This is a genomic window from Mycobacteroides franklinii (assembly GCF_001853795.1).
Classification (GTDB): Bacteria; Actinomycetota; Actinomycetes; order Mycobacteriales; family Mycobacteriaceae; genus Mycobacterium; species Mycobacterium franklinii.
Genome location: NZ_MLIK01000004.1, coordinates 226383 through 685026 on the forward strand (window position 1 = coordinate 226383; position 458644 = coordinate 685026).

Here is a 458644-nt window from a genome sequence, read left to right on the forward strand (position 1 = left end):
ACACGGAACCGCCCTTGGCGGCCTTACCGGCCTCCTCACGCACCCGCGCGAGCACCTGCGCCACGTCATCCCACCCGACCCATCCGGCGAGCTGTCGGGCGTACTCGTCGCGCAGCGTCGGGTCCTTGATCTTGGCGACCATCGGCACGCACCGTCGCAGCGCATCCACGCGCCCCTCGGCGATCTCCAGATCCGACTCCGCCAGCGCCGACCGAATCGCGAAGGCGAAAAGCGGGATTCGCCGCGCGACCAGATCACGCAGCGCCCCCTCCCCTGACTTCAGTCGCAGATCGCACGGATCCATGCCGTCCGGGGCCACCGCCACGAACGACTGACCCGCAAGGTTCTGTTCTCCCTCAAAGGCTTTCAGCGCCGCTGCCTGACCGGCGGCATCCCCGTCGAACACGTAGATGAGCTCGCCGCGAAAGTACGAGTCGTCCATCATCAGGCGCCGCAGCATCGAGAGGTGCTCGTCGCCGAAGGCGGTGCCGCAGGACGCCACGGCGGTCGTCACGCCGGCCAGGTGCATGGCCATCACGTCGGTGTAGCCCTCGACGACCACGGCCTGATGACCCTTGGCGATATCGCGTTTGGCCAGATCCAGACCGAACAACACCGAAGACTTCTTGTACAGCATGGTTTCCGGGGTGTTGACGTACTTGCCGGGCATGGTGTCGTCGTCGAAGATCTTGCGCGCCCCGAAGCCGATCGTTTCACCACTGCTGGCACGGATCGGCCACAGCAGCCGCCGGTGGAACCGGTCCATCGGACCGCGGCGCCCCTCCCGTGACAGGCCCGCGGCCTCGAGCTCCTTGAACTCGAAGCCCTTGCGCATCAAATGCTTTGTCAGCGTGTCCCATCCGGCCGGCGCGAATCCACAACCGTACTGCCTGGCCGCGGCGCCATCAAAGTTGCGCTCGGTCAGGTACTGGCGTGCCGGGGCCGCCTCGGGTGAATCCAATGCGGCGGCGTAGAACTCCTGCGCGGCGGCATTGGCGGCGACGAGCCGGGCCCGGGTGCCGCGGTCACGTTGCGTGGCCGTGCCGCCACCCTCGTAGTTGATGGTGTAGTTGAGCCGGTCAGCCAGCCGCTCGACAGCCTCGACGAAGCTGATGTGCTCGACCTTCTGAATGAAGGTGTAAGCGTCGCCGCCCTCACCGCAACCGAAGCAGTGGAAATGCCCGTGATTGGGCCGCACATGAAACGACGGGGACTTCTCGTCATGGAACGGACACAGACCCTTGAGCGAGTCCGCCCCTGCACGTTTGAGCTGGACGTAGTCGCCGACGATGTCCTCGATCCGGGTGCGCTCACGGATCGCCGCGATATCGCGATCAGGGATACGTCCGGCCATTTGGGTCAGTCTAGGCCGCTCTACCCCCAGCTGGCCTGAACACCCAGGCTATCCCTGTCCACCCGCTCCAATCGGCTCTCGGTATAAGACGCGATCTGGTCGACAACCACCCGGGTGCGGGCCGCGTCATCCGCCGCCTCCGTGTACGCGGGCAGAAACACCGGATCCAACGTGGCCGGCGCCCCCTCGGCCAGCCAGCGCGCCACCCGGTGAATGCGTTCCCGCTGACGTCCCTGCACCGCGATGTGCTTGGGATCGGACATGATGAATTGCAGGGCAAGCATTTTCAGCACCGCCACCTCGGCGGCCACCACCTCGGGCACGGTCAGCTCGGCCTCGAAGCGGACCAGCGAGCCCGTCCCCGCCACGTCCCGAGTGGCCCCGATCGCCGCCGAGGCGAACCGCCCCACCAATTCACTGGTCAACCGCTTGAGGCTGGTCGACGCACTCAACGTGCCGTCATACGGGCCGATCGCCGCGACCACCGGCAGTGTCGCCAGCCGCGCGGCGGCCTCCTCCAGCGCACCCTGCTCCAGCCCGCCGAAAGACTTCACCCCCAGCTCCGCGAGCACCTGAGCCTCCCCCGGCGATGCCAGCACCCGCAGGTCGATACGTCCGGAGATGACGCCGTCCTCGACGTCGTGCACCGAATAGGCGACATCGTCGGACCAGTCCATGATCTGCGCTTCCAGACAGCGGCGCCGCGACGGCGCCTCGGCGCGCACCCAGGTCAACGCGTCCACTTCATCGTCATAGGCGCCGAACTTGCCACCGCCCGGCGGACGTAGCCACGGGTACTTCGTCGCCGCATCCAAGGCCGCCCGTGTCAGGTTCAGCCCGGCGCTGTTGCCGTCGGCATCAACAACTTTGGGCTCCAGGCGGGTCAGGATGCGCAAGTTCTGGGCGTTGCCCTCGAACCCGCCGCAATCGACGGCCACCTCATCGAGCGCGCGTTCACCGTTGTGTCCGTACGGCGGATGGCCGATGTCATGGGCCAGCCCGGCCAGATCGACAAGATCGGGATCGGCACCCAAACCGGTGGCGATACCGCGCCCGATCTGTGCGACCTCCACCGAATGCGTCAGCCGGGTACGTGGCGTGTCACCTTCTCGCGGACCCACCACCTGCGTCTTGTCGGCAAGCCGCCGGAACGCCGCGCTGTGCAGAACGCGCGCTCGGTCCCGCGCGAAGTCGGTCCGGTACTCCGAGAACGGCACAGTGGGGATGTCGATCATCGCCGTCTTGGGCGTCTCGGTGACGACGCGTTCACGGTCGGAATCGGTGTAGGCATCCTTTTTGCGCATCGTAGGCACAGTCTGCCAGGACCGTTCGAAGCGTCTTGCGAGGCATTAGATTGGCGACCATGCGTCTGCTGCGTGCCCTCGGGGGCCTGCTGGGAGTCTTGATCGCGGTGTTTGCCCCGGCACTGCTGCTGGCACCCGGCGCGAGCGCCGATCCGCCCTTCCGGATACCGGGTTATGTCACCGATCGGGCCGGGGCGCTGAAGAATCCGTCGAAGGTACGCGCCGCCATCGACCAGCTCTACGACCAGCAGCACGTGCGGCTCTGGGTGGTGTACGTCAAGGACTTCGACGGCGCCGACCCGGCGGCATGGGCGAGCAAGACCATCACGGCGAGCAGCCTGGGCGACCGTGACGCCTTGCTGGCCGTGGCGACCGAGGAGCGCAGTTATGCGTTCCAGGTCGCTTCGGGCATCAAGAACGTCAGCGACTCCGAGATCGACAATCTGCGGACCAACACCATCGAACCCGCGCTACGTAAATCGGACTGGGATGGCGCCGCCATCAACACCGCCACCGGCCTGGAGTCGGCCGCATCATCGTCGACCTCCATTCCCTGGAAACCGGTCCTGGGCGCGCTGGCCTTCGGCGCCGTCGTGGTCGGAGCATTCATGCTGTACTCCTGGTTCCGGACGCGGTCGCGTCGTCGCGCGGAGATCGAAGCCGCCAAGGGCATTGACCCCTCCGACGCGGAAGCTCTTGCGAATCAGCCGGTCTATGCGCTCGATGGTTTGTCGAAATCCATTGTGGTGAACGTCGACAATGCGGTACGCACCAGCGAGGCCGAGCTCGCGCTGGCCGTCGAGGAGTTCGGCACCGAATCCACCGCCCCCTTCCAGCAGGCCGTGGATTCGGCGAAGAAGGCACTGGCTCAGGCGTTCTCGGTGCGCAAGCAGCTCGACGATGCGATCCCGGAGACGCCCCTGGAACAGCGTCGTCTGCTGATCGACGTCATCACCACGGCCGCCCGCGCCGACCGCACCCTCGACGACCAGTCCAGTGCGTTCGACGCGTTGCGGAACCTGGTGATCAACGCACCCACCAAGCTGGACGCCCTCACCCAGCAGGTGGTGTCCGTGACCGCCCGGGTACCGGAGTCAGAGCGGATCCTCGCGCAGCTGCGCACCGAGTTCGACCCCGCCGCACTGGCATCCATCGGCGACAACATCAAGGAAGCCACCGAGCGCGTCAGCTTTGCCGATACGCGCATAACGCATGGGCGAGAGCTGGCCGCCCGCGCGGTGGAAGGTCAGCAGATGAGCCTCGTGGACGCCATCCGCGGCGCCGAATCGGCGCTCACACAGGCCAACGCACTGCTCGACGCGATCGACAACGCCTCCAACAACATCCACCACGCCACCGACACACTGGCCGCGTCCATCGCCGACACCAAATCCGATATCGCCCAGGCAGAAGCACTCCAGAGTCAGGGCACGCTCCCGTCCTCCGAGGAATTGACCAAGGCCCACGATGCTGCCGTCGCGGCTGTCGCCGACGCCGAGCGCATCGGCGCGACGGATCCGTTGACCGCCTTCACTCACCTCGCCGCCGCCGATGCGCAGCTGGACAAGCTGCTGGCCACCGTGCAGGAGGAACAGGCTGCCGCCGAACGACGGGCCCGCGTACTCGACCAGGCGCTGGTGACCGCACGCCAACGGGTGAATTCCGTCAACCAGTACATCGCTGTGCACCGCGGCGCCGTGGGCGCCCGCACCCGCCAGAACCTGGACGAGGCACAGCGCAAGCTGGCCTCGGCCGAGCAGAGCCGCACATCGAATCCGTCCGATGCCATCCTGCTGGCCAACGGCGCCGCCGAGCTGGCCTCACAGGCCGAATCCGCAGCGCAACAAGAGGTGCAAGGCGCCCAGCGCTACTACAGCAATGGGTACGGCGGATACAGCGTCGCGGGCGACGTGGCCGGCAATGTCGCCGGCGCGGTGATCGGCGGAATCCTGCGCGGGATGATCAGCGGTGGCTCAGGCCACCACAGCTCCTGGTCAGGATCCGGATCGTCGTCCTACGGCGGCTCGTCCCGGTCCTCCGGGTCGAGTTTCCGAGGCGGCGGGGGCCGCTTCTAATCCGTGTACCCGTCGGCGACGTTCAACGCCTCGTCGATGATCGACAGCCCGCGCCGCAGATCCTCCTCGCTGATGATCAGCGGAGGTGCCACATGCGTGCGGTTGAAGTGCGTGAACGGCCACAGGCCTTCCTTCTTGCACGCCGCCGCGAAGGCGTTCATCGGGCCCGCCGCCTCACCACTGGCGTTGAACGGAACCAGCGGTTCGCGAGTTTCCTTGTTGCGCACCAGTTCCACGGCCCAGAACAGGCCACGGCCACGGATCTCGCCGACACTCGGGTGCGCCTGCACCCAGCGCTCGAGCTCCGGACGCACCACGCGCTCACCGAGGTCGAGCACCCGCTCGAGGATCTTGTCGTCCTCGAAGACCTTGATGGTCTCGACGCCGACCGCACAGGCCAACGGATGCCCGGAGTACGTCAGTCCGCCCGGGTACGGACGGTGGTCGAAGCTGGTGGCGATGGCATCGGAGATCACCACACCGCCCAGCGGGACGTAACCGGAGTTGATGCCCTTGGCGAAGGTGATGAGGTCCGGGGTGACGTCAAAGGCGTTGATGGCGAACCATTCGCCGAATCGGCCGAACCCGACCATCACCTCGTCGGCGATGAACACCAGGCCGTACCGGTCGCAGATCTCCCGCACGCCGGCCAGGTATCCGGGCGGCGGAACCAGCACACCGTTGGTGCCGACCACCGATTCCAGGATGATCGCGGCGATGGTGGGAGGCCCCTCCAGGTTGATGACCTGCTCCAGATGCTCCAGCGCCCTTTGGGTTTCCTCCTCGGCCGAGGTGGCGTGGAACGCCGAACGGTAGGCGTACGGACCAAAGAAATGCACCACCGAGTTGTCGCCCGGATCGTTGGCCCAGCGGCGCGGCTCACCCGTCAACGACATCGACGTGGTGGTGCCGCCGTGGTAGCTGCGGTACGCGGCAAGCACCTTGCGACGGCCGGTGTGGTGACGCGCCATCCGCACCGCGTGCTCCACGGCCTCGGTGCCGCCGTTGGTGAAGAAGACCTTGTTCAGCGTTCCCGGCGCGCGCTCGGCGACCAGGCGCGCAAGCTCGCCGCGCACGTCGTTGGCGAAGGCGGGCGCGATGGTGGCCAGCCGGCCCGCCTGACGCTGGATGGATTCGACCAGACGCGGATGCTGGTGTCCCAGATTGAGATTCACCAGCTGCGAGGCGAAGTCCAGGTACTCCTTGCCGGCGTAATCCCAGAATGTCGCACCCGAGCCGCCAGCGATAGGCAGCGGGTCGATCATCGCCTGCGCGGACCATGAGTGGAACACGTGCCCACGGTCGTCGGCGCGCACCTGCGCCTCGGCCGCCGGTGCCTCGATCGGCGCGCTGGCGGGATCGATTCCGATGTGATTCTGGACGTCAGTCATTTCTGCTCCTTGGCTAGCAGCCCTTGAGTGTCTTGGCGAGATGATCGGCCACGCCGCCGATCGGAATGCGCTGTTGGGTCATCTCGTCGCGGTCGCGGACGGTAACCGAGTCGTCTTCCAGCGAGTCGAAATCGACTGTGACGCAGAACGGGGTGCCGATCTCGTCCTGTCGACGATACCGCCGGCCGATGGCACCGGCGTCATCGAAGTCCACGTTCCAGTACTGGCGCAGCTCGGCGGCCAGCGCCTTGGCCCGCGGGCTCAGGTCGGCATTACGCGACAGCGGCAGCACCGCGACCTTGACCGGGGCCAGACGCGGGTCAAGCCGCAGCACGGTGCGCGTATCCACGCCGCCCTTGGCATTCGGGGCCTCGTCCTCGTGATAGGCGTCGACGAGGAACGCCATGAAGGACCGGGTGAGACCGGCCGCGGGCTCGATCACGTACGGGGTGTAGCGACGGTCCTCGGCCTGGTCGTAGTACGACAGGTCTTCGCCGGAATGCTTTGCGTGCGTGGACAAGTCGAAGTCGGTGCGGTTGGCGATGCCCTCCAGCTCGCCCCACGGGTTGCCGCTGAAACCGAATTTGTACTCGATGTCGACGGTGCCGTCGGAGTAGTGCGACAGCTTCTCCTTGGGGTGGTCGTACAGCCGCAGGTTCTCCGGGTCGATGCCCAGGTCGACGTACCACTGCAGACGGGTGTCGATCCAGTACTTGTGCCATTCGGGCGCCGTCGAAGGCTCGACGAAGAACTCCATCTCCATCTGCTCGAACTCACGCGTGCGGAAGATGAAGTTGCCGGGGGTGATCTCGTTGCGGAAGCTCTTGCCGATCTGGCCGATGCCGAACGGCGGCTTCTGCCGCGACGTCGTCACGACGTTCTTGAAGTTGATGAAGATGCCCTGCGCCGTCTCGGGGCGCAGGTAGTGCAGGCCCTCCTCGGTCTCGATGGGGCCCAGGTAGGTCTTGAGCATCATGTTGAAGTCACGCGGCTCGGTCCACTGACCCTTGTTGCCGCAGTCCGGGCACACGATCTCGGTCATGGCAACCGACTCGGGATCGTCGATGCCCTTCTTCTCCGCGTACGCCTCCTGCAGGTGGTCCTGACGGTGGCGCTTGTGACAGTTCAGGCACTCGACCAGCGGATCGTTGAACACCTCGACGTGTCCGGAGGCGACCCAGACCTGACGCGGCAGGATTACCGACGAGTCCAGGCCGACGACATCGTCGCGGCTGGTGACGACGGAGCGCCACCACTGCTTCTTGATGTTCTCCTTGAGTTCCACGCCGAGCGGCCCGTAATCCCACGCCGACTTGGTACCGCCGTAGATCTCACCGCACGGGTACACAAGTCCCCGGCGTTTGGCGAGGTTGACGACGGCCTCGATCTTCTTACCGGCGGCGTTCGGCTTGGCGGCCACGATCTGCTCAGGCTCCTCTTGAGGTCCACAAGACTGCAGTAATTGACCTGAACAGCCTAAGGGCCGGACAAAGCGCGTTTTACCTCGGTGGCCGCAAGCAGCTACTTCAGGTGGTCCAGCAGGATGCCCTCGGGGCCGAAGTACTCGTCACGCCACTTCTCGAGCAAAGGGCCGTGGTCGATGTCATCGGGATGAAATCCGGGCCGCAGATAGCAGCGGATCTTGGCCCAGAGCCCCGCGAAAAGCGGGGTGCGCGGCAGGGCCACGACGCTGCGCAGGGTCCGCACCGGGTGGCGCCACGCCCACGGGTCGGTGACGATCGAGGCCAGCAGGATCGCCGACCTGCTGAGGAAGAGCCCCAGCGTCAGCGCCATCGCCGTGATGCGCATCCGCTCGCCGCCGCCGACGTACCGGTAGACGTCGAAGGCGACTGACTTGTGCTCCATCTCCTCGATGGCATGCCAGTTGAGCATCGCGCGTACCTCGGGATCGGTCAGCTGGTGCTGTATCCAGGGCACGCTGAGCACCTGTTCCCCGAGGATGGCGGTGAGGTGCTCGACGGCGGCGGTGACGGCAAGCGCTGACCGGGCGACGGTATCCGGCAGCCGGTCCCTGTGCTGTTTCATGCGTTTGACGAGCCGGGTGCCGACGCGATCCATCAGCCCTGTTGCCCAGTAGCCACGATGAACCAGCTGGGTGTTCAGTTCACGATGCTGGATTCCGTGCGTCATCTCCTGCCCGATGAACCCGGCGACCTGCTTCTTGAGGACGGGATCGGCGATCTGCCGGTCGTAGCGCCGCACCGACTGGATGAAGAACTCCTCTCCGGACGGGAAGAAGCCGGACAGCAGCGCCACCAGATGGCTCATGGCGATATCACCGGCGACGAAATGCCGCCGCGAGGGCGCGGACCGGTCAAACGTGAACGCGATTCGGCGGGTGTGCACCGCGCGGCCCACGGCCGACGACGGACCCGATTGCCCATTGTTCACCGGCATCATTACCTCGGGGGTTCGATGGGCAGCGCCGGTCCACCGTAGGGCGTCGGGATGGTGTACCGGCCGGGCGGCGTCGGGTCGGATTTGGCACCCATGTCGGCACCGGGCGGCGGCCCGGCCGTGTCGTCCCCCGCCGGGCGCGGAGCGTTCTTGGCACCCCGCACCAGGACGGCGGGATCATCGTCGCGGCAGTACGTGTAGAGGAACGGCTCCGGGTAGTCGGCCGAGGAGGGCGGATGCCGCGGAGTGCCGTAATCGCAGGCGTACCGCGGATACAGATCGGCCGTCACCCACAGCCCATGCTCGTGCATGGTGCTGATGAACGCCTCCAGCGCCGAGCCCCGGTAGTTGGGGAACAGCGCGTTCAGCGCGGGCACTCGTACATAGGACAGCCGTGCGTTGACGGCCAGGTTGGACAGCAGCTGCACCATGGTGTCGGAGTTGTCGGTGAACAGCTTGTCCGTGGCCGCCAGCACCCGCGGCGACTGCTCGATGAGTTTCCGATAACCCCCGTCCATCGCGTTGATACCTGCCAGGGTGCTGCGCAGGTTGCGCGAGGTGGCTGCGATACCGCCGTTGACGTCGACCGCCGCCGAGAGCACCGTCCGGCTGTCCTTGATGGCGCTGACCGTCTCGGGCAACACCGAATCGAGAGTGGCCAACAAGAAGACCCCGCCGTCGACGATGTCGGTGAGCTTGCGCGGACCCGCGGAGCTCAGGCTCAGTTCCTTCTTGATGCGCTCGATCTTGGCCGGATTCACTTGAGCCAGCACGCCATCGGCGTGGGACAGCAGCTGCGCCGGGGTGACCGGGATGGCGGTGCGGTTCCGGGTGATCACATCACCCGGGTTCAGGAATGGGCCGGTATCCGATCCCGCCGAGAAGTCGAGATATTGCTCACCCGCCGGGGACAGCCCGGACACCCGCACCGCGGCGGTAGCGGGCACGCGCACGCCGCCATCGACATTCACTGTCGCGTTCACGCCGTCGCCGGTGAAAGTCAGTGAATCGACCGAGCCGATCCGCACCCCATGCAATGTCACATCCTGGTTGGGCAGCAGCCCTCCGGATTCGGCGAGTTGGACGGTCACCGGGTAACTCGATGCCAGCGGCCGCACATGCAGCACCCCGACCAGCAGGTAGGTGACCGAAACCGTCAGCAGGAGAACGAGAGACAGGCCACTGGCCCAGGCGCGGCTCATCGTCCCGGGCCCTGCACACCAAAGCCTTGTGCCTCAGGCCCCTGCCCGACGACGCGTTCTTGCAGCCGCCACAACGAGTACTTGATGGTCCCGACGAACTTGGCCCAGTCGTACCGCTTGGGGCCGTGAAAGCCCGGGTCTCCCCCGAAACCGGCGTCCGGGATCGCGCCCAGCACCAGCCGGTCGATACCGGCGCGGCCGGAAATGGCCGACCCCGCAGTGATCTTGATGAACGGCGCGTACAGCCGATTGAGCGAGAGCAGGCTGGTCTCCGGGTCCAGCACCACATCGTTCCAGGACCGGGATATCGCGTTGGCGTCGGCGAGCACGCTGCGCCCGCTGGTGTCGGTGCCCGCGATGGACGGGAACTTGCCCAACTCGTGCGCCGTATCACCCAGCAGCAGAACCAGATCGGAGATCTGACCGGCATTCTCCTGCAAGGTCGCCGTCGCCGGGGCAGCCGCGTGCAGTACCTGCCCCAGCTGCTCGCTCTTGGCATCGAGCGCCTCGGCCAGCTGAGCCGTCGCGGTCATCGCGGTATCCAGCTGCCCCGAGCGCGCGTTGAGCTTGCCCAGCAGTTCGTTCGACTTTCCGATCATGTGGCCGAAGGCCTGACCGTCCTGACCGGCCGCCCGCCCTGTGCCGTTGACGACGTTGGTGAGGTTGTGCACCGCACCCCCGTTCACCAGGATTGCCGCCGAGCTGAGCACCGACTCCACGGTCGCCGCCGCACCGGTCCGGTCGATGCCGATGGTGTCCCCGTCGACAAGAGTGCCGCCACCGGGCTGTTCGGGCGGGGTGATAGACACGAACACATCGCCAAGCGGTGTGGCCGTGCGCAATTGCGCGGTGCTTCCTACCGGAAGCGTGACATCATGCCGGATGCGCAGGGTGGTCACCGCACGGAATTCCTTGGCCGCCATCGATTCCACCTCGCCGATATCGGCACCGGCCAGCTTGACCTTGGCCCGCTCGGGCAGGTTGAGCGCGTTGGCGAATACCGCCGTCAGCCGGTATCCCCCGCCGCCCAGCCCCGGGGCGGGTAACGGCAGGTCGGCCAGTCCGCCGGTGGAACACCCCGCGCAGAGAAACACGACCGCGATGAACGCCGATAGCCTGCGCCCCATCATTTCTGTCCCATCGTCGCCAGACCGTCGAGCATGTAGGTGAGCCCGAAGTCGGGTCCGTAGTCCTGCAGTGTGCCTGTGCTGCAGCCCAGTTGGCGCAGGCCCATCAGATTGCAGATTTCCTTGGCCATCTGGCCGTCGAACACCATGCGGTCGGCCAGGAAGTGCGCGCGTATCGCGCCGTTGCGCTGATCGATGGCGTTGTACAGGTTGTCGGCCATCAGCGGCAGCACATCGAAGAACTCGGCGACCTCGCGCTGACGGTCGTAGACCGTCTGGATGCTTTTGTTGCCGTTGGCAATACCGCGGCGGATGGCATCCCTGTTGGCCTGCAGAATGTTCCCGGTCTGCTCGATCACCTCGTTGAACTGCCGCCCGGTGCTGCCGGAACCGAAGCTCTCGCGGTCCAGGATGTCGCTGAGCTGACGCACGGTGGACCCGAACTGCCGCAGGCTCGCGTCATTGCGAGCCGCCGCGTCCAGCAGGCCGCTGACGTTCCTGACGATGGCGGTCATCTGTTCGCGCGTGTGCGCCCCGCCGTCGGCGCCGAGCCGCAGCGCCCGGGACAGCTCGTCCAGCGCCGTCTTGATGCGATCGCCGTTACCGGCGGCCACACCGTCACCGGCGTTCAGCACCGCGGCGATGGGGCCGGCCCCAGCGCCGTCGCCGTGCAGGGAACCGGAGAGCTTGTCGAGCATGCCGAGGACCCGGTCGAATTCGACGGGGGTGCGGGTCCGGTTCAGGCCGATGGTGTCACCGTCATGCAGCACCGGCCCACCGCGGTAGGGCGGTGACAGTTCGACCTGGCGGTCGGTCAGGATCGAGGTCGAGAGCGTGACCGCTTGCGCATCGGCGGGAACCTTCACCTGGCTGTCGACGGTGAACTCCACCTCGGCGTAGCCGCCCCGGGCCGTGATCTTGGAGACCTGTCCCACCGGCATGCCCAGCACGGCCACCACGTTTCCGGGATACAAGCCTGCGGCACTGTCGAATTGGGCCATGACGGTGATAGTCCCGCTGGCCCGGGTGACGGACCACGCCGCACCTGCCGTCGTCGCGGCGACGGCCAGCCCCAGACCGATCAGGAGTATCTTGCGCATCGTGGTCACTGGCAGTCCTTGAAGTACTCGATCATCCCGAATTGCTTGGCACGGCCACTGATCGCACACATCCACGAGTCGATGAGCGCGCCGCCGCCGGGGTTGCCTTCGATCGAGTTGCCGAACCCGGTGGCGTTGGCGATCTCGCGAATGGGCACCGGCGCGATCTGAAGCAGGTTGCGTAACAAGGCATCCTGCTGCGCGAGCTTGCCGCTGAGTTCGTCCAAGGTGCCGATGACGCCGTCGAGCGCGCGGTGATCACCGACCACGATGGTGCGCAGGGACGCCACGATGCTCTGCAGCGAGCGCATCATCGCGTGGAAGGCGGCCGAGCGGGCCACGAACTCCCCCACCAGCTCCTGCCCCTGATGGATGAACGTGCCGATATCGGACTGCTGGCGGCGCAGCATGCTGGTGACGCTTTCCGTGCTCGTCAGCAGTGTGCCCAACTGGTCGCGCCGTTGCGCGATGACCGAGGACAGGGCGCGCACGTTCTCCATGGCCTGTGGTACGACGTTGGGTAGCCCGTCAAGCTGGGTGCCCAGCACGTTGAGCGACGAGGCAATCCGATCGGCGTCCACCTGTTCGAAGGTGCGGGTGGAGTCGGCCAGCGCGGCCTGCAAGTCGTACGGAACCTCCGTGCGTTGCAGGTCGATCCGGCGATCTGCCGGCATGCCACTGCCCGCCGGTCGCAGGTCGACATACCGGGACCCGAAGAGGGTGGTGATCTTGATGGCGGCGCGCGACTCGGCACCGACCGGCATGTTGTCGCGCACCCGGAAGGTGGCCTCCACGCGGTCACCTGCCAACCGCACACCGGTGACCGAACCGACCTGCACGCCGGCGACGGTGACGATATTGCCCGGTCGCAGCGCGGCCGCCTGCAGGAATTCGGCGGTGAATTGCCGGTATCCGATTCCCAATTCCTTCACCAGCAACAGACCACCGATGAGTGCGGCGATCACGGCCACGGCGATCACACCGAGCCAGGTCTTGCTGTAAGAGTCCAGCGGTCTGATCATCAGCCACCATCTCCTGCGTTCCGGCACCGTGCGGTGTGCTTGGCCTTGTTTCCCGGTGTGGCCGCGTCAACGATGATCGGGACGACCTCGTTGAGCCCCGGGAAGAATCCGTAGGGGTTCACATCGCAGGCGTACGCGTTCATGTAGGCGCCCTCACCGAACATGCGCGCCAGTCCCTTGAGGAATAGCGGTGTGTTGAGTCCCGTGTAGGCGATCTGCGGTTCGATGTTCAGCATGTGCCGGGTGTAACCGGGTTCGCGCGTGAGCAATTCGTGCACCGACGGGTCCACATCCTGGGCGATCCGGGACAGGCTCCTCACTACCTCGGTCATCTTCCCCACCGAGGACACCAGCTCGGGACGGCGGCTGTCGAATTGGCCCACCACCTGACGGGTCGCGCCGATGGCATCCTCGAAGTCCCGGTTCTGCGCCGCCAGGCTGCCCACCACGCTGTCCAGGCTCGCTATCACATGATCCAGCGCATCGTCGCGGCCCGTGAATGTCTTTGTCAATGTCGATGTCTGGTCCACCAGGGTGGCGAAGGATGCGGTATCCCCCTGCAGCGATCCGATGACGGCCTGGGTGAGGTTGTTCACCTGCGCGGGGTCCAGCACCGCGAAGAGCGGCTCGTATCCGTTGAGCAGGGTACCGATATCGAAGGAGGGCTCGGTGCGCTCGACGGGAATGACGGCTCCCGGGGCCAGCAGTCCGGCCGGACCCGAATTTGTCTGTGCCAAAGCGAGATAACGCTGACCCACGATGTTCTGGTAGGTCACCGACGCGGTGGTGCTGACCGGCAGACGCTGGTTGTCCTGGATGGCGAAGCTCACCTTGGCGGTGGTGCCGATGAGCTCGATGTGCTGGATCCGTCCGACACGCACGCCGGCGATCCGCACGTCATCGCCCTCCCGCAGCCCGAAGACATCGGTGAACATGGCCGCGTAGGACACTGTGGAGCCCTTGACATCCCGGCGCAGCGTGACGTACACGAGCCAGGTCAGTGCCGTGGCGATCACCAGGAAGACGGCCAACCCGATCACCGGGCCGCGCGTAGCCGTGCCTCTCATCGAGCGCCTCCTTCACCCTGCGGGTCCTCGGTGCGAGTCACGATGGCGCCCCGGGCGATAGGCCCGAGCACCAGCTGTTGCGCCGAGGTGACCGGTTGCCCCAGGATGCGGCCCAGCTGGCCGCGTTCCTGCGCGCTGCCGACGGGACCCACGGTGCCGCCGAAAGATGCCGGCGCGATCGCGGTTTCCCCGGGGTCGGCGCTGCCGGGCACCGGCGGTGCGGGACTCAGCCAGGACGGCACCGGCGGGTTGGGGTCACGCAGGTCCGGATTGGGGTTGATCAGTGGCGGCCCGACGGCGACGGGGTTGCCATTGGGGCCCAACACCGTTCCCGGTGGCGGCGCCAACCCGGCCGGCGGGCGGTAGTTCTGCGGCAGCAGTACCTCCGGAAGGTCGGGCCGCACCGCGATCTGCGGCGCGGTAAAGCAACTGGGCCCCTTGAGTTCCCCGTAACGCGGGCAGTCCGCGCGGGTGTACGAATACGACGGGGTGAAGGACAAGTTGACCCGCCCCTTGGCGGTGGCCAGTTCCGGGTCCCACACCTCCTGGAAGAAGGTGTCCGAGAACCGGCTGATGCGCCGGGTGATCGGCACGAAGTGCTGGGCGTTATCGGCCAGCACACCCAACACGGGCGTCAGATCGGTGGTGATCTGGATGAGCTGGTCGGTGTGGTTGTGCAGCGACTCCACCACGGTGCCGGTGGTGTGCACCCCGGCACCGATGAATGCCCGCAGCTGGTCTCGTTTCTCGGCGAGAGTCTGCATGGGTCTCACCGCCTGATGCAGGGCGTCGACCAGATCCGGTGCGGTCTGCGACAACCCATGTGCAGCCTGCACCAGCGCCGATACCGTGGACGGTCCCTGATCGGTCGCGACGATGGCGTTGAGCTGATCCAGTATGCGATCGAGTTGCGTTGCGCTGGTGAGCAGTTCGACGCGGCGATGATCGGTGGCGGCTCCGACGGCCGCCAGAATCCCCAGGCTGTTGTCCTCGCGGCCGCGGCCCGCCGCGGTGAGGATTTCGCGCAGTTTGTTGACGGTGCTCTGGAACAGCACGGTGGGCAGCCGGGTGTCCTCGGCGATATGCCCACCCTCGCGAATCGGGGCACCGGGCCCGTGGTCCACGAGTTGCAGCGCCGAGACGGCGAACACATTGCTCGGCACCACGCGAGCGGTCACCGTGGCCGGAATCGACTTGGCATACGCCGGTTTCAGCCGCACGTGCACCTGGTTGGGCTGCGCCTGTACCGACGGAGTGACGCCGTCCACGGTACCGACGAGCACACCCCGGTATTTCACATCCGAGCGCGGCGGTAGGCCGTCGCCGACGTTGCGCAGTTCGGCGACAACGTTCACGTATCGGTCCAGCACGCCGGTCGACTTGACCAGCAGCGCCGAGGTGATGGCGGCGACGAGAGCCAGCGCGGCGCCCCCGCGCACCAGCAGCTGGCGACGCGAGAAGACGGCACCATCCAGATCGTGATGACCATCGGGGCGATTCAACATGTCATCCACCGAACCTGGCGCCGGAGTCGACACTCCACAGCGCCATCGTCAGCAGCATGTTGACGATGATCACCGCGGTGATGCTGGCGCGCATGGCGTGCCCGGCGGCGATGCCGACACCCTCCGGACCCCCGTCGGCGCAGAAGCCGTAGTAGCACTGCACCGCCGAGGCAATCCAGACGAAGACGATGGCCTTACCCACGGAGTAGGCGATATCGGTGCCGCTGGCCAGCAGCGTGAAGTAGTGCAGGTAGGGCCCCATCGAGCCGCCGCTGACAATGCCGACCATGATCTGACAGGACAGATAGCTGACGGTCAGGCAGGCCACGTACAGCGGGATGATGGCGACCACGGAGGCCAACAGGCGCGTCGTCACCAGATACGGAATGGGCCGGATGGCAAGGGAATCCATCGCATCGACTTCCTCTGCCATGCGCATCGACCCGAGCTGTGTGGTGAAGCGGCACCCCGCCTGCACGGCGAAGGCCAGCGCGGCCATGATCGGGGCCAGCTCACGCGTGGTCACCAGCGAGGAGATGACTCCGGTGGCCGGCCCCAGACCCATCAGCTCCAGGAAGTTGTAACCCTCGATGGCCACCAGGGCACCGGTGGTGATGCCGAGCACCAGCACCACACCGGCCGTACCGCCACCGACGACAATCGAGCCGTTACCCCAGGTGATATCGGACAGCAGCCGCAAGAACTCGCGACGGTAGCGGCGCAGCGCAATCGGGATCGCGAGGAACGCATGCACGAAGAAGGTGATCATATGGCCGAAGCGCGCCAGCGGCCTGGCTGCCGTTTCCGCGGAAAACGCCATGGGGCGCAGGCTCTCCCGACGGGTTGGCAAGGTGAGGGTCATAGCACCGCCCTGGGAAACAGCATGGTGTAGACCTGGCTGATCACGACGTTCACGATCATGAGCAGCAACACCGACTCGACGACCGCCGCGTTCACCGAGTTCGCCACACCCGTCGGCCCACCATGGGAGGCCAGCCCCTTCTGGCAGGCGATCACCGCCACGATGGCCCCGTACACCGCGGCCTTGAGCAAGGCCAGCAGTAGGTCCGCAGGGGTCGCGAACGATGCGAATGTAGCGACGAAACTTCCTGGGGCACCGCCCTGTACGAACACGTTGAACAGGTAACTGGCCAGGAATCCCACAAAGCAGACCACCCCGGTCAGGGCAATACCGACCACGATCGCCGCGGCGAAGCGCGGCACCACCAGGCGCCGCACCACCGATATCCCCATCACCTCCATGGCCGCCGTCTCCTCCCGCATGGTCCGGCAACCGAGGTCCGCGGTCATCGCCGAGCCCACCGCCGAAGCCAGCAGCATCGCCGCCACCAGCGAGGCGGCCTGCCGCACCACCGCCAGGCCACTGGCGGCGCCCGCCAGCGACGTGGCGCCGACTTGCCCTGCCAGCAGCGCGAATTGAATGGACAGTGTCACCCCGATGGGCAGCGCCACCAGCACCGTCGGCATCACCGCCGTGCCCGCCATGAATGCGGCCTGCCGCACGAACTCGGCCCATGGGAAGCGGCCCGTCATCAGGTCGGTCGCGAAGTACCGCAGGGTGTGCACACCGAGGACGAACTGTTCGCCGACGGTGGTGAGCGCGGCGATCGGATGGTGCCGCAGATATCTCGCGCCGCTATCACCAAGTGTGCGAATCCCTTTGGGCATTTTGCTGCCGACACGGACTAGTTGATCCCGTGTCGTCATCGGGCGGGTTCACACCTCTTCAACCGTTCGGAGGTGGCCCGCCGACGCAGCTTCCCGGAGGATGTCTTGGGAATCCATCCGGCCGGCACCACATGGACGTCACGCGGACTCACCCCAAGGGTGCGATACACACAATCGGCCACCTCGGCACGAATGCGCTCACTCTCGGTGGTGTTCGCGTGCAGCGCCGATTCGGCGACCATCGCGAATCCCTCGCCGGCTGCCGCCGTGTGCAGGCGTACCGCCGCGATGCCACCGGAACGAACTCCGGATACCCCGGCAACCGAACGCTCGATGTCCTCGGGATGCACATTGCGGCCCGAGATAATCAAGATGTCCTTCTTGCGGCCACAGATCACTGGCTGACCGTCGTGGGTGAGATAGCCGATATCGCCGGTGGACAACCAGCCCTGCGCATCAAGCATCGGCTCGAATCCGGACACCGTGCGATACCCGGCGGTGACGTTGTCACCGCGGATCTCCAGCTCCCCGATTGATTCCGCGGGCAGCACCGCACGGTCCTCGGTGACCACCCGAACCTCACATCCCGGCAGCGGAAGACCCAGTGGGACACGGGCGCTGGCCTGCGCACCCTCCGCAGCGACGAGATCCGGATGGGGCGGGCACACCCGATATCCCTCACCACGGCGCACGAACGAGACCGCTAGCGTGGCCTCCGCCATACCGTAGGCAGGCACGATGGCATCCGGACGCATGCCGAAGCGGGCGCCCTCGGCGACGAACCGGTCGAGGGTCGCGACATCGATGGCCTCGGCACCACTGAGCGCGAATTGCAACGAGGACAAGTCGTACGCACCGTCGGGTGCCTTGCGCAGCCGACGGGCCAGCAGCGAGTACGCGAAGTTGGGGCCCGCCGTCATGCTGCCGCGGTAGGTACTGATCAGCTTCGCCCACAGCAGCGGATCACCGAGGAAGTCCATCGGTGTCACGCTGACCGTGTTCATCCCCTGGCACATGGGAACGATGAGATAGCCCATCATCCCCATGTCGTGGAACAGCGGCAGCCAGCTCACCACCACATCCGTTTCGGGATCCGCGCCGGATGCGCTCACCATGGCCCGCAGATTCGCCTCGATATTGCGGTAGCTGATGCTGACAGCCTTCGGGGTGCCGGTGGACCCGGAGGTCAACTGCAAGAACGCGATAGCGTCCTGATCGGTCTCCACAACATCGCCGGGTGCACCGTCCAACAGCGCGGGCAGCTCCAGGACGCGCGCGGCGACGGCCCCGAACTGACCGGCCGCGGCCATGAACGGGTCGCCCACCACGACCGTCGAGGAGCCGACGGCTGCCAGCGCCCGGCCGGTGTCTTCGACCCAGAGCTGCATATCGGAGCGATGGGTGGGCTGGTGCAACATTGTCACCGAGGCGCCAGAGAGCCAGATGCCCTGCACCAGTGGCGCGATTTCCCCAGGCGCACCGGCCAATACCGCGATCGCGTCACCGGGTCGCACACCCGCGGCCTGCAGCGCACCCGCAATACGTAGCCCGGCCTGGTGCACCTGCGCCCACGGCACGGTACGCAGCTCTTCCAGCAGTGACGTCCCGTCGGGAGCGATCGGTGCCGAGGTGAGGCCACGGTCTGTGAGGCCGGCCCCGGCTCGCAACCTGTCGATCACCGGGTTCGACCCAGAACGTTCTTCGCGCACGCGGCTCATCACAACCGACTCTCCACCAGCTCGATCAGCGCACCGAGTGTCTTGCATTCGAAGACATCGTCCTTGGTCAGCTGAATGCCGAAGCGGCCCTTGATCTCCGAGACGCCCAGGGCAAATGACAGTGAGTCGAAACCGAGATCACCGACCAACTCGGAGAAGTCGTTGACATCCGCGGTGGGCAGCTCGAGCTCCTCGGCGATGAACTCGATGAGGAATTCACGGACCTGTGATGAGCCGCTCGCGCGAAGCACATCGGGTTGTGACGGGGTTTCCATATTTTTCTCTAAACCTTCTACTTGCCGATTTTCCGGCGGATCACCAGATGGATGGGGATTTGCAGCAGCGCGAACATCCCGACGGCCACCAACACACCCTTCACAACCGACATCGCGTCGAATTCGCCGTACATGATGGTGGAGGCGGCGGACACGATGTGGGAGAAGGGGTTCGCGTTGATGCTGATCCGGAGCCAGTCGGACAGGAGCACCGACGGCATGAGTGCCTGGCTGACGAACAGCACCGGCAGTGCCAGCGGCAGCATCGCCACCGGCGCCTGCGGATTGAGGGTGCGCAGCGCCACCAGGTAGAACAGCGAGCTGTAGGCGGCGGACCACAGGAACATCACCAGGACCAGGAAAACCCCGGTCATCAGTCCCGCCCGCAGCGGCGCGTCGAGGAAGGCCAGTAGCCCGATGACGATGACCGCCGCCGGCAGGATGCGGAACATCTCAAAGCCGATCTTGGCCGCCATGATCTGACCGGTGGATACGCCGTAAAGTCGCAGCCGATCGGTGAACCCCGACCTGATCTCGTCGATCAACGTCCCGGCACCGTACCCGGCTCCGAGCATCGGGATCAGCATGATGAGCCCGGGCGCGATGTATGCGGTGTAGGAGGACAAGGGGAATCCGGGGAGGTCCGCGACCCGCTGGAACATCGATCGCACGAAGATCACCAGAACCACCGGGAACACGATCGGGAAGATGAACCCGAACACCGGTTGCCGCAGTCCCACGACGACATACCGGCGGAACAGCCGCGCGGTGTTGGACAGGGCGTTCACTGGGTCACCTCCAGGAATGCGTCGCGCAGCGAGGTAGACCGCACTTCGATACTGGCCGCACCCAATCCGACGCGATCGAGTTCCGCGCCCAATGCCGCCAGGTCCGACGCCGACGCGGAATCCAATGTCCCGGACAAGGTTCCGGAGTCGGTGCACTGCACGGCATACCCCGCGTCTGCCAGGCGCCCCGCAGCCTCCTCGGGTATCACACCGTCCGAAGAGATCTCGATGGCGTAGCCGTGGCTACGGGTGAACTCCTGCGTGGAGCCCGAGGCCACCAACTGACCGCTCTTGACGATGCCGACCTCATCGGCCAGGGACACCGCCTCATCCATATCGTGAGTGGTCAGCACCACGGTGCGCCCTTCGGAGCGCAGCAACCGGATGGCATTCCAAACCTCCTGTTTGCCTTCGATATCCAGCCCGCTGGAGGGCTCGTCCAGGAACAACATCTGCGGGTTGTGGGCGACTGCAAGCGCGACATCGACGCGGCGCCGCATGCCGCCCGACAGCGCACCCACCTTGCGATTCACGTAGCTGCTCAGACCGAACTGCTCGATGAGCTCTTCCTCACGCGCCTTCCGGCGTGCCTTGGGCCACCCCGCGATGGCCAGGCTCATCCGGATCTGCTCGACCGGTGACATCCACAGGTCCAGTGCCACCTCTTGCAGTGCCACTCCGATCAGGGGGCGTAGCTCCTTGGTCTTGTCGACGGGAACACCGAGCACCTCGAGTTCCCCACTGGTGGGGGCCAGCAGCGTGGTCGCCATGCGGATGGTGGTGGTCTTGCCGGCACCGTTCCTGCCCAGCAGGCAGTAGACAATCCCCTGCGGAATGGTCAAATTCAGCCCGTCCACCGCCCGCGCTTCCGACCCCGGGTAGGCCTTGACCAGATCGGTCGCACGCAGCGCCGGAGTCTTTGTGTCCGTTGTCATGGATCAGTCCTTCACTTTCGGGAGGACCTGACGCTGCAGCTTCTGGGTCAGGCTGATGCCCTGCGCGGTCATGTTCACGTCAATCGACGTGGTCAAGGGGAAGCTGCCGACCGTGCCGTCCCGGGGAACCTCGTTGACCTGATGAATCTGTCCGCTGCTCGCACCGGTGACGGTGAGATCCACGACGGTGCGGATCAATTCGACGGGCCTGTCGCGCCAGGTCACCTTGCGGCTGCCGTCGGCCCTCACGTGCCCGTGCGCCTTCGATCCCCCACCGCATGTCCCGGTGAGCTCACGCTCACCGTCGATGTCCGCCAAGGCGATTCCGCCGTCAACAGCGCATTGCAATGTCACCCGCGAATCCAGCGGGTTGACAATGGTGATGGCATCCAGGGTGCTGGGCTTGCCCTCACCACCCGACACGATTCCGGTCTCATACGGGAACCGGTCTCCTTGGTAGTACTGCTCGATCTTCAGCTCGCCACGCCGTGGGCCCGGCCCGATGGTCATGACACCCGCACCGGGCAGCGCGGTGGTCTCGCCGAGGTACGTCACCGAACCGGAGACTTCCAGTGCGTAATCACCGAACGGCGACTTACCCTGCGGTTGTGCTGCCGGATCCGACTGCGCGACGGGGTACTTCAACAACTGAAAGGCGTGGCCGACGGGCTTGCCGGCCTCCTCGTTCACCGGCGCGCACCCGGCGGCCGCCGTCACCGCGAGCAGCGCGGCCGCGCTTGTGGTGAGGCGCCTCATCGCGGAACTCCGGCGGCGGACAGGGTGCGGCTCAGTCGCCGATGCCGATGCGTGAAGAAAGCGGCGAGGATCCTGCTCAGCAGCCGGCCCCATCCGGGGATGAGACCCATCGGCGCCTGCGGAGCCAGGGTGACTTCGTCGGTGACCCTGGTCTTCTCGCCCGTCTCAGACGCCAACGGTTCCAAAGTACGGTGATGCACCCACACCCGCATTCCGGTCATCAGCGACTCCTCCCGGAACATCCGGCCGGGCTCGACCCGCGCCACGGTGATGTCGTCGAACCCGAACGGAAGCACGCCGAACAGCAGCAGGAAGCTCTTGCCAATGCGGGTACCCGGCGTGACATCGGCGATGGACTTGCCCCGGAACTGCTTGGGCATGGTCATCTTCATGTACGGGCCCATCTCATCGTTGATGCCCTCTTGACTGGTCACCCGTTCCCACACTTTGTCTACGGGACAGTCGATCTCGCTGACCTTCCGGAAAACATGCTCTTCGGTGTGAATCGATCTCATCGGACTCTTTCTTTCTCGGGGGACGAGGAGTTGGCGCTGGCGGCCAGCAGCGAGCCGTTGTGCACGGCGTCCGCGGCGTCGGGAACGAAGGACCCGCTGATGTCGACGACGGCCGGCACGCTGTCGGCACCGACGTAGTTGGGCAGGATGTCGCCGATCTGGTGGAGCCGGTCCGGTAGCAGATGCTGGTACCAATCGAACAGCGGCACCACCAGCGCCACCGTCACGAACTGGACACCCTCGGCGGCCAACCCGCCGAAGAACTCTCGCCAGATCTGCTCGACCATCCCGGCGCGACGGTGCTTCTTGCGCACGCCCTGGGTGGCCAGCTCCGCGATGCGTTCCGGGGCAACTCCGTCGAAGAACGAATCCCAGTGGGGGTACAGGTAATTGCGGGCATCCTTGGTGCCGTCCCGGTAGCTTCGGGCGTCACGCAGGGTGCTGAAGCTGCCGAGCCCCAGCTCGGGGTCGTGACGCAGTGATCGCAGTACCCCGACGGGATGCTCCGGTGACTCCGCGGAGAAGCCGACGTAAATCTCCGAGGACCGCTCCCAGGGCCGGTAGTGCACCATCTCCCCAGCCGCGATGTCGACAGGGTCGGCAAAGTCGTTCTCCAGGCCGAAGATCGAGAACTCGACATTCTTGGCCCAGCCGAAGCGGGCATCGGAGGCCGCGACGCGCTCGACACGTACCAACTGATTGCTCATACGGCGCTGACCTCCGGGGTGCGCGCACGCCAGATTCGGTTGCCGTGCGCCGCGATCTCGGAGACCATGGCGCCCGCCACGGAAGCCGTGACCAAGGGATTGACGAAGGTGAGTTTGATCGCTTGTCCGCCGGCCGCGCTGGATCTGCCGACGATCGCCCTGCCGGTGTGGGCTAGTTCCGCCCGGATCGCTTCGTTGACATCATCGCGAGCCTCCGATGTCAGTTCCGGCTGTCGCCAGCGCAACACCACGGTGTTGGTGCACACCGGCACCGCCAACTCCACGTCCGGATGCTCGGCCGCCACCTGCGCCGCAGCCCACGCCGCCGCACAGGTGGCATCGATCATCGCGGCGATATGCCGCCGGCCCACGGCCCGCAGGGTGACCAGCACCTTGAGTGCGTCGAAACGGCGGGTGGTCTGCAGCGACTTGCCTACCAGGTTGAGCACATCGTGCTCGGCATCGCTGGCCGGGTTGAGGTAGTCCGCATGCGCGGCAAGCACGTCGAAGCTCGCCCGGTTGCCCACCAGCAGAGCACTGCAACTGATGGCCTGGAACAACAGCTTGTGGAAATCGATGGCGACCGAATCGGCCTGCTCGATACCGCGCAGCAGGTGCCGATACCGTTCACTGAAGATCAGGCATCCGCCCGCACAGGCATCCACATGGACCCAGATCCCGTGTGCCCGGGCGATCTCCGTGGCAGCCTGCAGTGGGTCGATCGCCCCGAAATCCGTTGTCCCGGCGGTGAGCACGAGGGCAAACACCGGCGTTCCGGCACGCTCGGCGTCCTGAAGGATCTCCGGCAGCGTCTCGGCACGCAGTCGCCCGGCGTCATCGGTGGGTACCTCGATGATGGCGGCCGTACCGAGCCCGAGCAGGCGCAGTGCCTGCTGCACCGAGAAATGCGTCTGCCGCGTGCACAGCACCCGCCATGAAGCGGCCTCCGGCGGCAGTCCGCGTGCCGCGATATCCCAACCGGATGCGTGTGCGAACAGATCGCGGGCCAGCAGCAGAGCCTGCAGGTTGGACTGGGTGCCTCCGCTGGTGAACGTGCCGTCCGATTCTGGGCCGTACCCCATTCTGGCGCACAAGTATTCGATGACCTGCTGCTCGATGGCGGTGGCGGCCGGCGCCTGGTCGAAAGAGTCCATCGATTGGTTGAACGCGCTGATGAGCACTTCGGCAGCCAACGACGGCAAGGCGGGTGGGCAATGCAGATGCGCCAGGTACGCCGGATGGGTGACCACCACCGACTTTTCAGCGAGCAGTCCCGCCGCTTCGTCCAGCGCCCGGCTCAGCCCCACACCGTCGGGGTCGTCGAGATCTAGCAGTCCGACATCATTTTTCAGCGCGACGTACCCATCCACCAGTCCCGGCGCGACGGCACCACCCAGTGCGGCGCTCGCCCGGTCGGCTGCCAGCGCGATGGCTTCGCGATACGTCTTTTCACTATCCCCCGTGAGAAATTCGCTCACGAAGGGACTCTGGTCGGCCATCACCGCGCACGCTCCACCGCGGCCAATGCGGCGTCGAACGCGTTCAGCGCCGCGGCGATATCGGGCTCTTCGATGGTCAGCGGCGGCAGGAAACGCACCACGTTGCCGTACTGCCCGCCGGTCTCGACGATCAGACCGTGTTGCAGGCAGGCCTGTTGAATACGCGCGGCGAGTTCGGGTGCCGGCGCGCCGGCGTCATCTGGCCACGGTAGGTCGGGGTCCACAATCTCCACACCCAGCATGAGCCCGACTCCGCGCACATCACCCACCAGTGTTGAACCGGAGGCGATCGCGTTCAGGCCATCCAGGAAAACCTTGCCGCGGGCGGTCACGTGCCCGCGCAGGCCGTTCTCCCGCGCGAAGCGCATCACCGCACTGGCCGCGGCGAAGGCCATGGCGTTCCCGCGGAAGGTGCCCGTGAACGCACCGGGTTCCCACACGTCGAATTCCTTGCGCACGACCAGGACCGCGATGGGGATACCTGAGCCGAGGCCCTTGGAGATGATCACCATGTCCGGTTCGATACCGCTGTGCTGAAACGCCCAGGCCGGGCCGGTGCGGAACACACCCGCCTGCACCTCGTCGGCAATCAGCGGTACGCCCAACGTCGATGCGGTGCGGCGCAGCGCCTGTCCCCACCGCGCCGGAGCCGCAATCACGCCACCCTCACCCAGAACGAATTCGGCGATCAGCGACGCCGGTGCCGTCACACCGCTGTGCGGGCGCGCGACGGCGTCGGCCGCCGCAATCGCCAGCTCGACGCCCTGCTCGCCACCCACTCCGAAGGGGCTGCGGTAGTCCTGCGGGTACGGCAGAAAACTCGCCTGCGGAGATAGCACCACCGGCTGCTTGCGCAGGCCACCGCCTGAGCTCGCGGCACGTGCTGCCCGGGTGCATCCGTGGAAGCCGCCTTGCACACCAATGTGTTCGCGCCCGCCGGTGGCGATCTCGGCGAGCATCAACGCGGCCTCCACCGCGCTTGCCCCACTGGGCGAGCACAGATGAATGCTGGCATCCGCGGCAAGCCGGACCGGCAGGATGGAGAGCAATTCCTCGACAAAGCGGTCCCGGGCCGGGGTGTGGAAGTCCAGTGATAGCAGCGGCTCCCCGGAGGAAACCGTCTTCATCACCGCCTCGTTGACAACCGGGTGGTTCCAGCCCAACGACATGGCCCCTGCCGCGGCCAGGCAGTCAACATACCAGCGGCCATCATCGGCACGTACCCGCGCACCGCGCGCCTCGACGGGCCGTATCGGCAACCGCCGGGAGTAGGTCGTGGCCCCGGATTCTCGTGCAGTGGACATGAATTGACTTGTGGTCATACCGCCTCCTTACGCGGGTGGGCGAGCAGCCGCCGCAGCGATGAGGCGAGTGAACGGTCTTCGGTGGACCAGTACCCGGCATCGGGCGGGATCGCCGCCATCAGCCGGCGGCGTGCCTCACCGAGCTGGTGGTAAGGCAGCTGCGGGAAGAAGTGGTGCACCGCGTGGAAACGCAAACCGACCGGCGCCCACAACGGGCCCAGCACGGGCACCGACGGGTGGTCGATGGAATCGAGAACCTGCTCCGGGAAGGTCATGCGCTCGCTGCGGCCCTCGTACCGGTGTGCCACCAGCACGCGCAGCCAGTTCACGAACAGCGCCAGCGCCATCACCAGGTAGGCCTCCACGAGCCTGTTCGGTGAGTAGACGCCCAGGAGCAGCAGCACCAGGAGCGCCGATGTGTATGCGAAACAAGCGATTTCCTGCACCAACCAGGAGCGGGGCGTCCCGGCCGGCGGCAACGGACGCTCGAAATCGGCGTCGATCATGAGTGAGGACGCCCGGGTGAGCACGAGGGGCCGGATGGCGGGAACCAGCCAGCTCAGTGGCGCCAGGACCAGGAACCGGAAGACGAAGGCCAACGGCCCACCCAGTGCCGTGAACGGTAACAGGACGATCCGCCAGCGCGGCTCGCTGGCATAGGTCACGTACTCCCCGTCTTCGGCCGTCCCGTAGGTGCGCGACGCGTGGTGTTCGTGATGGAACTCGAAGGTGAATTTCGGTGTCAGCAAAGGAATTCCACATACCGCGTGCCACACCACCGAGAACCAGTGCAGATCGTGTTCGGCGTGCACGAGTTCGTGGACAAACAAGACGGCGCGATAGAACGCGAACGCGGCCACCACAATGCACGCCACCGCCGGCAGCGAAAGCAGGTTCTCGGCAGGGCACAGCAGGAACGCGGTGTATCCGATTGCCACACAAGCGGTCAAATCCAGCCAGTAGATCCACTGGCGACGCGCGGTGAGGTCGGCCACCAGCGCACGCGCATCAGCCATCGAGATGCCCAGGGCTTCCTTGGAGCCGCCCTGCACCTGCCGTGGCTCGACCGTCAACCTTTCCTGATGCTCTTCGCGCATGCTGGGGGTACCTCCCGCTTGTGGGGGACTCATCGCACAAACTCCGCTATCAATTCGTCGTTGGAGACCTTGGGAATTCCCAGTTCTCGCACCGCCCTGTCGGGCGCGTAGTACAACTCACGGGCCATCAGTTCGACGTTCTCGGTAACCAGCACGTCGTCGGGGTCGAAGCGCCCGGACACGTCGCGCAGCAACCTGTTTCCCCGTCCCGCCGCCCGGAACAGCCCCATGGGCGCGGACCGCACCGGGTGCTCGCGTCCCACCGCGGCCACCAGCAGCTCCCCGATCTGCCGGTAGGACAGGTTGGCGGTACTCAGGATGTACCGGCGTCCTTTGTCTCCCTTGGCCATTGCAGCAGTGATGCCCACAACGAAATCCCGTGCCGAACATACCGCGGTTCCGCCGGGAGGCACCACCCGCAGCAGGCCCCTGCGCGCGGCGACCAGCAGCCCCTGCCAGGACCGAGCGGGCCCCGCCCCCGGCGCGAACACCGCGGCAGGATTCACGACAACAACGTCCAGACCGCGTTCGGCGAAGTCCAGCACCAGCCGCTCCCCCGCACGCTTGGTCGCCGAATACACGTTGTCGAGCACAGAGTTCCGCGGGTCGAAGTCTTCGTCCGCCACCACACCGTTGGGTGGGTATCCGATGGCCGCAGTGGATGACACGTGCACCACTCGCTGCACACCATGCTGCAGCGCCGAGCGCGCCACGTGATATGTGCCCAGCACATTGGTCTGCCAAATCCTGTGCCCAAGGCGCGAATTCGGCGACGCGATACCGGCTAGGTGATACACGTGGGAAACACCCCGCATCGCGTCGTCGACGCTGGGCGCGTCGGTGATATCCGCGCGGGCCGTCTCTACATGTGGACCCAGCTCCTCGGGAAGCGCGACCGCGTCGTATGGGTTCATCAGGACGGTGACCCGCTCGCCTGCGTGCACCAGGGACGTGACGAGGGTGGATCCCAGGTACCCGGTGGCCCCGGTGACCAGTGTCCGGCCGCCCATCACAGTGCCTTCTGATAGACCCGGTGGATCTTCTCGGGCTCCGTCTTCATCTGCGAGGTCAGCGAATTCGACCACACGTTGTCCTCGTGCACCCAAGTGGTCGCGACCGAGGAGTACCCGCTGCCGGTGATCGTCCGCACGATCTCCCCCGCCAGCACCCTGCCGATCCCGGCGCCGAACTGGGTCTGCACCGCACCGATGAGCACCACGACGGCGGTGTCGATTCCGCGGATGCGGCCGTCGCACCGGGCCGCCAGCCGGGCCAGCAGTGTCGGGGTAAGCCGACCGGAGCGCCCCACGATCTCGTTCACATCGGGCAGCATCAGCAAGAATCCGACTGGTACGCCTTCGGATTCGACGATCCGAACGATGTTCGGATCGATCAGCGGACGCATCTCCGCGGCCATCCCCGAGAACACCTCGCGGCTCAGCGGAACATTCTCGGGGTGATGGGCGAAGGAGTCGTTATAGAGACCGCGCAGCATTTCCAGCTCGTCGGTGTAGTGCCGCATCCGCACTGAGCGCACCGTCACGCCCTGATCGCGCATCACCGCATCGGCCCGTCTCAGCAGGCGCTGCCGGACATCCTGGCTGCCGTCGACATGCCAACGGTACGAAGCGGTATCGAATTTCTTGCGGTATCCGGATGCCTCCACCAATCCCGGGTAGTAGCGGGGGTTGTACGGCTGCATGAGCGCAGGCGGCCGGTCGTATCCAGAAACAAGCAGACCGACTTCCTCGCGGGAGGTGTAGCTGAACGGGCCGACCATCTTGGTGACCCCTCGACGCGCTGCCCATTGCTCGGCCTCCCCGAGCAGAGCGCGGGCAATCGCGTCGTCGTCCTCGCTTTCAAAGAACCCGAAGAATGCGCAGTCGCCGTAACGCTGCACGTATGCCGAGTCGATCGCGGCGGAGATACGTCCCACCGGGCGGCCGCCGCGATAGGCGACGAAGTTCTCGACCTGGACCTCTCCATGTAGGGGGTTGTGCTTGGAATTCATCTTGGCGTGCATGACGCGGCGCAGCGTGGGGCGCCAGCGGGGATCGTCGCCGTAGATACGCCATGGCATCGCGACGAATTGCTTGGCGTCGCTGTGGGACTGGACCCGCCGCACCGATACCGGCGGGCGCCCCTGCCGCTGCCCGGCCGGCTGCTCGATCAGTCCCCTATCCAGCACGGACAATTCCCAGGTCATGGGCGAGTTCCGGGTTGCCCTTGCTCTTCCACAGTGCGCCGTCCATGTAGAAGTGGTGCAGCACGAAGGTCAGCGGGATCGCGAAGATGACGGTGTCGAGCTGACCGGCGAGGACGCCCAGGCCGCCCAAGAAGGCGACGTACAACGGCAATGCCTTGCGCGTCGAGAGCCGTGCCAGCAGCAGCTTCTTCTCGCCCGGATCCTCGGTGCGTGCGAAGCGCGTGTTGTTCCGCGTCCAGTTGATCAAGTGGTACTGCAGGCTGTGCGTCGTCGTCGCGATCAGGATCAGTGCGAAGAGATCCGAAACCAGCAGGTAGGACAGGTTGTAGGACAGCGCCGCGATCACAAAGGTGGCCACCGACATCGCCGGCAGGGTCCGCTGCCCGGCCCGCTTGACCTGGAACTGCTCCCACACCGCAGCGCCCAAAAAGACTGCTGCACAGACGAATCCGATGATCACCAAGAAACCGGGAATCGGCGGCACCGGCACGCTCAGATTCGAGAACGGCAAGCGGTGACCGAACACCTCGTACTCGGAGAAGTTCAGGCCGTGGCTCGCCCGGTACAGCACCGGGGCCAGGCAGACGGCGTACAACGCGTATTTGATCCGGTTTCGCGGACCCTTGTAACCGTTCTTCGCTGCGTAGATGTTGATGATGCCGAAGTGCTGTTTGAGAACGTGGAAGACCTGCCAGTAGGCCCAGATGGCGAGCAGTGGCACCATCCAGCCGCCGAACCACAGTGTGCCGACGATGGCGCCGACCACGATGAAGCTGATCACGTAGTGCGCCCAGTACCGAGATCGTTCGCGCGGATCCATCCATACCCGGGCGGTCGTCGTCAACACATGCGGGAGGTCGGACAACAGCGAGAACACGACCGCACCCACGAGGAACACGCCCTTATGCCCGTCGGCCGCGAAGAGCACCGCGGACAACAGTGCGCCCAGCCCGAAGACAAACAGGATGTCGACGCGTCTGCTGACGAACCATCCCGGCCGACCTTGACCGTCGATGTTCTTCAGCTCATTGGTGTCGGTAGCAAAGGTGGCCATCACGATCATCCTCGGGTAGGCGTCAAAGTCTTAATTGGTAATGATTATCGTTTTCATAACGTAGAGATCGCGAGGTCTCGTGTCAACGCCGCGGCCTGTGAGCACGCTGTGACACTGCTCACCCGAAATACAGCAGTTAGGACGCATATTTTGATGGGAATCGACCCCGGACGACCGCGGCACACGGCCGGAGTGAACCGAATGCCCCGACGGCATGAAATACCGGTTTGCGCGGCACTTGCAGGCCCTTTCGTACCCGTATCCGCGCCTCGCGACGACGAATCTCGAGACGTCAGCAAATATCAAAGGCGTGCAGGGATCGGCCCGGCCCCCCTGGGTGTCAGTGCAGTGCCGGGACCGCCACGGCCGCACCCTTACCCCCAGATCGGCAATCGGCCACTACCCTCAATAGATGGGCCCGGTTTGCCGCCGGACTCGTACATTGGGTCTCCGGATAAGCCGGGGCGTGATTCAGGTTGAGGTAGACCGCCGTGGTGAACACCGTGCTCAGTTCCGCACATGACGAGCCACCGCATGCTCCGCTGACGCCACCGGGACCGCTGCCCCCGCGCGAGATCCTCGAACAGTCCGGTGAACTGCTCCGCGCGCTTGCCGCGCCGGTGCGCATTGCCATCGTGTTGCAGCTGCGCGAATCGCAACGCTGCGTCCATGAGCTGGTCGACGCGGTGGGTGTGGCCCAGCCGCTCATCAGCCAGCACCTGCGGGTGCTCAAGGCCGCCGGAGTGGTCTCCGGGGAACGTCAGGGACGCGAGGTGATGTACCGCCTCGTCGATGATCACCTGTCCCATATCGTCGTCGACGCGGTTGCCCACACCGAGGAACAGAGATGACTCCCACGCAGGCAGGGGGTCCCCCCAGCGTCCGCGAGGACAGGCCGGCACTGCGCGGGACGGTACGTTCCACCCGTCAGCGCGCGGCCATCACCGCCCTGCTGAAGCGCACCGATGAGTTCAAGTCCGCGCAGGAGCTGCACGACGAGCTGAAGCGCACCGGCGAGGGCATCGGCCTGACCACCGTCTACCGGACCCTGCAGTCGATGTCGACATCAGGCGAGGTTGACGTGCTGCGCAACGACACCGGGGAGTCGGTGTACCGCCGCTGTTCGGACGGCCATCACCACCACTTGGTCTGCCAAAGCTGCGGTTTCGCGGTCGAGGTGCAGGCCGGCGCGGTCGAGAAGTGGGCCACCGATATCGCCGAGGAGCACGGTTTCACCGAAGTGCACCACACGGTCGAGGTCTTCGGTTTCTGCAGCCGCTGCACTGCCGAGCGCCGCAACTCTTAGTTGCCCAGCGCCTTTCGCGCGTCGGATCCGGTGGCGAACACCATCATCAGCAACGTCATCAACGCGTCATCGTCGTCGATACCGGTGGCCGGAAAGTTGTAGCGCAGCAACACATCTGCCTTGCGTCCCTTGGCGATCAGCAGGATGTTCCCGAACAGGGACTTCTGGGCGAGCCCATCGACCAGATGCCGCGACTTGGCGTTGACGGCCACATCCCACGCCAGTACCTGCGACAGCGACACCACGTCCAGCCCGGTCACGATGGTGACCACGCGGATCGAGGTCAGCGTGCCCTCGTAGTCGGCCGTCAGCGCTCCGTCGGACTCCCTGGTGACCGGGAGCACCGGATGCAGCACGCGGTACACGCGATCGAGGATCTCGTCGGCACCGCTTTCGGGATCTGTCATCACGCCGACCCGAATCGCCGGTCACGCTGCGCGTACTCCAGGCAGGCCGCCCACAGGTCGCGGCGATCGAAGTCCGGGTACATCTTTTCCTGGAACACGAACTCGGCGTACGCCGACTGCCACATCATGAAGTTGCTCGACCGGAACTCACCCGAGGGCCGCAGGAACAGATCGACATCGGGCATATCGGGCTCATCGAGATACTTGGCGATGGTCTCCTCGGTGATGCGGTCCGGTTTGAGCTGACCGGATTCCACCAGACGGGCGATTCTCCTTGTCGCCTCGGCAATTTCGGCCCGACCGCCGTAGTTGATGCACGTCGTCAACGTCAGGGTGCTGTTGTTCTTGGTGAGCTCCTCGGTGATCTCGAGCTCCTTGTAGACGCTGCTCCACAACCGCGTCTTCTGCCCGGCCCAGCGGAACCGCACACCCATGTTGTTCAGATCGTGGCGGCGGCGCTTGACCACGTCGCGGTTGAAGCCCATCAGAAAGCGCACCTCATCCGCGGGGCGGCGCCAATTCTCCGTCGAGAACGCATAGGTGGTGAGCCACGGGATGCCCATCTCGATGGCACCACAGACCATGTCCATCATGGTGGCCTCGCCCATCTTGTGGCCCTCGGTGCGCGGCAACCCACGGGCCCGCGCCCAGCGCCCGTTCCCGTCCATCACCACCGCGACGTGCCGGGGAACCAGTTCCTTGGGAATGACCGGGGGTACCGCACCCGACGGATGCTTGGGCGCGGGATGCGGCCGGGTGCCACCGGGGCCAGAACCAGGCAACAGCTTGGGGAAAACCGCAGGAAAAACCGTCTTGTCCGGGAACGTCGGGTTATAGCCCTGAGGGACATCGGCCCAATCCGTGAAGTACTTATCCTGCTGCGGATCGGGCTGACTGCTCTTCACCATGGCTCATATTTAACCTGCTGCCACGTTCGACGAGCGGGAGTGTCCGCAGCTTGCGTTCCAGATGCCACTGCAAATGCGCAGCGATCAATCCACTGGCCTGCGTGCGCTGGGTCTGCGGCACGTCATCGGTGGCCGCCCAGTCGCCGTCATGAAGTGCCGCCATCAGCTCCAGCACACCCTGCGGCGGGGTCACCGCACCCGCCGGACGGCAGTGCACACACACGCTGCCGCCCGCCGCCACATGGAAGGCGCGGTGCGGGCCAGGAGTGGCACAACGCGCGCATTCGCTGATGGCGGGCGCCCACCCGGCAATGCTCATGGCGCGCAACAGATATGCATCGAGGACCAGCTCGCGGGAACGCTGTTGATCGGCGATGGCCCGCAGCGCGCCGACGGTCAGGCGATGCAGGGCGAGGGCCGGGGCGCGCTCCTCACCGGCAATCCGCTCCGCGGTCTCCAGAACGGCGCAGGCGGTGGTGTACCGGCCGTAGTCACTGACGATGTCCGCGGCGAAAGCGTCGATGGCCTGCACCTGGGTGACGATGTCCAGATTGCGCCCCGGATGCAGCTGCACGTCGATATGCGCGAATGGTTCCAGCCGTGAGCCGAACTTACTGCGGGTGCGGCGCACCCCCTTGGCGACCGCCCGCACCAGGCCATGTTGGCGGGTCAGCAGGGTCACGATGCGATCGGCCTCGCCGAGCTTGTGCTGTCGCAGCACGACAGCACGATCCCGATAAAGCCGCATTCGAGTAGTTTCCCATCTGGTACCGACGAATCCCCGCATTGACGCACGATTTCGACCGCTTACCCTTCTGGTCATGTCGGGCTTTCCCACGCTGACTTCCCAGGCCGCAGCGCTGGCAGAGGGTTCGGTCAGCTCCATTTCGTTGACCCTCACGGCGCTCAACGCGATCAAGTCAAGCCAACCGACCCTCAACGCGTTCCGGGTGGTGTGCACCAAGAGCGCTCTCGCCGACGCCACCGAGGCCGACAAGCGGTTAGCCAGGGGCGAACGGCTGCCGTTGCTCGGGGTGCCCATAGCCATCAAGGACGACACCGACTTGGCGGGCACCCCAACCGCATTCGGTACCGCCGGAGCCGTCGGCTCGGAGTCCGAGGATGCCGAGCTGGTGCGCCGATTACGGGCCGCGGGTGCGGTGATCGTTGGCAAGACCAACACCTGTGAGCTGGGCCAGTGGGGCTTCACCAGCGGTCCCGGCTTCGGACACACCCGCAATCCATGGAGCCGCGGCCACACTCCCGGCGGATCCTCGGGCGGCAGCGCCGCCGCCGTCGCGGCCGGGCTCGTCGCCGGTGCCATCGGCTCAGATGGCGCCGGAAGCGTCCGCATTCCGGCCGCCTGGACGCATCTGATCGGTATCAAGCCCCAACGCGGCCGGATCTCCACCTGGCCATTGGCCGAGGCGTTCAACGGGATAACCGTCCACGGACCCTTGGCCCGCACGGTTGCCGATGCCGCACTACTGCTGGATGCGGCATCGGGAAACGTCTCCGGCGACTTGCACAAGCCACCGCATGTGCGGATTCTCGATGCCGTCCACGAGGACCCGGGACAGCTCCGCGTCGCGCTATCGCTCAAGATTCCGTTCTCCGGCTTTTCGGCGCACATCCATCCCACGATCGAGGCGGCCACCCGCTACGTCGCCCATCAGCTGCGCTCCCTCGGGCACATGGTGTCCGAGGGCGACCCGGACTACGGCGTCGGACTCGGCCTGAACTTCCTGCCACGCGCGACCGCCGGGCTGCTGCCGTGGGGGGATCGGCTCGATGCCGGGGCGCATTGGGACCAGAGGACATTGACGAACATGCGCACCGGCCGCCGATTGGCAGGCTGGGCGCTGCGGCGGGCGCGGGCGGCCGAGCCGCGGCTGCAGGCACGGGTCGGCAAGATCTTCGGCAGCTTCAACGTGGTGTTGGCACCGACCACCGCCCAGCCGCCGACGGGTATCTACGATTTCGACGATATCGGCAGTCTCGCAACGGATCGCGGGCAAGTCGGTGCGTGTCCCATGACGTGGCCGTGGAATGTCCTTGGCTGGCCGTCGATCAACGTGCCCGCCGGGTTCACCCAAGACGGGCTGCCGATCGGCGTGCAGCTGATGGGCCCGGCGAACAGCGAACCGCTGCTGATTTCCCTTGCCGCACAGCTGGAGTCGGTCAACAACTGGGCAGCGGAGACCCCCGACCCCTGGTGGTGAGGGACGCCTCCCCTTTTGCGCCGACACGCCGTGTTGTGGCGGTTTCGTATCGCACAAGTTCGCCACAAGCGGGCGTGTCGAGATCAGGCGGCCTGTGCTCTGGCCCGGTAAGCGGATCTGACCCTCGCGACGACGGCACCTGGGTCGTTGGCCAGCTGATCGCGGCTCACCCTGATGAGCTTCCATCCCATGGCCGCAATGAACTCCTGCCGTTCGATATCGCGACGGTGTTGCGCGGAATCTCCCCAGTGTTGCGCTCCGTCGAACTCGGCTGCCAAACGTTCGGCTCGCCAACCCATATCGAGGCGAACCAGCCGTCCGCCGGTACCCCGGAGCTCTATCTGAGTCTCCGGGCGCGGTAGCCCAGCGCCCACAAGGCACAGACGTAACCGGGTCTCCTGCACCGATTCGGCCCCCGGGTCTGCCAGGAACAACACGTTCTGAAGACGTCGGAGTCCGCGTGCGCCGCCATGACGGGCGATCAGGGCATCCACCTCGGTGGCGTCGCAATCGCGAAGGAGTACATCCGTCAGTTCAACGGCCCGGTTCGTCTGCACTCGTCGACCTATGTCGAAGATGGTCCGGGCCGGCGTCGTCACTGCGACGTCACCGACGATCGTGCACTCGTCGGGAAAGAGACGATCCCCCCGGATCACGATCCCCTTCGGCGCGTTGCGCCGCTGCCGGTTCAGCTCCACCACGCGTTCGGCGGAGATGTAGGGGTTGCCGAGCAAGGCCGCCGCTGAAACTCCGCAGACCACTGCTTCTCTGCCCGCCCACAGATATGCCGCCTTGGCCCTCAGAGCCGCGGTGAGGTCGGCCCCGACCGGGAGATAGACGTCACGGAACACCGCGTCGTAATGCTGACGAAGCTCATGCCGTGTGAGCACCCCCGCAGCGATGGCCTCGCTGCCCACAATGAGTTTGTCCATGGGCGGACCCTGCCACGGGCCACCGACAGAAAAACGCAGTCGCCGACACGCCTGTTAGTGGCGAACTTGTGCGATACGAAACCGCCACCAGACGGCGTGTCGGCGCGAGGGATGGCCGCGCGAGGCGGGGCCCCGCCGCTTAGAAGCCCAGCTTGCCGAGTTGCTTGGGGTCACGCTGCCAGTTCTTGGCGACCTTGACGCGCAGATCCAGGAACACCTTTGTGCCGAGCAGCTTTTCGATCTGCACTCGGGCGTTGGTCCCGACCTCGCGCAGCCGCGATCCGCCCTTGCCGATGACGATGCCCTTTTGGCTGTCCCGCTCGACGTAGAGGATCGCGTGCACGTCGATGAGCTCGGAACCCTCGGGACGGCCCTCGCGCTCGTTCACCTCGTCGATCACCACGGCCAGCGAGTGCGGCAGCTCATCTCGCACACCCTCGAGTGCGGCCTCGCGAATCAGCTCGGCCATGAGCACCTCTTCGGGCTCGTCGGTCAGCTCACCGTCGGGATAGAACGCCGGCCCCGGCTGCAGCTTGGACGCCAAAACCTCTGTCAGCACCTCGACTTGGGCGCCCGAGATGGCAGACACCGGAACGATGTCGACATCCGGCCCGACGAGTTCGGACACCGACAGCAGCTGCTCGGCCACCCGCTCCTTGCTCACCTTGTCGATCTTGGTGACAATCGCGATCAGCGTGGTGCGCGGCGCGATGAGCTTGATCTGCTCATAGATCCACTTGTCGCCCGGCCCAATCCCCTCATCGGCCGGAATGCACAGCCCGATCACGTCCACCTCGGAATACGTATCGCGCACAAGGTCGTTGAGCCGCTGACCGAGCAGCGTGCGCGGCCGGTGCAGCCCCGGGGTGTCGACGAGCACGATCTGGAAATTCTCGCGGTGCACGATTCCGCGGATCGTGTGCCGGGTGGTCTGCGGCCGGTTCGAGGTGATCGCCACCTTCTGGCCGACCAGCGCATTGGTCAGCGTCGACTTGCCGGTGTTCGGCCGCCCGACGAAACAGACGAATCCCGAACGAAATTCGGGCGAGCTCACAATTGCCCCGCAGGTACGCCGGTGCGATCGGTCACGATGACGGTCGCCGACGGCGACAGTTCCCGCACAGCGGCGATACCCGGGTCTTCATGTGAACCGCCGACCAGTACGGCTGCCTCGATGGCCGACGCGCCACTGGACACCGCCGCCGCGACGGCCGCCTGCAGAGCGGTCAGTGACAGCACCGAAAGCGCTACCGGCGCACCGGCATAGGTGCGGCCATCGCCATCGCGCACCGCAGCACCCGACTTCGCCTCGGCACGCCCCATCGCTCCACGGGCCAGCACGACGAGCTTGTTATCTTCCGCGTCCAACTCAGTCATCTCTTTCCTCCGCTTTCTCGTCGTCTGTCGCGTCCGGGTCAGGCTGCACCAGAATCGTGCCGATGCGCACCCGGCCACGCGTGTTCGGACCACCCTCAGCCTGCAACAAAAGTCCATGCGAGGCGACCTTGACGCCCGGCAGCGGCACGCGGCCGAGGTCGAGCGCCAGCAGTCCGCCCACCGTCTCGACGTCGAGATCCTCGTCGAATTCGATGCCGTACAGCTCCCCCAGGGCCTCGATCGGCAACCTGGCAGAGACGCGGAACGTCTTGTCGCCCAATTCCTCCACCGGAGCGACCTCGTCCTGGTCGTATTCGTCGGCGATCTCTCCGACGATCTCCTCCAGCACATCCTCGATGGTCACCAAGCCGGCGATCGCGCCGTACTCGTCCACCAGCAGCGCCATATGCTTGCGATCCTGCTGCATCTCACGCAGCAACTCGTCCAGCGGCTTGGAGTCCGGGACGAACACCGCCGGCCTCATCACCTGCGCCACGGTGACATCACGTCCACCATTCACCGAGTAGTACGTCTGCTGCACAAGGTCTTTGAGGAAGACCACACCGACGACATCATCGACGTTCTCCCCCACCACCGGAATACGCGAGTGCCCGCTGCGCACCGCGAGCGAGGTGGCTTGACCGGCTGTTTTGTCGGATTCGATCCACACCATCTCGGTGCGCGGCACCATCACCTCACGGGCGGGGGTGTCACCCAGCTCGAATACCGACTGAATCATCCGGCGTTCGTTATCGGCCACCACACCACGCTGCTGCGCCATGTCGACGACCTCGCGCAGCTCGATTTCGGAGGCGAACGGACCGTTGCGGAAACCACGTCCGGGTGTGACCGCGTTTCCCAGCAGGATGAGCAGCCGCGAAATGGGGCCCAGTAGTACCGAAATCACCTGGAGCGGCACCGCGGCGCCCAGCGCGATGGAGTACGCGTGCTGGCGTCCCAAGGTCCGCGGGCCCACGCCAATCGCCACGAAGCTTGTCACCACCATGACGATCGCCGAGATCATCAGTGCGGCGCCCAGACTCATCCGCGCGGTCAGGTACCCGACCAGAAACACCGTCGACAAGATCTCGCAGGTGGTGCGCAGCAGGACGACCAGGTTCACATAGCGCGGGCGCTCCCGGATCACCACGGAAAGGCGTACCGCCCCTGGCCTTTCCTCGCGAACCAGTTCGTCGACACGCGCCGAGGACACCGTGTTGATGGCGGCATCGATCGCCGCGAAGGCACCGCCCAGACCGACCAGCGCAATCGCCGCCAGCAGCAGCCCTATGCCCGACATCACTCGTCGAAGTTGCGCGACTTGTCGAGCAGACGGCTATCGCGGTACAGCTGAGCCTGCTGCTCGTACCAGTCCTGCAGCAGCTGGTTCTGCAGAGCGAACATCTCGCGCTCTTCCTCGGGTTCGGCGTGGTCGTAGCCGAGTAGGTGCAGCACACCGTGCACGGTCAGCAGCGCCAACTCATGTGCCAGCGAATGACCCGCCGCCTCAGCCTGTTCGGCCGCGAACTGCGGGCACAGCACGATGTCCCCCAGCATCGACGGCCCCGGCTCGGGAGCGTCGGGACGCCCGCCGGGCTCCAGCTCGTCCATCGGGAACGACATGACATCGGTGGGGCCGGGCAGGTCCATCCACCGCATGTGCAGGTCGGCCATCGCCGCGAGGTCGACGAGCATCATCGAAAGTTCCGCCGCGGGATGGACATCCATTGCCGCGATGGCGAATCGCGCGACGCTGACCAACTCGCCCTCGGCGACGTCGACACCCGACTCGTTGACGACCTCAATGCTCATCTGTGCCGGCTCCGGTTCCCCGATGCGCGCCGCTGCGCGCGGTTACCTGTCAAGTCTGAATCCTCGAAACGCGCATAGGCATCCACGATCTCCGACACCAGCCGGTGGCGCACCACATCGGCACTCGTCAACTCCGAGAAGTGAATTCCCTCGATGTTATCGAGAATGTCGACCGCGGCCCGCAGCCCGGAACGGGCACCACCGGGCAGGTCGACCTGCGTGACGTCACCGGTCACCACGATCTTGGAACCGAATCCCAGCCGGGTGAGGAACATCTTCATCTGCTCGGCCGTGGTGTTCTGCGCCTCGTCGAGAATGATGAAGGCGTCGTTGAGGGTCCGGTCGCGCATATAGGCCAGTGGCGCAACCTCTATCACCCCGGCGGACATCAGCTTGGGAATCAGCTCGGGATCCATCATGTCGTGCAGCGCGTCGTACAGCGGCCGCAGGTACGGGTCGATCTTCTCGCTCAGCGTGCCGGGCAGGAAGCCCAGCCGCTCCCCGGCCTCGACCGCCGGGCGGGTCAGGATGATGCGGGTGACCTGCTTGCTCTGTAAGGCGTTCACCGCCTTGGCCATCGCCAGATACGTCTTGCCGGTGCCGGCCGGGCCGATACCGAAAACCACCGTGTTGGCGTCGATGGCATCCACATAGCGCTTCTGGTTCAGCGTCTTGGGGCGGATGGTCTTGCCGCGCCGCGACAGGATGTCCAGGCTCAGCACCTCTGCGGGTGACTCGTCGTCGTCACCGGTGAGCATTGTCGCCGTGTGCCGCACCGTCGAGGGCGTGAGCTGCTGGCCCCGACGCGCGATCACGATCAGCTCGGAGACCACTCGCTCGGCCAGCGCCACATCGGCGGGCTCCCCGGTGAAGGTGATGGTGTTGCCGCGGGCGTGGACATCCGCGGTCAGCAGGTCCTCGAGCTCGCGCAGGTTTTCATCAGCAGAACCCAGCAGGCCCATGATGAGATCGTTCGGAATCTCGACGCTGCTGCGTACATCCGAAGACGGCACAGCGGCACCTTGTTCTCGGCTCGTCACGTGGTTAAGGTCGCCTGCTTTCTTGGGTTGTGAAGTTGCTTCGAGTTTACCGCTGGCAACCGTCGGCCTCCACGCGATTAGCGCTCACTGGTGCGCCAGCGGGCCACTGGCCCACCGATCCGTCAATACCCCGAGTGCCCCCAACGCCACGGCAGCGGCACTGGACGTGCGCAGCACCGTCGGCCCCAGACGCACCGCAGCGGCACCCGCCTCGACCAAAACTCCCAGCTCCTCGTCCGCTACGCCGCCCTCGGGACCCACGATCAGCACCACCGATGGCGCCGACGAGAGCCGCTCACCCAGGGCGCTCAGCCCGGAATCCGCCGATTCATGCAGCACCAGTACGACGGCCCCGTTCGCGGTCCGCGCACGCACCACATCGGCCAGCTGCGCCGTCGAGTGCAGATCGGGCACCGTTGGCACAAAGGCCCGACGGGATTGTCGCGACGCCGCGCGCGCCACCGCCTCCCAGCGTCGCCGGCCCTTGGCCGCCTTGTCCCGGTCGTTCTGCGCGTCCCAGCGCGATACACACCGCTGCGCCTGCCACGGGATGATCTCGTCGGCTCCCGCCTCTACCGCCAGGTCGACCGCCAGCTCGGAGCGATCCGATTTGGGGAGTGCCTGCACCACAGTCACTTTGGGGCTCGGCGCATCGATGCTCCAGCGTCCGGTCACCTCGATCGTCAGGCCTGCGCGATCGGCGGAAGCAACGACACCGTCACCGACCTCGCCGGCACCGTCGCACACCATGACGGACTCACCGGCCCGCATGCGCAGCACCCGCGTGGCGTGATGGCCCTCATCCCCGTCGAGCACCACCGATTCACCGGCTGCGGGAACGCGATCGACGTAGAAGATCGTGGCGGCCGCCATCGATTAGCGACCCGTGAAGGCCTCGCGCAGCCGCGAGAACACGCCGCCGGACGCGGACTCGGCCCATACGACCTCGGAGCCCTCCTTGTTGCGGGCCCTGAAGTCCTTCAACAGCTCGCGTTCCTTGGAGTCCAGCCGCGTGGGAACCACCACGTCGAGGTGGGCGTGCAGGTTGCCCCGCACACCGGTACGCAGGTGCGGCATGCCCTTGCCGCGCATTGTCACCACCGAACCCGGCTGTGAGCCCGGCTCGATCTTGACGACGGTTTCTCCGTCGATGATGGCCTCGACCGAGACGCTGGTGCCCAGCGCCGCCTCGACCATCGGTACGCGCACCGTGAAGTGCAGGTCATCCCCGTCACGGATGAACACGTCATGCGGCTTCTCGTGCACCTCGACGTACAGGTCACCGGCCGGTCCACCACCGGGACCGACCTCACCCTGAGCCGCCAGCCGCACCCGCATCCCGTCGCCGACACCGGCCGGGATCTTGACGGTGATGTCACGACGCGCACGCACCCGGCCGTCGCCACCGCACTTGTGACAGGGGTCGGTGATGACCTCTCCGGCGCCTTGGCACGTCGGGCAGGGGCGTGATGTCAACACCTGGCCGAGCAGCGAACGCTGCACTGTCTGCACCTCGCCACGACCACCACAGGTCTCACAGGCGCTGGGCGCCGAGTTGCCGTGGGTGCCCTTGCCGGCGCATCCATCACACAGAATCGCGGTATCAACAGTCACCTGCTTGCTGACGCCGGTCGCGCATTCCAGCAGGTCCAGACGCATCCGCAGCAGTGAGTCGGACCCGGGTTGCACGCGGCCACGCGGACCCCGCGATCCGCCCGCCGATCCGCCGAAGAATGCTTCGAAGACATCACCCAGGCCGCCGAAGCCCGAACCGAAGCCGCCGAACCCGTTGCCTCCGCCGCCGTTCTCCAGCGGGTCGCCGCCGAGGTCGACAATGCGCCGCTTCTCCGGGTCGGTCAGCACCTCGTAGGCGACGCTGACCTCTTTGAAGCGCGCCTGCGCCTGCTCGTCGGGGTTGATGTCGGGGTGCAGCTCGCGGGCGAGCTTGCGGTACGCCCGCTTGAGCTCGCTGTCGCTGGCACCCTTGCTGACCCCGAGGATGCCGTAGTAATCACGCGCCACTGTGTTGATCTCGTTCCGTTGCTATCTGTCTAGTTCACATGCTGCTAGCGGTTGGCTAGCACTTCGCCGATATACATGGCAACCGCCGCGACGTTCGCGATGGTTCCCGGGTAGTCCATCCGTGTGGGCCCCAGCACACCCATACCGCCGAATACCGCTCCGCCCGCACCATACGGGGTGGAGACGACGGAGGTGCCAATCATCTGCTCAGCGGCGGTTTCGTGACCGATGTGCACGGTGACGCGACCGGCCTCCTGCTGCGCGGCGAGCAAGCGCAGCACCACAACCTGCTCCTCCAGCGCCTCCAGAACGGTACGCAGCTGGCCGCCGAAGTCCGCCGCGTTGCGCGTCAGGTTGGCGGTGCCGCCCAGCAGCAGACGTTCCTCATGATGCTCGACGAGCGTCTCGACCAGGACAGTCGCCGCACGCGTGAGCGGATCACGCAGGTCGTCATCGGACTGATCCGCGAGCTCCGCGACGGCCACCGAGGCCGCCGACAGCTTCTTGCCGTCCAACGCCGCGCCCAGCAGCACTCGGAGCCTGCTCAGCTGGTCATCGCGGATGACATCGCCCAGCTCGACGATGCGTTGATCGACCCGCCCGGAGTCGGTGATGACCACCAAGAGCAGCCGGGCCGGGCTCAGCGACACCACTTCCAGGTGGCGCACGCTGGACGAGGACAGTGTGGGGTACTGCACGACGGCGACCTGACGGGTCATCTGCGCCAGCAGCCGCACGGCCCGGCGCAGCACGTCATCGAGGTCGACGCCGCCCTCCAGGAAGTTCAGGATGGCCTTGCGCTCGGCGCCCGAAAGCGGTTTGACGTCCTCGAGCCGGTTGACGAATTCGCGGTAACCCTTTTCCGTCGGGACACGCCCCGAGCTGGTGTGGGGCTGGGCGATGTAGCCCTCGGCCTCCAGGACGGCCATATCGTTGCGGACGGTGGCGCTGGACACCCCGAGGCTGTGCCTGTCGACCAGGGCCTTGGAGCCAATCGGCTCCTTGGTGGTGACGTAGTCGGCGACGATGGCGCGCAGCACCTCAAAGCGTCGGTCATCGGCAGTGGCCATGGTCACCTCCCTCGCACGTGATTTTGCCCTTATTTTACGGGGCCAGGCCGCCCCGGCCCGCTGCCATGGCTGTTCACGCTAACCTCAGGTGTTATGACGGCCGAGACGGTGGATCTGATTCGGACAGATTTGCAGTGATATTCAAAGGCGTCCGGGAGGGAAAGCCCTACCCGGAACATGGGCTATCGACCAGGGACTGGTCACGCATCCCACCCCGGCAGATTCGTCTCGATGAACTCGTCACCACCACCACGGTGCTCGCATTGGACCGTCTACTCAGCGAGGATTCCACTTTCTACGGGGACCTGTTCCCGCATGCCGTGAAATGGCAGGGCGTCATCTATCTGGAAGACGGCCTGCACCGCGCCGTCCGGGCCGCGCTACGCAATCGGGTCGTGCTGCACGCCAGGGTTTTCGACATGGATCAGCTGCGGCCGGTCTAGGCGGCGCTCAATCCAGGATGGTGCGGACCACACCGTCGGCAAGTAGCCGCCCCTGATCGGTGAGCACCAGCCGATCGTCCACCAGCCCGGCCAGCCCGCGGTCAACCACCGCGGGGACGCGCCCGCGTTCTTCGAGAGTCAAGTCCGCCAACGCAATTCCGGTATTGAGCCGCACCGCCAACAGCACGTCCTCGGTATGCCGTTCGACGGGGCTGAGGATTTCGTGCCCGCCGACGGGCAGCCGCCCCTCCCCCAGCTGTTTCGCATAAGCGTTGGGGTGCTTGACATTCCACCACCGCACACCGTTGACGTGTCCGTGTGCACCCGGCCCGGCACCCCACCAGTCACCGCCCGCCCAGTACCCGAGATTGTGCCGGCACTGCCCGCCGGGTCGCGCCCAGTTGGATACCTCGTACCAACCCAGTCCCGCCTCCGACAACGCGGCGTCCAGCAGCTGATACCGGTCGGCCAGTGCGTCCTCGTCGGGATTGGGCAGTTCACCGCGGCGTACCCGCCGCGCGAGGGCGGTGCCCTCCTCGACGACCAGTGCGTACGCCGACACGTGATCGACCCCGGCCTCGAGCACGGCCGCGATGGACCTACGCAGGTCGTCGTCGGTCTCGCCGGGGGTGCCGTAGATGAGGTCGAGGTTGACGTGCCCGAGACCTGCCTCACGCGCTTCCTGCGCGGCCGCCACTGCCCGTCCGGGCGCATGCACCCGATCCAGCGTCGCCAGCACATGCGGGGCCGCCGACTGCATGCCCAATGAGACGCGGGTGTACCCGGCGGCGCGGATCGTCTCGAAGAAGGCGGGTGAGGTGGATTCGGGATTGGCCTCCGTGGTGACCTCCGCCCCGGGCGCCAGCGTGAAGTGGGCGCCAATCGCAGCAAGCACCTCGGCCAGCCCGGCACCACCCAGCAAGGACGGCGTGCCGCCACCGACGAACACCGTCTGCACCGGCGGGTTGCCGGCCAGGGTTTGCGCGGCCAATCCGAGCTCGGCGCGCAATGCCTCCAGCCAGCCCGCGGGCGAGGTCCCGTCGCCCAGCTCGTCGGCGGTGTAGGTGTTGAAATCGCAGTATCCGCAGCGTGTGGCACAGAACGGCACATGCACGTAGATCCCGAACGGACGCCCTGCCGCCGGCACCAGGGGCGGCAGGGTGGCAATCGCTTCGGGCCTCACCCGTCAAGTGTGTGCCAGGCGCGACGGGAGAAAAAATCAATGTGCGCGGTGGCGGGAATCCCCCACACCGATTGGAGGTTTTGCTCACAATGAGCGGAATTACTGCCCGGTGGCGTGGGGTCCGGGCTGTGCATGGCACAATTGGCATCGTGAGCACACATCAGGTCCCACTTGTCGCGCGGCGGCATATCGACCTGAAGCGTGTCTGTAGCGCGTGTTGTCTCCCTTACTGACGTAGTCCTGCCCCGTCTGCCACCCGAACGGTCGTGAGGATCTGCGCCTCCGGTCAGCCCCCGGTGTGTCGCCCACGACTGTGCCTGCCTTCGTTAGGAGCACCATGACAACCAGCGAGACCCGCCCGGCTCGCCCCAAGCAACAGCGCAGTGAAGGGCAATGGGCCCTTGGTGAGCTCGAGCCGCTGAACCCCAATGAGCAGGCCAAGAAGGACGACCACCCACTCAACGTGCGCGAGCGCATCGAAACCATCTACGCCAAGCAGGGTTTCGAGAGTATCGACAAGACCGACCTGCGCGGCCGGTTCCGCTGGTGGGGCCTCTACACGCAGCGCAAGCCCGGATACGACGGCAGCTGGACCGGTGACGAGAACACCGACATGCTCGAGGACGAGCACTTCATGCTGCGGGTCCGTTCCGACGGCGGTGCGTTGACCGTCAACGCTCTGCGCACCCTGGGTGACCTGTCGACCAAGTACGCCCGGGATACCGCCGATCTCTCCGATCGGGAAAACGTCCAGTACCACTGGATCAGGGTTGAGGACATGCCGGAAATCTGGCGCCGCCTGGACGAGGTGGGTCTGCACACCACCCAGGCATGCGGCGACTGCCCGCGTGTGATCCTCGGGTCCCCGTTGGCCGGCGAATCCCTCGACGAGGTGCTGGACCCGACGCCTGCCATCGACGAGATCGTGCGGCGCTACATCGGGAAGAAGGATTACGCGAACCTTCCCCGGAAGTTCAAGACCGCCATTTCCGGGTTGCAGGACGTCGTGCACGAGATCAACGACGTCGCGTTCATCGGCGTCGTCCACCCCGAGCACGGCCCCGGCCTGGACGTGTGGGTGGGTGGCGGTCTGTCGACCAACCCCATGCTGGCCCAACGCCTGGGCGTGTGGGTGCCCCTGGACGAAGTTCCCGACGTCTGGGAAGGCGTCGTCAGCATCTTCCGTGACTACGGCTACCGGCGGTTGCGCGCCAAGGCCCGGTTGAAGTTCTTGGTCAAGGACTGGGGCGTCGAGAAATTCCGCGAAGTTCTCGAGACCGAGTACCTCAAGCGCAAGCTGATCGACGGGCCCGCACTGGTGCCGCCGCCGCATCCCATCGACCACGTGGGAGTGCAGCGTCTCAAGAACGGGCTCAACGCCGTCGGCGTCTCCCCCATTGCGGGCCGGGTATCGGGAACGATCCTGTCGGCTGTCGCCGACCTCGCCGAGAAGGCCGGATCGGACCGCGTTCGGTTCACGCCGTACCAGAAGCTGATCATCCTCGACGTACCTGACGACAAGATCGGCGAGCTCACCGAGGGACTCGACGCGCTCGGGCTGCCCTCACGCCCGTCGCACTGGCGCAAGAACCTGATGGCCTGCACCGGTATCGAGTTCTGCAAGCTCTCGTTCACCGAAACCCGCAAGCGCGCACAGGATCTGGTACCGGAACTGGACAAGCGGCTGGACGATTTGAACGCGCAGATCGACACCCCGGTGACCATCAACATCAACGGCTGCCCGAACTCCTGCGCCCGATCGCAGGTCGCCGACATCGGCTTCAAGGGTCAGATGGTTGACGACGGAGACGGGAACAGCGTCGAAGGCTTCCAGGTACACCTCGGCGGAAGCCTGGGCCTCGACAGTGGATTTGGCCGGAAGCTGCGTCAGCACAAGGTCACCAGCACCGAGCTTGGCGACTACATCGACCGGGTGGTGCGCAACTTCGTCAGCCAACGCACGGACGGAGAGCGCTTCGCGCAGTGGGCCGTTCGCGCTGAGGAGGCGGACTTGCGATGAGCACGGAGACAACCAGCAAGGATCTCGACGCACTTCGCGCGCTCGCCGAGCGGGGTGCCGCCGAATTGCAGGATGCCTCCGCCGAGGAACTGCTGCGGTGGACCGACGAGAACTTCGGGAGCGACCCGCACACCTACGTTGTCGCCTCCAACATGCAGGACGCGGTGCTGGTTGACCTTGCCGCACAGGTGCGTCCGGGCGTCGACGTGCTGTTCTTGGACACCGGGTATCACTTCGCCGAGACGATCGGCACCCGCGATGCGGTGGAGTCGGTGTACGACATCCACGTGGTCAACGTGGCCCCCGAGCAGACAGTGGCGCAGCAGGACGAGCTGGTGGGCAAGGACCTGTTCGCCAGCGATCCCGCCGAATGCTGCCGGCTGCGCAAGGTGGTACCGCTACGCAAGTCGCTCGCCGGATACTCGGCCTGGGTGACGGGGCTGCGCCGCGTCGATGCGCCGACCCGCGCCAACGCACCGTTGATCAGCTTCGACGAGGCATTCGGGCTGGTCAAGATCAACGCGATCGCGGCATGGACCGACGAAGACATGCAGAAGTACATCGACGAACACGGAACCCTGGTGAATCCGCTTGTGGACGAGGGATATCCGTCGATCGGCTGTGCGCCGTGCACGGCCAAACCGGTTCTCGGCGGCGACGCACGCAGCGGACGCTGGCAGGGCCTCTCCAAGACAGAATGCGGGTTGCACGCCTCATGACGACTCAAATCGGAACGGAAGCTGCGTTGAATCAGACAGAGACACTTACCGATCTGGAATCCGAGTCGATTCACATCATCCGCGAAGTGGCCGGCGAGTTCGAGCGCCCGGTGCTGCTGTTCTCCGGCGGCAAGGACTCGACGGTGCTGCTGCACACCGCGCTCAAGGCCTTTTGGCCCGCACCGCTGCCCTTCGCGCTGCTGCATGTCGACACCGGGCACAACCTCCCCGAGGTGCTGGCCTTCCGCGACGAGATCGTGGAACGCCACAACCTGCGCCTGGTGGTCGCGAACGTCGAGGACTACCTGGCCGACGGCCGTCTGACCGAGCGGCCCGACGGAATCCGCAATCCGCTGCAGACCATTCCGCTGCTGGAAGCCATCACCGACAACAAGTTCGACGCGGTGTTGGGCGGCGGGCGCCGCGATGAGGAGCGCTCGCGCGCCAAAGAGCGAATCTTCAGCCTGCGCAATGCGTTCGGCCAGTGGGATCCCAAGAAACAGCGCCCCGAGTTGTGGAGCCTGTACAACGGTCGGCATGCCCCGGGCGAGCATGTCCGGGTGTTCCCTATCAGCAACTGGACCGAGCTGGATGTCTGGCGCTACATCGCGCGGGAGAACGTTCAGCTGGCCAGCCTGTACTACGCGCATGAGCGCGAGGTGTTCAACCGCGACGGAATGCTGCTGACGCCCGGTCCGTGGGGCGGCCCGCGCGACGGCGAAGAGCTGCAAACACTTTCGGTGCGCTACCGCACCGTGGGCGACGGCTCGACCACCGGCGCCGTGCTCTCGGACGCCATCGATGTGCAGGCGGTGCTTGCCGAGGTGGCTTCCTCACGGATCACCGAACGCGGCGCGACCCGCGGCGACGACCGAGTATCCGAGGCGGCCATGGAAGACCGCAAGCGAGAGGGCTATTTCTGATCATGAGCGATCTTCTGCGCATTGCCACCGCAGGCAGTGTCGATGACGGTAAGTCCACCCTGGTGGGCCGGCTGCTGTACGACACCAAGTCGGTGCTCATCGACCAATTCGATGCCGTCACAAAGGCTTCCGAGTCACGTGGACTCGACGCTCCCGACCTGTCGCTGTTGGTTGACGGGCTGCGGGCCGAACGCGAGCAGGGCATCACCATCGACGTGGCGTACCGCTACTTCGCCACCCCCAAGCGGTCGTTCATCCTCGCTGACACTCCCGGGCACGTGCAGTACACCCGAAACACGGTGTCCGGCGCCTCTACCGCGCAGCTGGTGATCCTGCTGGTTGATGCGCGCAAGGGTGTCATCGAGCAGACCCGTCGCCACGCGGCGGTGCTGGCGCTGCTGGGTGTGCCGCGGTTGGTGCTGGCGGTCAACAAGATCGACCTGGTGCCTGACAGCGCCCGGATCTTCGAGGCCATCAGCGCGGAATTCAACGAGCTGACCAGCTCGCTGGGCTGGAAGCCCGAGAACGTCGTCGAGATCCCGGTCTCCGCGCTGCACGGCGACAACATCGCCACCCGCAGCGAGCGGACCGGTTTCTACAGCGGACCCACCCTCATCGAGCACCTGGAATCGATTCCGGCGCATGAGGAGTCCAGCACGGTCGGGCTGCGTTTCCCGGTTCAGTACGTGATCCGCCCACGCACCGCCGAGTATCCCGATTACCGCGGGTACGCCGGCCAGGTGGCCGCGGGCACGGTGCGGGTGGGTGACGAGGTGGTGATCTCCCCCGCCGGGCAGCGCACCACGGTCGCGGGCATCGACACCGCGGACGGTCCCCTTGAGGTGGCCGAGGCGGGCCGCAGCGTCACCTTGATCCTCGCCGACGACGTGGATGCCTCGCGTGGCGATCTGATCGCATCAACCGATGTGCCAGATCCGGTTTCGGAGATTGATGGCACGGTGTGCTGGCTGGCCGACAAGCCGTTGAAGGCCGGCGCGCGCCTGCTACTCAAGCACGGCACTCGCACGGTTCCCGCGATCATCGGCGAGCTGGTGGAGCGCTTCGACGAGCAGAATCTGTCTGCCGATGCCCAGCCGGAGTCGTTGGAGCTCAACGATATCGGTCAGATCAGCATTCGCCTGGCCGAGGCGATCAGCGTCGATGAATACGCTGACGACCGGACAGCGGGAAGCTTCCTGCTGATCGACCCGTCGAGCGGTAACACGTTGGCGGCAGGGCTGGTCGGCGACGCCCTGCGCGCCGTCGAACTGAATCGTGCGTAATCCGACGCTTATCGCCGTCGCGCACGGGAGCCGCGACCCGCGGTTCGCGGAGAATGCGCGCCGATTGGTTGGCCGGGTCCGGTCGCTGCGGCCGGATCTGGACGTGCGGCTGGCGTTCCTCGAGCTGTCCGACCCGAATCTCGGCGACGTGCTGGGCCAGCTGAGCGGCGATGCGGTTGTGGTGCCGCTGCTGCTGTCGGACGCGTATCACGCGCGGATCGACCTGCCGACGGTGCTGTCCTCGGCGCCCCCGGGACTGCGGGTGACACAGGCTGCCGTGCTCGGTGCGGACCGCCGGCTGCTGCAGCTGGCTCGGCGCCGGGTGATCGAGCTCGGTATCGACAACCCCGGCGTGATTCTCACCGCTGTCGGCTCCTCGGATTCCACGGCCAATGCGCGCACACGCGCCCTGGCCGCGCAATGGACGCTCTCGACAACGGTGTTTGCCACCGGCGCCTCGACGAGCCTTGCCGACGCAGCCGACGCACTACGAGCCCGCGGCGCGACGGAAATCGTTGTGGCACCGTGGTTTCTCTCCCCTGGCCTGCTCCTGGACCGGGTGCGGGCGGAAGCCGCGCAACTGAATACCTCGGTGGCGGCTCCGCTTGGCCCCGATCGGCTGGTCGCCGAGGTGGTGGTCGAGCGCTACTCCGCGGCGGTCTTGGCACCGGTCCCGGTAACGCACTAGTGAACTCTCCGCAAGATCCCGGCGCCCCCTCTTCAATGCATTGTTATATGCGCATGTTCGCTATAGCGTTAGGCACATGACCAGCACCGAACACGAAACCCACAGCCACCCCGATCATGTTCACGGCCCCGACTGCGGTCACGAGGCAGTCGCTCACGAGGATCACGTGGATTACGTCCATGACGGGCACCGCCACGCTCCGCACGGCGATCACTACGACGAGCACTAGAGTCCGATAACACATGGCCCCCGGAGAACCGGGGGCCATTTTCTTTGCCACGTGCGTTTCAGGAGCATTCTTCGTCGTGCCCGGCTACGAGCGACAACAATGCCTCTTCGCGCTGCAACATTCGATGCTCGGTGCCACGCGGAATGCCACCGGGGCCATAACTCCCCTGGCCGTAATGGATCACCCGGCCTCGGCGCACCTCCCAGCGCAGGGCATCAGATATCGCCTTCGATGTCCGTCCGCTGGTGTCGAACCCTCTGTGGTCCAGCATCTGCGCCAGTTCTGACACGGTCCGCGCACCAAACCTGTGCAGGTACAACGTCAGCAGATACCGCAGCTCGATACCGTGCACCCGTTTCTTTCCCGCCATCACCGCACGATGACACGTGCCACCGACAGAGTCACCTGTGTCGCTCGTAGCCGGGCACTTGCAGGTGTACTTCGAAAGCGCGGAGAACGTCCTAGGACGCGACCTCAGCCAACTCACCCAAGTCGGGAACCCGTGTCACCCGGACATACACGTGATCACCCTCGTGCAGTCCGAGCGCCTCGGCATCACCACGGGTGATCTGGGCGGTGAACTGCTCGCCGGTCGCGGCGCTGGTCAATTCCACCCGCACCTCGAAGCCGAGATGCACGACGCGGTCCACCGTCGCCTTGGTGACACCGGTGGTCTCCCCGGTGCCCTCCGCGGCAGCCCGAGACAGATCGGCATTGCGTCCCACACGAATATCGTGTGGGCGCACCAGGATTCCGTTCAGTTTGGCCACCGGGCCCAGGAACGACATCACGAAGCTGTTCGCCGGACGGTCGTACAAGTCGTCGGGAGAACCGACCTGCTCGATGCGGCCCTTGTTGAGCACCGCGATCCGGTCGGCGACATCCAGTGCCTCGGCCTGGTCATGCGTCACCAGTACCGTCGTGACGTGCACCTCCTCGTGGAGCCTGCGCAGCCAGGCCCGCAGGTCCTCACGCACCTTGGCATCGAGCGCGCCGAACGGCTCGTCCAGGAGCAGCACCTCGGGGTCGACGGCCAGCGCGCGGGCCAGCGCCATGCGCTGACGTTGGCCGCCGGAGAGCTGATTGGGGTAGCGGGTCTGAAAACCGCTCAGTCCCACCACTTCCAGCAGATTGTCGACCTTCTCCTTGATCTCCGCCTTGGGCTTCTTGCGAATCTTGAGGCCGAATCCGACATTCTCGCGCACAGTCAGGTGCTTGAAGGCCGCGTAATGCTGGAACACGAATCCGATTCCGCGCCGCTGTGGCGGGACGCCGGTGACATCGCGGCCGTTGATGGTGATCGTGCCGGTGTCGGGCTGATCCAGGCCGGCGATCGCACGCAACAACGTCGACTTGCCCGAGCCGCTGGGCCCCAGCAGCGCGGTCAGCGAGCCCGACGGCACCTCGAAGTCGATGTTGTCCAGCGCGGCGAAGTCGCCGTAATGCTTGTTCGCGCCGCGAACGGTGATCGCGTCAGTCATTTTGTGGCTCCTTGCTATTCACTATTGGCTTTTGCTCGTCGCGCATCGATGACCACCTGGACCACCAGGACGATCACCGCAACAGCCATCAGCAGCGCCGAGACGGCATAGGCGCCGTATTCGGCGCCACGGTCATGACGGTCGGATACGAGCAGGGTCAGGGTCTGCGAGGTGCCCGGCAGGTTCGACGACACCATGATCACCGCGCCGTACTCACCCAACGTACGGGCGATCGTCAGCACGATGCCGTAGGTCAAACCCCACCGGATGGACGGCAAGGTGATGCGCCAGAACGTCTGCCATGCCGTGGCTCCCAGCGTCGCGGCGGCCTCTTCCTGCTCTGTCCCCAGTTCGTGCAGCACGGGTTCGACTTCCCGGATGACGAACGGGATCGTGACGAAAATACTGGCGAGCACGATGCCCGGGAACCCGAAGATGATCTTGAGGCCGAAATCGTGCTCGACGAACCCGAACACGCCCGCCGACCCCCACAGCAGGATCAGCGCGACACCCACCACCACGGGCGAGACCGCGAACGGGAGGTCGATGATCGACTGCAGCACGGCTTTGCCGCGGAACCTGTTCCGCGCCAGCACCAATGCGGTGGGGATGCCGAAGATCACGTTCAGCGGCACCACAATGGCCACCACCAACAGCGATAGCTGCAAGGCCGAGATGGCGGCCGGTGTGGAGATCGATTCGAAGAACGCTCCGATGCCCGGCTCGAAGGTGCGCCACAGAATGAGACCCACGGGGACGATCACCAGGATGCCGACATACAGCAGTGCCACGTATCGGACCAGGTAACGAACGACCGGCGACGGGGTCACGGTGCCAGCTCCTCTCGCTTGGCCGCACGCGATCCGATGGTGCGCAGGATGAACAACACGACGAACGAAATGATCAGCAGAACGATCGAGATGGCCGCGGCACCGGTCCGGTCGTCATTCTCGATGAGCGTCCTGATCCATTGCGAGGACACCTCCGTCTCGCCGGGCACCGCCCCGCCGATCAACACCACGGAGCCGTATTCACCGATGGCGCGCGAAAAGGCCAGTCCCGCACCCGATAACAGTGACGGGAGCAGCGCGGGCAGGACCACCGCCCGGAAGATCGTCCAGTTGTCGGCCCCCAGCGACGCGGCGGCCTCCTCGACGGATTGATCGAGTTCGAGCAGGACCGGCTGCACGGAGCGCACCACGAAGGGCAAGGTGACGAACAGCAGCGCGATGCCGATACCCCACCTCGTGTGCTGAATGTGGATGCCTACCGGGCTGCCCGGGCCGTAGAGCGCGAGCATCACCAGGCTCGCCACGATCGTCGGCAAGGCGAAGGGCAGGTCGATGACGGCATCCACCAGCCGCTTGCCGGGAAAATCGTCGCGAGTCAGCACCCAGGCCACCAACAGCCCGAAGAACAGGTTGACCACCGCCACCCCGAACGACACTCCCAGCGTGACCTGGAATGAGCTGATCGCGGCATTGGAGGTGACCGCATCCCAGAACGCGGTCCACCCACCGCCGGCCGACTGCCAGATAATCGCGGCCAGCGGCAGCAGCACGATGATGCTGAGCCAGATGGACGCCGCACCGATACGCAGCGAGGTGCTGCCGTATCGGCGCGTCAACAGGCCGCCCGATCGCCCGGCGCCGACCTCGCGGTCGGGCCGGGCGGCCGATTTCGGCTCGGAGGCCGGTTCCGTCGACTGTTCCGTTGACGTTGTCATCCAGTGGCCTTCTTGTAGATCTTGGTGATGCTGCCGTTGTCCTTATCGAACAATGCCGGATCGACGGTCTTCCAGCCACCCAGTTCGGCGATGGTCCATAGCTTCTCCGGTGTGGGGAAATCCTTGGCGAAGTCTGCCGTAACGGCCGGATCGACGGGGCGGAAACCTGCCTCGGCCCATAGCTTCTGCGCCGCCGGCGTGTACAGGAAGTTCTTCAGGGCGGTCACCTTGTCCAGGTGGGCACTGTTCTTCACGACGGCAACGGGATTCTCGATCTTGAACGTCTGCGGCGGGTTGACGTGCTCGACGGGCTTGCCCTGACGTTCGACGTTGATGGCCTCGTTCTCGTAGCTGATCAGCACGTCACCGCTGCCCTGCAGGAACACATCGGTGGCCTCACGCCCGGAACCGGGGCGCTGCTTGATGTGCTCGCCGACGAGCTTGCTGATGTAGTCGATACCCGCCTGCTCGTCACGGCCGCCGTCGCTCTTGGCCGCATACGGCGCCAGCAGGTTCCACTTGGCCGAGCCCGAGCTCAACGGGCTGGGGGTGATCACCGAGATGCCGGGCTGCAGCAGATCGTCCCAGTCCTTGATGTTCTTGGGATTGCCCTTGCGCACCACGAGCGAGACCACCGATCCGAACGGAACCCCCTTGGTGGCATCGGCATTCCAGTCCTCGGAAACCTTGCCCGCCTTGACCAGACGGCTCACGTCGGGTTCCACCGAGAAGTTCACGATGTCGGCGGGCTTGCCATCCACCACGGCGCGGGACTGGTCCCCGGACGCCCCATAGGAAGTCGTCACCGCGACGCCCTTGCCCTCGGGAGTACTCGCGAAGGCGGGAATGATCTTCTGCCAACCCGGCTCCGGCACGGCGTAGGCAACCAGCGTCAGCGTGGTGTCCGCGTTCGAGTGTGAGTCGCCTCCGGCGACATCGCTGGCTCCCCCACCGCAGGCGGCGAGAACTGTTGCCGCTGTGGCAAGAACTCCGATGTGGCGCCACCGGCGGGCGCCGACCGTCTTCGCGACGTTGATCAAGGGGGAGAACATGGGATGCCTTTCGTGGGATAGCGATTACCTGGACGGATATCTCATGAAATCCCGTAACGACAGAAAGGTAGCGAAACAGCCAGTGGGCTTCGAACTAGCCGCTACCGACACCAAACCGCGAACGGGATGGGTTTAGCGACAACAGTGAACGTCTGCGACCGCGCATGTACCGACCGCAATGAGCGCCAGAATGTGGCGCACACGGTTACCCGGGGCTGCGGAATGCATGAGCGGAAGCGTAGCAGAGGCCCTTGATGCGGTCTTTACGGTCGAACCGGCAGGTAGAAGCACTATTACATCAACAGACAGTGACTACCGGCTCAACAGCCAGGCGACGATCACCAGAAGCGCCAGCGCAACCAGCGCCAACGTCACCCGGGACTGCGGCATGCCATTCATGAAAGCTCCCCCGGGCTGACCACGGCTATCGAATTTTCGATGCGATGCCGGCGCGTCGCCTGGTAGAACCGGCCGACCCGATTCACCAGGCTGAGCAGCATAAATAGGATCCTGTCACCGGCCACGGCCATGACATAGGCCAGTGACAGCACTACCGGCATCACGATGATCGTTTGAAGAATGAAGCCGCGCCCACTCAGCCACAGCTCGACACCATCCCACCAACTCAGGAGGCCGATCACGCTGTCGCTGTTCACGCGGGCCAGTTTAGGCGGACCACACCGCCGTCCTGTCGGCGCAGGGCAGACTGGACCCCGATGACCCGCCTGCGCACGACATGCCTATTGCTGGCGCTCGCACTGTTCACACTGTTCAGCGGTACCAGCGTCGCGGCGGCCGACTCCGCGACCGCAGGTGCCGACGTGCAGGTCGCCCAGAGCCTCGGTCAACGTGAACTGACCGTCGTGGCCCGTCGCGTCACCGGCATTCCCGGCCCGCTGCACGTCGACATCATCACTCACCAAGGCAGCGCCGGGGGGCCGCTCCGGCTGCAGCTCGTGCCCACCGGCGCCGGCACCGAAGCATTTGACCCCGCACCGGGTGTCCCCACGTCGACGGCGATCGTGGCCCTCGGCGAGAAACCCGGCCCGTACAGCGCGACCCTCGATGTTGACCACACCGGTCCGGCCGACCTCACCATCAGCGACGGCGTGCACACTGCCCGCATTCCGCTGGTCCTGATGGGTCAGGCGATGTCACCACCCGAACGCGTGGCCTATCTCGGCCTGGCCGCCACCGGGCTGCTGCTGGTGGTCTCGCTGGTGGTGGCCACCCGGGTACGTCGCGGAGTGTGGATCGCAGTGCCCGTCACCGCCACGGTGACGGCCCTCGCGGTTGCCATCACCGGCGCGGTGCTGTCTGCGTCGGCACCGCCCCCGCCCGAGCCGGGCCTGCAACGGGACCCGACCGTCGACAACACCGCCAACCCCTACCGACTCGACCGCCCCGCGGTCACCGACTATTCGCGGCCGTCGGCAATGCTCATGGCCGAACAGTCCGAGTTGGATTCGGGACGCGCCACGGACATCAATTTCTCACTGATCGACACCGCCACCGGGCTCGTCGCCGACGATCTGGTGATCCACGACAGCGCATTGATTCACCTCCTGGTCGTGGCCCCGGACGGACGGCTATCCCATCTGCATCCGATAAGGGTTGCGCCCGGCCGCTATTCGGTGCCCAAGTCCGCGGCGGTGGCAGGGCGATACGCGGTCTCGGCCGAGTTCGTGCGGCGCGGCGGCGGAGTCCAGACGGTGCGCCTGCCCGGCGGACTCACCGCCGGTACCGGGAAACCCGCCGCACCCGTACCGTTCGACGGGCCGGGCATGCGCATGATCGACGGGCTGCACGTGCACGTGAACGCGACTGGACTGCGCGCGGGCCGGCCGACGACACTGTCCGCGACCATCGGATCCGACCCGGTGCTGCAGCCGTGGCTGGGCATGCTCGGCCACCTGGTGATCGCCGGCCCGATTCCGCACGACACCCCCGCGGGCGGCCTCGGCATGGCGGTGCAGGACTCAGCGGTGTGGGCACACGCTCATTCCATGGGCGGGCACGGTGACACCGATATGCTAGGCATGCCGGGCATGAATCATGGTTCCAACAGCACTGTCACGCAAGATGATTCGATGCTGCCCATGGTAGGCGTGCCACCACTCAACGGTGATAGTCCGCCCGACGAGACCGTCGCCGCCTTCGGACCCGATGTGCCGTTCACCTTCACGTTCCCCAAGCCCGGCCGGTACCTCGCCTGGATTCAGGCACAGCGCGACTATCGGGTGCTGACGATCCCGGTACGACTGGACATCTCATGACCCGTCGCGTGTGGGCGGGACTGGCCCTGATCGTTGCCGCGGTGCTGACGTTGACCTGGATCGCCTGGCCCAGCCCACCCAAGGCCGTCACCCTGTACTCGGGTACCGAGCACTACTCGGTCACGATGACGGTGGACAGCCCGCGCGTTGGCATGACCGCGCTGGAAATCGCCGTCGAAGAGAGGGAGGATCACGACCTCCCCGAATCCGAATCGGTGACAGTCGAATTGGTCATGCCACTGATGGGCCACGCCATGCCCGCGCTGCGGGAGGTCGTATCGGGCCGTACCAAGTTCGATCAGGTGATGTTGTCGATGGCGGGCCCGTGGGAGGTAGTCGTGACCATCACGCCGCCGTCGGGTGATCCCGATGAGCGCGCGACGATGCCACTATGGGTGAGTGGAGGGTAGGTGGAGGTTGAGATGAGCCCCGAGACAGACGTGGCGCGTTCCGGCGCGGAACAACGGCCGCGGATCGCGAGCGCCGTCATCGAGAAGTACGCGCCGCTGGGGGCGTATGGGGTGCTGCTGGGCAGTCTGGTGGGGGCGACCGGCACCACTTGGGACGTCCAGTGGCACAACGATGTGGGCCCCGATACGTTCTTTACCCTGCCGCACCTGTTCTTGTATTCGGGCAGTGCCATCAGTGGAATCGCCAGCCTGGCCATGATTTTGATGGTCACCGGCGCCCAACGCGCGGGCGAAGCGGTACCGCGCTGGGTGGGAGGTGTCCCCATCCGCGTGTTCGGCGGCAGGTTCACCGCTCCCCTGGGCTTCCTCCTGTCCGGCTGTGGGGCCGCGTCGTTCCTGCTGTACGGACTGCTGGATCTGTGGTGGCACACGGTGTATGGGTTCGACGCGATCTTGGCCTCACCGCCGCACTTCGCGCTGTTTGTCTCCGGGACCGTCACCGATTTGGGCAGCGTCGTCACATTCGCCGCGGCACGCCGATTCCGCTGGGGAACAGTCGGTTTGATGGCGCAATCCTCACTGGTCGCGGCGATGACGGCGGTGCCGTTCAGCGCGCTGTTCCTCTTCAAATTCGACTTCAACCCGATCTCACTGGGATCGGCATTCATCGTTCCGTTGGTCCTGCTGATCGTCGCGGGTGTCGTGCGTTCTCCGGTGGCGCCGTTCGGCGTGGCGCTCATCATGGGCGCTATCCAGGCTGTCTTCTGGTGGTTCTCGCCCTGGGCCGCACGCGAATACGCCGCCGCGGTAGGGCTGCCGCTGCGCGACGACCTGTGGGGTGGAGCCCCCGCGATACCGGCGATGATGCCGACCTTTCTCGTGGTTTTCGCCGCCCTGGCCGCGGGGCTGCTGCACCTCGCCAAGGATCGCGCATGGCAGCGGCGACCGATGACCCTCATCGGCGCAATCCTCGGCTCGGTTGCGGGCATGGGATATGTGCTGCAGGGGGCGCTGCTGTACCGACAAGGGACCGAAACGATCAGCAGTTACATCACCGTCGGTCTGATCGGCCTGGTGTTGGGTGCGCTCGCGGGGTTCCTGGCGCAGCGCATCGCACTCATGCTGCGGGTGCCCGGAAACGACGCCGAACCGGCGGAGGCCACAGCGTGAGACGTCTGCGAATCCTGTTGGCCTTCCTGGCTGTCGTCGGCCTGTCCCTCACCATCAGCGCTCCCGCCAACGCCTACGCGCCTGTCAACGTGGTACACACCGAACAGGTCGCCGCCGGCCCCTACGCACTGACGATCGGCTTCTCGACCTGGCCGTTGCGCGCCATGCAATCGCTCGACTTCACCTTCATTCCCTCCGACGGGATCGCCGGGAAGTCCGGCACGCTCACCGTAGTCCCGCCCGACGGGCGCACGTGGCCCACCGAGCCCCTGGCCCGCCATCCGCGCAAACGCGAGGTCTGGGGACTGGATATCAAGGCGCTGCAAGAGGAAGGTCATTTCCAGTTCGTCTTCGATATAGACGGACCGCGAGGACCGGGGAAGGGCACACTCAACCTCGACGTGCTGCCCCAGCCGGGGCCGCCGTTGGCACTAAGTTGGACGATCTCGTTGATCCCGCTGTTCGCGTTGGTCGGGGTTCTGATCGTGGCGTGGAGGAGGACCCGTGACCAAACCTGAGCAGCCACAGAGCACCACCTGCGCCATCGCAGGCGGTGGACCCGCCGGAATGATGCTGGCGCTGCTGCTGGCGCGAGCCGGCGTCGACGTCACCGTTCTGGAGAAACACCCCGATTTCCTGCGGGACTTCCGCGGCGACACCGTGCACGCGAGCACCCTGAATCTGATCGACGAGTTGGGGCTAGGTCCCAACTTCGCGGCCATGCCGCACAACCTGGTGGAGCAGGTCACGGTAGATCTGGGCGAACAGACATTCCGGTTGGGTGACCTGAATCGGCTTCCCGGACCGCACAAGCACATCGCCATGGCACCTCAGTGGGACTTCCTGGAAATGCTGGCCAGCGCCGCGGAGACCGAGCCCACCTTCCATCTGTGGCGTAGCACAGAGGTCACCGGCCTGCTCCGCTCCGGCGACCGCATAGCCGGAGTCGAATATCGCACCGCCACAAGCGAAACCGGCCAGCTCAGGGCCGATCTCACGGTTGCCTGCGATGGGCGCGGCTCGGTGTTGCGCGCGGCGGCGGGAATGCGCCCACGGCAGTTCGGGGTTCCGATCGACGTCTGGTGGTTCCGCCTGCCCAAGCATCCCGACGATCCGCAGGGACCGCGCGCACGGGTGGGCACCAACCGATTCATGGTGATGCTCGATCGGGGCGACTACTTCCAGTGCGGATATCTCATCGGCAAGGGCACCGACTCGCAGATGCGCAGCGGCGACGTGCAGGTGTTGCGCGACCGGATCGCCGAAATGGTGCCGCGGCTGGCCGACCGGACCAACGCCATCGCCAGCTGGGATGACGTGAAACTGCTTGACGTGCAGCTCAATAGGCTCCGCAAGTGGTACCGCGACGGCCTGCTGTTCATCGGTGACGCCGCACACGCCATGTCTCCGGTCGGCGGGGTCGGCATCAATCTCGCGATCGCTGACGCGGTCGCCACCGCACGCATCTTGGCCGAGCCGCTGCGCACGGGCACGCTCACGACCGCCGATCTTCGTAAGGTTCAGATCCGCCGGTGGGGACCGACCGCACTGATCCAGCGAATCCAGCGAGCCGTGCACCGACGGGTGTTCTCGGCGGTGGACTCGACCACCACCGTCACCCCGAGCACCAAGATCGCGTCGGTGCTGTCCATCGCCACCAAGTACCCATGGCTGCAAGCAATTCCGGCCTATGGGGTGGCGATCGGGCCACTGCCCGAGCACGCACCCGATTTCGCCCGCCGCTCCCCTACTGGCTGAGGATCGGCACCATCGCGGGTGCCACCTGGTCGCGAATCTTCTCCCACGGCACGGTGACCGGCACATAGTCTCCGGCGACGTGCGGAACGGAGATGTAGAACGTCAATCCCTTGGGTGCCGGAACCCACTGCAGGAACTGCTCGGACTTCATGTCTCCTGCCGCCTTGATGCGATCAGGGGGACCAAGTTCCTGGGCCAGCTTCCGCAGCTTTTCCCGGCCAGCCTCCTGGTCGGAAAAGACGTCACCGAACATGATCGGTTGCGCCGTATCGGTATTGATGGTGATGGTCGCCACCATATGGCTGGGATATGGACCACCACTAGACCCCAGGAACACCGCCACCCCCGACAACACATGGGGACCGATGAATGAGACCCGGCTCGATTCCTGTGCCTGTAGCTGTCCGTCACCGATGGTCGCCGGCTTGGTGAGTTTGGGATCGTCCCGCACCCGCACCGCATCGTTCAGTGCCGTACGCATGCCTTCGTTGAAGCGGTCCCGAGCGGCCGCCTTATCTCCGGAGACTTGAGGCAGTTTGACCTTGCACTCGACATTCCCCTTTTTACCGCTCACCTCATCCAGCATCGGGGTGAAGCCGAATGCCGGCTTCGCGGTAGGCGGTGCCGCCGCCGGGGTAAGCGCCACAACCGGTTTCGATGGCGGTGGGCTGGTGGATGGCGGCGTTTCCGAGGTCTGTGCGGGTTGCGGCGGAGGCTGGAGGCAACCGGCGACGACGCCGCACGTCAACACCAACATCGACACAAGACCACGCTTCACGAACAGGACCCCCAACTATTGACTCAACACCGGCACGATCTTGGGATCCACCAGATCACGAATCCTGTCCCAGGGCACCGTAATCGGCACAAAATCACCGGCAGCATGCGAGACGGGCACATAGAACCGCACGCCGGTCGGTGCCGGTAGCCACTGCTCGAGTCGTACGTTGACGTTGTCCGGCCGCACCCGTCCCGTCGGGTCCAGACCGGGTAACACCTGCCTCAGCCGCTCCATCGCGGCATATTGATTGGGAAACAGGTCGTCATAGGTAATGGGTTGCGCGGTATCGCCGTTGATCACCGTCGTCGAGACCGACTGGTTGGGGTGGGCGGCGCCGCCCGCGTACCAGAGATACACCTGGATACCCGCCACCACATGCGGCCCGATCACGGCGACGCGGGTGGTCTCGGGGCCGGGCCCAAGATCACCGTCATCGATCGACACCGCCAGATCCTTGCTGGGGCCGGGCAGGTTCTCGACCAGATCCTGCAGCGCAGAGCGGATTCCGTCGTTGAATCGGTCGCGCACGGCGTCCACCCCGCCGGACAGCTGCGGTAGATGCACGTCGTAGGTGACCGTCCCCTGCGCACCCTTTTCTGCTGTCAATTCGGGGGTGTACCCAAAAGCGGGTGATGCGGTAGGCGGGGCGGGCTCCGTGGGGGCGGGGTTCACCGCTGAACTCGACGACGTTGTCCCCGAAGGAGACTCGGACGCGCCGGTCGTCTGTTCAGTCTGGTCGGCGGCGCGGCCGCAACCAGCGGCGAGCACGCACATCACCACCGCGACCGCGGCGGTGCCGCCCCGCACCGTCATGTGGGTGCGTTCGCGGGCTGGAAGGTGCCACTCACGTCTGCCTCCTCTTCGGCGCGAATGACGTGCACGACAGCATTGATCAATGCCAGGTGGGTGAATGCCTGCGGGAAGTTGCCCAGGTGTCGCCCGGTGCGCGGGTCGATCTCCTCGGCGTAGAGCTGCAGTGGGCTGGCGAAGGACAGCAATCGCTCGCACAAATGCCGAGCCCGGCGCACCTCGCCGATCTCCACCAGAGCCGACACCAACCAGAACGAACAGATGGTGAAGGTGCCCTCCTCACCGGAAAGCCCGTCATCGGTCTCCTCCACCCGATAGCGCAGCACCAGGCCGTCATGGGTCAGCTCATCGGCGATCGCCAACACCGTCGCCCGGATCCGCGGATCGTCGGACGGCAGGAAGCGGTTCAGCACCGCCAGCAGCAGCGAGGCATCCAAAGCCGTTGAACCGTAGCGCTGTACCAGCACCCCACGTTCATCGACGCCGTGCTCGAGGATGTCTTCCTTGATCTCGTCGGCGACACCACGCCACTGTTGGGCATAGCTCTTCTCGCCATGCATCTCGGCGAGTTTGGCGCCACGGTCCATCGCCACCCAACACATGATCTTGGATGAGGTGAAATGCTGCGGCTCCCCGCGCACTTCCCAGATGCCACGGTCCGGTTCACGCCAGTGCCGCGCCGCCTCTTCGGCCTGGTTCTTCAGGATGGGCCACAGCGTCGCGGGAATCTGTTCCCGCGACCTGGCGTGCACATACACCGAATCCAGCATGGTGCCCCAGATGTCGTGCTGGATCTGGTCGAAGGCGCCGTTGCCGATTCGGACCGGTCGCGCTCCGTCGTACCCGGACAGGTGAGGCAGCTCGCCCTCGGTCAGCGTGCGCTCGCCGCCCACGCCGTACATGACCTGCAACGGATGCTTCTCCCCGTTGTTGGCGCCCGACGCGTCGGCGATAAACGAGAAGAAGTCGTCGGCCTCGCGATCCAGACCAAGGGTGTACAGTCCCCACAGCGCGAAGGTGGAGTCACGGACCCACGAGTAGCGATAGTCCCAGTTACGCACTCCACCAGGGGTTTCCGGTAGCGACGTGGTGGACGCCGCCAACAGCGCTCCGGTCGGCGAATAGGCCAGACCCTTGAGAACCAGCGCACTGCTCTGCAGATACGAGCGCCACGGATGATCCGGAAATTCGCCGATGTTGATCCATTGCCGCCAGGCCTCGGCGGTCTTCCACATCTTGTCGGCTGCCTCCGCATACGTCTGTGGGACAGGGTGTTTCGACCAGCTCAGCGCGACGAACGCGTTATCACCTTCGGTGAGCCGGGTGCGGGCGCGCGCTTCTCGGCCTTCCAGTCCCAACCGGAGATTCGTGGTGAGCTTCAGCGTCGGATTGGCGTCGGGGTTCTTGGTGGCCCGACATATCGCCTCGCCGTATCCATCGCCGGAGTACTCCCAGGTGGCCCCCTCGCGGTGATAGTCGAAAGCGGGCTCGCAGTTCATGAGCACCTCGACCGTCCCGCTGACGCAGCGCACGGTACGCAACAGGATGTGTTCGGCATCCCAATCGGTCGGGGTGCGCTTATGGGTCTTGGAACGGGAATCGACGTCATGCCAGGGCCCCAGTACCAGCGCGTCACGCACGGTGAGCCATCCGGTCTTGGTCTGCCAGGTGGTCTCCACCATCAAGCTGCCCGGCAGGTAGCGGCGCGAGGCCGGCACGTTGTGCCCGTACGGCCCGATCCGGAAATGGCCCGCCCCGCGATCCAGGATTGCCCCGAAGATGCTCGGTGAGTCAGGCCGCGGAACGCACATCCACTCCACCGACCCATTGGAGGCGATCAGGCAGGTGTTCTCCCAATCCGAGAGGAAGGCGTAGTCGGCAATCGGCGGAAACGGACCGCGCCGCTGAACGGGAGACTGACTGGAAAGCAGTCCTTCTAGCGACAGCTCGGGATCAAGAGACGACACCATCTGACCATCGTAGGTGGGATCTGGTTACGCGCCCGGCTCATTTAGCGCCTGCGGAGTAGGTAGATGCCGAGGCCACCGAAGAGCAGCACGTTGAACACCAAGAGCGACGCAAGGACACCGGTGGACCCTCCGCTACGGGGACCCGCCAGGTAGATGATCAGGTCGATGCCGACCAATAGGCAGGCGGCAACGAGCACGGTCCAGATCAGGGTGGCTGGTTTCATATGCGTACCTATCCTCGAGCCGCGGCCAGTTCGGCGCCCAATGTGGCCATCAATTCAGCCACCGGCAGCGCGCGGGCTCGGTGGTGTTCGGTGCCCGCCCACAGTGACATCACATCCGGGTCGCCACTTGCCCGCAGCTCCTTGGTCGCCGAGTTCAGCGCCGGGAAACTCACCGGGGCAACCGATTCCATATCGCGCTGGAATGCGTTGGAGATACTGCGGGCAGGCCGGCCGGAGAAGACCCGGGTCACCACCGTGTCGGCCGGTTTCAGCAGGGCGTCCTTGTAAATCTGTTTAGCGCCCGACTCGTGGGTCACCACCAGCGCGGTCCCCAACTGCGCGGCCGTGGCTCCCGCCGTGAGCACCCGAGCGATATCGGCGCCATCCATGATCCCGCCGGCGGCGACGATTGGTAACGCGGTCACCGCCCGAACACTCGCGATCAGTCCCAGTAGCGGCTCCTCGGGTGCGCCCGCGTCGAAACTGCTGCGATGTCCACCGGCCTCCGGGCCCTGGACAACAAGCGCGTCGGCGCCGATCCCCTCGGCGATGGTGGCCTCGGTGGCACTGGTCACGGTGATCCACACCTCGGATCCGGCGTCGCGCAGCCGGTGCGCGTCCGCCGCGGTGGGCACGCCAAAGGTGAAGGACACCACCGGTACCGGATTGGCGACCAGGTACTCGATCTTCTCGGCATAGGCGTCGTCGTGCCAGACCGGGTCACCGGGAGCGACCTCGAGTTTGTCGGCCCAGATCTTCAGCTTGTCCAGGTACTCGCCGAGGTCGGCCCCCTGGTCCGGAGTGGGCACGAACACGTTGAAACCGAAGGGCAGCTCGCCCATGGCCTCGCGGTCCTGCCGCAGTTGGGCGACGGTGCGGTACCCGGCGGGCATGAGGCCGAATCCTCCCGCCGCACTCACGCCGCGTGCCACCGCCGGGACGGTGATGCCACCGGCCATCGGGGCACCAACCACTGGAAGACGAAGCCCGGCAAGCACGGTACTCATACATCTGAGCGTATCGGCGCGATGAGTTTCGGCACTCGGGCGGGTCGGTATCGGTATGAGCACACCGACCGCTTACCCCGATGTCGCAGGCCGCGAAGAATGGCTGGCGGCGCGCAAGAAACTACTGGCCCGTGAACGGGAGGTCACGCATCTACGTGATGCCGTCAACGCCGAAAGACGACGGCTGCCGATGGTGAAGATCGAGAAGGACTACCGGTTCGAGGGGCCCGGCGGCCAGGTTCGGCTCCTTGACCTGTTCGAGGGGCGGCACACCCTGTACATCCACCACTTCATGTGGCTGGACGACGTCAACCGCGGCTGCCCCAGCTGCACCGGCGCCGCCGATATGACGTTCACCGAGCAGGACATCGCGCTGTTGCACGACAAGGGCGTGACCTTCGCCTGCGTCTCCCGTGCGCCGTATGCGAGCATCGCGCGCTACCGCGACGAGCATGGCTGGACGTTCCCCTGGTACTCCACCGACGACGGCGATTTCAGCTACGACTTCCATGTCACGCTCGACCCCGCGCGGGTTCCGATCGAATACAACTACAAGTCCCTCGCCGAGTTGCACGCCGACGGGTTCACCGACGAAGACCTGCGCGGGGACTGGCCCGGTGCCAGCGTCTTCTTGCGACGGAAAGACGAGGTTTTTCATACCTATTCGGCCTTCGCGCGCGGCCTGGACCACTCAGCGGTCGGGTACCCGTTCCTGGATCTCACGCCGTACGGACGTCAAGAGCCATGGGAAGACTCACCTGCCGGATGGCCACAGGGCGGCGCCGTCGTCGGCATGCCGAGTCAGGAGTGCAAGCACTGAGCCCGAGTGTGCCGATACGGTCGAAATTCACCAAAATATCGACACTATTCGCACGCTCGACGAGGTTGGGTCAGCCGCCGCCCGAACCTCCGCCAGCACTACTTCTTCGGTTTGTCGGCCGCCGACTCGGTGGACAACGCCGCCACGAAGGCCTCCTGCGGTACCTCGACCCGCCCGATGGTCTTCATGCGCTTCTTGCCCTCCTTCTGCTTTTCCAGCAGCTTGCGCTTACGGGTGATGTCACCGCCGTAGCACTTGGAGAGCACGTCCTTGCGGATGGCCCGAATATTCTCGCGCGCAATGATTCTCGACCCGACGGCAGCCTGCACCGGCACCTCGAACTGTTGGCGCGGGATCAGCTCCTTGAGCTTCACGGTCATCTTGTTGCCGTAGGCGCTGGCTCCGTCTTTGTGGACGATGGCACTGAACGCGTCGACCGCCTCACCCTGCAGCAGGATGTCGACCTTGACCAGGTCGGCCTCCTGCTCGCCGGCCTCCTCGTAGTCCAGGCTGGCGTAGCCGCGCGTACGCGACTTCAGCGAGTCGAAGAAGTCGAAGATGATCTCGCCCAACGGCATTGTGTAGCGCAGCTCGACGCGCTCCGGTGACAGATAGTCCATGCCGCCGAGCTCGCCGCGGCGCGATTGGCACAGCTCCATGATGGAACCGATGAACTCGCTCGGCGCGATGACGGTCGTCTTGACCACCGGCTCGTATACCGAGCGGATCTTGCCCTCGGGCCAGATCGACGGGTTGGTCACCATCATTTCGGTGCCGTCTTCCTTGATCACCCGATACACCACGTTGGGTGCGGTCGAGATCAGGTCAAGGTTGAACTCGCGTTCCAGGCGTTCCCGGGTGATCTCCATGTGCAGCAATCCCAGGAAGCCGCAACGGAATCCGAAGCCCAGAGCCACCGAGGTCTCCGGCTCATAGGTGAGCGCGGCATCGTTGAGCTGCAGCTTGTCCAGTGCCTCACGCAGGTTCGGGTAGTCGGAGCCGTCCACCGGGTACAGCCCGGAGTAGACCATCGGCCTGGGTTCGCGATAGCCGGTGAGGGGCTCGGTCGCACCCTTGCGCGCGGAGGTGACGGTGTCACCGACCTTCGACTGGCGCACATCCTTCACACCGGTGATCAGATAGCCCACCTCGCCGACCCCAAGACCCACAGAGGGTTTGGGATCCGGCGAGACGATGCCCACCTCAAGCAGTTCATGGGTGGCGCCCGTCGACATCATCGCGATCTTCTCGCGCGGCGTGATCTTGCCGTCAACCACACGGACGTAGGTGACAACGCCGCGGTAGATGTCGTACACCGAGTCGAAGATCATCGCCCGCGCCGGGGCATCCGGATCACCTTGCGGCGCGGGAATCAACCGCACCACCTCGTCGAGCAAGGCTTCGACGCCCTCACCGGTCTTGCCGGACACCCGCAGCACGTCGGACGGCTCGCAGCCGATGATGTGCGCGATCTCTTGCGCGTAACGGTCGGGATCGGCCGCAGGCAAATCGATCTTGTTGAGGACCGGGATGATCGTCAGGTCCTTGTCGAGCGCCAGATAAAGGTTGGCGAGCGTCTGCGCCTCGATGCCCTGCGCGGCGTCGACCAGCAGCACCGCACCCTCGCATGCCTCCAGGGCACGCGACACCTCGTAGGTGAAGTCGACGTGCCCAGGAGTGTCGATCAGATGCAGGACGTATTCGGCGGAATCGGCATCCGTGCTGACCTTCCAGGGCAGCCGCACGTTCTGCGCCTTGATGGTGATGCCGCGTTCGCGTTCGATATCCATCCGGTCCAGGTACTGGGCGCGCATCGACCGCGCGTCGACCACACCGGTCAGTTGCAGCATCCGGTCGGCCAGCGTCGACTTCCCGTGGTCGATATGGGCGATGATGCAGAAGTTACGGATACGCGCCGGGTCCGTGAACGTCGTGTCGGCAAAACTTGGCACCGCACCATGCTCCCATGCCGACGGACGTGCTCCTGACACACACGTCGTCGGGGACTACCGGTCAGTATGCTCGCACCATGGCGTCACAGTGGCAGACGCTCGGGCGGAGGCTCGGGAAGCTCGCGGTGGACACTCTCGAACAAGTCGTCTTCCGCGAAGGCCCGAAGGTGCTGCGGCAACTACAGGGGTCGGAATTGGTCCAGCGCGGACTCCAGCGCGGGCTAGAGGCGATCGGTGTCGTCGAGCCGGAGCAACAGACCGCCATTCCGGGCCGCCCGGTGACCAACCGTAGCGTGCCCACGGCCCATCGGGCCCGTCGCATCGAATACACGCCTGACCTGGATGGCCGCGCCGATCCCGGAGAGATCGTGTGGACCTGGGTGGTCTATGAAGACGACCCCTCCCAGGGCAAGGATCGTCCCGTACTGGTGGTGGGACGCGACGGCACGTTACTGCTGGGCTTGATGCTCTCGAGCCAGGAACGCCATGACACCGACCCGGACTGGGTGGCGCTGGGCAGCGGAAGCTGGGATTACGACGGGCGCCCCAGCTGGGTACGCCTCGATCGGGTACTGGACGTCCCCGAAGCGGGGATCCGGCGCGAGGGCGCGATTCTCGACGTGGAACGTTTCAACGTCGTCGCCGCACGTCTGCGCGCCCACTTCTCCTGGAGCTGACCACTGACCCGACTGGGTCAGCGCACTTCAGTGTTCTACGGAGTTGCGCACCGGCAGCGGCGTGAACATGGCCTGATCAACGAACTGAGCGGTGTATTCGGCCAGTTCCTCGCGCTCCAGACGCAGCCGTCCGTCGAGCCATGCCAACACGGTGCCGGCGACCCCGGCGGCCAGCGCTTCGGCCTGCACCGCGGTGTAGTTCGGATCAGCATCCGGATCGAACTCGGCGCGCGCCGCACCCAGCATCAATGCCATGTAGTGCGTCAACCGCATACGACGGCGAGTAAGTCGCTGACTGCCCATCGCCTCGGTGGCGATCACACGGGCGCGACGGGGATCGGCGGTCAGTGCGGTCACCGCACCCACGACGCCGGCGTGCACCTGTGAGCGTGAGTCCTTCTCGGCAGCGGCCATCGCCGAGCCTGCCGTGGCGATGCTGTCCTCGATGATCCAGTCGAAAACCGCGACCAGCAGCTCGTCGAGGCCGTCGAAGCATTCGTAGAAGTAACGAGTGTTCAGTCCGGCGGTCTTGCAGATCTCCCGAACCGTTGTCGCTGCCCAGCCCGAGCTGGCCATCACCTCGAGCCCCGCCTCAAGGAGGCGTCGCCGCCGCTCCGCGCGGCGCTCGTCTGCCGTTCGTCCGCCGTATAGCCCGGTAGCTTGTTTGGTCACCATGGTCTACGCATTATTACTCTTCTTGCCAGACACCTGTGCAATAACTGGCTTTTCTGCGGTGTTTAGGCGAGTCGTGTTACTTCGACCACAACGTCCAAATCGGTCGAGCCACCCCCTGAATAGATGCCCTTGAGAGGACTAACGTCCGAATAGTCTCGCCCAATGCCCACGGTGACGTACTGCTCGTTGATTTCGCTGTCATTGGTGGGGTCGTAGTCCCACCAACCTCCGGCCCAGCCCTGGATCCAGGCATGGCTTTGCCCATCCACGGTTTCACCCACGGCCGCGTCTGGCTTCGGGTGCAGGTAGCCCGATACGTAGCGGGCCGGGATGCCCATGCTGCGCAGCAGCACCAGGGTCAGATGCGCGTAGTCCTGGCACACGCCCTTCCTCTCCCGCAGCGCATCCAGCGCCGAGGAGTGCACGCCCGTGGTTCCGGGCACGTAGTCAAGCTCGGAGTGAACCCATTTGGATGCCGCGATGATGGCCTCGGCGGGGGTGGCGTCCTTGGCGATCCTCTTGCCGACCGCTTGCACCTTCTTGCTGTGCGGAACGTACGCGGAGGGCGACAGATATTCATCGAATCGGTCGATCACCGCCGTGGTGTGCACCTCGCCCCAGTCCACCTCTTCCTCGGGTTTCTCGGCGGTATCGGTCTCCACCACCGACAGGCCCGTCACCTCCAACTCGGTATGCGGGGCGTGCAGATCGAACGTCGTGACGGCGGTACCCCAATAGTCGACATACCGATACGAGCGGGTGGCCGGGACGGTCTCCACGCGATTGAGAATGACGTTCTGCCGACCGTCACTGCGCGGTGTCAACCGAGCCTCGTTGTAGGAGGCGGTCACCGGTGTCTTGTACGCATACCCGGTCGCATGCACTATTCGCAGGCGCCACATGTCAGATCTCGCCTTCCTCGATGGGCTCCAGATCGTGCGCACCACCGGCATCGGACCACGCCACCCATGGCGCGGCGTGGAAGTACTGCAGTGCCACCGCCTCACCCAACTCGCGGCACGTCTGCTGCAGCCCGGCCAGCCGGGTGGGCAGATCCTCCAGCAGCACACCGGGTCTCATGAACTCCAACTCGCTGCGGGCGCGCCCCAGGAGCCGCTGCGCCTCCGCGCGCGCACCGACTCGGCTGTGCGGCCGGTGATCCAGCTCGTCAAGACTCAACTCGGCCTGGCGCAGCGAATGGAACACCGATCGGGGAAACAGCCGGTCCAACAACATGAACTCGACCACCCGATTCGCGTCCAACACCCCGCGGTAGGTACGCAGATAGGTGTCGTGGGCCCCCGCGCTACGCAGCAGGGTCACCCACGCGGGAGAGGACACGCGGTCGCCGACGCGCGACAGCAGGAGCCGCACCGTCATATCCACCCGTTCGATGGACCGGCCCAGCACCAGGAAGCGGTAGCCGTCATCGCGGCTCAGGGTGGAGTCGGCGAGCCCCGCGAACTGGGCGGCACGCCCCTCCACATAGGTGAAGAACTCGTGCGGGCCGAGCCGGCGAGCGGCGCGTTCGCGGTCCGGCAGGGCGTTGTACGTCGTGTTGAGACATTCCCACATCTCGGTAGAGGTGACTTCGCGTGCGCCACGGGCATTTTCCCGGGCAGCCGAGATGGAGTCGACGATCGATCCACCCTGTACTCCCCTGCTGAACGCGACGAGTTCGGTCACCGACCACACGTCGAGCACAATGTCCGGCGCATCAATGCCCAGCACCCGCAGCAGCACTCGAGAGGCATGGTCGGGGTCCACGCTGGCATCCTCGAGCAACTGATGCACCGTCACATCGAGGATGCGCGCGGTGTCATCGGCCCGCTCCACATAACGGCCAATCCAGTACAGCGACTCAGCATTTCGAGCCAACATCAGCGCATCCTCCCTTGCTGCTGTTGCTGTTGCTGCAGGTGGTGCTGCTGCAGGCCCGCAGTGGCCGCCTCGGGCCCCTGCTCAACCTCTGTGGCCTCCGGGAGTTCGGGTACCGGCTCGGCGCCCGCGAGCTCTCGCTCGGCCACCGATGCCCGCGAGGCCAGCACCCAGGTGTCCTTGGATCCGCCACCCTGGCTCGAATTCACCACCAGCGAGCCCTCGGGCAGCGCCACCCGGGTGAGCCCACCGGGCAGCACCCACACGTCGTCGCCGTCATTGACCGCGAAGGGGCGTAGATCCACGTGCCGGGGCACCAACTGGTCGCCGATCTTCGTGGGCACTGTGGACAACTGCACCACCGGCTGGGCCACCCAGCCGCGCGGATCGGCCCTGATCTTCTTGGCGATCACGGCGCGTTCCTTCTCGGAAGCGTCGGGCCCGAAGACGATCCCGTAGCCGCCGGATCCTTCGACGGGCTTGATGACGAGATGCTCGAGGCGGTCCAGCACCTCCTCGCGTTCCTCGTCGAGCCAACATCGGAACGTATCCACGTTCGCCACAATGGGTTTCTCGCCCAGGTAGTACTCGATGATGGTCGGCACGTAGGTGTAGACGAGCTTGTCGTCGCCCACGCCGTTGCCGACAGCGCTGGAGATCACCACGTTGCCCGCGCGTGCTGCATTGAGCAGCCCCGCGACTCCGAGCACCGAATCGGGGCGGAACTGCATGGGATCCAGGTAGGTGTCGTCGATGCGGCGGTAGATCACGTCGACTTGACGCTCGCCCTCGGTGGTGCGCATGTAGACCTGGTTGTCACGGCAGAACAGGTCGCGCCCCTCGACAAGCTCAACACCCATCTGGCGTGCCAGCAGCGAGTGTTCGAAGTACGCCGAATTCGCGACACCCGGCGTGAGAACCACCACGGTGGGGTCGGCCTCGTTGGTGGCGGCCGACATGCGCAACGCCCGCAGCAGATGCGAGGAGTAGTCATCCACCGCCCGCACCCGATGGGTGGCGAACAGGTCCGGGAAGACGCGCGCCATGGTGCGACGGTTCTCCATCACGTAGGACACCCCGGACGGCGACCGCAAATTGTCCTCCAGCACCCGGAAGGTGCCTTGGGCGTCGCGAACCAGGTCGATGCCCGCGACGTGAATCCGTACACCGTTCGGTGGGTTGATCCCGGCGGCCTCACGATGGAAGTGCTCACAGGAGGTGACCAGCCGGCGCGGGATCACGCCATCGCGCAGGATCTCCTGATCGCCGTAGATATCGGCCAGGTACATCTCCAGTGCCCGCACTCGCTGGGCGATGCCTCGCTCCAGCCGCGACCATTCCGCGGCGGCGATGACGCGCGGCACCAGATCCAAGGGAAATGGGCGTTCCTGACCCGACAGCGAGAACGTGATGCCCTGATCGACGAAGGCCCTCCCCAGCGCGTCTGCCCGCGCGGCCAGGTCGGCGGCATCGGTGGGGGCGAGCTCGGCGTAGATGCCCTTATAGGGCCCGCGCACGTTCCCCTCGGCGTCGAACATTTCATCGAAGGCCTTGGAGTAGGCCCCCTTCTCGGACACAAGTTCGCGGTATCCGCCGAATATCTGGTCGTCACGCCGGGTTAGCCGTGGCGTCGACGCCGCGCGTGCCGGCCGCCCCGAATTCGGCATCACTGTTCGCAGGCTCACCTTGCCTATGCTGCACTAACTCAGCGGATTCGGCAGTGCGTGCGCGGTATCTTCGATACTTGCTGGCCACCTGGACGCCACCTCGCGTTGTGCGCTCAGCCGCCGGTTTCAGGTTTTGAGCGCTCCCCTGGTAGTCTCTTCCCTTGCGGCGCTGCTCAGTCGCCCCGGATCCAATGATCTGGAGGCCTGCCGCCCCACCAGACGATTTACCGAAGGATTTAAACGCGTGGCCAATATCAAGTCGCAGGAAAAGCGCATCCGCACCAACGAGCGTGCCCGGTTGCGCAACCAGGCGACCAAGTCGTCCCTGCGCACGGCCATCCGCGGCCTGCGCGAGGCGATCGCAGAGGGCGACAAGACGAAGGCGGGCGAGCTGCTCGCTTCGGCCAGCCGCAAGCTGGACAAGGCCGTCACCAAGGGCGTCATCCACAAGAACCAGGCCGCCAACAAGAAGTCGGCGCTTGCCCTGGCTCTGAACAAGCTCTGACCCAAGTTTTCGATCGACGCCGAGTGCCCGCGTACGGGCGCTCGGCGTTTTTCGCGTCTTGAGGCTCCGTCGATACGTCAGGTAGTGACGAGTTCCGCTACCTTGCGCACCGCCGACTCCAACGCGTAATCGGCATCGGCCGCCGCTCCCTTCACATCGGCGTTGAGCGCGGCCACCACCCGCATCGCCTCCGCCACCGCGTCACGCGTCCACCGGCGCGCCTGCTTCTGCGCCTTCTCGATGCGCCATGGCGGCATACCGAGCTCGGAGGCCGCGGAGTAAGCGTTCTGCTTGATGGGGCCTACCCGCGCGATGGTGTGGACTGCTTCGGCGAGCGCGTCGGCCAACAACACATGCGGGACACCCCGTTGCATCGCCCAGCGCAGCGCCTCCGTCGAGCCGGCAATGTCGCCCACCACGGCCTTGTCGGCGATGTCGAATCCGGATACCTCGGCACGGCCGGAGTGATAGCGGCGTACCGCGGCCTCGTCGACGTTGCCGTCGGTATCCGATACCAACTGCGAACAAGCAGCCGCCAATTCGCGGATATCGGAACCGACGGCGTCGATCACGATGGCCACCACGTCGGCATCGACCTTCTGCCCCAGACGGCGAAATTCCTTGTGCACAAAGTCGGCCCGCTCGGCGGCCTTGGTGATTCGTGCGCAGTTGTGCACCGTGGCACCAAGGTTCTGCAGTGTGGTCGCCAGCGCCTTGGCGCGGCCGCCGCCCGAATGTTGAACGAGCAGAAAGGTCCCCGGCGGCAGATCGGCGGCAGCCTGCTCGATGAGGGCTACGGAATCTTTGCCTGCCTCGGCGGCCGCCTCGACGACGATGACTCTTTCGTCGGAGAACAACGAGGGACTCAGTAGCTCGGCCAGCTCCGCCACGTCGACCTGTCCGGCGCGCAGACGATTGACGGGGATGTCCGCATTCGCCTTGCCGCGGACCGCATGGAGCACCGAGGTCACCGCACGCTCGACCAGTAGTTCTTCGTCTCCCAGGATGAGGTGCAGCGCATCGGTCACCCGTTGATCGTCCCACGGCATGACGACAGCTCCCCCGACTGGCCGCTCGACCTTACCGAGACATAAATCTAAGGCTTTTCTAAGAAAATAAGAGAACGGTAAGGGTAGGGTCCATCGGGACGAAAGGATCATCGATGACACCTGAAAAGCGGGAACGCAGAGATCACGCGGTTGTCCTCGGCGCCGGCATGGCGGGACTGCTCGCCGCGCGAGTGCTCTCCGAGACGTACGAATCGGTCACGGTGGTCGAACGCGACGAGTTGAGAGCCGCCGCCGACCCGCGCAGTGGCGTGCCCCAGGGGCAGCACATCCACATGTTCATGAGCTCCGGCACGCAGGCGTTGGACCAGTTGTTCCCCGGAATCCGCGACGAACTCCGGTCCAACGGTGCCACGGTGTGCGACGAGGGCGACCTGTCACGCATCAGGATGCTGATCGGATCGCGTGAGATGTTCAATCGGTCCGGGACGTTCAGCGATCCGGAAACATTCAAGCTCTATCTTGCGACCCGGCCTTTCTTGGAACTGCATGTACGCCAACGTGTTCAGCGCCTGGGCAACGTGAAGTTCCTGGACGGACATGACGTCATCGAGCCCATGACCGCGGACCAGCGTGTCACCGGCGTGCGGGTGGCACGGCGCTCCACCGGCCTGGTGACAACGCTGATCTCGGACGTGGTGATCGATGCGACCGGACGTACCCCACGGACCCAGACCTTCCTGGACCGACTTGGCTACGCCCGTCCGGCCGAAGTCCGCATGGCATCACCGGTGACCTATGCGAGCCAACTGCTGCACATTGCCGACGACGCCGACCTGGACAAGCTCACTTTCTTCAACCCGGCGCCCGGGCGCCCGTACGGCGGAGCCATCGCCCGCTGCGAAAACGGCACCGTCATGATGACGCTGGGCACGTTCAACCTGGACGATCCTCCCGCCACCTTCGACGAAATGATCTCTTTCGCAGAACAATTCGTACCCGACGAGCTCCTGGACACCATCCGTGCGGCGGTGCCGATAGGCGATGTGCGCATCTTCCGGTATCGCGAGGCGGTATGGCGCCGCTATGACCAGATGGAGCAGTTCCCGGAAGGTCTACTGGTGATAGGTGACGCGATCTGCAGCCTGGACCCCATCAAGGGTCAGGGGATGACGATGGCGGTCTTCGAAGCGGTCGCCCTGAGGGACTGCCTCTTCGAGGGCGACACCGGGCTGGCCCACCGGTACTTCCACGCCGTCGGGCGTCGCATCAACGCGGTGTGGCAGCAGAACAAGCTGTCGGCCCCACTGTTCACCGAGATGCCTGCCAACGCACCCTTCTCGCATCGGATGCTGTGGAAGCTGATCGCATGGTGGTCGGCCAAGATGATGATCGCGGCGCGCAACGACATTCGGATTACCGAGACAATCCTGCGCGTCAACAATCTGCACGACTCCCCTTCGTTGATGCGTCGGCCCGCGTTCTCGTTGCGGGTACTGCGGCACTGCTGGCGGCGAGACGAGGCGCCCGCCGTGCAGGCACCTCGGCGCCACCTTGCCCTCTCCGGGGCGTAGTCCGGTCGTTCCGCTAGCTCACCAGTCGCGCCGAAATCACCAGCGCGAGCACGCACAGTGCCCCGGACCAGGCCAGCCCCCGGAACCACCGTCGGCGCCACAACCACACCGAAACACCAAGCACCGCAGCCACAACGACGAAACCAACCGCACCCGACGGCACCGGAATCGCGGTAGATCCGCCTCCGGACGCGTAATCGGCGACTCTGAGCAACCACCACAGTTCCGGGCCGCAGAACCTCACCAGCAGACCCGCGGCCGGCGGGGAGATGACGGTGAGTGCCGCGGCCGCAGTTCCGAGAATGGTGATGGGGGCGATGACCAGCCCTGCGATCAGATTGGCGGCGACGGAGGAGACACTGAAACTGCCCGAGATGGCGGCAATCAGCGGCGCCGTCACCACCTGCGCGGCGACAGCGATGCACAATGCGTCGGCCAGCGGTTTGGGCCAGCCCCGCGCCGTCAGGCGCATCGACCAGCGTGGTGCCAACACCACCAGCGCCGCCGTCGCGACCACCGACAACGCGAAACCGATGTCGACGGCAAGACCAGGCGACACCGCAAGAAGCACCAAAACCGTTGCCGCCAAGGCAGGTATGGCTTGGCGGCGCCGCGCCGTCAATAGGCCAAGCAGCCCGATCGCACCCATCACCGCGGCGCGCAGCACACTCGGCGACGGCCGTACCAGGACAACGAAGCCCACCAGCACCAGTCCTGCCAACACCACCGAGGCCCGCAGCCCGATCAGCCGTCCCAACAGCAACACCGCCCCACACACGATGGACACGTTGGCTCCGGAGACGGCCATCAGATGAGTGAGCCCCGACGTCCGAAATGCCGCGACGGTTCCCGCATCCAGTGCGCTGGTGTCCCCGAGAACCAGCGCCGGCAACAGCGCGGCTTCATCGGGCGGCAGCGCGGCGCGCGCAGCGTCGACAAATCGATCGCGAATGCCATTGGCCACACTATGAATCGGTGAGTGATCCTCTACCGTGGGTTCCCCCACCGCGGTAAGGGTCGCCACTGTCAGGTCATGCCGGGTGGGGCGCGCAACCGTCGCTCGCACCCGCACCGTGTCACCCACAGCGACCGCGCCCAGCAGCGAGGACGACCCGAAGACCACCACCGAGCCGGTCAGCGCCTGCACCGGATCACCCACTCCGACAAGGTCGGCGCGCATCATCGCCCGGCCACCCGCAATACTCTTGGGATCATCGGTCACCCGCAGCTGTGCCGCGACGACCTGCCCCACCCTGGAACGCAGGGGATGGCTCTGCACCCCGTGATATCGCATCGCGGCCGCCACGGAGAAGCCGATGCCTGCGACGAGAACGGCGAGCATCACGGCAACGACGGCCTTGTCCAACCGGTGACGACACAGCCGTAAGCCAACCGCTCCGACGGCCAGCGTCGCGGCCATGAAATAGCCTATGGGCCAAAGAATTCCGATCGTCGTCGCGGCCCAGCCGACGATCGCGGGTGGCACCAGTCGTAGATCCAGCAGCGGCTCACCGGCCTCTTCCGACTTCACAGCACGACGAGAGCACGGAGCTTGTCCAGCCGCGACGGACCGATCCCATCCACCTCTGCCAGCTGGTCGATGCTGGTGAACTTGCCATGTTCGGATCGCCACCGCACGATCGAGGCCGCCATGACCGGCCCCACGCCGGGGAGCGCATCGAGCTCGGATGCTGTTGCCGTGTTCAGGTTTACCCGTCCCGGTGCAGGCCCTGTGGGGTTCGCGCCCCCGGTCGGCGCCTGTCCGGCGGCGACAATCGAACTCGCCATCCCCACGGGTTGCCCGGGCATCGGTGACAGACCGACCACGATCTGGTCGCCGTCGACAACCGGCCTGGCCATGTTCAAGGTGATCACATCGGCGCCGTCCACCGCTCCCCCAGCCGCCGTCACCGCGTCAGCGACCCGCGCACCGGCGGTCAGGGTGACCAAGCCGGGGCGTTTGACCAAGCCGACCACACTGACCACCAATGAACTCGATGCCGACACCGAGCTCGACGACACCGGTTGCACCGGAGGGAGATTCGCGCTGACAGGAGCAGGCGGCTGACGCATCACGGTGAAGACGGTGACCAGCACCGCCAACACACCAATCGCACCCAACGCGAGAACACCGGCACGGCCGGGGTCGGTCCGGACGGACTCCAGCCAGCCCCGGGTGCCACTCGGTGTCAGCGAATCCGGAAGCCAACGCAGTGCCGACTCGGACTCGAGTCCGGGCGCCGTCCCTACGACGTCGTCGTCATCGCCATCAAGCTCACGTTCGGCCGGTGCCAGACGCCGGTGCAACAGCTCCGATTCCATGTCTCGACGCTAGAAAGCGGCACAACGACGGGCCAGCGGTAGATCGGCAATTGTGGATCAATACGGAATTGTGGACAAAACCTCGATCAGTCCACCGGTTCAGCGCATACCCCGACGGCACCGGGACCCACATGCACCGCAAGCACCGGCCCCATCTCCGAAATCACCGGATCATGGGCGGTCACCAGCCGCGAGCACACCAGCTCGTTCACCTTCTCGGCGGTTTCGGTGTTGTCGACGTGGTGGATTGTCACGGAGACCCGACGCTCACCCACGAACTCGACGATGTTGTCGACCATCGCGCCGATCGCCTTGGTGGCGGTACGCACCCGCTGAGCCAAGACGAGCTTGCCGTCCTCGTCGATCTGCAGTACCGGCTTGAGCGCCAGCGCGGTGCCGAGCCAGGATGAGGTGGCACTGATACGTCCGCTGCGTCTCAGGTGATCCAGCTTGTGCACCACCATCACACACCGGCTGCGCCCCACCGCATCCCGTGCGGCCTGGTACGCCGCACTCAGATCAGCACCGGCGGCCGCGGCCCGCGCCGCGGCCAGGGCGACGAAACCGCTACCCATCGCGGCCGATCGCGAATCAACGACGTGCACCTGCTCGCCGTATTCACGGGCCGCCTGCTCGGCGGCCTCAAATGTGCTCGACAGCCTTCCCGACAGATGGACCGCGACGACTCCGTCGCCGCCGCTGTCGATGAGAGCCTGCCGGTACACCGCAGCCAGCTCGGCCGGCGACGCACCGGCGGTGGTGGCACGGCCCTTCTCGTACACCGAGGCGGGGATGGGATCCACCCCGTCACGCAAGTCCTGATCACCGGTCAGTACATGCAAGGGCACCAGCCGGATACCCAGCATCTGGGCGTCTTGCGGCTGCAGCCGCGCCCCCGAATCCGTCACCACGACAACCGGCATGGGTCACCGAACCCCGAGCTCGGGCAGCGCAGTCTGCAGTGCGTTGATCATCAACTCGGCAACGCGTTCGTGTGCGACAAAGTTCCAGTGGATCCCGTCCGGATTTCCCCGGCCCGAGAAGATCTCCTCGCCGACAGCTTCCTTCAGGTCCACCACGGGCATCTTGTGCTCGGATGCCCAGCTTTGGATGGCCGACGCGGTGGCTTCTCGGCCGGAGTGCACCCGGCCGTACGACTCCGCGATGTGCACCGATGGCAATGAAGCGATCATCGGTAGCCCTGGACGGTTGAAATCGAGTGCACCACGGGTCTTTTCGAGGTATTCCACGGTGAGTTTGGGCGGCAGCGCAACCCGCGCAATGGGCGACAGTCTCGGCTGCAACCAGCCATATCCGTCACGGACCCAGCTCCGCAATTTTGGGGGGCGAATCAACCGAATGGACTCGCGCAGCGCGGTCGGCAGCGGCGACGGCAGTGAATCCATCCCACTGGTCGCGAAGATCACCGCTCCCGCGCGGGGTACCGCTGCCCAGGCGCGTGGATCCTGGATGGCCGCCCACCACACGTCGCGGCACGTCCAACCGATCCGTGCGATCAGTTCCACATCCCAACCGAGATGCTGCCCAACGATATTGGGCCAAATCCTGGGATCATCGGCGGGCAGGCCGCCGGTGGGACCGTAGTAGGACAGCGAATCCGCGAAGATCAGGAGCTTCTTGCGCCCTGCGTCTTCGTCAGAGGACGTCATTGGTCACCTGCGCCGAGGCGTTCCACACGTCCAGGCGCCAGCGGATGTCGTCGAAGCCGGCGCCGTCGGCCGAATGTCCGCCCAGCTGAACCCAGCTCGCGTTACCCATCCCGCCGAGCACCGGCCAATTGCTCACATCCAACCGCAGCAAGGCGGCGGTGAGCGCGGCAATCAAGCCGCCATGCGCCACCAGAACCACCGGGTGATCGCGCTCGTCGGTTCCCCACTCCGGTACCGCAGCAACGAGTTCGGCGACGACAGGCACGCTGCGATTGGCCACGTCGATGCGGCTTTCTCCCCCGTGCGGTGCCAGCGTCGCGTCGTCACGCCATGCGGCGCGGGCGCCCGGGGCGATGGCGTCGACCTCATGGTGAGTCAGGCCCTGCCAGTCGCCCAGATGTGTTTCCCGCAGCCGCTCATCGACCGATACTTCGACGTGACAGCGGTCTGCCAGCGCCGTCGCGGTGTCATACGCGCGCTGCAGATCCGAGGACACAATGGCCAGCGGCAGTCGCTTGGCCAACACCTCGGCAGCCGCCACGGCCTGGGCGCGGCCCAGATCAGACAGTCCGGTGTCGAGCTGTCCCTGCATCCGGCTGTCGGCATTAAAGGTCGTCTGCCCATGCCGCAGCAGCACCAACCGCCGGATCATGCGCCTTCCTCCGTGTCGGCGGCCGTCTCGGTGGAGTACTCGGCCGGCAGCGCGTCCAGGTCAACCGGGATGACCGGGCAGTCACGCCAAAGCCGTTCCAGGGCATAGTAATTACGTTCGTCCTCGTGCTGTACGTGTACCACGACGTCCACGTAATCGAGCAGTGTCCAGCGTCCCTCGCGCCCGCCTTCACGTCGCACCGGCTTCTGGCCGGCCCGACGCAGAACCTCCTCGACCTGATCGACGATCGCATTGACCTGGCGCTCATTGGCCGCCGAGGCGATGACGAAGCAGTCGGTGATGACCAACTGCTCAGAGACGTCGATGACGACGACATCGGTGGCAAGCTTGGACGCGGCGGCCTGGGCGGCCAACGTGGCCAGCTCAACGGCGTCTGGGGCGGCGGTCATGCGGCGTCTCCTCGATTTTGGCTGTAGAGCTGGTGCTTGGCGACGTACTGCACCACCCCGTCGGGTACCAGGTACCAGATGGGCCGCGATTGGCCCGCCCGTATCCGGCAGTCGGTCGACGAGATGGCGAGCGCCGGCACCTCGACAAGTGTGAGCCCGTCCGGCGGCAGCTCGGCATGGGCGATGTGATCGGAACTCAGTTCGTATCCGGGCCGGCTGACGCCGATGAACTTGGCCAAGGTGAACAGCTGCTCCCAGTTCTCCCACGACAGGATCGATGCGAGCGCGTCCGCGCCGGTGATGAAGTACAGGTCCGCGTCGGGATGCGCATCCCGCAGGTCGACGAGGGTGTCGACGGTGTAGGTCGCGCCGCCGCGGTCGATATCCGCCCGGCTGACGGTGAACCGCGGATTCGACGCGGTGGCGATGACCGTCATCAGATACCGATGTTCGGCGGGACTGACCTTGCGCCCCTGCTTCTGCCACGGCTGACCCGTCGGCACGAAGATGACCTCATCGAGCTCAAATCGATCGGCGACCTCGCTAGCGGCAACCAAGTGGCCGTTGTGGATGGGATCGAACGTCCCACCCATCACCCCAAGTCGTCGTCGCTCAGATTGCACGAATTGCCAGCTTACTGGAGTGATAGGCCACGCTAAACCGGTAGCAGGTTGTCGATCACCGCGGCCAGCTGCTTGGCCGAACGGCATTCATGCATGGTGATGGCGTCCTGGTACCGCGTGGCCGCCGAATCTCCGGTTCCCCAGTGGTTCTTGGGCTCGGGGTTGAGCCAGTGGGCGTGGCGGCTGGACGACACCATCGAGGACAGCACCTCGACGGCGGGATTGCGGTAGTTGGTGCGTCCGTCACCCAGGATGAGCAGCGCGCTACGAGGAGACAGCACCGTCGGGAACTTCTCGACAAACGTCTTGAACGCGTGCCCGTAGTCGCTGTGCCCGTCGCCGGTGAACACCTCCGCCTCCCGGGTGATCCGCACGATCGCCTCGGCCAGGTCGGTATCGGGGGTGAACAGGTGGGTCACCTCGTCGGTGGTGTCGATGAAGGCGAACACGCGCACCCGGGAGAACTGCTGGCGCAGCGCGTTGACCAACAACAGCGTGAAATGCGAGAAGCCGGCCACCGATCCCGAGACATCACAGAGCACCACCAGTTCGGGACGTGCGGGCCGGGGCTTCTTCTGCACGACGTCGATCGGCACGCCGCCCGTGGACATGGACTTGCGCAGCGTGCGACGCAGATCGATCTGGCCGGTGTGGGCACGGCGGCGCCGGGCCGCAAGGCGGCTGGCCAGCATCCGCGCCAGCGGGTGCACCACCCGCCGCATGTTGCGCAGCTGCTCCCCCGAGGCGCGCAGGAATTCCACGTTCTCGGCCAACTGCGGCACCCCGTACGCGGTGACGCGTTCTCGCCCCAGCTGTTCCGCGGTGCGGCGTTTGGTCTCCGCCTCAACGAGCTGACGCACCTTCGAGATACGTTCTTTGGCAATCGCTTTCGCCACCGCCCGATCGGTCGGAGATGCTGGGGCATCTGAGTCCCCGTCGCCGAGCAGACCCGCCAGCAGTTTGGCCTCGATCTGATCCAGGGACAGCGACTTCATGGCCTGATACGCCGAATAGGAGGTTCCCCGGGTGGAGTTGTACTTGCCGTAGGCCTCCACGATCTGCGCGATCAACGAATTCAGCGGCCTGTCTCCGGCATCGGAGGACAGCAGGTCCACCAACTCATCGCGTACCTGCTCGATGTCCTGAATGTCCAGAGGTGTCGATTCCTCCGGATCCACCTCGACGAAGCGCGCCCCGAGCCCGGGCGGGAACCACAGGTCAAACAGCACATCGAAGGTGGGGCGATGATCGGAGCGGCGCAATACCGCGCAGGCCAAGCCCTCCCGAAGTTCGGTGCGGCTCTGCAATCCGAGCACGGTCATCACCCGGCCGGCGTCCACGGTCTCCGACGGACCCACCGAAATACCTTGTTCGCGTAGCGCTTCCACGAAGCCCACCAGATGACCCGGCAGCCCGTGCGGCGCCAGGGGCAGCACCGCCCTCGGAGGCTTACGCGGGGGCATTAGCGCCGTCTCTTCTTCGCGCGAGCGCTCATCAGTTCAGCCTCAGCTCTCCGGCGGCACGCTGTTGATCGGAGTGATGTTTGAGGATCACGCCAAGGGTCGACGCGATGACCGCGTCGTCGAGGGTGTCCAGCCCGAGCGCCAAGATGGTGCGCCCCCAATCGATGGTCTCGGCCACCGAGGGCACCTTCTTGAGCTGCATGTTGCGCAGCACACCGATGATCCGCACCAGTTCCTCGGCCAAGGCCGCGGGAAGCTCGGGAACCCGCTTGAGCAGGATGCGCCGCTCCAGCTCGGCGTCGGGAAAGTCGATGTGCAGGAACAGGCAGCGCCGCTTGAGCGCCTCGGACAACTCGCGGGTGGCATTGGAGGTCAACAGCACGAAGGGCTTTCGGCTGGCCGCGATCGTCCCCAACTCGGGGATGGTGACCGCGAAATCGCTGAGCACCTCCAGCAGCAGGCCCTCGATCTCGATATCGGCCTTGTCGGTCTCGTCGATGAGGAGCACGGTGGGGTCCTCGCGGCGGATCGCCGTCAGCAGCGGCCGCGACAGCAGGAACTCCTCGGCGAAGACATCCGTCTTCGTCTCATCCCAGTCACCCGATCCGGCCTGGATACGCAGGATCTGCTTGGCGTGGTTCCACTCGTAGAGAGCGCGCGCCTCGTCGACACCCTCATAGCACTGCAGACGCACCAGACCCGCACCCGTGGTTTGCGCTACCGCCCTGGCCAATTCGGTCTTGCCGACACCCGCCGGGCCCTCCACAAGAAGTGGCTTGCCCAGTCGGTCAGCCAGGAATACCGCCGTCGCCGTGGCGGTGTCCGCCAGATATCCGGTCTCAGCCAGGCGTGTGGTGACGTCATCGATGCTCGTGAACATCGGCGCGGTCTGGGTTCGAGACTGCGATGAGCCGCTCGGGCGAAGAGGATCAGACACGGTGCTCCAGGTGTTAGGCGGGACGGATCTGACCGTCGCCGAGGACGATCCACTTGGTGGTGGTCAGTTCGGGCAGGCCCATCGGGCCACGCGCGTGCAGCTTCTGGGTGGAGATGCCGATCTCGGCGCCAAATCCGAATTGCTCGCCATCGGTGAACGCCGTAGAGGCGTTGACCATCACGGCGGCACTATCCACCCGATCGGTGAATTCCTGGGCCGCACCGAGATTCGCGGTGACGATGGCGTCGGTGTGTCCGCTGGAGTACCGCTCGATGTGGCGGATGGCGGCATCGAGGTCGTCGACGACAGCTGCCGCGATGTCCAGGGAGAGGTATTCGGTGCCGAAATCCTCATCGGTCACCGGCACCACACCCGGCACGGCAAGATCGGCGTGCACGGTGACACCGGCGGCCTGCAGTGCGCCGACGAGTCGTGGCACCGCAACGTCCGCAATGGCCCGGTCGATCAACAGAGTCTCGGCGGCGTTGCACACGCTGGGTCGACGAGTCTTGGAGTTCAACACAATCCGCTCCGCCAGAGCCAGATCGGCGTCGGCGTGCACGTACACGTGGCAGTTGCCCACGCCGGTTTCGATGGTGGGCACCTGCGCATCGCGGACCACCGCGTCGATGAGGCCGGCCCCACCGCGCGGGATCACGACGTCAACCAGTCCACGTGCCTGAATGAGATGGGTGACGGTCAACCGGTCCCGGCTGTCGAGCAGCTGGACCGTATCGGCGGGCAGCGCGCTGGCGACCAGCGACTCGCGCAGCACCCGCACGAGTTCGGTGTTGGAGGTTGCGGCCGAGGAGCTGCCGCGCAGCAGCACCGCGTTGCCCGACTTGAGGGTCAACCCGAATGCGTCGACCGTGACGTTCGGTCGTCCTTCGTACACCATGCCGACCACCCCGAGTGGCACCCTGATCTGGCGCAACCGCAGTCCGTTGGGGCGGGTAGAGCCGCGCAGGATCTCGCCGACAGGGTCCGGTAGACCCGCGACCTGGCGCAGGCCGTCGGCGATACCGGCCACTCGGCGTGCATCGAGGGCCAGGCGGTCGAGCATGGCTTCGTCAATATCAGCATCCCGTGCGCGCTGCAGGTCATCGGCATTGGCCGCGATGATCGAATCGGTGGCTGCGACGACGGCATCAGCCGCCGCGAGGAGCGCGGAGTTCTTCGCATCGGCCGTCAGCCGGGCCAGGTCACGGGCCGCCACACGCGCCCGCCGGGCGGCATCATGAACGCTTGCGCGCAGGTCCTCGGCGTCGCCCGAGAGGCCACCCGCGGACCGCCCAGATCCGTAGGCCAACTCGTTGGTTGAAACGCTCATCGTGTCAGGGTATCCGGGTGGCCGAAATGTAGCTGCGCCAGGACTAACCTAGGCGGGTGACTGAGTTAGCCACGGTATGCGTCCTCGGTAGCGTCAACATGGATCTGACGTTGCGGGTGGAGGAGCTGCCTGCCCCTGGAGCGACAGTGCTGGCGACATCGGCCCTGCCCGCTCCGGGAGGCAAGGGCGCCAATCAGGCCGTGGCGGCGGCGCGGGCGGGCGCTTCGGTGCAGTTCATCGGCGCGGTGGGCTCCGACGGCGCCGCACCGATGCTGCGATCTCACCTGGCGGACAACAATATTGGTCTGGATGGGCTCGTCGAGGTCGACGGACCCAGCGGAATGGCCACCATCACGGTGGAGGATTCCGGCGAGAACTGCATCGTGGTGGCCCCGGGCGCCAATAGTGACTTCACACTGGACGAGAAGCTACACAAGGACATCATCTGCTCGCACGATGTGCTGCTGTGCCAGTTGGAAATCCCCGTAGAAGTGGCGCTGACGGCGGCCCGCTGGGCCGCCGAAGCCGGAAAGCAGTTCGTGCTCAACGCATCCCCGGTACCCGAACGTTCGCCCGACCTGGCAGAGCTGGCCTTTCGCGCCAGCGTGGTCGTCGTCAACCAGACCGAGGCCGCATCCTGGTTGTACCCGTCACGGCATCTGGTCACCACCCTGGGCGACGAGGGGTCGCGCTATCGCAGCCCGCAGGGTGAGCTCACGGTGCCGTCGTATCCGGTGCGTCCGCTCGACACCACCGGCGCCGGTGATGTTTTCGCGGGTGTGCTGGCGGCCTGGTGGCCGCTCGGAGCGGAGACGGCCCTGCGGCACGCGAATGTGGCAGGCGCGCTGGCCACCCTGCGCTCAGGGGCCGGAAACTGCGCCCCGTCCGCTGCCCGGATCGAGCTGTCGCTCAAGGGGTCCTGAGTCAGCGGACGGTGATCACCGGATTGCAGTAACGCCAGGCGTCGCGCTCGTAGGTCAGATACCAATCAGAGGTTGTGGTCTTGGGTGAGTCGTTGCCCCACACCGACGATGTGGTCACCGTGACCGTCGCGTTCTTGGCCTCGATGACATTGACCTTGTCGATATTGGTGACCGTCAGATGCGCGTTCTCCCGCACCACCGCAACCGACGCTTGCCGAAAGGCAGCGGCGTCCTTGCGTTTGGCGGCATCGAGCAGCTGGTCCAGTGTTTCCTGGGTGAGTTTGGGGAACTTGGCGTACAGATCCGAGGGCTTGACGAAGTCGTCCCAGGTGGGAATCCGCGACTCGTTGTTCGCCATTTCCCGGTCGCGGTACTTATCGCACGTCAAGTCGCCGATCTTGTTGGTGTCGACATCGTTGTACGCCTTTTCCCAGGCCCGCACGTGTTCTGTCACCGCGTCCCGATTGGGTGCCGCGTGCACCACGGGTGCACCGAGCGCAGCCAGCGCGGCCACAGCCACGCCGACGGCCAGCATTCGCTTCACGGTTCCCTCCCCTGATTGGCGGTACTTCACACCACGTTATCGCCGCGGAACGCGGCATCCGTTACGGTCGGTCAGCTACCCGAACCCGGCGGATTGCAATCGAGCCACTTGCCGTTTTCCTTGATGAATTTGACGGTCTGCTGCTCACGTTTGGCCGGTTTGTCCCCGGTGGTGGTGGTCACCGTCAATTCCGCGGTGGCCTGATCGCCCTTGATCTCGATGTCCTGGACTTCGGCCTTGACGACGATCAGCGACTTCAGCAGATTGCGCATGGCCGTCTGATACGCCTGGTCATCCTGATTGACGAGGCTGTCCACGACGGCGCTGACGACGTCGGGCGGCACCGTGGGGAACTTCTGCGACAACAATCCCCGCAGCGCGTCGCCCGCGCCCGGCGCGGTGGCGATCTCGGGCGGGACGATCTCGTTCATCGCGGGAATGGGCGGTCCGCTCTGGGCGGTGGCGTCCCGGTACTTGGCACACTTGGTCTCGGCCAGCTTGGCGAAGTCGAAATTCGCGGCATAGGTGTTTTGCTGCTGGACCAAATCGTTGATCTGTTTCTCGTCGTGCACAGTGGCCAGCGCCTCGGCGTTGGGCTGACCGTCACCGTCGACAGTTCGCGTGCAACCCACACCGCCCAGCAACAGGGCCCCCACCAGCGCCGCTCCGGCCCATCTCCGGCAAACCATGACTACCCTCGCTCGTATCGATCACTTGCCCCTGAGCTAATTTCTATCAGTCCAGATCAGCTCGTGCACTCCCACCGAGCAAACCTACCAGTCAGCGCGGCATGAAAATCGCGTTCACCGGCCGGTCGGAGACGTTTTCGCGAGGGGATTACTCCCCTGTCAGCGGGGTATCCAGCAGACCCTGTCGGCCCTGGCCGCCGACAATGCCCTGCGCGTTGTCCTGCTCCGGCGGCGCCGTGCAGTCCTTCCAGTCCTGGCCCTCTCGGATGAGATCCCAGCGCTGATTGGTGCTTGTGCTGCCGACGCGAACCGCGACAATGGCCTCGGCATTGTCGCCGGTGACATCGACACTCTTCACCCGGTACGACAGCTTCGCGAACGAGCTGGCCCACAGCTGGTGCCACGCGGTATCAACCTCGCTCTGGTCCTCGTCGCCGACCGCCTGCACAAAAGCCTCGACCGCATCGCTGGATGCCATCGGGAAAATCTCTTTGGTCTTGGCGCGTAGCTTCTTGACGTTGGCGCCCGCAAGCCGCGTCACGTCCGGCGGCGTGAACATCTGGCTGTGGTCGGCCTCCACCTTGTCGCGATAGTCAGCGCAGTAGGTTGCGCCGTAGGCGGCGGCATCGACGGCCTGCAGCGCGGACAGCTGGCCCGCGATCAGACTCCTGATGTGAGTCTCAGCGGTGTCAGGTGCGGCGCCTGCCACCGCCACCGAGCTGAACAATCCCACTACCAACGCCACCGCGCTCACGAAAGCGCTGATGATCCCCATGCTCCGGCCTGTCATCTGATCCCTCCCCACACGAAGCCCAGGCGATATCCCCCCAAGCTGAGAACTAGCTGAACGTTTCTATCAGGCGCGCAGACGCCGCGCCACTCTTTTCGAGCAAATACGCGAAGGGCTCAGGTGACGAGGTCGTCGGCATGCACGGCGGGGCGCCGCAGATCCTCGGGAAGTTCATTGGTGGAGCGGCCCAGCATGGTCGCCAATTCTGCCACGTCGTAAGCCACCACGCCCCGGCCAACCATCGAACCCTCGACATCGCGAAGCTCGACGACATCACCCCCGTGGAAGCGCCCGGATACCCCGGTAATCCCGGCGGGCAGCAACGACCGTCGCGAAGTCACCACCGCACGCACGGCGCCGGCGTCCAGCGTCAGCGAACCGGTCGCCTCGGCCGCGTAGCGCACCCAGAACTTGCGAGCGGACATGCGTTGCGGCCGCGCCGCGAAAACCGTTCCGCAGGAGCCGTCACCCAGCGCCGCAGCCGCTTCTGTCGCCGAGGCCAACAGCACCGGGACACCGGCGTCGGAAGCCAACAGCGCCGAGGAGAGCTTCGAGGCCATTCCCCCGGTGCCGCGCGAGCCACCGGGGCCGGCGATCACATCGGACAGGTCCTCGGGCCCGCTCACCTCAGATATAAAGCGCGCGTTCCCCTTTCGGGGATCGGAATCGTAGAGCCCATCGATATCGGAGAGCAGCACCAGCGCATCGGCGCCCACGAGATGAGCGACGAGCGCCGACAGGCGATCGTTGTCTCCGAAACGGATCTCGTTGGTGGCCACGGTGTCGTTCTCGTTCACGATGGCGACCGCGTGCAGGGTGCGCAGCCTGTCGAGCGTGCGCTGCGCATTGGTGTGGTGCACCCGCATCGAAATGTCATGAGCGGTCAGCAGCACCTGCCCCACGGTGCGCTCATAGCGCGCGAAGGCGGCGCTCCAGGCGCCGATGAGCGCCACCTGACCCGCACTGGCAGCAGCCTGCTTGGTCGCCAAATCTGTTGGACGCTTGGTCAATCCGAGCGGAACCATGCCGGCCGCGATCGCTCCGGAGGACACGATCACCACATCGGATCCGGCCTTCATCCGGCCCTCGATGACCTCGACGAGGTACTCCATCCGGTCAGCGCTGAAGGTCCCCGTCGCATCGGTGAGCGCAGCGGTACCGACCTTCACCACCACGGTGCGTGCAGACTGAACGGCCTGGCGCGCCTGCGCGCCCGCACTCAGTGCACTGACCGCAGGCCGCTCATCGCCACTCACTCCGGCTCCACTTGACCGCGGCGCACCCGCCTGGCCTGGCGACGCTCTGCGGCACCCACTCGATCAGTCTTGTCGATACGGGCATCGGTGCCGCGCCCGCTCATGGTCACGTCGACGCCTGCCGGTGTCTGCGGCTCCCAATCGAAGGTCATGTCACCGATGGTGACCGCGCAACCGGGCTGTGCCCCAAGTTTGAGCAGCTGGTCTTCGACGCCCAGACGCGCCAACCGGTCGCCCAGATAGCCCACGGCCTCGTCGTTTTCGAAGTTGGTCTGACGAATCCAGCGCTCGGGGCGCACACCGCGGACCACAAAACCACCGGGGTTCTCCAGGTCCGCAGACACGGTGAATCCGCTCTCATCGACAGGGATGGGGCGAATCACCGCGCGGGTCTTCACCGGTTCGGGCCGGGCCGCACGGGCCGCCACGATCATCTCCCACAGCGCGAAAGTCAACGGCCGCAGTCCGTCCCGAGTCAGGGTGGACACCTTGAAAACTGGCCAGCCGCGCTTCGACACCTCTTCGGTGACAAAATCGGCGAGCTCGTCGGCCTCGGCTACGTCAATCTTGTTGAGCACCACCGCGCGGGGCCGGTCGGCCAGGTCACCCAGCACTGAATCATCTTGCAGCGTCGGCTGATACCGCGCCAACTCATTTTCCAGCGCGTCGATATCGGACACGGGATCGCGGCCGGGTTCCAACGTCGCGCAGTCGACAACGTGAACGAGTACCGCGCAGCGTTCGATATGCCGCAGGAACTCCAGACCCAGCCCACGCCCATCGGCCGCGCCGGGAATCAGACCGGGAACATCGGCCATCACAAAGGAGTGATCGCCGGTGGTCACCACACCGAGATTCGGGACCAGCGTCGTGAACGGATAGTCGGCAATCTTCGGCTTGGCCGCCGAAAGCACGGAGACCAGAGAGGATTTGCCAGCCGACGGGAATCCCACCAGCCCCACATCGGCGACTGTTTTCAGTTCCAGAGTCAGGTCGACTTCAGCCCCGGTCTCGCCCAGTAGGGCGAATCCGGGCGCCTTGCGGGCGCGTGATGCCAACGCCGCGTTGCCCAGTCCGCCTCGACCTCCGGCGGCGGCGTCGAAACGCGCACCCGCACCAACCAAATCCGCAAGGATCCGTCCGTCGTTGTCGAGCACCACGGTGCCGTCGGGCACCCTGAGAATCAGGTCGTCGCCGTTGGCGCCGTTGCGGTGACCGCCCATGCCCTGAGTACCGTTGGGTGCCTGCAGATGGGGGTGGAAGTGGAAGTCCAGCAGGGTATGCACCTGCGGGTCCACTTCGAGGATCACGCTGCCGCCGCGACCACCGTTACCACCGTCAGGCCCACCGAGCGGCTTGAACTTTTCACGATGTACCGAAGCACAGCCGTGACCGCCGGTACCTGCCTTGGCATGGATGACAACGCGATCAACAAAACGAGGCATCTAAGCCTCCTTCACACAGTTCTGCGCCCGGTCAGACGCCGAACACAGAACGAAATTAAGCGTCGACCGGGAGGATGTTGATGACCCGGCGGCCGCGCTTGGCGCCGAACTCAACGGTGCCCGCGGAGGTCGCGAACAGGGTGTCGTCACCGCCACGCCCGACGTTGACGCCGGGGTGGAAGTGGGTGCCGCGCTGACGGATCAGGATCTCGCCGGCCTTGACGAGCTGGCCACCGAACCTCTTGACGCCAAGCCGCTGCGCGTTGGAATCACGACCGTTGCGCGAGCTGGACGCGCCCTTCTTGTGTGCCATGTGTCAGACGCTCCTACTTGATTCCGGTGACCTTGAGCACGGTCAACCGCTGACGGTGACCCTGCCGCTTGTGGTAGCCGGTCTTGTTCTTGAACTTGTGGATGCGGATCTTCGGGCCCTTGGTGTGCTCGACGATCTCGCCGGTCACTGCAACCTTGGCGAGCTTGTCGGCATCGGTGGTGACGGTGGCGCCGTCCACGACCAGGGCAACGGGCAGCTGCACCGAGGAGCCGGGCTCCGAGTCGATCTTCTCGACCTTCACCAGGTCGCCGACGGCAACCTTGTACTGCTTGCCACCGGTCTTGACGATTGCGTAGGTCGCCATCGTTGCGTCTACCTCTGCTCTGCTGTTCGGACGCGCGCAACCAGGTCGGTTGACGCATCTGGATCGTGGGGTGGGCCCGCTCAGTAATTCCACTGGGCCACATGCCGCGGGCCGGAAGCCTCGCGACAACTGCTCAAGGCTACTTGACCAGCGGCCTAAGGGTCAAACCGGCTCGCGGAGCTGCAAAGCCAGCGGGACCCGGCCGCGGCCTAGTGCTCTACCGGCGGTCCCGCGGCCCGCGCAGCTGAACGCCTGCGCCTGGGCCGTGTAGGCGCCTTAGCAGCTGGTTCGGGTGCGGCCTCCGGCTCGTCGGGCTCCTCGACAGCTGCCTCGGACGCGCTGTCGGCCTCGGCCTCCTGCACAACGTCGGCGATAGCCGGCGCGGGCTCGTGCTCAACCTCGGGAGTATCGGTCTCGACACTCTCGAAGGTCTCCACGGTGTCCACAGTCTCTTCGACCTCGTCGAAGACGTCGTCACCCAGCGCATCCTCGGCCACATCGCCGTCTTCACCGTCCTCGCCGTGGCCATTTGCCGCCGCCATCGCCCTGAACATCGGGTGCTCACCCTGCGGGTGCGACGGCGTGCGGGCGACCACGACTTCCGGCTCATCCGCCTTGCCCTTGCGGGAACGCTTGGCACGGCGGCCGGTTTCGGGCTTCTTGGCTCCCCCGGCCGCGGCACCGGCATTGTCGACGGGGTCGACATGCAGCACGATTCCCCGGCCCGCGCAGTGCGTGCAGGTCGACGAGAACGCCTCGATCAAGCCAGTGCCCAGCTTCTTACGGGTCAGCTGCACCAGCCCGAGCGAAGTCACCTCGGACACCTGATGACGAGTGCGATCGCGCCCCAACGCCTCGGTGAGACGCCGCAGCACCAGGTCACGGTTGGATTCGAGCACCATGTCGATGAAGTCGATGACCACGATCCCGCCGACATCGCGCAGGCGCAGCTGCCGGACGGTTTCCTCGGCGGCTTCCAGGTTGTTGCGGGTGACCGTCTCTTCCAGGTTGCCGCCGGCGCCGGTGAACTTTCCGGTGTTGACGTCGACGACCGTCATGGCCTCGGTGCGATCGATGACGAGAGTGCCGCCGGAGGGCAGCCAGACCTTGCGGTCCAGCGCCTTGGCCAACTGCTCGTCGATGCGATGCACCGCGAAGACGTCGGGACCATCCGTGGGCTCGTACCGATTGATACGCGAAAGAAGATCGGGGGCAACGCTTTTCACGTAGTCATCGATGGTGCCCCAGGCGACGTCACCCTCGATGATGAGCTTGGAGAAGTCCTCGTTGAACAGGTCGCGAACCACCTTGACCAGCACGTCGGGCTCTTCGTAAAGAGCCATGGCGGCGCCGGAGGCCTTGGCCGCGAGGTCGGTGGAACGCTGCTCGATGTCCTGCCACTGCTCCTGCAGCCGTTGGACATCGGCGCGAATGTCCTCTTCCCGCACGCCTTCTGAGGCGGTGCGAATGATGACACCGGCATCCGACGGGACGATATCGCGCAGGATCTCCTTGAGACGCTGCCGCTCGGTGTCGGGCAGCTTGCGGCTGATACCGGTCGAGGACGCGCCCGGTACGTAGACCAGGTAGCGACCCGCCAGCGAGATCTGCGTGGTCAGCCGGGCGCCCTTGTGTCCCACCGGGTCCTTGCTGACCTGGACCAGGACGTAGTCACCGGACTTGAGTGCCTGCTCGATCTTGCGGTTGGAGCCGCCGAGACCGGCGGCGTCCCAGTTGACCTCACCGGCGTACAGCACACCGTTGCGGCCGCGACCGATATCGACGAAGGCTGCCTCCATGGAGGGCAGCACGTTCTGCACGACGCCGAGGTAGATGTTGCCCACCAGCGAGGCAGACGCGGCCGACGTCACGAAGTGCTCGACGAGCACGCCATCCTCGAGAACGGCAATCTGTGTGTAGCGGGCGCCCTCATGTGGCGACTCGGTACGGGTCTTGTCCCGCACCACCATCACCCGTTCGACAGCCTCACGTCGAGCCAGGAACTCTGCCTCGGTCAGGATCGGGGGACGGCGCCGTCCGGCATCGCGGCCGTCGCGGCGGCGCTGGCGCTTGGCCTCCAGGCGGGTAGATCCAGATATGCCCTGAATCTCGTCGCCTCGCTCGGCACGCGGCTTGCGCTCGTGCACCACAGTGTTCGGTGGATCGTCTTCCGACGGACTGTCACCGTCGTCACCACTTCCGGTCTTGCGACGACGACGCCGGCGCCTGCGGCGGCTGGCACCCTCGGGGGTGTCGCCGTCCTCGGCATTCGACTCGTCACCCTCGGTCGTCGAGGAGTCGCCCTCGGTGCCCTCGGTGGCCTCGGCAGCGTCATCACCATCGGCAGCGTCGCCGCCCTCGGCATCGGCATCCTCGGATCCCTCGCCGCCGGCCTGCTCACCACGGCCACGACCACGGCCGCGCCGGCCGCGCCGCCTACGGCGTGCCGGGCGATCGCCATCGCCATCACCATCGCCGTCACCGTCGGGATCGTCTCCCTCGGCGACATCCTCATCGACGTCCTCAGCCTTCTCGGCACGGACGGGCGTGGGGCGTTCCTGCGGCTCGGGAGCCTGCGGCGCCACGAAGAGCGGGCCGTAGTCGTACGCGGTGGGGCCCGGTGCCGCCTGCGGTGGTACCGCGGCGGCCTCGATGATCGTCGGTTCCGCGACCAGGATCGGCGCGGTCGGCGGGTTATCGGGGTCCTCTACCGAATTCTCGGCGACAACGGCAGATGTCTCCTCGACTACAGCCGAGGCCGGCGTCTCGGCGACAACCGGAGCCAGCGCCTCTACCGGGGTGGCTTCCGCCTCGCTGGCAAGCACCTCGCGAACCTTCGCCGCGTCCTGCTTGTCGACATTCGAGTGCGGGCTGCGGGCGCGCCCGTCCAGTTTGGACAGCGCGTCGAGCACGCGGCGGGTGGAGGTTCCGAGAACGCGCGCGAGGGAGTGCACCCTCAGCTTCTCGGGCAGTTCCCCTTGCTCAGCAGGGGGTTGCGGGGTGTCCGGCGCTAGCGCGGCTTGTTCCCCTTCTGGAGTGCTGGTGTGTAGGTCTTCTGGTAGCTCATAGTCGGCCACTTATTCTCCTCAAGCCCCCGGGCGCGTCTTCAGACGCGGCCACGCGAGGGCTTTCTCTCTATGTACCCGGGCTAGGTCCGGGTTTGTGGTGGTCTTGCTCCGAGCGATCCGTAGCTGCGATACCGCAGTTCCGAACCCACCCAGTGCCTGGCTGGAATGATGGCTTGACGTGCTGCAATGGTGATCGCGCTCGCCGTGTCGTCATTCGGGTCGGTGGCTGGCCGGTTGTGGCCGCATGTGCCGTGACCCACATTCAGTATCCCATACGAATCAGGTAGCGGGGACCAAGACACAAACTGTCCGCGTCTCCCGGCCCCCATACGTAATCGAGTGTGCGGTTTACGTCGAAAATCCAGAAGGAATCGACGCAAACCGCACACTCGTGGGGTTCAGATCAGATGGATTGAGATCAGAGGGCGGGGAACCAAAGCGCGATCTCGCGGGCGGCGGACTCGGGAGAGTCGGAGCCATGCACCAGGTTTTCCTGGGTCTCCAACGCGAAGTCGCCGCGGATGCTGCCGGTTGCGGCCTTCTCCACGGGATCGGTGCCACCGGCGATCTGGCGGAACGCGGCGATGGCGCGCGGTCCCTCCAGCACTACGGCCACCAGCGGACCCGAGGTGATGAACTCGAGCAGCGAGCCGAAGAACGGCTTCTCCGCGTGCTCGGCATAGTGGGCCCGGGCCGTTGCGTCGTCGACGTTCTTCAGTTCGAGAGCGGCCAACTTCAGGCCCTTGCGCTCGATCCGATTCAACACCTCACCAACAAGTCCCCGCTGCACACCATCGGGCTTGATCAAAACCAGCGTCCGCTCAGTCACGGGCGACAGCCTACTGGTCGGTAGCGCTGCCCCGCTGACCCGGCAGCTCCCCGCGGCTCTGACGGTCACGGACCTGGTTGCGCATGTACCAGATCAGCAACCAGACGCCGAGAAACAGCAGCCCGACGAAACCGATCGCGGCGTTCACGAAGTATCCCGCGACCAGGACCAGCTGGAGTGCCAGATTGGCCTGTAGCGCCCACGGCCGGCCCTGCATGCCGGACAGCAGGATCATGGCCACGACAACCCCGATGAGGTACGTCAGCGACAACGGCGAGAGCCCGCCGCCCACCATCTTCACCACCGGGATCGCCAGCAGCACCACGATCGTCTCGAGAATGAGCGTGCCCGCCATCACCCCGCGGAAGCTCCGCCATGGATCTGGCGGAGCCGCACCGCCGGGGACGTTCTGGTCCGCTCCGGGGTCGATTCCATCCTCGGGATTGCTCACTGCGGATCCTTGCCGAACAGTGTCCGGGCCGCTCCCGCGGTGACAACCGAGCCGGTGATGACGATGCCGGTGCCGGAAAAGCCTTCCGCTCCCCCGTCTTCGGCGGCCTCCTCCACCATCGCGGTGGCGGTCTCGATGGCATCGAGCAGGGTGGGCGCCACTACGACGCGGTCTTCCCCGAAAAGTTCGATGGCCATGCCCGCCAGTGCATCTGTCTCCAGCGCGCGGGGAGAACCGTTGTGCGTCACCACGATCTCGTCGAACGCCGGCTCCAAGGCGGCGAGAATTCCCGCGACGTCCTTGTCTGCCATCACACTGACAACACCGACCAGACGCCGGAAGTCGAACTCTGATTGCAGGGTGTCGGCCAGCGCGGCCGCGCCATGCGGGTTGTGGGCGGCGTCCAGGAAGACCGCGGGCGCGCTGCGCACCCGCTCCAGGCGTCCGGGAACGATCACCGACGCGAATCCCGCTCGTATCGCATCGATATCAAGCTGACGCTCGGAGCCCGCCCCGAAGAACGCCTCGACCGCGGCAAGCGCGAGGGCCGCGTTATGCGCCTGATGCTCACCGTGCAGAGGCAGGAAGATCTCCGAGTACACCCCGCCCAGACCCTGCAGTTCCACGAGCTGGCCACCGATGGCGACCTGCCGCGACAGCACCGAGAACTCCGAGCCTTCGCGAGCCACGGCCGCGTCGGCTTCCACGGTTTGGCGCAGCAGCACTTCCATCGCTTCGGGGGCCTGCTGGGCAATCACGGCGACGGTATCGGCGCCGGCCTCGCCGGTCATCGCATCGAGCTTGTGCCGCTTGATGATTCCGGCCTTCTCGTTGGCAATCGAGGCAAGGTCTGGACCCAGGAACTCGACATGGTCAATGCCGATGGGGGTGATGACGGCAACCGGTGCGTCGACGATGTTGGTGGCATCCCAACTACCGCCAAGCCCGACCTCCACGACCGCAACATCGACGGGCGCATCCGCGAAAGCGACAAAGGCCATGGCGACCAGCACCTCGAACTTGCTCATCGCGGGCCCGCCCTGTTCCTGCGATTGCTTGTCGACCAGCTCCACGAACGGCTCGATCTCGGCGTAGATCTCCACATACTTCGCCGGTGAGATCGGTTTCCCGTCAATGGCAATGCGTTCTACCGCGGACTGCAGATGCGGGCTGGTGGTCCGACCGGTGCGCCGGTGCAGTGCCATCAGCAGCGCGTCGATCATCCGAGTCACCGAGGTTTTGCCGTTGGTGCCGGCCACGTGGATACATGGATACGCACGCTGGGGTGAGCCCAGCAGCTCCATGAGCGCGACGATGCGGTCGGTCGACGGCTCGATCTTGGTTTCGGGCCAGCGCTGATCGAGCAGATACTCAATCTGCAGCAGGGCCGCGATCTCGTCGGGTGTCGGCTCCAGACTCAGTGACTCGCTCACGCCAGACCCGCCAAACGAGCGGTGATCCGCTCGACCTCCTCGGTGGCCACCTGCTGGCGGGCACGAATCTTCTCGACGACCGCGTCCGGGGCCTTGGCCAAGAACGCGTCGTTGCCCAGCTTGCTTGTGGTGCCGTCGAGTTCCTTGCGTGCGGCGGCAAGGTCTTTTTCCAGCCGCCGGCGCTCTGCTTCGACGTCCACGGTGCCGGAGGTATCGACCTCCACGGTGACGGTGCCGCCGGAAAGGCGCACCTCCACCGACGCTGTCGGGGTGAAACCCTCCTCGGCGGGGGTCAGCCAGGCAAGCGCCGTCACGGCGGCGAGCTGGCTGTCCAGCCCCGCCTCGGCGACACCGGCCAATCGGGCCGCGACCTTCTGCCGGTCGCCCAATCCCTGATCGCTGCGGAACCGCCGAACCTCGGTGACCAGCTTCTGCATATCGGCAACGCTCTGCGCGGCCGCGCTGTAGGAGCCGTGCGGGACAGCATCGGATTCGGTTGGCCAGGCGGCGATGACCACCGACTCCTGGCCGGTAACCGCCTTCCACAGCACCTCGGTGACAAATGGGATCACCGGATGCAGCAACCGCAGCAGGGTGTCCAGCACCGTCGCCAGCACAACGCGGGTGCCGTCGGCGCGGTCGACCATCTGAACCTTCGCCAATTCCAGGTACCAATCACAGAATTCGTCCCACGCGAAGTGATACAGCGCCTCGCAGGCGACGCTGAATTCGTAGCGATCCAGCGCGGCATCCACGTCGGCCCGCACCTGTTCCAGGCGACCCAAGATCCACCGGTCGGCATCGGTGAGCTCGTCGGCGGGGGGTAGCTCGCCCAATGCCGCACCGTTCATCAGCGCGAATCGGGTGGCGTTGAACAATTTCGTGGTGAAGTTACGTGAGGCGCGTGCGGCGTCCTCGCCGACCGACAGGTCACCACCGGGACTGGCACCGCGCGCCAGGGTGAAGCGCAGCGCGTCGGCACCGAACCCTTCCACCCAATCCAACGGGTCGATGCCGTTGCCCTTCGACTTGCTCATCTTCTGACCGAACTGGTCGCGGATCAGGCCGTGCAGGAAGACGTTTCGGAACGGCACCTTGCCGCCATGCAGCTCGGGATCCCCGGCAACGAATGTGCCGAACATCATCATCCGCGCCACCCAAAAGAAGATGATGTCGTAGCCAGTGACCAAAACGCTTGTCGGATAGAACTTCTCCAGTTCTGGTGTAGCGTCCGGCCAGCCCATGGTGGAGAACGGCCACAGCGCCGAGGAGAACCAGGTGTCGAGCACATCCGGGTCCTGCTCGTAGCCCTCTGGGGCGGTTTCGTCGGGGCCCAAACACACGATCTCGCCGTTGGGCCCGTGCCAGATCGGGATGCGGTGACCCCACCACAGCTGGCGGGAGATGCACCAGTCGTGCATGTCATCCACCCAGGCGAACCAACGCGGCTCCAGGCTGGCCGGGTGAATCACGGTGTCGCCGCTGCGAACCGCATTACCGGCGGCCTTGGCAAGTGGTTCGACCTTCACCCACCATTGCATGGAAAGACGGGGCTCGATGGGCTCACCCGAGCGCTCGGAATGCCCGACGCTATGCAGGTAGGGGCGCTTCTCGGCGACGATCCGGCCCTGCTCGGCCAATGCCTCACGCACCTTGACGCGCGCCTCGAAGCGGTCCATACCGTCGAATTGCGTTCCGCTGTCGCAGATCCGGCCATGGGTGTCCATGATCGTCGGCATCGGCAGGCTGTGCCGCAGCCCGATCTCGAAGTCATTGGGGTCGTGGGCGGGGGTCACTTTGACTGCGCCAGTGCCGAATTCGGGATCGACGTGCGTGTCCGCGATGACGGGTACCGACCGACCCTGGAACGGGTGCGCCAGCTCGGTGCCAACGAGGTGCCGGTAGCGCTCGTCATCGGGATGCACGGCGATGGCGGTATCACCCAACATCGTCTCGATACGTGTGGTCGCGACCACCAGATGCGGTTCGTTGTCATCGAGCGAGCCGTACCGGAAGGAGACCAGCTCCCCCTCGATCTCCTTGTGGTTGACCTCGATATCGGATAGCGCCGTTTGCAGTTCTGGTGACCAGTTGACGAGCCGTTCGGCGCGGTAGATCAGCCCCGCGTCGAACAGTTTCTTGAAAATGGTGCGCACCGCGCGCGAAAGACCCTCGTCCATCGTGAACCGGTCTCGGCTCCAGTCCACACCGTCGCCCAGCCGTCGCATCTGCGCGCCGATAGTCCCCCCGGACTCGCGCTTCCAGTCCCACACCTTCTCGATGAACAGTTCACGACCAAAGTCCTCTTTGGTCTTGCCGTCAACGGCGAGCCGCTTCTCCACCACGCTCTGGGTGGCGATACCGGCGTGGTCCATGCCGGGCAGCCACAGCACCTCGTAGCCCTGCATGCGTTTGCGCCGGGTCAACGCGTCCATGAGCGTGTGATCGAGCGCATGGCCCATATGCAGGCTGCCGGTGACGTTGGGGGGCGGCAGCACGATCGAGTAGCCGGGCTTGTCGCTGGACGGGTCGGCGGTGAAGTATCCGGCATCGACCCAGCCCTGGTAGAGCTCCGCCTCTACCGCTCCCGGATCCCATGACGTGGGCAGGGAGCTGGCGGCGTTCGTGTCAGGGCTTTGGGTCACCCATCAGATTCTAGGGTTGCCGGTCCACCACAATTTTCACGGGCATTTTCACGCGCCGAGCCCCAGCACGACGAAACCACCCGGGCCGTGGGGCGCCGGGTGGTTTTCGTCGGATGCCGAGTGGCTACTTCTTGCCGCCGAGCAGCCCACCGAGAATGCTGCCCAGAGCGTCACTGCCGCCCTTGCTGCCCAGCACACTGCCCAGAATGCTGCCCAGCGGGTTGTTGCCGCCCGCGGCGGCCCCGCCGCCGACAGCGCTGCCGAGGATGTTGCCCAGAATGTCTCCGATGCCGCCGCTGGCCGCCGGCGCCTCTGCGGGCGCGGCCGCCGCGCCGCCGCCGGTGAGCTTCTTGGCGACGAAGGCCAGGACGATCGGGGTCAGGATCGGCAACAGCTGCTTGATCAAGTCACTGTTACCGGCTCCCGCACCCGCCAGCTTCGCGGCAACATCGTCCGCGTTGTTGTCGCCGAACAGCGAGGCGACCACCGCGTTACCCGCGTGCTGATCGACGTCCTCGACATTGACGCCGCCATCGAGGAGGGTGCTCGGAGCGTTGTTGACATTGGCCTGCAGATCGGCCGCCTTGTCCGGGTCGTCGGCGTTGGCCTGCAGTCCGCCCACCAGCAGCGGGACCACGGACTTGATCGCCTTGTCGGCCGTCTCGTTGTCGACCCCGAGCTTCGCTGCGATCTGTTCGGTGGGGATTTCGTTGAGTAGCTCATCGAGTGTGGCCATGCGTCTCCTCCTAGATATCTGGGGTTTGGTGAACCTTAGCCAAGCAGATCAGCCCCGAGTGAACGAATGCCGAACATCACAACCCCGGACCCTTTACCACTGTGGGGTCCACCCATAACGTCAAGCTATGAGCGACCACATCGTCGTGGTTGGCGCCGGCATTGCCGGGCTAGCCACCGCAGTCGCGTTACAAGAGTCCGGGCGTGACGTCGTGGTTCTTGACGACCGGGACGGAACCTCCGCCGGATATGCGATTACCTTGTGGCCCAATGCATTAGCTGCGTGCGACGCCCTCGGCATCGGAGCCGAGGTGCGTGATGCGGGCGCACGCGTAGAAGCCGGCAAGGTGCGCTGGCATGACGGGCGAATTCTGCGAGAACCCGCAAGTGGGCAGTTCACCGCGGCCGTGGGTGAGCCTGTCGTGGTCACCGATCGCAATCAACTCCTGGCGATTCTGGCCGACCGGCTGGCGCCGGGAACCGTACGCTACGGCGCCCGGGTGAGCCATGTTCGCGACGGGCTACACGGGACCTCGGTCGAACTGGCCGACGGCCACTCACTGACGGCGGCCGCGGTCATCGGCGCCGACGGAATCGGATCGCTCGCCGCGCAATATCTCAACGGACCGCTCGCATTCCGATACTCCGGCTACACCGCCTGGCGGGGTATCGCCGATATCACGATTCCCGACGAGCTGGCCGGGATCACCGTGGGACCGGGAATCGAATTCGGGCACCTGCCGCTGTCCCACGGCCGCACCTACTGGTTCGCCGCTGAGCGGTCCCAGGAAGCACGACGCGCCCCCGACGGCGAAATCGCATACTTGGCACAGAAATTCGGCACGTGGGCCGAGCCCATCCCCGATGTGTTGAGCCGGAGCAAGGAGTCCTCGGTACTGCGCGGTGATGTCTACGACCGCGGGCGTCTGCGGCGGATCGCCGGCGGACGGGTCGTGCTGGTGGGCGACGCGGCCCATCCCATGCGCCCACACCTGGGCCAGGGCGGATGCCAGTCACTCGAAGATGCCGCGGTACTGAGCATCGTGGCATCCGAACGTTCCTCTCTACCAAGCGCTTTCCGCGAGTACGCGCGCCGAAGGAGATCCCGCACGCGCGCTGTCGTCAACCGGAGCCGTCAAATCGGTCACGCGACCTTCGCCCGGCCCGCCGTACTGAGCGGACTGCTGACGCGGGCCTCGGCACGGATCCCGGCCGCTGTGTTCTGGCGACAGTTGGGCAACATCGCCGGATACACCGCCGGTGATCTTGCAATTCGCACATAGGATTCCCCTGTGCCTCATCCCGAGCTCGAGCCCACAGTCAGTGCCAGTCTCAAGGATTTCTGTTTCGACGCCACGATGCCCGGACCCGTCGCCAAGTTCTGGGCCGCGGCCATCGGCGGCGAGGTCGATGTCGACGAGGCCGGAGAGGCGCTCATCCGGCGCGGCAAGTCTGTCGACATCTGGGTCAATCGCGTTCCGGAGGCCAAGACCGTCAAGAACCGTGTCCATTTCGATGTCTACGTGCGCGCTGCGGAGGATCTCGTCGCGCTGGGCGCAAAGGTACTTACCGAGTACGGCCAGGACCGGGTGGTCCTGGCCGACGTCGAAGGCAACGAATTCTGCGCATTCCTTGATCCTGATCTCGAAAGTGATACGCCTGCAAGACTCTTCGCGGTATGCACCGATAGCGACAGACCAGTCGAGCTCGCCCTGTGGTGGCACGGGCTGATCGGCGGCACGATTACCCCCGGCCCGGACGGGACACTGCGCTGGTTGCGCGACGGCGCCGGGTGGGGCGACCTGATCTGGAAGTTCGTGCGGGTTGCCGACGAGCGCGTGGTGAAGAACCGCTGGCACTGGGACGTGCGTGCCGATGCCGCTGAATTGGTACACGAGGGCGCCCGCGCGCTGCGCGGCCCCGACACCGACATCCGCTGGACCGTGCTCACCGATCCGGACGGAAACGAGTTCTGCGCCTTCGGTTAGGCCGCCGTGCCCGCCTTCGGTGAGGCCGCCTTGCCCGCCTTCGGTGAGGCCGCCTTGCCCGCCTTCGGTGAGGCCGCCTTGCCCGGTGAGGCCAAGGCCGCCGCAATGGCGGTCGTCAGCGGAACCGACAGCACCAGCGCGATGCCGCCCACCGCGGATCGGGCGATCTCAATCGCCACACCCTCGCTTGTCAACACATCCCCTAGGGATCGGTTGGCGACGCTGAACAGCAGCAGGAGGGGTAGCGAGTTGCCCGCGTACGCCAGCACGAGTGTGTACACGGTGCTAGCGATGTGATCGCGCCCCACCCGCATGGCACCCAGGAACACGTCTTTGCGGCTAGAGCCATCGCCCAGTTCCGCCAGTTCGTAGACGGTGGACGCCTGGGTGACCGTCACATCGTTGAGCACACCGAGTGATCCGATGATGAATCCGGCAAGCAACAGCCCGGATATCGACACTCCGCCCATGTATGCGGCGACTTCATTGTTCTGCTCATCAGAAAGGCCGGTCAGGTGGGTCAATTCGATGACAGCCCACGACAGCCCGGCCGCGAACAACATCGCCGTGAGGGTGCCCAGTAGGGCCGCGCTGGTGCGCATGCTCACGCCGTGGGCTAGATAGATGACGACAAAGAGGATCGTCGCCGACGCGACCAGCGCCAGCGGTAGCGCCGGACCGCCATCGCGCAACGCGGGAAGCAGGAAAACGGCCAGCACCAGGAAGGCCACCACGATGCCCACCAAGGCGCGCAACCCACGCCAGCGCGCCACCAGGCAGATGACGATCGCAAAGGCCGCGGCGACGGCGATCAACGGCCAGGTGCGCTCGTAATCGTAGAAGCTGTAGCTGGTAGCACCCTGCGCATCGACCTGCCTGGTGATCCGGATATGTTCTCCCGCAGCGAGATTCGGCTGCCCACCGCCCGTGGTGAACTCCAGCTGGGTCTTGGCACCCGAGTTCGGGCCGGAGGTGATCGCGATGAGGTCCAGTGCACACGTCGATTCCGGCGTCTGTCCCGCCGTGGGATCGGCGGTGAGCACCTGTCCGGTGGAGGGGCTGCCGCACTCGCCCAGGCGCGTCGACAGCACCGTGCCCGATTCGGTGGTCACCGCACCGCCGTGAGCATTTTGATACGGCAGCGGGATGTCCACGGTGCGATGCTCAGGCCACAGGGTCACCAACCCGATGAGTACCGCGATCCCCATCACGGAGAGCAAGCCCACCACGATGCGGGCGGCAGTGGAACCGAAGGGCGCGGTTCCATTCGGCCCGAGGCCATGATGAGCGTGGGAGTGCGTATGTGAATGCGACACGACTGTCAGGGTAAGGGTGGCAACGCGGCCAGGTCTGCCGCTGTGTTCACGTTCACGATCCATTGAGGGTCTGATATCGAAATTCGTTGGGCACCAACGCGCTCAATGAGCGCGCCCAGTCGGCGTTCCCCGGCGGAGGCCAACTCATCAATGGTGCCGCATAGGCCTACGTCATAGACGGCGGCCAGGTAGTGATCCCGGCCGCCCGCGGTGGCCAGAGCGATGCGATCGCTACCAACCGCGAGTTCGTCGATGAGCGCCGGGGCAATCAGGGGCATATCGACGGCGCAGACAAATGCCCTGGCGGCTCCCCCTTCGGCGGCTGCCCGCAGCCCCTGCCCCAACGCCACCAACGGCCCCTGGCCGGGGTCACGATCCTCGATCACGGTCGCCTGCACGTCCGTGATCTCCTGATTGGGGGCCCGCACCACGATCACCGGAGCGCATCGTGAGCTCACCGACTGCACGACGCGCTGCACCAGCGTCTCCCCACCCAGGCGGATGGCCGCCTTGTCGCGCCCCATGCGGCGCGATGCGCCGCCGGTGAGCACGACCGCCGCGAGATGGTTCATGACTGAAAGGTACGCACAAATGCCAACACGCCCCCAAGAAGCGGCTATCCGCTCTTAGGGGCGTGTTGGGGTGGTTCTGCGTTCTTCGGGCTTAGCCGCGCCTTCCACAGACGGGCCAGGCACCGATTCCCTGACGGGACAGCACGTTTTCGGCAACCCGGATCTGCTCCTCGCGCGAGGCAAGGTGCGGGGAGCCGGAGCCGCCGTTGGCACGCCAGGTGCCCATGTTGAACTGCAGGCCACCGTAGTAGCCGTTTCCGGAGTTGATCCCCCAGTTGCCACCGGACTCGCACGCGGCGATGGCATCCCAGTTGACCGGATCCGCACTCGCTGTTCCAGCCAGTGCCATCGGAGCCGCGACAAGCGCGCCAGTGATGGCCGCTGTGGTGAGCGTTTTGCGGATGTACTTCATGTGTTTCCTCTCGCCGGGCACGCACCGACCAACACCCGCTCGCGGAACCGCAGCGGGCTCTGGCACGCCTCCAGGTGAGGCGGACTTCTTCGTCGGATCGCGCCGTCTCGGTCAGGCGCGACAAGGGAGGCGGTCGCTGCCTCACCGGCTCGTAGCGGCCGGCGGCCAGATACCGCCTAGCGGCGTTCCTGGCCCCATTTACACACAGGGTTCACGGTTCGGAGTTTTGCTCCGATTTGTTGACGTTCGGACCGTACGGAACCATTCAGCGAAAGTCATCTCACGACACGCGCATTCCAAACCAATAACGAAACAATTACAGAACCCTTTTCCAGCGACTAACCCCAGGTCGCTTAGGAAATTCTCAGGTTCCCTTAGGGTCGCCCCTACCTGGTATTAGTGAGTCAGATCACGCCAATTTTGTGAGCCGTGCCACGATTGCGGCAAATCACTCAAGTCACATTAGGAACTTCAACAACATACGGCGTGGCGAATTGACAAATTCACTGTATTCACTCCTTTATCAGGAGTAACACTATTTGCCATTTGCCATTTGCGGCACAATTTTTACATAAGACAACGCAGCTATGTCCGGCAATTCTCAATAACCATGCGAAAGGTGTTGGCATACAAGCTGATTCACCACAGATGAGCCCACGCATGCCAGCGTCCCTGCAGAGCGGTCTGCTCAGCAGCGCAGGGCGACCACGGCGATCTTGCGCTGAGTCACCGGCACGGTCGTCGGATAGTTCTGGGCATCACGTCCGGCGCCCACATCCGTCACCGGAGACTGCTTTTCCACCGAGGTGACCGTGCACTTGCTCATGTCACCGGCGCCGCTCTTGGTGATGATCACCCGATAGCCGTTGGCTTTGAGCTCGTTGATGACATCGTTGGCGTTGCCACCTCCGGGGGCGGCCGCCGCGGTGGCTGCGGCACCCAGGGAGGCACCGATGGCCGCCACTGCTGCCACTGCCGCAATGAGCGACTGTCTCACGGCCTTCTCACCTCATATCTCGGGCATGAAGGTTGGGTTCCCACGCCGGCGTCGCCGGTCAGGAACATCAACGTCATTGCATCTTACGAGAGCAACCGCATATCGCGCGCGAAGAGAAGCCCAGGCACGCCGGATATCAGACGGTGAGGACGCCAAAGTGTGTGCTGCCGACGCCGTTTCCCGGCAGCACGGGTGAACCCGTCTAGCCGACAGTCCAGGTGTCGCGGCCGGTCAACAATGCCTGCAATGCGGCGGTGTCGCTCGGCTTGGCGGCCGCGGCGACCTTGAGCTGCTCACGCGCCAGATCGTCGTAGGTCGGTCGCTGCACGCTGCGGAAAACACCCATGACGGTGTGCTCAAGATCCTGCTCGGACAGCCGCGACAACGCGAAGGCGTAGGCCGGATCATCCGAATACGCATCGTGCACCACGATGTCCTCCGCCTTCACGTCTGCGGTCTTGGCCACTTCGAGGCCGAAACCCGAACGGATGACGCACAGTTCACCTTCGGCACCGAAGGTGATCGGCTCGCCGTGGTGCACGTTGATGACGCGCTGCTCGGCACCTTCCTTGCGCAGAAGGTCGAAGGACCCGTCGTTGAAGATCGGGCAGTCCTGCAGGATCTCGACCAGCGCGGCCCCGCGGTGTGCGGCCGCGGCACGCAGCACCTCGGACAGACCCTTCTTGTCCGAGTCCAGCGCCCGTCCGACGAACGTGGCCTCGGCGCCCAGCGCCAACGACACCGGGTTGAACGGGTAATCCAGCGAGCCCATCGGCGTCGACTTGGTGACCTTTCCGGTCTCCGACGTCGGTGAGTACTGCCCCTTGGTAAGGCCGTAAATCCGGTTGTTGAACAACAGGATTGTCAGGTTCACGTTGCGGCGCAGCGTGTGGATCAAGTGGTTACCACCGATGGACAGCGCGTCGCCGTCACCGGTCACCACCCACACGGACAGGTCCTCGCGAGCCAGCGCCAGACCGGTCGCAATGGCGGGAGCCCGTCCATGGATCGAGTGCATGCCGTAGGTGTCCAAGTAATACGGGAAACGGCTGGAGCAGCCGATACCGCTGATGAACACGATGTTCTCGCGCTTGAGGCCCAGCTCCGGCAGGAACCCACGGATGGTGTTGAGGATGACGTAGTCACCACAACCGGGGCACCAGCGCACCTCCTGATCGGAGGTGAAGTCCTTCGACTTCTGCTCCACGTCAGTGGTCGGCACCAGAGCATTGGCGCTGAGGCCAAGGTCAAGTCCGTTCAGGCTGCCGGTTCCGTTCAAAACGTCGGTCATGCTCGATCCCCTACGGCCACCGCGGATTCACGCGCGAGAACAGCCTTCTGACTTTCCTTTTCGGCGAGCGACCCGTCCAGGGCCGCATCGATGATTTCTTCGACCTCGTCGGCGAGGAAGGCCATACCCTGCACCTTTGTCACCGATTGCACATCCACCAGGTACTTGCCGCGCAGCAGCAGCGAGAGCTGCCCGAGGTTCATCTCCGGCGCCACAACCTTCGGGTACTTGCGCAGCACCTCCCCCAGGTTCTTCGGGAACGGATTGAGATGACGCAGGTGCGCGTGGGCCACCTTGAGGCCCTTGCGACGAGCACGGCGGCACGCCTCGCCAATGGGGCCATACGAGCTGCCCCAGCCGATCATGAGCAGCTGCGCGTCCCCAGTCGGATCGTCAACCTCCAAGTCCGGCACGGTAATTCCGTCGATCTTGAGCTGACGCAACCGCACCATGAGGTCGTGGTTGGCCGGGTCGTACGAGATGTTGCCGGAGCCGTTGGCCTTCTCCAGACCACCGATACGGTGCTCCAGACCCGGTGTGCCCGGAACAGCGAACTGACGGGCCAGCGTCTCCGGATCGCGGTTGTAGGGCGCGAAGTCCTGGTCGGGCGAAGCGAACGTGTGCTCGATCGCCGGATAGCTCGCGATGTCCGGGATGGCCCACGGCTCAGAGCCGTTGGCGATCGCGCCATCGGACAGGATCATCACCGGGGTCCGGTAGGTGAGCGCGATACGCACCGCCTCGACTGCGATATCGAAGCAGTCCGAGGGCGAACGCGGGGCCAGCACCGCGATGGGTGATTCGCCGTTGCGGCCGTACAAGGCCTGCAGCAGGTCCGCCTGCTCGGTCTTGGTGGGCAGACCGGTCGACGGTCCGCCGCGCTGCACGTCGATCACCAGCAGCGGCAGTTCCGTCATCACCGCAAGACCTACTGCCTCGCTCTTGAGCGCCACACCGGGGCCGGAGGTGCTGGTGACACCGAGCGCGCCGCCGAACGAAGCGCCCAGCGCCGCACCGATTCCGGCAATTTCGTCCTCGGCCTGGAAGGTCAGCACGCCGAAGTTCTTGAGCTTGCTCAGCTCATGCAGGATGTCGGATGCCGGGGTGATCGGGTAGGTGCCGAGCACCACCTGAGTCTTTGCAAGCTGACCCGCGGCGACAACGCCGTAGGCCAACGCCGTGTTACCCGAGACCTGGCGGTACTCGCCGGCAGGAAGAGACGCCTTGGCGACCTCGTAGGTGGTTCCGAAGGCCTCGGTGGTCTCGCCGTAGTTCCAGCCCGCCCGGAAGGCCAGGATGTTGGCCTCGGCCACATCGGGCTTCTTCGCGAACTTCTCCCGCAGGAACTGCTCGGTGCCCTCCAGCGGACGGTGGTACATCCACGACAGCAGCCCCAGCGCGAACATGTTCTTGGTGCGCGCGCCGTCCTTCTTCGAGACCCCGGCGGGCTCGACGGCGCCGAGCGCCAGCGTGGTCATCGGAACCTGATAGACCACGTAATCCGACATGTCGTCGTGCTCCAGCGGATCGGACTGGTAGCCGACCTTGGCAAGGTTGCGCTTGGTGAACTCATCGGAGTTGGCGATCACCATGCCGCCGCGCGGCAGGTCCCCGATGTTGGCCTTGAGCGCCGCCGGGTTCATCGCTACCAGCACGTCGGGCCGGTCGCCCGCGGTGAGGATGTCGTAGTCGGCAATCTGAATCTGGAACGAAGAAACGCCGGGAAGCGTGCCCTGAGGGGCCCGGATCTCGGCGGGATAGTTCGGCTGGGTTGCGAGGTCGTTGCCGAAGATCGCGGCTTCGGAGGTGAATCGGTCTCCGGTGAGCTGCATACCGTCGCCAGAGTCTCCAGCAAACCGGATGACGACTTTTTCCAGCTTCTCCGATACGGCTCCGTCGCCCACCGGTGACCTACCTTTCACGACGAACTCTGGCGGTGACGGTACGTACGCCACCATTCAGCAGAGTTTTCTGTCACTCTCGGTACCGATTATTGCACTTTCACACCGCTGACCTTGCCGAGGGCATACCCGCAGGTGCAGAACTTGACACCTGTCGAGCCATTCTCGCTGCCTGGCCAGTGTCGTTGCCGCGCTACCCGCGAGTAGACGTGAGGCAAATCACAAGGATCAGCCAAGCATCTGCTTGGTTACTCCCGAACACCGTCTGGACGAGAAATGCCATCTCGGGGTTGTGGCGCCCAGGGTGAACGACGGGTCCAGAATGAGAACCATGACCGGGCACCGGATACCGACGGTTCGGCGAGACATGCAGACTGAACCGGGCGCGAATGCCGAACCCGATATCGCCGTCACCGGGGCGAAAGACGTCGCAGCGGGGATGACCGCGGTCGCGGTTTCCCTGCAACGCGGTCTCGAACAAATGGGCCCGCTGCGCACCGCCGCGACACTGACCAAGCTGAATCAACGTCACGGCTTTGATTGCCCCGGCTGCGCATGGCCCGAAACTCCTGGCCACCGCAAACTCGCCGAGTTCTGCGAGAACGGCGCCAAAGCCGTCGCCGAAGAGGCCACAACGCGCACCGTCACCCCTGCGTTTTTCGCCCAACATTCGGTCGAAGAGCTAGCGGAACTCCCCGAGTACTGGCTCAGCCAGCAAGGTCGCCTAACCCACCCGATGGTGCTGCGCGCCGGCGATTCGCACTACCGCCCCATCGATTGGGACGACGCATATGCGCTGATCGCCGACGAGGTGAGGGCGGCCGCGGACCCGGACCGACTGGTGTTCTACACGTCCGGGCGCACCAGTAACGAGGCCGCGTTCTGCTACCAACTGTTGGTGCGCAGCCTGGGCACCAACAATCTGCCCGACTGCTCCAACATGTGTCACGAATCGTCGGGCACCGCACTGACGGACTCAATCGGAATCGGCAAGGGCTCGGTGTCGGTGCCCGACATCGAGCACGCCGACGTCATCCTCATCGCCGGCCAGAATCCCGGCACCAACCATCCTCGGATGCTGTCGGTGCTGGAGAAGGCGAAAGCCAACGGCGCCAAGATCATTGCGGTCAACCCGCTCCCCGAGGCGGGACTGCTCCGGTTCAAGGATCCGCAGAAGGTCCATGGTGTCGTCGGACATGGCGTGGCGATCGCCGACGAGTTCGTGCAGATCCGCCTCGGCGGGGATATGGCGCTGTTCGCCGGACTGGGCAGGCTGCTGCTGGAGGCCGAAGATGCCAACCCGGGGAGCGTCGTCGACCGCCAATTCATTGACGAGCACTGCGCGGGTTATCAGGAATGGGCCGCGCGCACGCGCACGGTTGACTGGGAAACAGTCAGGCGGGCAACGGGCGTCGAGATGTCCCAGCTCAAGACCGTTGCCGGGCTCTTGGCCGAATCGAAGCGCACCATCTTCTGTTGGGCGATGGGCCTCACCCAGCATCGGCACGCGGTCGCCACCATCGGCGAGGCGACAAACCTGCTGCTGATGCGCGGCATGATCGGCAAGCCAGGTGCCGGAGTGTGCCCCGTTCGCGGCCACTCGAACGTCCAGGGCGACCGCACCATGGGCATTTGGGAGAAGATGCCCGAAACATTCTTGGCCGCATTGGATTCCGAGTTCGGTATCGCCAGCCCCCGCACGCACGGTTTCGATACCGTCGACGCCATCCGCGCCATGCGGGACGGCAAGGTTTCTGTTTTCATCGGGATGGGCGGCAACTTCGCTTCCGCCACACCCGACACCGCCGTCACCGAGGCCGCACTGCGCAACTGCGCCCTCACCGTGCAGATCTCCACCAAACTCAATCGCAGTCACGTGGTAAACGGGCGTACCTCGCTCATTCTGCCGACCCTCGGCCGCACCGACAAAGATATCCAGAAATCGGGCAAACAGCTTGTTTCCGTGGAGGATTCAATGTCCATGGTGCACCTGTCACGCGGAGGTCTACACCCCCCGAGCACCCAGCTGCGCAGCGAGGTCGCCATCGTCTGCCAACTGGCGAGCACCATCCTGGGGCCCACGCATCCCGTGCCGTGGGAGCGGTTCGCCGACGACTACGACACCGTCCGCGACGCGATCTCACGGGTAGTGCCCGGATGCGCCGACTACAACACCAAGGTGCGCCAACCGGATGGGTTCGCGCTGCCGCACCCGCCGCGCGACGATCGCCAATTCCCAACCCACACCGGCAAGGCCAATTTCTCGGCCGCACCGCTGGAGTGGGTGGCGGTCCCCGAAGGCCGGTTGGTGCTGCAGACCCTGCGCAGCCACGATCAGTACAACACCACCATCTATGGCCTGGACGACCGCTACCGCGGCGTCAAGGGCGGTCGGCGCGTGATCTTTGTCAACCCGGAAGACCTTGCGGCATTTGGGTTGTCCGAGGGTGCGCGGGTCGATCTGGTGTCCGAGTACCCGGGTGCCGACGGAGTGATCGAGGAACGTCGAGCCGAGGATTTTCTGGTGGTGCCGTACTCCACTCCGCGCGGCAACGCCGCCGCGTACTATCCAGAAACCAATCCGCTTGTGCCCCTTGATCATGTCGCGGATAGATCCAATACTCCGGTGTCGAAGGCTGTCGTGATCCGATTGGTGCGGCGTGGGTAGGGTCACCGACAGGCGCAAGATCCGTCGCATCGAGGGTGACGGACGCAATGACCGCAGCGAGACGCTCGTCGTCGAAGAACCGCTGGAAATTCGGGTGAACGGGCGCGCGGTGGCGGTCACCATGCGTACCCCGGGATCGGATGTCGAACTCACCCAGGGCTTTCTGCTCACCGAGGGAGTGATCTCCAGCCGCGACGATCTGTTGACCGTGCGCTACTGCCAAGGCGACGGGCCCGACGGCCTGAACACCTACAACGTTCTGGACGTAACCCTGGCCCCGGGAGTTGCCGCCCCCGACCCCACGGTGACCAGAAACTTCTACACCACCTCCTCGTGCGGTGTCTGCGGTAAGGCCTCACTGGACGCGGTGCGCACCATCAGCCGCTTCTCCCCCGGCGATGACCCGTCCACCATCACATCGAGCACACTGGTCGGCCTGCCCGACAAACTTCGTTCGGCGCAAAAGGTTTTCGCGACCACCGGTGGGCTACATGGCGCCGCGCTGTTCACCGTCGACGGGAGCATGTTGACGGTGCGTGAGGACATCGGCCGGCACAACGCGGTGGACAAGGTCATCGGGTGGGCACTCGAAAACGACAGGGTGCCTCTCACCGGGACCGCGCTGCTGGTCAGTGGGCGCGCCTCTTTCGAACTCGCTCAGAAAGCCACCATGGCGGGCATTCCGATCCTGGCCGCGGTGTCGGCACCGTCTTCTCTGGCAGTGGATCTCGCGGCGCAGTCGGGGATGACGCTGGTGGCGTTCCTGCGCGAAGACAGCATGAACGTGTACACCCGCGCCGACAGGGTCGGCTAGCACTCCGGCACCTCGACGGCGATCTCCCTGCCCAACGAATAACCAGGCGCCAGCGGCAGATTGTCGCCGCTCCAGAACGATCCCGGATCGAAGTAGTTCGACCGCTTCTCGGTGATGAGCAGTCCCATCTCCTCCATCGTGATCGCCACCGTCTCGGCACAAAACGCGGTCTCCAGCCCGGCCTGCCGCTTTTCCATGATGTCCCGCTCGGCCACCTCGCGAACCTTCTTGTGTACGAAAGGAAGTCCGCGAGTGAGGTCACTGATCGTAGGCAGCCGGCCCCGCATCCAACGGCCGGTCAACCGCGCGGTCGCCGGAAACGGTGTCCCGTCCATGCGCGCCACCACGCGCAGCGCAGCGTCCTCCTGCTCGCGAGTCACCCGCGGACCGAGCTGCCGCAGCCAACACCGCTGCCCGTATACGTGCGACCAACGCTCGATCGCCTCACGGGCATCGTGCAGCTGCACTCCCCGGTGGTTATCGCCTGTCCACACGTCGGTCAGCTTGTTGCCGAGTTCGGCGTGCCACATCAGCGGCGGCAAATCGTCGATCGCCAACGTCATGCCGACATGGTTGACCGGACTGTTCGACAATGCCTGAATCAGACGATCGGGACCCGATCGTCCGCGGAACACCCAAATGTCGCCGGTCCGTGTCGCATCGAGGGCCTCCTCGATCGACACGGACCCATTGTCTTCGCGCAAGCGGCTCATCCTGTCGCATTCCCGTCCACTCCCGCACCGTAGCCTGGACCGATGGCCAACATGTGGAAGTGGGTCGGGCTCGCGGGGGCCGTCGGGGTGGCAGCGGGGGGCGTGCTGGTCGCTCGTGATCAACGCAGACGCGAGGCGTACACGGTGGAAGAGATCCGTGATCGGCTACATCAACGACTCGGCGAATCGGAGCGTCGCGGCTAGCGCGGCACCGACTTCCAGTTCTGCAGGCCAACAAAGGCCATCGTCAACGCGTTGGTGGCGCCATCGACAACCTCAGCAGTGTCGGCATCGGGCTGCACCAGTTCGGCCACCGCATTGGCGGCGATCGACAGAATCAGGTTGGCGGCCGTCGTGAGATCGGCGGAATCCCATAGCCGCATCTGATCGCGTCGAGCCAGATCGATCGCCAGCTCTCCTGCGAGCAGGCGCATCTCGATACTCACCGCCCGCCGCACCTCGGTGGGCGCCGTGTACCGCTCGGTGACGACGAACCGCAGCTGATCCGGGTTTACCCGCACTTGCTCGGCGAGGATGCGCATGGACTCCGTCAATGTGGCCGGTTCCGCTCGACGTATTTCCCGAGCGATCCCTCGGGCGATGCGCATGCCCTCCTCGGCCAGCGCTACCCCCAGATCATCCAGAGATGAGAAGTGCCGGTAAAACGCCGTCGGCGAGATTCCCGCGCCACGGGCGACATCACGCAGGCTCAGCCCGGCGAACGACTGTGTGCGCGAGAGCTCGAGCGCGGCTTCCATCAAAGCGGTGCGGGTGCGCAGTTTCTGCTCACCGCGAACCGAGTCACGCCGGGAGGAGGCACCCGCATGCGATCCCCGTTCCCGATGACTGGTCATGTCGATCACTGTATCGCTGTGATGACCGACACGGTGATTACGGCTTGACTGAGTGGGGGCATGTTGGTTCACAATTTTCAGTGTACATTCGTTAACCTAACGGAGGGAGTTCGAATGACATTTCTAACTAAAGCCACCCGACGCATCCTCACGCCCGAGTCGTCACTGGGCCGGCTGCTGACAGCCGCCCTCACCCCGCACGCCGTCGACCGTTATCTCGAACTCGTCGACCCGATGATCACCTGGGAAGAGGCTCGCGCCCGCGTCATTCGCGTGCAGCGCCGCACCACCCGTTCGGTGACCCTGACCTTGCGCACAACCCACCAATTCAAGGGCTTTCGCGCAGGTCAGTTCGTACAACTCGGCGTCGTGATCGACGGCGTACGGCACGTCCGCTGCTTCTCACCATCGTGCGCCGACGACGCCCGGGACATCATCGAGCTGACCATTGCCCGCCGGCCTGAAGGACTGGTCTCGAACTATCTGTACAAGCACGCCGCCGTCGGTGACGTGTACAGCATCACCCCGGCCGCGGGTACGTTCGTACTCCCCGCGCCGCGCCCCATCCGGACGGTACTAATTGCCGCCGGAAGCGGGATTACACCCGTTCTCTCAATGGCGAGAACACTCATCGGCAATGGGTACCCTGGCCAGCTCGCCGTGCTCTATTACGCCCCGACAGTCGCAGATAGCGCCTACGCGAATGAACTCGCCGCTCTCGGCGAGGTGCCGTCGGTGACGGTGCACACGGAGTACACGCGGGACGGCGGCCAGCATTTCAGCGCCGAACAGCTGCAGGCCGTGGCGCCCTGGCATGCGGACGCTCAGACGTTCCTGTGCGGACCACCGTCATTGCACGAGGCGGTGACCGCCCTGTACGCCGAACGTGGACTCTCCGACCGTCTGCACACCGAGGAGTTCACCCTCGCCACATCCGGCACCACCGGCGAGGCCGGGGGCGTGCTGCGCTTCGCGACATCGGACATCACCGCCGAGAACGATGGACGGCCCATCCTCGAACAGGCGGAGGCCGCCGGACTGCAGCCTGAATTCGGCTGCCGGATGGGAATCTGCTTCGCCTGCACCGCGGTCAAGACATCCGGATGCACCCGGAACCTGCGCACCGGAGACGAAAACGACGATCCCGATCAGCACATCCAACTCTGCATCACCGCGCCTGTCGGTGACGTCTCGATCAACCTCTAAGTCCAGGAGATAGACGATGACCAGCAACGAAATCACCATCAGCGCAGCGGATATCGAGGCCCTGGGCGAGGACCTCGATGCATTGCGCGAGCGGATCGTCGCCGATCTGGGCGAGCGCGACCGCGAGTACATCTACTCGATCATCAAGACGCAACGCGGTTGCGAGCTCGCCGGGCGCGCCATGATGTACCTGGGCTTCATCCCGCCGGTATGGCTCGCCGCGGTGGGCGCACTGTCCATCTCCAAGATTCTCGACAACATGGAGATCGGCCACAACGTGATGCACGGCCAATACGACTGGATGCGCGAAAAAGGCCTCAACTCACGCGACTTCGAATGGGACACCGTGTGCCCCGCCGATCAGTGGCGGCACTCGCACAACTACATGCACCACACCTATACCAACATCGTCGACATGGATCGCGATGTCGGCTACGGCATCCTGCGGATGGCGCCGGAGCAGAAGTGGAACCCGTACTACCTGGGCAACCTGGCCTGGGCGACCGCCCTCATGGTGTTCTTCGAATGGGGCGTCATGGTGCACGAGCTCCAGGCCGAGAACATCGTGCGGGGCAAGCGCAAGTGGTACGACCTCAAGCCGCTGATCAAGGGCATGTGGCGCAAGGCCAGTAAGCAGGTTCTCAAGGACTACGTGATCTTCCCGGCGCTCACCGGCCCGCTGTTTCCGATCACCTTCCTGGGCAACATGTCTGCCAACTTCGTGCGCAACCTGTGGACGTTCTCGATCATCTTCTGCGGACACTTCCCTTCCGGAACCCAGACGTTTTCCAAAGAGGAAACCGCCAACGAGACCCGGGGCGAGTGGTACGTCCGGCAGCTACTTGGCTCAGCGAACATCGAGGGCAGCAGGCTCTTTCACATCATGAGCGGCAACCTGTCCCACCAGATCGAACATCACCTGTTCCCCGATCTGCCCGCCAACCGCTACCCCGAGATGGCCACCGAGGTACGAGAGCTGTGCCAGAAGTACGGCCTGCCCTACAACACGGGAGGCTTCTTCGCCCAGCTCTCGTCCACCTGGAAGAAGATCGCGCGCCTCTCGCTGCCCAACGGCTGGTTCCGTGACGACGAGGAGCTCGTCGTGCACATCGAGCGAGACGCACGCAAGCAAGCTGCCACCGAGCCCGAGGTTGTCGTCATTGACGAGCGTGGGAACGTGATGTCACCGGCCAGCAGCCGCGGCGAGCTGGTAGACGCGTAAGTTAGGGGATGTGGTGAGCAAGTTCGAACGCAACAAGGACCTGGCCCAAGAGGTCGTGTCGTCCGCTGCCGACCACGTGGGTGAGATCGCCAAGATCATCACCAACGCGGTGGTCGACGTCACGAGGCAGATCGGCGAGATCGCCACGGATGCCTTCGAGATGCGTGAGGCAGCCAAGCGCGCCGAGCAGGACCACTCTCGGGACGTCACGGACGTCGACGAGGACCCTGCTGCGCACTGATCGTCAGCCGACGGGCGCGACGTTCTGCTCGACAGCGAGCGTCGCGCTCAGTCGGAGGCATCCCGCCAGTCGGCGGCTGTGATGGTGAAGTACACGTAGTCCTCGAGCGCGCCATTGCTGCCTACCCGCTTCTGGCGGTGATGCTCGTGAGCACCGATCTTGGCGAGCGCTTTTTGTGACCTGAGATTAGTTGCCCCCACGTGGAACCACACCAGGTCGGCGTTGATGAACGCGTAGTCCAACATGAGCGTCTTGAGCTCGGCGTTGACGGTGCCGCCCCAGTATTCGCGCGCGATGAAGGTGTACCCGATCGCGACTTCACGCTTGTTCGGATCCCACTCATAGAATCGCGACGACCCGATCATCTCCCCCGTTGAGTGATCGATGATGACAAGCGATTTCGCGGCCAGCGCTTCGGTGAACCACTTCTCGAAGACCGGCCGCTGGTAACGGTCCGGGCTGGGGTGTTGCGCCCAGACGAGCGGATCGCTGGCGGCACGATACAGCGGCTCAAGGTCGTCTTCTTCCAACGGACGCAGGGTGAGCGTCGGCCCCTCTAGCGTCGGTTGGCTCATGAACTCGGTGGACATCACTATCAGCTTACGAGCAGTTACGAAATATGTTGCGCCAGGGTTGATTTACCGGGCCCATCCAAGTCCGCCAGCGCACATGGGCGGGCCGCCATCGCCATCAGCAGCGCCTCCGCCGGCCCGCTCACCTCGGGCCCACTCCCCCGCGACCAGTCCAGATCGGTGGCCACCAACCGCACCCCACGGGCCCGTATCGCTCCGCGTACCGGCGGTGCCCAGCGTGCGAAATCCATGGCGACCATCAGCCGGTCGCCGGGAATCTCGCGTGCGATGCCCAACGGGCGCCGAATGTCTTGTTGATGGATGATCCCGTCCAGCAAGGCAATCCGGCCACCGAAACCTGATGTCAATACACCCGGCGTTTGCGCAGCCCGAACCATCTCCAACAGCTGCTGCGGGGTGCGATCGGCCAATTCGGCGACGCGATTGGCGTTGGCCTTATTCGGGTTGAAACCTGCCTTGGCCAACCGGGAGTAGAACTCCGTACCGCTGAGGTCTTCATACCCGATCATGTGCGTGACAACATCACGCACCCGCCACTTGCTACACAGCGATGGCGCGTCCCACTGTTCGGTAGTCAACCCCGCCAGAAAATTTGCGAGGTCGATACGCTCGGCCCGCGCCAGTCCCATGGCGCTCTGCACAGCGACCTAAGCGGACTTATCGCGCCGCTCGGTACGCGAGGGCTTGCGCGGCACGATGGTCGGCAGCACGTTGTCGATGACGGTCTCGCCCGTCACGACGACCTTGGCGACATCGTCGCGGCTCGGGATGTCGTACATCACCGGCTGCAGCACTTCCTCCATGATGGCGCGCAGACCGCGGGCACCGGTGCCACGGTGGATGGCCTGATCGGCGATGGCCTCCAGCGCATCCTGGCTGAATTCCAGCTCGACACCGTCCATGTCGAAGAGGCGGGTGTACTGCTTCACCAACGCGTTCTTCGGCTCGGACAGGATCGTGATGAGCGATTCGCGGTCCAGGTTTGTCACCGAGGCCACGATCGGCAGACGACCGATGAACTCGGGGATGAGCCCGAACTTGATCAAGTCCTCGGGCATGACCTCGGCGAAGTGGTCCGTGGTGTCGATATCGGCCTTCGACTTGACCTCGGCACCAAAGCCCAGGCCGCGCTTGCCGACGCGGTCCGACACGATCTTCTCCAGGCCCGCGAACGCACCGGCCACGATGAACAGCACGTTGGTGGTGTCGATCTGGATGAATTCCTGATGCGGGTGCTTGCGGCCACCCTGCGGGGGCACCGACGCCTGCGTGCCCTCCAGGATTTTCAGCAGTGCCTGCTGCACACCCTCGCCGGAGACATCCCGGGTGATCGACGGATTCTCGCTCTTGCGGGCGATCTTGTCGACCTCGTCGATGTAGATGATGCCGGTCTCGGCGCGCTTCACGTCGTAGTCGGCCGCCTGAATCAGCTTGAGGAGAATGTTCTCCACATCCTCGCCCACGTACCCGGCCTCGGTCAGCGCGGTGGCGTCGGCGATGGCGAACGGGACATTGAGCATCTTGGCCAGTGTCTGCGCCAGGTAGGTCTTGCCGCAGCCGGTGGGGCCCAGCATCAAGATATTGGACTTGGCCAATTCAACGGTCTCACCGCGGGCGTCACGGGCCTTATCGCCGGCCTGGATGCGCTTGTAGTGGTTGTACACGGCGACGGCAAGCGTCTTCTTGGCGTTGTCCTGGCCGATGACGTAGTTCTCCAGGAACTCCCGGATCTCCACCGGCTTGGGCAGCTCATCGAGCTTGACGTCGTCGGCGTCGGCCAGCTCCTCTTCGATGATCTCGTTGCAGAGGTCGATGCATTCATCGCAGATGTACACGCCGGGGCCGGCGATGAGCTTCTTGACCTGCTTCTGGCTCTTTCCGCAGAACGAGCATTTCAGCAGGTCGCCGCCGTCTCCGATACGTGCCATGGTGGCCAGTCCTACTTCCTGTCACACGGTGGTGGATCGTGGTGTCAACACGTCCTCTGACCTGTTGGTCCCGACGCTACCCGCTATCTCGGCCGCACCGCGACCGATAAAGCGAATCGCACCGACGGCATTTACGCGCTGCCGTGCTGGAGAACATATCGCCTCGCACCGACTGGAACCCCGGATGACGCGCACCGGAGACCGGTGTGTTGCAACTGTTATCCGGGGCCGCCGCCCGGCAGCTACGAAGCTGCCTGAGCGGAGAGCTTGCGGTATTCCAGAACGACGTCGATGATCCCGTACTCCTTGGCCTCCTCGGCCGTGAAGATCTTGTCGCGGTCGGTGTCCTTGCGGATGACCTCGGTGTCCTTGCCGGTGTGCCGCGACAGTGTCGTCTCCTGCAACACGCGCATTCGCTCGATCTCCTTGGCCTGGATCTCCAGGTCAGTGAACTGTCCCTGGATCACGCCGGACAGGGAGGGCTGATGGATGAGTACACGAGCGTTGGGCAACGCCATCCGCTTACCGGGAGTACCGGCGGCGAGCAGCACGGCCGCGGCCGACGCGGCCTGGCCCAGCACCACCGTGCGGATATCGGAGCGTACGTACTGCATGGTGTCGTAGATCGCCATCAACGAGGTGAACGAACCACCCGGGGAGTTGATGTACATGGTGATCTCACGGTCGGGATCCAGCGACTCGAGCACCAGCAGCTGGGCCATGATGTCGTTGGCCGAGGCGTCGTCCACCTGCACGCCGAGGAAGATGATGCGCTCCTCGAACAGCTTGTTGTACGGGTTCGACTCTTTGACACCGAAGCTCGAGTGCTCGATGAACGAGGGCAGGATGTAGCGCGCTTGGGGCGCCAACTCGGGGTTGAGGTGCTTCGAGATCACTTGGATGCTCCCTTGCTGCCGTTGAGATCGCCGCGGGTGATGATCTTGTCGACGAACCCGTACTCCAATGCCTCCGGCGCGGTGAACCAGCGGTCGCGGTCCGAATCGGCCTCGATCTGTTCGACACTCTTGCCGGTGAATTCGGCGTTGAGGCGGAACATTTCCTTCTTGATGACCGTGAACTGCTCGGCCTGAATGGCGATATCGGAGGCGCTACCGGTGACACCACCGAGCGGCTGGTGCATGAGGATGCGGGCGTGCGGCAGCGCGTGGCGCTTGCCCTTGGTACCGGCCGCCAACAGGAACTCACCCATCGAGGCCGCCATGCCCATCGCGTAGGTGGCGATATCGCACTCCGACAGCTCCATGGTGTCGAAGATCGCCATGCCAGCGCTGATCGACCCACCGGGCGAGTTGATGTACAGGTGGATGTCCTTGGTGGGGTCCTCGGCCGTCAGCAGCAGGATCTGCGCGCACAGCTTGTTGGCGATGTCGTCGTCCACCTGCTGGCCCAGGAAAATGATGCGCTCGGAGAGCAGACGCTCATACACCGAGTCGATCAGGTTGAGCCCGGCTGTCGCCGAACGCATTTCAGTCACTATGCAACCTGCCTTCGTCTAGCTCTTCGGGGTTCGTATGAAACCAATCTTGAGAACCACTTTGCGTACTGCCGACATTAACCAACATCGGCCGCTGCGCACTCCCCGCCACGGGCGAGTTCGCTCAGAGCGTGACGCGGACTATTCGCCGTCCTCGTCCTTGCTCTTCTTCTTGGCCTTCTTCTCGGCCTTATCGGACTTGTCCTCGTCCTTGGTGTCCTTGGCCTTCTTCTTGGCCTTCTCCGCCTTGTCCTCGGTCTCGGCACCGGCCTCGTCGGCTCCACCGCGACGCGGTCCCAGCACGGCGTCAACATCGACATCGGCACCGGTGGAGTCGGTCACCTTTGCCTGGCGGATCACCTCGGCGATGGCCTTGCCGCGTCGCACGTCGACGTACAACCCGGGCAGCTGCTGCTGCTGGGTGAGGTACTGCACCAGCTGCTGCGGCTCGATGCCGTACTGGCGCGACATGAGCACCAGACGCTCGGTGAGGTCCTGCTGGTCGACGTTGATGTCGAACTTGTCGGCGATCACGTCGAGCAGCAGTTCGGTCTTGATGGACTTGGTCGCGGACTCGCGCATGTCCTTGTCGAACTCTTCACGCGAGGTACCCTGCTCAGCCAGCAGCTCGTTGAGGCGCTCCTCGTCGTGATCCAGACCGTGAACGGCCTCGTGCAGGCTGTTGCCGATCTGCTCCTCGAGGATCTTCTCCGGCACCGGAATCTCGATCTTGTCGAGCAGCGCGGTGATGGTCTCGTCGCGGATCTCGTCGGCCTGGGCGATGCGCTTGCGGCCCTTCACCTGCTCGACGAGGCTGTCCTTGAGCTCGCCGATGGTGTCGAATTCACTTGCCAGCTGGGCGAAATCGTCGTCGGCCGCGGGCAGCTCGCGCTCCTTGATGGAACCGACCTTGACGGTGACCTCAGCCTCTTGCCCGGCGAATTCGCCGGCCGCCAGCTTGGTGGTGAACACCTTCTCCTCGCCGGCCTTCAGGCCGATGATGGCCTCGTCCAGGCCGTCGATCAGCTGTCCGGAGCCGATCTCGTGCGACAGACCGGTGGTCGCGGCTTCCTCGACCTCCTTGCCGTCAACGGTGGCCGACAGGTCGATCGAGACGAAGTCGCCGTTCTCGGCGGCACGCTCCACGCCCTTGAGGGTTCCGAACCGCGCACGCAACGCGTCCAGCTCGCCCTCGACCTCGGAATCCTCGACGGTGACGGGCTCGACGGTGACGGCCACGGTGCTCAGGTCGGGCAGCTCGATCTCCGGGCGCACATCCACCTCTGCGGTGAAGGTCAGCTCCTGGCCGTCCTCGATCTTGGTGACCTCGATCTCGGGCTGGCCGAGCGGCTTGACGTCGGAGGCGGTGACGGCCTCGCTGTAGCGGGCGGGCAGAGCCGAGTTGACGACCTGCTCCAACACGGCGGCACGGCCGACGCGGGCCTCGAGCAGCTTCGCGGGAGCCTTGCCGGGCCGGAATCCGGGCAGACGAACCTGCTGAGCCAGTTCTTTGTACGCCTTGGAGAAATCCGGTTCGAGCTCTGCGAAGGGAACCTCGACGTTGATGCGAACCCGGGTCGGGCTCAGCTTTTCGACGGTGCTCTTCACGTGCGGTGACTCCTTCAGTCGTTCCTAATAGGCACAGCAGATCGTCCTGACCTGCGGTTCTTCGTGCTGTCGTGCTGTCGGGGTGACAGGATTTGAACCTGCGACCCTCCGCTCCCAAAGCGGATGCGCTACCAAGCTGCGCTACACCCCGTCGGACCTGCGTCCATACTTCCGGCAAGACGAGGCGATCTTACGGCCTCAACATGCAACGGTATGAATTGGATTTGATCCGCCCCGGCGCTGTACATTCGTCAACGCGTGCGGGACAACCTCGCACGCATGCGGGTGTAGCTCAATGGTAGAGCCCTAGTCTTCCAAACTAGCTACGCGGGTTCGATTCCCGTCACCCGCTCCACACATCAGTACGGTGGGTGCCATGGAAATCATCCTGGGCCTGCTTCTTGTCGGCGTGATCGTCGGCGGCGCGATCATCTACACACAGGGGTCGAACCGCAGGCGTGGCGAGCAGCTCGAAGACGCCAAGGCCGACGCTCGCCGCGTCACCGAGCGTCTGGGTGGACAGGTTCTGGGTCTGGGCGGAACCGACGACGCTTCCCGTCAGGCACTCGCCGACGCCTCTGAGCGCTACACCGCCGCATCCTCGGCCATCGAGCAGGCTCGCACCCCCTCGCAGGCGGCACTTGCCAAAGAGAGCGCCATCGAGGGCCTCTACTACGTGCGGGCGGCTCGACTTGCCATGGGCATGGACCCGGGTCCAGAACTCCCCTCGACCGCCGGGCAGAGCCGGGCCGGCTCGGTCACTGAAGAGCGGCGCATCAACTTCGAGGGTCGTGACATCGAGGCCTCCCCGGAGCCATCGGGCCGCACCCCCAACTACTACCCCGGCGGCACGGTCGCGGGGCGTCCGGTTCCTGCCGGCTGGTACTCCGAGCCATGGTGGAAACCCGCCCTCGTCGCCGGTGCCTGGGGCGTGGGTTCCGCACTGCTGTTCAACTCGCTCTTCTCCGGTATGCACGGCGTGGGATACGGCGCACAAGGCTTCGAAAGCGGCTTCGGCCAAGGGTATTCGGACGGCTATGACGCCGGGCGCAATGCCGGAAACGAGAGCGGAGTGGACCAAACAGGCTGGGATCAGGGGTCAGGCGCCGATCAAGGCGGCTGGGATCAGAGCGGTGGCGGTTGGGACCAAAGTGGGGGCGGTTGGGACGGCGGCGGCTGGGATAGCGGCGGCGGCGACTTCGGTGGCGATTTCGGAGACTTCTAGGACTCCAGGGATAGCTACCGCGCCTGGATGGGCACATTGGGCGTGAGCAGAATGGGCGCGAAGGTCTCACGCGCCAAGGCCCGCACCTCTTCGGTGTTGCTGAGGTCGATGGTGGTCGCGGGCGCGGCCAGGTATCCCAACACCAGGTGAATGAGGACATCGACCTGTCGCCCGGAATCTCCCGGCGGAATGCGCCCTTCCTCGCGCATCTGGTCGATCTGAGCCACGAGATAGATCCGCGCCAGCTCTATCGGAGCTGGATCGCCCTGAGTGATCGCTTCTATCGCAGTCATCCGGGCCACGAGCGAATCACCGCGCAGCAGAGGATGATTCACAACCTCGATACAGACCGCGAACCCCTCGGCAACCCGCTCGCCAATATCGTCGAAACCACCCGCACGCTCCTGCAGCTCGTCCAGGAACTTTTGCATTTCTTGAGTGAGCGCCCGCTCGAATAACTGGTCCTTACTGGAAAAACGCCGAAATACCGTGGCGCGGCCCACTTTCGCGCGCCGCGCCACCTCGTCGATAGTGGCCGTCTGGGTGCCCCGCTCGGCGAGCACCTCAATGGCAGCGTCCAGCAACCGGGTCTCGATATCGTCAGGTTCGGGGTGCGAGCCAAGTCCGCGGACCGCGCGCGCCATGAGCTTTCCCAGTGGCGCACCCGGTCGCGTCATAACCTCCCCTTTCGGGTTATTGGTACTCGCCGTCCCATTCAGTGCAGTTTACAGCCGGTTGCGTCATCGCGGCGGTCATCAGCGAATTTGACATGACGGGCACCAGAACAGATTTCGCGCGTCCATCTCCGCGGTGAGGATGGGTGTTCCACAGACGCGGCACGGTGCGCCCGCACGCCGGTACACATAGGTCCGGGGGCGATCCGGGGCGTATGACGGATCGCCACGATCGTGTTCGGGATCCACGATGACGATCTTGCCGACCCGCAGCCCCACCCGCATCCGGTCCACCAGCTCACCCCAGAGCGCCACGAGTTGTTCTGGATCCAGCCGGCTGCCTTCCCGGTACGGGTCGATTCGCTGACGGAACAGCACCTCGCTGCGATACACGTTGCCCACGCCGGCCATCACCTTTTGATCCATCAGCAGTGCGCCGATTGGCCTGTGTGACTTAGCAATCCGCTCAAATGCGGGCGACGGATCGGACCGGGGACGCAGCGGGTCTGGGCCGAGACGGGCCAGAATCGCGTCGACCTGTGGAGCGTCGATCAGCTCACACGCCGTCGCACCACGCAGGTCGGTACCGAACTCGGACCCCTCGATACGCATCCGCACCTGACCGATGGGCAGACCCATCGGCACCGGCAGTTCGGTGAAGGTGCCGTACAGCCCCAAGTGGACGTGCACAACGCCTGCCGGACCGTAGTCGTGGAACAGGTGCTTGCCCCAGGCATGCGCCTTGACGAAGGTGCGCCCGTTGACCGCCGCCGCGCCCTCGGTGAACCGCCCCTGCGGGCTGCTCACCGATACCGGCGAACCGGCGAACCGGCGCTGATGCAACCGGGCCAGCCGGTGCAGGGTATGCCCCTCCGGCACAAGCGTTTACGCGCTAGCGCCCGGTACCGGCGGCGCTTCGTGGGTAGCCTCATACGCGGCCAGAATGTCGATGCGGCGCTGATGGCGCGGCTCCTCCGACCACGTGGCCGTCAGGAACGCGTCGACAATGGCGAGGGCTTCCGGCTCGGTGTGCATCCGGCCGCCAATCCCGATCAGCTGCGCGTTGTTGTGCTCGCGCGCCAACACCGCGGTCTCCAGGCTCCACGCCAGCGCACAGCGGGCACCCGGAACCTTGTTGGCGGCAATCTGCTCACCGTTACCCGAACCGCCCAGCACAATGCCGAGGCTGCCCGGATCGGCGACGGTGCGCCGGGCCGCATCGATACAGAACGCCGGGTAATCGTCCTGCGGATCCAGCTCAAAGGCACCACAGTCCACCGGCTCGTGACCGCGGCCACGAAGATGCTCGATGATCTTCTGCTTCAACTCGTATCCGGCGTGATCGGCTCCCACATAGACGCGCATGCCCCAATTGTGACAGCCGCGTTGTGCCAGGTTGCCCTGCGGTCGGTTACCGTGGCGCGCATGTACCCGGTCGGACTGCCCCAGTACACCTATCCCCCGCGCCGCCATCCGTGGGAGATCGGGTTGCTCGTCGTCGTGATCCTGTTCACGGTGCTGCTGTACGTCGGCGCGATTTTCGGCATCATCAGCTTTCTCGCAGATCCCGAGCACGTCCAGCTGAACATCATCATCCTGGCGCTGGCCGCCACCCCCCTGACCCTGTTCATCGGTCGAGGCATTCTCTACGGGCAGCAGCGGGTCAATGGCGTGAAAATGTCGCCCACCCAGTTCCCTGAGGGATACGCGATGGTGGTCGAGGCCGCGCAGCGGTTCGGCCTACACGAGATACCCGACGCCTACGTGGTGCTGGGCAACGGTCAGATCAACGCGTTCGCCAGCGGGCACGGCTTCCGTCGATTCGTCGTCGTCTACAGCGACCTGTTCGAGATCGGGGGTGACGCCCGGGACCCGGAAGCCCTGGCCTTCATCATCGGCCACGAGGTCGGGCATATCGCTGCCGGGCACGCGTCGTACTGGCGCCAGTTCGCTCAGACGGCGATGAACTTCGTCCCGTTCTTGGGTACATCGCTGTCGCGGTCCATGGAGTACACCGCCGACAACCACGGATACTCCATGCGCCCTACCGGAATTCAGGGTGCCATTGGGGTCATGGCGGCCGGCAAGTACCTGCTCAAGCGGGTCGAATTCGACACCCTGGCCAACCGCGCAACCCTGGAAACGGGATTCTTCGTCTGGCTGGTCAACATGCTCTCCAGCCACCCCGTGCACACCTGGCGGGCGGCGGCGCTGCGGAACCGGCAGCAGGCCGGATCGTTGTTCTTCCGACCCAAGCTGCTGCCGCCGACTCCCATTCCTCCGGTGCCGCCGGTACTACCGCCCGCACCGCCGCCGATCCCGCACGGCTACATGCCGCTTCAGCAGGGGTACACGTACGACAATCCCCCGCCGCGCTACTAGTCGAACGTCGGCGGCTCGGTGCGCGTGCGCTTGAGCTCGAAGAAGTGCGGGTACGAGGCGAAGATCACCGACGCGTCCCACAGCTTTCCGGCCTCTTCGCCGCGCGGGATCTTGGAGATCACCGGGCCGAAGAAAGCCACGCCGTTGACGTGGATGGTCGGGGTACCGACGTCCGGGCCCACCTTGTCCATGCCTGCGTGGTGGCTGACGCGCAGGGCCTCGTCGTAGTCGGTCGACTCGGCGGCGTCGGCAAGCTCCGCCGGCAGACCCACCTCGGCGAGGGATTCGGCGATGACGGCAGGCAGATCCTTGTTGTCCTGGTTGTGGATCCGGGTACCCATGGCGGTGTACAGCGGCTCCAGGATTTCCTGACCCTTGGCCTGCTCGGCGGCAATCGCAACCCGTACCGGCCCCCAGGCCGTCTTCATCAGTTCCTGATAGCGCTCCGGCAGATCGTCGCGCCCCTCGTTGAGAACCGCAAGGCTCATCACCCGGAACTTGACCTCGATATCGCGAACCTTCTGGACCTCCAGAATCCACCGCGAAGTGATCCAGCACCACGGACATAGCGGGTCAAACCAGAACTCGGCGAGGTCCTTCTTGCCTGCAGACATAACGCGCCTTTCGCATATGAGTTGGGTGGGACGGGTCTCCGTCCATCCCAACTCACCATCCTGCCGTCGTGTTCCCGCCGCCACCAGTGGCTACCCCCACCCCTTCCGCGCTGCACCCGCTACGTTGGGTACGTGGCACTCCCTAACCTCACCCGTGACCAGGCCGCGGCCCGCGCCGCTGCGATCGACGTCGAGCATTACGCAATCACCCTCGACCTCACCAATGGCGAAGGTGGTCCGAGCGAAGAGACCTTCCACTCGTCGACCACCGTCACCTTTACCGCGCAACCGGGGACATCGACGGTCATTGATATCGCCGCCCGCACGGTGCGCCGTGTCGAACTCAACGGCAGCGAGCTGGACGTCAGCAGCTACGACGAGGAGCAGGGCATCACGCTGCCCGAGCTCTCCGCCACCAACACCGTGGTGGTCGAGGCCGACTGCGAATACTCGCACACCGGTGAGGGCTTGCACCGCTTCGTGGACCCGGTCGATGATGAGGTGTATCTCTATTCGCAGTTCGAAACCGCCGACGCCAAGCGGATGTTCGCCTGCTTCGACCAGCCCGACCTCAAGGCCACCTTCGATGTCACGGTGACCGCCCCGGCCCACTGGCAGGTGATCTCCAACGGTGGGCCCCTGTCGGTCGCCGACGGCGTGCACACCTTCGCGACCACCCCGAAGATGAGCACCTACCTGGTGGCCTTGATCGCCGGGCCATACGCACGCTGGAACGATGCGTACTCCGATGACCACGGCACCATCGATCTCGGCATCTACTGCCGCGCCTCGCTGTCGGAATTCATGGACGCCGATCGCCTGTTCACCGAAACCAAGCAGGGATTTGGCTTCTACCACAAGAATTTTGGAGTTCCGTATGCCTTCGGCAAGTACGACCAGCTGTTCGTACCGGAGTTCAACGCGGGCGCGATGGAGAACGCCGGCGCGGTGACATTCCTGGAGGACTACGTCTTCCGTTCCAAGGTCACCAAGTACTCCTACGAGCGCCGCGCCGAGACCGTGCTGCACGAGATGGCGCACATGTGGTTCGGCGACCTGGTCACCATGCGCTGGTGGGATGACCTGTGGCTCAACGAATCTTTCGCGACGTTCGCGTCGGTGCTGTGCCAGGCCGAGGCCACCGAGTACACCGAGGCGTGGACCACCTTCGCCAACGTCGAGAAGTCGTGGGCGTATCGCCAAGACCAGCTGCCCTCCACTCACCCGGTGGCCGCCGATATCCCGGACCTGGCCGCCGTCGAGGTGAACTTCGACGGCATCACCTACGCCAAGGGCGCCAGCGTGCTCAAACAACTTGTGGCGTATGTCGGTTTGGAGAACTTCCTGTCGGGTCTGCGCGCGTACTTCACGGCACACGCTTTCGGCAACGCGACCTTCGACGACCTGCTGGGCGCACTGGAAGAGGCGTCGGGACGCGACCTCTCAGACTGGGGCACCCAGTGGCTCAAGACCACCGGACTGAACACGCTGTCGCCTGACTTCGAGGTCGATGCCGACGGGAAGTTCACGCGCTTTGCCGTCAAACAGTCCGGCGCCGCGCCGGGTGCCGGCGAGACCCGCGTGCACCGCCTGGCGGTCGGGGTCTACGACGACGTCGACGGTAAGCTGGTGCGGACCCATCGCGAGGAACTTGACGTCGAGGGTCCCACGACGGATGTTCCTGCGCTGGTTGGTGTTTCCCGCGGCAAGTTGATCCTCGTCAACGACGACGACCTGACCTACTGCTCGCTGCGGCTCGATGACGAGTCCCTGGAGACGGTGCTGTCACGGATCGCCGATATCGCCGAGCCGCTGCCGCGCACGTTGGCATGGTCGGCCGCCTGGGAGATGACCCGCGAGGCCGAGCTACGAGCTCGTGACTTCGTGGCACTGGTGTCCTCCGGTGTGCACGCGGAGTCCGAAGTCGGTGTGGCACAGCGTCTGCTCCTGCAGGCCCAGACGGCGCTGAGCTCGTATGTGGAACCGCAGTGGGCACGCGAGCACGGCTGGCCTGCCTTCGCCGACCGGCTGCTGGAGCTGGCCCGCGCCGCCGAGCCGGGCTCGGATCATCAGCTGGCCTTCGTGAACGCCTTCACCAACTCGGTGTTGTCGGCCGGACACACCGTGGTGCTGCAGGCGCTGCTGGACTCCGATCCGGCGACGCTGGATCTGCCCGGCCTGACAGTGGACACCGACCTGCGTTGGCGGATCGTCAACGCGCTGGCCGCATCCGGCGCGTTGGAGCCGGACGCATCGGTGTTCATCGACGCGGAGCTGGAGCGCGACCAGACCGCCGCGGGTAAGCGCCAGGCGGCGCAGGCCCGTGCGGCCCGGCCCGTGGCCGAGGTGAAGGAGGCCGCGTGGAAGCAGGTCATCGAGGATGACTCCCTGCCGAACATCACCGCACGCTCGGTGATCGCGGGAATCGTGCAGCCCGGACAGGCCGAGCTGTTGGCGCCGTTCGCCAGCCGCTACTTCGATGCCATCGAGAAGGTGTGGGCGCGCCGTTCCAGCGAAGTGGCCCAGACCGTGGTGATCGGCCTGTACCCGTCCTGGGACATTTCATCGGAAGCCGTTCAGCAGTCGGACGGCTTCTTGGCCAAGGAGATTCCGTCGGCGCTGCGCCGTCTGGTTTCCGAGGGCCGCGCGGGGATCGTCAGGTCACTGCGGGCCCGCGAGTTCGACGCTCAGTAACTTCGCACCGAGCGTGAAGCTATTGCGGGATTCCGGCTGGTTTCCCGCAATAGCTTCACTGTCGGCTGGCCAGGGCTTCACATACCCGGCGAATGATGTCGTCGGGGTGGTCCTCGGCGACCACTCTGACGATCAGCCAGCCCAGGCCGTCGAGCATTTCCAGCCGCGTGATGTCCTTGCGGTATTGCCGACGGTCGCTGCGGTGCTGATCCCCGTCGTACTCGACGCCAACCATGACGTCTTCCCAGCCCATATCGATGTACGCCAGCGCCACGAAATCGCCGTTGTGCACCAAGATCTGGGTGGTCACGGGTGCAAGCCCGGCATCGCGAAGCAATAGCCGCAGCCAGGTCTCCTTGGGCGACTGCGCACCGGCGTCCACCAGATCGAAGGCAGCACGCGCCCGGCGGATTCCACGCATCCCGCCATGCCTGGACGCGAGCTCGAACATCTCGGAGATCTTGAGCTCGGTCGCGCGGCACAGCGCGTCGATCGCGGCCACCGCCGGCCCCCGGCGATAGCGACAAGCAAGGTCGAGGGCGGTGCGCGCGACAGTGGTGACCCGCATGCCATCGACCACGCAGATCTCGTCGGGTGAGATATCCCCCGACCAGACGATGATTCCCGGCTGCCGATGCCGATTGCCGTGGATCACCTCGGCGTTGCGCGCCGAATCCACCCACCGTGCGCCATGTAACGCGGATGCCGAGTGGCCGGCAAGAATTCCGCTTCGCCCCGTCCACAACCAGCAGGCACGCGCGCGCACGCGCGGTGTGAGCTCCGTACCGGGTGGCAGATAGACGTCACGATGTAGGGCCACAAAGCGGGTGCGTAGGGCATGCGGCGTCAGCCGGCCGGATCTGATCGCCTCACTGCCCAGAAATGGTTCCCCATGCGGGCAGTGTGCGCTTACCCGCTGACATGCAACGAGCGTGAAGCCACTGCGGGAAATGGACTCAAATCTCGCAACAGCTTCACGCTCGACACAAAGCGGTGCGCGGGGACCCGCGCGAAGAACTAGGGACGGGCGATGGCGGCGCTCATGACACGCACCGCGCTGATGATCCCGTCGAGCAGGTTGCCCTCTTTGAAGGACGCCAACGCTGCGGCAACACCAAGATCGGCGGCCGATTCGGCCCCGCGTCCCTTGAGTCCCTCGCCGTAGACGACCTCCACGACGTGCTGGTCCGGAGAAACGGCGATCAGCACGGCTTCGTCAGGCGTCGGCACCTCGAGGAACACCTCACGGGCGCCCTTGTTGGTGTCGTTGCCCAGGTCACCGATGTACACGGAGAAGCGGGCCTTCGACGAGCGACTGCCGTACGTCAGAGCGTCGTCCAACGTCGCCAGCTCGTAGTTGGGGAACGGGTACTTAACCGACAGTTCGCCAGGCTCGGTAACACCCGAGAGGCGTCCACTTACGGTCTCGGCCCAGCCGCGGGGCAACTGGGCGGGAGCAGTCTTGGTGACCTCACCACTTGCCACTTGCGGACCCTCCAATCGCCTCGACGCCGGCATGGCCATGGCCGTGCCCGTGACTATCACCGATGTTCTCGTCGACGGCAGCCCACAGGATCGGGGCATGCGTCCAGCCGTCGTTCATGTTGTAAGTCGCGGGGTGCGGCCCCTTCTTGCGCATCGTCCACAGGCCGACGAGCACGAGGAAGACCGGTGCGATCAGGGCTACCCAGACCGGCATCCCGATGTATGTGGGGCTGTTGAGGAAGCTCACAATGCAAACCGTAGCCGATGCGTCATGCCGCACCCTCGCCTAGGTATCGCACCCACGCCGGGTCCAGTTCCTTGACCGACGACAGCAGCCGCCAATGTTGGCCCTTGGGCGGCATCGGCGTGGTGTGTAGCGACCAGCCCAACTCCGCCAACAACCGGTCGGCCTTGCGGTGATTACAGGACGAACAGCAGGCCACACAGTTCTCCCAGGAGTGCGTGCCGCCCTTGCTGCGCGGAATCACATGGTCGATCGTGTCGGCCCGTCCACCGCAGTAGGCGCAACGGAACCGGTCGCGATGCATCAACGCGGCCCGCGTCATCGGAACCCGCGCCCGGTAGGGCACCCGCACAAAGGTGCGCAGTCTGATCACCGACGGGACCGCCACCGACGTGGTAGCGGAATGAATGATGGGGGCAGCGGGATCGTCGTGCACCACATCGGCCTTACCGCACAGCAGCATGATCACGGCGCGACGCATCGGCAGCGCGGTGAGTGGCTCATACGTGGAGTTCAGCAATAACACGCGACGCCGGCCCCATAGGGAACCGGCGTCGTTGGACTGCTGCGGGGGCATCGCCCCAGGCATCCTGCTTTCAAGGACTCCTGGGACGCTGTGCAGTATTCGGGCCGTCCCGTTTTGGGTCGGCCCAGCGCTGGCACTGTTGTGCCGGTGCCCACGGCTCTTCTTCTGGTGCGCCATTACCACCAGTGCACCACGATTCGGCGGTCTTCGCACGACAATTTGCACTGTGTTCCCAGGTCAATCCAATGAACATCACGTGACCAACCCCGCTGACCGGCCAAAGGACGTACCGGCACAATGACCAGCACAATGGACAATGTGGCAGCCCCAACCCCTGAAAACTTCTACGACGCCGTCGGTGGCGCCACCACTTTCCACGCGATTGTGGCCCGCTTCTACGAGCTCGTTGCCGACGACGAGGTGCTGCGTCCGCTGTACCCGGAGGAAGACCTCACCGGTGCCGAGGATCGCCTGCGAATGTTCCTCGAGCAGTATTGGGGCGGCCCCCGCACCTACTCAGACCAGCGGGGACATCCCCGGCTGCGGATGCGTCACGCGCCGTTTCGGATCGGCCCCATCGAACGCGACGCGTGGTTGCGCTGCATGCGCACCGCCGTCGACTCCGTCGACCGAAATACCCTCGACGACGACCATCGTGCCCAGCTGTGGAGCTACCTGGAAATGGCGGCGCAGTCAATGGTCAATTCACCGTTCTGACAGTCGATCGCGATTCGAGGCCTGAGCCGCCGTGGTGCAGAATGATCAACCGTGACCGCCGCCTACTTGGGCCAACATGACGACCCCTGGTGGTCGCGGGCCGTTTTCTATCAGATCTACCCGCGGTCGTTCGGCGACAGCGATGGCGATGGCGTCGGCGACCTCGACGGCATCTCAGCAAAACTTGGCTACCTTGATCTGCTCGGCATCCAGGGGATCTGGCTAAATCCTGTTACCAGATCGCCGATGGCCGACCACGGTTACGACGTGTCGAACCCGCGCGAGATCGATCCGCTGTTCGGCGGGCTGACCGCGATGCACCGGCTCATTGCCTCCGCCCACCGACATGACATCAAAGTGATCATGGACCTGGTTCCCAACCACACCAGTTCCGAGCACCGCTGGTTCATCGAGGCTCTCGCCGCCAAACCCGGTAGTGACGCCCGCGCCCGTTACATCTTCCGGGACGGCAAGGGCGCCAATGGCGAACTGCCGCCCAACAATTGGCCTTCGGTGTTCGGCGGTCCGGCCTGGACACGGGTGACTGAGCCGGACGGCACTCCCGGCCAGTGGTACCTACACCTGTTCGCACCCGAACAGCCCGATGTCAACTGGGACAACCCTGAGGTGTTCGACGATTTCGCCGACACCCTGCGTTTCTGGCTCGACCGTGGCATCGACGGATTCCGACTCGACGTCGCCCACGGTATGGCCAAGCCGCCGGGCCTTCCCGACATCGAAGACACCGAAACCTCGATGCTGCATATCACCGACGAGGACCCGCGCTTCAACAACGAGGGCGTGCACGAGTACCACCGCAAGATTCGCAAGGTGCTCGACCAGTACCGTGACGTGGTCGCCGTCGGCGAGATCTGGGTCAACGACAACGCCCGCTTCGCCGAGTACGTCAGGCCCGACGAGCTGCACCTCGGATTCAACTTCAAACTGGTTGAGGCCGACTTCGACGCCGACCAGATCCGTGCCGCCATCGAAAACTCGCTTGCCGCAGTGGATTCAGTGGGCGCGACACCCACCTGGACGCTGTCCAACCACGACGTGGAACGCGAGGTGACACGCTACGGCGACGGCCAGATCGGCCAGTGGCGCGCTCGGGCCATGGCGTTGGTGATGCTCGCGCTGCCCGGAACTGTCTTCATCTACAACGGTTCCGAACTCGGACTGCCCAATGTCGAACTGCCGGACGAGGCGTTGCAGGATCCGGTGTGGGAGCGCTCCGGCCACACCGAGCGGGGCCGCGACGGCTGCCGGGTGCCGATCCCCTGGGAGGGCACCGATCCCCCGTACGGCTTCTCGAGTAACGACCAGACCTGGTTGCCCATGCCGCACAGCTGGGCCGAATTCACGGTGGAGCGCCAGCTGGAGCGCACCGACTCTATGCTGTCGCTGTATCGGCGGGCCATCGAATTGCGCAAGAACCGTGCGGAATTCACCGGCACCAGTCTGGAGTGGTACGGCAGCCCACCGGGAGCGCTGGCGTTCCGCGTCAAGGGCGGCGGCCTTACCTGTGCCCTGAACGTCAGCAGCGATCTGGTGGATCTGCCTGCGGGCGAGGTCATCTTGACCAGCGGCCCGCTTGTCAACGGCAAGCTGCCACGCAACACCGCGGCCTGGATCGTCTAACGAACCCGCAGCGATAGATCGTTCCGTCTGCGGTACACCGAGCCAAAACGGGCGTCCAGCCGCAACCACGACGGCACGGCGCGCACGCGTACCGGCTCATCCTCGGCAGGGTTCGCCGGGATGAATCCCATTGCGGTCAAGGCGAAAACGCAACGCATCGGCACGTCGACCTGCTCGCCGTCGACCCCGTCGATCGTGACGACCGGCTGATCCAGCAGCGATACGGGCGGCCCGTGCGCGCTGCCGTGTTCACGAGCCAGCTCTCCCCCGCGCTGCGCCAGTTCAAGCACGGACCGCGCAGGAATATCGTCGAGGTACTCGAATCCGTTGTCGGCGGGCAGCGCACCGCGCCACGCGGAGTCCATCGGGAATCCTGTGTGCACCGATCCGTCCGCCTCCGCGGTCTGCAGGCCGCGCAGCACCTCGTCGACGGCGGCGCTGATGTCGGGCGTTCTCAGATCGCCGCGTACCGCACGGCAGACCAACACATCGAACTGTGTTGCGGCCCATACAACTACGCGATCATCTCCCCGAGCACGCAGCCGCACCACGGCCGACTCGTCAAGTTGCGAGACACGGGCCAGGAAGGTCGCCAGATCCTTACGGTCGGAGGCGTCCGGAACCCGCAGTGCGGCCTCGCTCACGGCCGCGACCACCGTTGCAGGTATTCGCGATGGGTGTCGGTAAGACGCAGCAGAGTCTGGCTGTCGAGGTGGAAGGTCACCAACTGGGTGTCCGCGATCACCGCGGGTTTGGAGTCTGGCGCCGCGTTCACCGAGCGGACTTCGTAGTTGATGGTGAAGTCCACCGCACGGATCTTCGACACCCACATGGTCACCTGCAACGGCGAATCGGCGAGCCGTACCTGCCCCTTGTACTTGACGTGGACATCTGCGATGAGCAGACCCGTCGTGGTGATCTCGGCGCCAAAAACATCACGCAGGAAGGGCACTCGCGCCTCTTCCAAGATCGTCACCATCGTCGCGTGGTTCACATGCTGGTACATGTCGATATCGGACCAGCGGACCGGTACCGCCGCGACATAGCCGGGCTTCTCAGAACTCATCGGCGTCTGATGGTCTTCGCTAACGCTCATCCCACCATCATGCAGGACCGGTGATGCTGCTCCTGATCATCCCTCTGATCTGGCGTGCTGCCACCGACAGTGTCGCCAGGTCCGGCTCCCCCGAGGCGAAGATCTCCGCCAGGGTGCCGCGAGCCCGCTCCAGACGCGAAGCGTTGGTGAACTCCCACTCGGCGATCTTCTGCTCACCGGTCTCATCGGGTTCACCGACGGACAGCACGTCCATGGTGAGCGCCCGCAGCGACGAATAGATGTCATCGCGAATCGCCAACCGGGCCAACGAATGCCACCGGTCATTGCGCTCCAGCTGCGAGACGGCGGTCAGCAGATCGTCCACCCGCAGGTCGTCCATCAGGGTGAAGTACAGATCGGCAACCTCGGCACCATCACGATCGGCTATATCGGCGATGTCGATGACATCCAGCAGGCTGAATCCGTACAGGCAGCTGGCGACATCGCTGGCGATGTCGAACGGAACACCCAGCGCCACCAGGTCTTCGGTCTGCTTGGTGACAATCTCCAGATCATGTCCACGCAACCAGGTCGGGAGCTTTGGACTCAGCTCGGCGATGCCCGCGGCGAAGCGGTTGATCTCGGCGCCGACTGCCAGGGGTTGCGGCCGGTAGCTGATGAGCCAGCGAGAGGCCCGATCGAGCAGGCGGCGCATGTCCAGCGTCAGCCGGTCCGACACCGCGACCGGCACATCGGCATGACGGATGCGATCCCACAGCGAACGCAGCCCGAAGATCGCCTCGACGGCCACGTACGTCTTGAGCCCATCCACCGAACCTGCTCCGGCGTCCTCGAAAAGCCGGTACACGTAGGTGATCCCACCGCAGTCGACCACCGAGTTGACCAGCATGGTGGCGTAGATCTCTTTGCGCAGCGGATGTTGACGGATCTCGGCGTCGAACCGCTCGCGCAGCACGTCCGGGAAGTAATGCACCATGCGCCGTAGCGTGACCTCTTGGTCCGGGGCGTCGCTGGCCAGTAGATCGTCCTTGAGCCCCAGCTTGACATGCGCCATGAGCGTCGCCAGTTCCGGTGAGGTCAAACCGATCCCGAGCGCGGCGCGGCGCTCGATCTCCTTCTCGGAGGGCAGCGCCTCCAACTCACGGTCAAGGCCACGCTCGTTGACCAGGTAGGCGATCTGGCGGGCGTGCACGCTCAGCAGTGAGGCCGCATTGGCACGGCTGGTGCCCATGAGGTTGTTCTGGGATTCGTTGTCGGCCAGCACGAGCGTGGCGACGTCGTCGGTCATCGACTCCAGCAGCGCCGTCCGCTCGGAAGCTTGGATCTTGCCGGCGCTGACCAGCGAGTCGATCAGGATCTTGATGTTGACCTCGTGGTCAGAGCAGTCTACGCCGGCAGAGTTGTCCAAGGCGTCGGTGTTGACCCGGCCACCGTTCAGTTCGAACTCGATGCGGCCCCGCGATGTCAGACCCAGGTTGCCGCCTTCACCGATCACCTTGGCGCGCACCTGGTTTCCGTTGACGCGGACGGCGTCATTGGCCTTATCGCCCACGTCGGCCTGCGATTCGCTCTCGGCCTTGATGTAGGTCCCGATACCGCCGTTGAAGAACAGGTCGACCGGTGCGAGCAGGATGGCGCGGACAAGCTGCGGAGGCGTCATCTCCGTGACGTCGCTGTCGATTCCGAGCACGTCACGAACCTCAGGGCTGATCGGTATCGACTTTTGTTCCTTGCTGTACACGCCGCCTCCGGCGCTGATCAGTGCGGAGTTGTAGTCGGCCCAGCTGGAGCGTTCCAGCGCGAACATCCTCTTGCGCTCGGCCCACGAGGATGCGGGATCCGGGTTGGGGTCCAAGAAGATGTGCCGGTGGTCGAAGGCGGCTACCAGCTTGATGTGCTGGGACAGCAGCATGCCGTTGCCGAACACGTCGCCGCTCATATCGCCGACCCCGGCGACGGTGAAATCCTCTGTCTGGGTGTCGATCCCCATTTCCAGGAAATGGCGTTTGACGCTCTCCCAGGCACCTCGGGCCGTGATGCCCATCGCCTTGTGGTCATACCCGACGGAACCACCGGAGGCGAACGCGTCGCCGAGCCAGAACCCATACGACAGCGCGACATCGTTGGCGATATCGGAGAAGGTCGCGGTGCCCTTATCGGCCGCGACGACGAGATACGGATCGTCGCCGTCGCGGCGGCGCACGCCTTCGGGCGGCACAACCGCGTTGGTGGTGCGATCGCGGTTATCGGTGATGTCGAGCAGTCCGCCGATGAAGCGTCGGTAGCACTCGACACCTTCCGCGCGGAACGCATCGCGGTCGGCCGCGGCGTCTCCGGTGGTCGCCGGAGGATTCTTGACGACAAACCCGCCCTTGGCGCCGACAGGCACGATGACGGCGTTCTTCACGGCTTGCGCTTTCACCAGGCCCAGGATCTCGGTGCGGAAGTCCTCCCGACGGTCGGACCAGCGCAGGCCGCCGCGGGCGACCGGACCGAATCGCAGGTGCACACCCTCGACGCGTGGCGAGTACACAAAGATCTCGAACCGGGGCCGCGGCTCGGGCAGCTCGTTGACCTCGCGCGGATTGAGCTTGAAGGACAGCACACCCTTCGCGCGCGCCGAGTCCTCCTTCATCACAAAGTAATTGGTGCGCAGGGTGGCCTGGATCAGACCGAAGAAGGCGCGTAGCACCCGGTCGGTGTCGAGGCTGACCACCTTGTCGATCTCCGCCAGCACATGCTCGGCCTTGGCATCGGCCACGGTGTCGTCGGTGTTGGCCGGATCAAAGCGGGCCTCGAACAGCTCCACGAAATCGCGTGCGGTCTGGGAGTTGTCGGCCAGCACCGTCTCGATATGCGCCTGGCTGTACGGGAAGCCGGCCTGTCGCAGGTACTTGGCATATCCGCGCAGGATGGTGATCTGGCCGGCGGTGAGCCCGGCGCGCAGCACCAGCTCGTTGAACCTGTCGGTTTCGACACTGCCATGCCACACCGCATCAATGGCGTGGGTGAGCAGGTCGGCTCGGCGCGCGGTGCCCTCCGCATCGAAGCTGCGTGCTATCGCCGGATGCACCACGATGCGGAAGGCGTAGAGCGACACGGCCAGGCCGTCGGGTCGAGTGAAGTGGTATGGGCGCTCCTCCATCACGTCGACACCCATGCTGTGCAGCACCGGCAGCACCTGACTCAGGGACGCCGAGCGTCCACCGAGGTACATGCTGAGTACACCGGTGCCCAGCGCGTCGGCGTCATACGCCAGATCGATGGAGTCCTCGTGCAGCCCTTCGATTCTGGCGATATCGGCGATGGCCTCGGCGGGCGGGACGTTCTGCTTGAATACCTCGGGCAGGATGACCGAGTACCGCTCCGCGCATGCCCTGTCGATCGGAGAATCGGGGCGCACCGCACTGACCAGGCGATCGCTCCAGGTGCGGGTGGTCTGGGTGAGCAGCGCCTGGATGCGGACCCGGTTGGCCTCCGAGGTATCGATACTGGTGTGCACGCTGTGCTCCGGCATGCGCACCGTGAAATGAACCAATGCCCAAGGCGATTCACTGACACGGGCGGTGTAGTCGATACCGGTGCCGCCGAGCTCTCGCACCAAAATGTCCTGCATGGCCAGCCGTACCGTGGTGGTGTAGCGGTCACGGGGCAGGTACACCAGCGCGGTCACGAAATTGCCCAGCTCGTCAGCCCGCAGGAACAGCAGCGAACCTGGATGCGCGCCAATGTTTCTCACTGCGGTTACCAGGTCGTACAGCCGGTCGACACTCGATGCGAACAGCTCCGCCCGGGGCAGGTTCTGCATGAATTCGATCAACATGTGACCCGCTAGCGAGTCCTGGTTCGTGTCCGAACGGCCTAGTACCTGGTGCACCCGGTCGGAGATCACCGGGATGGCAAGCACGTCGGCGTTCATCGCGGCAACAGTGAACACACCGACGAGGCGATGCTCGATGGCCGGTCCGCTGCCGTCTTCTTGCCTGATCACCACGATGTTCGGGTAGATGGAGTATCGCAGGTACGTGGGTGTGGTCGCCTGCGCGAGCACCAGTAGCTGATCATTGTGGGTGAGCTGTGGGAGCACCTCCTCGCGTCGTTTGAGCAGGCCAAGCCGGCTCGACTCGTCGGCGGTGGCGCGCCCGTTCTCCACGGTGCAGCGCTGGTATCCGAGCACCGTGAAGTTCCCGTCTACCAACCAGCGCAGTAAATTCGCGACCTCGGTGAGCTCGGCTGAGGAGAACCTGGCATTGCCCGCCGAAGCGTCCAGGTCACCGGCCAGTTCAATGACCGCATCGCGCATCGCATCGGCATCGGCGGCGACGTGGCTGCCATCCTCCAGAGTGTGGGGAAGCTGTGTTTCGATGAACGCCAAGCGCTCGGCATCAATCGACGGTGGCAGCTGCAGATGGATCCAGCACTCGGTATCGGCGGCGACGTCAGTTTGCGGTTTGTCCACCGATTCCGCCGACAGCAGCGTGCCATCGGCGGAACGCCGCACGGTGAAGACCGGGTCCATGAGATCGACAATCGCTACACCCAAGCGCCGTAGCAGCACCGTGATGGACTCGGTCAGCAACGGGGTGTAGTCGGTGACCAACTGCAGGGCGGTACCCAGTCCCGCATCATCGCCATTGCGATAGGTCGCCATCGCGATCTCGTGGGGCTGGCGCCGCGCGGCCAACCGCAGCAGCGCGCGCATGAGCACCTCGCGCACCGGCGGCACCGCGGGTGCAGCGTGACCGTCGGGGTCCAGCGACTCGTCCCAGTCCATCTCCCCCGTATACCGAGCGTGGCTGAACGCAGCCTCCAGCGCCTCGATGGTCGGGACGCCAGATCCATTGGTAGATGGCGTGTTTTCGGAAGTGGTGGTCCCTGTGTTAACAGTCACGCAACGCTCCTGGCCGATGTTGCGTACCGGGTTTCGGCACGCAACATCACCCTAGTCGCGTGTCAGGCGGCGGTGGGTAACTCTGTGAGGTCTGGCCGCATCGATACCCAAACGTTCGACCTTGTTCTCTTCGTACGCCTGGAAGTTGCCCTCGAACCAGAACCAGGAAGCGGGGTTATCGTCGCTTCCTTCCCACGCCAGAATGTGCGTGCACGTGCGGTCCAGGAACCACCGGTCGTGCGAGATGACGACCGCGCAGCCCGGGAACAGCTCCAGCGCGTTTTCCAGTGAGCTCAGGGTTTCGACGTCCAGGTCGTTGGTGGGCTCGTCGAGCAGGATCAGGTTTCCGCCCTGCTTGAGGGTGAGCGCCAGGTTCAGACGGTTGCGCTCACCACCGGAGAGCACGCCGGCCGGCTTCTGCTGATCCGGCCCCTTGAATCCGAAGGCCGAAACATAAGCCCGGGAAGGCATTTCATTCTGACCGACCACAATGTGGTCAAGCCCGTCGGAAACGACCTCCCAGACGTTCTTCTTGGGGTCGATACCGGCCCGGCTCTGGTCGACGTAGCTCAGCTTGACGGTCTCGCCCACCTTGACCTCGCCACCGTCGGGGTTCTCCAACCCCACGATGGTCTTGAACAGGGTGGTCTTACCGACACCGTTGGGGCCGATGACGCCGACGATGCCGTTGCGGGGCAGCGTGAACGACAGATCCTTGATGAGGGCACGTTCCTCGAACCCCTTGTCGAGATGGCTCACCTCGACCACCACATTGCCCAGCCGTGGACCGGTAGGGATCTGAATCTCTTCGAAGTCGAGCTTCCGCGTCTTCTCCGCCTCGGCAGCCATCTCCTCGTACCGTCCGAGCCGTGCCTTGTTCTTGGCCTGGCGCGCCTTGGCACCCGAACGCACCCACGCGAGTTCTTCCTGCAGTCGCTTGTGCAGCTTGGCGTCCTTGCGCCCCTGCACGGCGATGCGCTCCGCCTTCTTCTCCAGGTAAGTGGAGTAGTTGCCCTCGTAGGGGTACGCGCGACCGCGATCCAGCTCGAGGATCCACTCGGCCACGTTGTCCAGGAAGTACCGGTCGTGGGTTACGGCCAGGATGGCGCCCGGGTAGCTGGCCAGGTGCTGCTCGAGCCACAGCACGCTCTCGGCGTCCAGGTGGTTGGTGGGCTCGTCGAGCAGCAGCAGGTCGGGCTTCGACAGCAGCAGCTTGCACAGGGCCACCCGTCGGCGCTCACCACCGGACAGATGCGTCACCGGCTCGTCCGGCGGCGGGCAGCGCAGCGCGTCCATCGCCTGCTCCAGCTGAGAGTCGATATCCCAGGCGTCGGCGGCGTCCAGCTCTTCCTGGAGCTTGCCCATCTCTTCCATGAGTTCGTCGGTGTAGTCGGTCGCCATCAACTCGGCGACCTCGTTGTACCGGTTGAGCTTGCCCTTGAGCGCCACGCCGGACTCGACGTTCTCGCGCACCGTCTTCGTCTCGTCCAGCTGCGGCTCCTGCATCAGGATTCCGACGCTGGCCCCGTTGGCCAGGAATGCTTCACCGTTGTTCGGCTTGTCGAGCCCGGCCATGATCTTCAAGACGCTGGATTTACCGGCGCCGTTCGGACCGACCACACCAATCTTGGCGCCGGGCAGGAAGTTCAGGGTGACATCGTCGAGGATGACCTTGTCGCCATGCGCCTTGCGGACTTTCATCATCGTGTAGATGTACTCAGCCATTGCCGCGCTGTCGCCTCTCCTCTAAGTTCTTCGTCGCAGCTCACGACCATTCAGGTGAGCTGCCCGAACCATCCTAGGTGAGAGGCGACCGCGCGGTCGCCGGTGTCAGCCCCGGATCACGCGCTGAGGCGCATGTTCACCGAATCCTCGCTGCTCTCGTCTGCTTCTGCCAGCTCGGTTGTCGATTCTTCGGCACCCGAACCGGGTTGCTCGGCCCCTTCGGCGTCCTCTTGCTTGCCGGTGTATCCGGCCTTCTCTATCCGGGCGATGGTCCGTGATAGATCCGGCCCGACGGCGATGGCTTTCATCTCGGTGATCTGGCGGCGGTTGCCGTCCTTGTCTTCGAACTCACTGGTGTGCAGGTGACCGTGCACGATCACCGGCGCTCCCTTTCCCAACGCGGCACCGACCCCGGTCACCAACCGGCCCCAGCAGGTCACATTGATGAAGAGGGAGTTCGCATTCACCCAACTACCGTCCTCACGCCGACGGCGCGCATTACTGGCGACGCGGAACTTGATCATCTCGTCGGAGCCGACCTGGCGTCTCTTGAGGTCTCCGACGATGGAGCCGATCACAGTCACTGGAGTTTCAAACATGGTCCGTGCCTTTCTTGTCTATCTCTGCATCTCTCCTCAGCACCTCAAACCGGTGCCCCTGGTGGCTCCAGTAACCCGGCAGACACCGACACCGCGAACCGACATGAGGGCGGGTTCGGGCGGCGGTTGTGGATGAACATCGGATTGGGGATAAGTGGCCGATGAGTCCGCCCACCCGTACCTTCCTTGACATGACGGTTTGGATCACGCGACGCCCCGAGAACGAAATCGCCTCTGAATTGGAGGGCTCATCAGGGCCGTTGGCGGGGGTGCGACTCGCAGTCAAGGACAACGTGGACGTCGGCGGCGTGCCTACCACCGCCGCCTGCCCCGAGTACGCATACATTCCCGAGCGCGACGCACCGGCAGTCGCGGCCCTACGTGCGGCGGGTGCCGTCGTGGTGGGCAAGACAAACCTCGATCAATTCGCGACCGGACTGGTGGGTACGCGCTCGCCCTACGGCCCAGTGCCCGACTCACGCCGGCCCGAATACATCAGCGGCGGTTCCAGTTCGGGGTCCGCGGTGGCCGTCGCCACCGGGGAGGTCGATATCGCGATCGGCACCGACACCGCAGGGTCAGGACGTGTTCCCGCGGGGTTGCAGGGCATCGTCGGCATCAAACCGACCGTCGGCGTCATCTCCACCGACGGCGTGGTTCCGGCGTGCGAATCCTATGACTGTGTCACCATTTTCGCCTCCTCACTGACCACCGCCAACGCGGCGATGGCCGCCATGGGAACGGCAGCGGGGCCACGACTCTGGCCCGCCAACACCCGACTGGCCGCTCCCCCACAGCCCACGGTCGCCATCCCGCGCGAGCTGCCCGCTCTGGACGAGGTGTGGCGCAACGCGTTTCATGCGGCTGTTGAAGACCTACGTGATGCCGGCGCAACCATTGTCGAGATCGATCTGGCACCCTTCTTAGCGGCCGCAAAACTCCTGTACGAAGGCGCGTTGGTCAGTGAGCGCTATGCGGCGGTAGGCGAATTCATCGACGCGCAACCCGGGGCGTCATTGGATCCGACTGTCTCACAGATCATTTCCGGCGCACGCGACATCCCCGCGCACCGTCTCGTCCGCGATCGCGCCGAGGTGCAACGTCTCCGCGAGCAGGCCTTGACCTCGCTGGGCGGTGCAGATGCGCTGCTGGTGCCCACCGCACCGCTGCATCCGACGATCGAACAAGTCGCGGCGGACCCGATTGGTGTCAATGCGGCCATGGGGACCTACACCAACTTCTGCAATCTGTTCGACCTGTGCGCGGTGGCAGTACCGGCGGGAATCGCGGGTGAGGCCCAGTTCGGTGTGACGGTCGTGGCGCGCGCGTTCGACGATGCGGTGGCCTTCGACATCGCCGGGCTGGTCACTGGAGACCCCGTCGAGAAAGACGTTTGGCCTGCAGCAATCACCCTGTCACACGAGCTTGCGGTATTCGGCGCGCACCTCAAAGGCGGCCCGCTGGAGTTCCAGCTCACCGACCTGGGCGCACGGTGGGTCGGTCCGATCCGGACCGCACCGAAGTATCGGATGGCGGCGCTGCGCACCACCCCGCCCAAACCCGGCCTCACCCGCTCCGAAGAAGACGGGGTAAGCATCAGCGGTGAGATCTGGCGGCTGTCTCCCGCCGCGCTGGGCACCTTCCTCGCGCAACTGCCCGAACCCATGCTGCTGGGCAAGGTCGAATGCGACGACGGCTTGTGGCGCACCGGCTTTGGCTGCGACGGCGCCGCCGCACAGTCCGGAGTCGATGTCAGCGAGCACGGCAGCTGGCCGGCCGCCATTGCCGCGGGTGCGGTCTAGCCGCGCGTTTTCTCGTCTTGCTGGGCCATTTTCGCGAGCATCGCGTTGTAGGCGGTCAGGTCGGCATCGTCATCACGGTCGGCGGCGCGGTCCTGGCGGCGGGCCAGGCGCGCATCCGAGCGTGACCACTGGACGAGCAAGGCGATCATCACCACCATCAGCGGCAACTCCCCCGTCGCCCAGGTGATGGCGCCACCCATGTGTTGATCGGCGGCCAGATCGATCCGCCAGGGCAACGCGAGATTGCTGTAAAACTTTTCGCCGAGAATCGATTTCGTGCCCATCAGGATGACGCCGAAGAAGGCGTGCAGTGGCAGCGAAACCAGCACGATGCCCAGTTTCGCGATGGGAGGCAGGCGCCGCGGAGCCGGGTCGATGCCGATGACCACCCAATAGAAGAGGTATCCGCTGAGCAGGAAGTGCAGATTCATCGCCAGGTGCGCAGCATGCACGTCAACGGAGGCATCGTAGAGCCCGCTCAGGTACAGACCGTAGAAACCGCCGATGAACAGCGACGTCGCCACCAATGGATGGGTCAGGAAACGAGAGAACTTGCTGTGCAGCGCCAGCTGCACCCATTCACGCAGTCCCGGCGGATCGTCACGACCCGCGGCGGGCAGCACCCGCAGCAACAGCGTGACGGGGCCACCGAGGACCAGGAGCACGGGCACCAGCATCGACAGCATCATGTGCGCCACCATGTGGATGCTGAACATGGCGGGCATGTACCGGCCGACTCCTGAGGAGGTGGCGATGAGTAAGAAGCCACAGCCGAACAACCAGGAGATGGTGCGGCCGGCGGGCCATTCGTCGCCACGGCCCTTGAGCCGATGCACACCCACCAGGTAGGCCACGGCGAAAACGATCGCGGCCGTTCCGAAGATCAGGTCGAAACGCCAGTCGAACATCAGTCGCTGCGCGGTCGGCGGGCCGTCGAGGTTGTATCCGATGGCGACTTCGACCGGCGACGGGTTGAGGTTGACCGGTGGAGGAGGCGGGGTGCGCCCCAATCCGACGGCGATACCAAAGGTGACCGCGAAGATCACAGCTTCCACTCCGGCCAGCCGAATCAGCGGCCGACGGTTCTGGGGGTCCTTGTTCAATGCCGTTATCGCCGTGCGGCGCTGAAGATACCCCAGCACGCCCAAAAGCAGTAGCGCGGTGGCCTTACCCACCAGCAGCCAGCCGTAGCGGGTGGTGATCAGGTCGGAAAGCTGCACTCGGATAAGCGCGTTGATGATTCCGCTGAGGCCTATCGCGACGTAACACCACAGCGCCAACATGGAGAACCTGCGGGCCGCCACGTTGAGGTGGCCGCCACCGCGCAACGCGTGTATCAGTAGCGCGACCAGCCCGCCCGCCCACAGCGCGGCCGACACCAAATGGATGATGAGGCTGTTGGTGCCCAGGTCATGTGCACCGCCGGTGGCCGAATGGCCCACCAGGGCCAGCGGCATCAGCGTCGCCACCGATCCGGGCACCAGCAGCGGCGTCCATGACCAGCGCAGCACCACGCGGCTAACGATCGCGACGCCAGCGGCGATGAAGGCCATCCAGCGCCACGCGTTCACGGTCTCGATCTGTCCGGTCAGCGTCCAGAGCTCGCCAGGACCGAAATCGCTTACCGGCTGACCAGCCACATCGGATATCGACAGCGGCACCATGGCCGCCGAGAGCACCGCCAGCGCGACCGATGCCGCCGTGCCGATGCGCAACGAGCGATACCCGTCCACGTCGAGCACCCCACTGGTTTGTGGGGGGACGAAAAAGGCCGCGACCAGGAACGCGCCGACGGCGAGAACGGCTGCGATTTCGGCCGCCGCTCGCACGAACGGCAGACCGTAGGAGGTGACCGGGCCGGGGTTGGGCAGACCGGTCGCGATCAGCGCGTCCGTGAGTGACAGGGCGCCGATAGTGGCTGCGACCAGGCCCGCCAGTACCGCAAGGCCGACGACGATCGTCCATATCGGCGAATCGGTCTTCCTGGCGGTGGGAGTGGTCGTCACCAGTCAAGGGTATGGCGAGATGCGATCCACACCGCCACCGGTTCGATAGACTCCCATCCGGCTAGCGCCACATGCCTCCGTAGCTCAGTCGGATAGAGCAAGGGCCTTCTAATCCCTAGGTCGCAGGTTCGATTCCTGCCGGGGGCGCTGGTTCGACCGTATTTTCTGCGATCGCCTGTATCCAAGATCGGGTATCGCCCCAAGGCGGTAACCGTGGTGATCGTCGCGGCCATGAATCAGCCGCGTCGGGGCAAGAGGTCCGGCGCGAGTCGTCCGGTGATGTCGAGCCGATCTAGCCTGCTCAGCGTTGGGCATCCCCAGTGCTCGCGGTTGCCGCAGATCTCAACACCCCACCCGGAAGGCCCGAGTTGTTCCAGACTTAGATCGCGCATTCACGGCGACGGTCTCAGCTGAATCTGCGGGGATCCACTGTCGCCCCAATCAATAACAGGCTCAACATGATCGGGCCCAAGAGGCCCGTCTGTGGCGCGAGGTGGCCCAAACCGTCACCGGCACAGCAGATCCACCACTATCGCTGTAGTAGAACTGCTGGCCGTTCGCGTTGACACGGGGAGTTCACATCAACTTCAACCCGCTCACACTGCGAAATAACTGAGTGTGATCTTGTTTCGAAGTAAGGTCTGCAGACCAGGGTTTGGAGGGGAAATGCTGGGACGGATACTCGATCCGCGAAACAACGCGCTGAACGCATGGCGCCTCATATTTGCCACCTCGGTGATTTTGTGGCATACATGGCCGCTCACCGGGCACGAAATCCCTGCTCGCCCAGTAACTCAGCTGCTCTCGCAAGTGGGAGTGGACGGATTTTTCGCGGTCTCCGGATATCTCATCACCTCCAGCTGGATGCGAAACCCTCAGCCGCGCATCTACTTCACCGCTCGCGCGCTACGGATCCTTCCCGGCCTATGGGTATGCGTGCTGATCACCGCGTTCGTCATCGCCCCGATTAGCGTACTGATTCAACATGGTTCGATAGCGGCGCTGATGAAGTCGGGCGCCCCCGCTGCGTACGTGCTGAACAACGGGCTGATGAACGTGCTGTTCTATCCCGGTATCGACGGGACACCCAGGAACATTCCGTGGCCAGGGGTATGGAATGGATCGTTGTGGACGTTGGCCTTTGAGGCGGGCTGCTACATCGTTGTCGCGCTGTTAGGAGTTGCGGGACTACTCAAGTACCGGTGGACAATTCCCGCGGCTTTCGCGCTAACATTCCTAGCCACAGCGGTTTTCGGGTTTCCAGCGTTCGCGATGTCGACCATCCCGCAGATGATCTCCAGATTCGCCGTCATGTTCGCGGCTGGGGCTTTGATCTACCGTTACCAGGACAAGATCCCGGCACGCTGGTCCCTGGTCGCGCTGTGCGGCGGGATCGTTCTGTTGTCCGGGCTACTGCCCAATTATCGGGTGTTGGGCGCAATCCCATTGGCGTACTTGGTGATCATCTCTGGCGCGTTGCTGAAGCGCCCAAACCTACGCAACGACCTGTCCTACGGGGTGTACATCTACGCCTTCCCCATTCAACAGCTGCTGGTGATCATTGGCCTGGGAACTTTGGGCGTGTTCCCGTTCTTCGTCCTGGCAACACTCGTGACGCTTCCGCTGGCCGCAGCCAGTTGGTTCCTGGTGGAGAAACGTGCACTTGTCTTCAAGAAGAGTCGTGCCGCCCAGCGAACAGGATAAGCGTGCACCCCAGGCCATATCGCTGCACAACAGCCCGTCAACACAACGCCTGCACCATCTGCCGGGTGGCGACGTCGACCTGTATGGATATCCGCGGGGAAAGACTCAACTCCCCCACCTGAGGCACATCGAAGACCGTGGTGACCACGCCCGGACCATCCGATTCCCAGCGCGCACCGTACCGATTCAGAATGGTGCGCATCGCGTAGTTCTCCGAGAGCACCGAGGCGGTGAATCGGCGCACACCGCTGGCATGCGCCGACACCGAGAGCGCTTCCATCAGCAGTGTGCCGATTCCGCGGCTCTGATAGTCATCGCCGACCGTGAATGCCAACTCAGCACTGTCGGGTTCGTCGGCGTGCCGGATAAATCGAGCATCAGCGACGACCAGACCGTCCAAACCGTCTGGCCCGTCGGTGAGCGCCCACGCGAAATGTTCGAGGTAGTCCACCTCGAACAGGTAGGTGATCATCCGCTTACTGGGGACCCCCATGAAGCGGCGGTACACGGTGCGCGGGGAAAGCCTCGCCAGACGCTGACTGTCGCCAGGGAGGATAGGCCGCAGATAGAACTCGGCACCATCACGCAGCCGCACGGCAATCGGCGTGACGAAGGTGGCTAACCGCTGACGCGCAGTCCACACCAATGCCTCTGATACACCGGGGATTTCGAGCATCGCGGCGAATGCGTCGCAACCACCGGCCCAGCCCCGCACCGGCTCGGTCGCCACGACAGTCGCCGTGCGGGCGGTCCCACGCAGGAGCGCGATCTCGCCGACAACGGTGCCGGGCATCAGGTGCGCGACCACAGAATCCCCGCTCGGGCCGGCATGGAGGATTTCGCCGCCACCCGAGCCCACGAGCAGGAACCAGTCTGCCGCCTCCCGTTGGCGCATCAGCACCTCTCCGGGGGCCGCCTGCAGCGGCGAGAGCATCTCGGCCAGCGGGGCGAGGGCACCAACCGAGTTGCCCGCGAAGAACTCGAGTTCCGCGAGCTCGGCCGCGTCGACGCCGACAGATCCGGGCCACGCTCCGTCCACGATATGCACCGCCCTAGCCCGTCCAGCTGAGTCAGTTCGCATGGTAATCACTACCGTCACGTCCGATCAGCTATTCACGGAACCGCACGCGTAGTCAGTCGAGGCGCACGTGTCCTCACGCCACCAATGCAGCCAAGCGGTCCAGCTCGCGCAGCGTGGTGTCACGGGACGCCACCGGCAGCAGGCCCAGCAGCACACGGTGCACGCCGAGGTCGGCGCGGCGTTCGATATCTCCGGGCCGCGGCGCCAGGATGGTCGCGGTCACCGGAACAGTCGGCTTGCTTTGTTGCGCCGCCAGCACGTTGAGTTCGCCGATTCCCTTACCAAGCTCTTCCACCCCAAGCGTTGTCGGTGCCATCCAGCCGTCGGCATGATCGAGCACTCGCTCATGAGTAGACGGGCCCCAGCCCCCCAACCACACCGGTGGATGCGGCCGTTGAACAGGCTTGGGCCACGAGAGAATCGGGTCGAACGCCACATACTTGCCGTGGAACTCGGCCTGCTCTTCCGTCCAAATCTTTTTGACCGCGTGGATACGCTCCCTTTGTAATGCCACCCGCGTGCGCGGATCGGTGCCGTGATTTCGTATCTCCTCGCGCAGCCACCCGACGCCGATTCCCAATTCCAGCCGCCCGCCCGATGCCCTGTCCAGGGTCGCCGCTTCTTTGGCGAACGTGATCGGATCTCGCTGCACAAGCAGCGCCACCGCGGTACCGATACGGAGGTCTCGAGTCGCAGCCGCCGCGAACGACAACGCGACGAACGGATCAAGGCTGCGGCAATAGTCCCGGGGTATTTCATCCCATCCGGCATGGATGGCTTCGATCGTCACCGGTATGTGCGTGTGCTCGGGCACAAAGAGGGATTCGAACCCGCGTTCCTCGATCTCGACCGCCAACTCGCCGGGCTCCATGCCTTCGTCGGTGATCGCGGTGAAAATGCCTATCCGCATGGAACTCTCCGGCTATTCGTTTCGGCCGTCGGGCAGCGGCACCGCCGCGGACAGGGCCTCGAACTCGGCATCACTCAGTGCGATGTCCGCAGCGGCAACGTTCTGGGCGAGGTGCGCTTCCGACGATGTTCCCGGGATCGGAAGCACAATCGGGGAGCGGCGAAGCAGCCATGCCAACGCAATCTGCGCCGGGGTACGGCCGTGTGCGTGCGCGATGACATCCAGAGCGCTGCCTGCGCCATCCAAACCTGCGGTAGCGAGCGGGAAGTACGGGATGAATGCGATGCCGTGAGCGGTGGCGTAGTCCACCACATCAGATGCTGACCTGTTGGTGAGGTTGAACAGGTTTTGCACGGAGGCGATGGGCACGATCTGCCGTGCCGCGTGCAACTGATCCACGGAAACCTCGGAGAGCCCGACGTGCCGGATTTTGCCTTCGTCTCGCAGCAGCTTGAGTTCGCCGATCTGGTCTTCGAAGGGAACGGTGGGGTCGACTCGATGCAACTGGAGCAGGTCGATGCGCTCCAGCTTCAGGCGCCGTAGGCTCATTTCCGTCTGTTGGCGCAAGTATTCGGGCCGCCCCAACGGAATCCAGCCCCACTCCGCCGGGCCAGTGCGCGCGAGACCGACTTTTGTGGCGATCGTGAGATCACCGGGATACGGGTGCAGCGCTTCACGGATCAGGTCCTCGACGATCTGCGGGCCGTACGCATCCGCGGTGTCCAGGAAGTTCACTCCCAACTCGATCACCCGTATGAGCAACCGCACCGCGGATACCGGATCTCGCGGCGGCCCCCATACCCCTGGGCCGGTCAACTGCATCGTGCCGTAGCCGAGCCGATTGACGGTGATGTCACCGCCGAGGGTAAGAGTTCCTGCTCCAACGGGCTGTGTTGATGTCACGATTCGATCCTGCGCAATCTGAACTCAAGAGGCTGCGAATATCGCTTGCCTCAAAGGGATTTGGATGTGGTTCCTACTAATCGGGCTGCTGGTCCGCCGCAAGTCGGGCCAGTAACTCAAGCCCATCGGCATCGGCACTACCGGGGTCAGCCGAGTAGATGAGCAGCTGCTGCCCGGGTGCTCCACCGACCGCGAAGCTGTCGTACTGAAGGCTGATCTCACCGACCTGGCTGTGGCGGAATCGCTTGGTCCCGCTTGTTCGCGGCCGAACATCGTGCTGCATCCACACGAACGTGAAAACGTCGCTCTGAATCGTCAACTCACCCACGACTTCTGCTACACGAGGGTCATCGCGAAACGACACCGACATAGCACGTAGATTTCGGGCGGTATCCCGCGCGATGTCGTCCCATTCGGCGTAGAACTCATTGGCCACAGGGTCAAGAAACACCATGTACGCGAGGTTGTCCGCCCGCGAGAAGTCATCGTAAAGCGCCTGCGCGTGAGCATTCATAGCCAGAATGTCCAGTGCCGGGCTGATGACCAGCGCCGGGGCGTGCACCACATTGTTGACGATTCTCATCGTCCCCTCGCTGGCGTCGCGCTGGCCGCCTACATCGGCCGCTGCCCCAGACGGCCGGGAAAGGCCGGCGAGATGTTCAGTCGCATGGGTATCCAGCTGCAGCGCCCGGGAAATCGCCCGCAACACTTGCTCTGAGGGATGCCGCTCACGCCCCTGTTCAAGCCTGCTGTAGTAGTCGGCGCTCACCCCGGCCAGCGCGGCAACCTCTTCCCGGCGCAAGCCCAAGACGCGGCGCGGCTCGTCCTCCGGCAGCCCCACTTGTCGCGGCGAAACCAGAGCACGGCGCGCCTTCAGAAAGTCGCCCAACTCATTTCGCCGATCCATGTCCTCAACATACTCACGGCAACTCGCGCCAACCAGGGTGTAGTACACCCACCCAGCGGCGCGTCACTTCAGCCGCACGGGATGCCCAGGTAGGAGTAGCGCACCCTTCCAGAGCAGCGAGCGCGAATCTACGCTGAAAATCAGCCGGATAGGGATGAAACATAATGCGGCCGAAGGGAAGAGCAAAAACTATGGGCATACTGGCAGGCAAGACAGCACTTGTTACGGGTGCGTCGAAGGGAATCGGCGCGGCTATCGCGCGCGACCTGGCGTCCGCGGGAGCACATGTGGCAGTCCACTACTCGTCAAGCAAGAGCGGAGCCGACCACGTGGTGAAGTCAATCCTGGATGCCGGAGGCCAGGCCTTCGCCATCCAGGCTGATATCTCCGATCCGTCCAGCGTCAGAGAACTCTTCGTTCAGCTCAGAACTCGGATCGACAGGCTCGACATCCTCGTCAACAACGCCGGGGTGTACGAGATGGGCGCTGTTGAGTCAGTGACCCCAGAAGAACTTCAGCGCCAGTTCAGCCTGAACGTCTTCGGCCTGGCGACCACGATCACCGAAGCACTCGGCAGCGCCCTTGGTCCCGGCGCGAGCATCGTCAACATCGGGTCAAGCGTCACCAGCTTCACGCCGGCCAACTCGCTGGTGTACACCGCGTCGAAGGGGGCCGTGGACACGATTACCGGCACGCTCTCCAAGGAGCTCGGCCCACGGGGCATCAGGGTGAACTCGGTCAATCCCGGGTTGACCGTGACCGACGGCATGCAGTCCAGTGCCTTCTCAAGCCGCGAGTTCCGCACCGAGATTGAGAACATAACCCCCCTTGGCCGGATTGGCGTGCCGGAGGACATCGCACCAGCGGTGACATTCCTAGCCTCAGACCTGGCTTCGTGGATCACCGGAGAGATCCTGGTCATCGGCGGCGGCCTGAACTAAGGCGTCCTAGGAACTGCTCTCTTCGCAATTCGGCACTGCCGGACCCGCCCCATGGCAATAATGCTGGTGACCGGAAGGAATACAAGGATGTACAAGCTCCGCACCAGGATTGTCGTCGGGATCGCTGCCATTGGCTCTTCGGTTGGCGGCCCGTTCGGCGCCGGGATCGCACAGGCGAATGACCACACGTTCCTGGACAGTCTGCGCGCCGCGGGGGTCTACATCCACAAGGATGCCGAGCCGTACGTGATCCAAGCGGGACATCAGGCATGCCGCGATCTGCACAACGGAGTCCCGCCCGAAGAGGTGGGCAATTCTTTCCCCTGGGGTAACGGCGTCGCGCCCGCTCCGGCCCCTCAGGTGTACCTGGACATTCTGCAAAGCGAGCTGTGCCCGAATGCACTGAACCCGGCGCCACCGCCACAAGCGTAAACGGCCAAGCGCCAGTATTGATTACACCTTGACCGCGTCCCACGCCGCCTGTCCGAGAACCGGCGCCGCGGCAAGCACATCGAAGTCGGCCGACCTGGCCAGCCATAGCCGGGCATATTCGACGCAGGGCCCCATCCACAATGCCTGACACAACCTGGGCGGCAGCGGCTTGATGCGCCGCTTCTCGACGTGCGGTTGTAACCATGCGCTGGCCTTACCGTAGAAGTCCTCGTGCAGCGCGGTGATCGTCGAGCGCGATTCCTCGATCACCTCGAACTCACGACAATGAAACAGAAAACGGGCCCGCATCTCATGGGCGGCCACCCACTCCAGATGGAAGCGCACCGCGGCCACAACCCCATCGCGGGCACCTGAACTCGCTTGCAGTGCAGCAAGATACGCGTCGTAATAATCGCGCAGTGCTTCCAAGTACAGCTCGGCGGCCACGCCTTCCTTGCTGCCAAAGAAGTGGTAGATACTGCCCACACTGGCCCCGGATTCACGATGCAGCGCCTCGACCGTGGCCCCCGCCACCCCGCTTTTCAGGAAGGACGCGAGCGCCGCGTCGAGGATCGCGCGCCGACGGGCGACGCCGGCATTCGAAGCGGTGGGCACCACCGAACAATACTGAACCACCCCTTGACTAGAGAATTTTTCTAGAATAATTTTCCACCCGACGGCGAACCTCACGGCGGGAAGGACTGCGACAGATGAGCGCGGACACCGAGAACCACACGAAAAACGAAGCGCGACGGGCCAGCCCGATGGATATGGCTCTTGGCATCGCCTGCGTGGTGTGGGTGGTCATGACACTCTGGTCGGGCATTTCCACCGGCGGCGCCGGACTGCCCGTGATCGCACAGACGATCACCTCGCTGGCACTGGTGGTGGCGGTATTCGGCCATATGCTCAAACATCTGGGCGTCAAGCTCGCGTCGGCCTACTTCGTCATCGCATCCATCGTCGAGTGGGCGTTCGAGCAGGCGAACATCAGTTTCGGCGGGTTTGTGTGGGGAGATCTGCGCTACGGCGACATACCGATGATGGGCCCACATATCGGCAGCGTTCCCCTGCTCGTCCCCGTCGGAATGGTCGCCTTGCTGTGGCCGATCTACGTGATCATCAACGTGATACTCGACGGCAAGATCGTGGTGAACCCGCGCACCCTGCGACCGTGGCAGGTCGTGTGGCACTGCGTGTTGTACGGCATGCTGCATGCCTGGATCGCCTTCTTAGCCAACGGTTTTTGCACAAAGTTCGGTATCTACGAATGGGTCGGGAAATCCAAGGCGCTGGCAGCGGAGGACTCGTTCTTCGGCGATCCGGCCCTACCCATCGGGTGGGCAATCTGGGGCTTCCTGATCACCCTCATCATCTCGTTCGTGCTCCTGCCGCTCCTCGGCAAGGACGCGCTCACACTGTCCGAACAACGTCCGCTCAGCTGGGTTGATGCCGCACCCATCGTGGTCATCGGCGCGTATGCGTTCGGCTTGTTCCTCAACCCGGTCAACGAGTCCGTCGGCAGCGTCATCCTCTTCATGTTCGGATTCATCTCACTACTCGCCCTGTACCGCTTTTCCGCGGTCCTCCTGAGCCACGACGACACCAAGCCTGAGGACTAGCTGCGAAGTAGCTGGCAACTACTGACCAGGCCGTTTCGGCCGAACAGCTCACACGTGTCGACATTGCCGAAATCCACGCACCGATGTTCATGCGATTGGCAACCGATACGCCCCGTTTGCCGGGTAGGTTGTCGGCGTTCGACTCACCGATAAGTCAACGACCAAAGGACAGTGTGATGAAAAGATTGGCGACTGTTGCGGCAGTGAGCGCGGCCATGATGTTCGGTTGCTACGCACCGACTGCGATCGCGGATCCCAGCACCCCCAGCCCGGCGCCGAGTACCGCCACCCCGAGCGCAGGCAAGTTCTGTTCTAAGGACATGGAAGACAAGACGGGCAAGGCCAGCGACGGCTCCGTGCTGACCTGCACCAAGGGCGACGACGGCAAGGACCGCTGGACCGCGTCCACCGATTCTGCCGGTGCCGACAAGGCGAGTGCCGGGAAGTTCTGCGCCAAGGATCTCGAGGGTAAGACCGGCAAGGCCAGCGACGGCACCGTCCTGACCTGCACCAAGGGCGACGACGGCAAGGATCGCTGGGCCAAGAAGTAAGTCCGTCCGGCTGTCCTGTTCCCGGGTCGACAACCTGGGAACAGGACGGCAGGGGTTTCACCCACAGTCGTACTGCACTCCAATACCGCGCGGCGGTGTCGCGCGCTTCGTGCACCCGAACACCTCAAGCTCGTCACTCATCCTGATGGCCGAGTGGTGCGGATAGTTCACGCAATACAGACCCTTCTGGTCCGATCTGCATTGGTAGTCACCGAATTTCAGGCGCTTGCCGTACTCAAGCGGCAGCCCTACGCCGGCGATGAACGGCCCGGGGTCACCGTGGCGACTACCGATCGTGACAGTGGCACCGTCGAAGCTCACCCAGCCCCCGATCCATTGGCCCGGCAGATCGGGCGGACGGCGCGGCGCGTTGCGAAGCCCCGGCAGACACGACAACGGCTCCTGGTACTTCATCTCCGTGATGCATCCGCCAACCGTGCGGGGACCGAGCTCACCGGGCGCGCGGAAAGCCACGTCGCCTTCCGGCAGCTGACCTGGCGTGCCGTCTTGATCGACGGTGCGGAATTTCTCGGCAGCGACGGGATCGCCCGCCTCGATCCACCGGGTCACCGACTCCACAGACGCCCGCGGCCCCGGCGCGGGGGCACGCGACGTTGTTGTCGTGGTCCTCGAGGTGGTTGTCGAAGTCGTTGTCAACGCCGTCGACGAAGAGCTGGTGGACGTCGCCGAGGACGAGGTTGAGGGCGTCTGCTGCCGGTGTGGTGCGCATCCCGCAACCAGCAAGATCAGGGCCAACACGCTCCAGACACGCACCCGGTGAGCGTAGCTTGTCCCCAACATTGGGTAGGGTCCCTCGGCGTGACTCAGAGCGTGACCGTGAAATCTGTAAATGCCCGCCTCGCTGCTGAACTGGAAGTCGCCGAGGCCCAGGTCGCGGCGGCTGTGCGGCTGCTCGACGAGGGTGCCACGGTCCCGTTCATCGCGCGTTACCGCAAGGAGGTCACCGGCAGCCTGGACGACGGGCAGCTGCGCAGCCTCGAAGAGCGGCTGCGTTACCTGCGGGAACTCGACGAACGACGCGCCGCGGTGCTGTCCTCCATCGAGGAACAGGGCAAGCTCACCGACGACTTGAAGGCCGCGCTGCTCTCGGCCGACACCAAGGCACGTGTCGAGGACATCTACCTGCCCTACAAGCCCAAGCGGCGCACCAAGGCGCAGATCGCCCGCGAAGCCGGCCTGGAGCCGCTGGCGGACAGGCTGCTGGCGGACCCGAGCCTGGTGCCCGATGAGGTGGCCACCGAGTTCCTCACCGAAGACGTCGCCGACGCCAACGCCGCCCTGGACGGTGCCCGCCACATCCTGATCGAGCGCGCGGCCGAGGATGCCGAGCTCGTCGGTGCCACCCGCACCAAGTTCTGGGCGGATGGCGCCCTGCGCACGGCCCCATGGTCCGAGGACGCAGCGAAAACCGAAGCGGCACAGAAATACCGCGACTACTTCGAATTCTCCGAATCCCTGGAGAGCATGCCCTCGCACCGGGTGCTCGCGGTCATGCGGGGCGAGAAGGAACAGGTCCTGTCGCTGAACTTCGACGGCGGCGACGACGCACCCTATGAGGCAATGGTCGCGCAGTCGCTCGGGGTGAATCTGACCGCCAAGACCCCGGCGACGCCGTGGCTGGCCGGTACCGTCCGGGTCGCCTGGCGCGCCAAACTCATGTTCTCCGCCTCCGTCGACGCGAGGCTCAAGCTGCGCCAGCGCGCCGAGGAAGACGCTGTCGGGGTCTTCGCCCGCAATCTCAAGGATCTGCTCCTGGCCGCGCCCGCGGGCACGCGCGCCACCCTGGGCCTTGACCCTGGCTTCCGCACCGGCGTCAAGGTGGCGGTCGTGGACAGCACCGGCAAGGTGGTGGACACCTGCGCGGTGTACCCACACCAGCCGCAGAAGAAGTGGGACGAGGCCAAGGCCACCCTCGCGGCGTTCGTCGCCCGTCACAATGTCGAGCTGATCGCGGTCGGCAACGGAACCGCGTCGCGTGAAACCGATGCGCTGGCAGCAGAACTCATCGCCGATATCAAGGCCGCAGGCGTGAAGGCGCCCACCAAGGCGATGGTGAGTGAAGCCGGCGCGTCGGTGTACTCGGCTTCCGCCTACGCCGCACACGAACTTCCCGGCCTCGATGTGACATTGCGCGGCGCGGTGTCGATCGCACGACGACTGCAGGATCCGTTGGCCGAGTTGGTCAAGATCGAGCCCAAGTCGATCGGCGTCGGCCAGTACCAGCACGACGTCACCCCCGGCACGCTCGCCCGCAGCCTCAACGCGGTCGTCGAAGACGCGGTGAACGCTGTCGGCGTCGATCTGAATACGGCCTCGGTACCGCTGCTCGCGCGTGTTTCCGGGGTCACCGAGTCCTTGGCGGAATCGATCGTCGCGCACCGCGAGAAGGCGGGCGCGTTCCGTAGCCGCAAGGGGCTACTGGAGGTTCCCCGGTTGGGCCCCAAGGCCTTTGAACAATGCGCCGGATTCCTGCGGATCCAGGGAGGCGACGACCCCCTCGACGCGTCCGGGGTCCACCCCGAGTCGTATCCGGTGGTGCGCAAGATCCTGGACCGCTCGGGGGTGACCCTGGCCGAGCTGATCGGCAACGAGCGGTCGCTGCGGTCGCTCAAGCCCGCCGACTTCGCCGACGACCGGTTCGGAATTCCCACCGTCACAGACATCCTCGGCGAGCTGGAGAAGCCGGGACGCGACCCGCGACCGGCGTTCACCACGGCTACGTTCGCCGCCGGCGTCGAGAAGGTGTCGGATCTGAAGGTCGGCATGGTGTTGGAGGGCGTCGTGACGAACGTGGCTGCCTTCGGCGCGTTTGTTGACGTCGGCGTGCATCAGGACGGCCTCGTGCACGTCTCGGCGATGTCGGACCGGTACGTGTCCGATCCCCATGAGGTGGTCAAGTCCGGTCAGGTGGTCCGGGTCAAGGTCACCGAAGTGGACATCCCCCGTCAGCGCATCGGGCTGACCCTGCGCCTCAACGATGACCCGCAGCAAGGCAAGCGCTCCGAGCGTGTCGGCGCTCCCCGTCGCGACGACAAGAACCGCGATGACAAGAATCAGGGGCGGCGGAACCCCAACCGCGACAAGAATTCCCGCCAGCGAGAAGAAGCCCGCCCGACGGGTTCGATGGCGGACGCGTTGCGCAACGCGGGGTTTGGACGGTAGGAGCTCGGGGGATCTCGCCGGGCTTGCGGATCATGAGGCCTACGGGGATCACACCTGGCTCGATATCGAGAATTCGTGGAGCACCGTCGATGTACCAAATCACGACCTCGGTGCCATCAATCAGTGCATGTTCCCCTTCGCAAATTGTCCGATCGCCAAGTTGCGCCCCATCCACGATCACAGCCTTCCCATGCCCGGTGATAGTGAATCGGTGCATCGCAGTCAGCTCGATCATCTACCGCCCTCGATGCTCTCGTGGCGGTGCAGAAGCGATCTTGCGCTTCATCCGCCCCTCAGAACACCCAGCTGCCCGAAGCGGCCAGCACAAAGCCGTGCGGAGGGAAATCGGCCTCGCCAAGGCTTTTCCAGGCATGGCAGGCGAAGATGAAGTCCTCCCCATTGCCGCTGCCGCACGACATCAGAATGCTCCGAACATTGAGAAACACTTGCAATTGTTTCCCGGCAGAAAAGTGCGGGTATGTTTTGAGGTCCCCCAAGGAGTTAGATCCCTTGAGGAATCTTGCCTGCGGGGCGCCTGAGGTGCCGATGTCAATGCGGGCGATGTTCTCGCCGTTCGGCATTCCAGGCAGCTCACCCGCGCAGGCGACATCCGCGGGTGGCATTTGGAAGGTCCCCCACGCCTGCAGACGCAACCGGCAGTACACCCCGTCGGCGGGCGAGAAGATGTTCTCGATTGGCCACTGTTTCCCGTCGGTCGGGTCGAAGCCCGCGGGATATTTGATCGAGGCCATGGGCAGTGAGTCGATGTCCGGGAACTCGGGAGCCGCGATCGCCGGCGCCGCGGAACAAAGTGGTCCGATCAGGTTGATGGTCGCCACTGCCGCCGCAATGGCTAACTTGCGCATCCCCTCGAGCCCCATGCCGGGTGATGGTACCGAACACCGAACACTTTCGAGGCACAGAACCGGGTGATCTAACGCCGTTGACGCTCTTCGGTGGCGGCGCAGAAACGATCCCGTGCCTCGTCTGCCGTGAGACCGATGCGCGCAAGGTCGTACACCTTCTCCAACCGACACCGACTCATGCTGCCGTCCAACCGAAATCCATCGTTCTGAACCGACACGATAGGAACCAACTGACTCCCCTCGAATGTGTAGATCCGCGTCAGCCAGCTGCGCGTGGGACCCGTCCCGTACTCCGCGACGAGTCCATCCCCCACCTGCCAGAAGGAGCTGCCGAACAACGCTCCCTCGCGATGCATGATGTCGTCCGGCATCCCGGTACGAACCGCGCGGAACTGCGTGGAATCGCCGGTCGTGCGCCACAACGCCCACTGCGAATTCGGGTGCGCACCACCGGTGTCCAGTGAAAGGAGCAACTCGTCGCGGCCGTCGCCGTCCAGATCTCGCAGGAGCATGACACCTGACTCGGCGGAACCCTCGATCTTCGAGCTGACCGTTTGCACCATGATCCCGCTTCGGGTGAAGATGCGAATCTGAGCGGACGTGCCAGCCACCCATTTCTCGAATCGGAGCCCTACCGAATCGGCTGAGGTGAGCTGACAATTCTTCGCATCCATTTGGCTGAAGACGTTCCGGCACTGCGCAAGAGAATCGGCGCCCGTCCGGCATGCCGAAACTCCCGTGACACACAGCAGTACCGCAGTCGCCATCAGCATCACCCGGAACACAGTCGCAGCGTATCGCCACTTGTCGGCACCCCCGGCTAACCTGGCCGCGTGTTGACAACCGTCGCCGTTCGGGGATACCGATCGCTGCGCGATCTTGTACTGCCACTTGCCCAACTGACGGTCGTCACCGGCGCCAACGGCACCGGAAAGTCATCGCTCTACCGAGCCTTGCAGCTACTGGCCGATTGCGGCCGCGGCGAGATCATCGGCTCACTGGCACGGCAGGGCGGCCTGCAATCGGCCATGTGGGCCGGGCCAGAGAACCTCAAAGGCGCGCGCCGCACCGGAGCCGTCCAGCCCACCATGCGCACTCGCCCAGTGTCAATTGAGTTAGGTTATGCATCAACTGATTTCGGCTATCTCGTCGATCTCGGCCTGCCGATACCCAGCGAATCCGCGTTCGGGCGCGATCCGGAGATCAAGCGTGAGATCGTCTTTGCCGGACGGTCCCTTCGCCCCAGCGCGACCCTGGTGCGAAGAACTCGCCCGGTGGTAGAAGCTCGCTCGGATTCGGGGCGCGGATTCGAGGGATTCAGCCGCTCGCTACCGACGTATCGCAGCGTGCTCTCCGAATTCCCCGGCAAATTCCCGGAGCTGGGTGGTGTCAGGGACACGCTCCGCGGCTGGAGGTTCTACGACGGATTTCGCGTCGACGCGCTCGCACCGGCACGTCAACCTCAGATCGGCACGCGGACAACGGTGTTATCGAATGACGGCAGCGATTTGGCGGCAGCCATCCAGACCATCATCGAGACGCGCAGCGACACCTTGGACAAGGCCGTCGCCGCAGCCTTTGATGGCGCGTCGGTCGCGGTGACCGTCAGTGAGGGGATGTTCGATCTTCAGGTGCAGCAGCCCGGCATGCTGCGCCCGCTGCGTGCGGCGGAATTGTCCGATGGCACCCTGCGCTTCCTGCTGTGGGCCGCTGCGCTGCTCAGTCCCGAGCCGCCATCGCTGATGGTGCTCAACGAACCCGAGACCTCCTTGCACCCCGATCTCATCGCTCCGCTCGCAACGCTCATTCGGGCCGCGGCCGCCAAAACTCAGGTGGTGGTGATCACCCACGCGAACGCTCTAGTGGATCACCTTGCCGCCCGCCCATTGCGCGACGTCCTCGCCGGCGAGCAAGACCGATTCGACGACGTGGGGACGGCGGTACGGCTTGAGCTCATCAAAGATTGGGGCGAGACCCAGATCGTGGGACTCGAGCCGCTCAAGGCACCGCCCTGGCATTGGGGATCACGCTGAGCAGTAGCCGTTCGTCGTGAGCCGAAGGATTGCCAGAAACGCAAGGCACACTGTTCTCTGAAGCGTTGAACCTCGGGAAGGGAGCACAGTGGCCGAAGCGTCACGGGACAATGTTCTGATCGTCCATTGGCATGACCTCGGTCGCTACCTGGGCGTCTACGGGCACCCCGATGTGTCCAGCCCACATCTGGACCAGCTTGCCGCCGAAGGCATCCTGTTCACCCGCGCACACGCCACCGCGCCGCTGTGTTCGCCGTCGCGCGGTTCCCTTTTCACCGGGCGATATCCGCAGAGCAATGGCCTTATCGGTCTGGCACATCACGGCTGGGAATACCGCGCCGGGGTGCGCACGCTCCCGCACATTTTGTCCGGATCGGGCTGGCACACAGCACTGTTCGGAATGCAGCATGAATCGGCCTATCCGGCGAAGCTGGGATTCGACGAGTACGACGTCTCCAACTCGTATTGCGAATACGTGGTGGAACATGCGACCCGCTGGTTGCGCAATTCTCCCACTGCCCCGTTTCTGCTCACCGCTGGATTTTTCGAGACGCACCGCCCCTTTCCCCCGGAACGCTATGAACCCTCCGATGCCGAGACGGTGAATGTCCCCGACTATCTGCCCGACACCCCTGAGGTGCGCGATGATCTTGCCGAGTTCTACGGCTCCATCACGGTGGCCGACGCCAAAGTCGGTGAACTGCTCGAGGTATTGACCGAGACAGGATTGGACCAGAACACCTGGGTGGTCTTCATGACCGACCACGGCCCGGCATTGCCACGGGCCAAGTCCACCCTGTACGACGCCGGCACCGGCATCTCGTTGATCGTGCGCCCCCCGCGCGGCCGCTCCACTGAGCCGCGTCGGTACGACGAGCTCTTCAGCGGGGTCGATCTGCTGCCCACCCTTTTGGAACTACTCGGTGTCGACATTCCCGAAGAGGTTCAGGGCATTTCCCACGCCGGCAATATCAATAAACCATCGGGTGAACCCGAAGAGGTCCGTTCCGAGGTATTTACCACCAAGACTTATCACGATTCCTTCGACCCTATTCGGGCTATTCGAACAAAGAATTACAGCTATATCGAGAATTACGCACCTCGGCCCGTTCTGGATCTTCCGTGGGACATTGCCGACAGCCCACCGGGCCGCGCGGTCGCCACCCACATCACCGGCCCTCGGCCACACCGTGAGCTCTACGACCTCCAGGCCGACCCCGAAGAGGCACATAACCTGCTCGGACTCGACGCCAACGAGCAGTCCGAAGCCATCGCCAACGATCTGTCGCTGCGCCTGAACGACTGGCGCGAGCAGACCTTCGACGTGATCCCCTCCGATTTTGCGGGCACACGCATTTCCGCTCGGTACACCGAGACATTCCTACGCATCCACGGCAGACCGGGAGCTAACCGTTCCGCCATTGCGGACGAACGCGGTATCGAACAATAGTTTTGTTCGATGTGATTGCAATTCATGGCGAACCCAATTATTCGAATGCAAAACAATTACCGTTAGGCTACTGCGCATGTCCGACCATCCCACCGCATATCTGGTGCTCGCGTCCCAGCGCAGCGGCAGCACCCTGCTGGTCGAATCCCTGCGCGCGACCGGCGTGGCCGGTGAACCGCAGGAGTTCTTCCAGTACCTGCCGACCACGAGCATGTCCCCGCAACCGCGCGAATGGTTCGCCGACACACAGGACGAGTCGATCCTGCGCCTGCTCGATCCGCTGGACGAAGGCAAGCCCGACCTGGCACCGCCCACCATCTGGCGCGATTACATCCGAACCGTTGGACGCACCCCGAACGGAATCTGGGGCGGCAAGCTCATGTGGAACCAGACCCCGCTGCTGCTGAACCGCGCTGAGGGACTTCCCGATCGTTCCGGTGACGGTCTGCTCGCCGCGATACGCGATGTCGTCGGCAGCGATCCAGTATTGGTGCACGTGTACCGTCCGGACGTTGTGTCCCAGGCGGTTTCGTTCTGGCGCGCGGTGCAGACCCGGGTATGGCGCGGACGCCCCGACCCGGTGCGTGACGCCCGTGCCGAATACCACGCCGGCGCCATCGCGCACGTCATCACGATGCTGCAGGCGCAGGAAGCGGGATGGCGCCGCTGGTTCGCCGAGGAGAACATCCAACCGATCGATGTCTCGTACCCGTACCTGTGGCGCAACCTGACCGAGGTGGTCGGCACCGTACTGGAGGCACTCGGCCAAGACCCCCGGCTGGCGCCGCCACCGGTGCTGGAACGACAAGCAGATCAGCGGTCCGACGACTGGGTGGACCGATACCGGATCGACGCGGAACGAGAGGGGTTGCCGGTATGAGCGATACCGCGACGACACCAGATTTATTGCAGGTCAACGAGCTTCGGCTGTTAGAGGCCGAAGCGGTACACATCATCCGCGAGGTGGCCGCCGAGCTGCAACGCCCTGTGCTGCTGTTCTCGGCAGGCAAGGACTCGATCGTGCTGCTGAGGCTGGCGGAGAAGGCCTTCCGTCCGGCGCCACTGCCGTTCCCGGTTCTGCACGTCGACACCGGACACAACTTCCCCGAGGTCATCGAATTCCGTGACCGTCGCACCACCGGACACGACCACAAACTGATCGTCGCCTCGGTGCAGGAAACCATCGACGCCGGGCGGGTTGCCGACCCGGGCCCGGGTGCGTCGCGCAACCGTCAGCAGACCCGCACCCTCTTGGATGCGTTGGAGGCCGGCGGTTTCGACGCGGCATTCGGTGGCGCACGACGCGACGAGGAACGTGCACGAGCCAAAGAGCGCATCCTGAGCTTCCGGGATGAGTTCGGGCAGTGGGATCCTCGGGCCCAACGGCCCGAACCGTGGTCGCTGTACAACGGGCGCATCCGCAAGGGTGAGCAGGTCCGCGTGTTCCCGCTGAGCAACTGGACCGAACTGGATATCTGGCGCTACATCCAGCTGGAAGACCTTGAGCTGCCGTCGATCTATTACGCGCACCAGCGTGAGGTCTTCGAGCGTGACGGGATTCTGCTGGCCACCTCCGAGTACACCACCCCGACCGCGGACGAGACAGCCGCGACCGAATGGGTGCGTTACCGCACTGTCGGCGACATGACCATCACCGGTGCCGTGCGTTCCCAGGCCACCGAGATCGAAGGGGTGATCGCGGAGATCTCCGCGGCCACCGTGTCCGAGCGCGGTGAGACCCGTGCCGACGACCGCACGTCCGTGGCCGCCATGGAAGACCGGAAACGAGAGGGCTACTTCTGATGAGCACCCACACCGCGGTGGATACCCGCCAACTACTGCGCATCGCCACTGCCGGTTCCGTGGACGACGGCAAGAGCACGCTCATCGGGCGGCTGCTGCACGACACCGACAGCCTGCCGGTCGACCACCTGGAAGCCGTCACCGATGACGAGGGAAACGCCGACCTCGCCGCGCTTTCCGATGGCCTACGCGCCGAACGCGAACAGGGCATCACGATCGACGTGGCCTACCGCTTCTTCTCCACCGAAAGCCGTAGCTACATCCTGGCCGACACCCCCGGCCACGAGCGTTACACACGCAACATGTTCACCGGCGCCTCCAACGCTCATGTCGCGATCCTGCTGGTCGACGCGCGCGCCGGAGTACTGCGTCAAACCCGTCGCCACGCCCGCATCGCAAAGGTGTTGGGTATCAAGCACTTCGTGGCCGCGGTGAACAAGATTGACCTGGTCGACTTCGATGCACAGCGGTTCGCGGAGGTCGATCGCGAGCTGCATCTACTGGCCGACAGGCTCGGCAAGGTGGACATCACCGTCATTCCCCTCGCCGCCAAGCACGGCGACAACGTGGTGCACCGTTCCGAGAACACACCCTGGTACTCGGGACCAACCTTGCTCGAATACCTTGAAGGCATCGAGCTTTCGCCCCCGCAGCCCGAGGCCGCGAAGCTGCGCCTGCCCGTGCAGTGGGTCTCGCGCCCCACAGCCGAACAGCGTCGCCGATACACCGGCCGGCTGGCCGCGGGCACGCTCAGCGTCGGAGATCAGGTGGTGAACCTGCCCTCGGGCACCCGATCAACGGTGACGGTGGTCGACACCCTGGACGAAAACCGCTCCACCGGTGTGGCTCCGCTGTCGGTTTCCATCGAATTGGCCGACGACATCGATGTGGGTCGCGGCGATGTCTTGGTGAGCGGTGCCGAAGACGCGGTGTTACCCGTGCTGGCCCGCGAGCTGGATGCGACGGTCTGCTGGTTCACCAACGGCCCGCTGCGCGCGGGCGATCGGTTGGCGCTCAAGCAGGGCACCCGGACAGTGCGCGCCACCGTTCAGGCGCTGCATACTCGCCTGGATCCGGAGACACTCGACGAGCTCGACGGACCGGTCGAGTTGGCGCTCAACGACATCGGCGCGGTCACCTTGCGCACCAGTTCTGTCGTGGTGGCCGACTCCTACGCCGATAGCCGAGATAGCGGCGCGTTCATTCTGATCGACGAGGCTTCCAACGACACCGTCGGCGCCGGAACCATTATCGAGGCGCGCGAGATCAAACCGGAGACGCACTCGCGTACCGACATCCGCTGGCATCCGTCGGCGCTGGACCGCGAATACCGTTGGGACAGCACTACGCAACGCGGAGCGATCATCTGGTTCACCGGCCTACCGGCATCGGGCAAGTCGACCATTGCGGTGGCGGTGGAACGCGCGCTGGTGGAATCCGGGCAGGTCGCGTATCTACTCGACGGTGACAACCTGCGTCATGGACTCTCCGATGACCTCGGATTCTCTCCCGGTGACCGGGCCGAGAACATCCGCCGGGTGTCGCACCTGACGCGGCTGTTCGCCGACGCCGGAGTGGTGGCCCTGGCATCACTGGTATCGCCGCTGCGCTCCGACCGCGAGACCGCACGCAGCATCAATGCCGCGGCGAAGCTGCCGTTCATCGAGGTGTATATCGCCACACCGCTGGCCGAATGCGAGAAACGAGACCCCAAGGGTCTGTATGCGCGGGCCCGCGCGGGTGAGTTGAAGGGTTTGACGGGTGTCGAGGCACCCTATGAAGCCCCGGAGAACCCGGAACTCATCCTGGACACCACCGGGGCCGATATCGACGAGCTGGTGGCTCAGGTACTCGACGTTCTTAACCGCGCTCGCTGAGCGCGGTTAAGAACGAACCGGCTTAGGTGCGGTTGGCTGCGCGTTCCAGAACGGGACGCTGCTCCGGGCAGTACTCGTCGATGGACGCGGACAGGAACTGCCACTTCTGCTCGGTGGAGCTCTTCCGGTCAAGGTTCTTGGCCAGGAAATCGGTGGACTGGTAGGCGTCCTTGTCCAGGCCGGTGTCCAACCGGTGGCAAGTGATCTTGCCGAGATAAGCAGTCTTGTCCGGCGGCGCGTAGATGCCGTAGGAGTGCAACGTCTCGTTGAAGCTGACATCGTCGGCGTGTGCCGGGGAGGCCATGGCGATCGCCGCAGCACCCGCACCCATCGCGATCATCGCAGTAAGACTGAGTCCCTTCATGCGGGTGAGTCTACATCCGTTGACCTGATTGGACATAGGTTCGCCGATGTCATCGTGATTGACACCACTGTCCCACTCCCAGGCGCTGCCATATTCGGGGCCTCAAGATTGCGTAAAGAACCACGAAAACGGCCATGTCTCTGCCTATTTTCCCCCGGTGGTTTCAGCCCCTCCCACCAAGCCCAGACCGCAGCGCGTAGCCGACCCCCGGCTGCGCCGGGTCCTCAAGGACGACGCGCACAAACTGACCGCCGTAGGCGGGCTCGCGGCGCTCTCCCTCGACGCGCTCTCCTCGGTCGCCTATGGCCCCGAAGCCATCGTGCTGGCCTTGATCGCCGGCGGTGTCGGCGCCATCTCCTTCACGCTCCCGGTGGCCATCGCCATCACTGTGCTGTTGATCGTGCTGGTGTTCTCCTACCGCCAGGTGATCGCCGTACACCCCGAGGGCGGCGGCTCGTACGCCGTCGCCAAGAAGGATCTCGGCCGCGGCGCCAGTCTGGTGGCGGCAGCGAGCTTGGTCGTCGATTACGTGTTGACCGTCGCGGTGAGCCTTGCCGCGGGCGCGGCGAGCCTGGCGAGCGCCTTTCCCTCGCTGGCGCCGCATCTGTTGTCCATCACGTTGATAGGCCTGGCGATCCTGACGGTGATCAACCTGATCGGGATCAGCGAGTCGGCCAAGGTACTGATGCTGCCGACGTTCCTGTTCATCGTCTGCATCATCGCGGTGATCGTCTTTGGCCTGATGCACTCGACACCGGTGGCCGTCATCGGCAAGGATCTCGGCCCTGTCGAGCCGGTGAGCGCGCTGGGAATCATCCTGGTTCTGAAGGCCTTCGCGGCAGGCTGCTCCTCCTTGACCGGTGTGGAAGCGATCGCCAACGGCGTCCCCGCGTTCAAGACCCCCGCCATCAAGCGAGCCCAGAACACCGAAGTTGCGCTCGGAATCCTGTTGGGTCTCATGTTGATCGGCCTCAGCGTCCTCATCAAGGCCCATCACGTGGTCCCCCGCGGCGACGTCACTATTCTGGCGCAGCTGTCCGCCGCGGCGTTCGGCACCGGATGGCCGTTCTATGTCACCAACGTGACCGTGGCGTTGATCCTCGGATTCGCCGCCAACACCAGTTTCGGCGGACTGCCCGTGCTGATGAGTCTGCTGGCCAAGGACGACCGTATGCCGCACCTGTTCGGACTGCGGGCCGAGAAGCCGGTCTACCGCTACGGTGTCATTGCTCTGGCACTGTTCTCCGCGATCATTCTCGCCGCGAGTGATGCCGACACCCACCGGCTGCTGCCACTCTTCGCGATCGGTGTCTTCATCGGATTCACCATCAGCCAAACCGGATTGGTCAAGCACTGGTTTGGCGTTCGCACAACCGGCTGGCAGTGGAAGGCCGCGCTCAACGGGTTCGGCGCGATACTGTCCGCCATCGCGATGGTGGTGTTCTTCGTCAGCAAGTTCACCGAGGGCGCCTGGGTGCTCCTCATCATCATCCCGTCACTGGTTCTGCTGTTCGGGCGTACCGAGAACTACTACCAGGGCGTGAAACGCGAACTGGCCCTGGACGAATTGCCGGCCCTCACCCCTAACCCGCCGGATCAGACGCCGCTGGTGATCGTGCCGATCGATGACATCAACAAGCGCACCGTCCAGCTCCTGGAGGCTGCGCTACATCTCGGGGGTGAGGTAGTCCCGGTCATCATCAGCCGCACCGACCAGAAGGCCGAAGCGATTACCAAGCGCTGGGAGGAATGGAATCCGGGGTTGGAGCTCGTCGTCCTGCCCACCAAGCACAGATCACTGGTCACCCCGCTGGTCGAGTACGTGAAGAAACGTCAGTGCGACGGCCGCCAGGTGACGGTGCTCATCACGGAGATCAAGACCAAGCGCCGCTGGCACCAGATCCTGCACAATCAGACGGGAATCGTGTTGACCGCAAACCTGATTGATCGCACCGACGCGATTGTCGCCAACTACCCGTACCGAATGAACTAATACCGCACGCCCGTCAGGTGGCCGCCTGAGCGGGCACCTTCTCGGGCTCCGCGGCACCGGCGTGATCGTCGAGCATGGTGGATTCATCGAACGGATCGTCACCAGACAGCACTGCCTTGATCCGGTCGCGATTCATTGTCTTGGTCCACGTTGCGATGAGCAGGGTGGCCACCGCGTTACCGGAGAAGTTGGTCAGCGCCCGCGCCTCGGACATGAATCGGTCGATGCCGACGATCATGCCGACCCCATCGACCAGATCGGGCCGGTGGCTCTGCAATCCACCTGCGAGCGTGGCCATTCCGGCACCGGTCACGCCGGCCGCCCCCTTCGAGGCGATCATCATGAACGCCAGCAGCGAGATCTGCTGCCCCACCGACAGCGGCGCACCCATGGCGTCGGCGACGAACAACGAGGCCATCGTCAGGTAGATCGCGGTCCCGTCCAGGTTGAACGAATACCCGGTCGGAACAACAATTCCCACCGTCGACTTGTCGACACCCAAATGGGTCATCTTCGCGATCAGCCGAGGCAGTGCCGATTCGGAGGATGAGGTCGAGACGATCAGCAGGTACTCGCGGGCCAGATAGCGCACCAGCCTGAAGATCGATACCCGCGACACTGCCCACAGCAGTGCCCCCAGCACCCCGAAAATGAAGATCGCGCATGTCACGTAGAAACCCAGCATCAGGGTGCCCAGCTCCTTGACCGCATCCCAGCCGGTCTGGCCCACCACATTCGCGATGGCGCCGAAGGCGCCGATGGGCGCCAACCAAAGCACCATGATGAGGACCTTGAAGACCAGCTTTTGCAGCATCCCGACACCGCGCACTATCGACTCGCCGGTAGATCCCAGCGCCTGCGCCGCGAAGCCAACCAAGAGCGCGATGAACAGCGTCTGCAGCACGCTGCCGGAGGTCAATGCCGAGAACATGGTCTCCGGCACAATCGATTTGATGAAATGCCACGTTCCGCCGGCGGCATGAGCCTGGTCCGCGTACTTGGCCCCGGCCCCCTGATTCGCGCCGGAAAGATGTAAACCCGTACCGGGCGCGAGCAGGTTGCCGACAACGAGTCCGATCGCCAACGCAACGGTCGACATCGCCAGGAAATACACGAACGCCAACCCACCGACGCGGCCCACGCTGGCGGCCTTGCGCACCGATCCGATGCCCAGCACGATCGTGCAGAAGATCACCGGGCTGATCATCATCTTGATGAGGCTGACGAATATCTCGCCAAGCACACCCACCGACTTGCCGAATCCCGGCCACAGCATGCCGACGATCACACCGAGCACCACCGCGACTATGACCGCGATATACAGCCAATGCGTACGGTCCTTGTGTTTCTTCGGTGGCGTGCTCTCGGAAGCCGCGGATTCGGTCACTGTCATGACCCCTATCGTGCCGTACCGTGACCGGGATCACAGCGCAACCCCGCCATTCACCCACATCCGGCGATAACCACCGAAAACACGGCCGACCGGCTTTCACCTGCATTGATAGCTTGACGGGTACCCTGACGGCCATGGACAGCAACCGTCGCGACGACGCGGCCGCCGCAAGCGGCACCACGTCATACGGTTCGTGGCCGCAGTCCAACCAGCCGTTGGACTACCCCGAAGATCCGGCGTACGCGTCGCAGGCATTCGAGTATCCCGCGCTCTCCGGCGCTGCCCAGCCGAACCAAACGGCGGTGCTGCCGCAGCGGTACGGGTCGTACGGCCCTCCGCCGCAGGATCCCGAACCGCCACGCCGATCGAACACCTTCTGGCTGTGGGTCGTGGGGATCGGCGCGCTGGTGGTCATCATCGCGCTGATCATCACGTTGGTCGTACTGATTCAGCGCCAAGACGAGCGGCCCCCGACCGTTGTCACCACTCCGTCCACCCGGACCTCGACGACGACAGCGCCCAGCCGGCCGACCATCCCGCCGCTTCCGAGCTTCACGATTCCGCCGATCCCGGTCAACCCGCCCACACAACGAAGCCAGGCCGCAACGGAGAGCGTCGTCTACGAGGTCGCGGGCCACGGACCCGCCCTCAACGTCACCTACTTCGATGCCAGCGGATCGCTGCAAATGGAGTTCAACGTCAAGCTGCCCTGGCGCAAAGAGGTCAAGCTGAACACCGAGCAGGTGACGAACGCCGTGGTGATCGCCGCCGACTTCTCGCACGACGTGTCCTGCACCCTGGTGGTCAACGGGGCGCAGAAAAGCGCCACCTCGGGGAAGATGGCAACCTGCAGTACCTTGGGCTAGCTTGCCCCGCTGACGTTTTCACCAAGGACAGGGTCGTAGCGGGGAACCTTGACGAGCATCACCGCGACCAGTCCCAGAGCGATCATCACCACCGGCCCGGCGATTCCCGCCCTGGTGGCGTGGAATAGCAACGCGAATGTGGCGAACAGCCACGGGCCGACGAAAGAGACCGCCCGCCCGGTCATGGTGTACAGACCGAATACGAAGGCCTCCCGACCAACCGGCGCCATCCGCAGCACCAACGTTCGGGCGGCTGACTGAGGTGGCCCGACGAATGCCGCGATGGCGAGCCCACAGACCCAGAACGCCGATTCACCCGTCAGGCACATCATCACGACCCCGAGGGTGACGATCGCGGTCAGCGATCCGATGATGATCCCCTTGGAACCCAACCGGGTGTCGACCAGTCCGCCCACCACCGCACCGACTGCCGCCATCACGTTCCCGGCCACCCCGAACAACGTGATGTCTGCTCCGGACAGGTGGAATACCCCATTGGCGATGACGGGTGTCAACGCGAACATCGCCACCATCCCGTCACGGAAGATCGCGCTCGCCGCCAGGAAATAGATGATGCGCCGATCCATATGCCACTGCTCGACCAGATCGCGCCACAGCTCCCGGTACACCCCGAGCAGCCCGGGCGAGCTGGCCGGCGGGGCCCCGGGATCGGCCAGCGGCCGGGTGAGCACCAGCGGCAAAGCGAACACCGCGAACCACGCCGCCGCCAGGAGCGCGGACACGCGCACGTCGTATCCGTCGGCGGCGGGTATGTGAAAGAGGCCGCGGGTCGGGCCATCCCCCGAGATGAAGCCCAGGTAACACACCAGGAGGACGACGACACCGCCGATATAGGCGGCCGCCAACCCCAGTCCGGAGACCCGCGAGGCGTTGGCCGGTGTGGTGAGCCCGTGCAGCATCGCGTTGTAGGGAACCTGGGCCAGCTCGTTGAATACCGAACCCGCGCAATACAATCCGAGGCCCAGCCAGAGGTAGCGGTTGTCTTCGCGCACCATGCTCATCGCGGTGGCCACCACCACTACCAGCGAGGTCAGCGTGCCCAGCGCAACACGCCTACGCCGCGGGGTGTCCGCCCAGACACCGATCACCGGTGCGAGCAGGAAGACAAGCACACCGCCGAGGCCCATCATCCAGCCCAGCAGGCCCTGCGGCACGCCGTCGGGCATACCCGCACCGACGCGGCCGGTCAGGTAGGGCGTGAAGATGAACATCACGATGACCGTGTTGAAGGCCGCAGAACCCCAGTCGAATGCCGCCCACGCGGCGATGCGACCACGTGAGGTGGGGGTGTCCAATTGTCGACCGGGTCCCGGGTCTTGACGCCCCACAGGCTCTTCGACCCCAGGGATACTCATTACCGACCAGCGTAACCTGGCCGGTTTACGCCGCCCGATGCTCTTCGCGCAAGCGCTCATCGCCGCGTGACGCTCTTCGCGCAGGCGCTCATCGCAAACCCTTTACGATTGCCCCATGCCGATACCCGCACCAAGTCCCGAAGCCCGCGCCGTCGTCACCGGAGCCTCCCAAGGGATCGGAGCGGCGCTCGCCGAAGAGCTTGCCGCCCGCGGACACAGCCTCATCATCACCGCCCGTCGCGGCGAGATTCTCAACGACCTCGCCAATAGCCTGACCGAGAAGACGGGTGTCATCGTCGAGGTGCGCGCGGTAGACCTCGCCGACCCCGGCGCGCGCGATGCGCTGTGCAAGGAGCTCTCGGAGCGCAACATCTCGATCCTGTGCAACAATGCGGGAACCGCGACGTTCGGGCCGATCCGCGGCCTGGACCCCGAGGGGGAACGCAAGCAGGTGCAGCTCAATGCTGTTGCGGTGCATGACCTTACACTGGCGGTACTGCCGGGAATGCTTGAGCGCGGAGCCGGCGGGATCCTGATCTCCGGATCGGCGGCCGGCAACTCCCCCATCCCCAACAACGCCACCTACGCAGCCACCAAGGCATTCGCGAACACCTTCTCCGAGTCGCTACGCGGCGAACTCAAGGGCACAGGTGTGCACGTCACGCTGCTGGCGCCCGGACCGGTGCGCACCGTCGAACCCGACCCGGCCGAGGCTTCGATCGTCGACAAGGTGGTTCCGGACTTCCTCTGGATCAACGGCGAATACACCGCACGCGTGTCACTGAATGCGCTGGACCGCAACAAGATGCGCGTCGTCCCGGGCATCACCTCCAAGGCGATGTCGGTGGCCGCGGGCTACGCGCCGCGTGCCATCGTCGCCCCGATCGTCGGCAGCTTCTACAAGAAGCTCGGCGACTGACCCTCGCCCCGCAAGTCACGTAGCGTGGCGCCGGCGGTCTCGACTCTGCCCTGATCAAGCGCTTGATCGGGGTCGACGATGATCCCCTTGGACCGCAGGAAGACATCGACCGAGGCCCACAACGTCTCGGCAAGCCGTTGGCCCACAGCCTCATCGGGTGCGGCACCCTGTGCTGCTTGCCATATCGCCGTCGTCGCCGCCGTACCAATCAATGCCGCGGCCAGCTGATCGACACCGGCGGGATGCACGTTGACCCGCTCGAGGAACGATGACATCGCCGCGGCCAGTTCGGCGATGGCCCCATCGTGCCGAAGCGCCGGGGCGAACTTTCCGCGCACACTCACCATCTGATGTTCGAAAAGGAATCGGGTCGACTGCGGATACCGCTGCACCAGCTCGATGAAGCGGGACGCGGCGCGCTGCGCGGATTCTCGCGGCGGGATGGCGATGTCGACGGCCGAGGTCAGTCGCCGCCGGATGGCGCCCATCATGGCCTGCGCCACCGAGCCGAAAAGGTCGTTGCGGTCTTCGAAGTGCCTGTACAGCTTGGGTTTAGCGGAGTGCGCTGCGCGGACGACATCCTCCACTGTCGCCGACGGGCCGTTTCTCTCGATTGCCACCACCGCCGCCGAGACAAATTTTCGGCGCACCCGAACCTTGTGCTGAGCCCATCGGTCGCGCCGCGCATCGCCGCCTTCCGCCATACCATTGACGATACGCGAAGTACCCGGTACTTTTCGGTACTACCTACGGAATGGCGGACTGAGCAGTGGGAGGCATGTCATGTCGCAAACGCCTATCGATCACGACGACTCACCCATCGAACGCGCGGCGGTGCGGCTCCTGCGCTCATCGGTCGAGCGTTCCTACAACCCGGAAGTGGATGTCGATTGGGACGCCCCCGACGTGCCGGGCCTGCGCTACGTGCCCGACAAGTACATCTCGCTGTTCGGCACGAAAATGTTCGAGCGGATGACCGAGGACGAGAAAATCACACTCGGACGCCTGGAGGCATCGGCCCTGGCCAGTTGGGGCATTCTCGCCGAGAGCGCCTTGATGCATCCCATGCTCAAACTGGCCTCGGTCAGCGATCCCCGCAGCGCCACAGCGCAATACGCTCTGACCGAAGTCGCTGACGAGTGTCGCCACTCGGTGATGTTCGGCCGCCAGATCAACACACTGAGCGACCGCAGCTATGACCCGCCCAAGATCGCCCGGGCATTGGTGGGCATCACCGCGCTCGCACCGTTGTCCGCGACGATCTTCTCGATGATGCTCATGGTCGAGGAGATACTGGACCGATTGCAGCGCCAGACCATGAATGACGAGACGCTGCAGCCCCGCACCCGTGCGATCGCCAAGATTCACGTCATCGAAGAGGCTCGCCACATCAGCTACGCCCGCACGGCGCTGAACCGCGCGGTCACACGAACGGGCCGCGCCCGAATGGCCGTCGAGCGCGTAATCGTCGCCGCCGGGGCATCGGTAATCCCACTGGTTATGGTGCAACCGGCCGTGTACCGCGACGCCGGGCTTCCGCCCCTCAAGGCGACGTGGGCGGCACTACGCAATCCGCACTATCACGCAAATCTGCGGTTCTTCGGCGAGCGCCTCGTCCGCGTCATGGATGAGGCCAACATGCTGGAGGGCCGCCTGGTGCAGTTCCTCTGGCAGCGCTCCCGAATGCTGCCCGAAGGCTTTGTGCCACAGTCGAAACGGACGGCGGACGCCTAGGTCCCAGCGGCGATTACGCGCGATCTGTCGCGACTTACTTCTTACCCATATTGCGTATGAGCTGCTTGCCCAGAGCGCTGAGGAAGCTCTGAAAGCTCCTGTTGCTGAGCAGACGCCGCCACCAGCTGGGCTTCTCGGGTGCGGGCTTGACGCCCTTCTTCCCCGGAGCCTGGTCAGCAGGAGTCTGGTCGGCCGGGGCCTGCTGCGCCGCCCGCTCTTGCAGGATCTCGTAGGCGGATCGTGAATCGACCGTCTGTCCGTACTTGGATTGCAGGGGGCTCGCCGCGGCCGCGGCCTTGATCGCGTCATCGCCGATGGCCCCCATCAGCGAGCGCGGAGCGCGGAGCCGGGTCCACGCCACCGGGGTGGGCGCGCCCACCTCCGAGAGCACCGTCACGATCGCCTCACCGATACCGAGCGAGGTCAGGGCCTTCTCGAGGTCGTACACACCCGTCTTGGGGTAGGTGCGCACCGTCTTGGTAAGCGCCTTCTGATCGTCGGGTGTGAACGCGCGCAACGCGTGCTGAATGCGCGCACCAAGCTGCGAGAGCACGTCGTTGGGGATATCGGTGGGCAACTGGGTGCAGAAGAAGACACCGACACCCTTGGAACGGATCAGCTTGACCGTCTGCTCGACCTGCTCCAAGAACGCCTTGGATGCGTCGGTGAACAACAGGTGCGCCTCGTCGAAAATGAAGACGAGCTTGGGCTTGTCGACATCGCCGACCTCAGGCAGGACAGTGAACAGGTCGGCCAGAATCCACATCAGGAACGTGGAGAACAACGCCGGGCGCGCGGCCTGGGTGCCCAGCTCCAGCAGCGTGATGATGCCCCGGCCGTCTGCGGTGCGCATCAGGTCGGCGGGCTGGATCTCGGGCTCCCCGAAGAACGTATCGCCGCCATCGGCTTCCAGATTCACCAACGAGCGCAGGATGACACCGGCGGTCGCCGCGGACACTCCACCGATCGATTTCAGATCCGCCTTGCCCTCGTCACTGGCCAGGTAGGTGATGACCGCACGCAGGTCCTTCAGATCCAGCAGCGCCAGCCCCTGCTGATCGGCCCAGTGGAAGATCAGGCCCAGCGTTGATTCCTGGGTGGCGTTGAGCCCCAACACCTTCGACAACAAGATGGGGCCGAAGCTGTGGATGGTGGCGCGGATCGGAACTCCGATACCCGTCGTCCCGAGCGACATGAATTCCGCCGGGAACCCGGAGGGCGCCCAGTCGTCGCCGGTGCCCTTGGCGCGGGCGGCGGTCTTGTCATTCGCCTCGCCGGGCTTGGAAATGCCCGAAAGGTCGCCCTTGACGTCAGCCATGACGACGGGAACTCCGGCGGCGCTGAGCTGCTCGGCGATCACCTGCAGCGTCTTCGTCTTGCCCGTACCGGTGGCACCGGCGATCAGCCCGTGGCGGTTCAGGGTCGCTAACGGAATGCGGATCCGCGCAGCCGGGTCGACGGTGCCGTCGACGATGACAGACCCCAGTTCAAGTGCTTGACCCGTGGTGGCATATCCAGCGGCGATCTGCTGTGCGGGGGTGGTTCCAGCGGTGGTCGGCTCGGCCATGGCAACGACCCTATCGGCTCACCGCCGAGATGACATCTGTGCACACGAAACACGAAACACCCCGTTCGTGGAGTCATCTCGGCGTCACCGGCAGCTCCGACCGCTACTGTGGTCAGACTGTGAGTGCTCCACGCGAAGAACTGGTCTGGATCGACTGCGAGATGACGGGGCTCGACCTCGGCTCGGACAAGCTGATCGAGATAGCCGCCCTTGTCACCGACGGCGATCTCAACATCCTCGGCGAGGGCGTCGACGTCGTCATTCATGCCGATGACGCCGCCTTGGCCGCGATGCCGCCGGTGGTGGCCGATATGCATGCCAAGTCCGGGCTCACCAACGAGGTCCGTAAGTCGGTGGTCACCCTCCAGGAGGCCGAGGCGCTGGTGCTCGACTACATCCGTCAGCATGTGCCATCGGCCAAGACCGCTCCCCTTGCCGGAAACTCCATCGCCACCGATCGTGGATTCATCGCACGGGATATGCCGGAGCTCGACGGCTTCCTGCACTACCGGATGATCGATGTCAGCTCCATCAAGGAGCTGTGCCGTCGCTGGTACCCGCGGATCTACTTCGGCCAGCCCGACAAGGGCCTGGCCCACCGCGCACTCGCCGACATCAAGGAATCGATCCGTGAGCTGCGCTACTACCGTCGCGCGGCCTTCGTGCCCGACCCCGGGCCGTCTACCAGTGACCTTGTCGCGATCGTGGCGGACCTGGACAACGCGCCGGATACCGATTCGGCCTAAGGCACCATCACCGGTTAAGATCTTTCACGCCGCTTCACGCGGCAATGGTGGCTGTAGTTCAGTTGGTAGAGCACCAGGTTGTGATCCTGGCTGTCGCGGGTTCGAGTCCCGTCAGCCACCCCAGCGCGGAAACGCCGTCTACTTCGGTAGGCGGCGTTTTCGTATCCAGAGTCTGAATCGCCTCAAACATCCGCGGCCGAGGCGTGACACCCGAAAGATGAAGTTAGACAGAAGCCGTACCTTTCTCCTTGCCACCACACTGATCGCCTTCGTCGTACAGAACTCCATCGCGTGGCCGTACGTCCGCCAGCGCGGGCCGAAGAAGGCGGCCGCGGACTTCTTCAAGCCACCAAGCAAGGCGCCGCGGCCCGCCATCCGATTCATCTATTCGGACACCTATCTGATGGGCACCGCATTCCAGGCCTGGTCTTTCGCCGAGGCCCGACGGCTCGGCATCCTGCGCTGGTGGGTGGCCTCTGTGCTGATGACCTTCGGTATCGGCGCGGGCACGGCCCTGCCGTTCTTCCTGCTGGTCCGCGATATGGCCGCCGCACGAACCGCCGCCACCAGCTAGATACCCCGTACCGCGATCGGGTAGTCAGCACCATCGCTACTTGAACTTGCGCGATCACGTTCGATTTCAGGAAACCTCGCACATGGGCAATACGTTCACAATTGAGTCCACGGCAAATCACACGCCACAAAAACACGGCGCCCACAGTGATGCCCAAGAAGATTGCTAGCAAATGTTTGCCGCAATCAGTTGTGGCCGTGGCGAATCCGCAGCCGGCATGCTGTCATAAATCGGCGCCGGCAGCATTTGTGAAAATAGACGCCGTGACCAGGTGTGTCAGATGTGAGCAATCTGGTTACGGCTCGATCCACTATTTACCAACACCGCTATACGAGAACTGGTAACGCGTGTAATACTCTTCGCGGGCTAACGCCCTTCTCCTACTTCCCTACCTGTTTTCAAGGGGTACAAGTGACCGCGACCACCACCAATGAGTCCACCCGGAACTTCACGCGGACCCGCAACGGGTACGACCCGATCGAGGTCAACGAGTACATCAGCCGGCTGACGATCATGCACCAGTCGGGGCTGAACGATGTCGAGACGCTCAAGAGCCGGCTCGAGGACGCCACCAAGCAGATCGGCTCCCTCAAGGATGAGGTGTCCAACCTCAGCGACACCTCCCCTTCCGCACACGCGATGACCGACCGCATGGCCAAGATGCTCCGCATCGCCGTCGACGAGGTCTCCGAGATGCAGAGCGAGGCGCGCACCGAATCCGCCGCCCTGGTCGCCGCCGCCAAGTCCGACGCCGAAGCCATGCGCACCAAGCACAAGGAAATGCTCGCCGATATGGCGGCCCGGCAGAGCGCACTGGAGACCGAATACACCGAAGTGATGGCGCGGGCCCGTGAGGAAGCCAATCAGATTGTCGCCCAGGCGGTCAGCGAGTCCGAACGCCTGCGGGCCGCGGAGGCCAAGCGGCGCGAGAAGGCCGAGACGGAGCTGGACGAAGAACTGACCAAGCTGCGCACCGAGACTCAGTCGGCCGTCGACGAACAGCGGCGCGGTACCCAGGCCGAGTGCGAGAAGCGGCTTGCCGATGCCAAGGAGGAGGCGGACCGTCGCCTGCGCCTGGCCGACGAGCAGATCGAACGCCGCCTGGATCAGGCCCGCCGGTCCGTGGAAGAGGTTGGCCAGCAGCGCATCTCGATCCTGGAACAGCTGATGAGCGTGCATGGAAAACTCGAGAGCATCCCATCGATCCTGGAGTCGGCCTACCGCGATCGCGACAACTCCAAGTCGATCATCATGGTGCCGTCCAAGCGGGTACTCGACCAGAAGGTCATCGAGGGGTAGGTACCACGAACGAAAAGCCCCCGCGCGCTCGAGGCGCCGGGGGCGTTTTCGTCTGCGGGCCGCTACTGCTGCCGGGCGTTCCCGGCCTTCCACTGCGCCCACGGGATGTTCCAGTCGCCCAGACCCTCGGTACCGGGTAGTACCGGCCCGACGGTGTTCGAGACGATCACCACGTCGCCGCGTTTGGTGTTCTCGTAGAACCACTTCGCGTTCGCGGTGCTGACATTCAGGCAGCCGTGGCTGGTGTTGGTGCGGCCCTGCGCACCGACGGACCACGGCGCGGCGTGCACGTAGATCCCGCTGTACGACATCTGGGTGGCGTACTGCACCTTGGTGCGGTAACCGTCGGGCGAGTTGACCGCGACGCCGTAGGTCGACGAATCCATGATCAGATCCTTGAACCGCTCACCGATGATGTACGTGCCGTTGTTGGTGGGCGCCTTGTCCTTACCCATCGAGGTGGGCATGGTCTTGATGATCTCGCCGTTGCGCTCGATATTGAGGACCTTGTTCGTGTCATCCACCCGGCTGATGATCGCGTCGCCGATGGTGAAGTGGGACGACACATTGTCCTGACCGAACACGCCGCTGCCCAGGTCCACCCCGTAGGTGTTGACCTTCACGTCGACCGCCGTGCCAGAATCCCAGAAAGATTCAGGGCGCCAACGCACTTCGCGGTTGTTCAGCCAATAGAACGCGCCCTCTACAGGCGGGGTGGTGGTGATCTTGATGGCCTTCTCGGCCGCGGCCCGGTTCGGAATGTTCTCGTCGAATCGGATGGCGACCGTCTGGCCGACACCGACAACCTCACCGTCGCCCGGCACGACATACGGCATGGTCATGTTGTCCGGGGAATGCGTACGGAACGTCGCGTTCGCACGAGCCACACCACCGAGCCCGCGGGCATCCGCGTTGATCGTGTACTGCTTGTCGTATCCCAGCGGTTCGGTGGTCGACCAGGTGACACCGTCGGGGCCGACTTCGCCAGCGATCTCTTTGCCATCGGAATTCACCATGGTGACGCTGCCGAGCACACCTTCGCCTGCCGTGACCGTCACCGATGCATCGACCGACACACCAACGGCCCCGTCCTTAACTGACATTGCCAGCTTAGGCACCAGCAGATCGGCGTAAGGCGTTGCCTTATCAATAACTTTCGGCGGTTCCTGCGGTGCAGTACTGGAGCATCCGGCCAGCACAGCCATTGCCACAACAGGGAGGACCAATGCGGTTACCCACCGCCGACGCGCGCCAATCAACAGGCGTGGACGACACTGGGTCATGCTTTGCTCCCTTTGAATCTTGATGCATGCAAACTCAACGATGATTGTACGGGTTCACGATGGTCGGCGACGACCTCAACAACCGCGACCGGGCTATCGCCGAGATTACAATTTTCGTTACGGGCTCCGAGGCTGCTAAGGTCTTCCACGCACGTTCACGCGCCGTTAGCTCAGTTGGTAGAGCAGCTGACTCTTAATCAGCGGGTCCGGGGTTCGAGCCCCTGACGGCGCACAATGCAGGACGGTGTAGGCGGGATTTAGTCCCGCCTACACACCCTCCAATTCCCACGGTTCGTGGTTCCTTGGTCACAGGCCAGATTCGCACCGACTTCGATGATCACGTCGCGGCGGTACGGCCATGCCGCGCAAGCACATCGAGCTCATACCGAAGGCTGGAACGCGCGTTCTTGCTACCCCTCGGGCAGACCGCAGGTCAACGCTCGTTTACATTGATCCTATGCCCATCTCTCCCGATCTGATCGGCACTCACCATCGCTACCCCTCCACGTACGTGGTCGAACGCGAGAAGATCCGTGAACTGTCCCTGGCTATCCAGAACCATCACCCCGCACACCACACGCTGTCCGCAGCCAACGCCCTCGGACACCACCAGCTGGTGATACCCCCGACGTTCCTGTGCATCCTGGGATACCGCGCCCAAAAATGGTTTCTGCAACACAGCGGCATCACCATCAACGACAAGAAAATTGCGCAAGTAGATCAGCAGTTCACGATGTTGCGCCCGATCATCGCCGGGGACGTCCTGCACTGCGAGGTCCACATGCATGACATCCGCACCGCGTTCGGCGCCGACATCGTCACCACCAAGAACGTCATCACCACCGACGACGGAACGGCCGTACAACTCGGATACACCACCCTCATGGGCCAAACCGGAGACCAACCGGGATTCACTCAACTCACGTCAGCCGGCGTTTCTGCAGGTTCATAGCCCAGACGGCGCGACACGCCGAAGTGCTTACCCCTGAGTCCAATCCGTCACCAGGCAAACCTGCGCGTCTGGTGATCCAACCTGGTGCCCGCCTCTGAACCCCATGCCCGGGAATACTCGAGAGCGCCCTGCGTTGGGTTGACCGTGACGGTTCCCCAAGTAGTGCCCAATGTGACCCTCAATTCCGGTACCACGATTCCCCAGCTGGGCTTCGGGGTGTGGCAGGTGCCCAACGACGGCGCCGAGGCGGCCGTGTCGACCGCGTTGCAGGTCGGATATCGCAGCATCGACACCGCGAAGGTGTACGAGAACGAGGAGGGCACCGGTCGTGCGATCACGGAGTCCGGCGTTCCGCGCGGCGACGTCTTCCTGACCACCAAGCTGTGGAATGGCGATCAGGGTTACGACAGCGCGCTGCGCGCGTTTGACGCCTCCCTGGAGCGCCTAGGGACCGATTATGTGGACCTGTACCTCATCCACTGGCCGGTGCCAGAGCTCGATGAATACGTGGCCAGCTTCAAGGCCCTGCAGCGGATCCAGGCCGACGGACGCGCCAAGGCCATCGGAGTCAGCAACTTCACCGTCGAGAACCTCCAGCGACTGATCGACGAGACCGGCGAGGTGCCCGCCCTCAACCAGATCGAGCTACACCCTCGGTTCACCCAGCCCGAGTTGCGCGCGTTCCATGCCGAGTACGGTATTGCCACGGAGGCGTGGTCGCCACTCGGTCAGGGCACGATCCTGGAGGACGCGACGCTTGGCGCCATCGCCGAAACCCACAATGTGAGTGCCGCACAGGTGATCCTGCGCTGGCATCTGCAGCTGGGCAACGTCGTCATCCCCAAATCGGTGACGCCGGCGCGCATCGCCGCCAACTTTGATGTCTTCGGGTTCGAGCTCAGCTCCGACGAGGTGGAGCGCATCACCGCGCTGCATACGCCGGACGGTCGCATCGGCCCGGACCCCTCGACGTTCAACCTGCGCTGACGCGCATCACTGCAGGATGTAGTGGCTCTCTTCGGGAGATGCGAGCATGCGCTCCATCGTCTTTCGATCAAAGGGCCATAGGTCGACGGATCCGTCGTCGGTGAGGTACCAGGAGTTACACCCGGTGGCCCACACGGTCGGCTTCATCGCTTCGCGCGCTTGGTCATTGAACTCATCAGTGGCCTCGCGGCTCACTTCCACGGTGTTGATCTCGCCGCGGGCGAAGCGATGAAGCCAGCTGATGATGTATTCGGCGGTGCGCTCGGCCGTGTGCTGAAGCCAAATCGAGCCGGTCGGTGAGTTGGGGCCAAGCACGGTGAAGAAATTCGGGAAGCCGGGGATCGCGGTCATCCGGTAAGCCTTGGGACCCTTCTCCCACGCCTCGTCAATCGAGTACCCGTCCTTGCCAACCAGATTCATAGGGCGCATGTAGTTGTGCGCCTGGAATCCGGTCGCCAGCACAATCACGTCGAAATCACGTTCGACACCGTCGACCGTAACGATTCCGGTTGGCGTAACCCTGTCGATGCGATCGGTGACGATCTCCACGTTCGGCTTCTGGACGGCCCGATGGAACGACCCGGACAGCACCTGCCGCTTGCACAGCGGCTGGTAGTCCGGGGTGAGTTTCTGACGCAGCTCCTTGTCGCGGATCAAGTGCAGGCACGCGCGTGCGTACTGCTGCACGAGACGCCGCCCCCAGCTGGGCCGGGTCACAATGTTCACCAGAGCATCGGTGCCCGTGAGCGCGGTCAACCGCACGATGCGTTGAGTCGGCAACGCCTCCAGCACCTTGGTGACAAACTTTGGCTGCCGCATCGCCATCGGCGCCCACAGCACCCACTGCGGAGTCCGGATGAAGGACGTCACCTGCTCGACGATGGGTTGCATCGCCGAAACAACCTGCACCCCGGTGGAACCCGTTCCGATGGCAGCAACGCGCTTGCCTTCCAACTGCACCGAATCGTCCCACCGTGCGGTATGCACCACGTTCCCCTGGAAGCTGTCGAGCCCGGGGATGTCAGGAATGTTCGGGTGGTGCAGCACTCCCGTGGCGGCGATCAGAAAGTCGCACTCGAGCGTCTCCCCTGCCGCGGTGGAGACCCGCCAGCCGGCCCCGGTGAACTCCGCGGCCGTGACTTCCTGCCCGCACCGAATATGCGACATCACACCCAAGTCCTCGGCGGCCTTGCGGTGATACGCCTGAATCTCGCCACCGGTGGCGAACAGTCGCGGCCAGTCGGTCCGGGGCGCGAACGGGTACTGGTAGGCCTGCGACGGCACGTCACAGGTCAGCCCCGGGTAGCGGTTCCAGTACCAGACACCGCCGACGTCATCACCCTTCTCCAGAATGGTGAAATCGTTGAAGCCGGCCTCTTTGAGCTTGTGTCCCACGGCAATTCCGGCCATCCCCGCCCCGACGACGACGACCTTCGGGTCACGCCCATCGCTCATTTCTGATGCTCCTTGCTCTGACGCTCGATGCGTTCGATATAGGCGCCGCGGGCGTTCAGGTCGAGCGATGTCAGCGCACGACGGTCATCGATGAGCCGGCGGGCAAGTCGCTCAACCGGTTCGGGCACGAAAAGATCCACCAGCCCCCATCCGAAGGCGAGCCAGCCGGGCACCGAAATCTGTGCGCGACGGGTATCGACGCTGCGAACAATCGCGGCCGCCACATCCTCCGGATCGACGGTCGGCATTCCCTTGCCCAGCGGCGCCCCCGAGGCCAGTTCGGTCCGGACCGCGCTCGGCAGTACGCAGCTGATGCTGACGCCACTGTTCCCGTATTCCTTGCGCAGCGCCACCGATAGTCCGACGGCACCGAACTTGGAGGCGTTGTAGGTGACCATCCCGGGAACGGCCAACTTGCCCGCCATCGACGCCACGTTGACGATGTGTCCACGCCCGCGGGCCACCATCTCCGGCAACGCGGCCCGCGCACCATTGAGCGGACCGCGCACGTTCACGTCGAGGATCAAGTCGGTGGTGCGTTCGTTCTCTTCGACAAACCCGCCCAGCGGCATGACACCGGCGTTGTTGATCAGGATGTCAACGGGCCCGGATTCACTGCGCACGCGGTCGAGGAACGCGGCCCACGACTCGGGCTTGGTGACATCGAGGGCACCCGCCTGCGCATTGCGGATGCCGTGCGCTGTCTCCTTGGCGACCACGTCATCGACGTCACCAATCCACACGTCGGCGCCCCTGTCGGCGAAGAGGCGCGCGGTCGCCGCGCCGATTCCTCGGGCCCCGCCGGTGATGACGACCACCGCGCCGGCCAGCTCAATTTTCGGATAACGACTCACATCAACCTCCAGCGGAACGGAATGGCGTGTCAGTTTCGGAATGATATGTCATTCTTGAGATGTGTCAAGGTCGGTAGGATCGCCCATCATGTCGATAAGTCCGGCTAGCTCCCCCGCGCTCAGTCGCGCAGAGCGCAAGAAGCTCGAAATGCGGCAGGAGATCTTGGACGCGGCGTTCGCGTGCTTCTCCGAGCAGGGCTACCACGCCACCGGTGTGGCGGATATCGCCGGACGGATCGGGATCGGCCATGGGACCTTCTACCGGTACTTCAAGAGCAAACGAGACATCATCGAGCATGTCATCGATGACGTCACCGGACAGATCTTTGAGGCGATCGGCGCCGAGAACGCCGCAGGACTCGCGGACGACATCGAGCAGTACCGGCAACAATCGGTCCGGATCGGCGCAGCTCTCGCACACCTGTTTCGCGACAACCCGCATCTACCACTACTGCTCCTCGAAGCAGGTTCGGTGGACAGCGAGCTGCGCGAGCGCGTCTTCGGCATGCTCTCCACAAGCGATCACCTCACCGAGGCATACCTACGGCACGGAGTCGAAAAAGGTTACCTACGCGCCGATCTCGACACCGAATACACCGCCCGTGCAGTGACGGGGATGATCCTGGCCAACGGACTGCACGCGTCACGGGGCGGCGAGGTACAGGACACCGAGCGATTCTCGGCCGCCGTCATCGCACTCATGTACGGCGGAATCGGCCCCTAACCACCCAACTCGCGACACCGGCGCACGGCCGCAATGGGGTTACCCCCTAACCTTGCTGTCATGGCCGCAGTGAGCAAGGTGTTCGCAGCCAGGCTCTCAGGCCTGGTTGTTCTGGGCCCGGACGGCGAGTCGATCGGACGGGTTCGCGATGTCGTGATCGGCATGGGCGTTGCCCGAAAACAGCCGCGCGTCATCGGGCTCGTTGTCGAAATGCTCACGCGCCGAAGAATCTTCGTGCCCATGCTGCGGGTCACCGCCATCGAGCCCGGATCGGTGACACTGAACACCGGAAACGTCTCATTGCGCCGCTTCGAACAACGCCCCAGCGAGGCATTGGTCCTGGGCCAAGTCCTGGACACCACCGTGCACACCGACGATCCCGAGCTCGAACAGTTCGCCGGAATAGATCTCACCGTGGTGGACCTGGGACTCGAGCAGACCCGCACCCGCGACTGGGTGGTCACCCGCGTGGCGGTGCGAAGCCCGCGACGGCTGGGACGGCGCAGCGGTGTACAGGTCACCGAATGGAGCCACATCCAGGGATTGACGCCCTCAACCCTGAACTTGCCCGGGCAGGGCGTGGCCCAGCTGATGCTTCAGTTCGAGGGCATGCGGCCGGTCGAGGTGGCCGATGCCATCCGCGAGCTTCCGCCCAAGCGACGGGACGAGGTACTTGGCGCGTTCGACGACGAGCGGCTGGCCGACATCCTTCAGGAACTTCCCGAGGATGATCAGGCCGCGGTGCTGACCAAGCTGGAAGACGAACGTGCCGCGGATGTGCTGGAGGCGATGGATCCCGACGATGCCGCCGACCTGTTGGGTGAACTACCACCCGCAGAGGCCGAATCACTTCTGGCGCTGATGGATCCGGAAGACTCCGAGCCGGTCCGCCGACTGCTCACCCACTCCCCCAACACCGCCGGCGGCATGATGACGCCGGAGCCCGTGATTTTGAGCCCCAACACCACCGTCGCCGAAGCACTTGCCCGCGTGCGTGATCCGGACCTGACACCCGCACTGTCCTCGCTGGTGTTCGTGGTCCGACCGCCGACGGCGACCCCTACCGGCCGCTACCTGGGATGCGTGCACCTGCAGCGGCTGCTGCGCGAACCTCCCTACGCGATGGTTGGCGGCATCCTCGATGCCGATCTGCCCTATCTGGACGCGGAGGCGCCGTTGGCCGAGGTGACTCGTTACTTCGCCGCCTACAACCTGGTGTGCGGCCCGGTGATCGACAGGGAGGACCACTTGCTCGGTGCTGTCACCGTGGACGACGTGCTGGATCACCTGATGCCCGACGGCTGGCGCGCCGAGGAGCCCGAGTCTGTCACGGGAGGTGACCGCTTATGAGTGAGACGTCGGCACGACAAAGGCTCGATACCCCGCGCACCTCGCGCGGGCTGTCCCTCGGTCTCGACGTGGAAGCCGTCGGACAGGTCAGTGAAAACATCGCCCGCTTCCTCGGGACCGGGCGATATCTCGCCATGCAGACGATATTCGTCCTGGTATGGATTGCGTTGAACCTCTTCGCGGTTGGACTGCAATGGGATCCGTACCCGTTCATCCTGCTCAACCTGGCGTTTTCCACCCAGGCCGCCTACGCGGCGCCACTGATCCTGCTGGCTCAGAACCGACAGGAAAACCGCGACCGCGTGTCACTCGAAGAGGACCGCAGGCGGGCCGAACAGACGAAGGCCGATACCGAGTACCTGGCCCGGGAGCTCGCCGCCCTGCGGCTGGCGGTTGGCGAGGTCGCGACCCGTGACTACCTGCGCCGCGAGCTGGAACAAATACACGAGGCACTGGAGAAGATCCGCGAAAAGGACCTGCTGTAACCCTATTTGGGGGTCACGATGCCGTGATCGTAGGCGTACACGATGGCCGCAGCCCGATCGCGCAGATCGAGTTTGACGAAGATCCGCCCGATATGACTCTTGACGGTCACCTCCGATATCACCAACTGTTCGGCGATTTCAGAGTTGGTGGCGCCGGAGGCGATGAGCGCCAACACATCCAGCTCCCGCGCGGTGAGTTTGCCCTCGGCATCTCCCGAGGCCGCGGCAGGCGCCCGCCGATAGTCGTTGAGCACACGCGATGTCACCGCCGGATCTAGATACGCCTCTCCCCGGGCCACCGCGTGCACCGCACGGACCAACTCCTCGGCGGGCGAGTCCTTCAGAATGAATCCGGCAGCACCGGCACGCAGCGCGCCGGAGAGCAGCTCGTCGTCGTCGAATGTGGTGAGCGCCAACGCCGGTGGACCCTCGCAGGCGTGAAGCAAACGAATCGCCTCGATACCGCTCATCTGCTTCATCCGCAGATCCATGACCACCACATCGGGCCGCGTATGGACCACCGCCGCCGCTACCTCGCTGCCGTCGGCGCACTCCCCCACAATCGCGAATCCGTCTTTGCGGCGCAGAATCCGGCGCAACCCCGTACGAACCAACTCCTGATCGTCCACCAGCAGCACGCCCACTTCGGTGTCAGTCATGGCGCCACAACGCCTTCCGTCGCGAACGGCATGGTGACCCATCGGACGCCATGGGAACCATTGCGGAAACCGTCCAGCCGTCCTCGCCCATCCCGGCACGGAACTCACCGCCGAGCGTCTCGATGCGCTGGCGCATTCCCGAAAGCCCACCTCCCGAACACACATCCAGACGGAATCCGGCGGCCAAGTCGTTACTCACGGTCAGACTCGCCACCGAGTCGTTGATATCAAGGAGTACCGCGGCCGACGACTTGGGCGAGTGCTTGGCGATATTGGCCAAAGATTCCTGAGCCACTCGATACAGTGCCAAACCCACGCCAGCGCTGACAGACTCATCTGCCCCGTAGATATGCGACTCCACAGCCATCCCCGCCGCGGTGAAATCGGCGATCAGGTCAGGGATGTCTGCGATCCCGGGTTCCGGAGCCAACCGCATCGGCTCGACGCCGCCAGGTCCCGCACTCAGCAGACCGACGGTTCCCCGGATATCCGACATGGCTTGACGACCAAGACGTTCGGCATCGAGCAGTCCCGCGACGGCGTCGTCCACATCGTGGTCCTCCTGCAACACCCGCCTGGCACCGGTCAGATGGAGCATCGTCACGGACAGGGAATGCGCTATCACGTCATGGATTTCACGTGCGATGCGGCGGCGTTCATCGGCGGCGGCTTGTTCCTGCATGCGGACCTGTTGTGCGCGTTCCTGCAGGAGTAGGCGTTGTTGCAACTGCATGATGCGGCCGATCAACCACCCACAGATCACGAAGAACATCATGAAGAGCGAGAAGGTTCCGAGATGATTCAGCTGTTCGGCCACCACGAGCAATGCCACACAGGCGCCAATGGAAGCCAGACCGGCGCGGACCGATGCCAGCGCGCCGACCTCCCCCACCGTGAACATCAGCAAGAAGGGGGCAGCGTCCACGACATTCGATGGCCAGGTCAGAAATAGTCCGACCCCAGCAAGAGCGCACGTCACGGTCCAGAACGTGTTCAGTTTGTAACCGGCACAGATGAACACCAGTATCGGGGTGAGCGCGAGCAGGCTCGCCACGATCGACAGCCACGGGCGGGTCACGTCTCGCTGTATCACCGCGCAGCCGACGATCAGCAGCGTGCTGCCGTACATCACCACGGGCACGGTCCACGGAAACTCATACGGCACCAAGGCACGGCGCTGATACGCCCATTCTCGGAACCGGTCCATCAGGCCAGCGTAGAGGCGGTCGCCGGGTCATACATCATGCTTGGCGCGGATCCGCGTCTCCTACCACGGTAGGAGAACAAGTCTCGCCCGCAGCACGACGACGACGCCCGGCCTCCTCCGTAGCGTCGGCAGGCATGTGGGACGCCATCGCAAGGTTCTCCAGCCGCTACGCGGTTCTGATCATCGGACTATGGATGCTGGTCGCCGGGGCGGGAAATCTACTTGTGCCGCAGGTGGAAAGCACGGCACACAACCATGCCCGCGGCTTCCTGCCGAAGGACGCACCGGTCAACGCCGCGGGTGCTGTCATGGGCAAGCAGTTCCAGGACGGTGCCGGTAACAATCTCAATTACCTGGTGCTGGAAAGCGATCACAAGCTTGGACCCGTCGAACACCAGTATCACGATCGGCTGCTGACCAAACTGCGTGCCGATGCCGCTCATCTGGACTCCGCGATGGACCTCTGGTCCGACCCGTTGACCGCCGAGGGGGCGCTCAGCCCTGACGGCAAGGCGGTCTACACCATGCTGCGGGTGAACGGTGAGCTCGGCGCCGCGAGAGCTAACGACGCGCTGACTGCCGTTCGCAAGATCGTCGCCGACGAATCCGCACCCACCGGGATGCACGCCTGGGTCACCGGTCCGGGAGCCACCATTGCCGACGAGCTCACCGCCATCGACACACAAATGCTGATGATCACCGGTGTCACCGTGGTACTTATCGCGGTGCTCTTGTTCGTTGTATACCGATCCGTCATCACCGCGGCGATTCCGTTGCTGACCGTGGGCCTTGGGCTCGCAGTGGCCCGCTCCATCGTCGCGTTCCTCGGCGAGCGCGATCTCATCGAGGTGTCCATCTTCTCGGTATCGCTGCTCGCCGCATTGGTTCTCGGCGCGGCAACCGACTACGGCATCTTCCTGCTCGGGCGCTATCACGAGCAGCGCCGCGCGGGAGTGGATCACGAGCAGGCCCTCGTCATGGCGAATCGTTCCGTGGCGCCGGTCATCGCGGCTTCCGGGTTGACGATTGCCGCAGCCCTTTCCTGCCTGCTCTTCGCACAGGTCGGCATGTTGCGCAGCGCCGGATTACCTTGTGCCATCGGGATACTCACCGGAATGGTGGCCTCGTTGACGCTATTGCCCGCACTTATCGGACTGGCGGGCCGCCGGGGCCTGGCGCAACCACGTGCTCTGCAGCAGGGATCAAGCCAACCCGGGCGCCGCTGGCGCCGGGTAGGCGCCATGGTGGCGCGCTGGCCGGGCCCGGTCCTGGCCGGATCGCTGCTGGTTCTCGTCGTCTGCGCGCTTCCCGTGGCCGGCCTGCGTCTCGGGTTCGACGAGCTTGCCGCCCAACCGCTTTCCACGCACGCCAACCGCGGATATCAGGCGATGGACCGGCACTTTCCAGCGAATCGGCTGCTACCGGAAATCGTCTCGATCGAATCCGACCACGACCTGCGCAACCCTGCCGGAGTGATCGGTGTTGAGCGAGTCACCAAGAAGCTGATGGAGATTCCCGGGATTCGTATGGTGCAGTCGGCCTCGCGACCAGCAGGCTCAATTCCGGAACAGGCTGCGCTGACCGAACAAGCCGGGATCATCGCCGATCAGTTGAACGACGGCACCGCCCAGATGAGCCAGCGTTTAGGGGCCGTCGACCAACTCGCAACGACACTCAGCCAGTTCTCGGGGGCCATCGCCCAGTTGCAGAAGGGCCTGGCCGGCGGGGTGAGCGGACTGGGCGAGCTCAACGGCGGCATCGGTGACATGCACTCGGGAATGAAAGCGCTGCAGGACAACGTGTCCCAGGTCTCCGGGTACATGGAACCACTGCGCAACTTCACCAACGGCAACCCCAACTGCGCCAACGACGGCATCTGCTCATTGGTGCTCAAGGCCGTCGAACCGATGGATTCCGTGGTGGCGGCGACGGCGACGCTGACCGCCAGCACCGACAAGTTCGGCGCCGGTGCCCAGGGAATGCAGAAATCGTTCTCCGGTGCCGTGGATTCGGTGAAGAACATGAGATCCACCGTCGCGCAGCTCAGTGCGGTCACCGATCAGCTCACCAAGGCCGTGGGTGAGACGCGGACCATGTTCTCTGGGCTCACCGAGTACCTACGGGCCATGCGCGAGGATTTCCGTAGCAGCGGCGAGGGAGGTTACTACCTGCCGCAACGCGCTTGGCAGGACCCGCGATTCCAGCGTGCGGCCGGGCTCTACTTCGGCCCGGACGGGCGCTCCACGCGCATGATGGTGTTCGGCGACGGCCAGGTATTCGGCGCCGACGGCGCACATCGGTCTCCGCAGATCATGCTCGCGGTGAGCGAGGCCACCAAGGAGGGCACCCTGGCGGGCAGCTCGGTGAACCTCACCGGATTCGGCACGGGCACTGCCGAATTGCGCGGATATGTCAGCGAAGATTTCCTCCTGCTGGCGGCGGTGGCACTCGCGTTGGTCTTCCTCATCGTGCTGATCATGTTGCGTAGCCCGGTCGCGGCCGCAGTGGTGATTGGGACGGTGATCATCTCGTATGTGTCGGCCCTCGGTGTCACCACGCTGATCTGGCAGGACATGCTGGGTCGCGACCTGCATTGGGCCGTGCCCTCCATCGCCCTGATCGCGCTGGTCGCCGTCGGTGCCGACTACAACCTGCTTCTCACCATGCGGATGCGCGAGGAGGTGTTCCTGCACGGAGCGGGCTTGCGTACCGGCATGATTCGCACGTTCGGCGGGACAGGTGGGGTCGTCACCACGGCCGGAATCGTCTTCGGGATCACCATGTTCGCGATGCTGTCCAGCGACGTGCTGAGCATTGAACAGACAGGCACGACGATCGGCGTGGGCCTGATGATCGACACACTCGTGGTCAGAACGTTCGTGGTGCCGGCGATGGCGGGCGCGCTGGGCAAGTGGTTCTGGTGGTCGCCGGTGCCGTTGTTGCACGGCCTGCTTTTCCGGTGGTCCAAGACGCGCTCGCCCCGCACCGCCGGTGTGCTCTCCTACCTGTTGACGAGGCCGTCGCGGTTGGAGAGAACCCGGGCCTAACCGTCTGGCTCGGCGTCCCTGTCGATGAGGCGGCGCGGAAACGCCAAGATGCCGGCCACCGACAGCAACCATGCGCACAGGCGCATCACGTCGATTCCCACACCGGGCGCGGAGGTCTGGTCGATAACCCAGGTCGACCGGGCGTCGAGCGCGAATGCAAGAACCACACCGAGCGCGACCGCCATCGAGATCCGATCGAACTCTTCGCGCTCCGGCCAGTAGTGCAATACCGTCGCTGCGATCCCGACCAACAGCACCACGGCAAGGCGCACACTGTCGACACCATAGAACACCGTGAATGCGAACCCGACGACATAGAGCATCATCGCCGAGGCCTTGAATGCGGTCGCGTCGAGCCGTAGACCAGCGACGATTATCATCGAAACCCGGCCCGTGCGCAGATACTTTGCACGGGGTAAGACTACCCAGGTAGCAGTGCAATAGTGATGTGTTGCAGCGAATATTACCCAATCGGGAATGGCTACCCCATTCTGCGCGCGAGGTCCTCCTGCGCCGATTTTGCCTGCTCAGGGGTGAGTAGCGGGTTGGCGTACACATCGACCAGCGTGGCGGCCATCTTCAGATCACCCTCGGGCGAACCGACATCCACTCCCAAGCCACGCGAAACATGTTGCTGAAGCAGCGGGACCGCCAATGCCATGGCAGTGATGACCGTGGCGCGGGATTTCACGTCGACCTCGGGGGGATGGGCGCGGTTTTGGTCCGCAGCAGCCAGCCAGCCTTCGGTCATCGCGACCATCTCGTCGAAGACCTGCCCCGCGGAGCCTTCTACCAGGGCCCTGGTGATGTAGGCCTGGTATTGGCCGATGGGAATGCGCGCCGAGACATAGTGCACATCACCGCGTTCCACGTTCGAGCGCACCTGCTCGTTGATGGTGCGCATCGTCTTGACGAGGTATTCATCGCAGGCGTCCCGCAGTTCCTGCTTGGACCCGAAGTGATGCCGCAGCAGCCCGGAAGACACTCCGGCGCGGGCGGCGATCCCCCGAATGGTCGCGCCGTCGTATCCCTTGTCGCCGAACTCGCGCAGTGCCGCATCCCGTATCCGGGCGCGCGCGGTGAGGTCGTCGGGATCCACGGTCTCCATCGCCATATTTTACACGGCTGGACAATTGACTACACGCTTGTATAGTCGAGTCATGGGCATCGACACGAGCGGAGTTACCCCCGAGGAAGAGACCGCCTTTCTCACCCTGAAAGCACGGGCCGTCAACGACGGTTGGCAGCGGCCGATCCTGTCGGACCCAGGCGCAGCGGCGGCCGTCGCCCGAATCGACTACGACTTCGACGCACTCGGCGTGATCGCCCCTGTTGTATGCCAATCATCGCTACGCGCAAAGCTTCTCGATGACAGGGTGCGTACCTTTGTCACCGCACACCCGAACGCGGTGGTAGTCGATCTGGGGGCGGGTCTCGACGATGGATACCGGCGCATCCAGCCGCCGGCCGCCGTCGACTGGTACAGCGTCGACCTGCCCGGAATGGCCAGGCTGCGCGATGAGGTGATGCCGCCGGGGCCCAACGAGCACACCATCGGGGTATCCATCACCGACCCGGCGTGGATCAACGGGATACCGTCGGATCGTCCGGCCATGGTGATCGCCGATGGATTCTTCGCGTTCCTGACCAAGGAACAGATCATCGCGACGATGCGGGCCGTCACCGACCACTTCCCCACCGGGCAGCTCGCATTCAACGACTATGGCCGCATGGTCGTGGGCGTGTGGATCTCAAAGCTGTTTCCGCAGAAGATGTTCAAGAAAGTCAATCAGGTGCGAGGGTTCGAGGGCTACAACGATCCACGCACCCCGGAACGATGGAACCCTCGGCTGCGGTTTGTCGAAGAGTTCAATCTGGTGGACGCGCCGGAGATCGATCTGTTTCCGACCTGGCTGCGAATCTCCTCACGCATAGCGCAGCACAGCGCGTCGATGAGACGGTCCGCCCGCATCCTGCGATTCGAGTTCTAGGCGCGGTCGGCGAACAGCTGGATCAGTCCTTGCGGAACTTGCGCACGACCTTGCGGACCACCAGTGCGGCAACCACGGCGCCCACACCGAGGATGGTGAATTTGATGGCCGGCTTGTTCAGGGTCGCGAGCACCGACGCCTTGGCATCCTCGGCCAGACGCTGTGGGTTTGCGCGGTCACTCAGGGTGTCGACCGTGGCCGCGAGTTGATCGCGCGCCTTATCGATGTCGGCCTTGATTGCCTCTGGATCCCTGGCCACGTGTACTCCTCCACGTCAGTGGTTGAAACTCAAGCAACTACCCTAGGGCAACAACTGTACGGGTCAACAGAAAGGCACCGGTGATGGCGGAAACCAAGCGGCTCGAAGTTGGCGACAAGGCCCCAGCGTTCACCCTGCTCGACGCCGACGGCAAGAAGGTGTCACTGTCCTCCTACAAGGGCCGCAAGGTGATCATCTACTTCTATCCCGCGGCCATGACCCCAGGCTGCACCAAACAGGCCTGCGACTTCCGCGACAGCCTCGCCGAGCTCAACGAGGCGGGTCTCGACGTCATCGGTATCTCCCCCGACAAGCCCGAGAAGCTCGCCAAGTTCCGCGAACGCGACGGTGTGAACTTCCCACTGCTATCCGATCCCGACAAGGCGACGCTGACCGCGTACGGCGCCTTCGGCGAGAAGAAGCTGTACGGAAAGATCGTCGAGGGCGTCATCCGATCCACGTTCGTCGTGGATGAGAAGGGCAAGATCGAGGTGGCACAGTACAACGTGAAGGCCACCGGTCATGTCGCCAAGCTGCGCCGCGACATCTCCGTCTAGACCGCCAGGGAGGGCAAATGCCCGACATTCTCGTAGAGGTCAGGGGTTCATGGCTCGAGGGAAAACAGTCCGAGTTCCTTGACGCGGTGCATCGCGGCGTGGTCGAGGCACTCGCCACGCCGGCCGACGAGCCGCTGGCACGCCTCATCGAACACGCCGCGGCCAACTACGCGATTCCGCACGCCGCCGGTGATCGGTTCACACGGATCGAAATCGTGCTGTTCCAGGGACGCTCGCTAGAGGCCAAACGCGACCTGTATCAGGCCATCGTGCGAAACCTCGAAGTGTTCGGCGTACCTCCGGGCGATATCAAGGTCGTGCTGATCGAAATCCCGTCCGAAAACGTCGGATTCAGGGGCGGCAAGGCCGCCTGCGATGTCGACCTCGGATACTCGCTGAAAGTCTGAGATCTTGCCACTGATTGACATCACCTGCGGTCCGCGGGTTACCGACGCTGCCCGCCTCGAGCTGGCAGAGATCCTTCCTCACGCGGTCTCCCTGGCGGTGCAATGCCAGGACGAGCCGTACGACCAGCTCCTGCAGCCCGGTGATGTACTGATCCGCTTCCACGAGATCGGACCGTTCGACCGATTCGACATTGATGTTCTCGTCGAGGTGAAGTCGAAGTGGTTCTCCGATCGGGCCGAGGACCGTCAGCGTCGTGCTGAGGCGATCCACGACGCGGTCCGCACCGTCATCGAAGACGGCCAGAGTGCCGGTGTCTATCTGACCTTGCCTGTCGCGGCGTGGGACCAGAGCGACCGTGAAGCCCCCGAACAGTGAGGACTGCCCTGCCAGAAAACGCCCGCAAGTGGCTCGGCTTGGCCGCCATCGCGTTGGGCGTGGCGCTGATCGTCGTCGATACCACGATCGTCAACGTCATCATCCCGTCGATCGTGCGCGACCTCGGCGTCACTTCGGCACAGGCTCAGTGGGTGCAGGAGTCGTACGCGATCGTGTTCGCGGCGCTGTTGTTACTCGTTGGGCGCATCTCCGACATTCTGGGCGCCCGCAGCGTTTTCCTCACTGGTGTAGTGGTTTTCGGCGCAACGAGCCTGCTCGCTGGTATGGCCGCCACCGGAGGGTGGTTGGTACTGGCCCGCTTCCTGCAGGGTGCCGGAGCGGCACTGATCCTGCCGACATCACTAGCTCTGCTCAACGCGCAATTCACGGGAAAGGAACGCGGTCAGGCATTCGCCGTGTGGGGATCCACCATTGGTGCTGCCACGGCTCTGGGCCCTCTACTGGGCGGCTGGCTGTCCGAGCATGCCTCGTGGCGTTGGGCTTTCGGAATCAACATCCCGCTTGTCGCGGTGATCTGCATCGGCGCGCTGGTCTTCATTCCCCGCTCGCAGCGCACCCAGGCGAAAGTGGATGTGACCGGAGCTGTGCTGTCGATCATCGGTTTGGGCTTGCTCGCCTTCGGACTCATCGACGGTCGCACATACGGATGGATACACAGCACCGAGCCGTTCGAGTTATTGGGCGTTCGGTGGACGTTCGATCTGTCGCCGGTATTCGTGGCGCTTGTCCTTGCGGCACTTGCCCTCATCGCCTTCGTGCTCCGGCAGGTGGCGCTGACCCGGGATATCGATCCAGGACAACCGACAAAGGCGTTGATGGATGTGCGGCTCTTCTCCATTGGTTCGTTCCGCAACGGCAACATCGCGACATTGATTATCGGGATGGGCGAGTTCGGGATAGTGGCGGTGCTGCCGCTGTGGCTGCAATTCGCGCAGGGGTACAGCCCCGTCCAAGCCGGACTCGCCTTGGTACCGATAGCGCTCGGCAGCTTCGCGGCCAGCGGCGCCAGTTTCGCGATGACGTCACGAATCTCCGCGCTGGGTTTGGTCCGCATAGGTCTGGCGCTGGAAGCACTGGGGCTGGCGGCGGTCGGATTCATCGCGCGGCCCGATACCGCGTGGTGGATCCTCGCCTTGGCGCTGTTCGTGTACGGGATCGGTATCGGCTTTGCCACCGCCCAGGTCACCAATGTGGTCCTCAGCGATGTCCCCGACCGCAGTTCCGGGCAGGGGTCCGGCATGCAGAGCGTGTTCCGTCAGCTGGGTTCCGCTTTGGGCATCGCGGTACTGACGACTGCCTTCTTCAGCGTCATCAGCAGCCAACTCGCCCGGACCCTGGCAGATTCGGGTGTCCCGCCCGATCAATCCGATTCCGTTGCGCGCACGGTAGTCCGTAGCGCCGGGGCCGCCATCGACGAGTTCGCCCGTCAACCGCAGACCGCCGGAATCGCCGACGCGGCCCGACAAGCAATGGCCCATGGCGTGGAGTTGGGCAGTTACTTGGCCGCGGCATTCCTCGTCGTTGGGCTGGCTGCCACATTTCTCATCTCGCCGGCCACTACTGCAGAGCCTGCGCCGCTCCCCTAGTCCTGCGGGCCGGCGATATCGAAAACCGTGGCGACGCTATCGGTATCCGCCGCAAGCTCGATCCGGCGACGCATGTCCTCGGCCATATCCGGCATCGCCGCGATATCGAACCACTGCGCGGCGACGTTCTCGCCATCGGCCGGGTAAGGCGATCCAGAGAGCCAGTCCATTCGGAACACGTGGTCCAGGTACTGGGCGTGATCGCCATTGACATGCACCATCGGCCGGCTCACGTGCACCCACACCAATCGCGTGGGCAGAGCACGAACACCGGCCTCTTCCCATACCTCCCGGATGGCCGAATCTGCCGGGTTCTCGCCCGGGTCAACGATCCCGGTGACCGCGGTCCACGCACCGTTGTCGGCACGCTTGACCAGGAGCACCTGCTCGTCGCGGATCACCACACCGGTCACACCCGGCAACCACAGCGGCGCGTGCCCCATGTGCCGACGCAGTTCGAGAACGAATTCGGGAACAGGCATAGGCACTTCTTAACAGACGGCACCGCATCCCACCGGCGGCCCGCCGCTACGAGGAGGCTTCGCCCTCCTGCTCGAGCACGACGAACGCCGCTGCGGTGTCACCGTCATGCGTCAAGGTCACGTGCATCGTCATATCCGCCAGGTACTCGGCGATCGCCCCGGAAAGCCGGATACGCGGGCGGCCCCAGGTGTCTGTCACGACTTCGATGTCCCGGTGGATGTTCTCCGGCAACACCGGCCGCTGCGAATACCGCGACCCCGACCACGCCTTGATGACTGCTTCCTTGGCCGCCCATCGAGCCGCCAGGTACCGTGCCTCACCACCGGTCTTCGAGGCCGCGTCACGCCGCTCCCCTGGCGTGAACGCGGACCCGAAAGCCGTCCCGGGACTGGCTAGTTGCTCTCCAAACTCGGAGATGGTCACTAGGTCGATCCCGATACCGACAATCACCGGTGGTAGACCTCGTCTTCACTGAGACGCGCACCCGGATCCAGCAGCATCGCGGCTTCCTGACGCTTCTCCGACTCGTCGTGATCGTGGTCGAAGCGACGACCGTCCGGCCGCTCGTACATCGGCCGGCCACCGGCCATGGCCGAGGCCAGACGGCGCTGGCCGGCGAGAATACGCTCACGCGAACGCTTCTCGTAGTCAGCACGATCCTCCGGGCGCAGCGAGGCAATGAACGCCTGTGGGTGCACCAGTGCCACCAGACCCGACACGTGACCGAAGCCGAGGCTCGTCACCAGGCCCGCCTTCAGCGGCAGCTTCTCCTTGAGCGGCAGCGACTCCCGCAACCACACGAAGTGCTGGCTGGTGGACAACTCGTCGTCGACACAGTCCAGGCTGCGGTTCGGCGGGATGACCCCGTCGCGCAGCACCTGGCACAGGCCCAGCATCTGGAACACCGCGGCACCACCCTTGGCGTGGCCGGTCAGGTTCTTCTGCGAGATGACGAACAGCGGCGCACCATCCGAGCGACCCAGCGAGGCCGCGAGCCGCTCATGCAGCTCGGTCTCATTGGGATCGTTGGCCAGCGTGGACGTGTCGTGCTTGGAGATGACGGCGATGTCATCGGCGGTGACGCCCAGCTTGTTCAGCGCGCGCGCCAGATCCGAATCCTTGCCACCTCGCCCAGCGGCCAGCGCACCCAGGCCCGGCGCCGGGATGGAGGTGTGCACACCGTCACCGAACGACTGGGCGTAGCCCACCACGGCCAGCACCGGCAGGCCCATCTTCAGGGCCAGGTCACCGCGCGCCAGCAGCACGCTGCCACCACCCTGCGCCTCCACGAAGCCGAGGCGACGGCGGTCATTGGCCCGCGAGAACCGCTTGTCCGCAATGCCCTTGGCCCGCATCATCTCGGTGTCGGCGGTCGCGGCCATGTCACCGAAGCCGATGATGGCTTCCAGCGTCAGGTCGTCGAACCCGCCGGCCAGCGCCAGATGCGCCTTGCCGAGCCGGATCTTGTCGACACCTTCCTCGACGGACACCGCCGCGGTGGCGCAGGCCGCCACCGGGTGGATCATCGCGCCATAGGAACCGACGTATGACTGAACCACGTGCGCGGCGACGACGTTCGGCAGTACTTCCTGCAGGATGTCGTTCGGTTTGTTACGGCCCAACAGGTTTCCGTGGTACATGGTCTGCATCGAGGTCATGCCACCCATGCCGGTGCCCTGTGTGTTGGCCACCAGGCTCGGGTGCACCCAACGCATCAGTTCGGTCGGGGTGAAGCCCGCCGACAGGAACGCGTCCACGGTGGCGATCATGTTCCACAGCGCCACCCGGTCGATGGAGCTGACCATGTCCGGGGTGATTCCCCACACGGTCGGATCGAAACCGGTCGGGATCTGTGCACCGACGGTCCGCGACAGCTTGGTCTTGCGCGGCACGCGAACCTCGGTACCCGCCTTGCGCGTCACCTGCCAGTCGCTGCCATCGGGCAACGGCTGGATGGTGGTGTGCTCGGGATCCCACTTCACGAACTCGCGGGCCTCAGCCTCGGTGGACACCGTGAAGGTGAAGTCCTTGTCCAGGAACACCGAAACCAACAGCGGCGACGCGTGATCGGGGTCGATCGCACCGTCGTCCACGAACTCGCGGACACCGATGTTGCCGACCACCTTGTCGTGGTAACGCTCTACCAATTCCGATTCGGGAACCAGCTCACCGGTTTCGGTGTCATACCAACCGGCCTCGGGGTCGTTCTCCCACTTGACCAGTCCGGTGGTCCAGGCAAGCTCCAGGACGCCGGCCGCCGACAGCTCGTCGTCAACCTCCATCTCGTAGCGGGTACGCGAGGAGCCCAGCGGACCAAGCTCACCACCACCGACGATTACCACCAGGTCCGCGGGGTCGACGTCGAGGTCGGCCCACTCAGGCGGCAGCGTCGAGGTGTAACCCCGCGGCGGAGAAGGCAGTGCCGCAATGAAGTTGGGGTCATCCTCCTCATCGAACGTCGCTGCGGCTTCGGCCTTGGCCTTGGCCTCCATGTCCTCACGGGCCTTGGCGGCCAGCTCGGCCATATCGAGCTCAACCTCGGCCAGCCCGCCGGTGAGATCCTTCTCCACCGGCGCCTGTGCGGCCTGCACGCGCGCCTCCGCGTTGCACAGCGCCAACAGCATCGAGGCCATATCCGCGGTGGAGTACGTGGTGACTCCGGCTTCTTCGACGGCGGTGACGATGGCGTCGTTGTGACCCATCAGCCCGGTGCCGCGGGTCCAGCCGATCAGGGCGTGCGCCAAGCTGACTCGCGACGCCCACGACGATTCCGCCTTCCAGCGGGTGACCAGCGCATCGAGAGCCGCCTTGGACTCGCCGTACGCGCCGTCGCCGCCGAACATGCCGCGGTTCGGCGAACCGGGAAGCACCACGTGCAGACGCGAGGCGATGTCGCGCTCGGCACCGATGGCCGACAGGCCGCCGATGAGCCGCTGCACGGCCCACAGGAGCACCTTCATCTCCATCTCGGCACGCGACCCTGCCTCCGACAGATCCCCGACCACCTTCGGTGCGGCGAACGGGAACAGCAGCGTCGGGGTCTGCGCATCCTTGAGGTGAATCGACATCGGCCCAAGGCTTTCGGACTGCTCGGTGCCCACCCACTGCACCAGCGCGTCGATGTCGGCGTACGAGGCCATGTTCGCCGGCACCACCCACAGCTTGGCGCCGAACCGTGCGCTCTCGCGGTACAGGTTGCGGTAGAACACCAACCGGGCCTCGTCAAGACGCGAGGTGGTCGCGATGACCGTCGCACCGCCGGAGAGCAGCGCGGCCACCACCGAGGCGGCGATCGAGCCCTTGGACGCACCGGTCACTACCGCGACCTCGCCGCCCCACTTGCCCTGATCGGGGCTCTCGGCACCTGCGGCGATGCGACCGTACAGCGAGGCGTGCACATTGCGGCCCTGCGCCAGCGACTTGCCCTGCCACCAATTGGCCTGCGTGCCGACGGCATGCCCGGCACCTTCAAAGCTTTCGGCCAAATGTGCCCACTGGCTGTCGATCTCGTCTTCCTCGGTGATCCACAACCGCGCCAGGTCTTCACGAGCACTGGCCCAGCGGTCGTCGAACACCACTGCCTTCTTGGCATCGAAGCTCGGCGCCACCAAACGCGGCCAGTCCGAACCCAATTCGGCAGAAACCAGCTCGACGAGTTCGGTATCGGCAGCGCCATCGGGAGTCACGACCGGAGCCGACAGGCCCAGCTGGTCGAGCACCAGACGGGCAGCCGAGGCCAAAACGCCCTCGCGGCCGGTGATCTGATCGGTGAACTCACTCAGCGCGGCAGCGTCGACGGTCGCACCGGCGCCACCACCCGCCGACGGCAGCGACACACCGACACCGCGACGGCCTGCCACCGCGGCAACGGCAGCATCGATCGCGGCATCCACGGCATTGCCATCCGCCAGCGTGCTGGGGGCCAAGCCACCGAGGTCGCCACCCCGGACGCTGGTGCCCTCACGGGTACCCAGGGACAGCTCGACAGTGACGTGCTTGACCCAGCCCGGGCCGAGTTCCCACGTCTTGGTGACCCGCTCGGCGATGGCGGTGGGGCGCTTACCCGACGGCCCGAAGACGGTCTTGAGCTGATCGTTGATCGAGTCCGAGAGCACCGGGCCGAATGGCTTGTAGGTGCGCGCCAACTTGGTGACCTGCACCCGCAATCCGGACAGATCCGCTTCCGCGGCACCGTCGATGGCGCTCAGGTTCAGCTCGGAGCCCAGGTCGACCAGCAACTGGTTACGGCGCGAAGAGGCACCGTCGGTGAGGCTCTCGATGGAGTCCACCGGCTCAATCTGGTCGATGCGCATCTTCGTCGAAAGCGCGATCAAGGCCAGCGTCGCATCAGAGGCATCGAACCCGATGTCGTCCGGACGCGGACCGCCGCTCGGCGCCGCGGGGGCGGCAGCGGGAGCCGGAGCCGCCTCGGCGGATGCGGAGGAAGCCGCAGTGTTCTCCACGGGTTCTTCGATTTCGGGCTCGGGTTCCGGATCACTGTCCGTGCCGAACAGCACCGCATGGTCGCGTTCGACGTTGAGCACCTCGACCGAGCTGTGGCTGAACTCGGGCAGCTTCAGGGTGTTGTTGGCCAGACCGGCGACCGTCGGCATCGACTTCACGCCAACCTCGACGAACCGCTCCACACCGAGACCGCCCGCGGCCTCCTCGGTGAACAGCAGGTCCTGGGTCTCGATCCACCGCACCGGGCTGGCGAACTGCCATGCCAGCAGCTCGATAAGCACCTTGCGGCACAACAACACCGGCTTCTCGTTACGCCACGTGTCGTAGTCGGCGAGCACCTCATCGAGCGGCTCGGCCGGAACCAGATCCCGGATCTCCTGGATGAACTCGCGATCCAAGGTGAACGGCTTGGGCACCAGGTTCGGGATGTACTTGCCGATGATCAGGTTCGGATCGCCATCCATGGGCAGAACTCGCTCGAGGGAACGGCGGAACTCGGCAACGCCTACCCGCAGCACCTCGGAGTGGAACGGCACATCGATACCCGGCACCATGATGAAGGAGCGGCGGCCGCCGAACGCCTCGCGCCGCTTCTCGACCTCGGCCTCCAGCAGCTCAAGGCCGCGCACCGTGCCGGCGATCGCGTACTGCGAACCCCGCAGGTTGAAGTTCACGATCTGAAGAAACTCTCCGGAATGCGCCGCGATATCGGCGACGAACGCCTGGACGTCGGCGTCTTCTAGCCCGATCTGCGACGGACGGATCGCCGCCAGTCGGTAGTTACTGCGCCCCTGCTCATCTCGCGGCACGATGTCGTGCATCGCCGACCCGCGGTGGAAAACCACCTCGAGCAGACCGTCCTGTGGAATGACCCCACTGACGGTGGCCAGCGCGGTGTACTCACCGACGGAGTGACCACAGGTGATCGCGTCCTCCACGAACGACCCGGATTCCTTCATCTCGGCGATCTGCGCGGTAGCCAAGGTAGCCATGGCCACCTGGGTGAACTGCGTCAGGTACAGCACGCCCTCGGGGTGCTGATAGTGCACGCCGCCGGCGATGAGACTCGTCGGGTTGTCCTTCACGACGTGCAGCACCGAGAAGCCGAGGCGCTCACGGGTGAACTTGTCGGCCTTGTCCCAGACCTTGCGGGCGGCCTTGGAACGCGAACGCACGTCCATACCCATGCCCTTGTGCTGAATGCCCTGACCCGGGAACGCGTAGACCGTCTTGGGCGCGGCGAGGCGTGCGGTCGCCGACATCACCAGATCGGTGCCGACCTTGGCCTGGACCTCTACAACCTCTGCGCCGGAATCGATTCCGACACGATCCACGCGCACATCAACCTGGTCGCCCGGCTGCACCATGCCCAGGAAACGAGCCGTCCAGCCGATGAGCGTGCGCGGCGGGGTGCTGGAGCCGTCCGCGGAGGTGACCACGTGCTGTGCGGCAGCCGAGAGCCACATGCCGTGCACGATCGGCGATCCCAGCCCGGCCAGCAGCGCGGCCGACTTGTCGGTGTGAATCGGGTTGTGATCGCCCGAAACCACCGCGAACGCCCGCATGTCGGTCGGCGCGAAGATCTTGGCGTCACGACGACGGCGACGAGTGGTATCCACCTCGTGCTCGGAGAGCGCACCGCCGGCCCGGACCGGGTCGGTCAGCTCGGCTGCGCCGTTGCGCCCGAGGATGGCGAACCGCTCCCGCAGGGTCGCCAACACGGTGCCGTCGGCTGTCGCCACGGTGACGTCGACGGGGACGACCCGGCCGACCTCGGTGTCGGTGGCAGCAGAAGCTGTTGCAGTGACGGTCAATTCGGCGCTTTCGGCAGGAAGCGCCGAGAGCAGGTGCGCGGCGTGGTCCAGGTGCACCAGGGAGAGCAGACCCTCGATTACGCCGGTTCCGTCCTCGGTCTTGGCCTCGCCGATGGCGGCGAACACGGCCGGCCAGCACAGGCCGACCAGCGCGTCCGGCACGGTGGACGATCCGGGGGCCAATGGCGCGGGCAGCACCGCGGTAACGCCGGTGTGGTCAGCGACGCGCTCCGGATCCCACTGCGCGACAACACGTGCGGTCCCGTTCTCGACCAATGACGCCGGGCCCGCTGCATCGTCGAACCCGCCTGCGACCGCGAGCACGGTCCGCATGGCGGCGGCCGCCGCCTCGGTGGTCACCACCGGGGTGCCACCGTCTCGCGTGGTGACGGGCAACGTCAGGTCGATGTCGACCCAGGTACCCGACAACGGGACGCTCAGACGCACCGAGTCGTCGCCGGTGACCTCAAGACGGGCGCCGGTCGAAGGATGTGAAGCGGTGCGGTCTTCGAAGACCTGCCAGGCTCCGTCGGGAGCGATCCGATGCACCGGGTTGACGGCAATACGTCCGGACCACAGCACATCTGGCGCGTCCAGTACTGTCGCCAACGGGCCCTCGACATCCCAGCGGCGACGCAGGCGCGTGCGCACCGGCAGCGGTTCGACGCCGGTGGCGACGACCTCGTCGATAGCGGTCTGTTCGAACCGGTTCAGCAGCTCGCCCACCGGCTCGTCGACCCGGGTGATCCCGGCAACCGCGGCGGTGCCAGGAATGATGCACACCTGCTCGGCGGTGTAGCGGGCGTCGTGCGCCTGCCACAGCGAGTCACTGCGCCACCAGCGGCGCACATCCTTGTCGATGACGGGCACGAAGTTGACGGGCTTGCCGAGGGTCTTGCACAGCGCGACGAAGAAGGGCACGTCCGCCGGGTGCAGCTTGATGGCGTCGGCTTCCGGGTAGCGCTGCAGCAGGGCCGCGATGGCATCGGCCGGGCGCTCCAGCAAGGCCTCGTCGACGAACAGGGTCTCGACGGGCCCAAAGTCCTTGGGGTGCAGCCGGGCTTCGGCACGCTTGAGCATCTGCTCGAACCGATCCCGCCAGGTGATGTCCAGCCACGGCGAATGCGCCACGGCGGTGTCGGCGGTGCTGTCGCCGTCACCGATGGACAGTTCCACATACCGGTTCAGCCACTGCGCGTACGTCATCTCCGTGACGTCGCCGAAGTACTGCTTGGCGGTCAGCTCCATCGCGGCGATGATCTCGTCGCGGCGCTTGGCCACGGCATCCGCGTCACCGGCCACGTCGTCAAGCAGGCGGCCACAGCGCGAGGCTGCGTTGTCGATCTCGTGGATGTCGGCGCCCAGCTGGCTGCGCCCGGAGGCCATGCCGCCCTGCGCTTTTCCGGCGGGCACCCATTCCGGGGTGCCCTGGGTCTCGACGAGCATCTGCTTGACCGACGGCGAGGTGGTGGCCTCCAGGGTGGCCATGGCCGCGGTGCCAACCAGAATGCCGTCGACCGGCATGAGCGGGAATCCGAACTTCAATGCCCAACGGCCACTGAGGTACTCGGCGGCCTGCTCCGGAGTTCCGATGCCGCCACCGACGCACACGGTGATGTTGGAGCGCGAACGCAGCTCCGAGTAGGTGGCCAGCAGCAGGTCGTCGAGGTCCTCCCATGAGTGGTGTCCGCCCGCGCGGCCACCCTCGACGTGCATGATGATCGGCCGGGTCGGAACCTCGGCCGCGATGCGCACCACCGAGCGGATCTGCTCGACAGTGCCCGGCTTGAAGACGATGTGGCTGAAGCCGATTTCGGTGAGCTCGTCGATAAGCGCGACGGCCTCTTCCAGCTCTGGGACACCGGCGGTGACGACGACACCGTCGATCGGCGCACCGGCCTGACGAGCCTTCTGCACCAAGCGCTTCGAACCCACCTGCAACTTCCACAGGTACGGGTCGAGGAACAGCGAGTTGAACTGGATCTGACGACCCGGCTCCAGCAACCCGGTGAGCTCTTGCATGCGGGCGCTGAAGATCTCCTCGGTGACCTGCCCACCACCGGCGAGCTCCGACCAGTGACCCGCATTGGCAGCGGCCGCAACGATTTTCGCATCGACGGTGGTCGGCGTCATACCCGCCAACAGGATCGGCGAACGCCCGGTAAGACGGGTGAACTTGGTGGACAGCTTGACCGAGCCGTCCGGCAGCGACACCACGGTGGGCGCGAACGAGGTCCATGCCCGGGCAACCTCGGGTACCGCACCGTGCATGAACAGGTTGCGCTGCCCGCCGCGCGTGGCGGTGGGCACGATCCCGATTCCCAGGCCGCGGATGACCGGGGCGGTCAGGCGGGTGAGGAGATCACCGGGGCCAAGGTCAAGGATCCAGCGAGCGCCGGCATCGGCGACGTGATTGACGTCATTCACCCAGTCGACCGGGGTGACGAGGATGGACTCGGTCAGTGCCTTGGTCAACTCGACATCAAGGCCTGCCGCGGCCGCCCAGCGACCGGCGATCTCGACGCCGTCGGCCAGGCGCGGGGTATGGAAGCCCACCTCGACATCGACCGGGTCGAAGACCGGGCTGAACACCGCGCCACCGCGCACCTTGTCCTTGCGCTCGGCGGTCTCACGCTCGGCGATCTGCTCGCAGTACAGCTCGAACCGCGAGAGCTGTTCGGGCGTACCGGTGATGACGACGGAGCGACGCCCGTTACGGATGGACAACGCGGGCGGCTGAACGGTGCGAACGTCCTGAGCGAACTCGTCGAGAAGCGCCTTGATGCGTTCTGGGTCGACATTGGTCACCGACACCATGGGCGTGCGATTACCGCGCACCACGATGCCGCGGCGGCGTGCGACCAAGGTGGCCGCCGCACCCACCAGCTGAGCAATGGCCAGCAGCTCGACATCGCGAGCGCCATGAGCCTTGAGCGCCTCGACGGCCAGCACGCCCTGCGAGTGTCCGATGACGGCGACCGGCGGCAGCTGGGCCAGATCCAGACCCTGGATCTTCAGCGCGCGGATCGCGGCCAATTGAGCCAGCAGCACGCCGGGCATGGAAACTGCGGCCGAGGTCAGCTGAGCGGCGGCGGGCACGGGCTCTTCCGCGGTCAGTGCACGCACCCAGGTGAGTGGTGTGAAGCCGACGGGACGCACCACGACCAGTTCCTTGGCGACGGGTTCCAGCCGCAGCTCGGCCTCGCCGGCGAGGGTGGCCAGCTCCGATTCGATGCCGGCCGAGGCCGCCAGATCCGCGAGAGATTCCAGCCAGTCACTGCCCTGGCCACCGAACGCCACCGCGTAGGGCTCACCGGACTCCAGACGATCGATCAGCGCCGGACCCGCACCGGGACCCGGATCGACCGCACCGTTGGCGTCGGGGTCCTCAGAGCTGGTCACCTTGTCGTATTCATTGATCGTCACGTCGCCGCCTACCCGTCTTTTCCGTCAGTCGTGATTCCAGCCGCGCCCGTGTCGTCGTCTCTGTCGATCGGGGCGTGTTGTGGCACGTTCCATCTGCACCATCACCGCAGGTCTGGATTTAAGAGTGTCATAAGAGGGGTGGCGATTTCTTCTGACGTAATAGTTACTGCCGAGTTCTACGCGGGAGTAACCACCGCTTACGTAACAGCAGGCCAGCCGCTGGCTACTAACCGCCGAATCAAACGTGCTGCGTGCAGGTGGTTACGGTCGAGTAGGTATAACATCGCAGATCAGACATGGATTGTTATCTAATCGTTATGTTTGATTGAGGTGGCGCCGACCACATTCGCGCGTGTCGCATCCGGCGGCTCCGAGAAGGCCGTCACAACCCCCAAAACTGAGAACGTGTGCCGAAAGTTTGCTGATACTGAAACACGGTTTCAACTTGCGTGACGGGTGTGACTGGTGATGTTTGTCCAGCGACACCTCAGACCGTGTGGACACCGCCTCCATCCGGCAGCACCGAAGATCGCGGACCTCACCGACCTAGGCCTGGACACGAGACTCCGCATCGGCCAGCATCCTGGGGGTTCAGCAATACCCGTCGGGGTCAGCGGTTTCGGTATCAACCGAGACATTCCACCAGTCACTGACCACAGAGCATCCGGTGCGCTCGCGACGTAGTGGCCCGTGTCGCGTCAGCACACACCCACCAAGGATGCCGTCCACCTCGGGCACGGCACGCCAGGCCGGTGCGACGACACACGGGCTCGTCAAGGCGTTCGCTGCGTCAGGCCCTAGACCCACTGCCCAAAGCTGGGCTTGAGAATGTTGTTCAGGTCTACGCCGATTCCGCCGACCTGCCGCTTGTCGATCTCGAACTGATGCAGGTGCGCCTCGGGATGCACAAAGCCCTTGGGGCTGCCCCAGTTGTGCTGCCAAAAATACGAGCACAGTCCATCCTGCAGAGCCCAGTCGATGGTCTTGGAGTTGCCGTACAGACCGGTGCGGGCATGCCCCAGCACCGACTCCCATGCCTTCAGGTACGGAGCCACCTGATTCTTGTACTGCTCGGGGGTCGGGTTGTCGTCGACCGAAACGTAGATCGGCACGTTGTAGGAACCACCGGCGGCGACGTGTAGCTGCCAACCGCGCTGCGCGTGCTTGATTCCCGCGTCGTGACCGCCGAGCCAGTCGGCGGTGTCCTGCTTGCCGTACTGATAGTTGGAGACAATCTTCAAGCCGGCCCGGTACAAATCGCGGGCCTCGGTGAGTCTGATCGGTTTACCCGCCGACAACCCGGGACTACGTGGGTCGGACACATACCGAATAGCGCCGAGGTGCCCTGCGGCCTTGATCGACTCGGGAGTGGGAATACCTCCGGCGTAGTCGACAAGTGTTCCCAGTGACTCGGCGTTCGCCCATGGGGCTGTCGCCGCAGCGGCTGCTCCGCCCAGCGCCACCGCCGCCGGCATGGCAGCTGCATATCTGAGGACATCCCGACGGGATATGGACACCACTGCTACCTCACCAGGCCGCTCCGAGCACGTGAACAACTCAGGCCTCAGATTACGACAACCACCCCAGCAAGCACGGCAGCCACGCTTGTCACATGCGACACATCGGCGCCTAGGCGCCTAAGCGTCGGCGATCCGAAACACCTCGTCGGCGATCAAACCCGGTTCGGTGAGCACCACTTGATGCCCGGATTTACGGGCCACGACATGGCGCGCCCCGAGCCGATGCGCTGTCAGCTGATGCGCGGCGTTCAGCTCCGATCGTGTCTCCTCATTGAGAAATTCCGCGCGCGCTCCCGAGATCACGGTGACCGGGATGCCGTCAAGGACAGGCGGGTTATCCCGCAGCCCGGTCATCCCCGCGACGAACCGGCGGTCCTCCTCGTCGGCGGCACGCCGGGCCCGTGATGTGAGGTCTTCGGACACCATGTCGTCGAGGACATCGCGCGGCATCCGGGGCATCATGCGGCGAACGAGATGTGGCAGCACACCCACGCGGCCCATCGCATCGAGCGCCGCGCGGTGAAGTACGCCAACGAGCCGAAAGCCGCGCGATGCCGGACGGTAGTAGGCATCGAGATTCTCGTCAGAGTGGTCGATGAGAACGACGCCCGCGATGCGCGACGGGTCGGCCACCGTAGAGGCCAGCGCGATGGTTCCGCCGTAGCTGTGGCCCACCAAGATGTACGGACCTGAACCGAGTGCCGCCAGCAGCGCATCCAGATCCTGGGTGATTCGTTCCAGCGTGCGCGGCTGGCGATCGTCATCGCTGCGCCCCAGGTTCGCACGGTCGTAGACCACCGACCGAAAACGCTGGGCGACAAGGGGTTGTACGAGGCCCCAGGCCGTTCGCGAGAAGCCCATCCCCGATTCGAAGACAACGGTCGGTTCACCGCGGCCGGCCACCATGTAGTGCAAGGCGCGCCCGTCGGCAGTGGTCACGTAGTTGCTCGACCCAAGGGTGTGGCTCACCCCCGCCACCGTACGGAATATCGGCCCCTGCCGGACGGCCCGCTATGCCCCCGAGTGCAGCAGCGGCCGCAGCCGCGCAGTCTTTTCCGGTGTCCATCCGGGTGGCTGCAGAATCGCGGCCCACGCATCGGCGACTGCCTTGACGTAGACGTGGCCATGCCCGTCGGGAACGTTGACCGCGACCGCCATATCGGCGGACACCTGCAAGAAGGTGACGAACGGTATCCACTGCATACTCGGCAGCACGTCATAGCCGCGAGGTTCGCGCAGCCAATCGGGCTTACTGAGGATCAGATCGGGATTGAACCAGGCGATGGGGTCCGAGGCGTGCTGCAGATACACGATGCGCGGACGCCCCCAGGGATCAGCGGGACGATTGAGATCCTCTGGGCGCGAGACGAATCGAACGTTCCTACCGTTGTCGTAGATGGGCAACACCTCCGGCGACCCGTCGTCACGATTATGCGTGGCCTCAAGCCACATGGAGTTGTTAAACGTAGGACCGGAGAAGAGCGCACCATCGGTGCGGGCCACGATGTTGTTCACCGATAAGAACGGCGCCTCGCCGCCGAACGATCCGAGGCTCTCCCCGAACACCACCAGCTTGGGCCGCACGGCCTCCGGCATGGCGCGGACCCGTGCCGACACGGCCTCGAACAGTGCCTGCCCCGCCTGACGCGCGTTCTCCTTGTCCACCAGGAACGAAAGCCAGCTGGGCAGAAATGAGTACTGCATGCTGACGATGGCGGTGTCGCCGTTGTACATGTATTCGAGGGCATCCGCCTCTGCTTGATTGATCCACCCGGTGCCTGTTGTGGTGGCCACCGCCACCACCTTGCGGTGCAAGCCGCCTTCGCGTTCGAGTTCTTGCGCGGCGAGCTCGGCCGTCGCCTTGATGCCATCGGCCGACTCCAAACCCGCATACGCCCTGATCGGTTCGGTCGCCGGAGCATTGTTGAACGCCGAGAGCTGCCGCGTGGTGGCACCGCCCCCGATGAAGGCCCGGCCTTGATTGCCGAGGGACGCCCAGGAGACCAACGAACCCGGACCACCCGAGCGCAGCGACGTGGTCGGTGCCGGATTGTCCGGACTCTCTTCGTTGTTCACCGCCGAGAAGGTGTTGTTCAAGAAATCCATCGCCACCCTGACGACGACACCGTTGATGAGCGCCAGCGCGAGAGCCACCACCAATGTGACGGCCACCACCGCGGACACGCGTTTGGGGGCAACACGATCGAGCTGCGCGATGAGGAACAGGATCAGCCGGCGAATCTGCTGGCCGATCTCCACCAGAACGAACAGCACGATGATCGACATCACTGCCGTCTGCGGATGTGCCCAGAAACTCAGTCTGGGCACGCCCATCAGGTCGCGTACACGGTCCTGCCAGAAGTGGAACCAGACGATCATCAGGACGGTGCCGATGAGTCCGATCACGATGAGAATCCGCCACGCGAACGGCGGCGCCTTCGGACTCGAGTCCTTCGACCGCATGTAACGCACCAGCCATACCGCCAGCACGCCTAGCCCGTACCCGATCGCACCCGAGCCCCCGCTCACCAATGCCTGGAACAGCGGGCCGCGCGGAAGCAGCGACGGGGTCATCGACAACCAGAGGAAGACCAGGCCGACCGCGGTACCCGTGAACGTGTACTGCCTCACCCACCACGCGGCCCTTGGGGGCTTCGACGCTACGGCTGAGCCGGCTCCTGACTCCTTGTCCTGGTCGTTGTCGATATCCCTGTCAATCGCCATTGCCACACCCTTCTTGATGCCGCCAGCCCGGAAGTCAATGGTGCCCGCACGTCGGCGCACCGCACAGGGGTATTACCAGATCAGCAAGACAGGTCCGACGGCAAGACGGCGGCGCCACCAAGCGCGACAATCCCGTTGCGCAAATCCCCGGAAGCAGCCCTGCTGCAGCAGCGCAGCGAACTGGCGACGACAGGGAGCCGACCGTACTGCCACGTTTCTGCGGTATCCTGCCAACTTGCTATCAGGGCCTTCAAAGGTAGGACGGGGACAGAGCTACGCAACGGGGGCACGACGAGGATTACACATGCGACATGCCGGTGTCGGCCGCGAGGCCACGACGACCAGCGCACAAAGCCCCAAGCGGGAACGGCGACGCCGCGGCTCCATATCGGCCGAGGACATCATCGCCGGAGCATTCGAGCTCGCCGAGGAAATTGGGATATGTGGGCTGAGCATGCCGCTGCTAGCGAAGCATCTCGACGTCGGCGTCACCAGTATCTACTGGTACTTCCGCAAAAAGGGTGAGCTGCTCGACGCGATGACGGACCGCGCGACCAAGCAGTATCACTTCGCCGCACCGTTCATTGGCGACGAAACTTGGCAGGACGCCTTGCGCGGCCACACCCACCGGATGCGTCAAGCGTTTCGCGAGCGCCCAGTACTGGTCGAGCTCATCCTGATGCGCACCAGTGAGCTCAGCAATGAAGCCCTGCAGGCGAGCATTCAGAACCTGGAGTCACTTGTCCGGACCCTGATCGGCGTCGGCTTTAGCCCGGACAACGCCCTGGACGTGTACTTCGCGCTGTCCTTACATATCCGAGGTGTCGTGGTGCTAGAACACATGGACACCGTCATGCCCGCGTCCGGTAAGGCGCGCAATCTGGTGCCGAACGCCACCCTCGCCCCCACCCTGCACGAGCTGGCGGTCCGCGGTCATTCCATCGCGACGATCTCCGATGCCAATTTCGATTTCACTGTCGAGGCCATCATCGAACGGGCCGAAAACCTGCTCGCCCAGGACATCGCGGCCCGCGAAGCGTCCTGACTGGGGCTCAGGCCTTGGAGTTCAGCAGCTCGTCGATCTTCTGAAGTCGCTGATTCGACAGCGCTTGGTTGTCGATGGATCGATCCGGCGAACAGGTGACGAGCTGCGAGATCACGTTCGCCTTGGCGATCACGGTGAAGTCGCAAACCCATTGATCACCAGCAAGATTCGTAGACCATCGCACCATGTCCGGAGAGCTCGGAGTCACCGGGCCCGGCGTGACCAGGTTACGTTTCTGGTCATCGCCCCAGGCAGCGACCGAACGCTGGCATTTGGACACTGTCGTGCGGACCGAGTCCAAGAACTTCGTCGCCTGGAAATCACCCGGGTATGTGGCCGAGACCTCGAGAAGTTGGTGCTGGTTGGGATATTGGTTGTCGGTCTGGGTTCGCGCCTCACGCCCGGTGTAGTTCGTGGGAAAGAGCGGATGGCGGCCGTACCCGACGACCCCCTGACACTCCGCGGGATCGGCACCGATCCACAGCACCGATTGCATGTCGGTTTCGAACAGCGGCTTACCCGGCGTGACGGTCAACGACAGGGCCGGCGTCAGGAGTTGATCCAGCTGAGCAGGTTGAATCGGCCCCGCCGAGCCGGCTCCCCTTTCCGCTGTCGCCTCTCCGTCGACCCCCTGTTGGCAGCCGGTCGCCGCGAGCAGCAACACGAAGACGAGCGGTACGGACCACCTCATATCGGCAAACTTTACCCGCATCCAGCGCTCGCTTGGATTTCCGCATTGTCCCGTGGCGGGCATGCGATCTCGGGTAAGAAGAGTCCAGCCGATGTGACGAGTCGGTAATGCGATCAGGCACCACGACCCGAAGAGGAGCGCGCGGTATGTCCACCAAGCTGGCGACACCACAGGAGCTGCTGTCCCTGGGCAGAGTCGAATTGGGTACCAGCAGTTGGGTTCAGATCACCCAGGAACAGGTCAACGAGTTCGCAGACGCGACGGGTGACCGGCAGTGGATTCACATCGACACCGAGCGTGCCAAATCCGGCCCGTTCGGGGGGACCATCGTGCATGGATACCTCACACTCGCGCTTGCCCCGGCGTTCCTGGACGAGGTTCTGGAGATTGCGTCATACGACGCGGTGCTCAACTACGGAGTGAACAAGGTGCGATTCCCCGCACCACTGCATGTGGGCGCGAGAGTTCGCGGGCACGTCACCCTGCTGTCGGCCAAGCTGCGCGACAAGGGCACCGTCGAGGCGACGTACGGAATCAAGTACGAGATCGAGGGCAAGGATCGGCCGCCCTGCGCCGCCGAAAGCGTTTACCTGTACCAGTAGAAGTCACACCGTATCGCGTGTCGTACGCGTCGGAGACGATGCTGTCTATCGAAGTGCCGCTTTCCCGCGAACCCTGCCCACCAGGAGTAGCGCGAGCAGTGTGACCAGAAGCAGCAGTGTCGTCGATGCCGCGGCCGAAAACACTTGCCCACGGTCCGAGAGGCCGAAAATGGTCACCGGCAGGGTTCGCCAGGTGGCCGGGTACACCATCACCGTCGCCCCCAACTCGCCCATTGACAGGGCGATGGCCAGCCCTGCCGCCGCACCCAACGACGGCATCAGCAGCGGCAGTGTCACGGTCCTCAGAACTCGCGCCGACCCGGCCCCCAACGACTCCGCCACGTGACGGTAGGCCGGGTCGAGACGCTCCAGCGCTGCCGAAACCGAACTGAATGCGAAGGCCAGTACCAGCGCGGTATGGGCAACGATCACAATCCATTTCGTTCCGCCGAGCAAGAAGGGACGTTCGTTGAAGGCGGTCAACAGCCCTAGGCCGATTGCCACAGAAGGGATCGCGATCGGTAGATGGAAGACGGCGTCCACGGTTCGCCGAAGCCATGAGGGCACTTCGCGCACGCTGAGTGCGGCCCAGGTACCGAGTATCAATGCAAGGCCACTCGAAATGATCGCGGTCTGTAGGCTGACCGCCAAACTTGCGAGATCATCTCCACCCAAGGCTTTTTCGAATCGGCCAAGGCCGAGTTGCGACGGCATGGGGCCCGTCCACTCGCCGGCGAATCCGGCGAGTATCACGGTGGCAATCGGCGCGACGAAAATCACCGTGACGGCGACCGCGAAGACCGTCCACAGGATGTATCTGCTCCGCCTGTTCCACAGCAGCACGTCAGAACCCCTTCGGGTGGGTGGCCGCTCGCTCGGACAGCATGCGCGAGAAGATGATCCGGTAAAGGCCGTATAGCGCGAGCGAGAGCACCACCTGAATGGTCGCGAGGACGGCAGCCCCGGGCAGATCGAAGGTGACAATTCCCCGGGTATAGATCAGCACGGGCAGGGTCACGACCTCTTTTGCGCCAGTGAACAGCACGATGCCGAATTCGTTGAGCGCCAGCAGCAGCACCAGGCTGCCGCCGGCCATCAGCGCCGGCCAGGCCTCCGGCATCACCACCTTGCCCAATACTCGCCACGGCGAGGCTCCCAGGCTGGCCGCGACATCGAGTTGTTCGCGCGGGACTGTCGCGAACGCGGCCAGCAAGGGTCGCACCACAAACGGGGTGAAGAAGGTGATCTCGGCCAGCACCACTCCGGTGGGGCTGGACAGAAATCCAAGCGGTCGCGAGCCTCCCGAGATGGTCGCGATCACCGCGTTGACCGCGCCGGCAGTGCCATATAAGAACGTGAACGCGAGGGTGATCAGAAAGGAAGGAAGCGCCAGGACTGTGTCGATAAGCCGGCCTACCAATTCAGATCCGGGAAACGGCACGAATGACAACACAATGGCGATGAATGTGCCCAGCACCAAAGCGCCTACGGTGGTGAGGACAGCGATCTGCGCAGTTGCCAGCAGGGCACGCTGAAACATCGTGGATTCCAATACCGCGGTCCAGGTGCTGTTCCCCTTTCCTTCAACGGAATTCGACAGCACGCGCACCAGCGGGTAGACGACGATGACGAGCACCACCAGAAGCGGTGGCAGTGCCCACAGCATGGGTGCGGTAGCCCGCGGATCCTGTCGTGGTTGTGCATCGAACGGATCAGCGCGCTCAAGAATCGCGGTCATCGCGGCTGCCCCGGAACCGTGACGAGCACTCCGGCCGGCTCCGGAAATTTCACGCCTACCCACGAATCCGGTGGGAAGTCGCCGCGTCCCGGCATGTCCGCATCGATCAACTGGTCGGGAAAGCCGTCTATCGCCAGCGACAACCTGGTCGATGCCCCGCGCCACACCTGTGTGGCCACCCGTGCGCGCAACGCACCCGGCTCTGTCGCGGCGACCACAGAGAGCGCGTGCGGACGCACGCATATCAACGCATTCGCGCCGGGCGCCCAGGGATCCCGGCCGATTTCGGGCTTCGGCGCCACGACGCTGAGCATCTTGTCTCCCACCGAAACCAGCGCGGACTCGCCCGACACCCGCCCTATCGTGCACGGGATCAAATTGGCGCCGCCCAGGAAGCCCGCGGTGAAATCGGAGGGCGGCCGTGCCCAAAGGTTCTGAGCCGTATCAACATCAACAAGCTCCGCGTTACGCATGACGGCGATCCGGTCGGCCAACGCCAGTGCCTCGCTCTGGTCGTGGGTCACGTAAAGCATGGCGGTATCCGACAGGGTCTGCTGCAACTGCTGCAGCTCGGCAATCATCGATTGACGCAGCTGAGCATCCAACGCGGCGAGGGGTTCGTCCAGAAGCAGCACCCGGGGCCGGATGGCCAGGGCGCGTGCGATGGCTACACGTTGCTGCTGGCCGCCGGACAATTCGCGCGGATAGCGGTCGGCGTACGCGGACATGCTCACCATCGCCAGCGCCTCCTCGACGCGCGCCGCAACACGGTCAGACTTCGTTCCGCGAGCCCGCAGCCCGAACGCAACGTTGTCGCGCACCCGCATGTGGGGAAACAGCGCATAGGACTGCACCACCACCCCGATTCCCCGTTTGGCCGGAGGTAGATCTGTGACATCGCGTCCGTCCAACCGAACCGTGCCGAAGGAAGGGCGCACGAACCCGGCGAGTGCCTTGAGCGCGGTGGACTTTCCTGATCCGCTGGGCCCCAGCAGCGCGACCGTCTCACCGCGGGCGATACGCAGGTTGAAGTTTCGCAGTGCGTCCGATCTGTTCTTACCGCGGCCGTAGGAGACTGTCACGTGGTCGAAGGTGATGGCGGGCGCAGGCGTCTGGGCCCGTCCGGGCTGTGCTGATTCGGTGGGACTACCCGCGAGAACGTCGCCGACAAGCCGCTTGGGCGAGGCGAATTCGGCACTGCTGTCCATGTCAGCTCCCTGTTGCTTTCTGGTAGGCGATCAATGACGCATCAAGGGTGTCGACCACCTGGTCCCAATCCGGATGCCAGATGTTCACTCCCTCCAGCACTTTCGCCGGTGTGTTGGGGCCCGCTTCGGGTTTCACGTCGGGGCGCACCGGCATGCCCAGCGCTTCGCGCGACACTGTCTGCTGCACGGGTACAGACAGCAGGTAGTTCAGCAGTTGCTTCGCGTTCTCTACATGCGGTGCGCCGTTGGTGACTCCGGCGACATACGGCAGGGAGACCGTGGAACGGACGCTGTCTGTGGTCGCGGGAATGAACACCGAGAAATTGGAGTGGTCTTCACGGATCGAGGCAAGGTTCATCTGAACATCCCCGTTGGCCACCCATAGTTCGGCATTGCTGACCTTCGGCTGAAGCTTGCCGGTGGAGCTGGACGGTCCCACGTTGTTGCGCTGCAGCTTGCCCAGGTAGTCAAGGGCGCCCTGATCGCCCATGAGGTGCTGAAGAAGAACCAGCATGGCGGTTCCGTCACCCGCCTGCCCCGGCGTCGAATACTGGAGCTTGCCCTTGAATCGGGGATCAAGGAAGTCGTCCCAGCGCGCATCACGCAGCGCCGCTGCGGGGTTGGCGATGAAGGTGAGGTAGTTGTCGACAACGGCGACGTATCTGCCGTCCTTGTCCCGATTGTTCTCGGCGACCGCGGAGAAGTCGACCCCGGCGCCAACGAGTAGTCCACTGCCCGCGGCCTTTTGGATGAAGGGCGGCAGCGTCACCAACAGATCGGCCTGCGGATTGGCCTTCTCCTTGGCCACCCGGGACACCACCTCGGCGGAACCTGCCTCCACGAGATTCACCGAAATTCCCGTGTTGTGGGTGAACTCCCCGAATCGGGCCTTGTACCACTGCCCCAGCCCGTCCGCGCTGTAGACGGTGACAGATCTGGGGCCGGTTGCACCGCCCGTACCGCCGCACCCGCTCACGGCGACAGCAAGCATGAGGACCGACGCCCACACCAGTGCCCGCATCCGTGTCCGTATTCGCGGAAGGTCCTTCACGCCTGCTTCTTTCAGATCCGACGCAAGACGATGTCGGCGAACTCGCCAACCGAACGCACGATGTGTGTCGGCTGTGCAGTACTGAGCTGGGCCGCATCATGCGCACCCGTAAGCGTCCCGGCCACGATCTGTGCCCCCGCGCGACGGCCGGCCAACACATCGCTCGCGGTGTCGCCGAGCACCGCGACCTCGCGAACATCGTTGACTTCCAGGCGAAGCACAGCTGTCAACACCAGGTCGGGGAATGGCCTTCCCCGACCTGCTTCTGACGGAGCCAGCGTCAGGTCCGCGATCTCGGTCCACCCGAGCGCCGCCAACAGCTTTTCCTTGGTCGAGGCGCTGAAGCCCGTTGTCAGCGCGACCTTGACACCCGCACCCCGCAGCGCCGAAATCGCCTCCACGGCACCGTCGATCGGGTGGGCATTGCCGTCGCCGATCAGCGCATCGTAGGCATCCTCAAAGGTCCGGTTTGCGTGCTGTGCCCTGTCTTCGTCACCGAGTAGGTGACGGAACACCACGATCTTGGATTGCCCCATGGTGTCGATGACGTATTGGCGAGCGCGATCCCTTTCGGGACCGGACTCCTCGATACCGCCGGCGGTAGCGGCAGTCTCGAATGCCTGCAGCACCAACCCGCCGTCGGCCACCGTGGTACCGGCCATGTCGAGTACGGCAAGTCGAATAGGAATGTCGGACATTGTTTTTCCTTCCTCAAGGTCGTCTGGGCTAGAGATTCATCAGGTCGGCGCTGTCCGCGCCGATGGCGGGACCGAGCGTCATTCCGCGGCCACCCGGACCGGTCACCACCCAGACCCCCGGCGCCGCCTGATTCCGGTAGACGATCTGGTTCAGATCTGTGCACTGGGAGTAGACGCCCGCCCAACGCCGCACGACCGGCGGGAGCTTGCGGCCCAACAGTTCCTCGGTGGTGTTGATGAGGTGACGGTAGGGAGCCTCGTCAACATCGAACGCGAACGGTTCGGCGTATTCATGGGTGTCACCGATGGTGAGCCCGCCGTGTAGCCGTTGCACGCAGAGCAGCTGCATCTTGTGCTCGGCCGCGGTGGGCTCCTGCAGTTGCGCGGCGTTGAGCGCGTCAAGCGCCTTACCCGCGAATGCCGGGTAGTACCGCAGGCTGTCACCATCCGCGACCGCCGTGGTCAGTTCCTCGCCGAGCGGGGCAGTCTGCATCATCTGCAGCCGTACCCGGCGAACCGGGAACTCGCCCAGCAGCTCTCGCGTCAGTCCGCCGTGGGTCGCCCCGGCACACACCACAACCGCGTCTGCGCGATGCATCTCGCCGTCGTCGGTGCGGACGCGGACTCCGTCGGACGTGGTGTCGATGCCACGGGCCTCTCGGCCGGCCCAGAATGAATAGCGGCCGGTTGCCTTCAGATGCAGCCGCATGGCGGGCAGAGCCACCCGCGATTCCACCGCCGCATCACGCGCGCAATGGAGCCCGGCAAGGAACTTGCCCCGCAATGCGGGGTTGTGCCGTTGCACTGCCTCGGATTCGAGCAAGGTGAACCCCCGCTCGTCCGCGTCACGGCGGGCCATAACCTCTTCGGCGACCGCCACCTCCTCGGGAGTACGCAACAGCGTGACCGATCCCACCGCGCGAAAACCAATACCCGGAACCAATTTCGCGATCTTCTGCCACAGGTCGCGGGACCGCTGCGCGACCTCGAGTTCCCCGACCGATCTACCTGAAACCCACACCAGACCGAAATTCCGGACGGTCGCCCCGCGCGCTTCGGCCTCACGCTCCAGCTGCACCACATGGTGTCCGCGTTCGATCGCCGCCCATGCATGAGCCGTCCCCAGAATTCCGCCACCAATCACAATCACTCGCACGCAGCCAGCGTGCCCCATTGGTCTAGACCAATCAATAACGCGCGATCAAACGCCGGATGAACAATTGGTATAGACCAATTTGGCGTACGCTCCGTGTGTGGACGCCGTCGACGAACTCGAAGCGATACTGATATCGCTGGATGGGATATGGGACGAGGAAGCCGTTGACGAACTTGCTCATGCCCTGCAAGCCGGATACCTCGCCCGTGCCGACCACGCCGACGACGAGCTCGTGCTCGCATCGGTTCTGCACGACATCGGGCGCAGTCCACTCCTCGGCCCCGCCCAGGACCATCGACACGACGCCGTCGCACGCCACTGGCTGGCCCCCCGTTTCGGAGAGCGAGTCGGATGGCTCGCGGGCTCGCACGTGGCAGCCAAGCGATACCTGGTCCTGACAGATCCCGACTACGCGACCCGGTTGTCCGCTACGTCGATCGCCTCACTTGCCCACCAGGGCGGAGCCGGTCTGGACAGCCGTTGGACCGACCACCCATGGTGGCCGGATGCACTGCGGCTGCGCCTGTTTGACGACGGAGCGAAAGTTCCAGGAGCCGACGCTCTTTCCATCGCCGACGTACTCGCACTGGCCCGAAAGGTGGTAGCGCGGCATGACCGCTGACCTGCGACTCCCCAAGCACTATCGGGTCCGTACCGAGCTGGACCACATCCTCTCGACTCTGAATGAGGGCGATTCGGTTCCGCCCGAGCGCGACCTTGCCGAGCGGTTCGAGGTGTCGCGGGAAACCGTGCGACAGGCACTACACGAGCTACTGGTGGAAGGCCGCATCGAGCGACGCGGAAGAGGAACCGTGGTCTCCGCACCAAAGCTGGTGCAACCATTGTCGTTACGTTCGTACACCGAGGGCGCACAAAGCCAGGGCCGCACCCCTGGGCGACTGCTGGTCACCTGGGAGGACGTCACCGGCGATGCCGAACTATGCCGAGACCTCGGCGTCCGAAACGGGTCGGCGGTGATGCACCTGGAGCGCGTCCTACTGGCCGACGGTGCCAAGCTCGGCCTGGAGAGCACATATCTGACCAAATCCCGGTTTGGCGCGTTGCGCGACACCTTCGATCCCGGCACCTCGCTGTACGCGGCGATTAGTGCGTTGGGAGTTCAATTCGGCAGTGCCATCGAACGTATCGAAACCGTGCTCGCCTCGCCACGGGAGGCATCACTACTGGATACTTCGACCGCCATGCCCATGCTGCTCATGCATCGACGCACGCTCGATACCGAGGGGCAACCGATCGAACGCGTTCGCTCCCTGTTCCGTGGGGACCGCGTGGCGTTTGAGGCGGTATTACGGGAGTGACAGTAAGTGTACGTTATGCGTACACTTAGGGCATGGTTCCCCGCGGAGAAGCGCGCAGCGCAGCAATACTCGACGCCGCACTGCAGGTGCTGATACGCGACGGATATGACCGCTTTTCCATGGATTCTGTTGCGGCACAAGCCCATGCCAGCAAGACCACGATCTATCGCCGATGGAGCAATAAGGCCGAGCTGGTCAAGGCGACACTGGACGCCCACGATGCGAGCTTCAACGAGGAGATTCCCAGCACCGGAGGACTACGCACGGACCTCGTTGCGACGCTGAACATGCTGCGCCGCAAGGCCCAGGCGGTGCCGCCAAGCCTGTACGCGGATCTGATTCGCGCGATGGCACACGACACAGAGCTGGCGGACGCCATCAGCCGGCACCTCGCCGACCCGGGACTCTCTCCCTTCGATGCTCCACTCTCGCTAGCGGTCTCGCGCGGTGAGGTGTCTGCCGATATTGACCGCGAGCTCATCCACGACGTCGCCGAAGCGATGCTTACCCGCCGGATGACCTTGGGCCAACCTCTTGACGATGCGTTTGTCGACCGACTCGTCGATGATGTCTTACTCGTCCTCATCCGGGACACGCCCTGATGACCGTGGTGATCGTGGGCGCGGGACCCACCGGTTTGACGCTAGCGTGCGAATTGTCGCGGCGCGGCATCCCGTGCCGGGTGCTCGACAAGGCGCCCGGCCTGTTCCCCGGTTCGCGCGGGAAGGGATTGTCCCCACGCACCCAGGAGGTGCTCGACGATCTGGGTGTCGCGGATGCGATCAGGAGCGGAGGTATGGCCATGCCGTCCTTTCGCATCTATGCGGGGCACGAGATAGTCGCCGAGCGCACACTTCTGGAGATGCTGGGTACCGCTATCCCGTCGGGACCAGGTGTTCCCTACCCGGGATTTTGGCTGGTACCGCAGTGGCGTACCGACGAGATCTTGCTGGGCCGGCTCCGTGAACTGGGTGGTGACGTGGAGTTCGGCTGTGAAGTCACCGGTTTCACACAGGACGCGCACGGAGTGACCGTCACGCTGTCCCGTGGCGGGACAGTCGAGCCCATCCGCGCCTCGTATCTTGTCGGCAGCGACGGCGGGCGCAGCACGATCCGCAAGGCTCTCGGCGTGGGTTTCGCCGGAGAGACCTTCGAGAGCGAACGCACGTTGATCGGCGATGTCCGCGCGGACGGTTTGGAAGGTACGTTCTGCCACGTTCTGACACGTGGTGGCCACGTGTCGGAACGCTTTTCGCTCTGGAACTTGCCGGGCAGTGACCACTACCAGTTTGTCGCGAACATGGCCACCGAGGACGTTCCTCCGCTGACCCTCGACGCGATTCAGAAACTACTCGTCGAGCGCTCCGGTCGTGAAGACATCGTGCTGCGAGATCTGAGGTGGATCTCGCTGTATCGGGTGAACGCACGGATGGTGGAGAGATTTCGGGTGGGCCGAGTGATACTGGCCGGCGACGCCGCCCACGTGCATTCCTCCGCGGGTGGGCAAGGGCTGAACACCAGCGTCCAAGACGCCTACAACGTGGGCTGGAAGCTGGCGGCGGTCATCTCGGGCGCCCCCGAGGCACTGCTGGACACCTATGAAGAGGAACGCATGCCCGTCGCCGCTTCGGTACTCGGGTTGAGCACCGATCTGCATCACCGTAACTTCGCGCCCTCGAACGATCCTGCCCCACAACTACATCAGATGGACATCAGCTATCGCGGGGGTTCGTTGGCCGTGGACGATCGTCTCGCTCGCGACGAGCTCCAGGCTGGCGACCGAGCGCCCGATGCCATGGCGCAAGGGGGTGTGCGCCTGTTTGATGTGTTGCGGGGCACGCACTTCACCCTGTTGACCTTCAGTGACCGAAGCCCCGCCATCGCCGGTGTACGCATCCAGCAGATGGCGCCATCACCCGACTACGACGTCGCGGAATCGACACTGGTACTGGTACGTCCGGACGGGTACATCGGCGTCATGACCGAGTCCGAGAGTACGGTCCGCGAGTACCTCGCCCACGTGTGTTAGACGGCGGCGGTCAGTGTTTCCAAACGCGCGGGGACGTGCTTATGCCAAGGCGTTCCGGCGTATTCGTCACGCCAGGCCGATGACGTGAGCGCATTCGGCGCCACGCCAGGTGTGTGCGTTTGCCCGGCCTCGTCGGTGTAATCGAGGCCGAACCCATTGGGCAAGGAGGCATGGCCGGGCTGCATCATGTCGCTGATCTCGACGGTGGCCTCGGCCGCACCGGCGGCCGTCGAGATGCGGACCCGGTCGCCGTCGGAGATACCGAGCTGTTGTGCATCCTCCACGCTGATCCGCAATGCGCCCTGCTGATCGCGCTTGCGCCACGAGGGATTGCGCAGGATGTCGTTTGCGGTGTACGCCCGCCGTTCTCCCGCGGACAGCACTATCGGAAACTCCGGTGTCGTGAGCTGTGCCGGTCGGGATGCCAGTCCTCTTATCTCGTTCAGCATTTCGGGGATGGCAAGGGCTATCTTGCGGTCCGCATGCGTGATGAGGGCGAAGTCGTCCTCGTAGTCGTGGACGGTGAAGGTCACGCCGGATGGGCTGTTCAGGATGGCATCGAACAGCGCGTTGCCGTCGGGATGCCCCGCCCGCGCCACCGCCTGCGGATAGGTCATCATCGCCTTCTGCGCCAGGCCCCACAGCGCGGCGGCACCCTCCAGCCCCTTGGGAAGCGTCGGACCGAGGGTCTCGTACAGGACATAGGGAGCCAGCGCGCCAAGTACCGGATTGGCAAGCACCACGAAGAACGCCTGCAGGTAGGCATCCCGCCCCTGTGCGGCGGCTTCGCGCAGCGGCTGCAGATCCCTATCGTCAACCACCTGCAGCGCCCGGACCAATCGCGCCCAGATCTCGGGCTCGGGCAGGGTTCCGGGCTCGGGTTCGAACAGCGGGTGCCGCAGCTGAAAGGTGTTGTGCGGGAATTCAAGATTGAAGAAGGTGGCCTCCACCTTCTCGAACTGGGTAGCGGCAGGCAACACATAGTGCGCAAGCCGCGCGGTCTCCGTCATCGCCACGTCGACGACCACGAGCAGCTCCAGGGCTCCGAACGCCTCCTTGCATCGCGCCGAATCAGCGAGGGAATGCGCGGGATTGCTGCTCTCGACGATCATCGCGCGGAAGCGATCCGGATGATCGGTGAGGATTTCCTCAGGAATGACATTGGAAGGCACCAGGCCGCCGATGATGCGCGCTCCGGTCACCGGGGTACTGCCGAAAAACCCACCCATGAGCGGCGCCATCCACGAATGCAGATGCTGTCCACCGCGCTTGGCAAAGCTCCCGGTGAGAATCCAGAGCATTTTGTTCAGGTAGGAGCTCAGGGTGCTGTTGGGAGCCTGTTGAATTCCCAGATCTTCGAAAACCGCCACGCTCTCGGCGGCGGCAATCCGGCGGGCAGCCCGCCGAATGAGATCTTCTTCGACACCGCAGCGTTGTGCGTAGTCCGCGATCGGCACCGTGCGCAGCACATCCCGGACTTCCGCGGAGCCGGTGACATGCTCGGCGAGAAAGGCTTCATCGCACAGGTTCTCCTGCTCCAGCACCGCCGCCAGGGCGGCAAGACACCATGCGTCGGCGCCGGGGCGCACCCGCAGATGAAAGTCGGCCATCTTGGCCGTATCGGTGATCACCGGGTCGATGACGATCATCGAGCGCTGCGGATCCTTGGCGATCTCGTTGAGCACCACTCGAGCTCGCGGAAAGCTCTGCGACATCCACGGGTTCTTGCCGACAAAGACCGACACCTCGGCATGCTCGAACTCGCCGCGGGTATGCCCGCCGTACAGATTCTTGTCGATCCAGGCCTCCCCCGTCTTCTCCTGCGCCAACGCGTTGGAACGGTACTTAGACCCGATGGCCTTCAGGAACGCGCCGCTGTAGGCGCCACCGAGGTGATTGCCCTGACCGCCCCCGCCGTAATAGAAGATCTTGTCTCCGCCATAGCTGTCGCGGATGTGTTTGAAACCCTCGGCAATCTCCACGATCGCCGTGTCCCAATCGATTTCCTCATAGCTGCCGTCCGCACGGCGCCGCATGGGCGACGTCAGTCGGTTCGCATTGTTCTGGTAGTGATCCAGACGCAGTGCCTTGTTACACGTATAGCCCTTGCTTCCCGGATGCTCCTTGTCGCCGCGGATTTTCGCGAGTGTGCGCCCCTCCGTCTGCACAACGATGCCGCAGTTGCATTCACACAATATGCACGCGGTGGGCAACCATTCAGCGGTCACCGTCCGGCCTCCTCGATAAGTGTGCGTAACTGCTTGTGCACCACATCGATTGGTGTGATGTCGTGAGTTGATCGCGCGATGATGATGGCCCCCTCCAGGGAGGTCGTCATCAGCATCGCCAGCTCGTCGGCACGTGCACGGGCCACACCGGCGGCAACCAGTTTGTCGGCGATCAGGTTGATCCAGCGCCGGAACACGGCCGCCGAATGCTCGATGAGCTTCTGATTACTGGCAGGGCTCTCCGGATCGCCGGCCTCGACAGCGACCGCCACCACCGGGCATCCCGCCCGAAAGTCGCTCCGCACCAGTTGCTTGCGGTAGGACGTGACCAGAGAGTCGAGGGCATCCATCGCCGAGGGTTTGGCATCGATCATCCCGGCGATGTACTCGCCCGCCAGATCCACTGCCTCACCAAGCAATTGAGTACGGCCACCCGGGAAATAGTGGTATGCCGAGCCACGGGGTGCGCCGCTGTGTTCGAGAACGTCGGAAATCGCCGTCGCGTGGGCACCGCGCTCGCGGATCAACAGGGCGGCCGAGGCCACCATTCGTTCACGCGGGGTGCTCAATCGTCGTCCTTCCCGAGGAATTCCTTGCTATGTATGATGCTCTACATAATCCGCCACCGACCCGGAGAAGTCAATGTCTGACTACGAAACCCTGAGCATTCGCCGCGACCGATATGTCCTGGTAATCGGCCTGAATCGGCCCGCCAAGCGCAATGCTTTCGACAAGACCATGCTCCAGGAGCTCGCGCTGGCCCTGGGCGAGTTCGACGCCGATGCCGAGTTACGGGCCGCGGTGCTGTACGGCGAGGGTCCGATGTTCACCTCGGGGCTGGACCTTGCCAGCGTGGCCGCCGAGATTCAGGGCGGCGCATCGCTGACGCCCGAGGGCGGAATCAATCCGTGGCAGGTCGACGGACGGCAACTTTCCAAGCCGCTGATCGTCGCCGTACACGGCAAGGTGCTGACTCTCGGCATCGAGCTGGCGCTGGCCGGCGATATCGTGATCGCCGATGAGACGGCGACATTCGCGCAGCTCGAAATCAGCCGTGGCATATATCCGTTCGGGGGCGCCACCATCCGCTTCCCCCGCACCACCGGTTGGGGCAACGCCATGCGGTGGATGCTGACGGCCGACACCTTCGACGCCGCCGAGGCTCATCGCATCGGGATCGTGCAGGAGATCGTGCCGGCCGGTGAGCACGTCGACAAGGCGATCGCCATCGCTCAGACCATCGCCCGTCAGGCACCACTGGGTGTGCGGGCCACGCTGCGCAACGCCAGACTGGCTGTGCGCGAGGGTGATGCCGCCGCTGAGGAACAGTTGGTCCCCACGGTCCGCGAGCTGTTCGCCACCGAGGACGCCGCGCTCGGTGTGCAGGCATTCCTGTCCCGCACCACCGCCGAGTTCCTCGGTAGGTAGCGCAGGTCGTTAGCGGGCGTTCACTGCCTTGCGCACATCACCGAGTTCACCGATCGGCACCGTGCGCGTCGAGGCAACGGGCCGCACACCGGGGCCGTCCGGTTTGGACACCATGACCACACTGTCGATGTAGGGCTGGATGGTGGTGGTGTTCTGCACGGTGGCAACGATCACCAACTGGAAGCCGAACTTACGGAACGCCGACAGCGCCTGCTGCGCAAACTGCGGGTCCGATTTCGAGAACGCCTCGTCGAGCATCAGCTGCGCGAAGACCGGCCGGTTATCCCCTGTTTCCGGATTGGCCAGGTTGAAGCTCAGCGCACCGGCGAGGCAGAACGCCATCAGCTTCTCTTGTTCACCACCGGAATTCGCGCCCGCATTGCTATAGGTGCGGATCGCCTCGCCGGTGGTGGCATCGCGTTCTTCGCAGTACAACACGAAGCGGTTACGCACATCCAACGCATCGCGCGTCCATTGGCGAGCCTCGGGAGTCTCGGCCGCCAGTAGGTTCCGCAGCTGCAGGATGTCCTGGTACTGGTCGTGGATCGCCTTCTCGTCCCCCATGGACACTGCCACCGCGCGGGCCGAAATCCGCCGGGCGCGCTCGTTGAGCTCGCCCACCGCCTCGAGCGCCTTCGGTTCGGCGCGCAGGGTCAGTCGCGTGCCCCGGTTGAACTCCACCGAGCCCAGACCGCTGTTGACTCGGTCGATCTGGTCGGTGATGCGGTGCGCCTCCTCCTCGGCAAGCTGGTGCAGCCGCAGCACGGCGGTGGGCGCCTGCTCGGTGATGAGCCGCAGCATGCGCTCATAGGCGGCGGGCAGGTCGCGCTCGTCGATCCGGCGGCACAACGCGACATAGTCGTGGATCTTCTCGTCGAAGTTCTCGCTGTCGTTGGGAATCGAGTCGGGGAAGTCCCGGTCATAGGCATTCAAGATCCGGTTCAGCTCGTTGCGCGAGCGGGTCACACTCTCCCGCAGCACCGACTGATCCTTCTCGATCTGGCGCCACAGCTCCAGCCGATAGGCATCGGGCTCCAGCACGTCCAGGCTGGAGGAGAGCTGCGGTACGTAGGCCTCGATACCCGATCGGGTATGCCCGCCCACCTCGCGCGGGTTCAGATTGTCCAGCAGATCCAGCAGCCGAGTACGGCGTGAATCATGCTCGGATTCTTGCCTTCTCAACGCTCCGATGCGTTCGGAGAGCTTCTTGATCTCGTCGAGATACGAATCTGCCTGCTGCTGCAAACCGGTGAGATCGGGGTTGGCTTCCAGCATCGCGTCGTACTGATCCTGTAGCCGCCCAACGGCCGCCTCGGCCGAATCGGTGTCGATCTGGCTCCAATACTCGTACTGGCTATGCAGTTTGGACCAGCGCACCACCTCCGAGCGCAGCTCCTCGCGCTTGGTATCCATTTCGCCGATGAACTTCTCGGCATCACCGACGGCCTGCTGCGCTTCGACCACGTCATCGGAAAGCGCAGCCCGCTTGTCGCCGGCGTTGCCCTGGTAGATGTACTGGGACGCACGCAGTTCCCGCCGGTCGTCCTTGACCGCGCGCCGGTCGCCGTCCTTGCGCAGCCCCTGGTCGGTAACCGCCCGGCGGTGCTTGCTGAACTCATCGGGGCTGTCGACCAACACGTAGTCGCCCACACCGGCCACCAAATTCATGGCTGCGCCGGCACATTCGTGGTTCGGGTTGGTCACGCGCAGGCAGTCGGCAAGCGTGCCCGGCTCCGCCCGGCGCGGCGCACCGGAGGGGATCACCCGTTCCATCTGCAGGTAGCCCCGCATCGGGTTTTCATTGACGTAGCGCAGCACCTGCCGGTGATGCTGATCGGGCACCAGCAGGCAGAGTCCGGTCGAGCGCAGCACCTTCTCCACGGATTTGCGCCACCGTTCCTGCCCTGGGCGCAGATCCATCAACTCACAGACGTACGGCAGATCCTTGGCGGTCAGACCGAGCGCCGCGGCGATCTCCCCACGCATGCGGTCTTCATCCGGCGGCACCGGCGTGCCCAGATGCTCGACCCGCTTGAATTCGGTGGAGGCGGCCCGCAGTTGATCGCGTGCCGTCGACAGCGCACCGGCGGCCATGACATAGGCGTCATGGCCGGCTTCGAGCTCGGCATTGATCCGGGTGACCGCACGCAGGCTCTCCACCCGCATGGCTTCGAATTCCTCGGCAGATTCGATGTCCTCGTCGTGGCCCAGATCCCATAGCGCGCTGTCGTAAGCGGTACGACGGCGCGATACCTCCTCGGCGCGGGCGCGAGCATGAGCCAGCTCGCTCTTGAGCGGCGCCAGGTTGCTGTCCGCGGCCGCGATCCGGCCGAGCAGCTTGTCTCGTTCACCGGTGAGAATGTCTTGGCGCGACTGGATTTCGTCGCATTCACCGCCGAGGCGGGTGATCTCGGTATCCAGCAGGTCGATCTCCGGACCCGCCAGAGCCAGGCGCTGCTGGTCGACATAGTCGCGGACGGTGTGATGGTCCACCACATCGACGGTGGCCAGCTGTGCGGCATCGCTGGCGTAGGTCTGTTGGATCTGTTCGATATCGCCCAGGGTCTGCCGCTGGCGCTGTGCGACCGCGAGCGCGGCGCGCGCGTCGACCAATGGCGTGATCTGGCCCAGTGCTTCGGAAATCGCGGCCATCGACTCGGGCTCGTCGAGCATGTACTCGCGCACGAACTGTTCCAGGCCGCCCACGCTCTTGAGCGACTTGGCCTTACCCAACAGCTGCTGGGCGGCGGAGGAACCCTGAATACCGACGGCGGCGTACAGCTGCTCCAGATACCAGCGTTCGCTCTTGTGACCACGCCAACCCGCACCCTCGAACACCGAGCCGGCGTATCCCTTACTGGCCCAGGCATTGCACAGGTCACGGATGTCGGCGTCGGCATCGATCAGGTAGTAGCGACTCGAGGAGTCCGAATCCGAGCCTGGGGCAAGCCACTTGAGTACGAGGCCGGTGATCACGCGGCCGTCGGTACCCGAGTAGGTGACGGCGATGGCCGACCAGGCCCCGCCCTTGCCGCGCAGGAACATCTGCTTGGGCCGCTCCCCCGGGTTCTTCAGTTCGCCCCACAGACCGCGCACATACTTGTCCACGGTGCGCTTGCCCATACTGGAGCCCGCGGCGGTGGTGTCGCTGGAGGCGTTGAAGTTACGGCGGTTCGAGGACAGAAACGCCAGTGAGATCGCATCCAGCAGCGAAGATTTCCCACTACCCGAGGAACCGGTGATCAGCGTGCCACGGCGGCTGAACTCGATGCTGTGATAGCCGTCGAACACACCCCAGTTGATGACCTGCAGCCGGGACAGCCAAAACTGCTGGGTCGCCGCATCACTCATCGTCATCGGTCTCGCCATCTTCTTCGTCGGTGGAGTCATCTAACGAGGCGGCGGTGTCGTCCAACGCTCTTCGCGCCAGCGACTCATCGCCACGCTGCAGCAGCTCGTATTGGCGTTGCAGCGCCTCGATCATCTGCGCGGACATCAGCGCGTTGATCACGGGGCTGATGGTGTAGCTGTGCTCGTCATCGCGGGTACGTTGCAGGATCTCGGCCTTGGACAACCGTTTGATCGCCTCGTCAACACGGTCACGCAGCATCGCCTCGTCACGGTCGATGTCGTGGCTGACGTTGGCGAATAGCTCGTGAATATCGTCGCGGCTGACCAACACGTGCTCGTCATGCGCGGTCCGCGCGATCTTGGCCAGGTGCAGCGCCACGATCGATGCATAGGTACCCAAGGGTTCCCGGCGCAGCACCCGGGCGCCATATGCGCTGGGATTCTCCAGCGGGGCGGGTTCGGCGTACGCGACCTCGAGATCGTCGAATACCCGTAGCCGTAGGTCCAACTCGGACAGACGCGAGGCCAGCACCTTTCGGTGCTCGATCATCGACGCCCACAGTTCGGGCTGGCCGTCCTTGCTCAGGTAGCGTCGAGCCACCAGGTTCTGCAGTGCCCAGCAGGCCTTGTCGGGCAGCTCGCTGGTATCGCCGTCGAACCGCGGACCCTTGACCGTTCTGGGCGCCGAGGCGTCGGGTTCAACGCCCGGGAGGTCGTCAAAGTTGATGTTTCCCAACGGCATCCCTGAAGTCTGCGTCGTCACAGCGTCGCCGCCTCTTCCTCGAGGGTGTCCAGCACCGGTTCACGGAACATCAACTGAGGTACCTCCATCACCCGGTCCTGCCCGTCGAGGGACCGGAACTTCACCTTCACCGATTCACGGTCGGCAGTGTTGTCCTGCTTGAGGGCCAGCGACCACAGCACGATGACATCACCCAGATACGGCGCGTCGACATGAGAGATCATGTCGGGCAGGGAAACTGGGCCACCGGCAACAGCGCTGTTGACGGTCTCGGCCAGTGCGGCCATGTCGACCTGCGTGGCCAACGCCGAGAATCCGCTCAAATCGAGTGCCCCCGACGGCGCATCCTGCGCGAGCACCGGCGGCGCGGTGTCCTTGATGGTGAACGAGAGAGCGCCAATGGCGGCGGCGGCGGAACGGCCGATGGGTAGTTCGGCATCGATCGGCGAATCCGCCGTCGACACCTTGAGCAGAGCATGCCCGGCGGCCAGCGCGTCGTTGAGCTGACGCGCGCGCCCACGTGCCTGCTCGGTGGTGCCGGCGGCGAAGAACCGCCGGATGCGCTGTGCGCACCGTTGTTCGATGCGGGAAACCTCCGCGATCTGCTGGGAAACAAGCTTGAAGAAGTTCTTCATGACCTCGCGCAGGCCGGGATCAAGTTCGGGCAATCCCTCAGCGACGCAGGCGATATCGTTGCGCAGCGCGGCACGCTGATCCGGATCTTGGATGGTCCGCGTGAAGGCCGAGAAGGAAGCACGCTCTCGGGAATCGAAAAGGGCGTCGTAGTCGGCGAACATCCGGCGTGCGCGGTCGCGGAATCCGGAATCCGAATCCTCGGCGGCATCGATCAACCCGGCGGTGATCTCGTTCTGCATGCTGCCGTAACGCACGATATCGGTGATCACCTGTTCCATCTGGTACGCGATGGCGCGGGTCTCGTCCTCAAGGTCGACGATGTCCGGTTCGGGACGGTATCCGTCGTCGATGGCGTGCAACTGGGTCTGCAGCTCCGCGATCTGCGCTTCGATATCGGCGCGCATGCGGGACGGGTCACCGTCCAGCTGCGTGGCGACCCGCTTGAGGCCCGCGGCGATACCGGCGATGGAACCGCCCGTGGCCACGGTGTCGGCCCGGCGCAGCCGGCGGACGAACGCCAGCGCACTGCGGGCGTCCTCGGTCAGCGAGCAGACGTTCTCGGCGTCGGGACCGGTGCCATCCGATGCCCGGTGCAACCACCCGTCGCTCGCCCAACTCTTGATGAGGGCCAGCCCTGACTGCTCCCCCAGCCCGACGGCCCCCAGATCTCTGTCCAACTTGGCCACCAGCAGGGGTTCGGAGACCTTCGCGCTGCGGTCCAGGTGGCGTTCCATCAGGGTGATGTACGGCGCCAGATTCTTGGCGGCCAGCAGCCGGACCGCGCGGGATTTCTGCACGTCATCGTTGTGCGCGAACAGCTCTTCGACTGTCAGATCATTCATCGCACACCTCCATCACATCGCTAGCGGCTTGTCCCCCGGCCGCGCAGCCGTCACAGCCACTGGCCCGGAAAACCTACCGGGCCGACGAGGGCGTGGCGAATGGGCTCGCTGACGTGGGACAAATGAGGCAAATGAGTTAGCTGGGATCTCAGTGAACGCCCAACGTGCCATCCAGGTACTGGCGGCGGCAGGCTCGCCGCGCCAGTTTTCCACTGGTGGTGCGCGGGATGGCCCCGGCCGGAAGTAACCGCACGTCGGAGGGCTTCAGTCCGTATTCGGTGTCGATCGCGACGCGGATCGCGTCGATGGCTTCCTGCGGGTCTGCCTTGGCGGTGCGGGAAGCACGCTCGGCGACGATGACGAGGCCATCATCGGCTGTGAATGCGGTCACGTATCCGCGCCGCACGATCGGCGAGGCATCGGCCACGGTGGCCTCAATGTCCTGCGGATAGTGGCTCTGCGCATCGATGGTTATGTGATCGGCGAGGCGGCCGGTGACGTACAACTCACCCTCGAGATAAAAGCCCAGATCGCCGGTGCGCAACCAATTGCCCTCGATATTGGCTTTGGCGGCATGGCTTTTCGCTTGTGTTTTGCCAAGCCGCGCGTGAAACGCCCTCTCCGTGTCTTCTGGTCGACCCCAGTATCCGCGTCCAACGTTGTTGCCCTGCAGCCAGATTTCACCGACGTGACCGTCCGGAAGCTCATCTGCGCCCTCGGCATCGACGATGACGCCATGCAGACTGCGGGCAAGCTGACCGCAGGAAACATGGATGGTGGCGTTGGCCGCGTCGGGAGTGGTTGGCACCGCACGGCCTTCGGCGAGCCGTGCGCGATCGAGGTACACGACGGAGGGTTCGGCATCCGGCGCGATGTTCGCGATGAACAGCGTCGCCTCGGCGATACCGTAGGAAGGCTTGAACGCGGTCGACGGTAAACCGAAGGGCGCGAAAGCCTTTTCGAAGGTGCGGATGGCGTCGATGCTGACCGGCTCGGAACCGATGATCATCACCACCTTGCCCAGATCGATATCTGCGCCATCCTTGGGCACACCACGTTGCGCCGTGTACTCGTAGGCGAAGTTGGGCGCGGCCGTGATCACGCGACCTTCTTTGCAGCCGTCGGAGAGCGCCTTGATCCAGCGCTGCGGACGTCGGACGAAGGCCGTCGGCGACATGAGCGTGGAGTGACCGCCGTACACGGTCGGGAAACCGATCATCGACAGGCCCATGTCGTGATAGAGCGGTAACCAGCTGCAGCCGTGCGTGTTTCGATCCAGCAGATCGATGGACAGGATCATCTGCGTCAAGTTGACGCCGACGGCCCGGTGGGTGATCTCCACGCCCACCGGAGGGCGGGTGGCGCCCGAGGTGTACTGCAGATGCGAGACGTCGTCATCCACGAGGTGGACATACTCGAAGGCATCCCCCGCTTCGTCGGGAATCTCGTCGATGACGAGCACGCGCGGAGTTTCCGGACGGCCATCAAGGAACTCCTCGACAGAATCCCGCGCCGCCGCCGTGGTCAGAACGACCGTGGGCGTGCAATCTCTCAGGGCGGTGTCCAGCCGTTCGGCGTGGCCGGGCAGCTCGGGCGCGAAAAGCGGCACCGCGATGGCGCCGGCCTTGATGGCGGAGAAGAAGCCGATGACATAGTCGAGGCCCTGTGGGGCCAAGATGGCGACCCGATCACCGCGCGCCATGTGGTCTTGCACTCCAGCCGCGACGGCGTTGAGGCGGATGCCGAGCTGCGACCAGGTGAGTTCGATGGCCTGCCCGTCCTCCGAACTGGTGAAGTCCAGGTAGCGGTAGGCGACGGTGTCCCCGACATTCCTGATGTTCCGCTCGATGAGGGATATCAGTGTGGTGCCGGGCGGCAGCCCGATGTTTCCGTCGGCGTCTAGGCAATCATCGATGTCAAGCAAACCGTCACTGCGAACCACGTTTTCAAGTCTAGGCGCGGCTGGGGTGGGCGCCGAGATCTACGTTGTGCACGCGCTCACTCGCACGTTGTCTACACAACGTCGATTTCGACGCAATACGGCGAAGAACCGCGCAGCGCACCAGCATGGACATCGATTCGTGCGGGCGGAGGGACTCGAACCCACACGCTCTTTCAAGCACTGGCACCTAAAGCCAGCATGTCTGCCAATTTCATCACGCCCGCAAGGCAGGTCAATCTTACAGGCCGGACCGAGCCCGCCGTTGCTACCGCGAAACGGCCACGTCGCCCCGCGAGGAGTTCCTCGGACCTAAGCGCTGACCAGGGGCGTTGGCATCTGCACCTACCTCACGCGGTACCGTCAGAAGGTGTCCACTACACGGCGTCGGAGACCGGCACTCATCGTGCTGGTCGGCGTCAGTGTGGTCGCATTCCTCTGCCTGGCCTACTGGCAGTTCCAGCGCTTCGAGTCCGTGACCGGCGACGGCCAGAACCTGGGTTACGCGCTGCAATGGCCGCTGTTCGCGGCCTTCGTGATCTGGGCCTACCGCCGCTTCGTCCAATACGAGGACGAGGGCCCGCCCCCGCCGCCCACCGATCGGGTCACCGAGATACCCGAGGGTCTGTTGCCCACGCGCCCGGCCGCCGCCACGCCCGACCCCGCCGACCGCACTCTCACCGAGTACAACGCTTACCTCGCCGCCCTGGCCGAACAAGATAGGAAGCCCACCCCGTGACCGAGCCCGAAGCCACCCCCGACACGCCCGTGGTCACCACCCCGGTGGAGAAGATCCGCGGCGCGCTGTGGCGCTACCGCATCCTGGCGTGGACCACCGGCGTGTGGCTTATCGCCCTCTGCTGGGAGATGTGGCTCAAATACGTTGAGCAGGTTGCGCATCCGCCGAGCTGGATCGGCATCGTGCACGGGTGGATCTACTTCGTGTACCTGATTTTCACCACCGATCTGGCCGTCAAGGTGCGCTGGCCGTGGCCGCGCACCATCGGCACACTGCTGGCCGGCACCATCCCACTCCTCGGATTCATCGTCGAGCACTACCGCACCAAGCAGGTCAAGGAACAATTCGGCCTCTAGTCAAAGAAAACCCTCATGTCAGGAATACTGACATGAGGATGAGGCTTGGATAGCGATATGACCACCACACATGCAGTTGTCGCTACCGCGTATGGCGCATCCGACGTCCTCGAACTCCGCGAGGTACCCCTCGACGGCCTCGGTGAGGGCCGGGTCCTCGTCGACGTCAAGGCCGCCGGCGTCAATCCGATCGACTGGAAGTTGTACTCGGGCGCCTTCGGCACCGATCCCGACAACCTCCCGATGCGTCTGGGGCTCGAAATCTCCGGCACCGTCGCCGCCGTCGGCCCGGGTGTCGACGGGCTCAAACCCGGTGACGACGTCATCGCGGCCGGGCAAATCGGCGGTTACGCCGGTCAGATCATCGCGGCCGCGGACGAGGTGTTCAAGAAGCTGGCGAGCTTGTCCTTCGACGAGGCCGCCGGGTTCCTCCTCACCGGACAGACCGCGGTCCATCTTCTCGAGGCCACCAACGTCACCGAGGGCGACACCGTCCTGATCCACGGCGCCGCGGGCGGCGTGGGCCTACTCGCCACCCAACTCGCGAAGGCTCGTGGCGCCACCGTGATCGCCACCGCCAGTGCGGCACGACACGACCAGTTGCGCGGATACGGCGCCATTCCCGTCGAATACGGCCCCGGTCTGCAAGAGCGGGTCAACGCGATCGGGCCCGTGGATGCCGCGCTCGATCTCGTCGGCACCGATGAGGCCGCCGATGTCTCGTTGGCGCTCGTCGCCGATAAGGACCGCATCGCCACGATCGCCGGATTCGGCCGTGCCGCAAGCGATGGCTTCAAAGCACTGGGCGGCGGTCCCGGCGCCGACCCGGGCACCGAAGTCCGGCGCGCGGCGCGCCCCGAATTGATCCGCCTGGCGGGCAACGGCGAACTGAAAGTCACCGTCGACCGCACCTATCCGTTGGCCGAAGCTCGTCAGGCCCACGAGTACGGACAGACGGGTCACGCCCGCGGCAAGATCATCCTGCAGCCATAACCCTCGCGAGCAGTTCCCCGCCAGGGGGCTGCTCTCCAGGAGAGGCTACGGCGCGGTGCGGCCCAGATTCACCAGGTTGCGCAGCATCGGTAGCAGCGCCGCCAGCGCGCGTCCGCGATGCGATACCGCGTCCTTCTCCTCGGCCGTCAACTCCGCGGCGGTCCGTAGGCCACCACGGGGAAGGAAGATCGGGTCGTAGCCAAAGCCGTTCTGCCCCGCGGGTACCCGTGCGATCGAACCCTTCCAGCGGCCCTCGACGACGACCTCTTCACCTTCCGGTGTCACCAGCGCGCACGCGGACACGAAGGCCGCGCCGCGGCGTTCGTCGGGCACATCCGAAAGCTGCGCGAGCAGCAGCGCGGTGTTGGCGGCATCGTCTCCGTGCCGCCCACTCCAGCGCGCCGACAGCACCCCGGGCATCCAGTTCAGCGCGTCCACCGCGAGACCGGAATCGTCGGCAACACAGGCCAATCCGGTGTGCTTGGCACCCTCGCGCGCCTTGATCAGTGCGTTGTCCTCAAAGCTCGCACCCGTTTCGGGCACTTCCTCGTACTCCGGAACATCGGCCAGCGATACCAACTCGACACCGGAAACACCCGATGATTCGAGCACCCGTGAGAGCTCCGCGAGCTTCTTCGGATTACGGCTTGCGACGAGTATTTTCATGGCCCCCGCCTACTACGAACCGAATGCCTTTTTCTGGGGCGCGTCGGGCAGTACCCCGGGGTACGGCAACGCGAGTGCTTCCTTCTGCAAGACGAACAGCTGATCTGCGGCGCCCACGGCAGCGTCGAGCAACTTGTCCAGGGTAGACCGCGGGAAGGTGGCACCCTCGCCGGTGCCCTGCACCTCCACCAGGGTGCCGGTATCGGTGGCCACCACGTTCATATCCACCTCGGCGCGCGAATCCTCTTCGTACGGAAGGTCGACACGCACCCGACCATCCACCACGCCGACACTCACGGCGGCGATCGCACACGACAGCGGCTCGTCATCTGCCAGCTTGCCGTGTGCGGCCAGGTACGTCACCGCGTCGGCCAGGGCCACATAGGCACCGGTGATCGCGGCGGTGCGGGTGCCGCCATCGGCCTGCAACACATCGCAGTCAATGGCAATGGTGTTCTCCCCCAACGCCGACAAGTCGATACATGCCCGCAGCGAGCGTCCGATCAGGCGGCTGATCTCCTGGGTACGACCGCCCACGCGCCCCTTGACCGATTCGCGGTCGCTACGGGTGTGCGTCGATGCCGGCAGCATCGCGTATTCGGCTGTCAGCCAACCCAGTCCGGAGCCCTTACGCCAACGCGGTACACCCTCGGTGGCGCTGGCGGTGCACATCACCCGCGTCTGGCCGAACTCGATGAGTACCGAACCCGCCGGATGGGCGGTGAATCCGCGGGTGATGGTTACCGGGCGCAGCTCGTCGTCTTGTCTGCCGTCTTCTCGTCTGGACACGCCTTCGACCCTATCGTCTCCGCGGCGGCGCCGAGTCCGAGTGGCAGCGCTACAGGTCGATGCTCTCCCCGGCGACCACGGCACGGACCGGTCCGTCGAACGCCGACTTGGCCTCCGCGATCACGTCCTCGCGCGAGGTCCACGGCGGGATATGGGTGAGCAGTAGTTCCTTCACACCCGCACGGGTCGCGATCTGCCCCGCTTCGGTCCCCGACAGGTGAAGGTCCGGCGGACGGTGTCCCGGCATATGCGTCCACGACGCCTCGCAGAGAAACACATCGGCATCGCGAGCCAGCTCGACCACGGCATCGCAGATACCGGTGTCTCCGCTGTAGGCCAGGACGGCGCCCGAGGCATCCTCGATCCGCAGCCCGTACGACTCCGGCGGGTGCGCCACCCTGGTGGGAGTCACGGTGAGTGACCCGAATTGGACGGGCACACCCTCGCTCCACGCGTACAGGTCAAAGATGTCGGTGAAATCGTCGACCTCACCCCCGATCTCGGCAGAGGCCGCACCGACACGCACCAGGGTGTCCGCGGGCCCATACATGATCGCCTTACCCTTGGGCGGATTCGGGTGATAACGGCGCCACACGAACAGACCGGGCAAGTCCAGGCAGTGATCGGCATGCAGATGCGACAGCAGAACGGACACCGATCCGGGATCGGCGAAACGTTGCAGGGAGCCCAAGACACCACCACCGAAGTCGATGACCAACGGTGGCGCATCCGGTGCCGTCAGAAGGTAACCAGATGCCGGTGAATCCGGTCCGGTGACACTGCCTGAACAGCCGAGCACGGTGACTCGCACAGCCCTAGCTTGCCACGCCTGGCAAGCGTCTCGGCAGAGGGGCGCAGGGGTGTCTAACTGGACGGCGTAATTTCGGTGTAACCCGGAACACCGCTAGCTCGAGTTTGCACCGCTGTCACAGCCGGGCCGAGGAATCGGGCCGCCAGAGTGCGGAACGCATCGGGGTCGCCGGTTGCCTCGAAAATGCGGTTCGGACGCGAGGTGCTCGGGTTATCCGGATGCGGCCGCAGCAGATCGCGCTCCGACAGCACCCGCAGCAGGTCCTTGGCGGTTTCCTCGGCACTGGACACCAGCGTCACGTCCTCGCCCATGGCCAATTGGATCAACCCGGACAGCAACGGATAGTGGGTGCAGCCCAGCACCACGGTGTCCACCTGTGCCCGCTGCAGCGGTTCCAGATAGCCCTCGGCAAGCTGAAGTACCTGCCGTCCGCTGGTGATGCCGCGTTCGACGAAATCGACGAAACGCGGACACGCCACCGCCGTGATCTCGGTATCACGCGCGGCGGCGAACGCGTCCTGGTAGGCACCCGAGGCGATGGTCGCCTCGGTGCCGATGACACCAATCTTGTTGTTGTGCGTGGTGTGCACCGCCCGTCGCACCGCGGGCAGCACCACTTCGATCACGGGCACCGGCGCGTACCGTTCACGGGCATCGCGCAGGCACGCTGCCGATGCGGTGTTGCAGGCGATCACCAACGCTTTCACCCCGCGTTCGACGAGGTCGTCGCCGATCGCCAGCGCGTGCTTACGGATCTCCGGAATGGTCAACGGACCGTACGGCCCGTTGCCGGTATCGCCGACGTAGAGGATGTCCTCATCGGGTAGCTGATCGATGATCGCCCGCGCCACGGTCAATCCGCCGACCCCCGAATCGAATATCCCGATCGGGGATGATCCGCTCGCGCGAATACCGTCCGATGCCGCGCTCGGCCCGCTCACGTGGTCAGCCTCGGCGGCGCCCCCGGACCGCGTGTGGCCTTAGCCTTGCGTTCCCTACCGGAGAGCCAATAGGCGGCGAGCACGCCGGCGATGGCACCACTGAGGTGTCCTTGCCAGGACACTCCGAACTGGCCGGGCAACACACCCCACAGCACGCCGCCATAGAGGACGATCACGATGACGCCGATGAGGATCTGCGCCACACTCCGATTGAAGAAACCTCTGACAACCACATACGTGAGCCAGCCGAAGATCAGACCCGACGCCCCGATGTGATTGGTCTCGTAGGGCGATCCGATGTTGCCGATGAGCCACGTGCCGACTCCACCGAGAACCCAGATGATGGCGGTGGCCAACAGGAAGCGCCCCACGCCCGCGGCTGCCGCCAAGAAGCCCAGCACCAGCGCGGGCACCGTGTTGGCAACCAGGTGCCCCCAGTTGGCATGCAGCAACGGCGCGAACAGGATGCCGTCCAGACCGTCGGTCTCCAGGGGCCGGATGCCGTTCTCGTCGAGGCGGTGGCCGCTGACCGAATCGATCCCCTCGACGACATACAACAGGGCGACGAACGCGACGACCAGGATTCCGCCGGTGACCCACTGCGGACGGCCGGGCCGCTCGGGACGGGATGCAGCGGACCCCGAATACTCGGATCCACTGCCGTATCCCGTCACGCCCACAGCTGCCCTTCCAGTGCATCCTCCGCGTCATCCACGGTACCGGCGTACGCACCGGTCGACAGATACTTCCAACCCGCATCGGCCACCACGAACGCGATATCCGCGCGCTCCCCGGCCTTGACGGCCTTGGCGGCCATGCCGAGTGCTGCGTGCAGGATGGCCCCGGTCGAGATGCCCGCGAAGATGCCTTCCACCTGGACCAGCTCCCGGGTGCGGCGCACCGCGTCGAATGACCCGACGGAGAAACGGGTGGTGAGCACCTCAGGGTCGTACAGCTCGGGCACGAATCCCTCGTCGATGTTGCGCAGTGCGTAGACACCCTCGCCATATCGCGGTTCGGCGGCCACGATCTGGACCCCCGGCACGTTCTCGCGCAGGAATCTTCCCGTACCCATGAGGGTGCCGGTGGTGCCGAGCCCCGCGACGAAGTGTGTGATCTCGGGCAGGTCGGCCAGAATCTCCGGCCCGGTGCCACGGTAGTGCGCATCGGCATTGGCCGGGTTGCCGTACTGGTACAGCATCACCCACGAAGGGTTTTGTGCGGCAAGCTCTTTGGCCTTGGCGACGGCGGTATTGGAGCCGCCCTCGGCCGGGGAGAAGATGATCCTGGCACCGTAGAGCTCGAGCAGCTGACGCCGTTCGATGGAGGTGTTCTCCGGCATCACGCAGATCATCTTGTAGCCCTTGAGCTGTGCCGCCATCGCCATCGAGATACCGGTATTACCGCTGGTGGGCTCTAGAATCGTGGCGCCCGGCTCCAATAGTCCATCCTGTTCGGCTTGTTCGATCATCCGCAACGCGGGCCGGTCCTTGATGGATCCGGTCGGGTTGCGGTCTTCCAGCTTGGCCCACAACCGCACGTGCGGAGAACCGTCACCACCTGAATCCCACCGAGGGGACAGCCTCTGCAACCCCACCAGCGGGGTGTTCCCGAGAGCCTGCAGTAACGAGTTGTATCGGGTCATGCGCCGCTAGCCACCGGCCACGGCAGGCAGGATGGTGACCGAATCGCCATCGGCGATCACGGTGTCCAGCCCACCCGAGAACCGCACGTCCTCGTCGTTGACGTAGATGTTGACGAAACGGTGCAACTTGCCGTCATCGACGAGCCGGTCGGAAATCCCTGAATAGTTGGATTCCAAATCCGCGATCACTGCCTGCAGGGTCGAACCCGTTGCCGCGACACGCTTCTCACCGCCAGTGTGGACGCGCAGGATGGTCGGGATCGATACTTGAATCGACATGGTGGACGGTCCTTTTCTCTAATACTGCTCGACGATGGCGATGTCCTCTTCGGTGACCACCCCGTCAACGATCCGATAGCTGCGCAGCTCGTGCTGCTCGGGATCACGAGTGGACACCAACACGTAATGGGCATCGGGCTCCGCGGCCAGGTTGATATCGGTGCGGCTGGGGTAGGCCTCGGTTGCGGTGTGGGAGTGATAGATAACCACCGGCACCTCGTCGGCGTCATCCATCTCTCGCCAAACCCGAAGCTGCTCACCGGAATCAAAGCGATAAAAAGTCGGAGATCGCTCGGCGTTGATCATGGCCACATGCCGTTCGGCCCGGTCGGAGCCCTCCGGACCGGCCAGCACCCCACACGCCTCATCGGGGTGGTCGGCACGGGCATGCTTGACCATGGCGTCGACCAGGTCGGCACGTATACGAAGCACTACCGGTCCTTCCTACCCTCTGGGGCCGCGACGGCCACTACGAAAACGCTCCAGGCAACACGTCACGATATGCGGGTATTCCGGCCACGCTCGCGGCGCCCACCACCGCGCGCACCACGGCCCGCTCGACACAGTCGGCGGCGGCGATCCCCACCGCGGCAGTGAGGGCATCGGCATCACCCTCACTCGTTCCCGTCGCGAGCACATACAGCGTGTCCCCGTCCATCGGGGTATGCGCGGGCCTGATGGCCCGGGCCAACCCGTCGTGAGCGGCAATGGCGACACGGCGGCACTGCGCCTTACTCAAGCGGGCATTCGTTGCCACCGCACCGATCGTGGTGTTCAGCGACACGGATTTGTCCGGCAAGCCGCGCAACGTCTCGACCTCATCGGCCGGCGGTGCGCTCAGCTCGGACAGAATATCGGCGGTCCAGGGCAGTCCCGTCGCCGGATTGATCACCAGTCCAACGGGATTCGCAACGACGAGGGCACCGACGATGATCCCGTTGCCCAAGCACACACTGGCCGAACCGACGCCGCCCTTGAGTGTTCCGGCCCTGGCTCCGGCACCAGCACCCACCGCACCCCAGTCGGGCGCATCATCGGCGAGCGCTGCCGCTCGGTAGCCGAATTCGGCGTCGGGCCGGTTCTTCCAGGCACCTACCGGCAGATCGAAGATGACCGCCCCCGGGACGATGGGCACCGTGCCGCCGGGCAATGCCACTCCCCTGCCCCGCTCCTCCAGCCAGCGCATCACCCCGTCGGCGGCCGCCAATCCGTAGGCGCTTCCCCCGGTGAGCACGACGGCGTCGACCGTCGAGACCGTGTTGGCGGGATCGAGTAGATCGGACTCGCGGGTTCCCGGCGCGCCACCGCGCACATCAACAGCGCCCGTGGTCCCCGGCGGCGTCAGCACCACGGTGGTGCCGGTGGCCCAACCCGATCCAAGGGTGGCATCGGCGTCCACCCGCTGGTGATGACCCACGAGGATTCCCGGAACGTCGGTGATCGCCCCAGAGAACTGGCTCATACCGCCGATTTCCCCATCAACGCGAGCACTAACAGCTCCTGCATCACGGTCAGCCAGTGGTAGATGTCCATGTGCCCGGCCATCGGATCGTCGACGGGCAGCTCCTGCGGTCCATCGCTGTCGATCCCGAGCATCGCCCCCAGCGCCAACCGCACATCGTTCAGCGCGGTCAACCATGCCCGCGCGTCGGCTTCGGACAGCTCAAAGCGTCCGCCGTCAGAGGGAAGCGTGCGCAACAACCGTTGACCGGCCTCACGTTTGGCGTCGATGATCTCCGGCTCGTACAAGCTGCGCAATGCGCTGTTGAGCCCGGTGACCGCCTCGATGCTGCTGGTGCCATCCTGGTCGGGCCGGTGAAAGTCCGGCAGGAGCCGCCCCAGGGTGACGTCGGTGGGGGCCTCGGTGTTTCCGGTACGGATACCGGTCAGCTGTGCCAGTTCGTCGCTGGGCGCTGCCGATTCGCGCTCGTCCAGCATCGCAAGCATCGATGTGACCATCGATTGAACCAGTGCCGCCTCATGCGGCTCCATCTCCGAGCGCAACCGAATTCCATCGGAGGCGTTGACGCGCTTCCATTTTCGCACGAATCAGCGGCTCATCGGTCCTGCTGCAGGGTGGCCCACAGGCCCGCAGCGTGCAGCTTGCTGACATCGATCTCCATCGACTCGCGCGCACCGCACGACACCACGGCCTTGCCTTCGTGATGGACCTGCAGCATCAAGTTGGTGGCCTCTGTCTCGCTGTAACCGAAAAGCTGCTGGAACACGTAGGCGACGTAGTTCATCAGGTTCACCGGGTCATCCCAGACGATGGTGACCCACGGCGACTGGGTCTGGTCGACATGTTCGACAGACCTCTCCGCGATAGTCCCTGGCAAGGCTCGCGCCGGCGCACCCATGGCCCCAGAATACCGGGACCGCCAACTCTGTCAGTACGAAGTTCTGAGTTTCCCGCGACTGCCCGAGACCAGCGAGCAGCCGGTCATACCCCGGCACATCCCGCTAACGTGGCGCACATGACGCACCCGTCCACGTCATTGCTTACCGACAAATACGAGCTCACCATGCTTGCCGCAGCACTACGCGACGGCACTGCGGGGCGTCGTGCCACCTTCGAAGTGTTCGCCAGAAGGCTCCCCGACGGCCGCCGATACGGGGTGGTCGCCGGGACCGGCCGGTTGCTCGAGGCACTCGCCGAGTTCCGATTCGGATCCGACGAATTGAAATCGCTATCCACATTTCTGGACGGTGATTCACTTGAGTACCTCGCCGCATACCGATTCAGTGGCGATATCGACGGCTACCCCGAGGGCGAGCTCTACTTTCCCGGCTCCCCCGTGCTCACCCTGCGCGGCAGCTTCGCCGAGTGCGTCATTCTTGAGACGCTGACCCTGTCGATCCTGAACCACGACAGCGCCGTCGCCTCCGCTGCCGCCCGCATGGTGTCGGCGGCCGGGGGCCGCCCGCTCATCGAGATGGGGTCTCGGCGCACTCACGAGCTGGCGGCGGTGGCCTGTGCCCGCGCGGCCTATCTCGCGGGATTTGAGTCGACGTCGAATCTGGAGGCGCAGCGCCGCTACGGTGTGCCCGCACGGGGCACTGCCGCGCATGCCTTCACCCTGCTGCACGCCAAGGACGGCATGAGTCCCGGCGAGGCCGAGCGAGAGGCATTTCGGGCCCAGGTGGAGGCGCTCGGCGTCGGCACCACCTTGCTGGTCGACACCTATGACATCACCGCAGGAGTGGAGAACGCCATCGCCGTGGCGGGACCCGGGCTCGGAGCGGTGCGTATCGATTCGGGCGATCTGGGCGTGCTGGCCCGGCAGGTTCGGGCGCAATTGGACACGCTGGGCGCGCATCGAACCCGCATTGTCGTCTCCGGAGACCTCGACGAATACTCCATTGCGGCGCTACGCGCCGAGCCCGTCGACATCTACGGGGTGGGCACCTCGGTGGTGACCGGCTCGGGAATGCCGACCGCCGGCATGGTCTACAAACTCGTCGAAATCGACGGCATCCCCGTGGCTAAACGCAGCAGCCACAAGGAATCTCACGGCGGTCACAAGTGCGCCCTGCGCATCGCCAAGCCGACGGGCACCATCACCGAAGAAGTGGTGTACCGCGCGGCCACTGGTCAACCTGTGGTCACCGAGCCGCACCGGACGCTGACCAGCGCACTGGTGCGCGGCGGCACGCCCGTCGCGACCGATTCACTCGAAGACGCGCGCGAGCGCGTACGCACCGGACTGTTGAGCCTGCCGTGGGAAGGGTTGGGCCTTTCCCACGGGGATCCTGCGATTCTCACCCGCCTGGTGGGATAATTCGGGGCCGGAGGTCACATGGCAGCCAGAAGGCAATGGGCGGGAACCACTCCCGAGGAGCGTCGAGCGACGCGTCGACGCGCACTGCTCGACGCGGGTATCGCCGCGCTCGGCGCCATCGACGGGCCGGCCCTGACCATCCGCACCGTGTGTCGATCTTCCGGTGTGTCCGAACGCAATTTCTACGAAGAGTTTGGTGACCGAGACGACTTCGTGCGTGCGGTGTACCAGGACGTGCTCGAATCGGTGATGCGAGTCGTCACCGAATTCGCCGCAGAGGGCGATGATTTGGAGACTCGCGCAGTGGAGACCTTCATCGGGGCCACTGTCGACAACCCCGTCTACGGACGCATCCTGATGGTGGCCCCGTTCACCGAGCCGACCCTCGGCAGCGCCGGGTTCGCGGGTTCGCTTGCCTTCGCCTCACTTGCCGAGAAGGCGCTGATCGATGTCGATGATCCGGGACGCCGCCGATTCCTGTCGGTATCGCTCGTCGGCGCCGCCTCGGGTGCCATCATCGACTATCTGCGCGGAGATCTGGCCATCAGCCGTGACGAGCTCATCGACTACATCTCGCGCATGGGGCGCCAGGTGTCGGCAATCTTCGATTGAGCCCCGACCGGGGTACCGTCGATCCATGGGTAGGGCACTTATCGTCGTCGACGTGCAGAACGACTTCTGCGAAGGCGGCTCGCTGTCCGTTCCCGGCGGCGCCGCCCTTGCCCAGACGCTCAACGCTCTCACTGGCTCCGGCGTCTACGACGCGGTGGTGGCAACTCGCGACCACCACGTGAACCCCGGCGATCACTTCTCCGAGGCACCAGATTTCCAGACGAGCTGGCCCCCACATTGCCGGGCGGGCACGCCCGGCGCCGAGTTTCATCCCGACCTGGACCTGGCCCCCGTCGATGAGGTGTTCTCCAAAGGCGCATACAGTGCGGCATATTCGGGATTCGAGGGCGTCTCCACCGACGGCACCACACTGTCGACATGGCTACAGAGCCGCCAACTGAACAGCGTCGACGTGGTCGGTATCGCGACCGACTACTGCGTGGCCGCCACCGCCCACGACGCGGCACGCGAGGGACTGCACACTCGGGTACTTACCGCGTATTGCGTTGGTATTGACGCAGAATCGGTGGATCGCGCACTGGACGAGCTCCAGGGTGCCGGCGTCGAGGTGATCCGCTGAATCAGAAATTGGGCGACGCATCCGCATCCGCGACCGGCCTGCTCGCCACCGCTGTCGCGGCACTCGGCGGCACCGAACGCGCCGGACAGCTCACCATGGCCACCGCCGTCGAACATTCCCTGTATAGCGGTGAGCATCTTGTGGTCCAGGCAGGTACCGGCACCGGGAAGTCCCTGGCATACCTGGTGCCGGCTCTAGCGCACGCGATCGAAACGTCGTCTCCGGTGGTGGTCTCCACGGCGACCATTGCGCTCCAACGCCAGCTGGTCGATCGCGATCTGCCTCGCCTCGCCGAGGCGCTGACACCTTCACTGGCCCGCAAGCCGAGGTTCGCGATCCTCAAGGGCCGGGGAAATTACCTGTGCCTCAACAAGTTGCACAACGGTGCCGCGTCCGACCAAGAGGCGCCCGACACCCTGTTCGAGCCCTTCGCGGCCAGCGCCCTCGGCCGCGACGTCCAGCGGCTCAACGAATGGGCGGACACCACCAAAACCGGGGATCGGGACGAGCTCAAGCCCGGTGTGCCCGACCGGTCCTGGTCGCAGGTCAGCGTGTCGGCGCGCGAATGCCTCGGCGCCACCCGGTGCCCGTTCGGCACGGAGTGCTTCGCCGAGCTGGCACGGCTCGATGCCGGACAGTCCGATGTCGTGGTCACCAACCACGCACTGTTGGCCATCGATGCGATCGCCGATATCAACATCCTGCCCGAGCATGACGCGGTGATCGTCGATGAGGCACACGACCTTGTCGACAGGGTCACAAGCGTTGCCACCCAGGAACTCTCGGCAGTCGGGCTCACCGTCACCATCCGGCGCATCGGCCGCCTGGTGTCACCCGAGACGGCGAGCCGGTTCGAAGCGAGTTCGGCGACATTCTCTTCGCTCATCCACGACAGCAGGCCCGGCACCATCGACCGCGCGGACGAGGAGACCGTCACGTACCTGACCGCGCTGCGCGATGCCGCCGCCGCGGCACGCACCGAGATCCCCACGGGCCAGTCCACCGACCCTGCCACGGCCTCGGCACGCACGGAAGCAGTTGCCGCACTGGACGATATCGTCGATGCGGCTTCCCTCGCATTGAGCTGCTGGGCCGAACCGGACATCACCGCACGCCCCAACGTGGTGTGGCTGGATCACGAGGACAACCGGGGCACGATACGCCCCGTCTTGCGGGTTGCCCCGCTCTCGGTCGCCGGTTTGTTGCGCACCCGCCTATTCGGGCAGCGCACCGTCGTCCTGACCTCCGCGACCCTGGCTCTCGGCGGGAAATTCGACGCGATGGCGGCGTCCTGGGGACTGCCCGCCCGAGAACCCGGCAAGGGGCTGGACACCGACTCCACCACCACACCCAGGGCCACCTGGCACGGTATCGATGTCGGATCCCCCTTCCAGCACGAGAAGTCCGCGATTCTCTATCTGGCACGGCACCTGCCCGCCCCCGGGCGCGACGGTCTCGGTGCGGCCACACTCGACGAGATCGAAACCCTCGTCCGCGCGGCAGGGGGCCGCACCTTGGGGTTGTTCTCCTCGATGCGCGCCGCGAAGGAGGCGTCCGAGGAGATGCGTACCCGGCTCGACACCCCGGTGCTGTGCCAGGGCGACGACGCGACATCGGTTCTCGTCGAACAGTTCAGCGCGGACCCCGAGACCTCGCTGTTCGGCACCCTGTCGCTGTGGCAGGGCGTCGACGTCCCTGGCCCCTCGCTGTCCTTGGTTCTCATCGACCGAATCCCCTTCCCCCGCCCCGACGATCCGCTCCGCGCCGCCCGGCAACGAGCGATCAGCTCGCGCGGAGGTAATGGATTCATGGCGGTAGCGGGTACCCAGGCAGCACTGCTGCTGGCACAGGGAACCGGCCGACTACTGCGCAGCGCACATGACAGAGGTGTTGTCGCGGTGCTCGATTCGCGCATGGCGACGGCGGGATACGGCGGATTTTTGCGCGCGTCACTGCCACCGTTCTGGTCCACACATGATCTGTCGGTGGTCACCGCGGCACTGCAACGCCTGATGACCAAGCACAACGCGACCTATGCTGGAGGAGGCTCCCGCACACAGGGATAGCCAGTACAGAGAGATGGCCATGTCGATTCCGGGCAAGTGGTTCCACATGCCGGCGGCGATCCTGGCCAGCTGCGTTCTCGGGCTGTCGGCGTGCTCGAATGCCGTTGACGGCACCCCCGTTTCACAGCTCGGCAACGCCTACCAAATCGCCGGGCTCCCCGTCGTCAATGGTCCTTCCGGCCTGCGCCCCAACCCTAAACCGGTCAGCAGAGCCGCGCGCGGCACCGATAACGGCGAGATGGACCGGCTCGCGGTCAACGCCGTCTCGGATATCGAAGACTTCTGGCAGGAGGCCTATCCCAAGACGTTCTGGGCCACGTTTCATCCCGTCGCATCGTTGGTGTCGTGGAGCAGCGACGGCCCCGATGCCACAGAGTTCTGCGACAGTTCGACGATCGGCTTCGACAACGCCGGATATTGCATCAGCCAGAACAGCCTCGGCTGGGACCGCAGCGTGCTGCTACCCAAACTGGTGCGAATGTTCGGTCCCATGGCGGTTCCCATGACCTTGGCCCACGAGTATGGGCACGCCGTCGCGCACCAATCGGAAATGGTCGATTCGCGGACACAGACACTGGTCGGCGAGCAGATGGCCGATTGCCTCGCCGGCACATATCTGAGGTGGGTGGCGCAGGACAGCTCACCTCGTTTCACGCTGAGCACCGGCGACGGCCTCAACAACGTCATCGCGGCACTCATCGCCTTCCGGGACGACCCCATCGAGGCAGGTGACGCCATCGAATCGCACGGATCGGCATTCGAGCGCGTGTCCGCGTTCCAGCGCGGCTTCATGGACGGTCCGACCGAATGCAGTCGGATCGACATCGCCGAGATCACCAAGCGGCGCGGTGGGTTACCGGTGAACCTGACGTCAGGAGAATCCGCGGAGATACCCGTTTCCGCCAACAACCTGGGCACACTGATGACGGTGCTGCGGACCGTCTATACGCCGACGGGAAACACAGCGCCCCCGCGCCTCTCGATGACCGGCGCCGCATGCGACGAGCCCGGCCACCGCGTGCAATCACCGCCGGCGGTGTACTGCCCGAACTCCAACACCATCGCCCTGGATCTGCGCCAATTGACCAATCTCGCGCGGCCCACCCACGACCAGGGGCAGGTAACCGGTGATTTCACCGCGTACTCGGTGGTGATATCCCGGTACGCGCTGGCGATCGAGAACCAGCACGGTCTACCGCTCGACAACGGGCAGAGCGCGTTGCGCACCGCCTGCCTGACGGGTGTGGCATCGGCGGCAATGGCCAGGCCCACCACGCCCACTCAGGAACCGAATCCGATGGTGCTCGGTGCCGGCGACCTTGACGAAGCGGTGTCGGGCTTGCTGACCAACGGCATGGTGGCCAGCGACGTCAACGGAGCCACCGTCCCGGCCGGCTTCTCGCGGATCGAGGCCTTCCGCGACGGCGTGGCCGGATCCACCGACCGCTGCCTTACCCGCTACAGCTGATCTGGCCGTTAGTGTTCCAGGTCGCTGGCGGCCAATACCGCCAGCCCCAGCTCGCTGTCGCTTGCCAGCAGCGGGTGGTGCGGGAGCACCCGCACCGTGTAACCCACAGACCCCGAGACCGGCAAGGTGGTGGTGGTCGAGAACGTCTCCACGCCGCCGCCTCGGCTACCGGTGTGCGTCATCGGGACGATCTCCGAGTCGGAAAGCTTGTCGTCCAGGTCAACTCGCCCGATCACGGCCTGCACCGCGACCTCGGAAGGCGCCAGCCCGGCCAGCTGTACCGAAGCGGTAAGCGTGAACGGTGACCCCAGCAGCGGGGTGTCGGGCAGACCCGAACTGTCGACCTCCGTGATGACCAGAGACGGCCACACTTGTTGCACCCGTTCCCGATAGCGCGCCAACTCCTTGGCCGGGGTGAACGAGTCCCCCGTGCCTACCGTGGCGCGCAGCGACCTGGCCGCGGGAGCGTAGTAGCCCACCGTGTAATCGCGAACCATCCTGGACGCCAACACCTTCGGACCCAACTTTTCCAAGGTGTGGCGAACCATCTCGACCCACCGCTGCGGTGTGCCGTGCTCATCGCGCTCATAGAACTTGGGTGCCACCTTTTGTGCCAGCAGCTCATACAGCGCCGCGGCCTCCAGATCGTCGCGCCGGTGATCGTCGGTGACCCCGTCGGCGGTCGGTATCTCCCAACCGTTTTCGCCGTCGTACCACTCGTCCCACCAGCCGTCGCGGATGGATAGGTTCAGCCCGCCGTTGAGTGCGCTCTTCATCCCCGACGTTCCGCACGCCTCCAACGGACGCAACGGATTGTTGAGCCACACATCGCATCCGAAGTACAGGTATCGGGCCATCGACATGTCGTAATCGGGCAGGAAGGTGATGCGGTGCCGCACGTCGGCCTGGTCGGCGAACCTGACGATCTGCTGGATGAGACCCTTGCCGCCATCATCGGCCGGGTGCGACTTGCCCGCCACGATGAGCTGCACCGGCTGCTTCTCGTCGAGCAGCAACTCGCGCAGTCGTTCCGGATCGCGCAACATCAAGGTGAGCCGCTTATACGTCGGGACCCGGCGGGCGAAACCGATGGTCAACACGCCCGGGTCGAACGCACTGTCCACCCAGCCCAATTCGGCCTCGGCAGCGCCGCGCTGCAGCCAGGATGCGCGGATGCGCCGACGCACATCCTGAATCAGCTGCTCACGCAGCTGCGATCGGATCCACCAGATGTGGCCGGGATCAACCTCGTGAATGCGTTCCCATCCACTGGCGTCGTTGAACGCCTCGGCACCGACCAGCTGCTGTCCCAGCTCCAGCCATTGGGGCGCCGCCCAGGTGGGCGCGTGCACACCATTGGTGATCGACCCGATGGGGACCTCAGAGGCATCGAATGACGGCCACAGTCCGTTGAACATCGACCGGCTCACCTGGCCGTGCAGCAGGGATACGCCATTGGCACGCTGCGCCAACCGCAGCCCCATATGAGCCATGTTGAACGTGGACGGGTCGTCCTCCGCTCCCAAGGCGATGATCCGGTCCACCGGCACGCCCGGCAGCAGGGTGGAATCCCCGGACTCCCCGAAGTACCGACGCACCAGGTCGACGGGGAATCGGTCGATACCCGCCGGAACCGGTGTGTGCGTGGTGAATACGGTGCTGGACCGCACCACGGTCAGGGCAGTTTCGACATCCAGTCCGTGCTGTCCGATGTACTCGCGGATTCGCTCCAGGCCCAGGAATCCGGCATGCCCCTCGTTGGTGTGGAACACCTCCGGCGATGGCGAACCGGTCGACTCGACGTACGCACGAATGGCGCGCACACCGCCGATCCCGGCCAAGATCTCCTGCTTGATGCGGTGGTCCTGATCACCGCCGTACAACCGGTCGGTGACGTAACGCAGTTCGCGATCATTCTCGGCGATATCGGAATCCAAGAGCAGCAGAGGAATCCGGCCCACCTGGGCAATCCAGATCCGGGCCGAGAGCTCCCGATCCTGCGGCATGGGCACCGTGATGAGAATCGGGGTGCCGTCGTCGTGCGCCAACAGCCGCAACGGCAGACCGGCGGGGTCGATGAGCGGATACTGCTCGGTCTGCCAGCCATCGGCGGTCAACGACTGCCGGAAGTACCCGGACCGGTAGTGCAGCCCCACCGCGACGAGCGGCAGCCCTAGATCGGATGCGGCCTTGAGGTGATCGCCCGCCAGGATGCCCAAACCACCCGAGTAGTTCGGCAGTACCTCGGAGACGCCGAACTCCATCGAGAAGTACGCGATCGCAGTGGGTAGAGCCCCACCGTCCGCGGTCTCATCGCCGTCGTCCTCGCCACGCTCCAGCTGGCGCTGGTACCACATCGGCCGGTTCAGATAGTCGTGCAGATCACCCGACAGGGCTCCCACCCTGTCGACAAATCCATCATCGGCGGCCAGCTCATCGAGCCGCTGCGCCGGCACCGACCCCATCACCGCGACCGGGTCGTGGTTGGTCTGCTCCCACAGTTGGTGGTCGATATCGGCGAAGAGATCCCGGGTGGGTTGGTGCCATGACCAGCGCAGGTTGTTGGATAACTCGCCCAGCGCCGCCAATCGCTCCGGAAGATGGGCACGAACCGTGAATCGACGTAGGGCTTTCACCCTTCAGAACTTTACTGAGATTTCGGTTGCGCGCATGCCCGGCGGCAAGATAGCCCGTCTACTACGGTGGACGTGGTGACCGGACGCATAGGCATCGACGATGTCGCCCCCGTCATCTCGGGTGGTCGCTATCCGGCCAAGGCCGTCGTGGGCGAGGTAGTACCCGTCGCGGCGACCGTCTGGCGCGAAGGCCATGACGCTGTCGCCGCCACTTTGGTGGTGCGCTGCCTGGGCCCCAGTTACCCGCAGCTCGCGGAGGGACCTTTGCGCCGCATCTCGGCCCCTCGCGATAAGGACAAGACCGCGACGCGCATCAAGCCGGTGCACATCCCGATGCACGCCGGCGGGGCCCTGGATCGATTTCACGCCAGCTTCGTCCCGGATCGGGAGGGGTTATGGACCTTCCGGGTCGACGGGTGGGGTGATCCGATCGCAACCTGGCGTCACAACGTCGCGGCCAAGCTGGAGGCCGGGCAGGGTGCCACCGAATTGGCCAACGATCTGGAGATTGGCGCCCGGTTGTTCGAGCGCGCGGCGGCCGGAGTGCCACGCAAGCGTCGCCAGCCGCTGCTGGATTCCGCGGACGCGTTGCGCACCCCGGAGGATCCGGGGGCACGGTTTCAGCACGCGCTGTCCGGGGAGGCCCTCGACTTGCTCGACGAGTTCCCGCTGCGCGACCTGCTCACCCGTGGAACCCAGTACGGCATCTGGGTGGATCGCACCCGTGCGCTCTACGGCTCGTGGTACGAGCTGTTCCCACGTTCCACCGGCGGGGTGGGGCCGGACGGGCGGCCCATGCATGGCACCCTCGCGACCGCTGCCGCCGATCTCGCCCGAGTCGCCGAAATGGGATTCGATGTGGTGTACCTGCCGCCGATTCATCCGATCGGCGAGATAAACCGCAAGGGCCGCAACAACAATCCCGTCGCCGATCCGGGCGAGGTGGGCTCACCGTGGGCTATCGGCAGCACCGCGGGCGGCCACGACGCAATCCATCCGGAGCTCGGAAATCTCAAGGATTTCGACCGGTTCGTCGCCACCGCGCACAAACTGGGCCTGGAGGTGGCATTGGATCTCGCGCTGCAGTGCGCGCCAGATCATCCCTGGGTGAGCGCGCATCCCGAATGGTTCACCGAGCTTCCCGACGGGACCATCGCCTATGCGGAGAATCCTCCGAAGAAGTATCAGGACATCTATCCCCTGAACTTCGACACCGATCCGGCGGGCCTCTACACCGAGGTACTGCGCGTGGTTCAACACTGGGTTGCACACGGCGTCAAGATATTCCGAGTAGACAACCCACACACCAAGCCGCCCGACTTCTGGCAATGGCTGATCGGCGAGGTCAAGGCGGCAGACCCCGATGTCCTGTTTCTGTCCGAGGCATTCACCCGGCCGGCCCGGCTCTACGGCCTGGCCCGACTGGGCTTCACGCAGTCGTACACCTACTTCACCTGGCGCACCGGCAAATCCGAGATCGAGGACTTCGGCCGAGAGATCGCCGCGCAGGCAGATCTGGCGCGCCCGAATCTCTTTGTGAACACCCCGGACATCCTGCACGCCAGCCTGCAGCACGGCGGGCCGGGCATGTTCGCGATCCGCGCCGTCCTGGCCAGTACCTTGAGCCCCACGTGGGGCGTGTACTCCGGATACGAACTCTACGAGCACGTTCCACTGCGCGAGGGCAGCGAGGAGTACCTTGATTCAGAGAAGTACCAGCTGCGCCCCCGCGACTACAAGGGTGCCGCGGCACGGGGTGAATCGTTGGAGCCGTTCATCACTCAGCTCAATGAGATCCGCCGGCTGCACCCAGCCCTACACCAGCTGCGCAACATCACCTTCCATCACGTCGAGAACGATGCGCTGTTGGCGTACTCGAAGTTCGACCCGGTGACCGGTGACGCGGTCCTGGTCGTCGTGAATCTGGATCCGTTCGGTCCCGAGGACGGCACCATCTGGCTCGACCTGCCCGCGCTCGGTCTTGATTGGCACGAGACCTTCTGGGTGCGTGACGAACTCACCGGCGAGCAGTACCGCTGGGGCCAGGCCAACTACGTGCGACTCGACCCGCTCACCCCTTCTCGGCAAGTGGCGCACATCCTCAACCTGCCGCAGGTACGCGAATCGGCCCGATCTCAGCTGGTGTACCGCCCATGAGCGCATCTTCCGCATTCCTGAAACCGGATGCCGCCGATATCACCCGGCTGGTGGCCGGCACCCATCACAACCCGCATTCGATCCTCGCTGCTCATGAGTATCCCAGCAAGAAAGGCAAGGGATACACCGTCATTCGTGCGTTCAAGCCGGGTGCCAGCGCCGTCGCCGCGGTGGTCGGTGACGAAACTCACCCGATGACCGATCTCGGGTCTGGACTGTTCGCCGTGGCACTGCCCTTTCTGAACCTCCTGGACTACCGCCTCGACGTCGATTACGGCGGCACCTCACTCGTCATCGCGGACGCGTACCGATTCCTGCCCACGCTCGGCGAGGTGGACCTTCACCTGTTCAACGAGGGCCGGCACGAGCGGCTCTGGGAAATCCTTGGCGCACATCCGCGCTCATTCGTCACCGCCGATGGCGAGGTCAGTGGCATCTCGTTTGCCGTTTGGGCTCCCAACGCACGCGGTGTCTCGCTCATCGGGGATTTCAACGGGTGGAACGGAAATGACGCCCCCATGCGCACTCTCGGATCCTCCGGGGTTTGGGAGCTGTTCTGGCCAGGCATGACACTCGGGGTGTTGTACAAGTTCCGAGTGCACGGCGTAGACGGATCGGTGACCGATCGGGCCGACCCGTTCGCCTTCGCCACCGAGTTGCCCCCGGCCACCGCGTCTCGGGTCACCACCTCGTCGTACTCCTGGGAGGACGGCGAATGGATGTCGCGGCGCACCTCGGGCAATCCGGTATTCGAACCGATGAGCACCTACGAGGTACACCTGGCATCGTGGCGCCCCGGGCTCACCTATCGCGAACTGGCTCGCGAGCTGACCGAATACGTGCTGGCGCAGGGGTTCACCCACGTCGAGCTGTTGCCGGTGGCCGAGCATCCCTTCGGCGGATCCTGGGGTTACCAGGTGACCTCCTACTACGCGCCCACCTCGCGACTCGGCACGCCCGACGACTTCCGGTACCTGGTCGATGCTCTGCACCGGGCCGGGATCGGCGTGCTCGTCGATTGGGTACCGGCCCACTTCCCGAAGGACGCGTGGGCGTTGGCCCGCTTCGACGGGACACCCCTGTATGAGCACGCCGATCCACACCGTGCCGAGCAGCTGGACTGGGGCACATATGTTTTCGATTTCGGGCGCCCCGAGGTACGCAACTTCCTGGTTGCCAATGCCCTGTTCTGGCTCGACCAGTTCCATATCGACGGACTGCGTGTCGATGCTGTCGCGTCGATGCTCTACCTGGACTACTCACGGCCCGAGGGTGGCTGGACACCCAACGTCTACGGCGGCCGCGAGAACCTTGAGGCCGTCCAGTTCCTGCAGGAGATGAACGCCACGGTGCACAAGCTGCATCCCGGAATCGTCACGGTGGCCGAGGAATCCACCTCCTGGCCGGGCGTCACTCGCGCGACCAACCTTGGCGGCCTTGGCTTTTCCATGAAATGGAACATGGGCTGGATGCATGACACCCTGGGTTACCTGGGACGCGATCCCATCCACCGAAGCTTTCACCATCACGAGATGACCTTCTCGATGTTGTACGCGTTCAGCGAGAACTTCGTATTGCCCATCAGTCATGACGAGGTGGTGCACGGCAAGGGCACGCTGTGGACCCGGATCCCGGGTGACGACCATGCCAAGGCCGCCGGTCTGCGCTGCCTGTTGGCATACATGTGGGCACATCCCGGAAAACAGCTGCTGTTCATGGGGCAGGAGTTCGGCCAGCGCGCCGAGTGGTCCGACGAGCGCGGCGTCGACTGGTTCCAGCTGAGCGAGGACGGATACTCATCGGGAATCGGGGCGTTGACCGCGGATCTGAACGCGGCATACCGGCAGCGGCGCGCACTGTGGTCACAAGACACCGCGCCCCAAGGGTATTCGTGGATCGACGCCAACGACTCGGCCAACAACGTGCTGAGCTTCCTGCGCTTCGGTGACGACGGCTCGGTGCTGGCGTGCATCTTCAATTTCGCCGGCGTCGAGCACAGCAGCTACCGAGTGGGATTGCCCCTCACCGGCCGCTGGCGCGAGGTCATCAACACCGATGCGCTGCAGTATCACGGCAGTGGAGTGGGGAATCTTGGCGAGGTCATCGCGTCGGCGAACCCCTGGCACGGCCGTCCCGCCTCGGCCACGCTGGCGCTTCCGCCGGCCGCGGCCATCTGGCTGGAACCCGTCTCGGAGCCCCGCTAGAAAACATTAGGATGCGCTAAACGCACGCTCGCGTATCTAAAGGGGTGGCTCGGATGTCCAAACGCTGGATGGCACTGCTGGTGGGGTTGGCGCTGGTGATCACATCGTGTGGCCGTCCGCTCGGCGGGCAAGCGCAATCGATCTACGCCGACCCCCTGCGGGTGGCGGGTATGCCGGCGGTCGACGGCCCGTCGGGCATGAAACCCGGAGTGCAGGTTCCCAAACGCAAGATCGAGAACACCGACAACGGCGAGATCGACGATTACGTCAAGGTCTCCCTGGCCGATATCGAGGACTTCTGGACGCAGTTCTATGGAGATTCGTTCGCGAACTTCCGGCCCGTGTCCCGGCTCATCTCGGCCGACTCGCGCAAGAACAACGACAACCTTGAATTCTGCAAAGGCAACCTGACCGACTTCATCAACGCCGCGTTCTGCCCGCTGGACAACTCGTTCGCCTGGGATCGCGGTCAGCTGTTCCCCTTCCTACGCAAGCAGATGGGCGATATGGCCATGAATACCGTCATGGCCCACGAGTACGGGCACTCGATCCAGTTCCACGCCCAGCTCATCAATCCGATCGATGATCCGAAGATAAGCAAGGACCAGGTCGAATACCTCTTGGCTCTCAACCAGGAACAGCAGGCCGACTGCTTCGCCGGGGCCTACCTGCGCTGGGTCACTCAGGGCGATTCGCCGCGATTCACCCTGAACACCGCCGACGGGCTCAACAAGGTGATGGCCGCGATGATTGCGATCCGCGACAACGACACCAGCAAGAAGTGGGCCATCCATGGCTCGGCGTTCGAGCGGGTGTCGGCCTTCCAGTTCGGTTTCACCGACGGCCCCATGGCCTGCAAACGCATTGATTCCCAAGAGATCCTCAAGCGCCGCGGCGAACTTCCCCGCGGTTTGGGAGTGGGCCCCAACGGCGACAACTGGCCGATCAATCCGGACACCATCGGCGCGGTGCTGGCCGCGGCTTCGCAGGTGTTCCCCATGGACAACCCGCCCAAGGCGGTCTACGGCGACGGGAAGTGCTCGGACGGTTCGGGCACGGCACCGGCCTCGTATTGCCCCCAGGACAACACGATCGCCATGGACCCCACGGCCCTGCAGAAGATGGCGAAGCCTGCGACCGAACGCGCGCTGTTCTCGGCGCAGGTGAACGGTGACTACTCGGCGTTCAGTGTGATCGTCTCGCGTTACGCGCTGGCAGCGGAGAAGGCCGCCGGGCTCGAGACCGAGGGCATCTTGACCGGGCTGCGGACCGCGTGCCTGACGGGATACTTCACCTCGCGCGCCGCGGGCAAGGGCATCGTGACCCCGCGCGCGCCGGTCATCCTCTCCGGCGGCGACCTCGATGAGGCCGTCTCCGAATTGCTTTCCAGCGGTAGAGCTTCCAGTGATGTGAAGGGCCAGACGGCACCGGCCGGGTTCTCCCGCATCGATGCCTACCGGATCGGCGTGCTGGGCAACGATCAGACCTGCGCCAAGCGCTTCCCCTGATCCGGGCGGCCGGCCGAACTAGAACAGGGCGTTGGCGAGCTTGCGCCGCCCCGCAACCACCGCGGGATCGGCGGGATCGAACAGCTCGAACAGCTCCAACAAGCGGGCACGCACCGTGGCCCGGTCCTCGTCGCTGGTCACACGAATCAGCGCGACCAACCTATCGAAGGCCGAATCCGGCAGCTGGGAAAGCACTTCCACATCGGCGGCGGCCAATCCTGCCTCGATGTCACGCGGTGCCGCATCGGCGACAAGCACCGCATCCTGGCGTTGACCCGTCGCACGGATCAGGAACCCGATCTGGCGCACCGACGCCGTCGCCTCGGCGGCCACCACACCGGTGGCACCGGCGTCCAGCAGACCTTGATAGGCGGTACGGGCCGCCTCGAAGTCTCCTGAATCCAGGGCGTCACGCGCGGCGGCCAGCTCGGGGTCGATATTGTCTTCGGCCTCCTCGGCCTCTTCGCCCTCCCGCGTATCGGCGTCGGGCAGCTTGCCGGCGACCGCATCGAGGATCGAGCCGAGCCAGCGCCGCAGCTGATCGGCCGGCTGCGGTCCGGCGAAGCTGGTGATGGGCCGTCCGGCGGCCACGGCCACCACGGTCGGCACAGCCTGCACACCGAAGACCTGCGCGATCTGCGGATTGGTGTCGACATTCACCCGCGCGAGGGCCCACTTTCCGCGGTCCTCGGCCACCAGATCACCCAGTGTCGCGGCAAGTGCCGCCGAGGCCTCGCTGCGCGGCGAACCCAGCAGCACGATGACCGGCACGCGGTTGGACTGCTCCAGCACCTCGGCTTCGAGATTCGCCTCGGTTACCTCAACGGTCCAATCACCACCGGCCGCGGGCTCACGAGGCACGGCAGGCTCCTGCGCGCGCTGTTTGAGAGCAGAGAGGTCGACGGCTCCGGACATGGCGGCAGCCATCGCGGGACGTGGTCGGGTCACGCTGTCCAGTCTGTCACGGCTCGCGGTCCGCGCACTACGGCGCCGTGTCACCCGCCGGCGCGCTGCCCGCAACGGGCAATTTGCCCGCCTTATCGGCCCATATGACAAAGATCACACTGCACAATGGGGCAATTCCAGCTAACAGTGCGAGCAACCACGTGAGTGGCTTCCAACGGTATTCACGCCCCGCCAGGAACGCCAGCACCAAGTACGCGATGAAGACGATGCCGTGGATCCACCCGAACACCTTCACGCCGATCTCGTTGCCCGGGTCCGGCACGTACTTGAAGAACATCCCGGTGAGCAGACCCGCCCAGCTGAGGGCTTCGAGCAACGCCACGGTGCGGAACCTGCTGGCGGTGCTGCGCAGGTCGAAAAGCTGAGTCATGCCCTCAGTCTGCCCGATGGGGTGACCGGCACCTCAGCGGACCTACTACAGCGCGTCGTAAATCACACCCGCACGATCAGGGCGTCGCCCTGACCACCGCCACCACACAACGCCGCCACACCGATTCCGCCACCGCGGCGCTTGAGCTCCTGCGCCAGATGCAGTGTGATCCGGGCACCCGACATTCCGATGGGGTGACCGATCGCGATCGCGCCACCGTTGACGTTGACCTTGGCCGGATCGATGCCCAAGTCCTTGATCGAGGCCAGCCCGACCAGAGCGAAGGCCTCGTTGATCTCAACCAAGTCGAGCTGCTCGGGGGAAATCCCTTCCCGCGCACAAGCCTTCCGAATGGCGTTGGCCGGCTGCAGCTGCAGGCTGGAGTCGGGGCCGGCGACAACACCGTGCGCACCGATCTCAGCGAGCCACTCCAGGCCCTCGCGCTCCGCGCGTTCCTTGCTCATCACCACCACGGCGCACGCGCCATCGGAGATCGGCGACGACGACCCCGCGGTGATGGTGCCGTCCTTGCTGAACGCCGGGCGCAGCGCCGCCAGAGAAGCTGCGGTGGTGTCGGCACGGATGCCCTCGTCCTCGGCGAACTCGATCGGATCGCCCTTGCGCTGCGGGATCTGCACCGAGACCACCTCGTCGGCGAAGACGCCGTCCTTCCACGCGCGAGCAGCATTCTGGTGCGAGCGGGCCGCGAACTCGTCCTGCTCTTCGCGGGTGAACTTGTCGGAGACATTGCGCTGCTCGGTGAGCAGGCCCATCGCCTGGTCGGTGAACGCGTCATGCAGACCGTCAAAAGCCATGTGATCGATGAGTGTCACGTCGCCGTACTTGAACCCGGACCGGCTCTTGGGCAGCAGATGCGGCGCATTGGTCATGGATTCCTGCCCACCGGCGACCACCACCTCGAACTCCCCGGCCCGAATCAGCTGGTCAGCCAGGGCGATGGCGTCCACACCAGACAGACACACCTTGTTTATGGTGAGCGCCGGGACATCCATGCCGATTCCGCCGGCAACCGCGGCCTGGCGCGCCGGGATCTGCCCCGCGCCGGCGGTCAGCACCTGGCCCATGATCACGTAGTCGACTGCCGTCGGCGACACTCCGGCCTTCGCTAGGGCGCCCGCGATAGCGATGCCACCAAGTTCGGCACCGGAGAAATCCTTGAGAGAACCCTGGAACCGGCCAACGGGCGTGCGCGCTCCAGCAACAATTACAGACGTGCTCATCGGGTCTCCCTAGTACTTCTCGATTGGACGCCGTTTTCTGCAACGCGTTACCGTTGCGTTATGACGACATCGTCTCCTCTTGATGTCCCGTCGATCCTATCGACCGGGCTGGTAACCGCTGTCGACCACGTCGGTGTCGCCGTGCCCGACCTCGATGTCGCCATCGAGTGGTACCACGAGCACCTGGGCATGATCCTGGTGCACGAGGAGATCAACGAGGGTCAGGGTGTCCGCGAGGCCATGCTGTCCTTCCCCGGAGCCGAACCCGGCAGTACACAGATCCAGCTGATGGCCCCGCTCAACGAGGCCTCGCCCATCGCGAAGTTCCTGAACACCAAGGGCGCCGGACTGCAGCAGCTGGCCTACCGCGTCACCGATATCGATGCGCTGACCGACCAGCTCCGCGCCGCCGGCGTGCGGGTGCTGTACGACGAGCCGCGCATCGGCACCGCGAACTCACGGATCAACTTCCTGCATCCCAAGGACACCGGCGGCGTGCTCATCGAGCTCGTCCAGCCGACGCAGTCGCACTAGCTCTCGTCAGCTCCATCGGCGCGTCGGACCTCGGTTCGCGCGGTTGCCCCAGCATGGCGTATGCCAGTGCCGACGGTCGTCCATTGCCCTGTCCGGGTTGTCCCCGGCGGGCCACACCACGACATGTGCGACCCCTATCGCGATCTCGTGGTCACATCCGGGGCAGCGGTACACCTTGATGGCGCGTGCTCCGGCGATCCGGCGCACGTGATAGTCGAAACCATCGGTGCCCTGCTCAACCTGGTCGCCCCCGATCGAGAGCGCCGCCGGGGTGTCGCGGTGCGGCGGTTGACGACGCTTTCCGTGTCGGACCATGTCAGAACAATCGGAACTCGTCTGAATCCATTCCCCGCATCGCGTCGTAATCCAACGTGAGACAGCGTATCCCGCGGTCCTCGGCAAGTGTGCGAGCCTGTGGCTTGATCTGTTGCGCCGCGAAGACGCCAGCGACCGGTGCCAACGTGGTGTCACGGTTGAGCAGTTCGAGATAGCGGGTCAGCTGCTCGACACCGTCGATCTCGCCGCGGCGCTTGATCTCCACCGCCACCGTCGCACCATCGGCGTCGCGGCACAGCAGATCCACCGGGCCGATAGGAGTCATGTACTCGCGGCGCACCAGGGTGTACCCGTCACCCAGCAAGGCGACATGTTCAGCGAGCAACTCCTGTAGGTGCGCCTCGACCCCGTCCTTGACGAGCCCGGGGTCGACTCCGAGCTCATGCGCGGAGTCGTGCTCGATGTTCTCGATGGTGATCCGTAGCTGCTCGCCCGCCTTGTTCTCCACCACCCAGACGGTCGAGGCGCCGGCCTCGCCCGCATCGTCGCTGGCCTCATCTTCTGTCTCGGTGAGCCAGCACGGCGGACTCATCCAGTTGAGCGGCTTGTATGCACGATCGTCGGCGTGCACGCTCACCGAGCCGTCGGCCTTGATGAGCAGGAGCCTCTTGGCGGACGGGAGGTGGGCGGTCAACCGACCAACGTAATTAACGGTGCACTGAGCTACGACGAGACGCACCGGCCCACTGTATAGGGCGTTAGGCTGACGACAACTATGGCCAATATCGGGGCAAAGGATTCGATTCGCGCTTTATCGCGGCGAGTGGGCGCGGCGCTCGCCGCCGTCACTGGGCAGACCGGCCGACTCGAGGCCGGCGCCGGCTACGGTTCCTGGCTGCTCGGCCGGTATGACGAGAGCACGCTGATCCAGAGAATCCGGATCCAGCTGATCCTCACGGTGTTCGTGGTGGCCGCCAACCTCATCGGGATCGGAGTCGTCCTTCTCCTGGTGATTGTCGCGATCCCAGACCCCAACGTGTTCGACGCGCCGATATGGCTCAACTTCATAGTGGTTCCGGTGTACGTCTCCCTGGCCGTGCTCATCGGAGCGATCTGGGGCACGCGACGCATTTTCAAGGCGGTGCGCTGGGCCATAGACGAGCGCACACCAACGAAGGCAGACCAGCGCAACACTTTTGCGGTGCCGTGGCGGCTGACTGTCGTCGAGGCGATCCTGTGGGTGGGAGGAACCGCCCTCTTCACTACGCTCTACGGACTGCAAAATCCTCTCTACATTCCCAAGATCTTCTTCGCCGTCGGATTCAGCGGGATGGTCGTCTGTGCCGCAAACTACCTCTTCACCGAGTTCGCAATGCGCCCCGTCGCCGCACGCGCCCTGGAAGCAGGGCCGCGCAACCGCAGGCTCGCCTCCGGAATCATGGTTCGCACGGTCCTGGCATGGACACTGGGCTCGGGCGTCCCCGCCGCGGGCATCATGCTGACCGCCTTCGGCTCGCTGATCTTCGGTAACTTCACCATCGATCAGCTAGCGGTCGCGGTCATCATTCTTTCGTCCTTCCCGGTCGTGTTCGGCCTCATCCTCATCTGGATCGCATCCTGGATGACCTCTACACCGGTCAAAGAGGTGCAGGCGGCCCTCAAGCGAGTCGAGCAAAATGACCTGGATATCAATCTCGTCGTCTACGACGGCACCGAGCTGGGTGAGCTCCAGGCTGGTTTCAACACCATGGTGGAGGGGCTCCGGGAACGCGAACGCGTTCGCGATCTCTTTGGCAAGCATGTCGGCCGCGAGGTCGCCGCGGCTGCCGAGCAACAGAAGCCGGAGCTCGGCGGCGAAGAGCGCCATGTCGCAGTGCTATTCGCCGATATCGTCGGATCCACCCGCCTGGCAGCCAGCCGCCCCGCCGTCGAAGTGGTCGCGCTGCTCAACCGGTTCTTCACCGTCGTCGTCGAGGAGATCGACCGATTCGAGGGCATGGTCAACAAGTTCGAGGGCGACGCGACCCTCGCGGTCTTTGGGGCCCCGGTCCGACTGGACCGCCCGGAGAGCCAGGCGCTGGCCGCCGCGCGTGCCATCGCCCGCCGGCTCCGTATCGAGGTGCCCGAATGTCAGGCCGGTATCGGAGTGGCCTCGGGACAAGCGGTGGCCGGAAACATCGGCGCCCATGACCGATTCGAGTACACGGTGATCGGCGATCCCGTGAATGAGGCGGCCAGGCTCTGCGAATTGTCCAAGGCTGTACCAGGGCATCTGGTGGCGTCCCTCAACACCGTGTTGCGTGCGCACCATCGCGAAGCCCTACATTGGCGCTCGGGCGATACGGTGACGCTGCGCGGCCGTACCGAACCCACCGAGCTTGCGGTGCCGGTGGCCTGAGCCGCCTAGTCTGACTGTTTCCACCAGGCCTCGACATAAAGCACCATCGCCACCACCAGTGCGATAAGCACCCAGAGCACCAAAGCCTGGTCTATCCAGGCGCCCGGAGGCGGAGCGCCGGGCAGGATGTTCCGCAGCGGAACGATCGCGAACAGCATCGTGCCGAACCAGGTGGTCAGTGGTGGATGGAACTTCTTGACCCCTCGTACGGTCTCGATCGCGACAATCAGCGCCATCGTGGGGAGCGTGATCAAGACCAGACAGATGCCGACATCGAAAGCCAGGGTGCCACGGGCCCGCACCAATCTGACGGTCGTCTGATCCCCCTTGCCCGCCGGCGCCTGCGATGTCTCCGTCGACACCCGCCAACCACCTAAACTTCCGATCACTTCGATACGCGCGGGTACAGGGCGGCGGCCTTCGCCATTGCCCACCATGACCTCCGCGCGCAGATTTCCCGTCGAGTACTCATCAAATGGCCACGACTGCGCATCGCCCGTCGCGATCAGGGTGTCATCCATAGCCGCCGGCAGCGTGCCCCGCGGAAAATACCGCTCCCCATAGTCCAGCGAGGACACCAGGCGGACGGACATGTCGGCATTCAACAAACCGAACGCATCGAGGGTCGTTTTCGCCGGTAACACCACCACCTCGGCATCAAGCCGATTGTTTACCGTTCGCAGGTCCTGCAGATCAATGACCACCACGGTCTCGTTGTCACGGGACAAATCCAGGTCGGCCGACGGCGGCCCCGAGTGATGATCCAGTATTCGATAAATCGCGAGAAATCCCACGTAAATGACCAGCACGAGTACCACTGCACCCACTGTGGTGACAGTGGGCTTCAGCTTGAAGCGGCCCTTGAACACCTGCAGAAATCTACCGTAGAAATGAAAATGCCCCCCAGTTTCCTGGGGGGCATTTCCAATTTATGTTCGGCGGTGTCCTACTCTTCCGTTCCGTGTTAAGAACAGTACCATCGGCGCTGAGAGGCTTAGCTTCCGGGTTCGGGATGGGACCGGGCGTTTCCCTCTCGCTGTGGCCGCCGTAACTCTTTCGTGTGATTAACACACAAGTTATCTGGTGGTGGAGTGTGATCGTCAAAAGACGAAGAATAGTGGTTGCGGTTTTATTAGTAAGTTTTCGGTCGATTAGTGCCAGTTCCCTGAACGTATTACTACGCTTACAGGTCTGGCCTATTGAACCCATAGTCTGTGGGTGACCTTATCCCTCTAAAAGGGTAAGAAACCTGGTCTTGGAATAGGTTTCCCGCTTAGATGCTTTCAGCGGTTATCCTGTCCGAACGTAGCTATCCAGCCGTGCTCCTGGTGGAACAACTGGTACACCAGAGGTTCGTCCGTCCCGGTCCTCTCGTACTAGGGACAGGTTTCCTCAAGTTTCTGACGCGCGCGGCGGATAGAGACCGAACTGTCTCACGACGTTCTAAACCCAGCTCGCGTGCCGCTTTAATGGGCGAACAGCCCAACCCTTGGGACCTGCTCCAGCCCCAGGATGCGACGAGCCGACATCGAGGTGCCAAACCATCCCGTCGATATGGACTCTTGGGGAAGATCAGCCTGTTATCCCCGGGGTACCTTTTATCCGTTGAGCGACACCCCTTCCACTCAGAGGTGCCGGATCACTAGTCCCGACTTTCGTCCCTGCTCGACTTGTAGGTCTCGCAGTCAAGCTCCCTTGTGCACTTGCACTCAACACCTGATTGCCGTCCAGGTTGAGGGAACCTTTGGGCGCCTCCGTTACATTTTAGGAGGCAACCGCCCCAGTTAAACTACCCACCAGGCACTGTCCCTGGACCGGATATACGGTCCGAGGTTAGAGGTTCAATACGATCAGAGTGGTATTTCAACGATGACTCCACAAACACTGGCGTGCCTGCTTCACAGTCTCCCACCTATCCTACACAAACCGAACCAAACGCCAATACCAAGCTATAGTGAAGGTCCCGGGGTCTTTTCGTCCTGCCGCGCGTAACGAGCATCTTTACTCGTAGTGCAATTTCGCCGAGTCTATGGTTGAGACAGTTGAGAAGTCGTTACGCCATTCGTGCAGGTCGGAACTTACCCGACAAGGAATTTCGCTACCTTAGGATGGTTATAGTTACCACCGCCGTTTACTGGGGCTTAAATTCTCCGCTTCACCCAAGGGTTAACGGGTCCTCTTAACCTTCCAGCACCGGGCAGGCGTCAGTCCGTATACATCGTCTTGCGACTTCGCACGGACCTGTGTTTTTAGTAAACAGTCGCTTCTCACTGGTCTCTGCGACCTCGTCCAGCTCGCGGAGCAAGTCCGGTCACCAAGCGAGGTCCCCCTTCTCCCGAAGTTACGGGGGTATTTTGCCGAGTTCCTTAACCATAGTTATCTCGTACGCCTTAGTATTCTCTACCTGACCACCTGTGTTGGTTTGGGGTACGGGCCGTGTGTGAACTCACTAGAGGCTTTTCTTGGCAGCATAGGATCACTGAATTCGCCTCAATCGGCTATGCGTCACCTCTCAGGCTTATGACATCCGGATTTGCCTAGATGTCGCCCTACGGGCTTGCTCCGGTATAACCACTAACCGGTACAGCTACCTTCCTGCGTCACCCCATCGCTTGACTACTACCACCGAAGGTCCCACGCAGCGGGTTCACGTCGCACTCCGAAGAGATTGATCTAGAACCTTTTGGGTGGTTAGTACCGATGATTCATCATGGGCGCGCACACACGGGTACGGGAATATCAACCCGTTGTCCATCGACTACGCCTGTCGGCCTCGCCTTAGGTCCCGACTTACCCTGGGAGGACTAGCCTGGCCCAGGAACCCTTGGTCATTCGGCGGGCAAGTTTCTCACTTGCCTGTCGCTACTCATGCCTGCATTCTCACTCCCGCACCCTCCACTGCTGAATCACTTCGCAGCTTCGCTGGGTGCAGGACGCTCCCCTACCCATCCATGCCACTGCCCCGAAGGGAATGTATTGCATGAATGCCGCGGCTTCGGCGGTGTACTTGAGCCCCGCTACATTGTCGGCGCACAATCACTTGACCAGTGAGCTATTACGCACTCTTTCAAGGGTGGCTGCTTCTAAGCCAACCTCCTGGTTGTCTTCGCGACTGCACATCCTTTTCCACTTAGTACACGCTTAGGGGCCTTAGCCGGCGATCTGGGCTGTTTCCCTCTCGACGTACGGAGCTTCTCCCCCGCCGTCTCACTGCCGCGCTCTAACTTGTTGGCATTCGGAGTTTGGCTGACGTCAGTAACCTAGTAGGGCCCATCGGCCATCCAGTAGCTCTACCTCCAACAAGAAACACGCGACGCTGCACCTAAATGCATTTCGGGGAGAACCAGCTATCACGGAGTTTGATTGGCCTTTCACCCCTACCCACAGCTCATCCCCTCAGTCTTCAACCTAAGTGGGTTCGGGCCTCCACGGCGTCTTACCGCCGCTTCACCCTGGCCATGGGTAGATCACTCCGCTTCGGGTCCAGAACACGCCACTATGGGCGCCCTATTCAGACTCGCTTTCGCTACGGCTACCCCTCACGGGTTAACCTCGCGACGTGTCCCTGACTCGCAGGCTCATTCTTCAAAAGGCACGCCATCACCCCACAAGGAGGCTTTGACGGATTGTAGGCACATGGTTTCAGGTACTATTTCACTCCCCTCCCGGGGTACTTTTCACCATTCCCTCACGGTACTAATCCGCTATCGGTCACTAGAGAGTATTTAGGCTTACCGGGTGGTCCCGGCAGATTCACAGCAGATTCCACGAGCCCGCTGCTACTCGGGATGAAGTACGAGACAGGTGTCGGATTTTCGCGTACCGGACTCTCACCGTCTGCGGCGGGCCGTCCCAGACCACTTCCGCTAATCACGACACTTTTTTACTGTCCGCCGGCCTGGTAGAACCGACAAGTACAACTCCCACAACCCCGCACACACAACCCCTACCAGGTATCACATGCATGCGGTTTAGCCATCTTCCGCTTTCGCTCGCCACTACTCACGGAATCACGGTTGTTTTCTCTTCCTACGGGTACTGAGATGTTTCACTTCCCCGCGTTTCCTCCCAAAGCCTATATATTCAGCAGTGGGTAACACGACATCACTCGTGCTGGGTTTCCCCATTCGGACATCCTCGGATCAAAGCTCGGTTGGCAGCTCCCCGAGGCTTATCGCAGCCTCCTACGTCCTTCTTCGGCTTCTAGTGCCAAGGCATTCACCATGTGCCCTTAAGAACTTAGCTAATAAAATTGCAAAAACCAGCCTCACTCGAAAACGAGCGAGGCTATGTTTAGATGCTCGCAACCACTATCCATAAGTCAAGGACCACACCCCACCACCAAGCAGGGTGACAACACAATGTGTTGCCTCAGGACCCAACAGTGTGCCAGCGTTTCAATTCTTATGACAGTCCGACGTTTTGCCGACTACCTATCCACGGGGTGGACAGGATTTATAAAACATATTCACCAAGCATGTATCCACTACAGATACTCGCTTTATGTTCCCAGTTCATTCGACTGAGAAATGGTGCTCCTTAGAAAGGAGGTGATCCAGCCGCACCTTCCGGTACGGCTACCTTGTTACGACTTCGTCCCAATCGCCGATCCCACCTTCGACAGCTCCCTCCAAAAGGTTAGGCCACTGGCTTCGGGTGTTACCGACTTTCATGACGTGACGGGCGGTGTGTACAAGGCCCGGGAACGTATTCACCGCAGCGTTGCTGATCTGCGATTACTAGCGACTCCGACTTCATGGGGTCGAGTTGCAGACCCCAATCCGAACTGAGACCAGCTTTAAGGGATTCGCTCCACCTTGCGGCTTCGCAGCCCTCTGTACTGGCCATTGTAGCATGTGTGAAGCCCTGGACATAAGGGGCATGATGACTTGACGTCATCCCCACCTTCCTCCGAGTTGACCCCGGCAGTCTCCTACGAGTCCCCGGCATTACCCGCTGGCAACATAGGACAAGGGTTGCGCTCGTTGCGGGACTTAACCCAACATCTCACGACACGAGCTGACGACAGCCATGCACCACCTGCACGCAGGCCACAAGGGAATACCTATCTCTAGATACGTCCTGCGCATGTCAAACCCAGGTAAGGTTCTTCGCGTTGCATCGAATTAATCCACATGCTCCGCCGCTTGTGCGGGCCCCCGTCAATTCCTTTGAGTTTTAGTCTTGCGACCGTACTCCCCAGGCGGGGTACTTAATGCGTTAGCTACGGCACGGATCCCAAGGAAGGAAACCCACACCTAGTACCCACCGTTTACGGCGTGGACTACCAGGGTATCTAATCCTGTTCGCTACCCACGCTTTCGCTCCTCAGCGTCAGTTACTGCCCAGAGACCCGCCTTCGCCACCGGTGTTCCTCCTGATATCTGCGCATTCCACCGCTACACCAGGAATTCCAGTCTCCCCTGCAGTACTCTAGTCTGCCCGTATCGCCCGCACGCCCACAGTTAAGCTGTGAGTTTTCACGAACAACGCGACAAACCACCTACGAGCTCTTTACGCCCAGTAATTCCGGACAACGCTCGGACCCTACGTATTACCGCGGCTGCTGGCACGTAGTTGGCCGGTCCTTCTTCTGTAGGTACCGTCACTTTCGCTTCGTCCCTACTGAAAGAGGTTTACAACCCGAAGGCCGTCATCCCTCACGCGGCGTCGCTGCATCAGGCTTGCGCCCATTGTGCAATATTCCCCACTGCTGCCTCCCGTAGGAGTCTGGGCCGTATCTCAGTCCCAGTGTGGCCGGTCACCCTCTCAGGCCGGCTACCCGTCGTCGCCTTGGTGGGCCATTACCCCACCAACAAGCTGATAGGCCGCGGGCTCATCCCACACCGCAAAAGCTTTGCACCACTCACCATGAAGTGTGTGGTCCTATCCGGTATTAGACCCAGTTTCCCAGGCTTATCCCAGAGTGCAGGGCAGATCACCCACGTGTTACTCACCCGTTCGCCACTCGAGTACCCCGAAGGGCCTTTCCGTTCGACTTGCATGTGTTAAGCACGCCGCCAGCGTTCGTCCTGAGCCAGGATCAAACTCTCCAAACAAAATTTAATCCCGGCAAAACAACTGTCAAAAGAATTGTTATCGACATAAAATGTCTATATAAACACTGACACACTATTGAGTTCTCAAACAACACATTTAATTTGTTGTGGCACCGAATTCCGGAATTGCTTCCCTCATTCTCGCCTCCGCCCTTCCGGGCGGCTCGGAAACCGTATCAAGTTCGTGAACCTGAGTCAAATTCCCGGTTTTGGCTGGTCACCTGCGCACCATCCGATCGCCGACATTCTGGAATTTCTTCCTGAATTCCGACTTTCACTCTTCCGAGTGACTGGGAAACCGTATCAAGTTCGTGAACTTGAAGCAAATTCCCGGTTTTGGCTGGTCACCTGCGCACCATCCGATCGCCGACATTCTGGAATTTCTTCCTGAATTCCGACTTTCACTCTTCCGAGTGACTGGGAAACCGTATCAAGTTCGTGAACTTGAAGCAAATTCCCGGTTTTGGCTGGTCACCTGCGCACCATCCGATCGCCGACATTCTGAAATTTCTTCCTGAATTCCGACTTTCACTCTTCCGAGTGACTGGGAAACCGTATCAAGTTCGTGAACTTGAAGCAAATTCCCGGTTTTGGCTGGTCACTTGCACACCATCCGATCGCCGACATTTCCGAATTACTTCGTTAATTCCGGCTTTTGCTCTTCATGAACAACCCGAGAGCTAAATCAAATTCAATGAACTTGAGTCGTACTCTGGGTTTTGACTGGTCAACTGCGCACCAGCCTAGAACCGGAATTTCGGAATTGCTTCCTCGTCCCGGCCTCGCTCTTTCAGGGCAACCCCACCACTGTACCAAGTCCGATGGACTTGAGTCAACTTCGGGTTAGGGGCTTGGCCAGCGCTAGCTGACCCGCTCGACTTCGGCACCCAAGCTCTGGAGGTTCTCCACGAACAGCGGGTAACCGCGGTCGATATGGAAGACATCGTATACCTCCGTGACGCCATCCGCCACTAGACCCGCCAGCACCAGGCCCGCGCCGGCACGGATGTCCGACGACCAGACCGGTGCACTGGACAGTTGCCGGATACCGCGAACCACCGCATGGTGTCCATCGGTCCGCGCATCTGCCCCCAACCGCATCATCTCCTCGACAAAGCGGAATCGGGCCTCGAAGACGTTTTCAGTGATCATGGATGTGCCGTCGGCTATCGCGGCAAGGCCAATTGCCATGGGCTGCAGGTCAGTTGGAAATCCCGGGAACGGCAGCGTGGCCACGTTGATCGCTTTGGGACGCTCGTACTGGACGACACGGAAACCGTTGTCGTTCTGAGTGACCGTGGCGCCCGCATCATGCAGTTTGTGCAGCACCAACTGCAGATGCTCGGGATCCACACCCGTGACGGTCACATCGCCGCGCGTCATTGCGGCCGCGAGACCCCAAGTGGCAGCGACGATTCGGTCTCCGATGACGCGATGCTCGGTGGGATGAAGGGTCGGCACGCCGTTCACCGTCAGTGTCGACGTTCCCGCGCCTTCTATCTGCGCACCCATCTGGACCAGCATGGTGCACAGGTCCACCACATCAGGTTCACGCGCCGCGTTGTGGATGGTGGTGACACCATCGGCAAGCACTGCCGCCATCAAGATGTTCTCCGTGGCGCCGACAGATGGAAACTCAAGCTGAATGTCGGCCCCGTGCAAGGCTTTTGCCTCCGCTACCACGCACCCATGCTCGATGGTGCACTCCGCTCCGAGCTGCCGCAGGCCCGCCTGATGCATGTCGAGAGGCCGCGACCCGATCGCATCTCCGCCCGGTAACGCCACCTTGGCCCGCCGGCATCGGCCCACCAGGGGCCCCAGGACACAGACCGAGGCGCGAAATTGCCTGACCGCCGCGAAGTCGGCGTCGTACTTGGGCTCATCCGGTGAAGTGATCCTGACGACATCACCTTCTAGCTCAACCGTCGCACCCAATCCCCGCAGCACCTCGGCCATGAGTGGCACGTCCAGGATGTCCGGACAGTTGGTGATAGTGCTCGTTCCCTCGGCCAGCAGGGTGGCTGCCATCAGCTTGAGCACACTGTTCTTGGCGCCGGTCACTGCCACGTTGCCTGTCAGCCGGGCGCCGCCGGTCACCAAGAAATGCTCGCTCACGCCCGACAGCGTAGCCGGGTAACGTCACGACGCATGACCGATGAGGCCCCGGTGAGCGGGACGGACCGTCAGCAAGAGCGACCGACATCGAGCGGTGTGCACCTCACTCGCATCTACACCCGCACCGGAGATGACGGAACCACGGGCCTGAGCGACTTCTCCCGTGTACCGAAGAACGACCCTCGGCTCGTCGCCTACGCCGACTGCGACGAGGCCAACGCTGCCCTTGGTACTGCGGTGGTGCTTGGAAACCCCAGCCAGGCCATCGGTGCCCTGCTACTGCAGATCCAAAATGACCTGTTCGATGCCGGCGCGGACCTCTCCACCCCCGTGGTGCCCGATCCCCCGTATCCACCTCTACGAATTACCCAGCCGTATATCGACCGGTTGGAGGGTTGGTGTGACGAGTACAACGAAGCCCTGCCGAAGCTGAATTCCTTTGTACTACCGGGCGGCACCCCGCTGTCTGCGTTGTTACACGTGGCGCGGACCGTCGCGCGACGGGCCGAGCGCTCAGCCTGGGCGGCGATCGATACCTATCCGGACAGCACCAACGTGCTGACCGCCAAGTATCTGAATCGGCTCTCGGATCTGCTGTTCATCTTGTCGCGGGTGGCCAACGGCGGAAAAGACACGCTCTGGAAGCCCGGCGGACCGGCACAGCCCGCGTGACGTCCGCGGCTGGTCACGTTTCCGCTCAGCGGGTGCGGCGTTCCGCCCGCCGTGACGGACGCGACTCCACCCAGGACATAAACGCGGTCAACGCACCACGGTCCAGCGCCATCTCGTAGTCGCGCGCACCGTCGCGCAGCAGCAACACCACGATCTCGGCGGTCATGATGTCGTACTCGTCTCCGCGCGGGATCCGGCGGTCGATAATTTCAAGCTCGCGGCGCGACAGCTGGCGATCGGGCCAGAGCCGCACACTGGACAGCCGATAGAACTCGGCTTGAGACTCGCGATATCGCATGACGCCATGGCGCCAGCGGCCCTCCCCTGTTTCCGGCATATCGCGCAAGAGAGCCGCGGTGCCGCCGTTGCGTAACTTAAGCAGACGGAAGCTCAACGCAGCCACCGCCAAAGCGAGGACGGCGATGACCGATATCTCGATCATCGCCGTCACGCTCAAAAGCGGCTTCCTTAGTGCTTATACGAAGTGGTGTAGTGCTAAACCGTCTGGCCGAGTGCGCGCAAGCGTGCACGTCCCTGTGCCGCAACCCGTGGGTCGTCGGAACCGGAATCGGTCTTGGCCTTGGGCTCGTCGATATCCGCACGAGCCTGCGCGGATTCGACCAGAATGCTCACCTTGGTATCGGTGATCGACAGGAATCCGCCGTCGATCGCCCACCACAGGTCGTCACTACCTTCGCGCTCGATCTTCACCGCCGCATCGTCCACCAGCTGCGCCACCAACGGTATGTGGTGCGGCAGGATGCCGATTTCGCCGGAGGTCGTGCGGGTAAAGACGAATGTTGCCTTACCCGACCAGATCTCACGTTCGACGGCGACAATCTCGACGTCAATCTCGGACATTCAATGCACCTCCTTCAGATGGCTAAGTGACGAACTACAGCTTGGCGCCGAGGCTTTCGGCCTTCTTGGCCAGATCGTCCAGGCCACCGATGAGGAAGAACGCCTGCTCGGGCAGGTGGTCGAACTCACCCTTGGTGAGCTTGTCGAACGCCTCGATGGTCTCCTTGAGCGGCACGGTCGAGCCGGGCTGACCGGTGAACTGCTCGGCAGCCATCATGTTCTGGCTCAGGAAGCGCTCGATACGACGTGCGCGGCCCACCAGCTGCTTGTCCTCTTCCGACAGCTCGTCGATACCGAGGATGGCGATGATGTCCTGCAGATCCTGGTAGCGCTGCAGGACACGGATGACTTCCTGCGCAACGCGGTAGTGCTCTTCGCCGACCACGGACGGCAGCAGAATCGTCGACGACGAGGCCAGCGGGTCCACGGCCGGGAAGATGCCCTTGGAGAACACCGCGCGGGAAAGTTCGGTGGTGGCATCCAGGTGCGCGAACGTGGTCGCGGGCGCCGGGTCGGTGTAGTCGTCGGCGGGCACGTAAACGGCCTGCATCGAGGTGATGGAGCGACCACGGGTCGAGGTGATGCGCTCCTGCAGCTCACCCATCTCGTCGGCCAGCGTCGGCTGGTAACCCACAGCAGAAGGCATGCGGCCCAGCAGGGTCGACACCTCGGAACCGGCCTGGGTGAACCGGAAGATGTTGTCGATGAACAGCAGCACGTCCTGGCCCTGCTCGTCGCGGAAGTACTCGGCCATGGTCAGGGCCGAGAGGGCGACGCGCATACGCGTGCCGGGCGGCTCGTCCATCTGGCCGAACACCAAGGCGGTGTCCTTGAGCACGTTGGCATCCGCAAGCTCGACCCACAGGTCGTTACCTTCACGGGTGCGCTCACCCACGCCGGCGAACACCGAGGTGCCACCGAAGTTGCGGGCGATGCGGTTGATCATCTCCTGGATCAGAACGGTCTTACCGACACCGGCACCACCGAACAGCGCGATCTTTCCACCACGCACGTACGGGGTCAGCAGGTCGACGACCTTCAGGCCGGTCTCCAGCATCTCGGTGCGCGGCTCGAGCTGATCGAACGCCGGGGGCTTGCGGTGGATCGACCACTTCTCGAAGTCGCTGCCGTAGCCGGGCTCATCGAGGCAGTTGCCCAGGGCGTTGAAGACGTGGCCCTTGACGCCGTCACCGACCGGTACCGAGATGGTGCTACCGGTGTTGACGACATCCACGCCGCGCACCAGGCCGTCAGTCGGCTGCATGGACACGGTGCGCACCAGGTTGTCACCCAGGTGCTGTGCGACCTCGAGGGTCAGCGTCTTGGCCATCGCCGCGTAGGTGATCTCGGCATGGAGGGCGGAGAAGAGCGGCGGCACGGCGTCACGCGGGAACTCCACGTCAACGACCGGGCCGGTAACGCGAACAACTCGCCCGACGGTCTTGTTAGCAGTTGGTGCGGTCATCTACTCGTCTCTTCCTAATGTTCGCTTGCGGCGGCCGAGGCAAGCGCGTCCACGCCGCCAACGATTTCACTGATTTCCTGGGTGATCTGAGCCTGGCGAGCGCGGTTGGCTTCCAGGGTGAGCCCCTTGATGAGCTCATCGGCGTTATCCGTGGCGGCCTTCATGGCGCGCCGGCGGGATGCCGACTCCGAGGCTGCCGCCTCCAGCAGCGCCGCGTACACCCGGGTGGCCAGGTAACGAGGCAGCAACGACGCGAAAAGCGTTGTGGCGTCAGGCTCGAACGAGTACTGCGTCGCGGGTCCGGCCGGAGCGTCGACATACTCGACCTCCATCGGCGCGATCCGCTTGGCGACGGCCGACTGGGTCAGCATCGACTTGAATTCGGTGTAGACGATGTGTAGCTCGTCAACACCGAGGATGCCGTCAAGACCCGGGTCGTCACCGTCGTCATCGGCGCCTGCCAGGAAGGCATCCACCAGTACGCCCGCGATTTCCTGAGCATGCGAGTACTCGGGACGCTCGGAGAAGCCGGTCCAGGACTCGGTGACCTTGCGACCGCGGAACCGGTAGAAGTTCAACGCCTTACGGCCGATCACGTAGATCACCGGGGTCTTGCCCTGCTCGCGCAGCAGCGCGAACAGCTCCTCGGCGACACGCAACACGTTGGCGTTGTAGCCACCGCAGAGCCCGCGGTCCGACGACACGATCAGCACCCCGGCCCGCTTGGGCTCGGCCCGCTCCACCAACAGCGGATGGTCTAGCGCGGCGTCATCGGCCAATGCGGTGAGCACGTTGGTGATCTCGGTCGCGTACGGCCGGGCGGCCACCACGCGCGCCTGCGCCTTGGAGATGCGCGATGTCGCGATCAACTCCTGCGCCTTGGTGATCTTCTTGATCGAACCGGCGGATTTGATCCGCCGGCGCAATTCTCGGATTTGTGCTGCCATGGTTGATTACTTCTTGGGAGCCGGCTTGCGGACCTGCACGGTCTCCTGGCCAACCTCGGACTCGTCCAGAGCCTGAGTCGCAGCACCCTTGACCTCTACCGAGCTGCCGTCAGTGGCGGCGAAGCTCTTCTTGAACGCGTTGACGGCGTCGGTGAGCTTCGTCTCGGTGTCCTCGGAGAACTTCTTGGTCTCCTTGATGTCGGCCAAGATGTCGGCGTGTGAGCCGCGCACGTGGTCCAGGAACTCCTGCTCGAAGCGGATCACGTCGCCGACCGGTACCGAGTCGAGGTGACCACCGGTACCGAGGTAAATCGCGACAACCTGCTCCTCGACCGGGTACGGCGAGTTCTGCGGCTGCTTGAGCAGCTCGACCAGGCGCGCTCCACGCTCCAGCTGAGCCTTCGAGGTGGCGTCCAGGTCGGAGGCGAAGGCAGCGAAGGCCTCCAGCTCGCGGTACTGGGAAAGCTCCAAGCGGAGACTTCCCGCGACCTCTTTCATGGCCTTGATCTGAGCGGCACCACCGACGCGGGACACCGACACACCGACGTTGATGGCCGGGCGCACACCCTGGTTGAACAGGTCGGTCTGCAGGAAGCACTGTCCGTCGGTGATCGAGATGACGTTGGTGGGGATGTAGGCCGAGATGTCGTTGGCCTTGGTCTCGATGATCGGCAGACCCGTCAGCGAGCCGGCACCCAGCGCGTCGGAGAGCTTCGCGCAACGCTCCAGCAGGCGCGAGTGCAGGTAGAAGACGTCACCCGGGTACGCCTCGCGGCCCGGCGGACGACGCAGCAGCAGCGAGATGGCACGGTAGGCCTCGGCCTGCTTCGTGAGGTCGTCGAACACGATGAGGACATGCTTGCCCTGGTACATCCAGTGCTGGCCGAGAGCCGAACCGGTGTATGGGGCGAGCCACTTGAAGCCGGCGGCGTCAGAGGCCGGGGCGGCGATGATGGTCGTGTACTCCAGGGCACCGGCCTCATCCAGGGTGCGGCGCACCGCGGCGACGGTCGAACCCTTCTGGCCGACGGCGACGTAGATGCAGCGCACCTGCTGCTGCGGGTCGCCGGTCTCCCAGGCTTGCTTCTGGTTCAGGATGGTGTCGACGCAGACCGCGGTCTTGCCGGTCTTGCGGTCGCCGATGATCAGCTGGCGCTGGCCGCGGCCGATCGGGGTCTGCGAGTCGATGGCCTTGATGCCGGTCTGCAGTGGCTCCGAAACACTCTGGCGCTCGACCACACTGGCGGCCTGGAGCTCGAGGGAACGGTTGGTCTCGGCCTCGATGTCGCCACGACCATCGATCGGCTGACCGAGCGGGTTGATGACGCGGCCGAGGAAGGCGTCGCCTACCGGTACCGACAGCACCTCGCCGGTGCGCTTGACCTGCTGGCCCTCTTCGATGCCGTGGAAGTCACCGAGGATAACGGTGCCGACGCTGCGCTCGTCGAGGTTCAGCGCCACACCCAGCACGCCGCCGGGGAACTCGAGGAGTTCCTGAGTCATGACCGAGGGCAGACCCTCGACGTGGGCAATGCCGTCACCGGTGTCGGAGACGATGCCGATTTCTTCGCGTGATGGGTCGGCAGAGAACGTCGCGACGTACTGCTCGATCGCGCCGGAGATGTCCGCCGAGGAGATCGTCAACTCTGTCATGGCTTTTCTCGTCTTCCTGTTCCTGGCTCTTCTTGCGGGGTAAGTCTGGTGGTTACTTAGTTGGGCAGATGGAGGGCGGCGGCCGAGAGCCGGCTAGACAAGCTGCCGTCGATCTCCTCGTCACCGATGTTGACGATGAGTCCGCCGAGCAATTCGGGATCCACATCCAACTGCACCGCGATGGTGCGGCCGTAAATCTGCCCGAGCACCTGGGCAAGCCGTGTGGTCTGTGCGTCGCTGATCGGAGCGGCGGACTTCACGTGCGCGACCGACTCGTCGCGACGCGCCACCGCCAATTCGGCGACCTCGAGTACGGCGACATCGGCACGCTTGCCGCGCAGCAGACGCACTGTCTGCGCGAGAAGGCTTGTCACGATCAGGTTGGACCGACCGGCCAGCACGTTCTTCAGCAATGCCACACGATCGGCGGCAGGTGCGGCGGTGTTACCCAGCAGCGCACTCAGCTGCGGTTCCCCATCGAGGATGCGACTGACGCGGAACAGCTGGTCTTCGACATCGTCGATCTGACCATCGCGTTCGGCCCGCTCCAACAGCGCGAGTCGGGCGATGTATTCGATCGCGGTGATGAGGTCGCCGGAGGCGGACCACCGGGCGACCACGGCCGCACGCACGACCTCGAGTGCCGGCCGTCCGATCTTGGAACCGAGTACCGAGTCGACCAGGGCGACCTTGGCGGACTGCTCACTGGCGTCAACCGGCTCGGACAGGTGCTTGCGCAGCACCAACTCTTTGATCAGGAGCTCGGCCACCGCGGTCAGGTCGTCGGCGAGTGCGTTGAGTGTGAGGCTGTCGAGCGAGACAGCGTTGGCCTGGAAGGCCTTTACCTGCTCGGCCAGCGATTCGCGGCTGGCGGCGTGCAGGCCCGCACCACCGGCGGCCAACGGACGCCGCTCGGTGTTCACACTGCCGGCCATCTGTGACAGTTCATCAAGGAAACGGTCGACGGTGGCGGACTGCGCCGCGGCATCGCCGACATGCGCGCGAACCAGATCGCCGGCGCGACGGACAGATTCGGCACCGAGGTCACCGCGGAGCTGACGGATCAGCTGCTGGCGCTGGAGCACGATCTGCTCCTGGCCGTGCACCTTGATCCGCTCGACCTCTGCGTCAGCCTGCTCGCGCAACTGCTTGGAGATCTGCACCGCGTCGGCCTTGGCTTCCTCGGCGATGCTGGCGGCATCCGCCTTGGCATCTTCGATGGCCTTGGCATGTGCACCCTCGGCCTCGACCAGCTTGTCCGCTGCCGTCTTGCTGTCGGCGAGCTGCTGGCGCACCGCGTCCTGCTGCTTGGCCATCAACGTGCGTACCGGCGGCACAACGTACTTGACCGCCAGGAACACGATGACAGCGAAACCGATGAGCTGTCCGATAAATGTCGACATCTGTGTTTAGCCTCGCCCTGCGCTCGCTGGTTCCGAAAGGCTCACGCCGAGAACACGTTCGGCGAGGGTCCGGGACAGGCTGTCGACGCTCGCCGCCAGCTCACCGGAGGTTGCCTCGCCCTGACGGGCCAACTGTTCCGCAGCCGTCGTATTCACGGCGGTCGCTTCGGCGTTGGCCCGCTGACGCATGTCCTCGAGAATTCCGCGTCCTTCGGCCCTGGCCTCGTCACGCACCGCTGTTGCGGCACCGCGCGCCTTGGCCAGCTCATCCTTGTAGTCAGCCTCGGCGGCGGTGAATTGCTCAGCGGCGTTCCGGTTGTCCTCGGCCGTCTTGGCGACCGTGTCCTCGCGTGCCTTGAGCACCTTTTGGATCGGCGGCACCACGAAGGTTCCGATGACCGCCAGGACGATCAGGAAGATCGCCAGGACGACAAAGAAGGTGCCGTTGGGGATGAGGAAGTTGTTCTGCTTCCCACCCTCTGCGGCGGCTTCCGCCGCGACTGCCGTTACGGCAGAGGCGGCACTGTGCAATTCACCCATGCCGATTAGCTGGCGCCGGGGGTCGCGAAGACGAACAGCGCCATGAAGGCCAGGTTGATGAAGTAGGCAGCCTCAACCAGACCGACGGTGATGAAGAACGGGGTGAACAGCCGGCTCTGAGCCTCGGGCTGACGGGCCACACCCGAGATAAGGGCGTTACCGGCGATACCGTCACCGATACCGGCACCGATGGCGCCGCCGGCCATGATCAAGCCGCCGCCGATGAGGGCGCCCTGGATAATCTGGGGATCCGCCATTTTCTTCCTCCTTATTAAGTGGTAGCTGTGCTACCAGGGTCTATACAGGTTGGTCTATGTAATTAGTGGTGTTCGTCGTCCAGTTCCATCGACTGGCTGAAGTACAGGACAGTCAACAGAGCGAAGATGAAGGCCTGGATAAGGCCGACGAACAGGTCGAACGATTTCCAGATGGCGTTGGGCGCCCACATGATCCATGCCGGGAACATCGCGATCAACGCGACCATGATGCCGCCGGCGAACATGTTGCCGAAGAGTCGCAGTGACAGCGAGATGGGCTTGGCCAGCTCCTCGATCGGGTTGATGAACGCGGTGACCCAGGTGTGGCCCTTGAGCAGCTTGATCGGGTGGCCGATGAGGCCGCGGCGCGCGAAGCCCGCGATGTGGTAGCAGACGAAGACGAACAGCGCGAGCGCCAGCACGTAGTTGATGTCCGAGGCGGGCGGGGCCAGCAGTTCGGCCGTCTTACCGGTCTCGTCCGTGTACTGCACCGGCAGCACCGAGATCCAGTTGGACACGAGGATGAAGACGAAGATCGTCACCGCCAGCGGCAGCACGAAGGGCGCGATCCGCATTCCTATGGCCGACTCAACCTGGTTGCGGAACTGAACGGTCACCGCCTCGAAGAACAGCTGCACACCGTTGGGCACACCGGTCGAGGTGACTTTGGCCCGCAGGAACAGTGCCAGCGCGATCACCACCACTGCGGCCAGCGAGGTGGCGACGATGGTGTCCACGTTGACCTCACCGAGAAAACCCCAGTGGGCGTGCTTGTGGTGGCCAACTTCGATGGCGGCTTCTGCCTGGAATGTCGTAATCATGCTGGGCTTATACCTCCGCCTGCGGCTGATTCACTGAACGGATCCCTTTCCACACCGGCACAGCGGTGGTCAACACCAGCAGCACCTGGAACAACGCAACCCCGAAGAACACCCCAACACCAGCAGGGCGGAACACGAAGGCGAGCACCAGGGCGAGGACGGTGATGATCATCAACCGCGCAGCGGAATTGATGGCCATCTTTTGCTTGCTTGGATTGTCTTGCGCGGTAATCACTTCCGCAGACTGGCGAACGAGGAGAGCGTTCACCAATCCGAGTCCAAGCCCAGTAACGAAGAAGACGCCGAACTGCCACTGCCCCATGAGAGCGGAGGCCAGCAGAGCCAGGGCACCGAGTACGCCACACAAAGCCGCCAGACGAAACGGTCGAAACGCCAATGCCGGAAGAACCAGCGGGGCGTCGGGCGTTGTCACCTGGGGTGTCACCTCACATCTTTGTCGGGGTGGCGGAACAAAAAAATGCGTTCGTCGGTTCCAGACCTTATAGGAGGTCTGAGGGCTCGCTGAACTCACCTCAATGGGCAGCTCCCTGTCGGTCAGTTGATCCGTCCGGTGGAGCCTGAAATGTCCAGAAAGACTTTCCAGAAATTCCGCCGATCCGGGGTGGCCGGCACCCGTGAGTTTTCGGGTATGGCAGAACCGTATCACATGGTAGAGACGGTTAATGCACCCCTACTACTTTTCGTCGTACACGACCGCTTCCGCCGCCGGACTCGAGTCCGGGGCGGTCACCAAGACCGGATCGGGGTCTTCACGACGTAGCAAGGGAATGACCGTCGCGACGATGGCGATACCGATCGCACCCACGACCACGGCGCCCGCGTAACGGGGTTCGAAGAAGATGGTGCTGGCGGCTCCGAAGGCGATGATCGCCACCCATAGATAGATGATCAGCACCGCCTTGCGATGCGAGTGACCGATCTGCAACAGCCGGTGATGCAGATGCATCTTGTCCGGGCTGAAGGGGCTGCGACCCGCGCGGGTGCGCCGGATGATGGCCAACAACGCGTCCAGCGCCGGCACCAGCAGCACCGCGATGACCAATAGGAACGGCGACAGCAGAACAAACATGTCCTTGGCGCCGTACGAGCTCTGTGAGATGGGGCCCGCCGCCGTCGTCGACGCCGCGGCCAGCATCAGGCCGATAAGCATCGACCCCGAGTCCCCCATGAAGATGCGGGCCCGGTGGAAGTTGTGCGGCAGGAACCCCAGACACGCCCCGGCCAGCACCACCGAGATCACCGCGGGCGGGTAGTAGAGGACGTCACCGCCGTGGCTGCGCAACAGTCCGATCGAGAAGATGCAGATGGCCGCCGCGGTGATGAGCCCCAGGCCGGCGGCAAGGCCGTCGAGACCGTCTACGAAATTCATCGCATTGACGATCGACACCGTCAACGCCAGCGTGACCAGGATGGAGGACATCTGGTCCAGAACAATCGTCCCCACCCCACCGAACGGGATGTAGATCATGCTCCAGGCCACGCCCATGGTGACCAGCACGCTGGCGGCGGTGACCTGACCCGCGAACTTGGTCAACGCGTCCAGGCCCCATTTATCGTCGATGAGGCCGACGACCATGATGATGCCGCCCGCGACGACGACGGCAGGCATACCCGAGGAATAGACGAAACCCCTTGTCAGGGCTGGCAGTTGCGAGGCCAGAAAGATTGCGGCACACACCCCGAAGTACATGCCGAGACCACCCATGCGCGGAGTCGGCTGCAGATGCACGTCACGCTCGCGCGGGTATGCCACCGCGCCCACTCGGGTTGCGAACATTCGCACTCCACCGGTGCAGAAGAACGTTGTGATGGCTGCGGTCAGCCCAACCAGGGCAAGTTCACGCAGAGGGACACCCGCGCCGCGATCGGCGAGGGCCAGCAGCTCACTCACGCATCCGACCGTACTTCACGATTCTGTGGGCTCCCCCGACTCGCCCAGCCCGCCGGGGCCGATCTCGCCGCCGATGACATTCACGATCTGTTCCCGGGTGATCGGTCCTTCCCGCACGATCAGCGGAACCGGCCCGGTGAGATCGACGATGGTCGAGGCGGCCCCCAGCTCGGCGGTACCGCCGTCCAGGTAGACCGCAACGTTGTCGTCCAACTGATCGCGGGCCTCGGCGGCGGTGAGTGCCGCGGGCCGGCCTGACACGTTCGCGCTGGACACCGCCATCGGGCCCACGGCGCGCAGCAGTTCGATGGCCACCGGATGCATGGGCATACGCAGCATGACGCTCCCCTGAGCGTCTCCCAGGTCCCAGGACAACGAGGGCGCGTGCCGCACGATGATGCTGAGTGGCCCGGGCCAGAATGCCTCGATGAGCTCGCGCGCGGCCGACGGAACCGCGAATACCAGTCCGTCGATGGTGTGCCATGAGCCGACGAGCACGCCGACGGGCATGTCGCGACCACGCCCCTTGGCGGCCAGCAGCGCCGTCACCGCGTTGGAATCAAATGCGTCACAACCCAACCCGTAGACAGTGTCGGTGGGCATGACCACCAGTTCACCTGCCTTAAGCGCACTCACCGCCGCGTCGATCCCCTCTTGGCGGGTCGCAGCGTCCTGGCAGTCGTAGACGACGGTCACGCGTCCAGTCTAGGACGCCGAGGTTTTCCGGCGAGCGGTGACGAATCTCGGCCGCCCCGCAAGGTCGTGCCGCTGCACAATCTCATCGAATAGGCCGCTGGCCGTGAACAACTCGCACGTGCCATCGCCATTGCTGTCATCGTGCTCAACGCCGATGACACCTCCCGGGGCCAGGAGACGACCCGCCGCGGTCACGATCGGCGCGATGATTGCCAGCCCATCAGCACCCGCGAAGAGTGCCAACGGCGGATCATGCTGTGCCACTTCGGGCTCCAGTTCGGCATCCTCGGGGATATAGGGCGGGTTGGCGACTATCAGATCGACCGTGCCGTTCAGGTCGGTCAGCAACTCGGGCGAGGTCGCGTCGGCCTGAATCACCTCGACCCGGGTGCCAACGGCGTTCCGCCGGGTGTAGGTCAGAGCGTCCTCATCGAGCTCGATCCCGATGACGCGAGCCGTCGGCTGATCGTGCGACAAGGCGATGGCGAGCGCCGCTGATCCGGCACACAGCTCCAGCACCGTCGCATTCGGCATCAATTCCGCTGCCGCCCATGCGTACAGCGACTCAGTCTCGGGGCGCGGAATGAACACCCCGGGACCCACGTGCACCTCGATCGGGCCAAAAGCGGCGGTTCCTATCAAGTGCTGCAAGGGAATTCGTTGGGCCCGCCGAGCCACCAGGTCGCGATATCTCTCAGCAAATTCCGGAGCACTCTCGGCGAACCGCAGCCGCATCCGCGAGACCCCGAGCAGATACGCCGCGAGCTCTTCGGCATCTACCAGCGGACTGGAAACTCCTGCCCGCGAGAGGGATTCGACCGCCTCGGCGATCAGTCCACGCAAGTGGCTCATCAGGCCTCCTGCAGCCTGGCCTTCCGGTCTGCCACCGCCAACGCGTCGAACAGCGCATCCAGATCGCCGTCGAGCACCTGGTCCAGGTTGTGGGCCTTGAATCCGACGCGGTGATCGGTGATGCGGTTCTCCGGGAAGTTGTAGGTGCGGATCCGCTCGCTGCGGTCCACGGTGCGGATCTGGCTGGCACGACCGGCCGACGCGTCGGCCTGTGCCTGCTCTTCGGCGAGAGCCTGCAGCCTCGCCGCCAGCACCTGCATGGCGCGCGCCTTGTTCTGCAGCTGCGAGCGCTCGTTCTGGCAGGTCACGACGATTCCCGTCGGCAGGTGCGTGATGCGGACCGCCGAGTCGGTGGTGTTGACGCCCTGCCCGCCCTTACCCGAGGAGCGGTAAACGTCGATGCGCAGATCCGATTCGTCGATCTGAATCTCTTCGACCTCTTCGGGTTCGGGGTAGACCAGCACGCCGGCCGCCGAGGTATGAACGCGCCCTTGGGATTCGGTGACGGGCACACGCTGCACGCGATGTACACCGCCCTCAAACTTCAGCCGTGACCAGACACCGTCGGCGCTGTCCCCCTTGCTGGCGATGGCCAGGGTCGCGTCCTTGTACCCACCGAGATCGGATTCGGTCTCGTCGAGAACCGTGACCTTCCAACCGTGCCGCTCGGCGTAACGGATGTACATCCGGGCCAGATCGGCAGCGAACAGCGCCGATTCCTCGCCGCCCTCGCCAGATTTCACCTCAAGGAGGATGTCGTCACCGTCATGAGGATCACGCGGGGCGAGCATGTCCGACAGTTGCGTCTCCAACTCGGCGATCAACGACTCCAACTCGGTCACCTCATCGGCGAACGACGGATCATCGGCCGAGAGCTCACGGGCGGTGCCCAGGTCGTCACGGGCACTGGCCAGCCTGCGATGGGTCGCGACGATCGGCGACAGCATCGCGAACCGCCGGCCGGCCTTGCGCGCAGCACCCGCGTCGGCGTGCAGCGCCGGGTCGGCCAGTTGCTTCTCCAGCTCAGCGTGCTCGGCCAGCATCGCGTCGATCAGCGGGGTCTCGCCCATGGACTGTCCTCCCAATGTTCAAACGCGTGGTCGTCATACAAAAAAACCGACGCCCGGACTGCACATAGGGCAGATCCGGGCGTCGGCAAGGAAGCTATTTGTCGGCTGCGGCCTTGCGCTTGCCGTAGCGAGCCTCGAACCGGGCGACACGGCCGCCGCTGTCCAGGATCTTCTGCTTACCCGTGTAGAACGGGTGGCACTGCGAGCAGACCTCGACCACGATGTGGCCACTGTCCTTGGTGCTGCGCGTCGTGAAGGTGTTTCCGCAGCCGCAGACCACGTTGGTCTCGACATAGTTGGGGTGAATACCCGATTTCATGGTGTTTCCTCTTCGTGTTTGTGGCCGCCGGGTCGCCTGCGTTACGACGTGAACCGGAACCCTTCAAAGGCTGAGAGGCCATTATGCCAGCTCAGTCACGTAGAACCTAAACGACGACCACCAGCGCGATATTCCGGGCCCACCGGAATCGACGGCCTCGCACCGCAGCATCTTCCCAGCATCATCGCAGCCGATAAATAGTTCGCATTCCTAACGTTCTAATCAGTCGGGACGAAGTGAAGGGAGTTTCGAGATGACCATCAAAAAAATGATCGCCAAGGGCGTACTAGTCGGCGCTCTGAGCTTCGGCGCCCTCGGCCTCGGCACCGGAGTCGCCAATGCGGCACCTCCGCCGCCACAACCCGCCGCGGTAAGCGCTGACCGGCATGACCCGGGCGGCGACCATCGGGGCAACCAGGGCGATTGGCGCGGGGGCGACCGCGTGGGCAACTGGAGAGGCGGCGACGATCACCGCTGGGACGGACAGCATCCCTGGGGTTGGGGCGCACCTCCGCCCCCGGTCTGGAACGGCCCACTGCCGCCGCCGGACGGCCCCCCACCCCCACCGTTCGACTACTGGGGCCAGACGGTGACACCCGCCTGGGATCCTGGATTTAACCAATGGGGATTCTGGTTCCTGGGCGTCTGGATACCGCTGTAACGAGCCGTTTTCGTGCGGGGGCCCGGCCCATGGGCACGTCCGGACCCCCGCATTCCCCGTAACGGACGCGTACGTTGGATGGTGGCGCGTGAAGTACGAATCAGTGCTGATCCGGAAAGCCGATTAGGGAAGCCGACGAGGAAATCCGATTCGGAAGGACAACGCATGAATATCAAGAGATTGATTGTCACCACCGCATCCGCAGCGGCCATGGGTTTGGCCACCTTCGCGGGAGCACAGGGTCTGGCCAACGCCGACCCCATCGGTCCCCCGCCACCACCGCCCATCCCCCAGGCCCCGCCCATCCCTGACGGGAATGGGGTACCGCCCATCCCCCAGGCTCCACCCATTCCTCAGATTCCGGCCATTCCGCAGCCGTGAGCCACGCCCGTACGCGGGCATGCAGCGGCCGTTGAGGGCTTCGGTTGAGCAGGGGCGAACCGCCGAGATAATCGGACGGAAGTCGCACGGGAATCCGAAAAGTCTTGTGCCAAGGGGCGATTGTCGCGCGTTGGCACTTGGGCGCCAAAGGCTACGACCGCCTGACCGCCACCTTGGCGAGACTGCGAGAGATCACCGATCTACATCGGTGATCTCTCGCTCTCGCTTTAGCTGTACTGCGGCTCGTCGGCGTTCATCCCGCCGGGTGCGGTCTTGGACACCTGGAGCAGGAATTCGTAGTTGGTCTTGGTCTTGCGCAGCTGGCTCATCAGCAGGTCAATGGCCTGATGCGAATCCAGACCCGAGAGCACGCGGCGCAGCTTGTGCACGATCGCGAACTCGTCACCGCTCATCAGCAGCTCGTCCTTGCGGGTACCCGACGGGTTCACGTCGACGGCCGGGAACACGCGGCGTTCGGCGATCTTGCGGTCGAGCTTGAGCTCGGCGTTGCCGGTGCCCTTGAACTCCTCGAAGATCACCGTGTCACCGGTGGAGCCCGTCTCGACCATCGCCGTGGCGATGATGGTCAGCGAGCCGCCGTGCTCGATATTGCGCGCCGCGCCCAGGAATCGCTTGGGCGGGTAGAGCGCGGTGGAGTCGACACCACCGGACAGGATGCGGCCCGAGGCCGGCGAGGCGTTGTTGTACGCGCGGCCCAGACGAGTGATCGAGTCCAGCAGCACCACGACGTCCTTACCCTGCTCGACAAGGCGCTTGGCGCGCTCGATGGCGAGCTCGGCCGCCTGAGTGTGGTCTGACGGCGGGCGATCGAACGTGGAGGCAATGACCTCACCCTTGACCGAACGCTGCATGTCGGTGACCTCTTCGGGCCGTTCGTCGACCAGCACCACCATCAGATGGCATTCGGGGTTGTTGGCCGAGATCGCGTTGGCGATGTTCTGCATGATCGTGGTCTTACCGGCCTTCGGCGGCGACACGATCAGCGCACGCTGACCCTTACCGATCGGCATGATCAGGTCGATCACACGAGTCGTCAGCTTCTCGGTGGTGGTCTCCAGCCGCAGCCGCTGGTTCGGGTACAGAGGAGTCAGCTTGGTGAAGTCGGGACGCTTCTTGGCGTCCTCGACCGGGCCACCGTTGACAGAGTCCAGACGCACCAGCGGGTTGAACTTCTGCCGCTGGTTCTGGCTCCCGGCGTCCGGATCACGAGGCACCCGCACCGCGCCGGTGATGGCGTCACCACGGCGCAACCCGTTCTTGCGGACCAGGTTCATCGAGACGTAGACGTCGTTGGGGCCGGCCAGGTAGCCGGAGGTACGAACGAACGCATAGTTGTCGAGCACGTCGAGAATTCCGGCCACCGGCTGCACGACGTCGTCCTCGCGCAGTTCGGTCTCGCCGCCCTCGTTGGTGGTGTTGCGATCGCGGCCGCGGCGGCGCTCACGGGTGCGACGTCCACGACGGCCGCGGCCGTCGCCGTCATCGCCGCGGTTGCCCTGGTTCTGGCTGTTGTCCTGGTTCTCCGAGTTTTGGTTCCCCGAGCCGCCTTCGCGCCCGGAGTTCTCGGCGTTGTCAGCGTTGTCGCGGGCGCCGTTCTGTTGCTTGCGTTCGCCCTCGGCCGACTGATTGTTCTGGTTCTGGTTGTTGTTCTGGTTGTTCTGGTTGCGACGGCGCTCGCCACGACCCTCGCGGGGCGCGGAGCCATTCTCGGCGCTCTTGCCCTCGGAATCCTGGGCGGAGTCCGCTGACGGCGCAGACTTCGGTGCCTCGGTAGGAAGATCGAGGGCAGTCTGGGCCGACTCGGACTGAGCCTGCTCCTTCGGGGCCGATTCCTTCGGGGCGGCCTCGGCCGGCGCCGAGGAGGCCTGCGGCTGTTGAGCCGCGGTCGACTGATTGTTGTTCTTCGGTGCGCCGAGCGCGCCCTGATGCTCACGGATGGCGGCGATCAAGTCGCCCTTACGCATTCCGGACGTGCCCTTGACGCCTACTTGGCTGGCCAGCGCACGCAGCTCCGGAAGCACCATCGTCGACAGCGCACCCAGTCCGTCACCCCGACGCTCCTTGGCGGAGCGATCGGATGAGGCTGCGGTGGGCGCCTCCGGAGTTTCCGGGGCGGCTTCGGTCACGATGAGGTCCGTATCGGTCACGGATTTCCTTTCCTTCCCCCGCCAAACATGGGGCGAGGGGTCTCACTTCGGCCAGTTAGGTTGCTGGCCGCGAAGTTCATGGTGCGGGCCCACAGAGATAGGGCCACGCGAGGTCCGGAGAAATGGCAGCTCACCATCGACCTTGCCCAATATCGCCGCCTGTCGGCGACAACTGAAAAATCAGGAAGAATTTGTGATCGTCCTCGTTCTCGGCGCAGGTGCGCAGAAGCTGCAATTGCTGGGACTGATACCGAGGATAACCCTCAGCCGAGCATCAAGCAACCAGCGCCCCCCGGCGAGTCCCCCGGCTCACCAGCCATAACGTCGGCTATCGAACCGACACGCCCGCCGAGACCGACATTGCCACAAGTGAGAAACCTTGGTCTTCAGCGTATTTCACCGCAGAATCGGGCAGATCACGCGTAGTCAGCGCCAACACCGCAGGCCCGGCACCCGAAAGAACCGCCGCGACGCCCTGGTTGCGCAGATACCTGAGGACCTCCGCCGACGCCGGCATCGCCGATGCGCGCTGCGGTTGATGCAGCCGATCCTCGGTAGCCGTCATCAGCAGATCCGGCCGCGCGGTCAGAGCGACGGTCAGTAGCGCCACCCGGCTAATGTTGAATCGTGCGTCTACATGCGTAACAGATTCGGGTAGCAATACGCGAGTCTGCGCGGTCGAGGACTGTTCTTGCGGAATCGCCGCAACAATTCTGATATCGGGGTGCACATCCAGGCGAGTGGCGGCGTAGACAGGGGTTGCGCCGGAGCTTCCCGGCCCTGGCCGGGAGTCTTCGCCCGCGCTGCTCAACCCGGCCCGATCGTCTTCGCGCGAGCTGCTCAACCCGGCCTGATTGTCTTCGCGCGAGCTGCTCATCCACGACACCACCGCACCCCCGAGCACGCTGGCCGCCGCATTGTCGGGATGCCCCTCGAACTCCGAGGCCAGCTGCACCAGCACGTCATCGGACAGCACGGGGCGCCCGGCCTTGGAGAGCAGCCCGTTCGCGGCCCCCAAGCCCGCAACGGCAGCCGCAGCCGATGAACCCAGACCGCGCGAGTGAGGAATCCTGTTGCGGCACTGGACGATCAGACCTGCGGCCGCCACTCCCCCGGCGGCGAGCCCGCGCTCGATCGCACGCACGACAAGATGGCTGCCATCGAGCGGAACCTCACCGGCGCCCTGACCTTCGACGGCCACCTTGAGGCCGGATTCGGTTGTGTTGACCTCAATCTCGTCATACAGGGACAGCGCGATGCCGAGGCTGTCGAACCCCGGCCCCAGGTTCGCACTCGACGCGGGCACCACAACGGTGGTGGCCAGCCCCGCGGGCAGGATGTCGTTCACGCCAGTTCCAGAGCCTCGGCGACCGCACTCGCCTGCACCGGGATGGGAGTCACCTCGGGCATTCCACTCAGCGCGTTGTCGGGATCCTTCAGCCCGTTCCCCGTCACGGTGCAGACCACGGTGGAACCCTTCGGTACCCAACCGTCGGCGACCGATTTCAGCAGGCCGGCGATGCTGGCCGCAGATGCCGGCTCCACGAACACACCCTCGCTGGAGGCGACCAGCCGATAGGCATTGAGGATTTCCTCGTCGGTGACAGCCAGGAACTTGCCGCCGGATTCCTGCTGCGCGGCAACCGCACCCGACCACGAGGCCGGCGATCCGATCCGGATGGCGGTGGCGATGGTCTCCGGGTTGGCGACGGGGGCCCCGTTCACCAGCGGCGCCGCACCGGCGGCCTGGGCGCCCAGCATTTTCGGCAACCGGTCCGAGAGACCGTCGCGGTAGTACTCGTTGTATCCGCGCCAGTACGCGGTGATGTTCCCCGCGTTACCGACCGGCAGCGCATGAATATCGGGGGCGGTGCCGAGGGCATCCATGATCTCGAAGGCTGCGGTCTTCTGTCCCTCGATGCGCACCGGGTTCACCGAGTTCACCAGCGCGATGGTCGGATAGTCCGCCGTGGTCTTGCGCGCCAGCTCCAGGCAGTCGTCAAAGTTGCCGTCTACCTGGATGATCCGGGCGCCGTGGATAACGGCCTGGGCCAGCTTGCCCATCGCGATCTTGCCCTGCGGGATCAGCACCGCGCAGGTGATGCCGGCCTTGGCGGCGTACGCGGCGGCCGAGGCCGAGGTATTTCCGGTCGAGGCGCACAGCACCGCCCGCTGGCCGCGAGCCAGCGCATCGGTCACGGCCATGGTCATGCCGCGGTCCTTGAACGAACCGGTGGGGTTCAGACCTTCGACCTTCAGGTGCACGGTGCAGCCGGTCAACTCGGACAACCGAGCTGCCGGAAGCAGCGGTGTACCGCCCTCGCGCAGGGTCACCGGCTGCCAGTTCTCTCCGATCGGCAGGCGATCCCGGTAGGCGGCAATAAGGCCAGGCCAAGGGGTGTGAACAGTCACTCTTGTGTTCCTTCCAGCCGGATGACGCTCGCGACACCCAGCACCACGTCCAGATCGGCAAGTGCGGCAACGGTTTCCGAGAGCGCCGCGTCGGTCGCCTTGTGGGTGACCACGACGAGCCGTGCGCCCGTCTCGTCAACCTCACCCTCCTGCCGAACGGTGGCGATGCTGACCTCGCGCTTGGAAAATTCCGCGGCGACGGTGGCGAGCACACCGGGCTTGTCGGCCACCCGCATCCGCACGTAATAGCGCGTCGGGATGAGACCGATCGGCGCGATGGGCAGCTTGGCATAGCGAGACGCGCGCGGGCCACGACCACCCTGCACCCGGTTGCGCGCCGCCATCACCAGATCGCCGAGCACCGCGGACGCGGTCGGTGCGCCGCCGGCACCCTGGCCGTAGAACATGAGTTCGCCGGCGGCCTCAGCCTCGACAAAGACGGCGTTGAACGCCCCGTTGACGCTTGCCAGCGGATGGGTCAACGGCACCAGCGCCGGGTAGACCCGGGCCGAAACTCGTTGATGTCCTTCGTTGTCCGTGAGCCGCTCGCAGATGGACAACAGCTTGATGGTGCACTGCAGAGCCCGCGCGGAATCGAAGTCGTCGGCGCTGATCTTCGTGATGCCCTCGCGGTACACATCGTCGGCGCTGACTCGGGTGTGGAAGGCGATCGACGCGAGAATCGCGGCCTTGGCGGCGGCGTCGTAGCCCTCTACATCCGCGGTCGGATCGGCCTCGGCGTATCCGAGCTCGCCCGCCTCGGCCAGTGCCGTGTCGTAACCGGCACCGGTGTTGTCCATGGCGGACAGGATGTAGTTGGTGGTGCCGTTGACGATTCCGGACACCCGGATCACCGAATCGCCGGCTAGGGACTGCGTCAGCGGGCGGATAACGGGGATCGCACCGGCCACGGCCGCCTCGAAATAGAGGTCAACCCTTGCCTTTTCGGCAGCCTCGGCGAGCTCACCGGCGGACTGCGCTAACAACGCTTTGTTGGCGGTCACCACCGACTTACCTGCGTTGAGCGCGCCCAAGATGCCGCGCCGCGCGGGCTCGACAGGACCCATGAGTTCGACGACGATGTCCACATCCTCGCGCGCGACCAGGGCGTCAATATCGTCGGTGAGCAGTTCCACCGGAACACCGCGGTCATCGGCCACACGGCGCACGCCGATACCCCGAATCTCCAGCGGGGCACCGATTCGGGCAGCGAGGTCACTTGCGCTGCCTTCGATGATGCGCGCTACCTCACTACCGACATTGCCCAGGCCCAGGATCGCTACGCCTATGGGACGACCGGAATCGCTCATTCACTTACCTCCAAACTCACCAAATCCTCGACAGTCTCACGCCGCAGAATCAATCGCGCCTTTCCGTCCTTCACGGCGATGACCGCCGGACGGGTCAGCAGGTTGTACCGGCTGGACATCGAGTAGCAGTACGCACCGGTCGCGGCGACCGCAACCAGATCGCCCGGGGCCACATCTTCAGGCAGCCATGCGTCCCGGACCACGATATCGCCGCTTTCGCAGTGCTTTCCGACCACTCGGGACAGCACCGGCGCGACATCGCTATCGCGGGAAACAAGCTGCGGGTGATACTCGGCCTGATACAGCGAGGTGCGAATGTTGTCGCTCATCCCGCCGTCGACGCTCACGTAGCGCCGCTGACCGTTCGAGAGAATCACGTCCTTGGCGGTGCCCACGCGATACAGCGTGACGGTGCCGGGGCCGGCGATGGCACGGCCCGGCTCGATCACCAAACGCGGCTCGGGCAGACCGGCGAGCGCCGACTCGGTGCGCACGATGACACCGAGCTTGGCGGCCAGGTCCTCGATGGGCGGCGGGTCGTCGGAGGGCACATAGCTGATGCCGAGGCCGCCACCGAGATCGATGATCTTGAGCTGGGCGGTCTTCTCGGTTCCGAACTCGGCGACCACATCACGCAGCAGTCCGATCACCCGGTGCGCAGCGACCTCGAACCCGTCGACATCGAAGATCTGCGAGCCGATGTGGCTGTGCAATCCGACGAGTCGCAGGTTGTCGGTGGCGAAGACGCGCCGCACAGCCTCCAGTGCCTGCCCGCCCGCGAGCGACAACCCGAACTTCTGGTCCTCGTGTGCGGTGGAAATGAACTCGTGGGTGTGCGCCTCGACGCCGACGGTGACCCGCACCAGAACGTCTTGCACCACACCGGCCTGGCCTGCGATGGCATCCAGGCGGTCGATCTCGATCATCGAGTCGACGACGATGTGCCCGACACCCGCCTCAACCGCGAGTGCGAGCTCTGCCTCGGATTTGTTGTTGCCGTGCAGTGCGATTCGCTCCGGCGGAAAATCGGCCCGCAGTGCGACGGCCAGCTCTCCGGCCGAGCAGACGTCCAGGCCAAGCCCTTCGTCCTTGATCCAGCGTGCGATCTCGGTGCACAGGAACGCCTTCGACGCGTAATGCACGCGCGCGGCGCCACCGAACGCCGCCGCCATGTCGCGGCAGCGCGACCGGAAATCGTCTTCGTCGATGACGAACAGCGGAGTGCCGTACTGCTCGGCGAGCGACGAGACGGGCAAGCCCGCGAGGGTAACCTCACCGTCGGCGCCCCGGGAAGCATTGCGGGGCCATACATTCGGCGCTAATTCAGTCGGGTTGACCGGTGGTGAAGTGGCCATGGCGGTGTGTTGTTCCCCTTCTGCGTGGCGGGGGCCTGCCGGGTGTGCGCTCACATCCGCTCCGGTGCGCTCACGCCGAGAATGTCCAGGCCGTTGGCAATGACTTGGCGAGTGGCCAGGCACAGCGCGAGCCGTGCCTGGTTGAGGGGTCCGGGCGTCTCGTCTCCCTGCGGAAGCACCCGGCACGAATCGTAGAACCGGTGGTAATCACCGGCGATGTCTTCCAAATACCGCGCGACGCGGTGTGGTTCGCGGAGCACCGCGGCGTTCTGCAGAATCCTTCCGAACTCGCCGAGACCCCGGATCAGCGCACCCTCCTTCTCATGGGTGAGCAGTTCGAGATGATCGACCGAGTGCTGCAGGCCGAGATCGGCGGCGTTGCGCGCCAGTGCGCAGAGCCGCGCGTGGGCGTATTGGACGTAGTAGACCGGGTTCTCACTCGAAGCGGAGGCCCATAGCTCCAGGTCGATGTCGATCGAGGTGTCCACCGAGGACCGGATCAACGCGTAGCGGGCGGCGTCGACTCCGATGGCGTCGACCAGGTCGTCGAGGGTGATGACGGTGCCCGCGCGCTTGGACATCCGGACCGGCTGGCCGTCGCGCACCAGGTTGACCATCTGACCGATGAGCACCTCGACGCTGTCGGCGTCGTAACCCAGGGCCGCCGCAACGGCTTTCAGCCGCGCGATGTATCCGTGGTGATCGGCGCCGAGCATGTAGATACACAGGTCGAAACCGCGCTCGCGCTTATCGAGGTAGTAGGCGATGTCACCGGCGATATAGGCGGGGTTGCCGTCGCTCTTGATGACGACGCGGTCCTTGTCGTCACCGAAGTTGCTCGACCGCAGCCAGGACGCACCGTCCTTCTCGTAGATGTTGCCGGTCTTACGCAGCTGCGCGATGGCCTCCTGCACCCGGCCGGAGGTATGCATTGAGTCCTCGTGGGTGAAAACGTCGAAGTCCGTACCGAATTCGTGCAGCGACTCTTTGATGTGCGTGAACATCAGATCCACGCCGATCGCACGGAACACCTCGGCCTTCTCGTCGTCGGGCAGCGAGAGCGCTTCGGGACGCTGGGCCAGGACCTGCTTGGCGATGTCGGCGATGTAGTCGCCGGCGTACCCATCCTCGGGTGCTTCCTTGCCCTCGGACGAGGCGATGAGCGAGCGGACAAAACGGTCGATCTGCGCGCCGTGGTCGTTGAAGTAGTACTCGCGGGTGACCTTGGCTCCTTGACGGGTCAGCAGGCGCCCCAGCGCATCCCCCACAGCGGCCCAGCGGGTACCGCCGATGTGAATGGGCCCCGTCGGGTTGGCCGAGACGAATTCCAGGTTGATGGTGTGCGTGCCCTGCGCCTCGGAATTACCGTAGGTCTCCCCCGCCTCCAGGATGTTCGCGACGATGGTGCCCTGCGCGTCCGCGGCGATCCGCAGGTTCACGAACCCGGGTCCGGCGATCTCGGCGGCGGCGATGGCCTCATTGGAGGTAAGGGCCTCGGCGAGCCAGGTCGCGAGGTCGCGAGGGGTGACGCCGACCTTCTTGGCGACCTGCAGGGCCACGTTGGTGGCATAGTCGCCGTGCTCGGGATTACGGGGCCGCTCAACGGTCACGGTAGCCGGTATCGCCGACGTGTCCAGACCTCGCTCGTCCAGCACCGTGGTAGCGGTGGAACGTAGCAGGTCGGCGAGGTCGGCGGGAGTCACGGCGATCATCCTATGGGCTGGGGTATCCAGGCCCCGAATCCTTTACCCGCGACCGAAACGGTGTTCGGGGTGCGCGTCTGGATGCGCTAGGCTGTCCCAGCTAGTCTTACCAAGCCCTGACGCCCTCGTAGCTCAGGGGATAGAGCGTCTGCCTCCGGAGCAGAAGGCCGCAGGTTCGATTCCTGCCGAGGGCACACACGATCATTCTGTCGCGGTATCAACCGCCGCGGCGGCAGCGTCTCGGACCTGCTGCTTCTCGGATTTCACTCGCCGCCGCCACTTGCGCACGACGAAGAACGTGATGACCAGGAAGATCAACAGCGCCACGGTCGCCCCGATGGCCGTCGCTCCCCGGAATCCGGGTGCTTCGACATCCAGAACTCGCTCGCCGGCGTGGGCGGAATTGCTGGTCCCGAGCACAATCGTCAATGTCATCAGGTTCGGTATCGCCACAATGACGGCCAGCAACGTCAATACCCCCGCAAAGAATTTCCCGCCACGGCGACCACGCAGCAGAAACGCCCACAGCGCGAGCAACAGCGGAATTCCGGTGCATAACAGGCCGAGGGTGAGCCCGCTGCCAATCCCCTTGGTGAAACTGCCGTGGCCGGACATGTCGGCGATACGTTGCGCCCACCACCGCGGAATGAAGGCCGACAGCGCGAAGTACACAGCCACCAGCGCCAGCAGCAATCCGATGCCGGCGAAAACACGTCCACGCCACCTGACCCAGAGAGATTCTTTGCCCGCAACTTTTGCTTCGCCGCTTCCAGCCATGCCGAAAGGCTATTCGAACAAAACTACTTTCGTGCGCGGGAAGACGGATTGCCACAAGCCGCTCGCACGGCGGCCAGCGTGCGGTCACGAAGAACACCGGATTCTCTGTCGGCCACGAGTTGCGTGTCCGACGAGATGCCGTCTACGTCATCGGACTGGATGAACCAGCCCAGAGATGCCCGTGCGAGTTCCTGGCTCAGCTCGGTCATATCGCGGATTCGTGCCTCATACCGCGCGAAGGCTTTCCGGTGATCATCGGGATGACATGAGAGTTCGTCGGCCAGAACGGCTGCACCCACGACAGCCAGGGTTGCCCCCATCCCAGAGAGCAGCGAAGGTCCGTAGGCGGCGTCCCCGACAAGGGCCACCCGGCCCCGGTACGGACTGGCGAGCGATACCTGCGCAATGGCATCGAAATAGAAGTCATCGCACGCCTGCATGGCCTCGAGCAGCTCCGCGGCGCGCCAGCCCATGCCGTCAAACGTACGGTTGATCCAACACCGCTGCGCCGCCACGTCTGCGCGGTCGTAGGCACATTGGGCTGACTCGAAAAACAGTCCGATCACCAGCTCTTGGCTCTGGTGCACGGTGTAGCACCCGAGGGTGCGCCCCGGGCGGTTGAACAACAACCCGGCATTGTGCAGGCCGAGAATGTTGTCGGTGGTGAAATGCGCCTGATAGCAGCCAAGATGGCGAACGAACTCGGTCTCGGGCCCAAAAGCCAGTGCGCGTGTGCGTGAATGCAGTCCGTCTGCTCCGATGACGAGGTCGAAATCGCCGCGTCTGCCGCTGTCGAATGTGACGCCGACACCATCACCCCGGTCGTCGAGCGATCGAATCGAATCGCCAAAGCGGTATTCGACACCGGCTTGAGCGGCGCCGAACAACACGGCATTGAGTTCTGTTCGCAGCAGCTCGATCTCACCACCGATTACCTCCGGCGCCATGGTGAAGACACGTTTGCCCGACGAATCGATACGGAAGAACTCACCCAATTGCGTCGCGCGCGCTTCCAACTCAACGAGCACACCCATCTCGGCCATGACCTCGACGGCGGGGCCGCGCAGATCGACAGCATTTCCGGCCTGGCGTAAACCCGCGGACCGTTCCACCACCGTCGGTCGCAGGCCCGCGCGAGCCAGCCGATAGGCCAGCACCGTGCCTGCGATGCCGGCACCACAGATCAGCACGGTGCCCACGTTATCCCTTCGAGTTAGCCGCATAACCACAGGTTAAAAGCATACTTGACCATTGGTCAAGTATGCTTGTTGCTATCGTGCTCGCGAGTCAGGAAGGACGCAATGGCACGTCTGGACAGAGCAGCAGTGCTGACGGGCGCATGGACCTACATCGAGATCCACGGCGTGGACGCACTCACGATGCGCAAGCTCGCGGCCTCGCTCGGGGTAAACCACGGCACGCTGTACTGGCATGTCGAGAACAAACACGCCTTGATCGACGCACTCGCCGATGATCTTTTGGCAGGCGTCGCAGATGACCCACACAGCAACGCAGTCGGCATAGAGCGACTCGCCGAACTGGCACACCGCCTACGCGCGGCCCTACTGGCGCATCGAGATGGCGCGCGAATTCTTGCGGGAACCTTTGTCCGCGAATCACATACGCTGGCCTTCGGCGAGGCCGCAATCGGAGCCGCCCTCAGCGCGGGTGTGCCCGAGCGGGATGCGGTACTGCTGGCCTTCTCTGTGCAGTATTACGTCACCGGGTTTGCGATCGAAGAACAGGCCGCCCAACAACTCGAGTACGGCCCAAAGCGGACCGACATCGACGAGGCACGTTTCCCGCTAGTTAAGGCTGGACTAGATACCCTTCGAAACACCGCACACGACAAGCAATTTGACTACGGCCTAGGACGGCTTCTGAGAACTTAGCCCACCCGGTCAGGCGGTGGCCACAGTCCTGAACCGGGCATACAGCAGCGACAGCCCGAGTACGACGAGCCCCGCCACGGCCAACGCGGCACCGACCAGCGACGGAGCCCGATAGCCATATCCGGCGGTGATGACCAGACCGCCGAGCCCGGCTCCGCCGGCATTGGCGATGTTGAGCGCCGAGTGATTCAGTGCGGCGGCCAGCGTCTGCGCGTCATCGGCCACATCCATGAGCCGCGTCTGCAGAGCGGGCACCAGCGACGTTCCCGCGACCCCCACGGCGAACACCAGCGCCAGTGCGGCCCAGGGATTTCTGGATACTGCTGCGAAAATCACCAGCATCACAGCGACCAGTACCAGGCCGATGGTGATGGCCCTGACCACACTGCGGTCTGCCATCCAGCCGCCCAGCACATTTCCGGTGACCATGCCGATTCCGTACAGCGACAGCGCGAGCGGAACGAGAGCCTTGGGCAGTCCGGAGACGCTGGTGAGGGTGGTGCTGATGTAGGTGTAGAAGGCGAACATGCCACCGAAGCCCACGACGCCGATGAGCAGGGTGAACCACACCTGCACGCGGCGCAACGCACCCAGCTCGGTCAACGGATTGGTGATCTTCATATCCGTCAGCCCCGGTAGGAACCGCAATAGTGCCGCGATGGTGATGGCACCGATGACTGCGACGACGGCGAAGGCCGAACGCCAACCGACCGTGTTGCCGAGCCACGTCGCCACCGGAACACCTATCACGTTGGCCACCGACAGGCCGAGCATCGTCTGCCCCACTGCCTTGGCGCGTTCGCCGGGGCCGGCCAGGTGTGCCGCCACCAGGGCCGCCACGCCGAAATACGCGCCATGCGGTAACCCGGCGATGAATCTGGACACCATGAGCGCGGTGTATCCCGGCGCGAAGACGGTGGCCGCGTTGCCGATCGTGAACGCGATCATGAGTGCGATGAGCAGTGTCCGGCGCGAGGCACGGGCGGTGAGCGCCGCGATGACCGGCGCGCCGACGACGACACCGAGCGCATAGGCACTGATGACATGGCCCGCCTCCGGCTCGGTGACGTGGAGGCCGTGGGCGATATTGGGCAATAGTCCCATTGCCACGAATTCTGTTGTCCCGATCCCGAATCCACCGATGGCCAGCGCGACAATCGCGCCGCGGCGTGCGCGCGGCGATACGGGCGGCTCGGGCTGCACGCGAGAGTCGACAACGGCCGTCATGAGATGTGGGCTCCTGTGCGGTATGCGGCTTGATGCTGCGTGCTGGACACGCGGCGGCGCACACCGGTGAGCGCCTTGGTCGGTTAACCGACAATTCTGCCGGGTTCATTCCCTTCAGGCGAACTGTGGTCGTCCCGTAGTTGTCAGCGGTTGTCGGCAGTTGTCAGCGGAACGGGCTGATGATGTCGCGCATCAACTGACCTATGTTGGTGGGCGCGTCCCCGTCGGGGAAGCTCGCGGTGGCCAGCACGTTGCCGCCCGCGTCGGTGAAGTTCCGGTCGGCACGCTGCTGGTGGGTCGAATTCGTCACCAGGATGATGCCCGACGCGCCTGCCTGTTTAGCCAGCGGCACCGAGAACTGCGCGTTCTGCACGGTGCTGTTCGCGCGCGGCTCCACGATGATCCGGTCGGACGGATAGCCAAGGCCGACAAGCATATTGCGCATCTGCTCGGCCTCGGACACACCGTTCTGCGGATTACCGCCGGTCACGATGATGAACGAGTTCGGGAACATGTTGGCGATCGCCCTGCCGGTCGCCACGCGCTGGTAGAGCTTGTCGCGCATCGAGCCGTCGGGCTTGAGGCCGTATCCGAGGATGACGATTGCCGGCTTCGAGAAGTCCTTGCCCACCGCCAGGGGTTCGGCGGTTGTGGTCGCGGGGGTACACAGCGCGAGGACAGCACTGACGACCACGGCGGTCGTCCAACGTGTGATCAACGCGTCCTCCAAGACCTCAGTGACTTCTGAGACGAACGAGATACATGGTGCCAGAGTTACCCCTGTCAAGTCGACCCGCCGGTGAAATCTCTCGCGATTCCTGCTGGTGTGACCGAGATGACAGATGTAGGCTGTGTTATCAGACACATGTCTACTAACCCACAACGCCGTGGAGGGTGACGTGACCGAAACCTCAACCATCGACCGAGCAGCCGACACGCCCGAACCCGGAGCTCCCCCGGTCGTGGCACTTCCCAAGCTGGCCCAGGGCATCGCCTTTGTGGCCTCGCGCCGCTGGACTACGCGCCAGCTGGCGAAGAGGTACGGGAAGGTCTACACCATCAACATTCCGAAGTTCGGGTACACGGTGGTCGTGGCGGACCCGGACCTCGCCCGGCAGGTGTTCACCACCAGCACCGAGGTGCTGGGCAATATCCAGCCCAATCTGAGCCAGCAGCTCGGGCCCGGGTCGGTCTTCGCACTGGAGCGCAACGAACACCGGCATCGTCGTAAGTTGCTCGCGCCAAAGTTCCACGGCAAGGCCATGGTTCAGTACGAGCAGATCATCGAGGAAGAGACGTTGCGCGAGTGCGCATCATGGCCCGAGGGTCAGCAGTTCGACACCATGGAGCCGATGATGCGGATCACGCTCAACGCGATCCTGCGCGCGGTTTTCGGCGCCGACGGGGCCGAGCTGGACGTGCTGCGCGAACTGATCCCGCCGTGGGTGGTATTGGCCTCCAGCATGACCCGGTTACCACAACCCAAACGCGACTATGGCCGGTTCAGCCCGTGGGGGATTCTCAAAGCCAAGCGCGCGCGCTACGACAAGGTGATCGAGGTTCTCATCGACAAGGCCCTTGCCGCACCGGATTTCGAGGACCGTACCGACATCCTCGCCCTGCTCCTGCGCTCCACCTATGACGACGGCACCACCATGTCGCGCAGCGATGTCTCCGATGAACTGCTCACCCTGTTGGCGGCCGGCCACGAAACCACGGCCACCACCCTGGCGTGGGCCTTCGAACGCATCACCCGCAACCCACAGGTGCTGTCGCGTCTGTCCGACGAAGCCCAGACCGAGAGCAACGAATACCGGCAAGCGACAATCCTTGAGGTACAACGCAGTCGGCCGGTCATCGACTTCGCGGGCCGGCATGTGCTGGCTCCGTATGTCGATATCGGGCCCTATCGCATCCCGCAGGGCCGCTCCCTCGTGGTGAGCATCAATCTGATGCACGATGATCCTGCCGCATACCCCCACCCGGAACGCTTCGATCCCGAACGGTTCATGGGTACCAAGCCGGGCAACTCCTGGGTTCCGTACGGCGGGGGCACCCGGCGCTGCGTAGGGGCGGCCTTCGCCAATATGGAGATGGACATCGTGCTGCGGACCGTGTTGCGGCACTTCACCATTGAAACGACATCGGCCTCCAACGAAAAGTGGCACTCACGCGGAGTCGCGTCCTGCCCGAAGGACAACGGACTGATCACGGTACGACGGCGCTGACGCTCCTCAGCCGAGTCTGCGCAGCTCCGCTTCAACGTTGTGCCGTGCGGCCGCTTCCCACCGCGCCCGGCCCGCCTCGGTGTGAAAGAGCTCGGCCTTCTGGAGCAGTGCGCGCAGCACCCGTGCGCGCTCGCGGCGGAAGACCTGGTCCGGTATCGACGCGTACTCCTCCCGGACCGCATCCACATACCGTGAATAACGTTCGGCAGCGGCACCGAGTACGGACAGATCGGCATCGCTAAGCACGGCACCGTTCGCATCGTGCGGTTCGACTCGATGCGTCTCGGTGAGAATCACCAGGCGCGCCACTTCATCACCGATGTGGGGAGGCAACAGCTTCCGAGCCAAATCCGCGGATTGCCGCTCATTGTCCGCTCGGCCAATGTCATACACCGCATCATGGAACCAGGCGGCCAGTTCGACGGCATCGCGATCGAAGACCGCGCCGTCCTGCGCCAGCATCTCCACCGCGTCGAGTACCTCACGCAGGTGGACGACATCGTGATGACGGCGATGCGGCTCGGACCATCGACGCAATAGGTCCGAACGCACGTCATCGGTGAGTACCGTCGTCGCGGTCACGGATGCCGCTTACGCAAGCGCATGAGAATCTCCCCTTCCGGGCCGCCGGTAAACGTCACTTCGCGGCGCGGCTTCTGCCCCGGCACCAGATCCAATTCATACTGCTGCGCCAGCGAGGCGATCCCGATGATGGCCTCCAGATTGGCAAATCCCGAAGCGATGCACATCCGCTTGCCCGCGCCAAATGGCATGTGCGCCTTGCGTTGTTCGGATTCGAGGTTCTCCTTGAGGAACCGTGACGGGTCGAAGGTCCTGGCGTTCTCCCACACCCGATCGTTGTGGTGAATGCTGTCGATGAGAACCGTCACCGTCGTCCCCGCCGGTATCGGATAGTCCCCGAGCACATCGGCGGCCTTCGCGGCGCGCGCTAGACCAAGGATCGGCGGGTATACGCGCATGGCCTCGTTCAGCACGGCGGCGGTCCATGGTAGATCGTCGATGTCGGCGGCCGTCGGGAGCCGTCCGCCCAGCACACGGTCGACCTCCTCGCCCAGTTTTTCCCGGGCGTCGGCGTTGCGGGACAACAAGTACCAGGTCCACGCGAGTGCTGCGGCGGTCGTCTCGAAGCCGGCACCCAGAAACGTCATCAACTCATCCCGGATTTCCAGATCCGTGTACTTGGCCCCTGTTTCCGGATCCTCGGCTGCCATCAGCAAGGCCAACAGATTGTCCTGCCTGGAAATTCGGCCGCTGCGGTGGTCGGCGATGAGTTGGTCGATGGTGCGCTCTACCCACCGCAGACCCTTCATGGTCCGCGGTGCAACCACCGACGCCCCGATACGCAGTGCCTTTATAGCCAATCTTGGTGTGTGCGAAGACAATTCGTCTGGCCCATGGGTGGCCAGCTTGTCCACCACCCAGCGCAGCGGCGGCGCCGCCCCCGCGATGTAGCCCACTCCGAAGAGCTTCAGCAAGCGCGCGAAATTGACGCGCATCCGCTCTGCCATATCGCCGGACAGATCGATACCGAACATCGTCTGCGCGACGATATCCATGGTCAGATAATTCATCTCGGCGGTGACATCGACGTGGTCGCCTTGCGCGTACAACTCATCCCAGCGGGCCAGCGTGCGCGCGGCCGCCTCGGCCATCTGGGGCGCGAAGAGATCAACTTGCCGCTTGGCGAAGATCGGCTGCACCAACCGACGGTTGCGATTCCACAGTCCCTCGTTGAGATCGGTCACCAGTCCGCGGCCGAAACCCACTGCCAGTAGGTCATATTCGGCACTCTTGATGTAGTTGTCCTGATTGGCGACCAGCACATGGCGGGCCAGTTCCGGATTGCGGACGATCACCGTCTTTCGCATGGGCGCCCGCGCAACGATGATGTCGTCCTGGCCCGGTAGATCGGCGAGGTACTCCGAGATGGTGTGCCGATATGTCGACCAGACCGCGCCAAGCGCCAGCCGCCACGATTTGAGGTATCCGACGCGGGTGTGATGCCACCGTAGGAAGGTGGGCCCGCCCGGGTACAGATCATGGTTGACCGGGCATCCGCCGGTCGCCGTAGCGACCGATGTCTGAACGGGTTCGGGCTGCAACGCTGGAGCCGACACGTTCAGACTCTTTCTTGCTCGGTGGCGTTCTCGTGCGCCTCAGACTCTGATCCGGAAGTCACCTCTTCGGTCACGACATCGACCTCGTCATCAACGGTGTCATGGTCGCCGGCCACCCTGTCGAGGTCGACGAGCTCGCCGGCTTCGTCGTCGTCGGCAGCATCCTCGGCCTCGTCGGTATCTTCCGCCGCATCCCATCGTTCGTGGTCGGCACGCGCCCTCTTACTGGCCTCGGCGATTTCGAACCCGTCAGCCACGACGCCGCTCACCTCGCGTGCAACTTCTCCCACCGTCCGGGTGATGATGCGGATGATCCGGCCGACACGCGTACCGACCGACTCCACGACTTCCTGGACGACGTTTACGTTGCGCTCAACAGGTCCCACCATGCTGCACTGTCCTTCCGGATTCAGTAACCAAATAGTGAACAATTGTGCACTGGACTCAGTCTGCGCAACGTAGATGAACCTGTCAATACCAGACATCAACGCGGTTTCGAACGAAACAAGGTCAAACAGTAGGAGTACGCCCGTACACTGATTGACATGCGACATAGTCGTGCCGAGAAGAAATTGCACACCCGCCGCGCATTGCTCGACGGGACCTTGGAACTACTCAAGGTACGCGGCTTCGCAACGGTGAGCCTGCGTGAAGTGGCCAGGTCCGCGGGTTTGGTTCCCACCGCGTTCTATCGACACTTCGAATCGATGGAAGACCTGGGCACAGTTCTTGCTGAGGAGAGTGTTCGTGCGCTTCGTGACACCTTTCGTCAAGCCCGGCGCGAGGCTGGCAGTGACAACCCCGCCAAGATTCTCGGTCTCATGGTCGACCGAGTGAGCGAGCACGCGAACAACTTCCGGTTTCTGGTACGTGAACGTCATGGCGGCTCGCCGCAGATCCGGCGTGCCATCAACAACGAGATGCGAATGCTCACCAACGACGTGGTGGTGGAGCTCGCACGCAATCCCGCGACGAATCACCACACCACCGAGGATCTTGAGATCGCGGCGGACCTCATCGCCGGCTCGATCCTCAACACCATCGGCATGCTGGTGGACACCGATCACCCCACCGACGCGGACGCGAACGGCGCCTTGAGTCGCGCGCTGCGTCAGCTCGAGCTGGTCACCAGCGGGCTGGCTCACTCCCGCACCGTGATGACCGTCATGACGGAGCCCGCCGAGATCCGCGGCGAATCTTCCGCCACAACAGCAGCCCCGTAAGCAGGCCGATCGCATCGGCCAGGAGGTCCAGCAGGCTCCCATCGCGGCGCGGAATCCACAGCGCTTGAATTACCTCCGAAGATGCCGCGAACACCAGAACCCAAGTCAGCGTGAGTTTCTCGTCGATCTTCGCGAAAAGCGAGCACACCGCCAACATCGCGAATATCAGCACATGCGCCACCTTGTCCGCGCCGGGAGGTCCCGACGGGACGGTGCCACCTGGGGTGAACAGGAGCAGGCAGGCAACCGCGAAGGCGCCCAGCAGGGTGAGCCAGCGAAGGTAGTGCGACCAGGACCGAACTATGCGAATCATCGTGACCCATATTGCCGCTTCGGTTCTGGGTGATTCAAAGCGATGCCGCAGCTGGGCATGCTGCGTACAACGAAGACATGACTTCCGCTCCGTCAGTCCTGGAAATCCGTGCACTGCCCGGCACCGAGACCTACCGGAATCTGCTAGCCCAAGTCGCCGAAGGTGCCCGGGATCGCGATCTGGACGACGAGAATCCCTTTGACCAGGTTCGGCTGCTCAAGGAGGCGGGAACCGGACGGCTGCGCATCCCCGTCGAGCTCGGTGGCGCGGGACTATCTGTGCGGCAACTCTTTTCCACCATCATCGATGTCGCGCAGGCTGACCCCATCGTCGCCCATATCTTCCGAACTCACTTCTGGTTCGTCGAGGAAAGACTGCGCACACTCGCTGATCCCACCTCGGCCGCCTGGCTGACCAAGGTGAACGAGGGCAATCTGTTCGCCAACGCGTTCAGCGAGAAGGGCTCCCTCGCGGTGGGCAGCCTGGTGTTCAACACCCGGCTGCTGCCCGTCGGCAACGGATACCGGTTGAACGGCGAGAAGTTCTACAGCACCGGAACATTGTTCGCGGACTATCTGACGGTCACCGCCACCACCGACCGCGACTCGGTGGCATCGGTCATCGTCCCAGGTGATCGCGACGGGGTACGGCTGGTGGATGACTGGGATGGCTTCGGCCAGCGGCGCACCGGAACCGGCACCACGATCTTCACCCAAGTCGACATCGCCGCCGACGAGATTCTTTCCGAAACGCCGTATGACGCCGCCCCTGTACCGACCACTCAGTACGCGTCGTTGCAGCTGTACATCCTGGCGATCATCGCCGGCGTGCTGCGCTCGGTGGTGGACGACGGTGCAGCACTGTTGCGTTCCCGTCAGCGCAACTTCAGCCACGCTCTCACCGAGCGCCCGGTGGACGATCCGCTGCTGCAACGCACCCTCGGCGAGCTGAGCGCGACCGCTTTTGCCGCGGAGGCCGCCGTTCTTGCCGCGGCCGATGCCATCGATGTCGCCACCGCATCCCTGCGCGACGGAGTACCCGATGCGCAGCTCGCCGAGGAGGCGCAGCTCGCCGTCGCCAAGGCCAAGGTGCATATCGATGCCGTCGCACTCGACGCCGCCACCAAGCTGCTGGATCTGGGCGGGGCCAGCGCGTCGAGTCGCAGCCGTAACCTGGACCGGCACTGGCGCAATATCCGCACCATCAGTCTGCACAATCCGGTGCACTACAAGGCCCGGGTGATCGGACAGAACCTGCTGCACGGCACGCCGCTTCCCGCGAACGCCTACTTCTGAGTCACTCAGGCCGACAAGCTGATTCGCTGCGCGCCGGTGACTGCGTGGTACCGGTCGGGGCTGCAGGTCAGCACGATCACCTGCGCCTCGGTGCCCACCGCACCGAACACCTCTCCCATGCGTTCCAACCTGTCGCTGTCGGTGAACCCCAACGCGTCGTCGATGATGACGGGCACCGCGTCCTGCGGCGCGACCAATGCGGCACTGGCCAGCCGTGCCACGATGCCGAGCTGCTCCTTGGCGCCACCCGATAACGACTCGTAGGGCACCGTCCTGCCCTCCAAGGTCCGGCTGCGGATACTCAGATCGCTATCGATGTCCACTTCGAAGGTGGGCCCGAAGACCATGCGGCCCAATCGTTCCAGCTCAGCACGGAACGGATCGACATAGCGCAACCGCATGCCGTCGCGGTGCCGCATCATCACCGATCGCAGCGTATCGACGGCCCGCGCCTTCGCGCCGATTCGGGTGAATTCCGTTGCCGCATACTCGCGCTCGGAAGCGGCGGCGTCCAGCTGATCCTGACGGCCCTGCCTGCCGAACACCTCCAGACGCACCGAAATATCGCGCAGCTGATCGCGCGTCGACTCGTGTCGCTGATCCAATGCCTGGGCCAGCGCAGAAACCTCGGCGAGTTCGGTGCGCACCCTGTCGGCCTCCAGCGCCGCCAACTGACTCACGAGATCGGTGACACGCCGGGCGGTCAAGTCCGCCGCCTGGACCGCCCGGTCATGGCGCTCGGTCAGCAGATCATCGGAGGCCGAGGACCGCACATGCGCAAGACGCTGCTCGGCGGCGACTAGTTCCTCGGCGCGCGCGGCCCGCTTTTCCCGCACCGCCATGGCCTCGGCGGCCTTCTCGGCAAGCCGTTCACCGGCGACCTGGACTGACCGGCGGTGGGCGACCTCTTCGGCCTGCAGGCGCTCCACCTCACCGACCAGCCGGGCGACCTCGGTGCGAGCCTGCGCCGGGTCGATCGCATCCCACAAACCGGTGGCCTCCGGTACCAACTCGCGCAACCGGCTCAGCTTGTCGCGCAGGACGTCAAGGTGTTCCGAACCCATCAGACCATCGAGCAGCGCGGTCAATCGGTCGCGCTCGGCATTCAGCTCGGTACGCCGTTCGAACTGCTTTTGCGCCTGCCCGACATCGGCGACACCGGCATCGGCCAGTGCGCCCGCCAACGTTTCCCGGGCGGCGTCGAGGTTCTCGCGCAGCTGAGCTGCGTTGGACCCCGGGATGATTCGGGCGACTGCCACGCCGGGAACGGTGAGCTCGATGGTGTCCGTGGCGGCACTGGCCCACTCCTGTCCCGCCTCGACCCGCAGCCGCTCGCCGTTGGCGATGATCTCCACATCGGCGAGCGCGCGTACCTCGACCTGCGCCGACGCGGTCTCCAGGGCCACCTCCGCCATACCGACCGCGCGCGCAGCGGTCTCGATCGCGCTCAGTGTCTGCGAGGTGATGACCAGCGCCGCGAGCTCCGCGCCGACCGAGGCCAACTGCCGGGTGGTGAGGTCGATACGCGACACTCTGGCCGCCAACCCGTCCACCTCGTCACGGGCCAGTGCGCGCTCCAACGTGCCGCGTGCCGTCTCCAGCTGAACGCGGGTGCCGTCGACCACCTCCGTCGCCTGAGCCGCCGCTGCCTGGGCGGCCTCACACACGTGCTGCGCCGTACCGTGCGCCTCGGCCGTGGCGGCGACCTGCTCGGCGAGACCGTCGATGGACGTCCGGCGGGCTTGGATATCGGCGACCAGCTGTGCCCGCTCTTCACGTTTCGCCTGCGCCGCCACCGTCGCTGCCTGCGCCGCCTCCGCCACCACGACGGCATTGTCGCGCTGCTGCATGAGAGTCGAAACAGCCTGGGACGCTTGCTCCAACGGAGCCAGCCGACGATTTATCTCGGCACGATCGGCGATGACGGACGCCAGTTCCTGGGTCAGCTCGTCGTGCTCGTGGACCTGCTGATCGACCTCTGCCATGGCCGCGCGGGCAATGGCAAGAGCGTCCTCGGCCGCGGTCAAACGCGCACCGGCCTTGGCCCATTCACCGGTAGGCCGGCCCGTCCCGGTGAAATACAGCGCGTACTCGGCATCGATTCGCTCGACCAGATCGGGCTCGCTGCCCGACAACGCAACCGATTGTCCGGCAGCCAAGTCCAGAGCACGGGTGAGCGCATCGCTTGCCGACAGGTCGAGCACACCTGCCCCCGCCGACTGCAGAACCCGTTGCGCCTTCCACAGATTCATGTCAATGGACTCATCCAACATGTCCAGGACCCGCTGATGTGCCTCATCGCCGGAGAGCTGTTCACGTCGCGGTTCAACGACCGTCAGATGCGTCTCGGCGCGCTTGTGGAAACGCTTGCGATACACAAAGCGATAAGGGCCACAGCTGATCTCGGCCTCAATCTCGGAACCGACGTCGGCGAAGGTGGGTTTGACCTGCTTGACGTCCTTCTTGGTGGAGCGGTCCTTGGATTCGATCAGCAGATCCAGCGCTTCGATCATCGACGTCTTGCCGATCTCGTTGGCGCCACTCACCACTACCACGCCACGATCGGGAAAGGTGATGTCGCGGTGCGCGATTCCGCGATAATTCGTGACCGAGAGCCGATGCAGCTTCACGCCGCCGCCCCTCTTTTCTTCGCACCGCCCTTCGCAGCGCTACCGAGCCCCCCACCAGACGTGAGGCGCAGTAACAACGACAACGCACCCTGAGCATCAGCGGAGGATGTTCCACCGTCGGCCGCCATCTCCTTCAATTCGGCGATCGCCGATTCGGCGAAACCGCCGACACCGAGATCGCTGAACTCGCCGTCGGCCGGCACCACCGCGATGTCGGTGTGCCGCTCCCAGGTCCGCACGCTCGCGAAAAGCCGGGTGTACTTATCCAGGCACTCTTCGAGTTCGGCATTGTCGGTCACGCTGAGCGTGCCGGTCAGTGCCAGGCGCACCACCGTGCGCTCCTTGTCGGGGAACAGTTCGAGGTTCAGCCCCAGATCGGCGATATCCCGCGCGTTGTCCACCGACCGTCGCAGCGTCACGAACCGCCATCTGCCCACGTGATGGGCATCCACCTGGACCGCACCCGATTTGTCCAGATCGACCACAAGCGCATGCCCCGGATCGGATTCGACGTCGTCGTAGTTGGTGACCTCGGGGGCACCCGAATACCAGACCCGCCCGCTGGAACCGACCTGAGTTCGGGAGTGCTTGTCCCCCAGCGCCACGTAGTGGACCGCGCCACGATCGATGGCGGCCTCGACCGCCTTCAACGCGATGAGCGCGGGTTTCGTCGGATCGGGATCGAGAATGTCGATGCCGCCATGGGCCACCACGACGCGCCGGGTGCCATCAGCGGGTAAGCCGTCCAACTGTTCGGCAACCAGATCGTGTGTCGGGGCCTTCGATCGCCACGGCACCGCCACCAACTCAACGCCGGGAGCCACCCGGTGAACACCGGCACGATCCAGCACATGGACGTTCGCGGGCTTCTCCGCCAGGAACAATTCACTGGTGTAGACCGAGGCGGCATCCAGCGGATCATGATTGCCGGGAAGCAAATAGATGTCCACACCGACGCCACGCATGACCTCCAGCGCCTGGCTGATGACCCGTGGCGCCAGCTGATTGGACTCAAAGACGTCCCCGCACACCACCATGAAGCCGCACCCTTGCGCCACAGCAACCTCGCCGAGGGAGGCAATAGCCTCACGACGCGCGGCTGAATACTGCGGCTGCGCCTCGCCGGCAAGGAAATGCCGAGTCATGCCGAGCTGCCAGTCAGCGGTGTGCAGGAACTTCACGAACGAAGTCTATTGCCGACGACCGACAAGCCCGGGGATGCCGCGCCTGACCTGTAGGCCCGGCCCGGAGGTCTATCCACAGCTCTGGCATTTGCCCGGCACTCGTCGCGTAGCCCGGCTACGGTACGAAACATGCCGGATGACGCCAAACGCGCCCTGATCCTGATGCGCCACGCGAAGTCGGCCTATCCACCCGGAGTCGACGACCACGAGCGTCCGCTGAACCTGCGTGGCACCCGACAGGCCACCCAGGCCGGAACTTGGCTGCAGGACAACTTCAATCGGATCGACGCGGTGCTGTGTTCCACCGCAACACGGACCCGCGCGACGCTCACTCAGACCGGGGTACACAGCCAACTCGTCAGGTTCAGCGACAAGCTCTACGACTCGACGCCGGGCATCACTCTCGGTGAGATCAACGCGGTCCCGGATTCAGCGATCACCGTGCTGGTCGTCGGGCATGAGCCCACCACATCGCAGCTGGCGCTCGCGCTCGCCAATGCCGGCACCAGTAGCGCGGAGGCCGCGAACCGCATCTCCACCAAGTTTCCGACGTCGGCGATCGCGGTGCTGACGACGCGCTCACCGTGGTCACGGCTCGAGCTGGGCGGGGCCTCGCTCACCACATTCCACGTGCCGCGCTGACGGACCGTCTCTCAGACCTTCTCCGCCACCTGCGAGGAGAGCTTCATCGCGCAGTGACACGCGGCCGATGAGGTGCCGTGGCCGGCGCCGAGCAGCGTGACCGCCAATTCGAAGAATTGGTCGTCGCCGTACTCCAGGGCCGTGACGCACATCCCGTACGTCGAACTGATGAATCCGTTCTTCCCCCCGGCAGAAAAGTCCCTGACCTCGTCGCGTGTTCGTTCCTCGCCTTCCCGCTCACGGCCAATCGGGCTGCCGCGATACCAGGACAGGGTGACGTTCGGGAGCGCGCCCCAATATCCGTTCGGGGACCAGGTGCATCCCGCCGGAGTCTTCGCGATCAGCTTGAGGTCGGCACGGTGCAGCACTGCCGCGACGTCGGGAGTGGTCAGGCTGCCGCACTCGGAATAACCGGGGCCGACCCTGACGTCATGCGAGGAGGACGCGTCGTGCCCGTCAAGTTCACCGTGGTGGCCAGAGCAGCCCGCACAGAACAGGATTCCCAGAGCCAGCACGGCACACAGGAACATCCCAGTGAGACGGCACGAGCGAACACGACGTGTCAGATGTTGACTGACAGCGTCATTTCCATCAATTTGATTGCCTGCGTGCATGAGTCTCCGCCTCGGCCCTGCGGGTTGACCCACCATCCAACAACACCTGCAGCGTCGCTGGCAACTCCACACGCACCCGGCTGGTCCGGCGGCCTCATGACGATCGACGGGATTCCCTGGATCGCTCGTTCCTGGACGTTGTACTTCAGGCTGTTCGCTGTGGCCTTCTCCGCGTCGAGGCTGCCGGTCTCGAACCAGAACCGGGTGATATCGACCAGACCACCACTCTTACTCATGGCCTGCCACCGGCACAGTGCTCCCACGAAGGTGCTCTGAATATCCCGCGGATCCGCGTCGACGGATTTGGCCAGCACATCCGTGGTGAGGACTTCGCATTCCTTGAGCAGGTTCGGGTACTTCTGCTCGGCGTTGGGGCCCTCCGCCGAGTCGCCCTTGCCCGGCATGACGGCCTCGCCGTCAACCGTGCCGCCGCAGCCGGCGGACCCGAATGCGACGAGCGCGATGCAGGCCGCCGCGAACAGTGACTTCGTCTTCCGATACATCATTTCTTGGCCGCCTTGATGGACGTCTCGGTCAGCTGCTTGGCCACGTCACAGGAGTCCGGGGCGCCTGTCCCCGGCTCAAAGTTGATGGACCATTCGATGAAGTCGTTTCCAAAATCCATGCCGATCTCGCAGAGAGTGGTCACGGTGCCCGGGTAGCCGTTGGTAGCGATGAATCCCTTGTACCCGGCGATCTCGATGTCCTCCACGCTCGGGCGCGTCCGCTCTTCGGTCGCACGCTCGCGACCGATGGGGCTGCCTCGATACCAGTTGAAGGAGAAGTGCGGTCCCACAATGCTCCCGCCGCGCAGCCAGACGCAGCCGACGGAGTTCTTCGCGGTGCCCACCAGGCCCACGACCTTGGTCGTCTGCATCATCGCTTGATCGCTGATGCCGCCGCACTCGGTAAACATCGGGCCGTCGACGCCCTTGGACTTGGTCTGCGCCGGTGCCGTCGCATTCGGAGCGGTGCCGTTGGGCTGATCGGACTTGTCACCACCCGAACAGCCGGTCAACACGAGCGCAACCATCACCAATGCGACAGCACACTTGCCCCACACGCCGCGCGAACCTAAGCCCAACCTCACATGTGCACTGTAGCGGCACAAACCGGAGTCAACCACTGAGCTGCGGGTTTGTCGCAGGGGCCGTGTGCGACAGTGGTGCCCATGCCTCAGGGTCAGTTGCGGGCCCTCCTGCCGCGTTATGTGCGCCCGTACCGCAGCCTGGTCGCGGTGGTCGTCACGCTGCAGACCATCAGCACGCTGGCCTCGTTGTATCTCCCCACGGTCAACGCGGCCATCATCGACGACGGAGTGGCGCACGGCGATACGCACATCATCATGCGGCTCGGCACGGTGATGCTCGGCGTCACGCTGGTGCAGATCGCCTGCTCGATCGGTGCGGTGTACTTCGGCTCCAGGACCGGCATGGGCTTCGGCCGCGATATGCGGTCGGCGCTTTTCCATCACATCACCGGGTTCTCGGCCGAGGAGTCCGCGCGGTTCGGCGCACCGACACTCTTGACGCGCACCACCAACGACGTTCAGCAGCTGCAGCTGCTGGTCCAGGTGACCTGCACCATGCTGGTGACGGCCCCGATCATGTGCATCGGCGGAATCGCCATGGCGATTCACCAGAACGCGGGACTGTCCTGGCTGCTCATGGTGAGCATGCCAGCACTCGCCGTGGCCAACTGGTACATCGTGCGATCGATGCTGCCGATCTTTCGCCGCATGCAAGGCCTGATCGACGGCATCAACCGGGTGATGCGAGAACAACTGTCCGGTATTCGAGTCATCCGCGCATTCGCCCGGGAAGCCGTGGAGCGTAACCGGTTTCGCGGGGCCGTGGCCGAAGTATCGGAAGCGGCACTGGCCGCGGGTCGCTGGCAGGCCCTCATGCTGCCCGCCACCTCGCTGGTCATCAACACCTCGAGTGTCGCGTTGATCTGGTTCGGCGGATTGCGGATCGACCAAGGACAGATGCAGGTGGGATCGCTGGTGGCTTTCCTGTCCTACTTCCTGCAGATCCTCATGTCGATGATGATGCTCACGATGCTGGCCGTCATGGTGCCGCGAGCCACTGCGTGCGCCGAACGGATCACCGAAGTGTTCGATACGACGGGATCCATCACCGCACCGCCGGACCCGGTTCCCGTCGGGGCCTTGAATCCGACCGTCGAGTTCACCGGCGCCGGGTTCCGCTATCCCGGCGCCGAACGCGCCGTATTGGAAGGGGTTTCGTTCACCGCACGGCCGGGGACGGTCACCGCCGTCGTCGGCGCCACCGGATGCGGCAAGAGCACGCTGCTGAGCTTGATTCCCCGTTTGCACGACGTCACCGCCGGGGCGGTGCATGTCGGCGGTAACGACGTTCGGCGCTATGACCCCGAAGACCTCTGGACGGTAATGGGTTTGGTTCCACAACGCGGATATCTGTTCTCCGGAACGGTGGAAAGCAATCTGCGTTACGGCAAGTCAGACGCCACCGAGGACGAGATGTGGGAGGCGCTCCGAGTGGCGCAGGCGGCGGATTTCGTTCGTGCGCATTCCGCCGGACTACAGATGCCGGTCTCGCAGGGCGGCATCAACTTCTCGGGCGGGCAGCGTCAGCGCATCGCGATCGCGCGCGCCGTGATTCGCCGTCCAGGTGTCTACCTGTTCGATGACGCGTTCTCCGCGCTGGATGTAGGCACCGATGCGCGCCTGCGCGAGGCAATGCGCGTGGTCGCCGCGCAGGCCACGGTGATCGTGGTGGCACAACGGATCTCGACGGTGGCGGACGCCGACCAGATCATAGTGCTGGAAGATGGCCGGGTCGCCGCGGCGGGCACCCACGCCGAATTGGTGCAGTGCTGCGGGACCTACCGGGAAATCTGTGATTCCCAGGCGGTGTTGGCATGACCCGCGCGATTGGTTTTCGGGGCGTACAAACGGGACCGGCAGAACGTTCCCGCGACTTCCGCGGCACCGCGATCCGCATGGTGAAGCGTCTTGCCCCGCAACGTCTTCTGACCGCCACGGTAATTACTCTGTCGATGACCGGTATCGCGATCGGGGTGATCGGCCCACGGATCTTGGGACATGCCACCGACCTGTTGTTCAACGGGGTGATCGGGCGAGAGCTGCCTGCGGGCCAAAGCAAGGAACAGGCCATCGAGGCCGCCCGCGCGCGGGGGGACGGCCAGTTCGCCCAGATGCTTTCCGGCATGAATGTCACACCCGGGGAAGGTGTCGACTTCCACGCGATCGGCACGACATTGGCGTTGGCCCTCAGCTTGTACCTGACCGCCGGACTATTGGCATGGGTACAGGCGCGACTGCTCAACGTCACCGTGCAGCGCACCGTGGTTGCACTGCGCACGGATGTTGAAGACAAACTACATCGACTTCCATTGTCGTACTTCGATTCCCGTCAGCGTGGGGAGATTCTCAGCCGGGTAACCAATGATGTCGACAACATCCAAACATCGCTGCAGATGAGCATCAATCAACTGTTGAGTTCGGCATTGACGTTGCTCGCCGTGCTTTTGATGATGCTCAGCATTTCACCGCTGCTGGCGCTGATCACACTGACGACGGTGCCCCTGTCGCTGTGGGTGACGCGCGCGATCGCCCGCCGATCGCAAGGGCTGTTTGTGGCGCAATGGGCCAACACCGGGAAGCTCAACGCGCATATCGAAGAGACGTATAGCGGTTTCACCATCGTCAAGACCTACGGGCATCGCGCGGAGGCAGAGGCGATCTTCGCCGACAGGAATGACAAGGTCTATAGCAGCGCATTTGGCGCGCAGTTCTTCTCGGGCCTGGTTTCACCGGCAACAGCATTCATCGGCAACCTGAGCTACGTGGCGGTGGCCGTGGTCGGCGGCCTCAAGGTCGCCTCGGGGGATCTGACGCTGGGCAGCATCCAGGCGTTCAGTCAGTATGTGCGGCAGTTCAACCAGCCACTGACGCAGGTCGCGGCGATGTATAACACCTTGCAGTCCGGACTCGCCAGCGCCGAAAGGGTTTTCGAGCTGCTGGACGCCGATGAGGAAGAGCCGGATCCATCGGCCCCGGCCACGGTTCCCGCCGGGACCCCGAGTGTCGAATTCGAGGACATCACCTTCGGCTACTCCCCCGATGCCCCGGTGATCGAGGGGCTCTCACTGCGCGTCGAACCGGGGCATACGGTCGCGATCGTCGGGCCCACCGGGGCCGGCAAGACAACCCTGGTGAACCTGCTGATGCGTTTCTACGACGTCGATTCCGGGCGGATACTGCTTGACGGCGTTGATATCTCGACGATGAGCCGAAACGATCTGCGATCGCGGATGGGCATGGTGCTGCAGGATACCTGGCTATTCGGCGGCACCATCGCCGAGAACATCGCCTATGGGCGTCCCGACGCGTCCGAAGACGAGATTCTTGAGGCGGCGCGTGCCGCATACGTGGACCGATTCGTGCGAACACTTCCCGACGGATACGACACCACGATCACCGACGACGGCGGGAACATCAGCGCCGGCGAGAAGCAGCTGATCACCATTGCGCGCGCCTTCCTGGCACGCCCGCAGCTGCTGATCCTTGATGAGGCGACAAGTTCTGTCGATACCCGCACCGAGCTGCGTATCCAGCGGGCCATGGCCGAGCTGCGCAGGGACCGGACGAGTTTCATTATCGCCCATCGTCTGTCCACCATTCGGGACGCGGATCGCATCGTGGTGATGGACGGTGGCAGCGTCGTCGAGAGCGGGACGCACTCGGAACTAGTGGCCCGTCGCGGCGCCTACTTCGCGATGACGCAGGCCTAGAGCTGCGGACCCTCTGTTCTCAGGTCCCGAACTTCGGTCATCGCGGCACGCAGTTTGTCCAGCCATTCTTCGGCGTGTTCGCCCACCAGACGGACCGCCCATGCCAGCGCGTCGGAGCGCGATCGGGCGACACCGGCCTCGACAAGGGTGTCGAGTACCTGACGTTCCGGTTGACGCAATCTGGTCATCACCGGAACGGCGATGTGCGTGAACAGGATTCGCTCAGATGCTTCGGCCGTGCCAACATCGACGCCCCAGGAAACCTTGCGTCCGTAGCGAGCCTGCGCCTCATCGGCGATGCGCATTCGGTGTGCGCGAGTCTCTTCCCGAAAACGAGACGCTCGGCCGGCCGCGCGGGCTTCACTCTCCTTGTCGCCCTCGTCGGCCGACAGCCGGCCAATCACCGTGATCTCTTCGCGGTCGACGACGACTTCGGGGTCGCCACCGAACCACCCGTCGGGCAGGCGCCCGGCGAACCAATCCGCAGCGTCGGAGGCGTCGGTTTGTTGATCTCGTTTCATGATTACAAAATTACATGCTTACAAATGACGGGGTGTTCGCCTGTAGCGAACAACGACAGGTCGCGTGGAGCCAGGAGGCTATCTCAACTGCGACGCATGACGATCGCGGCACCGCCAGCGATCGCGATGACCGCCGTAAGAACCAGCGCCCAGCCCAGACCGGCGATCCACCACACCGCTCCGAGGACCGCCAACACCGGGGCCGCCAAGAACAGCGCCATCCCCGGGTGCTGCCGTATCACAGCCAGCGCGGCATTTGCCCGCTGCTTGTCGATTTCCTTACCAGCCATGTCACCAGCGTACTGCGCGCCGGCGGGAGTTACCGGCCCGCTTTTTCGAGAGTCTCCACAGCTCCGCGCGCCAATCCATCCAGGTGGAGCGGGCGGATGCCGTTCTCGTCGAACGCGACGAGGATGCGGCGGCGCAACTCACGTTCGACGGCCCATTGCGCGTTGGCGCGGACGGCCACCGTCAACCGAAGACTGATGGCGTCTGCGGTGATGCCGTCCACCCCCAACATCTCGGGAGCCCCGATCACCTGATGACGCAACGTGTCCCCCTCGACGGCCTCCTGTGCGGTCTCGAGTGCCACCCTGCAGGCGAGGTCAACGTCGGCGCTGTAGGCAACGGGCACCTGCAGGAATGCCACGGCATAGTCCTGGCTGAAGTTGCCCACCCGGGCAATCCCGCCGTTGCGCACGTACCAGAGGGTGCCGTGCAGATCGCGCACCGTGGTGATGCGCAGGCCGACACTCTCGACCGTACCCACCGCGTCTCCGACGTCGACCACGTCGCCCACACCGTATTGGTCCTCGAACAGCATGAAGATTCCAGTGATGAAGTCTCGCACCAGGTTTTGTGCGCCAAACCCGAGGGCGACGCCGACGATCCCCGCGGATGCGATGAAGGGGGCCACATTCACTCCCAGGATCGCGAGCGATTGCAGGGTCACCCAGACAAGCACGAGGAAGGAGACAGCGGATTTGAGAACGGACCCGAGGGTCTGCGCACGCTGCGCCCGGCGTTTGCGTCGGCGCGCGTCGCGGACCGGATCCTGCGCGCGTCCGCGCAGCGTGCGCAGGGCCGAGGGGCGTCGCTCGGACTCCTCTGAACGCTCGTCCTGCACCAGGTCTCGATCACGGCGAAAGAAAGCCCACCACTGATGTCGGGAACGTTCCGCAGGTTCCGTGCGCTTCGCGCCTTGCACCAGGCGATCGATCGCCCGGTGCAACAGATATCGAACCGCGAGCGCCAAGACGACGTAGATGGCGATGTCGACCGGCCTATGGATCAGCCAATCCCGGCCGGACTCGGACAGTTGGATTGCTAGATCAGACACCGTCTCGAGGGTACCCATTTACGACGATCGCGCGAGCGGGCAAATACACGCTGCACTTCTGCGTCGCGCGAAAACTATTTGCCCCGTGGGGAACTCAGTGCGGAGAACAAGGCGCCTCCAACGGGAGCTGGATATCGGCGATTTCCTCACCGATATCGCGTTGTGGTGGGGGTATCCATTCGGTGGTGCCGTCTTTGCGTTTTCGGGTGGTCCAGCCGTGGCCTAGGAGGCGGTGGTGTGGTCGGCAGGCGAAGGTGAGGTTGTCGATGTCGGTGGGTCCGCCCTGGGCCCATTCGGTGAGGTGGTGGACCTCGCAGAGGTATCCGGGCACCGAACATCCGGGGTGGGTGCAGCCGCGATCCTGGGCGTGTAACACGATGCGTTGATCGGGTGACGCGATCCGTTTGGCACGTCCCAGATACAGGGGTCTGCCGTCGTCATCGACGATGCTCAGGTAGTGGTGAGCATGCGTGGCCGCGCGGATCAGGTCCCGCATCGGTAGGCGGGTGCTGGCGCCGGTGATCGCGATACCGGCCGCGTCTTCCAACTCTCGCAAGGTGGTGGTGACAACGACCGTCACGGGTAGGCCGTGGTGTGAACCCAATTCGCCGGAGGCCAATGTGGATCGCAAGCAAGCACGGAGTGCGTCGTGGTTGCGTTGCGCCGGGGTGCGGGTGTCGTGCTCGACAGCTTCCGGTGACGGCTCACCATCCACTTGCGGGCTCTGATCGGCCGGGTTACACATACCGGGGGCGGCCAGTTTCGTAAACACCGCATCCAGATAGGCCCGCGTCTCCGGATCCAACAAACCCGAAATCGGGGACATGCCATCAAAACCCTGCGGCCCGATGCTCACCGCGCGGCGCCGCGCCCGATCCACATCAGAAAACTCTCCGTCCGGGTTCAACAGCGCCATCATCCGTTCAGCACCGGTGCGCAACTGTTCGGGCCGAAACTGGCACGCCATCGCCGCCAGCTGCGCCTCGGCCGCTTGGCGGGTCGGGGCATCGACCACCACCGGCAGGCGGTCAAAGAACTGCCGAATGACTCGGAGGTGTTCCTCACCGATATCGCCGCGCCCCAACGCCTCGGCAGTGCGCGGTAGTTGAGGTTCAAGCACCTCACCAGTCAACGCCCGCCGCGGCGCCAACTGCTGCGCATCGGCGATCCGGCGCCGCGCCGCACCCCTGCTGATATGCAGCCGCCGCGACAACACATCCGGAAACGACGTGCCCCCAAGCTCTACCGGAGACGCCTGCCGCACCAACTGCGCAATCCCGGCGTGTGAGGCAGACAGCAGCCGCCGTTGCGCCACTTCCACCCGCGCCAACACCGCCAGCACCTCAGCGTTCGAGAGTCCATCCAAAGTGTCAGCGCACACGGCATCAACCGCCGCCTCCAACACCCCAATCGAACTCATGTTCGAACGATAACGACACCCACCGACAAGTGGACGCACCCCTGAAACCACTGTGACAGAAGTGAATTGACCGCCCACCCGCTACGGTGTGCTCATGTCTTGTGTCTTCTGCGCCATTGTCGCCGGTGAGTCACCGTCATTTCGTGTGTACGAGGACGAGTCGACACTCGCCTTTCTCGACATTCGCCCCATCACCCGCGGACACACTCTGGTCATCCCCAAGGCCCACGCACAGGACCTGACGGACCTGAAGCCCGATGACGCCGCCGCCATCATGACGGTGGGCCAGCGCATCGCCAACGCCATGCGGGGCTCGGAACTGCAAAGCGATGGAACCAACCTGGCGCTCAACGACGGCCGCGTCGCGTTTCAGACGGTCATGCATGCGCACCTGCACGTGGTACCCCGCCGGGGCGGCGACAAGCTCGCCTTCGCAAAGGGATTCATGGTTCGCCGCGATCCCAATCTGGAGGCGACCGCCCAGATCATCCGCGCAGCGGTGCAGGCGAACTAACCAAGAAATTCGCTCGACCAGCCCTACGAACCGCTGCTACGTTTTGGGCGACATGTCCATTCCGACGGCGGATTCGCCGACAATCAATCAGGTGAATCGCGGGCCGGTTCTTCTGCTGCTCTTCGCATCCGTCGTCGCGGCCATCGGCAATGGTGTCTCCATCGTCGCGCTGCCCTGGCTCGTGTTGCAACGCAATGGGTCTGCCGCAGACGCCGCCATCGTGGCAGCGGCCGGCACCCTGCCGCTGGTGTTTTCGACGCTTATTTCGGGAACAGCAGTCGACTTCTTCGGACGGCGCGTCATGTCGATCTTCTCCGACGTCCTCTCGCTCGTGTCTGTCTCCGCCATCCCGATCCTTGCGATGACCACCGGGCTCAACGTCCCGTTGCTGGCCGCATTGGCCGCGCTGGGCGCCATGTTCGATCCCGCGGGCATCACCGCGCGCGAGTCCATGCTGCCGGCCGCCGCCAAGGCTGCCGGGTGGTCCCTGGACAAGATGAACAGCATGTACGAGGCAACATTCAATGTCGCGTACATCGTGGGCCCCGGCCTGGGCGGCATGCTCATCGCGTCCATCGGAGGCGTCAACACCATGTGGGCGACTGCGGCAAGCTTCGTGGTGTCGATCATCGCCATCGTCTTCCTCAAGGTCGAGGGCGCAGGAAAGCCCGCACACGAAACCCGGCCGACGGGTGTGATCAGTGGTGTTCTCGAGGGCTTGAAGTTCTTCTGGAACGTCAAGATCCTGCGCACCATCGCGCTGATCGACATGGCGATCACCGCACTCTATCTACCCATCGAAAGTGTGTTGCTGCCCAAGCACTTCAGCGACGCGGGCGCACCGCAACAACTCGGCTGGATGCTCATGGCAATCTCCGTGGGTGGGCTACTCGGGGCGCTCGGAAACGCCACCATGGTGCGCCACTTCCAGCGCCGCACCATCATGCTGTGCGCCACATTCACGGCCGGCACAACCACATTGGGCATGTCGCTGCTCCCACCGATCGGTGTGCTGCTGGTGCTGGCCGCCTGCCTCGGCTTTATCTACGGACCGGTCGCACCGATCGCGAACTTCGTGATGCAGACCCGCTCCCCCGAGCATCTGCGCGGTCGCGTGGTCGGCGTGATGACGTCCACCGCGTACTGCGCGGGCCCCTTGGGCTTCATGCTTGCCGGCCCCATCGCCGACAAGTTTGGCGTCGCCACCACCCTGATGATCCTTGGCGCACCGATGCTTCTCATCGCCGTCGCGAGTACCCGGATGCCCGTTCTGCGCGAATTGGACCAGGGCGAACTGCAGTCCCACGAGGAGCCGACTCGGTAGGGTCGGCTCCGTGGCTGACTTCGAGGGAAAAACTGCACTGATCACCGGCGGCGCGCGCGGTATGGGCCGTTCACACGCCCTGGCGCTGGCCGAGGCGGGCGCCGATATCGCGATCTGCGATCGCTGCGAGAACAGCGATGTCGTGGGATATCCGCTGGCAACCGAGGACGATCTCGCCGAGACCGTCGCCTTGGTCGAAAAGACCGGACGCCGGTGCATTTCCGCCAAAATCGACGTGAAGGACCGCGCCGCGCTCGAATCGTTTGTGGCCGAGACCGAGGACACGCTGGGCGGCATCGACATCGCCATCACCAACGCCGGAATCAGCACCATCGCGCTGCTGCCCGACGTCGAGTCGGCACAGTGGGACGAGGTCATCGGCACCAACCTCACCGGCACCTTCAACACCATCGCGGCCGTCGCACCCGGCATGATCAAGCGGAACTACGGCCGCATCGTGACCGTGTCGTCGATGCTCGGACATAGCGCGAACTTCGCCCAGGCGTCCTACGTCTCGTCGAAGTGGGGCGTCATCGGTCTGACCAAATGCGCGGCCCACGACCTCGTCGGCTACGGGATCACCGTCAACGCCGTCGCGCCCGGCAATATCGAAACCCCCATGACCCAAAACGATTTCGTATTCGGAACCATGCGACCCGATCTGGAGAAGCCGACGCTGAAGGACGTCGAGTCCGTCTTCGCATCGCTGCACCTGCAATACGCGCCCTTCCTCAAGCCCGAGGAAGTCACCCGCGCCGTACTGTTCCTGGTCGACGAAGCGAGCTCACATATCACCGGCACCGTGCTACCGATCGATGCAGGCGCGACAGCGCGAATGATATGAGCCAGGCAGCTCTCGACGCACTCATCGACACCCTCGGCGACGGCGCGGTCATCACCGATCCGGATATCACCGCCTCATATCGACAGGACCGCGCCTTCGATCCGGACGCCGGCACGCCGCTGGCGGTGATACGCCCGCGCAGCACGGAAGAGGTCTCCGCGACTCTCACATGGGCCAGTGCGCATCGCATCCCCGTCGTGCCCCGCGGTGCAGGTACCGGATTATCGGGAGGCTCCACCGCCCAAGACGGCGCCATCGTGCTGTCCACCGAACGGATGCGCACCATCACCATCGACACGGCCACCCGGGTCGCCATCACCCAACCCGGAGCCCTCAACGCGGAGGTGAAGGCCGCCGCGGCAGCACACGGCCTCTGGTACCCACCCGACCCGTCATCCTTCGAGATCTGCAGCATCGGCGGCAATATCGCCACCAACGCCGGCGGACTGTGCTGCGTCAAGTACGGCGTGACCACCGATTACGTGCTCGGCATGCACGTAGTCCTGGCCGACGGCACCATCCTCAAGCTGGGCGGACCACGCCTGAAAGACGTTGCCGGACTCAGCCTTACGAAACTGTTCGTCGGCAGCGAGGGCACATTGGGCGTGATCACCGAAGTCACCCTGCGGCTACTCCCCTCGCAGCCCACCCCGTGCACGGTGGTGGCAACCTTCTCGTCGGTGCACGATGCGACCGACGCGGTGCTGGCGATCACTGCGCAGATCCGGCCCTCGATGCTGGAGTTCATGGACTCGGCGGCGATCAATGCCGTCGAAGACAAGCTGAAGATGGGGCTGGACCGCGAGGCCGGCGCCATGCTGGTGGCCCGCTCGGATGAACGCGGTAAGACCTCGGCGGACGATGCCGAGCTGATGGCCCGCGTCTTCACCGATCACCATGCCGCCGAGGTCTTTTCCACCGAGGACGAGGAAGAAGGCGAGGCATTCGTCGCGGCACGGCGGTTCGCGATCCCCGCGATGGAAGCAAAGGGTCCGCTACTGCTCGAAGACGTGGGCGTCCCGCTGCCCAAGCTCGCCGAGCTGGTGGAAGGCGTGGAAGCCATTGCCGCACAGCGCCGATTACTGATCTCGGTCATCGCACACGCCGGCGACGGCAACACGCATCCGCTCATCGTGCACGACCCCAACGACCCCGATGAAGCGCGGCGCGCTCAGGCTGCCTTCGGCGAAATCATGGACCTTGCGATCTCGCTGGGTGGCACCATCACCGGCGAGCACGGCGTCGGACGACTCAAGAAGCCGTGGCTCGGCGACCAGGTCGGCCCCGAGGTGCTTGAGGTCAACCGCCGGATCAAGCAGGCACTCGACCCCGACGGCATCCTGAACCCCGGCACGCTGATCTAGTCGGCCACTGCGTATTGACACTTCCGGTGACATGCCTTACACATAAGACATGTCAGTCGATGTGTCTCACAGTGTTGTGCCGCGCTACATCCCCGGAGCCTCCGATAATTGGACCAACCCGTGGCCGATGTACACCGCGCTGCGCGACCAGGATCCGGTGCACCACGTGGTGCCCGAACATGCTCCTGCCGATGACTATTACGTGCTCACTCGGCATGCCGATGTCTACGAGGCCGCACGTGACTGGGAGACCTTCTCCTCGGCGAAGGGTCTCACCGTCATGTACGGCGACCTGGAGAAGACCGGCATGGGCGACAATCCCCCGTTCGTGATGCAAGACCCCCCCACGCACACCGACTTCCGCAAGCTGGTTTCGCGGGGGTTCACCCCGCGTCAGGTCACCGCCGTCGAACCGAAGGTGCGAGAGTTCGTGGTCGAGCGTCTTGAGCGCCTGAAGGAGCGTGGCGAGGGCGATATCGTCGTCGAACTCTTCAAGCCACTGCCGTCCATGGTGGTTGCGCACTATCTCGGGGTGCCCGAGGAGGACCGCAGCCAGTTCGACGGCTGGACCGACCACATTGTGGCGGCCGCGGCCGGTGGCGCGATCGACATCGAGGCCATGCAGGGCGAGGTGGCGCAGACGGTCGGCGACCTGATGATGTACTTCTCCGGCCTCATCGAACGGCGGCGCGCAGAACCCGAGGACGACACCGTGTCGCACCTCGTCGCTGCCGGAGTCGGAGCCGACGGTGATATCGCCGGGACGCTGCAAATCCTCGGCTTCGCTTTCACCATGGTCACGGGCGGCAACGACACCACCACCGGAATGCTCGGCGGTGCAATACAACTGCTGCACCAAAACCCTGAACAACGCCGGAAGCTGATCGACGATCGATCGCTCATCCCGGGAGCAGTGGAGGAGTTTCTGCGCCTGACATCCCCGGTACAGGGCCTGGCGCGCACCGCCACCCGCGATGTCACCGTCGGCGACACCACCATTCCGGCGGGGCGGCGGGCGCTACTGCTCTACGGCAGCGCAAATCGGGACGAACGTGAATATGGCGATGACGCAGGCGAGTTGGATGTCCTGCGGAAACCGCGCAACATTCTCACCTTCAGCCACGGGAATCACCACTGCCTGGGGGCCGCCGCCGCACGCATGCAATCGCGGGTAGCGCTCGAGGAACTACTCACCCGCATACCGGATTTCGAGGTCGATCTTGACGGAGTCAGCTGGGCGGACGGTTCATATGTGCGAAGGCCCCTGACAGTGCCCATCCGCGTGCGATGATGTTTCGATGAGTCGCTGGCGCGGAGAGCACGGGCTCAGATGAGCTGGCTGGGCGACACCCGGACATCGGTGGCTGCGGAGAAGATCCTCGACGCGGCCGCCGAGCTGTTCGTGCGTGACGGTGTGGCTGCCGTCGGTATGAACGAGATCGCCAGGGCCGCTGGGTGTTCCCGCGCCACTCTCTACCGGTATTTCGAGAATCGCGAAGCATTGCACATCGCGTATGTCCACCGGGCCGCCGGTGTGATCACCCGGCAGGTCACCGAGCATGTCGCCGGGATTGACGACCCCACCGAACTCCTGACCGAGGCGATGGTCACCGCGCTGCGGCTGGTGCGCGCGGATCCGACGCTGTCCGCATGGTTCCGGCCGGGCGAGTATTTCGGCGGCTCGCTCGGCTTGCACTCCGAGGTCATCAACACCATGGTGGCGTCTTTCATCAAGCGTGCCGCAACCGATAGCGACACCCATACCAAGGCGAAATGGTATGTCCGGGTGATTGTCTCGCTACTCGCCTATCCCGAGGACAGTCCGGAAGACGAACGGACCCTGCTCACTGCGTTCGTTGCGCCAGCGATTTCCGCAGACGTGAGCTCCAGGCCAGCAGCACCTGCACAGTCCGATGGATCAACCACGAAGCGGGCACACTGACCGCCATCGTCACCAGGAACACGATCACCACCGACCCGGTGTAGACGTGGTAGTGCAGCAGGTCCACCATCACGATCTCCATCAGGATCATGTGGATGAGGAACAGCTCATAGGAGATCTCACCCAGCCAGACCATGGGCCGCGACGAGAGAAACCTGACGTACCAGCCGGTGTCACCCAGCCCGGCGGGAGCGACCAGCAGCGTCGCGATCACCACGTAGAAGATCGACTTCGTCAACGCCTGCGGCAGCGCCCACGGCGAGGTGGTGGGGTCGCCCGCGATCCGCGTGGACACGATGAGGTAGCAGATGATGGCCAGCGGCACCGTGACCAACGCGTAGCAGCGCACGCCCATGACGGCCAGCACCGACAGAATCATGCCGCCGACGAACCAGGACAGATAGGCCGGCAGCCACAGCTTCGCGCCGTCCGGGAATGCGGTGTTGGTGTACACCAACGTCATCCACAGCGGAGTCACCAGGGCAAGCGCAGCCAGGCCACCCAACAGCCGTATCGGATGCCACTGCCCGCCACAGAGTTTCTTGACCAGTAGCCATGCCAGGAAGGGCAGCGCCACATAGAAGGCGGCCTCCACGGCCAGACTCCAGATCTGCGTCATGCCTTGGTGGATATAGCGATATCCGTAATTGGAGGTATAGATCTGCGTAAGGGTGAGGTTCCGGAGCAACCCCAGCCAGGTATGTCCGGGGTTCGGATACTGGTCGCGGATGTGATACCAGATGTACGCGATGGCCACCAGAATCCAGTAGGCCGGCATGATGCGCCGAAACCGATGCCAGGCATAGCGTTTCACCGAGGGCGAGGCAGTACCGTCGGCGGCGGCCCGTACCCAGGGCAGGAACAGCAGGAATCCGGAGAGCACGAAGAAGATCGGCACACCGATCTCCAGGCGGGACTGCAACAGGTGGAGATAGGCCTTCCACGGGGAAACCCCATCCACCACGTAGTTGCCGGTGCTGTAGGCGGCGTGGGTGGCCACCACCAGGGTCGCGGCCACCGCCCGAACGCCGGTGAGTGCGCCTACCCGACCGGAAGCGCGAACGACGGGGGCGCTTTCAACAGGGGAGACTGCCGTCATGGTTTCTTCGGGGACCGCTTGGGACGCTTCGCCTCCGAACGTTTGTGATCCGTATGCTTGTGGTCTGGGCGGCGGCGTTCCGTGTACTTGCGCTCGGGGCGGGCGCCATCGGCCCCACCGGCGGGGCGCAGCTCGATGAGCACGCCCGAGATTCGGGTGGTCTCCAGCGCCTTCAACGTCTTGGGCGACAGCTTGGCGGGCAGCTCGACGAGCGAGTGATCGGGGCGGATGGTGATGTGCCCGAAGTCGCTGCGGTGCAGACCGCCCTCGTTGGCTATCGCCCCCACGATGGCACCCGGCATGACCTTGTGCCGCTTGCCGACCGCGATGCGATACGTCGCCAGTCCGGGAGTCTGCGTGCGCGGCTCGCGGGGCCCGCGCTCGGGGCGCTCGCCACGCTCCTGACGCGGATCACGAGGCGGGTCGGGCTTGAGCAGGAACTGCTCGCCGTCGCGCGACAGCACCGCCAGCGCTGCCGCGATATCGGCCACCGGCACATTGTTGTCGCGTTCGTAGTCCTCAACGAGCCGGCGGAAGAGTTCGATCTCCGGCGCCGCGAGCGCAGCGGTGATGGCATCGCGGAACTTCGTCACCCGCTGGGCGTTGACGTCGTCGACCGATGGCAGCGCCTCCTCGGCAAGCCGGGCACCGGTGGCCTTCTCGATGGCCTTCAGCAGGTGCCGCTCGCGCGGAGACACGAACAACACCGCCGTACCCGAGCGGCCCGCGCGACCGGTACGGCCGATGCGGTGCACATACGACTCGGTGTCATGCGGGATGTCGTAGTTGAGCACATGAGAGATGCGCTCGACGTCCAGGCCGCGCGCGGCGACGTCGGTGGCCACGAGGATGTCGATGGCGCCGCTCTTGAGCGCGTTGATGGTCCGCTCACGCTGCGACTGGTTGATATCGCCGTTGATCGCAGCCGCCGCGAACCCGCGGGCCTTGAGTTTGTCGGCCACCTCCTCGGTGGCCTGCTTGGTCCTGACGAACACGATCATCGCCTCGAAGGTCTCGACCTCGAGGATCCGGGTCAGCGCGTCCATCTTGCGGGGTCCGGCCACCTGAATGAAGCGCTGAGTGATGTTCTCGGCGGTCGAGGTCTTCGCCTCGACCTTGATCTCGACCGGATCGTGCAGATATTTCTTGGTCAGCCGCCGGATGGTGGTGGGCATGGTGGCCGAGAACAGGGCCACCTGCTTGTACTCCGGGGTGTCGGACAGGATGCGCTCGACGTCCTCGGCGAAGCCCATGGTGAGCATCTCGTCGGCCTCGTCCAGCACCAGGTAATCCAAATGGGACAGATCGAGCGTGCCGCGCTCCAAGTGATCGATGACACGTCCGGGCGTGCCGACCACCACGTGGGCGCCCCTCTTCAGCCCCGACAGCTGCACCACGTAGGACTGACCGCCGTAAATCGGCAGCACGTTGAGCTTGGGCATGTGAGAGCCGTACCGACCGAAGGCCTCGGCAACCTGCAGGGCCAGTTCGCGCGTGGGCGCAAGCACCAGTGCCTGGGTGTTCTTCGAGGTCAGGTCGATTTTCGACAGGATCGGGATGGCGAACGCCGCAGTCTTTCCCGTTCCGGTCTGCGCCAGACCCACCACATCGGAGCCCGCCAGCAGCGGCGGAATGGTGGCGGCCTGAATCGCCGACGGTGTCTCGTACCCCACGTCGGACACCGCACGCAGCACCTCGGGGGCAATCTGAAGGTCCGCGAAGGTGACAGCGTCATCCGCGGGTGGTGCACTCGAATCGCCGGTGTCGGGCGTGGGGATATCTGTAGAGGTCATGGCGTTAAAGAGTCTAGGCGCTACCGCGCTCAACTCCCGCCTCCGCGGCATCTTCGGTAAATATCGGTAGTGTCCGGGGCCGTGCGAAGGATGGTTCTGCGAACGACACTGCCGGTGCTGACGGCCGTGCTCGTCCCGTTGTCGGTGCTCGCTTCCGCGTGCACCGGTGGCGACAGCACGGTGTCGAAGACGCCCACCAACACCATCGCGTCTCCGCCGTCGACAGCGCCGGCTCCCGGGCAGCCTGGCCCGACCGCCAAGCCCAAACCACCGTCGACCCAGGATGACTGCGCGGTGAACTTGAAGGATCCGGCCGTCGCGTCGGCGATCGCGCTGCTGCCACCTGCGCCCAACAACGAGGCCACGTGGAGCCCGGTGCCGGTGGCGGGCAACTACAACAAATGCGCGCCGTTGTCGGCGGTCATCGTCGCGGCGGATACGCACGAGCCGCAACCCCCTACTCGTGCGGTGTTCTTCCACCTGGGTGGTGTGATCTCCCACGGTGTTCCCGATACCTACGGCTACAACGCCATCGATCTGTCGGCCAGCACCCTGGATACCGTGGTGCTCAACTTCTCCAACGGCATTCCGGGTCTGGAGAGCGTGGTGGCGTTCCGCTGGAACGGATCTGGCGTGGAAAAGGTGCAACAGGCCGGGTGACACGTCGCCGTCGGTGCCAGCACCTACAGTGAGCGGGTGTTCGTCATCGACGACCGGGTGGTCTACAGCGCTTCGGATCTAGCCTCCGCCGCGCGCTGCGAATATGCCCTGCTGCGGGCATTCGACGCCAAGCTCGGCTGGGCGCCGGCACCCCCACGCGATGATGAGCTTTTGGCGCGCACCGCGACATTGGGTGACGCGCATGAGGCCCATCATCTTTCCGGGCTGCGGGCACGTTTCGGTGCCGGGGTGGCCAGCATTCCCTTCCCTCCTACTTTCACCCTCGACGGCCTCTACGCGGTCGCCGCCGCGACGAAAAATGCCTTCGAGCAGGGGCATCCGGTCGTTTACCAGGCCGCGATGTTCGACGGCCGATTCATCGGTTTCGCAGACTTCGTGGTCTTGGAGGGCGAGCACTACCAGGTATGTGACACCAAGCTGGCCCGCAGCGCCAAGGTGACGGCGCTGCTGCAATTGGCGGCCTATGCCGACAGTTTGACGGCGACGGGCGTGCCGGTATCCCCCGAGGTACGGCTCATTGTGGGCGACCGGTCGGCGATCGACTATCCGGCGGCAGATCTGGTGGGTGTATATCGCCAACGACGAAAGCAGTTGCAGGACTTACTCGATCGCCACCTCGCCGGCGGCGCTCCGGTGCAGTGGTCCGATGAACATGTCCGTGCCTGTTTCCGTTGCCCGGTGTGTGAGCCCGAGGTCGAGCGCACCGACGACTTGCTTCTTGTCGCGGGTATGCGGGTAACCCAGCGGGCCGCGCTGCTGGAAGCCGGGGTCGGCACCGTCGCACGGCTGGCCTCCCACGCCGGTCCAGTCCCGGATCTGTCGGCGCGCAACCTGCAGCAATTGGTGGCTCAGGCCGAGCTGCAGATTCGCCAACGCGACAGTGGCACACCACAGTTCGAGGTTGCCGATCCGATTCCGTTGGGCACGCTGCCGGCCCCCAACCCGGGTGACATCTTTTTCGACTTCGAGGGGGATCCGCTGTGGACCGAGGATGGCATGCAGTGGGGCCTGGAGTATCTGTTCGGAGTACTGGAATACGACCGAGCCGGACACGAGAAGTTTCGGCCGATTTGGGCCCACGATCGCCGCACCGAACGGAAGGCCCTGCTCACCTTCCTCGATCTGGTGGCCAAGCGCCGCCGCCGCTATCCGGGAATGCACGTCTACCACTACGCGGCCTATGAGAAGACGGCGCTGCTGCGCCTGGCCGGCCGGTATGGCATTGGCGAGGAACAGATAGACGACCTGTTGCGTGACAACGTATTGGTCGACCTCTATCCCGTGGTGCGCAAGAGTATTCGTTCCGGCTCCAGCGGATACGGACTCAAGGCATTGGAGCCGCTGTTCATCGAATCGGGAAAGCGCTCCGGGGAGGTCACCACCGCGGTCGACTCGATCAACGAATACGCACGCTATTGCGCGCTGCGAGATAACGGCGACCCGGCGGCTCAGGAAGTGCTGGACTCCATCGCCGAGTACAACCGATACGACTGCGCCTCGACACGCAAGCTCCGGGATTGGCTGCTGGTACGTGCCTTCGAACACGGCATCACCCACCTGTCGTCATCGGCCCCCGCCGTCGAGCAACAAGAGCAGGAGCCCGACGAAGTGGGTCGGGCATTGGCCGATTTCGTCGGAGACGGCGCCCCTGCCGACCGGACCGCGAATCAGACCGCCGCCGCCATGGTGTCGGCGGCCCGCGGGTATCACACCCGGGAAAGAAAACCCTTCTGGTGGAGCCACTTCGACCGCCTGAACAATCCCGTCGACGAATGGGCGGATACCGCCGGAGTCTTCATCGTGGACGACGCCGTGCTGGTCCACGACTGGCATAAATCGGGTAGTCAGCGCAAGCTCCGACGGCATGTGAAGGTGAGCGGCGATCTCGCCGGGGGCGTCCTCGACGACAGTGTGTACGCACTCTACGAACCGCCGGCGCCATCGGGGCTCGGCGACGGAGACCCCGACCGCCGGGCATCGGGTTCTGCCAGCGTTGTGGAGATCACCGAATCCGGGGGCGTACCCGTCGATGTGACGATTCAGGAACTCACCCCGAAGAACGGCGAGGTCTTTTCGGAAATGCCCATGGCGCTGGCGCCCGGGCCGCCGGTGATGACCAGGGCGCTGGAGGCCGCCATCGAGGACGTGGCGGTGGGAGTCGCCCATGGACTTCCCGAGATGCCCCTGACCGCATCCCTGGATATTCTGTTGCGCCGCAACCCCCGTGGCGTCGTGTTGGCGCCGGTCGCTGACGACGGGTACGCCGAGCCCATCGCCGCCGCCTTGCGCAGCCTGGACTCGTCCTACCTTGCCGTGCACGGTCCGCCGGGCACCGGCAAGACCTTCACCGCGGCGCGAGTCATCGCCGATCTCGTGACACGCGACGGCTGGCTTGTCGGTGTGGTGGCGCAGTCCCATGCCGTCGTGGAGCACCTCCTCGACCAAGTGGTCGCGGCGGGTGTACCACCCGAACGCGTCGCCAAAAAGGCATCCGCGTACAGCGGAGACGCCGCGTGGACCCAGATTCGCGACAGTGACTACGCGGGCTTCATCGCATCTCACGCCGATGAGGGTGCCGTAATTGGTGGCACCGCATGGGATTTCGCGAACACCACCCGTGTTGCCGACGGCGTGCTGCGCCTGTTGGTCGTTGACGAGGCCGGTCAGTTCAGTTTGGCGAACACGCTCGCGGTGGCGCGGGGAGCGCAGAACCTGCTGCTGCTCGGCGATCCGCAGCAGCTGCCGCAGGTCTCGCAGGGTGTGCATCCCGAGCCGGTGGACACCTCGGCGCTGGGCTGGCTCGTCGAAGGACATGGGGCACTACCAGCCAGTCGCGGGTATTTTCTCGAGCGCTCGTATCGGATGCACCCCGCTCTGTGCCAACATGTTTCGCAGCTTTCCTATGACGGTGAACTTGAGTCCGCGGCGCCGGCGCGCACCTTGGCCGGACAGGATCCCGGAGTGCGGACACTGTTGGTCGACCACGCCGGAAATGCGACCAGTAGCCCACAGGAGGCCGAGGCCATCGCCACCGAGATCGCCGGATTGATCGGTTCGGACTGGACCGACGAATCCGGTACCCGCGCCCTGGAGCAGTCCGACGTGTTGGTGGTGGCGCCGTACAACGCCCAGGTGTTGACGTTGCGTGCGACGCTCGCCGCTGCCGGATTGGGCGAGGTGCTGGTGGGGACTGTGGACAAGTTCCAGGGCCGGCAGGCTCCCGTGGTGTTCGTATCGATGACGGCCTCGGCCGTCGATGACGTGCCGCGCGGGATGTCGTTCCTGTTGAATAGGAACCGCTTGAACGTGGCGATCAGCCGGGCGAAGTTCCAGGCGGTGATCGTGCGGTCTCCCGCGCTCACCGAGTATCTGCCCGCCACACCCGACGGACTGGTGGAACTGGGGGCGTTTTTGGCACTCAGCCCGGACACGACCAATAGCACCGTGCCACACTGAGGTCCATGTCCGAGCTCGCCCGTGCCCTCGTCCAGATCGTCGGCGAGAGGTACGTCAGCACCGATGCCGACGTGCTGGCGGGGCGAACCATCGATCAGACCGGGCGCTACCGCGGCATCGCGAGCGTGCTGGTCCGTCCCGGCTCTGCTGAGGAAGTCGCCGCGATCCTGAAGGCTTGCAAGGAGCACGACCACCCCGTCACCACCCAGGGCGGACGTACCTCCATGGTCGCCGGCACGGTCACCGAGCACGATGACGTGCTGCTGTCCACCGAGCGACTCACCGATATCGGCCCCATCGACACCGTCGACCGCCGGATCCGTGTCGGCTCCGGCGTCACCCTGGCCGCACTGCAACACGCCGCCACCAAAGAGAACCTGCAGTTCGGCGTCGATATCGGCTCACGCGACTCGGCCACCCTCGGCGGCATGGCGTCCACCAATGCCGGCGGCCTGCGCACGGTGCGCTACGGGAACATGCGCGAGCAGGTCATCGGCCTGCAAGTCGCACTACCCGACGGCTCAATTATGGACCGCCACAGCGATGTTCGAGCCGATAACACAGGCTACGACCTCACCAGCCTGTTCGTCGGCGCAGAAGGCACCCTCGGCGTCATCACCGCACTCGAACTGCGCCTGCATCCGGTTCCCACACACAACGTCGCAGCGATCACCGGGTTCGGCAGCCTGGATCAGCTCGTCGAGGCCAGCCGAATCTTCCGTGACCTCAACGGTATTGCCGCACTCGAACTCATGGACTCCAGGTTGGGCATACCGAGCCCCGTCGACAGCCCCTGGCTGCTGCTCATCGAACTTGCCCGCGACAGTGACCCCACCGACGACCTGGCCGAGGCACTCGAGGCCGCCGGCGTGGCCGAGCATGCCGCCGTCGGCCTCGATAGCACCTCCCGTGAACGCCTCTGGCAGGTACGCGAATCCATCGCCGAGGCGCTGGGCTTGTACGGTCCCCCGCTGAAATTCGATGTGGCGCTGCCACTGGCACATATCGGCGAGTTCGAACGACGCGCCGCCGAGCTGATCGCCGCCAAGGTTCCCGACGCGATACCCGTGTTGTTCGGCCACGTCGGTGAGGGCAATCTGCACTTAAATGTGTTGCGCTGCCCCGACTCCACCGCGTTGTATCAGCCCATGATGACGCTGATCGCCGAGCTGGGCGGCAACGTCAGCTCCGAGCACGGAGTGGGCACTCTCAAACGCGATTACCTCGGCATGGCCCGCACACCAGGTGATATCGCCGCCATGCGGGCAGTCAAGGCGGCCTTCGATCCGACCGGGTACCTCAACTCCGCCGTGCTGTTCAGTTCGCAGTCATGACGCTCGCCGTCGACCCCGAGAAATTCAGCCGGGACTGGTTCGCGGCGTGGAATGCTCATGACATCGAGGCGGTGCTGGAGCACTTCGATGAGGACGCGGTCTTTACCTCCGCATACGGCGCCCAGATCGCTCCGGAGACCGGAGGAGTCTTCAGCGGCAAGCAGGCCATCCGCGCCTATTGGACCGACGCCCTGGCCCGTAACCCGGATCTGCATTTCGAACCCGTCGGCACGTACGTGGGCGCGACGGCCCTGGTCATCAACTACCGAAACCATAAGGGCGGCCTCGTCAACGAGGTTCTAATCTTCAACGGGGACAACGTGATCGAGGGGCACGGCACCTACCTGTGAGCCCGTGGGTCGCATGAACAGCGCGGCCACCAAACCGACCACCAACGCCGCGACACCCAGCAGCATGGACTGGGCCATCGCCGTCGAGAACGGCGCGCGCAACCCGACGGGCAACACCCCCAGCTGGTCGGTGGATCCAGAATCGGGTGCCATCGCAGGCATGTTCGAGGCCAACCGCGCCGTCATCAACGCGCCCATCGCCGAGGCGCCGACCACGCCGCCGACCTGGCGCAGCGTGTTGTAGACCCCGGACCCGGCACCGGCCACCGCCGACGGCAGATTGCGGGTTGCGGTGGTCGCCAACGGACCCCAGATGCATGCCATGGCCGCACCGATACCCGCGGCGGGGAGCAGGAGCTGCCACATCTGCGTCTCGGGCCGCATCAACACCGTCCACCACAACGTGGAGACGATCATCAACACGATGCCACCACCGATCAGTATCGAGGGACGCACCCGATCGACAAGCCACCCGGACACGGGCGCCAAGATCCCGCTGACAATTGCCGTGGGCGCCTGTGTCAATGCCGCCTTGGTCGGCGAAAAACCCAACGCCAGTTGCGTATAGAACATCATCGGTAGCCCGGTGGAGATCACACAGAAACTCATCGACGCGATCGCGACCCCGGCGAGCGAAAAATTGCGGTCGGCGAACAGCCGCAACGGAATCAGTGGCTCACCCCGATTCGCCGACTGCCACCACACGAACACACCCAGGACCGCGAGACCGGCGACCATCATCGCCCATACCCCCGGGGCCCACTGGAAGCTCTCGCCTTCCTGCAGCGCGAAAACGAACGCGAACATGCCGACGGCCGAGAGTGCCATGCCGAGCAGATCCAGCCTATGCGGCTGCGTCGGCATGCGCGGAATGTAGATGGCGCCCAGGATCATTCCCAACACACCCACCGGGACATTGACATAGAAGATCCACTGCCAGCCCCACCCGTCCACCAGCAGACCGCCGGCTACCGGGCCGACCAGAGTCGCGATTCCGGCTACCGCACCCCACACGCCCATCGCGGTCCCGCGCCGCTGCGGCGGGAACACCCGCTGCACCACCGTCAGCGTCTGCGGAGTCAGCATCGCCGCACCGATCCCCTGCACCACCCGCGCCGCGATGAGCCAACCGATGGACCCGGCCAGGCCGCACCACAGCGAGGCGGCGGTGAAAACCGCAAGCCCTGCCAAATACATGGACCGCGGGCCGAACTGATCCCCGAGTCGCCCGGTGACCAACAGTGGCACCGCGTAAGCCAACAGGTATGCACTGGTGACCCACACCGTCGCCGAATAGTCAGCTTCGAAACCGGCCTTGATGGCGGGATTGGCGACCGACACGATCGTCGAGTCGAGCAGGATCATGAACAGGCCGAACAGCACCACCCACAACGTCGTCCAGGGTCGCGGGTATTCGGGATGCACGGTTACGGAATCTAGCCGCAGGTCAGGCTGCGACACGATTTCTCACGAGAGCCAGCCCTGCCAGAGCCAGCACCACCCCGATCATCATCACGATGGCAACGGCCAGCGCGTTGTTGCCCAACGCTCCGACCAGAGGTGCGATCACCGCACCCACCCCGAACTGCGCGGCGCCCAGCACCGCCGCCGAGGTTCCCGCCGCCTCGCCGTGCCGAGACAGTGCCAGCGCCGGCGCATTCGGAATGACGAATCCCATCAGCGCCATCAGCGTCCACACCGGGGCCACGAAGCCGACGAGCCCGCCGATACCGAACCAGGCCAGCACCAGCAGCACGACCGCCGGAATCAGGGCCAGGGACAGACACCACTGCACGATCTGCTGCGGTTCGAATCGCTTGAGTAGCACCACATTCAACTGTGAAGCTGCGACGAACGCGATCGCGCCCGCGCCGAAGGCGATCGCGAACACCTGCTGATTCATGCCGTACTGGCCCTGCAACACAAACGAGGCGCCCGAGATGTAGGCGAACAGACCGGACAGCGACAGCCCGGCGACAAGCACCAGGACCACGAACACCTTGTCGCGCAGCAGATCGCGATAGGTCCGCAGGATGGCCCCCACCCGCAGTGGACGTCGCGCGACCGGGGGCAGCGTCTCCGGCAATGCCACCACGGCAAGGATGAGGAGCAGCACGCCTAGACACGACAGGGCCGCGAATACGTTCTGCCACGACCCATGGACCAGTACGGCCGCACCCAGTGACGGAGCCAGGATCGGCGCGATGCCGATCACCAGCGTGAGCCGGGAGATCACGGTGGCGGCGGCCCTATCGGTGTACAAGTCACGCACCACGGCCATCGCCACCACCATGGCGGCGGCCGCACCCATGCCTTCGATTGCCCGCAGCACGCCCAACACCACGATGTTCGGCGCGATGGTGATGGCCATCGACGCCACGACGTGCAGGGCTGCGCCGGCGATCAGCGGTAGGCGTCTGCCGAGCGAATCAGAGAGTGGACCCACCAGGAGCTGTCCGAAGCCCAACCCCACGAGGGTTCCGGTGAGCGTCAGCTGTGTGAGGGTGGAATTGACGTGTAGGTCCACCCCGATATCGGGCAGGGCCGGCAGATACATGTCGATGGTGAGCGGCCCCAAGGCAACCATGGCACCCAGCACGGTGATGAGCCATGCCCTGCCCAGCCGGGTGTCGGGAGGCGAAACCGAGCCGGCCGACGCAGCAGCGCCCGTCGATTCAGCGGCAGCGCCGGTCGACACATCTGTGGCCGTCTCACTGGCCGTCTCACCGGGGGCAGCACTCACCTCAGTGCTCAGCGCGCGCACGTGGCAAAACCTTCCCTTCCCTAACAAATGTGAGCTGCGTCTCACTCAATTGGTCAAGTCTCCACTCCCGTACCCAGGAGGAAACGCCGCCCCTTTTTTGATGCGTGATCAGCACCGATGGGATAATTTCCCAGATCAACAGGTCCGTCACGCCGTTGTCATAGACAACACACGTGGGTACCCGCCCGTCAACATCGAAGCACAGTGCGCCTGTCCCGTCATTGCGATTTTCCAGCCGCGACTGCAGCTGCGACGACTTTGCTCAACGCTGCGCGAGTCGGCCGATCCCGACCACGAAAATGGTTGCCCGCGCCGGCTGGAGGAGCCAGAACGTCGCGCAAATCACCCACTTGGGCGGCGTTCCCAGGAACGAAACACACGCGCCGATCGTCTTCACTACTGTGAGGAAAAATCTTCGCTCACAACTAGTGGACCCATCCAGACCACAGCACTGAAGGAACACGCCGATGAGCACTCGCATCAACGAACCGCAGCGACAGCTCGCGCTGGGAGGCAAGGGCAAGGAACCTAAACTCGGGGCGTCGGGCAAGCTGCTCTCGCTCATTCTGGACCAGAGCACCAAGGTTCAGGAGCCGGCGGTCCGCGCCTATGTCCAGAAGCTACGAGCTTCCCACCCGGCGGCGACGCCCGCCGACATCATCACGATGTTGGAGAAGCGGTACCTGGCGACCGTGATGGGTAGTGGCGCGGCAGTCGGCGCAGCCGCCGCCTTCCCCGGGGTCGGCACGTTGGCCGCACTGTCGGCGACCGCGGGCGAGGCGGTGCTGTTCCTGGAGGCGACATCGCTCTTCACGTTGGCGCTGGCCGCCGTCCACGACATCGAGCTGGCCAAGATCGAGCACCGGCACACGCTCGTGCTCGCGGTGCTGCTGGGCGAGGACGGTGAGACTACGGTCTCGGACGTGCTGGGCAAGGAGCGCACCGTCGGGGGCGGCTGGCTGGCCGAGGCCACCTCGACGCTGCCGATTCCCGCACTGAGCCATTTGAACGCCACCCTGCTCAAGCGGTTCACCAAGAAGTTCGCGCTGAAACGCGGCGCCATGGCCGCAGGGAAGCTGCTGCCCGCCGGAATCGGGGCCGTCATCGGCGCAGGCGGCAACCGGTTTATCGGCAAACGAATAATCACCAACGCACGCAATGCCTTTGGACGCCCCCCGACAGCATGGCCGGTGCAGCTGCGGCTGGTGGCGGCCGACAGCTAGCAGGGACAGAGGTGGTTGTTCATCGGGTAGCCACCCTTGAGCCATCAGTGGCACCGATGATGTGGCCCCCGTCATGCAACGGCGGCATGTCACCCCCGATGGCGACGCGTTAGCCTGGTACGGGTCGCTAAGAGAACGACACCACAAGTGTCAACAACCGACTGAATATCGGACGAGACGGAGCGAGGCGAAGACTGCCGTGAACGGTTCAAATCCCCAATTCGGGCAGAACGAATGGCTGGTCGAGGAGATGTACCGGCGATTCAAGGAAGACCCGTCCTCGGTGGACTCCAGCTGGCACGAATTCCTGTCCGACTTTGGGGCCGAATCTGTAGCCGAGCCCGCAACCGGCACCGCCAATGGCCAAGCAGCCGCCGCGGCTGTCGCACCGGCACCGGCACCCGCCCCCGCGGCTGCCCCCACCCCTGCGCCCGCACCTACCGCCGCCCCAGCACCCAGCACCGCCCCCGCTGCGCCGAAGCCCGCCCCGTTGCCGACGGCAGAGGGTGACGAAACCCAGGTACTGCGTGGTGCCGCGGCCGCCGTCGTCAAGAACATGTCGGCCTCCCTGGAGATCCCGACCGCCACCAGCGTCCGGGCCATCCCCGCCAAGCTGATGATCGACAACCGCATCGTCATCAACAACCACCTCAAGCGCACCCGCGGCGGCAAGATCTCCTTCACGCACCTGCTGGGCTACGCCATCGTCCAGGCCGTCAAGGACTTCCCGAACATGAACCGGCATTTCGCCGAGGTGGACGGGAAGCCCACTGCCGTAACGCCCGCTCACATCAACCTGGGCCTGGCGATCGACCTGCCCGGCAAGGACGGCAACCGCACCCTCGTCGTGGCCGCCATCAAGGGCTGCGAGACAATGGCTTTCGGCCAGTTCATCACCGCCTACGAGGATATCGTCCGGCGTGCGCGGGACGGCAAGTTGACGGCCGAGGACTTCTCCGGGGTCACCATCTCGCTGACCAATCCGGGCACCATCGGCACCGTGCACTCGGTGCCCCGCCTCATGCGCGGTCAGGGTGCCATCGTTGGTGCCGGCGCGCTGGAGTACCCCGCGGAGTTCCAGGGCGCCAGCGAGGAGCGCATCTCCGATCTGGGCATCGGCAAGCTCATGACGCTGACGTCCACCTACGACCACCGCATCATCCAGGGTGCCGAATCCGGCGATTTCCTGCGCACGGTGCATCAGCTGCTGCTCTCCGACGACTTCTTCGACGACATCTTCCGTGAGCTGGGCATCCCCTACGAGCCGGTGCGCTGGCGCATCGACAACCCCGACTCGATCCTCGACAAGAACGCTCGTGTGCTGGAACTGATTGCGGCATACCGCAACCGGGGCCACCTCATGGCAGATACCGATCCGCTGCGCCTGGACAAGACCCGTTTCCGCAGCCACCCCGATCTGGATGTGCTCACCCACGGCCTGACGCTGTGGGATCTGGACCGCGAGTTCAAGGTCTCGGGCTTCAAGGGCCAGGAGTACATGAAGCTGCGCGACGTGCTCTCGGTGCTGCGCGACGCGTACTGCCGGCACGCCGCAGTGGAATACACCCACATTCTGGAACCTGAGCAGCAGAAGTGGCTGCAGGAGCGCATCGAGGTCAAGCACGATAAGCCGACCGTCGCCGAGCAGAAGTACATCCTGTCCAAGCTCAATGCGGCCGAGGCGTTCGAGACCTTCCTGGCCACCAAATATGTTGGCCAGAAGAGGTTCTCACTGGAAGGCGCCGAGGGCGTCATCCCCATGATGGACGCCGTCATCGACCAGAGTGCCGAGTACGGCCTCGACGAGGTGGTCATCGGCATGCCGCACCGCGGTCGCCTGAACGTGCTGGCCAACATCGTCGGCAAGCCGTACTCGCAGATCTTCACCGAGTTCGAGGGCAACCTGAATCCGGCGCTCGCGCATGGCTCCGGCGACGTCAAGTACCACCTGGGCGCCTCGGGCACCTATATCCAGATGTTCGGCGAGAACGACATCGAGGTGTCGTTGACCGCCAACCCCTCGCACCTCGAGGCCGTCGACCCGGTGCTGGAAGGCCTGGTGCGCGCCAAGCAGGACGTCCTCGACAACGGCACCGACGGCGGCCGCTTTACCGTGGTGCCGCTGATGCTGCACGGTGACGCCGCATTCGCCGGCCAGGGCGTGGTGGCCGAAACCCTGAACCTGGCCAACCTCCCCGGCTACCGCACCGGCGGCACCATCCACATCGTGGTCAACAACCAGATCGGCTTCACCACCGCACCGGAGCATTCGCGATCCAGCGAGTACTGCACCGACGTCGCGAAAATGATTGGGGCGCCAATCTTCCACGTCAACGGGGACGACCCCGAGGCGTGCGTGTGGGTGTCACGCCTGGCCGTCGACTTCCGACAGAAGTTCAACAAGGACGTCGTCATCGACCTCATCTGCTACCGCCGGCGCGGCCACAACGAGGGCGACGACCCTTCGATGACCAACCCGCAGATGTACGAAGTGATCGACACCAAGCGCGGGGTGCGCAAGACGTACACCGAATCGCTGATCGGCCGCGGCGACATCTCGATGAAAGAGGCCGAGGACGCCCTGCGCGACTACCAGGGCCAGCTGGAGCGGGTGTTCAACGAGGTCCGCGATCTGGAGAAGTACCAGCAGCGCCCCAGCGAGTCGGTCGAAGAGGACCAGCAGCTGCCACAGAAGCTGGTCACCGCCGTCGACAAGGCGCTGCTGCAGCGTATCGGTGACGCCTTCCTGGCGGTACCCGAGGACTTCAGCGTGCATCCGCGCGTCAAGCCGGTGCTGGACAGGCGCCGCGAAATGGCCTACGAGGGCAAGGTCGACTGGGCCTTCGGTGAGCTACTGGCCTTCGGCACCCTGGTTGCCGAGGGCAAGGTGGTGCGGCTGTCCGGCCAGGACTCCAAGCGCGGCACGTTCACCCAGCGCCACGCGGTGATCATCGACCGGCACAACGGCGAGGAGTTCAGCCCCCTGCAGCTGGTGGGCGTCGACGCCGAGGGCAACCCCACCGGCGGGCGTCTCGTGGTGCACGATTCGGCGCTGTCGGAGTATGCGGCGCTCGGCTTCGAGTACGGCTATTCCGTCGGCAATCCCGACGCAATGGTGTTGTGGGAGGCCCAATTCGGCGACTTCGTCAACGGCGCGCAATCCATCATCGATGAGTTCATCTCGTCCGGCGAGGCCAAGTGGGGTCAGCTCTCCGAAGTGGTCCTGCTGCTCCCCCACGGCCACGAGGGACAGGGCCCCGACCACACCTCGGGCCGCATCGAGCGGTTCCTGCAGCTGTGCGCCGAAGGCTCGATGACGGTGGCGATGCCGTCGACACCGGCCAACTACTTCCACCTGTTGCGCCGGCATGCCCTGGACGGCATCACCCGACCGATGGTGGTGTTCACACCAAAGTCCATGCTGCGTAACAAGGCCGCGGTCAGCGACATCAAGGACTTCACCGACCGCAAGTTCCGTTCGGTCCTCGAAGAAGCCAACTACGAGGACGGGGTCGGCGATCGCAGCAAGGTCAAGCGGATCCTGCTGACCAGCGGCAAGCTGTACTACGACCTGTTGGCGCGCAAGACCGCCGACAAGCGCGACGACGTCGCGATCGTGCGCATCGAGCAGCTGTACCCGATCCCGCGTTACCGCCTCGAGGAGACCCTCGGCCGGTATCCGGATGATGCGCAGTACATCTGGGTGCAGGAAGAACCTGCCAACCAGGGCGCCTGGCCCACGTTCGGCCTGAACCTGCCCGAGGTGGTCCCGCGCCTGACCGGCCTCACCAAGATCTCCCGGCGCGCCATGTCGGCACCGTCGTCCGGCTCCTCGAAGGTGCATGCCGTCGAGCAGCAGGAGATCATCGACGAGGCATTTGCGCCCACATCCGAGTAGGAGTGATTGAGCCCAAGATCAGGCCCGTCCCTTAGGGGATGGGCCTGATCTATCGCTGGATGCCTGCCGTAGTGCGCGCGTGTTCAATACGCTGCACCAGATGACCACAGAGCCCGCTCCCGCAAGCGGACCCATAACGCTTCCCATCGAAGAGTGGCCACCGCTCACCACCAAACCCAGACCGTCGCCGCGGGATCCCTTCTACGTTCCCCCACCCGGTTGGGAAAACACGCTGCCCGGGAACCTGCTGCGGCGCAGGCAAGTTCGAATCGCCTTATTCGGCATCGTCCCCCTGCGCCTGCAGGCCTGGCAGCTGCTCTACCGAACCACGGACCTCAACGGCGCACCGGAGACCACGGTGACCACCGTGCTGGTACCCCATAACGTCACAGGCCCGGTACTGGCCTACCAATGCGCCATCGACGCGGTGACATCGCGGTCGTTCCCGTCGTACGGGCTGCTGCCGGGCTCCTTCGGCCTCAATCAAACGCAGAACGAACTGTTGTTGATGGTGGCCGCACTCGCCCGTGGATGGATCGTCTCGGTCAGCGACCACGAAGGGCCCCAGGGCTTGTGGATGGTAGATCGGCAGCCGGGCTATCACGTGCTCGACGGCGTGCGCGCCACCTTGCGCGCCGGCGGGACGAGAGGAGTGCCGCCACTACCCGAGGACACACCGATCGGGCTCTGGGGCTATTCCGGCGGCGGCACCGCCAGCACATGGGCCGCCGAGATGGCACCCGAGTACGCACCGGAGCTCAACATTGTCGGAGCACTGCTCGGCGCACCGGCAGCCGTACCCGGCTCATTGGTGCCACACCACAGTCGGCGATTCGCCTCGGGACTTATCCTGCCGGTCCTGGCCGCCATGATGCGTGCACATCACAGCGCTCACGACTTTCTGGGCGGGCACCTGACCGCCAGGGGACGTCAGATCATCGAGAGGGCCGCCACTGTCAGCCTCGCAGAATCGGTACTGCGATGGCCGTTCATGAATTTCGACAAGCTCGTCGATCACACTGTCGAGGAACTGATGAAGGCACCCGAAATTGCCTCGATCACCCGGCGGATGAAACTCGGCCAGCACACTCCACTGGCCCCGGTCTATCTGTATCACGGCGTCCACGATCAGCTATTGCCGATCGGAGGCTCCGATTACCTTGCCGACCAATACATCACCCGCGGGGTCAATCTCACCTACCGGCGTGACCACGCGAGCGAGCACATATCTCTCGCCCTCACGGGCGGAGGCGACGCGCTCGGCTGGTTGGCAGCGCGGATGGCAGGTGAGCCCTTGGCGCCCCAGCCCGATGTCCAGACTGTGCTCTCGACGTCCTTGACCGCACGCGCGGCAGTGAGCCAGCTCCGCTGGCAGTGGGGCATCGCGAAGCTACTACTCGGCCGTCTCTAGCCATCGCGCAGCGACACGTATTCTCCGACACGGCAACTTAACCAGAAAATAGCATCGCACTTCATTTTTTCGGCGCCACCGGCTGTCAACTACCCACTGGGCAGCGAATATTGCGAACCCTGCAAAATGGCATGTGTCCAAATATTGGATTCGGCCGTTTGCTTGATCGGTGACGAACTACAAGGTCCGATGCGCGCTTTAGGGGGTAACCCCGATTCGGTGACGATTCGTTGCCGTGGACCATTCTTGTTGAATACGCTGCGCGCATCCGAGGTTTCTTACTATCAATGTCACTCAATCCGGACGGGACGACCACACCAAGGACAGGAGCCAGATGACAGCCGGCACTGCGCCCGCGTCGACTCAGCCGATCGAGGCCTGGCCAATGCAACTCGGTAAGCCGCAGCCGTCCCCGGTCGACCCATTCTTCTTGCCGCCCGACGGCTGGGAGAAGACAGCACCCGGAACGGCGCTGCGCCGCAGGCGCGTTCAGATCGGCTTGTTCGGACTCATCCCGCTGCGACTGCACGCATGGCAGGTGCTCTACCGCAGCACCGATTTGCACGGGTCCCCGGAGACGACCGTGACAACAGTGCTCGTCCCCAAGACCGCGACGGGAAAGGCGCCGCTGCTCGCCTTCCAGAGCGCGATCGATGCCGTCACCCCCAAGCGATTCCCCTCGTACTACCTGCAGCACCGCACCTTCGGCATCAATCAGTCACAGAACGAGTTTCTGCTGGCTGTCGCCGCCCTCCAACGGGGGTGGATAGTGACCATCAGCGACCATGAGGGACCGAAGGGCCTCTGGATGGCGCCCAAACAACCCGGCTACCACGTGCTGGACGCGCTGCGCGCCACCATTGCCGCATCCGGCGAGGACGGCATCCCGCGTCTGACCGCCCAAACACCGGCCGCGGTCTGGGGATACTCGGCCGGTGGTAACGCCACCGCCTGGGCCGCCGAGCTAGCCGGTGAGTACGCGCCCGAACTCAACCTGGTCGGGGCATTGATCGGCGCGCCCGCTCCCCAACCCGGCCCACTCATGCACCAGCTCAGCGGCCAATACGCTTCGGGGCTCATCATCATCGTGTTGGCGGCCATGATGCGGGTCAGCCCCTCAATCCAGGACTACCTGCAGAAGCACCTCACCAAGCGAGGTCGCCGGATGGTGGAGAAGGCCGAACGCCTCACCGTCATCCAGGCACTGTTGTACTGGCCATTTCTCAACTTCAACAGGATCTTCGTCCGCCCGCTCGAAGAAGTGATGGACACACCGGAGATCGCTGCGCTCACGGACGCCATGACGCTGGGATTGCGCATCCCCACCGCACCGATCTACCTCTACCACTCGATGCACGACGTACTCCTGCCGGTTTCCAGCACCGACCAACTCGCCGAGGACTACATCGCCGGTGGCGCACATGTCACCTACCGACGCGACCGCGCCAGCGAACGTGTCTTTTTGTTACTGTCCGGCGGCCATGATGCGCTCGGTTGGCTCGACGAACGTATGCGCGGCAGGCCATTACCGGCACAACCCGATGTCCGAACGGTGCTTTCGACATTTCTCGCGCCACGCGCTCTGATCATGTACGTCCGGCAGATAGTGGCGATTGTGAAGCTGCTCGCCGGGAAACTCTGAACGGGACGTCAGCGCGCCTTCACGGCCAGCAGTGCGGCGGCAAGAGTCCGCGCCGCCGACGGCTGCGCGGGGTCCAGGCCGGTGAGCTCGGCCACCCGACGCAACCTGTAGTCGAGGGTGTTGGGATGCACATGCAGTGACTTGGCCGCCAACTGGCGCCCGTGCTCGTGCTGTAGGTACGCACTGAGTGCCTGTTGCAGGTGAGGGTGCGCGGCAAGCGGCTGAACCGTGGCGGCGAGCAGGTCCCGAGCCCTACCCGGACGGGTGATCTGGTATTCCAGCAGCAGATCGGCAAGCCGATATGCCCCCGGCACTCGACCGAGTCTCAATGCGAGCACGGTCAATTCGCGCGCCTCATCGGCGGCGGCGGCAATCTCGCCGGGGTCGGTGGCATCGGACACCCCGAGCGTGACCGGCCCCCCTGCCACCTCCGAGAACAATGGCAGCAGCGATTCCACCTTGCCCACCGCGGGTAACAAGATGGTGCCCCCGCGGCCGTCCAGCGACGTGAGCACGGGTTCGCGCGCGTACTCGTCGACGATGTCCTGCACCAGATGCGCACGCCGCCGTGCCACCACGGTGTTCACCGCCGGTTCCGGGAGGTACAGGAACAGCACGTTGTAGGACAGCGCCAGCGTGACGTTGGCGCGCTCGGCGGCCTCTACCCATTGCGTCCCCTTGACCAACGCGTCGAAGAGGTCGCGCCGCGCCTCCGTCGTCGCACTGTAAAGACCCTGGCGCTCTTCGAGATAGGCAGTGGTCACAGCGGGCAGCATCAGCTGTAGATATCGCTGCACCTGCATACTGATAGCGAGGACCTCGCCGACCTCGTCAGGGGTTGCCAGCTCCCGGAGCGTCTCGATGCCCACCCGTGCGGCGACGTTGTAGACGGCCAGAATCGCCGGAAGCGGGATGTCCTCCTGCGCCCGACGGGATGCCGCCAGGATCGACACCGCGATCTCGTCTTCCGTGGGGGCCCGAGATTCCACCAGTACCCGAGAGAAGATTCGGAAATGCTGCTTGGTGAACTCGGTAATCTCTCCGTCGAGAACCTCACGCGGCAACATCCCGTAGTACGGCACCTCGGCAGCGAAACAGTCCACCGCACGGCGCGCCGTCTCCGGCAGCCGACGCATGAACCGATCACTGAGTGACGCCGTCATCAGCGGACTCCAACCTTCTCCCACTGCACCGTGGAATACCCGTATCCCTCACGAATCACGTCCGCGAGACCCTTGCGCACCCTACCGTTCCGCACACGAGTTCGGTGGTTTGCTCGCAGGTTCATCACGAGCCGTTCGGGTTATTGGGACCGGTCATAGCTTTCGGCCGTGACCCTCGTGTATTTCACCAAGTTCACACGGAGTCGCGGACGTCATCCAGGCGCCACTCCTAGGTTTCAACGATGACGGCCATCGCCCAACGGCGTTCATTCAACGAGCTGGTCACGCGGTACTGGACTCTGATGTCCCGGGTGTACAACTTCCCCTTCGTGCAACGCCACATCTATAGCCCGGCCCAGACGGACACCATCAGGCAGTTACGTGACCACGATGCTCAACGTATCGCCGATATCGCTTGTGGCACTGGCATATTGGCCGCACGCATCCAGGATGAGCTGGCGTCGGCAACCGTCTACGGGGTGGACATGTCCGACGGCATGCTCGCCAAGGCAAGGGCCCGCTCGGCCGGGGTGCAGTGGCGCAAGGCGCCCGCGGAGCAACTCCCGTTCGCCGACGGCGCCCTCGACGCCGTGGTGACCACGTCCGCATTCCATTTCTTCGACCAGCCCGCGGCGCTGGCGGAGTTTTACCGCGTGCTGGCCCCGGGCGGCATGGCCGCGGTCGCGACGATCTGCCCGAAGGAACGTCGCTGGATGCGCAACGGAACGGGTGAGCGCGGCCCCGCACATTTCCCGACGGCCGGCGAAATGGAGCGCCTGTTCTCGCGCGCAGGTTTCGACGTCGTGGTGCAGCGCCCGGTGGAACGCCCCATCACGCCACCACTGATCTCCGTCGACTGGATCTGCGTGGGCCTCAAGACCTGACCGCCGCCATGACCACGCCGGGTTGCCATCCATTACCCTCACTGATTGACGTCAGGCTCACAACGTAAATCTGTCAGGAGTGCCCCATGGAGGGTTTCAGCGGCAAGGTCGCAGTAGTCACCGGCGCCGGTTCGGGAATCGGACGCGCGTTGGCCGTCGAACTGGCGAGATCGGGCGCCAAGGTCGCCATCAGCGATATCGACAACGAGGGCCTGGCTGAAACCGAACGCCAGATAAAAAGCCTCGGCGGGGATGTCAGATCCGACCGCCTGAATGTCGCCGAGCGTGAGGCCTTCTTGCTCTACGCCGACGTCGTCAAGGAACACTTCGGCAAGGTCAACCAGATCTACAACAACGCCGGTATCGACTTTCACGGTGAAGTAGAAGCCAGCCAGTTCAAGGACATCGAGCGCATCATCGATGTCGACTTCTGGGGCGTCGTCAACGGCACCAAGGCCTTCCTGCCGCACCTGATCGCCTCCGGCGACGGCCACGTCATCAACGTCTCGTCGATCTTCGGCGTCATGTCCTGCCCGGGCCAAAGCGCTTACAACGCAGCGAAATTCGCTGTACGCGGCTTCTCCGAGTCGCTGCGCCAGGAAATGATCATCGGCAAGAAGCCCGTCGCGGTCACCTGTGTACACCCCGGCGGCATCAAGACCAATGTGGCCCGCAACGCCACCATGGCCGAGGGCTACGACCCCGCCGAGTTCACGAAGTTGTTCGACCTGCTTGCGCGAACCAGCCCCGAGGCCGCGGCGCGGATCATCCTCACCGCCGTGCGCAAGAAGAAGCCACGCGTGCTCGTGGGACCGGACGCCAAGGTGATCGACGTGCTGGTGCGGCTGACCGGTGCGCGCTACCAGGATCTGTTCGTTCTCGGCGCGCGGTTCCTGCTGCCCAAGCGTTCCCACTGACCCATTACTCTGACTATTTGACAGTCGTCTAACAAGGAGACACTTATGGAAGGCTTCAGCGGCAAGGTTGCCGTGGTCACCGGCGCCGGTTCGGGAATCGGACGCGCACTGGCCGTCGAACTCGCGAGATCAGGCGCCAAGATCGCCATCAGCGACGTCGACGCCGAGGGGCTGGCCGAAACCGAGCGCCAGGTGAAGGCCCTGGGCGCCGAGGTCCGCGCCGATCGACTCAATGTCGTTGAGCGCGAAGCCTTCCTGCTCTACGCCGACGCCATCAAGGAACATTTCGGCAAGGTCAACCAGATCTACAACAACGCCGGCATCGCCTTCCAGGGCGAAGTTGAGGAAAGCCAGTTCAAGGACATCGAGCGCATCATCGATGTCGACTTCTGGGGCGTTGTCAACGGCACCAAGGCCTTCCTGCCGCACCTGATCGCCTCCGGCGACGGCCACGTCGTCAACGTGTCCAGCCTTTTCGGCGTGCTGTCCATGCCCGGCCAAAGTGCTTACAACTCAGCCAAGTTCGCGGTGCGTGGATTCACCGAGTCGCTGCGCCAGGAAATGATCATCGGCAAGAAGCCCGTCGCGGTCACCTGCGTACACCCCGGCGGCATCAAGACCGCCATCGCGCGCAACTCCACCGCCGCGGAGGGCTACGACGTCAAGGCCGGGGCCGCGATGTTCGACAAGTACCTCGCGAACACCAGCCCGGAGGCCGCCGCCCGCATCATCCTCACCGCCGTACGCAAGAAGAAGCCACGCGTACTGGTCGGTCCCGACGCCAAGATTCTGGACGTGGTCGTTCGGCTGACCGGGGCCCGCTACCAGGACATCTTCTCGCTGGTGACCCGCTACGTCCTGCCGCGGCCGAGCAAGTAACCGTCCCCGTCGTAACCGTCCCCGTCGATCATTCGCGCTGTCGCGTTAGCGCGCCGCGCGAATGATCGACGGCAGGAACGTACCGATGATGGTCTGATCGAACACCATCGTGCTGGGCAGTCGGTTGTGCACGATAGCAACGGAGATCTTGCGTTTCCGGTCGGCCCAGCCGAATGAGCCACCGGCGCCGATGTGCCCGAAGCCACCACCGATCACCGGGACTGCCAGGGAGTGGTACCCCCGGTGCCAGCCCATCGGTAACCCCAGCGTGTGGTCGATCTGGTAACTGGGCTTGCGATCCAGCCCCTTGGTGATCTCCGGTGACAGCAGTCGCACGCCATCCACGCTGCCGTCACCCGCCAACGCGGAGTACAGCTTGGCCAGCGCAGGTGCGGTGCAGCAGGCGCTACCGGCCCCGCACCGCAGGTCCATCACATCCGCAGTGGCGTGTCCGTCATCGGCCAGCAGCATTTCGGCACCCGGCTGATACAGCGTCGACGCGGCCCCCTTGGCGCCGGGCATCTTGTCGAGCACACCCATGACGGGAGGGGCCGTGCGACGGATGAAGGCGGATCGGGCGACCCGATCCAAATATGGTGTCAGCGCGGCAGATTCCGAAGGTGCACCCACCGGTGGGCGCCCCATGTGGATGCCGTCGACCCCGAGCGGCTCGGCCAGTTCGGTGCGATACAACTCCTCCAGCTCCTTACCGGTCACGGCCTTGGCCAGCCGTCCCATGAGCCAGCCGATCGACAAGGCGTGGTACGCGGGCTTGCCGAAGTAACGGTCGACGGGGGCCGCGGCCAGCCGGTCCGCCATCAAGTCCGGGTCGAACATCTCCTCGTAGTTGTGCGCGATACCCGTCAGCCGCGACAGACCCGCGGTATGCGAGAGGATTTCATCGACAGTGATCGCTTGCTTGTCGTTGGCGGCGAACTCCGGCCAGTACCGCGACACCGGCGCCCGATAATCCAGCAGCCCACGGTCCACCAGCCTGTGGATGATCGTGGCGGTGACACCCTTGGACGCCGAGAAGATCACCGGCGCAGTGTCACGCGTCCACTGCACACCCTTCTGTGCCAGCCCAGACCACAGGTCAAGTACTGGCTCGCCGTCCACGTATACGCAGATGGCGCCACCACCGACGCGGTACCGGGCGAAGGCGAGCGAGAAGACGCGCACCACCCCCCGAAACTCGGGACGCGCCCATCCATTCACCCCCGGCGGAAGCTCCATGCCGCGCTCCAGCGGCGGGTACGCGAAGGGCGGGCGGAAGGGTTCTGCGGTCGCGTCATCGAGACCGTGCGGTTGTGCCATAAGTAACACTGAGTACCAGGTACTTGGCATCAAGACAAGAGCTGTCGAGTAGATGTCAGGACAGATACCCAATCGGGGCTCGCCGATTAGGGGAACGTCACGACGTCAACCGACAGCCTTGATGATCTGGGGCCACAAGAACGCAAACGAGATCTGGTCGAGCGCCATGGTCAACGGCAGCCGATTGTGCGCGAAGCCGACCGCGATCTTGCGCTTCGGGTCCGCCCATCCCATCGACCCACCCAGCCCGATATGGCCGAAACCACCACGGAATCCGTTCATGGGCAACGACATGTACCCCAGGTGCATCCCCATGGGGAACACGATGGTGCGGTCGATGCTCAGATTGGTCTTACGAGCAAGCCCGGCAACAGTTTCCGGCGAAAGAAACTCACGGCCCTCGACGCTGCCAGCGCCCGCCAGCGCGGCGTACATCTTGGCGAGCGCGGGCGCCGTGGCCACCGCATTGGCGGCGGGTGCCTGCATGTCGTACAGCGCCGAATTCAGCGTGCCGTCGTCGGCGAGAATCCGCTCCATGCCCGGCTCGTACATCGTGCCGATGGCACCCTCGAAACCCGGAAGGCGATCGACGGCGCGGATCACCGTCGGCAGCACCCTCCCCACCACGGGCTTGTTCGCCACCGAGTCCAGGAAGGGGTACATCGAGGCAGCCTTGGTCGGTGAGGTACGCGGCGGCCGCCCGAGGTGGATTCCGTCGACCCCAAGCGGCTCGGCGATCTCGGTCCGAAACAGCTCACGCATGTCCTTCCCGGTGACCGATCGGGCCAGCCCCGCGAGCAGCCAGCCGAAGGTCAGTGCGTGATACGCGCGCTTTCCGTAGAACTTGTCGACCGGTGCCGCGGCCAGGCGCTGCTCCATCAGCTCGTGATCGACGACTTCCTCTGCGTGGTAAGCGATTCCCTCAAGGCGCGAAAGCCCGGCGCGATGATCGAGCACCTGCCGGACCGTGATCGAGGACTTCCCGTTGGCGCCGAACTCCGGCCAATAGCGTGCGACCGGGGCGTCATAAGAAATCAGTCCGCGATCAACCAGACGGTGGATGACCGTTGCGGCGATGCCCTTCGACGCCGAGAAGACGAGGGCGCCGGTATCTCGCGTCCAGCCCTGCCCGGCGGCCGCCGCGCCCGCCCAGATATCCAACGCCGGTTCGCCATCGACATAGACGCTCAGACCGCCGCCACCGAGACGGTACTTGGTGAACATCCAGTCGAAAGTCCGGACGACAGCGGACAGCTCGGGCCGCGCCCAGCCCTCCACTCCCTTGGGCAGCCGTAGTCCGGGCTGGTCACCCGGATACAGTCCGTCGCGACGTGCAGGTGCTGTGGCCGCAACATTGGGGCCCAGTGGGATCGCCATAGTGACATTTAGGTACCACGTGTCAAATAATCGGGTCAAGTCACAATCTGATTGCCTGCCACGTTTACGCAGGTCGCGGGACCGCCGCTAGCCGCGCAGCAAAATCTGGTGATCGTTGAGCCATGTGTCCACCACGCGCTGCGGGTCTCCCCCGCCGGAAACCTCCCGCGTCATAGTCGAAAGATCGCCGGTCGTGAGCTCACCGGCAACCTTGTTGAGCGACAACACTTGTGGTTCGGTCAACTCATTGCGGCGGTAGAGGGGAACGACGTTATTGGCCGGAAGCCAGTTCTTCCCATCATCTAGCACCGTGACCCCGTCGACAGGCAGGTTCTGGCTGGCCGTACTGGTCCAGGCCACCGCAATCTCGCCGCGTTTGAGCGCCGCGAAAAGTTCACCGGCCCCGGCGAATTGACGGGGAGCACCGGTATCGCATGACCCAATACGCGGCACCGGAACGGGCCCCTGACCGACCTGCCCGCTGCGCAGCAGCTGATCGCAATGCCGAACGAAGGCCGCCAGCGTCGGCTTGGACGAGGCGCCCGGCGACGCGGCGACCGCCAGCGCCGGACGATCCTCGGCCGTCCCGTAGTCGGCCGCGGCGACACCCGCGGGCAGCGCGGCGATCATGGCCTTGTACGCGGCCTCCTCGTCACCGGTGGGCCGCTGCTGCGGCGCGAATTGCCGTAGCACTCTGCCGGTGAACCCGGGTGCGACGCTCGCGATGCCCGTGTCCAATTCTGCTACTGGATCAGCACTCTCGCGCACCCTCGTGTCGATACCGGTTGCCTGCACCACCGCCGCATAGATATGCGCAAGCACCTGATACTGCGGGTCACTGGTCGTCACCACCGTCAGATACGGTGCCGGACCGTGGTTTTCCGAACAGCCGACGAGAATAGCCGCCGTCGCCAGCAGCCCCGCCGTCCATACGCGAGAAATGAACATCGACGGCTAGGCGCTGCCCGATCCTCTTCGCGTGGACGGCTCATCGACCTCGTGCGCAACAGCCTGCACGGCGGCCGCCACGGCCGGTCCGACGCGCGGGTCCAGCGGGCTGGGCACAATCTTGTTGGGCGCCAGGTCAGGTTCCACAACCGAGAAAATCGCCTCGGCCGCAGCCACTTTCATCCGCTCGGTAATCTTGGTGGCCTCGGCGTCCAGTGCCCCGCGGAACACGCCGGGGAAGGCCAGCACGTTGTTGATCTGGTTCGGGAAGTCGCTGCGCCCCGTCGCCACGATCGCGGCGTACTTGGCCGCGATATGAGGGTGAATCTCGGGATCGGGGTTGGAGCACGCGAAGACAATGCTCTCGTCCGCCATGGTCGCGATCAGCGACTCATCCACCTTGCCCGCCGAAACACCCAGGAACACATCGGCACCCGCGAGCGCCTCGGCCTGCCCACCGGTGAGACCACGCGGGTTGGTGCGCGCGGCAAGGTCGGCCTTGAACTCATTGAGGTCATCGCGGCTGGTGTGCACAATGCCCTTCGAGTCCAGCACCGTCACATCGGTGATGCCGTCTGCCAGCAGAATGTTGGCGCACGCGACGCCGGCCGCGCCCGCGCCGGAAATGACCACCTTGAGTGACTGCTGATTGCGGCCCAACACCCGCGATGCGCCCATGAGCGCGGCCAACACCACGATGGCGGTGCCGTGCTGGTCGTCGTGCATGACGGGGCAGTCCAGCGCCTCGATCACGCGCCGCTCGATCTCGAAACAGCGCGGCGCCGAGATGTCCTCCAGGTTGACCGCACCAAAGGTGGGCCGCAGGCGGATCAGCGTCTCGACGATCTCGTCGGGGTCCTTGGTGTCGAGCACGATCGGGATGGAGTTGAGGCCGGCGAAGGTCTTGAACAGCGCACTCTTGCCCTCCATGACAGGCAGTGATGCCGACGGACCGATATCGCCCAGACCGAGCACGGCGCTGCCGTCGCTGACCACCGCGACCAGGCGGTGCGCCCACGTGTATTTCTTGGCCAGGCTGGGGTCGGCGGCGATGGCCCGCGAGACCTGCGCGACACCCGGGGTGTAAGCAATCGAGAGCGCACGCTGGGTATCCAGCGGCGACTTGAGCTCTACCGACAGCTTCCCGTCGATATGTGCTTCGAAAATCTCTTCATCTGTCACAACAACGTCGGATGCGGTCACAGCGTGAGACTACTGGCCGAGGCGGAGGTCACTTCTGGCGACTCTGGAACTGTGAGCAGCCCCGTTACGCACCCGCTACGAATCCGCGCACCGACTCGGCGATCATCTGCACCGCGATGGCGGCCAGCAACAGACCGGCTACCCGCGCCAGCAGCATGATTCCGCCCTCCCGCAGCACCCTGATCAGCACCGTCGAGAACCTCAGGGTCAAATACAGCACCACATGCACGCATAGGATCGCCGCACCGATGGCTAGGTAGGTACCCACCTGTCCCTGCGCCTGACGGACCGCGATGATGGTCGCCGCGATGGCTCCCGGCCCCGCCATCAGCGGGGTACCCAGCGGAACAAGAGCCACATTGACCCCACTATCGGCGTCATGACTGGTGGCCCCACCCATCAACAACGACAAACCGGTGATGAGCAGCAGCAGCCCTCCCGCCCCCTGCAGCGCGGGCACCCCGATATGCAGGTAGGCCAGAATCGCCTGGCCGCCGATCGCGAACATCGAGATGACCGTCAACGAGACCGCGGGCGCCTGCCAGGCCGCACGATGCCGTTCGGCGGCCGGCTGCCGTCCCGTCAGCGACAAGAAAACAGGTACCGCACCCGGAGGGTCCATGATGACCACGAGGGTGATGAACACTGAGGTGAACACCGCGATATCGAACGCCACGACGTCAGTCTCCCAGGCGGTGCCACAGGTTCACGGGTTACCATCGCGCAGCACGGTTCCGCAGAATTGGTATGCGAGCAGGGAGCCCACATCATGGCGCGATTTCCGTCGGTCAGCCCGTCGTCGTTGCGTTCGCCCATCCGCGGTCGTGAACCCGAGACCGATGCCAAACGCATCCCCGTTCCCCTCGCCCGGGCCATCGTCGACTGCGCCGTCTATGTGGACGGGGTGCGGCTGCCGGGCAAGTACACCCCGACCGCCGCGCTGGAAAAGGTGCGCTCGCTGGATCGCGGGTTCGTCTGGGTGGGTCTGCACGAACCCGACGAACACCAGATGGAAGCGGTCGCCGAACCTTTCGGCCTGCACCGGCTGGCCGTCGAGGACGCCGTGCACGCACACAACCGCCCCAAGCTGGAGCGGTACGACGACACCCTGTTCTTGATTCTCAAGACCGTCAATTATGTTGAGCACGAATCGATCTCCTCTGCCCGCGAGATCGTGGAGACCGGCGAGATCATGATCTTCGTCGGCGGCGACTTCGTGGTGACGGTGCGGCACGGCGACCACAGCGGGTTGGCGAAGGTACGCGCACAGATGGACGCGGATCCCGACCACATGCGGCTGGGCCCGTACGCCGTCATGCATGCCATCGCGGACCGCGTGGTCGACTCCTATATGGAGGTGTCCGACCTCGTCGAGACCGATATCGACGCGATGGAACAGAACGTCTTCTCACCCCGATCCAGCACCGACATCGAACACATCTACATGCTCAAGCGCGAAGTCGTGGAGTTGCGTCGTGCGATCAGCCCGCTCACGAGCGCACTCAGCAAGCTGACCCAAGACCACAACGACCTCATCACCAAGGAAGTACGCCGGTATCTCCGTGATGTGCTCGACCATCAAACGCACGCGGCGGACAAGATCGGAAGCTACGACGAGTTGCTCACCTCCCTGGTGAACGCCGCACTCGGCAAGGTGGCCATGCAGCAGAACACCGATATGCGCAAGATCAGCGCCTGGGTCGGTATCGCCGCATTTCCGACCATGCTCGCCGGTATCTACGGCATGAACTTCGAGCACATGCCCGAGCTGGCCGAACCGGCTGCCTACCCGACTGTCCTGGTCGTCATGGTCGCCGTGTGCACGCTGCTGTATCGGAACTTCCGCAAGAACGGGTGGCTGTAGCGCGCTAGCTCGGCTGGGCGTGAGCGCGTGACGGATCCATCACGTCGATATCGGCCTGCAGCCACGCATCCCGGAGCGCGTCGGCTCCCTTGAGCCGAACCCAGGCGGCCTCGTTAGCGGTGATGGGTACCGCCGCCAGAAATCGAACCGGCGAGAGTGGCTCGGGCAGTGGAAGATCCGGGACATCACTGGCTTGCAGCAGCACCGCGGTGAAGGCCTGCCTGTCCGGGTCGTCCCAGAGCGGCTGGCCGAGGTCGACAAGCGCATCATCGGTGAGCACCAGGCCCTCCACCGCAGGCGAAGCCGCCAGCACCGCAAGAGAACGGGCCAGGCCCGGGAAAACATTGCCGCGCAAGCTGATCAGCACCTCGGCCCGCGGCCCGAGCTGTTCGGAGGCCAGCATCTCCCCCGGGTCGGACATCGGATATCTACAGGCCCCCACCGAGGCGAAATGGGTCAGCCCGGCGTCGTCGGGACCGTAGCGCAGCAGCTCATACGGCTCGGAACCCAGAAAGGTGACGGATGCCGAATCCGGCTCCCCCGCACCGCGACCGGTAAAATGGCCGGCCAGATGCGCATGTACCGTGCGGACAATCTCGTCCGAGTTCATTCCCGCGCTGTTCACGCGCCGGCGGCCGCCAGGGAAAGGTTCTCCCCCGACTCGGCATCGAATATCACCAGCTTGCCGGTGTCGATGATCAGCTCGATGGACTGTCCCGCGACAACCGTGGACGCCGCCGAAAGCCTTGCCACGAACTCGTTGTCGGTGACTTCCGATTCCTGCGCGAGCTCGGTCAGCTCGTCCGAATGCGCCGCGCCGCCCTCGGTGGTGAAGTGCACGTACTTGTCCGAGCCCAGCGACTCGACCACATCGGCATTGACCGTGAGCGTCAACCCGGTGATCCGCTTGTAGGTGTCGACCAAGGCGGCATCCTCGAATTGCTCGGGCCGGATGCCCACAATCACGTCACCAGACTGCTTTTTGGCGGTGATGCCCGCGTACACGCCGGCATCGAGCGTCACCTCACCGAAGGGCAGCTGCACACCCACATCGGTGAGCCTCGCCGGAAAAAAGTTCATGGACGGCGAACCGATGAAACCGGCGACGAACAAGTTGGCCGGTGTGTCATACAGCTCCTGGGGTGCGCCCACCTGCTGCACCTTTCCGCCACGCAGCACCACCACCCGGTCCCCGAGCGTCATCGCCTCGGTCTGGTCATGCGTGACATACACGGTGGTGGTGCCCAAACGCTTCTGCAGGCGCGCGATCTCGGTGCGCATCTGCACCCGCAGTTTGGCATCGAGGTTGGACAACGGCTCGTCCATCAGGAACGCCTTGGGGCTGCGCACGATCGCTCGCCCCATCGCCACCCGCTGTCGCTGACCACCGGATAGGTTGGCGGGCTTGCGGTCCAGATAGTCGGTCAAATCCAGGATCTTCGCTGCCTCGTCGACCTTGGCGTTGATATCTGCCTTGCTCATCTTGGTCAGAGTCAGCGGAAAGGCGATGTTCTGGCGCACCGTCATATGCGGATACAACGCGTACGACTGGAACACCATCGCGATATCGCGGTCCTTGGGCGCCTTCTCGTTAACCCGCTCGCCGGCGATGGTGAGCTCACCGGAGGAGATGTCCTCAAGTCCGGCAATCATGTTCAGCGTCGTCGACTTACCGCAGCCGGATGGCCCGACCAAGATGATGAACTCACCGTCGGCGATGCTCAGGCTGATGTCCTGTACCGCAGCGGAACCGTCCGCATACGTCTTGGACACCTGGTCGAGCACTATCTCAGCCATCGCTAACCCTTCACTGCGCCGGAGGTCAATCCGGCGACGATCCGTCGTTGAAATATGAGCACGAAGATGATGATCGGCACCGTGATGACAATGGCGCCGGCGGCAATCGATCCGGTGGGCTCCTCGAATTGCGAACTGCCGGTGAAGTTCGCGATGGCCACGGGAGCCGTGATGGACCGGTCGGTGGCCGTCAGTGAGATCGCCAGCAGCAGGTCATTCCAGGCGAAAATGAACACCAGGATCGCGGATGTGACGATGCCCGGGGTGGCCAGCGGGGCAATGACCTTCCAGAAGGCCTGTGCCGGCGTGGCGCCGTCCATCTTGGCGGCCTTCTCCAATTCCCATGGGATCTCACGGAAGAAGGCCGAGAGCGTGTAGATGGCCAGGGGCAGCGCGAAGGTGATGTACGGGATGATCAGTCCCGGCCAGGTGTCGAAGAGGCCGAGGGAGCGCTCGATGTTGAAGATCGGTGTCACCAGCGAGATCTGCGGGAACATCGCGATCAGCAGGGCCGCTCCGATGAGCGCCTTCTTGCCGGGGAAGTCCAGCCGCGCGACCGCATAGGCCGCCATGGTGCCCACGCTCACGGCGATCACCGTCGCGATGAGCCCGATGCCGATGGAATTGACCAGCGCCGAGGTGAAGACGTTGCCGCTGAAGATGCCCCGGTAGTTGTCCAGCGTCATCGGCCACGGAAAGAACTTGCCGTCCTTGACCGACGACGACGGCTTGAGCGACAGGCTCAGCACCCACAGCACCGGAACCAGGGCGTAGCAGAGCACCAGCACATCGGCGATCGCCCAGCCGGTCAACTGGCGGGCCCGGCGCGGATCCTGCGTGCTCATCGTCCGCCCTCGCCGTCCGCGGTCGGCGCCGAGGCCCCGAAACCCTTGATGAAGATGAAGGCGATGAGGGCCACACACAGGAAGATGAGGACGCTGATGGCCGAGCCAAGCCCGACGTTGAAGGCCTTGAACAGGTTGTCGTACCCCAAGATCGATACCGATCCTGTGTTGTTGCTGCCGCCGGTGAGCACGTAGATGTTGTCGAAGATTCGGAAGGCGTCCAAGGTACGGAACAGCAGCGCGACCAGAATCGCGGGTTTCATGATCGGGATGGTGACGCGAATCAGCCTGCTCCAGCCGTTGGCGCCGTCGACCTGAGCAGCCTTCAGCAGATCGTCGGGTACCAAAGCCAGACCGGCCAGCAATAGCAATGCCATGAAGGGGGTGGTTTTCCACACCTCGGCCAGGATCACCACCGCAAGCGACGGAATCTGTTGTGTCAGTGGCGCGCTGCCCGACGGGAGCAGGTTCGCCAGATAGCCGGTGCCCGGCGTCCAGGCGTAGTACCAACTGTATGACGCTGCCACGGTGACGATTCCATATGGGATCAGCACGGCGGTGCGCACGACTCCCCTACCGAAGATGGTCCTGTGCATCACCAACGCCAGGGTCAGTCCGAGCGCGAGCTCGATGAGCACCGAAATCACGGTGATCACAAGTGTGACGACAAGGGCGCTCCACCAATATCTGTCACTGAGCACGGTGACGTAGTTGTCGAACCATACGAACTTGCGATCCTGCGGGCTGGCGAAGCTGTACTTCTGCACACTCAGCCACACGGCGTAGCAGATGGGATACGCGGTGACCGCCAGCATCAACAGCGCGGCCGGTGCGATGAGCAACAGCCCGAGCCTGCGTTCGGCCTTCTTGCCCTCGGAGCTTGTCGTGGGGGTCACGGGATCAGCCCCCGTCCGTCGACGGCCTTCTGCACCTGATCGGTCAGCTGGTCAGCGGTGTGCTCGGGATCGATCGCGGTGATCGGTGCCAGTACCGCGGACACCCTGGTCGAGATGGCTTGGTAGTACGGCGAGGCGGGACGCACCGCAGCATTCGCCAGTTGATCGCGAATGATCGCGTACGCGGGGTATTTGGCCTGGAACTCGGGATCGTCGTACAGGGACGAGTCGACCGCGGGCAATCCGCCCTCGATGGCTGTCGCCTTCTGATTCTCCCGGCTGCGCAGGCAGTTCAGCGCTTCGAAGGCCTGCGCCTTGTAGCGCGTCGTTCTGGCGACCGCGATGTTCAGTCCGCCGATGGTGACCTTGGCGGGCCGTCCCGCCACCACAGACGGAAACGGCGCGAAACCGAGCGCCGCACTGGCCGCCTCGTAGGCGGCGGCGAACTGCTCATCGCTCGGCTCGAACCGGCCCGCGCCGCCAATCGCGCCCGTCAGGTCCGGCCGCCGGTCCAGACGCAGGAAGGGAACTCCGCCCTTGATGGCGTTCTCCATCATGCTGGCCATCACGAACGGCCAATTGATCTCAAAAGCCGCCTTACCCTGCTCGAACGCCAAACGCGCTGTGCCCTCATCGGTCTGAGTGATCGAGGGATCCGCCCCGTCCGCCGTCGCAATCGATTTCATGGTCCGCAGCGCGGTGACGGTGGCCTCCCGGTGCTCCGGGGTATCCGTCAGTGTCACCGTCTTGCCGTCCCCCGCCAGAACAGAGCCGCCCGCACTCGCCAGCAGTGTGTTGAACAGAACCACCAGGCCCTCATACTGCTTGCCTTGCAACGCAATCCAGCTAGGCCCGCCTGACTGCGCGAAGGCTTCGGCCGCCTGCACCGTCTGATCCCACGTCGCGGGAGGTTCGGGTACCAGATCCTTGCGGTACCACAGCAGCTGAGTATTGGTGCTCAACGGAGCGGCGTACAGCTTGCCCTTCCAACGGGCGCTCTCCAGCGGGCCCGCGAGGGCATCACGCTGCGCGGCGGCCTCGGTCACGCCCGCCGGGTCATCGGAAAGCGGTAGCGCCCAACCCGCTTCGGCGAACTCCGCGGTCCACACCACGTCCATGCCCATCAGGTCCAGGGTGCGGTCGTTACCGGTCAGTCGCCGCGCAAGCTGCAATCGCTGCTCATCGGCCCGCTTCGGGAGGCTGACCTGCTGGATGGTGAACCGGCCACCCAATTCCTTGTTGCATCGCTGCGCGGCAGCCGAAAAGGTCCCGGCCTCACTGGCCGGCGTGTAGAAGCGGATGACGACCCCGTCGTCGGAGCTAGCACATCCGGTCAGCGAAGCCAGCGTCAGACAGGTCAGCAGGGTCGAGCCCAGCGCCACACCCTTCCGTCGGAACCATCCGGCCGACGACTCCAGCACGACCGCCTCCTGGTCCGTTGACGTTGCTCGGCACCTCCGCGTGCCGGCACGGCGGGCACTCCCGTCCCGCGCGGCAACCGTAGAGCGAAAACCAGGTGACATGCAACATGTTCGGTGCGAGTGTCCCACTGTCCGCCCGGCTCAGTACCCGCCGGCAACACCGCAGGCCAGCGCCATACGGCGCGTGACCACCTGGCCTAGATGGCGAGTTTGGCCAACATGTCGCGCGCGGCCTCAGCCTGCGCCGGCTCGCACAACACGTCATAGCGCCCCGCGACAAGCTGCATCGTCGACGCGAAATCTCTTGTGCCCCTTGTCATGGCGTAGGGCACCGCAGCGGTGACCAAGCCGAACACCAGCCCGACGGTGAGTCCCACCACCAGTGATCCGGCCAGATTTGTGCTGAACATCCCCAGCACCAGGCCTATGAACAAACCCAGCCACGCGCCACTGAGCATGCCTCCACCGAGCACCTTGGGCCAGGAAAGCCGGCCGGTTACCCGTTCGACCTGCATCAGATTCACTCCGACGATCGTGACGTTCTCGACCGGGAACTGCTCGTCAGATAGGTAGTCAACGGCGCGCTGAGCCTCGGCGTATGTCGGGTACGAGCCGATGGGCCAGCCCTGCGGCGGCGTCGGCAGAGATAACGACGAAGACAACGGGGAACGCTGTGACGTCGAGCGCGGTGGTTGCCCGGGGGTGAGCGGTTGTCCCACGAGTTCGATCCTCCTGGAGAGTCGGCGGCGCACGGTGGCGCTCTAGCTAGCACTTATTTAACGCCCAGGGACATCAGTTGGTGCCCCTTTGACCGCGACCTGCGACTTTCCACCCGCGGCACGGCCGACAGCCCTCGCAATACGCTAGGTTTGCGCCATGACTACCCCGGGTAACGAACACTCCGGCGCCAGCCCCGACCCCTCGTCGGGATACGAGTACCCGTCCCTGGAGAAGTCCGCCCCGCCGGCCGATGCCGCGTCCACGGCGAGCCAGGCGCCGCCGAGCGTCTCACCGGCCTGGGAAACGCCCGGGTCTCCTCAGTCCTACCCTGCGTACCCGAGTTACCCGGGCGCTACGTACCCCAGCGCTGCCTACCCGACCGCGCCGCCCACGTATCCCACCGCGCCTCCGCCGTATCCGACGGCACCGCCCGCGTACCCCCAGTACAGCCAGGGCTATCCGTCCTATCAGCCCGGGCAGCCCGGCGCCTACCCGCCACCGGCGGGCTATCCGGTCGCGGGCGGGTATCCCGGATATCCGGCCCCCGGGTACGCGGACCCGTATGGGTACGGCGCGTATGGGCCGACCGCCGGCACCAACGGGTTGGCCATCGCCTCGCTGATCACGTCAATCGCGGCCATCGTCACCTGCTACCTGGGAATCATCCTCGGCATCGTCGGTGTCATCCTGGGCGTCATTGCGCTGAATCAACTCAAGACCAGACAGCAGGATGGCAAAGGCATCGCGATTGCGGGCATCATCCTGGGCGCGGTGATCCCCGTGCTCTGGATAGTGGTTCTCATCATCATCGCCGCTGGGAGCAGCGGCACATCGGGGTCCTACTAACCCGTCGGCGGCTCGTAAGGGGACGCCTGCCGCGCCATACCCGCTGCACGCCCCTTGCCCGCAATCACCAGCGCCATCTTGCGGCTGGCCTCATCGATCATCTCGTCGCCGAGCATCACCGCACCGCGGGCACCGCCGGCCACCGAGGTGTGCCACTCGTAGGCATCCAGGATCAGTTCGGCTCTGTCGTAATCCTCTTGGCGCGGGCTGAACACCTCGTTGCCCGCCTCGATCTGGGCGGGGTGCAGCACCCATTTCCCGTCGAAACCCAGCGCGGCCGAACGGCTTGCTGCGACCCGGAAGGCATCGACGTCGCGCACCTTCAGGTAGGGGCCGTCGATGGCGTCGATCCCGTGCGCACGCGCGGCAACCAGGATGGTCATCAGCACATGGTGATACGCCTCGCCGTCATAGCCGGGTGGCTGCTCACCCACCACCAGCGTGCGCATGCCGAGGCTGGCCATGAAGTCGGCCGGGCCAAAGACGAGCGAGCGCACCCGCGGGCTCGCCGAGGCGATCGCGTCGATGTTGGTGAGCCCTTCGGCGTTCTCGATCTGTGCCTGGATACCGATGGCACCCACCCGCAGCCCGTGTGACCGCTCGACCTGAGTCAGCAGCAGGTCCAGTGCCGTCACGTGCGAGGCATCGGTGACCTTGGGCAACAGGATGTTGTCGATGTTGCCGCCGGCCCGAGAAACGACCTCCACGACGTCTGCGTAGGTCCATTCGGTGGTCCAGTCATTGACACGCACCGACAGCAGCTGCCCGGACCATCCCGGAGCGTTGAGCGCCTCGGCGATGCGCTGGCGCGCCTCGACCTTGGCCGGGGACGCGACCGCATCCTCAAGATCCAGGAAAACCTCGTCTGCCGGAAGGGTTTTCGCCTTGTCGATCATCTTCTGGCTGCTACCGGGAACAGCCAGGGTGGTACGACGTGGGCGGTATGCGGGAGCCGTCACAGGTAGTCAGCGTAGGCGTCGCCCTATGCGGTGGCCCGCCTCCCGTACCGCTCCTTGGCCTCGGCCGGGGTGACGGTGACCGTGCGAACCGGCGCCTTGGCTGCGTGGAAGTCACGCAGGGTCGTCGCTGTCATCGGTAACTTGGCGAATCGCGCAATGGAGTCTTCGATCGCCGGCACGCTGGCGACGGACATGGCTGCAGATACCAACGGCCGGTACGCCACATCGACAATTCCAGGCTGGTCGAATTGGCCCAGTTCCCGCATCCACCGCGGCAGCGTCGCGATGGTCGCCGGAGCCATCAGCCGACTGACCGCCCAGAACCGCAGATTGCTGCCCGACCGCGGGGTGCGCAGCAGGTAGTGCATGGCATGCTGCGCGCGCTCGGAGGTGCACAGCGTGGGGCGCATCTGGGCGAAGTACTCACGAACCTCGTCACGCGACCGCGGTACATCGGCCGGATTGACGGTCTGCAGCTCGGCCGCGGTCACGCACTCGGACCAGTAACGGTTCTCGTCGGCCTGACTCAACGGCCCGGGTCCGAACATCTCGTAGCACTTGAGCACCGAATGCCAGCCCGTCACATGGATCCACAGCTGCGAGGCCGGGTCGTTGGCGCTGTAGCGCTTTCCGGTCACCGGGTCGATTCCCTTGGAACGGGCATGAACCTTCTGCAAGTGCTCGGAGGCCTCGATCGCGGTACGCGAATCGGCGGTCGCGACGATGAGGAAGTAGGCGAGGGTTCCGTCCATCCGCCCCCGCGGATCCCGATAGATACCCGCCGAATCCGCCACCGCGGCGGCCAGGTGTGGTTCGAAATGCTCCAGCACCACCGAGCGCTGGAAACCGATCAGTGCGGTGGGGCTGCTCCACACCTTCCACGTCGGCGAATCCGGCCCAAAGAATCCGTAGTCCTCACGGGGCCGATCGGAGCCAAGCTCCCAGTGGACGGCGACATCCGGTGATGCGGTCATGCTGTAACGCTATCAATTGATTATGTTTACGTCCAGATACTGACCGTCAGTCAGACGATGCGGGGATCACGACCTGGAAGATAGCCACCCGTCAATTTGCAACCGACGTACAGGCCGAACTCGGCGCGCTCAGGCCGGATTGCCGGCCATCCAAAAATTCGCTGGGGTTTGCCCATTTTGCAACCCGGCCGTGATCGCGCCGGTATCGTTTCCCCGGTTCACATCGGTCACACCCGTCACGACTGCATAGGTCAGAATGAGTGCCGACAGATGGCACCCTGACGTACTGGCAGGGGCCCGCGAAACGGGCCCGAAGGAAGGAACCGAGTGGAGCTTCCGGGTTGGGTTGCGACGTCGGTGAAGAACGCCCGTAGCGCGGCATCACGTGTCAAAGAAGCCTCCGCCTCGGTGCCCTGGCTGCGTGTCGGTGGGCTCAGCACTCTGGCCATCGCCGGCTTCGCGGTTGCGGCCAGCAGTGCCCAGGTGAGCGGCCAGGCCGTCGTCCCAGTTCCGGTTCCCGTGGTCTCTGCGGCCACCGCGCAGGCCGACATGGGCCAACTGAATCTCGTGACCGTGATGCGTCCGCCGACGCAGTACCGCATCGCACCAAGCGCCGCCGTTGCACCACCACCGCCCGGGATCCTGATGGCCCCTGGGGGTCTTGGTATCCCGAAGATCGCGTTGGATGCTTATCAGAACGCCGAACGCATGATGGCCAAGGCCGAGCCCGGGTGCGGGGTGAGCTGGAACCTGCTGGCGGGCATCGGCCGGATCGAATCGGGCCATGCCAACAACGGTGCCACCGACGTGAAGGGTCGCGTGATCCGTCCGATCTACGGCCCCACGCTCGACGGCACGCTCCCGGGCAACGAGGTCATCATCGACCACGAGGAGAGTCGGACTCAGGGCTCCCAGGTGTACGTCCGCGCCATCGGGCCCATGCAGTTTCTGCCGAGCACCTGGAGTCGCTACGCCTCCGACGGAGACGGCGACGGCAAGGCCGACCCACAGAACGTTTTCGACGCGAGTCTGGCGGCCGCCCGCTATTTATGCAGCGGTGGATTGAATTTGCGGGATCACTCGCAAGTGATGTCGGCCATCCTGCGCTACAACAACTCGGTCGCCTACGCGCAGAACGTGCTCGCCTGGGCCGCCGGCTACGCCACCGGAGTGATTCCGCTCAACCTGCCGCCGCTGACCGCCGCCGATGTGGCGCCCGAACGCAAGGCTCACCTCGGTGGTGAATCCCGCGGACTCGGCCCCGGCTCGGCCATCGACGTCGCCGGGCTCTCCCCCAACGATCCGCTGGCCCAGCTGCCGATCGTCAACCCGTTGACACCGGATCGAGTTACTGTCGCGGGCCTACCCGGAGCCACCCCGCCGGCACCCGAAGCGCCTCAGGCTCCGTGCATGTTCTTCTGCGCACCGCAGCCTCCGCCCGCCGAGCCCTTCAACCCGTTCGCCCCCAACCAGGCGCCGCAGCCGTTCAATCCGTTCGCCCCGCCGCCACCCCCGGTGGAGTTGGGCCCGGCTCCCGGACCTGCACACGCACCGGCAGCGCCAAAGCCCTAACCGGCACGCCCTAGACTCGGGTAGTGACATCCGAGCTCACCACGGCCGTGCGCAGCGCACTCGCCGGGGTTATCGACCCCGAACTTCGCCGTCCCATCACCGAGTTGGGGATGGTCAAGGACATCACGTTCGACGACGCCCACAACGTCGATATCGGGATCTACCTCACCACTTCCGCGTGCCCGAAGAAGGCCGAGATCGCCGAGCGGGTCACCCAGGCCGCCGCCGATGTCGACGGCGTGGGCACCGTACGAGTGCAGCTGGATGTCATGAACGACGAGCAACGCACCGAACTGCGCAAGCAGCTGCGCGGCGACAACCCCGAACCGGTCATCCCGTTCGCCCAGCCCGGCTCACTCACCCGCGTGTACGCAGTGGCATCCGGCAAGGGCGGTGTCGGAAAGTCCAGTGTCACAGTGAACCTCGCGGCAGCGATGGCGGCCAAGGGGCTATCGGTCGGGCTGCTCGACGCCGATATCTACGGCCACTCGGTACCGCGCATGATGGGCACCTCCGACCGGCCCACCCAGGTGGAGCGGATGATCCTGCCCCCGGTGGCCCATGACGTGAAGGTCATCTCGATCGCCCAGTTCACCCAGGGCAACACCCCCGTGGTGTGGCGTGGGCCGATGCTGCATCGCGCCCTGCAGCAGTTCCTGGCCGATGTGTTCTGGGGCGATCTGGATGTACTGCTGCTGGATCTGCCACCGGGCACCGGTGACGTCGCGATCTCGGTGGCCCAACTCATTCCGGGTGCCGAGATTCTGGTGGTCACCACGCCGCAGCAGGCGGCCGCCGAGGTCGCCGAGCGTGCGGGTGCCATCGCGACCCAAACCCGTCAGCGCATCGTCGGTGTGGTCGAGAACATGTCCTGGCTGGTGCTGCCCGACGGCACCCGCATGGAGGTGTTCGGCTCCGGCGGCGGCGACACCGTCGCCGAAAGTCTGACCCGGGTGGTGGGCACCAAGGTACCAATGCTCGGCCAGATCCCGCTGGACCCTGCCGTGCGCGAGGGCGGCGACAGCGGGCTGCCGATCGTGCTCAGTCAGCCCGATTCAGCCGCGGGCCAGGCTCTTCGGGCCGTGGCAGACAAACTCTCGACACGCAGCCGGGGGCTGGCGGGCATGTCCTTGAACATCGACACCACCCGACGTAACTAAGGCCTGTCCCCCTCCCCTGCGCGAGCATGCTCGCGGACGGGGTGGTTATGTCGCGTCGGCGTCGTAACGTGTCGGCCCGGGCACTGCGGGCTTGGTGAGCTCCGGGTTGACGACCGGTGTGGGTGCCGGCTCGGTGACCGCCTTCTTCACGTCATCCAGCGGCCTGGTCAACGAATCGAGCACCGAATCATCACCGTCCAGAAGGTGCTTGGTGATCACGGCACGTGGCGTCATACCGCGCAGCTTCTGCAGCTCGGCGAGCGGCTTGCGCACATCGTCGAACTCCGGCCCCAGCTCTTCGCGCAACGTAGCCGTCGCACCGCTGGCGTAGTCACGCACCTTGCGCAGCGACTCGGTGGTCCACCGGATTGCCCCGGGCAGCCGCTCCGGGCCGAGGACCACGAGCCCCACGATCAGCAGGACCAGTAGCTCTCCCCAGCCGACACTGCCGAACATCAGGAGCCGTCTGGACCAGGGGTAACTTTGAGCTCGACGGGGCGACCCTGCCGCAGCACCGTAATGGTGGCTTCCTGCCCAATCTTCAACTGCCGCACCGCTACCACGAACTCGTCGGCGTCGGCCACCGTCCGGTTACCGACCTTGACGACGACGTCGTTCTCCAGCATGCCGCCCTTTTCCGCGGGACTGCCGGCCTTGACGTTGGCCACCTCAGCGCCCGTGGCGGTCGCATTGCTGACCGTGCGGCTACTGATGCCCAGCGTCGCGTGCACGATCTTGCCGTCGCGGATCAGCGTCTGCGCAACCTCGGCAGCCTCATTGATCGGAATCGCGAAACCAAGACCACTTGAGCTGTCGCTCAACGACTTTCCGGCGGTGTTGATGCCGATCACCTGAGACTTCATGTCGATGAGCGGACCACCGGAGTTGCCGTGGTTGATGGCGGCGTCTGTCTGAAGCGCGTCGATCACGGTGTCGGTGTCACTGCCCTCACCCGAGAGCGGCACCGGACGATGCAACGCGCTGATGATGCCGCCGGTCACGGTGCTGCGCAGACCCAACGGGGAACCGAACGCGATGACCTCGGCGCCGACGGCGACCTTGTCGGAATCACCCAGGCGCGCCACGGTCAGGTTGTCGACATTGTCGACCTTCAATACCGCGATGTCGGTCTTCGGGTCGCGCCCCACGAGATTCGCGGGCACCTTCTTACTGTCGTTGAAGATGACTTCGATCTTGAACTTGCCGGGGTTCTTCGCGGCGTCGGAGATCACGTGGTTATTGGTGATGATGTAGCCCTTGGGGTCGATCACGACTCCCGAGCCCTGGGCCACCTCGTCATCCGAGCTGGCCTCGATGGTCACCACGGAGCTCTTGACGGCGTTGGCCACCGCGGTGAAGCGGGACTCGTCGGGCTGGGTGTTGTCATCGGTGGTCAGGGTGACCTTCGAGGTGGTGAAGGCCTCGACCACTTCGGCCGTCTTGCGTCCGATGATGCCGCCGACCAAGCCGATCAGCAGAGCGACGGCCGCCAGAACGGCGAGCGCGGGGATGGATACCCGGCCGCCAAAAAGAACATCGCGCACACCCAGCTTCGGAGCCGGCGCACCGGATATCGCCACGGGTGCCTTGTCGACTGCGGGGCTGCCCAGCTGAACCTGCGCTGTGGGGTCGCGCCACGGATCCTCCGCGGCGTCCGGACCGTCGTCGACGGCGTTGAGCTTGCCGGCATCGGCGGGGTGGCGTTGCAGAGAAGTAGTCGCGTTATCGGGCCGTCCGAAAGCCTGCGCCAGTACCGGGTCGGGCGGACCCACCCGCGGTGTGTAGTCCCCCTGGTCTCGGTACTTGTCCGCGCCCTGGAATGAACCGGATACCCCCGAAGGACGGCCGAAAGCCCGCTGTGAAGCCGGATCGACGGGCGGCCGGTCAACCGGGCGCGGCGCCAACCGGGGAGCGGTGTCCTGATTTGCGGTCACCGGCCCACCCTACCGGCGCTTACGGCGTGCGCGGCTATCTGGCCGCACCGCGTCACCCCCCAATGCCTGCGGTAAGTCGCCGTCGTGTGCCGACGGTTGCGACGGGGTGACGTCATGAGGGATGTGCGGAATCTGGCTGAGCAGCCCAAGCAGTGAACCCGGTACCCGAATCCCACCGGAATCGCGGAGGGCGCTGCGCGCTTGGCGCTGCGCGTCGATCTCCAACGCGCATTCGGCGCACATCGACAGGTGGTGCGCCGCCCGCAGGTGGGCGCTCATCCGCAGTTCGCCATCCACGAACGCCGCTATCGCCTCCGTGGACAGATGCTCGGTAGATCCGAACTGGCGCGGGGCACCCACCGGGGCCTGGCTCTGCGAGGCGAACGGGGACGGCAGCCGCGAGAAGGAAGAGAAGCTCGAGAACGCCCGCCGGAACGAGCCGCTATCCACCACGGCGACGCTCCCTTCGACTCGGAATGGCCGGCGGACTCGTACCGACCTACCTCGAAGATAGCGCGCGAATGTACTCATTGCGTACCAACCTGCGCCGACGGTGTCGCGCTACTCGGCGGCCGCGAGCGCGGACGTCGAGGAGCGGGCAGCCAGGTACTCACGGATCGCCTGCCGACCGCGGTGGATGCGGCTACGGACGGTGCCGAGCTTCACATCGAGGGTCGCGCCGATTTCCTCGTAGGACAGACCTTCGATATCGCACAGGACCACGGCGGCACGAAACTCCGGTGCCAGCGAGTCCAACGCTGCCTGCAGGTCGGCTCCCAGCTGAGCGTCGTGGTAGATCTGCTCGGGATCCGGGTCGGTGGCCGGTACACGGTCGTAGTCCTCCGGCAGTGCTTCCATGCGGATGCGTCCACGGCGACGAACCATGTCCAGGAACAGGTTGGTGGTGATGCGGTGTAGCCAGCCCTCAAAAGTGCCGGGCTGGTAGCTCTGCAGCGACCGAAAAACCCTGATGAAGGTTTCCTGAGTCAGATCCTCGGCATCTTGCGGATTGCCCGAAAGCCGGTAGGCCAGGCGGTACACACGGTCTGCATGCTCACGAACCAGTTCATCCCAAGACGGCATGGCGGCCTGGTCTCCGGTGGCATCGAATACTGCGGTCCCGGACAGCTCGTCGGGCTGGGCCTCGACGAAGTCGGTGTACTCGGGCTCGCTGATACGCGTAAGCGAAATCGCGTGTTCCTCCTGTTCGGTGGTCGCCTCGCCCCCAGTGGGGAGGCTGACAGCCCGATCAACTCGGATGCCACCGGTGTTATTCCCAGATAGGCGCGGGGCACTCAGGCTCTGGTTCAGGACGGATCGCGACATGCAATGACCCTCTACCACCTAGGTGTGGGTCACTTATGAGCCAACTTAACTCTTCCTGAGAATGCGGTCTCGATCCGATCTCACCAGGGATTAGTGAGCAAAAAACCCGCTCGATCCATCAGGAGTTCGGCGTGTCGCAGGACAGATCCGTTCCCGCTCGACAGGATCGAATCGTGACCAGCAGCGCAGATCGATCCCCCGTCGAAGCGATGGTCAACCACGCCGAGGGCGCCATTTCCGAAGACGAAATCGTCGCCGCCGCCCGAGAACGTGCCGTTGACCTGGGCGCGGGCCCCGTGACGCCCGCAGTGGGCGCACTCCTCAGCGTCTTCGCGCGCCTTTCCGGCGGTAAGGCCGTGGTCGAGGTCGGCACCGGTGCCGGGGTCAGCGGTCTGTGGCTGCTCTCAGGAATGCGCGAAGACGGCGTACTGACCACCATCGACCTGGAACCCGAACACCAGCGCAGTGCCAAACAGGCCTTTTCCGAGGCAGCCATTGCGCCATCGCGCACCCGGCTGATCGGCGGGCGTGCCCAAGAAGTCCTACCGCGGCTGGCAGATGAGTCCTATGACTTGCTCGTCATCGACGCGGCGCCAGCCGATCAACCCGACTTCCTGGCTGGGGGCATCCGGCTGCTCCGTCCAGGTGGGGCTGTCGTGATCCACGGGATATCCGCCGGTGGGCGCGCGGGTGATCCGGGCGCCAGCGACCCCGACGTGGTCGGAGCACGCGAGGCCGCACGCATCATCGCCGACGACGGCCGGTTTACCGCGGTACTGATCCCACTGGGCGACGGCCTGCTCGCCGCCACCCGCGACTGAGTTCCCCCTTCTTAACTCCTTTCTCTCCCTGCCGTCCGGCGCGCCCCAGGCGACCGGACGGCAGCTTTTTGCGCCGGAATCGCAAAAAACCCGTAAAGACACGCACCCACGACCGGTCTGATGCTTGACCCTCGACTGAACAACTGTTTAGTCTCCTAAACATGCGTTCAGTCGACGACCTCACCGCCGCTGCCCGTATCCGAGATGCCGCCATCAAGCTGTGGGGCGAGCAGGGATACGGCGCGAGCGTGCGGGCCATCGCCGACGCGGCGGGGGTCAGCCCCGCGCTGGTCATCCACCACTACGGATCCAAGGATGGACTCCGGGAAGCGGTGGACGAGTACCTGCTGGAGTACATCCGCTCGGAAAAATCACGAACCATCACCTCCAACGATCCCCAGGTATGGCTCGACGCCCTCGACGAGGTCGAGTCTTTCGCGCCAATGGTGAGGTACCTGCTGCACAGCGTGCAGTCCGGCGGAGAACCCGGTCGCGCCTTTCTGCAGCGTTCCGTCGACGATGCCGAGCAGTACCTCGAGGACGGGGTACGCGCGGGCACCATCAAGCCAAGTCGCGATCCCAAGGCGCGTGCATTGTGGATTTCACTGAACGGTCTTGGCTCCCTGGCCATCTACGTGCAGATGTACCCGGATGAAGACCTACGAACGATCTTGCGCCGGTATGTCGATCAACTGATCTTCCCCGCGATCGAGGTCTACACCGAAGGTCTCATGACCGATCCCACCATGCTGGACGCCTTTGTCGCACAAGCCAAAGCAACACAGGAAAAGAATTCGCAACAAGGAGGCACCACGTGACGTACCCGAATCTGGCTGTCGAAATACGCGGACTTACAAAATCTTTCGGAAAAACCAAGGCCCTCGACGGCCTTGATCTCTCCGTTGCACATGGCGAAGTGGCAGGGTTCCTCGGACCGAATGGCGCCGGGAAGTCCACCACCATCCGAACACTCCTCGGTCTGCTTCGCGCCGACGCCGGCACGGTACAGCTCCTCGGCGGCGACCCGTGGGTCAATGCAGTCGATCTGCACAGACTCATCGCCTACGTCCCCGGGGATGTCACCCTGTGGCCCAACCTCACCGGCGGACAAGCCATTGACTTCCTCACCAGAATGCGAGGCGCCGAACATATTTCAATCCCCCGGCGCAATGAACTCATCGAACGCTTCGAACTGGATCCCACCAAGAAGGCACGCACATACTCCAAAGGCAATCGACAGAAGGTGGCCCTGATCGCCGCGTTCTGCTCCGACGCCGAGTTGTTCATCCTCGACGAACCGACATCCGGCCTGGATCCCTTGATAGAAACCGTCTTCCAGCAGTGCGTGGCCGAGGTGTCCTCCCGGGGCTGCGCGGTACTGCTGTCCAGCCACATCCTGGCCGAGGTGGAGAAGCTCTGTCATCGGGTGACCATCGTGCGCGCCGGGCGGACCGTCCTCTCCGGTTCACTGGCCGAGCTACGCCATTTCATGCGGACATCGGTCACGGTACGCACCTTGGCCAATCCCGCAGGGCTCAAATCGGTCCCGCAGTTGCGTGATCTCACCATCGGTGGCAACCGGGCTTCCTTCACCGTCGACCGCAGCGATCTGGACCGCACCATGGAACAGCTGGCCGGCCTCGGGATCGTCGATCTCAGCGTGGCACCGGCCTCCCTGGAAGAACTGTTCATGCGCGAGTACCAGGGTGTACCGCGATGACCACCGATTTCGCCACACTCCCCATCCGTCGCCCCATCGCGGACGGAACCCCAAGACATCCGCTGACTGGCATCAACACCTTGATCGCGTTGGCGCTGCGCCGCGATCGATTCCGGATCTGCATGTGGGTGGGCTGGCTGACCTTGCTGATGACCTACACGCCGCTGGCGTTCAAGTCGATGTATCCCACCGCCGCCGACCGGATGGCCCGGGTCACGATGATGAAGACGCCGGCCGGAATCATCATGGGCGGCCCAAACTTTGGCATCAACGAGACCGATGTCGGTGTCATGGTCGCCAACGAACTCATGACCGTCATGATCGCCGCTGCTGCCATCATGTCCATCCTGACGGTCGTCCGTCATACCCGCGCCGAAGAGGAATCCGGCGGGGCCGAGCTGGTGATGTCGGCGGTGATCGGCCATCAGGCGCGGACCTACGCGGCACTCATCGTGGTGGGGCTGATGAATGCCGTCCTCGCCGTGGCCATGACGGTGGCGCTGTCCGCGGCGGGATTCGATTTCGCCAACAGTCTCGGAATCAGCCTCGGGATCACCGGCGCCTCCATGGTTTTCGCCGGCGTCGCGGCCGTCACATCACAGCTCTGGCGCACCGCTCGAGCCGCCAGTGGCGCCGCGATGGCGGCTCTGGCGGCGGCGGTCGTGGTTCGTGGACTCGGCGACATCATCGACAACAAGGGCAGTGCGCTCAGTTGGGTCTCGCCGCTGGCCTGGGCCCAACAGATGCGACCATTCGTCGATCTGCGCTGGTGGCCGTTCCTGCTGCTGGTAGGCACCACACTCGCACTGATGCTGACCGCGCATGTACTCGAGGGACATCGCCAATACGACGCGGGTGTGCTCCCCTCGCGTGGCGAGAACCCCAACGCTCCCGAGATCAAGACCGTGTTCGGCCTCAATATGCAACTGCAGCGCGGGCTACTCACCGGATGGGGCTTCGGAGTCTTCCTGGGCGGTATGGCATTCGGTTCGATGGCCAAGAGCCTGCGAGATTCGATCGACACCAACCCCCTGCTGGCCCGTGCATTCAAGGCCCATGGTCTCGACAGCATTTTCGCCACCTTCAACCAGGTGCTCGCCATCGCGGTCACCGCCTATGTGGTGTCGGCGATCCTGAAGCTCGCCAAGGACGAACAGTCGGGTATCGCCGAGGCCGTACTGGCCCGCGCCGTGTCACGCTGGAACTGGCTGTTGGCCGCTGTCGGAATGACCGCCCTGGGCAGCGCGCTGCTGATGACCATCGCCGGCTTCGGCGGCGGACTCGGCGCAGCGAGCACACTGCACAACCCGGATCTGGTGTGGCGTCTCACTCTTGCCGGGCTGGCGCAGATTCCGGCTCTGTTGGTGGTGTGCGGTATCGCAGCCATCGCGGTTTCCGTGCGGCAGGGCTGGATTGGCTGGCTGGTGGTGGCGTTCTCCGTGGGCATGCTCTACGCCGGGATCCTGCAGCTGCCGTCCTGGTTGGTGAAGCTCTCGCCGGTAATGCGTGTGAGCGCTCCCGCCGAGTACCCGTGGCTCACCATGTTTCTTCTTGTGGTGATCGGCTCCGGTCTGACTGCCGCCGCGGGCGATATATACCGCCGACGCGACGCTATTTGAGAAAGGAAAGTCCATGAAAACCGGTGTACAAGCATTCGTTTCGGGAATCATCGCCCTCGCGGTGTTCGGCGCGGCGCTCTTCTGGCCCGCGGGAACATTCCACTATTGGCAGGCCTGGGTCTTCCTCGCAATTTTCGTGGTCAGCTCCACGGTCTCCTCGATCTACCTGGCGACTTCCAATCCTGAAGTGCTGCAGCGACGTTTACACGGCGGACCCATCGCGGAGACTCGCCCCGTGCAGAAGCTCGCGGTGACCGTGCTACTGAGCTCGTTCCTGGCACTTATCGTGGTGAGCGCCTTCGATCATCGGTTCGGCTGGTCTCATGTGCCGACCTGGCTGGTGATCGTCGGTGAAGTGCTGGTGATCGGCGGTTTGGGAGCGGCCACGTTGGTGGTGGCCCAGAACAACTACGCCGCCGCCAGCATCACCGTCGAATCCGGACAGACCGTGACCTCAACCGGGTTGTACGGCTTGGTCCGTCACCCCATGTACACCGGCTCGCTGGTGATGATGGTGGGCATCCCGCTGGCGTTGGGGTCGTATTGGGGCCTGCTCGCCGTCGCGCCGGCCGCCGCCTCCCTGGTGGTGCGTATCCTCGACGAGGAGAAGATGCTGCGCCACGATCTACAGGGCTACGACGAATACACCGAGAGGGTGCGCAGCCGGCTGGTGCCGCTGGTGTGGTGAGTTAGATCCAGACGCCCTTGCCGACGGCGACGACGCCGCCCGCGCTGACGTTGAACCGTTCCCGGTCGCGTTCAATATCGACGCCAACCTGTTCTCCCACACCGACAACCACGTTCTTGTCCAAAATCGCGTGCCGGACCACCGCGCCGCGGCCCACGCGCACACCGGGCATCAGCACACTGCCCTCGACGACGGCGCCGTCGTCGACAACGACATTCGAGGACAACACCGAGTTGCGGACAGATCCCGCCGAGATGATGCTGCCGGCACCGACGACCGACTCCTGCGCCGAGCCACCGTTGACGAACTTGGCGGGCGCCAGGTTCTCCGACTCGCCGCGGATCGGCCAGCGGCGGTTGTAGAGGTTGAACACCGGATGCACCGACACCAGATCCATGTGGGCGTCGTAGAACGCGTCGAGGGTTCCGACGTCGCGCCAGTACGCGTGATCGCGTTCGGTGGCTCCAGGTACCAGGTTGGTGTTGAAGTCGTAGACCGCCGCGCGGCCGTCGGCCACCAGCCGAGGAATGATGTCGCCGCCCATATCGTGGTCGGAATGGTCGTCCTCGGCATCGGCGCGGATGACGTCGATGAGTTCTTTGGTGGTGAAGATGTAGTTGCCCATCGAGACGAATGCGGCATCGGGATCATCCGGTGTGCCGGGCGGGTCTGCGGGCTTCTCGACGAACTCGCGAATGCGTCCGGTGTCGTCGGCGTCGATACAGCCGAATGCGCTTGCCTCGGTGCGGGGCACCCGGATTCCTGCGACGGTCACCGCTGCTCCACTTTCTATGTGGAAGTCGAGCATCTGCTCGGGATCCATCCGGTACACGTGATCGGCGCCGAACACGACGATGTACTCGGGGTCCTCGTCGAAGATCAGGTTGAGCGACTGGTGGATGGCATCGGCACTACCGGTGTACCAGCGCGGGCCGAGCCGCTGCTGGGCGGGAACTGGGGTGATGTACTCACCCGCCAAACCCGACAGGCGCCAGTTCTGTGAGATGTGCCGGTCCAGCGAGTGCGACTTGTATTGGGTCAGAACGCAAATACGGAGGAACCGCGCATTGACCAGGTTGCTCAGCACGAAATCGATGAGCCGATACGCGCCGCCGAAGGGCACCGCCGGTTTCGCACGGTCGGCGGTCAACGGGTAGAGCCGCTTGCCTTCACCGCCGGCAAGCACGATCCCCAGAACGTGTGGCGATGCCCTCATAGCAATCAACCTATCGGCAGTCGGCAGAAGCGGCCAGCGCTACACCCCGTGGCGGGCCTGCGGCAGTCGGAGGCACCTACTACGGTCGTGGCTATGACCGACCGTCTTCGCGCATGCGGCTCATCCACGACGGAGGGTCTTCCCGCACGCGACGCATCCACGACGCGGGTGGCGATGATGACGCGGGAGTATCCACCCGAGGTGTACGGCGGGGCCGGTGTCCACGTCACCGAACTGGTGGCGCAGCTGCGCACACTGTGCGATGTCGACGTGCACTGTATGGGGGCACCGCGCGATAACGCGTTCGTTCATCGGCCCGACCCCGCACTGGACGGTGCCAACCCGGCGCTGACGACCCTGTCGGCCGATTTGGTGATGGCCGCCGCGGCCGCCGGTGCCACGGTGGTGCATTCGCACACCTGGTACACCGGGATGGCGGGCCATCTGGCCAAGCTGCTGCACGGCATCCCGCACGTACTGACCGCACATTCCCTGGAGCCACGTCGCCCGTGGAAGGCCGAACAGCTCGGCGGCGGATACCGGGTGTCGTCGTGGGTGGAGCACACCGCCATGCACGCTGCTGATGCCGTCATCGCGGTCAGTAGCGGGATGCGCGACGACATCATGGTCACGTACCCCGGTTTGGATCCCAGCCGGATCCATGTGGTGCGCAACGGAATCGACACGGCGAACTGGTATCCGGTAGATCCGGCGACGGCGATCACCCAACCGGGGTCGGTACTCGCCGAGCTCGGCGTGGATCTGGCCCGCCCGATTGTCGTATTCGTCGGACGGATCACCCGACAGAAGGGGCTGGCGCATCTGGTGGCGGCCGCGCATCGCTTCTCGCCGCAGGTGCAGCTGATCCTGTGCGCAGGCGAGCCCGACACCCCCGAAATCGCCGAGCAGATCACCGGCGCCGTCACCGAGTTGGCCGCGGCACGGCCCGGCGTGCACTGGATACGCGAATTCCTGCCCATCCCCAAGTTGCGGGAAGTGCTCTCCGCAGCAACGGTTTTTGTGTGCCCGTCGATCTACGAACCGCTGGGCATCGTGAATCTGGAGGCCATGGCGTGCGGCACAGCGGTGGTGGCATCGCGCGTCGGCGGAATACCTGAAGTGGTTGCCGAAGGTGTCACCGGGACCCTGGTGGCGTACGAAAGCAGCGAAGCTGCGGCGTTCGAGGCAGGCCTCGCCGACGCGGTCAACGCACTAGTCGCCGACCCGGCCCGCGCCACCGCATACGGCAACGCCGGCAGAGCACGGTGCATCGACGAGTTCTCGTGGGCGCATATCGCCGAAATGACGCTGCAGATCTACGAGAAGGTCTGCAGCTAGCGCCCGGAGGGCCGTGGACTAGCTGGTGACGTTCTTGAGTTCGTCGCCCAGCGCGGCAGCCTCATCGGGGGTCAGCTCGACCACCAAACGACCGCCACCTTCCAGTGGTACTCGCATGACGATTCCGCGCCCCTCTTTCGTAGCCTCGAGAGGACCGTCGCCTGTTCGGGGCTTCATGGCCGCCATCGTGTGCTCCCTCCAAATTCCAGCCAAGGGTGTTCGGCATCTCCGACCATTGTTCCCTATCTGAGCTGCCGTTTCACTGAGCCATTCTTCCCTATCGCGGGCATCTGGGGACAGCAGACCCTCAACTGGACCGTCAGGAGGGTGCGGTGTCGGCTCGCGGAACCCAACAGGAACGCACATGATCGTCCACCATGCCGGTGGCCTGCATCAGCGCATATGCCGTGGTAGGGCCCACAAAACGGAACCCGCGACGTTTGAGTTCCTTGGCCATGGCCTTGCTCTCGTCGGTGACCGCAGGCACGTCCGAAAGATGCTGCGGCCGGGCGCGGCGTTTCGGCGCGAACGACCACAGCAGGTCCGAAAGATCGGTGTCCAGATCGAGGACGACGCGAGCGTTGGATATAGCCGATTCGATCTTGGCGCGGTTCCGCACGATCTCGGCGTCGGCCATCAGCCGGGCCACGTCCTTGTCGCCAAAGCCGGCAACCTTCTCCGGCGCGAACCCGGCGAACGCACGCCGGAAACCCTCACGTTTGCGCAGGATGGTGATCCAGGCCAGGCCGCTCTGGAATGCCTCGAGGCAGAGCCGTTCGAACAAGGCATCGCGCCCATACAGCGGACGCCCCCACTCGTTGTCGTGGTACTCCGTGTACAGGGTGGACCCGGCCGGATCAACGGCCCAGGAACAGCGGCTGGGCTCTTTAGTCGGCATTTGCTTCGATACTGGCTCGGGCGCCTTGCACCTCGTCGAGCTCGGCTCGCAGTTCGTCGATCTGGCGGGCAAGCCGGTCCAACACCCAGTCGACCTCGCTGGCCTTGTACCCGCGGAACACCAGGGAGAACTTGACGGCATCCACGTCGGCCCCGGTGACCTTCTCCGCAGGCAGGACGGTAGCGGTGGTGCCCTTGGGCAGCGGCGGCAACTCCTCGCCGCGACCGAACAGCATCGAGCCCAGCACGAACAAGACGGCGGCCACCGCGATGAGAACCAGCAGATACGTCAGTGCGAACGTCACGACACCGATCTTGCCAGCGAGGTCCGACATCCAGACCTACAGTCCGGCTACACCCGGCAGATGTGACGCCTAGCGCAGGGTGTTCATGGGCGGACGGTCCTCCAGCGACACCGTCGAGCTACGCGGCGTGAACCCGTCGCCGTCGGCGAAGAACTGGGTGATACCCACGCCGGAGTCCGGAATCCCGCATCGCGACAGCATGGTCGCCATCACCTGCCGGCTCATCACACCGAGCTCGACCAGGGGCCGGTTGCGGTGGCTGCGCACGCCCAGGTTGACCTGAGCGATGGAGCCCAGCCCCAGCTTGTCGTAGGTGTCGATGAGGAGACCGATTTCCACGCCGTATCCGGGTGCGAACGGCACCGAGGACAGCAGCTCCCGGGTGCCCGCGTACTCGCCGCCCAGCGGCTGCACGACACAACTGAGCTCCGGTCGGAGAGCGGCGAGCATCGGCCGGGCCACCAGCTCGGTCACTCGGCCACCGCCGTTGGCGTCTTCCGCACCGCTGACCTTGAGCGGGCGCCGATAGAAGCCCTTAACCAGATGGATGCCCTGCCCCAACAACAACGGCCCCAGCAGATGCGGCACAAACATCGGGTCAGGGTCGATGAGGTCGGAGTCGACGAATGCGATGACGTCACCGGTGGTCGCGGCCACCGACCGCCACAGCACCTCACCCTTGCCCGGATTCGGCGGCACCTCAGGCAGCGCCTGCTCGCGACTGACCACCCGCGCACCCGCGGCCACGGCCCGGATCGCGGTGTCATCGGTGGAGCCCGAGTCGAGCACGATCAGCTCATCCACCAGACCACCCAGCAGCGGGCTGATGGTGTCGACGACGGCAGCGACGGTCTCCTGCTCGTTGAGCGCGGGCAGCACCACCGAGACGGTGCGGCCCTTCTTCGCGGCGATGAGCTGTTCGACCGTCCATTCGGGCCGGTTCCAGCTGTGGGTGTCCAGCCAGCTTGGGTCAATACCAACTACTGAGGTCATGCCAACCCCCTCACTGTTCGCGCCGGTTGGCGGGTCCCGACGATGGAGCCCACCATTTCCAGCGTGCGGCGTGTGGGCCCGACTTCATGTACCCGGAACATGCGGGCACCGGCCGCCGCCGCCAGCGCGGTGGCGGCAAGAGTGCCCTCGAGTCGTTCCGTGAGTCCCACACCAAGAGTCTCCCCGATGAAATCCTTGTTGCTCAACGCCATCAACACAGGCCACCCGGTATTAACGAGATCGTTTACATGGCGCAACAAAGCGAGCCCGTGGAAGGTGTTTTTGCCGAAGTCATGCGTCGGATCGATCAGAATCGAGTCTCTCGATACCCCGAGCGCCACCGCACGTTCGGCGGCGGCGGTCACTTCGGCGATGACGGCGTGCACGACGCCGTCGACCTCGGTTCCGTAGTTGACGCGATACGGCCGGGTGCGCGGCACCGCGCCGCCGGTATGCGAGCAAACCAGCCCGGCGCCATGGGCGGCCGCCACGGCCGGTAGCTCGGGATCAGCACCCGCCCAGGTGTCATTGATCAAATCGGCCCCCGCCGCACAAGCCTTCTCCGCCACCTCGGCACGCCAGGTGTCGACGCTGATCAGCAGATCAGGATGAGCACCACGCACCCACTCGATGAAGGGCACCACCCGCGCGGTCTCGGCATCGGCATCGACGTTCTCCCCCGGGCCCGCCTTGACGCCGCCGATGTCGACGACATCCGCACCGTCGGCCACCGCCTGATGCACCGCGGCCTGGGCGGCCTCGTCGGTGAAGGTGGCACCTCGGTCATAGAAGGAGTCCGGTGTGCGGTTGACGATCGCCATGATGAGGGCACGATCGGTGCGCACGGGTCGCCCGCAGAACGACGAGCCGCTCACGCGAAGAGTGTCCGAGGGGGTCTCCAGCACGCCCTCATTGTGCAGGCCAGGCCCGCTCCAGCACGCGCCGAGTGTGAAGCTGCTGCGGGATGTGGCCCGATATCCCGCAGCGGCTTCACGCTCGGCGAGCGAAATGAGTTGCGGGCCTGAGCAGTATGAGCACATGAGCGAGAATCGATTCCTGGTCACCGGATCCTCGGGCCATCTCGGGGAGGCGCTGGTCCGCACGTTGCGGCGCGCCGGGGCTGACGTGGTCGGAATCGACATAGTCGCGGGCCCGGCCACCGATGTCGTCGGGTCGATCGCCGACCGTCGGCTCGTCGGCGAGGCGATGGCCGGCGTGACCTCGGTGCTGCACACCGCGACCCTGCACAAACCGCATGTCGGATCGCATCCGCGCACCGACTTCGTCGAGACCAACATCGAGGGCACGCTCGTACTCCTCGAAGAGGCCTCGGCAGCGGGCGTCAGCAGCTTCGTCTACACCAGCACCACCAGCGCCTTCGGCCATGCGCTGGTCGGAACGGATGAGGCGGCGTGGATCACGGAGGACGTCGCACCGGTGCCCAAGAACATCTATGGCGCCACCAAGACCGCGGCCGAGGACATCGCGCAGGTGGTGCATCAGGACAGCGGCCTGCCGGTCATCGTGCTGCGCACCTCGCGGTTCTTCCCCGAGCAAGACGACAACGACACGGTGCGTGACCGCTACAACGACGAGAACGCGAAGGCCAATGAATACCTGTACCGACGGGTGGATCTGGCCGATGTGGTGGACGCGCACCTGCTCGCGGCCCAACGGGCCCCCGACATCTGCTGGGCCACGTATGTGATCTCGGCGACAACGCCCTTCGCACCGGGCGACACCGCGCAACTACGTGTCGACGCACCCGCGGTGGTGGCCGGGTACTTCCCGGAGCAGCCCGACGTGTATGCGGCGCGCGGCTGGTCCATGTTCCCGACGATCGATCGCGTCTACGTCAACACGCGGGCGCGAACCGAACTCGGCTGGCGGCCGCGCTACGACTACCACCACATCCTCGATTGCCTTGCCGCGGAAGCAGATTTCCGCAGTCCGCTGGCGCGTGAGATAGGCGCCAAGGGCTATCACGACGAGCCGACCGGCGTCTACACCACCTAGGCCAGCGCCCGGGTGACCTCCACGTAGCGGCGCAGGAATGCCGTCTCGTCGAACCGTTTGCGGCGCATCCAGCTGGTCACTTCGGCATTGCACTTGCTGGAGTTGCAGGACGCGCACGCCGGCACCACGTTGGATTGGGTGTAGCGCCCACCGCGCGAGATCGGCTGCACACAGTCGCGCTGCAGCGCGGTTTCTGTCGCGCCGCAGTAGGCGCAGCCACCCCAGGCCCGCACCAGCTCCGACCACTGCTCGTCGGTGAGGTCGTTGTCGGCACGACTTACCCGCAATCGACGGCGCTTCGCTATCCGCGCACGACGAGTCCCTGCCATACGTCGAACGGTATCGTGGCGACCCGGTCGCACCGGGTCACGACGCGCTAGCCCTTGGGCCGCTGTCCGCCTGCCACTTCCTCTGGGTACTCGGGATAGAACGGGACGTATCCCTCCGAACGACCGGCCAGTACGTACAGCGGATCGGTGACAGTTTCGCCGTAGGCCTGCTCACGCAGTTCCACCTTGCGGCTCTTGAAGGTGGTGGTGTGCTCCAGGCTGTCCACAATCCGAATGAACAGCGGCAGCGCATACGCGGGAAGATGCTGATAAACGGTGTCGCTCAGCGCCTTTGGATCAAGCTCGACGCCATCGTGCAATTTGATGGCAGCCATTCCCGCGCGGCCGTCGGTGCCCGGCACCTGCACGCCGAACACGGTCGACTCCTCCACCGCATCGTTGTTGTCGATCGCGGCCTCCACCTCGGTGGTGGCGACGTTCTCGCCCTTCCACCGGAAGGTGTCGCCCAGCCGGTCGCCGAACGCCGCGTGACCCCAGCCCAGGTTGCGCATCAAATCGCCTGTGTTGAACCAGGTGTCGCCCTTCTTGAAGGCGTCGCGCACCAGCTTCTTCTCCGAGGCGGTCGGGTCGGTGTACCCGTCGAACGGGGACATGCTGGTGACCTTGCTCAGTAGCAGCCCGGCCTCACCCGCTCCGACCTTGGTCAAGAGCCCCTTCGAATTACGAACCGGTTCCCCTGTCTCAATGTCGTACTTGACGTAGGCAAGCGGGTACGGGCAGAGACCCACGGTGCGGTCGATGTTGAGCGCGTTGACGAATGCGGTGTTCGACTCACTGGCCGAGTAGAACTCGCACACTCGCTTGATGCCGAATCGCTTGGTGAACTCACCCCACAGCTCGGCCCGCAAGCCGTTGCCGATGATCACGCGCACCTTGTGCTGCCGGTCGGTGGGCTTGGGCGGCTGGTTCAGCAGGTAACGGCACAGCTCGCCGATGTAGATGAAAGCCGTTGCGCGGCTGGCAATGACCTCATCCCAGAACCGCGACACCGAGAACGACCGGCCAATGGCCAGGGTGGCCCCGGCATTGATCGTCGTCGACACCGCGAGGGTCAGCGCGTTGTTGTGATACAGCGGAAGGCAGCTGTACAGCACGTCATTGGACCGCAGCCGCAAGGCCAGACTCCCGATGCCGTACATGCCGCGCAGCCAGCGGTAGTGGGTCATCACGCTGGCCTTCGGCAACCCGGTGGTTCCGGAGGTGAAGATGTAGAACGCACGGTCCTTGGCCAACACGGCCTCGGTGGCGCTGGGATTGGTGGTGGGCGCCAAGACCGACATCCGGTCGAGTTCCTCGGCGGTCAGCTGCGAGACCACGTTGACGCCGGATTCGCTGATGGCTTCCTCGAACTCCGCATCGGTGACCAGCATCTTGGAGTCGAGCAGACCGATGCTGTGAGCCAGCACATGGCCGCGCTGGTTGTAGTTGAGCATGCCCGCGATGGCACCGAGCTTGACCGTCGCCAGCATCAGCAGCACGGTCTGCGGGGAGTTGCGCACCATGATGCCGACCACGTCACCACGGCCCACGCCGTGCGAAGCCAGGGTTGCCGCGTACCGGTTGGCGGTGGCGTTGGCCTGCGCATAGGTGATGTCGTTGCCTTCGAAGCGCAGGAACACGTTGTCGGCGTACTTGGCGGCGCGCTCGGCGAACAGGGCGCCGATCGAGAGGCGGCCATTGGGGTTCGCCTTGATGCCGCCCAGAACGCCGCCCGCCATGATCGGCAAATCCAGCGCCAGCGAGGGAAGCTGGGCGAGCACCTCGGTCAGCCGGACCCGGTTTCGGGCGGTGGACGGAATGGTGCTGCTTGCGGACATCTGGTTCTCCCTGTTGTCGGTCTTCCCGCTAGCGGGTCATCCTCGTGTTGGTCTTCCCGCAAGCGGGTCATCCACGTTCTTACCGCCCAGTAGGCAATGGCTCACCGCATTGTTGACGAACGGTAGGGCCCCGTCAATCCGTTGGTCGGCACGCATCGAGAGCAGCAGCGATATCGGTGTGCACCAGCAGCCGATCCCGGGCAGGGGCCGCCACATAGCCGTTGTCCTGCAATTCGTCGAGCCAGCGCAGCAGCCCGGTGTAGTGGCCGTCGGGGTCCAATAGCACCACCGGCTTCTCGTGTAATCCCAGGTAACCGGCCGTCCAGGTTTCGAAGACCTCTTCGAGTGTGCCGATCCCGCCGGGCAGCGTGATGAAGGCGTCAGACCGGTCCTCCATGATCTGCTTACGTTCGCGCATGGTGGTGGTGACGATCAGTTCGTCGGCGTCGGTATCGGCGACCTCGCGGTGCACGAGCGTCTTGGGAATGACACCGATGGTGCGCCCGCCGGCAGCACGCGCGGCTTGGGCTATCGCCCCCATGGCCGACACATTGCCTCCCCCCGATACCAAGGTCCATCCGCGTTCGGCGATGGCGGTACCCAGGCGGGTCGCCAGGTCCAAGAGCTCGGGGTGACGCGGGCCGGAGGCGCAGTACACACAGACGGCCAGGGGCTGATGCTCTTCGCGTACGCGGCTCATCGCGGTCATCGGTGGTTCCCATTCCCGTTGACGGCCGACGCGAGGATGATCTCGACAGCCTCCTGGACGCTGTCGGTCACCGAGAGCAGCGCGATGTCCTGCTCACCGATCTTCCCGGCAGGCAGCATCGTGCCGCGGATCCACTCGAGGAGACCCGACCAGTACTCGGTGCCAAGCAGGATGATCGGGAACCGCGTCACCTTGCGGGTCTGCACCAGGGTGAGCGCCTCAAAGAGTTCGTCCAGGGTGCCGAATCCACCGGGCAGACACACGAAGGCCTGCGCGTACTTCACGAACATCGTCTTGCGAACGAAGAAATAGCGGAAGTTGATGCCCAGGTCTACCCATTCGTTGAGGCCCTGCTCGAACGGCAGCTCGATGCCCAGGCCCACCGAGTAGCCACCCGATTCGCTGGCGCCGCGGTTGGCGGCCTCCATGGCTCCCGGTCCGCCCCCGGTGATGACGGCATAGCCGGCCTTCACCAGGGCGGTACCCAGGTCTCGACCCAATTGATATTCAGGGGAATCCGGCTTTGTCCTGGCAGAACCGAAAACCGTTACGGCCTCGGGGGTTTGCGCCAGCGCGTCGAAACCTTCCACAAACTCACTCTGGATGCGCAACACTCGCCATTGATCTGTGTGTGTCCACGCGCCTGATTCGTGGCTGTCCAGCAGACGTTGATCGGCGGTGGTCTTCTCACACCGGTCACGGCGCAGCCGAACCGGTCCATGCAGTTGGGTTAGTGGTTGATCGGGCACGTAGCCAGCCTAGGGGCCGCCGGCAACTCAATTCCCGCGGGACAGCTCCCCCAGCAGTGCCAGCGTGCGGGCCTCGTCCTGCGGCCCGCCCAGCTCGGTATGGCTGGCGAAGACTTCGGTGGCCCCGGCGTCGAAATAGCGCTGCAGCCCCGTGGCGACGTGCAGCTCATCGCCGATGATCGCCAGTTCTCCGGTGTGCTGAACACCTTCGGCGTCAAGCACTTTCCGGTATGACGGGATGTTCTCGTAGAAAGCCATGTCCTCGATGGCCAATGCCCGCACCCGTTCGGGTTCGGAGGTGACGACGACGGCCACGCCGGCGATGACACGTGGGAGCGGCCGTCCGGCGCGCTCGGCGGCGGTGTTGATGACGGGGACGATCTCCTGGCTGAGCGCGCGCGGTCCGGCATGCAGCGGAATCGTGCCGTCGGCCAGCTCGCCGGTGGCGCGCAGCGCCTGCGGCGCCATGGCTGCCACCAACACGGGGATGTTCTCGCCGCCCGGCTGCGAGGTGGTGAATTCAGGTGCGACGGTGAGAGTCTCACCATGAAAGTCCGCGGTTCCGGTGTCCAGTAGTTGCCGCAGGGTGATGAGGTACTCGCGCAGACGACGTATCGGTTTGTCCACGTGGAGGCCATAACTCGGGCCCTCGATCACCGGGGCGCCGAGCCCTAAGCCCAGCTGGAACCTGCCGTGGGTGGCGGCCTGTGCGGTCTGTGCCGCCGCCGACACCTCGATGGGGTGGCGCGGATTGATGGGAATGACCGAAACGCCCACGGTGTGGAGTTTTTCCGGGGGTATCGCTTGTCCCACCACCGCGGCCATGGTGATCGCGTCGTAGTGATACATCTGCCCGAGCCACAACGTGCCAACCCCGGCATCGGTGACCCGACGCCCGTGCGCGATGAAGACGTCGACGAGGTTGGTGTCACCCTGCACGCTGAGGGGTCGGCCGATGGCCACTCCGAGTTTCACCTCTCGGCCAACCCTGTGCGTTTGAGCCGCTATTCCCGCTCAGGCGGCGGCAGCAGGCAGGCCAGCACAATCGCCAGAATCGGCACGAGGCAAAGCGTGGTAAGCACCGCCTGCGGTCCGTGGTGATCTGCCAGGACGCCCAGTAACGGCACGAAGAATCCCCCGACGCTGACGGCCAGGCCCAACGTCACCCCGGCGGCCGTGCCCGGACGCGTCGGCAGATAGTCCTGGCCGAGTTTGACCAGCACCGCGAACGGGATGTTGACGGCGACACCGACGACGGCGGCCAGGGCCAGCGCGATCCACGGCTGCGGGCAGAGCCGCAGCGCGACGAACGCGGGAATCGCGGCGATGCTGCCGATCCGGATGGTGGCGATCATGCCGATGCGGTCGCTGATCCGGCCACCGAGCAGTGTCCCGATCACGCCGCCGCCCAGGAACATCGCCAACCCGAGGCCACCGATGGCTGCCGAAACACCCAGGTGATTGATCAGGTACAGCGCGATGAAGGTGTTCATGCCGAAGTAGATGGCCGAGCGCACCACCTCGACAGCAACCAGAACCGAGAACGGCCCCCAGCGGTCGCTCCCGGTCAGCTGCCGCTGCACCGAGGTCGCCGAACCCTGCCGCAGCTGATAGCGCCACAGCACGAATCCCATGATGACGGCGGGTGGAATGAACCAGGCTGTCGCGCCCAGTCCCGAAGACACCAGTGCGGGTGTCACCAACGCCGGTGCCAGGAAGAAGCCGACGCTGCCTCCGGCGGCGAACAAGCTCATCGCGGTGGCGCTATCCCCCGCGTCGCGCCGGGCATCGCGGCCGGCGGCGGGATGGAAGGCCGCCACGCCCAGACCGGAGATGAGCAGCATGGTCCAGACCAGCCAGTAGCCGGGCACCAACCCCGCCAGGCCCGCACCGATTCCGGCGGCAGCCAGGCCCGCCGGAGCCATCCACAGCAGCCGCCATCGATCCGCGATGAGACCGAGCAGTGGTTGGGGCAACGCGCTTCCCAACGTCGCAGCGAGCGCCAGACCCGACGCTGCCGCGTAGCTGTAGTGGCGCTCCAGCACGAAGAACGGGATGGCTGCGGGCACCAGGCCCTGGTAGAAGTCGTCGACGGCATGCGCGATTACCCAGTACCGCATGCGATTCCACGCCGAAATGGGAGCGGGCGCGGAGAGCGTCGCGTGATGGGCGGTCAGCTGTTCATCATTCGCCAAATCGGTCACGAGGGACGACGATATGGATTTCCCAACACGCAAGCCTCCGATAAAATGCCATCTTGTGTTGATTAACCGCCACATCACCGGAGTGATGTCGGTGGCCGGCGGGCACCGCATCGAGCATCACTGGCACGAGGATCACCAAATCGTGTATCCGGCCAGCGGCGTGCTGGCGGTCACCACCGATGACGGAACCTGGATCGCCCCGCCGAACCGGGCACTGTGGATACCGGCGGGGGCCGGGCATCAACATCGATTCTACGGCCCCACCGAGTTTCATTCCGTGGGCTTCGATCCCGAGATGTACCGCGTGGAGCTGGCGACCCCGACCGTCATCGCGGTGTCGCCGCTGTTGCGCGAGCTGATCATCACCTGTTCCGCGCCCGGTGACTTACCCGAGGACGAGGTCGCACGGTTGCGTGTCGTCCTCATCGACCAGCTGCGGCACAGCCCGGAGCAGGCGCTCAAGCTACCCACCGCACACGACGAACGCTTGGCCGAGGCCTGCGCGTTGGTGGAAGAAGACCTCACCCAGGTGTGGACGGTGGCCGATCTGGGACGGCGGGTAGGTGCCAGCGAGCGCACGCTGACGAGGTTGTTCCGCACCGATATGGGCATGACGTATCCGCAGTGGCGAACCCAGATCCGCCTTCATCACGCGTTACGGCTGCTCGCCGAGGATCGGCCGGTGACCTATGTGGCGCACCAGTGCGGCTGGGCCACACCGAGCGCGTTCATCGACGTGTACCGGCGCACCCTCGGCCAGACGCCGGGGATGTACGCCGCGCCGGTCACACGCTGAGGTACCGGCGGAGTACCTCGGTGACCTCGGTGATCTGCTCGACGGGAACGTGCTCGCCGCGGGTGTGCGCCAAGTTGGGGTCACCCGGCCCGTAATTGACCGCGGCGATACCGCGCGCCGCGAATCGGGACACATCGGTCCAGCCGTACTTTGCACGTACCACTCCCCCTGCCGCGCCGACCAATTCGGCGGCGGCGGGCCGATCCAGGCCCGGCAGGGCGCCAGCAGCGGAGTCGGTGAGTTCGATCTGGACATCAAGCCCGTCGAAGACCTCATGGACGTGCGCGAGTGCCTGCTGCGGGCTGCGATCGGGCGCGAACCGGAAGTTGACGGTAACCGCCGCCGCGTCGGGGATGACGTTGCCGGCGACGCCCCCGTCGATCCGTACGGCCGACAGTCCTTCACGGTACTCGCAGCCGTCGATATCGACGATACGTGCCCGGTACGCGGCGAGCCGGTCCAGAACGGCACCGAGCTTGTGAATGGCGTTGTCCCCCAGCCAGGATCGCGCCGAGTGCGCACGGGTGCCCGCGGCACGGATCACCACGCGCAAGGTGCCCTGACAACCGGCCTCGATGAGTCCGGCTGTGGGCTCACCCAGGATGGCGAGGTCGGCGTCGAGCCACTCGGGTAGCTCACGTTCGATGCGGCCGAGTCCGTTGGCCGAGGACTCGATCTCTTCGCAGTCGTAGAAGACCAGTGTCAGGTCGACGCGGGGTGTCACGGTGGCGGCCAGGTGCAGGAAGACGGCGTCACCGGATTTCATGTCGACGGTGCCGCAGCCAAACAGAATGTCGCCGCCCTCCCCGCGTTCCCAACGGCTGGGCACGTTGTCGGCGGCGGGCACGGTGTCGAGATGTCCGGCCAGCATCACCCGGGTGGCGTGGCCGTTGTTGGTGCGGGCCAGCACCGCGTTGCCGTTGCGGATGACCTCGAATCCGGTGGTCTGTTCCCGCAGGGCAACCTCGACCGCGTCGGCGATCAGGGTCTCATTCCGGGACTCGCTGGGGATGTCTACCAGGGCAGCCGTCAGGGCTATCGGGTCACCAGCGAGTTCGAGCGCCATCGATTCAGGCTAGCGTGTACACCGTGAGCGGAGCAGTAGCACTTGGCCTGGCGACCATCGCGGCAGACGGATCGGTTCTGGATACCTGGTTCCCGGCGCCCGAATTGACCGATACCCCCGGCACCCCGGGTACCGAGCGAATCTTCGAGCCAGAAGCACCCACCGAGCTGTCCGGATTGGCCGGCTCGGACCCAGATCGTGGTGTGGAGAAGGTGTTGGTGCGCACCACCATTGGCGCGCTCAGCGACAAACCCGCTGATGCCTATGACGCCTATCTGCGTTTGCACCTGTTATCGCATCGACTGATCCAGCCACACGGCGCCAGCACGGACGGGTTGTTCGGCGTGCTGACCAATGTGGTGTGGACGAACTTCGGCCCCTGCGCGGTGGAGGGATTCGAGACGGTCCGCGCGAGACTGCGTGGGCGCGGTGTGGTGACGGTTTTCGGCATCGACAAGTTCCCGCGCATGGTCGACTACGTGGTGCCCACGGGTGTGCGTATCGCCGACGCCGACCGGGTACGCCTGGGCGCGCACCTGGCGCCCGGCACCACCGTCATGCACGAGGGCTTCGTGAACTTCAACGCCGGCACGCTGGGTGCCTCCATGGTGGAGGGTCGCATCTCGGCCGGTGTCGTGGTGGGTGACGGCTCCGACATCGGCGGTGGCGCATCGATCATGGGCACCCTGTCCGGCGGTGGCAGCCAGGTCATCTCGGTGGGCCAGCGCTCGCTGCTCGGCGCCAACTCGGGCGTGGGCATCAGCCTGGGCGATGACTGCATTGTCGAGGCCGGGCTGTACGTCACGGCGGGCACCAAGGTTGCCACGCCCGACGGCAAGACCATCAAGGCGCTGGAGCTCTCCGGCGGGAACAACCTGCTGTTCCGGCGCAATTCGCAGACCGGCGCGGTTGAGGTGGTCTCGCGTGACGGTGGCGCGTTCGAGCTGAACGCGGCGCTACACGCCAACTAGTTCCGCAATGTCCTCGTCGCCGGAAGAGACCGACTCGCCTTCACAAGGCCCGGCACAACGGTCGCCGCTGGTGCGGAGATTACTGCTCTCGCTGAAGATCTTTGGCGCGTTCATCGTCGCGGTTCTCATGGTGATGGGCACCGCAACCGCGTTGATCGCATATCAGGGCAAGCGGGCCCCCGCAGGCAACCACCAGTACGTCGCCCTGGGGAGTTCGTTCGGGGCGGGTCCGGGAGTGCCCAGCCGTGATCCGACGAGCCCGGTCCTTTGCATCCGGTCCGACAACAACTACGCCCATCAGCTGGCCAGGCTGCGTCACCTCGACCTGACCGACGTCACCTGTTCGGGGGCCACCGCACAGAACGTTCTGCACGGTGGGCAGTACTTTCAGCCGCCCCAGCTCGATGCGATCCGCAGCGACACCACACTTGTCACCATCACCGCGGGCGGAAACGATATCTACTATCTGCCAAACCTCTTCGCCTGGTCCTGCGCGAAAGATCCCAGCGCCTTGTCGTTTTCGTGGCGGCTGAGTGTCTGTGACGTCAGGTCCGACGATGAGGTCGACAGGGCTGTGGCGCAGGTCGGCGCGAGCCTGCAAGAGATCGGCCGCGAGGCACACCGGCGAGCGCCGAATGCCACTGTCGTCTATGTCAACTACACGACTGTCCTACCCGATACCGGATACTGCCCGGACAAAATGCCGATCACCGACGCTCAATTCGACCGCGCACGCGTCTTGGCGAAAACACTTGTCACCAAGACGGAGGAAGCCGCTCGCGCTACCGGATCGCTGCTGGTATCCGCTGCCGGTCTCACCCGCGGTCACGATATCTGTTCCAGGGATCCCTGGGTCTACGGCTACACGTTCTCGGCAACGCCACTGAACTACGGTCCGATGGCCTACCACCCCACGTTGCGCGCGATGACCGCAATCGCTGCCGGGATCAACAAGGCCCTCAACACGAAATAGGTTCCGCGACACTACCGCCAGGCGTACAAGTCGCGCAGTAGCGCGATCTCCGCGCCATGGTGCAGCAGCTCGCGATTGATGTGCAGCGCGAGCGTCAGAAACGGTTTCTCGGCCCACGGCCCCTCGGCCGGCCCGACCGGCAAAGCCAGCGCGGCATCGTCTTTACTGAGCACGCCGTCCCGCCATGCCGCGTACATGACGTCAAGGCGTTCCAGGGCATCGGCCGCGGTCACCGGGTAGTCGTAGGTCAGGTAATCGACGGGTGGCCCGGCCCAATTGTCCGGGAAATGACTGGTGATCCGCGCCCCGAGCACGCCAACCAGGATGTGGCCGAGTCGCCAGGCAATGGTGGTAACGGGCACGGGTTCGGTTGGCGGAGCCGCGAATTCGATCACGTAGTCACCCGAGCCGCCCTGCAGCGGTGTGGTCGCGGTGCCACGCGGCCGCAGACTCCAGCAACCCCGCACCGGTTCCCAGAAATATTCGTCATCGGTGAGCCCGTCGAAGCGGGGCCGCAGTTGAGATGTCCAGTGCCAGTTGATCTGGTCGACGACCTCCTCGGTCACGTTCACCTGATCAACTCCTTTTTGAGAACCTTGCCCATGGCATTCCGGGGTAGCGCATCCACCCGGCGCACCTCACGGGGGCGCTTATGCACCGAGAGCTGTTGCGCCACGAAGCCAATGACGTCATCTTCGGTCACGTCGCCGACAACGTAGGCGACAATCCGTTGTCCCAGGTCATCGTCGGGCACTCCGACCACCGCGACTTCCACGATCCCGGGATGCCCCAACAGCACGGTCTCGATTTCACCGGCACCGATTCGGTAGCCGCCGGATTTGATGAGGTCAACCGATTCGCGTCCCACGATGCGGTGCATCCCCTCGGCATCGACGACGGCGACGTCACCGGTGCGGTACCACCCGTCCTCGGTGAGCACCTCGGCCGTCTTCTCGGGCAGGTTGTGATAGCCGCTGAACAATGTGGGTCCCTGAACCTGTAGCTGGCCAACGGTTTCCCCGTCGTGAGCGGCCGCGGAACCGTCCTCCCCCAGCAGCCGAGTCTGGACACCCGTCAATGGGTGACCAACCCAACCGGCGCGCCGTTCCCCATCGACGCGCGTGGAAAGCGTGATGACGGTTTCGGTAGCACCGTAGCGCTCAATCGGCGCATGTCCGGTGAGCCGCAACAACTCGTCGAAAACCGGCACCGGCAGTGGCGCACTGCCCGACACCAGCAGCCGCGCGGCAGACAATGTGCGAGCGCAGGATTCATCGGCCACCATCCGGGACCACACCGTCGGCACGCCGAAGTACAGACTGCCTTGCGCCGCCGCGTAGGCCTCGGGTGTCGGTTTGACGGTGTGCACAAACCGATTTCCCACGCGCAGTGACCCGAGTAAGCCGAGAACCAACCCGTGCACATGGAACAACGGAAGTCCATGCACCAGAACGTCGTCGGGTGTCCATGCCCATGCGTCCGCAAGGCCGTCCAGACTGGCGGCCAGCGCACGCCGGCTCAGCCGCACCCCCTTCGGCGCGCCGGTGGTCCCCGAGGTGTACACGATGAGCGCCGTCGACTCGGGGTTCGGTTCGGAGTACTGATGCCACGACCGTGCGTGCCGGCGCACCGGCACATGCGGCAATCCCTCTGATTCGTCCGGTGATTCGCCCAGCCAGGCCACCGCAGCACTGTCGGCAAGGATGTGGCGGCGTTCCGCCACGCCGACGTCTGCCGGTACCGGCACAATCGGAACACCGGCGATGAGTCCGGCGACCACCGCCAGGACCGTGTCGATGCTTGGCCGGGCGAGCACTGCGATCGGTCCCGGGGCACCGCCGATGCGCTCAGCAGCTGCGGTCGCGGCGCCCACCAGGTCGGCGCGCCCCCAGCTGTCCTCACCGATGCGGACCGCGTCCGCGAGATCTGGCGACTTGGGGTGAAGGGACTTCAGCAGCATGAAGCCAGCCTAAAGCTAGCCTCCCGGGACCAATGCACGAAGGAAGAAGGTCATGTTCGCGGGGCGTTCGGCGATACGTCGAACGAAGTACCCGTACCACTCCTCACCGAACGGCACATACACCCGCATATGGTGGCCCTCAGCGTTCAACCGGCGCTGCTCGGCATCACGAATCCCGTAGAGCATCTGATACTCGTAATCGCCGGGACCCCTGCCGGTCTCGCGTGCCATCAGGGTCGCCGCCTCGATGATGGCGGGATCGTGCGAGGCCACCATCGGGTACCCGTCGCCCTCCATCAACACGCGCAGGCAGCGCAAGTACGCGACGTCCACGTCTTCCGGGTCCCGGTGCGCGACGGACGCGGGTTCGTCATAGGCACCCTTGCACAGCCGAATGCGCGAGCCTTTGCCTGACAGGTCACCGCAGTCGGCGTAGGTGCGTTTCAGATATGCCTGCAGCACGGTGCCCAGCCACGGGAAGTCGGCTCGCAGTTCACGGACGATGCCCAGGGTCGAATCGGTGGTGGTGTGGTCCTCGGCATCGACGGTGACCCACACTCCGGCTTGATCCGCCTTGGCGCACAACAGCTGCGCATTTTCCAGGGCGATGCGCTCCCCATCACGCGGCAACGCCTGCCCCAGCGCGGACAGTTTGAGTGAGATCTCCAATGGCCGGACACCGGTATGCACGGTGTCACTGCGCTGGGCCAGCGCATCCAATAGCGACAGGTAAGCCGATACCGTGCGGGTGGCCTGCCCGCTGTCGGTGGTGTCCTCGCCGAGGTAGTCAATCGAGATGAACCGCCCAGAATCCAGCAGCACGGTGCTTGCCCCGAGCACATCCTCCTGAGATTCACCGGGGACGAAGCGGCGCACCACCTGCCGGGTCAGTGGCATCCGTTCGGCGGCATGCCGCAGCCGCGCCGACCTGCTGGCCGCCAGAATGGCCGGCCTGGCCGTCTTCCCGAACCACTCAGCCATCCTCACGCTCCCCCGCTACCGGTCTTCCCGCACCCGGATCATCATCCATATGCGGATATCGGTGTTCCGTTGGAGCGTCGAAGGTTTCCTTGATGGACCGGGGCAACAGCCAACGCTGCAGATTCAGCGGCGATCCGGCCTTGTCGTCGGTGCCCGACGCCCGGCCCCCGCCGAAGGGCTGCTGGCCGACGACCGCACCAGTGGGCTTGTCGTTGATATAGAAGTTTCCCGCCGCGTAACGAAGCCGGTCACTGGCCGTCTGTACCGCCTGACGATCATCGGCGATAACCGCACCGGTCAGTCCGTACCGCGAACCGGTGTCGACGACATCGAGGATGCGCTGGTAGTCGTCGTCGGGATAGACGTGCACCGCCAGGATCGGACCGAAGTATTCGGTGGAGAATGCCTCATCCGTCGGATCATCCGAGAGCAGCACCGTCGGGCGGACGAAATACCCTTGGCTGTCGTCGTATTCACCGCCCGCGGCGATCGTCACCCCAGCACTCTTGGCGCGATCGATGGCGGCCGCGTTGCGCTTGAACGATTTCGCGTCGTTGACGGCGCCGCCGAAGTTCGAGAGGTCGGTGACGTCGCCGTAGGTCAGAGCCGAGGTGGCATCGAGAAATTCGTCGCCCATCCGATCCCACACCGACCGCGCCACGAAGGCGCGGGAGGCGGCGGAACACTTCTGCCCCTGATAGTCGAAGGCTCCGCGAATAAGGGCCGTGCGCAGCACATCCGGGCGCGCCGAGGCATGTGCGACGACAAAGTCCTTGCCGCCGGTTTCACCGACCAGCCGCGGGTAGGTGTTGTAGCTGTCAATGTTGGTACCGACCTCACGCCACAGGTGCTGGAACGTGCGGGTGGAGCCGGTGAAGTGAATGCCCGCCAGACGCGGATCGGCGAGTGCCACATCGGACACCGCGAGGCCGTCTCCGTTGACCAGGTTGATGACACCGGGCGGCAGTCCGGCCGCTTCGAGGAGCTCCAGGGTGAAGTGCGCGGCGAAAGCCTGTGTGACGGACGGCTTCCATACCACCGTGTTTCCCAAAAGCGCTGGCGCCGTGGGCAGATTTCCCGCGATCGCCGTGAAGTTGAACGGCGTGATGGCGTAGACGAAGCCCTCCAGCGGGCGGTACTCCATTCTGTTCCACGCCCCACCACCGCTGCTGGGTTGTTCGGCGAGGATATGTCGCGCGAACTGGACATTGAACCGCCAGAAGTCGGCCAGCTCACAGGCCGAATCGATCTCGGCCTGGTAGGCAGTCTTCGATTGCCCGAGCATGGTGGCGGCATTCAGTGTGGCACGCCACGGGCCGGTCAATAGATCCGCGGCTCGCAGGAAGACCGCTGCCCTGTCATCGAAAGGCAGTGCTGCCCAATCATTCTTGGCAGCGATGGCTGCCTCTACCGCGTCACGGGCCTCGATATGACCCGCATTGGTGACGGTACCCAGCACGGAACGGTGGTTATGCGGCTGCACCACGTCGATGCGTTCACCGGCACTCATCCGGCGCACCCCACCGATCACGTGCGGCAGATCGATCGGCGTCGCGGTCAGGTCTGACAGTGCCGTCGCCAATCGATCGCGTTCGGGAGTGTTCGGCGCGTAGGTGAGCACGGGCTCATTGGCGGGAGCCGGCACATTGGTGATGGCATCCATGGACCAAGCATCGTCCTGTTCACCCATGGGTGTCGAGCATTAGAGGAGATTGCGCGGGAAACACGCAAGGAAACCTCAGGTAACGCCAAATTCCGGCGGGACGTTACGTGTGGTAGCGGACCTATGTATCGCTAGGGATCGACGGGCACGGGCACCGTCAGGTCGGCCGGAACCGATGCGGGGCTGGTGAGGTCGAAAACCGCGACACCATGGAATCCACGGGGCGTGAAGGTTCGTTCCACCCATTCGGTGATGGCGGTGGACACGTCCGGCTGACTGTCACCCTTAGGCGGTGCCGCCAGACGTTCCACGACGAAGAAGTGGATTTGGTGCCGCGCAACATAGTCCTGGAACTGCGCCAAGGCCGGGAAGGGATCCCGACCGGTGAACCCACCGACAGGCATGACGGGGCGCCCGGATGTCAGCTGATAGGGCGCGGCCGTGTTGGACCGTACCGCCGCCGCCATCCAGGTGTAGCGGCCCGCATCGTGTTCGAGATACGCCGTGAGGTCCGGATCGGGCGTGTTCTGCTGTGTCCGGTCGTCATCCTTGGGCGCATCCTTCAGAATCGCGGCCAGCGCCGGTGTCGCCTTGGACTCCTTGTGCTCGCCTGCGTCTTTGGCGGCCTGCTTCATCGCCCGGAAGAAATCGACGTGCGCCGCCGTCGGTCCCGCCAGCGGCAATCCCCCGTGGGTGCCGTGGCCGGTGGTATCGACGCAGAATGCCAGCGGGCCCGCCAGCACGGCCACCGCCGTGGCCACCACACCAGCCTCACGATAACGGCCGCTCATCCAGATCGCCGCCGCCAGAATGGCAACCGCCACAATCACCCATCGCAACCACGGCACGAACCCCGGTTCTCGGGCCAACACGACCACCGCCCACACACCGGTCCCGAGTACCAGTGCCGCACAAAGCCCTCGTGCCCAGCGTGTCTCACGATGGCGCCACACGACGGCGGCGCCCAGACCTACCTGAGCGGCGATGGCAGGAGCAAGCGCCACCGTGTAGTACGGGCTGAACATGCCGCCCTTGCCGGTCATGAAATCGAAGAGCAGCCAGACGACCAACAGCCAGCCGCCGAAGCCGATGACACATGCACGTTCCAGATCGGTCCGCGGCGCCTTGCGCAGCACGACCGCGGCGGTGACGGTGAGTACCAGCGCCGCGGCCAGCAGCCAACTGATCTGGCCGCCGATGATCGAACTGAACATGCGCCCGAAGCCCTGCTGGGAGGCCAGCGGATTGTCCTTCGCCAGTGACGCCATGGGGCTGTTCCCCGCGTGCTTGCCGGTGATCCGATCCAGGCCGTTATAGCCGAATGTCAACTCCAGAAAAGAGTTCGACGGCGAACCGCCGATCCATGGTCGCGAAGAAACCGGCCACAGTTCGGCAAGTGCCACCCACCAGCCGCCCCCGACGATCGCCGCCGTGGCGGCGATACCGAGCTGACGCAGCCGGACCGCCAGAGCCGGTGGACCACACAGCAGATACGTCGCCCCGAGAGCAGGCACCGTGATCAACGCCTCGAGCTGCTTGGTGAGGAACCCGAGCCCCACGAACAGTCCGGAGAGCACCAGCCAACGGATCCGGCCGTCCCGCACCGCCTCCAGGACCGCCCACACCGAGGCGATCATGAGCAGCAGCATCATCGGTTCGGGATTGTTGTACCGGCACATCGACGCGTAGATGGGAACCAGAGCCAGCACGAGGCCCGCGATGAACGCCGCCGTAGGCCCGGCATTGCGACGGACGGTCCACCACAGCAAGGCCACCCCCGCGACACCGATGAGTGCCTGGGGCACCAGCATCGACCAGGAGTTGAAGCCGAACAGCCGGACACTGAGTTCCATCGGCCACAGGAACAGCGGCGGCTTGTCGACGGTGATCGAATTGGCCGCGTCCGACGAACCGAAGATGAACGCCTTCCACGACACCGACCCTGCCTGCACGGCCGCCGCGTAGAACTCGTTGGCCCAGCCGTTCGCCGATAGATTCCACAGGTAGAGCGCTGCTGTGCCAACCAACAAGGCACAGAGTGCGATTCGTTCTCGTGATGCGGTCAGAGGGGCAGCTTCGGGCTCGGTGGTCGTCAGCACGCACCGAAGGTACCGAAGCGATGCTGTGGATCAGCTGGCAGTCAGGCGGTGCGCAGCGGCGTCGATGCGCTCATCGGTCGCGGTGAGCGCCACGCGCACATGTTCCTTACCGAGCGGCCCATAGAACCGACCGGGCGCCACCAGAATCCCGCGCTGCGCCAGATACGCCAGCGCATCGTCACAGGAGTCGCCCCGGGTGGCCCACAGATACAAGCCGGCCTCGGAGTGATCGATCCGGAATCCGTTGTCAGTCAAAGCCTTCGAAAGCCTGCCGCGGCGATGCTCATAGCGGGCGCGCTGATCGCGCTGATGCTCGTCCTCGCTCAGGGCGGCGGTCATCGCCGCCTGCACCGGTCCAGGCACCATCATCCCGGCGTGCTTGCGCACCGCCAGCAGCTCGCCAACCACCGAGGCGTCACCCAACACGAATCCGGCCCGGTACCCCGCGAGCGATGAGGTCTTGGACAGCGAGTGCACGGCCAACAGCCCAGCGGTGTCGCCGTCACAGACCCGGGGATCGAGGACCGACACCGGGTCCGCCTCCCACCCGAGACCGAGGTAGCACTCGTCGGAAACCACCAGAGCACCGCGTTCGCGCGCCCACTCGACCACCTTGCGCAGATGCTCCACCGGCAGTACCGCACCGGTCGGGTTACTGGGCGAGTTCAGGTAGATCAGGGTCGGATGCTGCGGCCCCAGTTGTGTCAGCGAGTCCGCCCGAACTGTCGGTACCCGCGCCAGGCGTGCGCCTACTTCGTAGGTGGGGTAGGCCAATTCGGGGATGACGATCAGGTCGTCGGCACCCAACCCCAGCAGGGTCGGCAGCCACGCGATGAGCTCCTTGGTGCCCACGACCGGCAGCACGGCGTTGTCGGCCAGCGGCACAACGCCGTATCGCCGAGTGACCGCGTCACGAATGGCCTGCCGTAATGCTGGCGTGCCCGCGGTCGCCGGGTACCCGGGCAGATCGCTGGCCGCGGCCAACGCGTCGCGTATGACCGGGGCCACGCTGTCCACGGGGGTGCCGACCGAAAGGTCGACGATCCCCTCGGGGTGCGCCGCAGCCGTCGCCTTGGCATCGGCGATGGTGTCCCACGGAAACTCAGGGAGAGAGGACGATACGCGCCGATCCGCTAGCGAGCTCAGTGTCCCTCACCCATGGGCGGAAGCTCCTTGACCGACGGCGGGTCGTATTCGGTCTTGCCCACCTTCGCGGCGCCACCGGGTGAGCCCAGATCGACGAAGAAATCGGCGTTGGACTGGATGTAGCCGGTCCACTGGTCTGGCACATCGTCCTCGTAGAAGATGGCCTCCACCGGGCACACCGGTTCGCACGCACCGCAGTCCACGCATTCGTCGGGATGGATGTAAAGCATCCGCCCGCCCTCGTAGATGCAGTCGACGGGGCACTCTTCAATACATGCCTTGTCCATAACGTCGACGCACGGTTCCGCGATCGTGTAGGTCACGAAGGTCTCCTCGATATTTCCTGCGTTGATGTCCAGTTCATGCGTTGCGGCCAGTATCCCGGTCCCTCGATGTGCCTCTCGACACAGGCTGCCCTAACCCGTCGAGGCAATCTAGCCGTATCCGTCAGTTACAGGTACTTAGCTTAACGCTTAACTTGGTCCGGCGTCCAGCAGGCGCGCTCAGCCCTTGCGTGGGAGTTGCGCGACGAGCGGTGCGTCGCGATCGATCTTGCCGGTCCTGCGGGCGCTCGACGTCACACCGAGGTCGGCGAAGAAGTCCGCGTTGGCGCGCACGTAACCGCTCCACTCGCCGGGCACATCATCCTCGGGGCAGATCGCCTCCACGGGGCAAACCGGTTCGCACGCATTGCAATCGGTGCACTCATCGGGATGGATGTACATCGTCCGGGCACCCTCGTAAATGCAGTCGACGGGACATTCCTCGACACACGCCTTGTCCATCACGTCAACACATGGTTCGGCGATCACGTATGTCACGAAAGACCTCCCGACGCATTCCGGCCAGTTATACGTTTCTAACAGTTACAGTTACTAATGGCAACACTTAACTGAATCTTGTATGCAGACTGTTGCACTGCAACAAGTTGCATAGGGGTCCCGTTTCGTGTCAGCATGCTGCCGTGGCACTCACCCACGCGATCTTGTTGTCCCTGGCCGAGCAGAACGGGTCGGGTTACGAACTCACGAGCCGATTCGATCGCTCGATCGGATACTTCTACAGCGCCACCCACCAGCAGATCTATCGGACTCTGCGCCGCATGGAAGACGACAGCTGGCTGCACTGCAAGGTCGTCGACCAAGAAGGACGACCGGCCAAGAAGGTCTACACCGTCGCCGAGCTCGGCTATCGCGAGTTATCCCGATGGGTCAACAGCACCGAGGGCACCGATATGCGCGATCTCGCCCTCAAGATCCGTGCGGGCACCTACGGCGACATCAACATGGTGGTCGAACACATCCGCGTCCAACGCGACATACACGCCGTCATGCTCGACAAGTACCGCGAAATGGAAAAGCGCCAGTTTCCCGCTCCGGATCAGCTCACCGGCGCGGCCCTGCACCAATATCTCGTCCTACGCGGAGGTGTCCGCATGGAGGAGGGGTTCACCGATTGGTGCGACGAAATGATTTCGGCATTGTCCAGACCAAATGTCCCAGCCCGGACTGAAAGCGAGAATCATGAGTAATCCGTATCCAACCCTGCTGTCCCCCTTGGACCTTGGCTTCACCACCCTCAGGAACCGAGTTGTCATGGGATCCATGCATGCCGGCCTGGAGGACTTCCCCTGGGACACTCCGGCATTGGCCGCGTACTTCGCCGAACGCGCCAAGGGCGGCGTCGGCATGATCATCACCGGTGGATACGCCATCAATCGCGCCGCATGGCTCAAGCCGCTGGCCGGAAAGCTCACCACTTCCCTTGAGGCATACCGACATCGGATCGTCACAAACGCGGTGCACAAGAACGGCGGCAAGATCATCGTGCAGCTGCTGCACGCGGGACGCTATGGGTACCACCCGTTCTCGGTGAGCGCCTCCGCCAAGAAATCCCCCATCACCCCCTTCAAGCCGCGCAAGCTGAGCACCAAGGGTGTCTGGCAGACCATCGACGACTGGGCGCACAGCGCCAAGATGGCGAAGAAGGCCGGCTACGACGGTGTCGAGATCATGGGCAGCGAAGGCTATTTCATCAACCAGTTCCTGGCGCCCTACACCAACAACCGCACCGACGAGTTCGGCGGCAGCCCGGAGAATCGACGGCGGCTGGCCGTCGAGGTGGTCAAGGCCGTCCGCAAGGCAGTGGGTACGGACTTCATCATCTGCTACCGGCTCTCCATGGCCGACTATGTGCCCGACGGTCAAACCTGGGACGAGATCGTGGCCCTGGCCAAGGAGATCGAAGCGGCAGGCGCGACGATCATCAACACCGGCATCGGCTGGCACGAAGCACGCGTGCCCACCATCGTCACCTCGGTGCCACAGAACGCCTTCGTCGACCTCTCCAACAAGGTCGCCCAAGAAGTCCGCATCCCGGTGATGGCATCCAACCGGATCAACATGCCGCAGTCCGCCGAGCAGATCCTCAACGACGGTCAGGTGCAACTGATCTCGATGGCCAGGCCACTGCTGGCCGATCCGGACTGGGTGAACAAGGCATCGGTCGACCATGCCGACGAGATCAACACCTGCATCGCCTGCAACCAAGCCTGCCTGGATCACTCGTTCGTGAACAAGAAGGCCAGCTGCCTGCTCAACCCCCGGGCCGGTAACGAGACGACACTCAAACTGCTGCCGACCCGGCACACCAAGAAGATTGCCGTCGTCGGAGCGGGTCCTGCCGGTTTGGCGGCAGCTGTCACCGCGGCACAGCGGGGACACAAGGTGGTGCTGTTCGAGGCCAACGGCGAGATCGGCGGCCAATTCGATATGGCCCGCAAGATCCCCGGCAAGGAAGAGTTCAACGAGACCATCCGGTACTACACCACGATGCTCAAGAAGCACGGCGTCACAGTGCTTTTGAACAAGAGAGTGGATGCGCAGGAGCTGATCGCCGGCAAGTTCGACGATGTCATCCTGGCCACCGGCGTCAAACCCCGCGTTCCCGCCATCCCGGGCATCGACCACCCGATGGTGCTCTCCTACCCGGAGGTCATCAAGCAGGTCAAACCCGTCGGCAAGCGGGTGGCGGTGGTCGGCGCGGGCGGCATCGGGTTCGACGTGTCGGAGTTCCTGACCATCGACGAATCACCGACCCTGAACCTCAAGGAGTGGCGCGCCGAGTGGGGCATCTCGGAGGAACACGATGCCCGTGGCTCACTCACGAAACCCATTCCGGCTCCGGCCGTTCGCGAGGTGTACTTGTGCCAGCGCAAGAAGGGATCGCTCGGCAAGGGACTGGGTAAGACGACCGGCTGGGTACACCGCGCTTCTCTCAAGGCCAAGAAGGTCACCGAGCTCGCCGGGGTCAACTACGAAAAGATCGACGACGCCGGGCTGCACATCAGCTTCGGCGAGGAGCGCAAGGATCCCCGCGTGCTCGAGGTCGACAACGTGGTGATCTGCGCGGGCCAGGAGTCGGTGCGCGATCTCGACGACGTGCTCAAGGAAGCAGGTGTCACCGCCCACGTGATCGGTGGTGCGGCACTGGCCGGGGAACTGGACGCCAAGCGCGCCATCAGACAGGGCACCGAGCTCGCCGCCAAGCTGTAAACACCCGCCGCGAGCGTGAAGTTATTGCGGGAATTCAGTCGATTTGCCGCAATAACTTCACGCTGGGCGGTTGAGCCAGTTCCTTCACACCTCGAGGGCGACGTGGTACACCGCCGGGTAGGCCACCGCATCGAATTCGGCCGCGGCCTCTCGGACCATCGATTGAAATCGGTCGTTGCCCGTCGCAGTGGTCAGCGCCTCGATGCTCTCCCAGGTCGCGATGTTCACCAGCTGAAAGCGCGTGCCCGGGACTATTGCCCGATGTATTCGGAACGACAGGAACCCCGGCTGCTCGGCCATGAACTCGGCACGTTTCTTCCATCCGGCGAGGAACGCGTCGACTTTGTCCGCCGCGAGTTCGAACATGTTGATGAAGACGATCGGCTCACTCATTGCACCAGCGTGCGCCCAGTCTCCTCGCATGTCAATGCGGCTGACACCTGGGTCCGGGGGTGCCGGTTGCCCGGTGGGCTTTCCACGCGGCGGGCGTGAAGCCACCGCGGGAATCAGTCGATCTGTCGCAATAGATTCAGGCCCGGCGGTCACCGATATCCGTTGCACCACCGGTGCGGATGCATCTGCCGGCATGCCTTCCAGACATCGTTCGGATCCGTCGTTGTGGTGCTCGGCGGCGCATCGGTGGTTGGCGTGACGGCTGGCACCGGGACGTAGCTCGTTGCCGTCACCGTCTCGGTGACGGTTTCCGTCGGGGCAGGCGCGGTAGATGTCGATGCCGATGGAGACAACGAAGGAGTCGTCACCGAGGTTATCGGGACGAGCGGCGGCACCGTCCTCTGCCGCGGCACGAGAAGCAGAAACCCCAGAGCGATCAGTACCAGCACGCCGATGGCCGCGGCCAAGCCGACGATCCAGACCTGACGGGAACGGCCCCGGGGCAGCGGGGCCACCGGGAGTAACTCAGTGGGCTCCTCTTCGCTGTCGCTCCATGCCCTCACCGTGACTTCGGGATGCGAAGGATCACGTGGCAGCATTCCTCGGCACCTCCATGATTGTCCTCGCTCGACCCACATGCCGAGCCAGATGGGCGCCGGATGCCGTCACAGTAGTGAGCGAATCTGAGGTACTGCTGGGATGAATCTGCCAAATACTTGAATGCCGCGCAGCGAGCTAGGGAGCCGGCGCTCCGGTGGGGCTTTCCAGCTTCCCGTCCCCAATACCGATACCCGGCTTGACCCCGCCCGGCACCGGAATGCTGTCCACCCCGGCAGAGATCCGTGGGCCACGCGAGGGCCCCGACATCAGCACCGGTAGTTGAGTCCCCCGTGAGGGGCGCAGTGCCGGCACCTGGCCGGGTGCGAACACCGGGTTGTAGGGCGCCGGGTTCGGCGGTGGCGGGGCGGCGGCCACCGGCACGGCAAGCCCGACCGCCAGCCCAATCACAACCGTTGCTACACACAGTGTTCGCATCACGGTGCCACTCCTTCGGTCATGCCGCGTGGGTCTTCCAGTTGCCCGGCCGTCATCCCGGCATCGATTCGGGCCGTATACCCGGAGTCGACGCCGGCCGAGATTCGCGTTCCACGCGGCGGTGCCGGGGTCAGCCCAAAGGGCGGCTGCGCCGCGGTCGCGGCGTAGTTGGGCGTCCCACCGGGCAGGGGGGCGGGCACCGCAGGGTTACCGGGATCTGCCGCGGCCACCGGCGCCCAGCACACCGCGCCTACCAAGACCGTTGCCGCACAAAGGAATTTCGTCATCAGATCTTGATCGGGTCGCCGTAGATCGCGAACTCGGTGTGGCCGGTCTCGGTAGATGCACGCAACGAGGCAAACGAGCGGATGGTGACATCACCGCCGCACGCGTCGGCCTTCACGTGCACGTTGTCCAAGTCCAACGCTCCCGTGCCGCCCCGGGAAAGCACCATGTTGCCCATCGGCAGATTGACGATGACACCCGGCTGCACCACGGTCTGCACAAATCCGCTGACCCCCGCGCTACCGCCGACTCCCACCGATGGCGTGGGCGCCACCCCCAGGCTCACCGACGGCGCGATACCGGCGGATCCGCCGATCTGCAAACCCGAAGAGACATCGGATTGGCAACCGAGCTGATAGCCGATGACGAAGAGACTGTCGGTGATGGGGTTGGAACCGCCGGTCGCCGTTGCGGTACCCGAGAGGGTTATGAAGGCCTCGCGCGAGTTGGTGGCCCCCGCCAGGTTGGGCACCGGGTTCACCTGCTCATGATCCAGCCGGATCTGCAGCTGCCAGCCGTCGCGCGTGGTTCTCGAATACGACTGCGGCGCCATCTCTCTCGGCTCCGCACTAACAGGGACCGCGTTGAGGAACCCAAGCATGGCAACGATGAAGCTTGTCGCTACGAGTCGGGCAATCACGGACATCACGATGCCCAAAACGACCCACGGAGTTAACCCTGCACGAACCAATCAGTCAGGTGCAGATACAGACCGTCAACTTCTTCGCCCGATTCGCCTCGGGGCAACCCCAACATCCGGTACAAGGACAAGATCACGTTGCACATCGGGAGGGGCTCAGTTGCGGACCAAGGTTCTGTATTTCGTTGTCGCCGCGTTGGTCAGCGGCCTATCAATTGGTCTTGCTTCTGCTCCGCTGGCACAGGCATACCCCAATTGCGCCGCCGCAAGAGCAGCCGGAGCCGCACCCCTGTACCGGGGCCAGCCGGGATACAGCTCGAAGCTCGACCGCGATGGTGACGGCGTCGCATGTGAGACCGGCTCTTCAGGACGCTCACCGGTCCAATCCATCCCCGCGCCAGCACTCCCCTCGGCGCAAGTGCCACAACCCGTTTCGACGCCCATTCCAGCGCCTGCGTTGCAATCAGGCGGCAGCGGCGCTGGAGGAAGCTTCGAGACTGTCGTCACCTGGACCGGTACAGACTGCATCGACATCACCGCCCCGGACTCATCGCCGGCAAAAACGCTGGGCACCACCAATCACTGCGGTGGCACGGCAAGATTCACACAGGAGGCCGTCGGCAGTCAGATGGTTGGCGCGGACCCGGTAATGGGTTCGGCTGAATCAATCACCTGCGAGATACTGGTCGGGCGCCTTCGCGATTCGGGCACACGCGGCGACGGCCACGACGTCAACTGCCTCTCTCGGGCAGACTCCCTCAAGGCGTAGCCACGCTCTAGGCGGCGGACGGCCGCCGCGCGTAGGTGGTGGTGCGCTCCACCGCGGGGCGTCCGATGCCGTCCGCAATCTCTTCGAGCTCGGCGATGGTCTTGGCCGACCCGTGCTCGGACCCGGCCATCCGCGAAATGGTTTCTTCCATGAGCGTGCCACCGAGATCGTTGGCGCCCCCTTGGAGCATCATCCGCGTGCCTTCGATGCCGAGCTTGACCCAGCTGGTCTGAATGTTGTCGATACGCCCGTGCAGCATGATGCGTGCCAGCGCGTGCACCGCCCGGTTGTCCCGGTTCGTCGGCCCAGGACGCGCGGCACCGGCCAAGTACAGCGGGGCACTCTGGTGCACGAACGGTAGCGGCACAAATTCGGTGAATCCGCCTGTGCGGTCCTGAATCCCGGCAAGCACCCGCAGATGTCCCACCCAATGCTTGGGCGTGTCCACGTGCCCGTACATCATGGTCGAGCTGGAACGCAGCCCCACCTCGTGCGCGGTGCTGATGACGTCGATCCATTCGGAGGCGGGCAGCTTGCCCTTGGTGAGCACCCACCGGACCTCGTCATCAAGGATCTCCGCGGCGGTTCCCGGAATGGTGTCCAGACCCGCGGCACGCAGCTCGGTCAGCCATTCACGCACGCTCTGGCCGCCCTTGGAGGCGCCATTGACGATCTCCATGGGGCTGAAGGCGTGCACGTGCATGCTGGGCACTCGCTTCTTGACCGCGCGAACCAGATCCGCATAACCGGTCGCGGGCAACTCCGGGTCGATACCGCCCTGCATGCAGACCTCGGTAGCGCCGGCCACATACGCCTCCCACGCCCGGTCTCCCACTTCCTCCGCGGACAGCGAGAAGGCGTCGGCGTCACCCTTGCGCTGCGCGAAGGCGCAGAAACGGCAGCCGGTGTAGCAGATGTTGGTGAAGTTGATGTTCCGGTTCACCACGTACGTGACGTCATCGCCCACCACATCGGCACGGATCGAATCAGCCAGCGCAGCAAGGGCTTCCATCGCCGGTCCCTCGGCGGTCGCAAGCGCCAGATACTCGTCGTCACTGCATCCGGCCGGATCCCGCTCGGCAGAACGCAAGGCCGCCAACACGTCGGCGCCCACCTTCTCCGGTGCGCGGGCGTTCAACTCGCGCACATGCTCGCGGATGGACTCCCAGTCACCGAAGGCGCTCGCCAGATCGCTGCGGGTATCGGTGTTACGTCCCTCCGAGTCGATGGCCGCGTGCAGGTCCACCCGGCCGGTCGACTCCCACGTCTCATCCGGCTCCTGCCACGGCAGGCCGGTCGGCGAAACATCCAGGGCATAGCCGGATTCCGGATCGGCGAGGGCCTCAACATGCCCTCGCACCCGCGGATCAATCCAGGCCGCTCCGGCCTGCACGTACTGCGGCTGCGCCGTCAGGCGCTGCACCAGGTCGTATCCGGCCTCCGCCGTCACCGAGGCCAAATCATCCAGCGCCGGCCACGGCCGTTCGGGGTTGACGTGATCGGGGGTCAGCGGCGAGACACCGCCCCAATCGTCGACGCCGGCCCCGATCAACGCCAGGCATTCACTGCGAGACACCAGATTCGGCGGTGCCTGTACCCGCATCTTCGGCCCCAGCACCAACCTGGTCACCGCGATGGTCGCCAGGAAATCGTCGATATCGGCGTCGGGCGTCGTCTGCATCGCGGTGTCGGACTTGGCGCGGAAATTCTGCACGATCACTTCCTGGACGTGCCCGAATTCCTTCTGCACCTTGCGGATCGCATGAATGGTCTCGGCACGCTCGGTCAGATCCTCGCCGATACCGACCAACAGACCCGTCGTGAACGGGATCGACAACCGGCCCGCGTCCGTCAGTGTCCGCAGCCGCACGGCAGGGTCTTTGTCGGGGCTGCCGTAATGCGCCTCCCCACGGTTCTCGAACAACCGCCGCGACGTGGTCTCGAGCATCATGCCCATCGACGGGGCGACCGGCTTGAGCCGCGCCAGCTCGGACCAGCTCATCACGCCCGGATTCAGATGCGGAAGCAGACCCGTCTCCTCCAGGACCCGGATCGCCATCGCGCGGACATAGTCCAGCGTGGTGTCATAACCGCGCTCGTCCAGCCACTGCTTGGCCTCGGGCCAGCGGTCTTCGGGCCGGTCCCCCAGTGTGAACAAAGCTTCCTTGCAGCCCAATTCGGCGCCGCGACGGGCGATGTCCACGATCTCGTCGGGCTCCAGGTACATGCCCTGGCCCTGCGCACGCAGCTTGCCCGGAACTGTCACGAACGTGCAGTAATGGCACTTGTCGCGGCACAGATGCGTCACCGGAATGAACACCTTGCGCGAATAGGAGATCGGCAGACGCCCCTCGGCGCCCAGGCGTCCGGCGGATTCCAGCCCGGCATCACGCACCCGCGCGGCGCTGGCCATCAGATCGGCCAACTCCTCGCCGCGGGCGGTGAGGGCGAGCGCGGCCTCGTCGACATTCAACGTCACCCCGTCCCGCGCACGGCGCAATACTCGCCGCAGCGCGGGCGATGAGGCCGCGTTCCGGGAGGGAAAAGCGGGATTCGGCAGCGGCGTTACGTCGTCGGGCACGTTTGTACAACCGTCGGTCACCCTCAGATCATCCGCCCGTACCAAAATGCCCACCACTCGGGGGTTCATCAACGGAGCCACCCTGCGGAAACGCACGGGATCGCTAGGCTGATCTTTGTGAGTCTCACGAGAACCCTGAAGCAGAAACTTCCGTTTCTGCGGTATTCGTTTCTGCGGGCAGTATTCGGCGGCCTGAACGTCATGCGCACCGGTCAGATGGGTGATGGCCGCGAGGAGGCCACCGCCGAGCACGTCATCGCGACTGCCCCGGCCGGGGATGTCGATGCCGCCATCGAGGCCATCGACAACTTCGCGTACGACCAATCGATTCTTATGAATGTCGGCGACGAAAAAGGCCAGCTGCTCGATGCCGCCGTCAAACGCGCCAAACCCAAGATCGCCCTGGAGCTCGGTGCGTACTGCGGATACAGCGGCCTACGGATCGCGCGTGCCGCTCCCAACGCCAAGTTCTTCTCCATCGAGAAGTCGGGAGCCAACGCCTCGGTAGCGCGCCGGGTCTGGGCACACGCGGGGCTGGCGGACCGCGCCACCTGTCTCAACGGGACCGCCGACGATGGCACCACCCTGGACACCCTGACCAAGGATTACGGGTTTACCGAGGGATGCCTGGATTTCGTGTTCATCGATCACTGGAAGGACGTGTACCTCGACGACCTGCAGCGGCTGATGGAACGCGGCTGGCTGCATCCGGGCACGATCGTCGTCGCCGACAACGTCGGATTCCCCGGCTCCCCCAAGTACCGCGCCTATATGAAGGACCAACAGGGCAAGCTCTGGCAGACCATCGAGCACGAAACGCATGTGGAGTATCAGACCTTGGTGAAGGACTTGGTTCTGGAGTCCGAGTACCTGGGGTGAGCGCCTGCGCGACGACCGTACGGCTCGGCTAGCTGTTCCCGCGCCGCAAGACATACGCCGCGGGCAGCACGCCGACCACGATCAGCAGAACGGGCCAAAACCCGACGAAGACCACATCGCCGCCGGGGCCGCCGAACAAGAGCACCGTTGTGGTGGCCACGAATGCCCACAGCGGCGCCCCCGCCCATCGCGGTGTGGCCGCCCACTCCAGGGCGCACCACACCAGCACGACATTGAGTACGACGCTGATGATCAAGCCCAGCGGAACTAGAACCCCGCCGAAGCGTGTGTTGAGCAGAGCTGTGCCGAGAATCGCGCTGATGGCGCCGTCAAAAATGAGCGCGGCCATGACGAACCCGCGCATGAATGCGTTCAGGCGTCTAGATCGGGACGGAGTCGAGCTGGGCCACCAGTGAGCCGACAACCCATTGGAAGTTGTCCACACGGTCTTGCCAGTGCTGCTGATTGGGATCCTGGTCTTGATCGGGTGGCATGAATCGAGCTTACAACTCCACCCCGGCGAACAGATCTGATTCCCACCCGGTGTCGACGCCGGGCTCGCCGCGCACCAGCACGAAATGCTCGATGTCCGCGATGGGCAACGCGATCAGATTCGATAGCGCCATCGCGGATCCGTCCTCGGACACCGTCAGCTGGGTGGCGTGTGCGCGCAGGGCAGCGACCTTGGCGTCGCGATAAGCCGATACGTCGATGGCGGCACTGATCTTCTCGTCGGCGAAGGTGGGTATGAGGTCCAGCGGCGCTGGTTGGCATCCCGGCGGTAGCTGCGTCATGGACGCCAGGCCGGCCTGCAGCGCGCTGGTCGCGATGACGGTCCAGTACAGCTTGGCCACCTGCCAGGTCGCCTGCTCCACGGCGGCAGTCGTCACCGTGTGCGCCTGGATGTGATCGGGGTGCCCGTAACCGCCGAAGGGGTCATAGGTGACGACGACGTGCGGGCGGTGTTCGTCGATCAGCGCGGCCAGCGCCCGCACCGCTTCATCCCGTTCGGCGCCGGCGAAGGCGCGCGGGTGCAGCGGCCCGGTGTCCGCCATACCGGAGTCGCGCCAGTGCCCTGCACCACCCAGGAAGGTGGGCCCGTCGACGCCAAGATGCCTTAGTGCGGTGGATAATTCGCTGATCCGGTAGCCGCCGAGCTGATCGGCGCGGTCGGCGGCCAGCTGCGCCCAGCGGTCGCCGATCACCTCGCCCTCTTCTCCGAGGGTGCAGGTGACCAGCAGCACGTCGGCACCTTCGGCGGCATAGCGCGCGATGGTTCCGCCGGTGGTCAGAGATTCGTCGTCGGGATGAGCGTGCACCAACATGAGTCGTCGGGTCATGGGCGGGTCTTCTTCCAGTCTCCTGCGGTGGCCACAATCCCCACCGGCACCGCGCCCGCCAGCTCCACGTTCTGTGCACTGGGGCCCGCCGCGGCGATGGTGGTGTCCTGCATGATCGGCAAAACCGTTGCCATCTTCCATAATTGAGGCTCGGCCTGATCGATGACCTTGCCCACATCGGCATGGCCCGTAAGCGCGGCGTCGATGCTGGGCTGCAACTCCTCATCGCACAGACCGGTGAGATTGCTTGGGGCGCGAACAGATTCTTCTCTCGTCGGCGGCGCGGGCGTATTGCTTGCCGGCGGCGGGGGCGGCGTGGTCGTACGGGTATCGGGCAGCTTGCCCGCCTGCAACGCCGGGCAGCCGTACCGGGAAGCCAGCGCGGTGGCCAGGTCGCCACCGGCCTGATGCCAGCCGACGATGGCATCCACCCGGCCGTCCGGAATCGCCTGCCCGTACAGCGTCGGCGGGTCGAGGGCCAAGACGGTGGCCCGCACGCCCGCGTTGCGCAGTTGGTCGGCGGCGGTGTTGGCGACGGCCACCGAGGTGGGGTCGTTGGAGGCCGCGCCGATGATCAGGGCCAGCGGCTCGCCATCCTTGGTGATCTGTGGCGGCCCCGCGGCGGCGCCGGGCGGTGGCGGCGCCTCGACAGCCTCATACCCGGCCTCCTTGAGCAACGCCAGGGAGGCGTCGCGGGTGAGCGCGACGGGTGCGGTGGGCTTGTATCCGGGATCCGATGGCGAACGCACCTGGGCCGCCGCCAGCGTGACGGCGTTGTCATTGCCCGCCGCGACCGCCGCCAGCAGGCCGACATCGAGGAGTCCCAGCAGACCGCGGCGCACCTTGGCATCGGTGAGCGTGGGCTGTCCGGCGCGCAGTGTCAGCTGCAGCGTGCGCGGCGCGACGATGCGCGCGGTGCGCACCCCGGGGATGTTGGACAGCTGGGCGAACGTCACCCCGCTGCCATGCACCTGAGCCACCTGGGTGTCACCGTTGCGGATGGAATCCGCCAGCACCGTGGGGGCACCCGCACGACGGAACAGGATCTCGTCGGGGACCGCCTGGGTTGCCCAGTACCGGTCGTTGCGGGCCAGCAGGATCTCGTCGCGCTGGGGGTCGATGGTGTCGACACGGAAACGTCCCCCCGAGGCAGGCATCGACTTGACCAGTCCGGAGGCGAACCCGCCCGGGATGTCCTTGACGATGTGCGCGGGCAGCAGGTCGGTGAACAGCTCGCGCCATGCGGGGTACTTGTGGTCGAAGGTGACAACCACACGCTTGCCGCCGTCGCGCGACTGCACGTCGGTGATGTTTCCGTAGCCGGCCGGGTCGACGGTTCCGGGCTGGGTGAGCATCTGCTGCCACAGGTACGAGAAATCATCCGCGCCGATGGGAGCGTTATCTGTCCACTGCGCCTCGGGACGGATGGTGTAGGTGACCGTGAACGGCTCCTGGCTGGTCTCCTCCGCGGAAACCAGCAGCGTCGGGTCCATCTCCCAGCGTGAGCCGGTGGTGGTGGCCGAATCGGGCACCGGCCGGAACGCGCTGGGCAGCACCAGCGCGCTGATCGCGGCGTTCACCGGCGACTGATCGGACAACAGGTGTGGGTTGAATCCCGCACCGATCGCGTCGATACCCACCACGATCTGCTCTTTTTTGGGCGGCGGCGGTGTGGTTGAGCTGGTGGTTTCGCTGCCCTGCACGGCCGGGGGCGCGCTGACGGAGCACCCGCCGAGGAGCACCACACCAAGCACTGCGCACAGGCGCAGGCGCAAGGTCTCGGTAGGCATGAGGACCAACCTTATCGGTGGGTCCTACGACGTGCCCCCGGCAACCGGTCAGGGGGTCACGATGGCAAAGCCGGGGTCGGGCGCATCGAGGACCGCGACCAACCGGGCGAGTCCGGTCAGGTCGCCCTCCACGGCGATCTCACCCGAGGCGACAAGCTGCGCCGGGTCCTTGCCGTCCAGTAGAACGTCGATGAGGGTCGGCCGCGTCAGGGTGAAGGTCACGTCGGGCGGACTGATACCCGCGGGCGGGTCGTAGTGCACCAGCACACCGTTACGCAGCTCCACGCGGTGCACGCGATCCTCGTCGGTGAACGTCCAATCGCTCACGAAGCGCTCGTTCCAGGCCTTGGGTCCGTTGATCCGCAGTGAGAGCGCATCGAACACCTGGTCCACGGTCAGTGCCGCCATCATCGTCGGCGAGCCAACGGCCATCGGGGTCCCCACGTTTCCGTGGCGCAGTTCGTACGCACCCATCAGATAGAAGTTGCGCCAGGTGGCATTCTCCGCTCCGTAGCCAAGCTGTTCGAAACAGCTGGCCTGCAACATCTTCGCCGCCTCGTTGGCCGGATCGGCGAAGATCACATAGTTGACCACCTGGGCCACCCACCGATAGTCACCCTCCTCGAAGGCGATGTGCGCCTTGCGAAGCACCTCCTCGGAGCCACCCATGAACTCCACGTGCCGCTGCGCATTCGCGACAGGTGGATGCTCCCAGAGGTGTGCGGGGTTGCCGTCGAACCAACCCATGTAGCGCTGATAGATCGCCTTCACGTTATGGCTGATCGAGCCGTAGTAGCCGCGCGCATGCCAGGCCCCGGCGATGGCCGGCGGCAGCTGCAGCGTCTCCGCGATCTCCGAACCCACGAAGCCCTGGTTGAGCTGTCGCAACGTCTGATCGTGCAGATACGCGTACAGATCACGTTGCAGGGAAAGGTATTCCACCAGACGTGCGGTATCCCAGGTGGGCCAATGATGAGAGGCGAACACCACATCGGAGTCGTGCGCGTACAGGTTGATGGCCTCGGTGATGTACCGCGCCCAGACATGCGGGTCGCGCACCAGCGCGCCGCGCAACGTCAGGAGGTTGTGCAGGGTATGGGTGGCGTTCTCGGCCATACACAGTGCCCGATGCTGCGGGAAATGGAAGTTCATCTCCGCCGGCGCCTCGGTGCCCGGGGTCAGCTGGAAGATCATCCGCACACCGTCGATGGTCTCTTCCTGCCCGGTGTGGGTGATGTCGAGGGTCGGCGGGATCAGCGTGACGGTGCCAATCGAATTGGTTTGCCCAAGACCGGATCCCACCTGCCCGAGGGGCCCCCTCGGCAGAACCGCACCGTACATGTAGACGGCACGGCGTGTCATCGCTGTCCCGGCGTAGACGTTCTCAGCCACGGCATGTTCCAGGAATCCCGCCGGCGCCAGCACGGGACAGCGACCCTCCGCAACGTCTTCGGTGCTCACCACACCCAACGCACCCCCGAAATGGTCGGCGTGGGAGTGGGTGTAGATCAACCCGGTCACCGGGCGGTCGCCGCGATGGCTCCGATACAGCGCCAGGGCCGCCGCGGCGGTTTCCGCGGACACCAGCGGGTCGATCACGATGATCCCGTTCTCCCCCTCCACGATCGTCATATTGGAGATATCGAGGCCCCGCACCTGATAGATGCCCTCGGTGACGAGATACAGCCCTTGCCTGATGTTCAGCCCGCACTGCCGCCACAGACTCGGATGCACCGAGGCCGGGCAACTGTCACCCAAAAAGCTGTAGGAGTCGTTGTCCCAGACTGTTTTTCCGGCCACATCCGTGACGACACCGGGTTCCAGCGCCGCGATGAATCCCCTGTCGGCGTCGGCCTGGTCGACGGTACTGGCGAACGGAAGCTCCTGTGCCGCCGCCGCGTTCTGGTCGATGATGCGAGATGTGGGCTGGGTTTGCTCCGGCATATCGCGATAGTACCCACCGGCTCGATCGACTGATCGCGAAAACTGTTATCTCTCAAATAAGTTCATCGAGCTAGGCAACCGCTGTAACCAAAATCAGTCGAGGTCCACCCGCAGTGTCAGCAGTTCGGTACCCACCGCACGCACTACCGCACTGTTGCCCCGCGGCAGCTGCTGTAGCCGTGCCCGCGCGTCATCGTCGGGCAGTAGGTGCGCGGTACCGGTGCGCCATTGATCGCGAATACGTAACCGGACCGCGGGATTGGCTTTGATGTTGCGCACGTAGTCGGAGTGCTCACCGTGCTCGGAGACCAGCCAGAACTGGTTATCGACAAGTCGTCCGCCGATCGCGGTGAGGCGAGGTTGTCCGGACTTGCGACCCGTGGTCTCCAGCATCACGATCGGCAGCCGGCGCCCCACCGGGTTCACCAGGTAGCGCTGGGTGTTCTGGACCACCAACCGCTTGAGGGAGTTGAAATCGGCCACGCCATGCAGTCTGCTCCCATTCCGACGACGGCGCGAGGCAGCGAGCCTCAAAGCTCCTCGAGACGGGCCTTGAGCAGACAGAACTCATTGCCTTCAGGGTCTTGCAGGACGTGCCCTTGCTCTTGCCCGGTCTGCCCGATGTCGGTGGGACGCGCACAGAGCCGCAGACCGCCGAACCTAGCTGTTGTTGGCGGCAGCCTTCGCGCGGGAACGGTTGCGTGCACGGGTGTTGGCATCCAGGTCGACCTTGCGCACGCGCACGATTTCCGGCGTCACCTCGACACACTCGTCGGCCGCGCAGAACTCCATGGCCTGCTCGAGGTCCAGTTCGATCGGCCGTGCCAGCGTCTCCATGACGTCGGCGGTCGACGAGCGCATGTTGGTCAGCTTCTTCTCGCGCGTCACGTTCACGTCGAGGTCCTCGGCACGCGGGTTGATCCCGACAACCTGACCCTCATACGTGTCTTCACCCGGCTCAACGAAGAACTGTCCGCGATCGGCCAGCTGGATCATGGCGAACGGGGTGATGCTGCCGGTCCGGTCGGATACCAGGGAGCCGGTGTTCCGGGCACGGATCTCGCCGGCCCAGGGGCGGTAGCCCTCGAAGACGGCGTTCGCGATGCCGGTGCCCCGGGTCAGCGTCAGGAAGTCGGTGCGGAAGCCGATGAGGCCTCGCGACGGCACGACGAAGTCCATGCGGACCCATCCCGCGGCGTGGTTGGCCATCTCCTCCATGCGCCCCTTGCGGGCGGCCATCAGCTGGGTGACGGCGCCGACGAATTCCTCGGGACAGTCGATGGTCATGGCCTCGAACGGCTCGTGCAGCTTGCCGTCGATCTGCCGGGTGACCACCTGAGGCTTGCCGACGGTCAGCTCGAAGCCCTCGCGGCGCATCTGCTCGACGAGGATGGCCAGCGCCAGCTCACCACGGCCCTGCACCTCCCAGGCGTCGGGACGGCCGATGTCGACGACCTTGATGGAGACGTTGCCGACGAGTTCCGAATCCAGCCGCGACTTGACCATCCGCGCGGTCAGCTTGTGTCCGGACACCTTGCCCGCGAGCGGCGAACTGTTGGTGCCGATGGTCACCGAGATCGCGGGCTCGTCCACGGTGATGCGCGGCAGTGCGTGCGCGTGATCGGGGTCGGCCAGGGTGTCACCAATCATGATCTCGGACATACCTGCGACGGCCACGATGTCACCGGCGACGGCCTCTTCGGTGGGGCTGCGGTCGACGCCCTCGGTGGCGAGCAGCTCGGTGATCTTGGCGTTGGTGATGACGGGATGACCATCGACCTCGCGCATCCACGCGATCTGCTGGCCCTTGCGGATGCGCCCGTTGTAGATGCGGATCAGCGCGAGCCGGCCGAGGAACGCCGATGCGTCGAGGTTGGTGACCAATGCCTGCAGGGGGGCCTCGGGGTCACCCTTGGGCGGCGGGATGTGCTCGAGCAGGACGTCGAAGAGCGGGTCGAGGTTCTCGCCCTCGGGAATCTCGCCGTTGGCGGGTTCGACGGTGCTGGCCACACCGGCACGGCCCGAGGCGTACAGCGTCGGCAGGCCGAGCGCGTCCTCGGCGGCCTTCTGGGCCTCTTCGTCCAGATCGGAGGCGACGTCCAACAGCAGGTCATGGCTGTCGGAGACCACTTCGGCGATCCGGGCGTCGGGCCGGTCGGTCTTGTTGACCACGAGGATCACCGGCAGGTGCGCGGCAAGGGCCTTGCGCAGCACGAACCGGGTCTGCGGCAGCGGGCCCTCGGAGGCGTCGACCAGCAGCAGCACGCCGTCGACCATCGACAGACCGCGCTCCACTTCACCGCCGAAGTCGGCGTGGCCGGGAGTGTCGATGACATTGATGACGGTCATGGAGCCATCCGCATGGTGCCGGTGCACCGCGGTGTTCTTGGCCAGGATGGTGATGCCCTTTTCCTTCTCCAGGTCACCGGAGTCCATCAGGCGCTCGACAGCGTCATCACCTCGGTGCGAGAGCGCACCCGATTGTTTGAGCATCGCATCGACCAGGGTTGTCTTGCCGTGGTCGACGTGCGCAACAATGGCTACGTTCCGGAAACTATGGGTCACGTCTGCCAATTCTGGCAGCCATGACCCCTGTTCACGAAACTGGCGTTATCACGTGTGACGCCCGACATAGACGTAAACACAGCCCAAGACACATTTAGACCCAGAAGTAGGACCCTTAGTGAAGGCCAGCAAGGTCGCCCGGCTCAAGCCCAAGAAGAAGTGCTGTAAGAGCAAACCACGCTGCATGAAGTGCCCTCTTGTGGTGCACAAGATGCAGAAAGCCGAGCAGCACGGGCTCTCCGATAAGGAACTCAAAAAGGTGCTACACCGGGCGCGGGCCCACTAGCGCTGCCCGCAACGCGGGGATCCATCCCCCGTCTGCGGCGACCCACTCCACCGTGTCGAGCTCGTCGGCGGTGACCCAGCGCAGGGCCAGATGCTCATGCGGATGAGGGACGCCGCCGCGCAAGTGCGCGCGGTAGGCACGCAGCACCAGGTTCCCGACGACGACGTCCTCACCGATGCGGGTATCGACCTCGACATCGATCCCGAGTTCCTCGCGCAACTCCCGAGCAAGCGCCTGCGGCTCCGATTCGCTCTCGGCAACCTTGCCGCCCGGAAGTTCCCACTGTCCGGCGAGCTCGGCGGGTGTGGCGCGCTGCGCGATGAGCAGCTTGTCCCCGTCGATCACCGCGCCCGCGACCACTATCGCCATGGTGCTCGACGCTATACGTTGAGTTCATGGCCCTGCTCACCGATGACCAGATCAACGCAGCGCTCGCCGAACTTCCCGGATGGACACGTGAGGGCGACTCCCTGCGTCGCGCCGTCACGTTCGATACCTTCCTCGACGGTATCGACGCGGTACGCCGCATCGCCGAGCACGCGGAATCCGTCGACCATCATCCCGATATCGATATCCGATGGCGCACAGTGACATTCGTGTTGTCCACGCATTCCGAGGGCGGCATCACCGAGAAAGACGTGGCGCTGGCCCGGGCCATCGGCTCACAGGCCGGCCTCTAGGGAAGTTCTACAGCAGCGCGACGGCCTCGACACCACATGCGGACCCCGCCCGCCTCTATGCGACAAATGCGCTTTAGTCCCCACCGCAGTGCCCACCTTGTCGCATAGAGGTGGGCAGGAGCACCATGGTTTCGGGAAACCGCAGCACAATCGAGTGTCACAAGATCGCGGTGACGTTCCCGTGCCGCATCACCCTGTCCTCGCAGTGCCAGGCGACGGCACGCGACAACACCAGACGTTCCACATCCGATCCGAGCCGCACCAGATCCTCGACTGTGTGCGTGTGATCGACGCGGATCACATCCTGCTCGATGATCGGCCCCTCGTCGAGCTCAGCTGTCACGTAATGCGCTGTGGCGCCGATCATTTTGACGCCACGTTCCCGCGCACGGCGGTACGGCATCGCGCCAGTGAACGCGGGCAGGAATGAATGGTGGATGTTGATCAGCGGACAGTCGATCTCGTTGAGAAATTCCGGCGACAGAATCTGCATGTAGCGGGCCAGAACCACCAGGTCGACATTTCCCTTCAGCAATTCGAGCTGCTTGCGTTCGGCCTCGGCACGGTTCTCCCGGGTCGCGGGGATGTGCACGAACGGCAACCCGAACGAGCGCACCTGCTCGGCAAGGTCGGGATGATTCGAGATCACCATCGCGATCGACATGTCGAGCTCGCCGCGACGGTTGCGCCACAGCAGATCCAGCAGACAGTGATCCGTTTGCGAGACCATGATCGCCACTCGCTTCGGCTTGGCGGCCTCGCTGAATCGGTACTGAATGTCGAATTCCTCAGCGATAGAAGCGAACGTGCTCTCCAGATCCTCGCGTGCGGCGGTGAGCCCGGAGCGATGGAACACCGTGCGCTGCATGAACCAACCGCCCTGAGGTTCCGTCGAGTACTGCGCCAGCGAGATGATGCTCGCGCCGGCATCGGCCAGGAAGGCGCTGACGGCGGCCACCACTCCGATCCGGTCCGGGCATTGCAGCAGCAGTCTGCCGATGTCCTTGGAATGGAACGCATCTGACGATCCGGTGGGGTGCATACCTTGGGGAAACATGCTCACCGCACCTTCAGCCCGTGCATGCGCGCCAGGAATTTCAGGAACAGCCGAGCGGGTAGCAGACGCTCGGCGGCCATGATGAGTGGGGCGTTGCTCCCCTTGGCGTACAGGGGCTTCGGGTCTGGGTTCAAGGCCACATCGACAATCAGGCGGCCCAAGTCGTCGGTGGCCATGCCGTGTTCTTCCCGCGCGGCCATGGCCGCATCCACCGTCTGGAACGCTTCGCGGTAGACGGATCCCTCAGGGACAATGCGGTTACGTCGCGTCTCGATTCCTGTCGCGATGACACCGGGCTCCACGGTGCTCACGGTGATCCCGAACGGCGCAACCTCGTAGCGCAGACAGTCGGCCACCGTATGCAACGCCGATTTCGCCGAGCTATAGGTCGACCGGAACGGGACGTGCAAGGTGCCCGCCATCGAACCCACCATGATGATGGCGCCACGGCGCCGTTCCCTCATGCCGGGCAGCACTGCCTTGGTGAGCGCAACCGGCCCAAAGACATTGGTGGTGTAGAGCTTTTCGAAGTCGTCGACGGAGACGTCTTCGAGCGCACCGATCTGACTCTCGCCGGCATTGTTGACCAGGATGTCGACCTCGCCCGCTTGTGCCACGCAGTCGGCGATGCTCGCCTTGTCCGTCTGGTCGAGCCGCAGATACTGCACCCCCGGGATGCGATCGGTGACGGTATCCGGGTTGCGACTGGTACCGAATACGCGGTGCCCACGCTCGACGAATATCCGGGCCGCGCTCGCGCCGATCCCGCTGGAGGCGCCGGTGACCAGGACGGTCCAATGTTCAGACATGGCGCCACGGTAGCCGACCGGGCCTACCGCTCCGCAATGCGTCTAGTACGGCTCGATCGACTCGGTCAGCGCCTGCGCGGCAGCCCTGTCGATCGGCGACGACGCACTGCCCCGCCACAGAATGAAGAACCGATTGGTGTCGTAACCGACCACACCGGCCCAGATTTGGGCGTCTTCGCGCTGGGGATCGTCAAACTTCATGTCGTAGTAGGCCGAGGCGGCCGGTAGACCGTTGACGGTGAATATCTGATCGTCCCAGTTGAGCCGGTTACCCGTGTACGGCAACAGAAAGTTACCCAGGTCCGAGGCCAGGCGGATCGCGGCCTTGCGGTTATCGGGGTATGACGGGATGAATCCCGCGAAGAGCTGCTGCTCCAGCGGGCCCAGCAGAATCTCGCTATTGGGGGCCGCCGTGTTGGTCAGCAGGGTGGTGCCGTAGGTCAGTCGTTGCGCGTCGGCACGAACCCATCCCGGCAGTGGCGCGAAACTGAACTTGCCCTTGTCATCGCTGATCCTGGCGGGCGCCCCAGCAGCCGTCGGCAACGGCGCATCGGTGCTCACCAGATTGACGACCATCAACGTAGACGCGACGGCGATGGCCGCGGCAATCACTCGCACTCGCTGCACCCAGGGCACATTACCGCTCGGCTAACTGAAGACGCGGCCGTGCGCGTTGCTCATTCGGTATTAATCGGGCCACAGGTCAGCGATTGCCGGACTGACGGGTTCGCCAGCCCACCACCGCCATCCAGGTCAACGTTGCCATGGCGACCGCGATGTCCACCAGCCCGGCCCAGGCCAGCGGCCAGGGCCGGTCAATGCGCCAGATGTCGGGTTGGGCGAAGCTGAGCAACCAGGGCACCCCGATCAACAACAGCACCAGCCATCCGTACCCAAAAACCTTCGCGCCCAATTTTTCTCGCCATGGTCCGTGCAGCAGCCACACCATGAACGGAACCATCCAGACCCAATGGTGCGTCCACGAGATGGGCGAGATGAGCAGGCCGAACATCTCCACCACGCAGATCTGCCCCAATCTGTCGTCTACCGCGCGCCATGCCAAGAAGGCCAGTACGGCGGTGACCGCGTAGGCGAACAGCACGAGCGCACCGGACCCGGCGTCGTGTCCCAGGATTCTGGAGATTCCGCCTCGCCACGACTGGTTGAACACGGTGGCAATCGGCCCGATCCGGTCCGGCTTGCCCAATAGATCGGTGAAGTAAAAGCGCCCCTGCTCCCCTACTACGGCGATGCCGATCGCCACAGTCAGCAGGAAGACCACGCCTGCCCAGATGGCGGTCGCCCACCGTCGCGCGCCCAGGAAGTAGAGCCCACTGACCAACGGGGTCAGCTTCACCCCGCCCGCAAGTCCCACCAATGTTCCCGAGACCCACCAGCGTGATGACGTCACCGCCAACAAGATCAGCAGCATCAACAGCACGTTGATCTGCCCGTAGTCCAGGGTGGAACGCACCGGTTCGGTCCACATCGTCACCGCGGTCCACACGGCGGCACCACGCGGGTCGTTGAATCCGAGTAGCCGCTGACTGAGCCGAACCACCGCGTACAGCGCGGCAATGGTGCCCAGAATCCAGCACAGCCCGAGCAGGGTGAAGGGAATCAGGTGCAGCGGCCAGAACACCACGGCAGCGAAGGGTGGATAGGTAAAGGGCAGCGGAAAGTCGGGCGTCTTGTCCGGATAGGTGAATTCGTAGAGATTTCCGTGCCCCAGCGTGGCCGGACCGCTGACGTACACGTGCAGATCGACCAGGTCAGCACCGTGCGGCGTCAGGTATGCCCACGCGAGGCGCACCGCGACACTCAGCGCCAGCAGCCACGGACCCCAGTCGCGGACACGGCGCCACGCCGACGCGCCGCGTGTCGGAACCAGCAGCTCGTCATTTGCCCTGGTCGGCTCTGTTCTCATCGGGGTTTCGATAACCTCGCTCACTCGTTTTGGTAACAGTTCCGCCTACACCACACGCGTCACTTGAGTAACACGCGTAACGGATTACCTTGGCGTTTAACACCAGTAATCACGTCTAGCGAAACAGCATTGGAGTTCAATATGTCACGGATCACCAACGTCTTCATGGGCGCGTCGATCGCGGCCTTCGCGTCGGCCGGCCTGGCGCTGGGCCTGGCGTCGACCGCCAGCGCTGACCCCATCCCGGCCCCCGCGCCGAACCCGACCAACCCGGCCGCGATCCTGGGCCAGGCTGCTTCGGGCTTCGGTAATGCGCCTGCGACAGTCGCCTCGCCGGCCGCGCCTGCGCTGCCTGCTGTCGCCCCGGCCGCGCCTGCTCTACCTGGCGTCACCCCGGCTGCACCTGCTCTACCTGCTGTCACTCCCGCAGCACCGGCCCTCCCCGGCGTCACCCCGGCCGCTCCGGCGGTCGCACCGGCCCCGGGCGCGGCGCCTGCCGTCCCCGCCGTTCCCGGCGCACTGACTCCGGCCGCCGCTGAAGCGCTGACCCCGGCAGCGGCTCAGGCACTGTCCCCGGCATCGGTCCCTGCCGTCAGCAATGTCCCCGGCGTCTCACAGATCCCGGGTGCAGAGGGTGTCACCCAGACCGTGGATCTGTGGGCCACCAACCTGCCCAAGCTGCTGCCCGCCGGCGTGCAGCAGACGCTGATCCCACCGGCGCTGGTCAACGGAATCCCCGCCGCAGCAGCGGCTCCCGTTGCCGGACTGCCCGCCGCAACCGCCGCCACCCCCGGCGCCGGCCTGGTCCCGTCAGCACCGATGTTCGCAGCGCTGCCGTAGTTCACTCAGCACACAAGCAAGGCGGTCAGGGCTTTATGCCTTGGCCGCCTTTGCTTTGGCCGCCGCCTTCATTTCCTTCTTGTGAGCGCGTACCAGGCCCAACGATTCGGCGTCGACAACATCCGCTACCGAAAGATGGGTGCCTTTCTCGCCGTAGTTTCCGGCGGCCCTACGCCAGTCCTTCGGCTCAACGCCATACTGTTTGCCCAGCAGCGCCACGAAGATCTTGGCCTTCTGCTCACCAAAACCGGGAAGCGCCTTGAGCCGCTTGAGCAGCTCGGCCCCATCCGGATCTCCGGCCTTCCAGATGTTCTCGGCGTGGCCGTCGTACTCGTCGACAACCTCCTGCGCGAGCACCTGAACACGCTTGGCCATCGATCCGGGGAACCGATGTATGGCGGGGCGCTCCGAACATAGGGCCACGAACTTGTCTGGGTCGTATTCCGCGATTTGGTGCGCGTCAATGCCGCCGATCCGGTCCGCAATCTTCTTGGGTCCCGCGAACGCGACCTCCATCGGAATCTGCTGGTCAAGGAGCATCGCTATCAACAGCGCCAGCGGATTCTCCTCCAGCAACTCATCGGCGGCCGGGTCTTGCGCTAGCTGCAATCTCGCCACTGTGACATTCCTTTCCGAGAGATCTACGTTCGTAAGCAAGCCGGACACGGGTAGCCATCACATGATGCGGCCACCAACGATTCCGGATCACATTCAGAGTGGATCACGACGATGCCGAGGCGTCTCGATGAGCCTCGATAGCTAACATCGAGCAACTCTTTGGTCAAGGGCAGTTGCGTATACAAAGCGGCGGGCGTGGCTCTCCACTCCAGTGCCCGATGCATTCATCTCACGCTATACGCTGCGCCATTCACCGGTGATCAGATTCGTCTAGCGGACTACCTGTTTTAAACGACCAGGCGCTGATGGGGGCAGTTCTATCAACAACGCCGACAGATTCTCCGCCAGCAACACACATCGGCGTCCGGGTGTTGCACTGGCCGCAATCTCGCCGATGTGACATTCCTTCCTTCTGAACTTTGACAACCCCAGCGGTGCTAGGCTACGGCAACTTGGGCAACCAAGATCGCCACGCTCGGGGAGGCAGCCGCTGTCAGGCCAATTGGACGTTGATCTAGAGGCGTTGCGCAAGCTGTCGCCGGAATTAAGAGAACAGGCCCAAAAGCTCTGTAACCGGGCCGCCAATCCAACCAGGGTTGAAGCTGGGGATGCCCCATCGCTGACAGCAGTCAGGCGACTGGTCACTGAGGTCATTCCCGAGCTGCAACGCATGTTCGCGGCACGCTGCGTCAACATGGCCGACCTGTCCGAGCAGGCGCAAACCCGGTTCGGGGACACCGAAGAGTACGTACGACAGACCATCCTCTCGGCCGCATCATTGTCGAGGCCGCGATGAAATCGGACTACTCAGCCAGAAGGTTGCTCACCAACCACCCCGAACAGTCGATCGTGCCGTTGCGCCAGGCGATGCTCGCCGCCGCCGAGATGCAGCACCGCGCCCAGGACTACAAGCACTCGATCGACAGGCCCGGCGGCCTGCCCTGGGACGGCGAAACCGCCCGGGCGATTCAGGACACCGCCGCCAACGATGAGAAGACGATCTACCTGGCCACCCAGATATTGCTCGATGACGCCCCGAAGGCTCTCGTCACGCTGGAATTTCAGTCAATTGAATATCGCCGCGAAGCCGTCGACCTGTACAACGAAGCCATCGACCACGGCTATACCGTGGCCGAAGACCTCACTGCCACATGGATCATGCAGCCCCAAGCCAGCGCGGAAACCATCGACAAGGGCAATCAGTACGCCGCCAAGTTCACGCGGATGATGCGCAAGGCCTACGACAAGTGGTGGGGCGCCGAGTTGGAAGCGCAACAACAGATCGACGATATTTGCAATGCGCTGGCAGCCTCGTTCAACCCTTTCAGCGGACTGACCTCTGCGCAGGGAAACCGGGATGGAGCCCATTTCCAAGGCGACGCCACGCGAGATCAATCCGTGCTCAACCGAGTCCATGCGGCATCGCTCCTGGACGATCGCCAGCTCAAGGATCTCGCGGCCGGCAAGAGCGTCACCATTCCGTCGAACCAGCTGCAATACCTGTACGAGTTCGCACAGTCCTTCGACGGTAAGTCCGCCACCGAGATCGCCGCGATCAAGGCGGGACTGCCCGAAGAATCCCAAGACGCGATGACCCGGGCATTCGATCTGGTCTCCAACAACCAGGTGAAGTCCGGCGTGCCCTTCACCGACGGCGCCCTGAAGAACTTCATTCCCGACGTGGGCTCAGAGCCACGCCTGCCGCACGGCATCGTCAGCGAAACGATCAACCTGCCGCCCCTGGAGCCAACCGACGCCGAGAAATTCCTGCGCGCGGTCAACCAGCAATACGGGGACGAACCGTTGCGCAAAGAGGCGTAAGAGAACACCCCAGCGGAAAGCACTGCCCCGTTTTGTTTCCCATAGGCGCCGCGGCGCCAAGATGGCATTCACACGTGTCTCCGTGCAGCAATCACCCACGTGTATGTCATCTCGCGGGAACAACCTCGCACCGTCTGCGACTTACATTGGGTTGTGATTGCCCGTCTGCGCCGTTCGGCCGCCTTCGTCCTACTGGCGTTCAGCTTCTCCGCAGTCATGATCGGCACCACCATGCCGACTCCGATGTACGCGCTGTACTCGCAGCAGATGCATTTTTCGGTGCTCACCACGACGGTCGTGTACGCCACCTACGCCGCCGGAGTGCTGTTCGCACTGCTGATGTTCGGCGGCTGGTCCGATGTTCTTGGCCGCCGCCCCCTGCTGCTGACGGGCGCCGGATTCGCCATCCTCAGCTCGGCCATATTCCTGTTCGTCGATTCGGTTCCGGTGCTGCTGATCGCACGGATCGTCTCGGGGCTCTCGGCGGGCTTTTTCACCGGTGCGGCTACCGTCGCCGTCATCGAGGCGGCGCCCGAGCAGTGGCGGGGACGGGCAGCCGCGGTGGCCACGGTTGCCAATACCGGCGGCCTCGGACTCGGCCCGTTGGTGGCCGGGATCCTCGTCCAGTACGCGCCCTGGCCCACGCGGCTGGCGTTCATCGTGCACATCGGGCTCGTATCGATCGCCGTGATAGCCCTACTCTTCGCACCGGAGACCGCACCGAGGCACGGAAAGCTTGGTATGCAACGTCTTTCGCTACCTCCCCAGGTGCGCGTGACGTTCGCGGCCGCGGCGACGGCGGGCTTCGCCGGTTTCGCGGCACTGGGATCTTTCACGGCGGTGGCACCCGGATTCCTCTCCGGAGTACTCGGCATCGACAACCATGCGGTCGCCGGGGCAAGTGTGTTTCTGACATTCGGATCTTCTTGTGTGGCACAGGTTCTCACCCGACAGGTACCAGCCGCGAAGGCATTGATCATCGGCTGCGCGATTCTGCTGACCGGAATGCTGCTCGTGGTGGTGGCCCTGCACGCTTCTTCCCTGCCCTGGTACCTGGCCAGCGCGGTGGTGGTCGGCGTCGGGCAGGGCATCAGCTTCAGTCGGGGACTGGCTTCGATCGCCGACCGGACCCCCGAAGACAATCGCGCCGAGGTCACCTCCAGCTACTTCGTTGTCGCCTATATCGGAATCGCCCTGCCGGTCATCGGCGAGGGCCTCGCCGCCCAGGCGTGGGGCTTGCGCACCGCGGGCGTCACCTTCGCGCTCGCAGTGGCTGCCCTGGCGGCACTGTGTCTGGTCGCCGTCATCTGGCAGGAGCGGCCGCGCCGAGAAGTGGGACCACCGGCTAATCAAGAGCTGTTGCCGAAGGACCCCATGACCACAGGTTCGACACCGAAAATATAGGTAGCACAGCACAGTTCGCGCCCGCCCCGGCCGGGCGAAATAGACGTCCTGGACAAAAACTATTCATCGGATGGGGGTTGTTCCGGGCCGTCGATCGACGCTAAGTTGGCGGCGACCCCCGCCTACTTCGGGGTCGTAACCGGTCTTTTCAGAAGGAGTCGATGGGTCGTGCCTGAAGTCGTGCCGGATGACGGAGAAGCCCCAGTCATTGTCAGCCTCGTCGATGCGGCAGTGCACATGTACTCGTCCGCAATCGACACCTTGCCTGAACCCACCGACCCCGAGTATGGCGAGCGTGTCGCCGTCGTACTCAGCGGGTTGCGCAAGCTCGAGGGCGCGATCTCGAAGGCCGCCGGACGCAGCCGGGTGACACCCTCGGTCATCGTCGCGCTGAGCGGAGTACGCCATCGGTACGACGACCTGATGAAGGCCGCCGCCAACAGTCCCAGCGCCACCTTGGGCCAACGCCTGTACACCGCACGGCGGCGCGCGCGGCTCACCGCGCAGGAGACCGCCAACGGTGCCGGCCTGAAGGTCGGATTCCTGACGGCCATCGAATCCGAGGAGTCCGTGACCGAAGACGAGGCCGCCAAGATCAAGGACCTCATCGCTGCCCTGGGCGGCTAGCACTACTCGGCGGGCCCAGGGGAAATTACCTAGCGAGATCGCGTAGCGACGCGCTGTGTCGATGATCGGCACTCGGCGACGCTAGGTGCATGACGATTGCACCGATCAATGCTCTTCGCGCAAGCGCCTCATCGCTGGGCTTGCCCACCGCCGAGGAGGTGGGTGCGGCCACGCCAACAACGCGTGACCGCGCACTTGACGTGATCCGGATCGTGTCGCTGGTCGGCGTGGTTCTCGGGCACACCATCATGGCGGTGAGCACCATCGACAACGGGGTGCTGCTGTGGGGCAACCTGCTCAATGGGCGGCCGATTTTCCAGGCCCTGACCTGGGTTTTCCAGATCATGCCGCTGTTCTTCTTCGCCGGTGTCGCGGCCAGCGTGGGGTCCTGGAAGCCCGGCACCAGCTGGGGTTCATGGCTCATGCATCGCTGCACCCGGCTGTACCGCCCGGTGTTCTACTACCTGGGTTTCTGGGCGGTGGCCCTGCTGATACTTCGGCAGATCCTGCCGCTGCATGTGTACGAACCGGTCGCCGGTGTGAGCACGCAGCTGCTGTGGTTCCTGGGCGCCTATGTGCTGGTGTTGGCCGCGGTTCCGCTGCTGGCCCGGATCACCACGACGCGCGCCATGTTCACCGCGCTGGCGTTGATCTATCTGGGCATCGCGGCGGTTGACGTGCTGCGACTGGGCCTGGATGCGCCCAAGGGCATCGGGTACGTGAACTTCGTGGTGTGGCTGCTGCCGGCGGTTTTGGGCGTGGGGTACCGCCGGCAGCTGATCACCCAGAAGGCGGCGCTGACGCTGGCGGCAGCCTTGTTCGCCATCAACATCGCACTGGTCACGTTCGGCCCGTACACGATCAGCTTGGTCGGGGTGGCCGGCCAGAAGGTACCGAACATGATTCCGCCGTCACTGGTGCTGGCCGGGCACGCAATCATCTTGTCCGCCCTTGCCATCGCGGCGATGCCCGCCATCAATCGGTGGGCTCAGCGTCCACGGGTGTGGTGGGCCGTGGCCATCGGCAACTCCGGCGCGATGACGCTGTACCTCTGGCACATGCCCGCTTTGCTGGGCATGCATCTGGTGTTCGACTTCCTCGGGTTCCCGCGATACGACACCACCGCACCGAATTTCATCGCATTGTCGCTGCTTCAGGTCGCGACGATGGCACTCTTGGTGACCGGCCTCTTCCTGGCCCTGCGGCCGCTGGAGAACAATCCCCTACCCGGTTGGGACGGCGGTCACGTCGCCCACGCCGGTGCCCGGAGCACCGTCGTCGGAGTGGCGCTGATGGTGGCCGGCGGATTCACGCTGGCCTCAGTCGTGTGGGGGCTCAAGGGCTTTGGCCTGGTGTGCTGGGTGGTTGTGCTGGCCGGGGTGATCACTGCCCGGGCGCTGGCGAACCAGAAGAAGGCCGCTTAACCGCTCTTACGACGGAATTCGCGATGCGAGCCGGCCCGGCCATGTGCATGGGTCGGCTTGCTGGCGGTGTCCTTGTTGTCGGCAGCCGCGCTGGCCTTGTTGTTCTTGCGGTCAAGCGCCTCGCGGAACTTGCGCTTGGCGTCGTCCGCGGCCGAGTCGCCGCTCCCCTTCGAATCGGTCATACCGCTCAGCCTAGTCAAGAGGGCGTCCGATCGTCGCACCATTTCATTAGCATCGGATTCATGACCGAGTCCGATGCTCTTCGGCCCAGCGCCTCATCGCCGATCCGCGGAGACAACCTCGAGGGCGTATCGGCTACCACCTTGTGGACGCTGCACAACCGTGGCACCGAGGCCAAGCGCCCGGACGGCCTCATCAAGGACCCGCTCGCGGCAGAACTCTTCGATGCCATCGAGTACGACTACAGCAAGTTCGGGCGTCCGTCGCAGAGTCACGCCCTGCGGGCCCTCTCGTTCGACACACAGGCCCGCGTGTACCTGGCGACGCATTCCCGGACGGCGATTGTCGCCCTGGCCGAAGGTCTGCAAACCAGCTTCTGGCGATTGGGCGGCGAGAAATCCACAGCCCAATTCACTTGGTACTCGGTCGATCTACCACCGGTGATAGAACTGCGCAGCGCGCTACTGCCCCAGAACGAGCGAATCGTCACGCTGGCGCAGTCGGCCCTCGACCTCAGCTGGATGGACCGGGTGGACGCCTCCGGTGGTGCGTTCATCACGGCCGAGGGGCTACTGATGTACCTGCAACCCGAGGAGTCACTCGGACTAATCGAAGCCTGCGCCAAGCGTTTTCCCGGCGGGCAGATGATGTTCGACAGCATCCCGCACTGGTTCAGTAAGCGCACCCTGCAGGGCCTGAAGTTGTCGGACCGCTACGTGGCTCCACCCATGCCGTTCGCGTTGACGGCCGATGAAGGCGAGGCACTCACCTCCATTCCGGGAGTGGTCGCGGCCGTCGACATCCCACTGCATCCGGGCCGGGGAATCTGGAAGTTGGTCAACGCCAAGCGTCTTGATTGCGGATTTCTGCGTCGGACCCGTCCTTCCATGACGCTGCTGCAGTTCGGATAGACATGTCCAGTCGGTGGAATCACAACATCCACTACCAGCGCGAGGTACTGCGCAGGATTCCCGCCGGTGCCACGGACGTGCTCGACGTGGGGTGCGGCATCGGGATGCTGACCCGCGAGCTGGCCCCACTAGCGCAGCGGGTGGTCGGGATCGACCCCCACGAACCGAGCCTGCGGCTCGCCCGCGCGGAAACATCGGCACCGAACATCGAGTACATCTGCGATGATTTCCTCCAACACCCTTTTCCCACTGAATCTTTCGATCTCATCGCGGCTATCACGGCACTGCATCACATGGACATCGAACAGGGCTTGGGGCGGATGTCGGACCTGCTGAAGCCCGGCGGCAGGATAGTTGTCATCGGCTTCGCCGCCAGCCGGTCATGGACCGATCTTTGGTACAACAGCCTGGGCTTCTGGGCGCACCGCTACTACCGCTTCCGTCGCGGCTGGTGGGAACATCCCTCGCCGATCATCTGCGAGGATCTGGACAGCCACGACGAAGTACGACGCATCGCCCAGCGCGTGCTGCCCGGAGCCCGGCTACAGCGCCTCGTGATGTGGCGTCACCTGCTCACCTGGGAGAAGCCATGACCCGATACGCCGCACTGCTTCGCGGAGTCAACGTCGGCGGAATCACCATGAAGATGGCCGACGTCCGCGATGCCCTTGAGGCCGACGGATTCACCGATGTGACAACCATTCTCGCCAGCGGCAATGTGTTGGTGGATGCAGCCGAACCCGCGGGCGCCGTCAAGGAACGACTGCAACAGGTGCTCGGCGAGCGCTTCGGATACGAGGCCTGGGTGCTGGTCTATGACCTGGACACCATCGGCCGCATCATCGCCGGGTTTCCCTGGGAACCCGAGATCGAGGGCGTGCACTCGTACGTGATGTTCTGCAGCGACCCGGCGGTGCTGGCCGAGCTGGCCGCCCTGGAAGGCGAGCTCGATGAAAGTGAACGCATCGCCACCGGTGACGGGGTGCTGTACTGGCAGGTGCCCAGGTCGCAGACCCTGACCAGCCCCATCGGCAAGACCACCGGGAAGAAGCGATACAAGTCGACGACCACCACCCGGAACTTGCGGACGTTGCACAAGCTCGTTCGCTAGTAGTGTGGCGTGCATGGCCGCCATTGATGCCCGCCACCTCGACGGGGTATCCGAAACCGCACTCATCACCTTGCGTCAGCGAGCCGTCGAGGCGGCCCGGCCGGACGGTGTGATCGATGATCCGATGGCGGTCGTCGTGTACGAGAGCCTGGACTACGACTACCACCACTTCGGACGCACACATCAAGGTATTGCACTGCGGGCGTTGACCTTCGACAACGTCTCCAACGAGTATCTGGCGGATCATCCGCGCGCCACCGTGGTCGCGCTGGCGGAGGGACTGCAGACCAGCTTCTGGCGTATCGACAACGGCGAGCTCAACTGGCTGACCGTCGATCTGGAACCCATCGTGAGATTGCGGCGGCAGTTGCTACCGCCGTCGGATCGGGTTCGGTACGTCGCGCAGTCGGCGCTCGATCACACCTGGATGGATCAGGTCGACGATTCCCACGGCGTATTGATCACCGCCGAGGGGCTGTTCATGTACCTGGAGCGCGATGTGGTGTTCGATCTCATCGCCGCCTGCGCCAAGCGCTTTCCCGGCGGATGGATCGTCTTCGACACTATTCCGTGGCTGATGAGCGTGTATTCGCGGCGGCGCGGCTGGAAGCTGAGCGAGCACTACACCGTCCCGCCGATGCCGTTCTCCTTCACGGCCAACCAGTACGACGAGCTGCGCGCCCTCGAGGGCGTTCATACGGTCCGCGAGGTCCGGATGCCGCCCGGGCGCGGCACCCTCATGAAACTGGCCACGCCGCTCTTCTACGACCTGCCGTTCAGCAATCGGATGCGGCCGGCCATGACAGTCGTCGAATTTGGTTGAGCCGAATTTGGTTGATAACCAAGCGCTCTAGACGGGTTTGACCGCCCGCCCGATCACGATCGACGAGGACGGCATCGGGAGGCCGAACACCGTCAGCCAGTCGTCGCGCCGGCCCTCGATCTCGAATCCGGCCCGCTCGATCGCGGCCAGGGTGTCCCGGTGGGTATGGCAGTTCCCGAACAGTCTCGGCCAGAACGTCGCGTCCACCGCGCGCTGTGCCAGTCCGAGCGCACCCCCGTGGGCCACATGCTCGAAGAAGCGCACCTCACCTCCGGGCCTGAGCACCTCGAACGCCTGCGCGGCGGCACGATCCGGATCGCTCACCGAACACAACACCAGCGAGCACACCACGGCGTCGAACTGCTCCGCATCGGTCACCGTCAGATCCTCGAAGACACCCGCGGTCACCGTGACCGGGATTGCGGCACCCGCCGCCGCATCCTCGGCTTGCGGACGCAGTCGGGATTCGGGTTCCAGTGCCGTCACCGAGGTGACGGTGTTGGGGTACAGCGGGAAGTTCGAGCCGGTTCCCGCGCCCACCTCCAGCACACGCCCCGTCAGGCCGCGCAGATTCTCGGCGCGCAGCTCCTTGATCGCCGGGGGTTCTCGTCGCGCGATGGCAGACCACGTTGCCGAGAAGAACCTGTTATCGAAGCTGACGGGCGTCGTCATGCCACCAACCTAGCCCCGCTGATGCAAACCGCACCCGAACTCTGGAACACTGGGGTCATGGCACAGATCACGTTGCGCGGAAACCCCATCAACACGGTCGGCGAGCTTCCCGCTGTCGGCTCTCCTGCCCCGGCGTTTGAGCTGGTAGGCGCCGATCTCGGCCCGGTCACCAGCGACCAGTACCGGGATAAGCCGGTGATCCTCAACATCTTTCCCTCGATCGACACCCCCGTCTGCCAAGCCAGCGTGCGCACCTTTAACCAGCGCGCCGCCGAGGCCGGCGCACCGGTGCTGTGTGTATCCAAGGACCTGCCGTTTGCCCAGAAGCGTTTCTGCGGTGCCGAGGGCATCGAGAACGTGGGCACCGCCTCTGCGTTCCGTAGCTCGTTCGGCGAGGACTTCGGTGTCACCATCGGCGACGGTCCGATGACCGGGCTGCTGGGTCGCGCGATCGTCGTGATCGGCGCGGACGGCAACGTCGCCTACACCGAGTTGGTACCCGAGATCGCTCAGGAACCCGACTACGACGCGGTGCTCGGGGCCCTGTCCTAGATAGGTCCTGACGAACCGTGTCCAGCACACCGTTTGCCGATGAGCTGCTGGCGACCGTTCAGGCGTCGCCGGCAGCTGTCGGTGCTCACGACAAGGACTCCTGGGTCGGCCTGTTCGCCACGTACGGCCAGGTGAACGACCCGGTGGGATCGCGGCCGCATATCGGCGAGGCCGCTATCAGCAAGTTCTACGACACCTTCATCGCCCCCAACACCATCGTCTTCGAAGTCGAAAATGACGTGGTGGCGGGAATGTCGGTGCTGCGCGACCTGACCATTCACACGACGATGTCCACCGGCGTCACCATGCGTATCCCCATGCATCTGCGCTATGACGTGGTCGAGGACGGCCCCGCGTCCTCGCTCAAGATCGACCGCCTGTTCGCCTACTGGGAACTGCGCGCCATGATCAGCCAGCTGCTGGGCGCCGGCAGCGATGGCCTACTCGCGAGTGCCAAGCTCGGGCCGCAGCTGCTCAAGAACCAGGGGCTCAACGGAGTGCTCGGATTCATGCGTGGACTCAAGGGCGTGCATGACGCCGGTAAGCAGCGGGTCCAGGAGCTGGCGGCAGCTCTCGGTGCCCGCGATATTCCGACGGTCACCACGCTGCTCTCCCCCGAGGCGTCGCTCTCCCTGGACGGGGTTTCCGAGGCTTCGCTGGCCGAGTTCGTTTCCGGGGCAAGTTCTTTAGGCGTCGACAAACTGTTGGCCGCAGGCTCCTCGGTATCGGCCACGGTGTGCCTGGGTGATCGGCGCGGTGTCGGGCTCTTCGAGTTCTCCGACAATTCGGCAGCGCCGGGCACATTGGCCTCGGTGCGGCTCTACTTCTGACGCGGCAGCACGTCGGTCAGGTCGATATCGCTGACCGCCTGTCCCAGGCAGGCGGCGCGCAGTACCTCGCTGGCGAATTCTTCGGGGTCTCCCCAGGGCAGATGCGGTTTGGTGACGAGCATCGAGGCGATGCCGTGCGCGGCCACCCAGAGCTGTAGCGCCATCGTCACGGTGTCACCTTCCGGGTACAAACCCTCGGCGACAAGCTCTTTGACTCCGTTGTGCAGGTGGTCGAAGGCCGCGCTGGCCATGGTCTCGTCGAGCTCACCCTCCGGTTGGGCGGCCGTCGCCAACCGGTACATCAGCGGTGTCGCGATGGCGAAGCGCACGTATGCCATCCCCTGGGCGTGCAGCCGTTCCAGCGCGGTGACGTCACTGCGGGCGGCCTCGACCATTTTGTCGTCAAGACGCTGAAAGTACTGTCCGCAGACAGAATCCATCAGTTCGTCCTTGTCGGCGAAATGCAGATAGATCGACGGCGGCGTGACACCGATCTTGCGCGCCACCTCGCGGATGGACGGCGCGCGCAGCTCTTTGGCCTCCAGGACAAGACCTATTGCGGCGTCGATTATTTCGTCACGCAGTTGGTCGCCCGAGCCGCGCGACGAGCGCCGCCGCTTAGTCACTGAATCCGATCCGTTCGTGCAGCTTGACCAAGGGCTTGGGGGCCCACCAGTTGAGCCGGCCGAGTATTCGCATGAAGGACGGCACCAACAGCATCCGGATGATGGTGGCGTCAACCAGGATCGCGATGGTCAGGCCGGTACCGAACATGCGCATGAAGGACACCTGTGCGGCCATCAGCGCCGCGAAGGCAATCGTCATGATCAGCGCCGCTGCCGTGACCACCCGGCCGGTGCGGGCCACGCCGAGCGCCACCGCCTCATCACTGTCGGCGCGGGTACGTCCCGAAGCTATCCAGTACTCGCGGATGCGCGATATGAGGAACACCTCGTAGTCCATCGATAGCCCAAATGCGATGCAGAACAACAGCATCGGCATGGTGGCGACGATGGTTCCGGTGACCTCGGTGCCAAACCCGCCGAGGTGCCCTTCCTGGAATATCCAGATCAGCGCGCCGAAGGTGGCGGTCAGCGACAGTACGTTCAGCACCAGCGCCTTGAGGGGCAGTATCACCGAGCCGGTCAGCAGGAACAGCAGCGCGAAGGTGACCACCGCGATGATCGCGAGCACCAGGGGCAGCTTGTGCACGATGCCGTCGACGGCGTCGTGGTCCAACTGGGCTCCCCCGCCGATCTTGACCGCGACGCCGCCCGGGCCGGGCAGGGCGTGGATGGCATCGAGCTGATGCTCGGCAGTCTCCGTGTAGGGCTTGGATGCGGTCTGGACCGTGAAAAGCGCTGTGCCATACTTTATTCCGGTTGCATTCGCCGGCTGGCCGACCTTCATGCCCCGGATGAAGGCACCGGTAGGCGCGGCGACTTCCTTGACATCCTCGATCGTCGACAGGTCCTTGGCGTACTCGTCGATTTCCCGCGGTGGCACCGCGCCGACGCCCTCGGCGATGACGGACAAGTTGGTGGAACTGTTGTTGTTGAAGTTGCGACGCATCTCATTGCCGACCTGGTGCGCCGAGGCCGACGCGGGCAGTACCCGGTCATCCGGGAAGCCGAACTTGCCATTGAGGAACGGCAAGCCAAGAACCACCAATGCGGTGACGATCACGACAGCAATCGGAACTGCCCGGGCCATAACCTGTTTGGTGTTCCGATACCAGAAGGTTTCGGTGACACCCTTGGTGACGGGTTCGGGCCTGCCCAGGATTTTGCGGATGAGGCGGCGCACGTCGAGAGCATCGATCCGGTCGCCGAGCAGCGTGACGACCGCCGGGACGATGACCAGCGCCGCGATGGCGCCGACGAATACGACGGCGACACCCGCGTACCCGAACGATTTGAGGAAGTACATCGGAAACAGGATCAGCGCGACCAGCGCGAGGGCCACCGTCAACGCCGAGAACAGCACCGTGCGGCCCGCCGTGGCCATGGTCAGTACCAGCGCTTCGTCGCGCGGTTTGCCTGCGTTCACCTCTTCGCGATAGCGACTGATGATCAGCAGCGAGTAGTCGATGGCAAGCGCCAAGCCCATTGCGACAGCCAGGTTCAGCGCGAAGACGGATACGTCGGTGACATACGTCAGACCCCGCAGGATCGACATCGCTCCGACGATGGAGAACACCCCCACCACGAGGGGCAGCAGGGCGGCGTACAGGCCACCGAAGATCCACACCAACACCACGAAGCTGATGGGAATCGCGATCGATTCCATGACCAGCAGATCCTTCTCGGACTGCGTGACGATCTGGTTGTAGAGCGTGGCGACGCCGCCAGCCTTGATCGACACTCCGTCGCGGTCCACGGCCAGGGATTTGATGAGGGTCGCCGCGTGCTTCTGCGCATCGTTCTCGCCGCCGGTCAGACCGGCGACAATCAACCCCGACTTGCCGTCGGCGCCAAAGAGATCCTCGGCGACCTGCGGTGGCGCGGTCCAGGCCGAGGTCAGGTTGATGACCTCGCCGGATTCTTTGAGTTGGCGAACCAGATCGTTGGCAACGGCGCGCATCTGCGGGCTTTTGACACCGTGGTCGCTGCTGAGCATGAAGACCAGCGACTGGTCGCTGATGTCGAACTTCTCCCTGAGAACTCTTGTCACATGGGCAGACTCGGAGTTGGGGTCTTGCTGGCCGCCAGCGGCCAGATGCTTGGTCACCGGTACGCCGAAGATGGCAGCCGCAATGGCGATCAGCAGTGCCACACCAAGGACCAGGCGGGGTGCCCCGATCACCGATCGAGCCAAACGTTCGAGCATCATCGCGCCTTCCGCCGGAAAATAACGGCGTTAAGTTATCAGCGATAAGTTAAGGCGGTCAAGTGTGGGCACCCACACTCGCCGAGTGCATACCGCACGCGGGCGAAAAGGCAGAAAGACCTGCGTGCGGTATGCGCTCGGCGCAGAGGATTGATCAGGGCTCAGGCCATCCCGGACTGGGAGGCGCCGTCGGGAAGTCACTGCGGGGATGCTCGCCGTCGATGAGGAAAGCGCGCCGCTCCGGCGGGTCCGGGGCCTTGTCGATACAAGCCTGGCGGTCGGCATCGTAGGTGGGCCACACTGCTTCGAATCCAGAGTCACTAGTGAATAGGTCATTTAAGAACCCGGTGATCTGCCAGCCGCCGAAAACATTGTTTCCGGGGGCCGGCGCGGGCCCGGCCTGCGGGGGCAGCGGGAGGGACGGCTCGCTCGCCGGTGCGGTTAGATCAACCCGCATGGCGTACACGCCAGGAGTGTCCCCAACGGCACGGCCCACGCTGGCGAATGTGCCGTTCTGTTGCGAGGCAATTCCGTAGGGGTAGTTGCAGAGTGTGATAGCGAGATCCCGTCCGGAGCGGCTCACCGACAGGATGCGGTAGCGGACGGTGCCAACCAGCGCTGACCTCGTGGGGTAGTTCACATTCGGCTGGCGGTAGCCGGTGCCGAGAACGCCCCGCATTTCGTCGGTTGCTACCGCGTCGGTGAATCCCGGATACGCGTACTGTAAACCGCCCATGTATTCAGCCAACAATCTTGACTCCATATATGCGCGTACTGGGACAGCCGGACCGGTAAAGAGATCGATGCCGGGCTCAGCATTCCACTGGACCCGAAGCTCGCTCAACAAACCGCTCCACCGCTGAATCTCTGGTTGGTCGCTGCCGAAGAAATGACATCCCGACACCGACATAGCCGCTGCCAGGACGAGCGCAAAGAATGCCCGGATACGCGTCATTTGTTCGCGTCAGGCCGCTTGATGACGTTCTCGTACTTCTGCGCGAACGTTTCGGAAGGATTGTTCTGCACTCCCACTGCATTGTTCAGGAGATTGGTATAGAGCTCCTCGTACTCGGTATCCGACATATCGATACCTCGCCCTTTCAATTCCGCGGGCGTACCGATATGTCCGTCAAAGATAAATTTCTCGTTGATTCCCTGCACGGGCACGCCATCGGCCATCAGTGCGTTGAGCACGAATCGTGCCGACTCGTCCGCACCCATGTTGGGAACCACCGGTGTCGAGGTATTCGGCGGTGCCCCGATGATCGACTCCTTCATCACGGCACTGAATACTCCGGTAACAGGGTTGCTTCCCAACAGTGCCTTTGCTCCTGCGTCGTAGGCGTAGCCACGCCATTTCTGGGCCTCGGCGTCGTTGAGGCCAATCGCATGCAACCCCTCCGCCGTCCCCGAGGCCACAAGGCCTTTGAGGGTTGCCGCGTCCAGCAATCTCGCGTCGTGTTTGCTCACCGGAACACCGTTCTTCACGTCCTCGGCATAGGCGTGCGCACGTTCCAGCCCGAGCTTGTCCGCCGCCCCATTGAATTCCACGTAGGCATCCTGCTGTGTGCCCAAAACTGCGAACAGACCCTTGGCGATTGGCCGTTCCGAGTTCGTGGGATCCAGTGGATCAAACTTATCGCCGTCGCGCCCCGCACCCGACACACTGGCGATGTCATCCATGTATGGCGTCAGCCCATGGGCAAGAGCCTTCACCAACTCAGGGTTGGCCTGCCCAAGCGTTTGATTCCCCCAGCTACCACGATCGGTTAGCAACTCGTCTTTGTGTGAGCCGATGTAGTTCGCATACTTCTGGGCGGTCTCCGCAGCGATGTCAGCCTCAGGGCCAGTGGCTTGCTCGTTTGTCCAGCTGAACAGTGAACCCGCAGCAGCGCCCTTGTCTGCCCACGGCACGTTGGTGATGTCGTGCAGAAAGTCGTCACCGTTGTCGCCGCGGGTGCCAAGCAGTTGATCGTGGATCACTTGATGATCTCGCCCAGCCGACGTGAAAATATCCCTGACCTGCCAATCATCTGACGGGGGAGGTAAGTCCATCCTCCGATCGGCCAGCCGTATTAGTTCACGATCGATCTCAGTGCCGGTCTGCAGCTCGCGTCTCCCATCCCGAACCATGTCCGTGATGTCGGTGAGGTCCTGAATCTTCCGGGGATCGGCTTGTGTGTCGTACCCACCGTTCGAGATTGTGTTCCTCACTGAGTCCGGCATTTGATCGAAGCCGCCCTTGACTACGTTGTTCGGATCGTCGAGGGCGTCTACCGTCGTCTCGGTCTTCGGGAACCGCACGTTCTCGTTGCTCATCAATTGCCATGAATCCCCGATGATGTGCTTCTGATCGCCCAACCGCGCTTCGGCCGTCTTGAGCTCCTCGACCGTCATGCCCTTCTGTTGGGCTTGCATCTGACTGAGGTATGAGCCCTGCTCGGCGGTCAACTCCTCACCGGGTTTAATACCGTTCAGTACAGTCTCAACCCGTTTCGCAGCCTCTTCGTCACCCGCTAACGCGTCCTGAACATCCTGTTCAGCGCGCCGACGCATTTCTGGGCGCCGCATTTCTTCCCCAGACAGTTTGTCTGCCATGGTGTTTCCGCCGGTGCCTTCGTCGAGCATGCGAGCCAGCTCGTCATCGAGCGTGTCGCCGCGCGCCACAAGACCCGTCACGCGGGTCTTGAGATCCTTGAGTTTGTTGATGACTTTCTGCAGCTGGTCCTTGTCCATCCCAGTGATATCGGGGGGTGTCACACCGTTGGTTTTGGGATCAATGATGACAGTGGGAGGCGCGGCAGCATCCGCCAGAAAGGATGCGATGTCGGCAGCCAACGTTTGGGACTCGCCATAGGCTTTGTTGGCCTGCATCGCGACATCGTTCGCCTGAGATCCTGCGGTCTGGAACCGAGCTGCCGAGCGCGTCATCGCATCCCTTGCGGCATCGCCTGCATCGCCTTTCCAGGTGGACACATCGACGATAGCTTGCACCTTGTCGGCGGCCTGTTGGCTGGCCTCGCCACGTTTAGACGCAGCATCCGCTAGTGCCTTGATCTGCGGTGGCCAGTTCTGTAGCTCGTCGAGCGTCATCCCCATAGCGTTCCCCCTGTTTAGACCGCGCGGCCTGATCCAGCTTCCTCGATGCGGCCACGATTGGTCGCATCGAGGTCTACGAACTTCGCAGCAGACGATGTGTGGTACTCACCATGACTGGTCAGCTCAGCGTGATGGTCTGCGGTTTCTTTCTGCCAATCGGAGATCCGTCTGCTCAGCGCCTGGGCCGCGCGCCCTGACCCGAAACCGGCCTGCGCGTCCGCCATCGCACGATGGGCGGCCTCATGCGCCTCTTTGAGATCCGAAGCTTGTCCGCGTAGCCGGTCTGCATGAGTCCGCAGCTCATCGGGGTCCAGATGCAGCTGACCACCCGATGAACCCGAAACGGTCGACATGTCTGGCCCTCTCCTCGCCTCAACGGCATTTATGCCCTATGTAATGCTCTGACGAGGCAGTGCCCGGTTCGGTTCCATAATTTTTGGCGGTCTCCGCAGATTCACCTTCGGCCCAGGCCAACTGTAGTTTCAAGATTCTTGAGAAAGAATGGAACCAAACCGGGGGCAGGTGGCGTCCTATCCCCATGAGAGCAGAATTGCAGCAGGGAGAGCAGACATGGCAGAGGACGCAGCGACAGGGCTAGATGCCAACGAACTCTATCTCGATGGCGACGCGGCGGCGAGGGTTGCGCGCCACTTCGAAGCACTCGCCCAGAAGCTTCAAGACATGAGGCAGGATTTCGGGGAGTTCGGGGCGGACCTCGGTATGAATGAGTGCACCGAGGGCTTGACCTGGAATGACAAGGTCAATGAGGCAGCCAGCCACGTATATCACGCAATGGGCGGGTTCTCGAAACGTGCCAGCGACTACCAGCAGAAGGCCGATGCCACCCAGGCCGCGTTCAAGAACGTGGAGGAGCAGAACCGCAGGCGTTTCCAGAACGGCGAAATGCCCAATGTGACCCGCGACGCTGGCTACCCATCCCCAGGTGCAGGAACGTTCGAAATATGAGAGACAATCCGCTAGGCGGGCTATCCCCTTCGTTGTTCGCCGCCTTCGCCGTGATGTTGACGGGGTGTACGGGTTCAACGACAGGGACACCGGTCGCAGCATCGCAACCGGCGTCATCGGTCACACTGTCCACGGCCGCGGCCACCGCCCCTTCATTGGATCTCACTCCGCCGACGACAGCGGTAGCTAACCCGCAAGTCACCGGCACGAGCTTCGACGGTTGCGCCGCTGTGACCAAGGTGGAAGAAGCACAATGGCAGCTGCGGCCGGACAGCAAGCACGACACCGCCAACAACGGCCCCTTAGGCGCCGAAAGCGTGCGTGGTTGTCTATGGAACGGCAAGAATGGACAGGTACGGGTCTATGCCTTCGACGGCACAATCCAGCGCTGGCAGAAAGCGCAACAACGCAACTTCGACCGGATGGAACCGACACAGTTCGGAGATCGCGAAGGCCTCGTAGCCCACAAGGCTCCTGACCAAGTACCGGGATGCACGGTCCTCCTGCCTTCGCAGAGCGGCATCGCCGGTGTCATGACGCTACCGTCCGTCGCGCTAGAAGATCAGGGCGCTGACATGTGCCCGTTCGCAACACAAATCATGACAACGATCGAGCCGAGAATCCCTTAACCCCACCGATTTCAAGGAAATCTCATGAGCAAGCAGGTTAGTGCCGAGGATTGGTACTCCAAGTCACACGCGGAGATTTACGCTGCCGGTCAGGCATTTTTGAGCGGCTACCCCGAAACCAACAGGGAGCGGTTCCACAAAAAGGCCCAGGACCTCCGTGAGGCCATGACCAACGCCATGAGGGAGATTCAAAACGAGGTCGCCAATCACTGGCACGGCAAGGCCGCAATAGCAATGCAAACCAAATACAGCGAGTTTTTCGACGAGGTCGACAAATACGCGACACGTATTGAAACTTTCGGCGACAAACTTGCCCCGCTTCCAGGCCCGATGGAGGCAGCACGAAAGATCAAGCCGCCCATGTCGCCTCAAGAAGAGCAGGCGCACATGAAGAACTTCGTCGCGAAGGGCATGGGAGAAGCAGCAGCACGGAAGGCTGTCGACACACAGAAGGCTGCTGACGAAGACCACGCCCGGTGGCAGATGACAGGCGACTTCAGCCAGCCGGTTGTCGACCACGGCCGAGGCGCCAGCATCGACGACGAGACCACCACACCAACCGGTGGTGGCGACATCCAAACCCCCAACAGCACCGGCGGCGGCGGCCAAAACGGTGGCGGCTCGGGCGGCGGTCAGGGCGCAGGCGGCGCGAACAATGCCACCGATGGCCTCGCCAACAAGGACACCAAACCCGCCTACAGCGATGGCTCAGGCAACCAAAGCGGCCAAGGCCAAGGCGCGGGCTCCGGTAGCGGAAGCGGTTCCGGTGGCGGCAGCCCCCAGAGCGGCTCCGGCGGCGGTTCGGGTAGCGGGCTGGGCAACGCCCTCAGCGGCCTTGGCGGCGGCTCAGACAAGACCGGTTCCGGCCTGCCGTTGGGCAGCACCACCGCGGCGGGTTACAGCTCGCCGTCGGGCTCGGGTTCGGGCACCGGAACCCTCAGCGGCCCTGGAGCATTGCGCGGTGGCGCAGGTGTTCCCGGTCTGGGAGGCGGCACAGGCACCAACCCCGCCGGCATCGGTGGCGCCGGAGTCCGCGGTGGCGCAATGGGTATGGGTGGCATGGGCATGGCACCCATGGGCGGTGCCCACGGCCACGGCAGCAAGGGCGAAGAGGACGACGAACACGAGACCCCGGAGTTCCTCATCAACTGGGACAACGGCAACGAGCTGTTCGGCGATCTACCCAAGGCATCCCCCGGTGTCATCGGCGACTGGACCGAGCATGAACGCGCCGAAAAGCAACGACGTGAATCGGAGATACGCCGCTACAAGTCCATGGGCTGGAACGTTGACTTCGGGGACGAGCGCTAAGGATCGAGCGCCGGCTGCTGCTCGTCGACGGCCGATCCGTTGAGCAGCAGCCGAAGCTGATCGCGGTGTTGCTCCAACAGCTCGGCAAGTTGACGCATCTGCAGCAGGGCTAAGACTCCGCTGTCCGCCCCCGGCGAATGTTGAGCCGCCATCTCGCGCAGTGCCGCGATCTGTCCCTGCAAATGCTGAGCACGAGACCGTTCCCGCTCCAACTCGCGCGCATGATCGGCGGGTTCCACGACTTGACTCGGCGGCGACTTGGGGCCCCCGTCCGCGAGGTCGGATTGCCACCGGGCCCGGCGTTCTACCCGCTCTTGCACGGCATCCTGCTGTGCTTGCGCCATCCGGTCCTCGTGCCGCCGCCGGTGCCGGACGCATTTTGGGCAGCGGCAACCGCGCGTGTACCCCATGCAACCCTCGACAGCCATCGGATTCAGTGTAAGAACTCCCGGCAAACCATGCCGGACTTAGCTCACGTGAAATGGGAGCGGCCCTAGGAACCGGCCTGTGCCGCTTCGACCGCCTCCCGGGCGACAGCCACATCGAGCTTGCGCATGGTCATCATGGCCTGCATCGCCGCGTCGCCGGTGACCGGATCGGAATGGAAGATCAGGTCGATCAGCTCACGCGACACCACCTGCCAGGAAACCCCGAATTTGTCCTTGAGCCAACCACATTGGGACTCCTGTCCCCCGTCGGCGGTCAGCGCCTCCCAGTAGCGATCGACCTCGTCTTGAGACCCACAGTCGATTTGAAACGAGATCGCCTCATCGAAGATGAACTGAGGTCCACCGTTGAGGGCGGTGTACCGCTGTCCGTCGAGTTCGAACTCGACGGTGAGCACAGTGCCCTCCGGCATCGGGGTGTTCGGCCCGTAATGGGTGACCTCGAGGATCCGCGAGTTCGGGAACACGGACACATAGAAGTTGGCGGCTTCGGCGGCCTGGATGTCGAACCAGAGGCAAGGGGTAATAGTCGGCATACCGGTATCGACCCGCACCGCGGCGAAAACTCATCGCAGCTGGCGAGAAACCTCGGTGAGCGCATCGGCCAGCAGGCCTTCGTAGTGATCGGCATCGGGCATCACCGCCGCGCTGGTGTGCACGCTCACCGTGACGGTCTCGCCGATGCCATGCACTCCATGGGTCAGGCCCATGACCGGCGACAGCGCCGGGAACCCCGCGGTGAATGCCACTCGCCCGCCGCCGAGCATCAGATCGGCGGCACCGCGCACCACACTCGACACCACGGTGTTGCCCGCCACGGTGGGCGGCATCAGGTCGGCATTGAAGGCGTTGACGCCCGCCCACATCATCGGCGCCGGTAGCGCCGCTCCGCCTGCGCGCTGGGCGACCAGGACCGGATGCGCGGCACGATGACGCCGGCGCTCGATCCCGTCCGCTATCTGCCGTGCCCGGGCGCGCACATCCGACTCACCCCAGCACAGGTCCACACCAATGTTCCGGAAGTTGTTGCGCGCCATAGACTCCCCTGGCACCGCGACGGTCACCTCGGCACCCAACCTGTCCGGCACCCACTGGCCGTGATCGCGCAGATACTGCGGTAGCGCTGCACCGATCGCCGTCATCACCGCGACGGTCACGCTGACGTCCTCGGTGCGAAGTTCGTCGCGCGGGCGCACGATCATCCGAATTTCCCGACGGTCATCGGGCCGAGCATTCAGCGAAATCAACGGGAATCCTTGCGGTTCCGGTTCCATCTCACCCGCCGCGACAAGTTCCTGCTGCCGTTTATAGGCCACGTACCCATCTCTGCTCGCGCCCAGCAGCCGCCCCAGATTCGCCGGGAAGTCCACCAGTCCACGCAGGGCGGCATGGCCCGGCACCTCGGGTAACGAGGCGCTCTCGGGTGCCTCGTCACCGAACAATGCGCGCGCCGCTTCGGTGGCCCGCCTGCCGTCGGCCAGCGCGTGCGATACCTGCAGCACCGCGACCAGGGCCTCACCGGATACCCACGGCGCACCGTTCACTCCAGGGAAAAGATGTAGATGCCAGGGACTTTCGCGAACGTCGACAGTACTGGTCAACAGCGCGGCGATCGCGGATCGGCAATGCGGCCAGCTGGAATCCGCCAGCGCATGCACGGTAATCGGCACCTGAGATTCATCACGCGGCCCCCAGTAAGGGTAGTCGAGGTGCCCGGCGACGTCGACAGCGCGAACCCGTAGGTCCGCGATCCGGGTCGCGCGTTCGGCGACCACCGCACACACCGACGCGATGTCCTGCGTCGGCGAGTCGAAGCAGAACAGCAGAAACTGATCGTTCGGGATCTTCGACGACATCCAGTACATCTGGGCGTCGCGAGGCGCCATCTGTTCGACGGATGAGCCCCTTGGGCGAACACCACTGACCGCCGTCACCCGACACCTACTTGTAGGTGCGCCAGTCGTCCCATAGCCGTTGCCACCGCGCAATTCTGCCGTAGTACCGATAGACATGTGCCTCGTCCTCCCCTGGCACGTGCAACAGCTCGATCCGCTGCACACCCCGGAATCCTTGAGCGAGCCTGGGATCCGGGTCGTCCACGCCGATGTACATCATGTCCGTCATGGATTCCGGTGGCGCCCCGAAGTAGTAGTAGCCACGGTGGAAGCTGTACGCGCGCGAGATTCCTTCACGTCCGGCCTCCACGTCATAGGCAGCGGCCATGGGATAGATCTGTACGACGAGGGCCGTGCGGGTGCGTACCTCCGGCGGCATCGAGTCGTAGGTGTCCCTGGCGATCTGTCGCAGCCCCTCCGTGGAGTGATCGCCTTCGGCGAGCATGGTCGGCCCCATGCCACCGGCCCAGGAAAACCAGCGTGCGGCGGCCGATTCAGACACGATGGGCAGCCGGACGATTGCCATGATCACCGACGCGGCCGTCACCACCGCGATCAATGTGTAGACCACGCCGCGCATCGCGGGACGGACCGGGCGCCACCGAGAAAGCCCCACCGCACCCGCAGCAATAAGTAGGGCATACAACCCCATGCCGTAGTAGGCGCGTCCATGAGAGGCGAACATGAACACGCCGACCAACACCGCGCCCGATCCCAGATACCGGTAGGGCCGCAGCGAGGGCGCCGCCACCAGCGCGACGACCCCGGCCAGCAGCAGCACCAGGCCGATCACAGCGGACCCGAGGAGCATGCCCGCCAGCAGCGCCGCTCCGCGCTCGGACTCCGCCGCCACGATGCCGGCCATCCGCAGATACGGCCAGCCATGGGTGGCCTGCCAGATAAGGGTCGGGACGGTAGTCACGACGACGACCGCGGCCCCGATCCACAGTCGCCTGCGGCGCAGCAGCGTCCGCGGCCCGAGTACCGCCGCGCTTAGCAGCACCGCAAGCCATAGGGCTGGGATGAGGAACTTCGTCTGCATGCTGACGGCGGTGGCAATTCCCGCCCAGAGCAGCAGGCGATCATCGGGCAATCGTTCCCGCAGGCTACGAGTCCAGCGCACCAGCAGCCAACACACCACCGCCCACAGCGCCGGATCGATCGCCGGTGTCTGCAACCAGTGCGCCAAGATCTGGAACATGGCCGTCGCATAGGCAATCGCCGACAGGGATTGGGTAAGTCGGCCGCCGCCGAGCTCGGCGGCGATCAGCCCACACATCAACGTTCCGACCGCCACCGCCGCGGTGGCCGCCAACCGCAGCACCCACAACGATCCGGGCGCGATGTGGTCGGCCATGCCGGCGATGAACGGCACCAGCGGAGGTTGATCGAAGTACCCCCAGGACAGGTGATCTCGCCCGGCGACAACGAAGTAGGCCTCGTCGAAGAAGTATCCGTATCCCCTACTGGCCCAACCGAACACAAGAGCAGTGAGCGCCGTGATCGCCATCAGGTCGGCGCGTGCGATACGCACGGACGGTACTCCGGGAATCTCGTTGCCGTCGTCGTACCGGGAGCTGACCGCTGCCATAGCGGCTTCACCCTAGCGCGCGTGCCATAGACTCCCGGCGTGCCGAGTGCCAAGCAGTACAGCGATCCGTTGACCCGCAACGATATTGGACTCCTGATCCTGCGTGTCGCAGTAGGAGTGACGCTGTGCTGGAGTGGGCTGAACGTCGTGTTCGCCTCCGAGCAGTTCGTGCAACTGGGCTCGACGGCCAGCGCGTCCGCCGATCTGGCGGCGCGCGTGCTCGCCGCGACGTACAGCATCGGCGGCGCGCTACTTGTCGCCGGGCTCCTCACACCCCTGGGCGGCTGCGCGGTGCTGGGTTCGATGCTCTACTCGGCAGTCCTGGGCTACTCGGTGCGCAGTGATCTCTTTCAATCCGGTACGGAAGTGCAATTCCCGCTTGTGCTTGCCGCCGCGGCCACCGCGGTAATCCTCATGGGACCGGGACGCATCTCTGTGGACGGGCGATTCGGCCGCGACGAGTGGCCGAATGCGGTCTCATCAGTGCTGGTCGTGGCCGGATTCGGGGGCGCAATTGCCGCCTGGGTGCTTATTAAGGGCACCAACCCGTTTTCTTAAGAGTTCAGCAAGGTCGCTCATGGTCTATGACCTGGGCCGATGCGTCTAGCGAAAATTGCCAGACTTTTCCGATTCGTGACTCAATGATTTCTTAATAGTGACCCCTACTGTTCAGTACATGACGAACGAGGAATTCGGTGCCACGGTCATCGAGATCGACTTCGAAGCCATCTACAGCGGCGAGCTGCTGGTCGAGGGCGACAACACGGAGCAGACCGATGAGTGGTTCCCGCTAGCCGTATAACGGCAGGTTGGCGAACCCCCAGAGGGGGGACGCATCGGCGAGGCGCGTAGCGCATCGCATGCCGGGCCAAGTCCCGGATGTTTCTCACCCAATCCGTTCAACAGGCGAGGGCAGTCACACCGACTGCCCTCGCTTTTTTATGGAATTCTGGCCCGGACTACTCGAGCTCTTCGGCGAGCTCCATCCACTGCACCTCGGTGGCGTCCTTCTCGGCGACGACGGCATTGAGTTCAGCCGTCAACGTCACCACTCGGTCCGGGTCGGTGGCGTGTTCGGCGAGCCGCGCGTGCAGGGTGGCCTCGCGCTCGCCCAGCTTGGCGACAGCCCGCTCCAACCGGCCGAGTTCCTTTTGCGCGGCTCGCAGGGCTGCGCCATCGCGGCCGCGGTCCGGTGCCGATTTGACGGGCGCCGCGATCGGTTGCGCATGCCGGCGCAGGTACTCCTCGATGCCACCCGGCAGGTTGGTCAGCTTGCCATCACCGAACAGTGCCCAGGTTGAATCGCAGACTCGCTCGATGAGGTACCGATCGTGGCTGACCACCACCAGGGTGCCCGCCCAGCCGTCCAACAGGTCCTCCACCTGCTGCAGGGTTTCGATGTCCAGGTCGTTGGTGGGCTCGTCGAGCAACAGCACGTTCGGCTCCGCCATGAGCACGCGCGTCAACTGCAGCCGCCGGCGCTCACCGCCGGAGAGATCCCCGACCGGTGTGCGCTGACGCGCCGGGCTGAATCCGAGCATCTCGGCAACCTGGGACGCGGACAGTTCCTTGTCTCCCAGTGTGATGCGCAGAGCGATCGACTCGATCGCGTCGAGTACCCGGATGTCCTCCGGTAGGTCGTCGAGTTCCTGACGCAACCAGCCGATGCTGACCGTCTTGCCCTCTTTTCGATGCCCCGCAGCCAGCGGCACCGCGCCGGCCAACACGCGCAGCAGGGTCGTCTTCCCAGATCCGTTGACCCCCACCAGGCCGATGCGCTCGCCCGGAGCCAGACGCCAGGTCAGATCACGCACCAGCTCTTCACCAGTGGGCGTTGTGACCGTCGCGTCCTCGAGTTCGATGACGATACGGCCCAGGCGCCGACGCGCGAATGATGTGAGCGCCACCGAGTCTCGCGGCGGTGGCACATCGGCGATCAGGGCTTCGGCCGCCTCGATCCGGTATCGGGGCTTGGAGGTGCGCGCGGGCGGGCCGCGCCGCAACCACGCCAGCTCCTTGCGCGCCAAATTACGGCGACGGGCCTCCGCGGCATCGGCCTGCCGTCCGCGTTCCGCGCGCGCGAAAGTCCAGTCGGCGTATCCGCCTTCGTACGATTCGACGCTGCCGTCGACCACCTCCCAGGTGCGGGTGGCGACGGTGTCCAGGAACCAACGGTCGTGCGTCACGACCACCAGCGCGGTGCGCCGCGTAAGAAGGTGTTCGGCAAGCCACTGCACGCCTTCGACGTCCAGGTGGTTGGTGGGCTCGTCAAGGATCAGCAGGTCCAGGTCCCGAACGAGCGCGGCGGCGAGCCCGACCCTGCGTCGCTGGCCTCCGGAGAGTTGATCCACGCGCCGGTCCAGTCCCAGCGCGGCCACCCCCACACCGTCCAGAATCGAACGGATCCGTGCGTCACCGGCCCACTCGTGTTCGGCGACGCCCAGCGGCGCGATCACGACGTCGAAGACCGTCTCGCCCTCCAGGTCGTCGCGCTGGGTGACGACGGCCTGGCGCAGGTCCCCAACTCGGCTGACCCTGCCCTGGTCTGCGGGTTCGACGCCGGCGAGCACCTCCAACAGCGTGGTCTTGCCACCACCGTTGAGGCCCACCACCCCGATGCGGTCTCCCGCTTGCACCCCGAGACTGACGTTGGAGAGCAACGGCTTGACACCGTATGACTTCGACACGCTCTCGAGATTGACGAGGTTAATGGACTTAGCAGGGCTGGTCATGGCCTCCACAAACTACTCACGCACTGGCAGCCGGCGCCACTTTCCTATCCCTGTCGAGTAGCCCGGCCCGGCGCAACGCAAACAATGCCGCGCTACAGACCAGGCCGACAGCGGTCAGCGAGACCCATAGCAACGAGGGTTTACCGTGCTGTTGGGTGTAGCCGAAGATGGATCCGGTCAACAGGTTCCCGGCCAGAATGCCGACACCAACGATGGTGTTGTACAAGCCGTAATGAGTGGCCACCAAACGATTGCCCGCCAGCCTGACCACGGTGTCCATCTCGAACGGGAAGGTCGCGATGGTTCCCACCGCCAGCAGGGCCGCTGACAACAGCAATGCGGCGACCGCGACGAGTCGCCCTGCCGACGCCGCTGTGGGTAGCAGCGCCAGCGGCACAAAGGCCGCCGCGATGACCAGCATCCCGAGCACCAGGCTGCGACTGGGGCCGAATCGGGCGGACAGCCAGCCGGTCAGTCGCACCTGGCCGGCGATGGCCACCAGCCCGGACACCACGAAGATGCTTGTCACCAAAACTGTTTCGGATTTCTTGTCGTCGGTGAGCAGCGCGGCCTGGAACGGTAACGCCAGGTACACCTGAAATGTCAGCACATAGGAGCCGATCATGGCCCCGGAGAACAACAGGAAAGCCCTGTTGGACAGCACCGAACGCCAGCTGGCAAGCACCGGAGCATGATCTGCAGTCGCGTCCGGCTCGGCGCGGTTGGGCGGCAGTGCCATCAACTGGATGACCGTCAGGAACGCGAAAACCGCTGCGGCCACGGCGCAGGTGATCCGGAAGTCCCAGGCGGTCAAGGCCAAACCAACGATCGGCCCGAACAGGATTCCCGCCTGATAGAAGACGTTGAAGACCGCGAAGGCCTCCACCCTGCGCTCCCCCGAATCCGCGGCCAGGTAGGCGCGCACCGCGGGGTTGAACAGGGCACCCGCGAAACCTGTTGCGGCTGAGGCGATCAGTATGGCCGGCAAGGTGCCGACAAACGCCAACATGAGGAATCCGGCGGTGCGCAACAAACATCCTGCGACGATCAGCGGCTTGTATCCGAACCTGTCGGCCAGCGTGCCGCCGACCAGAAACATGCCCTGCTGTGAGAAGTTTCGGACTCCCATTACCAGGCCCACCATCCACGCGGCCAAACCCAATGGACCGGCCAGGTATCCGGCGAGATAGGGCATCAGCATGTAGAAGCCGACGTTGATGGCGAACTGGTTCACCATCAAGATCTGGCTGGGCCGATCGAAAGACCGGAACTGGCGGAAGGTCTGGATCACGCCTTCCGTCCTATCGGGTCGATCACACGGGTCAGTCTGGTCCATCGATCTACCACGCGGTCCGATGGATCATCAATCACGTCGGGATCCTGCGCGGGCGGGCGGTCCAGCAGATCGTGGCTGCGGCAGTAGTCGTCATCGTAAATTGTGCCGTGATAGCGCATCGGACCGTCGGGGAATATCGCGGCGACTCGTGCACCGGGAGGTGACGTTCGCGCCACCCAGCCCGCCACCAACGCCACGGCCCCAACACTCCATCCGCCGCTGGCGTGGTAGTTGGCGGCCAGGGCGCGGGCCGTCCAGACCGCTTCATTCGGTGCGACCCAATGGGCTTCGTCGAACGCTGCATAGTCGACATTGCCCGGATAGATGCTCGACCCGAGCCCGCGCATCAGCCGCGAGCCGGCGGGCTGGCCGAAAATTGTCGAGCCAATGGTGTCGACCCCCACCAGGCGCAGGTTCGGATTGTGTTCCCGCAGCACACGTCCCACGCCCGACGAGTGCCCGCCGGTCCCTACCGAGCAGACCAGCGTGTCCACGGTGCCCAGCTGGTCGATCAGCTCCTCGGCGAGCCCACGGTAGGCGTCGACATTGTCGGGGTTCTGGTATTGGTCGGGGCACCACGAATCTGACTCGGCGGCAAGTATTTCCGCGACACGATCCTTGCGGGCCTGCTGCCAGCCGCCGATCGGGTGCGGTTCGGTGACGGTGTCTACGCGCGCACCGTAAGCGGTCAACATACTGCTGACGATCGGTTCCAGACCCGGATCGGTGACCAGGGTGACCGGGTGACGGTAGATGATACCCGCCAGCGCCAGCCCCAATCCCAGCGTTCCGCTGGTTGATTCGACGATCATGGCGCCGGGCTTGAGATCTCCCCGCTCCCGGGCCTGTTCGATCATGTGCAGCGCCGGCCGGTCCTTCATGCCGTTGGGGTTATGGCCTTCGAGTTTGGCCCAGAAGCCGGTGCCTGGAGTGGCGAATGGCTCCGAGACCCACAACACGGGGGTGTTGCCCACCAATGTGTTGGGGTCATGGAACCTCGGTCCTTGATGAGTGCAACTACGACGCGATGACAGAGCAATGCTGTTGTTCATGGGAATCCCTGCGTGAGGGCCACCTCGAGGCGGCCGGGAAGCTGATGACGGCACGTGTGGGCATGGCGGAACCCCGCCCTGCCCGAGAGCCGATCAGCGCCGAATGACGCAGAGGTTGGTGAGAATGTCGCGGCCCGTCCGGGCCCCGTAACAGCCGACCGGCAAGGGCGGCCCGCGCGACAGACGCGTGGCCAACGGCTGGAACACCAGCGCGGTCAGCGCCAGCGCCGCGAGCACGATAAGAATCCGCAGCGGGCTGTGCCCCCGGGCCAACCCGAACAATCCGTCCACGGTGTGACACGCCATCTGATGCATCGCGTTGTCCAGGTGTGCGTGCGTGGCCGACGGACCGTGGCCGGGAAGCGCGGCGTGCGTCGCCTGATGATGTGGCGCGTCCGGGCCGCCGTCGCTGGCAACGCAGTGCAGGATCGGCAGACTCGCCATCGTCCCGATCAGGAGTGCGACAAGCCATAGCCGACCTCGGCCACTTCTGCGGCGCACTCGGGTCGACATGGGAGCCAGGCTAGCATCATTTTGCATACCCTTACGGGGTATGTAATCGGATCGCGACCTCTCCGTGGTCGGCACTCAACACGAGCATCGAGCTGCGCGTGATTGCGTCCGATACCCCCACGGGGTATACATGACAGTATGACCACTGGCATGCCACCACTGCTTGGCCGACGTCAGCTGCTGCGCTGGGGAATGACGGTTGCGGCCGCAGGATTCCTGGCTTCCTGCAGCAAGAACTCGTCGGGAGCCGCCACCGGGCAACGCATCAACCCCAATTCGCCCAGGATCGCCGCCGTGGAAGCGGCCAGGAGGGGGTCGGGGGCCAGCGTGCGGCAATTCACCCTGAACGCCGGTCCCACTCAGCTCGACCTTGCCGGAACGCGCGTGTCGACGTGGGCATACGGGGGCCGGGTACCCGGTCAGGAGATCCGTCTGCGCAAGGGCGAAATTCTTCGTGCACAGTTGGTCAACAATCTCCCGGCGCCGACCACGATCCATTGGCACGGTCTGGCGTTGCGCAACGACATGGACGGTGTGCCGGACGTTACCCAGTCAGAGATCGCGCCGACCGGAGTATTCGACTACGAGTTCGCGGTACCGCACGCCGGGACGTACTGGTTCCACCCCCACGTCGGAACGCAAATCGATCGCGGCCTCTACGCTCCGCTGATCATCGAGGATCCCGACGAGCGCACCGACTACGACGAGGAGTTGGTGGTGGTGCTCGACGACTGGATCGACGGCACCGGCACCGATCCCGATCACGTACTCGAAGGGCTACGCGCCAAGGGCATGCCACCGATGGACCACTCCATGGGCGGCATGGGGATGGACCCGACAGCACCCCTGGGTATGGATGCCGGTGACGTGGTGTACCCCCACTATCTGATCAACGGACGGGTACCGGCCGACCCACAGTCCGCTACCTATCGACCCGGGCAACGAGTGCGGCTGCGCATCGTCAACGCGGGAGGCGACACGGCGTTCCGGGTCAGCATTCCGGGCGTACCGATGACCGTCACCCACACCGACGGCTTCCCGGTACAGCCATACAAGGCCGATACCGTCCTGGTCACCATGGGCGAACGCGTCGACGCCGTCGTCACCGTTCCGGCTTCGTCGGTGCCGCTGGTCGCTGTCCCCGAAGGGAAAAATGGCTTCGCGCAACTGATTCTGCGTTCGGGCGATACACCGGTGCGCGGGCGCGCCGAACACGCCGCGATGCTGATGAAGTCCCGGGTGCCGCTGGATACCGCGACGTTAACCGCCACCCCCGAGGTGCAACTCGGGCGCCGCGACCCCGATGTGACGCACGATGTGCGATTGGCCGGTCCCGTCGGCAAGTACACGTGGACCATCAACGGCAAGACCTATGACCCGCGCGACGGTCTACCCGTACGCGAAGGGCAACGCGTGCGTCTACGTTTCATCAACGACTCAATGATGTTCCACCCCATGCATTTACACGGGCATACTTTCGCGGTCCGCGATACCAACGGAGCGTTCCGCGCCCGAAAGGACACGGTTCTCGTCGCACCCATGAAGACCGTCGAGGTGGATTTCGACGCCGACAACCCCGGGCAGTGGCTTACCCACTGCCACAACATCTATCACGGCGAGGCCGGGATGATGGCGGTCGTGTCGTACATGCAGGACTAGCACACAGTTGATTTGTCGGCACACACCCAAGTGCCCGGCTATGAGCGACAATCACCCCGTGACCAATCGCTGGGTCGGACTCACCATCGACTGCACGGATCCCGGACGGCTCTCCTCGTTCTGGGGTGCACTGCTCGCACTGCCCCGTTCCGCCGAACACGGCGACGATCCGGCGTGGGCGAGCTTGGGTACACGAAACGGCGGTCAGCCGCGACTGACCTTTCAGCGCGTACCGGAAGCGAAGACCTCGAAGGTGCGACTACACCTCGACATTGAAGTCGATGACATCGATGCTGCACGTGCTCAGGTCGAGAGCCTCGGCGGATCTTGGTCAGGCGAACGCCACGACTACGACGAGGGCCGGGCGCTCGTCGTGCGCGATCCGGAAGGGAACGAGTTCTGCCTCGTGCAGTTCTACGACTGAGACGTCCAGCTGGCGGCGAAGTACCCTCTGTCTCTGCGAGACCCGTTCGCGTGAAGGTGACCGTGGAACCGTTGATCGCCGGCCGCCCCTGCCAACACTTGCCATGCCGCCCGCCCGGTTGCGGTCCCATGTAACTCAATGCGAGCGAGGGCATCTGCGTCACCGTCGCTAAGAGCGCGAAGCACATGTCGGTCGCTCAACCTTCCGCGTTCGGCGTTCCACGCCCAATCGGCTGCAGTCAGGCAGGTGGATCCTTCGCCCATGACAATCATCGCGACACGTTCAGCACGTCCGGCCAAATCCCGCCCCAACTCGACGCACTCGCGCGACGACGCACCGAAATCGACCGCTTGGAAAGCCCCATCGGAAACGATCACTCCCCTGTCACCCAACCGGGAATTGAGCATGAGCCAGTAGCCAAGAGTCAGGGATAGCGGTAGGGGCTGAGGATCCTCACTGTCGACACCCCACCCGTAGTTCCAGCGGACACCGCTTGACCAGAGGCTCCCGTACGCGCAGGCCGGATCGAAACTTCTGGTCGTATCGTCACCGCCGACGATAACGACCAGATGGGGCGCGTTCCAAGCAATCGCCTGTCCCCCACCAAATATCGGAATATTCAGTCGGCGAACCGATTCCAGGCACGCATCACGGAGCCTCCGCCACTTTCTATCCGTATCGCCCGCAATGTCGGGTATCAACATCATTGGGTGTGGACATATCGCGGCCGAAACCAAGGCCATCAGATCGCCTGACGCAGTTTCACGGCTGGCCCACGTGGTGCGAGGCGGCAGGTCATACGCCGAACTTAGCGCGCGCTCCGTCCGTGACTGGAGCGAACAAGTTGACCAGATTCCCGTCGGGGTCCCGGAACAGCAACGCACGGTTACCCCACGGCATCGTCGTCGGCTCCGTCACTACCTCGGAGAGCTGCGCGCGAAGCCGCGCATACTCGGCGTCCACATCGTCCACGATGAACTCCAGAATGGTCGAGCGGTTGGCCGCCGGCTCGGCAGATCCCTGCCCGAACATCGGGACGGTCTTGTCGCTGCCGATGGCCAGTGTGCCGACCGATGTCGGAATCTCGGCGAAGAGTTCGTTCGCCCAGATAGCTGCCGTCTCGGTCACCATCTCGTAGAACGTGACCAACCGATCGACGTCGGCGGTGATGATTCGTGTCGAAACGAATCTCATCGATAGACCTCCTGAGCTGCCACCGTGATCGGCGGATTGTGTGGTGAGGCAGATGCTAGGCACGCACCCCGACAAGTCAGGGAAGCTGGAAGCATCTGATCGAAAGAAAGGCCGCTATGAATGACAGCGATCTGCGAGGCGCGCTCGAAGCCCACTGGGCCGCCTCAGACGCGAACGACTTCGATGCCGAACACCGCCTCTACCGACGTGATGCGGTTCTTGAGTACCCGCAGTCCGGAGAGCGAATCCGCGGCCGCGCCAACATTCAAGCCTCACGCGAAGCCCAACCGAACGCGAAGCGCTTCACCGTGCGACGAATCGCCGGTGCTGGCGATCTATGGGTCAGCGAGCTCGTCACGACCTACGACGCGCAGCCCTTTCATGTGGTGAGCATCATGGAGTTCGACGACGGCGAGGTCATCCGCGAAACGCAGTACTTCGGCGAACCCTTCGAAGCCGGACCATCCCGCGCTCAGTGGGTTGAACCCATCGGGTGATCAGATGTTGAAGCGGAATTCGACCGCGATCGGCTACGTGATCGCGGCGCGGACGATCTCGGCAACGCGCCGCTCGGTGACGTCATCCAGGCCCTCGAAGTACCACGCCGCAGGAATCAATAGTCCGTCCTCGTCCCCGGCGGGCTTGAGTGTGGCCTTTTCGCTCACCCCAAGGCTCATCATGTCGTCGTTCCGGAAGAAGACGAGGACAGGACTGCTCGCGGACTTGGCATAGCCCGGCATGCCATACCAAATACGCGGCTTGAGTTCGGGTGCGGCAGCGACAATCACGTCGTGCATGCGCCGCATGACCCCGCGCGCAGGCTCACTCATCCCCGCGATCTTGTCGAGGACCTGCTGGAGGTTCTTGTCGTCCTTCGTAGCCACTGTCATGTCCTTTCGTCAGCCGATATCGGTTACACCGGCTCAATGGAATTGGCGCGCCAGAAGGCGCAGCACCCCATTCGGACATGTCCTGATCAGTCAGGCCTCTCCGCAATGATTCAGGTGATCGTTCACCTGGAAGCGCGAATGTGGCAGGCAGCGCTGCCACGGCAGACACGTTAACACTCAGATCAGACGTTGAAGCGGAACTCCACCACGTCACCGTCGACCATGACGTAGTCCTTACCCTCCATCCGGACCTTGCCGGCAGCCTTCGCCGCGGTCATCGAACCGGCCTCAACGAGGTCCTCGTACGAAACGACCTCGGCCTTGATGAAGCCCTTTTCGAAGTCGGTGTGGATGACACCGGCCGCCTTCGGCGCGGTATCGCCCTGGTGGATCGTCCACGCCCGCGCCTCTTTTGGCCCGGCGGTCAGGTACGTCTGCAGTTTCAACGTGTGGAAACCGGCATGCGCCAAGGCGTCCAGCCCGCGCTCGGTCTGCCCGATCGATTCCAGCAGCTCGGCAGCGGATTCCTCGTCCAGCTCCTGCAACTCCGACTCGATCTTCGCGTCCAGGAACACCGCATCGGCAGGCGCCACCAACTGGCGCAGCT

Annotated in this window: 437 protein-coding genes, 7 tRNA genes, 3 rRNA genes and 1 pseudogene (2 of these 448 only partly in view); 156 read left to right on the forward strand and 292 right to left on the reverse strand. The window is 64.6% G+C overall.

Annotation, left to right across the window (positions count from 1 at the left end):
* Positions 1-1354, reverse strand: the 5' portion of a protein-coding gene (gene dnaG / locus BKG76_RS01615; RefSeq protein WP_070935373.1) for a DNA primase. 551 nt of this gene lie to the left of the window's left edge; the window shows 1354 of its 1905 coding nt (coding positions 1-1354); it begins with the start codon at positions 1352-1354; its stop codon lies off the left edge, out of view.
* Positions 1355-1374: 20 nt separating this feature from the next.
* Complete coding sequence (locus tag BKG76_RS01620) at positions 1375-2658, reverse strand: deoxyguanosinetriphosphate triphosphohydrolase (protein WP_070935375.1); 1284 nt, start codon at positions 2656-2658, stop codon at positions 1375-1377.
* A gap of 59 nt (positions 2659-2717) precedes the next feature.
* Here BKG76_RS01620 and BKG76_RS01625 point away from each other — a divergent pair, with 59 nt between their 5' ends.
* The gene (locus tag BKG76_RS01625) at positions 2718-4733 is read left to right on the forward strand and encodes a TPM domain-containing protein (RefSeq protein WP_070935377.1); all 2016 of its coding nucleotides are present in this window, start codon (positions 2718-2720) and stop codon (positions 4731-4733) included.
* On the opposite strand, the gene BKG76_RS01630 is transcribed toward BKG76_RS01625, so the two are convergent.
* The 24 genes from BKG76_RS01630 to BKG76_RS01745 all read right to left on the reverse strand — a co-directional run bounded on the left by BKG76_RS01630 (position 4730) and on the right by BKG76_RS01745 (position 30108).
* The gene (locus BKG76_RS01630) at positions 4730-6124 is read right to left on the reverse strand and encodes an aspartate aminotransferase family protein (RefSeq protein ID WP_070935379.1); all 1395 of its coding nucleotides are present in this window, start codon (positions 6122-6124) and stop codon (positions 4730-4732) included. The two genes, BKG76_RS01625 and BKG76_RS01630, sit on opposite strands and share 4 nt — an antisense overlap.
* Positions 6125-6137: 13 nt before the next feature.
* Positions 6138-7544, reverse strand: a complete 1407-nt coding sequence (locus tag BKG76_RS01635; protein ID WP_070935381.1) for a glycine--tRNA ligase — start codon at positions 7542-7544, stop codon at positions 6138-6140.
* A gap of 101 nt (positions 7545-7645) precedes the next feature.
* Positions 7646-8542, reverse strand: coding sequence for a metal-dependent hydrolase (locus tag BKG76_RS01640; protein ID WP_109420598.1), 897 nt, complete (start codon positions 8540-8542; stop codon positions 7646-7648).
* Between the two features lie 2 nt (positions 8543-8544).
* Positions 8545-9744, reverse strand: a complete 1200-nt coding sequence (locus BKG76_RS01645) for an MlaD family protein (RefSeq protein WP_070935385.1) — start codon at positions 9742-9744, stop codon at positions 8545-8547.
* The gene (locus tag BKG76_RS01650; RefSeq protein ID WP_070935387.1) at positions 9741-10871 is read right to left on the reverse strand and encodes an MlaD family protein; all 1131 of its coding nucleotides are present in this window, start codon (positions 10869-10871) and stop codon (positions 9741-9743) included. Before BKG76_RS01650 ends, BKG76_RS01645 begins: the two co-directional genes overlap by 4 nt.
* Entirely contained in the window at positions 10871-11971 is a 1101-nt protein-coding gene (locus BKG76_RS01655) for an MCE family protein (RefSeq protein ID WP_407937638.1), read from the reverse strand. Before BKG76_RS01655 ends, BKG76_RS01650 begins: the two co-directional genes overlap by 1 nt.
* 5 nt (positions 11972-11976) lie before the next feature.
* On the reverse strand, positions 11977-12993 hold the full coding sequence (locus tag BKG76_RS01660; RefSeq protein ID WP_070935391.1) for an MlaD family protein: 1017 nt from the start codon (positions 12991-12993) through the stop codon (positions 11977-11979).
* Positions 12993-14060 carry an MCE family protein gene (locus BKG76_RS01665; RefSeq protein ID WP_070935393.1) on the reverse strand — a complete coding sequence of 356 codons (1068 nt, stop codon included), beginning with the start codon at positions 14058-14060 and terminating at the stop codon, positions 12993-12995. The genes BKG76_RS01660 and BKG76_RS01665 overlap by 1 nt, the downstream gene beginning before the upstream one ends.
* Complete coding sequence (locus BKG76_RS01670) at positions 14057-15565, reverse strand: MlaD family protein (protein ID WP_070936788.1); 1509 nt, start codon at positions 15563-15565, stop codon at positions 14057-14059. Before BKG76_RS01670 ends, BKG76_RS01665 begins: the two co-directional genes overlap by 4 nt.
* 1 nt (position 15566) lies before the next feature.
* Positions 15567-16385, reverse strand: coding sequence for an MlaE family ABC transporter permease (locus tag BKG76_RS01675; protein ID WP_070935395.1), 819 nt, complete (start codon positions 16383-16385; stop codon positions 15567-15569).
* Positions 16386-16423: 38 nt separating this feature from the next.
* A complete protein-coding gene (locus tag BKG76_RS01680) occupies positions 16424-17293 on the reverse strand; it encodes an MlaE family ABC transporter permease (protein WP_070935397.1) in 870 nt (289 codons plus the stop codon).
* Entirely contained in the window at positions 17290-18975 is a 1686-nt protein-coding gene (locus BKG76_RS01685; protein WP_207543731.1) for a fatty acyl-AMP ligase, read from the reverse strand. The genes BKG76_RS01680 and BKG76_RS01685 overlap by 4 nt, the downstream gene beginning before the upstream one ends.
* On the reverse strand, positions 18972-19247 hold the full coding sequence (locus BKG76_RS01690; protein WP_070935399.1) for an acyl carrier protein: 276 nt from the start codon (positions 19245-19247) through the stop codon (positions 18972-18974). The genes BKG76_RS01685 and BKG76_RS01690 overlap by 4 nt, the downstream gene beginning before the upstream one ends.
* A 17-nt stretch (positions 19248-19264) precedes the next feature.
* On the reverse strand, positions 19265-20035 hold the full coding sequence (locus tag BKG76_RS01695) for an ABC transporter permease (protein ID WP_070935400.1): 771 nt from the start codon (positions 20033-20035) through the stop codon (positions 19265-19267).
* On the reverse strand, positions 20032-20970 hold the full coding sequence (locus BKG76_RS01700; protein WP_070935402.1) for an ABC transporter ATP-binding protein: 939 nt from the start codon (positions 20968-20970) through the stop codon (positions 20032-20034). Before BKG76_RS01700 ends, BKG76_RS01695 begins: the two co-directional genes overlap by 4 nt.
* Positions 20971-20973: 3 nt before the next feature.
* The gene (locus BKG76_RS01705; RefSeq protein WP_070935404.1) at positions 20974-21726 is read right to left on the reverse strand and encodes a hypothetical protein; all 753 of its coding nucleotides are present in this window, start codon (positions 21724-21726) and stop codon (positions 20974-20976) included.
* Positions 21723-22241, reverse strand: a complete 519-nt coding sequence (locus BKG76_RS01710; RefSeq protein WP_070935406.1) for an SRPBCC family protein — start codon at positions 22239-22241, stop codon at positions 21723-21725. Before BKG76_RS01710 ends, BKG76_RS01705 begins: the two co-directional genes overlap by 4 nt.
* The gene (locus tag BKG76_RS01715; RefSeq protein ID WP_070935408.1) at positions 22238-22948 is read right to left on the reverse strand and encodes a hypothetical protein; all 711 of its coding nucleotides are present in this window, start codon (positions 22946-22948) and stop codon (positions 22238-22240) included. The genes BKG76_RS01710 and BKG76_RS01715 overlap by 4 nt, the downstream gene beginning before the upstream one ends.
* Positions 22945-24447, reverse strand: a complete 1503-nt coding sequence (locus BKG76_RS01720) for a pyridoxal phosphate-dependent decarboxylase family protein (RefSeq protein ID WP_070935410.1) — start codon at positions 24445-24447, stop codon at positions 22945-22947. The genes BKG76_RS01715 and BKG76_RS01720 overlap by 4 nt, the downstream gene beginning before the upstream one ends.
* Positions 24447-25769, reverse strand: coding sequence for an aminotransferase class III-fold pyridoxal phosphate-dependent enzyme (locus BKG76_RS01725; RefSeq protein WP_070935412.1), 1323 nt, complete (start codon positions 25767-25769; stop codon positions 24447-24449). The genes BKG76_RS01720 and BKG76_RS01725 overlap by 1 nt, the downstream gene beginning before the upstream one ends.
* Positions 25766-26848, reverse strand: a complete 1083-nt coding sequence (locus BKG76_RS01730; RefSeq protein ID WP_070935415.1) for a fatty acid desaturase family protein — start codon at positions 26846-26848, stop codon at positions 25766-25768. Before BKG76_RS01730 ends, BKG76_RS01725 begins: the two co-directional genes overlap by 4 nt.
* A gap of 29 nt (positions 26849-26877) precedes the next feature.
* The gene (locus BKG76_RS01735; protein WP_070935417.1) at positions 26878-27858 is read right to left on the reverse strand and encodes an NAD-dependent epimerase/dehydratase family protein; all 981 of its coding nucleotides are present in this window, start codon (positions 27856-27858) and stop codon (positions 26878-26880) included.
* Positions 27858-29054, reverse strand: coding sequence for an N-acetyltransferase (locus BKG76_RS01740; protein WP_070935419.1), 1197 nt, complete (start codon positions 29052-29054; stop codon positions 27858-27860). The genes BKG76_RS01735 and BKG76_RS01740 overlap by 1 nt, the downstream gene beginning before the upstream one ends.
* A complete protein-coding gene (locus BKG76_RS01745; protein ID WP_083337933.1) occupies positions 29026-30108 on the reverse strand; it encodes a hypothetical protein in 1083 nt (360 codons plus the stop codon). Before BKG76_RS01745 ends, BKG76_RS01740 begins: the two co-directional genes overlap by 29 nt.
* Positions 30109-30599: 491 nt before the next feature.
* On the opposite strand from BKG76_RS01745, the gene BKG76_RS01750 reads away from it, so the two are divergent.
* Entirely contained in the window at positions 30600-30959 is a 360-nt protein-coding gene (locus BKG76_RS01750) for an ArsR/SmtB family transcription factor (RefSeq protein WP_005060366.1), read from the forward strand.
* Positions 30956-31414 (forward strand): Fur family transcriptional regulator, encoded by a 459-nt coding sequence (locus tag BKG76_RS01755; RefSeq protein WP_109420521.1) that lies wholly within the window; start codon positions 30956-30958, stop codon positions 31412-31414. The genes BKG76_RS01750 and BKG76_RS01755 overlap by 4 nt, the downstream gene beginning before the upstream one ends.
* On the opposite strand, the gene BKG76_RS01760 is transcribed toward BKG76_RS01755, so the two are convergent.
* From BKG76_RS01760 to recO, 3 genes are read right to left on the reverse strand one after another with little or no spacing between them, the layout of a single operon-like run.
* On the reverse strand, positions 31411-31821 hold the full coding sequence (locus tag BKG76_RS01760) for a hypothetical protein (RefSeq protein WP_070935424.1): 411 nt from the start codon (positions 31819-31821) through the stop codon (positions 31411-31413). The genes BKG76_RS01755 and BKG76_RS01760 overlap by 4 nt on opposite strands.
* The gene (locus BKG76_RS01765) at positions 31821-32729 is read right to left on the reverse strand and encodes an isoprenyl transferase (RefSeq protein ID WP_083337880.1); all 909 of its coding nucleotides are present in this window, start codon (positions 32727-32729) and stop codon (positions 31821-31823) included. Before BKG76_RS01765 ends, BKG76_RS01760 begins: the two co-directional genes overlap by 1 nt.
* Positions 32692-33477 (reverse strand): DNA repair protein RecO, encoded by a 786-nt coding sequence (gene recO, locus BKG76_RS01770; protein ID WP_070935426.1) that lies wholly within the window; start codon positions 33475-33477, stop codon positions 32692-32694. The genes BKG76_RS01765 and recO overlap by 38 nt, the downstream gene beginning before the upstream one ends.
* 73 nt (positions 33478-33550) lie before the next feature.
* Between recO and BKG76_RS01775 the strand changes: the two genes are divergently transcribed.
* Complete coding sequence (locus BKG76_RS01775) at positions 33551-34951, forward strand: amidase (RefSeq protein ID WP_070935428.1); 1401 nt, start codon at positions 33551-33553, stop codon at positions 34949-34951.
* Between the two features lie 83 nt (positions 34952-35034).
* Here BKG76_RS01775 and BKG76_RS01780 read toward each other — a convergent pair whose 3' ends face one another.
* From BKG76_RS01780 to hrcA, 9 genes are all read right to left on the reverse strand, one after another.
* On the reverse strand, positions 35035-35883 hold the full coding sequence (locus BKG76_RS01780) for a DUF559 domain-containing protein (protein WP_070935430.1): 849 nt from the start codon (positions 35881-35883) through the stop codon (positions 35035-35037).
* Between the two features lie 139 nt (positions 35884-36022).
* Complete coding sequence (gene era, locus BKG76_RS01785; RefSeq protein ID WP_070935432.1) at positions 36023-36937, reverse strand: GTPase Era; 915 nt, start codon at positions 36935-36937, stop codon at positions 36023-36025.
* Positions 36934-37260 carry a cytidine deaminase gene (locus BKG76_RS01790; protein ID WP_070935434.1) on the reverse strand — a complete coding sequence of 109 codons (327 nt, stop codon included), beginning with the start codon at positions 37258-37260 and terminating at the stop codon, positions 36934-36936. The genes era and BKG76_RS01790 overlap by 4 nt, the downstream gene beginning before the upstream one ends.
* Positions 37253-38560 (reverse strand): hemolysin family protein, encoded by a 1308-nt coding sequence (locus BKG76_RS01795; RefSeq protein WP_070935436.1) that lies wholly within the window; start codon positions 38558-38560, stop codon positions 37253-37255. The genes BKG76_RS01790 and BKG76_RS01795 overlap by 8 nt, the downstream gene beginning before the upstream one ends.
* On the reverse strand, positions 38560-39072 hold the full coding sequence (gene ybeY, locus BKG76_RS01800; protein WP_070935438.1) for an rRNA maturation RNase YbeY: 513 nt from the start codon (positions 39070-39072) through the stop codon (positions 38560-38562). The genes BKG76_RS01795 and ybeY overlap by 1 nt, the downstream gene beginning before the upstream one ends.
* Positions 39069-40112, reverse strand: a complete 1044-nt coding sequence (locus tag BKG76_RS01805) for a PhoH family protein (protein WP_070935440.1) — start codon at positions 40110-40112, stop codon at positions 39069-39071. The genes ybeY and BKG76_RS01805 overlap by 4 nt, the downstream gene beginning before the upstream one ends.
* Before the next feature lie 84 nt (positions 40113-40196).
* Positions 40197-40985 (reverse strand): 16S rRNA (uracil(1498)-N(3))-methyltransferase, encoded by a 789-nt coding sequence (locus BKG76_RS01810; RefSeq protein ID WP_070935442.1) that lies wholly within the window; start codon positions 40983-40985, stop codon positions 40197-40199.
* Between the two features lie 3 nt (positions 40986-40988).
* Complete coding sequence (gene dnaJ, locus BKG76_RS01815; protein WP_070935444.1) at positions 40989-42134, reverse strand: molecular chaperone DnaJ; 1146 nt, start codon at positions 42132-42134, stop codon at positions 40989-40991.
* Between the two features lie 44 nt (positions 42135-42178).
* Entirely contained in the window at positions 42179-43204 is a 1026-nt protein-coding gene (gene hrcA / locus BKG76_RS01820) for a heat-inducible transcriptional repressor HrcA (RefSeq protein WP_070935446.1), read from the reverse strand.
* Positions 43205-43338: 134 nt separating this feature from the next.
* Here hrcA and BKG76_RS01825 point away from each other — a divergent pair, with 134 nt between their 5' ends.
* Positions 43339-43647, forward strand: a complete 309-nt coding sequence (locus tag BKG76_RS01825; RefSeq protein WP_070935448.1) for a type II toxin-antitoxin system VapB family antitoxin — start codon at positions 43339-43341, stop codon at positions 43645-43647.
* 7 nt (positions 43648-43654) lie between these two features.
* On the opposite strand, the gene hemW is transcribed toward BKG76_RS01825, so the two are convergent.
* Entirely contained in the window at positions 43655-44830 is a 1176-nt protein-coding gene (gene hemW, locus BKG76_RS01830; protein WP_070935450.1) for a radical SAM family heme chaperone HemW, read from the reverse strand.
* 89 nt (positions 44831-44919) lie between these two features.
* On the opposite strand from hemW, the gene BKG76_RS25500 reads away from it, so the two are divergent.
* From BKG76_RS25500 to BKG76_RS24175, 7 genes are all read left to right on the forward strand, one after another.
* Entirely contained in the window at positions 44920-45063 is a 144-nt protein-coding gene (locus BKG76_RS25500; protein WP_407937633.1) for an Ms4527A family Cys-rich leader peptide, read from the forward strand.
* Positions 45064-45167: 104 nt separating this feature from the next.
* A complete protein-coding gene (locus BKG76_RS01835) occupies positions 45168-46850 on the forward strand; it encodes a nitrite/sulfite reductase (RefSeq protein ID WP_070935452.1) in 1683 nt (560 codons plus the stop codon).
* Complete coding sequence (locus tag BKG76_RS01840) at positions 46847-47569, forward strand: phosphoadenylyl-sulfate reductase (RefSeq protein ID WP_070935455.1); 723 nt, start codon at positions 46847-46849, stop codon at positions 47567-47569. Before BKG76_RS01835 ends, BKG76_RS01840 begins: the two co-directional genes overlap by 4 nt.
* Positions 47566-48492, forward strand: a complete 927-nt coding sequence (gene cysD, locus BKG76_RS01845; protein WP_070935457.1) for a sulfate adenylyltransferase subunit CysD — start codon at positions 47566-47568, stop codon at positions 48490-48492. Before BKG76_RS01840 ends, cysD (BKG76_RS01845) begins: the two co-directional genes overlap by 4 nt.
* Positions 48493-48494: 2 nt before the next feature.
* Complete coding sequence (locus BKG76_RS01850) at positions 48495-49775, forward strand: sulfate adenylyltransferase subunit 1 (protein ID WP_070935459.1); 1281 nt, start codon at positions 48495-48497, stop codon at positions 49773-49775.
* A complete protein-coding gene (locus tag BKG76_RS01855) occupies positions 49768-50463 on the forward strand; it encodes a sirohydrochlorin chelatase (protein ID WP_070935461.1) in 696 nt (231 codons plus the stop codon). Before BKG76_RS01850 ends, BKG76_RS01855 begins: the two co-directional genes overlap by 8 nt.
* 76 nt (positions 50464-50539) lie before the next feature.
* Entirely contained in the window at positions 50540-50692 is a 153-nt protein-coding gene (locus BKG76_RS24175; RefSeq protein WP_078278419.1) for a zinc transporter permease, read from the forward strand.
* A gap of 58 nt (positions 50693-50750) precedes the next feature.
* Here the strand turns inward: BKG76_RS24175 and BKG76_RS01865 are convergent, their stop codons facing one another.
* The 7 genes from BKG76_RS01865 to BKG76_RS01890 all read right to left on the reverse strand — a co-directional run bounded on the left by BKG76_RS01865 (position 50751) and on the right by BKG76_RS01890 (position 55607).
* Entirely contained in the window at positions 50751-51062 is a 312-nt protein-coding gene (locus BKG76_RS01865; RefSeq protein WP_070935465.1) for a hypothetical protein, read from the reverse strand.
* Between the two features lie 91 nt (positions 51063-51153).
* Complete coding sequence (locus BKG76_RS01870) at positions 51154-52173, reverse strand: sulfate/molybdate ABC transporter ATP-binding protein (protein WP_070935467.1); 1020 nt, start codon at positions 52171-52173, stop codon at positions 51154-51156.
* Between the two features lie 14 nt (positions 52174-52187).
* On the reverse strand, positions 52188-53003 hold the full coding sequence (cysW, locus tag BKG76_RS01875) for a sulfate ABC transporter permease subunit CysW (protein ID WP_070935469.1): 816 nt from the start codon (positions 53001-53003) through the stop codon (positions 52188-52190).
* Positions 53000-53899 carry a sulfate ABC transporter permease subunit CysT gene (cysT, locus tag BKG76_RS01880; protein ID WP_083337881.1) on the reverse strand — a complete coding sequence of 300 codons (900 nt, stop codon included), beginning with the start codon at positions 53897-53899 and terminating at the stop codon, positions 53000-53002. The genes cysW and cysT overlap by 4 nt, the downstream gene beginning before the upstream one ends.
* On the reverse strand, positions 53896-54951 hold the full coding sequence (locus BKG76_RS01885) for a sulfate ABC transporter substrate-binding protein (RefSeq protein ID WP_109420522.1): 1056 nt from the start codon (positions 54949-54951) through the stop codon (positions 53896-53898). The genes cysT and BKG76_RS01885 overlap by 4 nt, the downstream gene beginning before the upstream one ends.
* A gap of 132 nt (positions 54952-55083) precedes the next feature.
* Positions 55084-55179: an Ms4533A family Cys-rich leader peptide gene (locus BKG76_RS25505; protein WP_407661639.1), complete on the reverse strand. Its 96-nt coding sequence runs from the start codon at positions 55177-55179 to the stop codon at positions 55084-55086.
* Positions 55180-55346: 167 nt separating this feature from the next.
* Entirely contained in the window at positions 55347-55607 is a 261-nt protein-coding gene (locus BKG76_RS01890) for a hypothetical protein (protein WP_070935471.1), read from the reverse strand.
* 60 nt (positions 55608-55667) lie between these two features.
* Here BKG76_RS01890 and BKG76_RS01895 point away from each other — a divergent pair, with 60 nt between their 5' ends.
* Genes BKG76_RS01895 through BKG76_RS01915 form a run of 5 tightly spaced genes read left to right on the forward strand, consistent with a single transcriptional unit; the run spans position 55668 to position 60565 of the window.
* Positions 55668-57227 carry a hypothetical protein gene (locus BKG76_RS01895; RefSeq protein ID WP_070935473.1) on the forward strand — a complete coding sequence of 520 codons (1560 nt, stop codon included), beginning with the start codon at positions 55668-55670 and terminating at the stop codon, positions 57225-57227.
* The gene (locus tag BKG76_RS01900; RefSeq protein WP_070935475.1) at positions 57224-57637 is read left to right on the forward strand and encodes a hypothetical protein; all 414 of its coding nucleotides are present in this window, start codon (positions 57224-57226) and stop codon (positions 57635-57637) included. Before BKG76_RS01895 ends, BKG76_RS01900 begins: the two co-directional genes overlap by 4 nt.
* Before the next feature lie 12 nt (positions 57638-57649).
* Complete coding sequence (locus BKG76_RS01905) at positions 57650-58807, forward strand: hypothetical protein (protein ID WP_070936795.1); 1158 nt, start codon at positions 57650-57652, stop codon at positions 58805-58807.
* Positions 58804-59325, forward strand: coding sequence for a hypothetical protein (locus BKG76_RS01910; RefSeq protein WP_109420523.1), 522 nt, complete (start codon positions 58804-58806; stop codon positions 59323-59325). Before BKG76_RS01905 ends, BKG76_RS01910 begins: the two co-directional genes overlap by 4 nt.
* A complete protein-coding gene (locus BKG76_RS01915) occupies positions 59312-60565 on the forward strand; it encodes an FAD-dependent oxidoreductase (RefSeq protein ID WP_070935477.1) in 1254 nt (417 codons plus the stop codon). The genes BKG76_RS01910 and BKG76_RS01915 overlap by 14 nt, the downstream gene beginning before the upstream one ends.
* On the opposite strand, the gene BKG76_RS01920 is transcribed toward BKG76_RS01915, so the two are convergent.
* The 5 genes from BKG76_RS01920 to BKG76_RS01940 are packed head-to-tail and all read right to left on the reverse strand — an operon-like array spanning position 60555 to position 65357.
* Entirely contained in the window at positions 60555-61343 is a 789-nt protein-coding gene (locus BKG76_RS01920) for a hypothetical protein (RefSeq protein ID WP_070936794.1), read from the reverse strand. The genes BKG76_RS01915 and BKG76_RS01920 overlap by 11 nt on opposite strands.
* 15 nt (positions 61344-61358) lie before the next feature.
* Positions 61359-62159: a hypothetical protein gene (locus BKG76_RS01925; RefSeq protein WP_070935479.1), complete on the reverse strand. Its 801-nt coding sequence runs from the start codon at positions 62157-62159 to the stop codon at positions 61359-61361.
* On the reverse strand, positions 62156-64126 hold the full coding sequence (locus BKG76_RS01930) for a glycoside hydrolase family 15 protein (RefSeq protein ID WP_070935482.1): 1971 nt from the start codon (positions 64124-64126) through the stop codon (positions 62156-62158). Before BKG76_RS01930 ends, BKG76_RS01925 begins: the two co-directional genes overlap by 4 nt.
* Before the next feature lie 41 nt (positions 64127-64167).
* Positions 64168-64350: a hypothetical protein gene (locus tag BKG76_RS01935; RefSeq protein WP_070935485.1), complete on the reverse strand. Its 183-nt coding sequence runs from the start codon at positions 64348-64350 to the stop codon at positions 64168-64170.
* Between the two features lie 8 nt (positions 64351-64358).
* Positions 64359-65357, reverse strand: coding sequence for an NAD(P)H-dependent flavin oxidoreductase (locus tag BKG76_RS01940; RefSeq protein WP_070935487.1), 999 nt, complete (start codon positions 65355-65357; stop codon positions 64359-64361).
* 55 nt (positions 65358-65412) lie between these two features.
* Here BKG76_RS01940 and BKG76_RS01945 point away from each other — a divergent pair, with 55 nt between their 5' ends.
* The gene (locus BKG76_RS01945) at positions 65413-66177 is read left to right on the forward strand and encodes a DUF899 domain-containing protein (RefSeq protein ID WP_070935489.1); all 765 of its coding nucleotides are present in this window, start codon (positions 65413-65415) and stop codon (positions 66175-66177) included.
* A 98-nt stretch (positions 66178-66275) separates the two neighbouring features.
* On the opposite strand, the gene lepA is transcribed toward BKG76_RS01945, so the two are convergent.
* Positions 66276-68129: a translation elongation factor 4 gene (lepA, locus tag BKG76_RS01950; RefSeq protein WP_070935491.1), complete on the reverse strand. Its 1854-nt coding sequence runs from the start codon at positions 68127-68129 to the stop codon at positions 66276-66278.
* A gap of 77 nt (positions 68130-68206) precedes the next feature.
* On the opposite strand from lepA, the gene BKG76_RS01955 reads away from it, so the two are divergent.
* Positions 68207-68806 carry a type II toxin-antitoxin system PemK/MazF family toxin gene (locus BKG76_RS01955; protein WP_070936796.1) on the forward strand — a complete coding sequence of 200 codons (600 nt, stop codon included), beginning with the start codon at positions 68207-68209 and terminating at the stop codon, positions 68804-68806.
* A gap of 27 nt (positions 68807-68833) precedes the next feature.
* On the opposite strand, the gene BKG76_RS01960 is transcribed toward BKG76_RS01955, so the two are convergent.
* From BKG76_RS01960 to BKG76_RS01975, 4 genes are all read right to left on the reverse strand, one after another.
* Positions 68834-69481, reverse strand: coding sequence for a TetR/AcrR family transcriptional regulator (locus BKG76_RS01960; RefSeq protein WP_057964958.1), 648 nt, complete (start codon positions 69479-69481; stop codon positions 68834-68836).
* A 62-nt stretch (positions 69482-69543) separates the two neighbouring features.
* Positions 69544-70383 (reverse strand): transglutaminase family protein, encoded by an 840-nt coding sequence (locus tag BKG76_RS01965; protein ID WP_070935493.1) that lies wholly within the window; start codon positions 70381-70383, stop codon positions 69544-69546.
* A 1-nt stretch (position 70384) separates the two neighbouring features.
* Positions 70385-71362, reverse strand: coding sequence for an alpha-E domain-containing protein (locus BKG76_RS01970; protein ID WP_070935495.1), 978 nt, complete (start codon positions 71360-71362; stop codon positions 70385-70387).
* Positions 71362-73026 carry a circularly permuted type 2 ATP-grasp protein gene (locus BKG76_RS01975; RefSeq protein WP_070935497.1) on the reverse strand — a complete coding sequence of 555 codons (1665 nt, stop codon included), beginning with the start codon at positions 73024-73026 and terminating at the stop codon, positions 71362-71364. The genes BKG76_RS01970 and BKG76_RS01975 overlap by 1 nt, the downstream gene beginning before the upstream one ends.
* A gap of 244 nt (positions 73027-73270) precedes the next feature.
* Here BKG76_RS01975 and rpsT point away from each other — a divergent pair, with 244 nt between their 5' ends.
* Positions 73271-73531 (forward strand): 30S ribosomal protein S20, encoded by a 261-nt coding sequence (rpsT, locus tag BKG76_RS01980; protein WP_070935499.1) that lies wholly within the window; start codon positions 73271-73273, stop codon positions 73529-73531.
* Between the two features lie 77 nt (positions 73532-73608).
* Here the strand turns inward: rpsT and holA are convergent, their stop codons facing one another.
* Entirely contained in the window at positions 73609-74559 is a 951-nt protein-coding gene (holA, locus tag BKG76_RS01985; protein WP_109420602.1) for a DNA polymerase III subunit delta, read from the reverse strand.
* Positions 74560-74693: 134 nt separating this feature from the next.
* Between holA and BKG76_RS01990 the strand changes: the two genes are divergently transcribed.
* Positions 74694-76112, forward strand: coding sequence for an FAD-dependent oxidoreductase (locus tag BKG76_RS01990; protein WP_070935504.1), 1419 nt, complete (start codon positions 74694-74696; stop codon positions 76110-76112).
* A 13-nt stretch (positions 76113-76125) separates the two neighbouring features.
* Here the strand turns inward: BKG76_RS01990 and BKG76_RS01995 are convergent, their stop codons facing one another.
* From BKG76_RS01995 to BKG76_RS02040, 10 genes are all read right to left on the reverse strand, one after another.
* Positions 76126-77616: a ComEC/Rec2 family competence protein gene (locus tag BKG76_RS01995; RefSeq protein WP_407937639.1), complete on the reverse strand. Its 1491-nt coding sequence runs from the start codon at positions 77614-77616 to the stop codon at positions 76126-76128.
* Positions 77617-77639: 23 nt separating this feature from the next.
* The gene (locus BKG76_RS02000) at positions 77640-78434 is read right to left on the reverse strand and encodes a ComEA family DNA-binding protein (protein ID WP_070935509.1); all 795 of its coding nucleotides are present in this window, start codon (positions 78432-78434) and stop codon (positions 77640-77642) included.
* Positions 78435-78520: 86 nt separating this feature from the next.
* Positions 78521-79357 (reverse strand): DegV family protein, encoded by an 837-nt coding sequence (locus BKG76_RS02005; protein ID WP_070935511.1) that lies wholly within the window; start codon positions 79355-79357, stop codon positions 78521-78523.
* A 3-nt stretch (positions 79358-79360) separates the two neighbouring features.
* Positions 79361-80104, reverse strand: coding sequence for a diglucosylglycerate octanoyltransferase (octT, locus tag BKG76_RS02010; protein WP_070935513.1), 744 nt, complete (start codon positions 80102-80104; stop codon positions 79361-79363).
* Positions 80091-80756, reverse strand: a complete 666-nt coding sequence (gene gpgP, locus BKG76_RS02015; protein ID WP_070935515.1) for a glucosyl-3-phosphoglycerate phosphatase — start codon at positions 80754-80756, stop codon at positions 80091-80093. Before gpgP ends, octT begins: the two co-directional genes overlap by 14 nt.
* Complete coding sequence (rsfS, locus tag BKG76_RS02020) at positions 80753-81166, reverse strand: ribosome silencing factor (RefSeq protein ID WP_070935517.1); 414 nt, start codon at positions 81164-81166, stop codon at positions 80753-80755. The genes gpgP and rsfS overlap by 4 nt, the downstream gene beginning before the upstream one ends.
* A complete protein-coding gene (nadD, locus tag BKG76_RS02025; RefSeq protein ID WP_083337882.1) occupies positions 81163-81789 on the reverse strand; it encodes a nicotinate-nucleotide adenylyltransferase in 627 nt (208 codons plus the stop codon). The genes rsfS and nadD overlap by 4 nt, the downstream gene beginning before the upstream one ends.
* A gap of 32 nt (positions 81790-81821) precedes the next feature.
* The gene (locus BKG76_RS02030) at positions 81822-83252 is read right to left on the reverse strand and encodes a vWA domain-containing protein (protein ID WP_070935521.1); all 1431 of its coding nucleotides are present in this window, start codon (positions 83250-83252) and stop codon (positions 81822-81824) included.
* A 31-nt stretch (positions 83253-83283) separates the two neighbouring features.
* Entirely contained in the window at positions 83284-84132 is an 849-nt protein-coding gene (locus tag BKG76_RS02035; RefSeq protein ID WP_070935523.1) for an AAA family ATPase, read from the reverse strand.
* 70 nt (positions 84133-84202) lie between these two features.
* Positions 84203-85519: a glutamate-5-semialdehyde dehydrogenase gene (locus BKG76_RS02040; RefSeq protein WP_070935525.1), complete on the reverse strand. Its 1317-nt coding sequence runs from the start codon at positions 85517-85519 to the stop codon at positions 84203-84205.
* A 56-nt stretch (positions 85520-85575) separates the two neighbouring features.
* Here BKG76_RS02040 and BKG76_RS02045 point away from each other — a divergent pair, with 56 nt between their 5' ends.
* On the forward strand, positions 85576-86442 hold the full coding sequence (locus tag BKG76_RS02045; protein ID WP_078278446.1) for a ribokinase: 867 nt from the start codon (positions 85576-85578) through the stop codon (positions 86440-86442).
* Between the two features lies 1 nt (position 86443).
* Here BKG76_RS02045 and BKG76_RS02050 read toward each other — a convergent pair whose 3' ends face one another.
* The 13 genes from BKG76_RS02050 to BKG76_RS02110 form a co-directional block, all read right to left on the reverse strand.
* A complete protein-coding gene (locus tag BKG76_RS02050; RefSeq protein WP_070936798.1) occupies positions 86444-86986 on the reverse strand; it encodes a hypothetical protein in 543 nt (180 codons plus the stop codon).
* Positions 86987-87057: 71 nt separating this feature from the next.
* Positions 87058-87675, reverse strand: a complete 618-nt coding sequence (locus tag BKG76_RS02055) for a hypothetical protein (protein WP_070935529.1) — start codon at positions 87673-87675, stop codon at positions 87058-87060.
* Between the two features lie 148 nt (positions 87676-87823).
* Complete coding sequence (locus BKG76_RS02060) at positions 87824-88465, reverse strand: hypothetical protein (protein WP_070935531.1); 642 nt, start codon at positions 88463-88465, stop codon at positions 87824-87826.
* Positions 88466-88581: 116 nt separating this feature from the next.
* A complete protein-coding gene (gene proB / locus BKG76_RS02065) occupies positions 88582-89688 on the reverse strand; it encodes a glutamate 5-kinase (RefSeq protein WP_070936799.1) in 1107 nt (368 codons plus the stop codon).
* Between the two features lie 29 nt (positions 89689-89717).
* The gene (gene obgE / locus BKG76_RS02070) at positions 89718-91166 is read right to left on the reverse strand and encodes a GTPase ObgE (protein ID WP_070935533.1); all 1449 of its coding nucleotides are present in this window, start codon (positions 91164-91166) and stop codon (positions 89718-89720) included.
* A 55-nt stretch (positions 91167-91221) separates the two neighbouring features.
* Positions 91222-91479, reverse strand: a complete 258-nt coding sequence (gene rpmA, locus BKG76_RS02075; RefSeq protein WP_070935535.1) for a 50S ribosomal protein L27 — start codon at positions 91477-91479, stop codon at positions 91222-91224.
* 13 nt (positions 91480-91492) lie between these two features.
* A complete protein-coding gene (gene rplU / locus BKG76_RS02080; protein WP_005060209.1) occupies positions 91493-91804 on the reverse strand; it encodes a 50S ribosomal protein L21 in 312 nt (103 codons plus the stop codon).
* Between the two features lie 209 nt (positions 91805-92013).
* Complete coding sequence (locus BKG76_RS02085; RefSeq protein WP_109420524.1) at positions 92014-94881, reverse strand: Rne/Rng family ribonuclease; 2868 nt, start codon at positions 94879-94881, stop codon at positions 92014-92016.
* 409 nt (positions 94882-95290) lie between these two features.
* Positions 95291-95701 carry a nucleoside-diphosphate kinase gene (gene ndk, locus BKG76_RS02090; RefSeq protein WP_070935538.1) on the reverse strand — a complete coding sequence of 137 codons (411 nt, stop codon included), beginning with the start codon at positions 95699-95701 and terminating at the stop codon, positions 95291-95293.
* A gap of 10 nt (positions 95702-95711) precedes the next feature.
* Positions 95712-96152 (reverse strand): DUF4233 domain-containing protein, encoded by a 441-nt coding sequence (locus BKG76_RS02095; RefSeq protein ID WP_070935540.1) that lies wholly within the window; start codon positions 96150-96152, stop codon positions 95712-95714.
* Positions 96149-97585, reverse strand: coding sequence for a bifunctional tetrahydrofolate synthase/dihydrofolate synthase (gene folC, locus BKG76_RS02100; RefSeq protein ID WP_070935543.1), 1437 nt, complete (start codon positions 97583-97585; stop codon positions 96149-96151). The genes BKG76_RS02095 and folC overlap by 4 nt, the downstream gene beginning before the upstream one ends.
* Positions 97582-100230 (reverse strand): valine--tRNA ligase, encoded by a 2649-nt coding sequence (locus BKG76_RS02105; protein WP_070935545.1) that lies wholly within the window; start codon positions 100228-100230, stop codon positions 97582-97584. Before BKG76_RS02105 ends, folC begins: the two co-directional genes overlap by 4 nt.
* Before the next feature lie 124 nt (positions 100231-100354).
* Entirely contained in the window at positions 100355-100966 is a 612-nt protein-coding gene (locus tag BKG76_RS02110; RefSeq protein ID WP_070935547.1) for a DUF937 domain-containing protein, read from the reverse strand.
* Between the two features lie 127 nt (positions 100967-101093).
* Between BKG76_RS02110 and BKG76_RS02115 the strand changes: the two genes are divergently transcribed.
* Both BKG76_RS02115 and BKG76_RS02120 read left to right on the forward strand, forming a co-directional pair.
* On the forward strand, positions 101094-102248 hold the full coding sequence (locus tag BKG76_RS02115) for an FAD-dependent oxidoreductase (protein ID WP_070935548.1): 1155 nt from the start codon (positions 101094-101096) through the stop codon (positions 102246-102248).
* A gap of 75 nt (positions 102249-102323) precedes the next feature.
* A complete protein-coding gene (locus BKG76_RS02120; RefSeq protein ID WP_165611488.1) occupies positions 102324-102953 on the forward strand; it encodes a VOC family protein in 630 nt (209 codons plus the stop codon).
* Here the strand turns inward: BKG76_RS02120 and BKG76_RS02125 are convergent.
* The 6 genes from BKG76_RS02125 to BKG76_RS02150 form a co-directional block, all read right to left on the reverse strand.
* Positions 102950-104269 (reverse strand): YibE/F family protein, encoded by a 1320-nt coding sequence (locus BKG76_RS02125; protein ID WP_083337884.1) that lies wholly within the window; start codon positions 104267-104269, stop codon positions 102950-102952. The genes BKG76_RS02120 and BKG76_RS02125 overlap by 4 nt on opposite strands.
* Before the next feature lie 5 nt (positions 104270-104274).
* On the reverse strand, positions 104275-104841 hold the full coding sequence (mobA, locus tag BKG76_RS02130; RefSeq protein WP_070935553.1) for a molybdenum cofactor guanylyltransferase: 567 nt from the start codon (positions 104839-104841) through the stop codon (positions 104275-104277).
* Between the two features lie 91 nt (positions 104842-104932).
* Positions 104933-105253: a transglycosylase family protein gene (locus BKG76_RS02135; RefSeq protein ID WP_070935555.1), complete on the reverse strand. Its 321-nt coding sequence runs from the start codon at positions 105251-105253 to the stop codon at positions 104933-104935.
* A 688-nt stretch (positions 105254-105941) separates the two neighbouring features.
* Positions 105942-106250: a hypothetical protein gene (locus BKG76_RS02140; protein ID WP_070935557.1), complete on the reverse strand. Its 309-nt coding sequence runs from the start codon at positions 106248-106250 to the stop codon at positions 105942-105944.
* Between the two features lie 202 nt (positions 106251-106452).
* Positions 106453-107541, reverse strand: coding sequence for a 2-oxoacid:ferredoxin oxidoreductase subunit beta (locus tag BKG76_RS02145; protein ID WP_070935559.1), 1089 nt, complete (start codon positions 107539-107541; stop codon positions 106453-106455).
* Positions 107538-109499 carry a 2-oxoacid:acceptor oxidoreductase subunit alpha gene (locus BKG76_RS02150; RefSeq protein ID WP_070935561.1) on the reverse strand — a complete coding sequence of 654 codons (1962 nt, stop codon included), beginning with the start codon at positions 109497-109499 and terminating at the stop codon, positions 107538-107540. The genes BKG76_RS02145 and BKG76_RS02150 overlap by 4 nt, the downstream gene beginning before the upstream one ends.
* A gap of 310 nt (positions 109500-109809) precedes the next feature.
* Between BKG76_RS02150 and BKG76_RS02155 the strand changes: the two genes are divergently transcribed.
* Together BKG76_RS02155 and fdhD are read left to right on the forward strand one after the other, a co-directional pair.
* On the forward strand, positions 109810-112110 hold the full coding sequence (locus BKG76_RS02155; protein ID WP_407937640.1) for an FdhF/YdeP family oxidoreductase: 2301 nt from the start codon (positions 109810-109812) through the stop codon (positions 112108-112110).
* A complete protein-coding gene (fdhD, locus tag BKG76_RS02160; protein WP_070935565.1) occupies positions 112103-112924 on the forward strand; it encodes a formate dehydrogenase accessory sulfurtransferase FdhD in 822 nt (273 codons plus the stop codon). Before BKG76_RS02155 ends, fdhD begins: the two co-directional genes overlap by 8 nt.
* Here fdhD and BKG76_RS02165 read toward each other — a convergent pair.
* The gene (locus tag BKG76_RS02165) at positions 112921-113607 is read right to left on the reverse strand and encodes a guanylate cyclase (RefSeq protein ID WP_083337934.1); all 687 of its coding nucleotides are present in this window, start codon (positions 113605-113607) and stop codon (positions 112921-112923) included. The two genes, fdhD and BKG76_RS02165, sit on opposite strands and share 4 nt — an antisense overlap.
* Before the next feature lie 72 nt (positions 113608-113679).
* On the opposite strand from BKG76_RS02165, the gene BKG76_RS24720 reads away from it, so the two are divergent.
* Positions 113680-113841, forward strand: a complete 162-nt coding sequence (locus BKG76_RS24720) for a hypothetical protein (protein ID WP_109420525.1) — start codon at positions 113680-113682, stop codon at positions 113839-113841.
* Here the strand turns inward: BKG76_RS24720 and BKG76_RS02170 are convergent.
* The gene (locus tag BKG76_RS02170; RefSeq protein WP_070935569.1) at positions 113838-114500 is read right to left on the reverse strand and encodes a TetR family transcriptional regulator; all 663 of its coding nucleotides are present in this window, start codon (positions 114498-114500) and stop codon (positions 113838-113840) included. The two genes, BKG76_RS24720 and BKG76_RS02170, sit on opposite strands and share 4 nt — an antisense overlap.
* Positions 114501-114605: 105 nt before the next feature.
* On the opposite strand from BKG76_RS02170, the gene BKG76_RS02175 reads away from it, so the two are divergent.
* Genes BKG76_RS02175 through BKG76_RS02185 form a run of 3 tightly spaced genes read left to right on the forward strand, consistent with a single transcriptional unit; the run spans position 114606 to position 117160 of the window.
* On the forward strand, positions 114606-115697 hold the full coding sequence (locus BKG76_RS02175; RefSeq protein ID WP_070935571.1) for a ferredoxin reductase: 1092 nt from the start codon (positions 114606-114608) through the stop codon (positions 115695-115697).
* 16 nt (positions 115698-115713) lie between these two features.
* Positions 115714-116919, forward strand: coding sequence for a fatty acid desaturase family protein (locus BKG76_RS02180; RefSeq protein ID WP_070935574.1), 1206 nt, complete (start codon positions 115714-115716; stop codon positions 116917-116919).
* 10 nt (positions 116920-116929) lie between these two features.
* Positions 116930-117160: a hypothetical protein gene (locus BKG76_RS02185; RefSeq protein WP_070935576.1), complete on the forward strand. Its 231-nt coding sequence runs from the start codon at positions 116930-116932 to the stop codon at positions 117158-117160.
* Positions 117161-117207: 47 nt separating this feature from the next.
* Here the strand turns inward: BKG76_RS02185 and BKG76_RS02190 are convergent, their stop codons facing one another.
* The 7 genes from BKG76_RS02190 to BKG76_RS02220 all read right to left on the reverse strand — a co-directional run bounded on the left by BKG76_RS02190 (position 117208) and on the right by BKG76_RS02220 (position 122935).
* Entirely contained in the window at positions 117208-117750 is a 543-nt protein-coding gene (locus BKG76_RS02190) for a GNAT family N-acetyltransferase (protein WP_070935578.1), read from the reverse strand.
* 20 nt (positions 117751-117770) lie between these two features.
* Entirely contained in the window at positions 117771-118394 is a 624-nt protein-coding gene (locus BKG76_RS02195; protein WP_109420527.1) for a maleylpyruvate isomerase family mycothiol-dependent enzyme, read from the reverse strand.
* Positions 118395-118400: 6 nt separating this feature from the next.
* Positions 118401-119681: an ATP-dependent Clp protease ATP-binding subunit ClpX gene (clpX, locus tag BKG76_RS02200; RefSeq protein ID WP_070935582.1), complete on the reverse strand. Its 1281-nt coding sequence runs from the start codon at positions 119679-119681 to the stop codon at positions 118401-118403.
* A gap of 242 nt (positions 119682-119923) precedes the next feature.
* Positions 119924-120577 (reverse strand): ATP-dependent Clp protease proteolytic subunit, encoded by a 654-nt coding sequence (locus BKG76_RS02205; protein ID WP_070935584.1) that lies wholly within the window; start codon positions 120575-120577, stop codon positions 119924-119926.
* The gene (locus BKG76_RS02210; protein ID WP_109398847.1) at positions 120574-121167 is read right to left on the reverse strand and encodes an ATP-dependent Clp protease proteolytic subunit; all 594 of its coding nucleotides are present in this window, start codon (positions 121165-121167) and stop codon (positions 120574-120576) included. The genes BKG76_RS02205 and BKG76_RS02210 overlap by 4 nt, the downstream gene beginning before the upstream one ends.
* 150 nt (positions 121168-121317) lie before the next feature.
* A complete protein-coding gene (tig, locus tag BKG76_RS02215; protein ID WP_070935586.1) occupies positions 121318-122784 on the reverse strand; it encodes a trigger factor in 1467 nt (488 codons plus the stop codon).
* 77 nt (positions 122785-122861) lie between these two features.
* A tRNA-Pro gene (locus tag BKG76_RS02220) sits at positions 122862-122935 on the reverse strand.
* A gap of 130 nt (positions 122936-123065) precedes the next feature.
* Between BKG76_RS02220 and BKG76_RS02225 the strand changes: the two genes are divergently transcribed.
* Positions 123066-123139 (forward strand) — tRNA-Gly (locus BKG76_RS02225).
* A gap of 21 nt (positions 123140-123160) precedes the next feature.
* Positions 123161-124009, forward strand: coding sequence for a hypothetical protein (locus BKG76_RS02230; RefSeq protein ID WP_070935588.1), 849 nt, complete (start codon positions 123161-123163; stop codon positions 124007-124009).
* 14 nt (positions 124010-124023) lie between these two features.
* Here the strand turns inward: BKG76_RS02230 and BKG76_RS02235 are convergent, their stop codons facing one another.
* From BKG76_RS02235 to BKG76_RS02245, 3 genes are all read right to left on the reverse strand, one after another.
* Positions 124024-124686, reverse strand: a complete 663-nt coding sequence (locus BKG76_RS02235) for a TetR/AcrR family transcriptional regulator (RefSeq protein ID WP_070935590.1) — start codon at positions 124684-124686, stop codon at positions 124024-124026.
* A 78-nt stretch (positions 124687-124764) separates the two neighbouring features.
* Positions 124765-125562 carry an Fpg/Nei family DNA glycosylase gene (locus tag BKG76_RS02240; protein ID WP_070935592.1) on the reverse strand — a complete coding sequence of 266 codons (798 nt, stop codon included), beginning with the start codon at positions 125560-125562 and terminating at the stop codon, positions 124765-124767.
* A gap of 6 nt (positions 125563-125568) precedes the next feature.
* Positions 125569-126048 carry a ribose-5-phosphate isomerase gene (locus BKG76_RS02245; RefSeq protein ID WP_070935597.1) on the reverse strand — a complete coding sequence of 160 codons (480 nt, stop codon included), beginning with the start codon at positions 126046-126048 and terminating at the stop codon, positions 125569-125571.
* Between the two features lie 60 nt (positions 126049-126108).
* Here BKG76_RS02245 and BKG76_RS02250 point away from each other — a divergent pair, with 60 nt between their 5' ends.
* Complete coding sequence (locus tag BKG76_RS02250; protein WP_070936801.1) at positions 126109-127065, forward strand: M48 family metallopeptidase; 957 nt, start codon at positions 126109-126111, stop codon at positions 127063-127065.
* On the opposite strand, the gene BKG76_RS02255 is transcribed toward BKG76_RS02250, so the two are convergent.
* Positions 127062-127679, reverse strand: coding sequence for a mycothiol-dependent nitroreductase Rv2466c family protein (locus BKG76_RS02255; RefSeq protein WP_070935600.1), 618 nt, complete (start codon positions 127677-127679; stop codon positions 127062-127064). The two genes, BKG76_RS02250 and BKG76_RS02255, sit on opposite strands and share 4 nt — an antisense overlap.
* 132 nt (positions 127680-127811) lie before the next feature.
* Here BKG76_RS02255 and pepN point away from each other — a divergent pair, with 132 nt between their 5' ends.
* Entirely contained in the window at positions 127812-130373 is a 2562-nt protein-coding gene (gene pepN / locus BKG76_RS02260; RefSeq protein ID WP_070935602.1) for an aminopeptidase N, read from the forward strand.
* 55 nt (positions 130374-130428) lie between these two features.
* Here pepN and BKG76_RS02265 read toward each other — a convergent pair whose 3' ends face one another.
* The 4 genes from BKG76_RS02265 to BKG76_RS02280 form a co-directional block, all read right to left on the reverse strand.
* Positions 130429-131253, reverse strand: a complete 825-nt coding sequence (locus BKG76_RS02265) for a hypothetical protein (protein WP_070935605.1) — start codon at positions 131251-131253, stop codon at positions 130429-130431.
* Positions 131254-131390: 137 nt separating this feature from the next.
* A complete protein-coding gene (locus BKG76_RS02270) occupies positions 131391-131858 on the reverse strand; it encodes a DUF5130 domain-containing protein (RefSeq protein ID WP_070935607.1) in 468 nt (155 codons plus the stop codon).
* Positions 131845-132105: an aa3-type cytochrome oxidase subunit CtaJ gene (gene ctaJ, locus BKG76_RS02275; protein WP_078278480.1), complete on the reverse strand. Its 261-nt coding sequence runs from the start codon at positions 132103-132105 to the stop codon at positions 131845-131847. The genes BKG76_RS02270 and ctaJ overlap by 14 nt, the downstream gene beginning before the upstream one ends.
* A gap of 22 nt (positions 132106-132127) precedes the next feature.
* Positions 132128-132679 (reverse strand): HNH endonuclease, encoded by a 552-nt coding sequence (locus tag BKG76_RS02280; protein WP_109420529.1) that lies wholly within the window; start codon positions 132677-132679, stop codon positions 132128-132130.
* Between the two features lie 258 nt (positions 132680-132937).
* Here BKG76_RS02280 and BKG76_RS02285 point away from each other — a divergent pair, with 258 nt between their 5' ends.
* Positions 132938-133345: a globin gene (locus tag BKG76_RS02285; RefSeq protein ID WP_070935614.1), complete on the forward strand. Its 408-nt coding sequence runs from the start codon at positions 132938-132940 to the stop codon at positions 133343-133345.
* Positions 133346-133396: 51 nt separating this feature from the next.
* A complete protein-coding gene (locus tag BKG76_RS02290) occupies positions 133397-134986 on the forward strand; it encodes a glycoside hydrolase family 13 protein (RefSeq protein WP_070935616.1) in 1590 nt (529 codons plus the stop codon).
* Here BKG76_RS02290 and BKG76_RS02295 read toward each other — a convergent pair.
* From BKG76_RS02295 to BKG76_RS02315, 5 genes are all read right to left on the reverse strand, one after another.
* A complete protein-coding gene (locus tag BKG76_RS02295) occupies positions 134983-135630 on the reverse strand; it encodes a hypothetical protein (RefSeq protein ID WP_070936803.1) in 648 nt (215 codons plus the stop codon). The genes BKG76_RS02290 and BKG76_RS02295 overlap by 4 nt on opposite strands.
* Positions 135627-136082: an acyl-CoA thioesterase gene (locus BKG76_RS02300; RefSeq protein ID WP_070935618.1), complete on the reverse strand. Its 456-nt coding sequence runs from the start codon at positions 136080-136082 to the stop codon at positions 135627-135629. The genes BKG76_RS02295 and BKG76_RS02300 overlap by 4 nt, the downstream gene beginning before the upstream one ends.
* A 7-nt stretch (positions 136083-136089) precedes the next feature.
* Positions 136090-140760, reverse strand: coding sequence for an NAD-glutamate dehydrogenase (locus BKG76_RS02305; protein ID WP_070936804.1), 4671 nt, complete (start codon positions 140758-140760; stop codon positions 136090-136092).
* Between the two features lie 225 nt (positions 140761-140985).
* Complete coding sequence (gene ettA, locus BKG76_RS02310) at positions 140986-142659, reverse strand: energy-dependent translational throttle protein EttA (RefSeq protein WP_070935621.1); 1674 nt, start codon at positions 142657-142659, stop codon at positions 140986-140988.
* A gap of 116 nt (positions 142660-142775) precedes the next feature.
* Positions 142776-143258 (reverse strand): single-stranded DNA-binding protein, encoded by a 483-nt coding sequence (locus BKG76_RS02315; RefSeq protein ID WP_070935623.1) that lies wholly within the window; start codon positions 143256-143258, stop codon positions 142776-142778.
* A gap of 191 nt (positions 143259-143449) precedes the next feature.
* On the opposite strand from BKG76_RS02315, the gene atzF reads away from it, so the two are divergent.
* The gene (gene atzF, locus BKG76_RS02320; protein WP_070936805.1) at positions 143450-145060 is read left to right on the forward strand and encodes an allophanate hydrolase; all 1611 of its coding nucleotides are present in this window, start codon (positions 143450-143452) and stop codon (positions 145058-145060) included.
* Here atzF and BKG76_RS02325 read toward each other — a convergent pair.
* Positions 145057-147066, reverse strand: a complete 2010-nt coding sequence (locus tag BKG76_RS02325) for a cytochrome c oxidase assembly protein (RefSeq protein ID WP_070935625.1) — start codon at positions 147064-147066, stop codon at positions 145057-145059. The two genes, atzF and BKG76_RS02325, sit on opposite strands and share 4 nt — an antisense overlap.
* Before the next feature lie 73 nt (positions 147067-147139).
* Here BKG76_RS02325 and BKG76_RS02330 point away from each other — a divergent pair.
* Positions 147140-147213, forward strand: a tRNA-Arg gene (locus BKG76_RS02330).
* 519 nt (positions 147214-147732) lie between these two features.
* Positions 147733-148770, forward strand: a complete 1038-nt coding sequence (locus BKG76_RS02335) for an acyltransferase family protein (RefSeq protein ID WP_070935627.1) — start codon at positions 147733-147735, stop codon at positions 148768-148770.
* A gap of 37 nt (positions 148771-148807) precedes the next feature.
* Here BKG76_RS02335 and BKG76_RS02340 read toward each other — a convergent pair whose 3' ends face one another.
* The 4 genes from BKG76_RS02340 to BKG76_RS02355 form a co-directional block, all read right to left on the reverse strand.
* Entirely contained in the window at positions 148808-149818 is a 1011-nt protein-coding gene (locus BKG76_RS02340) for a GNAT family N-acetyltransferase (protein WP_070935629.1), read from the reverse strand.
* A gap of 106 nt (positions 149819-149924) precedes the next feature.
* Positions 149925-150761, reverse strand: a complete 837-nt coding sequence (locus BKG76_RS02345) for an LLM class F420-dependent oxidoreductase (protein WP_070935630.1) — start codon at positions 150759-150761, stop codon at positions 149925-149927.
* A 12-nt stretch (positions 150762-150773) separates the two neighbouring features.
* The gene (locus tag BKG76_RS02350) at positions 150774-151667 is read right to left on the reverse strand and encodes an aldo/keto reductase (protein ID WP_070935632.1); all 894 of its coding nucleotides are present in this window, start codon (positions 151665-151667) and stop codon (positions 150774-150776) included.
* A gap of 73 nt (positions 151668-151740) precedes the next feature.
* Positions 151741-152571 carry a helix-turn-helix domain-containing protein gene (locus tag BKG76_RS02355; RefSeq protein WP_070935633.1) on the reverse strand — a complete coding sequence of 277 codons (831 nt, stop codon included), beginning with the start codon at positions 152569-152571 and terminating at the stop codon, positions 151741-151743.
* A 191-nt stretch (positions 152572-152762) separates the two neighbouring features.
* Between BKG76_RS02355 and BKG76_RS02360 the strand changes: the two genes are divergently transcribed.
* Together BKG76_RS02360 and BKG76_RS02365 are read left to right on the forward strand one after the other, a co-directional pair.
* On the forward strand, positions 152763-153512 hold the full coding sequence (locus BKG76_RS02360; RefSeq protein WP_070935634.1) for an SDR family NAD(P)-dependent oxidoreductase: 750 nt from the start codon (positions 152763-152765) through the stop codon (positions 153510-153512).
* Between the two features lie 87 nt (positions 153513-153599).
* Complete coding sequence (locus BKG76_RS02365; RefSeq protein ID WP_070935635.1) at positions 153600-153944, forward strand: DUF732 domain-containing protein; 345 nt, start codon at positions 153600-153602, stop codon at positions 153942-153944.
* A 21-nt stretch (positions 153945-153965) separates the two neighbouring features.
* Here the strand turns inward: BKG76_RS02365 and BKG76_RS02370 are convergent, their stop codons facing one another.
* A complete protein-coding gene (locus BKG76_RS02370; RefSeq protein ID WP_070935637.1) occupies positions 153966-154580 on the reverse strand; it encodes a TetR/AcrR family transcriptional regulator in 615 nt (204 codons plus the stop codon).
* Between the two features lie 74 nt (positions 154581-154654).
* Here BKG76_RS02370 and BKG76_RS02375 point away from each other — a divergent pair, with 74 nt between their 5' ends.
* Together BKG76_RS02375 and BKG76_RS02380 are read left to right on the forward strand one after the other, a co-directional pair.
* Positions 154655-155566 (forward strand): hypothetical protein, encoded by a 912-nt coding sequence (locus tag BKG76_RS02375; RefSeq protein WP_070935639.1) that lies wholly within the window; start codon positions 154655-154657, stop codon positions 155564-155566.
* Between the two features lie 176 nt (positions 155567-155742).
* The gene (locus BKG76_RS02380) at positions 155743-156117 is read left to right on the forward strand and encodes a hypothetical protein (RefSeq protein ID WP_070935641.1); all 375 of its coding nucleotides are present in this window, start codon (positions 155743-155745) and stop codon (positions 156115-156117) included.
* Positions 156118-156174: 57 nt separating this feature from the next.
* Here the strand turns inward: BKG76_RS02380 and BKG76_RS02385 are convergent, their stop codons facing one another.
* Positions 156175-156891: a hypothetical protein gene (locus BKG76_RS02385; protein WP_083337886.1), complete on the reverse strand. Its 717-nt coding sequence runs from the start codon at positions 156889-156891 to the stop codon at positions 156175-156177.
* Between the two features lie 45 nt (positions 156892-156936).
* Between BKG76_RS02385 and BKG76_RS02390 the strand changes: the two genes are divergently transcribed.
* Complete coding sequence (locus BKG76_RS02390) at positions 156937-159300, forward strand: Tex family protein (protein WP_070935644.1); 2364 nt, start codon at positions 156937-156939, stop codon at positions 159298-159300.
* Between the two features lie 293 nt (positions 159301-159593).
* Here BKG76_RS02390 and BKG76_RS02395 read toward each other — a convergent pair whose 3' ends face one another.
* Both BKG76_RS02395 and BKG76_RS02400 read right to left on the reverse strand, forming a co-directional pair.
* Positions 159594-160166, reverse strand: coding sequence for a hypothetical protein (locus BKG76_RS02395; protein ID WP_070936807.1), 573 nt, complete (start codon positions 160164-160166; stop codon positions 159594-159596).
* Between the two features lie 68 nt (positions 160167-160234).
* Positions 160235-160939: a hypothetical protein gene (locus tag BKG76_RS02400; protein WP_407937641.1), complete on the reverse strand. Its 705-nt coding sequence runs from the start codon at positions 160937-160939 to the stop codon at positions 160235-160237.
* Positions 160940-160999: 60 nt separating this feature from the next.
* Here BKG76_RS02400 and BKG76_RS02405 point away from each other — a divergent pair, with 60 nt between their 5' ends.
* The 5 genes from BKG76_RS02405 (at position 161000) to cysC (ending at position 167329) form a co-directional block, all read left to right on the forward strand.
* Complete coding sequence (locus BKG76_RS02405; protein WP_070935648.1) at positions 161000-162199, forward strand: AAA family ATPase; 1200 nt, start codon at positions 161000-161002, stop codon at positions 162197-162199.
* 88 nt (positions 162200-162287) lie between these two features.
* A complete protein-coding gene (locus BKG76_RS02410; RefSeq protein ID WP_070935650.1) occupies positions 162288-163649 on the forward strand; it encodes a sulfatase family protein in 1362 nt (453 codons plus the stop codon).
* Positions 163650-163725: 76 nt separating this feature from the next.
* The gene (gene stf0, locus BKG76_RS02415) at positions 163726-164529 is read left to right on the forward strand and encodes a trehalose 2-sulfotransferase (RefSeq protein ID WP_070935652.1); all 804 of its coding nucleotides are present in this window, start codon (positions 163726-163728) and stop codon (positions 164527-164529) included.
* On the forward strand, positions 164526-165452 hold the full coding sequence (gene cysD, locus BKG76_RS02420; RefSeq protein WP_070935654.1) for a sulfate adenylyltransferase subunit CysD: 927 nt from the start codon (positions 164526-164528) through the stop codon (positions 165450-165452). Before stf0 ends, cysD (BKG76_RS02420) begins: the two co-directional genes overlap by 4 nt.
* A complete protein-coding gene (cysC, locus tag BKG76_RS02425) occupies positions 165452-167329 on the forward strand; it encodes an adenylyl-sulfate kinase (protein WP_070935656.1) in 1878 nt (625 codons plus the stop codon). Before cysD (BKG76_RS02420) ends, cysC begins: the two co-directional genes overlap by 1 nt.
* 22 nt (positions 167330-167351) lie before the next feature.
* Here the strand turns inward: cysC and BKG76_RS02430 are convergent, their stop codons facing one another.
* Entirely contained in the window at positions 167352-167693 is a 342-nt protein-coding gene (locus tag BKG76_RS02430) for a DUF732 domain-containing protein (RefSeq protein WP_070936808.1), read from the reverse strand.
* Between the two features lie 157 nt (positions 167694-167850).
* On the opposite strand from BKG76_RS02430, the gene BKG76_RS02435 reads away from it, so the two are divergent.
* Positions 167851-169686, forward strand: coding sequence for an APC family permease (locus tag BKG76_RS02435; RefSeq protein WP_070935658.1), 1836 nt, complete (start codon positions 167851-167853; stop codon positions 169684-169686).
* A gap of 13 nt (positions 169687-169699) precedes the next feature.
* Here BKG76_RS02435 and BKG76_RS02440 read toward each other — a convergent pair whose 3' ends face one another.
* Entirely contained in the window at positions 169700-171079 is a 1380-nt protein-coding gene (locus BKG76_RS02440; RefSeq protein ID WP_070935660.1) for a cation:dicarboxylate symporter family transporter, read from the reverse strand.
* A gap of 134 nt (positions 171080-171213) precedes the next feature.
* Here BKG76_RS02440 and BKG76_RS02445 point away from each other — a divergent pair, with 134 nt between their 5' ends.
* Complete coding sequence (locus BKG76_RS02445) at positions 171214-171945, forward strand: MmpS family transport accessory protein (RefSeq protein WP_070935662.1); 732 nt, start codon at positions 171214-171216, stop codon at positions 171943-171945.
* Here the strand turns inward: BKG76_RS02445 and BKG76_RS02450 are convergent.
* Positions 171942-173261: an MFS transporter gene (locus BKG76_RS02450; RefSeq protein ID WP_070935664.1), complete on the reverse strand. Its 1320-nt coding sequence runs from the start codon at positions 173259-173261 to the stop codon at positions 171942-171944. The two genes, BKG76_RS02445 and BKG76_RS02450, sit on opposite strands and share 4 nt — an antisense overlap.
* 175 nt (positions 173262-173436) lie before the next feature.
* Here BKG76_RS02450 and cmrA point away from each other — a divergent pair, with 175 nt between their 5' ends.
* A complete protein-coding gene (gene cmrA / locus BKG76_RS02455; protein WP_070935666.1) occupies positions 173437-174240 on the forward strand; it encodes a mycolate reductase in 804 nt (267 codons plus the stop codon).
* Here the strand turns inward: cmrA and BKG76_RS02460 are convergent.
* Positions 174219-174944 carry a TetR/AcrR family transcriptional regulator gene (locus tag BKG76_RS02460; RefSeq protein WP_070935668.1) on the reverse strand — a complete coding sequence of 242 codons (726 nt, stop codon included), beginning with the start codon at positions 174942-174944 and terminating at the stop codon, positions 174219-174221. The two genes, cmrA and BKG76_RS02460, sit on opposite strands and share 22 nt — an antisense overlap.
* Before the next feature lie 79 nt (positions 174945-175023).
* On the opposite strand from BKG76_RS02460, the gene BKG76_RS02465 reads away from it, so the two are divergent.
* On the forward strand, positions 175024-175974 hold the full coding sequence (locus BKG76_RS02465) for an AurF N-oxygenase family protein (protein ID WP_070935670.1): 951 nt from the start codon (positions 175024-175026) through the stop codon (positions 175972-175974).
* A gap of 34 nt (positions 175975-176008) precedes the next feature.
* Here the strand turns inward: BKG76_RS02465 and BKG76_RS02470 are convergent, their stop codons facing one another.
* Positions 176009-177541 carry a helicase HerA-like domain-containing protein gene (locus BKG76_RS02470; RefSeq protein WP_070935671.1) on the reverse strand — a complete coding sequence of 511 codons (1533 nt, stop codon included), beginning with the start codon at positions 177539-177541 and terminating at the stop codon, positions 176009-176011.
* Between the two features lie 119 nt (positions 177542-177660).
* On the opposite strand from BKG76_RS02470, the gene orn reads away from it, so the two are divergent.
* From orn to BKG76_RS02490, 4 genes are all read left to right on the forward strand, one after another.
* The gene (orn, locus tag BKG76_RS02475; RefSeq protein ID WP_083337935.1) at positions 177661-178287 is read left to right on the forward strand and encodes an oligoribonuclease; all 627 of its coding nucleotides are present in this window, start codon (positions 177661-177663) and stop codon (positions 178285-178287) included.
* Positions 178288-178334: 47 nt separating this feature from the next.
* Positions 178335-178410: transfer RNA gene (locus BKG76_RS02480), tRNA-His, on the forward strand.
* A gap of 94 nt (positions 178411-178504) precedes the next feature.
* Entirely contained in the window at positions 178505-178861 is a 357-nt protein-coding gene (locus BKG76_RS02485; protein ID WP_070935673.1) for a DUF2834 domain-containing protein, read from the forward strand.
* Between the two features lie 411 nt (positions 178862-179272).
* On the forward strand, positions 179273-180160 hold the full coding sequence (locus tag BKG76_RS02490) for a DivIVA domain-containing protein (RefSeq protein ID WP_070935675.1): 888 nt from the start codon (positions 179273-179275) through the stop codon (positions 180158-180160).
* Positions 180161-180222: 62 nt separating this feature from the next.
* Here BKG76_RS02490 and BKG76_RS02495 read toward each other — a convergent pair whose 3' ends face one another.
* A complete protein-coding gene (locus BKG76_RS02495; RefSeq protein WP_083337887.1) occupies positions 180223-181443 on the reverse strand; it encodes a L,D-transpeptidase in 1221 nt (406 codons plus the stop codon).
* Between the two features lie 159 nt (positions 181444-181602).
* On the opposite strand from BKG76_RS02495, the gene BKG76_RS02500 reads away from it, so the two are divergent.
* The 3 genes from BKG76_RS02500 (at position 181603) to BKG76_RS02510 (ending at position 183382) form a co-directional block, all read left to right on the forward strand.
* Positions 181603-181675: transfer RNA gene (locus BKG76_RS02500), tRNA-Lys, on the forward strand.
* 225 nt (positions 181676-181900) lie between these two features.
* Positions 181901-182395 carry an FAS1-like dehydratase domain-containing protein gene (locus tag BKG76_RS02505; RefSeq protein ID WP_070935680.1) on the forward strand — a complete coding sequence of 165 codons (495 nt, stop codon included), beginning with the start codon at positions 181901-181903 and terminating at the stop codon, positions 182393-182395.
* Positions 182396-182566: 171 nt separating this feature from the next.
* Positions 182567-183382, forward strand: a complete 816-nt coding sequence (locus BKG76_RS02510; protein ID WP_070936810.1) for an aldo/keto reductase — start codon at positions 182567-182569, stop codon at positions 183380-183382.
* A gap of 6 nt (positions 183383-183388) precedes the next feature.
* Here BKG76_RS02510 and BKG76_RS02515 read toward each other — a convergent pair whose 3' ends face one another.
* The gene (locus BKG76_RS02515; protein ID WP_070935682.1) at positions 183389-184837 is read right to left on the reverse strand and encodes a flavin-containing monooxygenase; all 1449 of its coding nucleotides are present in this window, start codon (positions 184835-184837) and stop codon (positions 183389-183391) included.
* Complete coding sequence (locus BKG76_RS02520; protein ID WP_070935684.1) at positions 184834-185691, reverse strand: SDR family oxidoreductase; 858 nt, start codon at positions 185689-185691, stop codon at positions 184834-184836. The genes BKG76_RS02515 and BKG76_RS02520 overlap by 4 nt, the downstream gene beginning before the upstream one ends.
* Before the next feature lie 88 nt (positions 185692-185779).
* On the opposite strand from BKG76_RS02520, the gene BKG76_RS02525 reads away from it, so the two are divergent.
* The 3 genes from BKG76_RS02525 to BKG76_RS02535 are packed head-to-tail and all read left to right on the forward strand — an operon-like array spanning position 185780 to position 188250.
* A complete protein-coding gene (locus BKG76_RS02525) occupies positions 185780-186415 on the forward strand; it encodes a TetR/AcrR family transcriptional regulator (protein WP_070935686.1) in 636 nt (211 codons plus the stop codon).
* 60 nt (positions 186416-186475) lie between these two features.
* Positions 186476-187765, forward strand: coding sequence for a magnesium transporter MgtE N-terminal domain-containing protein (locus BKG76_RS02530; RefSeq protein WP_070935688.1), 1290 nt, complete (start codon positions 186476-186478; stop codon positions 187763-187765).
* The gene (locus BKG76_RS02535) at positions 187762-188250 is read left to right on the forward strand and encodes a DUF1003 domain-containing protein (RefSeq protein ID WP_070935690.1); all 489 of its coding nucleotides are present in this window, start codon (positions 187762-187764) and stop codon (positions 188248-188250) included. The genes BKG76_RS02530 and BKG76_RS02535 overlap by 4 nt, the downstream gene beginning before the upstream one ends.
* A gap of 2 nt (positions 188251-188252) precedes the next feature.
* On the opposite strand, the gene BKG76_RS02540 is transcribed toward BKG76_RS02535, so the two are convergent.
* The gene (locus BKG76_RS02540; protein ID WP_070935692.1) at positions 188253-188909 is read right to left on the reverse strand and encodes a response regulator; all 657 of its coding nucleotides are present in this window, start codon (positions 188907-188909) and stop codon (positions 188253-188255) included.
* Complete coding sequence (locus BKG76_RS02545; RefSeq protein ID WP_070935694.1) at positions 188902-190116, reverse strand: sensor histidine kinase; 1215 nt, start codon at positions 190114-190116, stop codon at positions 188902-188904. Before BKG76_RS02545 ends, BKG76_RS02540 begins: the two co-directional genes overlap by 8 nt.
* 134 nt (positions 190117-190250) lie before the next feature.
* On the opposite strand from BKG76_RS02545, the gene BKG76_RS02550 reads away from it, so the two are divergent.
* Entirely contained in the window at positions 190251-193163 is a 2913-nt protein-coding gene (locus tag BKG76_RS02550) for an MMPL/RND family transporter (protein WP_070935696.1), read from the forward strand.
* On the opposite strand, the gene BKG76_RS02555 is transcribed toward BKG76_RS02550, so the two are convergent.
* On the reverse strand, positions 193160-193543 hold the full coding sequence (locus BKG76_RS02555) for a hypothetical protein (protein WP_070935698.1): 384 nt from the start codon (positions 193541-193543) through the stop codon (positions 193160-193162). The two genes, BKG76_RS02550 and BKG76_RS02555, sit on opposite strands and share 4 nt — an antisense overlap.
* Before the next feature lie 101 nt (positions 193544-193644).
* On the reverse strand, positions 193645-194271 hold the full coding sequence (locus BKG76_RS02560) for a TetR/AcrR family transcriptional regulator (protein ID WP_070936811.1): 627 nt from the start codon (positions 194269-194271) through the stop codon (positions 193645-193647).
* Positions 194272-194323: 52 nt separating this feature from the next.
* On the opposite strand from BKG76_RS02560, the gene BKG76_RS02565 reads away from it, so the two are divergent.
* Positions 194324-195154, forward strand: a complete 831-nt coding sequence (locus tag BKG76_RS02565) for a class I SAM-dependent methyltransferase (RefSeq protein WP_070935699.1) — start codon at positions 194324-194326, stop codon at positions 195152-195154.
* Positions 195155-195176: 22 nt separating this feature from the next.
* Here the strand turns inward: BKG76_RS02565 and BKG76_RS02570 are convergent, their stop codons facing one another.
* Positions 195177-195413 carry a DUF3618 domain-containing protein gene (locus tag BKG76_RS02570; RefSeq protein WP_070935701.1) on the reverse strand — a complete coding sequence of 79 codons (237 nt, stop codon included), beginning with the start codon at positions 195411-195413 and terminating at the stop codon, positions 195177-195179.
* Between the two features lie 83 nt (positions 195414-195496).
* Between BKG76_RS02570 and bcp the strand changes: the two genes are divergently transcribed.
* The 4 genes from bcp to BKG76_RS02590 are packed head-to-tail and all read left to right on the forward strand — an operon-like array spanning position 195497 to position 198360.
* Positions 195497-195970, forward strand: a complete 474-nt coding sequence (gene bcp, locus BKG76_RS02575; protein ID WP_070935704.1) for a thioredoxin-dependent thiol peroxidase — start codon at positions 195497-195499, stop codon at positions 195968-195970.
* A 17-nt stretch (positions 195971-195987) separates the two neighbouring features.
* Positions 195988-196377, forward strand: a complete 390-nt coding sequence (locus tag BKG76_RS02580) for a tautomerase family protein (protein WP_070935706.1) — start codon at positions 195988-195990, stop codon at positions 196375-196377.
* 4 nt (positions 196378-196381) lie between these two features.
* On the forward strand, positions 196382-196753 hold the full coding sequence (locus tag BKG76_RS02585; RefSeq protein ID WP_070935707.1) for a hypothetical protein: 372 nt from the start codon (positions 196382-196384) through the stop codon (positions 196751-196753).
* Positions 196750-198360 (forward strand): DHA2 family efflux MFS transporter permease subunit, encoded by a 1611-nt coding sequence (locus tag BKG76_RS02590; protein ID WP_236737512.1) that lies wholly within the window; start codon positions 196750-196752, stop codon positions 198358-198360. Before BKG76_RS02585 ends, BKG76_RS02590 begins: the two co-directional genes overlap by 4 nt.
* Here the strand turns inward: BKG76_RS02590 and BKG76_RS02595 are convergent.
* The 6 genes from BKG76_RS02595 to BKG76_RS02620 form a co-directional block, all read right to left on the reverse strand.
* Positions 198357-198842 carry an NUDIX hydrolase gene (locus BKG76_RS02595; protein ID WP_070935709.1) on the reverse strand — a complete coding sequence of 162 codons (486 nt, stop codon included), beginning with the start codon at positions 198840-198842 and terminating at the stop codon, positions 198357-198359. The two genes, BKG76_RS02590 and BKG76_RS02595, sit on opposite strands and share 4 nt — an antisense overlap.
* A 46-nt stretch (positions 198843-198888) precedes the next feature.
* The gene (gene acpS / locus BKG76_RS02600) at positions 198889-199293 is read right to left on the reverse strand and encodes a holo-ACP synthase AcpS (protein WP_070935711.1); all 405 of its coding nucleotides are present in this window, start codon (positions 199291-199293) and stop codon (positions 198889-198891) included.
* Positions 199290-208547: a type I polyketide synthase gene (locus BKG76_RS02605; RefSeq protein WP_070935713.1), complete on the reverse strand. Its 9258-nt coding sequence runs from the start codon at positions 208545-208547 to the stop codon at positions 199290-199292. The genes acpS and BKG76_RS02605 overlap by 4 nt, the downstream gene beginning before the upstream one ends.
* A 797-nt stretch (positions 208548-209344) precedes the next feature.
* Positions 209345-210067 carry a DUF1906 domain-containing protein gene (locus tag BKG76_RS02610; protein WP_070935715.1) on the reverse strand — a complete coding sequence of 241 codons (723 nt, stop codon included), beginning with the start codon at positions 210065-210067 and terminating at the stop codon, positions 209345-209347.
* 117 nt (positions 210068-210184) lie between these two features.
* Complete coding sequence (locus BKG76_RS02615) at positions 210185-211006, reverse strand: alpha/beta fold hydrolase (protein ID WP_070936813.1); 822 nt, start codon at positions 211004-211006, stop codon at positions 210185-210187.
* 72 nt (positions 211007-211078) lie between these two features.
* Entirely contained in the window at positions 211079-212830 is a 1752-nt protein-coding gene (locus BKG76_RS02620; protein ID WP_070936814.1) for an alpha/beta hydrolase, read from the reverse strand.
* Positions 212831-213095: 265 nt separating this feature from the next.
* On the opposite strand from BKG76_RS02620, the gene BKG76_RS02625 reads away from it, so the two are divergent.
* The gene (locus BKG76_RS02625) at positions 213096-213836 is read left to right on the forward strand and encodes a TetR family transcriptional regulator (protein ID WP_070935717.1); all 741 of its coding nucleotides are present in this window, start codon (positions 213096-213098) and stop codon (positions 213834-213836) included.
* A 7-nt stretch (positions 213837-213843) separates the two neighbouring features.
* On the opposite strand, the gene BKG76_RS02630 is transcribed toward BKG76_RS02625, so the two are convergent.
* Positions 213844-214590: a sensor domain-containing protein gene (locus tag BKG76_RS02630; RefSeq protein WP_083337888.1), complete on the reverse strand. Its 747-nt coding sequence runs from the start codon at positions 214588-214590 to the stop codon at positions 213844-213846.
* A gap of 83 nt (positions 214591-214673) precedes the next feature.
* On the opposite strand from BKG76_RS02630, the gene BKG76_RS02635 reads away from it, so the two are divergent.
* A complete protein-coding gene (locus BKG76_RS02635) occupies positions 214674-215129 on the forward strand; it encodes a MaoC family dehydratase (protein ID WP_070935719.1) in 456 nt (151 codons plus the stop codon).
* A 45-nt stretch (positions 215130-215174) separates the two neighbouring features.
* On the opposite strand, the gene BKG76_RS02640 is transcribed toward BKG76_RS02635, so the two are convergent.
* From BKG76_RS02640 to BKG76_RS02665, 6 genes are read right to left on the reverse strand one after another with little or no spacing between them, the layout of a single operon-like run.
* A complete protein-coding gene (locus BKG76_RS02640) occupies positions 215175-215972 on the reverse strand; it encodes an ABC transporter permease (RefSeq protein ID WP_070935721.1) in 798 nt (265 codons plus the stop codon).
* A gap of 1 nt (position 215973) precedes the next feature.
* On the reverse strand, positions 215974-216867 hold the full coding sequence (locus BKG76_RS02645; protein WP_083337889.1) for a 2-aminoethylphosphonate ABC transporter permease subunit: 894 nt from the start codon (positions 216865-216867) through the stop codon (positions 215974-215976).
* Positions 216864-218075, reverse strand: a complete 1212-nt coding sequence (locus tag BKG76_RS02650) for an ABC transporter ATP-binding protein (protein ID WP_070935723.1) — start codon at positions 218073-218075, stop codon at positions 216864-216866. Before BKG76_RS02650 ends, BKG76_RS02645 begins: the two co-directional genes overlap by 4 nt.
* A gap of 1 nt (position 218076) precedes the next feature.
* Positions 218077-219096, reverse strand: a complete 1020-nt coding sequence (locus BKG76_RS02655; RefSeq protein ID WP_070936817.1) for a 2-aminoethylphosphonate ABC transporter substrate-binding protein — start codon at positions 219094-219096, stop codon at positions 218077-218079.
* Positions 219097-219137: 41 nt separating this feature from the next.
* Positions 219138-219824, reverse strand: coding sequence for a phosphonatase-like hydrolase (locus BKG76_RS02660; protein ID WP_070935725.1), 687 nt, complete (start codon positions 219822-219824; stop codon positions 219138-219140).
* Positions 219825-219852: 28 nt separating this feature from the next.
* The gene (locus tag BKG76_RS02665) at positions 219853-220980 is read right to left on the reverse strand and encodes a TIGR03364 family FAD-dependent oxidoreductase (protein ID WP_070935727.1); all 1128 of its coding nucleotides are present in this window, start codon (positions 220978-220980) and stop codon (positions 219853-219855) included.
* A gap of 97 nt (positions 220981-221077) precedes the next feature.
* Between BKG76_RS02665 and BKG76_RS02670 the strand changes: the two genes are divergently transcribed.
* Genes BKG76_RS02670 through BKG76_RS02685 form a run of 4 tightly spaced genes read left to right on the forward strand, consistent with a single transcriptional unit; the run spans position 221078 to position 224328 of the window.
* Positions 221078-221602, forward strand: a complete 525-nt coding sequence (locus BKG76_RS02670) for an HD domain-containing protein (protein ID WP_070935729.1) — start codon at positions 221078-221080, stop codon at positions 221600-221602.
* Positions 221592-222299: a GntR family transcriptional regulator gene (locus BKG76_RS02675; RefSeq protein WP_070935731.1), complete on the forward strand. Its 708-nt coding sequence runs from the start codon at positions 221592-221594 to the stop codon at positions 222297-222299. The genes BKG76_RS02670 and BKG76_RS02675 overlap by 11 nt, the downstream gene beginning before the upstream one ends.
* Before the next feature lie 32 nt (positions 222300-222331).
* Positions 222332-222901, forward strand: a complete 570-nt coding sequence (locus BKG76_RS02680; RefSeq protein ID WP_070935733.1) for a TetR/AcrR family transcriptional regulator — start codon at positions 222332-222334, stop codon at positions 222899-222901.
* Positions 222901-224328, forward strand: coding sequence for an FAD-dependent monooxygenase (locus BKG76_RS02685; protein WP_070935735.1), 1428 nt, complete (start codon positions 222901-222903; stop codon positions 224326-224328). The genes BKG76_RS02680 and BKG76_RS02685 overlap by 1 nt, the downstream gene beginning before the upstream one ends.
* On the opposite strand, the gene BKG76_RS02690 is transcribed toward BKG76_RS02685, so the two are convergent.
* Both BKG76_RS02690 and BKG76_RS02695 read right to left on the reverse strand, forming a co-directional pair.
* Complete coding sequence (locus BKG76_RS02690) at positions 224325-226556, reverse strand: molybdopterin-dependent oxidoreductase (RefSeq protein WP_070935736.1); 2232 nt, start codon at positions 226554-226556, stop codon at positions 224325-224327. The genes BKG76_RS02685 and BKG76_RS02690 overlap by 4 nt on opposite strands.
* The gene (locus tag BKG76_RS02695) at positions 226553-227125 is read right to left on the reverse strand and encodes a TetR/AcrR family transcriptional regulator (protein ID WP_070935738.1); all 573 of its coding nucleotides are present in this window, start codon (positions 227123-227125) and stop codon (positions 226553-226555) included. Before BKG76_RS02695 ends, BKG76_RS02690 begins: the two co-directional genes overlap by 4 nt.
* A gap of 73 nt (positions 227126-227198) precedes the next feature.
* On the opposite strand from BKG76_RS02695, the gene BKG76_RS02700 reads away from it, so the two are divergent.
* Positions 227199-227984, forward strand: coding sequence for a crotonase/enoyl-CoA hydratase family protein (locus BKG76_RS02700; protein ID WP_070935740.1), 786 nt, complete (start codon positions 227199-227201; stop codon positions 227982-227984).
* Positions 227985-227993: 9 nt separating this feature from the next.
* Here the strand turns inward: BKG76_RS02700 and BKG76_RS02705 are convergent, their stop codons facing one another.
* The 5 genes from BKG76_RS02705 to BKG76_RS02725 all read right to left on the reverse strand — a co-directional run bounded on the left by BKG76_RS02705 (position 227994) and on the right by BKG76_RS02725 (position 235721).
* Complete coding sequence (locus tag BKG76_RS02705; protein WP_070935742.1) at positions 227994-231341, reverse strand: ATP-binding protein; 3348 nt, start codon at positions 231339-231341, stop codon at positions 227994-227996.
* On the reverse strand, positions 231328-232098 hold the full coding sequence (locus BKG76_RS02710; protein WP_070935745.1) for a DUF4194 domain-containing protein: 771 nt from the start codon (positions 232096-232098) through the stop codon (positions 231328-231330). Before BKG76_RS02710 ends, BKG76_RS02705 begins: the two co-directional genes overlap by 14 nt.
* A complete protein-coding gene (locus BKG76_RS02715) occupies positions 232095-233555 on the reverse strand; it encodes a DUF3375 domain-containing protein (RefSeq protein ID WP_070935747.1) in 1461 nt (486 codons plus the stop codon). The genes BKG76_RS02710 and BKG76_RS02715 overlap by 4 nt, the downstream gene beginning before the upstream one ends.
* 148 nt (positions 233556-233703) lie before the next feature.
* Positions 233704-235497 (reverse strand): fatty acyl-AMP ligase, encoded by a 1794-nt coding sequence (locus BKG76_RS02720; protein ID WP_070935749.1) that lies wholly within the window; start codon positions 235495-235497, stop codon positions 233704-233706.
* A gap of 140 nt (positions 235498-235637) precedes the next feature.
* Positions 235638-235721: transfer RNA gene (locus BKG76_RS02725), tRNA-Leu, on the reverse strand.
* 143 nt (positions 235722-235864) lie between these two features.
* Between BKG76_RS02725 and BKG76_RS02730 the strand changes: the two genes are divergently transcribed.
* The 3 genes from BKG76_RS02730 to BKG76_RS02740 are packed head-to-tail and all read left to right on the forward strand — an operon-like array spanning position 235865 to position 237582.
* Complete coding sequence (locus BKG76_RS02730; protein ID WP_164910228.1) at positions 235865-236233, forward strand: hypothetical protein; 369 nt, start codon at positions 235865-235867, stop codon at positions 236231-236233.
* Complete coding sequence (locus BKG76_RS02735) at positions 236230-236589, forward strand: DUF3817 domain-containing protein (RefSeq protein ID WP_070935753.1); 360 nt, start codon at positions 236230-236232, stop codon at positions 236587-236589. The genes BKG76_RS02730 and BKG76_RS02735 overlap by 4 nt, the downstream gene beginning before the upstream one ends.
* A gap of 57 nt (positions 236590-236646) precedes the next feature.
* Complete coding sequence (locus BKG76_RS02740) at positions 236647-237582, forward strand: NADP-dependent oxidoreductase (protein ID WP_070935755.1); 936 nt, start codon at positions 236647-236649, stop codon at positions 237580-237582.
* 45 nt (positions 237583-237627) lie between these two features.
* On the opposite strand, the gene rdgB is transcribed toward BKG76_RS02740, so the two are convergent.
* Genes rdgB through clpS form a run of 11 tightly spaced genes read right to left on the reverse strand, consistent with a single transcriptional unit; the run spans position 237628 to position 245073 of the window.
* Positions 237628-238248, reverse strand: coding sequence for an RdgB/HAM1 family non-canonical purine NTP pyrophosphatase (gene rdgB, locus BKG76_RS02745; protein WP_070935757.1), 621 nt, complete (start codon positions 238246-238248; stop codon positions 237628-237630).
* A 12-nt stretch (positions 238249-238260) separates the two neighbouring features.
* Entirely contained in the window at positions 238261-239037 is a 777-nt protein-coding gene (gene rph, locus BKG76_RS02750) for a ribonuclease PH (protein ID WP_070935759.1), read from the reverse strand.
* A gap of 49 nt (positions 239038-239086) precedes the next feature.
* The gene (locus BKG76_RS02755) at positions 239087-239848 is read right to left on the reverse strand and encodes a cyclic nucleotide-degrading phosphodiesterase (protein WP_070935761.1); all 762 of its coding nucleotides are present in this window, start codon (positions 239846-239848) and stop codon (positions 239087-239089) included.
* Positions 239849-239901: 53 nt separating this feature from the next.
* Complete coding sequence (gene murI, locus BKG76_RS02760; protein WP_070936818.1) at positions 239902-240759, reverse strand: glutamate racemase; 858 nt, start codon at positions 240757-240759, stop codon at positions 239902-239904.
* A gap of 26 nt (positions 240760-240785) precedes the next feature.
* Positions 240786-241469 carry a rhomboid family intramembrane serine protease gene (locus BKG76_RS02765; protein ID WP_070935763.1) on the reverse strand — a complete coding sequence of 228 codons (684 nt, stop codon included), beginning with the start codon at positions 241467-241469 and terminating at the stop codon, positions 240786-240788.
* On the reverse strand, positions 241460-242434 hold the full coding sequence (locus BKG76_RS02770; RefSeq protein WP_070935765.1) for a cysteine synthase: 975 nt from the start codon (positions 242432-242434) through the stop codon (positions 241460-241462). The genes BKG76_RS02765 and BKG76_RS02770 overlap by 10 nt, the downstream gene beginning before the upstream one ends.
* A gap of 6 nt (positions 242435-242440) precedes the next feature.
* Positions 242441-242713, reverse strand: coding sequence for a MoaD/ThiS family protein (locus BKG76_RS02775; RefSeq protein ID WP_070935767.1), 273 nt, complete (start codon positions 242711-242713; stop codon positions 242441-242443).
* Between the two features lie 18 nt (positions 242714-242731).
* Positions 242732-243145, reverse strand: coding sequence for a Mov34/MPN/PAD-1 family protein (locus BKG76_RS02780; RefSeq protein WP_070935769.1), 414 nt, complete (start codon positions 243143-243145; stop codon positions 242732-242734).
* A gap of 37 nt (positions 243146-243182) precedes the next feature.
* The gene (locus tag BKG76_RS02785; protein ID WP_070935771.1) at positions 243183-244175 is read right to left on the reverse strand and encodes a P1 family peptidase; all 993 of its coding nucleotides are present in this window, start codon (positions 244173-244175) and stop codon (positions 243183-243185) included.
* Positions 244172-244759, reverse strand: a complete 588-nt coding sequence (gene aosR / locus BKG76_RS02790) for an oxidative stress transcriptional regulator AosR (RefSeq protein WP_070935774.1) — start codon at positions 244757-244759, stop codon at positions 244172-244174. Before aosR ends, BKG76_RS02785 begins: the two co-directional genes overlap by 4 nt.
* A gap of 11 nt (positions 244760-244770) precedes the next feature.
* Positions 244771-245073 (reverse strand): ATP-dependent Clp protease adapter ClpS, encoded by a 303-nt coding sequence (gene clpS / locus BKG76_RS02795; protein WP_070935777.1) that lies wholly within the window; start codon positions 245071-245073, stop codon positions 244771-244773.
* Positions 245074-245190: 117 nt separating this feature from the next.
* Here clpS and BKG76_RS02800 point away from each other — a divergent pair, with 117 nt between their 5' ends.
* From BKG76_RS02800 to BKG76_RS02820, 5 genes are read left to right on the forward strand one after another with little or no spacing between them, the layout of a single operon-like run.
* Positions 245191-246495, forward strand: coding sequence for a nicotinate phosphoribosyltransferase (locus tag BKG76_RS02800; protein ID WP_070935779.1), 1305 nt, complete (start codon positions 245191-245193; stop codon positions 246493-246495).
* 18 nt (positions 246496-246513) lie between these two features.
* Complete coding sequence (locus BKG76_RS02805; protein ID WP_070935781.1) at positions 246514-247107, forward strand: TetR/AcrR family transcriptional regulator; 594 nt, start codon at positions 246514-246516, stop codon at positions 247105-247107.
* Positions 247108-247132: 25 nt separating this feature from the next.
* A complete protein-coding gene (locus tag BKG76_RS02810) occupies positions 247133-247687 on the forward strand; it encodes an isochorismatase family protein (protein WP_070935782.1) in 555 nt (184 codons plus the stop codon).
* Between the two features lie 8 nt (positions 247688-247695).
* On the forward strand, positions 247696-249753 hold the full coding sequence (locus BKG76_RS02815) for an ATP-dependent DNA helicase (protein ID WP_070935784.1): 2058 nt from the start codon (positions 247696-247698) through the stop codon (positions 249751-249753).
* A 19-nt stretch (positions 249754-249772) separates the two neighbouring features.
* Complete coding sequence (locus tag BKG76_RS02820; RefSeq protein WP_070936819.1) at positions 249773-251221, forward strand: neutral zinc metallopeptidase; 1449 nt, start codon at positions 249773-249775, stop codon at positions 251219-251221.
* A gap of 8 nt (positions 251222-251229) precedes the next feature.
* On the opposite strand, the gene glgP is transcribed toward BKG76_RS02820, so the two are convergent.
* Entirely contained in the window at positions 251230-253857 is a 2628-nt protein-coding gene (gene glgP / locus BKG76_RS02825) for an alpha-glucan family phosphorylase (protein ID WP_070935786.1), read from the reverse strand.
* A 75-nt stretch (positions 253858-253932) separates the two neighbouring features.
* Between glgP and BKG76_RS02830 the strand changes: the two genes are divergently transcribed.
* The 3 genes from BKG76_RS02830 to BKG76_RS02840 are packed head-to-tail and all read left to right on the forward strand — an operon-like array spanning position 253933 to position 259726.
* Entirely contained in the window at positions 253933-256014 is a 2082-nt protein-coding gene (locus BKG76_RS02830; protein ID WP_070936820.1) for an alpha-1,4-glucan--maltose-1-phosphate maltosyltransferase, read from the forward strand.
* Positions 256011-258218: a 1,4-alpha-glucan branching protein GlgB gene (gene glgB / locus BKG76_RS02835; protein ID WP_070935788.1), complete on the forward strand. Its 2208-nt coding sequence runs from the start codon at positions 256011-256013 to the stop codon at positions 258216-258218. Before BKG76_RS02830 ends, glgB begins: the two co-directional genes overlap by 4 nt.
* A gap of 53 nt (positions 258219-258271) precedes the next feature.
* The gene (locus BKG76_RS02840) at positions 258272-259726 is read left to right on the forward strand and encodes a neutral zinc metallopeptidase (RefSeq protein ID WP_070935789.1); all 1455 of its coding nucleotides are present in this window, start codon (positions 258272-258274) and stop codon (positions 259724-259726) included.
* 18 nt (positions 259727-259744) lie between these two features.
* Here the strand turns inward: BKG76_RS02840 and BKG76_RS02845 are convergent, their stop codons facing one another.
* From BKG76_RS02845 to BKG76_RS02855, 3 genes are all read right to left on the reverse strand, one after another.
* Positions 259745-260674, reverse strand: a complete 930-nt coding sequence (locus tag BKG76_RS02845; RefSeq protein ID WP_070936821.1) for a tetratricopeptide repeat protein — start codon at positions 260672-260674, stop codon at positions 259745-259747.
* 34 nt (positions 260675-260708) lie between these two features.
* A complete protein-coding gene (locus BKG76_RS02850) occupies positions 260709-261062 on the reverse strand; it encodes a DUF3817 domain-containing protein (protein WP_070935791.1) in 354 nt (117 codons plus the stop codon).
* 62 nt (positions 261063-261124) lie between these two features.
* Positions 261125-262303, reverse strand: coding sequence for an acetyl-CoA C-acetyltransferase (locus BKG76_RS02855; protein ID WP_070935793.1), 1179 nt, complete (start codon positions 262301-262303; stop codon positions 261125-261127).
* Between the two features lie 60 nt (positions 262304-262363).
* On the opposite strand from BKG76_RS02855, the gene mce reads away from it, so the two are divergent.
* On the forward strand, positions 262364-262837 hold the full coding sequence (gene mce / locus BKG76_RS02860; RefSeq protein WP_070935795.1) for a methylmalonyl-CoA epimerase: 474 nt from the start codon (positions 262364-262366) through the stop codon (positions 262835-262837).
* 6 nt (positions 262838-262843) lie between these two features.
* On the opposite strand, the gene BKG76_RS02865 is transcribed toward mce, so the two are convergent.
* Complete coding sequence (locus BKG76_RS02865; RefSeq protein WP_070935797.1) at positions 262844-263152, reverse strand: hypothetical protein; 309 nt, start codon at positions 263150-263152, stop codon at positions 262844-262846.
* 1 nt (position 263153) lies between these two features.
* The gene (gene nucS, locus BKG76_RS02870) at positions 263154-263852 is read right to left on the reverse strand and encodes an endonuclease NucS (RefSeq protein ID WP_070935799.1); all 699 of its coding nucleotides are present in this window, start codon (positions 263850-263852) and stop codon (positions 263154-263156) included.
* Between the two features lie 36 nt (positions 263853-263888).
* Here nucS and BKG76_RS02875 point away from each other — a divergent pair, with 36 nt between their 5' ends.
* A complete protein-coding gene (locus BKG76_RS02875) occupies positions 263889-265511 on the forward strand; it encodes an adenylate/guanylate cyclase domain-containing protein (protein ID WP_070935801.1) in 1623 nt (540 codons plus the stop codon).
* 5 nt (positions 265512-265516) lie between these two features.
* Here BKG76_RS02875 and BKG76_RS02880 read toward each other — a convergent pair whose 3' ends face one another.
* The 5 genes from BKG76_RS02880 to murA form a co-directional block, all read right to left on the reverse strand.
* Positions 265517-266386, reverse strand: a complete 870-nt coding sequence (locus tag BKG76_RS02880; RefSeq protein ID WP_070935803.1) for a DUF4436 domain-containing protein — start codon at positions 266384-266386, stop codon at positions 265517-265519.
* A gap of 58 nt (positions 266387-266444) precedes the next feature.
* Positions 266445-266561: ribosomal RNA gene (rrf, locus tag BKG76_RS02885) — 5S ribosomal RNA — on the reverse strand.
* An 81-nt stretch (positions 266562-266642) separates the two neighbouring features.
* Positions 266643-269756, reverse strand: a 23S ribosomal RNA gene (locus BKG76_RS02890).
* Positions 269757-270054: 298 nt separating this feature from the next.
* Positions 270055-271570, reverse strand: a 16S ribosomal RNA gene (locus BKG76_RS02895).
* The 16S, 23S and 5S rRNA genes sit together here, the layout of an rRNA operon.
* A gap of 861 nt (positions 271571-272431) precedes the next feature.
* Positions 272432-273685, reverse strand: a complete 1254-nt coding sequence (murA, locus tag BKG76_RS02900) for a UDP-N-acetylglucosamine 1-carboxyvinyltransferase (RefSeq protein ID WP_070935805.1) — start codon at positions 273683-273685, stop codon at positions 272432-272434.
* 96 nt (positions 273686-273781) lie between these two features.
* On the opposite strand from murA, the gene BKG76_RS02905 reads away from it, so the two are divergent.
* Positions 273782-274357, forward strand: coding sequence for a cob(I)yrinic acid a,c-diamide adenosyltransferase (locus tag BKG76_RS02905; protein WP_070936822.1), 576 nt, complete (start codon positions 273782-273784; stop codon positions 274355-274357).
* A 25-nt stretch (positions 274358-274382) separates the two neighbouring features.
* On the opposite strand, the gene BKG76_RS02910 is transcribed toward BKG76_RS02905, so the two are convergent.
* The 15 genes from BKG76_RS02910 to rpmE form a co-directional block, all read right to left on the reverse strand.
* Positions 274383-274799: a DUF2550 domain-containing protein gene (locus BKG76_RS02910; protein ID WP_070936823.1), complete on the reverse strand. Its 417-nt coding sequence runs from the start codon at positions 274797-274799 to the stop codon at positions 274383-274385.
* Positions 274800-274852: 53 nt separating this feature from the next.
* Positions 274853-275218 carry a F0F1 ATP synthase subunit epsilon gene (locus BKG76_RS02915; protein ID WP_070935807.1) on the reverse strand — a complete coding sequence of 122 codons (366 nt, stop codon included), beginning with the start codon at positions 275216-275218 and terminating at the stop codon, positions 274853-274855.
* A 34-nt stretch (positions 275219-275252) separates the two neighbouring features.
* Complete coding sequence (atpD, locus tag BKG76_RS02920; RefSeq protein ID WP_070935809.1) at positions 275253-276683, reverse strand: F0F1 ATP synthase subunit beta; 1431 nt, start codon at positions 276681-276683, stop codon at positions 275253-275255.
* Between the two features lie 14 nt (positions 276684-276697).
* Entirely contained in the window at positions 276698-277630 is a 933-nt protein-coding gene (locus tag BKG76_RS02925; RefSeq protein ID WP_064628665.1) for a F0F1 ATP synthase subunit gamma, read from the reverse strand.
* 6 nt (positions 277631-277636) lie between these two features.
* Positions 277637-279283 carry a F0F1 ATP synthase subunit alpha gene (gene atpA / locus BKG76_RS02930; protein WP_064628663.1) on the reverse strand — a complete coding sequence of 549 codons (1647 nt, stop codon included), beginning with the start codon at positions 279281-279283 and terminating at the stop codon, positions 277637-277639.
* A gap of 56 nt (positions 279284-279339) precedes the next feature.
* Entirely contained in the window at positions 279340-280686 is a 1347-nt protein-coding gene (locus BKG76_RS02935) for a F0F1 ATP synthase subunit B/delta (RefSeq protein ID WP_070935811.1), read from the reverse strand.
* A 6-nt stretch (positions 280687-280692) separates the two neighbouring features.
* On the reverse strand, positions 280693-281226 hold the full coding sequence (locus BKG76_RS02940) for a F0F1 ATP synthase subunit B (RefSeq protein ID WP_070935813.1): 534 nt from the start codon (positions 281224-281226) through the stop codon (positions 280693-280695).
* A gap of 5 nt (positions 281227-281231) precedes the next feature.
* Positions 281232-281483 carry a F0F1 ATP synthase subunit C gene (locus BKG76_RS02945; RefSeq protein ID WP_070935815.1) on the reverse strand — a complete coding sequence of 84 codons (252 nt, stop codon included), beginning with the start codon at positions 281481-281483 and terminating at the stop codon, positions 281232-281234.
* Between the two features lie 62 nt (positions 281484-281545).
* On the reverse strand, positions 281546-282304 hold the full coding sequence (gene atpB / locus BKG76_RS02950) for a F0F1 ATP synthase subunit A (RefSeq protein WP_070935817.1): 759 nt from the start codon (positions 282302-282304) through the stop codon (positions 281546-281548).
* 7 nt (positions 282305-282311) lie between these two features.
* A complete protein-coding gene (locus BKG76_RS02955) occupies positions 282312-282737 on the reverse strand; it encodes an ATP synthase subunit I (RefSeq protein ID WP_070936824.1) in 426 nt (141 codons plus the stop codon).
* Positions 282738-282998: 261 nt separating this feature from the next.
* Positions 282999-284216 carry a glycosyltransferase family 4 protein gene (locus BKG76_RS02960; protein WP_070935819.1) on the reverse strand — a complete coding sequence of 406 codons (1218 nt, stop codon included), beginning with the start codon at positions 284214-284216 and terminating at the stop codon, positions 282999-283001.
* A gap of 15 nt (positions 284217-284231) precedes the next feature.
* Entirely contained in the window at positions 284232-284912 is a 681-nt protein-coding gene (locus tag BKG76_RS02965) for an L-threonylcarbamoyladenylate synthase (protein WP_070935821.1), read from the reverse strand.
* A gap of 9 nt (positions 284913-284921) precedes the next feature.
* Entirely contained in the window at positions 284922-285764 is an 843-nt protein-coding gene (gene prmC, locus BKG76_RS02970) for a peptide chain release factor N(5)-glutamine methyltransferase (RefSeq protein ID WP_070935823.1), read from the reverse strand.
* Positions 285764-286834 carry a peptide chain release factor 1 gene (gene prfA / locus BKG76_RS02975; protein ID WP_070935825.1) on the reverse strand — a complete coding sequence of 357 codons (1071 nt, stop codon included), beginning with the start codon at positions 286832-286834 and terminating at the stop codon, positions 285764-285766. The genes prmC and prfA overlap by 1 nt, the downstream gene beginning before the upstream one ends.
* A gap of 94 nt (positions 286835-286928) precedes the next feature.
* Positions 286929-287153: a 50S ribosomal protein L31 gene (rpmE, locus tag BKG76_RS02980; RefSeq protein ID WP_043077146.1), complete on the reverse strand. Its 225-nt coding sequence runs from the start codon at positions 287151-287153 to the stop codon at positions 286929-286931.
* 253 nt (positions 287154-287406) lie between these two features.
* Here rpmE and BKG76_RS02985 point away from each other — a divergent pair, with 253 nt between their 5' ends.
* Together BKG76_RS02985 and BKG76_RS02990 are read left to right on the forward strand one after the other, a co-directional pair.
* Positions 287407-287814, forward strand: a complete 408-nt coding sequence (locus BKG76_RS02985) for a hypothetical protein (RefSeq protein ID WP_070935827.1) — start codon at positions 287407-287409, stop codon at positions 287812-287814.
* Between the two features lie 165 nt (positions 287815-287979).
* On the forward strand, positions 287980-288195 hold the full coding sequence (locus BKG76_RS02990; protein WP_070935829.1) for a hypothetical protein: 216 nt from the start codon (positions 287980-287982) through the stop codon (positions 288193-288195).
* A gap of 227 nt (positions 288196-288422) precedes the next feature.
* Here the strand turns inward: BKG76_RS02990 and rho are convergent, their stop codons facing one another.
* From rho to argS, 6 genes are all read right to left on the reverse strand, one after another.
* A complete protein-coding gene (rho, locus tag BKG76_RS02995) occupies positions 288423-290363 on the reverse strand; it encodes a transcription termination factor Rho (RefSeq protein WP_070935831.1) in 1941 nt (646 codons plus the stop codon).
* Positions 290364-290691: 328 nt separating this feature from the next.
* Positions 290692-291711, reverse strand: coding sequence for a homoserine kinase (thrB, locus tag BKG76_RS03000; protein ID WP_070935833.1), 1020 nt, complete (start codon positions 291709-291711; stop codon positions 290692-290694).
* Positions 291708-292775 carry a threonine synthase gene (thrC, locus tag BKG76_RS03005; RefSeq protein ID WP_043077152.1) on the reverse strand — a complete coding sequence of 356 codons (1068 nt, stop codon included), beginning with the start codon at positions 292773-292775 and terminating at the stop codon, positions 291708-291710. The genes thrB and thrC overlap by 4 nt, the downstream gene beginning before the upstream one ends.
* On the reverse strand, positions 292772-294085 hold the full coding sequence (locus BKG76_RS03010; protein ID WP_070935835.1) for a homoserine dehydrogenase: 1314 nt from the start codon (positions 294083-294085) through the stop codon (positions 292772-292774). The genes thrC and BKG76_RS03010 overlap by 4 nt, the downstream gene beginning before the upstream one ends.
* Positions 294082-295494 (reverse strand): diaminopimelate decarboxylase, encoded by a 1413-nt coding sequence (gene lysA, locus BKG76_RS03015; RefSeq protein ID WP_070935837.1) that lies wholly within the window; start codon positions 295492-295494, stop codon positions 294082-294084. Before lysA ends, BKG76_RS03010 begins: the two co-directional genes overlap by 4 nt.
* Entirely contained in the window at positions 295491-297143 is a 1653-nt protein-coding gene (gene argS / locus BKG76_RS03020) for an arginine--tRNA ligase (RefSeq protein ID WP_070936825.1), read from the reverse strand. The genes lysA and argS overlap by 4 nt, the downstream gene beginning before the upstream one ends.
* A gap of 121 nt (positions 297144-297264) precedes the next feature.
* Between argS and BKG76_RS03025 the strand changes: the two genes are divergently transcribed.
* Positions 297265-297337, forward strand: a tRNA-Arg gene (locus BKG76_RS03025).
* A gap of 7 nt (positions 297338-297344) precedes the next feature.
* On the opposite strand, the gene BKG76_RS03030 is transcribed toward BKG76_RS03025, so the two are convergent.
* A complete protein-coding gene (locus BKG76_RS03030) occupies positions 297345-297920 on the reverse strand; it encodes a permease (RefSeq protein WP_070935839.1) in 576 nt (191 codons plus the stop codon).
* Between the two features lie 23 nt (positions 297921-297943).
* Positions 297944-299143 (reverse strand): FAD-dependent monooxygenase, encoded by a 1200-nt coding sequence (locus tag BKG76_RS03035; protein ID WP_070935841.1) that lies wholly within the window; start codon positions 299141-299143, stop codon positions 297944-297946.
* 78 nt (positions 299144-299221) lie between these two features.
* Between BKG76_RS03035 and BKG76_RS03040 the strand changes: the two genes are divergently transcribed.
* Positions 299222-299812: a TetR/AcrR family transcriptional regulator C-terminal domain-containing protein gene (locus BKG76_RS03040; RefSeq protein WP_070935843.1), complete on the forward strand. Its 591-nt coding sequence runs from the start codon at positions 299222-299224 to the stop codon at positions 299810-299812.
* Between the two features lie 9 nt (positions 299813-299821).
* Here the strand turns inward: BKG76_RS03040 and BKG76_RS03045 are convergent, their stop codons facing one another.
* The gene (locus tag BKG76_RS03045) at positions 299822-301039 is read right to left on the reverse strand and encodes an MFS transporter (protein ID WP_070935845.1); all 1218 of its coding nucleotides are present in this window, start codon (positions 301037-301039) and stop codon (positions 299822-299824) included.
* A 163-nt stretch (positions 301040-301202) separates the two neighbouring features.
* A complete protein-coding gene (locus BKG76_RS03050) occupies positions 301203-301769 on the reverse strand; it encodes a YdcF family protein (protein WP_070935847.1) in 567 nt (188 codons plus the stop codon).
* Between the two features lie 157 nt (positions 301770-301926).
* Here BKG76_RS03050 and BKG76_RS03055 point away from each other — a divergent pair, with 157 nt between their 5' ends.
* Positions 301927-303267, forward strand: coding sequence for a cytochrome P450 (locus BKG76_RS03055; protein WP_083337894.1), 1341 nt, complete (start codon positions 301927-301929; stop codon positions 303265-303267).
* A 6-nt stretch (positions 303268-303273) separates the two neighbouring features.
* On the opposite strand, the gene BKG76_RS25080 is transcribed toward BKG76_RS03055, so the two are convergent.
* From BKG76_RS25080 to BKG76_RS03070, 3 genes are read right to left on the reverse strand one after another with little or no spacing between them, the layout of a single operon-like run.
* A complete protein-coding gene (locus BKG76_RS25080; protein ID WP_070935849.1) occupies positions 303274-303849 on the reverse strand; it encodes an HD domain-containing protein in 576 nt (191 codons plus the stop codon).
* The gene (locus BKG76_RS03065) at positions 303846-305405 is read right to left on the reverse strand and encodes a cytochrome P450 (RefSeq protein ID WP_070935851.1); all 1560 of its coding nucleotides are present in this window, start codon (positions 305403-305405) and stop codon (positions 303846-303848) included. Before BKG76_RS03065 ends, BKG76_RS25080 begins: the two co-directional genes overlap by 4 nt.
* A 2-nt stretch (positions 305406-305407) precedes the next feature.
* Entirely contained in the window at positions 305408-305794 is a 387-nt protein-coding gene (locus tag BKG76_RS03070; RefSeq protein ID WP_070936827.1) for a hypothetical protein, read from the reverse strand.
* Between the two features lie 156 nt (positions 305795-305950).
* Between BKG76_RS03070 and BKG76_RS03075 the strand changes: the two genes are divergently transcribed.
* Positions 305951-306628 (forward strand): TetR family transcriptional regulator, encoded by a 678-nt coding sequence (locus BKG76_RS03075; RefSeq protein WP_070935853.1) that lies wholly within the window; start codon positions 305951-305953, stop codon positions 306626-306628.
* Here the strand turns inward: BKG76_RS03075 and BKG76_RS03080 are convergent.
* Positions 306570-306941, reverse strand: coding sequence for a VanZ family protein (locus BKG76_RS03080; protein ID WP_070935855.1), 372 nt, complete (start codon positions 306939-306941; stop codon positions 306570-306572). The genes BKG76_RS03075 and BKG76_RS03080 overlap by 59 nt on opposite strands.
* Before the next feature lie 11 nt (positions 306942-306952).
* Here BKG76_RS03080 and BKG76_RS03085 point away from each other — a divergent pair, with 11 nt between their 5' ends.
* On the forward strand, positions 306953-308236 hold the full coding sequence (locus BKG76_RS03085) for an acyl-CoA dehydrogenase family protein (protein WP_083337895.1): 1284 nt from the start codon (positions 306953-306955) through the stop codon (positions 308234-308236).
* A gap of 5 nt (positions 308237-308241) precedes the next feature.
* On the opposite strand, the gene BKG76_RS03090 is transcribed toward BKG76_RS03085, so the two are convergent.
* Positions 308242-310866 carry an AAA family ATPase gene (locus BKG76_RS03090; protein WP_070935859.1) on the reverse strand — a complete coding sequence of 875 codons (2625 nt, stop codon included), beginning with the start codon at positions 310864-310866 and terminating at the stop codon, positions 308242-308244.
* Entirely contained in the window at positions 310863-312047 is a 1185-nt protein-coding gene (locus BKG76_RS03095; protein WP_070935861.1) for a metallophosphoesterase family protein, read from the reverse strand. Before BKG76_RS03095 ends, BKG76_RS03090 begins: the two co-directional genes overlap by 4 nt.
* Positions 312048-312179: 132 nt before the next feature.
* On the opposite strand from BKG76_RS03095, the gene BKG76_RS03100 reads away from it, so the two are divergent.
* On the forward strand, positions 312180-312692 hold the full coding sequence (locus BKG76_RS03100; protein WP_070935863.1) for a SixA phosphatase family protein: 513 nt from the start codon (positions 312180-312182) through the stop codon (positions 312690-312692).
* A gap of 11 nt (positions 312693-312703) precedes the next feature.
* Here the strand turns inward: BKG76_RS03100 and BKG76_RS03105 are convergent, their stop codons facing one another.
* From BKG76_RS03105 to BKG76_RS03115, 3 genes are read right to left on the reverse strand one after another with little or no spacing between them, the layout of a single operon-like run.
* Positions 312704-313222 (reverse strand): DUF3558 family protein, encoded by a 519-nt coding sequence (locus tag BKG76_RS03105; protein WP_070935865.1) that lies wholly within the window; start codon positions 313220-313222, stop codon positions 312704-312706.
* A 32-nt stretch (positions 313223-313254) separates the two neighbouring features.
* A complete protein-coding gene (locus BKG76_RS03110) occupies positions 313255-313812 on the reverse strand; it encodes a DUF3558 domain-containing protein (RefSeq protein WP_078278703.1) in 558 nt (185 codons plus the stop codon).
* Complete coding sequence (locus BKG76_RS03115) at positions 313809-314339, reverse strand: DUF3558 domain-containing protein (protein WP_236737534.1); 531 nt, start codon at positions 314337-314339, stop codon at positions 313809-313811. The genes BKG76_RS03110 and BKG76_RS03115 overlap by 4 nt, the downstream gene beginning before the upstream one ends.
* A gap of 153 nt (positions 314340-314492) precedes the next feature.
* Between BKG76_RS03115 and BKG76_RS03120 the strand changes: the two genes are divergently transcribed.
* Both BKG76_RS03120 and BKG76_RS03125 read left to right on the forward strand, forming a co-directional pair.
* Positions 314493-316214, forward strand: coding sequence for an ABC transporter ATP-binding protein (locus BKG76_RS03120; RefSeq protein ID WP_207543739.1), 1722 nt, complete (start codon positions 314493-314495; stop codon positions 316212-316214).
* Positions 316211-318106: an ABC transporter ATP-binding protein gene (locus BKG76_RS03125; RefSeq protein ID WP_070935873.1), complete on the forward strand. Its 1896-nt coding sequence runs from the start codon at positions 316211-316213 to the stop codon at positions 318104-318106. Before BKG76_RS03120 ends, BKG76_RS03125 begins: the two co-directional genes overlap by 4 nt.
* Here BKG76_RS03125 and BKG76_RS03130 read toward each other — a convergent pair.
* The 4 genes from BKG76_RS03130 to BKG76_RS03145 form a co-directional block, all read right to left on the reverse strand.
* Positions 318103-318627, reverse strand: a complete 525-nt coding sequence (locus BKG76_RS03130; RefSeq protein ID WP_070935875.1) for a hypothetical protein — start codon at positions 318625-318627, stop codon at positions 318103-318105. The genes BKG76_RS03125 and BKG76_RS03130 overlap by 4 nt on opposite strands.
* Before the next feature lie 83 nt (positions 318628-318710).
* Positions 318711-318917 carry a hypothetical protein gene (locus tag BKG76_RS03135; protein ID WP_070935877.1) on the reverse strand — a complete coding sequence of 69 codons (207 nt, stop codon included), beginning with the start codon at positions 318915-318917 and terminating at the stop codon, positions 318711-318713.
* Positions 318918-318946: 29 nt separating this feature from the next.
* Positions 318947-319984, reverse strand: a complete 1038-nt coding sequence (locus tag BKG76_RS03140; RefSeq protein ID WP_070935879.1) for a mechanosensitive ion channel family protein — start codon at positions 319982-319984, stop codon at positions 318947-318949.
* A 76-nt stretch (positions 319985-320060) separates the two neighbouring features.
* A complete protein-coding gene (locus BKG76_RS03145; protein ID WP_070935881.1) occupies positions 320061-321386 on the reverse strand; it encodes an HNH endonuclease signature motif containing protein in 1326 nt (441 codons plus the stop codon).
* Between the two features lie 94 nt (positions 321387-321480).
* On the opposite strand from BKG76_RS03145, the gene BKG76_RS03150 reads away from it, so the two are divergent.
* The 6 genes from BKG76_RS03150 to BKG76_RS03175 are packed head-to-tail and all read left to right on the forward strand — an operon-like array spanning position 321481 to position 327374.
* Positions 321481-321900, forward strand: coding sequence for an HIT family protein (locus BKG76_RS03150; RefSeq protein ID WP_070935883.1), 420 nt, complete (start codon positions 321481-321483; stop codon positions 321898-321900).
* 52 nt (positions 321901-321952) lie between these two features.
* Positions 321953-323224, forward strand: coding sequence for an MFS transporter (locus BKG76_RS03155; RefSeq protein WP_070935885.1), 1272 nt, complete (start codon positions 321953-321955; stop codon positions 323222-323224).
* A 10-nt stretch (positions 323225-323234) separates the two neighbouring features.
* Positions 323235-324068 (forward strand): mycofactocin-coupled SDR family oxidoreductase, encoded by an 834-nt coding sequence (locus tag BKG76_RS03160; RefSeq protein ID WP_070935887.1) that lies wholly within the window; start codon positions 323235-323237, stop codon positions 324066-324068.
* Positions 324065-325432 (forward strand): FAD-binding oxidoreductase, encoded by a 1368-nt coding sequence (locus BKG76_RS03165; protein ID WP_070935889.1) that lies wholly within the window; start codon positions 324065-324067, stop codon positions 325430-325432. Before BKG76_RS03160 ends, BKG76_RS03165 begins: the two co-directional genes overlap by 4 nt.
* Before the next feature lie 49 nt (positions 325433-325481).
* Entirely contained in the window at positions 325482-326723 is a 1242-nt protein-coding gene (locus BKG76_RS03170; RefSeq protein WP_070935891.1) for a cytochrome P450, read from the forward strand.
* Positions 326724-326762: 39 nt separating this feature from the next.
* A complete protein-coding gene (locus tag BKG76_RS03175) occupies positions 326763-327374 on the forward strand; it encodes a TetR/AcrR family transcriptional regulator (RefSeq protein WP_070935893.1) in 612 nt (203 codons plus the stop codon).
* Here BKG76_RS03175 and BKG76_RS03180 read toward each other — a convergent pair.
* A complete protein-coding gene (locus BKG76_RS03180; RefSeq protein ID WP_070935895.1) occupies positions 327277-328473 on the reverse strand; it encodes an acyltransferase family protein in 1197 nt (398 codons plus the stop codon). The two genes, BKG76_RS03175 and BKG76_RS03180, sit on opposite strands and share 98 nt — an antisense overlap.
* Positions 328470-330266, reverse strand: a complete 1797-nt coding sequence (locus BKG76_RS03185; protein ID WP_070935898.1) for a DEAD/DEAH box helicase — start codon at positions 330264-330266, stop codon at positions 328470-328472. Before BKG76_RS03185 ends, BKG76_RS03180 begins: the two co-directional genes overlap by 4 nt.
* 90 nt (positions 330267-330356) lie before the next feature.
* Between BKG76_RS03185 and BKG76_RS03190 the strand changes: the two genes are divergently transcribed.
* Genes BKG76_RS03190 through BKG76_RS03205 form a run of 4 tightly spaced genes read left to right on the forward strand, consistent with a single transcriptional unit; the run spans position 330357 to position 336087 of the window.
* Positions 330357-330926: an LppP/LprE family lipoprotein gene (locus tag BKG76_RS03190; RefSeq protein WP_070935900.1), complete on the forward strand. Its 570-nt coding sequence runs from the start codon at positions 330357-330359 to the stop codon at positions 330924-330926.
* Between the two features lie 36 nt (positions 330927-330962).
* Positions 330963-334403, forward strand: coding sequence for a TM0106 family RecB-like putative nuclease (locus tag BKG76_RS03195; RefSeq protein ID WP_070935902.1), 3441 nt, complete (start codon positions 330963-330965; stop codon positions 334401-334403).
* Positions 334404-334408: 5 nt separating this feature from the next.
* On the forward strand, positions 334409-335737 hold the full coding sequence (locus BKG76_RS03200; protein WP_070935904.1) for an FAD-binding oxidoreductase: 1329 nt from the start codon (positions 334409-334411) through the stop codon (positions 335735-335737).
* Positions 335734-336087, forward strand: a complete 354-nt coding sequence (locus BKG76_RS03205; RefSeq protein WP_070935906.1) for a YybH family protein — start codon at positions 335734-335736, stop codon at positions 336085-336087. Before BKG76_RS03200 ends, BKG76_RS03205 begins: the two co-directional genes overlap by 4 nt.
* On the opposite strand, the gene BKG76_RS03210 is transcribed toward BKG76_RS03205, so the two are convergent.
* Genes BKG76_RS03210 through BKG76_RS25510 form a run of 3 tightly spaced genes read right to left on the reverse strand, consistent with a single transcriptional unit; the run spans position 336037 to position 339098 of the window.
* Positions 336037-337512, reverse strand: a complete 1476-nt coding sequence (locus BKG76_RS03210; protein ID WP_109420539.1) for a DHA2 family efflux MFS transporter permease subunit — start codon at positions 337510-337512, stop codon at positions 336037-336039. The two genes, BKG76_RS03205 and BKG76_RS03210, sit on opposite strands and share 51 nt — an antisense overlap.
* 22 nt (positions 337513-337534) lie before the next feature.
* Complete coding sequence (locus tag BKG76_RS03215) at positions 337535-338851, reverse strand: multidrug effflux MFS transporter (protein WP_070935908.1); 1317 nt, start codon at positions 338849-338851, stop codon at positions 337535-337537.
* Positions 338832-339098: a DUF1942 domain-containing protein gene (locus BKG76_RS25510; protein WP_083337896.1), complete on the reverse strand. Its 267-nt coding sequence runs from the start codon at positions 339096-339098 to the stop codon at positions 338832-338834. The genes BKG76_RS03215 and BKG76_RS25510 overlap by 20 nt, the downstream gene beginning before the upstream one ends.
* A gap of 220 nt (positions 339099-339318) precedes the next feature.
* On the opposite strand from BKG76_RS25510, the gene BKG76_RS03220 reads away from it, so the two are divergent.
* From BKG76_RS03220 to BKG76_RS03235, 4 genes are all read left to right on the forward strand, one after another.
* A complete protein-coding gene (locus BKG76_RS03220; RefSeq protein WP_070935910.1) occupies positions 339319-340074 on the forward strand; it encodes a hypothetical protein in 756 nt (251 codons plus the stop codon).
* A gap of 199 nt (positions 340075-340273) precedes the next feature.
* A complete protein-coding gene (locus tag BKG76_RS03225; RefSeq protein WP_070935912.1) occupies positions 340274-343972 on the forward strand; it encodes a multifunctional oxoglutarate decarboxylase/oxoglutarate dehydrogenase thiamine pyrophosphate-binding subunit/dihydrolipoyllysine-residue succinyltransferase subunit in 3699 nt (1232 codons plus the stop codon).
* Between the two features lie 100 nt (positions 343973-344072).
* The gene (locus BKG76_RS03230; RefSeq protein WP_070936829.1) at positions 344073-345383 is read left to right on the forward strand and encodes a lipase family protein; all 1311 of its coding nucleotides are present in this window, start codon (positions 344073-344075) and stop codon (positions 345381-345383) included.
* A 334-nt stretch (positions 345384-345717) separates the two neighbouring features.
* A complete protein-coding gene (locus BKG76_RS03235; protein ID WP_070935914.1) occupies positions 345718-347025 on the forward strand; it encodes a lipase family protein in 1308 nt (435 codons plus the stop codon).
* Positions 347026-347033: 8 nt separating this feature from the next.
* On the opposite strand, the gene BKG76_RS03240 is transcribed toward BKG76_RS03235, so the two are convergent.
* Positions 347034-348188, reverse strand: a complete 1155-nt coding sequence (locus BKG76_RS03240; RefSeq protein ID WP_070935916.1) for a PucR family transcriptional regulator — start codon at positions 348186-348188, stop codon at positions 347034-347036.
* Positions 348189-348430: 242 nt separating this feature from the next.
* Between BKG76_RS03240 and BKG76_RS03245 the strand changes: the two genes are divergently transcribed.
* The 3 genes from BKG76_RS03245 (at position 348431) to BKG76_RS03255 (ending at position 350868) form a co-directional block, all read left to right on the forward strand.
* The gene (locus BKG76_RS03245) at positions 348431-349072 is read left to right on the forward strand and encodes a class I SAM-dependent methyltransferase (RefSeq protein WP_070935918.1); all 642 of its coding nucleotides are present in this window, start codon (positions 348431-348433) and stop codon (positions 349070-349072) included.
* Between the two features lie 86 nt (positions 349073-349158).
* The gene (locus BKG76_RS03250; protein WP_070935920.1) at positions 349159-349989 is read left to right on the forward strand and encodes an SDR family NAD(P)-dependent oxidoreductase; all 831 of its coding nucleotides are present in this window, start codon (positions 349159-349161) and stop codon (positions 349987-349989) included.
* A gap of 45 nt (positions 349990-350034) precedes the next feature.
* Entirely contained in the window at positions 350035-350868 is an 834-nt protein-coding gene (locus BKG76_RS03255) for an SDR family NAD(P)-dependent oxidoreductase (protein WP_070935922.1), read from the forward strand.
* Between the two features lie 45 nt (positions 350869-350913).
* On the opposite strand, the gene BKG76_RS03260 is transcribed toward BKG76_RS03255, so the two are convergent.
* From BKG76_RS03260 to BKG76_RS03280, 5 genes are all read right to left on the reverse strand, one after another.
* Positions 350914-352185 (reverse strand): serine hydrolase domain-containing protein, encoded by a 1272-nt coding sequence (locus tag BKG76_RS03260; protein WP_070935923.1) that lies wholly within the window; start codon positions 352183-352185, stop codon positions 350914-350916.
* A 105-nt stretch (positions 352186-352290) separates the two neighbouring features.
* The gene (locus tag BKG76_RS03265) at positions 352291-353562 is read right to left on the reverse strand and encodes a serine hydrolase domain-containing protein (RefSeq protein ID WP_070935925.1); all 1272 of its coding nucleotides are present in this window, start codon (positions 353560-353562) and stop codon (positions 352291-352293) included.
* A gap of 87 nt (positions 353563-353649) precedes the next feature.
* A complete protein-coding gene (locus BKG76_RS03270; protein WP_070935927.1) occupies positions 353650-354510 on the reverse strand; it encodes a glycine betaine ABC transporter substrate-binding protein in 861 nt (286 codons plus the stop codon).
* 6 nt (positions 354511-354516) lie between these two features.
* Positions 354517-355713, reverse strand: a complete 1197-nt coding sequence (locus tag BKG76_RS03275; protein WP_070935929.1) for an NAD(P)-dependent malic enzyme — start codon at positions 355711-355713, stop codon at positions 354517-354519.
* Between the two features lie 64 nt (positions 355714-355777).
* The gene (locus tag BKG76_RS03280) at positions 355778-356389 is read right to left on the reverse strand and encodes a MarC family protein (protein WP_070935932.1); all 612 of its coding nucleotides are present in this window, start codon (positions 356387-356389) and stop codon (positions 355778-355780) included.
* Between the two features lie 93 nt (positions 356390-356482).
* On the opposite strand from BKG76_RS03280, the gene corA reads away from it, so the two are divergent.
* On the forward strand, positions 356483-357577 hold the full coding sequence (corA, locus tag BKG76_RS03285; protein WP_070935934.1) for a magnesium/cobalt transporter CorA: 1095 nt from the start codon (positions 356483-356485) through the stop codon (positions 357575-357577).
* 4 nt (positions 357578-357581) lie between these two features.
* On the opposite strand, the gene BKG76_RS03290 is transcribed toward corA, so the two are convergent.
* From BKG76_RS03290 to BKG76_RS03315, 6 genes are all read right to left on the reverse strand, one after another.
* On the reverse strand, positions 357582-358187 hold the full coding sequence (locus BKG76_RS03290) for a suppressor of fused domain protein (RefSeq protein ID WP_070936830.1): 606 nt from the start codon (positions 358185-358187) through the stop codon (positions 357582-357584).
* Positions 358188-358198: 11 nt separating this feature from the next.
* Positions 358199-359374, reverse strand: a complete 1176-nt coding sequence (locus BKG76_RS03295; protein WP_070935936.1) for an ABC transporter ATP-binding protein — start codon at positions 359372-359374, stop codon at positions 358199-358201.
* A 2-nt stretch (positions 359375-359376) separates the two neighbouring features.
* Entirely contained in the window at positions 359377-360219 is an 843-nt protein-coding gene (locus tag BKG76_RS03300) for a carbohydrate ABC transporter permease (protein ID WP_070935938.1), read from the reverse strand.
* The gene (locus BKG76_RS03305) at positions 360216-361115 is read right to left on the reverse strand and encodes a carbohydrate ABC transporter permease (RefSeq protein ID WP_070935940.1); all 900 of its coding nucleotides are present in this window, start codon (positions 361113-361115) and stop codon (positions 360216-360218) included. The genes BKG76_RS03300 and BKG76_RS03305 overlap by 4 nt, the downstream gene beginning before the upstream one ends.
* The gene (locus tag BKG76_RS03310; protein ID WP_070935942.1) at positions 361112-362536 is read right to left on the reverse strand and encodes an ABC transporter substrate-binding protein; all 1425 of its coding nucleotides are present in this window, start codon (positions 362534-362536) and stop codon (positions 361112-361114) included. Before BKG76_RS03310 ends, BKG76_RS03305 begins: the two co-directional genes overlap by 4 nt.
* 197 nt (positions 362537-362733) lie before the next feature.
* Positions 362734-363255, reverse strand: coding sequence for a general stress protein (locus BKG76_RS03315; RefSeq protein WP_005110090.1), 522 nt, complete (start codon positions 363253-363255; stop codon positions 362734-362736).
* 157 nt (positions 363256-363412) lie between these two features.
* Between BKG76_RS03315 and BKG76_RS03320 the strand changes: the two genes are divergently transcribed.
* Positions 363413-364102, forward strand: coding sequence for a DUF4190 domain-containing protein (locus tag BKG76_RS03320; protein ID WP_070935944.1), 690 nt, complete (start codon positions 363413-363415; stop codon positions 364100-364102).
* Here the strand turns inward: BKG76_RS03320 and BKG76_RS03325 are convergent.
* Positions 364099-365061 carry an HpcH/HpaI aldolase/citrate lyase family protein gene (locus BKG76_RS03325; RefSeq protein WP_070935946.1) on the reverse strand — a complete coding sequence of 321 codons (963 nt, stop codon included), beginning with the start codon at positions 365059-365061 and terminating at the stop codon, positions 364099-364101. The genes BKG76_RS03320 and BKG76_RS03325 overlap by 4 nt on opposite strands.
* Positions 365062-365084: 23 nt before the next feature.
* Positions 365085-366035, reverse strand: coding sequence for an oxygenase MpaB family protein (locus BKG76_RS03330; RefSeq protein WP_070935947.1), 951 nt, complete (start codon positions 366033-366035; stop codon positions 365085-365087).
* Between the two features lie 327 nt (positions 366036-366362).
* On the opposite strand from BKG76_RS03330, the gene BKG76_RS03335 reads away from it, so the two are divergent.
* Positions 366363-367607: a lytic transglycosylase domain-containing protein gene (locus BKG76_RS03335; RefSeq protein WP_070935949.1), complete on the forward strand. Its 1245-nt coding sequence runs from the start codon at positions 366363-366365 to the stop codon at positions 367605-367607.
* 23 nt (positions 367608-367630) lie between these two features.
* Entirely contained in the window at positions 367631-368767 is a 1137-nt protein-coding gene (locus BKG76_RS03340) for an Mrp/NBP35 family ATP-binding protein (protein ID WP_109420540.1), read from the forward strand.
* 45 nt (positions 368768-368812) lie between these two features.
* Here the strand turns inward: BKG76_RS03340 and tatB are convergent, their stop codons facing one another.
* The 4 genes from tatB to sigE all read right to left on the reverse strand — a co-directional run bounded on the left by tatB (position 368813) and on the right by sigE (position 372027).
* Positions 368813-369223 (reverse strand): Sec-independent protein translocase protein TatB, encoded by a 411-nt coding sequence (tatB, locus tag BKG76_RS03345; protein WP_070935952.1) that lies wholly within the window; start codon positions 369221-369223, stop codon positions 368813-368815.
* Positions 369223-370701 carry a serine protease HtrA gene (htrA, locus tag BKG76_RS03350; protein ID WP_070935954.1) on the reverse strand — a complete coding sequence of 493 codons (1479 nt, stop codon included), beginning with the start codon at positions 370699-370701 and terminating at the stop codon, positions 369223-369225. The genes tatB and htrA overlap by 1 nt, the downstream gene beginning before the upstream one ends.
* A 9-nt stretch (positions 370702-370710) precedes the next feature.
* On the reverse strand, positions 370711-371154 hold the full coding sequence (rseA, locus tag BKG76_RS03355) for an anti-sigma E factor RseA (protein WP_109420541.1): 444 nt from the start codon (positions 371152-371154) through the stop codon (positions 370711-370713).
* Between the two features lie 108 nt (positions 371155-371262).
* Positions 371263-372027: an RNA polymerase sigma factor SigE gene (gene sigE / locus BKG76_RS03360; protein ID WP_070935956.1), complete on the reverse strand. Its 765-nt coding sequence runs from the start codon at positions 372025-372027 to the stop codon at positions 371263-371265.
* A gap of 173 nt (positions 372028-372200) precedes the next feature.
* Between sigE and BKG76_RS03365 the strand changes: the two genes are divergently transcribed.
* From BKG76_RS03365 to BKG76_RS03385, 5 genes are all read left to right on the forward strand, one after another.
* Positions 372201-372848 (forward strand): O-methyltransferase, encoded by a 648-nt coding sequence (locus tag BKG76_RS03365; protein WP_070935958.1) that lies wholly within the window; start codon positions 372201-372203, stop codon positions 372846-372848.
* A gap of 161 nt (positions 372849-373009) precedes the next feature.
* Positions 373010-373666 (forward strand): TetR/AcrR family transcriptional regulator, encoded by a 657-nt coding sequence (locus BKG76_RS03370; protein ID WP_070935960.1) that lies wholly within the window; start codon positions 373010-373012, stop codon positions 373664-373666.
* The gene (locus BKG76_RS03375) at positions 373663-374568 is read left to right on the forward strand and encodes an ABC transporter ATP-binding protein (protein ID WP_070935962.1); all 906 of its coding nucleotides are present in this window, start codon (positions 373663-373665) and stop codon (positions 374566-374568) included. Before BKG76_RS03370 ends, BKG76_RS03375 begins: the two co-directional genes overlap by 4 nt.
* On the forward strand, positions 374565-376187 hold the full coding sequence (locus tag BKG76_RS03380; protein ID WP_070935963.1) for an ABC transporter permease: 1623 nt from the start codon (positions 374565-374567) through the stop codon (positions 376185-376187). The genes BKG76_RS03375 and BKG76_RS03380 overlap by 4 nt, the downstream gene beginning before the upstream one ends.
* A 13-nt stretch (positions 376188-376200) precedes the next feature.
* Positions 376201-376875, forward strand: coding sequence for a methyltransferase family protein (locus tag BKG76_RS03385; protein ID WP_070935965.1), 675 nt, complete (start codon positions 376201-376203; stop codon positions 376873-376875).
* A gap of 1 nt (position 376876) precedes the next feature.
* Here the strand turns inward: BKG76_RS03385 and glgC are convergent, their stop codons facing one another.
* Positions 376877-378091 carry a glucose-1-phosphate adenylyltransferase gene (gene glgC, locus BKG76_RS03390; RefSeq protein ID WP_070935968.1) on the reverse strand — a complete coding sequence of 405 codons (1215 nt, stop codon included), beginning with the start codon at positions 378089-378091 and terminating at the stop codon, positions 376877-376879.
* Between the two features lie 174 nt (positions 378092-378265).
* Here glgC and glgA point away from each other — a divergent pair, with 174 nt between their 5' ends.
* The gene (glgA, locus tag BKG76_RS03395) at positions 378266-379429 is read left to right on the forward strand and encodes a glycogen synthase (protein WP_207543740.1); all 1164 of its coding nucleotides are present in this window, start codon (positions 378266-378268) and stop codon (positions 379427-379429) included.
* A gap of 18 nt (positions 379430-379447) precedes the next feature.
* Here the strand turns inward: glgA and BKG76_RS03400 are convergent, their stop codons facing one another.
* The 5 genes from BKG76_RS03400 to folP all read right to left on the reverse strand — a co-directional run bounded on the left by BKG76_RS03400 (position 379448) and on the right by folP (position 382445).
* On the reverse strand, positions 379448-379615 hold the full coding sequence (locus tag BKG76_RS03400) for a DUF3117 domain-containing protein (RefSeq protein ID WP_005059648.1): 168 nt from the start codon (positions 379613-379615) through the stop codon (positions 379448-379450).
* Positions 379616-379748: 133 nt separating this feature from the next.
* Complete coding sequence (locus BKG76_RS03405; protein WP_070935970.1) at positions 379749-380327, reverse strand: DNA-3-methyladenine glycosylase I; 579 nt, start codon at positions 380325-380327, stop codon at positions 379749-379751.
* Positions 380317-380631 carry a DivIVA domain-containing protein gene (locus tag BKG76_RS03410; RefSeq protein ID WP_109420608.1) on the reverse strand — a complete coding sequence of 105 codons (315 nt, stop codon included), beginning with the start codon at positions 380629-380631 and terminating at the stop codon, positions 380317-380319. The genes BKG76_RS03405 and BKG76_RS03410 overlap by 11 nt, the downstream gene beginning before the upstream one ends.
* A gap of 69 nt (positions 380632-380700) precedes the next feature.
* The gene (locus BKG76_RS03415) at positions 380701-381624 is read right to left on the reverse strand and encodes a glucosyl-3-phosphoglycerate synthase (RefSeq protein WP_070935974.1); all 924 of its coding nucleotides are present in this window, start codon (positions 381622-381624) and stop codon (positions 380701-380703) included.
* Positions 381621-382445, reverse strand: coding sequence for a dihydropteroate synthase (gene folP / locus BKG76_RS03420; protein WP_070936834.1), 825 nt, complete (start codon positions 382443-382445; stop codon positions 381621-381623). The genes BKG76_RS03415 and folP overlap by 4 nt, the downstream gene beginning before the upstream one ends.
* A gap of 217 nt (positions 382446-382662) precedes the next feature.
* On the opposite strand from folP, the gene BKG76_RS03425 reads away from it, so the two are divergent.
* Positions 382663-383640 (forward strand): NAD-dependent epimerase/dehydratase family protein, encoded by a 978-nt coding sequence (locus BKG76_RS03425; protein ID WP_070935976.1) that lies wholly within the window; start codon positions 382663-382665, stop codon positions 383638-383640.
* On the opposite strand, the gene BKG76_RS03430 is transcribed toward BKG76_RS03425, so the two are convergent.
* From BKG76_RS03430 to BKG76_RS03455, 6 genes are all read right to left on the reverse strand, one after another.
* On the reverse strand, positions 383637-383969 hold the full coding sequence (locus BKG76_RS03430; RefSeq protein WP_070935978.1) for an HNH endonuclease: 333 nt from the start codon (positions 383967-383969) through the stop codon (positions 383637-383639). The genes BKG76_RS03425 and BKG76_RS03430 overlap by 4 nt on opposite strands.
* Positions 383970-384016: 47 nt before the next feature.
* Complete coding sequence (gene fadD6, locus BKG76_RS03435; RefSeq protein ID WP_070935980.1) at positions 384017-385807, reverse strand: long-chain-acyl-CoA synthetase FadD6; 1791 nt, start codon at positions 385805-385807, stop codon at positions 384017-384019.
* A 133-nt stretch (positions 385808-385940) separates the two neighbouring features.
* Entirely contained in the window at positions 385941-386507 is a 567-nt protein-coding gene (locus tag BKG76_RS03440; RefSeq protein WP_070936835.1) for an LOG family protein, read from the reverse strand.
* A gap of 5 nt (positions 386508-386512) precedes the next feature.
* Entirely contained in the window at positions 386513-387265 is a 753-nt protein-coding gene (locus tag BKG76_RS03445; protein ID WP_070935983.1) for an LOG family protein, read from the reverse strand.
* 27 nt (positions 387266-387292) lie between these two features.
* Positions 387293-388240 (reverse strand): TIGR03564 family F420-dependent LLM class oxidoreductase, encoded by a 948-nt coding sequence (locus tag BKG76_RS03450; RefSeq protein WP_070935985.1) that lies wholly within the window; start codon positions 388238-388240, stop codon positions 387293-387295.
* A gap of 29 nt (positions 388241-388269) precedes the next feature.
* A complete protein-coding gene (locus BKG76_RS03455; RefSeq protein ID WP_070935987.1) occupies positions 388270-389469 on the reverse strand; it encodes an MFS transporter in 1200 nt (399 codons plus the stop codon).
* A gap of 55 nt (positions 389470-389524) precedes the next feature.
* On the opposite strand from BKG76_RS03455, the gene BKG76_RS03460 reads away from it, so the two are divergent.
* The gene (locus BKG76_RS03460; protein ID WP_070935989.1) at positions 389525-390265 is read left to right on the forward strand and encodes an AraC family transcriptional regulator; all 741 of its coding nucleotides are present in this window, start codon (positions 389525-389527) and stop codon (positions 390263-390265) included.
* Here the strand turns inward: BKG76_RS03460 and dapE are convergent.
* Positions 390255-391331 (reverse strand): succinyl-diaminopimelate desuccinylase, encoded by a 1077-nt coding sequence (gene dapE, locus BKG76_RS03465; RefSeq protein WP_070935991.1) that lies wholly within the window; start codon positions 391329-391331, stop codon positions 390255-390257. The genes BKG76_RS03460 and dapE overlap by 11 nt on opposite strands.
* 23 nt (positions 391332-391354) lie before the next feature.
* Here dapE and dapD point away from each other — a divergent pair, with 23 nt between their 5' ends.
* Together dapD and BKG76_RS03475 are read left to right on the forward strand one after the other, a co-directional pair.
* Positions 391355-392302 carry a 2,3,4,5-tetrahydropyridine-2,6-dicarboxylate N-succinyltransferase gene (gene dapD, locus BKG76_RS03470; protein ID WP_070936836.1) on the forward strand — a complete coding sequence of 316 codons (948 nt, stop codon included), beginning with the start codon at positions 391355-391357 and terminating at the stop codon, positions 392300-392302.
* A 7-nt stretch (positions 392303-392309) separates the two neighbouring features.
* Complete coding sequence (locus BKG76_RS03475) at positions 392310-393275, forward strand: SGNH/GDSL hydrolase family protein (RefSeq protein WP_070935993.1); 966 nt, start codon at positions 392310-392312, stop codon at positions 393273-393275.
* An 11-nt stretch (positions 393276-393286) separates the two neighbouring features.
* On the opposite strand, the gene BKG76_RS03480 is transcribed toward BKG76_RS03475, so the two are convergent.
* From BKG76_RS03480 to fdxA (BKG76_RS03515), 8 genes are all read right to left on the reverse strand, one after another.
* Positions 393287-393847, reverse strand: a complete 561-nt coding sequence (locus tag BKG76_RS03480; RefSeq protein ID WP_070935995.1) for a DinB family protein — start codon at positions 393845-393847, stop codon at positions 393287-393289.
* Entirely contained in the window at positions 393844-395235 is a 1392-nt protein-coding gene (locus BKG76_RS03485; protein WP_070935997.1) for an acyl-CoA synthetase, read from the reverse strand. The genes BKG76_RS03480 and BKG76_RS03485 overlap by 4 nt, the downstream gene beginning before the upstream one ends.
* Before the next feature lie 15 nt (positions 395236-395250).
* Complete coding sequence (locus BKG76_RS03490; RefSeq protein WP_070935999.1) at positions 395251-396216, reverse strand: proline dehydrogenase family protein; 966 nt, start codon at positions 396214-396216, stop codon at positions 395251-395253.
* A complete protein-coding gene (gene pruA / locus BKG76_RS03495) occupies positions 396209-397879 on the reverse strand; it encodes an L-glutamate gamma-semialdehyde dehydrogenase (protein ID WP_070936837.1) in 1671 nt (556 codons plus the stop codon). Before pruA ends, BKG76_RS03490 begins: the two co-directional genes overlap by 8 nt.
* A gap of 131 nt (positions 397880-398010) precedes the next feature.
* The gene (locus BKG76_RS03500; RefSeq protein ID WP_070936001.1) at positions 398011-399978 is read right to left on the reverse strand and encodes an ArnT family glycosyltransferase; all 1968 of its coding nucleotides are present in this window, start codon (positions 399976-399978) and stop codon (positions 398011-398013) included.
* A gap of 30 nt (positions 399979-400008) precedes the next feature.
* Positions 400009-401124 (reverse strand): succinyldiaminopimelate transaminase, encoded by a 1116-nt coding sequence (dapC, locus tag BKG76_RS03505; protein WP_070936003.1) that lies wholly within the window; start codon positions 401122-401124, stop codon positions 400009-400011.
* Complete coding sequence (gene fdxA / locus BKG76_RS03510; RefSeq protein ID WP_070913320.1) at positions 401121-401447, reverse strand: ferredoxin; 327 nt, start codon at positions 401445-401447, stop codon at positions 401121-401123. Before fdxA (BKG76_RS03510) ends, dapC begins: the two co-directional genes overlap by 4 nt.
* Positions 401448-401627: 180 nt before the next feature.
* Positions 401628-401945, reverse strand: coding sequence for a ferredoxin (gene fdxA / locus BKG76_RS03515; RefSeq protein WP_070936005.1), 318 nt, complete (start codon positions 401943-401945; stop codon positions 401628-401630).
* 143 nt (positions 401946-402088) lie between these two features.
* On the opposite strand from fdxA (BKG76_RS03515), the gene BKG76_RS03520 reads away from it, so the two are divergent.
* Positions 402089-402655 carry a PadR family transcriptional regulator gene (locus tag BKG76_RS03520; RefSeq protein WP_070936007.1) on the forward strand — a complete coding sequence of 189 codons (567 nt, stop codon included), beginning with the start codon at positions 402089-402091 and terminating at the stop codon, positions 402653-402655.
* Positions 402648-404678 carry an NADPH-dependent 2,4-dienoyl-CoA reductase gene (locus tag BKG76_RS03525; RefSeq protein ID WP_070936009.1) on the forward strand — a complete coding sequence of 677 codons (2031 nt, stop codon included), beginning with the start codon at positions 402648-402650 and terminating at the stop codon, positions 404676-404678. Before BKG76_RS03520 ends, BKG76_RS03525 begins: the two co-directional genes overlap by 8 nt.
* An 84-nt stretch (positions 404679-404762) precedes the next feature.
* Here the strand turns inward: BKG76_RS03525 and BKG76_RS03530 are convergent, their stop codons facing one another.
* The 5 genes from BKG76_RS03530 to BKG76_RS03550 form a co-directional block, all read right to left on the reverse strand.
* Positions 404763-405071: an antibiotic biosynthesis monooxygenase family protein gene (locus BKG76_RS03530; protein WP_070936010.1), complete on the reverse strand. Its 309-nt coding sequence runs from the start codon at positions 405069-405071 to the stop codon at positions 404763-404765.
* A gap of 149 nt (positions 405072-405220) precedes the next feature.
* Positions 405221-405670: a hypothetical protein gene (locus BKG76_RS03535; protein ID WP_070936012.1), complete on the reverse strand. Its 450-nt coding sequence runs from the start codon at positions 405668-405670 to the stop codon at positions 405221-405223.
* A 136-nt stretch (positions 405671-405806) separates the two neighbouring features.
* On the reverse strand, positions 405807-406109 hold the full coding sequence (locus tag BKG76_RS03540; RefSeq protein WP_070936014.1) for a hypothetical protein: 303 nt from the start codon (positions 406107-406109) through the stop codon (positions 405807-405809).
* The gene (locus tag BKG76_RS03545; protein ID WP_070936016.1) at positions 406106-406393 is read right to left on the reverse strand and encodes a hypothetical protein; all 288 of its coding nucleotides are present in this window, start codon (positions 406391-406393) and stop codon (positions 406106-406108) included. Before BKG76_RS03545 ends, BKG76_RS03540 begins: the two co-directional genes overlap by 4 nt.
* Positions 406393-407031, reverse strand: a complete 639-nt coding sequence (locus tag BKG76_RS03550; protein ID WP_070936838.1) for an MspA family porin — start codon at positions 407029-407031, stop codon at positions 406393-406395. The genes BKG76_RS03545 and BKG76_RS03550 overlap by 1 nt, the downstream gene beginning before the upstream one ends.
* 10 nt (positions 407032-407041) lie before the next feature.
* Between BKG76_RS03550 and BKG76_RS03555 the strand changes: the two genes are divergently transcribed.
* Entirely contained in the window at positions 407042-407800 is a 759-nt protein-coding gene (locus BKG76_RS03555; protein ID WP_236737513.1) for an excalibur calcium-binding domain-containing protein, read from the forward strand.
* Positions 407801-407807: 7 nt separating this feature from the next.
* Here the strand turns inward: BKG76_RS03555 and BKG76_RS03560 are convergent, their stop codons facing one another.
* Positions 407808-410381: a bifunctional FO biosynthesis protein CofGH gene (locus BKG76_RS03560; RefSeq protein WP_070936839.1), complete on the reverse strand. Its 2574-nt coding sequence runs from the start codon at positions 410379-410381 to the stop codon at positions 407808-407810.
* Positions 410382-410498: 117 nt separating this feature from the next.
* Between BKG76_RS03560 and BKG76_RS03565 the strand changes: the two genes are divergently transcribed.
* Positions 410499-411260, forward strand: a complete 762-nt coding sequence (locus BKG76_RS03565; RefSeq protein ID WP_070936020.1) for an O-methyltransferase — start codon at positions 410499-410501, stop codon at positions 411258-411260.
* 28 nt (positions 411261-411288) lie between these two features.
* On the opposite strand, the gene BKG76_RS03570 is transcribed toward BKG76_RS03565, so the two are convergent.
* From BKG76_RS03570 to BKG76_RS03600, 8 genes and pseudogenes are all read right to left on the reverse strand, one after another.
* A complete protein-coding gene (locus BKG76_RS03570; RefSeq protein ID WP_070936022.1) occupies positions 411289-411624 on the reverse strand; it encodes a hypothetical protein in 336 nt (111 codons plus the stop codon).
* Positions 411625-411763: 139 nt separating this feature from the next.
* The gene (gene mshB / locus BKG76_RS03575) at positions 411764-412585 is read right to left on the reverse strand and encodes an N-acetyl-1-D-myo-inositol-2-amino-2-deoxy-alpha-D-glucopyranoside deacetylase (protein WP_083337938.1); all 822 of its coding nucleotides are present in this window, start codon (positions 412583-412585) and stop codon (positions 411764-411766) included.
* An 11-nt stretch (positions 412586-412596) separates the two neighbouring features.
* A complete protein-coding gene (locus tag BKG76_RS03580; protein WP_070936027.1) occupies positions 412597-414390 on the reverse strand; it encodes an ABC transporter family substrate-binding protein in 1794 nt (597 codons plus the stop codon).
* Positions 414391-414438: 48 nt separating this feature from the next.
* The gene (locus BKG76_RS03585) at positions 414439-416334 is read right to left on the reverse strand and encodes an alkyl/aryl-sulfatase (RefSeq protein ID WP_070936029.1); all 1896 of its coding nucleotides are present in this window, start codon (positions 416332-416334) and stop codon (positions 414439-414441) included.
* Positions 416335-416427: 93 nt separating this feature from the next.
* Complete coding sequence (locus tag BKG76_RS03590) at positions 416428-416817, reverse strand: nitroreductase/quinone reductase family protein (RefSeq protein WP_070936031.1); 390 nt, start codon at positions 416815-416817, stop codon at positions 416428-416430.
* Positions 416818-416864: 47 nt separating this feature from the next.
* Positions 416865-416984, reverse strand: a pseudogene (locus BKG76_RS24205) (VOC family protein); the annotation flags it as partial.
* A gap of 10 nt (positions 416985-416994) precedes the next feature.
* Positions 416995-418899, reverse strand: coding sequence for a translational GTPase TypA (gene typA / locus BKG76_RS03595; protein ID WP_070936033.1), 1905 nt, complete (start codon positions 418897-418899; stop codon positions 416995-416997).
* Positions 418900-419161: 262 nt separating this feature from the next.
* Complete coding sequence (locus tag BKG76_RS03600) at positions 419162-419554, reverse strand: (deoxy)nucleoside triphosphate pyrophosphohydrolase (RefSeq protein ID WP_070936035.1); 393 nt, start codon at positions 419552-419554, stop codon at positions 419162-419164.
* A 26-nt stretch (positions 419555-419580) separates the two neighbouring features.
* Between BKG76_RS03600 and BKG76_RS03605 the strand changes: the two genes are divergently transcribed.
* Positions 419581-419865 (forward strand): 4a-hydroxytetrahydrobiopterin dehydratase, encoded by a 285-nt coding sequence (locus tag BKG76_RS03605; protein ID WP_070936037.1) that lies wholly within the window; start codon positions 419581-419583, stop codon positions 419863-419865.
* A gap of 157 nt (positions 419866-420022) precedes the next feature.
* On the opposite strand, the gene purU is transcribed toward BKG76_RS03605, so the two are convergent.
* From purU to BKG76_RS03625, 4 genes are all read right to left on the reverse strand, one after another.
* Positions 420023-420922 (reverse strand): formyltetrahydrofolate deformylase, encoded by a 900-nt coding sequence (gene purU / locus BKG76_RS03610; RefSeq protein WP_070936039.1) that lies wholly within the window; start codon positions 420920-420922, stop codon positions 420023-420025.
* A 2-nt stretch (positions 420923-420924) separates the two neighbouring features.
* A complete protein-coding gene (locus BKG76_RS03615) occupies positions 420925-421731 on the reverse strand; it encodes an SDR family oxidoreductase (protein WP_070936041.1) in 807 nt (268 codons plus the stop codon).
* Positions 421732-421773: 42 nt separating this feature from the next.
* On the reverse strand, positions 421774-422358 hold the full coding sequence (locus BKG76_RS03620) for an APA family fibronectin-binding glycoprotein (protein ID WP_131815784.1): 585 nt from the start codon (positions 422356-422358) through the stop codon (positions 421774-421776).
* Positions 422359-422434: 76 nt separating this feature from the next.
* Positions 422435-423658: a mannosyltransferase gene (locus BKG76_RS03625; RefSeq protein ID WP_070936044.1), complete on the reverse strand. Its 1224-nt coding sequence runs from the start codon at positions 423656-423658 to the stop codon at positions 422435-422437.
* Positions 423659-423799: 141 nt separating this feature from the next.
* On the opposite strand from BKG76_RS03625, the gene BKG76_RS03630 reads away from it, so the two are divergent.
* Positions 423800-424498 carry a hypothetical protein gene (locus tag BKG76_RS03630; RefSeq protein WP_070936046.1) on the forward strand — a complete coding sequence of 233 codons (699 nt, stop codon included), beginning with the start codon at positions 423800-423802 and terminating at the stop codon, positions 424496-424498.
* Between the two features lie 33 nt (positions 424499-424531).
* Here BKG76_RS03630 and BKG76_RS03635 read toward each other — a convergent pair whose 3' ends face one another.
* A complete protein-coding gene (locus tag BKG76_RS03635) occupies positions 424532-425107 on the reverse strand; it encodes an HhH-GPD-type base excision DNA repair protein (protein WP_207543741.1) in 576 nt (191 codons plus the stop codon).
* 511 nt (positions 425108-425618) lie between these two features.
* On the opposite strand from BKG76_RS03635, the gene BKG76_RS03640 reads away from it, so the two are divergent.
* The 5 genes from BKG76_RS03640 (at position 425619) to BKG76_RS03660 (ending at position 430392) form a co-directional block, all read left to right on the forward strand.
* Positions 425619-425912, forward strand: coding sequence for a hypothetical protein (locus BKG76_RS03640; RefSeq protein WP_070936050.1), 294 nt, complete (start codon positions 425619-425621; stop codon positions 425910-425912).
* On the forward strand, positions 425909-426937 hold the full coding sequence (locus BKG76_RS03645) for a TPR repeat region-containing protein (protein WP_070936051.1): 1029 nt from the start codon (positions 425909-425911) through the stop codon (positions 426935-426937). The genes BKG76_RS03640 and BKG76_RS03645 overlap by 4 nt, the downstream gene beginning before the upstream one ends.
* A 153-nt stretch (positions 426938-427090) precedes the next feature.
* Positions 427091-428341, forward strand: coding sequence for an MFS transporter (locus BKG76_RS03650; protein WP_236737514.1), 1251 nt, complete (start codon positions 427091-427093; stop codon positions 428339-428341).
* A 237-nt stretch (positions 428342-428578) separates the two neighbouring features.
* On the forward strand, positions 428579-428968 hold the full coding sequence (locus BKG76_RS03655) for a hypothetical protein (RefSeq protein ID WP_070936841.1): 390 nt from the start codon (positions 428579-428581) through the stop codon (positions 428966-428968).
* An 89-nt stretch (positions 428969-429057) separates the two neighbouring features.
* On the forward strand, positions 429058-430392 hold the full coding sequence (locus tag BKG76_RS03660; RefSeq protein ID WP_070936053.1) for an acyltransferase family protein: 1335 nt from the start codon (positions 429058-429060) through the stop codon (positions 430390-430392).
* Here BKG76_RS03660 and BKG76_RS03665 read toward each other — a convergent pair.
* Positions 430389-430574 (reverse strand): DUF5302 domain-containing protein, encoded by a 186-nt coding sequence (locus BKG76_RS03665; RefSeq protein WP_070936055.1) that lies wholly within the window; start codon positions 430572-430574, stop codon positions 430389-430391. The two genes, BKG76_RS03660 and BKG76_RS03665, sit on opposite strands and share 4 nt — an antisense overlap.
* A gap of 60 nt (positions 430575-430634) precedes the next feature.
* On the opposite strand from BKG76_RS03665, the gene BKG76_RS03670 reads away from it, so the two are divergent.
* From BKG76_RS03670 to BKG76_RS03685, 4 genes are read left to right on the forward strand one after another with little or no spacing between them, the layout of a single operon-like run.
* Positions 430635-431483 (forward strand): class I SAM-dependent methyltransferase, encoded by an 849-nt coding sequence (locus BKG76_RS03670; RefSeq protein ID WP_070936057.1) that lies wholly within the window; start codon positions 430635-430637, stop codon positions 431481-431483.
* Between the two features lie 2 nt (positions 431484-431485).
* Positions 431486-432076: a class I SAM-dependent methyltransferase gene (locus tag BKG76_RS03675; protein WP_070936059.1), complete on the forward strand. Its 591-nt coding sequence runs from the start codon at positions 431486-431488 to the stop codon at positions 432074-432076.
* The gene (locus BKG76_RS03680) at positions 432073-432594 is read left to right on the forward strand and encodes a DUF1697 domain-containing protein (RefSeq protein WP_070936061.1); all 522 of its coding nucleotides are present in this window, start codon (positions 432073-432075) and stop codon (positions 432592-432594) included. The genes BKG76_RS03675 and BKG76_RS03680 overlap by 4 nt, the downstream gene beginning before the upstream one ends.
* A 13-nt stretch (positions 432595-432607) precedes the next feature.
* Positions 432608-433417: a class I SAM-dependent methyltransferase gene (locus BKG76_RS03685; RefSeq protein ID WP_070936063.1), complete on the forward strand. Its 810-nt coding sequence runs from the start codon at positions 432608-432610 to the stop codon at positions 433415-433417.
* 27 nt (positions 433418-433444) lie between these two features.
* Here BKG76_RS03685 and BKG76_RS03690 read toward each other — a convergent pair whose 3' ends face one another.
* Entirely contained in the window at positions 433445-434089 is a 645-nt protein-coding gene (locus BKG76_RS03690) for a class I SAM-dependent methyltransferase (RefSeq protein WP_070936065.1), read from the reverse strand.
* A gap of 57 nt (positions 434090-434146) precedes the next feature.
* Between BKG76_RS03690 and tpx the strand changes: the two genes are divergently transcribed.
* Together tpx and BKG76_RS03700 are read left to right on the forward strand one after the other, a co-directional pair.
* Positions 434147-434641, forward strand: coding sequence for a thiol peroxidase (gene tpx / locus BKG76_RS03695; RefSeq protein WP_070936842.1), 495 nt, complete (start codon positions 434147-434149; stop codon positions 434639-434641).
* Between the two features lie 17 nt (positions 434642-434658).
* Positions 434659-435471 carry a nuclear transport factor 2 family protein gene (locus BKG76_RS03700; RefSeq protein ID WP_070936067.1) on the forward strand — a complete coding sequence of 271 codons (813 nt, stop codon included), beginning with the start codon at positions 434659-434661 and terminating at the stop codon, positions 435469-435471.
* On the opposite strand, the gene BKG76_RS03705 is transcribed toward BKG76_RS03700, so the two are convergent.
* The 5 genes from BKG76_RS03705 to BKG76_RS03725 all read right to left on the reverse strand — a co-directional run bounded on the left by BKG76_RS03705 (position 435462) and on the right by BKG76_RS03725 (position 441752).
* Positions 435462-436097 (reverse strand): TetR/AcrR family transcriptional regulator, encoded by a 636-nt coding sequence (locus BKG76_RS03705; RefSeq protein ID WP_070936069.1) that lies wholly within the window; start codon positions 436095-436097, stop codon positions 435462-435464. The two genes, BKG76_RS03700 and BKG76_RS03705, sit on opposite strands and share 10 nt — an antisense overlap.
* Positions 436090-438300, reverse strand: a complete 2211-nt coding sequence (locus tag BKG76_RS03710; protein ID WP_070936843.1) for an MMPL family transporter — start codon at positions 438298-438300, stop codon at positions 436090-436092. Before BKG76_RS03710 ends, BKG76_RS03705 begins: the two co-directional genes overlap by 8 nt.
* Before the next feature lie 154 nt (positions 438301-438454).
* A complete protein-coding gene (locus BKG76_RS03715; protein ID WP_083337898.1) occupies positions 438455-439036 on the reverse strand; it encodes a hypothetical protein in 582 nt (193 codons plus the stop codon).
* A 215-nt stretch (positions 439037-439251) separates the two neighbouring features.
* Complete coding sequence (locus tag BKG76_RS03720; RefSeq protein WP_070936073.1) at positions 439252-441393, reverse strand: WXG100 family type VII secretion target; 2142 nt, start codon at positions 441391-441393, stop codon at positions 439252-439254.
* Positions 441394-441413: 20 nt separating this feature from the next.
* Positions 441414-441752: a WXG100 family type VII secretion target gene (locus BKG76_RS03725; RefSeq protein WP_070936075.1), complete on the reverse strand. Its 339-nt coding sequence runs from the start codon at positions 441750-441752 to the stop codon at positions 441414-441416.
* A 217-nt stretch (positions 441753-441969) separates the two neighbouring features.
* Between BKG76_RS03725 and BKG76_RS03730 the strand changes: the two genes are divergently transcribed.
* The 3 genes from BKG76_RS03730 to BKG76_RS03740 are packed head-to-tail and all read left to right on the forward strand — an operon-like array spanning position 441970 to position 444305.
* Positions 441970-442365: a hypothetical protein gene (locus tag BKG76_RS03730; RefSeq protein ID WP_070936077.1), complete on the forward strand. Its 396-nt coding sequence runs from the start codon at positions 441970-441972 to the stop codon at positions 442363-442365.
* Between the two features lie 53 nt (positions 442366-442418).
* Positions 442419-442994 carry a DUF3558 family protein gene (locus BKG76_RS24210; RefSeq protein ID WP_236737535.1) on the forward strand — a complete coding sequence of 192 codons (576 nt, stop codon included), beginning with the start codon at positions 442419-442421 and terminating at the stop codon, positions 442992-442994.
* 24 nt (positions 442995-443018) lie between these two features.
* Positions 443019-444305: a hypothetical protein gene (locus tag BKG76_RS03740; protein WP_070936079.1), complete on the forward strand. Its 1287-nt coding sequence runs from the start codon at positions 443019-443021 to the stop codon at positions 444303-444305.
* Here BKG76_RS03740 and BKG76_RS03745 read toward each other — a convergent pair.
* From BKG76_RS03745 to BKG76_RS03760, 4 genes are all read right to left on the reverse strand, one after another.
* Complete coding sequence (locus BKG76_RS03745; protein WP_070936081.1) at positions 444302-444649, reverse strand: hypothetical protein; 348 nt, start codon at positions 444647-444649, stop codon at positions 444302-444304. The genes BKG76_RS03740 and BKG76_RS03745 overlap by 4 nt on opposite strands.
* A 149-nt stretch (positions 444650-444798) precedes the next feature.
* Complete coding sequence (locus tag BKG76_RS03750) at positions 444799-445287, reverse strand: VOC family protein (RefSeq protein WP_070936845.1); 489 nt, start codon at positions 445285-445287, stop codon at positions 444799-444801.
* A 30-nt stretch (positions 445288-445317) separates the two neighbouring features.
* Complete coding sequence (locus tag BKG76_RS03755) at positions 445318-446637, reverse strand: WS/DGAT domain-containing protein (RefSeq protein ID WP_070936083.1); 1320 nt, start codon at positions 446635-446637, stop codon at positions 445318-445320.
* 55 nt (positions 446638-446692) lie between these two features.
* Entirely contained in the window at positions 446693-448237 is a 1545-nt protein-coding gene (locus BKG76_RS03760) for an ArnT family glycosyltransferase (RefSeq protein WP_070936085.1), read from the reverse strand.
* 39 nt (positions 448238-448276) lie between these two features.
* Here BKG76_RS03760 and BKG76_RS03765 point away from each other — a divergent pair, with 39 nt between their 5' ends.
* A complete protein-coding gene (locus BKG76_RS03765) occupies positions 448277-448795 on the forward strand; it encodes a DoxX family protein (protein WP_070936087.1) in 519 nt (172 codons plus the stop codon).
* Between the two features lie 118 nt (positions 448796-448913).
* Positions 448914-449039 (forward strand): hypothetical protein, encoded by a 126-nt coding sequence (locus tag BKG76_RS25390; protein ID WP_005059458.1) that lies wholly within the window; start codon positions 448914-448916, stop codon positions 449037-449039.
* 157 nt (positions 449040-449196) lie between these two features.
* On the opposite strand, the gene BKG76_RS03770 is transcribed toward BKG76_RS25390, so the two are convergent.
* The 4 genes from BKG76_RS03770 to lpqS all read right to left on the reverse strand — a co-directional run bounded on the left by BKG76_RS03770 (position 449197) and on the right by lpqS (position 453870).
* Positions 449197-450978: an ABC-F family ATP-binding cassette domain-containing protein gene (locus BKG76_RS03770; protein ID WP_083337900.1), complete on the reverse strand. Its 1782-nt coding sequence runs from the start codon at positions 450976-450978 to the stop codon at positions 449197-449199.
* 7 nt (positions 450979-450985) lie between these two features.
* Positions 450986-452305, reverse strand: a complete 1320-nt coding sequence (locus BKG76_RS03775) for an MFS transporter (RefSeq protein ID WP_070936089.1) — start codon at positions 452303-452305, stop codon at positions 450986-450988.
* A complete protein-coding gene (locus tag BKG76_RS03780; RefSeq protein ID WP_070936091.1) occupies positions 452257-453282 on the reverse strand; it encodes a PLP-dependent cysteine synthase family protein in 1026 nt (341 codons plus the stop codon). Before BKG76_RS03780 ends, BKG76_RS03775 begins: the two co-directional genes overlap by 49 nt.
* Before the next feature lie 168 nt (positions 453283-453450).
* The gene (lpqS, locus tag BKG76_RS03785; RefSeq protein ID WP_109420550.1) at positions 453451-453870 is read right to left on the reverse strand and encodes a putative copper homeostasis (lipo)protein LpqS; all 420 of its coding nucleotides are present in this window, start codon (positions 453868-453870) and stop codon (positions 453451-453453) included.
* 138 nt (positions 453871-454008) lie between these two features.
* Here lpqS and BKG76_RS03790 point away from each other — a divergent pair, with 138 nt between their 5' ends.
* Together BKG76_RS03790 and BKG76_RS03795 are read left to right on the forward strand one after the other, a co-directional pair.
* A complete protein-coding gene (locus BKG76_RS03790) occupies positions 454009-455529 on the forward strand; it encodes a multicopper oxidase family protein (protein WP_070936095.1) in 1521 nt (506 codons plus the stop codon).
* Positions 455530-455587: 58 nt separating this feature from the next.
* Positions 455588-455953 carry a VOC family protein gene (locus tag BKG76_RS03795; RefSeq protein WP_070936847.1) on the forward strand — a complete coding sequence of 122 codons (366 nt, stop codon included), beginning with the start codon at positions 455588-455590 and terminating at the stop codon, positions 455951-455953.
* Here the strand turns inward: BKG76_RS03795 and BKG76_RS25260 are convergent.
* Positions 455944-456660 carry a class III extradiol ring-cleavage dioxygenase family protein gene (locus BKG76_RS25260; protein WP_070936097.1) on the reverse strand — a complete coding sequence of 239 codons (717 nt, stop codon included), beginning with the start codon at positions 456658-456660 and terminating at the stop codon, positions 455944-455946. The genes BKG76_RS03795 and BKG76_RS25260 overlap by 10 nt on opposite strands.
* An 88-nt stretch (positions 456661-456748) precedes the next feature.
* Positions 456749-457147, reverse strand: coding sequence for a VOC family protein (locus BKG76_RS03805; RefSeq protein WP_070936099.1), 399 nt, complete (start codon positions 457145-457147; stop codon positions 456749-456751).
* Between the two features lie 116 nt (positions 457148-457263).
* On the opposite strand from BKG76_RS03805, the gene BKG76_RS03810 reads away from it, so the two are divergent.
* The gene (locus tag BKG76_RS03810) at positions 457264-457644 is read left to right on the forward strand and encodes a nuclear transport factor 2 family protein (RefSeq protein ID WP_070936102.1); all 381 of its coding nucleotides are present in this window, start codon (positions 457264-457266) and stop codon (positions 457642-457644) included.
* Positions 457645-457677: 33 nt separating this feature from the next.
* On the opposite strand, the gene BKG76_RS03815 is transcribed toward BKG76_RS03810, so the two are convergent.
* Both BKG76_RS03815 and ychF read right to left on the reverse strand, forming a co-directional pair.
* Positions 457678-458037, reverse strand: a complete 360-nt coding sequence (locus BKG76_RS03815; RefSeq protein WP_070936104.1) for a DUF1801 domain-containing protein — start codon at positions 458035-458037, stop codon at positions 457678-457680.
* Between the two features lie 182 nt (positions 458038-458219).
* A protein-coding gene (ychF, locus tag BKG76_RS03820) for a redox-regulated ATPase YchF (RefSeq protein WP_070936105.1) crosses the window boundary here: on the reverse strand, positions 458220-458644 show its end. 649 nt of this gene lie beyond the right edge of the window; the window shows 425 of its 1074 coding nt (coding positions 650-1074); the start codon falls outside the window, past its right edge; it ends in the stop codon at positions 458220-458222.

What these genes read in the sequence shown, in the direction of transcription:
- BKG76_RS01620 (WP_070935375.1), bottom strand. Translation starts at nt 2,658, where the DNA reads ATGCGCAAAAAGGATGCCTACACCGATTCCGACCGTGAACGCGTCGTC.
- BKG76_RS01625 (WP_070935377.1), top strand. Translation starts at nt 2,718, where the DNA reads ATGCGTCTGCTGCGTGCCCTCGGGGGCCTGCTGGGAGTCTTGATCGCG.
- BKG76_RS01630 (WP_070935379.1), bottom strand. Translation starts at nt 6,124, where the DNA reads ATGACTGACGTCCAGAATCACATCGGAATCGATCCCGCCAGCGCGCCG.
- BKG76_RS01640 (WP_109420598.1), bottom strand. Translation starts at nt 8,542, where the DNA reads ATGCCGGTGAACAATGGGCAATCGGGTCCGTCGTCGGCCGTGGGCCGC.
- BKG76_RS01645 (WP_070935385.1), bottom strand. Translation starts at nt 9,744, where the DNA reads ATGAGCCGCGCCTGGGCCAGTGGCCTGTCTCTCGTTCTCCTGCTGACG.
- BKG76_RS01650 (WP_070935387.1), bottom strand. Translation starts at nt 10,871, where the DNA reads ATGGGGCGCAGGCTATCGGCGTTCATCGCGGTCGTGTTTCTCTGCGCG.
- BKG76_RS01655 (WP_407937638.1), bottom strand. Translation starts at nt 11,971, where the DNA reads ATGCGCAAGATACTCCTGATCGGTCTGGGGCTGGCCGTCGCCGCGACG.
- BKG76_RS01660 (WP_070935391.1), bottom strand. Translation starts at nt 12,993, where the DNA reads ATGATCAGACCGCTGGACTCTTACAGCAAGACCTGGCTCGGTGTGATC.
- BKG76_RS01665 (WP_070935393.1), bottom strand. Translation starts at nt 14,060, where the DNA reads ATGAGAGGCACGGCTACGCGCGGCCCGGTGATCGGGTTGGCCGTCTTC.
- BKG76_RS01670 (WP_070936788.1), bottom strand. Translation starts at nt 15,565, where the DNA reads ATGTTGAATCGCCCCGATGGTCATCACGATCTGGATGGTGCCGTCTTC.
- BKG76_RS01675 (WP_070935395.1), bottom strand. Translation starts at nt 16,385, where the DNA reads ATGGCGTTTTCCGCGGAAACGGCAGCCAGGCCGCTGGCGCGCTTCGGC.
- BKG76_RS01680 (WP_070935397.1), bottom strand. Translation starts at nt 17,293, where the DNA reads ATGACGACACGGGATCAACTAGTCCGTGTCGGCAGCAAAATGCCCAAA.
- BKG76_RS01690 (WP_070935399.1), bottom strand. Translation starts at nt 19,247, where the DNA reads ATGGAAACCCCGTCACAACCCGATGTGCTTCGCGCGAGCGGCTCATCA.
- BKG76_RS01700 (WP_070935402.1), bottom strand. Translation starts at nt 20,970, where the DNA reads ATGACAACGGACACAAAGACTCCGGCGCTGCGTGCGACCGATCTGGTC.
- BKG76_RS01705 (WP_070935404.1), bottom strand. Translation starts at nt 21,726, where the DNA reads ATGAGGCGCCTCACCACAAGCGCGGCCGCGCTGCTCGCGGTGACGGCG.
- BKG76_RS01710 (WP_070935406.1), bottom strand. Translation starts at nt 22,241, where the DNA reads ATGAGATCGATTCACACCGAAGAGCATGTTTTCCGGAAGGTCAGCGAG.
- BKG76_RS01715 (WP_070935408.1), bottom strand. Translation starts at nt 22,948, where the DNA reads ATGAGCAATCAGTTGGTACGTGTCGAGCGCGTCGCGGCCTCCGATGCC.
- BKG76_RS01720 (WP_070935410.1), bottom strand. Translation starts at nt 24,447, where the DNA reads ATGGCCGACCAGAGTCCCTTCGTGAGCGAATTTCTCACGGGGGATAGT.
- BKG76_RS01725 (WP_070935412.1), bottom strand. Translation starts at nt 25,769, where the DNA reads ATGACCACAAGTCAATTCATGTCCACTGCACGAGAATCCGGGGCCACG.
- BKG76_RS01730 (WP_070935415.1), bottom strand. Translation starts at nt 26,848, where the DNA reads ATGCGCGAAGAGCATCAGGAAAGGTTGACGGTCGAGCCACGGCAGGTG.
- BKG76_RS01735 (WP_070935417.1), bottom strand. Translation starts at nt 27,858, where the DNA reads ATGGGCGGCCGGACACTGGTCACCGGGGCCACCGGGTACCTGGGATCC.
- BKG76_RS01740 (WP_070935419.1), bottom strand. Translation starts at nt 29,054, where the DNA reads ATGACCTGGGAATTGTCCGTGCTGGATAGGGGACTGATCGAGCAGCCG.
- BKG76_RS01745 (WP_083337933.1), bottom strand. Translation starts at nt 30,108, where the DNA reads ATGGCCACCTTTGCTACCGACACCAATGAGCTGAAGAACATCGACGGT.
- BKG76_RS01755 (WP_109420521.1), top strand. Translation starts at nt 30,956, where the DNA reads ATGACTCCCACGCAGGCAGGGGGTCCCCCCAGCGTCCGCGAGGACAGG.
- BKG76_RS01760 (WP_070935424.1), bottom strand. Translation starts at nt 31,821, where the DNA reads ATGACAGATCCCGAAAGCGGTGCCGACGAGATCCTCGATCGCGTGTAC.
- BKG76_RS01765 (WP_083337880.1), bottom strand. Translation starts at nt 32,729, where the DNA reads ATGGTGAAGAGCAGTCAGCCCGATCCGCAGCAGGATAAGTACTTCACG.
- recO (WP_070935426.1), bottom strand. Translation starts at nt 33,477, where the DNA reads ATGCGGCTTTATCGGGATCGTGCTGTCGTGCTGCGACAGCACAAGCTC.
- BKG76_RS01775 (WP_070935428.1), top strand. Translation starts at nt 33,551, where the DNA reads ATGTCGGGCTTTCCCACGCTGACTTCCCAGGCCGCAGCGCTGGCAGAG.
- BKG76_RS01780 (WP_070935430.1), bottom strand. Translation starts at nt 35,883, where the DNA reads ATGGACAAACTCATTGTGGGCAGCGAGGCCATCGCTGCGGGGGTGCTC.
- BKG76_RS01790 (WP_070935434.1), bottom strand. Translation starts at nt 37,260, where the DNA reads ATGACTGAGTTGGACGCGGAAGATAACAAGCTCGTCGTGCTGGCCCGT.
- BKG76_RS01795 (WP_070935436.1), bottom strand. Translation starts at nt 38,560, where the DNA reads ATGTCGGGCATAGGGCTGCTGCTGGCGGCGATTGCGCTGGTCGGTCTG.
- ybeY (WP_070935438.1), bottom strand. Translation starts at nt 39,072, where the DNA reads ATGAGCATTGAGGTCGTCAACGAGTCGGGTGTCGACGTCGCCGAGGGC.
- BKG76_RS01810 (WP_070935442.1), bottom strand. Translation starts at nt 40,985, where the DNA reads ATGGCGGCCGCCACGATCTTCTACGTCGATCGCGTTCCCGCAGCCGGT.
- hrcA (WP_070935446.1), bottom strand. Translation starts at nt 43,204, where the DNA reads ATGGCCACTGCCGATGACCGACGCTTTGAGGTGCTGCGCGCCATCGTC.
- BKG76_RS25500 (WP_407937633.1), top strand. Translation starts at nt 44,920, where the DNA reads ATGAGCGGAATTACTGCCCGGTGGCGTGGGGTCCGGGCTGTGCATGGC.
- BKG76_RS01835 (WP_070935452.1), top strand. Translation starts at nt 45,168, where the DNA reads ATGACAACCAGCGAGACCCGCCCGGCTCGCCCCAAGCAACAGCGCAGT.
- BKG76_RS01840 (WP_070935455.1), top strand. Translation starts at nt 46,847, where the DNA reads ATGAGCACGGAGACAACCAGCAAGGATCTCGACGCACTTCGCGCGCTC.
- cysD (WP_070935457.1), top strand. Translation starts at nt 47,566, where the DNA reads ATGACGACTCAAATCGGAACGGAAGCTGCGTTGAATCAGACAGAGACA.
- BKG76_RS01850 (WP_070935459.1), top strand. Translation starts at nt 48,495, where the DNA reads ATGAGCGATCTTCTGCGCATTGCCACCGCAGGCAGTGTCGATGACGGT.
- BKG76_RS24175 (WP_078278419.1), top strand. Translation starts at nt 50,540, where the DNA reads ATGACCAGCACCGAACACGAAACCCACAGCCACCCCGATCATGTTCAC.
- BKG76_RS01865 (WP_070935465.1), bottom strand. Translation starts at nt 51,062, where the DNA reads ATGGCGGGAAAGAAACGGGTGCACGGTATCGAGCTGCGGTATCTGCTG.
- BKG76_RS01870 (WP_070935467.1), bottom strand. Translation starts at nt 52,173, where the DNA reads ATGACTGACGCGATCACCGTTCGCGGCGCGAACAAGCATTACGGCGAC.
- cysT (WP_083337881.1), bottom strand. Translation starts at nt 53,899, where the DNA reads ATGACAACGTCAACGGAACAGTCGACGGAACCGGCCTCCGAGCCGAAA.
- BKG76_RS01885 (WP_109420522.1), bottom strand. Translation starts at nt 54,951, where the DNA reads ATGTTCTCCCCCTTGATCAACGTCGCGAAGACGGTCGGCGCCCGCCGG.
- BKG76_RS25505 (WP_407661639.1), bottom strand. Translation starts at nt 55,179, where the DNA reads ATGCATTCCGCAGCCCCGGGTAACCGTGTGCGCCACATTCTGGCGCTC.
- BKG76_RS01895 (WP_070935473.1), top strand. Translation starts at nt 55,668, where the DNA reads ATGACCCGCCTGCGCACGACATGCCTATTGCTGGCGCTCGCACTGTTC.
- BKG76_RS01900 (WP_070935475.1), top strand. Translation starts at nt 57,224, where the DNA reads ATGACCCGTCGCGTGTGGGCGGGACTGGCCCTGATCGTTGCCGCGGTG.
- BKG76_RS01905 (WP_070936795.1), top strand. Translation starts at nt 57,650, where the DNA reads ATGAGCCCCGAGACAGACGTGGCGCGTTCCGGCGCGGAACAACGGCCG.
- BKG76_RS01925 (WP_070935479.1), bottom strand. Translation starts at nt 62,159, where the DNA reads ATGACGGTGCGGGGCGGCACCGCCGCGGTCGCGGTGGTGATGTGCGTG.
- BKG76_RS01930 (WP_070935482.1), bottom strand. Translation starts at nt 64,126, where the DNA reads ATGGTGTCGTCTCTTGATCCCGAGCTGTCGCTAGAAGGACTGCTTTCC.
- BKG76_RS01935 (WP_070935485.1), bottom strand. Translation starts at nt 64,350, where the DNA reads ATGAAACCAGCCACCCTGATCTGGACCGTGCTCGTTGCCGCCTGCCTA.
- BKG76_RS01940 (WP_070935487.1), bottom strand. Translation starts at nt 65,357, where the DNA reads ATGAGTACCGTGCTTGCCGGGCTTCGTCTTCCAGTGGTTGGTGCCCCG.
- BKG76_RS01945 (WP_070935489.1), top strand. Translation starts at nt 65,413, where the DNA reads ATGAGCACACCGACCGCTTACCCCGATGTCGCAGGCCGCGAAGAATGG.
- BKG76_RS01955 (WP_070936796.1), top strand. Translation starts at nt 68,207, where the DNA reads ATGGCGTCACAGTGGCAGACGCTCGGGCGGAGGCTCGGGAAGCTCGCG.
- BKG76_RS01960 (WP_057964958.1), bottom strand. Translation starts at nt 69,481, where the DNA reads ATGGTGACCAAACAAGCTACCGGGCTATACGGCGGACGAACGGCAGAC.
- BKG76_RS01965 (WP_070935493.1), bottom strand. Translation starts at nt 70,383, where the DNA reads ATGTGGCGCCTGCGAATAGTGCATGCGACCGGGTATGCGTACAAGACA.
- BKG76_RS01970 (WP_070935495.1), bottom strand. Translation starts at nt 71,362, where the DNA reads ATGTTGGCTCGAAATGCTGAGTCGCTGTACTGGATTGGCCGTTATGTG.
- BKG76_RS01975 (WP_070935497.1), bottom strand. Translation starts at nt 73,026, where the DNA reads ATGCCGAATTCGGGGCGGCCGGCACGCGCGGCGTCGACGCCACGGCTA.
- BKG76_RS01990 (WP_070935504.1), top strand. Translation starts at nt 74,694, where the DNA reads ATGACACCTGAAAAGCGGGAACGCAGAGATCACGCGGTTGTCCTCGGC.
- BKG76_RS02000 (WP_070935509.1), bottom strand. Translation starts at nt 78,434, where the DNA reads ATGGAATCGGAGCTGTTGCACCGGCGTCTGGCACCGGCCGAACGTGAG.
- BKG76_RS02005 (WP_070935511.1), bottom strand. Translation starts at nt 79,357, where the DNA reads ATGCCGGTTGTCGTGGTGACGGATTCGGGGGCGCGGCTGCAGCCGCAA.
- octT (WP_070935513.1), bottom strand. Translation starts at nt 80,104, where the DNA reads ATGACGTCCTCTGACGAAGACGCAGGGCGCAAGAAGCTCCTGATCTTC.
- gpgP (WP_070935515.1), bottom strand. Translation starts at nt 80,756, where the DNA reads ATGATCCGGCGGTTGGTGCTGCTGCGGCATGGGCAGACGACCTTTAAT.
- rsfS (WP_070935517.1), bottom strand. Translation starts at nt 81,166, where the DNA reads ATGACCGCCGCCCCAGACGCCGTTGAGCTGGCCACGTTGGCCGCCCAG.
- BKG76_RS02030 (WP_070935521.1), bottom strand. Translation starts at nt 83,252, where the DNA reads ATGCCCCCGCGTAAGCCTCCGAGGGCGGTGCTGCCCCTGGCGCCGCAC.
- BKG76_RS02035 (WP_070935523.1), bottom strand. Translation starts at nt 84,132, where the DNA reads ATGTTCACGAGCATCGATGACGTCACCACACGCCTGGCTGAGACCGGA.
- BKG76_RS02040 (WP_070935525.1), bottom strand. Translation starts at nt 85,519, where the DNA reads ATGAGCGTTTCAACCAACGAGTTGGCCTACGGATCTGGGCGGTCCGCG.
- BKG76_RS02055 (WP_070935529.1), bottom strand. Translation starts at nt 87,675, where the DNA reads ATGGTTTGCCGGAGATGGGCCGGAGCGGCGCTGGTGGGGGCCCTGTTG.
- BKG76_RS02060 (WP_070935531.1), bottom strand. Translation starts at nt 88,465, where the DNA reads ATGACAGGCCGGAGCATGGGGATCATCAGCGCTTTCGTGAGCGCGGTG.
- obgE (WP_070935533.1), bottom strand. Translation starts at nt 91,166, where the DNA reads ATGCCTCGTTTTGTTGATCGCGTTGTCATCCATGCCAAGGCAGGTACC.
- rpmA (WP_070935535.1), bottom strand. Translation starts at nt 91,479, where the DNA reads ATGGCACACAAGAAGGGCGCGTCCAGCTCGCGCAACGGTCGTGATTCC.
- rplU (WP_005060209.1), bottom strand. Translation starts at nt 91,804, where the DNA reads ATGGCGACCTACGCAATCGTCAAGACCGGTGGCAAGCAGTACAAGGTT.
- BKG76_RS02110 (WP_070935547.1), bottom strand. Translation starts at nt 100,966, where the DNA reads ATGGCCACACTCGATGAGCTACTCAACGAAATCCCCACCGAACAGATC.
- BKG76_RS02115 (WP_070935548.1), top strand. Translation starts at nt 101,094, where the DNA reads ATGAGCGACCACATCGTCGTGGTTGGCGCCGGCATTGCCGGGCTAGCC.
- BKG76_RS02120 (WP_165611488.1), top strand. Translation starts at nt 102,324, where the DNA reads ATGCCCGGACCCGTCGCCAAGTTCTGGGCCGCGGCCATCGGCGGCGAG.
- mobA (WP_070935553.1), bottom strand. Translation starts at nt 104,841, where the DNA reads ATGAACCATCTCGCGGCGGTCGTGCTCACCGGCGGCGCATCGCGCCGC.
- BKG76_RS02135 (WP_070935555.1), bottom strand. Translation starts at nt 105,253, where the DNA reads ATGAAGTACATCCGCAAAACGCTCACCACAGCGGCCATCACTGGCGCG.
- BKG76_RS02145 (WP_070935559.1), bottom strand. Translation starts at nt 107,541, where the DNA reads ATGACCGACGTTTTGAACGGAACCGGCAGCCTGAACGGACTTGACCTT.
- BKG76_RS02150 (WP_070935561.1), bottom strand. Translation starts at nt 109,499, where the DNA reads ATGGTGGCGTACGTACCGTCACCGCCAGAGTTCGTCGTGAAAGGTAGG.
- BKG76_RS02155 (WP_407937640.1), top strand. Translation starts at nt 109,810, where the DNA reads ATGCAGACTGAACCGGGCGCGAATGCCGAACCCGATATCGCCGTCACC.
- BKG76_RS24720 (WP_109420525.1), top strand. Translation starts at nt 113,680, where the DNA reads ATGGCCAACATGTGGAAGTGGGTCGGGCTCGCGGGGGCCGTCGGGGTG.
- BKG76_RS02175 (WP_070935571.1), top strand. Translation starts at nt 114,606, where the DNA reads ATGACATTTCTAACTAAAGCCACCCGACGCATCCTCACGCCCGAGTCG.
- BKG76_RS02180 (WP_070935574.1), top strand. Translation starts at nt 115,714, where the DNA reads ATGACCAGCAACGAAATCACCATCAGCGCAGCGGATATCGAGGCCCTG.
- BKG76_RS02190 (WP_070935578.1), bottom strand. Translation starts at nt 117,750, where the DNA reads ATGTCCACCGAGTTCATGAGCCAACCGACGCTAGAGGGGCCGACGCTC.
- clpX (WP_070935582.1), bottom strand. Translation starts at nt 119,681, where the DNA reads ATGGCACGTATCGGAGACGGCGGCGACCTGCTGAAATGCTCGTTCTGC.
- BKG76_RS02210 (WP_109398847.1), bottom strand. Translation starts at nt 121,167, where the DNA reads ATGCGTTCGGCGACAGCCGGGCTCAACCTGATCGACTCGGTGTATGAG.
- BKG76_RS02230 (WP_070935588.1), top strand. Translation starts at nt 123,161, where the DNA reads ATGGAAATCATCCTGGGCCTGCTTCTTGTCGGCGTGATCGTCGGCGGC.
- BKG76_RS02235 (WP_070935590.1), bottom strand. Translation starts at nt 124,686, where the DNA reads ATGACGCGACCGGGTGCGCCACTGGGAAAGCTCATGGCGCGCGCGGTC.
- BKG76_RS02245 (WP_070935597.1), bottom strand. Translation starts at nt 126,048, where the DNA reads ATGCGCGTCTATGTGGGAGCCGATCACGCCGGATACGAGTTGAAGCAG.
- BKG76_RS02250 (WP_070936801.1), top strand. Translation starts at nt 126,109, where the DNA reads ATGTACCCGGTCGGACTGCCCCAGTACACCTATCCCCCGCGCCGCCAT.
- BKG76_RS02255 (WP_070935600.1), bottom strand. Translation starts at nt 127,679, where the DNA reads ATGTCTGCAGGCAAGAAGGACCTCGCCGAGTTCTGGTTTGACCCGCTA.
- BKG76_RS02280 (WP_109420529.1), bottom strand. Translation starts at nt 132,679, where the DNA reads ATGCCCCCGCAGCAGTCCAACGACGCCGGTTCCCTATGGGGCCGGCGT.
- BKG76_RS02285 (WP_070935614.1), top strand. Translation starts at nt 132,938, where the DNA reads ATGGACAATGTGGCAGCCCCAACCCCTGAAAACTTCTACGACGCCGTC.
- BKG76_RS02300 (WP_070935618.1), bottom strand. Translation starts at nt 136,082, where the DNA reads ATGAGCGTTAGCGAAGACCATCAGACGCCGATGAGTTCTGAGAAGCCC.
- ettA (WP_070935621.1), bottom strand. Translation starts at nt 142,659, where the DNA reads ATGGCTGAGTACATCTACACGATGATGAAAGTCCGCAAGGCGCATGGC.
- BKG76_RS02315 (WP_070935623.1), bottom strand. Translation starts at nt 143,258, where the DNA reads ATGTTTGAAACTCCAGTGACTGTGATCGGCTCCATCGTCGGAGACCTC.
- atzF (WP_070936805.1), top strand. Translation starts at nt 143,450, where the DNA reads ATGACGGTTTGGATCACGCGACGCCCCGAGAACGAAATCGCCTCTGAA.
- BKG76_RS02335 (WP_070935627.1), top strand. Translation starts at nt 147,733, where the DNA reads ATGCTGGGACGGATACTCGATCCGCGAAACAACGCGCTGAACGCATGG.
- BKG76_RS02345 (WP_070935630.1), bottom strand. Translation starts at nt 150,761, where the DNA reads ATGCGGATAGGCATTTTCACCGCGATCACCGACGAAGGCATGGAGCCC.
- BKG76_RS02355 (WP_070935633.1), bottom strand. Translation starts at nt 152,571, where the DNA reads ATGGATCGGCGAAATGAGTTGGGCGACTTTCTGAAGGCGCGCCGTGCT.
- BKG76_RS02360 (WP_070935634.1), top strand. Translation starts at nt 152,763, where the DNA reads ATGGGCATACTGGCAGGCAAGACAGCACTTGTTACGGGTGCGTCGAAG.
- BKG76_RS02365 (WP_070935635.1), top strand. Translation starts at nt 153,600, where the DNA reads ATGTACAAGCTCCGCACCAGGATTGTCGTCGGGATCGCTGCCATTGGC.
- BKG76_RS02375 (WP_070935639.1), top strand. Translation starts at nt 154,655, where the DNA reads ATGAGCGCGGACACCGAGAACCACACGAAAAACGAAGCGCGACGGGCC.
- BKG76_RS02380 (WP_070935641.1), top strand. Translation starts at nt 155,743, where the DNA reads ATGAAAAGATTGGCGACTGTTGCGGCAGTGAGCGCGGCCATGATGTTC.
- BKG76_RS02395 (WP_070936807.1), bottom strand. Translation starts at nt 160,166, where the DNA reads ATGCGCAAGTTAGCCATTGCGGCGGCAGTGGCGACCATCAACCTGATC.
- BKG76_RS02400 (WP_407937641.1), bottom strand. Translation starts at nt 160,939, where the DNA reads ATGCTGATGGCGACTGCGGTACTGCTGTGTGTCACGGGAGTTTCGGCA.
- stf0 (WP_070935652.1), top strand. Translation starts at nt 163,726, where the DNA reads ATGTCCGACCATCCCACCGCATATCTGGTGCTCGCGTCCCAGCGCAGC.
- cysD (WP_070935654.1), top strand. Translation starts at nt 164,526, where the DNA reads ATGAGCGATACCGCGACGACACCAGATTTATTGCAGGTCAACGAGCTT.
- cysC (WP_070935656.1), top strand. Translation starts at nt 165,452, where the DNA reads ATGAGCACCCACACCGCGGTGGATACCCGCCAACTACTGCGCATCGCC.
- BKG76_RS02430 (WP_070936808.1), bottom strand. Translation starts at nt 167,693, where the DNA reads ATGAAGGGACTCAGTCTTACTGCGATGATCGCGATGGGTGCGGGTGCT.
- BKG76_RS02440 (WP_070935660.1), bottom strand. Translation starts at nt 171,079, where the DNA reads ATGACAGTGACCGAATCCGCGGCTTCCGAGAGCACGCCACCGAAGAAA.
- BKG76_RS02445 (WP_070935662.1), top strand. Translation starts at nt 171,214, where the DNA reads ATGGACAGCAACCGTCGCGACGACGCGGCCGCCGCAAGCGGCACCACG.
- cmrA (WP_070935666.1), top strand. Translation starts at nt 173,437, where the DNA reads ATGCCGATACCCGCACCAAGTCCCGAAGCCCGCGCCGTCGTCACCGGA.
- BKG76_RS02460 (WP_070935668.1), bottom strand. Translation starts at nt 174,944, where the DNA reads ATGGCGGAAGGCGGCGATGCGCGGCGCGACCGATGGGCTCAGCACAAG.
- BKG76_RS02465 (WP_070935670.1), top strand. Translation starts at nt 175,024, where the DNA reads ATGTCGCAAACGCCTATCGATCACGACGACTCACCCATCGAACGCGCG.
- BKG76_RS02470 (WP_070935671.1), bottom strand. Translation starts at nt 177,541, where the DNA reads ATGGCCGAGCCGACCACCGCTGGAACCACCCCCGCACAGCAGATCGCC.
- BKG76_RS02485 (WP_070935673.1), top strand. Translation starts at nt 178,505, where the DNA reads ATGAAGTTAGACAGAAGCCGTACCTTTCTCCTTGCCACCACACTGATC.
- BKG76_RS02495 (WP_083337887.1), bottom strand. Translation starts at nt 181,443, where the DNA reads ATGACCCAGTGTCGTCCACGCCTGTTGATTGGCGCGCGTCGGCGGTGG.
- BKG76_RS02505 (WP_070935680.1), top strand. Translation starts at nt 181,901, where the DNA reads ATGCCCATCTCTCCCGATCTGATCGGCACTCACCATCGCTACCCCTCC.
- BKG76_RS02515 (WP_070935682.1), bottom strand. Translation starts at nt 184,837, where the DNA reads ATGAGCGATGGGCGTGACCCGAAGGTCGTCGTCGTCGGGGCGGGGATG.
- BKG76_RS02525 (WP_070935686.1), top strand. Translation starts at nt 185,780, where the DNA reads ATGTCGATAAGTCCGGCTAGCTCCCCCGCGCTCAGTCGCGCAGAGCGC.
- BKG76_RS02530 (WP_070935688.1), top strand. Translation starts at nt 186,476, where the DNA reads ATGGCCGCAGTGAGCAAGGTGTTCGCAGCCAGGCTCTCAGGCCTGGTT.
- BKG76_RS02535 (WP_070935690.1), top strand. Translation starts at nt 187,762, where the DNA reads ATGAGTGAGACGTCGGCACGACAAAGGCTCGATACCCCGCGCACCTCG.
- BKG76_RS02540 (WP_070935692.1), bottom strand. Translation starts at nt 188,909, where the DNA reads ATGACTGACACCGAAGTGGGCGTGCTGCTGGTGGACGATCAGGAGTTG.
- BKG76_RS02545 (WP_070935694.1), bottom strand. Translation starts at nt 190,116, where the DNA reads ATGGACCGGTTCCGAGAATGGGCGTATCAGCGCCGTGCCTTGGTGCCG.
- BKG76_RS02550 (WP_070935696.1), top strand. Translation starts at nt 190,251, where the DNA reads ATGTGGGACGCCATCGCAAGGTTCTCCAGCCGCTACGCGGTTCTGATC.
- BKG76_RS02555 (WP_070935698.1), bottom strand. Translation starts at nt 193,543, where the DNA reads ATGATAATCGTCGCTGGTCTACGGCTCGACGCGACCGCATTCAAGGCC.
- BKG76_RS02560 (WP_070936811.1), bottom strand. Translation starts at nt 194,271, where the DNA reads ATGGAGACCGTGGATCCCGACGACCTCACCGCGCGCGCCCGGATACGG.
- BKG76_RS02565 (WP_070935699.1), top strand. Translation starts at nt 194,324, where the DNA reads ATGGGCATCGACACGAGCGGAGTTACCCCCGAGGAAGAGACCGCCTTT.
- bcp (WP_070935704.1), top strand. Translation starts at nt 195,497, where the DNA reads ATGGCGGAAACCAAGCGGCTCGAAGTTGGCGACAAGGCCCCAGCGTTC.
- BKG76_RS02580 (WP_070935706.1), top strand. Translation starts at nt 195,988, where the DNA reads ATGCCCGACATTCTCGTAGAGGTCAGGGGTTCATGGCTCGAGGGAAAA.
- BKG76_RS02595 (WP_070935709.1), bottom strand. Translation starts at nt 198,842, where the DNA reads ATGCCTGTTCCCGAATTCGTTCTCGAACTGCGTCGGCACATGGGGCAC.
- BKG76_RS02625 (WP_070935717.1), top strand. Translation starts at nt 213,096, where the DNA reads ATGCGACATGCCGGTGTCGGCCGCGAGGCCACGACGACCAGCGCACAA.
- BKG76_RS02630 (WP_083337888.1), bottom strand. Translation starts at nt 214,590, where the DNA reads ATGCCCGCCACGGGACAATGCGGAAATCCAAGCGAGCGCTGGATGCGG.
- BKG76_RS02635 (WP_070935719.1), top strand. Translation starts at nt 214,674, where the DNA reads ATGTCCACCAAGCTGGCGACACCACAGGAGCTGCTGTCCCTGGGCAGA.
- BKG76_RS02645 (WP_083337889.1), bottom strand. Translation starts at nt 216,867, where the DNA reads ATGACCGCGATTCTTGAGCGCGCTGATCCGTTCGATGCACAACCACGA.
- BKG76_RS02650 (WP_070935723.1), bottom strand. Translation starts at nt 218,075, where the DNA reads ATGGACAGCAGTGCCGAATTCGCCTCGCCCAAGCGGCTTGTCGGCGAC.
- BKG76_RS02655 (WP_070936817.1), bottom strand. Translation starts at nt 219,096, where the DNA reads ATGCGGGCACTGGTGTGGGCGTCGGTCCTCATGCTTGCTGTCGCCGTG.
- BKG76_RS02660 (WP_070935725.1), bottom strand. Translation starts at nt 219,824, where the DNA reads ATGTCCGACATTCCTATTCGACTTGCCGTACTCGACATGGCCGGTACC.
- BKG76_RS02675 (WP_070935731.1), top strand. Translation starts at nt 221,592, where the DNA reads ATGACCGCTGACCTGCGACTCCCCAAGCACTATCGGGTCCGTACCGAG.
- BKG76_RS02680 (WP_070935733.1), top strand. Translation starts at nt 222,332, where the DNA reads ATGGTTCCCCGCGGAGAAGCGCGCAGCGCAGCAATACTCGACGCCGCA.
- BKG76_RS02685 (WP_070935735.1), top strand. Translation starts at nt 222,901, where the DNA reads ATGACCGTGGTGATCGTGGGCGCGGGACCCACCGGTTTGACGCTAGCG.
- BKG76_RS02700 (WP_070935740.1), top strand. Translation starts at nt 227,199, where the DNA reads ATGTCTGACTACGAAACCCTGAGCATTCGCCGCGACCGATATGTCCTG.
- BKG76_RS02705 (WP_070935742.1), bottom strand. Translation starts at nt 231,341, where the DNA reads ATGACGATGAGTGATGCGGCGACCCAGCAGTTTTGGCTGTCCCGGCTG.
- BKG76_RS02715 (WP_070935747.1), bottom strand. Translation starts at nt 233,555, where the DNA reads ATGAATGATCTGACAGTCGAAGAGCTGTTCGCGCACAACGATGACGTG.
- BKG76_RS02740 (WP_070935755.1), top strand. Translation starts at nt 236,647, where the DNA reads ATGACCACCACACATGCAGTTGTCGCTACCGCGTATGGCGCATCCGAC.
- rdgB (WP_070935757.1), bottom strand. Translation starts at nt 238,248, where the DNA reads ATGAAAATACTCGTCGCAAGCCGTAATCCGAAGAAGCTCGCGGAGCTC.
- BKG76_RS02770 (WP_070935765.1), bottom strand. Translation starts at nt 242,434, where the DNA reads ATGACCCGATACAACTCGTTACTGCAGGCTCTCGGGAACACCCCGCTG.
- BKG76_RS02775 (WP_070935767.1), bottom strand. Translation starts at nt 242,713, where the DNA reads ATGTCGATTCAAGTATCGATCCCGACCATCCTGCGCGTCCACACTGGC.
- BKG76_RS02785 (WP_070935771.1), bottom strand. Translation starts at nt 244,175, where the DNA reads ATGAGCCAGTTCTCTGGGGCGATCACCGACGTTCCGGGAATCCTCGTG.
- clpS (WP_070935777.1), bottom strand. Translation starts at nt 245,073, where the DNA reads ATGGGTGCGCCGGCGCGAGCCTTGCCAGGGACTATCGCGGAGAGGTCT.
- BKG76_RS02800 (WP_070935779.1), top strand. Translation starts at nt 245,191, where the DNA reads ATGACGCACCCGTCCACGTCATTGCTTACCGACAAATACGAGCTCACC.
- BKG76_RS02805 (WP_070935781.1), top strand. Translation starts at nt 246,514, where the DNA reads ATGGCAGCCAGAAGGCAATGGGCGGGAACCACTCCCGAGGAGCGTCGA.
- BKG76_RS02810 (WP_070935782.1), top strand. Translation starts at nt 247,133, where the DNA reads ATGGGTAGGGCACTTATCGTCGTCGACGTGCAGAACGACTTCTGCGAA.
- BKG76_RS02820 (WP_070936819.1), top strand. Translation starts at nt 249,773, where the DNA reads ATGTCGATTCCGGGCAAGTGGTTCCACATGCCGGCGGCGATCCTGGCC.
- glgB (WP_070935788.1), top strand. Translation starts at nt 256,011, where the DNA reads ATGAGCGCATCTTCCGCATTCCTGAAACCGGATGCCGCCGATATCACC.
- BKG76_RS02840 (WP_070935789.1), top strand. Translation starts at nt 258,272, where the DNA reads ATGTCCAAACGCTGGATGGCACTGCTGGTGGGGTTGGCGCTGGTGATC.
- BKG76_RS02850 (WP_070935791.1), bottom strand. Translation starts at nt 261,062, where the DNA reads ATGACTCAGCTTTTCGACCTGCGCAGCACCGCCAGCAGGTTCCGCACC.
- BKG76_RS02855 (WP_070935793.1), bottom strand. Translation starts at nt 262,303, where the DNA reads ATGAGCACGTCTGTAATTGTTGCTGGAGCGCGCACGCCCGTTGGCCGG.
- mce (WP_070935795.1), top strand. Translation starts at nt 262,364, where the DNA reads ATGACGACATCGTCTCCTCTTGATGTCCCGTCGATCCTATCGACCGGG.
- BKG76_RS02865 (WP_070935797.1), bottom strand. Translation starts at nt 263,152, where the DNA reads ATGGTCCGACACGGAAAGCGTCGTCAACCGCCGCACCGCGACACCCCG.
- BKG76_RS02875 (WP_070935801.1), top strand. Translation starts at nt 263,889, where the DNA reads ATGGCCAATATCGGGGCAAAGGATTCGATTCGCGCTTTATCGCGGCGA.
- BKG76_RS02910 (WP_070936823.1), bottom strand. Translation starts at nt 274,799, where the DNA reads ATGATCGAGATATCGGTCATCGCCGTCCTCGCTTTGGCGGTGGCTGCG.
- BKG76_RS02915 (WP_070935807.1), bottom strand. Translation starts at nt 275,218, where the DNA reads ATGTCCGAGATTGACGTCGAGATTGTCGCCGTCGAACGTGAGATCTGG.
- atpD (WP_070935809.1), bottom strand. Translation starts at nt 276,683, where the DNA reads ATGACCGCACCAACTGCTAACAAGACCGTCGGGCGAGTTGTTCGCGTT.
- BKG76_RS02925 (WP_064628665.1), bottom strand. Translation starts at nt 277,630, where the DNA reads ATGGCAGCACAAATCCGAGAATTGCGCCGGCGGATCAAATCCGCCGGT.
- atpA (WP_064628663.1), bottom strand. Translation starts at nt 279,283, where the DNA reads ATGACAGAGTTGACGATCTCCTCGGCGGACATCTCCGGCGCGATCGAG.
- BKG76_RS02935 (WP_070935811.1), bottom strand. Translation starts at nt 280,686, where the DNA reads ATGTCGACATTTATCGGACAGCTCATCGGTTTCGCTGTCATCGTGTTC.
- BKG76_RS02940 (WP_070935813.1), bottom strand. Translation starts at nt 281,226, where the DNA reads ATGGGTGAATTGCACAGTGCCGCCTCTGCCGTAACGGCAGTCGCGGCG.
- BKG76_RS02945 (WP_070935815.1), bottom strand. Translation starts at nt 281,483, where the DNA reads ATGGCGGATCCCCAGATTATCCAGGGCGCCCTCATCGGCGGCGGCTTG.
- atpB (WP_070935817.1), bottom strand. Translation starts at nt 282,304, where the DNA reads ATGATTACGACATTCCAGGCAGAAGCCGCCATCGAAGTTGGCCACCAC.
- prmC (WP_070935823.1), bottom strand. Translation starts at nt 285,764, where the DNA reads ATGAGCCACTTGCGTGGACTGATCGCCGAGGCGGTCGAATCCCTCTCG.
- prfA (WP_070935825.1), bottom strand. Translation starts at nt 286,834, where the DNA reads ATGGGCGAGACCCCGCTGATCGACGCGATGCTGGCCGAGCACGCTGAG.
- rpmE (WP_043077146.1), bottom strand. Translation starts at nt 287,153, where the DNA reads ATGAAATCGGGTATTCACCCCAACTATGTCGAGACCAACGTGGTCTGC.
- BKG76_RS02985 (WP_070935827.1), top strand. Translation starts at nt 287,407, where the DNA reads ATGACCATCAAAAAAATGATCGCCAAGGGCGTACTAGTCGGCGCTCTG.
- BKG76_RS02990 (WP_070935829.1), top strand. Translation starts at nt 287,980, where the DNA reads ATGAATATCAAGAGATTGATTGTCACCACCGCATCCGCAGCGGCCATG.
- BKG76_RS03010 (WP_070935835.1), bottom strand. Translation starts at nt 294,085, where the DNA reads ATGAGCGATTCCGGTCGTCCCATAGGCGTAGCGATCCTGGGCCTGGGC.
- BKG76_RS03030 (WP_070935839.1), bottom strand. Translation starts at nt 297,920, where the DNA reads ATGGCTGGAAGCGGCGAAGCAAAAGTTGCGGGCAAAGAATCTCTCTGG.
- BKG76_RS03035 (WP_070935841.1), bottom strand. Translation starts at nt 299,143, where the DNA reads ATGCGGCTAACTCGAAGGGATAACGTGGGCACCGTGCTGATCTGTGGT.
- BKG76_RS03040 (WP_070935843.1), top strand. Translation starts at nt 299,222, where the DNA reads ATGGCACGTCTGGACAGAGCAGCAGTGCTGACGGGCGCATGGACCTAC.
- BKG76_RS03045 (WP_070935845.1), bottom strand. Translation starts at nt 301,039, where the DNA reads ATGACGGCCGTTGTCGACTCTCGCGTGCAGCCCGAGCCGCCCGTATCG.
- BKG76_RS03070 (WP_070936827.1), bottom strand. Translation starts at nt 305,794, where the DNA reads ATGGTGGGACCTGTTGAGCGCAACGTAAACGTCGTCCAGGAAGTCGTG.
- BKG76_RS03075 (WP_070935853.1), top strand. Translation starts at nt 305,951, where the DNA reads ATGCGACATAGTCGTGCCGAGAAGAAATTGCACACCCGCCGCGCATTG.
- BKG76_RS03080 (WP_070935855.1), bottom strand. Translation starts at nt 306,941, where the DNA reads ATGATTCGCATAGTTCGGTCCTGGTCGCACTACCTTCGCTGGCTCACC.
- BKG76_RS03100 (WP_070935863.1), top strand. Translation starts at nt 312,180, where the DNA reads ATGCCGGATGACGCCAAACGCGCCCTGATCCTGATGCGCCACGCGAAG.
- BKG76_RS03105 (WP_070935865.1), bottom strand. Translation starts at nt 313,222, where the DNA reads ATGTTCCTGTGTGCCGTGCTGGCTCTGGGAATCCTGTTCTGTGCGGGC.
- BKG76_RS03110 (WP_078278703.1), bottom strand. Translation starts at nt 313,812, where the DNA reads ATGATGTATCGGAAGACGAAGTCACTGTTCGCGGCGGCCTGCATCGCG.
- BKG76_RS03115 (WP_236737534.1), bottom strand. Translation starts at nt 314,339, where the DNA reads ATGGTTGCGCTCGTGTTGACCGGCTGTTCGGGTGGTGACAAGTCCGAT.
- BKG76_RS03125 (WP_070935873.1), top strand. Translation starts at nt 316,211, where the DNA reads ATGACCCGCGCGATTGGTTTTCGGGGCGTACAAACGGGACCGGCAGAA.
- BKG76_RS03130 (WP_070935875.1), bottom strand. Translation starts at nt 318,627, where the DNA reads ATGAAACGAGATCAACAAACCGACGCCTCCGACGCTGCGGATTGGTTC.
- BKG76_RS03135 (WP_070935877.1), bottom strand. Translation starts at nt 318,917, where the DNA reads ATGGCTGGTAAGGAAATCGACAAGCAGCGGGCAAATGCCGCGCTGGCT.
- BKG76_RS03140 (WP_070935879.1), bottom strand. Translation starts at nt 319,984, where the DNA reads ATGGGTACCCTCGAGACGGTGTCTGATCTAGCAATCCAACTGTCCGAG.
- BKG76_RS03145 (WP_070935881.1), bottom strand. Translation starts at nt 321,386, where the DNA reads ATGAGTTCGATTGGGGTGTTGGAGGCGGCGGTTGATGCCGTGTGCGCT.
- BKG76_RS03150 (WP_070935883.1), top strand. Translation starts at nt 321,481, where the DNA reads ATGTCTTGTGTCTTCTGCGCCATTGTCGCCGGTGAGTCACCGTCATTT.
- BKG76_RS03155 (WP_070935885.1), top strand. Translation starts at nt 321,953, where the DNA reads ATGTCCATTCCGACGGCGGATTCGCCGACAATCAATCAGGTGAATCGC.
- BKG76_RS03165 (WP_070935889.1), top strand. Translation starts at nt 324,065, where the DNA reads ATGAGCCAGGCAGCTCTCGACGCACTCATCGACACCCTCGGCGACGGC.
- BKG76_RS03170 (WP_070935891.1), top strand. Translation starts at nt 325,482, where the DNA reads ATGTCAGTCGATGTGTCTCACAGTGTTGTGCCGCGCTACATCCCCGGA.
- BKG76_RS03175 (WP_070935893.1), top strand. Translation starts at nt 326,763, where the DNA reads ATGAGCTGGCTGGGCGACACCCGGACATCGGTGGCTGCGGAGAAGATC.
- BKG76_RS03180 (WP_070935895.1), bottom strand. Translation starts at nt 328,473, where the DNA reads ATGACGGCAGTCTCCCCTGTTGAAAGCGCCCCCGTCGTTCGCGCTTCC.
- BKG76_RS03185 (WP_070935898.1), bottom strand. Translation starts at nt 330,266, where the DNA reads ATGACCTCTACAGATATCCCCACGCCCGACACCGGCGATTCGAGTGCA.
- BKG76_RS03190 (WP_070935900.1), top strand. Translation starts at nt 330,357, where the DNA reads ATGGTTCTGCGAACGACACTGCCGGTGCTGACGGCCGTGCTCGTCCCG.
- BKG76_RS03200 (WP_070935904.1), top strand. Translation starts at nt 334,409, where the DNA reads ATGTCCGAGCTCGCCCGTGCCCTCGTCCAGATCGTCGGCGAGAGGTAC.
- BKG76_RS03205 (WP_070935906.1), top strand. Translation starts at nt 335,734, where the DNA reads ATGACGCTCGCCGTCGACCCCGAGAAATTCAGCCGGGACTGGTTCGCG.
- BKG76_RS03220 (WP_070935910.1), top strand. Translation starts at nt 339,319, where the DNA reads ATGAGCACTCGCATCAACGAACCGCAGCGACAGCTCGCGCTGGGAGGC.
- BKG76_RS03230 (WP_070936829.1), top strand. Translation starts at nt 344,073, where the DNA reads ATGACCACAGAGCCCGCTCCCGCAAGCGGACCCATAACGCTTCCCATC.
- BKG76_RS03235 (WP_070935914.1), top strand. Translation starts at nt 345,718, where the DNA reads ATGACAGCCGGCACTGCGCCCGCGTCGACTCAGCCGATCGAGGCCTGG.
- BKG76_RS03240 (WP_070935916.1), bottom strand. Translation starts at nt 348,188, where the DNA reads ATGACGGCGTCACTCAGTGATCGGTTCATGCGTCGGCTGCCGGAGACG.
- BKG76_RS03245 (WP_070935918.1), top strand. Translation starts at nt 348,431, where the DNA reads ATGACGGCCATCGCCCAACGGCGTTCATTCAACGAGCTGGTCACGCGG.
- BKG76_RS03250 (WP_070935920.1), top strand. Translation starts at nt 349,159, where the DNA reads ATGGAGGGTTTCAGCGGCAAGGTCGCAGTAGTCACCGGCGCCGGTTCG.
- BKG76_RS03255 (WP_070935922.1), top strand. Translation starts at nt 350,035, where the DNA reads ATGGAAGGCTTCAGCGGCAAGGTTGCCGTGGTCACCGGCGCCGGTTCG.
- BKG76_RS03260 (WP_070935923.1), bottom strand. Translation starts at nt 352,185, where the DNA reads ATGGCACAACCGCACGGTCTCGATGACGCGACCGCAGAACCCTTCCGC.
- BKG76_RS03265 (WP_070935925.1), bottom strand. Translation starts at nt 353,562, where the DNA reads ATGGCGATCCCACTGGGCCCCAATGTTGCGGCCACAGCACCTGCACGT.
- BKG76_RS03270 (WP_070935927.1), bottom strand. Translation starts at nt 354,510, where the DNA reads ATGTTCATTTCTCGCGTATGGACGGCGGGGCTGCTGGCGACGGCGGCT.
- corA (WP_070935934.1), top strand. Translation starts at nt 356,483, where the DNA reads ATGGCGCGATTTCCGTCGGTCAGCCCGTCGTCGTTGCGTTCGCCCATC.
- BKG76_RS03290 (WP_070936830.1), bottom strand. Translation starts at nt 358,187, where the DNA reads ATGAACTCGGACGAGATTGTCCGCACGGTACATGCGCATCTGGCCGGC.
- BKG76_RS03295 (WP_070935936.1), bottom strand. Translation starts at nt 359,374, where the DNA reads ATGGCTGAGATAGTGCTCGACCAGGTGTCCAAGACGTATGCGGACGGT.
- BKG76_RS03300 (WP_070935938.1), bottom strand. Translation starts at nt 360,219, where the DNA reads ATGAGCACGCAGGATCCGCGCCGGGCCCGCCAGTTGACCGGCTGGGCG.
- BKG76_RS03320 (WP_070935944.1), top strand. Translation starts at nt 363,413, where the DNA reads ATGACTACCCCGGGTAACGAACACTCCGGCGCCAGCCCCGACCCCTCG.
- BKG76_RS03330 (WP_070935947.1), bottom strand. Translation starts at nt 366,035, where the DNA reads ATGACCGCATCACCGGATGTCGCCGTCCACTGGGAGCTTGGCTCCGAT.
- tatB (WP_070935952.1), bottom strand. Translation starts at nt 369,223, where the DNA reads ATGTTCGGCAGTGTCGGCTGGGGAGAGCTACTGGTCCTGCTGATCGTG.
- sigE (WP_070935956.1), bottom strand. Translation starts at nt 372,027, where the DNA reads ATGTCGCGATCCGTCCTGAACCAGAGCCTGAGTGCCCCGCGCCTATCT.
- BKG76_RS03370 (WP_070935960.1), top strand. Translation starts at nt 373,010, where the DNA reads ATGCGTTCAGTCGACGACCTCACCGCCGCTGCCCGTATCCGAGATGCC.
- BKG76_RS03380 (WP_070935963.1), top strand. Translation starts at nt 374,565, where the DNA reads ATGACCACCGATTTCGCCACACTCCCCATCCGTCGCCCCATCGCGGAC.
- BKG76_RS03385 (WP_070935965.1), top strand. Translation starts at nt 376,201, where the DNA reads ATGAAAACCGGTGTACAAGCATTCGTTTCGGGAATCATCGCCCTCGCG.
- glgC (WP_070935968.1), bottom strand. Translation starts at nt 378,091, where the DNA reads ATGAGGGCATCGCCACACGTTCTGGGGATCGTGCTTGCCGGCGGTGAA.
- glgA (WP_207543740.1), top strand. Translation starts at nt 378,266, where the DNA reads ATGATGACGCGGGAGTATCCACCCGAGGTGTACGGCGGGGCCGGTGTC.
- BKG76_RS03400 (WP_005059648.1), bottom strand. Translation starts at nt 379,615, where the DNA reads ATGGCGGCCATGAAGCCCCGAACAGGCGACGGTCCTCTCGAGGCTACG.
- BKG76_RS03405 (WP_070935970.1), bottom strand. Translation starts at nt 380,327, where the DNA reads ATGCCGACTAAAGAGCCCAGCCGCTGTTCCTGGGCCGTTGATCCGGCC.
- BKG76_RS03415 (WP_070935974.1), bottom strand. Translation starts at nt 381,624, where the DNA reads ATGACCTCAGTAGTTGGTATTGACCCAAGCTGGCTGGACACCCACAGC.
- folP (WP_070936834.1), bottom strand. Translation starts at nt 382,445, where the DNA reads ATGGCGATCGTCAACCGCACACCGGACTCCTTCTATGACCGAGGTGCC.
- BKG76_RS03425 (WP_070935976.1), top strand. Translation starts at nt 382,663, where the DNA reads ATGAGCGAGAATCGATTCCTGGTCACCGGATCCTCGGGCCATCTCGGG.
- BKG76_RS03430 (WP_070935978.1), bottom strand. Translation starts at nt 383,969, where the DNA reads ATGGCAGGGACTCGTCGTGCGCGGATAGCGAAGCGCCGTCGATTGCGG.
- fadD6 (WP_070935980.1), bottom strand. Translation starts at nt 385,807, where the DNA reads ATGTCCGCAAGCAGCACCATTCCGTCCACCGCCCGAAACCGGGTCCGG.
- BKG76_RS03440 (WP_070936835.1), bottom strand. Translation starts at nt 386,507, where the DNA reads ATGAGCCGCGTACGCGAAGAGCATCAGCCCCTGGCCGTCTGTGTGTAC.
- dapE (WP_070935991.1), bottom strand. Translation starts at nt 391,331, where the DNA reads ATGGCGCTCGAACTCGCTGGTGACCCGATAGCCCTGACGGCTGCCCTG.
- BKG76_RS03475 (WP_070935993.1), top strand. Translation starts at nt 392,310, where the DNA reads ATGTCCTCGTCGCCGGAAGAGACCGACTCGCCTTCACAAGGCCCGGCA.
- BKG76_RS03485 (WP_070935997.1), bottom strand. Translation starts at nt 395,235, where the DNA reads ATGCTGCTGAAGTCCCTTCACCCCAAGTCGCCAGATCTCGCGGACGCG.
- BKG76_RS03490 (WP_070935999.1), bottom strand. Translation starts at nt 396,216, where the DNA reads ATGGCTGAGTGGTTCGGGAAGACGGCCAGGCCGGCCATTCTGGCGGCC.
- pruA (WP_070936837.1), bottom strand. Translation starts at nt 397,879, where the DNA reads ATGGATGCCATCACCAATGTGCCGGCTCCCGCCAATGAGCCCGTGCTC.
- BKG76_RS03525 (WP_070936009.1), top strand. Translation starts at nt 402,648, where the DNA reads ATGAGTAATCCGTATCCAACCCTGCTGTCCCCCTTGGACCTTGGCTTC.
- BKG76_RS03530 (WP_070936010.1), bottom strand. Translation starts at nt 405,071, where the DNA reads ATGAGTGAGCCGATCGTCTTCATCAACATGTTCGAACTCGCGGCGGAC.
- BKG76_RS03535 (WP_070936012.1), bottom strand. Translation starts at nt 405,670, where the DNA reads ATGCTGCCACGTGATCCTTCGCATCCCGAAGTCACGGTGAGGGCATGG.
- BKG76_RS03545 (WP_070936016.1), bottom strand. Translation starts at nt 406,393, where the DNA reads ATGACGAAATTCCTTTGTGCGGCAACGGTCTTGGTAGGCGCGGTGTGC.
- BKG76_RS03555 (WP_236737513.1), top strand. Translation starts at nt 407,042, where the DNA reads ATGCCCAAAACGACCCACGGAGTTAACCCTGCACGAACCAATCAGTCA.
- BKG76_RS03570 (WP_070936022.1), bottom strand. Translation starts at nt 411,624, where the DNA reads ATGCGCGGGTTCGTCATGGCCGCGCTCATTTTTGACGGCGCCATCAGC.
- mshB (WP_083337938.1), bottom strand. Translation starts at nt 412,585, where the DNA reads ATGTTGGTGCACGCTCATCCCGACGACGAATCTCTGACCACCGGCGGA.
- BKG76_RS03580 (WP_070936027.1), bottom strand. Translation starts at nt 414,390, where the DNA reads ATGCCTACCGAGACCTTGCGCCTGCGCCTGTGCGCAGTGCTTGGTGTG.
- BKG76_RS03585 (WP_070936029.1), bottom strand. Translation starts at nt 416,334, where the DNA reads ATGCCGGAGCAAACCCAGCCCACATCTCGCATCATCGACCAGAACGCG.
- BKG76_RS03600 (WP_070936035.1), bottom strand. Translation starts at nt 419,554, where the DNA reads ATGGCGATAGTGGTCGCGGGCGCGGTGATCGACGGGGACAAGCTGCTC.
- BKG76_RS03605 (WP_070936037.1), top strand. Translation starts at nt 419,581, where the DNA reads ATGGCCCTGCTCACCGATGACCAGATCAACGCAGCGCTCGCCGAACTT.
- purU (WP_070936039.1), bottom strand. Translation starts at nt 420,922, where the DNA reads ATGTTTCCCCAAGGTATGCACCCCACCGGATCGTCAGATGCGTTCCAT.
- BKG76_RS03615 (WP_070936041.1), bottom strand. Translation starts at nt 421,731, where the DNA reads ATGTCTGAACATTGGACCGTCCTGGTCACCGGCGCCTCCAGCGGGATC.
- BKG76_RS03625 (WP_070936044.1), bottom strand. Translation starts at nt 423,658, where the DNA reads ATGAGAACAGAGCCGACCAGGGCAAATGACGAGCTGCTGGTTCCGACA.
- BKG76_RS03630 (WP_070936046.1), top strand. Translation starts at nt 423,800, where the DNA reads ATGTCACGGATCACCAACGTCTTCATGGGCGCGTCGATCGCGGCCTTC.
- BKG76_RS03645 (WP_070936051.1), top strand. Translation starts at nt 425,909, where the DNA reads ATGAAATCGGACTACTCAGCCAGAAGGTTGCTCACCAACCACCCCGAA.
- BKG76_RS03655 (WP_070936841.1), top strand. Translation starts at nt 428,579, where the DNA reads ATGTACTCGTCCGCAATCGACACCTTGCCTGAACCCACCGACCCCGAG.
- BKG76_RS03660 (WP_070936053.1), top strand. Translation starts at nt 429,058, where the DNA reads ATGACGATTGCACCGATCAATGCTCTTCGCGCAAGCGCCTCATCGCTG.
- BKG76_RS03665 (WP_070936055.1), bottom strand. Translation starts at nt 430,574, where the DNA reads ATGACCGATTCGAAGGGGAGCGGCGACTCGGCCGCGGACGACGCCAAG.
- BKG76_RS03670 (WP_070936057.1), top strand. Translation starts at nt 430,635, where the DNA reads ATGACCGAGTCCGATGCTCTTCGGCCCAGCGCCTCATCGCCGATCCGC.
- BKG76_RS03675 (WP_070936059.1), top strand. Translation starts at nt 431,486, where the DNA reads ATGTCCAGTCGGTGGAATCACAACATCCACTACCAGCGCGAGGTACTG.
- BKG76_RS03680 (WP_070936061.1), top strand. Translation starts at nt 432,073, where the DNA reads ATGACCCGATACGCCGCACTGCTTCGCGGAGTCAACGTCGGCGGAATC.
- BKG76_RS03685 (WP_070936063.1), top strand. Translation starts at nt 432,608, where the DNA reads ATGGCCGCCATTGATGCCCGCCACCTCGACGGGGTATCCGAAACCGCA.
- BKG76_RS03690 (WP_070936065.1), bottom strand. Translation starts at nt 434,089, where the DNA reads ATGACGACGCCCGTCAGCTTCGATAACAGGTTCTTCTCGGCAACGTGG.
- tpx (WP_070936842.1), top strand. Translation starts at nt 434,147, where the DNA reads ATGGCACAGATCACGTTGCGCGGAAACCCCATCAACACGGTCGGCGAG.
- BKG76_RS03710 (WP_070936843.1), bottom strand. Translation starts at nt 438,300, where the DNA reads ATGCTCGAACGTTTGGCTCGATCGGTGATCGGGGCACCCCGCCTGGTC.
- BKG76_RS03715 (WP_083337898.1), bottom strand. Translation starts at nt 439,036, where the DNA reads ATGGGCGGTTTACAGTACGCGTATCCGGGATTCACCGACGCGGTAGCA.
- BKG76_RS03720 (WP_070936073.1), bottom strand. Translation starts at nt 441,393, where the DNA reads ATGACGCTCGACGAGCTACAGAACTGGCCACCGCAGATCAAGGCACTA.
- BKG76_RS03725 (WP_070936075.1), bottom strand. Translation starts at nt 441,752, where the DNA reads ATGTCGACCGTTTCGGGTTCATCGGGTGGTCAGCTGCATCTGGACCCC.
- BKG76_RS03730 (WP_070936077.1), top strand. Translation starts at nt 441,970, where the DNA reads ATGGCAGAGGACGCAGCGACAGGGCTAGATGCCAACGAACTCTATCTC.
- BKG76_RS24210 (WP_236737535.1), top strand. Translation starts at nt 442,419, where the DNA reads ATGTTGACGGGGTGTACGGGTTCAACGACAGGGACACCGGTCGCAGCA.
- BKG76_RS03740 (WP_070936079.1), top strand. Translation starts at nt 443,019, where the DNA reads ATGAGCAAGCAGGTTAGTGCCGAGGATTGGTACTCCAAGTCACACGCG.
- BKG76_RS03745 (WP_070936081.1), bottom strand. Translation starts at nt 444,649, where the DNA reads ATGGCGCAAGCACAGCAGGATGCCGTGCAAGAGCGGGTAGAACGCCGG.
- BKG76_RS03750 (WP_070936845.1), bottom strand. Translation starts at nt 445,287, where the DNA reads ATGCCGACTATTACCCCTTGCCTCTGGTTCGACATCCAGGCCGCCGAA.
- BKG76_RS03755 (WP_070936083.1), bottom strand. Translation starts at nt 446,637, where the DNA reads ATGGCGCCTCGCGACGCCCAGATGTACTGGATGTCGTCGAAGATCCCG.
- BKG76_RS03760 (WP_070936085.1), bottom strand. Translation starts at nt 448,237, where the DNA reads ATGGCAGCGGTCAGCTCCCGGTACGACGACGGCAACGAGATTCCCGGA.
- BKG76_RS25390 (WP_005059458.1), top strand. Translation starts at nt 448,914, where the DNA reads ATGACGAACGAGGAATTCGGTGCCACGGTCATCGAGATCGACTTCGAA.
- BKG76_RS03775 (WP_070936089.1), bottom strand. Translation starts at nt 452,305, where the DNA reads ATGGACCAGACTGACCCGTGTGATCGACCCGATAGGACGGAAGGCGTG.
- lpqS (WP_109420550.1), bottom strand. Translation starts at nt 453,870, where the DNA reads ATGTCGACCCGAGTGCGCCGCAGAAGTGGCCGAGGTCGGCTATGGCTT.
- BKG76_RS03790 (WP_070936095.1), top strand. Translation starts at nt 454,009, where the DNA reads ATGACCACTGGCATGCCACCACTGCTTGGCCGACGTCAGCTGCTGCGC.
- BKG76_RS25260 (WP_070936097.1), bottom strand. Translation starts at nt 456,660, where the DNA reads ATGATGTTGATACCCGACATTGCGGGCGATACGGATAGAAAGTGGCGG.
- BKG76_RS03805 (WP_070936099.1), bottom strand. Translation starts at nt 457,147, where the DNA reads ATGAGATTCGTTTCGACACGAATCATCACCGCCGACGTCGATCGGTTG.
- BKG76_RS03810 (WP_070936102.1), top strand. Translation starts at nt 457,264, where the DNA reads ATGAATGACAGCGATCTGCGAGGCGCGCTCGAAGCCCACTGGGCCGCC.
- BKG76_RS03815 (WP_070936104.1), bottom strand. Translation starts at nt 458,037, where the DNA reads ATGACAGTGGCTACGAAGGACGACAAGAACCTCCAGCAGGTCCTCGAC.